At 41.3% G+C, this 461,373-nt stretch carries 440 protein-coding genes, 3 pseudogenes, 3 riboswitches and 3 other annotated features (2 of these 449 cut by a window edge); of the genes and pseudogenes, 128 read left to right on the forward strand and 315 right to left on the reverse strand.

What is annotated here, in order from left to right; all coding sequences use genetic code 11:
• The 11 genes from ACIQXU_RS02360 to ACIQXU_RS02410 all read right to left on the reverse strand — a co-directional run.
• Positions 1-250: the start of a metallophosphoesterase family protein gene (locus tag ACIQXU_RS02360; protein ID WP_402986509.1), read on the reverse strand. 263 nt of this gene lie to the left of the window's left edge; 250 of the gene's 513 nt are visible here — the first part of the coding sequence; the start codon lies at positions 248-250; its stop codon lies off the left edge, out of view.
• 2 nt (positions 251-252) lie between these two features.
• A complete protein-coding gene (locus ACIQXU_RS02365; RefSeq protein WP_402986512.1) occupies positions 253-864 on the reverse strand; it encodes an XTP/dITP diphosphatase in 612 nt (203 codons plus the stop codon).
• Positions 864-1,094 (reverse strand): hypothetical protein, encoded by a 231-nt coding sequence (locus tag ACIQXU_RS02370; RefSeq protein WP_402874579.1) that lies wholly within the window; start codon positions 1,092-1,094, stop codon positions 864-866. Before ACIQXU_RS02370 ends, ACIQXU_RS02365 begins: the two co-directional genes overlap by 1 nt.
• A 133-nt stretch (positions 1,095-1,227) precedes the next feature.
• Entirely contained in the window at positions 1,228-2,298 is a 1,071-nt protein-coding gene (locus tag ACIQXU_RS02375; protein ID WP_402986515.1) for a GerMN domain-containing protein, read from the reverse strand.
• A gap of 138 nt (positions 2,299-2,436) precedes the next feature.
• Positions 2,437-3,240 (reverse strand): glutamate racemase, encoded by an 804-nt coding sequence (racE, locus tag ACIQXU_RS02380; RefSeq protein WP_402874574.1) that lies wholly within the window; start codon positions 3,238-3,240, stop codon positions 2,437-2,439.
• 282 nt (positions 3,241-3,522) lie between these two features.
• A complete protein-coding gene (locus tag ACIQXU_RS02385; RefSeq protein ID WP_402874572.1) occupies positions 3,523-3,747 on the reverse strand; it encodes a helix-turn-helix domain-containing protein in 225 nt (74 codons plus the stop codon).
• A gap of 124 nt (positions 3,748-3,871) precedes the next feature.
• Positions 3,872-4,336 (reverse strand): acyl-CoA thioesterase, encoded by a 465-nt coding sequence (locus tag ACIQXU_RS02390; protein ID WP_402874569.1) that lies wholly within the window; start codon positions 4,334-4,336, stop codon positions 3,872-3,874.
• A gap of 184 nt (positions 4,337-4,520) precedes the next feature.
• Positions 4,521-5,606: a metallophosphoesterase gene (locus ACIQXU_RS02395; protein ID WP_402986518.1), complete on the reverse strand. Its 1,086-nt coding sequence runs from the start codon at positions 5,604-5,606 to the stop codon at positions 4,521-4,523.
• Positions 5,607-5,870: 264 nt separating this feature from the next.
• Positions 5,871-6,644 carry a succinate dehydrogenase iron-sulfur subunit gene (sdhB, locus tag ACIQXU_RS02400; RefSeq protein WP_402874562.1) on the reverse strand — a complete coding sequence of 258 codons (774 nt, stop codon included), beginning with the start codon at positions 6,642-6,644 and terminating at the stop codon, positions 5,871-5,873.
• Positions 6,645-6,661: 17 nt separating this feature from the next.
• Entirely contained in the window at positions 6,662-8,413 is a 1,752-nt protein-coding gene (sdhA, locus tag ACIQXU_RS02405; protein ID WP_402874559.1) for a succinate dehydrogenase flavoprotein subunit, read from the reverse strand.
• A gap of 71 nt (positions 8,414-8,484) precedes the next feature.
• A complete protein-coding gene (locus ACIQXU_RS02410) occupies positions 8,485-9,093 on the reverse strand; it encodes a succinate dehydrogenase cytochrome b558 subunit (RefSeq protein ID WP_402986521.1) in 609 nt (202 codons plus the stop codon).
• Between the two features lie 373 nt (positions 9,094-9,466).
• On the opposite strand from ACIQXU_RS02410, the gene ACIQXU_RS02415 reads away from it, so the two are divergent.
• Complete coding sequence (locus ACIQXU_RS02415) at positions 9,467-9,922, forward strand: YslB family protein (protein ID WP_402958103.1); 456 nt, start codon at positions 9,467-9,469, stop codon at positions 9,920-9,922.
• Positions 9,923-10,232: 310 nt separating this feature from the next.
• Here ACIQXU_RS02415 and ACIQXU_RS02420 read toward each other — a convergent pair whose 3' ends face one another.
• The 5 genes from ACIQXU_RS02420 to ACIQXU_RS02440 form a co-directional block, all read right to left on the reverse strand.
• Positions 10,233-11,174 (reverse strand): ABC transporter ATP-binding protein, encoded by a 942-nt coding sequence (locus ACIQXU_RS02420; protein WP_402986524.1) that lies wholly within the window; start codon positions 11,172-11,174, stop codon positions 10,233-10,235.
• Positions 11,174-12,217, reverse strand: a complete 1,044-nt coding sequence (locus ACIQXU_RS02425) for an ABC transporter ATP-binding protein (RefSeq protein ID WP_402986527.1) — start codon at positions 12,215-12,217, stop codon at positions 11,174-11,176. Before ACIQXU_RS02425 ends, ACIQXU_RS02420 begins: the two co-directional genes overlap by 1 nt.
• 17 nt (positions 12,218-12,234) lie before the next feature.
• A complete protein-coding gene (gene opp3C / locus ACIQXU_RS02430) occupies positions 12,235-13,263 on the reverse strand; it encodes an oligopeptide ABC transporter permease (protein ID WP_402874544.1) in 1,029 nt (342 codons plus the stop codon).
• Positions 13,263-14,192 carry an oligopeptide ABC transporter permease gene (gene opp3b / locus ACIQXU_RS02435; protein ID WP_402874541.1) on the reverse strand — a complete coding sequence of 310 codons (930 nt, stop codon included), beginning with the start codon at positions 14,190-14,192 and terminating at the stop codon, positions 13,263-13,265. Before opp3b ends, opp3C begins: the two co-directional genes overlap by 1 nt.
• A 109-nt stretch (positions 14,193-14,301) precedes the next feature.
• Positions 14,302-15,978, reverse strand: coding sequence for a peptide ABC transporter substrate-binding protein (locus ACIQXU_RS02440; RefSeq protein WP_402958099.1), 1,677 nt, complete (start codon positions 15,976-15,978; stop codon positions 14,302-14,304).
• Positions 15,979-16,275: 297 nt separating this feature from the next.
• Here ACIQXU_RS02440 and ACIQXU_RS02445 point away from each other — a divergent pair, with 297 nt between their 5' ends.
• Complete coding sequence (locus ACIQXU_RS02445; protein WP_402958097.1) at positions 16,276-16,626, forward strand: DUF3899 domain-containing protein; 351 nt, start codon at positions 16,276-16,278, stop codon at positions 16,624-16,626.
• Between the two features lie 107 nt (positions 16,627-16,733).
• On the opposite strand, the gene ACIQXU_RS02450 is transcribed toward ACIQXU_RS02445, so the two are convergent.
• The 22 genes from ACIQXU_RS02450 to zapA all read right to left on the reverse strand — a co-directional run bounded on the left by ACIQXU_RS02450 (position 16,734) and on the right by zapA (position 40,908).
• A complete protein-coding gene (locus ACIQXU_RS02450; RefSeq protein WP_402986529.1) occupies positions 16,734-17,966 on the reverse strand; it encodes an aspartate kinase in 1,233 nt (410 codons plus the stop codon).
• Positions 17,967-18,053: 87 nt separating this feature from the next.
• Positions 18,054-18,231: riboswitch (Lysine riboswitch) on the reverse strand.
• A 61-nt stretch (positions 18,232-18,292) separates the two neighbouring features.
• A complete protein-coding gene (uvrC, locus tag ACIQXU_RS02455; protein WP_402874530.1) occupies positions 18,293-20,065 on the reverse strand; it encodes an excinuclease ABC subunit UvrC in 1,773 nt (590 codons plus the stop codon).
• Positions 20,066-20,164: 99 nt separating this feature from the next.
• Positions 20,165-20,479 (reverse strand): thioredoxin, encoded by a 315-nt coding sequence (gene trxA, locus ACIQXU_RS02460; RefSeq protein WP_402874527.1) that lies wholly within the window; start codon positions 20,477-20,479, stop codon positions 20,165-20,167.
• Between the two features lie 207 nt (positions 20,480-20,686).
• Positions 20,687-21,664, reverse strand: coding sequence for an electron transfer flavoprotein subunit alpha/FixB family protein (locus ACIQXU_RS02465; protein WP_402874524.1), 978 nt, complete (start codon positions 21,662-21,664; stop codon positions 20,687-20,689).
• A gap of 67 nt (positions 21,665-21,731) precedes the next feature.
• Positions 21,732-22,505 carry an electron transfer flavoprotein subunit beta/FixA family protein gene (locus tag ACIQXU_RS02470; RefSeq protein ID WP_402874521.1) on the reverse strand — a complete coding sequence of 258 codons (774 nt, stop codon included), beginning with the start codon at positions 22,503-22,505 and terminating at the stop codon, positions 21,732-21,734.
• Positions 22,506-22,647: 142 nt separating this feature from the next.
• Positions 22,648-23,421: an enoyl-CoA hydratase gene (locus ACIQXU_RS02475; RefSeq protein WP_402958095.1), complete on the reverse strand. Its 774-nt coding sequence runs from the start codon at positions 23,419-23,421 to the stop codon at positions 22,648-22,650.
• A gap of 111 nt (positions 23,422-23,532) precedes the next feature.
• The gene (locus ACIQXU_RS02480; RefSeq protein ID WP_402874515.1) at positions 23,533-24,120 is read right to left on the reverse strand and encodes a fatty acid metabolism transcriptional regulator FadR; all 588 of its coding nucleotides are present in this window, start codon (positions 24,118-24,120) and stop codon (positions 23,533-23,535) included.
• A 185-nt stretch (positions 24,121-24,305) separates the two neighbouring features.
• A complete protein-coding gene (locus ACIQXU_RS02485) occupies positions 24,306-26,003 on the reverse strand; it encodes an AMP-binding protein (RefSeq protein ID WP_402874512.1) in 1,698 nt (565 codons plus the stop codon).
• Positions 26,004-26,306: 303 nt separating this feature from the next.
• Positions 26,307-27,065, reverse strand: coding sequence for a response regulator transcription factor (locus ACIQXU_RS02490; RefSeq protein WP_402987357.1), 759 nt, complete (start codon positions 27,063-27,065; stop codon positions 26,307-26,309).
• A 5-nt stretch (positions 27,066-27,070) separates the two neighbouring features.
• The gene (locus tag ACIQXU_RS02495; RefSeq protein WP_402987360.1) at positions 27,071-28,306 is read right to left on the reverse strand and encodes a sensor histidine kinase; all 1,236 of its coding nucleotides are present in this window, start codon (positions 28,304-28,306) and stop codon (positions 27,071-27,073) included.
• Positions 28,307-28,671: 365 nt separating this feature from the next.
• The gene (locus ACIQXU_RS02500; RefSeq protein ID WP_402986532.1) at positions 28,672-29,115 is read right to left on the reverse strand and encodes a GlcG/HbpS family heme-binding protein; all 444 of its coding nucleotides are present in this window, start codon (positions 29,113-29,115) and stop codon (positions 28,672-28,674) included.
• 9 nt (positions 29,116-29,124) lie between these two features.
• Positions 29,125-29,457 (reverse strand): glycerol dehydratase reactivase beta/small subunit family protein, encoded by a 333-nt coding sequence (locus ACIQXU_RS02505; protein ID WP_402986534.1) that lies wholly within the window; start codon positions 29,455-29,457, stop codon positions 29,125-29,127.
• On the reverse strand, positions 29,454-31,289 hold the full coding sequence (locus ACIQXU_RS02510; protein WP_402986538.1) for a diol dehydratase reactivase subunit alpha: 1,836 nt from the start codon (positions 31,287-31,289) through the stop codon (positions 29,454-29,456). The genes ACIQXU_RS02505 and ACIQXU_RS02510 overlap by 4 nt, the downstream gene beginning before the upstream one ends.
• 6 nt (positions 31,290-31,295) lie before the next feature.
• Positions 31,296-31,742, reverse strand: coding sequence for a diol dehydratase small subunit (locus tag ACIQXU_RS02515; RefSeq protein WP_402986541.1), 447 nt, complete (start codon positions 31,740-31,742; stop codon positions 31,296-31,298).
• 10 nt (positions 31,743-31,752) lie between these two features.
• A complete protein-coding gene (locus tag ACIQXU_RS02520; protein WP_402986544.1) occupies positions 31,753-32,328 on the reverse strand; it encodes a propanediol/glycerol family dehydratase medium subunit in 576 nt (191 codons plus the stop codon).
• A 13-nt stretch (positions 32,329-32,341) separates the two neighbouring features.
• A complete protein-coding gene (locus ACIQXU_RS02525) occupies positions 32,342-34,009 on the reverse strand; it encodes a propanediol/glycerol family dehydratase large subunit (RefSeq protein ID WP_402986547.1) in 1,668 nt (555 codons plus the stop codon).
• 362 nt (positions 34,010-34,371) lie between these two features.
• The gene (locus tag ACIQXU_RS02530) at positions 34,372-35,124 is read right to left on the reverse strand and encodes a GNAT family N-acetyltransferase (protein ID WP_402986550.1); all 753 of its coding nucleotides are present in this window, start codon (positions 35,122-35,124) and stop codon (positions 34,372-34,374) included.
• Between the two features lie 194 nt (positions 35,125-35,318).
• Positions 35,319-35,726, reverse strand: coding sequence for a DUF350 domain-containing protein (locus tag ACIQXU_RS02535; protein ID WP_402874507.1), 408 nt, complete (start codon positions 35,724-35,726; stop codon positions 35,319-35,321).
• Positions 35,727-35,791: 65 nt separating this feature from the next.
• On the reverse strand, positions 35,792-38,146 hold the full coding sequence (locus ACIQXU_RS02540; protein ID WP_402874504.1) for an endonuclease MutS2: 2,355 nt from the start codon (positions 38,144-38,146) through the stop codon (positions 35,792-35,794).
• A gap of 32 nt (positions 38,147-38,178) precedes the next feature.
• Positions 38,179-39,897 carry a DNA polymerase/3'-5' exonuclease PolX gene (gene polX, locus ACIQXU_RS02545; protein WP_402986553.1) on the reverse strand — a complete coding sequence of 573 codons (1,719 nt, stop codon included), beginning with the start codon at positions 39,895-39,897 and terminating at the stop codon, positions 38,179-38,181.
• Positions 39,898-40,109: 212 nt separating this feature from the next.
• Entirely contained in the window at positions 40,110-40,643 is a 534-nt protein-coding gene (locus tag ACIQXU_RS02550; protein WP_402874498.1) for a CvpA family protein, read from the reverse strand.
• Between the two features lie 4 nt (positions 40,644-40,647).
• The gene (gene zapA / locus ACIQXU_RS02555) at positions 40,648-40,908 is read right to left on the reverse strand and encodes a cell division protein ZapA (protein WP_402874495.1); all 261 of its coding nucleotides are present in this window, start codon (positions 40,906-40,908) and stop codon (positions 40,648-40,650) included.
• A gap of 173 nt (positions 40,909-41,081) precedes the next feature.
• Here zapA and rnhC point away from each other — a divergent pair, with 173 nt between their 5' ends.
• Positions 41,082-42,041, forward strand: a complete 960-nt coding sequence (rnhC, locus tag ACIQXU_RS02560; RefSeq protein WP_402986558.1) for a ribonuclease HIII — start codon at positions 41,082-41,084, stop codon at positions 42,039-42,041.
• Positions 42,042-42,159: 118 nt separating this feature from the next.
• A complete protein-coding gene (locus ACIQXU_RS02565) occupies positions 42,160-42,363 on the forward strand; it encodes a TOBE domain-containing protein (RefSeq protein WP_402874489.1) in 204 nt (67 codons plus the stop codon).
• A 154-nt stretch (positions 42,364-42,517) separates the two neighbouring features.
• Here ACIQXU_RS02565 and pheT read toward each other — a convergent pair whose 3' ends face one another.
• The 3 genes from pheT to ACIQXU_RS02580 all read right to left on the reverse strand — a co-directional run bounded on the left by pheT (position 42,518) and on the right by ACIQXU_RS02580 (position 47,107).
• Positions 42,518-44,932, reverse strand: coding sequence for a phenylalanine--tRNA ligase subunit beta (pheT, locus tag ACIQXU_RS02570; RefSeq protein WP_402986560.1), 2,415 nt, complete (start codon positions 44,930-44,932; stop codon positions 42,518-42,520).
• Between the two features lie 28 nt (positions 44,933-44,960).
• The gene (gene pheS, locus ACIQXU_RS02575) at positions 44,961-46,001 is read right to left on the reverse strand and encodes a phenylalanine--tRNA ligase subunit alpha (RefSeq protein ID WP_402874483.1); all 1,041 of its coding nucleotides are present in this window, start codon (positions 45,999-46,001) and stop codon (positions 44,961-44,963) included.
• Between the two features lie 60 nt (positions 46,002-46,061).
• Positions 46,062-46,304: a binding site (T-box leader), on the reverse strand.
• A 44-nt stretch (positions 46,305-46,348) separates the two neighbouring features.
• Complete coding sequence (locus tag ACIQXU_RS02580; RefSeq protein WP_402986562.1) at positions 46,349-47,107, reverse strand: TrmH family RNA methyltransferase; 759 nt, start codon at positions 47,105-47,107, stop codon at positions 46,349-46,351.
• Positions 47,108-47,230: 123 nt separating this feature from the next.
• On the opposite strand from ACIQXU_RS02580, the gene sspI reads away from it, so the two are divergent.
• Complete coding sequence (sspI, locus tag ACIQXU_RS02585; RefSeq protein ID WP_402874477.1) at positions 47,231-47,440, forward strand: small acid-soluble spore protein SspI; 210 nt, start codon at positions 47,231-47,233, stop codon at positions 47,438-47,440.
• 29 nt (positions 47,441-47,469) lie between these two features.
• Here sspI and ACIQXU_RS02590 read toward each other — a convergent pair whose 3' ends face one another.
• From ACIQXU_RS02590 to ACIQXU_RS02600, 3 genes are all read right to left on the reverse strand, one after another.
• Entirely contained in the window at positions 47,470-48,273 is an 804-nt protein-coding gene (locus ACIQXU_RS02590) for a general stress protein (RefSeq protein WP_402986565.1), read from the reverse strand.
• A gap of 171 nt (positions 48,274-48,444) precedes the next feature.
• Positions 48,445-49,533 carry a YsnF/AvaK domain-containing protein gene (locus ACIQXU_RS02595; protein WP_402986567.1) on the reverse strand — a complete coding sequence of 363 codons (1,089 nt, stop codon included), beginning with the start codon at positions 49,531-49,533 and terminating at the stop codon, positions 48,445-48,447.
• Positions 49,534-49,907: 374 nt separating this feature from the next.
• Positions 49,908-51,599 carry an L-lactate permease gene (locus ACIQXU_RS02600; RefSeq protein ID WP_402986569.1) on the reverse strand — a complete coding sequence of 564 codons (1,692 nt, stop codon included), beginning with the start codon at positions 51,597-51,599 and terminating at the stop codon, positions 49,908-49,910.
• A gap of 261 nt (positions 51,600-51,860) precedes the next feature.
• Here ACIQXU_RS02600 and ACIQXU_RS02605 point away from each other — a divergent pair, with 261 nt between their 5' ends.
• The 4 genes from ACIQXU_RS02605 (at position 51,861) to ACIQXU_RS02620 (ending at position 55,628) form a co-directional block, all read left to right on the forward strand.
• Positions 51,861-52,592, forward strand: coding sequence for a FadR/GntR family transcriptional regulator (locus tag ACIQXU_RS02605; RefSeq protein ID WP_402957697.1), 732 nt, complete (start codon positions 51,861-51,863; stop codon positions 52,590-52,592).
• Positions 52,593-52,761: 169 nt separating this feature from the next.
• On the forward strand, positions 52,762-53,478 hold the full coding sequence (locus ACIQXU_RS02610; protein WP_402874462.1) for a (Fe-S)-binding protein: 717 nt from the start codon (positions 52,762-52,764) through the stop codon (positions 53,476-53,478).
• Between the two features lie 21 nt (positions 53,479-53,499).
• The gene (locus tag ACIQXU_RS02615; protein ID WP_402874459.1) at positions 53,500-54,930 is read left to right on the forward strand and encodes a LutB/LldF family L-lactate oxidation iron-sulfur protein; all 1,431 of its coding nucleotides are present in this window, start codon (positions 53,500-53,502) and stop codon (positions 54,928-54,930) included.
• Positions 54,927-55,628: a LutC/YkgG family protein gene (locus tag ACIQXU_RS02620; RefSeq protein ID WP_402874456.1), complete on the forward strand. Its 702-nt coding sequence runs from the start codon at positions 54,927-54,929 to the stop codon at positions 55,626-55,628. Before ACIQXU_RS02615 ends, ACIQXU_RS02620 begins: the two co-directional genes overlap by 4 nt.
• A 54-nt stretch (positions 55,629-55,682) precedes the next feature.
• On the opposite strand, the gene ACIQXU_RS02625 is transcribed toward ACIQXU_RS02620, so the two are convergent.
• Both ACIQXU_RS02625 and ACIQXU_RS02630 read right to left on the reverse strand, forming a co-directional pair.
• Positions 55,683-56,768 carry a M42 family metallopeptidase gene (locus ACIQXU_RS02625; RefSeq protein WP_402986572.1) on the reverse strand — a complete coding sequence of 362 codons (1,086 nt, stop codon included), beginning with the start codon at positions 56,766-56,768 and terminating at the stop codon, positions 55,683-55,685.
• 63 nt (positions 56,769-56,831) lie between these two features.
• Positions 56,832-57,320 (reverse strand): dUTP diphosphatase, encoded by a 489-nt coding sequence (locus tag ACIQXU_RS02630; RefSeq protein ID WP_402986574.1) that lies wholly within the window; start codon positions 57,318-57,320, stop codon positions 56,832-56,834.
• Between the two features lie 106 nt (positions 57,321-57,426).
• Here ACIQXU_RS02630 and ACIQXU_RS02635 point away from each other — a divergent pair, with 106 nt between their 5' ends.
• The gene (locus ACIQXU_RS02635; RefSeq protein ID WP_402874451.1) at positions 57,427-57,807 is read left to right on the forward strand and encodes a sigma-w pathway protein ysdB; all 381 of its coding nucleotides are present in this window, start codon (positions 57,427-57,429) and stop codon (positions 57,805-57,807) included.
• Positions 57,808-57,844: 37 nt separating this feature from the next.
• Here the strand turns inward: ACIQXU_RS02635 and ACIQXU_RS02640 are convergent, their stop codons facing one another.
• From ACIQXU_RS02640 to ACIQXU_RS02760, 25 genes are all read right to left on the reverse strand, one after another.
• Positions 57,845-58,417 carry a TVP38/TMEM64 family protein gene (locus tag ACIQXU_RS02640; RefSeq protein WP_402874448.1) on the reverse strand — a complete coding sequence of 191 codons (573 nt, stop codon included), beginning with the start codon at positions 58,415-58,417 and terminating at the stop codon, positions 57,845-57,847.
• Between the two features lie 63 nt (positions 58,418-58,480).
• On the reverse strand, positions 58,481-58,753 hold the full coding sequence (locus ACIQXU_RS02645) for a DUF1294 domain-containing protein (RefSeq protein WP_402986577.1): 273 nt from the start codon (positions 58,751-58,753) through the stop codon (positions 58,481-58,483).
• A gap of 67 nt (positions 58,754-58,820) precedes the next feature.
• Complete coding sequence (gene rplT / locus ACIQXU_RS02650; protein ID WP_402874442.1) at positions 58,821-59,180, reverse strand: 50S ribosomal protein L20; 360 nt, start codon at positions 59,178-59,180, stop codon at positions 58,821-58,823.
• A gap of 35 nt (positions 59,181-59,215) precedes the next feature.
• Positions 59,216-59,416 carry a 50S ribosomal protein L35 gene (gene rpmI / locus ACIQXU_RS02655; protein WP_034309070.1) on the reverse strand — a complete coding sequence of 67 codons (201 nt, stop codon included), beginning with the start codon at positions 59,414-59,416 and terminating at the stop codon, positions 59,216-59,218.
• Between the two features lie 34 nt (positions 59,417-59,450).
• Positions 59,451-59,951 (reverse strand): translation initiation factor IF-3, encoded by a 501-nt coding sequence (infC, locus tag ACIQXU_RS02660; RefSeq protein ID WP_402874439.1) that lies wholly within the window; start codon positions 59,949-59,951, stop codon positions 59,451-59,453.
• Positions 59,952-60,049: 98 nt separating this feature from the next.
• Positions 60,050-60,186 (reverse strand) — a sequence feature (ribosomal protein L20 leader region).
• Positions 60,187-60,470: 284 nt separating this feature from the next.
• Positions 60,471-60,647: a hypothetical protein gene (locus ACIQXU_RS02665; protein ID WP_402874436.1), complete on the reverse strand. Its 177-nt coding sequence runs from the start codon at positions 60,645-60,647 to the stop codon at positions 60,471-60,473.
• An 81-nt stretch (positions 60,648-60,728) separates the two neighbouring features.
• Positions 60,729-62,660 carry a threonine--tRNA ligase gene (gene thrS / locus ACIQXU_RS02670; protein WP_402874433.1) on the reverse strand — a complete coding sequence of 644 codons (1,932 nt, stop codon included), beginning with the start codon at positions 62,658-62,660 and terminating at the stop codon, positions 60,729-60,731.
• Positions 62,661-63,098: 438 nt separating this feature from the next.
• Positions 63,099-63,926 (reverse strand): sporulation protein YtxC, encoded by an 828-nt coding sequence (gene ytxC / locus ACIQXU_RS02675; RefSeq protein WP_402987363.1) that lies wholly within the window; start codon positions 63,924-63,926, stop codon positions 63,099-63,101.
• Between the two features lie 132 nt (positions 63,927-64,058).
• Positions 64,059-64,997: a primosomal protein DnaI gene (gene dnaI / locus ACIQXU_RS02680; RefSeq protein ID WP_402874427.1), complete on the reverse strand. Its 939-nt coding sequence runs from the start codon at positions 64,995-64,997 to the stop codon at positions 64,059-64,061.
• The gene (locus ACIQXU_RS02685; RefSeq protein WP_402874424.1) at positions 64,984-66,402 is read right to left on the reverse strand and encodes a replication initiation and membrane attachment family protein; all 1,419 of its coding nucleotides are present in this window, start codon (positions 66,400-66,402) and stop codon (positions 64,984-64,986) included. Before ACIQXU_RS02685 ends, dnaI begins: the two co-directional genes overlap by 14 nt.
• 58 nt (positions 66,403-66,460) lie before the next feature.
• Positions 66,461-66,922: a transcriptional regulator NrdR gene (gene nrdR / locus ACIQXU_RS02690; protein ID WP_402874421.1), complete on the reverse strand. Its 462-nt coding sequence runs from the start codon at positions 66,920-66,922 to the stop codon at positions 66,461-66,463.
• Positions 66,923-67,161: 239 nt separating this feature from the next.
• Positions 67,162-67,542 (reverse strand): adenosylmethionine decarboxylase, encoded by a 381-nt coding sequence (speD, locus tag ACIQXU_RS02695; protein WP_402874640.1) that lies wholly within the window; start codon positions 67,540-67,542, stop codon positions 67,162-67,164.
• A gap of 316 nt (positions 67,543-67,858) precedes the next feature.
• On the reverse strand, positions 67,859-68,896 hold the full coding sequence (locus ACIQXU_RS02700; protein WP_402874420.1) for a glyceraldehyde-3-phosphate dehydrogenase: 1,038 nt from the start codon (positions 68,894-68,896) through the stop codon (positions 67,859-67,861).
• Positions 68,897-69,053: 157 nt separating this feature from the next.
• On the reverse strand, positions 69,054-69,653 hold the full coding sequence (gene coaE / locus ACIQXU_RS02705; protein ID WP_402986579.1) for a dephospho-CoA kinase: 600 nt from the start codon (positions 69,651-69,653) through the stop codon (positions 69,054-69,056).
• A 24-nt stretch (positions 69,654-69,677) separates the two neighbouring features.
• A complete protein-coding gene (gene ytaF, locus ACIQXU_RS02710; protein WP_402874414.1) occupies positions 69,678-70,310 on the reverse strand; it encodes a sporulation membrane protein YtaF in 633 nt (210 codons plus the stop codon).
• A 77-nt stretch (positions 70,311-70,387) separates the two neighbouring features.
• Positions 70,388-71,218, reverse strand: coding sequence for a DNA-formamidopyrimidine glycosylase (gene mutM, locus ACIQXU_RS02715; protein WP_402874411.1), 831 nt, complete (start codon positions 71,216-71,218; stop codon positions 70,388-70,390).
• Positions 71,219-71,237: 19 nt separating this feature from the next.
• Positions 71,238-73,865: a DNA polymerase I gene (polA, locus tag ACIQXU_RS02720; RefSeq protein WP_402986582.1), complete on the reverse strand. Its 2,628-nt coding sequence runs from the start codon at positions 73,863-73,865 to the stop codon at positions 71,238-71,240.
• Between the two features lie 128 nt (positions 73,866-73,993).
• The gene (hflC, locus tag ACIQXU_RS02725) at positions 73,994-74,923 is read right to left on the reverse strand and encodes a protease modulator HflC (protein ID WP_402986584.1); all 930 of its coding nucleotides are present in this window, start codon (positions 74,921-74,923) and stop codon (positions 73,994-73,996) included.
• Entirely contained in the window at positions 74,920-75,933 is a 1,014-nt protein-coding gene (hflK, locus tag ACIQXU_RS02730; RefSeq protein WP_402987366.1) for an FtsH protease activity modulator HflK, read from the reverse strand. The genes hflC and hflK overlap by 4 nt, the downstream gene beginning before the upstream one ends.
• Before the next feature lie 231 nt (positions 75,934-76,164).
• Positions 76,165-77,943 carry a two-component system histidine kinase PnpS gene (gene pnpS / locus ACIQXU_RS02735; protein WP_402986586.1) on the reverse strand — a complete coding sequence of 593 codons (1,779 nt, stop codon included), beginning with the start codon at positions 77,941-77,943 and terminating at the stop codon, positions 76,165-76,167.
• Positions 77,940-78,656 (reverse strand): response regulator transcription factor, encoded by a 717-nt coding sequence (locus ACIQXU_RS02740; protein ID WP_402874401.1) that lies wholly within the window; start codon positions 78,654-78,656, stop codon positions 77,940-77,942. The genes pnpS and ACIQXU_RS02740 overlap by 4 nt, the downstream gene beginning before the upstream one ends.
• Positions 78,657-78,909: 253 nt before the next feature.
• Positions 78,910-79,845: a malate dehydrogenase gene (gene mdh, locus ACIQXU_RS02745; RefSeq protein ID WP_402986588.1), complete on the reverse strand. Its 936-nt coding sequence runs from the start codon at positions 79,843-79,845 to the stop codon at positions 78,910-78,912.
• Positions 79,846-79,968: 123 nt separating this feature from the next.
• Positions 79,969-81,237, reverse strand: a complete 1,269-nt coding sequence (gene icd, locus ACIQXU_RS02750; protein WP_402874397.1) for an NADP-dependent isocitrate dehydrogenase — start codon at positions 81,235-81,237, stop codon at positions 79,969-79,971.
• A gap of 155 nt (positions 81,238-81,392) precedes the next feature.
• Positions 81,393-82,508 carry a citrate synthase gene (gene citZ, locus ACIQXU_RS02755; protein WP_402874394.1) on the reverse strand — a complete coding sequence of 372 codons (1,116 nt, stop codon included), beginning with the start codon at positions 82,506-82,508 and terminating at the stop codon, positions 81,393-81,395.
• 543 nt (positions 82,509-83,051) lie between these two features.
• Positions 83,052-83,513 (reverse strand): DUF441 domain-containing protein, encoded by a 462-nt coding sequence (locus ACIQXU_RS02760; protein WP_402986590.1) that lies wholly within the window; start codon positions 83,511-83,513, stop codon positions 83,052-83,054.
• Between the two features lie 188 nt (positions 83,514-83,701).
• Here ACIQXU_RS02760 and ytvI point away from each other — a divergent pair, with 188 nt between their 5' ends.
• A complete protein-coding gene (ytvI, locus tag ACIQXU_RS02765; RefSeq protein ID WP_402957716.1) occupies positions 83,702-84,844 on the forward strand; it encodes a sporulation integral membrane protein YtvI in 1,143 nt (380 codons plus the stop codon).
• Positions 84,845-84,896: 52 nt separating this feature from the next.
• On the opposite strand, the gene aceA is transcribed toward ytvI, so the two are convergent.
• The 11 genes from aceA to ACIQXU_RS02820 form a co-directional block, all read right to left on the reverse strand.
• Positions 84,897-86,180, reverse strand: a complete 1,284-nt coding sequence (gene aceA / locus ACIQXU_RS02770; protein ID WP_402986592.1) for an isocitrate lyase — start codon at positions 86,178-86,180, stop codon at positions 84,897-84,899.
• Positions 86,181-86,228: 48 nt separating this feature from the next.
• Positions 86,229-87,821, reverse strand: a complete 1,593-nt coding sequence (aceB, locus tag ACIQXU_RS02775) for a malate synthase A (RefSeq protein ID WP_402874382.1) — start codon at positions 87,819-87,821, stop codon at positions 86,229-86,231.
• A gap of 337 nt (positions 87,822-88,158) precedes the next feature.
• Positions 88,159-88,551 (reverse strand): FxsA family protein, encoded by a 393-nt coding sequence (locus ACIQXU_RS02780; protein ID WP_402874380.1) that lies wholly within the window; start codon positions 88,549-88,551, stop codon positions 88,159-88,161.
• A gap of 81 nt (positions 88,552-88,632) precedes the next feature.
• Positions 88,633-90,393, reverse strand: a complete 1,761-nt coding sequence (gene pyk / locus ACIQXU_RS02785; protein WP_402986594.1) for a pyruvate kinase — start codon at positions 90,391-90,393, stop codon at positions 88,633-88,635.
• A gap of 83 nt (positions 90,394-90,476) precedes the next feature.
• On the reverse strand, positions 90,477-91,436 hold the full coding sequence (gene pfkA, locus ACIQXU_RS02790; RefSeq protein WP_402874373.1) for a 6-phosphofructokinase: 960 nt from the start codon (positions 91,434-91,436) through the stop codon (positions 90,477-90,479).
• A 274-nt stretch (positions 91,437-91,710) separates the two neighbouring features.
• On the reverse strand, positions 91,711-92,709 hold the full coding sequence (accA, locus tag ACIQXU_RS02795) for an acetyl-CoA carboxylase carboxyl transferase subunit alpha (protein WP_402874370.1): 999 nt from the start codon (positions 92,707-92,709) through the stop codon (positions 91,711-91,713).
• On the reverse strand, positions 92,706-93,569 hold the full coding sequence (gene accD, locus ACIQXU_RS02800; protein WP_402874367.1) for an acetyl-CoA carboxylase, carboxyltransferase subunit beta: 864 nt from the start codon (positions 93,567-93,569) through the stop codon (positions 92,706-92,708). Before accD ends, accA begins: the two co-directional genes overlap by 4 nt.
• Before the next feature lie 91 nt (positions 93,570-93,660).
• Positions 93,661-94,290, reverse strand: a complete 630-nt coding sequence (locus tag ACIQXU_RS02805) for a FadR/GntR family transcriptional regulator (protein ID WP_402874365.1) — start codon at positions 94,288-94,290, stop codon at positions 93,661-93,663.
• Positions 94,291-94,295: 5 nt separating this feature from the next.
• Positions 94,296-95,537: an NADP-dependent malic enzyme gene (ystJ, locus tag ACIQXU_RS02810; RefSeq protein ID WP_402874363.1), complete on the reverse strand. Its 1,242-nt coding sequence runs from the start codon at positions 95,535-95,537 to the stop codon at positions 94,296-94,298.
• Positions 95,538-95,647: 110 nt separating this feature from the next.
• Complete coding sequence (gene dnaE / locus ACIQXU_RS02815) at positions 95,648-99,007, reverse strand: DNA polymerase III subunit alpha (RefSeq protein WP_402986596.1); 3,360 nt, start codon at positions 99,005-99,007, stop codon at positions 95,648-95,650.
• 85 nt (positions 99,008-99,092) lie between these two features.
• Positions 99,093-99,365 carry a hypothetical protein gene (locus ACIQXU_RS02820; protein ID WP_402874647.1) on the reverse strand — a complete coding sequence of 91 codons (273 nt, stop codon included), beginning with the start codon at positions 99,363-99,365 and terminating at the stop codon, positions 99,093-99,095.
• Between ACIQXU_RS02820 and ACIQXU_RS02825 the strand changes: the two genes are divergently transcribed.
• The 3 genes from ACIQXU_RS02825 to ACIQXU_RS02835 are packed head-to-tail and all read left to right on the forward strand — an operon-like array spanning position 99,250 to position 100,432.
• On the forward strand, positions 99,250-99,528 hold the full coding sequence (locus tag ACIQXU_RS02825) for a YtrH family sporulation protein (RefSeq protein ID WP_402874635.1): 279 nt from the start codon (positions 99,250-99,252) through the stop codon (positions 99,526-99,528). The two genes, ACIQXU_RS02820 and ACIQXU_RS02825, sit on opposite strands and share 116 nt — an antisense overlap.
• Positions 99,525-100,028: a sporulation membrane protein YtrI gene (gene ytrI / locus ACIQXU_RS02830; RefSeq protein ID WP_402874357.1), complete on the forward strand. Its 504-nt coding sequence runs from the start codon at positions 99,525-99,527 to the stop codon at positions 100,026-100,028. Before ACIQXU_RS02825 ends, ytrI begins: the two co-directional genes overlap by 4 nt.
• Before the next feature lie 20 nt (positions 100,029-100,048).
• A complete protein-coding gene (locus ACIQXU_RS02835; protein ID WP_402986598.1) occupies positions 100,049-100,432 on the forward strand; it encodes a VOC family protein in 384 nt (127 codons plus the stop codon).
• A gap of 19 nt (positions 100,433-100,451) precedes the next feature.
• Here ACIQXU_RS02835 and ACIQXU_RS02840 read toward each other — a convergent pair whose 3' ends face one another.
• Positions 100,452-101,390, reverse strand: coding sequence for a DHH family phosphoesterase (locus ACIQXU_RS02840; RefSeq protein ID WP_402874350.1), 939 nt, complete (start codon positions 101,388-101,390; stop codon positions 100,452-100,454).
• A gap of 165 nt (positions 101,391-101,555) precedes the next feature.
• Here ACIQXU_RS02840 and ACIQXU_RS02845 point away from each other — a divergent pair, with 165 nt between their 5' ends.
• On the forward strand, positions 101,556-101,858 hold the full coding sequence (locus ACIQXU_RS02845; protein WP_402874347.1) for a YtpI family protein: 303 nt from the start codon (positions 101,556-101,558) through the stop codon (positions 101,856-101,858).
• A gap of 27 nt (positions 101,859-101,885) precedes the next feature.
• On the opposite strand, the gene ACIQXU_RS02850 is transcribed toward ACIQXU_RS02845, so the two are convergent.
• The 3 genes from ACIQXU_RS02850 to ACIQXU_RS02860 form a co-directional block, all read right to left on the reverse strand.
• Positions 101,886-103,205, reverse strand: a complete 1,320-nt coding sequence (locus ACIQXU_RS02850; RefSeq protein ID WP_402874345.1) for a DRTGG domain-containing protein — start codon at positions 103,203-103,205, stop codon at positions 101,886-101,888.
• A gap of 68 nt (positions 103,206-103,273) precedes the next feature.
• Positions 103,274-103,501 (reverse strand): hypothetical protein, encoded by a 228-nt coding sequence (locus tag ACIQXU_RS02855; RefSeq protein ID WP_402874343.1) that lies wholly within the window; start codon positions 103,499-103,501, stop codon positions 103,274-103,276.
• A gap of 173 nt (positions 103,502-103,674) precedes the next feature.
• Positions 103,675-104,355 (reverse strand): metal-dependent hydrolase, encoded by a 681-nt coding sequence (locus ACIQXU_RS02860; RefSeq protein WP_402874340.1) that lies wholly within the window; start codon positions 104,353-104,355, stop codon positions 103,675-103,677.
• Between the two features lie 114 nt (positions 104,356-104,469).
• Here ACIQXU_RS02860 and ACIQXU_RS02865 point away from each other — a divergent pair, with 114 nt between their 5' ends.
• Both ACIQXU_RS02865 and ACIQXU_RS02870 read left to right on the forward strand, forming a co-directional pair.
• Positions 104,470-105,567 carry a M24 family metallopeptidase gene (locus ACIQXU_RS02865; RefSeq protein ID WP_402986600.1) on the forward strand — a complete coding sequence of 366 codons (1,098 nt, stop codon included), beginning with the start codon at positions 104,470-104,472 and terminating at the stop codon, positions 105,565-105,567.
• An 83-nt stretch (positions 105,568-105,650) separates the two neighbouring features.
• Positions 105,651-106,103: a universal stress protein gene (locus ACIQXU_RS02870; RefSeq protein ID WP_402986602.1), complete on the forward strand. Its 453-nt coding sequence runs from the start codon at positions 105,651-105,653 to the stop codon at positions 106,101-106,103.
• Positions 106,104-106,157: 54 nt separating this feature from the next.
• Here ACIQXU_RS02870 and argH read toward each other — a convergent pair whose 3' ends face one another.
• Both argH and ACIQXU_RS02880 read right to left on the reverse strand, forming a co-directional pair.
• On the reverse strand, positions 106,158-107,537 hold the full coding sequence (argH, locus tag ACIQXU_RS02875; RefSeq protein WP_402957731.1) for an argininosuccinate lyase: 1,380 nt from the start codon (positions 107,535-107,537) through the stop codon (positions 106,158-106,160).
• Entirely contained in the window at positions 107,534-108,739 is a 1,206-nt protein-coding gene (locus ACIQXU_RS02880; RefSeq protein ID WP_402874329.1) for an argininosuccinate synthase, read from the reverse strand. Before ACIQXU_RS02880 ends, argH begins: the two co-directional genes overlap by 4 nt.
• 214 nt (positions 108,740-108,953) lie before the next feature.
• Between ACIQXU_RS02880 and ACIQXU_RS02885 the strand changes: the two genes are divergently transcribed.
• Positions 108,954-109,268, forward strand: a complete 315-nt coding sequence (locus ACIQXU_RS02885; RefSeq protein WP_402874326.1) for a hypothetical protein — start codon at positions 108,954-108,956, stop codon at positions 109,266-109,268.
• Positions 109,269-109,329: 61 nt separating this feature from the next.
• Here the strand turns inward: ACIQXU_RS02885 and ACIQXU_RS02890 are convergent, their stop codons facing one another.
• The 9 genes from ACIQXU_RS02890 to sppA form a co-directional block, all read right to left on the reverse strand.
• On the reverse strand, positions 109,330-109,842 hold the full coding sequence (locus ACIQXU_RS02890) for a MogA/MoaB family molybdenum cofactor biosynthesis protein (RefSeq protein WP_402874324.1): 513 nt from the start codon (positions 109,840-109,842) through the stop codon (positions 109,330-109,332).
• A complete protein-coding gene (locus ACIQXU_RS02895; protein WP_402986605.1) occupies positions 109,839-110,681 on the reverse strand; it encodes an EcsC family protein in 843 nt (280 codons plus the stop codon). Before ACIQXU_RS02895 ends, ACIQXU_RS02890 begins: the two co-directional genes overlap by 4 nt.
• 183 nt (positions 110,682-110,864) lie before the next feature.
• Positions 110,865-112,079, reverse strand: a complete 1,215-nt coding sequence (locus tag ACIQXU_RS02900) for an acetate kinase (protein WP_402874320.1) — start codon at positions 112,077-112,079, stop codon at positions 110,865-110,867.
• A gap of 162 nt (positions 112,080-112,241) precedes the next feature.
• Entirely contained in the window at positions 112,242-113,228 is a 987-nt protein-coding gene (locus ACIQXU_RS02905) for a class I SAM-dependent methyltransferase (protein WP_402874318.1), read from the reverse strand.
• Positions 113,229-113,551: 323 nt separating this feature from the next.
• Positions 113,552-114,052, reverse strand: coding sequence for a thiol peroxidase (gene tpx / locus ACIQXU_RS02910; protein ID WP_402957736.1), 501 nt, complete (start codon positions 114,050-114,052; stop codon positions 113,552-113,554).
• A 125-nt stretch (positions 114,053-114,177) separates the two neighbouring features.
• Positions 114,178-114,651 carry a GerW family sporulation protein gene (ytfJ, locus tag ACIQXU_RS02915; RefSeq protein WP_402874312.1) on the reverse strand — a complete coding sequence of 158 codons (474 nt, stop codon included), beginning with the start codon at positions 114,649-114,651 and terminating at the stop codon, positions 114,178-114,180.
• A gap of 15 nt (positions 114,652-114,666) precedes the next feature.
• Positions 114,667-115,359, reverse strand: coding sequence for a DUF2953 domain-containing protein (locus ACIQXU_RS02920; protein ID WP_402986607.1), 693 nt, complete (start codon positions 115,357-115,359; stop codon positions 114,667-114,669).
• Between the two features lie 103 nt (positions 115,360-115,462).
• Positions 115,463-115,993 carry an RDD family protein gene (locus ACIQXU_RS02925; RefSeq protein ID WP_402874962.1) on the reverse strand — a complete coding sequence of 177 codons (531 nt, stop codon included), beginning with the start codon at positions 115,991-115,993 and terminating at the stop codon, positions 115,463-115,465.
• Positions 115,994-116,005: 12 nt separating this feature from the next.
• Entirely contained in the window at positions 116,006-117,007 is a 1,002-nt protein-coding gene (gene sppA, locus ACIQXU_RS02930; RefSeq protein WP_402874960.1) for a signal peptide peptidase SppA, read from the reverse strand.
• 203 nt (positions 117,008-117,210) lie between these two features.
• Between sppA and ACIQXU_RS02935 the strand changes: the two genes are divergently transcribed.
• Together ACIQXU_RS02935 and ACIQXU_RS02940 are read left to right on the forward strand one after the other, a co-directional pair.
• Entirely contained in the window at positions 117,211-118,014 is an 804-nt protein-coding gene (locus ACIQXU_RS02935; RefSeq protein WP_402874957.1) for an NAD kinase, read from the forward strand.
• Positions 118,015-118,196: 182 nt separating this feature from the next.
• Positions 118,197-119,012 carry a protein-glutamine gamma-glutamyltransferase gene (locus ACIQXU_RS02940; RefSeq protein WP_402986610.1) on the forward strand — a complete coding sequence of 272 codons (816 nt, stop codon included), beginning with the start codon at positions 118,197-118,199 and terminating at the stop codon, positions 119,010-119,012.
• Between the two features lie 37 nt (positions 119,013-119,049).
• On the opposite strand, the gene rarD is transcribed toward ACIQXU_RS02940, so the two are convergent.
• From rarD to ezrA, 6 genes are all read right to left on the reverse strand, one after another.
• Complete coding sequence (rarD, locus tag ACIQXU_RS02945; protein ID WP_402986612.1) at positions 119,050-119,979, reverse strand: EamA family transporter RarD; 930 nt, start codon at positions 119,977-119,979, stop codon at positions 119,050-119,052.
• A 373-nt stretch (positions 119,980-120,352) separates the two neighbouring features.
• Positions 120,353-121,936, reverse strand: a complete 1,584-nt coding sequence (gene mbcS, locus ACIQXU_RS02950) for an acyl-CoA synthetase MbcS (RefSeq protein ID WP_402986614.1) — start codon at positions 121,934-121,936, stop codon at positions 120,353-120,355.
• Positions 121,937-122,084: 148 nt separating this feature from the next.
• Positions 122,085-122,291: an alpha/beta-type small acid-soluble spore protein gene (locus ACIQXU_RS02955; protein WP_402874945.1), complete on the reverse strand. Its 207-nt coding sequence runs from the start codon at positions 122,289-122,291 to the stop codon at positions 122,085-122,087.
• Between the two features lie 82 nt (positions 122,292-122,373).
• Complete coding sequence (thiI, locus tag ACIQXU_RS02960; RefSeq protein ID WP_402874942.1) at positions 122,374-123,585, reverse strand: tRNA uracil 4-sulfurtransferase ThiI; 1,212 nt, start codon at positions 123,583-123,585, stop codon at positions 122,374-122,376.
• Positions 123,582-124,730: a cysteine desulfurase family protein gene (locus ACIQXU_RS02965; protein WP_402986616.1), complete on the reverse strand. Its 1,149-nt coding sequence runs from the start codon at positions 124,728-124,730 to the stop codon at positions 123,582-123,584. Before ACIQXU_RS02965 ends, thiI begins: the two co-directional genes overlap by 4 nt.
• A gap of 320 nt (positions 124,731-125,050) precedes the next feature.
• Entirely contained in the window at positions 125,051-126,754 is a 1,704-nt protein-coding gene (gene ezrA, locus ACIQXU_RS02970; RefSeq protein ID WP_402986617.1) for a septation ring formation regulator EzrA, read from the reverse strand.
• A gap of 168 nt (positions 126,755-126,922) precedes the next feature.
• Here ezrA and hisJ point away from each other — a divergent pair, with 168 nt between their 5' ends.
• On the forward strand, positions 126,923-127,735 hold the full coding sequence (gene hisJ / locus ACIQXU_RS02975; protein ID WP_402986620.1) for a histidinol-phosphatase HisJ: 813 nt from the start codon (positions 126,923-126,925) through the stop codon (positions 127,733-127,735).
• Here the strand turns inward: hisJ and refZ are convergent.
• Positions 127,728-128,384, reverse strand: coding sequence for a forespore capture DNA-binding protein RefZ (gene refZ / locus ACIQXU_RS02980; RefSeq protein WP_402874931.1), 657 nt, complete (start codon positions 128,382-128,384; stop codon positions 127,728-127,730). The two genes, hisJ and refZ, sit on opposite strands and share 8 nt — an antisense overlap.
• 151 nt (positions 128,385-128,535) lie before the next feature.
• Here refZ and ACIQXU_RS02985 point away from each other — a divergent pair, with 151 nt between their 5' ends.
• Positions 128,536-129,015, forward strand: coding sequence for a GAF domain-containing protein (locus ACIQXU_RS02985; protein ID WP_402957748.1), 480 nt, complete (start codon positions 128,536-128,538; stop codon positions 129,013-129,015).
• Between the two features lie 43 nt (positions 129,016-129,058).
• On the opposite strand, the gene ACIQXU_RS02990 is transcribed toward ACIQXU_RS02985, so the two are convergent.
• Positions 129,059-130,933: a sensor domain-containing diguanylate cyclase gene (locus ACIQXU_RS02990; protein ID WP_402986622.1), complete on the reverse strand. Its 1,875-nt coding sequence runs from the start codon at positions 130,931-130,933 to the stop codon at positions 129,059-129,061.
• Positions 130,934-131,414: 481 nt separating this feature from the next.
• Here ACIQXU_RS02990 and rpsD point away from each other — a divergent pair, with 481 nt between their 5' ends.
• Positions 131,415-132,017, forward strand: a complete 603-nt coding sequence (rpsD, locus tag ACIQXU_RS02995; protein ID WP_402874922.1) for a 30S ribosomal protein S4 — start codon at positions 131,415-131,417, stop codon at positions 132,015-132,017.
• 93 nt (positions 132,018-132,110) lie between these two features.
• Here rpsD and tyrS read toward each other — a convergent pair whose 3' ends face one another.
• On the reverse strand, positions 132,111-133,367 hold the full coding sequence (gene tyrS / locus ACIQXU_RS03000) for a tyrosine--tRNA ligase (RefSeq protein WP_402874919.1): 1,257 nt from the start codon (positions 133,365-133,367) through the stop codon (positions 132,111-132,113).
• A gap of 72 nt (positions 133,368-133,439) precedes the next feature.
• Positions 133,440-133,658: a binding site (T-box leader), on the reverse strand.
• Between the two features lie 140 nt (positions 133,659-133,798).
• On the opposite strand from tyrS, the gene ACIQXU_RS03005 reads away from it, so the two are divergent.
• Entirely contained in the window at positions 133,799-136,687 is a 2,889-nt protein-coding gene (locus tag ACIQXU_RS03005) for a transglycosylase domain-containing protein (RefSeq protein WP_402986625.1), read from the forward strand.
• Positions 136,688-136,775: 88 nt separating this feature from the next.
• Here the strand turns inward: ACIQXU_RS03005 and acsA are convergent, their stop codons facing one another.
• A complete protein-coding gene (gene acsA, locus ACIQXU_RS03010) occupies positions 136,776-138,494 on the reverse strand; it encodes an acetate--CoA ligase (protein WP_402986628.1) in 1,719 nt (572 codons plus the stop codon).
• Between the two features lie 326 nt (positions 138,495-138,820).
• On the opposite strand from acsA, the gene ACIQXU_RS03015 reads away from it, so the two are divergent.
• The 3 genes from ACIQXU_RS03015 to ACIQXU_RS03025 are packed head-to-tail and all read left to right on the forward strand — an operon-like array spanning position 138,821 to position 141,303.
• Positions 138,821-139,453: a GNAT family N-acetyltransferase gene (locus ACIQXU_RS03015; RefSeq protein WP_402874910.1), complete on the forward strand. Its 633-nt coding sequence runs from the start codon at positions 138,821-138,823 to the stop codon at positions 139,451-139,453.
• Positions 139,454-139,481: 28 nt separating this feature from the next.
• Positions 139,482-140,132, forward strand: coding sequence for an acetoin utilization AcuB family protein (locus ACIQXU_RS03020; RefSeq protein WP_402874907.1), 651 nt, complete (start codon positions 139,482-139,484; stop codon positions 140,130-140,132).
• On the forward strand, positions 140,125-141,303 hold the full coding sequence (locus ACIQXU_RS03025) for an acetoin utilization protein AcuC (RefSeq protein WP_402874974.1): 1,179 nt from the start codon (positions 140,125-140,127) through the stop codon (positions 141,301-141,303). The genes ACIQXU_RS03020 and ACIQXU_RS03025 overlap by 8 nt, the downstream gene beginning before the upstream one ends.
• A 92-nt stretch (positions 141,304-141,395) precedes the next feature.
• Here ACIQXU_RS03025 and ccpA read toward each other — a convergent pair whose 3' ends face one another.
• Complete coding sequence (gene ccpA, locus ACIQXU_RS03030; protein ID WP_402874904.1) at positions 141,396-142,397, reverse strand: catabolite control protein A; 1,002 nt, start codon at positions 142,395-142,397, stop codon at positions 141,396-141,398.
• A 342-nt stretch (positions 142,398-142,739) separates the two neighbouring features.
• On the reverse strand, positions 142,740-143,816 hold the full coding sequence (locus ACIQXU_RS03035) for a bifunctional 3-deoxy-7-phosphoheptulonate synthase/chorismate mutase (protein WP_402874901.1): 1,077 nt from the start codon (positions 143,814-143,816) through the stop codon (positions 142,740-142,742).
• A gap of 244 nt (positions 143,817-144,060) precedes the next feature.
• Here ACIQXU_RS03035 and ACIQXU_RS03040 point away from each other — a divergent pair, with 244 nt between their 5' ends.
• Entirely contained in the window at positions 144,061-146,202 is a 2,142-nt protein-coding gene (locus ACIQXU_RS03040) for a cell division protein FtsA (protein WP_402986631.1), read from the forward strand.
• Between the two features lie 69 nt (positions 146,203-146,271).
• Here the strand turns inward: ACIQXU_RS03040 and ytxJ are convergent, their stop codons facing one another.
• The 3 genes from ytxJ to ACIQXU_RS03055 form a co-directional block, all read right to left on the reverse strand.
• Positions 146,272-146,598 carry a bacillithiol system redox-active protein YtxJ gene (gene ytxJ, locus ACIQXU_RS03045; protein ID WP_402874895.1) on the reverse strand — a complete coding sequence of 109 codons (327 nt, stop codon included), beginning with the start codon at positions 146,596-146,598 and terminating at the stop codon, positions 146,272-146,274.
• Positions 146,599-146,715: 117 nt separating this feature from the next.
• Positions 146,716-147,297, reverse strand: coding sequence for a YtxH domain-containing protein (locus tag ACIQXU_RS03050; protein ID WP_402874890.1), 582 nt, complete (start codon positions 147,295-147,297; stop codon positions 146,716-146,718).
• Positions 147,298-147,344: 47 nt separating this feature from the next.
• Positions 147,345-147,854 carry a DUF948 domain-containing protein gene (locus tag ACIQXU_RS03055; protein ID WP_402874888.1) on the reverse strand — a complete coding sequence of 170 codons (510 nt, stop codon included), beginning with the start codon at positions 147,852-147,854 and terminating at the stop codon, positions 147,345-147,347.
• A gap of 224 nt (positions 147,855-148,078) precedes the next feature.
• On the opposite strand from ACIQXU_RS03055, the gene ACIQXU_RS03060 reads away from it, so the two are divergent.
• Entirely contained in the window at positions 148,079-149,191 is a 1,113-nt protein-coding gene (locus ACIQXU_RS03060; protein ID WP_402874883.1) for an aminopeptidase, read from the forward strand.
• A 69-nt stretch (positions 149,192-149,260) separates the two neighbouring features.
• Here ACIQXU_RS03060 and murC read toward each other — a convergent pair whose 3' ends face one another.
• From murC to ACIQXU_RS03085, 5 genes are all read right to left on the reverse strand, one after another.
• Positions 149,261-150,565 carry a UDP-N-acetylmuramate--L-alanine ligase gene (murC, locus tag ACIQXU_RS03065; RefSeq protein ID WP_402874880.1) on the reverse strand — a complete coding sequence of 435 codons (1,305 nt, stop codon included), beginning with the start codon at positions 150,563-150,565 and terminating at the stop codon, positions 149,261-149,263.
• Positions 150,566-150,845: 280 nt separating this feature from the next.
• On the reverse strand, positions 150,846-153,665 hold the full coding sequence (locus tag ACIQXU_RS03070) for a DNA translocase FtsK (protein ID WP_402986634.1): 2,820 nt from the start codon (positions 153,663-153,665) through the stop codon (positions 150,846-150,848).
• A gap of 380 nt (positions 153,666-154,045) precedes the next feature.
• Positions 154,046-154,846, reverse strand: coding sequence for a DUF1444 domain-containing protein (locus ACIQXU_RS03075; protein ID WP_402874971.1), 801 nt, complete (start codon positions 154,844-154,846; stop codon positions 154,046-154,048).
• Between the two features lie 56 nt (positions 154,847-154,902).
• Complete coding sequence (locus ACIQXU_RS03080) at positions 154,903-155,214, reverse strand: thioredoxin family protein (RefSeq protein ID WP_402874874.1); 312 nt, start codon at positions 155,212-155,214, stop codon at positions 154,903-154,905.
• A gap of 139 nt (positions 155,215-155,353) precedes the next feature.
• Positions 155,354-155,863, reverse strand: a complete 510-nt coding sequence (locus ACIQXU_RS03085) for a hypothetical protein (protein WP_402986637.1) — start codon at positions 155,861-155,863, stop codon at positions 155,354-155,356.
• A 129-nt stretch (positions 155,864-155,992) separates the two neighbouring features.
• Between ACIQXU_RS03085 and ACIQXU_RS03090 the strand changes: the two genes are divergently transcribed.
• Positions 155,993-156,442, forward strand: a complete 450-nt coding sequence (locus tag ACIQXU_RS03090; RefSeq protein WP_402874867.1) for a YtoQ family protein — start codon at positions 155,993-155,995, stop codon at positions 156,440-156,442.
• 85 nt (positions 156,443-156,527) lie between these two features.
• Here ACIQXU_RS03090 and ACIQXU_RS03095 read toward each other — a convergent pair whose 3' ends face one another.
• The 3 genes from ACIQXU_RS03095 to ACIQXU_RS03105 all read right to left on the reverse strand — a co-directional run bounded on the left by ACIQXU_RS03095 (position 156,528) and on the right by ACIQXU_RS03105 (position 159,128).
• Complete coding sequence (locus ACIQXU_RS03095; RefSeq protein WP_402874864.1) at positions 156,528-157,391, reverse strand: AraC family transcriptional regulator; 864 nt, start codon at positions 157,389-157,391, stop codon at positions 156,528-156,530.
• An 85-nt stretch (positions 157,392-157,476) separates the two neighbouring features.
• Positions 157,477-157,986, reverse strand: a complete 510-nt coding sequence (locus tag ACIQXU_RS03100; protein WP_402874861.1) for a DUF84 family protein — start codon at positions 157,984-157,986, stop codon at positions 157,477-157,479.
• A gap of 68 nt (positions 157,987-158,054) precedes the next feature.
• Positions 158,055-159,128, reverse strand: coding sequence for a M42 family metallopeptidase (locus tag ACIQXU_RS03105; protein WP_402874859.1), 1,074 nt, complete (start codon positions 159,126-159,128; stop codon positions 158,055-158,057).
• Positions 159,129-159,306: 178 nt separating this feature from the next.
• On the opposite strand from ACIQXU_RS03105, the gene ACIQXU_RS03110 reads away from it, so the two are divergent.
• Positions 159,307-159,624: a PepSY domain-containing protein gene (locus tag ACIQXU_RS03110; RefSeq protein WP_402874856.1), complete on the forward strand. Its 318-nt coding sequence runs from the start codon at positions 159,307-159,309 to the stop codon at positions 159,622-159,624.
• Between the two features lie 43 nt (positions 159,625-159,667).
• On the opposite strand, the gene ACIQXU_RS03115 is transcribed toward ACIQXU_RS03110, so the two are convergent.
• From ACIQXU_RS03115 to ACIQXU_RS03170, 12 genes are all read right to left on the reverse strand, one after another.
• Positions 159,668-160,513 (reverse strand): YtnP family quorum-quenching lactonase, encoded by an 846-nt coding sequence (locus ACIQXU_RS03115; protein WP_402957769.1) that lies wholly within the window; start codon positions 160,511-160,513, stop codon positions 159,668-159,670.
• Positions 160,514-160,616: 103 nt separating this feature from the next.
• Complete coding sequence (locus tag ACIQXU_RS03120; RefSeq protein WP_402957771.1) at positions 160,617-162,173, reverse strand: AMP-binding protein; 1,557 nt, start codon at positions 162,171-162,173, stop codon at positions 160,617-160,619.
• A gap of 67 nt (positions 162,174-162,240) precedes the next feature.
• On the reverse strand, positions 162,241-163,818 hold the full coding sequence (locus ACIQXU_RS03125; RefSeq protein WP_402874847.1) for an acyl-CoA carboxylase subunit beta: 1,578 nt from the start codon (positions 163,816-163,818) through the stop codon (positions 162,241-162,243).
• 59 nt (positions 163,819-163,877) lie between these two features.
• Entirely contained in the window at positions 163,878-164,669 is a 792-nt protein-coding gene (locus tag ACIQXU_RS03130; RefSeq protein WP_402874968.1) for an enoyl-CoA hydratase/isomerase family protein, read from the reverse strand.
• Complete coding sequence (locus ACIQXU_RS03135) at positions 164,663-165,112, reverse strand: MaoC/PaaZ C-terminal domain-containing protein (RefSeq protein ID WP_402874844.1); 450 nt, start codon at positions 165,110-165,112, stop codon at positions 164,663-164,665. The genes ACIQXU_RS03130 and ACIQXU_RS03135 overlap by 7 nt, the downstream gene beginning before the upstream one ends.
• A 2-nt stretch (positions 165,113-165,114) precedes the next feature.
• Positions 165,115-166,650, reverse strand: coding sequence for an o-succinylbenzoate--CoA ligase (gene menE / locus ACIQXU_RS03140; RefSeq protein ID WP_402986640.1), 1,536 nt, complete (start codon positions 166,648-166,650; stop codon positions 165,115-165,117).
• Positions 166,651-166,703: 53 nt separating this feature from the next.
• Complete coding sequence (locus tag ACIQXU_RS03145; protein ID WP_402986643.1) at positions 166,704-167,861, reverse strand: acyl-CoA dehydrogenase family protein; 1,158 nt, start codon at positions 167,859-167,861, stop codon at positions 166,704-166,706.
• Positions 167,858-169,033 (reverse strand): acyl-CoA dehydrogenase family protein, encoded by a 1,176-nt coding sequence (locus ACIQXU_RS03150; RefSeq protein ID WP_402986645.1) that lies wholly within the window; start codon positions 169,031-169,033, stop codon positions 167,858-167,860. The genes ACIQXU_RS03145 and ACIQXU_RS03150 overlap by 4 nt, the downstream gene beginning before the upstream one ends.
• Positions 169,034-169,037: 4 nt before the next feature.
• Complete coding sequence (locus ACIQXU_RS03155; protein WP_402986647.1) at positions 169,038-169,391, reverse strand: AtuA-related protein; 354 nt, start codon at positions 169,389-169,391, stop codon at positions 169,038-169,040.
• Positions 169,372-170,760 carry an acyclic terpene utilization AtuA family protein gene (locus tag ACIQXU_RS03160; protein WP_402986648.1) on the reverse strand — a complete coding sequence of 463 codons (1,389 nt, stop codon included), beginning with the start codon at positions 170,758-170,760 and terminating at the stop codon, positions 169,372-169,374. Before ACIQXU_RS03160 ends, ACIQXU_RS03155 begins: the two co-directional genes overlap by 20 nt.
• Before the next feature lie 23 nt (positions 170,761-170,783).
• Positions 170,784-170,993 (reverse strand): acetyl-CoA carboxylase biotin carboxyl carrier protein subunit, encoded by a 210-nt coding sequence (locus ACIQXU_RS03165; RefSeq protein ID WP_402874831.1) that lies wholly within the window; start codon positions 170,991-170,993, stop codon positions 170,784-170,786.
• A gap of 22 nt (positions 170,994-171,015) precedes the next feature.
• Positions 171,016-171,804: an enoyl-CoA hydratase/isomerase family protein gene (locus tag ACIQXU_RS03170; RefSeq protein WP_402986649.1), complete on the reverse strand. Its 789-nt coding sequence runs from the start codon at positions 171,802-171,804 to the stop codon at positions 171,016-171,018.
• Positions 171,805-172,100: 296 nt separating this feature from the next.
• On the opposite strand from ACIQXU_RS03170, the gene ACIQXU_RS03175 reads away from it, so the two are divergent.
• Positions 172,101-174,215 carry a sigma 54-interacting transcriptional regulator gene (locus ACIQXU_RS03175; RefSeq protein ID WP_402986651.1) on the forward strand — a complete coding sequence of 705 codons (2,115 nt, stop codon included), beginning with the start codon at positions 172,101-172,103 and terminating at the stop codon, positions 174,213-174,215.
• Positions 174,216-174,266: 51 nt separating this feature from the next.
• Here ACIQXU_RS03175 and trmB read toward each other — a convergent pair whose 3' ends face one another.
• Positions 174,267-174,905 carry a tRNA (guanosine(46)-N7)-methyltransferase TrmB gene (gene trmB / locus ACIQXU_RS03180; RefSeq protein ID WP_402874824.1) on the reverse strand — a complete coding sequence of 213 codons (639 nt, stop codon included), beginning with the start codon at positions 174,903-174,905 and terminating at the stop codon, positions 174,267-174,269.
• 246 nt (positions 174,906-175,151) lie between these two features.
• Here trmB and ACIQXU_RS03185 point away from each other — a divergent pair, with 246 nt between their 5' ends.
• Complete coding sequence (locus tag ACIQXU_RS03185; RefSeq protein ID WP_402986653.1) at positions 175,152-175,430, forward strand: YtzH-like family protein; 279 nt, start codon at positions 175,152-175,154, stop codon at positions 175,428-175,430.
• Here the strand turns inward: ACIQXU_RS03185 and ACIQXU_RS03190 are convergent.
• From ACIQXU_RS03190 to ACIQXU_RS03225, 8 genes are all read right to left on the reverse strand, one after another.
• A complete protein-coding gene (locus tag ACIQXU_RS03190; protein WP_402874818.1) occupies positions 175,427-176,209 on the reverse strand; it encodes a phosphotransferase in 783 nt (260 codons plus the stop codon). The two genes, ACIQXU_RS03185 and ACIQXU_RS03190, sit on opposite strands and share 4 nt — an antisense overlap.
• A gap of 657 nt (positions 176,210-176,866) precedes the next feature.
• Positions 176,867-177,097, reverse strand: coding sequence for a diacylglycerol kinase family protein (locus ACIQXU_RS03195; protein WP_402986655.1), 231 nt, complete (start codon positions 177,095-177,097; stop codon positions 176,867-176,869).
• Positions 177,067-178,053 carry an NERD domain-containing protein gene (locus ACIQXU_RS03200; protein ID WP_402986656.1) on the reverse strand — a complete coding sequence of 329 codons (987 nt, stop codon included), beginning with the start codon at positions 178,051-178,053 and terminating at the stop codon, positions 177,067-177,069. The genes ACIQXU_RS03195 and ACIQXU_RS03200 overlap by 31 nt, the downstream gene beginning before the upstream one ends.
• A gap of 24 nt (positions 178,054-178,077) precedes the next feature.
• Positions 178,078-178,632, reverse strand: a complete 555-nt coding sequence (gene thpR / locus ACIQXU_RS03205) for an RNA 2',3'-cyclic phosphodiesterase (RefSeq protein ID WP_402986658.1) — start codon at positions 178,630-178,632, stop codon at positions 178,078-178,080.
• 263 nt (positions 178,633-178,895) lie between these two features.
• Positions 178,896-180,128 (reverse strand): Nramp family divalent metal transporter, encoded by a 1,233-nt coding sequence (locus ACIQXU_RS03210; protein WP_402986660.1) that lies wholly within the window; start codon positions 180,126-180,128, stop codon positions 178,896-178,898.
• 209 nt (positions 180,129-180,337) lie between these two features.
• Positions 180,338-181,192, reverse strand: a complete 855-nt coding sequence (gene dat, locus ACIQXU_RS03215; protein ID WP_402986662.1) for a D-amino-acid transaminase — start codon at positions 181,190-181,192, stop codon at positions 180,338-180,340.
• A gap of 21 nt (positions 181,193-181,213) precedes the next feature.
• The gene (gene pepV, locus ACIQXU_RS03220; protein ID WP_402874805.1) at positions 181,214-182,626 is read right to left on the reverse strand and encodes a dipeptidase PepV; all 1,413 of its coding nucleotides are present in this window, start codon (positions 182,624-182,626) and stop codon (positions 181,214-181,216) included.
• A gap of 229 nt (positions 182,627-182,855) precedes the next feature.
• Positions 182,856-183,341 (reverse strand): DedA family protein, encoded by a 486-nt coding sequence (locus ACIQXU_RS03225; protein ID WP_402874802.1) that lies wholly within the window; start codon positions 183,339-183,341, stop codon positions 182,856-182,858.
• Positions 183,342-183,560: 219 nt separating this feature from the next.
• Between ACIQXU_RS03225 and ACIQXU_RS03230 the strand changes: the two genes are divergently transcribed.
• On the forward strand, positions 183,561-184,235 hold the full coding sequence (locus tag ACIQXU_RS03230; RefSeq protein ID WP_402986664.1) for a VOC family protein: 675 nt from the start codon (positions 183,561-183,563) through the stop codon (positions 184,233-184,235).
• Between the two features lie 35 nt (positions 184,236-184,270).
• Here ACIQXU_RS03230 and lepB read toward each other — a convergent pair whose 3' ends face one another.
• The 6 genes from lepB to ACIQXU_RS03260 form a co-directional block, all read right to left on the reverse strand.
• The gene (gene lepB / locus ACIQXU_RS03235) at positions 184,271-184,819 is read right to left on the reverse strand and encodes a signal peptidase I (RefSeq protein ID WP_402986666.1); all 549 of its coding nucleotides are present in this window, start codon (positions 184,817-184,819) and stop codon (positions 184,271-184,273) included.
• A 305-nt stretch (positions 184,820-185,124) separates the two neighbouring features.
• Positions 185,125-185,547 carry a DUF4064 domain-containing protein gene (locus ACIQXU_RS03240; RefSeq protein ID WP_402986668.1) on the reverse strand — a complete coding sequence of 141 codons (423 nt, stop codon included), beginning with the start codon at positions 185,545-185,547 and terminating at the stop codon, positions 185,125-185,127.
• 89 nt (positions 185,548-185,636) lie between these two features.
• Complete coding sequence (locus tag ACIQXU_RS03245) at positions 185,637-185,813, reverse strand: DUF4083 domain-containing protein (RefSeq protein ID WP_402986670.1); 177 nt, start codon at positions 185,811-185,813, stop codon at positions 185,637-185,639.
• A gap of 79 nt (positions 185,814-185,892) precedes the next feature.
• Positions 185,893-186,696: a uroporphyrinogen-III synthase gene (locus ACIQXU_RS03250; protein ID WP_402986672.1), complete on the reverse strand. Its 804-nt coding sequence runs from the start codon at positions 186,694-186,696 to the stop codon at positions 185,893-185,895.
• Positions 186,697-186,853: 157 nt separating this feature from the next.
• Positions 186,854-187,558: a DsbA family oxidoreductase gene (locus tag ACIQXU_RS03255; RefSeq protein WP_402874783.1), complete on the reverse strand. Its 705-nt coding sequence runs from the start codon at positions 187,556-187,558 to the stop codon at positions 186,854-186,856.
• Positions 187,559-187,633: 75 nt separating this feature from the next.
• Positions 187,634-188,083 carry an RrF2 family transcriptional regulator gene (locus ACIQXU_RS03260; RefSeq protein ID WP_402957801.1) on the reverse strand — a complete coding sequence of 150 codons (450 nt, stop codon included), beginning with the start codon at positions 188,081-188,083 and terminating at the stop codon, positions 187,634-187,636.
• Positions 188,084-188,234: 151 nt separating this feature from the next.
• Here ACIQXU_RS03260 and ACIQXU_RS03265 point away from each other — a divergent pair, with 151 nt between their 5' ends.
• Positions 188,235-189,125, forward strand: a complete 891-nt coding sequence (locus ACIQXU_RS03265) for a DMT family transporter (protein WP_402957803.1) — start codon at positions 188,235-188,237, stop codon at positions 189,123-189,125.
• Positions 189,126-189,155: 30 nt separating this feature from the next.
• Here the strand turns inward: ACIQXU_RS03265 and ACIQXU_RS03270 are convergent, their stop codons facing one another.
• On the reverse strand, positions 189,156-189,593 hold the full coding sequence (locus ACIQXU_RS03270) for a ferritin-like domain-containing protein (RefSeq protein WP_402957805.1): 438 nt from the start codon (positions 189,591-189,593) through the stop codon (positions 189,156-189,158).
• Between the two features lie 274 nt (positions 189,594-189,867).
• Between ACIQXU_RS03270 and ACIQXU_RS03275 the strand changes: the two genes are divergently transcribed.
• Genes ACIQXU_RS03275 through ACIQXU_RS03290 form a run of 4 tightly spaced genes read left to right on the forward strand, consistent with a single transcriptional unit; the run spans position 189,868 to position 193,886 of the window.
• The gene (locus ACIQXU_RS03275; RefSeq protein ID WP_402986674.1) at positions 189,868-190,623 is read left to right on the forward strand and encodes a carotenoid biosynthesis protein; all 756 of its coding nucleotides are present in this window, start codon (positions 189,868-189,870) and stop codon (positions 190,621-190,623) included.
• Complete coding sequence (locus ACIQXU_RS03280; RefSeq protein WP_402986676.1) at positions 190,620-191,282, forward strand: lysophospholipid acyltransferase family protein; 663 nt, start codon at positions 190,620-190,622, stop codon at positions 191,280-191,282. Before ACIQXU_RS03275 ends, ACIQXU_RS03280 begins: the two co-directional genes overlap by 4 nt.
• 13 nt (positions 191,283-191,295) lie before the next feature.
• Positions 191,296-192,399: a glycosyltransferase family 2 protein gene (locus tag ACIQXU_RS03285; protein ID WP_402986678.1), complete on the forward strand. Its 1,104-nt coding sequence runs from the start codon at positions 191,296-191,298 to the stop codon at positions 192,397-192,399.
• On the forward strand, positions 192,396-193,886 hold the full coding sequence (locus ACIQXU_RS03290) for a phytoene desaturase family protein (protein WP_402986680.1): 1,491 nt from the start codon (positions 192,396-192,398) through the stop codon (positions 193,884-193,886). The genes ACIQXU_RS03285 and ACIQXU_RS03290 overlap by 4 nt, the downstream gene beginning before the upstream one ends.
• 202 nt (positions 193,887-194,088) lie before the next feature.
• On the opposite strand, the gene ACIQXU_RS03295 is transcribed toward ACIQXU_RS03290, so the two are convergent.
• The 4 genes from ACIQXU_RS03295 to ACIQXU_RS03310 form a co-directional block, all read right to left on the reverse strand.
• The gene (locus tag ACIQXU_RS03295; RefSeq protein WP_402986682.1) at positions 194,089-194,922 is read right to left on the reverse strand and encodes a phytoene/squalene synthase family protein; all 834 of its coding nucleotides are present in this window, start codon (positions 194,920-194,922) and stop codon (positions 194,089-194,091) included.
• On the reverse strand, positions 194,915-196,375 hold the full coding sequence (locus tag ACIQXU_RS03300; RefSeq protein WP_402986684.1) for a phytoene desaturase family protein: 1,461 nt from the start codon (positions 196,373-196,375) through the stop codon (positions 194,915-194,917). Before ACIQXU_RS03300 ends, ACIQXU_RS03295 begins: the two co-directional genes overlap by 8 nt.
• On the reverse strand, positions 196,375-197,898 hold the full coding sequence (locus ACIQXU_RS03305) for a phytoene desaturase family protein (RefSeq protein WP_402986685.1): 1,524 nt from the start codon (positions 197,896-197,898) through the stop codon (positions 196,375-196,377). Before ACIQXU_RS03305 ends, ACIQXU_RS03300 begins: the two co-directional genes overlap by 1 nt.
• 294 nt (positions 197,899-198,192) lie before the next feature.
• A complete protein-coding gene (locus tag ACIQXU_RS03310; protein WP_402986687.1) occupies positions 198,193-199,257 on the reverse strand; it encodes an ABC transporter ATP-binding protein in 1,065 nt (354 codons plus the stop codon).
• A gap of 303 nt (positions 199,258-199,560) precedes the next feature.
• Between ACIQXU_RS03310 and ACIQXU_RS03315 the strand changes: the two genes are divergently transcribed.
• Complete coding sequence (locus tag ACIQXU_RS03315) at positions 199,561-201,027, forward strand: NAD(P)-binding domain-containing protein (RefSeq protein WP_402986689.1); 1,467 nt, start codon at positions 199,561-199,563, stop codon at positions 201,025-201,027.
• Positions 201,028-201,236: 209 nt separating this feature from the next.
• A complete protein-coding gene (locus ACIQXU_RS03320) occupies positions 201,237-201,740 on the forward strand; it encodes a DinB family protein (RefSeq protein ID WP_402986690.1) in 504 nt (167 codons plus the stop codon).
• A gap of 76 nt (positions 201,741-201,816) precedes the next feature.
• On the opposite strand, the gene ACIQXU_RS03325 is transcribed toward ACIQXU_RS03320, so the two are convergent.
• The 6 genes from ACIQXU_RS03325 to ACIQXU_RS03350 form a co-directional block, all read right to left on the reverse strand.
• The gene (locus ACIQXU_RS03325) at positions 201,817-201,990 is read right to left on the reverse strand and encodes a hypothetical protein (RefSeq protein WP_402986692.1); all 174 of its coding nucleotides are present in this window, start codon (positions 201,988-201,990) and stop codon (positions 201,817-201,819) included.
• A gap of 15 nt (positions 201,991-202,005) precedes the next feature.
• Positions 202,006-202,338, reverse strand: a complete 333-nt coding sequence (locus tag ACIQXU_RS03330) for a zinc ribbon domain-containing protein YjdM (RefSeq protein ID WP_402874746.1) — start codon at positions 202,336-202,338, stop codon at positions 202,006-202,008.
• Between the two features lie 114 nt (positions 202,339-202,452).
• Entirely contained in the window at positions 202,453-203,058 is a 606-nt protein-coding gene (locus ACIQXU_RS03335; protein ID WP_402986693.1) for a hypothetical protein, read from the reverse strand.
• A gap of 196 nt (positions 203,059-203,254) precedes the next feature.
• Positions 203,255-203,581: a hypothetical protein gene (locus ACIQXU_RS03340; protein WP_402986695.1), complete on the reverse strand. Its 327-nt coding sequence runs from the start codon at positions 203,579-203,581 to the stop codon at positions 203,255-203,257.
• Positions 203,582-203,799: 218 nt separating this feature from the next.
• Positions 203,800-204,876 (reverse strand): acyltransferase family protein, encoded by a 1,077-nt coding sequence (locus ACIQXU_RS03345; RefSeq protein ID WP_402986697.1) that lies wholly within the window; start codon positions 204,874-204,876, stop codon positions 203,800-203,802.
• A gap of 537 nt (positions 204,877-205,413) precedes the next feature.
• Complete coding sequence (locus ACIQXU_RS03350) at positions 205,414-205,605, reverse strand: hypothetical protein (protein ID WP_402874739.1); 192 nt, start codon at positions 205,603-205,605, stop codon at positions 205,414-205,416.
• Positions 205,606-205,933: 328 nt separating this feature from the next.
• Between ACIQXU_RS03350 and ACIQXU_RS03355 the strand changes: the two genes are divergently transcribed.
• Together ACIQXU_RS03355 and bcaP are read left to right on the forward strand one after the other, a co-directional pair.
• Positions 205,934-207,337, forward strand: a complete 1,404-nt coding sequence (locus ACIQXU_RS03355) for a tetratricopeptide repeat protein (protein WP_402986698.1) — start codon at positions 205,934-205,936, stop codon at positions 207,335-207,337.
• A gap of 270 nt (positions 207,338-207,607) precedes the next feature.
• Entirely contained in the window at positions 207,608-208,996 is a 1,389-nt protein-coding gene (bcaP, locus tag ACIQXU_RS03360) for a branched-chain amino acid transporter BcaP (RefSeq protein WP_402874732.1), read from the forward strand.
• A 178-nt stretch (positions 208,997-209,174) separates the two neighbouring features.
• Here bcaP and ACIQXU_RS03365 read toward each other — a convergent pair whose 3' ends face one another.
• Positions 209,175-210,455: a cytosine deaminase gene (locus ACIQXU_RS03365; RefSeq protein ID WP_402986700.1), complete on the reverse strand. Its 1,281-nt coding sequence runs from the start codon at positions 210,453-210,455 to the stop codon at positions 209,175-209,177.
• Positions 210,445-211,704: a cytosine permease gene (codB, locus tag ACIQXU_RS03370; RefSeq protein ID WP_402957824.1), complete on the reverse strand. Its 1,260-nt coding sequence runs from the start codon at positions 211,702-211,704 to the stop codon at positions 210,445-210,447. Before codB ends, ACIQXU_RS03365 begins: the two co-directional genes overlap by 11 nt.
• A gap of 435 nt (positions 211,705-212,139) precedes the next feature.
• On the opposite strand from codB, the gene ACIQXU_RS03375 reads away from it, so the two are divergent.
• The 4 genes from ACIQXU_RS03375 (at position 212,140) to ACIQXU_RS03390 (ending at position 216,629) form a co-directional block, all read left to right on the forward strand.
• Positions 212,140-212,829 carry a response regulator transcription factor gene (locus tag ACIQXU_RS03375; protein WP_402874724.1) on the forward strand — a complete coding sequence of 230 codons (690 nt, stop codon included), beginning with the start codon at positions 212,140-212,142 and terminating at the stop codon, positions 212,827-212,829.
• A complete protein-coding gene (locus ACIQXU_RS03380) occupies positions 212,826-213,830 on the forward strand; it encodes a sensor histidine kinase (RefSeq protein ID WP_402986702.1) in 1,005 nt (334 codons plus the stop codon). The genes ACIQXU_RS03375 and ACIQXU_RS03380 overlap by 4 nt, the downstream gene beginning before the upstream one ends.
• A 101-nt stretch (positions 213,831-213,931) precedes the next feature.
• On the forward strand, positions 213,932-214,693 hold the full coding sequence (locus ACIQXU_RS03385; RefSeq protein ID WP_402986704.1) for an ABC transporter ATP-binding protein: 762 nt from the start codon (positions 213,932-213,934) through the stop codon (positions 214,691-214,693).
• Complete coding sequence (locus ACIQXU_RS03390) at positions 214,683-216,629, forward strand: FtsX-like permease family protein (protein WP_402986705.1); 1,947 nt, start codon at positions 214,683-214,685, stop codon at positions 216,627-216,629. Before ACIQXU_RS03385 ends, ACIQXU_RS03390 begins: the two co-directional genes overlap by 11 nt.
• 51 nt (positions 216,630-216,680) lie before the next feature.
• On the opposite strand, the gene ACIQXU_RS03395 is transcribed toward ACIQXU_RS03390, so the two are convergent.
• Entirely contained in the window at positions 216,681-217,733 is a 1,053-nt protein-coding gene (locus tag ACIQXU_RS03395; protein ID WP_402986707.1) for an NAD(P)/FAD-dependent oxidoreductase, read from the reverse strand.
• A 323-nt stretch (positions 217,734-218,056) separates the two neighbouring features.
• Between ACIQXU_RS03395 and guaC the strand changes: the two genes are divergently transcribed.
• Positions 218,057-219,040, forward strand: a complete 984-nt coding sequence (gene guaC, locus ACIQXU_RS03400; RefSeq protein ID WP_402957833.1) for a GMP reductase — start codon at positions 218,057-218,059, stop codon at positions 219,038-219,040.
• A 59-nt stretch (positions 219,041-219,099) separates the two neighbouring features.
• Here the strand turns inward: guaC and ACIQXU_RS03405 are convergent, their stop codons facing one another.
• Complete coding sequence (locus ACIQXU_RS03405) at positions 219,100-219,450, reverse strand: hypothetical protein (RefSeq protein ID WP_402986708.1); 351 nt, start codon at positions 219,448-219,450, stop codon at positions 219,100-219,102.
• Between the two features lie 522 nt (positions 219,451-219,972).
• Between ACIQXU_RS03405 and ACIQXU_RS03410 the strand changes: the two genes are divergently transcribed.
• The gene (locus tag ACIQXU_RS03410) at positions 219,973-220,194 is read left to right on the forward strand and encodes a DeoR family transcriptional regulator (RefSeq protein WP_402874705.1); all 222 of its coding nucleotides are present in this window, start codon (positions 219,973-219,975) and stop codon (positions 220,192-220,194) included.
• Between the two features lie 81 nt (positions 220,195-220,275).
• Here ACIQXU_RS03410 and ACIQXU_RS03415 read toward each other — a convergent pair whose 3' ends face one another.
• Complete coding sequence (locus tag ACIQXU_RS03415; protein WP_402874702.1) at positions 220,276-220,998, reverse strand: pseudouridine synthase; 723 nt, start codon at positions 220,996-220,998, stop codon at positions 220,276-220,278.
• A 124-nt stretch (positions 220,999-221,122) separates the two neighbouring features.
• Positions 221,123-222,724, reverse strand: a complete 1,602-nt coding sequence (locus ACIQXU_RS03420; RefSeq protein ID WP_402957837.1) for a putative polysaccharide biosynthesis protein — start codon at positions 222,722-222,724, stop codon at positions 221,123-221,125.
• A 205-nt stretch (positions 222,725-222,929) separates the two neighbouring features.
• On the opposite strand from ACIQXU_RS03420, the gene ACIQXU_RS03425 reads away from it, so the two are divergent.
• Positions 222,930-224,195, forward strand: coding sequence for a BaiN/RdsA family NAD(P)/FAD-dependent oxidoreductase (locus tag ACIQXU_RS03425; protein WP_402874696.1), 1,266 nt, complete (start codon positions 222,930-222,932; stop codon positions 224,193-224,195).
• Positions 224,196-224,354: 159 nt separating this feature from the next.
• Here ACIQXU_RS03425 and ACIQXU_RS03430 read toward each other — a convergent pair whose 3' ends face one another.
• From ACIQXU_RS03430 to ACIQXU_RS03470, 9 genes are all read right to left on the reverse strand, one after another.
• The gene (locus ACIQXU_RS03430) at positions 224,355-224,693 is read right to left on the reverse strand and encodes an MGMT family protein (protein WP_402986710.1); all 339 of its coding nucleotides are present in this window, start codon (positions 224,691-224,693) and stop codon (positions 224,355-224,357) included.
• A gap of 20 nt (positions 224,694-224,713) precedes the next feature.
• The gene (locus ACIQXU_RS03435; protein WP_402957843.1) at positions 224,714-225,274 is read right to left on the reverse strand and encodes an MEDS domain-containing protein; all 561 of its coding nucleotides are present in this window, start codon (positions 225,272-225,274) and stop codon (positions 224,714-224,716) included.
• 143 nt (positions 225,275-225,417) lie between these two features.
• On the reverse strand, positions 225,418-225,603 hold the full coding sequence (locus ACIQXU_RS03440; RefSeq protein ID WP_402874688.1) for a sporulation protein Cse60: 186 nt from the start codon (positions 225,601-225,603) through the stop codon (positions 225,418-225,420).
• 77 nt (positions 225,604-225,680) lie between these two features.
• Positions 225,681-226,742 (reverse strand): tartrate dehydrogenase, encoded by a 1,062-nt coding sequence (locus ACIQXU_RS03445; RefSeq protein WP_402986712.1) that lies wholly within the window; start codon positions 226,740-226,742, stop codon positions 225,681-225,683.
• A gap of 240 nt (positions 226,743-226,982) precedes the next feature.
• Positions 226,983-227,294 carry a rhodanese-like domain-containing protein gene (locus tag ACIQXU_RS03450; RefSeq protein WP_402874682.1) on the reverse strand — a complete coding sequence of 104 codons (312 nt, stop codon included), beginning with the start codon at positions 227,292-227,294 and terminating at the stop codon, positions 226,983-226,985.
• A 356-nt stretch (positions 227,295-227,650) separates the two neighbouring features.
• A complete protein-coding gene (locus ACIQXU_RS03455; protein WP_402986714.1) occupies positions 227,651-228,973 on the reverse strand; it encodes an MFS transporter in 1,323 nt (440 codons plus the stop codon).
• 36 nt (positions 228,974-229,009) lie between these two features.
• The gene (locus ACIQXU_RS03460; RefSeq protein ID WP_402986716.1) at positions 229,010-231,520 is read right to left on the reverse strand and encodes a PEP/pyruvate-binding domain-containing protein; all 2,511 of its coding nucleotides are present in this window, start codon (positions 231,518-231,520) and stop codon (positions 229,010-229,012) included.
• A 251-nt stretch (positions 231,521-231,771) separates the two neighbouring features.
• Complete coding sequence (locus ACIQXU_RS03465) at positions 231,772-232,470, reverse strand: CPBP family intramembrane glutamic endopeptidase (RefSeq protein WP_402986718.1); 699 nt, start codon at positions 232,468-232,470, stop codon at positions 231,772-231,774.
• A gap of 136 nt (positions 232,471-232,606) precedes the next feature.
• Complete coding sequence (locus ACIQXU_RS03470) at positions 232,607-233,635, reverse strand: NADH:flavin oxidoreductase/NADH oxidase (protein ID WP_402986720.1); 1,029 nt, start codon at positions 233,633-233,635, stop codon at positions 232,607-232,609.
• Positions 233,636-233,823: 188 nt separating this feature from the next.
• Between ACIQXU_RS03470 and ACIQXU_RS03475 the strand changes: the two genes are divergently transcribed.
• Positions 233,824-234,264: a MarR family winged helix-turn-helix transcriptional regulator gene (locus ACIQXU_RS03475; RefSeq protein ID WP_402986721.1), complete on the forward strand. Its 441-nt coding sequence runs from the start codon at positions 233,824-233,826 to the stop codon at positions 234,262-234,264.
• 47 nt (positions 234,265-234,311) lie between these two features.
• On the opposite strand, the gene ACIQXU_RS03480 is transcribed toward ACIQXU_RS03475, so the two are convergent.
• Positions 234,312-235,154: an aldo/keto reductase gene (locus ACIQXU_RS03480; protein WP_402986723.1), complete on the reverse strand. Its 843-nt coding sequence runs from the start codon at positions 235,152-235,154 to the stop codon at positions 234,312-234,314.
• A gap of 260 nt (positions 235,155-235,414) precedes the next feature.
• On the opposite strand from ACIQXU_RS03480, the gene ACIQXU_RS03485 reads away from it, so the two are divergent.
• From ACIQXU_RS03485 to ACIQXU_RS03500, 4 genes are all read left to right on the forward strand, one after another.
• Positions 235,415-235,711 (forward strand): hypothetical protein, encoded by a 297-nt coding sequence (locus tag ACIQXU_RS03485; RefSeq protein WP_402874664.1) that lies wholly within the window; start codon positions 235,415-235,417, stop codon positions 235,709-235,711.
• A gap of 40 nt (positions 235,712-235,751) precedes the next feature.
• On the forward strand, positions 235,752-236,891 hold the full coding sequence (locus ACIQXU_RS03490) for a CAP domain-containing protein (protein ID WP_402986725.1): 1,140 nt from the start codon (positions 235,752-235,754) through the stop codon (positions 236,889-236,891).
• 377 nt (positions 236,892-237,268) lie between these two features.
• Complete coding sequence (locus ACIQXU_RS03495) at positions 237,269-237,421, forward strand: anti-repressor SinI family protein (RefSeq protein ID WP_402874659.1); 153 nt, start codon at positions 237,269-237,271, stop codon at positions 237,419-237,421.
• A 210-nt stretch (positions 237,422-237,631) separates the two neighbouring features.
• Positions 237,632-238,333 (forward strand): DUF421 domain-containing protein, encoded by a 702-nt coding sequence (locus tag ACIQXU_RS03500; protein WP_402986727.1) that lies wholly within the window; start codon positions 237,632-237,634, stop codon positions 238,331-238,333.
• 66 nt (positions 238,334-238,399) lie between these two features.
• On the opposite strand, the gene ACIQXU_RS03505 is transcribed toward ACIQXU_RS03500, so the two are convergent.
• The 5 genes from ACIQXU_RS03505 to queC form a co-directional block, all read right to left on the reverse strand.
• Positions 238,400-239,140 carry an alpha/beta hydrolase gene (locus ACIQXU_RS03505; protein ID WP_402986729.1) on the reverse strand — a complete coding sequence of 247 codons (741 nt, stop codon included), beginning with the start codon at positions 239,138-239,140 and terminating at the stop codon, positions 238,400-238,402.
• Between the two features lie 490 nt (positions 239,141-239,630).
• On the reverse strand, positions 239,631-240,191 hold the full coding sequence (locus ACIQXU_RS03510; protein ID WP_402986731.1) for a VUT family protein: 561 nt from the start codon (positions 240,189-240,191) through the stop codon (positions 239,631-239,633).
• Positions 240,192-240,243: 52 nt separating this feature from the next.
• A riboswitch (PreQ1 riboswitch) is annotated at positions 240,244-240,286 on the reverse strand.
• 153 nt (positions 240,287-240,439) lie between these two features.
• Entirely contained in the window at positions 240,440-241,168 is a 729-nt protein-coding gene (gene queE, locus ACIQXU_RS03515; protein WP_402986733.1) for a 7-carboxy-7-deazaguanine synthase QueE, read from the reverse strand.
• Positions 241,161-241,631 carry a 6-carboxytetrahydropterin synthase QueD gene (gene queD, locus ACIQXU_RS03520; RefSeq protein WP_402986735.1) on the reverse strand — a complete coding sequence of 157 codons (471 nt, stop codon included), beginning with the start codon at positions 241,629-241,631 and terminating at the stop codon, positions 241,161-241,163. The genes queE and queD overlap by 8 nt, the downstream gene beginning before the upstream one ends.
• The gene (gene queC / locus ACIQXU_RS03525; protein WP_402987369.1) at positions 241,631-242,293 is read right to left on the reverse strand and encodes a 7-cyano-7-deazaguanine synthase QueC; all 663 of its coding nucleotides are present in this window, start codon (positions 242,291-242,293) and stop codon (positions 241,631-241,633) included. The genes queD and queC overlap by 1 nt, the downstream gene beginning before the upstream one ends.
• Before the next feature lie 58 nt (positions 242,294-242,351).
• Positions 242,352-242,394, reverse strand: a riboswitch (PreQ1 riboswitch).
• Positions 242,395-242,579: 185 nt separating this feature from the next.
• Between queC and ACIQXU_RS03530 the strand changes: the two genes are divergently transcribed.
• The 8 genes from ACIQXU_RS03530 (at position 242,580) to ACIQXU_RS03565 (ending at position 251,307) form a co-directional block, all read left to right on the forward strand.
• A complete protein-coding gene (locus ACIQXU_RS03530) occupies positions 242,580-244,259 on the forward strand; it encodes a methyl-accepting chemotaxis protein (protein ID WP_402986736.1) in 1,680 nt (559 codons plus the stop codon).
• Between the two features lie 546 nt (positions 244,260-244,805).
• A complete protein-coding gene (locus tag ACIQXU_RS03535) occupies positions 244,806-245,006 on the forward strand; it encodes a hypothetical protein (RefSeq protein WP_402986738.1) in 201 nt (66 codons plus the stop codon).
• A gap of 760 nt (positions 245,007-245,766) precedes the next feature.
• Positions 245,767-246,948, forward strand: coding sequence for a poly-gamma-glutamate synthase PgsB (gene pgsB / locus ACIQXU_RS03540; protein WP_402873896.1), 1,182 nt, complete (start codon positions 245,767-245,769; stop codon positions 246,946-246,948).
• A 15-nt stretch (positions 246,949-246,963) separates the two neighbouring features.
• Positions 246,964-247,413, forward strand: a complete 450-nt coding sequence (pgsC, locus tag ACIQXU_RS03545) for a poly-gamma-glutamate biosynthesis protein PgsC (protein WP_402957872.1) — start codon at positions 246,964-246,966, stop codon at positions 247,411-247,413.
• Between the two features lie 10 nt (positions 247,414-247,423).
• The gene (locus tag ACIQXU_RS03550) at positions 247,424-248,680 is read left to right on the forward strand and encodes a CapA family protein (RefSeq protein ID WP_402986740.1); all 1,257 of its coding nucleotides are present in this window, start codon (positions 247,424-247,426) and stop codon (positions 248,678-248,680) included.
• A gap of 111 nt (positions 248,681-248,791) precedes the next feature.
• Positions 248,792-250,372, forward strand: a complete 1,581-nt coding sequence (locus ACIQXU_RS03555) for a gamma-glutamyltransferase family protein (protein WP_402986742.1) — start codon at positions 248,792-248,794, stop codon at positions 250,370-250,372.
• A 62-nt stretch (positions 250,373-250,434) separates the two neighbouring features.
• Complete coding sequence (locus ACIQXU_RS03560) at positions 250,435-250,584, forward strand: CapE family protein (protein ID WP_402957878.1); 150 nt, start codon at positions 250,435-250,437, stop codon at positions 250,582-250,584.
• A gap of 87 nt (positions 250,585-250,671) precedes the next feature.
• Entirely contained in the window at positions 250,672-251,307 is a 636-nt protein-coding gene (locus ACIQXU_RS03565) for a poly-gamma-glutamate hydrolase family protein (RefSeq protein WP_402986744.1), read from the forward strand.
• Positions 251,308-251,661: 354 nt separating this feature from the next.
• Here ACIQXU_RS03565 and ACIQXU_RS03570 read toward each other — a convergent pair whose 3' ends face one another.
• From ACIQXU_RS03570 to ACIQXU_RS03580, 3 genes are all read right to left on the reverse strand, one after another.
• Positions 251,662-252,864, reverse strand: coding sequence for a C40 family peptidase (locus tag ACIQXU_RS03570; protein WP_402986746.1), 1,203 nt, complete (start codon positions 252,862-252,864; stop codon positions 251,662-251,664).
• A gap of 359 nt (positions 252,865-253,223) precedes the next feature.
• Positions 253,224-253,523: a hypothetical protein gene (locus ACIQXU_RS03575; protein ID WP_402986748.1), complete on the reverse strand. Its 300-nt coding sequence runs from the start codon at positions 253,521-253,523 to the stop codon at positions 253,224-253,226.
• Positions 253,523-254,878 (reverse strand): arsenic transporter, encoded by a 1,356-nt coding sequence (locus ACIQXU_RS03580; protein WP_402957884.1) that lies wholly within the window; start codon positions 254,876-254,878, stop codon positions 253,523-253,525. Before ACIQXU_RS03580 ends, ACIQXU_RS03575 begins: the two co-directional genes overlap by 1 nt.
• Before the next feature lie 269 nt (positions 254,879-255,147).
• Between ACIQXU_RS03580 and ACIQXU_RS03585 the strand changes: the two genes are divergently transcribed.
• Both ACIQXU_RS03585 and ACIQXU_RS03590 read left to right on the forward strand, forming a co-directional pair.
• The gene (locus ACIQXU_RS03585; protein ID WP_402986749.1) at positions 255,148-255,642 is read left to right on the forward strand and encodes a GNAT family N-acetyltransferase; all 495 of its coding nucleotides are present in this window, start codon (positions 255,148-255,150) and stop codon (positions 255,640-255,642) included.
• A gap of 124 nt (positions 255,643-255,766) precedes the next feature.
• Positions 255,767-256,057 carry a HesB/IscA family protein gene (locus ACIQXU_RS03590; RefSeq protein ID WP_402986751.1) on the forward strand — a complete coding sequence of 97 codons (291 nt, stop codon included), beginning with the start codon at positions 255,767-255,769 and terminating at the stop codon, positions 256,055-256,057.
• A 42-nt stretch (positions 256,058-256,099) separates the two neighbouring features.
• On the opposite strand, the gene ACIQXU_RS03595 is transcribed toward ACIQXU_RS03590, so the two are convergent.
• A complete protein-coding gene (locus tag ACIQXU_RS03595; protein ID WP_402986752.1) occupies positions 256,100-258,181 on the reverse strand; it encodes a methyl-accepting chemotaxis protein in 2,082 nt (693 codons plus the stop codon).
• Positions 258,182-258,449: 268 nt separating this feature from the next.
• Here ACIQXU_RS03595 and ACIQXU_RS03600 point away from each other — a divergent pair, with 268 nt between their 5' ends.
• From ACIQXU_RS03600 to ACIQXU_RS03610, 3 genes are all read left to right on the forward strand, one after another.
• The gene (locus ACIQXU_RS03600) at positions 258,450-259,565 is read left to right on the forward strand and encodes a serine hydrolase (protein ID WP_402986753.1); all 1,116 of its coding nucleotides are present in this window, start codon (positions 258,450-258,452) and stop codon (positions 259,563-259,565) included.
• 106 nt (positions 259,566-259,671) lie between these two features.
• Positions 259,672-260,109, forward strand: a complete 438-nt coding sequence (locus ACIQXU_RS03605; RefSeq protein WP_402986755.1) for a GNAT family N-acetyltransferase — start codon at positions 259,672-259,674, stop codon at positions 260,107-260,109.
• A 110-nt stretch (positions 260,110-260,219) separates the two neighbouring features.
• Positions 260,220-260,654: a DUF2383 domain-containing protein gene (locus ACIQXU_RS03610; RefSeq protein ID WP_402957894.1), complete on the forward strand. Its 435-nt coding sequence runs from the start codon at positions 260,220-260,222 to the stop codon at positions 260,652-260,654.
• Between the two features lie 130 nt (positions 260,655-260,784).
• Here the strand turns inward: ACIQXU_RS03610 and ACIQXU_RS03615 are convergent, their stop codons facing one another.
• Positions 260,785-260,985 carry a DUF6440 family protein gene (locus ACIQXU_RS03615; RefSeq protein WP_402986757.1) on the reverse strand — a complete coding sequence of 67 codons (201 nt, stop codon included), beginning with the start codon at positions 260,983-260,985 and terminating at the stop codon, positions 260,785-260,787.
• A gap of 88 nt (positions 260,986-261,073) precedes the next feature.
• Positions 261,074-261,184: pseudogene (locus tag ACIQXU_RS03620) on the reverse strand (DinB family protein); the annotation flags it as partial.
• A 75-nt stretch (positions 261,185-261,259) separates the two neighbouring features.
• Here ACIQXU_RS03620 and ACIQXU_RS03625 point away from each other — a divergent pair.
• Complete coding sequence (locus tag ACIQXU_RS03625; RefSeq protein ID WP_402873854.1) at positions 261,260-261,796, forward strand: GNAT family N-acetyltransferase; 537 nt, start codon at positions 261,260-261,262, stop codon at positions 261,794-261,796.
• A 149-nt stretch (positions 261,797-261,945) separates the two neighbouring features.
• Here the strand turns inward: ACIQXU_RS03625 and ACIQXU_RS03630 are convergent, their stop codons facing one another.
• A complete protein-coding gene (locus ACIQXU_RS03630; protein WP_402873851.1) occupies positions 261,946-262,230 on the reverse strand; it encodes a transition state genes transcriptional regulator AbrB in 285 nt (94 codons plus the stop codon).
• Positions 262,231-262,707: 477 nt separating this feature from the next.
• Between ACIQXU_RS03630 and ACIQXU_RS03635 the strand changes: the two genes are divergently transcribed.
• Positions 262,708-263,679, forward strand: a complete 972-nt coding sequence (locus ACIQXU_RS03635) for a DMT family transporter (protein ID WP_402986759.1) — start codon at positions 262,708-262,710, stop codon at positions 263,677-263,679.
• A 58-nt stretch (positions 263,680-263,737) separates the two neighbouring features.
• Here ACIQXU_RS03635 and ACIQXU_RS03640 read toward each other — a convergent pair whose 3' ends face one another.
• A complete protein-coding gene (locus ACIQXU_RS03640) occupies positions 263,738-264,718 on the reverse strand; it encodes a tyrosinase family protein (RefSeq protein WP_402986761.1) in 981 nt (326 codons plus the stop codon).
• Positions 264,719-264,896: 178 nt separating this feature from the next.
• On the opposite strand from ACIQXU_RS03640, the gene ACIQXU_RS03645 reads away from it, so the two are divergent.
• The 3 genes from ACIQXU_RS03645 (at position 264,897) to ACIQXU_RS03655 (ending at position 265,891) form a co-directional block, all read left to right on the forward strand.
• Positions 264,897-265,295 carry a MarR family winged helix-turn-helix transcriptional regulator gene (locus ACIQXU_RS03645; RefSeq protein ID WP_402986763.1) on the forward strand — a complete coding sequence of 133 codons (399 nt, stop codon included), beginning with the start codon at positions 264,897-264,899 and terminating at the stop codon, positions 265,293-265,295.
• Positions 265,295-265,636 carry a DUF3147 family protein gene (locus ACIQXU_RS03650; RefSeq protein WP_402986764.1) on the forward strand — a complete coding sequence of 114 codons (342 nt, stop codon included), beginning with the start codon at positions 265,295-265,297 and terminating at the stop codon, positions 265,634-265,636. Before ACIQXU_RS03645 ends, ACIQXU_RS03650 begins: the two co-directional genes overlap by 1 nt.
• 69 nt (positions 265,637-265,705) lie before the next feature.
• Entirely contained in the window at positions 265,706-265,891 is a 186-nt protein-coding gene (locus ACIQXU_RS03655; protein WP_402873837.1) for a DUF8096 family protein, read from the forward strand.
• A gap of 234 nt (positions 265,892-266,125) precedes the next feature.
• Here the strand turns inward: ACIQXU_RS03655 and ACIQXU_RS03660 are convergent, their stop codons facing one another.
• Entirely contained in the window at positions 266,126-266,368 is a 243-nt protein-coding gene (locus ACIQXU_RS03660) for a hypothetical protein (protein WP_402957903.1), read from the reverse strand.
• A gap of 238 nt (positions 266,369-266,606) precedes the next feature.
• Between ACIQXU_RS03660 and ACIQXU_RS03665 the strand changes: the two genes are divergently transcribed.
• Positions 266,607-268,019: an Ig-like domain-containing protein gene (locus ACIQXU_RS03665; protein ID WP_402986765.1), complete on the forward strand. Its 1,413-nt coding sequence runs from the start codon at positions 266,607-266,609 to the stop codon at positions 268,017-268,019.
• Positions 268,020-268,288: 269 nt separating this feature from the next.
• Here the strand turns inward: ACIQXU_RS03665 and ACIQXU_RS03670 are convergent, their stop codons facing one another.
• From ACIQXU_RS03670 to psiE, 3 genes are all read right to left on the reverse strand, one after another.
• A complete protein-coding gene (locus ACIQXU_RS03670; protein WP_402957907.1) occupies positions 268,289-271,486 on the reverse strand; it encodes a DEAD/DEAH box helicase in 3,198 nt (1,065 codons plus the stop codon).
• 381 nt (positions 271,487-271,867) lie between these two features.
• Complete coding sequence (locus ACIQXU_RS03675; protein ID WP_402957909.1) at positions 271,868-272,716, reverse strand: VOC family protein; 849 nt, start codon at positions 272,714-272,716, stop codon at positions 271,868-271,870.
• Between the two features lie 296 nt (positions 272,717-273,012).
• A complete protein-coding gene (psiE, locus tag ACIQXU_RS03680) occupies positions 273,013-273,438 on the reverse strand; it encodes a phosphate-starvation-inducible protein PsiE (RefSeq protein ID WP_402957911.1) in 426 nt (141 codons plus the stop codon).
• 152 nt (positions 273,439-273,590) lie between these two features.
• Here psiE and ACIQXU_RS03685 point away from each other — a divergent pair, with 152 nt between their 5' ends.
• Positions 273,591-274,103, forward strand: a complete 513-nt coding sequence (locus tag ACIQXU_RS03685; protein ID WP_402986767.1) for a methylated-DNA--[protein]-cysteine S-methyltransferase — start codon at positions 273,591-273,593, stop codon at positions 274,101-274,103.
• A gap of 158 nt (positions 274,104-274,261) precedes the next feature.
• On the opposite strand, the gene ACIQXU_RS03690 is transcribed toward ACIQXU_RS03685, so the two are convergent.
• From ACIQXU_RS03690 to ACIQXU_RS03710, 5 genes are all read right to left on the reverse strand, one after another.
• Positions 274,262-274,963 carry an NUDIX hydrolase gene (locus tag ACIQXU_RS03690; protein WP_402986768.1) on the reverse strand — a complete coding sequence of 234 codons (702 nt, stop codon included), beginning with the start codon at positions 274,961-274,963 and terminating at the stop codon, positions 274,262-274,264.
• On the reverse strand, positions 274,875-275,168 hold the full coding sequence (locus tag ACIQXU_RS03695; protein ID WP_402986770.1) for a transporter suffix domain-containing protein: 294 nt from the start codon (positions 275,166-275,168) through the stop codon (positions 274,875-274,877). Before ACIQXU_RS03695 ends, ACIQXU_RS03690 begins: the two co-directional genes overlap by 89 nt.
• A gap of 27 nt (positions 275,169-275,195) precedes the next feature.
• Positions 275,196-275,363, reverse strand: a complete 168-nt coding sequence (locus ACIQXU_RS03700) for a sporulation protein Cse60 (RefSeq protein ID WP_402986772.1) — start codon at positions 275,361-275,363, stop codon at positions 275,196-275,198.
• 123 nt (positions 275,364-275,486) lie between these two features.
• The gene (locus ACIQXU_RS03705; protein ID WP_402987372.1) at positions 275,487-276,719 is read right to left on the reverse strand and encodes a cytochrome P450; all 1,233 of its coding nucleotides are present in this window, start codon (positions 276,717-276,719) and stop codon (positions 275,487-275,489) included.
• Positions 276,720-276,935: 216 nt separating this feature from the next.
• Positions 276,936-277,610 (reverse strand): DUF975 family protein, encoded by a 675-nt coding sequence (locus tag ACIQXU_RS03710; RefSeq protein WP_402986774.1) that lies wholly within the window; start codon positions 277,608-277,610, stop codon positions 276,936-276,938.
• A gap of 316 nt (positions 277,611-277,926) precedes the next feature.
• Between ACIQXU_RS03710 and ACIQXU_RS03715 the strand changes: the two genes are divergently transcribed.
• Positions 277,927-278,358 carry an NUDIX hydrolase gene (locus tag ACIQXU_RS03715; protein WP_402873808.1) on the forward strand — a complete coding sequence of 144 codons (432 nt, stop codon included), beginning with the start codon at positions 277,927-277,929 and terminating at the stop codon, positions 278,356-278,358.
• Between the two features lie 88 nt (positions 278,359-278,446).
• Here the strand turns inward: ACIQXU_RS03715 and ACIQXU_RS03720 are convergent, their stop codons facing one another.
• Together ACIQXU_RS03720 and ACIQXU_RS03725 are read right to left on the reverse strand one after the other, a co-directional pair.
• Complete coding sequence (locus ACIQXU_RS03720; RefSeq protein WP_402986776.1) at positions 278,447-280,048, reverse strand: amidohydrolase; 1,602 nt, start codon at positions 280,046-280,048, stop codon at positions 278,447-278,449.
• Positions 280,049-280,204: 156 nt separating this feature from the next.
• Positions 280,205-281,398: an ornithine--oxo-acid transaminase gene (locus tag ACIQXU_RS03725; RefSeq protein ID WP_402957927.1), complete on the reverse strand. Its 1,194-nt coding sequence runs from the start codon at positions 281,396-281,398 to the stop codon at positions 280,205-280,207.
• Positions 281,399-281,727: 329 nt separating this feature from the next.
• Here ACIQXU_RS03725 and ACIQXU_RS03730 point away from each other — a divergent pair, with 329 nt between their 5' ends.
• The gene (locus ACIQXU_RS03730) at positions 281,728-283,146 is read left to right on the forward strand and encodes a sigma-54 interaction domain-containing protein (protein ID WP_402986778.1); all 1,419 of its coding nucleotides are present in this window, start codon (positions 281,728-281,730) and stop codon (positions 283,144-283,146) included.
• On the opposite strand, the gene ACIQXU_RS03735 is transcribed toward ACIQXU_RS03730, so the two are convergent.
• Positions 283,139-284,149 (reverse strand): hypothetical protein, encoded by a 1,011-nt coding sequence (locus ACIQXU_RS03735; RefSeq protein WP_402957931.1) that lies wholly within the window; start codon positions 284,147-284,149, stop codon positions 283,139-283,141. The two genes, ACIQXU_RS03730 and ACIQXU_RS03735, sit on opposite strands and share 8 nt — an antisense overlap.
• A 441-nt stretch (positions 284,150-284,590) precedes the next feature.
• On the opposite strand from ACIQXU_RS03735, the gene ACIQXU_RS03740 reads away from it, so the two are divergent.
• The 5 genes from ACIQXU_RS03740 (at position 284,591) to yppF (ending at position 288,094) form a co-directional block, all read left to right on the forward strand.
• A complete protein-coding gene (locus ACIQXU_RS03740; protein ID WP_402957933.1) occupies positions 284,591-285,205 on the forward strand; it encodes a protein kinase domain-containing protein in 615 nt (204 codons plus the stop codon).
• A 22-nt stretch (positions 285,206-285,227) separates the two neighbouring features.
• The gene (locus ACIQXU_RS03745; RefSeq protein ID WP_402873793.1) at positions 285,228-285,668 is read left to right on the forward strand and encodes a DUF6376 family protein; all 441 of its coding nucleotides are present in this window, start codon (positions 285,228-285,230) and stop codon (positions 285,666-285,668) included.
• A 235-nt stretch (positions 285,669-285,903) separates the two neighbouring features.
• Positions 285,904-287,292: an L-cystine transporter gene (locus ACIQXU_RS03750; protein ID WP_402957935.1), complete on the forward strand. Its 1,389-nt coding sequence runs from the start codon at positions 285,904-285,906 to the stop codon at positions 287,290-287,292.
• A 144-nt stretch (positions 287,293-287,436) separates the two neighbouring features.
• Entirely contained in the window at positions 287,437-287,700 is a 264-nt protein-coding gene (locus ACIQXU_RS03755) for a hypothetical protein (protein WP_402873788.1), read from the forward strand.
• A 199-nt stretch (positions 287,701-287,899) separates the two neighbouring features.
• The gene (gene yppF, locus ACIQXU_RS03760) at positions 287,900-288,094 is read left to right on the forward strand and encodes a YppF family protein (RefSeq protein WP_402986779.1); all 195 of its coding nucleotides are present in this window, start codon (positions 287,900-287,902) and stop codon (positions 288,092-288,094) included.
• A 68-nt stretch (positions 288,095-288,162) separates the two neighbouring features.
• On the opposite strand, the gene ACIQXU_RS03765 is transcribed toward yppF, so the two are convergent.
• Positions 288,163-288,837: a phosphatase PAP2 family protein gene (locus ACIQXU_RS03765; RefSeq protein ID WP_402873783.1), complete on the reverse strand. Its 675-nt coding sequence runs from the start codon at positions 288,835-288,837 to the stop codon at positions 288,163-288,165.
• Positions 288,838-289,013: 176 nt separating this feature from the next.
• Positions 289,014-289,241 carry a hypothetical protein gene (locus ACIQXU_RS03770; RefSeq protein ID WP_402986781.1) on the reverse strand — a complete coding sequence of 76 codons (228 nt, stop codon included), beginning with the start codon at positions 289,239-289,241 and terminating at the stop codon, positions 289,014-289,016.
• Between the two features lie 204 nt (positions 289,242-289,445).
• Between ACIQXU_RS03770 and ACIQXU_RS03775 the strand changes: the two genes are divergently transcribed.
• Complete coding sequence (locus ACIQXU_RS03775) at positions 289,446-290,606, forward strand: MFS transporter (protein ID WP_402986782.1); 1,161 nt, start codon at positions 289,446-289,448, stop codon at positions 290,604-290,606.
• A 57-nt stretch (positions 290,607-290,663) separates the two neighbouring features.
• Here the strand turns inward: ACIQXU_RS03775 and ACIQXU_RS03780 are convergent, their stop codons facing one another.
• Positions 290,664-291,515 carry an MBL fold metallo-hydrolase gene (locus ACIQXU_RS03780; RefSeq protein WP_402986784.1) on the reverse strand — a complete coding sequence of 284 codons (852 nt, stop codon included), beginning with the start codon at positions 291,513-291,515 and terminating at the stop codon, positions 290,664-290,666.
• A 178-nt stretch (positions 291,516-291,693) separates the two neighbouring features.
• Here ACIQXU_RS03780 and ACIQXU_RS03785 point away from each other — a divergent pair.
• Both ACIQXU_RS03785 and ACIQXU_RS03790 read left to right on the forward strand, forming a co-directional pair.
• Positions 291,694-292,330 (forward strand): annotated as a pseudogene (locus ACIQXU_RS03785) (LysE family translocator).
• A gap of 150 nt (positions 292,331-292,480) precedes the next feature.
• The gene (locus ACIQXU_RS03790; protein ID WP_402986786.1) at positions 292,481-293,035 is read left to right on the forward strand and encodes a hypothetical protein; all 555 of its coding nucleotides are present in this window, start codon (positions 292,481-292,483) and stop codon (positions 293,033-293,035) included.
• A 145-nt stretch (positions 293,036-293,180) separates the two neighbouring features.
• Here ACIQXU_RS03790 and ACIQXU_RS03795 read toward each other — a convergent pair whose 3' ends face one another.
• Positions 293,181-294,389: a CynX/NimT family MFS transporter gene (locus tag ACIQXU_RS03795; protein WP_402986788.1), complete on the reverse strand. Its 1,209-nt coding sequence runs from the start codon at positions 294,387-294,389 to the stop codon at positions 293,181-293,183.
• A 132-nt stretch (positions 294,390-294,521) separates the two neighbouring features.
• Entirely contained in the window at positions 294,522-295,943 is a 1,422-nt protein-coding gene (locus ACIQXU_RS03800; RefSeq protein WP_402986790.1) for a phospholipase D-like domain-containing protein, read from the reverse strand.
• A gap of 144 nt (positions 295,944-296,087) precedes the next feature.
• On the opposite strand from ACIQXU_RS03800, the gene ACIQXU_RS03805 reads away from it, so the two are divergent.
• From ACIQXU_RS03805 to ACIQXU_RS03815, 3 genes are all read left to right on the forward strand, one after another.
• Positions 296,088-296,915: an endonuclease/exonuclease/phosphatase family protein gene (locus tag ACIQXU_RS03805; protein WP_402986792.1), complete on the forward strand. Its 828-nt coding sequence runs from the start codon at positions 296,088-296,090 to the stop codon at positions 296,913-296,915.
• A 204-nt stretch (positions 296,916-297,119) separates the two neighbouring features.
• Complete coding sequence (locus ACIQXU_RS03810) at positions 297,120-297,788, forward strand: endonuclease/exonuclease/phosphatase family protein (RefSeq protein ID WP_402986794.1); 669 nt, start codon at positions 297,120-297,122, stop codon at positions 297,786-297,788.
• 287 nt (positions 297,789-298,075) lie between these two features.
• Entirely contained in the window at positions 298,076-298,531 is a 456-nt protein-coding gene (locus ACIQXU_RS03815; RefSeq protein ID WP_402873753.1) for a hypothetical protein, read from the forward strand.
• A 216-nt stretch (positions 298,532-298,747) separates the two neighbouring features.
• Here ACIQXU_RS03815 and ACIQXU_RS03820 read toward each other — a convergent pair whose 3' ends face one another.
• Positions 298,748-300,196, reverse strand: coding sequence for a DHA2 family efflux MFS transporter permease subunit (locus tag ACIQXU_RS03820; protein ID WP_402987375.1), 1,449 nt, complete (start codon positions 300,194-300,196; stop codon positions 298,748-298,750).
• A 257-nt stretch (positions 300,197-300,453) separates the two neighbouring features.
• Here ACIQXU_RS03820 and ACIQXU_RS03825 point away from each other — a divergent pair, with 257 nt between their 5' ends.
• Both ACIQXU_RS03825 and ACIQXU_RS03830 read left to right on the forward strand, forming a co-directional pair.
• Entirely contained in the window at positions 300,454-301,365 is a 912-nt protein-coding gene (locus ACIQXU_RS03825) for a TetR/AcrR family transcriptional regulator (protein ID WP_402986796.1), read from the forward strand.
• A gap of 199 nt (positions 301,366-301,564) precedes the next feature.
• Positions 301,565-301,771, forward strand: a complete 207-nt coding sequence (locus ACIQXU_RS03830) for a DUF5316 family protein (protein ID WP_402986798.1) — start codon at positions 301,565-301,567, stop codon at positions 301,769-301,771.
• A 48-nt stretch (positions 301,772-301,819) separates the two neighbouring features.
• On the opposite strand, the gene ACIQXU_RS03835 is transcribed toward ACIQXU_RS03830, so the two are convergent.
• The gene (locus ACIQXU_RS03835; RefSeq protein ID WP_402986799.1) at positions 301,820-302,470 is read right to left on the reverse strand and encodes a hypothetical protein; all 651 of its coding nucleotides are present in this window, start codon (positions 302,468-302,470) and stop codon (positions 301,820-301,822) included.
• A gap of 315 nt (positions 302,471-302,785) precedes the next feature.
• On the opposite strand from ACIQXU_RS03835, the gene ACIQXU_RS03840 reads away from it, so the two are divergent.
• The 6 genes from ACIQXU_RS03840 (at position 302,786) to ACIQXU_RS03865 (ending at position 308,610) form a co-directional block, all read left to right on the forward strand.
• The gene (locus tag ACIQXU_RS03840; RefSeq protein ID WP_402957963.1) at positions 302,786-303,169 is read left to right on the forward strand and encodes a YwqH-like family protein; all 384 of its coding nucleotides are present in this window, start codon (positions 302,786-302,788) and stop codon (positions 303,167-303,169) included.
• A gap of 5 nt (positions 303,170-303,174) precedes the next feature.
• Positions 303,175-303,453 carry a DUF5344 family protein gene (locus tag ACIQXU_RS03845; RefSeq protein WP_402957965.1) on the forward strand — a complete coding sequence of 93 codons (279 nt, stop codon included), beginning with the start codon at positions 303,175-303,177 and terminating at the stop codon, positions 303,451-303,453.
• A gap of 15 nt (positions 303,454-303,468) precedes the next feature.
• Positions 303,469-305,022, forward strand: a complete 1,554-nt coding sequence (locus ACIQXU_RS03850) for a ribonuclease YeeF family protein (protein ID WP_402986801.1) — start codon at positions 303,469-303,471, stop codon at positions 305,020-305,022.
• Positions 305,023-305,133: 111 nt separating this feature from the next.
• Entirely contained in the window at positions 305,134-305,469 is a 336-nt protein-coding gene (locus ACIQXU_RS03855) for a hypothetical protein (protein WP_402957969.1), read from the forward strand.
• 1,920 nt (positions 305,470-307,389) lie between these two features.
• A complete protein-coding gene (locus tag ACIQXU_RS03860; protein ID WP_402957973.1) occupies positions 307,390-308,199 on the forward strand; it encodes a hypothetical protein in 810 nt (269 codons plus the stop codon).
• 78 nt (positions 308,200-308,277) lie between these two features.
• Positions 308,278-308,610 (forward strand): hypothetical protein, encoded by a 333-nt coding sequence (locus ACIQXU_RS03865; RefSeq protein ID WP_402986802.1) that lies wholly within the window; start codon positions 308,278-308,280, stop codon positions 308,608-308,610.
• 507 nt (positions 308,611-309,117) lie between these two features.
• Here ACIQXU_RS03865 and ACIQXU_RS03870 read toward each other — a convergent pair.
• The 22 genes and pseudogenes from ACIQXU_RS03870 to ACIQXU_RS03975 form a co-directional block, all read right to left on the reverse strand.
• Positions 309,118-309,306 (reverse strand): IDEAL domain-containing protein, encoded by a 189-nt coding sequence (locus ACIQXU_RS03870; protein WP_402873721.1) that lies wholly within the window; start codon positions 309,304-309,306, stop codon positions 309,118-309,120.
• A 236-nt stretch (positions 309,307-309,542) separates the two neighbouring features.
• Positions 309,543-309,830: a hypothetical protein gene (locus tag ACIQXU_RS03875; RefSeq protein WP_402986804.1), complete on the reverse strand. Its 288-nt coding sequence runs from the start codon at positions 309,828-309,830 to the stop codon at positions 309,543-309,545.
• Positions 309,831-309,842: 12 nt separating this feature from the next.
• Positions 309,843-310,208, reverse strand: coding sequence for a hypothetical protein (locus ACIQXU_RS03880; protein WP_402986806.1), 366 nt, complete (start codon positions 310,206-310,208; stop codon positions 309,843-309,845).
• 36 nt (positions 310,209-310,244) lie between these two features.
• Positions 310,245-310,454 (reverse strand): DUF4083 family protein, encoded by a 210-nt coding sequence (locus tag ACIQXU_RS03885; RefSeq protein ID WP_402873710.1) that lies wholly within the window; start codon positions 310,452-310,454, stop codon positions 310,245-310,247.
• Positions 310,455-310,690: 236 nt separating this feature from the next.
• Entirely contained in the window at positions 310,691-312,334 is a 1,644-nt protein-coding gene (locus tag ACIQXU_RS03890; RefSeq protein ID WP_402987378.1) for an AMP-binding protein, read from the reverse strand.
• 358 nt (positions 312,335-312,692) lie between these two features.
• Positions 312,693-314,000, reverse strand: a pseudogene (locus ACIQXU_RS03895) (IS4 family transposase); the annotation flags it as partial.
• Between the two features lie 166 nt (positions 314,001-314,166).
• Positions 314,167-315,351: a DUF418 domain-containing protein gene (locus ACIQXU_RS03900; RefSeq protein WP_402986808.1), complete on the reverse strand. Its 1,185-nt coding sequence runs from the start codon at positions 315,349-315,351 to the stop codon at positions 314,167-314,169.
• Positions 315,352-316,188: 837 nt separating this feature from the next.
• Positions 316,189-316,716: a GNAT family N-acetyltransferase gene (locus tag ACIQXU_RS03905; protein WP_402957985.1), complete on the reverse strand. Its 528-nt coding sequence runs from the start codon at positions 316,714-316,716 to the stop codon at positions 316,189-316,191.
• A 94-nt stretch (positions 316,717-316,810) separates the two neighbouring features.
• The gene (locus ACIQXU_RS03910) at positions 316,811-318,001 is read right to left on the reverse strand and encodes a thiolase family protein (protein ID WP_402986810.1); all 1,191 of its coding nucleotides are present in this window, start codon (positions 317,999-318,001) and stop codon (positions 316,811-316,813) included.
• Positions 317,998-318,861 (reverse strand): 3-hydroxyacyl-CoA dehydrogenase family protein, encoded by an 864-nt coding sequence (locus tag ACIQXU_RS03915; RefSeq protein ID WP_402986812.1) that lies wholly within the window; start codon positions 318,859-318,861, stop codon positions 317,998-318,000. Before ACIQXU_RS03915 ends, ACIQXU_RS03910 begins: the two co-directional genes overlap by 4 nt.
• 20 nt (positions 318,862-318,881) lie before the next feature.
• Positions 318,882-320,990, reverse strand: coding sequence for an acetate--CoA ligase family protein (locus ACIQXU_RS03920; protein WP_402986814.1), 2,109 nt, complete (start codon positions 320,988-320,990; stop codon positions 318,882-318,884).
• A complete protein-coding gene (locus ACIQXU_RS03925; RefSeq protein ID WP_402986816.1) occupies positions 320,987-322,162 on the reverse strand; it encodes an acyl-CoA dehydrogenase family protein in 1,176 nt (391 codons plus the stop codon). The genes ACIQXU_RS03920 and ACIQXU_RS03925 overlap by 4 nt, the downstream gene beginning before the upstream one ends.
• 183 nt (positions 322,163-322,345) lie before the next feature.
• Positions 322,346-323,125 (reverse strand): enoyl-CoA hydratase/isomerase family protein, encoded by a 780-nt coding sequence (locus ACIQXU_RS03930; RefSeq protein WP_402986818.1) that lies wholly within the window; start codon positions 323,123-323,125, stop codon positions 322,346-322,348.
• Positions 323,126-323,137: 12 nt separating this feature from the next.
• Positions 323,138-324,496 carry an MmgE/PrpD family protein gene (locus ACIQXU_RS03935; protein ID WP_402986820.1) on the reverse strand — a complete coding sequence of 453 codons (1,359 nt, stop codon included), beginning with the start codon at positions 324,494-324,496 and terminating at the stop codon, positions 323,138-323,140.
• Positions 324,497-324,521: 25 nt separating this feature from the next.
• Positions 324,522-325,655: an MFS transporter gene (locus tag ACIQXU_RS03940; protein WP_402986822.1), complete on the reverse strand. Its 1,134-nt coding sequence runs from the start codon at positions 325,653-325,655 to the stop codon at positions 324,522-324,524.
• An 82-nt stretch (positions 325,656-325,737) separates the two neighbouring features.
• Positions 325,738-327,633: a TRAP transporter permease gene (locus ACIQXU_RS03945; RefSeq protein ID WP_402986824.1), complete on the reverse strand. Its 1,896-nt coding sequence runs from the start codon at positions 327,631-327,633 to the stop codon at positions 325,738-325,740.
• Between the two features lie 19 nt (positions 327,634-327,652).
• Positions 327,653-328,648, reverse strand: a complete 996-nt coding sequence (locus tag ACIQXU_RS03950) for a TAXI family TRAP transporter solute-binding subunit (protein ID WP_402986827.1) — start codon at positions 328,646-328,648, stop codon at positions 327,653-327,655.
• A 30-nt stretch (positions 328,649-328,678) separates the two neighbouring features.
• Complete coding sequence (locus ACIQXU_RS03955; RefSeq protein WP_402986829.1) at positions 328,679-329,440, reverse strand: enoyl-CoA hydratase/isomerase family protein; 762 nt, start codon at positions 329,438-329,440, stop codon at positions 328,679-328,681.
• Between the two features lie 189 nt (positions 329,441-329,629).
• Positions 329,630-331,522, reverse strand: coding sequence for a sigma 54-interacting transcriptional regulator (locus ACIQXU_RS03960; protein ID WP_402986831.1), 1,893 nt, complete (start codon positions 331,520-331,522; stop codon positions 329,630-329,632).
• A 191-nt stretch (positions 331,523-331,713) separates the two neighbouring features.
• Positions 331,714-331,875 (reverse strand): YvrJ family protein, encoded by a 162-nt coding sequence (locus ACIQXU_RS03965; RefSeq protein ID WP_402873704.1) that lies wholly within the window; start codon positions 331,873-331,875, stop codon positions 331,714-331,716.
• 210 nt (positions 331,876-332,085) lie between these two features.
• Positions 332,086-332,304, reverse strand: a complete 219-nt coding sequence (locus ACIQXU_RS03970) for a DUF2922 domain-containing protein (RefSeq protein WP_402986833.1) — start codon at positions 332,302-332,304, stop codon at positions 332,086-332,088.
• A 36-nt stretch (positions 332,305-332,340) separates the two neighbouring features.
• Entirely contained in the window at positions 332,341-332,559 is a 219-nt protein-coding gene (locus ACIQXU_RS03975) for a DUF1659 domain-containing protein (protein WP_402986835.1), read from the reverse strand.
• Positions 332,560-332,768: 209 nt separating this feature from the next.
• Here ACIQXU_RS03975 and ACIQXU_RS03980 point away from each other — a divergent pair, with 209 nt between their 5' ends.
• Entirely contained in the window at positions 332,769-333,161 is a 393-nt protein-coding gene (locus ACIQXU_RS03980; RefSeq protein ID WP_402986837.1) for a thiol-disulfide oxidoreductase DCC family protein, read from the forward strand.
• 97 nt (positions 333,162-333,258) lie between these two features.
• Positions 333,259-333,678 (forward strand): hypothetical protein, encoded by a 420-nt coding sequence (locus tag ACIQXU_RS03985; RefSeq protein WP_402958015.1) that lies wholly within the window; start codon positions 333,259-333,261, stop codon positions 333,676-333,678.
• A 95-nt stretch (positions 333,679-333,773) separates the two neighbouring features.
• On the opposite strand, the gene ACIQXU_RS03990 is transcribed toward ACIQXU_RS03985, so the two are convergent.
• Entirely contained in the window at positions 333,774-334,280 is a 507-nt protein-coding gene (locus tag ACIQXU_RS03990) for a hypothetical protein (protein ID WP_402986839.1), read from the reverse strand.
• 205 nt (positions 334,281-334,485) lie between these two features.
• Here ACIQXU_RS03990 and ACIQXU_RS03995 point away from each other — a divergent pair, with 205 nt between their 5' ends.
• The 3 genes from ACIQXU_RS03995 to ACIQXU_RS04005 all read left to right on the forward strand — a co-directional run bounded on the left by ACIQXU_RS03995 (position 334,486) and on the right by ACIQXU_RS04005 (position 337,194).
• On the forward strand, positions 334,486-335,136 hold the full coding sequence (locus ACIQXU_RS03995) for a DUF4247 domain-containing protein (RefSeq protein WP_402873692.1): 651 nt from the start codon (positions 334,486-334,488) through the stop codon (positions 335,134-335,136).
• Between the two features lie 17 nt (positions 335,137-335,153).
• A complete protein-coding gene (locus tag ACIQXU_RS04000) occupies positions 335,154-335,567 on the forward strand; it encodes a DUF350 domain-containing protein (protein WP_402958021.1) in 414 nt (137 codons plus the stop codon).
• Between the two features lie 79 nt (positions 335,568-335,646).
• On the forward strand, positions 335,647-337,194 hold the full coding sequence (locus tag ACIQXU_RS04005) for a polyamine aminopropyltransferase (protein WP_402958023.1): 1,548 nt from the start codon (positions 335,647-335,649) through the stop codon (positions 337,192-337,194).
• 507 nt (positions 337,195-337,701) lie between these two features.
• Here the strand turns inward: ACIQXU_RS04005 and ACIQXU_RS04010 are convergent.
• The 4 genes from ACIQXU_RS04010 to ACIQXU_RS04025 all read right to left on the reverse strand — a co-directional run bounded on the left by ACIQXU_RS04010 (position 337,702) and on the right by ACIQXU_RS04025 (position 339,546).
• Positions 337,702-337,920, reverse strand: coding sequence for a DUF2922 domain-containing protein (locus ACIQXU_RS04010; protein ID WP_402873702.1), 219 nt, complete (start codon positions 337,918-337,920; stop codon positions 337,702-337,704).
• Between the two features lie 36 nt (positions 337,921-337,956).
• Positions 337,957-338,175, reverse strand: coding sequence for a DUF1659 domain-containing protein (locus ACIQXU_RS04015; RefSeq protein WP_402986841.1), 219 nt, complete (start codon positions 338,173-338,175; stop codon positions 337,957-337,959).
• A 227-nt stretch (positions 338,176-338,402) separates the two neighbouring features.
• Positions 338,403-338,939: a PadR family transcriptional regulator gene (locus tag ACIQXU_RS04020; protein WP_402873677.1), complete on the reverse strand. Its 537-nt coding sequence runs from the start codon at positions 338,937-338,939 to the stop codon at positions 338,403-338,405.
• Positions 338,940-339,042: 103 nt separating this feature from the next.
• Positions 339,043-339,546: a hypothetical protein gene (locus ACIQXU_RS04025; RefSeq protein WP_402986843.1), complete on the reverse strand. Its 504-nt coding sequence runs from the start codon at positions 339,544-339,546 to the stop codon at positions 339,043-339,045.
• Positions 339,547-339,681: 135 nt separating this feature from the next.
• Here ACIQXU_RS04025 and ACIQXU_RS04030 point away from each other — a divergent pair, with 135 nt between their 5' ends.
• A complete protein-coding gene (locus tag ACIQXU_RS04030; protein ID WP_402986844.1) occupies positions 339,682-340,356 on the forward strand; it encodes a hypothetical protein in 675 nt (224 codons plus the stop codon).
• Between the two features lie 49 nt (positions 340,357-340,405).
• Here ACIQXU_RS04030 and ACIQXU_RS04035 read toward each other — a convergent pair whose 3' ends face one another.
• From ACIQXU_RS04035 to ACIQXU_RS04045, 3 genes are all read right to left on the reverse strand, one after another.
• Positions 340,406-340,660: a sporulation protein gene (locus ACIQXU_RS04035; RefSeq protein ID WP_402986846.1), complete on the reverse strand. Its 255-nt coding sequence runs from the start codon at positions 340,658-340,660 to the stop codon at positions 340,406-340,408.
• Positions 340,661-340,867: 207 nt separating this feature from the next.
• Complete coding sequence (locus tag ACIQXU_RS04040) at positions 340,868-342,037, reverse strand: acyl-CoA dehydrogenase family protein (protein ID WP_402986848.1); 1,170 nt, start codon at positions 342,035-342,037, stop codon at positions 340,868-340,870.
• Between the two features lies 1 nt (position 342,038).
• Positions 342,039-342,950 carry an alpha/beta fold hydrolase gene (locus ACIQXU_RS04045; RefSeq protein WP_402986850.1) on the reverse strand — a complete coding sequence of 304 codons (912 nt, stop codon included), beginning with the start codon at positions 342,948-342,950 and terminating at the stop codon, positions 342,039-342,041.
• 343 nt (positions 342,951-343,293) lie between these two features.
• Between ACIQXU_RS04045 and ACIQXU_RS04050 the strand changes: the two genes are divergently transcribed.
• A complete protein-coding gene (locus ACIQXU_RS04050) occupies positions 343,294-345,090 on the forward strand; it encodes a V4R domain-containing protein (RefSeq protein ID WP_402986852.1) in 1,797 nt (598 codons plus the stop codon).
• 94 nt (positions 345,091-345,184) lie between these two features.
• On the opposite strand, the gene ACIQXU_RS04055 is transcribed toward ACIQXU_RS04050, so the two are convergent.
• From ACIQXU_RS04055 to ACIQXU_RS04105, 11 genes are all read right to left on the reverse strand, one after another.
• Complete coding sequence (locus tag ACIQXU_RS04055; protein WP_402986854.1) at positions 345,185-346,168, reverse strand: VOC family protein; 984 nt, start codon at positions 346,166-346,168, stop codon at positions 345,185-345,187.
• 456 nt (positions 346,169-346,624) lie between these two features.
• Positions 346,625-348,100, reverse strand: a complete 1,476-nt coding sequence (locus ACIQXU_RS04060; protein ID WP_402986855.1) for an MFS transporter — start codon at positions 348,098-348,100, stop codon at positions 346,625-346,627.
• 515 nt (positions 348,101-348,615) lie between these two features.
• On the reverse strand, positions 348,616-349,911 hold the full coding sequence (locus tag ACIQXU_RS04065) for an MFS transporter (protein WP_402986857.1): 1,296 nt from the start codon (positions 349,909-349,911) through the stop codon (positions 348,616-348,618).
• 326 nt (positions 349,912-350,237) lie between these two features.
• Positions 350,238-351,638 carry an MmgE/PrpD family protein gene (locus tag ACIQXU_RS04070; protein WP_402986859.1) on the reverse strand — a complete coding sequence of 467 codons (1,401 nt, stop codon included), beginning with the start codon at positions 351,636-351,638 and terminating at the stop codon, positions 350,238-350,240.
• An 867-nt stretch (positions 351,639-352,505) separates the two neighbouring features.
• Entirely contained in the window at positions 352,506-352,811 is a 306-nt protein-coding gene (locus ACIQXU_RS04075) for a contact-dependent growth inhibition system immunity protein (protein WP_402986861.1), read from the reverse strand.
• A 20-nt stretch (positions 352,812-352,831) separates the two neighbouring features.
• Complete coding sequence (locus tag ACIQXU_RS04080; RefSeq protein ID WP_402986862.1) at positions 352,832-354,694, reverse strand: ribonuclease YeeF family protein; 1,863 nt, start codon at positions 354,692-354,694, stop codon at positions 352,832-352,834.
• A 345-nt stretch (positions 354,695-355,039) separates the two neighbouring features.
• A complete protein-coding gene (locus ACIQXU_RS04085; protein WP_402986864.1) occupies positions 355,040-355,645 on the reverse strand; it encodes an alpha/beta hydrolase in 606 nt (201 codons plus the stop codon).
• A 21-nt stretch (positions 355,646-355,666) separates the two neighbouring features.
• Complete coding sequence (locus ACIQXU_RS04090) at positions 355,667-356,611, reverse strand: ring-cleaving dioxygenase (protein ID WP_402986866.1); 945 nt, start codon at positions 356,609-356,611, stop codon at positions 355,667-355,669.
• Between the two features lie 132 nt (positions 356,612-356,743).
• Complete coding sequence (locus ACIQXU_RS04095) at positions 356,744-357,727, reverse strand: ring-cleaving dioxygenase (RefSeq protein ID WP_402986868.1); 984 nt, start codon at positions 357,725-357,727, stop codon at positions 356,744-356,746.
• Positions 357,728-357,979: 252 nt separating this feature from the next.
• Entirely contained in the window at positions 357,980-358,633 is a 654-nt protein-coding gene (locus tag ACIQXU_RS04100; RefSeq protein ID WP_402873646.1) for a 3-oxoacid CoA-transferase subunit B, read from the reverse strand.
• 27 nt (positions 358,634-358,660) lie between these two features.
• Positions 358,661-359,362 (reverse strand): CoA transferase subunit A, encoded by a 702-nt coding sequence (locus tag ACIQXU_RS04105; RefSeq protein WP_402986869.1) that lies wholly within the window; start codon positions 359,360-359,362, stop codon positions 358,661-358,663.
• Between the two features lie 135 nt (positions 359,363-359,497).
• Between ACIQXU_RS04105 and ACIQXU_RS04110 the strand changes: the two genes are divergently transcribed.
• Positions 359,498-360,388 carry a LysR family transcriptional regulator gene (locus ACIQXU_RS04110; protein WP_402873640.1) on the forward strand — a complete coding sequence of 297 codons (891 nt, stop codon included), beginning with the start codon at positions 359,498-359,500 and terminating at the stop codon, positions 360,386-360,388.
• 104 nt (positions 360,389-360,492) lie between these two features.
• On the opposite strand, the gene ACIQXU_RS04115 is transcribed toward ACIQXU_RS04110, so the two are convergent.
• The 4 genes from ACIQXU_RS04115 to ACIQXU_RS04130 all read right to left on the reverse strand — a co-directional run bounded on the left by ACIQXU_RS04115 (position 360,493) and on the right by ACIQXU_RS04130 (position 363,499).
• Positions 360,493-361,137, reverse strand: coding sequence for a nitroreductase (locus ACIQXU_RS04115; protein WP_402986871.1), 645 nt, complete (start codon positions 361,135-361,137; stop codon positions 360,493-360,495).
• A 237-nt stretch (positions 361,138-361,374) separates the two neighbouring features.
• Positions 361,375-361,650 (reverse strand): hypothetical protein, encoded by a 276-nt coding sequence (locus ACIQXU_RS04120; RefSeq protein ID WP_402986873.1) that lies wholly within the window; start codon positions 361,648-361,650, stop codon positions 361,375-361,377.
• 427 nt (positions 361,651-362,077) lie between these two features.
• On the reverse strand, positions 362,078-362,863 hold the full coding sequence (locus tag ACIQXU_RS04125; RefSeq protein ID WP_402986874.1) for a GNAT family N-acetyltransferase: 786 nt from the start codon (positions 362,861-362,863) through the stop codon (positions 362,078-362,080).
• An 87-nt stretch (positions 362,864-362,950) separates the two neighbouring features.
• Positions 362,951-363,499 carry a GNAT family N-acetyltransferase gene (locus ACIQXU_RS04130; RefSeq protein WP_402987381.1) on the reverse strand — a complete coding sequence of 183 codons (549 nt, stop codon included), beginning with the start codon at positions 363,497-363,499 and terminating at the stop codon, positions 362,951-362,953.
• Between the two features lie 222 nt (positions 363,500-363,721).
• Here ACIQXU_RS04130 and ACIQXU_RS04135 point away from each other — a divergent pair, with 222 nt between their 5' ends.
• The gene (locus tag ACIQXU_RS04135) at positions 363,722-364,099 is read left to right on the forward strand and encodes an FAS1-like dehydratase domain-containing protein (protein ID WP_402986876.1); all 378 of its coding nucleotides are present in this window, start codon (positions 363,722-363,724) and stop codon (positions 364,097-364,099) included.
• A gap of 199 nt (positions 364,100-364,298) precedes the next feature.
• Here the strand turns inward: ACIQXU_RS04135 and sfnG are convergent, their stop codons facing one another.
• The 5 genes from sfnG to ACIQXU_RS04160 form a co-directional block, all read right to left on the reverse strand.
• Positions 364,299-365,363 (reverse strand): dimethylsulfone monooxygenase SfnG, encoded by a 1,065-nt coding sequence (gene sfnG / locus ACIQXU_RS04140; RefSeq protein ID WP_402958052.1) that lies wholly within the window; start codon positions 365,361-365,363, stop codon positions 364,299-364,301.
• Between the two features lie 169 nt (positions 365,364-365,532).
• Positions 365,533-366,660, reverse strand: a complete 1,128-nt coding sequence (gene ssuD / locus ACIQXU_RS04145) for an FMNH2-dependent alkanesulfonate monooxygenase (RefSeq protein WP_402958055.1) — start codon at positions 366,658-366,660, stop codon at positions 365,533-365,535.
• Positions 366,661-366,771: 111 nt separating this feature from the next.
• On the reverse strand, positions 366,772-367,959 hold the full coding sequence (locus tag ACIQXU_RS04150; protein WP_402986878.1) for an acyl-CoA dehydrogenase family protein: 1,188 nt from the start codon (positions 367,957-367,959) through the stop codon (positions 366,772-366,774).
• A 31-nt stretch (positions 367,960-367,990) separates the two neighbouring features.
• Complete coding sequence (locus ACIQXU_RS04155) at positions 367,991-368,341, reverse strand: hypothetical protein (protein ID WP_402958059.1); 351 nt, start codon at positions 368,339-368,341, stop codon at positions 367,991-367,993.
• An 87-nt stretch (positions 368,342-368,428) separates the two neighbouring features.
• Complete coding sequence (locus tag ACIQXU_RS04160) at positions 368,429-369,871, reverse strand: 4-hydroxyphenylacetate 3-hydroxylase family protein (protein ID WP_402958061.1); 1,443 nt, start codon at positions 369,869-369,871, stop codon at positions 368,429-368,431.
• Between the two features lie 487 nt (positions 369,872-370,358).
• Here ACIQXU_RS04160 and ACIQXU_RS04165 point away from each other — a divergent pair, with 487 nt between their 5' ends.
• Positions 370,359-370,970, forward strand: a complete 612-nt coding sequence (locus ACIQXU_RS04165; RefSeq protein WP_402958063.1) for a TetR/AcrR family transcriptional regulator — start codon at positions 370,359-370,361, stop codon at positions 370,968-370,970.
• A 164-nt stretch (positions 370,971-371,134) separates the two neighbouring features.
• On the opposite strand, the gene ACIQXU_RS04170 is transcribed toward ACIQXU_RS04165, so the two are convergent.
• On the reverse strand, positions 371,135-371,338 hold the full coding sequence (locus ACIQXU_RS04170; protein ID WP_402873610.1) for a zinc ribbon domain-containing protein: 204 nt from the start codon (positions 371,336-371,338) through the stop codon (positions 371,135-371,137).
• A gap of 27 nt (positions 371,339-371,365) precedes the next feature.
• On the reverse strand, positions 371,366-371,779 hold the full coding sequence (locus ACIQXU_RS04175; protein ID WP_402957657.1) for a DUF2500 domain-containing protein: 414 nt from the start codon (positions 371,777-371,779) through the stop codon (positions 371,366-371,368).
• A gap of 233 nt (positions 371,780-372,012) precedes the next feature.
• Here ACIQXU_RS04175 and ACIQXU_RS04180 point away from each other — a divergent pair, with 233 nt between their 5' ends.
• Both ACIQXU_RS04180 and ACIQXU_RS04185 read left to right on the forward strand, forming a co-directional pair.
• A complete protein-coding gene (locus ACIQXU_RS04180; protein WP_402957655.1) occupies positions 372,013-372,261 on the forward strand; it encodes a helix-turn-helix transcriptional regulator in 249 nt (82 codons plus the stop codon).
• Positions 372,251-372,595 (forward strand): DUF2178 domain-containing protein, encoded by a 345-nt coding sequence (locus ACIQXU_RS04185; RefSeq protein ID WP_402986879.1) that lies wholly within the window; start codon positions 372,251-372,253, stop codon positions 372,593-372,595. Before ACIQXU_RS04180 ends, ACIQXU_RS04185 begins: the two co-directional genes overlap by 11 nt.
• Positions 372,596-372,763: 168 nt before the next feature.
• Here the strand turns inward: ACIQXU_RS04185 and ACIQXU_RS04190 are convergent, their stop codons facing one another.
• Positions 372,764-373,489 (reverse strand): ZIP family metal transporter, encoded by a 726-nt coding sequence (locus ACIQXU_RS04190; RefSeq protein WP_402986881.1) that lies wholly within the window; start codon positions 373,487-373,489, stop codon positions 372,764-372,766.
• A 228-nt stretch (positions 373,490-373,717) separates the two neighbouring features.
• Here ACIQXU_RS04190 and ACIQXU_RS04195 point away from each other — a divergent pair, with 228 nt between their 5' ends.
• Together ACIQXU_RS04195 and ACIQXU_RS04200 are read left to right on the forward strand one after the other, a co-directional pair.
• Positions 373,718-374,191, forward strand: coding sequence for a BclA C-terminal domain-containing protein (locus ACIQXU_RS04195; RefSeq protein ID WP_402986882.1), 474 nt, complete (start codon positions 373,718-373,720; stop codon positions 374,189-374,191).
• 300 nt (positions 374,192-374,491) lie between these two features.
• Positions 374,492-378,817 (forward strand): S8 family serine peptidase, encoded by a 4,326-nt coding sequence (locus ACIQXU_RS04200; RefSeq protein WP_402986884.1) that lies wholly within the window; start codon positions 374,492-374,494, stop codon positions 378,815-378,817.
• Positions 378,818-378,907: 90 nt separating this feature from the next.
• On the opposite strand, the gene ACIQXU_RS04205 is transcribed toward ACIQXU_RS04200, so the two are convergent.
• The 11 genes from ACIQXU_RS04205 to ACIQXU_RS04255 form a co-directional block, all read right to left on the reverse strand.
• A complete protein-coding gene (locus ACIQXU_RS04205; protein WP_402957647.1) occupies positions 378,908-379,108 on the reverse strand; it encodes a YkvA family protein in 201 nt (66 codons plus the stop codon).
• 240 nt (positions 379,109-379,348) lie between these two features.
• Positions 379,349-379,702, reverse strand: coding sequence for a hypothetical protein (locus ACIQXU_RS04210; RefSeq protein ID WP_402957645.1), 354 nt, complete (start codon positions 379,700-379,702; stop codon positions 379,349-379,351).
• A gap of 138 nt (positions 379,703-379,840) precedes the next feature.
• Positions 379,841-380,317 carry a hypothetical protein gene (locus ACIQXU_RS04215; RefSeq protein ID WP_402986886.1) on the reverse strand — a complete coding sequence of 159 codons (477 nt, stop codon included), beginning with the start codon at positions 380,315-380,317 and terminating at the stop codon, positions 379,841-379,843.
• Between the two features lie 112 nt (positions 380,318-380,429).
• The gene (locus tag ACIQXU_RS04220; RefSeq protein ID WP_402957641.1) at positions 380,430-381,215 is read right to left on the reverse strand and encodes an SDR family oxidoreductase; all 786 of its coding nucleotides are present in this window, start codon (positions 381,213-381,215) and stop codon (positions 380,430-380,432) included.
• A 146-nt stretch (positions 381,216-381,361) separates the two neighbouring features.
• On the reverse strand, positions 381,362-381,796 hold the full coding sequence (locus ACIQXU_RS04225; protein WP_402986888.1) for a DUF3997 domain-containing protein: 435 nt from the start codon (positions 381,794-381,796) through the stop codon (positions 381,362-381,364).
• 423 nt (positions 381,797-382,219) lie between these two features.
• Positions 382,220-382,993, reverse strand: a complete 774-nt coding sequence (gene blaOXA / locus ACIQXU_RS04230; protein ID WP_402987384.1) for a class D beta-lactamase — start codon at positions 382,991-382,993, stop codon at positions 382,220-382,222.
• 141 nt (positions 382,994-383,134) lie between these two features.
• A complete protein-coding gene (locus ACIQXU_RS04235) occupies positions 383,135-384,529 on the reverse strand; it encodes a right-handed parallel beta-helix repeat-containing protein (protein ID WP_402986889.1) in 1,395 nt (464 codons plus the stop codon).
• A 140-nt stretch (positions 384,530-384,669) separates the two neighbouring features.
• Positions 384,670-385,407: a glucosamine-6-phosphate deaminase gene (gene nagB / locus ACIQXU_RS04240; protein ID WP_402986891.1), complete on the reverse strand. Its 738-nt coding sequence runs from the start codon at positions 385,405-385,407 to the stop codon at positions 384,670-384,672.
• Position 385,408: 1 nt separating this feature from the next.
• A complete protein-coding gene (nagA, locus tag ACIQXU_RS04245; protein ID WP_402987387.1) occupies positions 385,409-386,602 on the reverse strand; it encodes an N-acetylglucosamine-6-phosphate deacetylase in 1,194 nt (397 codons plus the stop codon).
• Between the two features lie 153 nt (positions 386,603-386,755).
• Complete coding sequence (locus ACIQXU_RS04250; protein WP_402986893.1) at positions 386,756-388,294, reverse strand: sodium:solute symporter family protein; 1,539 nt, start codon at positions 388,292-388,294, stop codon at positions 386,756-386,758.
• A 169-nt stretch (positions 388,295-388,463) separates the two neighbouring features.
• A complete protein-coding gene (locus ACIQXU_RS04255; protein WP_402873563.1) occupies positions 388,464-389,333 on the reverse strand; it encodes an N-acetylneuraminate lyase in 870 nt (289 codons plus the stop codon).
• A gap of 173 nt (positions 389,334-389,506) precedes the next feature.
• Between ACIQXU_RS04255 and ACIQXU_RS04260 the strand changes: the two genes are divergently transcribed.
• From ACIQXU_RS04260 to ACIQXU_RS04275, 4 genes are read left to right on the forward strand one after another with little or no spacing between them, the layout of a single operon-like run.
• Positions 389,507-390,208, forward strand: a complete 702-nt coding sequence (locus ACIQXU_RS04260) for a FadR/GntR family transcriptional regulator (RefSeq protein ID WP_402873560.1) — start codon at positions 389,507-389,509, stop codon at positions 390,206-390,208.
• Positions 390,195-390,866 (forward strand): FadR/GntR family transcriptional regulator, encoded by a 672-nt coding sequence (locus ACIQXU_RS04265; RefSeq protein WP_402873557.1) that lies wholly within the window; start codon positions 390,195-390,197, stop codon positions 390,864-390,866. The genes ACIQXU_RS04260 and ACIQXU_RS04265 overlap by 14 nt, the downstream gene beginning before the upstream one ends.
• A 10-nt stretch (positions 390,867-390,876) precedes the next feature.
• The gene (locus tag ACIQXU_RS04270) at positions 390,877-391,761 is read left to right on the forward strand and encodes an ROK family protein (protein ID WP_402986895.1); all 885 of its coding nucleotides are present in this window, start codon (positions 390,877-390,879) and stop codon (positions 391,759-391,761) included.
• Entirely contained in the window at positions 391,755-392,435 is a 681-nt protein-coding gene (locus ACIQXU_RS04275) for an N-acetylmannosamine-6-phosphate 2-epimerase (RefSeq protein WP_402986897.1), read from the forward strand. Before ACIQXU_RS04270 ends, ACIQXU_RS04275 begins: the two co-directional genes overlap by 7 nt.
• 106 nt (positions 392,436-392,541) lie before the next feature.
• On the opposite strand, the gene ACIQXU_RS04280 is transcribed toward ACIQXU_RS04275, so the two are convergent.
• The 9 genes from ACIQXU_RS04280 to ACIQXU_RS04320 all read right to left on the reverse strand — a co-directional run bounded on the left by ACIQXU_RS04280 (position 392,542) and on the right by ACIQXU_RS04320 (position 400,299).
• Complete coding sequence (locus ACIQXU_RS04280; protein WP_402986899.1) at positions 392,542-393,372, reverse strand: DUF1835 domain-containing protein; 831 nt, start codon at positions 393,370-393,372, stop codon at positions 392,542-392,544.
• Between the two features lie 57 nt (positions 393,373-393,429).
• On the reverse strand, positions 393,430-394,218 hold the full coding sequence (locus ACIQXU_RS04285) for a class I SAM-dependent DNA methyltransferase (RefSeq protein WP_402986901.1): 789 nt from the start codon (positions 394,216-394,218) through the stop codon (positions 393,430-393,432).
• A 63-nt stretch (positions 394,219-394,281) separates the two neighbouring features.
• Positions 394,282-394,719, reverse strand: coding sequence for a GNAT family N-acetyltransferase (locus ACIQXU_RS04290; protein WP_402986902.1), 438 nt, complete (start codon positions 394,717-394,719; stop codon positions 394,282-394,284).
• A 173-nt stretch (positions 394,720-394,892) separates the two neighbouring features.
• Positions 394,893-395,138 carry a hypothetical protein gene (locus tag ACIQXU_RS04295; RefSeq protein ID WP_402873921.1) on the reverse strand — a complete coding sequence of 82 codons (246 nt, stop codon included), beginning with the start codon at positions 395,136-395,138 and terminating at the stop codon, positions 394,893-394,895.
• Between the two features lie 199 nt (positions 395,139-395,337).
• Complete coding sequence (locus tag ACIQXU_RS04300) at positions 395,338-395,517, reverse strand: DUF4083 domain-containing protein (protein ID WP_402986903.1); 180 nt, start codon at positions 395,515-395,517, stop codon at positions 395,338-395,340.
• A gap of 194 nt (positions 395,518-395,711) precedes the next feature.
• Positions 395,712-396,572 carry an HAD family hydrolase gene (locus ACIQXU_RS04305; protein ID WP_402986905.1) on the reverse strand — a complete coding sequence of 287 codons (861 nt, stop codon included), beginning with the start codon at positions 396,570-396,572 and terminating at the stop codon, positions 395,712-395,714.
• Between the two features lie 100 nt (positions 396,573-396,672).
• Positions 396,673-397,941, reverse strand: coding sequence for a PTS ascorbate transporter subunit IIC (locus tag ACIQXU_RS04310; protein WP_402873536.1), 1,269 nt, complete (start codon positions 397,939-397,941; stop codon positions 396,673-396,675).
• A 28-nt stretch (positions 397,942-397,969) separates the two neighbouring features.
• The gene (locus tag ACIQXU_RS04315) at positions 397,970-398,236 is read right to left on the reverse strand and encodes a PTS sugar transporter subunit IIB (RefSeq protein ID WP_402957611.1); all 267 of its coding nucleotides are present in this window, start codon (positions 398,234-398,236) and stop codon (positions 397,970-397,972) included.
• Positions 398,233-400,299: a BglG family transcription antiterminator gene (locus ACIQXU_RS04320; RefSeq protein ID WP_402986906.1), complete on the reverse strand. Its 2,067-nt coding sequence runs from the start codon at positions 400,297-400,299 to the stop codon at positions 398,233-398,235. Before ACIQXU_RS04320 ends, ACIQXU_RS04315 begins: the two co-directional genes overlap by 4 nt.
• Positions 400,300-400,713: 414 nt before the next feature.
• Here ACIQXU_RS04320 and ACIQXU_RS04325 point away from each other — a divergent pair, with 414 nt between their 5' ends.
• The 3 genes from ACIQXU_RS04325 (at position 400,714) to ACIQXU_RS04335 (ending at position 402,029) form a co-directional block, all read left to right on the forward strand.
• The gene (locus ACIQXU_RS04325; protein ID WP_402873528.1) at positions 400,714-401,028 is read left to right on the forward strand and encodes an ArsR/SmtB family transcription factor; all 315 of its coding nucleotides are present in this window, start codon (positions 400,714-400,716) and stop codon (positions 401,026-401,028) included.
• 79 nt (positions 401,029-401,107) lie between these two features.
• Positions 401,108-401,536 (forward strand): DMT family transporter, encoded by a 429-nt coding sequence (locus tag ACIQXU_RS04330; RefSeq protein WP_402986908.1) that lies wholly within the window; start codon positions 401,108-401,110, stop codon positions 401,534-401,536.
• 13 nt (positions 401,537-401,549) lie between these two features.
• The gene (locus ACIQXU_RS04335) at positions 401,550-402,029 is read left to right on the forward strand and encodes a DMT family transporter (RefSeq protein WP_402986910.1); all 480 of its coding nucleotides are present in this window, start codon (positions 401,550-401,552) and stop codon (positions 402,027-402,029) included.
• Positions 402,030-402,087: 58 nt separating this feature from the next.
• On the opposite strand, the gene ACIQXU_RS04340 is transcribed toward ACIQXU_RS04335, so the two are convergent.
• The 14 genes from ACIQXU_RS04340 to ACIQXU_RS04405 all read right to left on the reverse strand — a co-directional run bounded on the left by ACIQXU_RS04340 (position 402,088) and on the right by ACIQXU_RS04405 (position 414,690).
• Positions 402,088-403,062, reverse strand: coding sequence for a C39 family peptidase (locus ACIQXU_RS04340; protein ID WP_402986912.1), 975 nt, complete (start codon positions 403,060-403,062; stop codon positions 402,088-402,090).
• Positions 403,063-403,223: 161 nt separating this feature from the next.
• The gene (locus ACIQXU_RS04345; protein ID WP_402986914.1) at positions 403,224-405,656 is read right to left on the reverse strand and encodes a heavy metal translocating P-type ATPase; all 2,433 of its coding nucleotides are present in this window, start codon (positions 405,654-405,656) and stop codon (positions 403,224-403,226) included.
• A gap of 97 nt (positions 405,657-405,753) precedes the next feature.
• The gene (gene copZ / locus ACIQXU_RS04350) at positions 405,754-405,960 is read right to left on the reverse strand and encodes a copper chaperone CopZ (RefSeq protein ID WP_402986916.1); all 207 of its coding nucleotides are present in this window, start codon (positions 405,958-405,960) and stop codon (positions 405,754-405,756) included.
• Between the two features lie 12 nt (positions 405,961-405,972).
• Complete coding sequence (locus tag ACIQXU_RS04355; RefSeq protein WP_402986918.1) at positions 405,973-406,314, reverse strand: metal-sensitive transcriptional regulator; 342 nt, start codon at positions 406,312-406,314, stop codon at positions 405,973-405,975.
• 143 nt (positions 406,315-406,457) lie between these two features.
• A complete protein-coding gene (locus tag ACIQXU_RS04360; RefSeq protein ID WP_402986920.1) occupies positions 406,458-407,687 on the reverse strand; it encodes an MFS transporter in 1,230 nt (409 codons plus the stop codon).
• Positions 407,688-407,975: 288 nt separating this feature from the next.
• Positions 407,976-408,425 carry a hypothetical protein gene (locus ACIQXU_RS04365; RefSeq protein WP_402986922.1) on the reverse strand — a complete coding sequence of 150 codons (450 nt, stop codon included), beginning with the start codon at positions 408,423-408,425 and terminating at the stop codon, positions 407,976-407,978.
• Positions 408,426-408,440: 15 nt separating this feature from the next.
• Complete coding sequence (locus ACIQXU_RS04370; RefSeq protein WP_402986924.1) at positions 408,441-408,683, reverse strand: hypothetical protein; 243 nt, start codon at positions 408,681-408,683, stop codon at positions 408,441-408,443.
• Between the two features lie 135 nt (positions 408,684-408,818).
• Positions 408,819-409,079 carry a CPCC family cysteine-rich protein gene (locus tag ACIQXU_RS04375; RefSeq protein ID WP_402986926.1) on the reverse strand — a complete coding sequence of 87 codons (261 nt, stop codon included), beginning with the start codon at positions 409,077-409,079 and terminating at the stop codon, positions 408,819-408,821.
• 558 nt (positions 409,080-409,637) lie between these two features.
• The gene (locus ACIQXU_RS04380; RefSeq protein WP_402986928.1) at positions 409,638-410,063 is read right to left on the reverse strand and encodes a GNAT family N-acetyltransferase; all 426 of its coding nucleotides are present in this window, start codon (positions 410,061-410,063) and stop codon (positions 409,638-409,640) included.
• Positions 410,064-410,179: 116 nt separating this feature from the next.
• Positions 410,180-410,683, reverse strand: coding sequence for a hypothetical protein (locus tag ACIQXU_RS04385; protein WP_402986930.1), 504 nt, complete (start codon positions 410,681-410,683; stop codon positions 410,180-410,182).
• A 72-nt stretch (positions 410,684-410,755) separates the two neighbouring features.
• On the reverse strand, positions 410,756-410,935 hold the full coding sequence (locus tag ACIQXU_RS04390; RefSeq protein WP_402986932.1) for a hypothetical protein: 180 nt from the start codon (positions 410,933-410,935) through the stop codon (positions 410,756-410,758).
• Positions 410,936-411,156: 221 nt separating this feature from the next.
• Positions 411,157-412,398, reverse strand: a complete 1,242-nt coding sequence (locus tag ACIQXU_RS04395) for an MFS transporter (protein ID WP_402986934.1) — start codon at positions 412,396-412,398, stop codon at positions 411,157-411,159.
• A 46-nt stretch (positions 412,399-412,444) separates the two neighbouring features.
• Positions 412,445-413,293 (reverse strand): LpxL/LpxP family acyltransferase, encoded by an 849-nt coding sequence (locus ACIQXU_RS04400; RefSeq protein WP_402986936.1) that lies wholly within the window; start codon positions 413,291-413,293, stop codon positions 412,445-412,447.
• Positions 413,272-414,690: a radical SAM protein gene (locus ACIQXU_RS04405; RefSeq protein WP_402986937.1), complete on the reverse strand. Its 1,419-nt coding sequence runs from the start codon at positions 414,688-414,690 to the stop codon at positions 413,272-413,274. The genes ACIQXU_RS04400 and ACIQXU_RS04405 overlap by 22 nt, the downstream gene beginning before the upstream one ends.
• A 770-nt stretch (positions 414,691-415,460) precedes the next feature.
• Here ACIQXU_RS04405 and ACIQXU_RS04410 point away from each other — a divergent pair.
• From ACIQXU_RS04410 to nagE, 3 genes are read left to right on the forward strand one after another with little or no spacing between them, the layout of a single operon-like run.
• A complete protein-coding gene (locus ACIQXU_RS04410; protein ID WP_402986939.1) occupies positions 415,461-415,958 on the forward strand; it encodes a PTS sugar transporter subunit IIA in 498 nt (165 codons plus the stop codon).
• A 38-nt stretch (positions 415,959-415,996) separates the two neighbouring features.
• Positions 415,997-416,836 (forward strand): PRD domain-containing protein, encoded by an 840-nt coding sequence (locus ACIQXU_RS04415; RefSeq protein ID WP_402986941.1) that lies wholly within the window; start codon positions 415,997-415,999, stop codon positions 416,834-416,836.
• Positions 416,837-416,891: 55 nt separating this feature from the next.
• Complete coding sequence (gene nagE, locus ACIQXU_RS04420; RefSeq protein WP_402986943.1) at positions 416,892-418,340, forward strand: N-acetylglucosamine-specific PTS transporter subunit IIBC; 1,449 nt, start codon at positions 416,892-416,894, stop codon at positions 418,338-418,340.
• A gap of 326 nt (positions 418,341-418,666) precedes the next feature.
• Here the strand turns inward: nagE and ACIQXU_RS04425 are convergent, their stop codons facing one another.
• The gene (locus ACIQXU_RS04425) at positions 418,667-421,993 is read right to left on the reverse strand and encodes a galactose-binding domain-containing protein (RefSeq protein ID WP_402987390.1); all 3,327 of its coding nucleotides are present in this window, start codon (positions 421,991-421,993) and stop codon (positions 418,667-418,669) included.
• Between the two features lie 675 nt (positions 421,994-422,668).
• Here ACIQXU_RS04425 and ACIQXU_RS04430 point away from each other — a divergent pair.
• Entirely contained in the window at positions 422,669-424,063 is a 1,395-nt protein-coding gene (locus ACIQXU_RS04430; RefSeq protein WP_402986945.1) for a M28 family peptidase, read from the forward strand.
• Between the two features lie 373 nt (positions 424,064-424,436).
• On the opposite strand, the gene ACIQXU_RS04435 is transcribed toward ACIQXU_RS04430, so the two are convergent.
• The 5 genes from ACIQXU_RS04435 to ACIQXU_RS04455 form a co-directional block, all read right to left on the reverse strand.
• Positions 424,437-425,513, reverse strand: a complete 1,077-nt coding sequence (locus ACIQXU_RS04435) for an alcohol dehydrogenase catalytic domain-containing protein (RefSeq protein WP_402986947.1) — start codon at positions 425,511-425,513, stop codon at positions 424,437-424,439.
• 81 nt (positions 425,514-425,594) lie between these two features.
• Positions 425,595-426,581: an ABC transporter permease gene (locus ACIQXU_RS04440; RefSeq protein ID WP_402986948.1), complete on the reverse strand. Its 987-nt coding sequence runs from the start codon at positions 426,579-426,581 to the stop codon at positions 425,595-425,597.
• A complete protein-coding gene (locus tag ACIQXU_RS04445) occupies positions 426,578-428,074 on the reverse strand; it encodes a sugar ABC transporter ATP-binding protein (RefSeq protein WP_402986950.1) in 1,497 nt (498 codons plus the stop codon). Before ACIQXU_RS04445 ends, ACIQXU_RS04440 begins: the two co-directional genes overlap by 4 nt.
• A gap of 74 nt (positions 428,075-428,148) precedes the next feature.
• Positions 428,149-429,093 (reverse strand): ABC transporter substrate-binding protein, encoded by a 945-nt coding sequence (locus tag ACIQXU_RS04450; RefSeq protein ID WP_402986952.1) that lies wholly within the window; start codon positions 429,091-429,093, stop codon positions 428,149-428,151.
• Positions 429,094-429,492: 399 nt separating this feature from the next.
• Positions 429,493-430,083: an ANTAR domain-containing response regulator gene (locus ACIQXU_RS04455; RefSeq protein ID WP_402986954.1), complete on the reverse strand. Its 591-nt coding sequence runs from the start codon at positions 430,081-430,083 to the stop codon at positions 429,493-429,495.
• A gap of 338 nt (positions 430,084-430,421) precedes the next feature.
• On the opposite strand from ACIQXU_RS04455, the gene ACIQXU_RS04460 reads away from it, so the two are divergent.
• Positions 430,422-432,272, forward strand: a complete 1,851-nt coding sequence (locus ACIQXU_RS04460) for a histidine kinase dimerization/phosphoacceptor domain -containing protein (protein ID WP_402986957.1) — start codon at positions 430,422-430,424, stop codon at positions 432,270-432,272.
• Between the two features lie 322 nt (positions 432,273-432,594).
• On the opposite strand, the gene ACIQXU_RS04465 is transcribed toward ACIQXU_RS04460, so the two are convergent.
• The 5 genes from ACIQXU_RS04465 to ACIQXU_RS04485 form a co-directional block, all read right to left on the reverse strand.
• Entirely contained in the window at positions 432,595-432,846 is a 252-nt protein-coding gene (locus ACIQXU_RS04465; protein ID WP_402986959.1) for a hypothetical protein, read from the reverse strand.
• A gap of 159 nt (positions 432,847-433,005) precedes the next feature.
• Complete coding sequence (locus ACIQXU_RS04470) at positions 433,006-433,512, reverse strand: SMI1/KNR4 family protein (RefSeq protein WP_402986961.1); 507 nt, start codon at positions 433,510-433,512, stop codon at positions 433,006-433,008.
• Positions 433,513-433,625: 113 nt separating this feature from the next.
• Positions 433,626-434,444: a tyrosine-type recombinase/integrase gene (locus ACIQXU_RS04475; RefSeq protein WP_402986963.1), complete on the reverse strand. Its 819-nt coding sequence runs from the start codon at positions 434,442-434,444 to the stop codon at positions 433,626-433,628.
• Positions 434,445-434,546: 102 nt separating this feature from the next.
• On the reverse strand, positions 434,547-435,152 hold the full coding sequence (locus tag ACIQXU_RS04480) for a hypothetical protein (protein WP_402986965.1): 606 nt from the start codon (positions 435,150-435,152) through the stop codon (positions 434,547-434,549).
• 561 nt (positions 435,153-435,713) lie between these two features.
• Positions 435,714-436,655, reverse strand: a complete 942-nt coding sequence (locus ACIQXU_RS04485) for an aldo/keto reductase (protein WP_402987393.1) — start codon at positions 436,653-436,655, stop codon at positions 435,714-435,716.
• Between the two features lie 191 nt (positions 436,656-436,846).
• Between ACIQXU_RS04485 and ACIQXU_RS04490 the strand changes: the two genes are divergently transcribed.
• The 3 genes from ACIQXU_RS04490 (at position 436,847) to ACIQXU_RS04500 (ending at position 439,297) form a co-directional block, all read left to right on the forward strand.
• On the forward strand, positions 436,847-437,353 hold the full coding sequence (locus ACIQXU_RS04490) for a TetR/AcrR family transcriptional regulator (protein ID WP_402986967.1): 507 nt from the start codon (positions 436,847-436,849) through the stop codon (positions 437,351-437,353).
• A gap of 87 nt (positions 437,354-437,440) precedes the next feature.
• A complete protein-coding gene (locus ACIQXU_RS04495; protein ID WP_402986969.1) occupies positions 437,441-438,451 on the forward strand; it encodes an AraC family transcriptional regulator in 1,011 nt (336 codons plus the stop codon).
• A gap of 51 nt (positions 438,452-438,502) precedes the next feature.
• Positions 438,503-439,297, forward strand: coding sequence for an SDR family NAD(P)-dependent oxidoreductase (locus ACIQXU_RS04500; protein ID WP_402986971.1), 795 nt, complete (start codon positions 438,503-438,505; stop codon positions 439,295-439,297).
• 205 nt (positions 439,298-439,502) lie between these two features.
• Here the strand turns inward: ACIQXU_RS04500 and ACIQXU_RS04505 are convergent, their stop codons facing one another.
• Both ACIQXU_RS04505 and ACIQXU_RS04510 read right to left on the reverse strand, forming a co-directional pair.
• Positions 439,503-439,724, reverse strand: coding sequence for a helix-turn-helix domain-containing protein (locus ACIQXU_RS04505; RefSeq protein WP_402986972.1), 222 nt, complete (start codon positions 439,722-439,724; stop codon positions 439,503-439,505).
• A gap of 10 nt (positions 439,725-439,734) precedes the next feature.
• Complete coding sequence (locus ACIQXU_RS04510; RefSeq protein ID WP_402986974.1) at positions 439,735-440,226, reverse strand: DUF2975 domain-containing protein; 492 nt, start codon at positions 440,224-440,226, stop codon at positions 439,735-439,737.
• Between the two features lie 532 nt (positions 440,227-440,758).
• On the opposite strand from ACIQXU_RS04510, the gene ACIQXU_RS04515 reads away from it, so the two are divergent.
• A complete protein-coding gene (locus tag ACIQXU_RS04515; protein WP_402986977.1) occupies positions 440,759-441,538 on the forward strand; it encodes a TerC family protein in 780 nt (259 codons plus the stop codon).
• Between the two features lie 193 nt (positions 441,539-441,731).
• Here ACIQXU_RS04515 and gucD read toward each other — a convergent pair whose 3' ends face one another.
• The 3 genes from gucD to ACIQXU_RS04530 form a co-directional block, all read right to left on the reverse strand.
• Entirely contained in the window at positions 441,732-443,198 is a 1,467-nt protein-coding gene (gucD, locus tag ACIQXU_RS04520; RefSeq protein WP_402986980.1) for an alpha-ketoglutaric semialdehyde dehydrogenase GucD, read from the reverse strand.
• A gap of 116 nt (positions 443,199-443,314) precedes the next feature.
• Complete coding sequence (locus ACIQXU_RS04525; protein WP_402986981.1) at positions 443,315-444,208, reverse strand: fumarylacetoacetate hydrolase family protein; 894 nt, start codon at positions 444,206-444,208, stop codon at positions 443,315-443,317.
• A gap of 73 nt (positions 444,209-444,281) precedes the next feature.
• On the reverse strand, positions 444,282-445,049 hold the full coding sequence (locus tag ACIQXU_RS04530) for an IclR family transcriptional regulator (RefSeq protein WP_402986983.1): 768 nt from the start codon (positions 445,047-445,049) through the stop codon (positions 444,282-444,284).
• A gap of 481 nt (positions 445,050-445,530) precedes the next feature.
• Between ACIQXU_RS04530 and ACIQXU_RS04535 the strand changes: the two genes are divergently transcribed.
• Both ACIQXU_RS04535 and ACIQXU_RS04540 read left to right on the forward strand, forming a co-directional pair.
• Positions 445,531-447,519, forward strand: a complete 1,989-nt coding sequence (locus ACIQXU_RS04535) for a YjhG/YagF family D-xylonate dehydratase (RefSeq protein WP_402986985.1) — start codon at positions 445,531-445,533, stop codon at positions 447,517-447,519.
• A gap of 196 nt (positions 447,520-447,715) precedes the next feature.
• Positions 447,716-449,158 (forward strand): GntP family permease, encoded by a 1,443-nt coding sequence (locus ACIQXU_RS04540; protein ID WP_402986987.1) that lies wholly within the window; start codon positions 447,716-447,718, stop codon positions 449,156-449,158.
• 97 nt (positions 449,159-449,255) lie between these two features.
• Here the strand turns inward: ACIQXU_RS04540 and ACIQXU_RS04545 are convergent, their stop codons facing one another.
• The 6 genes from ACIQXU_RS04545 to pglX (ACIQXU_RS04570) form a co-directional block, all read right to left on the reverse strand.
• Complete coding sequence (locus ACIQXU_RS04545; protein WP_402986989.1) at positions 449,256-449,771, reverse strand: cupin domain-containing protein; 516 nt, start codon at positions 449,769-449,771, stop codon at positions 449,256-449,258.
• Between the two features lie 88 nt (positions 449,772-449,859).
• On the reverse strand, positions 449,860-450,630 hold the full coding sequence (locus tag ACIQXU_RS04550; protein ID WP_402986990.1) for a DUF6843 domain-containing protein: 771 nt from the start codon (positions 450,628-450,630) through the stop codon (positions 449,860-449,862).
• Between the two features lie 343 nt (positions 450,631-450,973).
• Entirely contained in the window at positions 450,974-454,144 is a 3,171-nt protein-coding gene (locus ACIQXU_RS04555) for a DEAD/DEAH box helicase (protein WP_402986992.1), read from the reverse strand.
• Positions 454,145-454,159: 15 nt separating this feature from the next.
• A complete protein-coding gene (gene pglZ / locus ACIQXU_RS04560; RefSeq protein WP_402987396.1) occupies positions 454,160-456,718 on the reverse strand; it encodes a BREX-1 system phosphatase PglZ type A in 2,559 nt (852 codons plus the stop codon).
• Between the two features lie 171 nt (positions 456,719-456,889).
• Complete coding sequence (gene pglX / locus ACIQXU_RS04565; protein ID WP_402986994.1) at positions 456,890-460,330, reverse strand: BREX-1 system adenine-specific DNA-methyltransferase PglX; 3,441 nt, start codon at positions 460,328-460,330, stop codon at positions 456,890-456,892.
• A gap of 18 nt (positions 460,331-460,348) precedes the next feature.
• On the reverse strand, positions 460,349-461,373 hold the end of the coding sequence (gene pglX, locus ACIQXU_RS04570) for a BREX-1 system adenine-specific DNA-methyltransferase PglX (RefSeq protein ID WP_402986996.1). Its footprint extends 2,524 nt past the window's final position; the window shows 1,025 of its 3,549 coding nt (coding positions 2,525-3,549); the start codon falls outside the window, past its right edge; the stop codon is at positions 460,349-460,351.

A 461,373-nucleotide genomic window follows, 5' to 3' on the forward strand; every position in this document is an offset into this window, starting at 1 on the left:
TATTATACAGATGTCCATGGGTAATGAAGAAGCGTTTGCCAGCAATGTCTTGAATGAGCTCGTTAGGAAAGGCATGATCATGGTCACAGTTCCCACGTACCGCTAAATACCCTCTCAAAAGTGGATCCTTGCTTTTAAGTTCCGAATCTCCACAATGTATCATCGCTGTGACTTCTTGTTTATGACGAGCGGTGATCATGCTTATTTCATGAGTAAGCCCGTGGCTATCACTCATTATCAGGACCTTCATGATCACATTCCTTCTTCCCGTTTAAGGAATTCTTCCAATTTCTCATCCAACGCTTTCAATGCGTTTGCACGGTGACTGATATTATTTTTTTCTTCTTTTGTCAATTCAGCATTAGTTTTGCCCTGTTCTTTCACAAAAAAGATTGGGTCATAGCCAAATCCATTGGTTCCTATCGGTTGCTTCGTAATGAAACCTTCCATCGTACCTGAAACCGTTATCGTTTCTTGATTGGGAGAGGCCAATGCCAATGCGCAATAGAACCTAGCCGTTCTTTCCTCCTCTGGTACACCCTCTAGTTCCCTCAATACTTTTTCCGTGTTCGCTTCATCAACCTTATCTTCACCGGCATAACGGGCAGAATATACGCCAGGTCGGCCGTCTAACGCATCTACGATCAGCCCCGAGTCGTCTGCGAGGACAAAGTGGCCTACCTTATGGGCAATCGCTTCCGCTTTAAGAATTGCATTCTCTTCGAACGTCGTTCCAGTTTCCTCGACATCCGGTGCATCCGGCAGGTCGAGGAGAGTCTGGACTTCATAACCTTTTGCTGCAAACATGTTCTTGAATTCGTTGGCTTTTCCTTTATTCTTCGTCGCAATAATCACGGTTTTCATCAATTCATCTCATCCTTTTCGTTTATCTTCACTGAGTTCCCTCTTGCCCCTTTGACTTCCGAGTACGATATGGACTTATTCATCGTTCGAACAAGTAAATTGGGTGCTTGTCTTATGTAAATATTAAGTATGTTCCTCACTCGTAGTTCACTTCGTTCTCCGCTTCCTGTCGGGACAGCTTGATGACCACAAGGAAGATCGAACTTTATTTGATAAGTTAATTTTATCATAAATTCAGCTTCGTCAATAATCCGGAAACTTATGAGGTTGCTTTTTAGAAATAAATCCTTTTTATTTTGAAAAATAGAATAAGAGGCAGCTGAACGCCTGCCCCCATTTTTTATAAGTAATAAATCATTTCTTTTAAAAACTACCTGTGTTCACCTTTTCTGGACGGATTACTGGTTCCGATAATGGCTTACCTTCTTCATTTAGAAGATTTGCACTCCCCTTAACATGAACTTCCACGCTTTCAATTCCTTTTTGCTCCGTTAGTGATAAAACCAGGGCATCAAGCACATCCTGGGAAACCTTTTTCTCCTTGAAGCTTCCAAGTATATTTTCATTGAAATTCAGGACGACCTTACCATCCGCAACCTTAGGCTGATCAAGCAACGCTACGTCACTCATGAAGCTCGTTTGCAAGTTAGAACCCGCTGGCCCCTTCGTTAATTCCTGAATGGCCGCTGTCACGTTATCCGACTCCTTTTCACTGACCCTGCGCGTCACTGGTACATAATAAGAATACTCCTCGTTCCCACCGATGTAATAGACCGTCACAGCTTTCGAGTTAGAGATATCGACCACATCACTTGCATCAACATTGATTCCTGAAGCACGGGAGATATTATCATCGATTGGCGTACCATTTACCGGCATTTCCGATATATCTTCTCCATTGATCCTCAATTGGATTTTATCGACCGAATCAAATTGGGTCAATGTCCAGGTGATGGCTTGCAGGATCTTGAGTTCGTCCTCTTTTTGATAGTTTTTAAACTCTGGTGAAAAATCGGCAACAGCCACACCTTCCTTTATGTTTACACTTATCGACGTATCTGCCGGAATCACTGCGCGGAACCCATTTGGCAGCTTATCTGTGACAGGTCCATTATTCACTAAATAGTCCAATGCCTGTTTTGCGACCGCTTCGGATTTAGGAAGCTCCATTGTTTGCGGAACTACATATCCACTTTTATCAATTAAATAAAGCTCGGTCTTAACTGTACTTTCAGTTGACGCCTTTTCTCCTTCATCTACAGGCTGTTGCTCCCCTTTCGGCTCTTCCAATGAAGATTCATCCTCCACTAAAGAAACATCCTTAGGGGGATCGATTTCCGTTTTCTCGCCCGCTCCGAACAAGCCACAGCCAGAAAGAAAAAGAGAAGAAGCCAGGATTGTCACTGCTGCTGTTACTTTTGATTTATTGGACATAAAATCACTCCTAGGACAGTTTGTACTCCTATTTATACGAGCCCTAGGCAAAAATAGAACAGTTATTTTCCTTTCTCTTTAGGCAACTACCGCCACCCGCCCATTCACCCAAACCAAAAAGACCTCCATAGGGAAGTCTTAAAGATGGTCGATCTTGATGGTCTCTATCGTATCAATTTCTATGCCAAGCCAACTCGATGCGATTGCACCAAATATATCTTTAGAACCCGTTGTATAGAAACGGTGTACAGGAACCCTTTTGCTTCTATTGCTTAGTCGGTAGTAATCCAAAATGACACTCGCTTCACGGGCCGTCTCTTCCCCTGAGGAAATGACTTGTACCTTATCCCCCATGAATTTCGAAATCACGGGTCCTAAATGAGGATAGTGGGTACAACCGAGAATGAGCGTATCAATGTTTATTTTCTTTAACGGCTTCAACGTTTGCGCCACGACCCTCTCGACGATTTCCCCCTGAAATTCCCCGCTTTCCACAATCGGGACAAATTTTGGACAGGCTAAACTATCTACTTCCACACCCGAGTTTATGGAAACGAGTGCATCGTCATAGGCTTTGCTCTTCACCGTTCCCTCTGTGCCAATCACACCAATATGTAGGGAATTAGAAACCTTTAAAGCTGCCCTTGCCCCAGGAAGGATGACACCGAGTACAGGAATCGGAAGAATCGCCCTGATTTCATCCAGCACCGCTGCAGTTGCTGTATTACAGGCTATGATAAGCATTTTGATATCCTGTTTCATCAGGAACCGGGTCATCTGCCATGTGAAGTTTTTGACATCCTTTTTCGACCTTGGTCCATACGGGCATCTGGCCGTATCGCCTAAGTATATTATATTTTCATTCGGTAACTGGCGCATGACTTCTTTAGCCACAGTCAAGCCACCGACACCCGAATCAATAATTCCAATTGGTTGTTTCAAAAATCTCGCCTCATTTTTCTTTCATTTCATGATGATATTCTCTATGAAGGAACCCTATACCTAAGCTTCTCGCTTACTTCATGAAACTTATCATACTACCATTTTGGGAGAAAGTGAAATAAATTTCAAGACAGAAGTTTTCTGAGCCCGAGAAAATCTCTTCATAAAAATAAGCAGCATCCAAGGAAGTGGAAACATGGAAATGTTTCACCCTTCCTTATATGCTGCAAATGAACGGGAGAGTATAGATATATAAGGCTTACGTATTAATAAAGCAACACATTAGAGCTTAAGTTCTCCCATACGAAGGAGCTCTATAACTGCCTGTGAACGTCCTTTGACTCCAAGCTTCTGCATCGCATTCGAAATGTGGTTTCGAACTGTTTTTTCGCTAATAAACAATTCACCTGCGATATCTTTTGTTGTTTTGTCTTGTACTAGTAACTCAAATACTTCTTTTTCTCTTTTGGTGAGTAGTGGCTTATGAGTGAATTCGTTCTCCTTCAAGTAATGTTACCCTCCTTGCCTTCACCAGCATAAAACCCGGAGTGGGTGTCTATTTAGTCAAGATATAGTATGTCGGCTAGGGCAAGGGAGTGACTCATTTACTTGTCTAATTGAAATTTTACTTTTAAAGTTGTTTGACACTTGTTTTTGACATCCACTTTTTCATTTCTTCAGCCAGTGGCACCGGCTTCCCGGTCGTTTTCGATACTTGGACGACCGTTCCCCTGCCAGTGAGGCAAATCGTCCCATCCTCTTTCGTTCCCATATAATGAATATCCACCGATGAGTTGCCCACGTGGGCCGCTTTTACATGGATTGTCAGTTGTTCGTTAAAAAACACCTGCTGAATATAATCACATTGTAAATCGGCAACAACCGGAATTTCATCACTTTCTGCCGAAGACCAGTCCACCATGAAACCCATACTATTGAAATACTCGATCCGTGCCTCTTCAAAGTAAGTGAATGGAACCGTATTATTGAGGTGTCCGAACATGTCAGTTTCTGAAAAACGGACTTTAATCTCATGCTTAAAAGAAAATCCATTGCTCCACTCTTTTATATTATCGATATATGATATTCTACTCACTGTGAGAACTCCTCCTTAATGAATGACTATTCATTCATTTTATAAGAAAAAAGAAAAAATGGGAAGATATTTCTATCTATAATTAATTTACTTCAGAAAATTAATTAAAAAGGAAGAAATAACTCCTTCCTTTTTTGACTTACTTATATAGAGAGTAATAAACAATCCCACATTATCTAGTACCTTATTTTTCATGAACCCTTTTTTTCTTTTTTATTTCCTTGATTGGCACGCTAAGCTCTTCAAGAAAATACTTGGCCCACTTATCTTCTTTATAAATAAATTCTCCCTTTTCATTTTTATCCGTTATATCAAGGAGTTTTCCGTTCCACATTGTCAATTTCCCCTTATCATCAAACGTAACATCCAACTGGCCAAGAAATCTCCCATACCTACCCGCTTGTACTATTAGGGTCGGTTTCTTTTTTTGATTAATGACGTCAGGTTCTTTCAGTTTATGATGTGAATGACTACCAACAATAACATCTATTCCGTCAACTGTATTAGCTAACTTTTTATCGTTGCTGTAACCAAGATGTGAAAGGACAATGATTTTATTAACTCCCTTAGCTTCAAGTGCGTTAATTGTTTCTTTCGCTTTCTTGAAAGCATCTTCAAACACGATATCCTTATTAGGATTTGATAAAAGGGTCGTCCTCTGCGTCGTAAGACCAATAATCCCCACTCTCTGCCCTTTGATTTTCTTGACTACTGAAGGATGAATAGTACCCTTCCAGCCTGTTGTATCGATTTCTATTCGAGACAGATCTTTTAATTCTTCATCTTTAGAAAAATCAATATTAGCACCAACAATAGGAAATTCTGCAGCTTTTATAAAGTCCCTTAGTATGACCGATGACTTATCAAATTCATGATTACCGAGTACCATTGCATCATATCCGATTTTATTCATAAACTGTATATCTGCTTGACCAAGATATTGCTTAAAGTAAAGAGAGCCTGTAAAAACATCTCCCGCATCGAGTAAAAGGACATTTTCTTTTACATTCCTTATTTTATTGATTGCTGTAAACCTTCGTGGAATATCTTTTAGGTGAGCGTGAGTATCGTTCGTGTATAAAACTGTCAAGTCGAGTTCCTTATTTTCAGATTTAGAAGAAGCATCTACTTCACTACCTCCTTTTGGATCTTCCACCATTTCCAACAAGACCGTAGCTTTTGCATTGCCTAAAAGGAGAAAAGCACTTATAAACACCAAGCTAAATATAACTAAAAAGAAAGAAATTTTTTGAACAGAGCCGTTTTTCATACTTCTGACCCTCCTATAAAGGTAGAATCTCCTTGAAAACGGAAAAAATACTGCTTATTATTTGAAACTTATAAGACAGAGCTATTATATTGAAATGTATTCTTCAGGTAAGATACCCCAGAGGGAAATTTACTTAACCCCACTTCACCTATATTCATCTTCCGCTTCTAATAAATACAGGCTTATTCTTTAAAATTGATGAGTATTTTTTGTAGAGCTAATATAAAAAAACCCCCTATCCAAAGGATAGGGGGTTACTACTTATTAAACTTCGTCGCTTCCGAAGAAGTTACGGAATTGTTGAATCGCTGTATCACGGTTTAACGCTGCAATCGATGTTGTCAATGGAATACCTTTAGGGCAAGACTGCACACAGTTTTGTGAGTTACCGCAGTTTGCAAGGCCGCCATCTGACATGATTGTGTTTAAACGTTCTGCTTTGTTCATTGCACCAGTTGGATGTGCATTGAATAAACGAACTTGTGATAATGGTTGTGGTCCCATGAAGTTGGAGTTGTCATTTACGTTCGGACAAGCTTCCAAACATACGCCACAAGTCATACATTTAGATAATTCATATGCCCATTGACGTTTCTTTTCTGGCATACGTGGTCCTGGTCCAAGATTATACGTACCATCAATTGGAATCCAAGCTTTTACCTTTTTCAATGAATCGAACATACGGCTACGATCGACTTGAAGGTCACGCACAACCGGGAAAGTACGCATTGGAGCAAGACGTACAGGCTGTTCTAACTGGTCAATAAGGGCTGTACAAGATTGTCTTGGCTTACCATTGATGACCATTGAACAGGCACCACAAACTTCTTCAAGACAGTTCATGTCCCATGCGATTGCAGTTGTATGTTTACCTTCTACCGTTACCGGATTACGACGAATTTCCATCAAAGCGGAAATGACGTTCATATTCGGACGGTATGCTAATTCAAATTCCTCATCATAAGGAGCTGAATCCGGTGTATCTTGGCGAGTAATAATAAAACGAACTGTTTTAGTCTCAGATTTAGTTTCAACCATTTTTATGCTCCCCCTCTTTAATGTGTAGTCGTGTAATCACGTTTACGTGGTGCAATCAGTGATACATCAACATCTTCATAATGGAATGCAGGAGCTTTGTCTGCTCCTTGGAATGTAGCCATTGTTGTTTTCATGAACTTTTCATCATTACGTTCTGGGAAGTCAGGTTTGTAATGCGCTCCACGGCTTTCATCACGGTTAAGAGCACCGATTGTGATTACACGGGCCAATTGCATCATGTTTTGAAGCTGTCTAGTAAAGGCAGCACCTTGATTGCTCCATTTAGCCGTGTCATTGATGTTGATTTTTTTGTAACGTTCCATCAACTCAAGAATTTTATTGTCTGTTTCTTTAAGTTTGTCATTGTAACGAACTACAGTAACATTGTTTGTCATCCATTCACCAAGTTCTTTGTGAAGGATATATGCGTTTTCATTACCATTAAGAGACATGATAGAATTCCATTTCTCTTGTTCTTGTTTTTGGTAGCCTTCATATAATGAAGAAGGAAGAGAATCTGATGTTTTATCAAGTCCTTGAATGTATTTAACAGCATTCGGACCAGCCACAGAACCACCATAAATGGCTGAAAGAAGTGAGTTCGCACCTAAACGGTTACCACCATGTTGTGAATAATCACACTCACCAGCAGCGAATAGACCTTTGATGTTTGTCATTTGGTCATAATCTACCCAAAGTCCACCCATAGAATAGTGAACCGCAGGGAAAATTTTCATTGGCACTTTATGAGGATCTTCACCGACGAATTTCTCATAAATTTCAATGATTCCGCCTAATTTAACATCTAGTTCATGTGAATCTTTATGTGAAAGGTCAAGGTAGACCATGTTTTCTCCGTTAATACCCAATTTCATATTAATACATACGTCGAAAATTTCACGTGTTGCAATATCACGAGGTACCAGATTACCATAAGCCGGGTATTTCTCTTCTAGGAAGTACCATGGTTTTCCGTCTTTATATGTCCAGATACGTCCACCTTCACCACGAGCGGATTCACTCATTAAGCGAAGTTTATCATCACCAGGGATTGCTGTCGGGTGAATTTGGATGAACTCACCGTTCGCATAATGTGCACCTTGTTGATAGACGATAGATGCTGCTGAACCTGTATTGATCATAGAGTTAGTAGATTTACCGAAAATGATTCCAGGGCCACCGCTCGCCATGATGACTGCGTCGCCAGGGAATGATTGAATTTCCATTGAAGTCAAGTTCTGAGCTACGATACCACGTGCTGTTTGATCATCATCGATAACAGCTCCAAGGAATTCCCAGCCTTCATATTTCGTTACAAGGCCTTGTACTTCGTAACGACGAACTTGCTCGTCCAATGCATAAAGTAATTGCTGACCAGTTGTTGCACCAGCAAATGCAGTACGGTGAAATTGTGTTCCACCAAAACGGCGGAAATCAAGTAGACCTTCCGGCGTACGGCTAAACATAACACCCATACGGTCAAACATATGGATAATAGATGGTGCTGCATCACACATTGCTTTAACTGGAGGTTGATTTGCTAAGAAATCCCCACCATATACTGTATCATCAAAGTGAAGCCATGGAGAATCGCCTTCACCTTTCGTATTTACTGCCCCGTTGATTCCGCCTTGCGCACAAACAGAGTGAGATCGTTTTACTGGAACTAATGAGAATAAATCAACATGTTGTCCTAACTCTGCTGCTTTGATCGTAGCCATTAAACCAGCTAGACCTCCACCGACGATAATAATTTTACCTTTACCCAATTGTGTCACTCCCTTATTCCATTAGAAAAGCTATGTTTTTCCTAGTACGTATAATTAATTTCTTCTGCTACTTATACGAAAGCGAAAACTGCACTAATTCCTATATAAGAAAGAAGAACGAAAATGATCAAAGTAACATATGTCATAACTCTTTGCGATTTAGGTGAAACTGTTAGTCCCCAACTTACTGCGAATGACCATAATCCATTGGCAAAATGGAAAATAGCAGAAACAATACCAACAATGTAGAACGCGATCATGAATGGATTAGAGAAAATCTCAGCCATCATATCAAAATCTACTGTTGCCCCAAATGCTGCTTGAACCCTTGTTTCCCAGATGTGCCAAACAAGGAAAATCAAAGTTATGATTCCTGATAAACGTTGTAGCATGAACATCCAGTTACGGAAGAAACTGAATCTTCCTAAGTTGTTCTTTGCCGTAAAAGCGATATAAATCCCATAAATAGCATGGAAAATTAATGGTAGATAGATAATTACACATTCCACCACGATTTTCAATGGAGTAAATTCGATTAAATGAACTGCCCCATTAAATGTCTCTGCTCCCTTTGTTGCCATAAAGTTAACCGATAAATGGAAAATTAGGAATAGACCGATTGGTAATACCCCTAGAAGTGAATGAAGCCTACGATTCCCAAACTCACGATTCTTTGCCACTAAGTGCCCCCCCTTAATTTGTCAAAACTCATACGAAGATGGTTATCTTTTATCTCCGCGTGAAAATAAAGTATAGAGTTAAACCGCTCTCTATACTTTCTTACAATTATGTGACAAGTCCATTTTACTCCTGACTTCAATGTGCGTCAAGAAAACGGATACAAGATTTCTCTTTTTTAGAATAAATATTATCAATAAATTAATAAGGTTTTGGGTGTTCATTTACAAGTAATATGAAAAAACTAACTATTTTTTTAATATATTGAGATAATTTAACATATTTTTACATTTTTCTGTTGAAATATTAAAAAAAACTGTATAAATCGCAAAAGGAAAACGTTTATAATAGATTTACAGAAAGAGGCGATAATACATGAAAAAAAATATTGCTGCAGCTATAGAAGAAGAAATCCAAACAGATGAATTCCAAGTTCCAGCTTTCGGGTATGAACTGATCAGGGAAACTTTATTGAACGATATCCTGGGGAAAGATTCTTATCAGATCTTATATTGGGCGGGTAAACAACTCGCAAGGAAATTCCCTTTGAATGGCGATCAGGAATTGGTTGCATTTTTCCATAATGCAGGCTGGGGCCATCTTGAAATCATAAAGCTTTCCAAATCCGAGATGGAGTTATCCTTGTCAGGAGAAATGGTCGCCCGTCGTCTGGATCTATATCCCGACAGTCATTTTCAACTTGAAGCAGGGTTTCTTGCCGAACAATTTACCTTACAAAAAAGGTTCATCAGTGAAGCTACGGAAGAAGTCAAACGTCGTGCAAAAAAAGTCGACTTCACCATCTGCTGGGATCCGAAAGATCCCATTTAACGACTTCATCAAAATGGTTGAAATGTAAGGAACCTAGGTCAAGTTTGACTATTTCCAAGTGGTCTTCTTCCATGAGTGATTCTTTAACTAGTACTCACATCCATAACACAAAACAGCATATACGATACATAAAATAGAAATTATTGGTGTGTAATTCCAAATCTTCTTTTCCTAATGGCTATATAATAAGAAGAAAGTAATCTTTTTTTGGATAGATTGTACCCTAATTTAAACAAAAGGAGTCAAATAACCTGAGTCCCCCTCACTCTCGGACTCAGGTTATCGGACTCCTTTTTTTCATGACCGATAATCATTTAACACCATTACTTTGAAATTGAAGGAATTCTCGTTCTGAACATAACACGAAGTGTCCTGGTTTCACTTCTCGCATTTTGACTTCCTCATCCGCCGTATAAGCATGTGTAGCGGGATTATAGCCCTTCCGTTGCCTAGTCCGTTCCAATTCTGGATCCGGAAGCGGAATCGCAGATAACAGGGATTGTGTGTACGGATGTATCGGGTTGTTATAAAGCTCTTCACTTGGTGCAAGCTCCACTAACTTCCCAAAGTACATGACGCCGATTCTGTCACTGATATACTTGACCATCGATAAATCATGGGCAATGAATAAATATGTTAAGTTTTTTTCTTTTTGAAGCTTTTTCAACAGATTGACTACCTGTGCCTGAATGGACACGTCCAGTGCTGAAATTGGTTCATCCGCGATGATGAATTCCGGTTCCACGGCAAGTGCCCGCGCAATTCCAATTCGCTGGCGCTGTCCCCCTGAGAATTCGTGCGGATACCGATTTGCATGTTCGCGATTTAGCCCGACTGTTTCGAGTAAATGGTAAACCCGTTCCATGCGCTCTTCTTTTGTCTTAGCCAGCCCATGGTTATCGATGCCTTCTGCGATAATATCGGCAATCTTCATTTTAGGATTCAAGGATGCATATGGATCTTGAAAAATCATTTGCATCTTTCTGTTCATATCTTTCAATTTTTTCCTCGATTTCTTTCCATGGACATTTTCCCCTTTGAAAAGCACCTCGCCATCGGTTGCATCATACAGGCGAATGATTGTACGTCCTGTTGTCGATTTACCGCAACCTGACTCCCCAACAAACCCAAGCGTTTCCCCTTGATAAATATCAAAAGAAATATCATCGATTGCTTTCACCATATTAGGCTTTCCGTTATTGAAGTATTGTTTTAAATGTTTGACTTCCACGAGTTTTTCACGTTGTTCCATTATTTAGCGACCCCCTGAACGAACTGCTTCATGCGTTTTTGTACAGCTAGAGGCGGTGTCACCTCAGGTGCATCCGGATGTAAAAGCCATGTGGCTGCATAATGCGTTTCGGATACTTTGAATACGGGTGGCTGTTGTTCTAAATCAATCTGCATTGCATATTCATTTCTCGGAGCAAACGCGTCACCTTTTGGCGGATTCAGCAAATTGGGCGGAGTGCCCGGGATCGTGTACAATTCATGTTCCCCCGTATCTTCGAGGCTAGGCATGGAACTGATAAGTCCCCATGTATAAGGGTGCTGCGGATTATAAAAGATTTCATCCGCCGTACCTATTTCAACGATTTTCCCTGCATACATCACAGCTACACGATCCGCTATGTTCGCAACCACTCCCAGATCATGGGTGATGAAGATAATCGATGTTTCTATTTTCTTTTGTAAATCCTTCATCAATTCAAGAATTTGAGCTTGAATGGTCACATCCAATGCAGTCGTAGGCTCATCCGCAATCAATACTTTGGGGTTACACGCCAAAGCTATCGCGATGACCACACGTTGTCTCATTCCTCCCGAAAATTGGTGGGGATATTGTTCGAAACGTTGCTTAGCATTAGGAATTCCCACAAGTTCCAATAGTTCGATTGAACGTAACTTCGCCGCCGCCTTACTGACGTTTTGATGCTTTAAAATGGGCTCCATTATCTGTTTGCCCACCTTGATTGTTGGGTTCAATGAAGTCATTGGATCTTGGAAAATCATCGAAATATCTTTACCTCTGACCTTTTGCATATCCTTATTAGAAAGTTTGGCCAGATCCTTTCCTTCAAAAAGGATTTCACCACTTTTAATTTCTGAATTATTTGCTGGCAATAATCTCATGATTGATTTGGATGTCACGGACTTACCCGATCCGGATTCTCCTACAATCGCCAAGGTTTCCCCTTTTTTCAGTTCAAAATTCACACCCCGAATTGCCTGGACTTCACCAGAAAAGGTATGAAACGATACATGTAAATCTTTCACTTCCAATAAGTTTTCCATTTCATTTCCTCCTTCTCTTAATCTCGCATTTTTGGATCCAATGCATCACGAAGCCCATCGGCGATCATATTGAAGCAAACCATGATCAGACTGATGAAAAATGCTGGGAATAACATCAGATGTGGGTATAGTCTAAGCGTTTTGAATCCATCGTTGATCAACGTCCCAAGGGATGCGAGTGGTGATTGTAGACCCAGTCCAATGAAACTCAAGAAAGCTTCGAAGAATATCGCACTCGGAATGGTGAACATTGTATTGATGATGATGACGCTCGCTAAGTTTGGTAGCAAATGTTTTAAAATGATCTTGAAATTTGAGCTTCCCAATGTCCGCGAAGCCAAGACGAATTCTTGTTCTTTTAATTTCATCACCTGAGCACGAACGACACGGGACATGCTTGTCCAGCTCGTAATGGCTAGGGCAATCGTGATGGACATGATCCCAGGCTCGAAAACAAGGATCATCAAAATGACCACAACTAGGTTAGGGACACCTGAAACGACTTCGACAATACGTTGCATGACATTATCAAGTTTCCCGCCGTAATATCCGGAAATGGCTCCATACGCTACACCGATAAGCATATCAAGCAAAGCCGCTAAAAAGGCGATATACAAAGATATTTGAATCCCCTTGGCCACTCGGGTAAGTACATCCCGGCCAAGTCCGTCCGTTCCGAACCAGTAATGTTCTTCAATGTTTTTTTGTTCGTAAACATCCACCACATTACCATTGGCCATTGTCCTTGTACCATCAAAAGGAAGCCAACTTACATTTTCCAATCCTGGAATTTTCGCTGGTAAATTGGTTCTCTTTAAATCTTGTTCATCTAATCCATGTCCACTAATAAGGGGACCCACCCAAGCAAAAATAAAGACCAAAGCAATTAAAACCATACTGACTAGGGCTGCTTTATTTTTACGGATACGCATCCAAGAATCCTGCCAGAAACTTATACTTGGTTTATTGATCGCTTCGCTTATGGTGGCGTCCATAATGGCAGGCGCAAATTGACTTTTTGACATTCTCACTATTTTGTTTGCCATTATTTTTTCCCCCCTGCTAACCTAATACGTGGATCGATAATACCGTAGAGAATGTCAACCAATAGAACGATGACGATAAAGAGGAATGAAAACAGCAATGTCGTTCCCATGATTACCGAGTAATCATTCACCGTTATCGATTTAACGAATTGTTCCCCGATTCCAGGTATACCGAATATTTGTTCAATGACGAGTGAACCCGTCATAAGTGACACTGTTAATGGTCCGAGTACAGTTATGACAGGAATCAGAGCATTTCGCAGTCCATGTTTAAACGCCACTTCAAAATTACTTGCCCCCTTCGCTTTAGCGAGGGTGATATAATCCGAACCGAGTACATCGATCATTTCCGTCCTCATGAAACGTGCCGATGTGGCTATAGGGAACATTGCTAAGGCAAGCGTTGGCATAATGCTATACTCCCAACCCTTCCAGAACATGACGGGCAGCCATCCCATCTTCACTCCAACATAATATTGCAGCAAACCGGCAAACACGAAACTTGGTATCGATTTACCCAAGACCGCTATGAATGTTGTTCCATAATCGACCCATGTATTTTGTTTGAGGGCTCCTATCACACCTAGAATAATCCCAAAAATCGTTCCGAAAAACATTGCTTGAAATCCTAATACCAAGGAAGGCTGAATCCTTTCGCCCAGCAATTGCGTAACTGGTGTATTATTGAATTGAAACGAAACCCCCAAATCTCCCTGTACTAGGTTCAGCATGTATTTCCCATACTGGACAGGCACCGGCTCATTCAATCCATACTTGTTCTCCATGATTTGGAATTGAGCCTCCGATAACTTGCTTGCATTTGCAAATGGAGAGCCCGGGATCAACTTCATGAGGAAGAACGTCAAGCTCGCGATGATAAACAAAGTAATTAACATATATATAATCCGTTGCGTTAGATATCTGGCCATTTGTACACCTCACAAAATAAAATTCTCACTTTTTCGACAATAGTTTTATAGTGAAAAGAGAGTATATACTAGTGATATACTCTCTTTTCTAGTTTGTTTTAGAAGATGCTTATTCTACTACTGTTACGCCTTTGTAGTAATAATGTGGTCCTAAGTCACTCTTAACAATTCCTTTGACTTTAGGATTTACTAGGATGTTCTCTACTCGTTGGTAAATTGGTGCGATTCCGAAGTCTTCAGTCAAGAAAAGCTTTTCAGCATCTTGCATGGCTTTCGCATATGCTGCCGGATCGTCCGTCAATTCGTTTGTGGCTTTATTGATCAGTGCATCGTATTCTGGATTAGAATAGTCCATTTCATTATTTGTTCCACCTGTTAACCAAAGATCGGTAAATGAGATGGCATCTTTATAATCCGGTCCCCAACCTGATACGACCAAGTCATAATCGCCTTTTTTCGTACGGTCCAATCGAATCGAGAATGGAACGCTTTCGACTTTGATTGTTAAACCAGGAAGGTTTTTCTCTAATTGGTTCTTCATATACTCACCGATTTTTTTCGCAGAATCGGTTTCATCCCCCATATATCGAAGGGTAAGTTCCTTCACGCCCAACTCTTTTAATCCTTTTTCCCAAGCAGCTTTTGCTTCTTTTGCGTTAAACGTAATCAAATCTTCATTTGCCGAACGGAAATCTTTTCCATCATAACTAACGAAATCTTTTGGCACGAAGTAGTTGGCTGCTACTGAACCATCGCCCAACACGCTTGATGCAAGATCTTCTTTATTGAAAGCTTTTGCAAGCGCTTCGCGGATATTGACATTCTTAAGTGCTTCATTTTTCTGGTTCATCTTCATCCAGAATACCGTTGGTGCCAAGTTGGTTTGTAACCGCTCGTCCCCTTCATATTGTGGGACCAGTTCAGATGTCAGTAAATCCGTAATGTCTGCTTCACCAGCTTCAAATGCATTAACTTGCGCATTGTTATCTTTTGAAACATTGACCGTGATTTTCTCTAATTTAACTGAATCTGCATCGCGGTAATTCTTGTTCTTTTGAAGTTCCCATTCTGTCGCAGTTGGGCCATTCCAAGAAGTCATGACAAAGGGACCATTGTATAAGAGCGTTTCTGCACTTGTAGCGTACTTGTCACCTTGTTCTGTAACGAACTTTTCGTTTTGCGGGAAGAATGTCGCAAACGATAAATACTCTTTCCAGTATGCAAGTGGTTTTTCAAACGTAATTTCCAATGTTTTGTCGTCAACCGCTTGCACACCAAGGCTGTCTAAATCGTATTTTTTCTTTTCAGCAGCTGCCTTGGTAATTTCTGTTGCACCTGCGATTTTGCCATTCATCATATATGGACCATATTCAGAAGCTACTTCAGGATCCATCGCCCGTTTAAAAGCAAAAACGAAATCATTTGCCGTAACTGGGTCACCGTTCGACCACTTTGAATCTATTAATTTAAACGTATATGTTTTTCCGTCTTCACTGACTTCAGGTTCTCCGTCAACAAGAGCCGGCACTGTCTCTCCGTCCTTATCAATGGTATATAAGCCTTCGTTCACGTTGTTCAAATAGTTGAATCCTACTGTATCTGTTGTTTTAACGGAATCCATGACTGGGATTTCCGATTTACTCATAATACTAATCTCTTGTTTTTCAGCTAATTTCGTTCCATCTGACTTCTTCTCAGAATTATCTGAATTGCCGCCACATGCTGCTAGAATGACGCTAAGAACTAGCATAAGACCAGCAAAGATTGTGATTTTAGACTTTTTCATCTACTTTGACCTTCTTTCTATATTTTAAAATCATATTTTCATTATACTGATTTTTTTGATTTTGTATATAAGTTAGAATAATAAATTATTTCTAAAAAATTAAAAATACTCAAAAACCAAGGAAAACCTAGGTTTTTACTACTTTAAGGCTTTAAAGTGCTGCTTACGCCGTTTTATCGGATTTTTTAGAATACTATTATGTTTTTTACTATCGCTTTTTCATACTATTTCAAAAAATCATTTTTGTTTATTTAGTGTTTTTGATATACTTATAAAAAGAAAATCGAGGTAAAAAGAATGAAAAAAATACTTATAGGTACGGGATTTGGTATCGTGCTATCCATTTTGTTATCCCTTATATTCCATCAAGATCTCTCTCTATTGAATTTTATTAATATGACCTTTTACATCAGTGGAGGACTGATTCTTCTAGCATTGGTTACTTTCGTCGTCCAACGAGGATTTTTCGACGTAGTCTTTTATAGTTTCCGGAGAGTATTCCAAATACAAAATCAGCATGTAGGGGAGGAAAAAGAAGACATCCCTAAACTTTCCGATATCATCTCCCTTTCCTCTTCCTTTTCCCTGGTCTTAGGCCTTATCATGTTGTGTATCATGCTACTCTCTCTAGCCGTCTATTATCTTTAATCTTAATCTTTCCATAGAGTCCGGGCACCGAAAAAGGGCAACCTTTTTTTAGGTGCCCTTTTTCTTTATAAAAGCATTAGGTACATCTTTTCATCAGTTTTAATCAATCAGGCAAGGACTTTGGCGTGCTGTCCAAGTTTGAATGCCTCGTGTAGCGCTTCGACCGCTTTGACCATTTCCTTTTCGTTTACGACGGTAGAAACTTTGATTTCCGAAGTGCTGACCATTTTCACTTGGATCCCTGTATTCGCCATGACTTCAAACATCTCTGCGGCCACTCCGGGATTGGAAACCATTCCTGAACCTACGATAGAGACTTTAGCCAACTCGCCTTCCGTTTCTATACCATCAAATTCCAACTGGCTTTTATTGTTTTCAAGAACCATTAAAGCTGCTTTTGTATCTTCGCTTTTAATAGAGAAAGAGAGATTGGTCGTATCTTCTGATGTCATGCTCTGGATGATGATATCTACATTTATGTGATTTTTCGCCAGTGTCGTGAAAATCGTGGATAATACACCAAGTGATCGAGGCAAGCCGTTCACTGTAACTCTTGTGATGCTATCCTCAAAAGCAATACCCCGTACAATTAAATTCTCTTCCATATTCGCTTCCTCCTCAATGATGGTCCCAGATTCTTTTTCTAAGCTTGAACGGACTTCAAGCGAGATTTGATAGTTTTTTGCATATTCAACGGCCCGTGGGTGCAGGACCCCAGCCCCTAAATGGGCCAGCTCCAACATTTCGTCATAAGATACGGATGTTAATTTCCTGGCGTTTTTTATGTAGCGTGGATCTGTTGTGAAAACACCGGTTACATCGGTATAAATGTCGCATCGGTTTGCGTGTAGTGCTGCGGCTATGGCAACCGCCGTTGTATCGGAACCGCCCCGACCCAATGTCGTGATTTCCCCATGTTCATCCATTCCTTGAAAACCGGCAACGATGACGATCTTTTTTGCTTGCAACTGCGCTTGAATTCTGGAAGCATCGAAATTTAAAATTCGCGCATTTCCGTGAACGGACTCTGTCTGCATCCCAGCCTGCCAGCCCGTAAAGGATACGGCTTCATGCCCCTTTTCCACCAATGCCATCGTTAACAAGGCAATCGTAACTTGTTCCCCGGTCGTCAATAACATATCCATTTCCCTCTTACTTGGGGATGCGGAAATATCTCTCGCCATGGAAACCAATTCATCCGTTGTCTTCCCCATTGCCGAAACAACGACAACGACGTCATTACCTTTTTCAGCTTCCTCGATTACACGATTAGCGACATGTTTGATTTTCTCGACACTCCCTACAGAAGTACCGCCAAATTTTTGTACAATCAGTGCCATTCTCATGCACCCTCTCTATCTTTTTTGGCAATAAAAAAAGCAATGAGAATATCTCATTGCTGTGGTTACGTATCCGTTCAGTAATCACAGTGAAATAGCTCTCCAAGGTATCAACCCTGACAATCTGCCATCTTTTAAATGGTCAGACCAGAAAAACAAGGTATGAGTCTTGTTTTCCTTCGGCGTCATTCCCTTTCAAAACCCTTCATTGAAGCTCATACTTCTCTAGGTTTTTACTATTGAATTCCGCACCTCTATCAGCACTTTAAATTGTCTTGTTTAAAAATCCCTTTTAAGCATAGCATAGGAAAAAGACACTCGCAAGGTCATTCTTGTAATTTTCTAAAGATTCCATCCGCTACATTTTTAGGCATTCCCGCTTCGATTATCTGTTCAACTGAGGCCTCTTTCATTTTTTTCAATGACCCGAAATGCCGTAACAGCTGCTTTCTTCTTTTCTCACCTACACCTGGAATATCATCCAGAAGTGAATGAATGGCATTTTTCCCACGAAGCTGGCGATGGAAGGTAATCGCGAACCGATGCACTTCATCTTGGATTCTTTGTAGCAAGTAAAATTCCTGACTTCGCGAATCAAGTGGAATCAGTTCGAGCGGATTTCCAATCATCAATTGGGATGTCCTGTGTTTTTCATCCTTAATAAGGCCAGAAAGCGGAATATCCAGACCGAGTTCATTTTCCAAAATGTCCCGAACGGCCTCCACATGTCCTTTCCCTCCATCGATTATGATCAAGTCAGGAAGTGGAAGGCCATCTTTTAAAACGCGTGAATATCTTCTTCGGACAACTTCACGCATCGATTCGTAATCATCAGGCCCTTTCACCGTTTTAATTTTATACTTTCGATACTCCCGCTTTTCCGGTTTGCCATCAATGAAAACGACCAAAGCGGATACAGGATCACTTCCTTGAATATTCGAGTTATCAAAAGCCTCGATACGATGTGGAGTGTAGATGCCTAACTTATCCCCTAAATTCTCCACTGCCTTGATCGTTCTTTCTTCATCCCGTTCAATTAATGAGAACTTCTCTTGAAGGGCGATGGAGGCGTTTTTATTTGCCAATTGCAGCATATCCTTTTTCGCGCCCCTTTTCGGATGAAGCGTTTTTACACCAAGCAAGCTCTCCGCCAGCTCGGCATCAACAGACTCCGGCAACAATATCTCTTTTGGCTTAAAGTGATTGGCCTTTTCATAAAACTGTCCGAGATACGTAAGAAGCTCCTGTTCCGGTTCATCGTAGACCGGAAAGAGCGAAACATCTCTTTCAATCAGTTTCCCTTGTCGCACAAAAAATACTTGTACGCACATCCACCCTTTATCATAGGCAAAACCGAATACGTCCCTGTCAATGAAATCAGTCGTCATCATTTTCTGTTTTTCCATTGTAATCTCGATGTGGGCAATTTTATCCCGATATTCCTTCGCCCGTTCAAAATCGAGCATTTCAGAGGCTTCAAGCATTTTTTCCGTGAGTTCTTTCTTTATCTCGGTATGACCGCCATTTAAAAATCGGTTAATATCATCGACGATTTGCTTATATTCCCGTTCCTCTACATCATAAACGCAAGGGGCCAAGCACTGGCCAAGGTGGTAATATAGGCAGACACGGTCTGGAAGCGTATTACATTTCCTTAATGGATAGATCCGATCCAGAAGTTTTTTCGTTTCATTGGCCGCAAAAGCATTGGGATAAGGACCAAAGTATTTCCCTTTATCTTTTTTGACTTTTCTCGTGATGATCAAACGCGGGTGTTTTTCAGCCGTCAACTTGATGAATGGGTAGGTCTTGTCATCCTTCAACATGACGTTATATTTTGGATCGTGTTTTTTGATTAAATTCAGTTCTAAAATAAGCGCCTCGATATTGGAGGAGGTAACGATATACTCGAAATCCTCGATTTCATTTACGAGCCTGAATGTTTTCCCATCATGTGAGCCCGTGAAATATGAGCGGACGCGGTTTTTCAATACTTTCGCCTTGCCAACATAAATGATCGTTCCCTGACGATCCTTCATTAAATAACAACCAGGCTGATCAGGGAGAAGGGCAAGTTTATTCTTTATCCGTTGATTCATGCATTCAGCCTCCTGTTCTCCCATTCTACAATCAATTATATATCAAGATACAAAAAAAAGCTTCAAGTCCGTAGACCTGAAGCTCTTCCTTCATTCAAATTAAGCGTGTTTAGCAAGAAGTTCAGCAAGAGCTTCCTTCGGTTGGAATCCAACCACTTTATCCACAACTTCACCGTCTTTAAGAACGATTAAAGTAGGGATGCTCATAACGCCGAATTTTCCAGCTGTTTCTTGGTTTTCATCAACGTCCACTTTTACGATTTTTGCTTTGTCGCCAATTTCTTCATCTAACTCGTGAAGAACAGGAGCGATCATTTTGCATGGTCCACACCATGGAGCCCAAAAGTCTACAAGAACGACACCTTCATTAGTATCTGCTGTGAATGTTTGATCAGTTGAATTTACGATAGCCATATATTTTATCCTCCTAAAATGTACTCAAATAACTAAAGACAGTATAACATTGTAACAGGAACAGATGCTATTATTTTGCTTCAATGGTAGCATGTCCATAAACAGAGAAAAAATACTGCCTAGAACCTAATAGATTGTCATAAAAAGAAAAGGCGCTTGCCAGTTCATTCCCTGACAGACGCCTTTTCTTTTATATCAACTTACAAATCAAGCATTCACCTTTAACTTTTTGAATTCTTCCGTTAACAATGGGATAACTTCGAATAAGTCCCCGACGATTCCGTAATCGGCCACATTGAAAATATTGGCTTCAGGATCTTTATTGATGGCTACGATGATTTTGGAGTTGGACATCCCTGCTAAATGCTGGATGGCTCCGGAAATTCCGCAGGCAATATAAAGGTCAGGCGTAACAACTTTACCCGTTTGTCCGATTTGTAAAGAGTAATCGCAATAATCAGCATCACACGCACCACGAGAGGCTCCGACTGCTCCCCCAAGAACTTCAGCAAGCTCTTTCAAAGGTTCGAAACCATCTTCACTTTTCACACCTCGCCCACCGGCGATGACCACTTTCGCTTCTGAAAGGTCGACCCCTTCACTTGCCTTTCTTACTACATCCTTGATAATTGTACGTAAATCTTTAATATCCACATTTAATGTAGATACATCCCCAGAACGGGACTCATCTTTCGATAGAGGTTCAATGTTATTCGGACGGATGGTCGCGAATACAATACCGTCTGTGACGATTTTCTTTTCAAAGGCTTTACCTGAATATATCGGGCGAGTGAAGACAATATTTCCGCCTTCTTCTTCAATGGACGTCACATCTGAAATCAAACCTGATTCCAGCTTACCAGCTAATTTAGGAGCCAAGTCTTTCCCTAATGCCGTATGACCGAAGAAAATGCCTTCTGGTTTTTCTTGCTCGATAATAGCTAGTAAACTTTGAGCATATCCATCTGATGTATATTGTTTTAATTGATCGTTTTCAACCACTACTACTCGGTCGGCACCATACTGAATCAATTCACTCCCAAAAGACTGAACACTGTCACCGACTAAAACACCTACGATTTCTCCGCCGTCTGCAGCAAGTTTAGCCGCTCCAATAGCTTCGAACGATACATTTCTAAGAGAACCATCGCGTACTTCGCCCAATACAAGAAACTTTCTAGCCATTTTTAAAAACCTCCTGTGCTCTATTTTATCTTTTTGTTGTGTTTTATTTTCAATAGAAATCCTTCTATTAGATTACTTTTGCTTCACTGCGTAATAATTGAACAAGTTCGCTAACTTGGTTCGGAATTTCACCATTCAATACTTTACCAGCTTCTTTTTTGGCTGGAAGGAAGATCTCAATCGTTTTTGTTTTTGCCTCGACATCGTCTTCTTCCAAATCCAAATCATCCAATTCCAACTCTTCAAGCGGTTTCTTCTTCGCTTTCATGATCCCCGGTAAAGATGGATAACGAGGCTCGTTCAAACCTTGCTGCGCCGTTACCAGCAGTGGAAGTGAGGCTTCGATTGTTTCTGAATCCCCTTCTACATCACGGATAACGCTTACATTTCCACCTGAAATGCTTAATTTCGTAATGGTTGTGATATAAGGGATATCCAATATTTCTGCTACACGCGGTCCTACTTGTCCAGATCCACCATCAATGGCCACGTTACCTGCAATGATCAGATCAGCTTCTTTATCTTTTAAGTACTCTCCAATAATTTTGGCAGTCGTGAATTGATCGCCATTTTCTATGTCGTCTTCGATATTTATTAGAACAGCTTTGTCAGCACCCATAGCAAGCGCTGTACGCAATTGTTTTTCAGCCTCTTCAGAACCGACGGAAATAACCGTTACTTCTCCACCTTGAGCATCACGCACTTGGATGGCTTCTTCTACGGCATACTCATCGTATGGATTGATGATGAATTCTGCTCCATCCTCATTAATTTTCCCGTTAGAAAGCGTAATTTTTTCTTCTGTATCAAATGTTCTTTTCAGTAGCACATAAATGTTCACGATAATACCTCCCGAATAATTTGAGTTTTGAAGATGTGTTTTTTAGGCATACTTATAATGGTATTCTTCAGAATCCCTTAAAATCCTGCATTTTTTTTAAATATAAGTAATAAATTTACTAATCAAAAGGATGGCTTAAGGATCATTCTCCTTTAAATACCGGTTCCCTTTTATTTATAAAAGCATCGATTCCCTCTTTTGCATCAGCGCTGTCAAAGGCTTCTCCGAATAGGACGGTTTCCTTTTCTACACCTTTATAGTAGGAATCACCCTTCGAATAATTCAATAGTTCGATAGCGGACTTCAAGGCTAGCGGGCTTTTCTTGACAATCTTAGCGGCCAATTCCTTAGCTTTAGGCAATAATTCTTCATCAGTGTAAGCGTGGTTTGCCAATCCCCACTGTACAGCTTGTTGACCCGTTATTGGCTCACTCGTAAATAGCATTTCAGCAGCTTTTGCCGTTCCAACATACCGTGGTAGGCGCTGTGAACCAGCATATCCAGGAATCAATCCAAGTTGCAACTCAGGCAAACCTAATTTTGCACGTTCAGTTACTAACCGAATGTGACAGGCCATGGCCAGTTCCAGTCCTCCGCCAAGAGCAGCTCCGTGAATGGCTGCAATTACCGGCTTTGAAAACGATTCGATTCTCTCAAACACAGATTGACCATTTTGGGCTAGTTTCACAAAGGCTTTACCGTTTTCCACACTAGTGAATTCTTTAATATCCGCTCCAGCAGAGAAGAACCTTCCCTCACCATGGAGTAACACCACACGCACTTCTTCATTGCTTTCGATTTGATCGAAAGCCTGTGATAATTCTTCCACAATAGCGGAAGAAAGAGCGTTAGCAGGTGCATGGTTTATCGATATAATAGCAACGCGATCTTCGATTGCGAGTGTAAGGTATTCCATATTGATCTCCCCCATCATAGTCAAACTTTTTTGAAAATTCTTTATGTACTTCGGTAAAAGGCAGGTAGCCAAATGGCTAGAGGATGGTTCTGGCCATCCTCTATTTTGTCTTTACCGTTTCGTGCCACAACCACCGAGTAGAAGGCGATGAACATCTGACGCAAGGTCAGCAAGTGAATATTTTTGTTCATTCATCACCCAAGTTGTTGCTGTTTCATCAATCGTTCCAAAAATCATTTGCCTTGCGAGTAAGTTATTTAAATCAGGCAGGAATTCACCATTTTCTTTCCCATCGGTAATGATTTGATCAATTACATTTAAATATCCTTTTAATACTTCATTAATCCTAAGTCGTAATTCTTTGTTTGACTGTCTTAATTCCAATTGAGTGACAATTGCTAAATTCACGTCTTCTGAAAGGATTTGAAAATGTTTTTGAATTAATAGGAACAGTTTTTCTGAAACTGATGTCTTACCCTTTAATTCTTCTTCAATTTGTTCTACAAAGTAGCCCATTTTTTCATGAAATAATGATATTAAAATATCTTCTTTATTCTTAAAATAAAGATATATAGTACCATCTGCCACGCCTGCTTGCTTGGCAATTTTTGATACTTGCGCTTGGTAATAACCATTTTGTGCGATGACGATAACAGCTGCATCAATAATTTGGTTATACTTTGGTTTGTTGCGTTTCACTGGATGTCCCCTTTCAGAAAATGAATGAATCATCATTCATATTTCTATCATAAAATGATGACTCTCTACTGTCAAGCAAAAACTTCCATAGAGTCATAACATCCTTTTTCCATTCTACCCCTCATTACTTAAGGTTGTCCAGTTGTTCCGCAAACGGAGCTCACTATTACAGCTCCGTAAGATGTTTACGCCTCCTTTTTTTCTGGTGGGATTTTTTTCTTTTCCTCATCAATTAGGACTCTCCTCAAGATCTTACCAATGGTCGTTTTAGGAAGTTCCTCTCTAAATTCATAAAGACGTGGTACCTTATAGGAAGCTAAGCTCTTTCTCACAAACTGATTCAATTCCTCTTCCGTTACACTTGCCCCGTTCTTCAATACAACATAGGCTTTGACGGTTTCCCCACGATATGGATCAGGAATTCCTGCCACTACTACTTCCTGTACGGCCTCATGTTCATACAGAACCTCTTCCACCTCACGTGGATAAATATTAAATCCACCTGCAATTATTGTATCCTTCTTGCGTTCCACTACATAAAAGAACCCTTTTTCATCCATATAACCTAAATCACCCGTAAGAAGCCAGCCGTTTTTAAATGTGTTTTCCGTGTCTTCAGGACGATTCCAATAGCCCTTCATAACCTGGGGCCCCTTAATCGCTATTTCACCGATTTCATTTGGCGGAAGTTCTTCACCCGTTTCCAACGAAAGGATCACTGAGTCTGTATCCGGCCAAGGCAAACCGATGCTTCCTTTGACCCGAGGTTGATCCCAAATGAAATTGGCATGGGTAACTGGAGATGTCTCCGAAAGACCAAAACCTTCAACTAGCTTTCCACCCGTCACTTTCTCAAATTGCTCCTGAACTTCTAATGGTAGGGGTGCCGATCCACTCATGCACGCTTCAATGGAGGACAGGTCATACTTGGAGACGTCAGGATGATTCAATAGACCGATATACATCGTAGGTGCCCCTGGAAACAATGTCGGTCTCTGCTTTTGAATAGTTTTCAATGTAGACTCGACATCAAACTTCGGCATGATGATCATCGTATTTCCTTCCATAACGGAAAGAATCAAAACTGTCGTCAATCCGTACACATGAAAGAATGGTAGGATAGCCAGAATCCGCTCTTCGCCTCGTTTACATCTATAAAGCCAAGCATTGCACATTTTCGTATTCGCAAGTACATTCTTGTGGGTAAGCATGACACCTTTAGGGAAACCGGTTGTCCCCCCGGTATATTGCAAGAGCGCCAAGTCATTCTCCACATCGATTGGCTCTGCTATTTCTTCTGACATTTTCCGCTTCATGATTTCCGTGAATAAATGATGATTTCCTTCATGCTCCACTTTGACCACTATGCCATATTCCTTCTTTTGAATGAACGGATAGATAAGATTCTTCGGGAAAGGCAAGTACTCCTTGATAGCGGTTACAATAATATGTTCGATTTCCGTACTCCGGGCGACTGCGGTGACACGAGGAAATAATATGTCCATCGCTATGATGATCTTCGCTCCAGAATCCTTCATTTGATGTTCTAATTCACGTTCCGTATAGGTAGGATTCGTTTGGACGACCACTCCACCAGCCATCAAAATTCCAAAAAAGCTGATGACTCCCTGTGGGCAGTTAGGAAGCATGACCGCAACACGCTCTCCCTTTTGGAGACCGATGCTCTTTAAGTAGGATGCAAACTTCGTAGCAGATTCATAAACTTCTTTGAAAGTTAATTCCTTTCCCTGGAAATGTATGGACACCTTATCTGGAAATTCATCTGCAGCCTCCTTCAATAATGAATAAAGAGGTTTATCATCGTAGGTTAAAACGGTTGGTATTTGTTCCGGATACATGGCTTGCCATGGCTTATTGCTCATTTGCCCCCTCCTTCTGAATATTCTTAATACTCATACTCATTATAATACAACCGGTATTTTCTTACAATTACTGTATTCAGAAAAAATAAGCATAAAGGAGGATAATCGGTTTTAAAGGAGTAAAAGTCCTTTCATCTTTGGTTGTTTCGTGGGAGTCACTTACTCTTTATATTTTTAAGGTAGATTGTTAGATGACTTTAAAGCGACTGTGCATTGAGCCTTGAATTCTTTTTTAGAAAGCACTACGAAACTTTTAAAACTCTGTATCGTTCGTCCATGTCGACTTCCTATTATTAATCTAAACTACATAACAAAATTGTTGAATGTGTTGATTCTTTTTTTTCTTCCTAAAAGAGATTGCTGCTGATATTGGGATGGTGTAACCCCTTCGTATTTCTTGAATACCCTGGCAAAGTAATTTGGGTCGGAGAACCCACATTTCTCGCTTACTTCCATTACATTTTCCCTACTGTAAAACAAGTATTGTTTTGCTTTTTCAATGCGACGGACTGTGATATATTGTGTGATTGTGTAACCCGTCTCTTGTTTAAAAAGTCTGCTAAGATATTGTCCACTAAGAAAGACCAACTTAGATAAAGCATCTAAATTAATTTCTAAGTGAAAATTATTCTCGATATATTCGAGAATAGTTAAAATGTCGTCATGATCACAGACTGCCCCTAAAGAGTTTGAAACCGGCCGTTTTGCCACAGGTATATATTTTATTAAGGCTTTCTTGATATCATTCGGATGAGCAGGCTTTAATAAATAATCACTTGTACCTGTATCAATAACTTTTCGAGTGAAGTTACAATCATCATACGCCGTCAGAAAGATGATTTGGCAATCTGGCACCTCATCTTTTATCATCTCCGCTGCAACCAAGCCATCCATAATGGGCATTTTAACATCCATAAGAATAACATCCATTTGATTTTGCTTTGCAAGTTCCAAGGCTTCCGCTCCATTTGTGGCCTCGAATAATTGGCTTATGCCCAGATACTCTTTTTTAATTATCATTATAAGGACTTCCCGTTCCAATGGTTCATCATCTACAATCATTACCTTCACGATAGAACACCTCCTGATACTGGAATGATTATTCGAACCATTGTGCCAAATCCAGGTTTACTTTCGATGGTTGTTATACCGTACTCTTCCCCAAAATGAAATTGAAGTCGTTTCTTTACATTATCTATCCCAATTCCTGTTGTATGACCATTCTTTTTTTTACTGGATGGTAAAAATATCGATGATAACTTTTCTTTCGTCATTCCAACTCCCGTATCAGAGACTTCAATTACTATATTCCCTTTATCTAAAAACACGTGGGTTTTTACCGTAACTGTACTATTATCTGGTTCAAATCCATGAATGATAGCGTTTTCAATAATAGGTTGAATTGAAAATATAGGTAACTTTACTAACTCAGCTTCTACGTCCACTATTTCTTCATATTGAATTAAGCTACGAAAACGAGATTGTTGAATATTTATGTAATTTTTCACATAATCTAATTCTTCCTTCAACGTTACAGGCTGATCTATATTACGTAGACTGTACCTCATGATTTTAGCCAATGAATATGTGACTTTTTGTGTTTGTTCTGCATTTTCTAAATAAGCAAGTCGGGAAATGGTATTTAAAGTGTTAAATAAAAAATGAGGATTTATCTGTGATTGAAGGATTTTTAACTGTGCTTCCTCTAATAGTTTTTCTAGTGATGCACGGGCATTCATTTCCTCTACCAACTTTTGATTCATAGTATTTAACTCTTCCTGTGCAAGAAAATTAACTGCCGTTTTTATAATATAATTCGCTACAAGTTCGAGCATTTCCATTACTGCCTTAATCCGCTTTCGACTGGTAAATTCGATCTCACCTAAATAAAGCTCTAGGAGCCCCTGATTAATTGGTAGACTTCTCAATTTTTCTCTACTCTGTTCAATACGCTTCTCATCTCTATTTTCTAGCAACAGTTGACCACATAGAACAGAACCGAGATATTCGCCATTAAGAATAATAGGTGCAGCTACATCAACTAGACCCGAATGACAATAATGCATAATGGGCTTTGCTTGTTCAGCTGCAATTAGCCCCACTTTCTGATCAGATAATAGACAGCATTTAAATCCTTCTTCGTTGGAACGTATGTGGTTACAAAAACTTGTAAAATTAGTTGGTATGGTGACAGGTATTCCTTGCTGATCCGCAATTATTACTCCAAAACCGGTAGCGTCTGAAAAGCGTTTCTGGATATCCTGAAGCATCTCTACATCCACAATATTACGTAAAGTCAACATAGTCACCTTATACCTCCACATTAATTTTCTTTCTATTCTAAAAATAATAAATTTTATATCCTTTATTATAACTAATTAGTGTCCATTAAAAAGTATAAAGTTCCAGAATCTACAAATAGTTTGTTATAGATTGAAAAATATACTTGATTTTAGTCTCAATAAACCTTTTAAAACCAATGATGCTCTACCGGCTTTCATATAATTGATACCCCTGAAACCAGGAACTCCGTAATATTACTAGGAGTTTTTTTAATAAAGTCTATATTCAAAGGATAATAAGGTGTTCGAGTACCAAAGGACCATTTAGTTCTATTCAATTAATAAAATCAGTGAAGATAAAAATCTTCACTGATTGTTAAATTGCTTTATTCAGAGAGAATCCCGATTAATTTTATATCCTTCAGTGCATTAACTGCACTCTGGGCTACCAATATATCTTCTTCAACCGAACCACCACTTACACCAACTGCTCCAATGATTCTGCTATTATTGTACAATGGAATACCACCGCCGAATACAACAACCCGTCCGTTATTAGTTGTATTAATTCCATAAAGTTCTTTTCCATTTGCAGCTACTTGCGTTAAACTCTCCGTGGTCATTTTCATGGCCACGGAGGTCCATGCTTTATTTTGTGCAAGTTCAACACTTACCAATAAAGCATCGTCCATTCGGTGAGATGCAATAAAATTCCCACCTTCATCCACAACGCTTATAACCATTGGAACATTGATTTCATTTGCTTTCTTTTCAGCACTTTCAATGAGCTCCTTAGCTACCTTTAAATTGAGCTGAGTCATTTCCCCCATCCTTTCCTCTTAAAAAAATAATGGTAACCCTTTAACTAATCGAGCTGCATTCTTTCCTGATTTCCGACCATTTTGAACGATGTCTCGTATATAAGGTTCTTCCGAATTTAATTTCTCGTGATGAACACATAAATTCCCAAACTGGTCGATGCCAATACCTACATTTAAAGGAGACATATCTGCTGCGATAGTTCCTAGTTCAGTAAAGCTATTCGTTTTATCGCATTCTTCCAATAAGAACGAAACTCCTTCTTCTTCTAGTCCCGCACAGACTTCTTTAATTAGATTAGAATCAAGAACACTGTGATATAAAATAGCAATATATACTTCGTGATTATTCATTTCAATACCTCGTGCCTGACAGAAGCTAGTACCAATCCAGTTGCAACTGCATTTCTAGGACCTTCTGTGCCGCGAATATTGGCAAAGCCTGCTACAATTCCGTACTTTCCTAATTCCTCTGTTAACATTTGTGGAATTTCAAAGTCCAAAGCCGAGCCACCTACCATAACAACAAAAGATAGGTGTTTTAAATTGCCTGTTGGAACGACTCGCTTCAGGGCTCGGAGTGCATTAGTCACAAATACTCTTCGTTTTGCACTTCTGCGGATTTCTCTAATTTTGTCCATAGTTGCCTTGGTTGCTAAAGGGGTAAGTTCATCTTCTTCTCGGACCACCACTTTTCCGAAGGTATGGGGAGGATAAGGTTTTTCTGAAAATAACATCGTTCCGTCTTCTAGTTGCATATGGAATAAGCTGAGTACTTTTCCTAAAGGATTTCTTTTTATTTTTTCAGCCAATTCCTTGTCGTCTAAAGCCAATTCAGAATTGATGAGCATCGTGACCATGGATCCTGCCCCTGCTAAGTGACACGAGTTAATTTTGCCACTTTCATACATCAGCGCAGCATCAGTAGACCCGCCTCCCATATCCAGAATCACAATTGGTTTTCTCGTTCCGGGTGTCGTTAAGGCGCCACAAATTGCCATCTCTGCTTCAACCCCACCAATTTCCACCTCGATACCAAGTTCTTTTTCCAATAAAGAAGCAACTTTTTGCACAGGAACCTTATCCGTTTTCACCATTGAGGCTAAAGCGACACCGCTTTCCATAGAAAGCTCACCCGCCATAGCTCCGGTAATTGAATTGGGGATTACAGCATCCACAGCGAGAAAGTCAGAGATTGTAATATCATCTGGTGATTGTCCAGTCAGTTGGGCTAAATCTTGCCGTAGACCATTAAACATTCCACCAACATTGGTGCCTGTTTCCCCATATACGTCTATCAATGTTTCTACCTTTCCATAGGTATTCATTATCTCCTCAGCACCATCATTAATGGATACTTCTAGCTTTTGGGTATTCGCTCCTTTTAAAAAGATTTTACCTGCCTCTATTTTGCGTTCGACGACTTCTCCTTTTGGTGTTCGAATAACCACAGCTGAGCGGTTGCCAACTAACGCTTTGGCAATTAACGCAATTTGTATCGTTTCGTCAGGATCCAACTGAAAAATAGTAGAAAGACCGTATGGATTGCTTAAAGTTCGGATTACATGGCCCGGTAAAGCAACCTCAACTGCCGCTAATTTCCAAAGTGGAATTTTTTCAATTAATGCGACTTCATCCACAATCGGTATCTTTTTCTTTAGACGGTTGTGTATTAAAACCCCATCGTCTTTTTGTACCACCGCACCAGTAATAGAAATCCCTTCACTTTCAGCTTGGTTCAAACAGTGAGCAACCCATGCATAATCGAAATATTTCGGGATTACCGCAATATAATCTTGTTCTTTTTGTTCCACTTTCCTTATTTGATCGATTAACACTGTTATTCCAACGCCTAGACCTGCTCCACCCGGTGTATCGGGGTTATGTCCAACCATAGAGGATTCTGTGATAATGGTTTCACTAATCAGATCCATGGCCAAATCGCCTATAACCGGTACCGCATCATTCAATCGGATAAGATCAATATCTTCAAACTCAATATCTGCTTTCTTGACCGCTTCCTGCAAAGCGCGTCGAATACCTTCAACATTCTCAGACGTTCCTTTTATACCCGTAGTTCTCACCAAACACTGTGAAAGAAATTTTATATCGTTTCCATCCAACCTTGCAATTGCTACTTCCGTTGATGAATTACCGATATCTACACCAGCTAAAATCCTTTTCATACCCCTTTAATCCTCATCCTTCTTCAGCCTTCCTCTTCTTTCATATACGTCTGCAGCTTCACGAATCAAATTTGCATTCTCTAATGCTCCATACTCTTCTTCTAATTCATCGGCAATTTCTAAAAGCTGTTCTCTAGTCGAACGATTAGGACGCATGGCATTATATATTTGTAAGATACGTGCATCCGATATATTAATCATTTCAGCTGCTCGACGGAAGTTTTTGGCGAGTTGTGGTCTTCCTAGCGTTTCACTAATATCAGCGTGCATTTCAAGCGTGTTTGGGCTGATACGTAAGTCTGCTTCTGCTATGTCTCCCTTTAAAGCGGCATCTAGATTCAAATCATTGTAAGACTTTTCTGTACGTGTGTATAATAAATCTGGCCTTTTAATACCTAGCGGATAGTCATTTTTTGTTAGATTTGCCCCATCTTTCTTTATTACTCTCTCCATATTCACCCTCCTAGTCTTTTATTAAGAATTCAACTTTAACTTCAACTGGTTTCTTATCCGGTATAAGGGATTGGCATTCCTTTAAATAGAGCAGAGCTGCTGCTGCTTGATATTTAGGTCGTGTCATTTCATCATTTAATACCGGTACAGGATTTGGGCTTTCCCCTATCGCATACATTGCTGCATTTCGTCCAATCGCCCGATACATCTCTAAAGTTATTAATGGGGATTGAGGAAATAATTCAAGATTAGTTAGGGGGTCTAAATCACGCTGATGAATCACTGCAGTTCCTCTGGATTGTAAGCCGATGCTGATACCTGAACCACTTAATTGGGCTCCTCCATGGGCCATGAAAGCCAAATCAGCAGTACGCAAGCTTCGAATTACACGAGGTACAGCCCCTTGTTCTTCAATCCCGGAAAGGATTTCACGTAAGACAGAAGCATGAGCGACTTTCACGATGGTCTTATTCATTTCTTTCCCAAAGGCCGGAGCGATAGCAACTATTACTTCTTTTGGATTTGTTCCTTTTTGGGCAGACCCAATTTCCGTTAATTTCATCTCAATTGATAAAGCTGTGGTCATATTCCATTCCTCCTTAATCAAAATCTTGCGGACTAATGGCCTGACGAATATCTTTTATTTCATCCCATCTTTCCGGACTAAGTCGATAACCAGTCCCGGGTCCCATGTAATCGTTTTCATCATTCACCGCACTTATAACCACATTGTCTTTATTAATAATGGCAGATGTATGCAAATAATCACCAGCTACCCTATGTTTCAACATATTGAAAATTCGTTCAGCTGTTTGTCGATAACCACGCTTGGCCAGGATGAGAGCCACATCGAAACCAGAAATCCCATCTCTTAAAATCCGTTCCGCAGCCTTTAAATCTTCGACTACATTTCGTTGTGGCATATCTTCACTGCTGTTAGCATATGTGGCTGCCTCTACCTCTTCATCTGTAATCACTGGGAAGCCGAGTTCTTCAAAAATAACCTGTAATGCTTTAGCAGCTTCATAACGTACTTTGATAAGGCTTTCTTCATCCACTGGTTTTAATCCACCGTCCACCATCATATCTCGTTGGATAATTAAGTAATCGTCCAAATCACTTGAATCCATATTAGATCCTGCAAACATATCTTCGTTATTTGGTACAGCCGAGAATCCAGCAAAAATGAAATCCGTACCAGGAAGCATTTGACATAGCATTTTAGCACTACGTCGAATTTCCGAATGAGAAAAGGTTTGGTCATTTCCCGAAGCTACTTCCATATCAAATAATGTAGTAGCTAAGTTTTCTGCTAAGACGGCCCGGATTCCGCTTGGTACGGAGGCTGGTATGCCAATACAGCTGATTGATCCATTTTGCAACCCTTGAACGCCTGCCCCTTTTGCCATCATCACACATCGAATCTCTAAATAAAGCATGGATTTCCCTTCTGCTCCCGCCATTTGCACCTCAGAGCCAGTACCTGATGTAAAACGCATTTTAGCCCCACGTGAAGCATAGGCTGAAGCTAAAAATGATTTCGACCATGGCGTGTCATCTCCATCCATAAAAACAGATTCCGTACCATAAATTGAAACAGTTTCCGCATAGGAAGTCATTCCCAGCATCGCTAAGCGAAGTTCAGTTGCTTCTTCTAAGGAATCTTGCGTTAAAATTCCATTCCTTGCCGTTTGGGACCCCACTAGTAAGGCTAATGCATTAAAGGGTGCGTAACGGGCAACACCAACGGTTGTCTCTTGTTCATCAAATCCGTAGAGACCCGCTTCTGCAGCATCCGCTGCCATTAATACAGGATTATCGCGTACATTGGTCACATGGCATTGGTTAGACGGTGTTTTCCTTGCTCTCATTTTTTGTAAAGCCATCATCATTTCAACCACATTCATATGATTGAGTACTTCTAGTACTTTTGCGGGAGTGAGCCCTTTTGACAATTTGACAATCTCTGACCTTGAAACGTTTATATCTACAAGTTTCTTAGCAATCTCCAAAGAATCAAGAGCCATGACTTGTTCAGTTAAGCTTGAATCAATTGTGTAATCTGCAATAAATTGATCTAACATATCAAAATCTTCTCGTTTTTTTCCATCCAGCTCTATTATTTGGCCATTTTTTATCTTAATAGACGGCTTGGGATCATTAGGGCTTGACATGGCAACAAACCCCATTTCAGGCCATTCTTTTACGAATCCATCTTTATTGACCGGTCTTTCTTCTAAAATCTCAAATCGTTTTGAGCGTTGCATAAGCGATACCCTCTTTCTATGATTATTTATATTATGCTTTCATAAACGAAAGACTTCTAAAGGCCAATCTTTTTGGATAATCATAAAGCCTCCAATATGCAACTTTAAGTAATCTACTATTCAACAACTTATTTTTGACACCATCCCCCTAAATTTTATTTCATATAATTTATTATAATTTTCAGAATAACAAATGTATCTAGACGCATTTTACATTCATTAGCATTTTTTATGCTTTTGGCTATTTATCAATTACCAACTAAGACTTATACTCTGGGGAAAGAACAAACGTATCTTAGAAACGTTGACATTCATTTTTATATCTGAGTAAACAAAAAAGGAGTATCTCTACTCCTACACATTTAATTTCTAACCCTAAACCAATATCGATAGAGTTCTTTAAAACCTAATGTTGCATAAAGATTCCGTGCAGGTTCATTCGTTAACACCACTTGGAGATAGGCGTTATTCGCTCCATTCTCCTTTCCCCAATACAGGAGATTTGTAACGAGTTTCGTTCCATAGCCCCGGTTTCGGTAGGCCTCCTCGGTGGCGATATTAAATAGACCTAGGTATTCATCCTCCAGAACACCGAGTCCACATGCTAGCGTTTTCTCCTTTTCATCCGTCAAAAAGATAAAACAGGTAGTTGGAATGATTTGTTCCAGCACCTTCCTGAAAATGGGCTGATTTCTTTTATGTATGTTATTTAATCTACAAAAATCTGCAAACCGCGCTTCTGGCATCTCGTTATATATGAGCACATTGGTTCCACTCGGTACTTCCATATGTGCTAATGACAAAGCTTGCACACTGGTCCTACTTTCGATACTATAATTCAAGGCTTCAAGGGTATCGTCTAAATCGTCCGGACTAGCCAGTGGAGTGATTTTATAAGACACCTGGATGTTCCGTTCCAAGAAAGCTTTTTCACTAGATTCTATTTTTCTATTCACATCTTCATAAGAAGGATAAAGGGGATTTACCGAATTTGCCCTTTTGGTATACCCATCGGCAAAGCGTAAAATCCACCCATCACACAACTGCGTTTGCAATGCCGGCAAAGCGTTCATTGATAGCTCTTCAATTTTCCTTATCAGTTTAGGCTGAACCATTATTTCTTCCTCCATGTACTAGGCTTCGTAAATAATTATATAAAAAAGAACCCAAATAAAGAAGCGACGCAACGGCCGCTTCTTTTCAGGTCAAGAATACCATATAGATGATTCCGAGCAGAAAAAAAATTCCGCAACAAATAATTAAAACTTTTGCAAGCTTCTCCACAGTTTTCTCCCTCTCATGCAGGACATTAAGATATTCCAGCGCCGATGACAAAGGATAGGGCGATTGAAATGATCATCGCAAGAAATCCCACTGCCCGATTATCTTTTTGTATCTCTTCATCTATTTTAAATCCCGGGGTCATAAATTCAAAAATAAAATAACCGATGAGTAGCAGGATAAAACCGTATACACCCCAGCCTATCATTGTAAGTAGCGAGTTCTGATGGAGAATGGACTGTTGAAACACATAGGCGATTCCAAAAATCTTGCCCCCGGTGGCCATCGCGACAGATAAATTCCCCTGTTTGATTTCCTCCCAGTTTTTGTACTTGGTGACAAGTTCAAAAACGGCTAAAAAAACAATTATGCATAATATAACGACACTATATCTGGCTGCTATATACACATACTCATTTTCCCATATGTTCTCCATGAGACAACTCCCTAACGGTATTCGGCCATTCCTGCTAAGCAGCGTGCCTGAATGGCCACTTTCCTTTATTTAAATTCTACGACCGTCACACCAGTTCCGCCTTCTCCAGCTTCCCCGAAACGGATTTTCTTGACTGATCTGTGATTCTTCAAATATTCTTGGACCCCGGACCGGAGCGCACCCGTCCCCTTACCATGAATGATGGACACACGCGAATATCCTGCCAGCAATGCATCATCGACATACTTTTCGACTCTCGACAATGCACTTTCATATCGTTCCCCACGAAGGTCTAGCTCCAGGCTAACATGGTAATCTCTTCCTTTGATCGTGGTTAACGGCTTCGTTTCTTTCGCCTTTGTCGTTTTAATGAATTCAAGGTCGGACTCTTTCACCTTCATTTTCATGATGCCGATTTGTACCTGCCATTCATTATTTGAGACTTTTTCAATCAGACTACCTTTTTGTCCAAAGCTTACAACCTTCACTTCATCTCCAGGTTTCAGAGTTTTATCCAAAGGCTTAGCTGCTTTTTTTGTTGACTTCTTCACTTTTGGCGCTGCTTCTTCCAGCCGTTTTTTCGCATCGATCAGTTCGTGCTCTTTTACATCGGCATGCTTTTCAAAACGGAGTTGGCGCAAGTCAGCAATGATCGCTTCCGCTTCTTTTTTCGCTTGTTCAACGATTGCCTCTGCTTCTTTGGCCGCTTTTTCACCCATCGCATCTCGTTCTTCATTATACTGTTCCATTTGCTTTTGAAGATCCTTGTGCAGAATGTCGGCCTGTTTTAGAAGCTCGGCTGCTTCTAGTTCCTCTTCTTCTGCCTTCTTACGGCTATCTTCAAGAGAAGCTATCATATTCTCGACTTTATTCGTATCCTCGCCAATATGGCTACGGGCATTGCTAATGACGCTCTCTTCCAAACCAAGACGCTTGGAAATTTCAAATGCATTACTCCGACCAGGAACACCGATAAGGAGCTTATAGGTCGGGCTCAAAGTCTCGACGTTGAATTCGACGCTTGCATTAATGACGCCTTCACGGTCATACCCATAGGCTTTCAACTCAGGATAGTGAGTGGTAGCAATCACGCGTGCACCACGCTTGTAGACTTCATCCAATATGGAAATCGCCAGTGCGGCACCTTCTTGAGGATCGGTTCCCGCTCCAAGTTCGTCGAACAATACAAGGCTTTCATGGTCGACATTCTTTAATATATCGACAATATTGACCATATGAGAAGAGAACGTACTCAAGCTTTGTTCGATTGACTGTTCATCCCCGATATCTGCATAGATGGAGGAGAATACGGCCGTTTCAGAACCATCAAGAGCAGGGATTTGCAGACCTGCCTGGGCCATTAACGTACAAATGCCTATTGTTTTGAGTGTTACCGTCTTACCTCCTGTATTCGGTCCGGTGATGACAATCGTCGTAAAATCTTCTCCAAGGAAGATATCATTGGCAACGACGACATCCGCTGGAATAAGCGGGTGTTTCGCCTTGAATAGTTTCACGCGGCCTTCATTGTTCAAACGTGGTTTCGATCCTTTTATCGCTTTGGCGTATTTTGCCTTTGCAACAAGGAAATCCACGTGGGCAAGCACCTTGACGTTATGGAATAGTTCTGGAGTGAACTCGCCTACTTTTTCGGAAATCTCGACCAAAATGCGTTCGATTTCCTGTGTTTCCTTTACACGTGTTTCCTGAAGGACATTATTCAATTGGACAATCACCTGTGGTTCAATGAACAGCGTTTGTCCTGATGAAGATTGGTCATGGATGATTCCACCATACACACTACGGTATTCCTGTTTTACAGGAATGACAAAGCGGTCATTTCGAATCGTAATGATGGCATCTGACAACATTTTCGTTGCATTCGAAGAACGAATCATGCTTTCGAGTTTTTCACGAACCCTGCTTTCATTCGTGCGAATCTGGTTACGAAGCGTGCGCAACTTATCACTTGCCGAATCCATCACTTCCCCATGTTCGCTAATAGCATAGGTAATTTCCTGTTGCAAATCAATCAGGGGATGAAGCGAATCGATAAACTCAGCCAATAGCGGAACTTCAATCTCCTGTTCCGCGATTTCTTCGAAAAATCGAGTCAAGATCCGACCAGCACGAATGGTGCTAGCCGTTTCCATCAATTCCATCGGGGATAACATGCCACCGATTTGCGCCCTTTTAGCCTGCAGGCGGATATCGAATATTCCTCCCAATGGAAGATTACCTTTTAACCGGACAATTTTAGCCGCCTCATCCGTTTCATCCTGCCATCTCGATACTTCCTCGAAGTCGGTGGAAGGCATTAATTGCTGTGCCTTCTCCTTCCCGATTGCAGACGAAGCATGGGAAACCAATTGTTCTCTAATTTTATCAAATTCCAATGTCTTTAAAGCTTTATTATGCATGGAGTTAAGACTCCTCCTCAGTGAGTAAATAATTAGTCATTTCTCTTTAAAAACGTCAATAAACCATCCGTATCCATCGCGTTAAGAACCGTTGTTTTTTTAATCCATCCTTTTTTAGCAGAAGATACGCCAACCGGCATATGTTCAAGCATATCAATACTATGGGCATCAGTATTGATCACAACCGTCACGCCCGCTTCTTGCGCTTTACGTAGATGAGGCGGAGCCAAGTCCAAACGGTTCGGGTTAGCATTCAACTCAAGTGCCGTATTCGTCTCGCGTGCCAGTTCAATTAGCATATCCATATCGACATCATATCCTGTTCGTCTGCCGATGATTCTTCCTGTCGGATGGGCAATAATATCGACATGCGGGTTATTCAATGCCGTTTTTAATCGTTCCATGATCGTTTCCCGTGGCTGAGAAAAGCTCGAGTGGATGGAGGCGATGACCAAGTCCATCTCTGCCAGCAATTCATCATCGTAATCAAGGGTTCCATCTGGAAGGATATCCATTTCGATTCCTGATAGGACCGTAAAATCATCATACTTTTCATTAATGTCATGAATGATCTGTTTTTGTTCGCGCAACCGCTCTGCAGTCAAGCCATTCGCCACTTTCAAGTATTGTGAATGGTCAGTGATAGCCATATATTTATAGCCTTTGGCCCGACATGCTTCAACCATTTCTTCAATCGAATAAGCACCATCGCTCCAAGTGGTATGCATATGCAGGTCACCCTGAATATCTTCTACCGTTATAAGCGGTTCACTTTCATTGTACTGTTCCACTTCCGTCCCATCTTCACGTAATTCGGGTGGAATGAGCGGGATGCCGAAATGATTGTAAAATTGCTCTTCTGTTTCGAAGGTCAGAATTTCTCCCGTTTCAGCTACCTCCACGCCATATTCACTTATCTTTTCTCCCCGTTCTTTAGCCAACTGGCGCATACGTACATTATGATCCTTCGAACCGGTGAAATGGTGAAGAGTCGTGGTGAACTCTTTATCCTGCACGATCCGGAAATCGACAGAAATATCATATTCATAATCAAGGACGACCGAAACCTTTGTATCACCTGCGGCAATGACTTGCTTAATGCCAGGCAATGAAAGAAGCTGTTCCTTCACCTCTTCGGGGTGGTCCGTGGATATGATGAAATCAAGATCTTTAACCGTTTCCCTCATTCTTCGCATACTGCCGGCTCTTGATGAGCGCGTGATATGCTCCATATTGCCAATCGCCATCTCGATATCGTCAGCAATCGGTCTCATGAAAGCAAGTGGAAGACGGTCAGGCCTTGATCCAGCCTCGGCAATGGCTGATAAGATCTTTTCTTCTGTTTTTTTACCGAAACCGGTCAGAGCCGCGACACGCCCCTCCACACATGCCAGTTTAAGGTCATTCACATCATTAATATGTAATTCTTTGTGTAGCTTGGCGATTTTTTTACCGCCTAATCCCTGAAGTTGTAAAAGCGGTATCAAGCCCTTCGGCACCTGCTCCTGAAGCTCTTCAAGAACGGTCGACTTCCCTTCATTGATAAATTCTTCAATAACGGATGCCGTCCCTTTCCCGATGCCATTCAACGCCGTAAAGTCATCGATGGCCGTTAGACTCCGGTCATCGGTTTCCAATGCACCAGCCGCCTTGCGGAAAGCCGATACTTTAAACGGATTTTCTCCTTTAAGTTCCATGTATATGGCTATCTTTTCTAATAATTTTATAATATCTTTTTTATTGATTGTCATTTTTTCACCACCAAAATTAGTAGGGAAACTCCCTTGGATACTTTCTTAAAGATACCTTTCTTAACGCCAAAGTACAAGCCGTTCGATTATTACTTATACGAATCAACGATTAGGTAATTCCAGGCTGATCCACAGAAAAGGGCCCGCCCTTCCAAAGATGACGGTTTACAACTTTGAAAGGTAATGGACCCCAATTTAATGCGCTTATGAATTTACTTATTAAACCAAAGGTCTTCCACCTGTTCGGATAGGAACGGAGTATGTTTCACGATTGATTCTGCCAGGAAGGAGCCGGTAAGCGGTTCCTGGATGGAATCCATTGGCAGCAAGGCACCTATGTATAATATAATAAACATGATAAGATAGACTTCGGCAAATCCCAATATCGCGCCTCCCCAACGATTCAACTGTTTTAGGATCGGCAGGTAGGTGATGAAATTGAGCATTGATCCAAGCATTTGCCAAAGAATCTTAGTGGCAAAGAACACGATGGCAAAGGCGATGGCATTGTAATAAGCCGTCTCAAGCCCAACCGATTCGAAAAACATATTAAGCGTCGAAGAATCACCTATGGAAGGGAATGGAATCCACATTTTCAAGTTGGGGGCAAGATCCCCATAGAAGACATAGGCAATAATGAAGGCTACGATAAAACCTGTCATATGAACCAGTTGTAAAATAAAGCCACGCTTCAAACCGATTAATACACCGATTAAAAGAATGGCCAGAATTGCTAAATCAAGCATGTACTCAGTCCTTCTCTCTCTTTAATTCCAGTTGAAGCTGGTCCAGTTCATCTTTTAATTTAATATATTCGTGGATCGTGTTCACTGCGGTCAGTACCGCAAGCTTACTCGTATCCAAATGTGGGTTTTTCATACTGATTTCTCTCATTTTCTCGTCGACCATCGAAGCAACTAGGCGCATATGACTCGCGCTTTCCGTACCGACGATTGTATATGGTTGTCCGTATATGTCAACTGTCGTTTTATTTCGTTTATCGTCTGACAAAATGATGCCTCCAATCTAAACAATCCTATTTCTATCATATCATGAACTTTTTCGTCATGAAAGAGAGTACATCGTCATTTCTCGCATAAAAATTGCAATAATTTGTCAGTTATAAATTCCTTTAGTATGAATGATCCCTTAATAAATCAAATTGAGCGAGGAGTCCATTAATTATGTCCCATGTTGTATTACTTACAAGTCCTGTCCAAATCCAAGCAATGAAAGCCCATTATATGAATAGCTCAGTTGCAAAGCTTCCACCTGGGAGTATATTTTCAGCCAAGCCCCCGCTCTGTACCGTAACCGGTTATAAATCCGGAAAGGTCCTGTTTCAGGGAAAAAATGCAGAATTGGAAGCTGCAAAATGGCAAAAGGATGCAGTAGCACCGAAGAAGAAGCCGGACTCTTCTTCCACTACCACAGTCAAAGTTCATCGTTATTTGCCACCGGCCAACATTGCCACGATGTCGGTTATTGGTTCTGATGAAGTCGGGACCGGCGATTATTTTGGCCCCATCACCGTCGTTGCTGCTTATGCAAAAAAAGAACAGCTACTTTTATTGAAAGAACTCGGTGTTCAAGATTCAAAAAACCTGAAAGATCCACAAATCATCGAAATTGCTAAACAAATCAAGGATGTTGTCCCATTTAGCCTGTTGACGTGTGATAATCCGAAATACAATATGCTTCAGGCAAAAGGGATGTCTCAAGGAAAGATTAAAGCACTCCTCCATAATCAAGCCATCAAGCACCTTATTCAAAAAATACAGCCAGAGCAAGCGGAGGCGGTCCTGATAGATCAATTCGCCCAGCCAAATGTATTTTTCAATTATTTGAAAGGCCAGGAGCCCTTTCAGGCTAACGCTACCTATTTATGCACGAAAGCGGAAGGCATTCATCTTTCCGTTGCGGCCGCTTCGATTCTGGCTCGTTACGCATTTGTGAAACGCTTTGACCTATTGAGCGAAAAGGCCGGTTTTAGAATCCCCAAAGGAGCAGGCTTTGCCGTCGACGAGGCAGCGGCACGCTTAATCCATGAAAAAGGGATCGACGCCTTGAATGACTTTACGAAAACACATTTTGCAAATACGGAAAAAGCAAAAAAAATATATCACAAGAAATACGGGAAATGAGAACGGGAATCGGAAACGTAAATGCCTTTTTGGGCTAGCTTCTTATGATAGTAAGATGAATGTATTCAGAAGATCTTGTCGACTATAAGAAAGTACATATTATTAGGAGGCGGTCTTCATGCAATTATCAGCAAGAAACCAATTAAGTGGAAGAATCACTGAAGTTAAAACAGGACCTATTTCAACGGAAATAACCATGAGTATCAATGGTGTAGACATCGTATCCAGCATTACAACGGCTTCTGCAGAATCGATGGATCTAAAAGTGGATGATCAGGCGACAGCAATCATCAAAGCAAGTTCCATCATGATTGCAAAGTAACTGATACATATCCTAATAGAAGACTCTCACCCACCTTTCATTCTAGAGAAGTGAGTGAGAGTCTTCTTTTAAATTTGCATGCTATCAAACGGAGGCGTTACACCCAGAAAAATAGCCTCCTGAAATGTCAGGAGGCTGCCTTTTTTGATGCGATTTATCCTCGTAATTCTGCTCCGGCTTTTTCTTTAACCGCTGCAAGCACTTTTTCATGCGCTTTGGTGATATCCTCGTCCGTCAATGTACGTTCCGGATCGAAGTATTTCAATGAGAAAGCGATGGATTTCTTGCCTTCTTCCATTTTTTCGCCTTCGTATAAGTCAAAGATGCTGACTTCTTTCAATAACTTGCCACCCGCTTCCAAAATAATATTTTGGATGTCGCCGGCTTTCGCTGCTTGCTCGACTACTAACGCGATATCGCGTGTGGTCGATGGATAGCGTGGGATCGTTTGATATGCAATCGGCGCCACTTCCGCTTCAGCCATAGCTTTGAATGAAAGTTCGAAGATGTACGTTTCCTTTATATCCAAATCCTTCTGAACGGTTGGATGCACTTGGCCGATGAAGCCGATTACCTCACCATGCAACAGTACTTCCGCTGTCCGTCCTGGATGCATATCTTTGATTTCCGCTTGGCGATAGCTGATTTGATCAGTTAACCCCAGCGTATCGAAAATTGCTTCGATCACGCCTTTTGCTACATAGAAATCAACCGATTTCTTTTCGCCTTGCCAAGGTTGAGATTCCCATAGTCCTGTAATAACTCCAGCTACATGCTCTTTCTCTTCAGGAAGCTCTTGATTGTCTTTTTTGAAGAAGACAGAACCAATTTCATATAGAGCAAGTGAGTCAAGCTGGCGAGCATTATTATATTTCACGACTTCTAATAATTGTGGAACGATGCTTAAACGCAACTGGCTCCGTTCTTCACTCATCGGCATGGCCAAACGGATGGAATCACGGGCGTTCAATGCAAATTGAGCCGCTTTGTCCTCGCTTGTCAACGAATACGTAACCGCTTGATACAGTCCTGCTCCTTCAAGGGTACGGCGGACTTTACGACGTTTCATTTGATAATCCGTCAATTGGCCAGGAGTCGCGGCACCAACCGGCAATGTTGCTGGAATGTTGTCATATCCATAAAGACGGGCAGCTTCTTCCACTAAATCCGCTTCAATCGTAATATCTCCACGGCGTGTAGGAACGGTGATCGTGAACGTTTCATTGTCCAGAGCCACTCCAAATTGAAGACGTTTGAAGATGGATTCCACTTCAGCGACAGACATATCCGTGCCAAGAAGCGTATTGATTTTTTCAAGGGTAATGCTAATGACAGCTGGCTCCATTATCAGTTCATCAACCTCTGCCGTTCCTTGTAGAATCGTTCCGCCTGCATATTGTGCAATCAATTGAGCTGCACGTTCTCCAGCTTCACGCACGCGAGCTGGATCGACGCCTTTTTCAAAACGGGCACTTGCTTCACTACGTAATCCATGATCTTTCGAAGCTTTACGTACAACCGTCCCGGCAAAATAAGCACTTTCGATAATGACGGTCGTTGTATCATTCTTCACTTCTGAGTTTGCCCCGCCCATTACTCCTGCAATCGCAACTGGCTCGGTGCCGTTCGTGATGACCAGATGATCTGGCGATAATGTACGTTCCGTTTCATCCAAAGTAACGATCTTTTCGGCTTCGTTCGCTTTACGGATGACAATTTCCTTTGAACCCAAACGATCATAATCAAAGGCATGTAGTGGCTGACCATATTCAAGTAAAATGTAATTCGTAATATCGACCACGTTGTTATGCGGACGAATGCCTGCTGACATAAGGCGGGTCTGCATCCAGAGTGGAGATGGACCTACTTTTACGTCCTTGATGATTTTAGCGATGTATAATGGATTATCTTCTTTTACTTCCACTTTGATGTTAATATAATCAGTGGCTTTTTCCGTTGCTTCTTCTTTTTCGATGACTGGCCATTTCACATCACGACCAAGAATGGCTCCGACTTCATAAGCAACACCCAGCATGCTTAAAGCATCTGATCGGTTTGGCGTTAAACCAAGTTCCAGCACTTCATCGCTTAAACCAAGTTCTTCTAGTGCATCTTTGCCAACTTCCACATCATTAGGGAATACAAAAATGCCTGTTGCATAATCTTTAGATACAATCTTGGATTCGAAACCTAATTCTTGAAGCGAGCAAATCATTCCGTGAGATTCTTCTCCACGAAGCTTGGCTTTCTTGATTTTAAAGTTACCTGGAAGTACAGCGCCAACAGTCGCTACGGCTACTTTTTGGCCTTTATCCACGTTTGGGGCTCCACAGACGATTTGTACAGGGGCCTCCGCTCCAATATCAACCAGGCATTTATTCAGTTTATCGGCATTCGGATGCTGTTCGCGTTCTAGTACGTGTCCGATGACAATCCCTTTAAGCCCTTCACTTTTCTTTTCTACCCCTTCAACCTCAATGCCGCTCTTCGTGATTTTATCCGCAAGCTCAGTTGCATTGATGCCGGAAAGGTCTACATATTCCTGCAACCATTTATATGATACAAACATGGTAGGTCCTCCTCTTTAAAATTAAAATTTATGCTTCATGATGATGGAATTGTTTTAAGAAACGAACATCGTTTGTATAGAAGTGACGGATATCATCCACGCCGTATTTTAGCATCGCGATCCGTTCTACACCGATTCCAAAAGCGAATCCGGAGTATTTCTTCGAATCGAATCCAGCCATTTCAAGGACATTCGGATGAACGATTCCTCCACCCAGCACTTCGATCCATCCTGTTTGTTTACATACATTACAACCTTTACCGCCACAGATTTTACATGAGATATCCACCTCTACTGATGGCTCCGTGAAAGGGAAGAAACTTGGACGAAGACGGATTTCCCGGTCTTGGCCGAATACTTTCTTAGCAAATACATCAAGTGTTCCTTTCAGGTCGCTCATGCTGATGTTTTCATCGATGACCAAGCCTTCAATTTGCTGGAATTGATGCGAGTGCGTTGCGTCATCATTATCACGACGATACACTTTACCTGGACAAATGATTTTAACCGGACCTTGGCCTTTATGTTTTTCCATCGTTCTTGCTTGTACTGGAGACGTGTGGGTACGCATCAAAATCTCATCCGTTATGTAGAATGAATCTTGCATATCACGTGCTGGATGGCTCTTCGGCAAGTTCAATGCCTCAAAGTTGTAATAGTCCGTTTCGACTTCAGGACCTTCAGCCACTGTGTATCCCATACCGATGAATAGGTCTTCAATTTCCTCGACGACCCGTGTTAACGGATGAAGATTTCCTTTCTTAACCGGACGGCCTGGTAATGTCACGTCAATCGTTTCTGTTGCAAGCTTCTTATTAACGGCAGCTGTTTCTAATGCCGCTTGTTTTTCCTCGATTTTCGACGCGATGGCTCCACGGACCTCATTAGCTAGCGCTCCGATTTTCGGACGTTCCTCAGCTGATAATTTCCCCATTCCGCGTAATACCTCTGTAATCGGCCCTTTTTTCCCTAAATAAGCAACACGGACTTCATTCAGTTCTTTTAGTTCGGAAGCTGCGGCAACTTTTTGCAACGCTTCTTCCTGCAGTTCTAGTAAACGTTCCTGCATCATGTCTTCCTCCTTTAGTTTTCCTTTTATAAAAATGAACACAAAAAAACCCCACTCCCAGAAAGGGACGAGGTTTATGTATCGCGGTACCACCCTTATTAGTGCTATCTGCTAAAAAGCATGAAGCACTCACTCATAAAAAATAACGGCTCTTCACCGGAACATTTTTCAGACACTCTGTCTTCCCAATGCCAACTCGAAAGGTGAATTCCCTTAAGCAGTGCCATAAAAATGCTTTCAGTCACGGCATTTTTTCCCTGGTTATGGATGTCTTAAGTTACTACTCTTTGTCATTGTTGTTTTCATTATAAAATTCTGTTTCATTATATTATAAATGAACGGCCGTTTCAAATTGATTTTCTTAAATAGTACATTAAAATACCGGCCGCGATCCCGACATTCAGTGATTCACTTTTCCCGTAAATCGGAATATAAAGATTTTTCGTCGTTTTCGCCAATAATTCCTTGGAAACTCCTTGGCCTTCATTACCGACGAGCAGTGCAAATCGCGAAGACCTTTCCACCTCTTCAAAGGGCGAGCCACCTTCTAAGGCCGTGCCATAAACCGGCATGCCTTGTTGCTTCAGTTCATCAATGATCTCGGAAAGATTCCCTTTAACCACCGGCATATGAAACAGGCTTCCCTGCGTGGAACGGACCACTTTCGGATTATACAAATCGGCACACCCTTCTCCTAGAATGACAGCATCGATTCCGGCTGCATCAGCTGTCCGGATCATCGTGCCGATATTGCCTGGATCTTGCACCGCATCGATCAACAGTAGTTTGTCCGGATTGATGGAAGACATGCTCATGGTTTTCTGTTCACAGACAGCGGCTATTCCTTGTGGGCTCTCCGTATCGCAAATCGCCTTCATGATATCAGTTTTCACATAGATGACATCCGTGCCTTCAAGCGAAAAATGGGCCGGCATTTCTGTTTCTTCATTTACGATTACTTCCATGACGATTTCTGCCTTCAATGCTTCTTCAACAAGATGAAAACCTTCTACTAAATACGTACCGGTTTTATCCCGTTCTTTTTTGGTCAATAATTTTTTCCACTGCTTCACCTGAGGGTTTTTTACAGACTCAATATATTTCAAGGTAAACGCTCCTTTAATATTTCACGCTAATTATCCTATTATAACGTAATTCGTATACATATTGAATGCCTGTTTGTGAAATGCTAGTTATGTGAGTCATTATGTGTTAGAGGAGGAAAAATCATGAATTTAAATTTACGCAATGCCATTATTCAGAATGTATCCGGAAATACGCAAGAACAGCTAGAGGATACGATAGTCGATGCGATTCAAAATGGTGAGGAAAAAATGCTACCAGGTCTTGGCGTATTATTCGAGGTCATCTGGGAAAATTCATCCGAACAGGAAAAGCAGGAAATGATTACGGCTCTTGAATCTGGATTAAAAAAATAACAGCCATCATCGGCTGTTATTTTTTCGGCTTATAAGCGATCGGTGTTAATACGATTTTTAATGTATTTATCCGTTAAGTCAGGGTTCTCATCACTATCTTGAGGCACCTTTCCGTCACGGGGAGCGGTGTTTTGATTTAGTGTGTCACCTACATTCAGAGAATTTTTGGTATCAGCGGAAAAGGGATCCACATGGGGATCCCTCGCTATCGTTCCCTCATAATCCTCTGGTCTTGGTTTCTTATACTGCTCCGTGGAATTCGACTTCATCTCTTTCTCCTGTGCCCGTTTCGATCCCATCTCTTGATTATCATAGATGTTGGTTGAATTCCCATGAAGTTCTTCGCCTTTACCTGGCTGTGCCTCTACTTCACTTGCTTGATAGGCATTCGCCGTCGTTTCAGGGAAAAGATTCGGATCCGGATTATTCACGATACCGGTTTTAAGTGGGTTATTCTCTTGGGAGGTAATATGATCTTCGGTCTCTATTGGGGTCTCGTCGTCAAGAAGAATCAAGAACTTCCCGGCTTCAACTTCATTTATATAAGCCGTGGCTTCACTATCGGCTAAACCCAGATTCCCTAAACGATTTCTGATATCACCGGATCCTTCATTCAAGAAGAAGTGTTTCACTTTTTCTACGAATGAATCATCATCCTGGTTCGTGATAATATCGACGTCCTCATTCTGGCTATTGTTCACAAAAGCCACATCTTCTTTTTTATTCGCGATTACGGTGATTTTCTCACTATCCCATCCTTTTAAATGAAGCGCCTGGATTTCCTTGTTTGCTTCGGAACTAGAATCATAAACACCATGCAATGTTTTTCCCATGAATTATTCCTCCTTTTGTAGCATTACTATTTAATCTTGTTATACCCTTACCATCCAAAATTAAACAAAAATCAGGCTCTGGCCAGTCGATAAGGATTTAATTCCACTCGTCATGCACCTAAAAAAAAGACCTGCCGTCTCGTAAACGGCAGGTCATTCTCTATTATTCCCTTAACGAAGTTTTTGTTGTTCTTCAAGGGTTTTCACATTTCTCTTTTCTTCCAATGGGTCATGCCCTACTCCGGTATTGACCCCAGTATTGACTCTTCCGGTATTGAGAGAATCGCGATTCTTCACTGAATCTGTTTTATTTAAAGCATCTCTCTTGGTCGTTTCACCTAGATTTTTTTCACGTACGATGGATGAATCACTACTATCAAGCTGGATATCTTCTTTTTTAAGAGTATCCTGAACTTGTTCAGTGTCTTGTACCACTTGTTTCTTGATGACAATTTCATCAGTGACCACCGGTTTTTTGGTCACTTCCAATTTTTCCTCAACAACTGGAATTCTTACAGTTTCCCCATCTTTAATGCTTCCTGCTTCCAGTCCGCTTTCTCTACCTGTAACAGGCCGACGTTCAATCGTTACTTCTTCGTGCTCAACCGGAACATTAATGGTTTTTTGCTGTTCCTTCACTTCTTTATCGATGACGACTTCGCCTGCCTGAACTCTTTCTTTATCAATATTCAACTGTTCTTCACGTAGTCGAATCGTTTTTTCATCTTCTGTCGTTCCACGACCACGGCCATTCATGACAGAAGTATCCTTATCGTTCACTAAACCATTCTGTACAGTTCCGTTGGTTCCGTTGAAACGCGGGTTTTCCGAGTTGCTATCCAACGTCTTTCCAACCGGACGGGTGCTTCCTTCTGTTCCAGCCTTGAATGAATCTCTTGGTGCAGTTAGATGACCTTTGCCTTCTTCAACTAAAACCAACACTTTTCCTCGTTCTACATCATACACATATTCAGCTGCTTCACTATTAGAAAGCCCTGCATCCGCTAGTTTCGTTGAAAGGTTCGCATGCTCATCTGGCATGAAGAAGCGTGCCACCTTGTCCATAAAGCTATCATCATGTGATGCATTCGTAATGGTATGGACATCCGTTTCCCTTTGTTGATTCGTAAAGTCCAGTGTTTCTTCTTTGTCTGCTACAACCGTTATATCTTCCCCTTCATAGCCTTTCGCTTTAAGTGCATTGATTGCTTGGATCACTTCTGCATTAGATTCATATACTCCATAAACTGTCTTATTCATATTAAATTCCTCCTCGTATTTTATCGATGTATTTGGTAGTTGGTATATTTAGAATGTACCCGTTAGTATGCGAACTAAACGAATAAGCCATATTACATTTGTGTTATAACATTACATTACGTTCTCAAAAACGAATGCCTTTTCCCTCCAGACCCCATCTGGACTAGGGATGCAAGCATTATATAAATGTAATGTTTAGAATCAATACCCCATTTTACTAGTTTTCATAAACTCAATAGATTCGCTTTCTTCTATATATAGGCGTCCTACCTACTAAAGAAGTGTCTCCAAATCTCCCCAACTAGAATTTTAGAAACAAAAAAACCCCCTCCTGTTTAAGATTATCCTTAAAGCAGGAGGGGGTTTTACTCTCATTATGGAATCATCCAAGAAAGGATGCCATTTTGCAAGAACGTGATAATACATACAAGAAGCAATAAGAACAAACTATGCTTGAGGGTGAATCTCAATAATTCGGACTCCCTACCAGCCAGTCCGACAGCCGCACAAGCGATGGCAATCGACTGAGGGGAAATCATCTTTCCGGTTACACCCCCGGAGGAATTCGCCGCGAGCGCCAATACCGGCTCCATTCCAATCTTTAAAGCGGTAACTTTTTGCAGGCCGCCAAATAATAGATTGGCAGATGTATCCGAACCTGTAATGAACACACCTAACCAGCCAAGGACCGGTGCGAAAAACGGGAAGAAGTCTCCGGTCTTTGCAAGTGTCATTCCCAAGGTCGTCGACATCCCCGAAGAATTCGTCACATAAGCGAAAGCAACGACAGAGGAGATCATCAAGATTGGCTTGGCTAATTCTTTCATGGCTTCCACAAATGTATCCAAGAATACTTTTGAAGACATATGTACGATGAACTTTGTCACAATGGCCGCCAGTAAAATGGCCGTTCCTGCTGTACCGAGCAGTTCGATTTTATAAAAAGCTGCAATGGGCAGGCCATTGCTACCAATAATTTCATTATGCAAACCAGGCACTTCAATTTGGAAAGTTAATAGTTTACCAATTTCATTAATTCCTTTTAAAATGGCATTCGTTCCCTCATAATGACCGGATAATGCCGGCTTTATTGGATTCAATCCCCAAATGGAAATGAAACCCGTCAACAGAAGGAATGGGGACCACGCATGGAATATCTGCCATTTCGTATACTTTTTCTCTGGTTCTTGTTCGGAAGCAAATTCTTCAACAGCTGCTGCCGTTTCTTCCGACTTGAATCGAAAAATCGTTTTTGGCTTCCAGAATTTCAGGAAGATGGCTAAGGCAAACAATGATACTAATGCAGAAAGAATATCCGGTAATTCAGGTCCAAGGAAATTCGAACTTACATATTGGGTAATAGCAAAAGATAGACCGGAAACGATGACAGCCGGCAACACTTCAATCGTCCGTTTCCATCCAGACATGATCATGATGAGATATAGTGGGATGAAAGCCGACAAGAAAGGTAACTGGCGACCGACCATTTTGGATATTTCCATAGCCGCAATACCAGTAGGTCCTTCCATCGCAATAATCGGAATCCCTACCGCACCGAATGCAACAGGTGCCGTATTGGCGATTAAACAGATTCCCGCTGCATATAGCGGATTAAATCCAAGTCCCACCAGAAGAGCTGCAGAAATGGCCACTGGTGCACCAAATCCAGCCGCCCCTTCTAAAAAGGCCCCGAATGAGAATGCCACCAATAAAGCTTGAAGGCGGCGATCTTCCGTCAAGGACAGGACAGAAGATCGGATAATGTCAAATTGCCCACTTTTCACAGTCATCTTGTACAAGAATACGGATGTGATGATGATCCATCCGATAGGCAACAGTCCGTAAACGGCCCCTTGAGAAGCTGACATCACGACTTTTCCTGCCGGCATCCCATACGCGAAAACGGCAGTTACAAAAGCAACAAGCAAGGTCGTCAAACCCGCTAGGTATCCTTTCATCCGTTTGATGGTAAGAGCCCAGAAAAAGTACAAAATGGGTATAAGCGCTACTAGAGATGATAGTACCAGATTATCAAGAATCGGTGTAAAGTTCTGTGTCCATGTCATTCGTTTCGACTCCATTCACTATATTTTTCAAACTTTCAGATATTTATATTCAATGAAAACCCTTTCATATATATATTTCTTCATATTGCTGGAAGTCATCAGATGACTTGATGATTATTTATTTAAGGTAAATGATTAGAAATGGAAAATCAAGGTTTTTTTCTTTTTTGATCATATTTCCTTATCGACAGATGAGAAACCAACAATGTGTTATATAATAAAGATAACTAGAAAAAGCAAAGAAAATCGGGGTGTTCCTACTTGACCTACAAAAAAATCAAACCAAAGAAAATTTATGAAGAAGTCAGTGATGAACTGTATGAAATGATTCGTTCCGGTACTTTGAAACCGGGCGATAAATTAGATTCCATTCAACAGCTTGCGGAAAATTTCCAGGTCGGCCGCCCGGCCATTCGTGAAGCATTAAGTGCCCTTAGCTCGATGGGGCTCATTGAAATTAAGCAGGGCGAAGGAACATTCGTGAAAACTTTCGACCCTAGCATCATGAACTACCCATTGACTACAGCTCTGTTGATGGATAAAGAAAATATTAAAGATTTACTGGAAGTCCGAAAAATACTTGAATCTGGAACTGCCGAGTTAGCCGCGAAAAAGCGGACCGCTGAGGACATTGCCGAAATGGAGACGAAGCTTGCGGAAATGCTAAAGGTAGCCGACGATGAAGCATTGAGTGATAGAGCTGATATAGGCTTTCACGTGACCATTGCGAACGCTTCTAAAAATGAGTTGCTCATTACATTGATGAGCCAGGTGTCAGTGATGATGACCGAAAAGATGCGTGACATTCGACGTCTTGCTCTCTATTCTGAAGAAATGTCCCTTAAACGGCTTTATCAGCAACATACCCAAATTTACCAAGCAATCGTCGACAAGGACGAAGCCGGCGCCCGCCATGCCATGCTTTTCCATTTGCAAAATGTCGAGGAATCTTTTGATAAATTCATCCTCCAAACCAGTGAGAAAAATCAATAATACGCACGATTTCTAAAAATGAACTATACAAATTATACAGAATTTGATATATTATTCTGAAAAAGATTCCATGTTTCTAGGGAAAATGGCAAGTTATTCAACCATTTCCTTTTTTTATATTTTAGTCATCAGATGACCTGTTAACTCATTTGAAAAAGGGGGAAAATTTATGAAAGTGACTTTATTCGCCACATGTTTAGTGGATTTATTTCAATCCAATGTCGGAAAAGCGACGGTGGAACTGCTCGAAAGACTTGGTTGTGAAATTGACTTTCCGGAATCACAGATTTGCTGTGGACAACCGGCTTATAATAGTGGCTATACAAAGGATTCAAAAGAAGCAATGAAAAAGATGATCCATACATTTGAGGATGCACAATATATTGTCACCCCTTCTGGTTCCTGTGCAGCTATGTTCAAAGAGTACCCGGTTCTTTTTAAAGGAGATCCGGTTTGGGAAAAGAAAGCTGTTGCATTGGCAGAAAAAACATATGAACTGACTCAATTCATCGTGGATGTACTAAAGGTGACGGATGTCGGTGCTAAGCTTGAAGGTAAAGCGACCTATCATACATCATGCCATATGACTCGATTGCTCAAAGTGAAAGAAGCTCCTGCCATTTTATTGAGCCATGTTAAGGGACTGGAAATGACACCGCTTCCGGACGCCCAAAACTGTTGTGGCTTTGGGGGGACCTTTTCAGTCAAGATGGGAGACATTTCCGGACAAATGGTAGAGGAAAAGGCTTGTAATGTGGAAGATACCGGAGCCGACTTTCTTATCGGCGGAGACGCTGGTTGCTTAATGAATATCGGAGGCCGTATCCAACGTAAAGGGCAACCCATCAAGGTTTTACATATTGCGGAAGTATTAAATAGCATTTAAAGAAACCGAGGAGGCAAAACGATGTCTATGAAAACGAGTTCTGCCAAGTTTAAAGACCGGGTGGACGAAGGAATACAGAATGACTTTATGCGATTGGCCGTTTCGAGTGCCCAAGAACGTTTACATGGACGCCGCCTAACGGCCGTTGACGAATTGGGAAACTGGGAGGAATGGCGCTCCCTTGGGGAAGAAATCCGCCAACATGTACTAAGCAACCTTGATTTTTATTTACATCAGCTTGCCGAAAATGTATCCAAAAGGGGCGGTCATGTCTTTTTTGCGGAAACGGCGGAAGAAGCTAGTGGGTATGTTAAGGACGTCATCGAAAAAAAGAACGCAAAAAAAGTCGTGAAGTCGAAATCCATGGTCACGGAAGAAATTAACCTGAACGCAACACTAGAATCAGCGGGAGTCGATGTCATTGAAACGGACCTAGGAGAATATATCCTGCAGCTTGATAACAATGACCCTCCGTCACATATCGTGGCACCAGCGCTTCATAAGAACAAAGAACAAATTAGAGACGTTTTCAAAGAAAAGCTCGCCTATACGAAAACTGAAAAGCCTGAAGAGCTGACGGACCATGTCCGGGGAATCCTGAGGAAAGAGTTCCTGAGTGCCGATATTGGAATTACTGGCTGTAACTTTGCGGTTGCTGAAACGGGCTCCATCGGTTTGGTAACGAACGAAGGCAACGCAGATTTAGTGACGGCCCTTCCAAAAACCCAGATTACGGTGATGGGGATGGAACGTCTCGTGCCGACGTTCGATGAATTTGAAATCCTTGTCAGTTTATTGACGAGGAGTGCGGTCGGCCAAAGATTGACCAGTTACATTACCGCCCTTACCGGACCAAGAGATGAAGGCGATATTGATGGCCCCGAGGAATTTCACCTTGTCATCGTGGATAATGGACGTTCCAAGATTTTAGGAACTGAATTTCAATCGGTACTCCAATGCATTCGCTGTGCCGCATGTATTAATGTTTGTCCGGTCTATCGTCAGGTTGGCGGTCATTCCTACGGTTCGATTTATCCAGGTCCAATCGGGGCGGTACTTTCCCCTCTTCTTGGTGGATATGAAGATTATAAGGAATTGCCTTATGCATCGACGCTTTGTGCAGCCTGTACAGATGCCTGTCCAGTAAAGATCCCGCTTCATGATCTATTGAGGAAGCATCGTGAAGTCATTGTCGAAAAAGAAAAAATGGCTCCTTTTTCTGAAAAAATGGCGATGAAGGCATTCGGAATTGGCGCTGCCTCCCCGATGCTTTATAAATTCGGATCCAAAATGGCTCCTTCCGCCATGTCTCCTTTCAAGACTGGGGATATTATTTCAAAAGGACCAGGACCACTTAAGTCTTGGACGGAAAGCCGTGAATTTCCTGCCCCTAATAAGGAAAGCTTCCGAGATTGGTTCAAGAACCGTGACAAAGGAGGGCAATCATCATGACCGGAACCATTCAAAACGAGGATACATTTTTAGCGAAGATAGCCAAGAACTTGGGGAGGTCCCCCATTACGGAAGGCATATCCCGCCCCGTATGGAAACATGCCCCACAGATGGAAGTCTTGAAACATGCAACACAAGAAGAACTCGTCGAGGAATTACGAGAACAGTGCACCCGGATTCATACTCAGGTCCATCTTACGGATTCAAGTCAGACTGCACATGTTTTGCAACAGGTCATGGAAGAACTTGGACATGGGCCTGTCATCATCCCGAAAGACCAAAGATTCACAGACTATCAATTAATGGATGTATTGAATGATACAGGCGTCCATGTTTGGGATCATCAAATCGGGAGAAAGAATATTGAAATGGCGGAACGTGCCAACATCGGCATAACGTTCAGTGAAATCACGCTGGCCGAATCTGCTACAGTCGTTCTGTATAGTGATAAGGACCATGGCCGCTCGATTAGCTTCTTGCCCGCTTGCCATGTTTCCATCATTCCAAAGAGCAGCATCGTTCCGAGGATGACCCAGGCCGCTATGGCACTCCGGTCCAAGGTTCAGCAAGGTGAGCTTGTTCCATCCTGTATTAACTTCATTACAGGGCCAAGCAATTCCGCTGACATCGAAATGGATTTGGTCGTAGGCGTTCATGGCCCAATCAAAGCAGTCTATATCATCGTTGAGGATAAATAAAGAAAAAATGGAGAGCTCCTTTTAGTAGGAAGCTCTCCATTTTCATCTCATTGATTATTCATAGATAATCCGGTCCACCGTTTCCCGGTCGAGGCGTTTGATCACTTCAACTATGAGTTTGACGGCATTCTCATAATCGTCACGGTGTAACATCGCAGCATGGGAATGAATATAGCGCGTCGCAATCGTAATGGCTAATGCGGGTACACCATTTGCGGTTAGGTGAATGGAACCGGCATCCGTTCCACCGCCTGGAATCGATTCATATTGATAAGGAATGTTCATTTCATCAGCTGTATTCGTAACGAAATCCCGTAATCCTTTATGGGCCACCATCGATGCATCATAAATGACGATTTGCGGGCCATTCCCCATTTTACTCATCGCTTCTTTATCACTTACACCAGGTGTATCCCCTGCAATCCCTACATCAACGGCAAAACCGATATCCGGCTGGATCTTGAATGCCGATGTTTTAGATCCACGCAGGCCCACTTCTTCTTGGACTGCTCCAATTCCATACACTACATTCGGATGTTCACTATCTTTCAATTGTTTCAGAACATCGATCGCGATGGCGCAACCAATTCGGTTGTCCCAAGCTTTGGCAAGAAGCATCTTATCATTATTCATGACCGTGAATTCGAAATAAGGCACCACCATGTCTCCTGGCTTGATTCCCCACCCCTGTGCTTCTTCCTTACTGGTCGCTCCGATATCAATGAACATATCCTTTATCTCAACCGGCTTCTTCCTCGCTTCTGCCGTTAAGATATGCGGCGGTTTTGACCCGATGATGCCTGTCACATCGCCTTTGCTCGTCACGATCGTCACACGCTGTGCAAGCATGACCTGTGACCACCATCCCCCTACCGGCTGGAAACGTAAAAATCCTTTATCGTCGATTCGTGTAATCATGAAACCGACCTCATCCAAATGGCCCGTCACGACAATCTTCGGCCCATTTTCCTCACCTGTTTTCTTAGCAATCAAACTACCCAATCCATCCGTGGAAATTTCATCCGCATATGGAGTTATGTATTCAGTCATGACCTTTCTTACTTCACTTTCATTCCCGGCAATCCCTTTTGCATCCGTTAAGTCTTTCAACATCTTAAGCGTTCCATCTAATTGAACCATTCCCGTTCCTCCTCATTCATACACTTCAACTTTCATTATACAAAATATGGGTATAACCCACAATTAATAGCCATTCTTCTGCCGTTCATAATTCACTTCATTCTTACTGACATACGCGGCCTCTACATCCACCGCAGAAAAGCCAAGCATCTCCCCTAAGCGTAAGTACTCGGTAAATACCGCTTGAAAGGCAGGCTCCTCCTGCTGTACACGAAACTCATTGATGGATCCATAAATCTTTATAAATTGCGCAGTTACATCCTCCCCTTTCAGATGGGAAGCTGATTCCACTTTGGGCATAAACCCTTTTTCAATGCCAAGTGACAGAATAAAATGTATGCCATCCACATATTCAGCTAAAACCGTATCCTTATCCGAAGGGCCTTTAAGACTCCAAAACTTAAAACATCTTGTTTCGTTCGCCAGCTCGCCAAGCTCTACTAATAGAGCCAGAATTTTTCTCTCAACAAGATCCTCATTATGTAATGCATGTTTCTTCTCAATATGTTCATCCAAGGCAGCCTGCATGTCCATCAATTTTTCGATATTCATTTCATCACTACTTTCATCAGTCATGCTTAAATTATATCAAATAAATGAAACTTATTAAAAACCTATACGTAAAAGAAAGGAATCACTCTGTTTAGGAGGAAACTTGATGGTATTAATACTACGGATCTTGCTTTTGGCTCTTATCATCTTTTTCATATACACGACAATCAAATATTTATTTAATCCGAAACGAAAATTGGAACTTGCACACGAACAGAAAAAGTTCTTTTTGCTCGATGATACATCGAATATCCGCAAGAATTTTTTATTGACCTACAACGGGGTGATGTTTGAAGGGGAAAAATATTTAGGTACGACCGAACGTTCCTTTGAGGTGATCTCCATTTTCATCTGGCCGAAGAAAACTTCCGCTTTGAAAGGCTTAAAGCGTGATGATTTCTTAAAGATTGAAAGAGCCATAAAAAAACAATATCCAGATGCCATGATTGACTGGAAAAGTCCGGTTAAGGAGTTTTTGACCGACTAAAATGGCAATGGCCTTGAGTGACTTCCACTCAAGGCTTTTATTTTTCATGCGATTGAAAAAATTCTTTCCATGGCACGACCGTCTGCTTTTCCCTCAATAAGTACAGCAATAAGGTAAGCGATAATAAAATGATGATGATGAGTGTCGGGCTGAAATCCGCAATATAATGACCGAAAACCGTATAGACGAAGGCAACGGGGATATTTGTCATGAAGGATAAATAAAAGTAGTTCTTTAATCCTTTATTGGATTCCAAAAGACAGAGGGATAATAAATAGTAATGGATGAACGGAATGAGCCGCAATACCGCAATTTGACGGCTGTTAAGTTTCCGATTTCCGAATAGCTTATTTTTAAGACGAAACAGTTTTTCCTGCATTTTAGGAAACTTTTCAATGACGAAATAAAAAATCATATTAGCAAGGGTCAGACCGATGATGGAGTAGATGGTTCCAAAAGCTGCCCCGAATAAAATGCCCCCTGAAATGCAAACGACTATCACAGGTATGAATAAAAACTGTCGTAACAAATGGAAAGTGATGAAAATTAATGGTGCAAACACACTGCCGGATTGAACGTAACCCATTAAAAGTGTCAGTTTTTCATCCATGTTCTCCCTCCAGCTAATTCTTGCTGCTTCTACAAGCATATACGCAATTTCAGTAACATATGACTAACGAATGATGTTGGTGAGTAATAGCACAATCTGGATAACCATTAAAGCAGGTAGCCCCCATTTAAAAGTGAAGTGCTTCGTTTTATGGCGGAAATGACGCATCCCCATGAATGCTCCCGTTCCCCCGCCAATGATGGCCCAGGTCCAGAGTGTCTTTTCACTGATCCGGTATTCCCTCTTCCATGCCTTCTTTTTATCGATGCCCATCAGCACAAACCCGATGATGTTGACCATGATGAAATAGGCAAGAACGAACCATATCGCTTCCATCTTCTTTCCCTCCTTGCATATAAAAAGCCGCCCTCTTAAAAAAGAGAGCGGCTTATATCAGTCAGACTTATTTGTCTAATTGTTGTTTAGCAGCAGTTGCTAATTGAGCAAAAGCTTGTTCGTCAGCTACAGCAAGATCAGCAAGCATCTTACGGTTCACTTCGATACCAGCAAGCTTTAAGCCATGCATTAAACGGCTATAAGATAGTCCGTTGATGCGAGCAGCTGCGTTGATACGAGTGATCCAAAGTTTGCGGAAATCACGTTTTTTCTGACGACGGTCACGGAAAGCATAGTTTCCTGACTTCATTACTTGTTGGTTAGCTACTTTGAAAAGAATATGTTTCGAGCCATAGTAACCTTTAGCTAATTTTATAACCTTTTTACGACGTTTGCGAGTAACAGTACCGCCTTTTACACGTGGCATGTTATTTCCCTCCTATTTAACTCGATAAATCGAACTTATTTAATGTTATCTAACATATGACGAATACGTTTGAAGTCACCTTTGCTTACAAGGCTAGCTTTGCGAAGCTTACGCTTTTGCTTAGTAGATTTGTTAGCAAATAAATGGCTTGTGTAAGCGTTAGAACGCTTAAGTTTACCGGATCCAGTTTTTTTGAAACGTTTAGCTGAACCGCGGTGAGTTTTCATTTTAGGCATAAGGTATTCCTCCTCATTACAAAATACTTAATAATTACTTTTCGGCTTTTGGTGCTAAAATAATGAACATGCTGCGTCCATCCATTTTTGGATGTTGCTCGATTGTAGCCACTTCTTTACATGCATCTGCAAAACGAACCAATACGCGTTGACCGATTTCCTTATGCGTGATAGCACGACCTTTGAATCGGATAGAAGCTTTTACTTTATCGCCTTTTTCAAGGAATTTGATTCCGTTGCGAAGTTTCGTATTGAAATCATGTTCTTCAATCGTCGGGCTCAAGCGAACCTCTTTCAGACTGATGACCTTTTGATTCTTACGAGCTTCCTTGTCTTTCTTTTGCTGCTCGAAGCGGTGTTTTCCGTAGTCCATAATCCGGGCTACCGGAGGCTTTGCATTTGCAGCAACTAAAACTAGATCAAGATTTACACGAGCGGCTATTTCCATTGCCTCGAATTTCGTTTTAATTCCAAGTTGTTCTCCGTTTTGGTCAATAAGACGAACTTCACGGGCTCGGATGCCCTCGTTTACCATCGCGTCTTTACTAATAGTTAGCCACCTCCAAAGATATTGGCGAATACGAACGTTTGAATCAATTAGGTCACGCTCACAACTCGCTTACAGGATATAATAAAATAAAAAAAGTGTGGATGCATGCAGCACCCACACTGATAGACTAATTTAGAAAGATCCAAATAATCAAATCATGACCTGTTAACTGCATTGCTTGCGTCAACCAGGTGAGAAGCGGGTGCCTCTTCTTTCCTCAAACCGTATTCAATTCACTTTAGAAATATATCATAAACACTGATGACTTGTCAAATACTTAATTCGTTTTAATTCGTTCGTTTTTCACAACAGAATTAATCTTATCAAACATTAGGAGATTTGACAATACATTTTCCTAAAGTATTTTGAATAAATAACATTCACCATCATACGACCACGTCAAAATGGGAGTGCTTCACTACATCCTCGAATTCATAAACCCATCTTTTGATTCACCGATGCTCAGGCCTACCATAGCCTGTCACTCCATTTCCTGCATGATCATCACCTGTTAGGATTTTCTTTTGCCTTTTTCTTTTTCTCAATCGAATCCCACGAAAATAGAGCGATCCAAAACAGCAGGACTGGGAAAATGGCATATTGTCGGTAATCATCCAACATCAATAAAACGATGACTAACAAAAAAGCCGGTGCAAATAAATAGGAAAATTTCTTTTTCATGATGTCACTCCTTATTCTTCGTTGTCTTTATCATGCCTTAATTAAAAGGGAGACACAACAATATGTGCCTCCCTTTTTTTGTTAACGACTCACTTCTGCTTTAATGGCTGAAACGAAGTCTTCGAAAGATACCGTTTCGGATTTTTGTTCGCCGTATTTACGGACGTTCACACTGCCTTCGTTTACTTCATTATCACCAACGACAAGCATGTAAGGGATTTTTTGCATTTGTGCTTCACGGATTTTGTACCCGATTTTCTCATCACGAGTGTCCAAATTAACACGGATGCCTGCTGCCTTCAGTTTATCTTGGATTTCTTTTGCATATTCAAGATGCACTTCAGGTGAGACTGGAATCACTTGTGCTTGGATTGGGGATAACCAAGTTGGGAAAGCCCCTTTGTATTCTTCGATCAAGTAAGCGACAAAGCGTTCCATGGTAGAAACTACGCCACGGTGGATAACGACCGGACGGTGATGTTTACCATCTTCACCGACATAGTTTAAGTCAAAACGTTCAGGAAGCAAGAAATCAAGCTGAACAGTCGATAATGTTTCGTCTTTTCCTAAAGCCGTCCGCACTTGGACGTCCAGTTTCGGACCGTAAAATGCCGCTTCGTCTTCCGCTTCGAAGTAATCAAGGCCAAGCTCGTCCATCGCGCCTTTTAACATGCTTTGCGCTTTTTCCCACATTGCATCATCGTCGAAGTATTTCTCAGTATTGTTTGGATCGCGGTAAGATAAACGGAATGAATAATCCTTGATATCGAAATCCTTATAGACTTCTAAAATCAGGTTCACGACACGTTTTAATTCGTCTTTGATTTGATCCGGACGGACGAAAATATGAGCATCATTCAATGTCATTCCACGTACGCGCTGCAATCCTGACAATGCGCCTGACATTTCATAGCGGTGCATCATGCCAAGTTCAGCAATCCTGATTGGAAGTTCCCGGTAGCTATGGATGCTGTTTTTATACACCATCATATGATGTGGGCAGTTCATCGGACGAAGAACAAGCTGTTCATTATCCATGTCCATCGCTGGGAACATTCCGTCTTGATAGTGGTCCCAATGTCCAGATGTTTTGTAAAGGTCGACACTACCCATAACAGGTGTGTATACGTGGTCATATCCCAGGCGCTCTTCCTTGTCCACAATATAACGCTCAATCGTACGGCGGATTGTTGCACCCTTTGGCAGCCACATAGGCAGCCCTTGGCCGACTTTTTGTGAAGTCATGAACAGATCCAATTCTTTACCGATTTTACGGTGATCACGCTCTTTTGCTTCCTCTAAGAAACGTAGGTGGTCAGCCAGGTCTTCTTTTTTGAAGAAAGCCGTACCATAAATACGTTGCAACATTTTGTTCTTGCTATCGCCTCTCCAATAGGCCCCTGCAATGCTTAACAGCTTGAATTCTTTGATCTTTCCAGTGGAAGGTACATGAATTCCCCGGCAAAGGTCAAAAAACTCACCTTGTTCATAAATCGTTACTTGCTGTTCAGCTGGAATCGCATCGATCAATTCCAATTTATATTCGTCGCCAATCTCTTTAAAACGGGAAATGGCTTCATCACGGGTTACTTCAATACGTGAGATTTCCAGGTTTTCATTGACGATTTTCTTCATTTCTTTTTCAATCGCTGAAAGGTCATCAGGAGTCAATGATTCCTCAAGATCGATATCGTAATAAAAACCGCCTTCGATGACTGGACCGACACCGAATTTAGCGTTTTTATAGAGACGTTTGATGGCTTGTGCCATTAAATGGGCGGTACTGTGGCGAAGAACTTCAAGTGCTTCCGCAGCATCTTGTGTAACGATTTCAATGGTACCGTCTTCTTCAATTGGACGTTTCAAATCATATAGTTCACCATTGAATTTACCTGCAATGGATTTTTTTCTTAGTCCTGGGCTGATGGATGCTGCGATGTCTTCAGTTGTTGTGCCTTTAGCAAACTCCTTCACCGCTCCATCAGGAAAAGATATTTTCAGTTGTTCTGACATTGTAGCTTCACTCCTTCTTTTAGTTACCATCCGTTTCAAGTTTCAGGGGGATACCAAGCAATTGCGCGGATTAAAACACAAAAAAGCCCGCCCCTGTATAAAACAGGGACGAGCTTAGTAATTAAATTAACCCGCGGTTCCACCCTCGTTCCACTCTGCTTTTCACGGCAAAGTGACACTTGTAACTAGATAACGGCAGCTTCCCGTCAGCTCATAGTCGCAAAAAAATTGCTTTCCGAACCGAAGTTTAAAGGTGGTAAGTGTTCTATGCTAATAGGAAGCTTACAGCCTGCTGGCTTCCCTCTCTGTAAATTGGCGACTAGAATACCCGTGTCCTCATCATAACTTTTTGTTTTTAATAGTATGTAGGAAATTATAATTCGTTATGCATTGAAAATCAAGGTTAAAATTAGGTTTTACCCAAAATCCCCAAGATAATCATTCAGTGGCCTGCTTAAAGGCTGAAAGCGGCAGGACGGTCGCCCTTTCCTCGAAGATTCGTGTCATCGTTTGAATCAGGCCTTCCTCCTTATTATCCGTATAAATATATAAGCTAGCCGGTGCGATGGATAAGAGTGGTGCCCAAAGGACCGTATCAAGAAAGAATGAAATATCGGCCAGCAACTTCCTGTCAATCATGCTTGTCAGTTTTCGGCGATCCATCCTGCCAAGCTCATGATCATAGAATTGAAACCCGTCATGATTGACAAGGTGAAGCCTTGGTACCTTCGATTCCTGTTCATGCAGGCAATCCCTGAGCATCGCAATGAAATTTTGGTAATCCTGCTCGAGCTTATATTCATCGATGGCCCGAACTGCATACTTTTCCAACGCATGCTGAAAAGACCTTAACCGAAAGGTAGTGAACGAATCGAATGAAAAAGACACCTTTCCCGCCAATATACTCTGAAGGCCTTCTTCGATCAATTGCTTTTCCCTACTGAATAAACTGCCTCCACATTCGGTGTTTTCCGCTTCAATGATGGAAGAAGCTATCTCGATGATGGCATCGATTTCTTCTTGTTCTCGATAGAAAAATTTGCCGATGATGATTTGTTTAAGAACAGGAAGCGTTTTTTCTTCAAGTAAAAAGGAATGAAATGTTTCACTGAGCAGTGTCAGCCATTTATCGGTTTTTAGTTTGGACATATCGATAACGAGACCTTGTTGTGGGGAAAATTCAATATATGGTTGAACTTCTGTCCCCAAAGGATGGACAGAAACGAAATTCATCAGTTTTAAAGCTTCCGAATCATTTTGGAACATAATTTGCACTACGACATCCCCCCTTCCCCCTTGCTTTACTTTTTTCATGTATATGGGAATAGGGGCTTATTTAGAAGTAAGATGGTGTGAAAGGGCAAAAAAAAGCAGCCTCTTTGTAGAGACCACCTTCCTTTACCTTCTGCGATTGATACCATCAAGCTTTACAGGTTCCGCTAAATATTGAATCCTCTCCAATACCCTTGCCGCTTTCACTTCTTCTTTCTCACCGCGTTGGGAATAAGTCAAGTGATTCTCCAGACCCTTCATATCAAAATTGGAAGTGAAAAACGTCGGTAAATTTTCAAGCATTCTAAATTGGAGGATGGGCCCTATGACTTCATCCCGTCCCCAGCTTGTCATCGATTCTGCCCCAATATCATCAAGCATCAGGACAGGCGCCGTTTTGACCATCTCTATTTTCTCGTTGACGGTATTATCACCGATTGAACCTTTCAGTTCCCGTAAATAATCAGGAACATAGACGATCATCGAAGAGATTTGCCTTTGCGCAAGTTCATTGGCGATCGCACCCAATAAATACGTCTTACCAACGCCAAACTTTCCGTATATATACAATCCCTTTTGACGTTTGCCAGGCTCATATTCCATGATGAACGATATCGCTTTTCCTAGGACGCCTAACCGTTTATTTTCATCGTCCGTTTGTGAAAAGTCTTCAATCGTTGCCTTCAATATATCCTTGGGAACATATAGACTGCGAATGAGCCTCTCCCGTTTCCGCTTCTCATCCTCTGCCAATTTCCTCGGACAGATTTCATAATTCAAATTAAGGGCCTTCCCTTGAACAACGAGCTTTGGATAATACCCATGCATCATATTGATGCACCCATCCAGGCTTGGACATCTATCACACTTGTTGCTCTGAGAAATGAATTCGTAAAGCTTACCTAAATTCTTATCAATCATTTCCTCTGTGACCGTTGAGCTATTGGCATTCAGAAAAAGACGCACCTGTTCATTTTCAAAGATTTCCTGCTTCAACTGTTCATAGCGTTTCTGGAAATCACCCGTATTGGCCAGTTTATTAAGCGATCTATTAATCTTTTCCATCGTTTATTTCACCTCCAGCTTTCCACTGCTTCCACTTCTCTTGAAGCTCACGTTTTTGTTCACTCAGTTCAGGCTGTTCCGCTTTCTGTTCAGGCTGTTTCTCCTCGTCCTGTTCAAGCCAGTCCGGAACCACTTCTTCTCTGATCGATTTTTTCCGGCCGCCTTTGGCAACGTTCTTGCTTCCTTGTGCCCACTCTTGGTATTTCCGGTGTTCATTTTTAGCCAGTTCCATCGCTTCTATGACTGTGGAAACCTTCAATCGTGCCCAATGACCTGCCAGTTTTTCCACATATCCCTTTGTGAATTTCATGTCTGTCTTAAGCATAACGTATTCGATTAAAACATTCACGACTCCAGGATTCAGCTTCTGATTGATCATTACACCTTCCACCACTTTTAAATCACCACTGGTCGGTTCCGCTCCTCCGGATAATTGCATGAGCCGATCACGCGGGGAAGTAGTCTCCAAATGGCGAATAAGCTCTTGCTCCTGTGTTTTCGGTTCATCCTTTTGCGTCCGTTCCCGTATAGGCTGTACACGATTGATCAAGGAAGGCATGTCGGCCTGGCGTTCAATCTGGTACCAGTCCCTTGCCGCTTTCCGAAGCAGCTCTTCATCGATCTCATCGTCCAGCGTTACGGCATCCATTACTAGTTTTTGCATTTCAAGCGGATTGATGCCATATAAAAAAGCTAGTTTGGCGATGGTATTTCTAATCTTAGGCGTAAAGGCCTTCTTGGGTACAATCGAGCTCTTCATCCCAGCGAACAAAAGATCAAAATCAAACAAGCCATCGAACCCCGAAGGCTCGACACCGTCAGATTGATCGATAAATTGCTGTTTAGGCAATGGGTTCCATTCGTTTTTGGCTTCATCCGTAACATAGAGGGAATCTAGATGATCTGATGAAAAAACCTCTGCAAAGGATTTCGTCACATATTCAAACTGGTCCGTTGCAATCGTGTCCACACAAAAGAATCTCTTCAGCCGGTTGAATTGGACTTTTCCTATTTTTTTATATAAATAGATATTCAGCATGCCATCCGTGAAAAACTGCTGCGGGGATAGGGGCGGATTCAATTCATAGATGAATTCCTTCGTATCCCCTTTCGATTTCTTGTACACATTCAGCAATCCGATTCCTTCAAGTAAAAGACGTGCTTCATATATATCGCCTAATTTCAGGCCCATGGTATTCATCAATTGATAATGGGAGGAAGCCTCCGACCAAAGCCGGTTCTCCTCCAATTCGCTCCATAACGTCATGTATAGGCTAATACAGATCGGTCCAATAAGAGGTTGGTACAGCCGTGTCAGTATTTTCCGATCATAATCATGAAGCAGCCCCGCAGAGGACACCATGTACGAATCCGCGGGGAGCAGTTCCTGCCAATGCATTGACATCTTCATTCAAACCTTTCAAAAGATATAGTGAAAAAAGAGCCAAAGTAAATCTTCAGCTCTACTTTCTTTCTTTATTTATTAAATCTTTCAGTTCATCGATAAATACATTAATATCTTTAAATTGTCGGTATACGGAGGCAAATCTCACATAGGCCACTTCATCAACTTCAGCCAGTTGGTCCATCACCATTTCACCGACACTGTCACTTTTCACTTCCGAAATACCCTGATTGCGCAATTCCTTTTCTACATAACTCGTGATTTGTTCTAGTTCCTTCAATGGAACCGGACGCTTTTCACAAGCCCTGATTAGTCCACGCAGGATTTTATCACGGCTAAACTCTTCCCGAGTCCCGCCCTTTTTCACGACGATCAACGGCGTCTCCTCGACCTTTTCAAAAGTAGTGAATCGAAACCCGCATGCCTCGCATTCCCGGCGTCGTCGAATCGATTTACTTTCATCGACAGGCCTGGAATCGAGCACTCTCGTTCCGTTATATTGACATGATGGACATTTCATCATTACCAGCTCCGTATTTTAAGTGATACTCCTAATCAAACTTCCCTAAGGAATACTATTTTATCTTAATCTTATATAAAAGGGACAACCAGTACAAGTAAAAAGTGAAACTTCAAGTAAAGGATGTGTGTACTTACTATGTAAATGCCTGTTAATGGAGCTTTTCCATGAGTGAAGAATGGCCATTTCATGGCATCAAAAAAGAGATGCATATATAGCATCTCTTGTTAACCCGTTTATTATAAAGCACCCATTTTAGTTTTTTTCATTTGCACGGGACCAAGTCCACGTGGAAGTTCAATATTCTCGCGCGTTTGTGCATTCAAAGCCTCCGCGATATAATCGGCTGCAATATTAGGATCTAAGTTGCCGCATGTATAAACATCAATGCTGGCATATCCATGTTCCGGAAAGCTATGAATGGTCAGATGTGATTCAGAGATAATGACGACCCCGCTCACTCCTTGTGGAGCAAATTTATGGAATGCCACCTCGCGAACCTCAGCACCCGATTTCAGTGCAGCATCGACGAAGATTCTCTCAATTAAATCAATATTGTTCAGTTTTTCAAAGTCACAACCCCAAAGTTCAGAAATGACATGTCTTCCCATCGTTTCCATCGTGTAAGCTGTTTCCATATTCTGTTCCCCCTTACATAATTAAAAATTCTGAATCCTTAACAACTACCACGGGGGAAAGTTAGTCCAAAGAGGTCCTAACCCTTTAAGTAGCCATTACGCAAACTCCCTTTTTAGGAAGTTCACGATTCATAGTATATAATGTATGGATTTCTTTTGCAACTGCATTTTGCATTTTTGGAAATTTAATCATTAATTGTTAATCTGACAGGACCAAGGAATTAATACCCAAGGTTCCGTAACTTTCCTAAACGTATCCATAAAAATAGCCCGTTAAACATATAACGGGCCCTTACTCTTATTTAACTGACATTTGAACTTCAGAAGCCTTTGTCAACTCCGAAGCCACCAATTTTACAAGATCAACTACTCGATTGGAGTAACCCCACTCGTTATCGTACCAAGCCAGAATTTTCACTTTTCTATCACCAATCATCATCGTCGACAGACCATCGATGATGGCAGAATGCGGATTGGTCTTGAAATCACTTGAAACAAGCGGTTCTGTTGTATATTCCATAATTCCTTTAAGCTCATTTTCTGAGGCATCTATGAAAGCCTGATTCACTTCATCGATCGTAACATCACGGTTTAAATCCACAACAAGGTCGACTAAAGAGACGTTCGGAGTCGGTACACGTATGGCCATACCATGAAGTTTGCCCTTCAATTGAGGCAACACCAATGAAAGAGCTTTAGCCGCCCCTGTAGTCGTAGGGATGATGCTTTCTGCAGCCGCACGAGCACGCCTTAAATCCTTGTGCGGGTTATCGATGTTATTTTGGTCATTCGTATAAGAATGGATGGTTGTCATCAAACCATTGTCTATGCCGAACTTTTGATCAAGTACTTTGGCAACCGGTCCAAGGCAATTAGTCGTACACGACGCGTTCGAAATGACGAAATGCTTGTCAATTTCTAACGCTTCCTGATTTACGCCCATCACAATGGTAACGTCTTCATTTTTACCCGGCGCGGAAAGGATGACCCTTTTTGCCCCTGCTTCTAAGTGCATGGCGGCTTTAGAACGCTCATTGAATTTACCCGTAGCTTCGATTACAATATCTATATCCATCTCTTTCCAAGGCAATAACTTTGGATCGCGATTATTTATCAGTTGTACACGTCGTCCATTCACTACAAGAGAATCATTTTCGGCAATGATTATGCCGTCAAACTTCCCATGAATTGTATCATACTTCAATAAATGGGCTAACGTTTCAGCGGGATAGCTTGCATTAATGGCAACGATGTCCAGACTCTCATCTACTATTGCCTTACGGAAAACCATTCTTCCAATTCTTCCAAATCCGTTAATCGCTATTCTTGAATTCATTTATCGGACCCTCCTGAATATATTAATGTTATACTTAATACCCTTCATATGTAATTAGTATAACACATTACTCTTGGAATGTGTTAATAAAAAAGCGGATTTCTTCCTTTTTCAAAACAAAAAGGAAGAAACCGTTAAAGTCCCTTCCTTTTCCACTCTATAGGATCTCCCATTTCTTAAGTATTTCAACAACCTGCTTTTTGGTTTCTTCTATATCGCCATTATTATCGACGATGGCATCCGCTAGTTCCTTTTTATCTTTCAAGGGCATTTGCGAATGGATTCTCGCTAAAGCGTCGGTTTCCGTCAACGCATTCCGGTTCATTAATCGCTCTAGTTGAACCGATTCATCCACGTATACCAAAAGTGTCCTTTCCACCATGAACGTCAGCTTGCTTTCGAATAGGAGTGGAATGTCCATGAATACCGTTTCCGCTCCAGCAGCAAGGGCCTTTTCCGTTTCTTGGCGCATCCAATTTCTCACGGCAGGATGTACGATACGATTTAAAAGCAATCTTTTTTCTTGATCGTGAAATATGATCGAGCCTAACTTTGCCCGGTCGATCCTTCCATCAGATAATAAAAGATCTTCCCCAAAAGCCTTCACCACTTGTAGGTAGGCCTCTTCCCCAGGTTCCACGACTGCACGGGAAGCCACATCCGCATCCACTATCACGAAACCCAATTCTCTTAAATACTGACTGACACTACTTTTCCCACTGGCAATTCCACCAGTGATTCCGATGATTTGTCCCATAAGCTCCCCCCTTTTCTCCATTCTTTATAACTTGAATAATCCGATTAAAATCAGTAATACCCCCGGAAGAAAGGTCAGATGCTGCACGATTTTATTATTGGAAAGCAATTTACCGGATTGAAGTCCGCTCCCGATAAAGATGAAGCTCATCACGGCAATGCAAAGTGCAAGAATGATTGGGGAAATCCCCATCATGGCAGCTCCCACTCCGGCACCGAAGGCATCTAGCGATAACGCAAAGCCCAGTACAAGCGCCTCGATACCGGTAATCGTCCCTGATCTATCGAAATCGGCATTCATTGGTTTTTGTAAGATATTGATAGCCACTCCAAGTGATTTAATTTCAAAATTGAAGATGATTTTTTCGTGATATCGCTCATCATTCGTTTCCTTCTCGGGCCTAAAATATTGGTACACCATCCACGACCCCAAAAGTACGAGGATAATGCCCCCTGTTTTTTCTGCGGCCCCGACAGAGATAAGCTGACTGATGAATTCACCGATGACCATCGCAATACCCAAGCTCATTGCCGAACAGACCGATACGACAGCAATGGATTTCAAGGGTATTTTCACCTTGCGCATACCGAACGTCATGCCCACACCGAAACCGTCAATACTTACTGCAAAAGCAAGAAAAATAATTTGTAGCCACATCGGAATGAATGCTCCTTCCCATCTAGTTGCTACCCCAGTATATGGAAAGAGCCCATCCGATGTGTTTTCTCGAATTATTACTTATTCGGCTGGCAAGTCGGGCATATATGTGTGCCCCGTCCTGCGACGACTAGCTTTTCTAGCGGGGTACCGCAAATTTTGCAGTTTTCCCCTTTGCGTCCGTATACATTCAGTTCCAACTGAAACATGCCGATTTGACCTTGTGAGTTGACGTATGAACGTATCGTGCTCCCGCCTTTTTCCACCGCTTCGCTCAAAGTGGCGATGATTTCGGCATGCAGTTTTTGAATTTCTTCCAGTGTGAGGGTGGAAGCCACTCGTTCCGGATGAATGCCTGAACGGAATAAGGATTCGTCCACATATATATTACCGATCCCGACCACGACGGTTTGGTCGAGTAGAACAGGTTTGATCTTCCTGCTCGTTTTCGCAAGTTTTGCACGAAGTCCCTCGACGGTGAACTCTTCCGATAGTGGTTCAGGACCTAAATGCAACAGAGGCATTTGCACCATTTCTTCTCCTTTACGAAATAAATGCATCGTTCCGAATTTGCGGACATCCCGATACCTAAGCTCACTGCCATCCGTGAAGGTGAAGATGACATGGGTATGCTTATCGTAAGGTTCCTCTTTCGAATGGACCCCGTATTTCCCTTCCATCCTTAAATGGGAGACCATCGCATAGTCGTCCATGTTGAAAATGAGGAACTTGCCCCGACGGCCAATGCTGTGGATCGTCTGACCCCTTAATGCATCTTGAAACTGTTCAACTGGCTCAGGTGCCTTTATGATTTTGGGCCAGAAGACGGAAACCTCCAGGATTTCCTTTCCTAAAACAAGCTGTTCCAATGTTCTTCTGACGGTTTCCACTTCAGGAAGTTCTGGCATTATAATCACCTATCTTCATTTATTTAGCATCGAACCATGTTGGTCCATATGCATAATCCACTTTGAGTGGAACGTTCAATTCAATCGCATTTTCCATTTCTTCCGGTACGATTTTCATCAGGATCTCGAGCTCCTCCGGTGGTGTTTCGAAAATCAATTCATCATGAACCTGCAGAAGCATCCTCGTTTTAAGCCCTTCTTTTTTCAGGCGTTCGTTCATATTGATCATCGCTAGTTTAATGACATCTGCGGCACTTCCCTGAATTGGGGTATTCATCGCTGTCCTTTCAGCAAAACTTCTGATATTGAAATTACGGCTCGTGATTTCGGGAATGTAGCGCCTTCTTTGCAGTAATGTTGTACTGTATCCATTCTTACGTGCTTCATGAATGCTTTCTTCCATATAATCCTGCACACCAGGGAAGCTTTTGAAGTACCTCTCGATGAACTCCCCAGCTTCCTTACGTGTTATCCCAAGACTTTGAGAAAGTCCATAGTCACTTATTCCATAAACGATTCCGAAGTTTACGGCTTTAGCGTGTCTACGCATATTTGATGTGACTTCCTCGGAAGGCACATGGAATACATCCATTGCCGTCCTTGTATGAATATCCATCCCGGCCCTGAACGCTTCAACCAATCCACTGTCATTGGCGATATGCGCCAATACGCGGAGCTCGATTTGCGAATAGTCGGCTGCGAAGATAATCCAATCCTTTTCGGAAGGAATGAACGCCTGTCTGATTTTCCGACCTTCCTCTAGACGAATCGGGATATTTTGCAAGTTAGGGTCCGTTGAACTAAGGCGGCCCGTTTGGGTCAACGCCTGATTGAATCGGGTATGCACCTTATCCGTTTCCTGGTTCACCACTTTGAGCAAGCCCTCGATATAAGTCGATTGCAACTTGCCCAATTGCCGGTACAACAGGATTTCCTTTACGATATCATGCTGGCTTTCCAGTTTTTCCAGTACATCCGCTGACGTGGAGTAGCCCGTTTTTGTCTTTTTGTACACGGGGAGCTCCAATTTTTCAAATAAGATCACCCCGAGCTGTTTCGGGGAATTGATATTGAATGCCTCCCCGGCTAAATCGAAAATTCGTTCCTCAATGCTTCTTAAGCGGACAGCCAATTCCTGTCCCATCTTTTTCAGCCTTCCGATGTCCACCTTTACGCCCTGCCACTCCATATTTGCTAGGATGATGGACAATGGCAGCTCAAGGTCCGTTAACAAATCGTATTGTTCGAACTCACGCAACTTTTCGATCATCGGGTCTTTCAATGCAAAAATGCCCTTCGCTTTTCTGGCAATATGCTCACTAAGTTCTGTATCTCCAGGTATCTTCCGCTTTGCTCCTTTTCCATAAAAGACATCATCGCTCTCTAGCCGCACAAGCCCTTGCGTTTTCGTGATTTCCGCCACTTCATCTACAGACTCTCCGGGATCCAAGATATAGGAAGCTAGAAATACATCAAAATCAATGCCTTTTATATCGATTCCACGGTGGCGCAGAAGTACAACCGTACGCTTCGCATCAAAGACCGTTTTCTTTTTGGTATCATCCTCCGCCCATGTTTTGAATACTTCAGATGTCAGTACGGTTTCACCCGGGAAATAAAAATGTCCATGTTCATTACTGATGGAGATACCCAGGATTTCTGCACGATGGTAGTTATCCTCAAGAATTTCAATGTATAGGGCATTCTCATCGGCAAGCATATCCATTGTCAATTCTGAACCCGTCTGAACATGGATGTCTTCCTGTTCTAGCGGTTCCCCTCCTGATACGTCCAGTTTTTCCAGAAGAGTCGAGAAACCTAACTCTTTATAAAAGTCAATGACCTTTTCCTGATCCATTCCGTTATATTCCGTTTCGTCCACACCCACTTCAATGGGAGCTTCTCGTGTGATTGTCGCAAGCTCCTTACTTAGTAGCGCAAGGTCTTTATGCTCCTCAATCTTTTCTTTTAACTTCTGGCCGCTAACCTCATCAATCGATTGCAGCAGGTTTTCGACCGTTTCGAATTGATGCAGCAATTTAAGCGCCGTTTTCTCGCCCACACCGGGGATGCCTGGGATATTATCGGATGCATCGCCCATCAATCCTTTAAGATCAATGATTTGCACGGGGGAAAGGCCATATTTTTCATGGATATGCTTCGGTGTATACTCCTCGATTTCAGTGATGCCCTTCTTCGTAATCGAGACGGTCGTGTTTGGCGAAGCTAATTGGGTTAAATCCTTATCCCCGGAAATGACCTTCACCTCGAACCCATTTTTCTCGGCCTGAAGGGAAAGCGTTCCGATAATATCGTCCGCTTCATAATTTTCCAGTTCATACCGTTTTATTTGAAAGCAATCAAGCAGCTCCCTTATGAAGGGGAACTGTTCAGATAGTTCCGGTGGCGTTTTCTGACGGCCACCCTTGTATTCCTTAAAGGACGCATGTCTAAACGTCGTTTTGCCGGCATCAAAGGCCACGAGTATATGGGTCGGCTTTTCTTCCTCCAGAATGCGATTGAGCATCATGGTGAAGCCATATACAGAATTCGTATGGACCCCTTTGTCGTTATTCAAAAGCGGAAGCGCAAAAAATGCGCGGTAAGCTATGCTATTTCCATCTATAAGTACTAACTTTTTATTCAAAATTGTCTTCCTCCAGTCACACCCGTTTTATGTAGGTCGGCTTCTATTAATCACACAAAAAAACCGTTCATCGTCTCTTTCCATTCTACCATGAGTGGAAGTGGAAAGAAAAATGAACGGCTATGCTGTTATTTAGTATTTCCCATTAACAAGCTTGCGTACGGCGAGTCGGATGGTAAAATGATAACCGTTTGATTACCGACCGTTTTTTTGTAAGACTCCAGCGTCCGGTATAGTTTATAGAACTCAGGATCCTTGGAGAATGATTTATTATATATCTTGGCTGACTCTCCCTCTCCTTCAGCACGGATGACTTCTGCATCGGCTTCCGCCGATGAAAGCATTTCCTTCACTTTTCGGTCAGTGTTTGCGATGGTCCGGTTTTTCTTCGCATCCCCTTTTGAAAGATATTCCTGCGCTTTACTTTCCCGCTCGGATATCATCCGCTTATAGACCGACTCCTCATTTTCAGCAGGTAAATCCGTCCGTTTGATACGAACATCAGTAAGACTGATTCCATAGTTGTCCTTCACTAACAGTTCATTGACCTTATCTGTGATGCGGTCGTTCAAGCTTCCCCTCGATGACTTCTCATTTATGATTTCATCATAGTTCAGCTGCCCCAACTCTGAACGGACCGCAGAATAGATGAACTCTTCCATCCTAGTTTCGGCGTTTTCCAGTGTCCTCGCATTGGTGATCAGTTTTTTCGGGTCTTCAATCCGCCAGACCGCATAATTATCGATCAACATCCGTTTTTTATCTCTTGTATTGATTTCGGCCTCGGATACATCGGAGCTCATTTGATACTTGGGCAAGGTCACAACGCTTTGAACGAATGGCACCTTGGCTTTCAGTCCTGGTGTTTTATCAATCCTAACCACTTCTCCAAATTGGCGGACGACTTTGTATTCCCCTTCTTTGACAATATACACATTAGTGAAGATGATCAGCATGAGGATGATAAAGATGATGAAGAATATCCCTATTTTCACATAACCTCTCCAATGAAAATCGCCCTTTTTTAGCTCATTGAAATCAATCACTTTTCCACTCATGGCTGGGTGCCCCCTTTCACTGCCGACTCTTCGTTATCCGGTGCTTTCGCTTCTTCTTCCTCAGGGACAGGCACCGTTTTCGTCTCTTCTTTTTCTAATGGGCGGAGCGGTAGATACTTCATTGTATTTCCGTCATCGTTCATGATATAAATATCGGCATTCGGCAATACCTGTTCAAGCGTCTCAATAACCAGACGGTCCCGGGTGATATCCTTATTGCCTTTATATTCACTATATAGCTTTTCAAATACTGCCACATCACCGCGGGCCGCTTCCGTACGGGCTGCTTTATCGCCGTTCGCTTTTGAAATAAGGGCATCTTTCTCCCCTTCCGCTTCATTAATCCTTTTGTTCTCGTATTTATTGGCTTCATTGATTTTCGTATTCGCCGTCTCCCTGGCATCCGTTACGTTCGTGAAAGCTTTACGCACTTCTTCGTTGGGCAGCTCGACATCCTGCAATTTAACCGCGGAGATGGAAATGCCCACGTCATATTTCTTCATCAATTCCGACAGCAATTCACGAACATCCGCTTCAATTTTCGCCTTACCGGAAGTGAGGGCATCGTCGATTTTCGTACTTCCGATGATGCTCCTTAAAGACGCGGAAGTCGTATCATATAAAATCTTCTGTGGATCATCCGAATTGAAGAGATATTTAGGAGGGTCGGTAATTTTCCATTGCACCACCAAGTCAGCCAGTACAATATTCTCATCACCAGTTATCATCTTGGTCTCTCTCGGATACTCCTTCACTTTTCCTCCTTCTTCCTTATACCCGAATTGGAGGCTGAATGTTTCCTTGGATAGTTTATGGACCGATTGAATCGGCCAAGGTAATTTAAAATGAAGACCTGGCTCTGTTATCGTCTCCTCCACCTTACCAAACGTCATAATGACGGATTGATCTGATTCATCCACCGTATACCAGGTGGAAATGGCCACCACTCCAAGTATTAAAATAAGTAAAACAAGTCCCGTTACCGTATAAATCCTTTTTAAGCTTACGATATGTATCACCCCTTCTATTTGGTGTTATATCTTATTTACGCAAAGAATGGACCAAAGTTTCGTAAAATTGGAAATTTTTAATAATTAAGTGGTGACTCCCATTTCCATACAGAAAAAGGCAGGGACTAAAATGTCCCTGCCTTACTTAACTCCTTGGATGAGGGGTTGTACAATCATTGTACCCCTCCATTATGAAGCTTGTTTAAAGGAAGTGTAAAGTCTGTGTAAACTCTACCTATTCCCTTTCAACTTTTTATTCAACGTGACGGTGAATGTCGTACCGGTTCCCGGTTTACTCTCTACGTTAATTTTGCCTTTATGAACTTCCACGATATGTTTGACGATGGCAAGTCCAATCCCGGTTCCACCTGAATCTCGGCTCCTTGCCTTGTCGATTCGATAAAATCGTTCGAAGATCCTCGGAAGCTCTTTCTCCTCAATCCCGATTCCATTGTCCTGCACTATCACATCCACGGTTTGTTCCTTCTCCGCAACCGTTACAGTCACAATCCCACCATTTGGTGTATAAGCTAAGGCATTGGTAATCAAATTGATGAACACTTGTTTGATCCGATCTGATTCCCCTTCAATAACCACTGAATGCGAAGGCACTTTGACTTCGAGTGAGATTTCTTTTTTTCGTAGTTTACCCATGAGCATTTCCTGAATTTCTTTAAGGATGGTAGTCATATCTACCTTGTCCGTTTTCAGGACAAATTCCTGCTGTTCCATTTTGGATAAATTAAGAAGTTCCTGAATGAGCTCTTGAAGCCGATCGCTTTCGTTTAAAATGATCGATAAAAAGTGCTTTAAGGTTTTCTCATCCTTCCAGGCCCCATCCAGCAATGTTTCCGAAAAGCCTTTAATAGAAGTAATCGGTGTCCTCAATTCATGAGAGACATTGGCCACAAAATCCTTCCGCATTTGTTCCAGTCTTTTCAGTTCAGTGATGTCATGGAAAATAAGCAGGATTCCCTTCCATTCATCATAATCACCGATAATGGGAGCTCCATAGATTTCGAAATGCTTTCGTTTAAGGGCAAGCGGAATTTTCACCTGACGTTTTATCGTTTTTTCCGTCCTGAAAATCTCTTCTATTAGAGCTATGACTTCTTCATCCTTTATCACAGAATAATAGTCTTGATATAGGAATGTATGCGAATCTACATCAAAGGTTTTCTTGAATTCCCGGTTGATTAGCGTTGTATATCCTTTGCTGTCAATTAACAGCACACCACTCCCCATATTTTCGACGAGCGTTTCCAAACGATCCTGGTTCATTTCCCTCGCCATTTCGGTTTCTTGGAGGTTCCTTGCCAGGATATTCAACGAGTTCGTCAACATCCCCGTTTCATCTGAATGTTGCTCGAATTTTCGGGTACGGTAATTTCCTTTTGCCAGGTCAATCGCTGCCATTGTGGCCTCTTCAATCGGCCGGGTGTAATAGGAAGTGATTTTACTTGCCAGCATCAGGATGATGATCAAGGCTGCACCCAAGCAAATGACCAATATGCTCCACATTTGCCGGTTGACTTGTTGAATTGCCTCGATTTCATTACTATGGATGACAAATCCTTCAATCTCGCCATCCTTTTCAACGGCGCTCCAGTAATAATGAAGGTCCGAATCCCCCTCCACCACTTCATAGCCTTCACGCTGCTCCCCCGTTTTTTCAAGGGTGATTTTCTGAAGGACTTCTGCATGGCTATCAAGCAACTCATTTGAAGAGGACGAATCATATAAAACCTCTCCATCTGTCGAAAGAATGGTTAAGTTGGATTCAAGCAACGGCGTTAGTTTCGACGTTTTACCTTTTTCCAAAAAGGAGGTGATACCGCCATGCTCTTTAATATATGTAGAAATGAAAAACGTTTCATTTTGAATTCGTTCGTTGAATGTTTTAATATAATAGCTTTTGAAAAGATGGCCCAACAAAAAACCAACGGCCATCAGTACGACCATCACCAGCGTGATGAGGGTAAATAGCAGTTTCTTACGGTAGGTCGTCATTCTCTTTTAGGCTCCTCGAACTTGTAACCCAAGCCCCTTATCGTTTTGATATACAGAGGTTTTTTTGTGTCTGATTCAATTTTCTCCCTCAGATGGCTGATATGGACATCCACGATACGAGAATCTCCGGCAAAATCATAATTCCACACCGTGCTCAATAATTGATCCCTCGTTAACACTCTTCCTTTATTCTTCACGAGGTATAAAAGTAATTCAAATTCCTTTGGAGTCAATTCTAGTTGATTCTCCTCGAAATAGGCTTCATAGCGTTCAGGAAAGATCTTCAAGTCGCCTATTTTCAGTGAATCATTCTCTGGATCATCATTATTTTCAGTACTATTAGAATGCTGTGATCTTCTTAGTATCGCTTTAATCCGGGCAACTACCTCACGTGGGCTAAAGGGCTTCGTTAAGTAATCATCTGCTCCTAATTCCAGGCCAAGCACCTTATCAAATTCATCATCTTTAGCTGTTAACATCAAAATCGGGATATTTATTTTCTGTTGGCGAAGCTGTTTACACACTTCAAGCCCATCCAATTTGGGTAGCATTAAATCCAATACGACCAAATCAGGACAAAGCTCAACAGCTGCCTGTAAACCTTCTTCCCCGTCCAATGCTGTAATTACAGAGTAACCAGCCTGCTCTAAATTGTATTGAAGTAAGGTAACAATTGATTGTTCATCATCCACTACGAGAATTTTCTTTGACATTAGATCCTCCTGAATTATGTATTACCCTTAAGACATGCTTTTGTCTACTCATCCAATTCTATTATAAAGAATATTATCTGTAATTCACACTTAAAATTCTCTCGTCCTCCCAAAATCACCAATTCCTTTTACTGCCTCAAATAAGGTAAGGACGAAAAATCCGGGCCGATACATAAAAAGACCACCTGATAGGTGAAAGGAACACAAGGGATTCCTGTCACGTTTCGGGCAGTCTTGTTATGAAACGGATGAGTTATTGTAAGATTTTCATGACTGCTTTAACGGAATCGACTGATTTCGAAAGGGCAGCTTTTTCAGATTCCGTCAATTCAAGTTCGATGATTCGTTCAATTCCATTGGCACCTAAGACCGTAGGCACACCAAGGTAGATGCCTTCGAATCCATATTCACCTTCAAGGTAGGCGATTGATGGAAGAACGCGATGTTGGTCTTTCAGGATTGCTTCCGCCATTTCCACAAGGGATGCCGCAGGTGCGTAATAAGCGCTACCATTGCCAAGTAGGTTGACGATTTCTCCGCCGCCAGTACGAGTACGGGCAACGATTGTGTCTAGACGGTCTTTTGGTATTAATGTTTCCAAAGGAATGCCTCCGGCGTATGAGTAACGTACTAAAGGCACCATGTCGTCACCATGCCCACCCAGGACGAAACCGGTTACGTCCTTAACCGACATATTCAATTCTTGAGCGACAAACGTACGGAAACGGGCAGTATCAAGCACGCCCGATTGTCCGATTACTCGTTCTTTTGGAAAACCCGATTCTTTGTAAACCGTATAAGTCATTGCATCTACTGGATTGGTTAAAACGATGATGGTTGTATGTGGAGAGTATTTGACCACTTCTTTCGTTACAGCTTTCATGACTTTTTGGTTCGTCTGAACTAAATCATCACGGCTCATGCCTGGTTTGCGGGCGATCCCGGCAGTGATGATGACGACGTCTGAGTCTGCTGTATCTGAGTAGTCAGAAGTGCCGATGATAGAGGCGTCAAATCCTAGGACAGGACCTGCTTCAGCCATATCAAGTGCCTTACCTTTTGTAGGGTTTTCTGATTGTGGAATATCAACTAAAACGATGTCACCGAGTTCTTTTTGAGCGGCAAGGAATGCTGCGGTAGCTCCAGTGAATCCTGCACCAACTACTGTAATCTTTTTACGTGTAGACATGTTAATTCCTCCTTAAAATATGCAAATATTTCGGAATACTTTTAACATCTGTATACATAATTATACGCCTCCCGGAAAAGGAGCTGAAGTCAGCTCTTTTCCTGAAGGCGTCATTAGTAAAAATTAAAGGTTTTTGATTAGCTCGTCAGCGAACTCAGAACATTTAACTTCTTTTGCACCTTCCATTAGGCGGGCAAAGTCGTATGTAACAACTTTAGAAGCAATTGTTTGTTCTACTGATTTAGTGATGCTGTCCGCAGCTTCATTCCATCCAAGGTGTTCAAGTAAAAGAACGCCTGAAAGAAGAACTGAAGATGGGTTAACTTTGTCAAGACCAGCATATTTAGGAGCAGTACCGTGAGTTGCTTCGAAAATAGCATGTCCAGTTTCGTAGTTGATGTTAGCTCCTGGAGCAATACCAATTCCGCCAACTTGAGCAGCTAGTGCATCAGAGATGTAATCTCCGTTTAAGTTCATTGTTGCAACAACGTCAAACTCTCTTGGACGAGTTAGGATTTGTTGTAAGAAGATATCGGCAATAGAATCTTTAACGATGATTTTGCCTTCAGCTTCTGCAGCAGATTGTGCTTTGTTAGCAGCTTCTGTTCCTTCAGCTTCTTTGATTTGATCATATTGGTTCCAAGTGAACACTTTGTCAGCGAATTCAGTTTCTGCAACTTCATAACCCCAAGTTTTGAATGCGCCTTCCGTGAACTTCATGATATTACCTTTATGAACAAGTGTTAATGATTTACGGCCTTCTTTGATTGCATAGTTAAGTGCAGCGCGAACAAGACGTTTTGTACCTTCTTCAGAAATTGGCTTGATACCAATACCAGAAGTTTCAGGGAAACGGATGTTTTTAACACCGAACTCAGTTTGCAAGAAGTCGATAAGTTTTTTCGCTTGGTCAGAACCTTTAGCATATTCGATACCAGCATAGATGTCTTCAGTGTTTTCACGGAAGATAACCATGTCAGTGTCTTCAGGACGTTTTACTGGAGAAGGTACACCTTCGAAGTAACGTACTGGGCGTAGACATACGAATAAGTCTAATACTTGGCGTAATGCTACGTTCAATGAACGGATACCGCCACCGATTGGAGTTGTAAGTGGTCCTTTAATAGCGATTAGATATTCGTTGATGACATCAAGAGTTTCTTGTGGAAGCCATTCGCCTGTTTGGTCAAATGCTTTTTGTCCAGCTAAAACTTCTTTCCATTCGATTTTCTTTTCGCCATTGTATGCTTTTTCTACAGCTGCGTCTAAAACGCGTACTGCTGCTGCCCAGATATCAGGACCGATTCCGTCACCTTCAATGAAAGGAACGATTGGATTGTTTGGTACGTTAAGAACACCGTTAGTAACTGTGATTTTTTGGCTTTGTGTCATGTCTCTTTACCTCCGATTCAAATTCAAAGGCTAGTTGGTCTGCCTTATAATTCTTGGCAGAACCACTAACCTCGTTTACTCACATCTTTTAATTTACTACAAATCCGATGAAATTAAATATAAATTTTGAAAAAACTTTTATTTATTCAAAAATTTTATCGATTTTCAATCGGAATGTACTTTTGCATACCTGGTCCAACATACTCTGCACGTGGACGGATAAGGCGGTTGTTTGAATATTGCTCAAGGATATGAGCGATCCAACCTGATGCACGGCTAACAGCAAAGACTGGTGTGAATAGGTCATGCTCGATACCTAGGCTGTGGTATACAGAAGCTGAATAGAAATCTACGTTTGGCGGAAGATTTTTTTGACCAGTCACGATTTCGTGAATTTTAGTCGACATTTCATAATATTGAGGCTGACCAGTAAGCTCAGTCAATTTTTTAGACATTTCTTTAAGGTGTTTAGCACGTGGGTCACCTTTACGGTATACACGGTGGCCAAAGCCCATGATTTTTTCTTTGTTAGCTAGTTTTTCGTTGATATAAGGCTCAACGTTTTCTACTGAACCGATTTCTGTAAGCATTTTCATAACTTGTTCGTTAGCTCCGCCATGAAGTGGGCCTTTTAATGCGCCAATGGCAGATGTAACGCCAGAATAGATATCAGAAAGAGTAGCAACGCAAACGCGTGCAGTGAAAGTAGAAGCGTTTAATTCATGGTCAGCATGTAGAACCAATGCTTTGTTGAATGCTTCTTCTTCGATTGCAGTTGGCTCGTTACCACTTAACATATATAAGAAGTTAGCAGCGAAGCTTAGATCTTTACGTGGTGCAACCGCTTCCTTACCTTGACGGGTACGGGCGAAAGTTGTTACCAACGTTGGGATTTTAGCTTGGATGCGAATGGCTTTACGATAGTTAGCTTCTTCACTCATTACGTCAGCTTCTTCATCATATAGACCAAGAAGTGATACCGCTGTGCGAAGAGCACCCATTGGATGTACTTTATCAATTGGGTATGTTTTGAAATGATTAACAACTTCTGCAGGAAGTTCTGCGTTTTCAGCTAGTTGTTTAGTTAATTCAGCTAATTGGCTTTTGTTTGGAAGAGCTCCATGCCATAAAAGATAGATTACTTCCTCAAAAGTGGCATTTGTAGCTAAATCATCGATATCGTACCCAACGTAAGTTAGTGTATCGTCGATAATCGAGCTTACGGATGAAGTGGTTGCTACCACACCTTCTAGACCTTTTGTTGCTGTCATATAAAATCTCTCCTTTTTCTAAAATTCCCCTATATCCTTGCTCATTACGTATAAATATAGCGCTTCCAAGAGTAAGCTATCCTACCCAACCATCTATTTTTTAGCTGAAGACATGCGTCACCCATCGATAAGTATTCACTGATGTGAATGCCAATCAAAGGAGCATGCACGACCTTTTACAATCGCTTATACGAATTCTAAAAATTAATGCTTGTAGCTTCGCTTCCTAGTGAGCGCTTGCTCAAATAACTACACTCTTTTTTTAGATCATCAGAAACTACTATTTCTAAATCCTAATATAATGACTCGGAGTAGTTACAACATTATTATAAACAATAATCACTTTTTTGGGAATGAAAAGCGCTTAAAATATGAAAAAATTATTATTTCATTAGAAAAATCTCTATTCCTAATCCACCTTTTTTTTCAGCTTTTTCCACCACATTCTTACAAAAAAATGAAATGAAGCAGAATAAATCTAACATAGAAAAGAAAAAAAGATTCCAGAAAAATTAAACAATTACTATTCATTCCCTGTGTCAATTATTTAAAAAAATCAAAAATCTGCATGCATAAATAAGCAATTCCAGCACCAATCAACGGACCTACAGCCACACCTTTAAATAATGCGACGGCTAGAATCGTCCCAAAAACCAATGCGGTTGTAATATGTGGATCGTGAGAAAGCAAGGTAATTCCATTTTTCGCAATCAAGGCAACAGCTATACCAGAAGCCAGCGCAATCCATGCATAGGGCGATTTAATCGCATCCCCCAGTTCCTTGAAGCCAATCGCTCCATTAGCAATAGGGATGAGCACTGCAATCGTAATGATCGTAACGCCTAGGTTGATTCCCTTTGCTTCTAAATAAGGGAACACTTTGGCATCAAGACCAATGATTTTCATGAGTAAAAGAAAACCTGCTGCGGCAATAAGGGATGTGTTTTTCCCAAACCAACCGATTACCGCAAGTAAAATTAAAAACACGACCGGGCCGTTTATCACTTCTCCTCCTCCTCTTTCCTTTTTGTTATTTTAACATAACAAACCGCCTGTTTACCTTTGTCAAAATCCATGGTATTTATTTGGCTACCAATAGAAATAGTTCATATTGGATCCAAAAGGAACTTTCCTTTCTTTACCATTGTCGTTACAATTATAATACAATGCAGCCGTTAGAAGGAGGGAATGTCTTGAATCCTGTTTACATCTACCGTTTCATTCGTTTCATATCAGTCATCGGAATCATCATTTTGGGCGGGATCGCCTTATTTTATTTATCTAAGTATACGTATCCATTCATTATTGCCATGATCATTGCTTTCTTGATGAACCCCCTTGTGACTTTCTTCGAAAAGAAAGCTCACTTGCCACGAGGACTTGCTGTATTTGTCTCCCTATTACTCATTTTCCTTATTTTTGCCGGACTCATCACCCTATTAGTTACCGAAATCATATCAGGTACTAATTACCTTGCGGGTGTGATACCGGAACATATCGAAACCATCGTAGATTACATAGAAACGCTCATTGCCACCAAGATCATTCCCCTATATAACCAAACCACAGCCATGTTCAATACATTAGATCAAGATCAGCAGGACACCATCCTAAAGAACATCCAAAATATTGGTGAATCCATCACTACCGGGGTCAGCGGTTTCATTCAGGCATTCCTGAAAAATATCCCCGCCATCATCGGCTGGTTTCCAACGACGGTGACAGCACTACTCTTTACCCTACTGGGCACTTTCTTCATCAGCAAAGACTATGACCGTTTCGGACGAATGACGGGAAATGTATTGCCAAATAAACTATTTTCCGGGGCCAAACGTTTATTCCGTGATTTAAAACGAGCATTATTCGGATTCATTCGCGCTCAATTCACTCTAGTTTCATTAACGACCGTTACCATTTTAATCGGATTTCTTATATTAGGGGTCAAGTATTCGATTACCATCGCTTTAATTTGCGGCTTAGTCGATATCATTCCTTATTTGGGTACAGGGACCATCTTCATTCCATGGATCATCTTCGAATTCATCTCTGGGAATACCAGTCTTGCCATCGGGCTGTCTGTGCTTTACATCATCGTTGTTGTCCAGCGCCAACTAATTGAACCAAAAGTTCTTTCTTCTAGTATTGGCTTGGATCCACTTGCTACTCTCATCGCCTTATTCATTGGTTTTAAATTAATCGGGTTTCTTGGATTGATCGCCGGGCCAGTAGCCCTAGTCATATTCAATACCCTTCAACGTGCTCATGTCTTTCAAGCCATTTGGTCGTACATCATGGGACCGGATACGAAAAAACCCACTCCAAACAAATTTCTTTAAAATCAAAGAAAAATCCGCCCGATATTCGGGGCGGATTTTTTCTATCTATCTCTTATTTTGAAGTTTCGAATTGTTCAGCTTCAGTAGAACCAGCAAGTGCTGTTGTAGAAGAAGTTCCACCAGATACAACCTGTGCCACTTCATCGAAGTATCCAGTTCCAACCTCGCGTTGGTGACGAGTTGCCGTATAGCCGTCCCCTTCACTAGCGAATTCTGCTTGTTGAAGTTCTGAGTATGCTGCCATTCCACGGTCTTTGTATCCAAGAGCAAGGTTAAACATGCTATGGTTCAATGAATGGAATCCAGCAAGTGTAACGAATTGGAATTTGTAACCCAGTTTCCCTAATTCGACTTGGTAGCTCGCAATTTCCTCATCACTCAATTTCGCTTTCCAGTTAAACGATGGCGAGCAATTGTATGCTAGTAGTTTTCCTGGGAACTCAGCATGAATCGCTTCGGCAAAACGACGGGCATCTGCAAGGTTTGGCTCGGACGTTTCACACCAGATAAGGTCAGCGTATGGTGCATAAGCCAGGCCACGAGCAATCGCTTGGTCAAGTCCCGCTTTCGTGCGGTAGAATCCTTCTGGAGTACGTTCGCCTGTGATGAATGGGGCATCGACTGGATCGATATCATCCGTGATCAAGTCAGCGGCGTCAGCATCCGTGCGAGCAATCAATATAGTCGGTGTTCCCATTACGTCTGCAGCCAAGCGGGCAGAAATCAGGTTACGTATGGCAATTTGTGTTGGAAGAAGCACTTTCCCACCTAAATGGCCACATTTTTTCTCGGAGGAAAGCTGATCTTCAAAGTGAACACCGGCAGCTCCAGCTTCGATCATCCCTTTCATTAGTTCGAAAACATTAAGGGCTCCACCAAAACCTGCTTCCGCATCAGCTACGATAGGGGCAAACCAATCGATATCGTCTTTTCCTTCAGCAAAGCTGATTTGATCGGCCCGTTGCAGTGTTTGATTGATGCGTTTAACGACTTGTGGTACAGAGTTTGCTGGGTATAAGCTTTGATCCGGGTACATCTGGCCAGCGATATTCGCATCTGCAGCCACTTGCCAACCACTTAGATAGATGGCCTTTAAACCCGCTTTTACTTGTTGCATCGCTTGGTTACCAGTCAATGCTCCTAGTGCATTGATGAAATCTTCTTGTTTCAGGAGATTCCATAGTTTTTCAGCTCCCCGACGCGCTAAGGTTTGCTCGATGTCAATGGACCCTCTTAATTTGATAACTTCCTCAGCTGTATACGTGCGTTTAATTCCATTCCATCTTGAATCAGTTTCCCAGCTTTGTTGTAATTGCTCTACTCTTTCGTTCGTCATTATATTTTCCCCCTAATAGTTTATAGTACGTTCATAATTGATAGAATATTAAGATAATTTTTCGTATGCTGGATTCGTTAAGAAATCAGCGAAGTCTTCAGCCACAATCAATTCTTCGAATAGTTTAGTAGATTCTTCAAATTTCCCTGTTTTGAAAGCTTCTTCACCAATCTCGGATTTAATGACTTCCAATTCTTCCTCTTTGATTTGATGGAATAATTCTTCCGTCACTTTCCTGCCATCTTCTAGTATGCCTTTAGGATGACGAATCCACTGCCACACTTGAGCGCGGGAAATTTCTGCTGTAGCGGCATCTTCCATCAAGTTATTGATAGGAGCCGCTCCTCTACCACATAACCAGGAAGCGATATACTGAATGCCGACGTTTATATTTGTCCGTAAGCCAGCCTCCGTAATGGATCCTTCTGGGACTTCCAGCAAATCTTTAGCCGTCACTTCTACATCTTCACGTTTGCGGTAAATTTGATTCGGTTTCGGAACAAGAAGGTCAAACACTTCTTTCGCAGTACTGACCATGCCTGGATGAGCGACCCATGTACCGTCATGCCCATCTCTCGCTTCACGTTCTTTATCCGCACGAACCTTCGCGAACGCCTCATCATTCTTGACCGGGTCATTCTTGACCGGAATTTGGGCAGCCATTCCACCGATTGCCGGAGCATTACGGGTGTGGCAAGTCTTGATTGCGAGAAGGGAGTAAGCTCTCATGTTCGGAACCGTCATTGTAACCTGTAATCGATCTGGGAAGATTACGTCCTCTGAGTGACGGAATTTCTTCAGGAAGCTGAAGATGTAATCCCAGCGACCGCAGTTTAGGCCTGCTGAGTGTTCTTTCAACTCATACAAGATTTCGTCCATTTCGAATGCTGCAAGAATCGTTTCGATTAGTACCGTCGCTCTAATTGTCCCCTGCGGAATTCTTAAATCATTCTGGGCATATACAAAGATGTCATTCCATAATCTGGCTTCGAGATGACTTTCCATCTTCGGAAGATAGAAGTATGGACCGCTTCCATTTTCGATCAATGCTTTCACATTATGATAAAAGTAAAGACCGAAGTCGAATATGCTGGCGGATATAGGCTGTCCATTTAATAGAACGTGTTTTTCTTCCAAGTGCCAGCCACGGGGTCTGATTTTCAAGACTGCCGTTTTTTCATTCAATCTATATACTTTACCGTTTGGATTTTCAAATGAGATGGTACCGCGGATGGCATCCCTCAAGTTCAGTTGCCCATCTATGCAATTTTCCCAAGTAGGCGAGTTGGCATCTTCAAAGTCTGCCATAAACACGCAAGCCCCTGAGTTTAATGCATTGATGATCATCTTACGATCAACCGGCCCTGTAATTTCAACCCTGCGGTCTTGCAAGTCCTTCGGGAGGGGAGCGATTGTCCAATCACCTTCACGGATATGTTTCGTTTCCTCCAGGAAATCAAGCTGCTTTCCTTGGTTTATTTCCTCTTGGACCGTTTTACGTCGCTCTAACAGTTCCCTTCTCCTTGCACCGAACTGCCGTTCAATCCGTTCAATGAATTGAAGCGCTTCCGTAGTAAGTATTTGTTCATATCCAGGCTTGATATCCCCTGTTATTTGTAAACCTTTTGCTTCAGTAATCATGTTGCTTTCCACATCCTTTCAAACTCTTATATGTTATAATACAGTTATTTTATTTCCTGTTTGTATTATATAACACGCTGTATAAATTTGTCACCTACTTTTCCAACTTTTTTAAAAAAAGATATTAATTGACTATAGAAAGCCAGGTATATAGGCATTTCTATTAGAAAAATAATTGAAAATATTCTGTTTTTTTATTTCTTTCTTTCTTCCTTGTCCATTTTTGCATGAAACAGTTAAGATTTTGAGTGGCAAGATTTCCTTCAAATGTGGAAGCATTTATGGGGTGAACGCAAAAAAGGCTATCCACATTCTTATCTTTGTGGATAGCCTTTTTCTATTTATGTTGAATGATCGTTACTTTTCCTTTATTCATCCTGTTCATCATAATCCGAATAACAATTGGTTTTAGAAGATTACGGGTGGGTGGAAATACCAGGATCAATCCCAAGACATCCGAAATCAGTCCGGGTGATAGCAACAGAGCGGATCCGATGAAGATACAGATTCCATCGACGATTTCATTTCCAGGCATCATCCCTTGACGAACCTGACCCTGTGCCTTTTTCCATATTTCCATTCCTTGGCGTTTAGCCAAATAAGCTCCGATTAAACCAGTGGCTACAATTAGGAACAGCGTTGGCCAAAACCCAATCAGATTGCCAGATAATAAGAGGACAATAATCTCAATGATCGGCATCGCAATGATAAACAATAAAAAGTACTTCATTTACATTCCTCCTGCACAGCCCACTTCTGGTGCGGTACACCTATCTTACATCAACGATTGGATTTCATCCAAAATTTTGTTTTACAAAACTTTGGCATGACCATCATAAATGATTCCACGGCTGGCATCGACCGTTATTCTCTGTCCATCCTTAAAGGCCTTTGTCGCATTATCAGCCCCGACAATGACAGGAATGCCTAAGGTAACGCCGACAACTGCCGCATGGCTAGTCAAACCGCCTTCTTCAGTAATCAATGCGGCACACTTTTCTATTGCCGGCATCATTTCACGATCCGAACCGATTGTAACCAAAACAGATCCTTCTTGTACTTTTTCTAAGGCTTCCTTGGCATTCTTGGCAACGACCACTTCACCCTTCGCTGTTTTCCTACCGATTCCTTGAGCCTTCAATAGAACCTCTCCTAACACATGAATTTTCATCAAGTTAGTCGTCCCTATTTCACCTACAGGCACACCAGCGGTAATCACCACTAAATCCCCATGGGAAACGATTCCGGATTCCAGGCTTTGGTCAATCGCTGTTTGGAGCATATCATCTGTCGTCTCTGCTTTAGGCCCCATCTGCGGATAAACGCCCCAGACCAATGCAAGCCGTCTGGATACATCTTCATTAGAGGTAACGGCAATAATAGGCGCTTTTGGACGATACTTAGAAATCATCCGTGCTGTATGACCGCTTTCAGTCGGTGTGATGATTGCACCTGCATTAAGGTTAAGCGCAGTATGTGCAACGGATTCCCCAATGGCATCTGTCACATTATGTCGATCCGACTTACTATTCCTTGTAAGGATATCCCGATAATTAAGCGCTGTTTCTGCACGTGAAGCAATATTATGCATAGTCTGAACGGCTTCGACTGGGTAAGTTCCCGCAGCTGTTTCACCAGAAAGCATGATGGCATCCGTTCCATCGAAAATCGCATTCGCCACATCACTTGCCTCAGCTCGTGTCGGACGTGGATTACGCTGCATCGAATCAAGCATTTGTGTAGCGGTAATGACCGGTTTGCCTGCATTGTTACATTTCTTGATCATATCTTTTTGAACAAGTGGCACTTCTTCCGCAGGGATTTCAACACCTAAATCACCACGCGCAACCATCAAACCATCAGCTACTTCTAAAATTTCATTGAGACGGTCCACGCCTTCCTGGTTTTCAATTTTAGGGATGATTTGAATATGCTCTGCTTTATTTTGTTGCAACAATTCCCGGACTTCCAGTACATCCGACGCCCTGCGGACGAAAGAAGCGGCCACGAAATCGATTCCTTGTTCGATACCGAAAAGGATGTCCTTTTCATCTTTTTCCGTAATCCCTGGCAAGTTTACGGAAACGCCAGGAACGTTGACGCCTTTTTTATTTTTCAATGTACCGCTGTTTAGGATTTTCGTATGAATTTCTTTTTTTGTTTCATCAATTGCTAACACTTCAAGACCAATCAAGCCATCGTCCAGCAAAATTCTAGATCCAGCTTGTACATCATATAGAAGCCCTTCATAGGTAATGGAGAATTTCTCTGGTGTCCCCAAAACTTCTTGCATCGAAATCGTTACTTCTTTACCTGCCGTCAACTCAATCGAGTCATTCTCCATGTTATTCGTCCGTATTTCAGGACCTTTTGTATCAAGCAAGATAGCGACCTGTTTCCCCGTTTTCTCTGATGCTTCTCTTATGTTGCGAATTCTTGCAGCATGTTCCTCATGATTACCGTGGGAAAAATTAAGACGTGCTACATTCATCCCTGCCTCGATTAATTGAGCCAATTTTTCTACACTTTCACTAGCTGGCCCAATGGTACATACAATTTTAGTTTTGCGCATGGTGTCAACCTCCTAAAGAAACTCGTCTTCTACCGCCATATGACGGAGAGTGACGTAGTATTAAACATATTTTTTTCAATCATTTAAATAGACAATTCTTCTGATAGGTCATACATTTTCTTATCAATCGTGTGCTTCTTCGATAAGGCATCGATGATATCGTAATCAACCAGTTTATTTTCCTCAATGCCCACAGCCCTGCCACCTAAACCTTCAAGAAGCAATTCGACTGCGCGGGCGCCAAGCCTGCTTGCCAACACACGGTCAGACGCAGTAGGAGAGCCGCCACGTTGTACATGACCCAGAACCGTAACACGCGTTTCGAACCCTGCTTTCGCTTCTATCTGTTTGGAAATCTCCATGGCACTGCCTACACCTTCTGCCACAACGATGATACTATGCTTTTTCCCGCGTTCATGTCCCCGGTTCAGCTTTCCTATCATCTCTTCCATATCGAAATCGTATTCCGGGCATAAAATGGTCTCAGCCCCTCCTGCAAGACCGGCCCAAAGAGCAATGTCACCGGCGTTTCGGCCCATCACTTCAACCACATACGTCCGTTCGTGGGAAGTCGCTGTATCCCTGATTTTATCAATCGCATCGATGACCGTATTAAGGGCTGTATCAAAACCAATCGTAAAGTCCGTTCCCGGAATATCGTTATCGATCGTTCCCGGAACGCCAATGCAAGGAAAACCTCGTTCCGTCAATGCCTTCGCTCCAAGGTAAGACCCGTCACCGCCAATGATGACGATGCCCTCAATACCCACTTTTTTCAGTTGTTCAATTGCCTTTAACTGTCCCTCTTCCGTTTTGAATTCAGGACAGCGGGCAGTATGTAACATCGTGCCTCCGCGGTGTATGATATCCCCGACAGAACCAAGCTCAAGACGTCTTATGTCGCCATTGATCAACCCTTCATAGCCATGGTAGATGCCATAGACCTCCATCTCATGAAAAATCGCTTTCCGGACGACTGCCCGGACTGCAGCATTCATGCCTGGAGAATCCCCTCCACTTGTTAATACCCCTATTTTTTTCATTATGTTCACCTCTCCTACTGCGCTAATGACATAAAACTTTTCAATAACCTCATTGTACCCTTTTTTCACCTAAGATAAGCAAGGAACTCTTCTTACTGCTTAATCCAATGTATTAAGACTAACGTATTCTGAACAGAAATTGAAGTAAATTGCGTTAAAGATTGTTTTATTTCCCAAAATAGGAATCAATTTAGTCACCTGGGTATTTAAGTATCATATTAAGGTTGAAAAAACGTGTTGCCTGCCGGCAGCACGTTTTTTCTTGGCCATGTATTTATGAATGTTGTTTTACTTCCAGTATCGGTCCTTCTGGCTGTCCTTCAAATTCATATTCACCGATATTTTTAAATTTCATATAACGCTGATTGATCAGTTCCTCACTATTCAGGGAAAGAAGCTCATTGATTGATTGCTTCAACATATCCTTAATCGCTTTGGCTTGCTCCTCGGCATCGCGATGGGCCCCGCCTTTCACTTCAGGAATGATTTCATCAATGACTCCCAATCGGTTGAGGTCAGGAGCCGTGATTTTCATCGTTTCGGCTGCACGCTTGGCTTGGGAAGCATCCTTCCACAAGATAGCTGCTGCTCCTTCAGGAGAAATGACAGAATAGGTGGAGTTCTCCAGCATATAAATCCGATCCGCTACTCCTAGAGCCAAAGCACCACCACTTCCACCTTCACCAATGACAATACTGATAACAGGTACATTAAGTCCTGCCATTTCAAAAAGGTTTTTTGCGATGGCTTCACTCTGGCCACGCTCTTCCGCTGCTTTACCAGGGAAGGCACCCTTCGTATCTATGAAACAAATGATGGGGCGATTGAACTTTTCGGCCTGTTTCATCAGACGTAAAGCCTTTCGATAACCTTCAGGATGAGGCATACCAAAATTACGACGGATATTTTCCTTTGTATCCTTACCACGCTGATGGCCGATGATGGTCACAGCACGTCCATCAAATTCCCCGATGCCGGCTACGATGGCTTCATCATCACCATAGTATCGGTCACCATGGAATTCCATGAACTCATTAAATATAAGAGGGATATAATCAAGTGTTGTCGGACGGGCTGGGTGACGAGCGATTTGCACGCGATCCCATGGCTTTAAGTTATTATAAATGTCCGTTTCCAACTTCTCGAGACGCTGTTCCAAGCTTTCAATTTCAGCTGTCAAATCAACATCTGCTCCCTTTGTTATTTCCCTTAGTTCTTTAATCTTGCTTCGAAGCTCTGTGACAGGGCGTTCAAATTCCAATTCGTAAATCATAACCATTCACCACCCGGGGCATGAATTTTCAGGATCGTTGTCAAGGTATCTTTCATTTCCGTCCGTTTAACCACAGCATCCAATTGGCCATGCTTCATCAAAAATTCAGCTGTTTGGAAATCTTCAGGAAGATCTTCATGGATCGTTTGTTCAATGATCCGTCTTCCAGCGAATCCTATCAGGGCACCAGGTTCTGCAAGGTTAATATCCCCAAGAGATGCAAAGCTGGCTGAAACGCCACCAGTTGTAGGATGGGTCATCATCGAAATGATCAATCCACCTTCATTGCTGAACATTTTAAGGGCAGCACTTGTTTTGGCCATTTGCATGAGGCTCAGAACACCTTCTTGCATTCGCGCCCCACCAGATGCGGTAAAAATGATGAACGGTATCTTCAATTCGCCGGCCCGTTCAATCGCCCGTGTGATTTTTTCCCCAACGACGGACCCCATACTTCCCATCCGGAAATTGGAATCCATGATGGCCGTTGATATTTGGAAACCATTTATGCTTCCTACCCCTGTAACCACTGCCTCATTAATTTTGGCCTTCACTTTATCCTTTTCCAGCTTTTCCAGATAATCCGGGAACTGAAGGGGGTTAACGGAAATCATTTCTTTATCAAATTCAGTGAAACTATTGGCGTCGAAAAGAAATTCTATGCGCTCATGAGAGGACATGGAATGATGGAACCCACAATGCAAACAGACTTTTACGTTTTTCACTAATTCTTTTGTATACATGATTTTTTTGCAACCTGGGCACTTCGTCATAATTCCTTCAGGTACATCCTGTTTTTCACGATCTAAAGGAACCGTTGCATATTTCTTCTTAGATTTTGCAAATAGCTCTTTAAGCAAGTCTAATCCTCCCTTTGCCACCAAACCTCTTTTTAAAGAAACTTTGGTCCAAACTATATCAGAAATATATTCAAAATCGTGTAAAATGCTGTCACTCTTCCTTCGACAAATTTCTGATTTTAGTAAGGTATGCTTCGATGGCTTTTTCTTCATCACGTTCAAGCAAATATGTAAGCAACAAAAGATAATCTTCTTTTTTCGTTTTTGTTTTGATTTGCTCTGATGCTCTAGCATAGCTGTTGACAATACGCCAAATTCTTTCAAGCAAACGATTGCGATTTAATATGGCGATCCTCAAGAAGAAATCATCATCATGGAATTCTTCTACCTTGACCCAGTCCATTAACGATTTAACCTCTTGGGCCGTGGCGAAGAAGGCCACGATCTTCAAACAATCGATTTCAATTAACCGTTTGGTCTCGGCTAAATCTTCTTGAACTTTTTTATCTTGCAAAAAAAAGGTTCCCAGAAGCTCGACTAACTTATGCTCCTGGAAATCCCTAATAAACGTTCCTTCACCACGTCTAGTTTCTATCAATCCTAAAAGCTCTAGTGCTCGCAATGCTTCACGGACAGATGAACGTCCAACATTCAGACGGTCGGATAACTCCCGTTCAGAAGGAATTTTATCGCCCGGTAAGAGGTTATCCGCTTCAATCATGCTCCGTAGGCTTTCCACAACATCGAGATAAATTTTGGTTGAAGAAGTACGTTCTGCCAAATTAGTTATTCCTCACTTTGTCCAATGTTTGCTAGTTTTCTTGTTTTTTCTTTAATTTGTTCTGGATCCGCGTGAATTCTTGCAACCCCGGTTTCCATAGCTGCCTTTGCCACAGCTGCAGCGACTGCAGGTGCAACTCTAGCATCAAAAGGGGCGGGAATAACATAGTCTTCATGAAGTTCATGCTCTTCTATTAAACCGGCAATCGCCTGTACAGCCGCCACCTTCATTTTTTCATTGATATGTGTGGCACGTACATCTAAAGCGCCTCGAAAGATTCCAGGGAAAGCCAGTACATTATTGACCTGGTTTGGGAAGTCAGAGCGACCTGTCCCCACCACTTTGGCACCCGCAGCTTTCGCTTCCTCCGGCATGATTTCAGGATTGGGATTAGCCATGGCGAAAATGATTGGATCTTCGTTCATGGAAGAAATCATATCCTTATTCAAAGCTCCCGCCGCAGACACACCGATGAATACGTCCGCTCCCTTGATAACAGTCGCAAGGTTTCCTTGAACCTTATCCCGGTTGGTTACTTTCGCTACTTGTTCTTTTATATCATTCATACCTAACGTACGCCCTTCATAGATGGCACCTTTCGTGTCACACATGATAATGTCACGCACTCCATAGCTATAAAGCAACTTTATGATGGCAATGCCTGCCGCTCCGGCACCACTGGCCACGACTTTAATTTCCGTTATCGATTTTCCTACAAGACGCAAAGCATTTACAAGACCGGCCACGGTTACAATTGCTGTACCGTGCTGATCATCATGAAATACAGGGATATTCATTTCTTTTTTTAATCGTTCTTCGATTTCAAAACAATTCGGTGCTGCAATATCTTCTAGGTTCACTCCGCCGAATGTCGGTTCGAGCAATTTGACGGTCTCTACAATCTTATCCACATCCGTCGTTTTTAAACAGATTGGAAATGAATCCACTCCCGCAAAACTCTTGAACAAGACAGCTTTGCCTTCCATGACAGGCAAGGCGGCTTCAGGACCGATATTGCCTAGGCCCAACACTGCCGTTCCATCAGAAATAACGGCTACCGTATTCCCTTTCATTGTATAGTCATAAACGGTTTCAGGTTTTTCGTAAATTTCCTTACATGGTTCGGCGACACCAGGAGAATAAGCCAAGCTTAAATCCACTGCATTCCTAACTGGTACTTTCGAAACGGTTTCTAATTTCCCTTGATTCAAGCGATGCATATGTAATGCTTCTTCTCTTAATGTCATATTCTCACTCCTAGAACGAATTGGGCAACCCGGAAATTATGCTGAAATCTAGTGGTCAGACCACATGGGCCTGCATTCAATATAACATACCTGATAAAGTTGTAAAATAGTTATTCTCTCTTATAAACGACATTTCCTTTTCCTAACAATCCATTTAAAAGATCGATTAACTTATCGCTCGGGTTGACCCAATCCCAATAGGATAGCTGTACATAGCGGTTTTCCCGCTCATAAAATAGCATGACCTTCGTTTCGCCAGTATGCTGGATTAATATTTTTTTTATTTTTTGAAGAGTGTCTTTTGTTTGCTTTTCCGCTTCAATCTTCAAGAAAAGCGTTCCGTTTTTTTGCTGGGCCATATCTTTCACTTGGTCCAACGGATAGACATATTGGATGATGAGCTGCGTTTTTCCGCTCCGCTCCTCCAATGTACCTTGAAGCATGGCCAACTGTCCGTGATTCAAGATGGCAGAGTAGTTTTTATACACATTGGGGAATACGACGGCTTCAAGATCGCCTTCTTCATCACTGACAGTCAAGAATGCCATGACATCCCCCTTTTTCGTACGAATGGTCTTAACCGCCGTGATGTACACGCCAAGCAGGATTTTTGCCTCTTTCTTACTTAATGCTTCATCGATGGTCAAGCAACCGAAGTGGCCGAAAATTCCTTTATAGCTCGTCACGGGATGATTGGAAAGGTATAGGCCAAGTACACTCTTTTCAAAGGATAACTTGTCCTCCACCGGAATGGGATCGACATGATTGTATTTAGGCTTTAGCGAGAATTCGCCATCCGAAAACATATCGAATAAATCATCATCCGGATTGACCAATTCGGTATGGCTGATTGCGACATCCAGGCTAGCAAGCAAGGTGGCACGGTCTTCGCCAAATTCATCAAAGGCACCTGAATGCACCAATGCTTCCAATACCTTTCGATTGACGATTTTTCCCGACACCCGCAAACAGAAATCGAATAGGTCCCCGAATTTCTTTTGGCGTCTAGCCGCAAAGATTTCCTTCAGGACCGTCCCACCGATTCCTTTTATGGCACCAAGACTGAATCGAATCCCTTCTTTCTCCGGTAAAAAAGGATAGCCGCTTTCATTAATGGAAGGAGGCAGCACGGAAATGCCTTTCTTCTTGGCTTCACGGACATACTGGGCAATCTTATCATCATTTCCGACGGCAGAGGTCATGAGGGCAGCCATGAAATACTCAGGAAAATGAGTTTTTAAATAGGCAAGCTGATAGGCAATGACACTGTATGCTACAGCATGGCTCCTGTTGAATCCATAATTGGCAAACCGGACAATCAGGGTATAGATATCGTCCGCTGTTTTCTCGGAATACCCTTGCTTCAAGGCACCATTCACGAAATGCTCCCTCTCCTGGTCCAATACTTCCTTTTTCTTCTTCGAGACGGCACGCCTTAATAAATCGGCCTCTCCCAGGGAGAAACCGGCAAGTCGTGATGCAATCTGCATGATCTGTTCCTGATATACGATGACGCCGTATGTAGGATCGAGAATCTCCTTCAAATCCGGATGGTGATATTCTATTGGGACCAGCCCGTGTTTGCGCTCGATGAAAAGTGGAATGTTTTCCATGGGACCTGGACGATATAAGGCATTGACCGCGACGATATCTTCAAACCGGTTTGGCTTCAGGTTCATTAACACCTTCCGTATCCCATCCGATTCGAACTGGAACACGCCCGTCGTTTCACCCCGTCCCAGCATGGACAGGGTCTGCGGATCATCCATGGGTATATGGGACAAATTCAGTTTTTTCCCCATCCCCTTTTGGATGTTTTTCAAAATATTATCCAGGAGCGTTAAATTGCGCAGACCTAGAAAATCCATTTTCAGAAGGCCGAGTTCCTCGAGGAGGTCCATTGGATATTGAGTCAGGTGGATGCCATCATGCCCTTCCTGAATCGGGATATGCTCAGTGAGCGCCTGATCGCTTATGACGACACCAGCCGCATGTGTGGAGGTATGGCGTGGAAGCCCCTCAAGCAGAAGTGCCGTTTCAAAAAGCTTCTGGTTCCGCTCACTTTCCTTTATGAAGTCCTGTAATCGTTTGGATTCTTTTAACGCTTCAGGCAAGGTAATCCCAAGGCGTCCCGGGATCATTTTCGATACCATTTCCTGCTCTTTTGTATTCAAACCGAAGACGCGTCCGGTATCACGCAACGCCGCCTTTGCGGCTAAAGTACCAAATGTGATGATTTGGGCAACATGCAATTCCCCGTATTTCTTCGCGACATAAGCAATCACTTCCTCGCGGCGGTTATCCGGGAAGTCAATATCGATATCGGGCATCGTTACCCGCTCAGGATTTAGAAATCGCTCGAACAGCAGAGAATGTTCGATTGGATCGACATCCGTAATCGACAGAACGTAGGCGACCATCGATCCTGCTGCAGACCCCCGTCCCGGCCCCGTCAAAATCTGGTGGTCCCTTGCAAATTTCATGAAATCCCAAACGATTAAGAAATAATCGCTGAATTTCATTTGCTTAATGACAGCCAATTCAAAGCGCAGACGCTCTTCATATTGGATAGATGGTTCAGGTATTCGTTTCTTCAAGCCCTGGAAGCAGAGGGTTTCGAGCATTTCTTCAGCCGTAACTCCAGTTGCTGTAGGGTATTTGGGTAGCAGGGAACGATGAAAAGGAATAGTAAGATTGCATTGCGCGGCTATATGTAGCGTATTTTGAAGGGCATCCGGCAAGTCACTGAACCGTTCAGCCATTTCAGCACGGCTTTTCATATAAAACTGTGTGGATGGAAGCACCACCCTCGTTTCGTCCGCCAGCTTGTCGCCATTACCGATGGCCAGTAGCGCTTCATGTGCCAGTGCATCACTTTGGTTCAAGTAATAGACCGGGTTCGTCGCTACAAGCTCGATTTTCAGCTCTTTGGCCAATTGACAGATTGCTTGTATTTGCTGCTCCTCCTTGGCAATATCCAGCCGTTGAAGGGATAAATAAAAGTTATCATGTCCGAACACTTTCAAAAATTGCTCGGCAGCTTTCCTCGCCTCCTCGGGCCTTTCTTCTTCCAATAACCTTTCGATTTGCCCTTCCGCACCCGGGGAAAGCGCAATCAATCCCGTAGAATAGGCTTTAAGCCAATTAAATGGAATGCCCGACGGAGATTTCGTTTTGATAGCACTGCTTATTTTCAGCAGGTTTTGGTAGCCTTGAAGATTTCTTGCTAGTAAAAGAAGAGGATGTGCGGCATCTTGTTCATCTAGAACATCCGCGAGAATCCCGATAATCGGTTTTATCCCCTGTTTTTTGCATTCCTTATAAAAATAAACCGATCCATACATAACATTTCGGTCGGTTAATGCTAGACTCGTACAGCCATCCGCTTTCGCTTTAGCCACAAGTTCACGAATTTTCACCGTACTGCTCAGCAGGCTGTATCCGCTCTGAATATGGAGATGTGTATACACGTTTTTTTCTCCCACCTTTGAAAGGGCATGTTTCTTTTTATTATAGTGTTTATTTCAAAAAAAGAAAATATGTTCTCATTGCCAATCAGGTTCGTCCACTTTGATTTTCACAGGCTATCATATTACCTCCGCGCTTCCCATATAAATAGAGTAGAAGAATATCAAGCCAAAAAGGATGATGATACATGAACGAAGCCTTTGTTCCGGCATTTATCAACAGTTTTTTCATCGCGCTCGGCGTTTTGCTTGGCGGGTCGATCATTGGCGGACTGGCGGCTTTTTTCACGGGACAAGCCCCGATGACGACCGTTTTCCGCTTATCGGACAGCCTAAGGATTTGGGCGATCGTCGCTGCCATCGGAGGGACCTTCGATATGGTCTATAATTTTGAACGTGGCATTTTCCACGGACAAACAAAGGATATCGTGAAGCAGGTGCTATTGATCCTCTCCGCCCTCGGGGGTGCACAGACAGGAGCGTTAATCATCAATTGGTTCACACAGGAGCATATTTCACCATGAGGATCCCCCCTTATCATCGGCTTCCCACCTGGCAGCGTTTTTTTGCCGGTGCAGCATTAGGCGGACTGCTCAGCTGGGTGATTTTCTTTTACATGTACGGAGTGCAGCAGGAAACGCAGATCCGGATCATTCATGAGCAAAGAGAAGAGATGAAGGATTTGACCGAAAAAATCGCGATTTGGGAGCAGGATTACAAAAAATTAAATCAGCAAAACGAAGAGATTTTAACGATTCAAGAAGTCGAGGTGAAAATCACCAACGGGCAATTTTACAGCCTCGATAAGCTGAGTATCGCCGATGCCGAGGATGTCATAGAAGATGACCTCTCTTCCCTTCTCGCTAAAGATGTCGTTAGTGTATATAACGGAAAAGTGTTGCTTAAGAAGTCGATTGAAAACAAAATCATCGAGATTAATAAGAAACGATACGAACTGGAAGTCAATGAAATTATGTTTTATACAAAAATGAATATTGAACTCACAATCAAGAGGGCGAAATGATGCTATTGGAGAGGTGAACGATGAACCCAATCTTAAACCAAATCGGTACGGTCTTTATCCCGGTTCGTAATATTGAAGTGGCCCGCGATTGGTATTCTGACCTGTTGGGCATCCCGGTGACCGGAGATATTTTATTCGGGCACCTGTATGCCTTGCCTATGATCGGAACGGGCACTGTTTTGGACAGTAAGATATTTTCCGAAGATCGCATTTTCAAAGTCCCTCCCTTTCACTTCAACACGACGAACGTCATCGAAGCGTATGAATATATGAAAGGGAAAGTAGAATGTACAACAGGAATCGAACATGACCGATGGTTCAATTTCAAAGATCCCGATGGCAACCAGCTAAAAATTTCCCAACATCGTGAATATCTACATGGCAAAAGACCAAATTCAAGATGATTTGGTCTTTCTGCTTTTCTTATTCGGCTTTGTTTACCTCTTCTAGATCAGCCAAAATATCATCCACTGCATCCCAAGAATAAATAGAGGCCCCTGCTGCAAATGGGTGTCCGCCACCATTGTATTTCCTGGCGATCATGTTGATGATTGGACCTTTAGAACGGAAACGAACCCGGATCTCCTTTTCTTCTTCAATGAAAAAGACCCAAGATTTCACGTTTTTAATCGAACCCAGCGAGGAGACAAGCTGGGAGGCTTCTGAAGGTGTCGCATGAAATTTTTCCAGGATATCCTTCGTGATAATCATCTTCCCTGTTCCGTTTGGTAGAATCTCGAAGTTTTGCAGCACATACCCATTCAGGCGGGTAATGCTTTCATCGACATCATACATCTCTTGATATAACTGTGGACGGGAGAATGAATAATGAATCAACTCACTTGCATAGGCGAATGTTTTCTCGGTCGTGCTTTGAAAAAGAAAACGTCCCGTATCACCAACGATACCTGCATAAAGTAGACGGGCTGCCTCATCGCTCATCTTCAATCCTTGATCTTTACCAAATAGATAAAATTCATAAATCATTTCACTCGTCGAGCTAGCGGACGTATCGACCCAACGCATGTCTCCATAGGGATCTTCGTTTGGATGGTGATCAATCTTGATCAGCTTATCCCCTGTCGGATAACGGCTGTCGCAGATTCGGTCGGTATTGGCGGTGTCACAAACGATGACCAAAGCCCCTTGGTACATTTCATCCGAAATCACATCAAGCCTCCTTAAATAATGTAACGAAGGCTCTTCTTTCCCGACCGTGAAAATGCGCTTCTCAGGAAATGACGCCTTCAGAATTTCAGCCAATCCCCCTTGCGAACCATAAGCATCCGGGTCAGGCCGGACATGGCGATGAATGATAATCGTATCATAACGCTTTATATCTGCTAAAATTTCAGCCTTCATATAAATCTCCTTTTTATATATGTTATTGTACAAATTAAGACGATATATTTTATTTAATCAAAAAATTGGCGAAATAGGAAGGCTCATCTTGTTTTAGGTGGCAATCACTAGAGATTACCGCTACAATAATAAGGTACATATGTTAAATTGGGGGAATTATAAACGATGCCTATCCTTGTCACCTTGATCGTTCTGTCACTAGGGATTTATGTATTTTACAAAATTAAAATGGTACGCACGAAAATGCCGATGGAGAAAAAGTGGATTTCAGGAAAATCGTCCATTGCCCTCGGTGCCTTTGTAGCCTTATTTGGAGTCAATCAGCTTTTCCTTTTCCAAACGACCGTTACATACATCATTGCTGCCGTATTCATTGTTGTCGGACTATTCAGCGTTTGGGGCGGTTATAAAATGTATAAGTTCTACCTCCCACATGCCATTGAAGAAGCCACAAATCAAAGAGGATAATCGAATTCGATTATCCTCTTTCGCTAGTTAAGAACGATCAAGCAACTGACATGTCAGCATGGCTTTCCCTACAAGCTTGCCTTGGTTAAATACCTCGACATCCACTTTCCCAAACTTACGCCCCACATCCAGGACACGAGGATGAATTTCAAGCGTACTGTCGATCTGAACAGGCTTGATGAAGTAAATCGTCATATTTTCAACGACTAAATCGCCGCGTTTATAGCCTCTGAGTGCACGATTGGCTGAATCCGTAACCAGTGTCGTGAACACCCCACTTGAAATCGTACCAAGATAATTGGTCATTTGCGGTGTAACACCATAGCTATACACTTCTTGTCCCTTGCCTTGGTTTGACGTCATCACCAGCTGGCTCGTGATCGTATCGTCAATCGTTTCACCGACCTGTGGCTGTCTTTGGCTCATCTGTAACGCCTTCAGTACATCCTGCCTGCTCACGATCCCTTTCAGGATGTGACTGTCACTAACGACTGGAATCAACTCGATCCCTTCCCACACCATCATATGGGCAGATGAGGCAACACTCATTTTATCGCCTACGGTCATCGGATTCTTCGTCATCACCTTATCAATGAGCGTCGTTTCTTCTTGGCCCATGACATCTTTTGAGGTGACCATACCCTGAACCTTCATGTTTTCATCAACGACAGGGAAACGGCTATGACCCGACTCCTGATTCAATTCATGCCAATTTTGAACCCGATCACCCACGGTTAAGAAGGTCGTTTCCTGAACGGGCGTCAAAATATCCTCTACCAATAGGATTTCCTTTTTGATCAATTGGTCATAAATGGCCCGATTGATCATGGTCGCAACAGTAAAGGTATCGTAACTCGTTGAAATGACCGGCATCTCCAATTCATCGGCCAATATCTTAACGGATTCTTCGGCATCGAACCCACCGGTAATCAGCACCGCTGCACCCGCTTTTAATGCGTGCTCATGCGCCTGGGTACGATTCCCTACAATCAACAGGTTTCCTGCACCCGTATATCGCATCATCGCTTCAAGCTTCATCGCACCGATAACGAATTTATTTAACGTTTTATGAAGACCCGTTTTTCCACCTAAGACTTGTCCATCAACTATATTGACTACCTCGGCAAACGTTAGCTTCTCAATATTCTCTTTTTTCTTTTTCTCAATACGGATCGTGCCGACCCGCTCAATGGAACTTACATAGCCTTGATTCTCCGCCTCTTTAATCGCACGGTATGCCGTGCCCTCACTTACATTCAGGACTTTGGCAATCTGGCGGACGGAAATCTTTTCACCAACCGGAAGTCCATCGATATGTTTTAATATTTGTTCATGCTTTGTAGCCAAGCGCTTCACCCTTTTCACGGTATTCCTATATCCCATTATAAGGTCAAAGAGCCTAGATTATCAAACAACTACTGATATTCACGCAACCTTTTCTTTTGATGCTGCCGTTTCACTTTCCGTTTTGCAGGTGAATACAGAATGCCTGTCAAATTCCCCGCCACGGCTAACAGCGCGAACAAAAGCCAAGTTCCCCCAAACAAACTCTCTGGGCCCCCGCTTTCCAACGATAGGCGCGGCACTGCATAATACAGCATCACACCGCATAAAAGCAAACAGAGCAATAACCTTTGCTTCATCCAACCCCCTCCTTCATTCCATCCCTTAATTTTATGCAAGAGGATGAATAAAAAGAATGGAGCCTACAGGGGATTTTTAAGCTTGTCGTCGAGACATACTACATCCATGCTTCTTGATCATTCATTTCCTATATAAAAAGGAGCCTCCGAATCAGGCCCCTGTTGTTGTGTCATTATAAATCGATTGCATCTCCGGGTTCCATAACCAGTCCATTTTTTGCTTCTAGTATATCGATGAATTTGTTAGGATCCTGTTTGATGACCGGGAACGTGTTGTAGTGGATCGGCACGACCTGCTTCGCCTGGAGGAATTTTGCGGCAAGCGCTGCATCTTCCGGCCCCATTGTGAAGTTATCGCCGATAGGCAGAAATGCCAGATCAATCGGATGTCTTTCCCCAATCAGTTTCATGTCGGAATAAACGGCCGTGTCACCAGCATGATAGATCGTTTTTCCTTCTACAGTCAACAATACGCCGGCAGGCATCCCTAGATAGATGATCTGACCATCTGCCGTATTGAATCCGGTTCCATGAAATGCAGGGGTCAATTTCACAGTGCCAAAATCAAATTCATAAGCACCACCAATGCTCATGCCATGTGTCCTGACGCCTTGATTTCCTAAATAAACGGCTATTTCAGCAATTCCGATGACAAGGGCATCGTGCTTTTTCGCTAATTCCACCGTGTCACCAATGTGATCATTATGACCATGTGTTAAGATGATTACATCCGGCTTTACGTCCGCCACCTTTAGATCCGTTAGTTCATTTCCAGTGATGAATGGGTCAAAAAGAATCGTCTTGCCATTGGTCTCCACTTTCACGATGGCATGTCCATGAAAAGATACTTTCATTAAATGATGCTCCTTTCCGATACACACTTTTTTGAATTTTTTCAAAAGCTTTACCATTTACTATTTAAATAGTTATTGCTAAGGTAATTATATCCTATCTATGGAGGAATCGTCATGAATAAACATTTGAATGAAATACAAAACTGGTTGCAAACCAATGAGTTGGACGCAGCCATTCTAACTTCTACCGAAAACGTCTTTTATTGCAGTGGATTCTTTAGTGACCCGAATGAAAGACTGCTGGCACTAGCCATTTTCACGAATGCAGAGCCATTTTTGGTTTGTCCGCAAATGGAAGTGCCTGATGCCAAGAATGCTGGATGGCAAGGCGAGATCATTGGCTACACCGATATCGAAGATCCATGGTTGAAAATCCAGAAAGCGGTTAGTCAACGTGGATTATCCTTGAAGAAAATCGCGATTGAAAAACAACATATGAATGTGGAACGCTATGAAAACATACAGCATCATTTTGATGCGCCGGTACTCGTTTCAGCCGAGGAGAAGCTACAAAAGATGCGAATGATCAAATCCGAAGATGAAATGGTCAAGATTCGTGAAGCCTGCCGACTTGCCGACGTGGCTATCGAAGTCGGAGTCAGCGAAATCCGTGAAGGGAAAACCGAAATGGAAATCCTGGCTGCAATTGAATTCGAAATGAAGAAGGTCGGCGTTAGCCACATGTCATTCTCTACAATGGTCCTGACTGGAAAGAATGGAGCTTCGCCTCATGGAACGCCAGGGGCATCGAAAGTTCAGCGTGGTGACCTCGTTCTTTTTGATCTAGGTGTCGTATATGAAGGGTATTGCTCAGACATCACCAGGACCGTCGCGTTCGGGGACATCAATGACAAGCAAGCCGAGATCTATGAAACGGTTCGAAACGCGCAGGAAGCTGCCATTGCAGCAAGCAAACCCGGTGTTGCTTGTTCCGAGATCGACCGGACTGCCAGAAGCATCATCCAGAACAAAGGCTACGGCGACTATTTCCCACACCGTCTTGGGCACGGACTTGGCATTAGCGTCCATGAATATCCATCGTTAAAGGAAACGAATTCACTTAAGTTGCAAAAGGGCATGGTTTATACAATCGAACCAGGTATCTATGTTCCGGAGGTGGCAGGCGTGAGGATAGAGGATGATCTGTATATAACCGAAACAGGTTGTGAAGTCTTGACCAAATATCCGAAAAGCCTCCAAATATTAAGATAGACTTCACCAAAAATTCGTAAATTTGTTACAATTGAATAAGGAAAATTATAGTATAATGGGAGTGAAGTAGAAGGAGGAGATTCATGATGGGTACGATAGATTATAAAAATATCCTTGTAGCGGTGGACGGTTCTGAAGAAGCAGAATGGGCCTTAAAAAAAGCGATATACCTTGCAAAACTAAGTAACGCGACACTAGTTCTGGCTCATATCGTCGACACCAGGAATTTCCCGACTATCGAAGCTTACGATATGACTATCCGCGATCGTTCTGAAACCTTTGCCAATGACTTATTGGAAAAGTATAAAACAGAAGCGGTTGCCTCTGGCATCACTAACGTAATTACGGAAGTGGAGTATGGTTCTCCTAAAGTCAAAATACCAAGAGACTTAGCGAAAAAACATACGATTGATTTAATCGTTTGTGGTGCGACTGGACTTAATGCCGTTGAACGTTTCTTGATTGGAAGCGTATCAGAAGGTATTGTTCGCCACTCAAATTGTGATGTCATCATTGTCCGTACTGATAAAAACTAAAAATTTTTCTTAAAAAAGATCGTACACCAAATCGGTGTACGATCTTTTCATTTGTTATTCACTTATGAGTTTCTCCGCTTTTTCAATCGCAAGCTGCACTTGGGCAAACCCAGTACCACCTGCACTATTACGGCGTTTAACTGCTTCGTATGGATTTAATGCGTCGTAAATATCCTCTTCAAACAACTCGGATGCCTCCTTGAATTGTTCCATGCTAAGATCAACTAAATAGCAGCCGTTTTGTACACAGAATAAAACAAGTTTGCCGACGACTTCATGGGCTTTACGGAAAGGCATGCCTTTCGAAGCCAGATAATCGGCCAATTCGGTTGCATTGGAAAAGTCATTTTTCGTTGCTTTTTCCATCACGTCTTTTTTCACTTTCATCGTTGAAATCATGCCTGCGAAGATTTTAAGTGAACCAACAATCGTTTTAACCGTATCAAAAACGCCTTCTTTATCTTCTTGCATATCTTTGTTATAAGCAAGTGGCAGTCCTTTTAATACAGTCAGTAACCCTGTTAGATTCCCGTAAACCCGTCCTGTTTTACCGCGGATCAGCTCCGCCATATCAGGGTTTTTCTTTTGTGGCATGATGCTGCTTCCCGTTGAGAAAGCATCATCCAGTTCAACGAATTGGAATTCCTGGCTTGACCAAAGAATGATTTCTTCGCTGAAACGAGATAAATGCATCATCATCGTTGCGCTGTTACTCATGAATTCCAGGGCGAAATCACGATCACTCACTGCATCCAGACTATTTTCATATATGCCATCAAAGCCAAGTAGCTCTGCACTTAACGCACGGTCAATCGGAAAAGTCGTCCCAGCAAGCGCTCCTGCACCCAATGGAGAAATGTTGATTCTCTTGAAGCTTTCAGTGAAACGTTGTTTATCGCGCTCCAGCATCCAGAAATAAGCCATTAAATGGTGAGCGAATGAAATTGGCTGGGCACGCTGTAAATGCGTATACCCTGGAATGAGTGTTTCCACATTCTTTTTAGCCTGTTCCAAAATTGCTCCTTGGAGTCCATTAATGAGTTCCAGAATCACTTTCGTTTGGTTGCGCATGTAAAGATGAAGGTCTGTTGCTACTTGGTCGTTACGGCTTCTGCCCGTATGCAATTTGCCTCCAACCGGGCCAATCGCTTCAATGAGCATGCTTTCAAGGTTAAGATGGATATCTTCCATCTCCACCTTGAAAGTCAATTCACCTTTTTCCGCTTTTTCCTGTAAACCCTTCAGTCCCACAATAATCTGATCAGCGTCCTCTTCAGGCAGGATCTGGCATGTCTTCAGCATGGTGACATGTGCCAAGCTGCCTTGAATATCTTCAAGGACAAGTTCCTGATCAAAGGATATGGAAGCCCCGAACTCATCTACCCATTCTTCGGCAGATTTCGTGAATCTTCCTCCCCAAAGCTTGCTGCTCACACTGTCACCTTCTTGTTGTTGACCATGCTGTTCACTTTCGTTGGAAGTCCCCATAATTTAATGAAACCAACTGCTGCCTCATGATCGAATTCGTCCGCTTTTGTATATGTTGCTAGTTTTTCATTGTATAGAGAGTACTCTGATTTTCTTCCTTCGACAATGGCATGGCCTTTGAACAGTTTCACACGGACAGTACCCGTAACGTTCACTTGTGTCTCTTTCAAGAATGCAGCCAACGCTTTTTGAAGTGGTGAGAACCAAAGTCCTTCATAGATCAATTCCGTCATTTTCTTCTCAATCACTGGTTTGAAATGGGCAAGTTCTTTTACCAAAGTAATATCTTCAAGTTCTTTATGTGCAGCGATCAATGTCATGGCACCTGGAGCTTCATATACTTCACGAGATTTGATACCTACTAATCTATTTTCCACGTGGTCGATACGTCCGACACCGTGTTTACCGGCAATTTGATTCAATTCAACAATCAAATCAGCCAATTTGTAGTTCTTGTCGTTCAGTGTAACCGGTACACCTTGTTCAAATCCGATTTCAATGATATCGGCAGTATCCGGTGTGTTTTCAAGGCTTGTTGTCAGATCATATGCCTCTTCCGGAGGAGCAGCCCATGGATCTTCAAGGATTCCACATTCGTTACTTCTTCCCCATAGGTTTTGGTCGATTGAGTAAGGGCTGGCTAAACCAATCGGAACAGGAATTCCATTCTTGGCAGCATATTCGATTTCCTCTTCACGAGACCATCTCCAGTCACGTACAGGTGCAAGAACTTGTAAATTAGGGTTTAAAGCCGAAATGGATACTTCGAAACGCACTTGGTCATTTCCTTTTCCCGTACAACCGTGCGCAACGGCTACTGCATTTTCTTCTTCAGCCACTTCCACTAGCTTCTTCGCGATAAGTGGACGCGATAGAGCTGATACTAAAGGATATTTTCCTTCATATAGTGTATGGGCTTGAAGAGCCGTCAATGCGAATTCATCGGCGAATTCGTCTTTTGCATCAATTACATAAGAACTAACCGCTCCGACAGTGATTGCTTTTTCTTTAATAAAGTCTAAATCTTTTCCTTCACCGACATCCAAACAGCATGCCACTACGTCGTATCCTTGATCTTGTAACCATTTAATTGCAACAGAGGTATCTAATCCTCCAGAATAAGCTAAAACTACTTTTTGATTTCCCATGTTTTATCGTCCCTTTCGTGTGAATAAAAATTCATTCGTTGTTATTTTTATTCAATCTATGTTTAGTACTTTATCATTTTTATACAAGGAATACAAGGGGTATTTTACTGATTTCAGTAAAATTTTTTCGATATTCCAAATAATTTACACAATGGATACATCGGTTAAAATATAGTAATCTAAGAGTATGAAAACTGTGATTACAGGAGGCATTATGAAAGAACTTTTTACGTATGATGAACGGCTTGGAATCTCCATCCCCGACCTCCCCATGGAATGGGATGAATACTCTAAAGGAAAGCAGCACCGCATACTCGCACACTGGGAAACTATCCGGGGTCATATCCCGGACCGTATACAGGAGCTGGAAGCCATTATCAATCGGAAACAGACACAGCTCTCTGATGAAAGTAATTTTGTCTTGTCATGCCAACTCAACACGGAAATCTCCGAACTGGCTTCCGTGATAAATGATCTTTGGCTTTGGTACCGGACCGATCAGGGGATAAGTGAAAAGATGCATAATTAAGCCCATTTCCATGCAAAAAAAGCCCCGGTTTTTAAAACCGGGGCTTTTTTTGTCCGTTTCCTTATGTATCCTTCCGAATTTCCCCGACAACATGGCCCAATTCCGGAAGTATTAGTTTATTCATCGCAAGGCGAACCGCCCCAGATGAACCAGGAGTCGAAAAGATCGCTTTATTAAATGCCACTCCAGCAATCGCCCTTGATAGGATGGCTGCCGATCCGATATCTTCTTGATAGCTCAACATACGGAAAAGCTCACCAAAACCGGGTATCTCTTTAGTCATCAATTCTTTTACCGCTTCAATCGTGACATCCCTGTTGGCGATGCCTGTACCGCCATTGGTTAGGATGGCATCGACTTGATTGCTTTTTCCGCCGGCCGTAATCGCCTCTTGGATTGCACCACGTTCGTCCTTCACGATTTCATATTCTGTCACTACATGGCCCTGTGATTTTAGGAGGTCCATCATCAAGGATCCGCTTTTATCCGTTTCTTCGTTTCGCGTATCACTGACCGTGATCACCTTGCATCGAATCGGCTCCGTAGTGGCCTTTTTATGTTCCTTGACACTCATTCTTCATCGGCCTTCTTTCCCTGTAAATAACGATACTGATAGAATTTCTGGGCGAATTCACTGACATCTTTCGTCATTTGGTAATTAGCCCCGGCGCCAATGGCCATACTGATAAGCGGAACGCCGCCCAATAGTTTTTTCCTGAAAACCGTGATGGATACAGCTTTTAATAATTGCTTTAATGGCTGTTCCATCCACTTTGGATTCGTCAGCTCCTCTATTCCCATATACCAATATTCATCTTCCGCAGTCTGAATTTCCCGGACCAATTCTACCCAAGCCACTCCTTGGAGCCGCTTAGGCATCGCCCCTGCATTGAATACCTTTAAGGCCATCATCATTTCAAAGGGTGTATTCCCTTCAAAACCATAAGACATCGCTATCAGCTGTACGGTTCGAACATTAATGACGGTCATGGCCGGGATATCACTTCCCAGTAGGAGCAACCCTCCACGTCCGCTTATTCCTCCCTGCACAAAAGAATATAAACGATGCTTCGCAATATGCTGGTTGGCTATGTAGTTCAACTGGTCGATTGTTAAAAGGTGTATATCCTTAATCTCCTCAATCTCATCATTGAATACGCGTGCCGAGGCCAAAATGCGGTCTCTTGCGTCTATTTGAATGGATGAGCTCTGTACCATCGCATGCAAGTGAAATAACCAAGTATCAAGCTTTTCAAAAAATTGTTGTTGAACATCTTCAGGCAACCGTGAAAAACTTTGCTCTAGCCATTTATCATATAATGATGCCAGGTCTGTCGGATTATATTGGTTCAGTTTATCTTGCCATTCACTAATTTCATTCCAAGTTTTCATGTCCCGCTTTGTGAATTCCATGCAACAAGCCTCCTTTATAAAGAATTGGTGGATTCTCCCTTTAAGTATACCATACGGCACAGCTTTTCAAGAATATGAAGCAGCATACAACCTAACCGAAAATCAACATCTAAACAGAACTCCGGGCAAATCCGCACGTAAAAAAGCCTCCATTCCCTTGATGGGCATGGAGGCTTTTTTCTTCTAGGAAAGCATATCTTCTAAACTTTCATTCATTGTGATATTCATCGTATCTCTGACAATCATGACTTCTTCATTCGTAGGAATGACCATGATTTTCACCGGGGAAAATGGGGAATTGATGAAGGCTTCCTCACCAGAGGTACGATTCAGGTCTTCATCCCAATAAACTCCCATGAATTCAAGTCCATCCAAGATCCTCCCCCGGATGTCCTGGCTATTTTCACCAATGCCGGCCGTAAAGATGATTCCATCCACGCCGCCCATTTTTGCTGTATAAGAACCTATGTATTTATGAATGCGGCCAGCAAATACTTCTAGCGCAAGCTCAGCCCGCTCATTTCCTTTATCGGCTTCCAATTGGATATCGCGTAAGTCGCTGGAGAAGCCAGACAGTGCAAGGATCCCACTTTTCTTATTCAAGACATCCAGTACTTCATCTGCCGTTGTCCCCGTTTTCTCCATGATGTAAGGAATCAAAGCTGGATCGATATTCCCTGAACGTGTACCCATCGTCACGCCGGCCAATGGAGTGAATCCCATCGACGTGTCAATCGACTTTCCTCCCTCGATGGCCGTGATGCTAGCGCCATTTCCCAAATGACAGGATATCAACCGTAACTGTTCTATCGGTCTTCCTATCATTTCCGCTGCACGTTGGGAAACATATTTATGTGATGTACCATGGAATCCATATTTCCTGATACCGTATTTCTCATAGTACTCAAATGGCAAGCTATACATATACGAACTGGGTTCCATGGTTTGATGGAAGGCCGTATCAAAGACAGCAACCGCCGGCACTTCACCCAATATTTGCTTAAACGCCTTGATGCCCGTTATATTGGCAGGATTATGAAGGGGAGCTAAATCCGAAAGCTTCTCGATTTCTTCTATAACTTCCTCTGTGATTAAGACGGAGTCGCTAAACACTTCACCACCATGCACAACTCGATGGCCCATGCCATCTATTTCTTCGAAAGAGTGTATGATTTGGTGGTGAATCAGTTTTTCTAGTAAAAGCCCGACAGCCACTTCATGATTTGGGATGTGTAACGTTTCAGAAATCTTCTCGCCTTCAACACTCAAGGTGAATGTGGAGTTTTTCAAACCGATCCTTTCCACAAGACCTTTCGTAATAACATGTTCACTAGGCATCTCAAAAAGCTGAAACTTCAAAGAAGAGCTGCCTGCGTTTATAGCCATAATTTTAGACATCCATCCTGCTCCTTTACTCTAAGCTAGTCTACAAACGTGCAGTATATAATGTATATATCTTATCATGGCAAATGGATTCCACCAATAAAAAATTTAATAATTTAAAAAACTCTTTATCTTCTAAAAACAAAAGCCGATGCCTTTTGGCATCAGCTTTTGTTTTTATTTTTCTTCCTTAAACCAATCGTCCATCTGGTTCATGACCGACCTAGTCGCATCAAAGTCAGATAGCTTCGGAAGTTGTACCAACAAGGCTTTCTTAGGAGCCTCGACGCCATCCTTTTTCTTTTGAAGGATTAAAATGCTCTTGGCAGCCGCTTCGTTTTTAAACATGGTAAGCGGAAGCTGCACCATTCCTTGAATGTGAGTATTTTTTTTCAAATAGTCATTGAGTTTAGGTGCTTCTTCCGAGACAAATAAATTATTCGGGACAATGAAGAATAGATATCCTCCATCTTTCACATGTTTGACACTTTGCTCTATGAATAGATGATGTGCATAGGAATGGCCGTTTTCTGCCTTCAGTTCGTATTCCGCTGCACGGACATCATTCGGGTAATACCCAATCGGCAAGTCACTGACTACCACATCCGCTGGGTCAATGAAAAGCGGCTCTAGGCTGTCCTGATTGAAAAATGATAAGGGATGCTCTTGAAGATTAGCCCCGGCATATGCAAGCCTGATCAAGGTTTCGTCGATTTCCACACCAAATGACGCCATGTTTTTATCGGTCAACTGGTTCATGATCGCAAAGAGTAGGTTTCCTGTCCCAACAGCTGGATCGAGCATGACGATCTCTTTTTGATCCTTCGTGAATTTGCCGACTAAGTAACTGACAAAAATCCCGACGGCATCCGGTGTCATGTGATGGTTAGGTTGTACGCTTTGTTGCATGCCTTTAAGGATGGCCAGCTGGTATGCTTTACGGATGGCTTCCTTTTCATACTTTTCCAATGAAAATTCAGCATAATGCTTCATCAAACTTTTCTTTGATTCTTCACTGATTTCTTCCTGCATCACTTTCCCTTGGAAAAAATTCTCTCCGGTCTCGCCTAAGGCATCGAGATACGTGCACGACAGTTCATCTTGCAATATTTTGGTTGTTTCATCAAATTCATAAAATAGTTCTTCAACTGGGGTAGACTTCACTTATTTATTCCTCCTGTTTGCTTCTGTCCTTATTTTAAAGGTAAGGAGTAAGACTTACAAGTCGTAAGCCCCGTTTATCATTCATCAGTTATTTGACAGAATGTTTCCTTATTGGAGCCATTCGGTACATGCTATCCTATCATTGGGTTGAAGCAATGTCCGTCAGTGAACTCACAGGTAGGCGTTTCTTTGGGGAATGAGGAAAAGGTCTGGTTTTGAGGGGTTCTATCTTTATTCATCATAAGGAAATCTTCCTGTTTTTAGGATGTTCGACCCAATAGAAAAACCAGGCACATCAGCGCCTGGTTCAGTGAGCTCAGTCCTTACTTTGCTGCTTTAGCTGCCTCAATGGCACCTTCATAGTTTGGATGAGTCGTACCTTCACTTACATATTCAACATAAGTGATTTCATCGTTACTGTTCACGACGAATACGGAACGTGCCAGTAAACGAAGTTCCTTCATCACAACACCGTAAGCTTCCCCAAAAGAAAGGTCGCGGTGATCGGAAAGGACTTGGACATTGTCGAGTCCGCTTGCAGCACACCAGCGTTTTTGTGCGAATGGAAGGTCATTGCTGATCGTCAATACTTTCACATTATCCAATTTGGCAGCCTCTTCATTGAATTTGCGTGTCTGTGCATCGCAAACGCCTGTATCAACGGACGGAACGACACTGATAATGCGGACTGTGCCTTTTGAGTCGTTTAATGTAACCGGTGTTAAATCATTAGCCAATACTGTAAAATCAGGTGCTTTATCCCCAACTTTAAGTTCTGGTCCCACTAAAGTGACCGGGTTGTTTTTAAAAGTAACTGAAGCCATTAAAAATTCCTCCTTTATATGCTTTATGTACAAGCTTTATGATATTTGTTTTATCGTAATTTTGCAATTAATTGGATTTTAGAATTTTACATCAAAAAGAAAAACTCGGCGGACGCCGAGTCGCATTAGAAATCCAAATCCTGTTTAGGTTGTTGATTGTTCATGTTCATTGAATTCCTTTGACCGCTATCTTGCCTTGATTGATTATTATCTTTTTTAGCTAGCATCGATTGGATCTTATCAACGACCTGCGGTGCTAAATCCATCATTTTTTCTAAAAGATGCGTACCTTCATCTAAATGAATCATCTTCACGCCATGTGTACCAACAATAAGGAAAGCTATAGGCGTAATGGATACTCCACCACCACTACCCCCACCAAATGGTTGCTTTGAATCGCCCTGTTGACCTTGATGGTTACCATCGATCACAAATTCACTGCCTCCAGCGGCAAATCCGAAGCCCACTTTGGAAACCGTTAAAATGACACTTCCATCGGGGGTTTCCACTGGGTCTCCGATGATCGTGTTAACATCGACCATCTCTTTCAAGTTCTCCATGGCTTCTTTCATTAAACCTTGTATTGGGTGATCAGACATCTAAATTCCTCCACTCTACATCGATTGATTATTGGAATCTCCAGTTAGCTTCGCTAATTTCTTAGACTTGAATTTCACTTTACCGCCTTTCCAGTAGCGAAGCAGTTTTATCCCAGTCAGTATAGCTTGCCCGACTCTGAATTCTAATATGCAAGCAATGGACGTATTGGCCTGTTTTCGATAAAAATCCGGTGTAATCGTATAGGAAGGCATGACCCGAAAATTCAGATAGGTGGTCAATAAACCAATGATCGATCCTTTAAGGGCCCAACAGTTACCTGTTAATATCCCTGTTTGGGCAGCATGTTTCGTCCCTATCATACTATGCCATGCAAACTCTTTCACTTGGACTTTCCCGAGGAAGTGCCGAATGATCCGATGCAAATCAACTATATGGTGGATCAAGGCCCGCATATCGCTTAAACCATTCATGAACTCTTCCGGTGTAAGCTTGGCCGTCGACTTCTTTTCCGTATCATTCATCGTGTCCGTTTCTTTCTCCACGATGAGAGCCGTCGATTCATCGTCTTTCTTTATGACTGGCACCTTCAATGTGTAATGCAATAAGCCATGCCAAGCCGTCATTTTCATATGGATAAGATCATCTTTTTGAATACGCTTATAGGTAAAATGCACCCTGACTTTAGTGAAAATGAGAAGAAGCAACACCGCTATGAGGATAGCCAATATCATTACAATCCATTTCACACATCCACACCCTTTCAGCCATTCATTATCGGCCTCGTCAAAAAAAAATAAACCTATTGGACCTAAAATGGCAGTCCGACAGGTTTATTTATTAAAAAGGGCATCATCTTCTAATTAAAACGACGCTCGTGTCCGCAAAGATATCATGCAAAGCCTGTTTCTTGGGTAATAGGCCTGCCAAAAGGTAGCCGACCCAGGTAACTTTGGAAATATAACGTCCAAACAATTCCCTGAATAATACCGTACCCCAGGTAATCGTCTCTTCCTTCAAGGCCACTACCTTCAAACCAAAAATCATCTTGCCTAATGTCTGATTGAAGAATTTGGTCATCAGGATGAAATAAAGGAAAAAGACAATGGCCGTCAATAAGGCCTCAGCAGAAAACCAAAGGTTATCTGACTCATTATAAAACTTAAAGATGGGGTGAATCAAGATGCGATTCAAACTGCCAATCACAAACAAGTCCGCTAAATAGGCCCAAAATCTCATCCAAAAACCGGCAAAACACACGACTTTCACATCGCCATCATCCTCTAGAGGTTGGACTGGCAAAAGCTCTGGCTGTATGGGTCCCTGCTCCGATGCTAGATTGGATGGTACGATTCTTTCATTGCTATCATTTTGTTCCGTCATTCTTCAGCCCCCCTATTCCGCATACAAATACATCAAGCGTGGGGAATTTGAAGAGGAAAGGATTTTTGTCAACACGGCCGTTTCCACATCATTTCCCAATATTTTTTGCGCTCCCATACTGAACAATGAACCGAATCCGGCTTCACCTGTATAACGAATGACTTGCGCATTTTTTTGACCGATATCGTTTTTCATGGCAGCAATCACATCATCCAAATGGCCGAAGTCATCAATTAAATGAACTTCTTTCGCCTGACGTCCATCATAGATCCGCCCATCCGCAATCTTCCTTACTTCTTTTTCGGACATGCCACGTCCATTGGCAATGATCTTGACGAATTGATCATAAGAATTATCGATCATATTTTGGAGGATTTTCCGTTCATCATTGGTCATTTCCCTCGTCGGACTCATAATGTCTTTGTATGTACCGCTTTTGATCGTTTCAAATTCGACACCATATTTCTCGGCTAATTTCTCGTAATTGTACCCCTGCATGATGACACCAAGTGAACCTGTCATGGTTTCGGGGCTGGCAAAGATTTTATCGGCTGGTGCAGAAATATAATACCCACCGGATGCCGCCATGGAACCCATGGACACATATACGGGCTTTTTCACCTTTTTAATATCAAGGATTTTGTCGTAGATTTCAGCGCTTTCCACAACCCCGCCGCCTGGTGAATTCACTCGAAGGATAATTCCTTTGATATTGTCATTCTCTTCCGCCATTTGCAGCTTGTCCATGAAATCCCGGTGATTGTAGGTTTCCGAACTTAACAGGGAAGCTTCCCCTGTATCCTGAATCGTTCCTTCTACATCCAATACCGCGATGACATTGGTTGGATCTTCGCCTTCTATGACTTCTTCGTAAAATCCGCTATCGGACGCAAAAAAATCTTCGAAAACACTTTCTGTATCGGTTGCAAATAAAGTGGTGGCTAGACCTACGCCAATAGAAACAAAAAATAAAACGGCTGCGATACCCAGAGCAGCCCAACGCTTCCCATTCATATGTGTTCCCCCTTAAATTTCTATCACTCTTATCTTACGAACTGTAAACAAAAAAGTTTCAATCCATGATAAAATGAGACCATCTTAAAATTGTAGCAAATAATCCTCAAATTGGAAATGGCAAGGCATCTTGTTCTATCAACTTTTTCCTTGATTTTATTGAGTAGGCCCTAACAAGACTATACATATTTAATGGGGGAATCATGATGACCAATCGCCGGAATATTTATTTTTTTCATGTACAGAACGAGCAGATGATAAAGAACGTCAAGAGATTGACGGAGTTGGCGCAACAATATTCATTTGAAGTCGTCAAGGATTATAGAAAGGCCAACATCATCGTTAGCATCGGTGATGACGGCACCTTTCTACAAGCCGTCCGGAAAACCGGGTTTCGGGATGACTGTTTATATGCAGGCGTTTCTACCACAGGCAACTTGAACATGTATTGTGATTTTTACATGGAAGACGTAAACAGAATGATCGTTGCCATGACGAACGAACAAATCGAGGTCCGTAAATATCCTGTTATCGATATCCAGCTCGATGACCAACCCTTTTTCTATGCCTTGAACGAGCTCAGCATCCGCACATCCGTCATCAAAACCTTTATCATGGACATTTTCATTGATCACATCCATTTTGAAACACTGCGCGGAGATGGAATCATCATCGCGACCCCGACGGGCAGCACCGCCTATAATAAGTCCGTGAATGGAGCAGTAGTCGATCCGCTTCTACCATGCTTCCAGGTCAGTGAACTCGCTTCGATCAACAATAATACCTACCGGACCTTAGGCTCGTCCTTCATCCTGAGCGGCGACCGAACGCTGACCGTCCACCTTGGGCAAAACGGGCCAAGCTACCCGATCATTGGCTTGGACAACGAGGCCCTGAGTATTCGCAATATAGAGAAAATCAAGATCCGCTTAAGCAAGAAAGTCATGAAAACGGTCAAATTAAAGGATAATTCCTATTGGGAAAAAGTAAAACGCACCTTTTTATAAAACGCCTAGATTTGCAGGTTTGGAGGATGTTTCTTCCAAGCCTTTTTTATGATTGCACTCCTGTTAAGGATAAAGTCCGGAAAAGAGTCTAGTCGTCTAACACTTTCATGCAAGTACTCATATAATTATCATGTATATGCAAACACCCCTTACATTAACTTCACCAAAAGGCGGATATCATCATGATAAAAATCAATCACAAACCGATCGACGCTAGCCAGCTGCTAGCCGGTATAACAAACAAGAACCTATCAACCATTATTCAGCTGATGGCCATATATCCTACCGTTTTTGAGTTTGACACATTGGAAGATTTTCGTTTCGACTTAAAAATACGTATGAAGGCCATTCAGGCTTCCGTATTGTTAGAGGAAAGTGGGGCCGAATTTACGATCCTCGAAGATTCCCTATGCAATCCACAAGTTTGGCAACTCACGAAAGACCGGGCTTTTGAACTCTGGCCGAATATCCCTCCACACATGGCATTGAATGACATATTCATAAACGGCAGACTATACTCTTTCGAATGCGGAACAGCCATATTGGTCGTATTTTATAAAGCGATACTGGATTCAATCGGACCTAAGAATTTCGATCGTATTTTTCCTGATCTGTTTCTTTACAACTGGCACTATCATCATCATCTTTCCATCCTTGTCCATGAGGGGATGGATTATTTACCTGGTGACTGCTTATACTTCAAAAATCCGGACTTTGCTCCGAACACCCCGGAATGGCAAGGGGAAAATGCAATCATGTTAGGCCAGAACCTCTTCTTTGCGCATGGTATCGGAGTCACCGATCAACAAGAAATCATTACCGAATTGAATAGTAACAGAATTTGGGGATCCATGATCTCCGCCTACCTGACAACACATATTATCCAAATCGACAGTTCCGCTTATCGGCCCTACTCCATAAAAAGTGAACGTGACGATACGGATTCACTCGATAATATGATCGTTGGCGAGATAGGTTCCAACACCTATTTAACCTAAAAAGCGCCTGGAGGGAATCATCCCTCCAAGCGCTTTTTTAGGCACCTATATTTCTTTTTCCTTTAAATCTACCAGCACCCACTTTTCCCCATTTCGTAATGGAAAGTGTATAAACGACCAATGCGGACCAGATGAAGATAAAGGCCAAGAAGTGTGCTTTTGTAAAGCTTTCATGATATACGAACACCCCTAGGAGCAAAGTCAAGGTTGGGGCAATGTACTGCAGGATGCCAAGCATGGACAAAGGCACCTTCTCTGCACCTTTCGCAAAGTACAGTAAGGGTAGTGCCGTTACGATTCCCCCACCCATCAACATCAGGCTCGTTCCGCTGGATGCGAAAAATTGCGAATCCGAATGGAGCATCAAATATATCCAGTAACCCAACGCAAGTGGCGTCACCATCATCGTTTCAAGCGTCAGTCCCACGGCTGATTCGGCCTTGATCATCTTTTTCGCCAAGCCATAGAGTCCAAACGTGATGGCCAGGATGAGCGATACCCATGGAATCGTTCCAAAGTGGATACCAAGGATCAAGACACCAATTCCAGCGAGGATGAATGAAACGACCTGCGATCGGCTTAGTTTTTCTTTCAAGACGATGACTCCCAACAAAACGCTGACAAGCGGATTGATATAATAACCAAGGCTCGTGTCGAGGATTCGTTCTGAGTTAACAGCCCATATGAACACTCCCCAGTTAGCTGAGACCAATAGCGAGGCCGTCAATAATGCGGCAAATAATTTGGGGTTGCCTAGGATTTCTTTAACATAATCGACAAAAGCCCGCCATTTTTTCATGAATGCCAATAAAACCACCATGAAGACGAAGGACCATAATACCCGCTGAGCTAAAATTTCCGCTGCCCCAACGCCCTGAAGAAATTTCCAATATATCGGGACAATGCCCCACATCATATAAGAAACGGCTGCATAAATCGCCCCTTCTTTTTGTTCGCTTACTTTCATAACCTTTCCTTCTTTCCCTTTGCATCATTCCATAGTCACGCTCAAATTTGCTCTAATGGAACGATTTTTTCTGTACCTTCATTTCTTTGATGACTTACCCCTTACCCTTTTCCCCTTCCGATTCGATTGTCTTCCTTAAACGACAAGGACCACCTACTTAGAAAGCAAACATTGTCCTTTCAGGTCGATTTCCCCGGAAATATTGCAGACATCATTTTTCCATAAGAAGCCTGCCTCTCCCTAACTTGCCGATCTTCTTTAGCACGTAAGTTTCCCATAATATGCAGTAAGTGTATCACCTCATTTGATTTAATCCCACATTTTTGCTTCACTAAAAAAACGCCAGCACAATGGCTGACGTTCGAGTTTCCTCCTACTTTTCCAGGAGTCTTTCTTCCATTTTACGTAAGTCGACCCGCTTGATCTTACCGGACGTCGTTTTAGGAAGTTCCTTTAAAAATTCTATTTTTCTAGGGTATTTATAAGGAGCCGTCATGTCTTTCACATGTTGCTGAAGCGTCTTTATTAAATCTGGACGATGAGGGTCTACACTATCAATCAAGACAATGTATGCTTTAACAACACTCCCCCGCACTTCATCCGGACTTGCTACGACTGCACATTCTTTCACGAAGGGATGCTTAATGAGCGCATCTTCGACTTCAAAGGGCCCGATTGTATACCCCGAACTGATGATGATATCATCGGAACGGCCTTCAAACCAGAAATAACCTTCTTCATCTTTCTTAGCCTGATCCCCTGTTACATAATAGTCACCGCGAAATTGTCTCGCCGTGCGTTCCGGATCCTTAAAATACTCTTTGAAGAGGGCAGGCGTATCCACATGCACCGCGATATCCCCTACCACGCCAGGAAGACATGGCTTTCCGGCATCATCGATGATCTCGACATGATTTCCTGGAGTCGGTTTGCCCATTGAGCCCATTTTAATTTCCATGCCTTTTATCACACCGACCAAAAGCGTATTTTCCGTTTGGCCATATCCGTCACGCACTTCGATGTTAAAATGATTCTTAAACACTTCAAACACCTTTTGATTTAACGGTTCCCCGGCCGATACAGCGCTATGGAGAGCAGATAAGTCATAATCATCGAGATTATCCACTTTCGCCATCAGACGGTATTCTGTAGGCGTACAACAAAGGGCATTCACTTTGTAATCCTGCAGCAACTGCAAATACTTCTTCGGTTCAAATCTCCCATGATATGCAAGCCCAGTTGCACCGGTCCCCAGGACTGCCAGGAACGGACTCCAAATCCACTTCTGCCACCCGGGTCCAGCGGTTGCCCAGACGACATCTCCCTCGCTAATTCCCAACCAGTTTGCCGCCGATGTCTTTAAATGGGCATAAGCCCAACCATGTGTATGTACAACTCCCTTAGGATTTCCTGTCGTACCTGAAGTATAGGATAAGAAGGCCATATCCTCACTTTTCGTATCAGCCAAAGCAAGCTGTTCGGACTCATCTTCAGCTAATCCATTCAAATCATGCCACCCATCCACTTGTTGTCCTATCGAGAATTTCAAGAGATTTTCTGTTTCTTTAATTTCATTGAATTCATGGGTGTATTCATGATAACTGACAATGCCCTTTACATCACCGTGATTGATCCGATATTTTAAATCTTTTGCACGGAGCATCTCGGAGCAAGGAATGACAACCACCCCGATTTTAAGGGCGGCTAAATATACTTGATACGCTTCAACTAAACGAGGGATGATGATCAGAACCGTATCCCCTTTTTCCAGTCCCATTTTTATAAAGACATTACCGAATTTATTTGCGTTTTTTAATAAGTTCTCATATGTAAGTTGTTTTCTGTGCCCGGTTTCGTTTTCCCAAAGTACTGCCACTTTTTCCGGATTTGATGCAAAACGTTCCATTTCACTCACTAAGTTGTAATGTTCCGGAGCCAATAATTCTTCACGCTTCATTCTCTTCTCCTCCATTCATGAACTCTTAGTACCTACTCATTATACAAGATACTTCCCCATTTTAATATCTTAACGATGTTTTTTTCTGAAATAAAATAAAGAGAGCGGGGGAACCCCCGCTCTCTGCAGCCATATTTATTCAATTATCTTATCGTCTGAATCCGCCGCCTAATTGTTGTTCAGCCATTTGAACTAGACGCTTTGTAATTTCTCCACCCACTGATCCGTTAGCGCGAGAAGTTGTATCTGCACCAAGTTGCACACCGAATTCTGAAGCGATTTCGTATTTCATTTGTTCTAGAGCTTGTTCTACTCCAGGTACCAATAAGTCGTTTGAGCTGTTGTTGTTTGCCATGTGTTTTTCACCTCCTTGTGATTATAGAGTGTGTTAAAACACATGGCTTCATTCCTACTTATTTATTGGTAATTGTAGGGTTTTAAAAGAGGTCTTCCAGCGCTTCATTATCGTCGAAAACCTGTCCAGGTTGGACCGTCACAATCTCTGTGTCGGACACCGCTTTTTCAATCAATGTTTCGAAGTCCACGAAGCTTTCATAATAATTGACTTTTTCGCGTTTCGGCTTTGTCTTCGGACTTGCCGGTGTGAAGACCGTACAGCAATCCTCGAATGGAAGATTCGAAATTTCAAATGTATCCAGCTCTCTAGCCATTTTGATGATTTCCGTTTTATCCATTGTGATTAACGGACGAAGAATGGGCGTATTCGTCACTTCATTGATGGCATACATACTGCTCATCGTCTGACTTGCTACCTGTCCAAGGCTTTCACCCGTGATCAGTGCCATTGCATCTTCTTTCTCACGAATTTTGTCCGCAACACGCATCATTAAGCGGCGTGTTGTCGTCATGGAGTAGTTCTCCGGGATCTGTTTCTGGATCAGTAACTGGATTTCCGTGAATGGTACGATATGGACCTTCATGCTGCCACTAATTTCAGCAAGCTTCCCTGCGAGGTCTATCACCTTTTGGCGGGAACGTTCACTTGTGAAAGGAGGACTGTAAAAGTGGATCGCTTCCACATCCAATCCACGTTTCATTGATAGGAATCCGGCAACAGGACTGTCGATTCCACCTGAGAGCATCAACATTGCTTTACCACTTGAACCAAATGGCAGACCGCCGGCTCCTGGAATGATTTCACCTGTTAAATACACTGCTTCCCGTCGCACTTCCACAAGTAAATTCAGATCTGGGTTTTTTACATCCACTTTTAAATCTTCGGTATTACGAAGCAAATGACCGCCTAGCGCCCGATTTATTTCATCCGTATTGTATGGAAAATCCTTATCGGACCGTTTTGTCGTAATTTTAAATGTAGCGACTTCCCCAAGTGTGTTGTTCAAATAATACAAAGCCGCATTTTTCATCACTTCCAGGTCCCGTTCGATTTTAACCGCGGGGCTCAAGGACTGAATGCCAAAAATCCCTTTCAATCGTTCTATGACCGGCTTGTGATCGACCCCATTTAACAGGACATACATCCGTTCCCGATTCGAAGTCAACTGCACGCCCTCGATATCCTTTAAACTCCAGCGGACATGTGCCTTCATCTTGTCCACGAAGCCTTTGCGGTTTCTTTTCTTCGTCGAGATTTCGCCGTAGCGGATAATTATATGATCAAATTTCATTTCGCAACCCTCATTATTTTTTCTAAATTAGCGACTATTTTCTGGATCGCTGCCAGGACTTTCTCTGCTTCTTCCAATTGATTACTATAAGTGGTGCTGATCCGAATCACGCTCTCGGAACGGACGGAGTCATGAAACATCGCTTCCACCGTTTTGCTTGACGTCCTTTTTTTAGAAGAACAGGCACTTGTAGTCGAGACAACTATTCCCTCAGCTTCAAGAGCATGAAGCAATACTTCCGACTTAAGACCGGGCACGGAAAAATTCAGGATATGAAGAACCCCATTTAATGGGCTGTTTACCAAGACTCCATCCATTTTCATAAGGCCCTCGTATAAATAATCCCGGATTTGTTGCATCTTATCATGATACAGCTGTTGATTGTTCATACTAATGCGAAAAGCTTTGGAAAGGGCGACAATGCCGGCCACATTTTCTGTGCCACTTCTTATTTTCGTCTCTTGATTGCCTCCATGGAACAAGGATTGAATACGGACACCATCGCGGATATAAAGGATGCCAGTTCCCTTCAACCCATGAACTTTATGGCCAGAAATGGAACAGAGGTCTATATTACTTTCCCTTATTGGCAAATCAACCTTACCGGCTCCCTGTACATGGTCAACATGGAAAAGCACTTTTGGGTAACGTTTCAGCAAGCTACCGATCTCCGCAATGGGCTGAATGGAACCCACTTCGTTATTCACATGCATGATCGATACTAAAATCGTATCTTCCCGTAATGCTAGTTCAAGGTCGGAGAGTGAAATTCGACCTTGCTCATCGACAGGCAAGTAGGTCAATTCAAATCCCTGTTCCTCCAAAGAGTGGCATGCATCACCGACGGATGGATGTTCAATGGCCGTCGTGATGATATGTTTTCCCCGGTTAGCGTACGCCTGTGCCACCCCTTTGATCGCCAGGTTATTCGATTCCGTCCCACCGGACGTGAAATAAATTTCCGAGCTTTTCACCTTTAGCAATTCAGCCATCTGCTTTCTAGCTGCAGACAATAATTTTTCGGCCTGCACTCCAAGCCCATGAAGGGAAGATGGGTTACCGAAATAATCAGTAGACACCTTTATGAATGACTCAATCACTTCTGGATATGGTTTTGTTGTTGCACTATTATCAAAATAAATCATGGTTTCACCTTCCATGTTCTTGTATCTATGATGTAAATCGTCTTTAGTCCGTTTCATATGTTGCACTTGCAACTTCTAATTTTAACATAATTGAAATTGAAAGAGAATGGAAACACCTAGGTAAACAAGTTACCCCCATCTTTTCTTTGCTTCATCCTTTCCCTCCGCTTTTTAGCCATCCTGAGGCTTATATGGAGCATGACATTACATCCTGGATTAAATAAGCCTCTCGGGATTTAAAAACGTTCTGAAGGGCCTTCAACCAAGCCTCGCTATCATCTACTTTGTGATCACACGAAAAAACCCGCAATAGCGGGTTTTCAGGAAAGAACTTCTTCTAGATTCGCTCCGATTTTTCGTAAGCTGCCTGGGTCGACCTTTTCAATCGCGGTGGCAGCCGTTTCCAATGCAGCTTGATACTCATAGCTCCTGAATTTGGCTTCAGCTTGTCTCAAGCTTTCAGCAACCGTCTCATGACTGCTACGGTACCGATTACCGAATTGAATCACTTTTTCTGCGAGATACATATGTTCAATGAGTTCATGTGCCTTATCATAAACCTTGTTGACCTGTTCAACGGCTTTTTCTAGGTAGATATAGACAGCGGACATATCAAGAGGTTTTTCCTCCAGTTTGCTTTGAACGTCACTCACGCTTTCCTTAGCATCCTGAAGCACCAATTTATACTCTTCAGGCAGACCGGGAATGTTGCTCTTGGTAATCAATCGGCTGGTTTCGATCATTTTCCGTTTCAAATCGGCCAGTGAGTCCCTTGCATCCATTTCATCTTTTCTTAAATCCTGTAATTTAATACTGAAGTCCTTTTGGCTTTCTTGCAATTCGTTCAGCTGTTTGGCAAGGCTTTGCATTTCTTCACTGATCAGCGAGCTCGCCATTACATTATCTTCAATTTTCAAGACAAGCAATTGATAGCGTTTGGAAATCTGGGCAATTTGCTTTTCCATCTTCCGTTGTGCTTCCAATTCATTTTCAGTGAGATGATACGTTTCTTGAACATGCACGGTTTCTGTTTTTTGCTCATCGATTTCTTCTCCAAGGTCATTTATCATATTCCGGAGCACTTCATCATTCTTCAGGATGTACTGTTTGGAAAGCACTTCTTTCTCCAGTAGGTCGTATAGCACCTCAATGCTTTCCCTGACATCCTTGATTCCCGTTTCAACCGCTTCCGTTTCTGCATTTTCCAATTGTGTCTTATATAGGTCCAGTTCATTCTCCAAACGGGAGATTTCCTGTTCGAATTGGATATGGCTCAATAGATAACCCTGACCGGCCATCTCCTGATATCCGTCTTTCAATTCACTAAGATGCGAATGTAACTCGGATTGGCTATCAACCAATAACTTAGGGAGCATTTCCATTTTCGTACCCAGGACAGTGAGCTTTTCCTTTATGGAAAGGACAAGTTCCCTCGCATTTAAATAGTTCCCATTGACCGTTTCTTCCTCATACTGCTGGAGGATCTGCAATACCTCATCAAGGGAGGATTCAAGCTTATCCGCCGCTTTCCCATAATTATGACGATGGGCAAGCAATGTCTTTTTCAATTGGCGATACGTTTCTTTTATGTCCTCAATTTCCACTCGGTTCTTTTCTTCACTGCCAACAAGTTCATTCAATTCGTACAAGATTTTTTTGATCATTTCTTCAATTTCATCGAGTTTTAACGTAATTTGTCGCTGTGTCTCTTTCGAACGGCTGAAACGGAATTTATCGACAAATTCCTCCGCATCGAACAAGAGCTCTTCAACTTTCGGCATATGATCCGTAATGATGGCATCCCATTCCACGCGCCAGTTTTCGAACATTTCTTCTGTTTCACCTGTCATGTTCAATTGTTTGACTTTGGATAGTTCTTCTAAAACGGGGCGATGCAAGATACTGATCTTCCAGGATTCAAGACGATCGATTTCCTTGAAGTATTTCTTTTTGTAAAAATAGCCCCAAACTATGAAAATTAAAAATAACACGATTATTATTCCAAGTATGTATATGAATACCATGGTAAGCCCCCTGTTCTAATCCTTACAGCCACGCTCTTTTATATATAAATGTAAAAAATGTTCAATTTAATGCTTTTATGATACCATGTTAGCAATAATTTTTGACGAGAAAAATATAATTTTTGTAGAAAATTGCTACAAATACCGTTTATATGGGAGGGAAAGAACATGAAATCTGATAGACATGTGCATACTTCGTTTTGCCCACACGGTTCAGCGGATACATTTGATGATTATATTACAAGGGGAATTGAACTCGGATTAAAGGAAATTACGTTCACGGAACATGCACCTTTACCACCGGGTTTTCAAGATCCGACCCCTGAAAAAGACAGTGGAATGGATCCCACCCTGCTTCTTGATTACTTTCAAGAGCTTCATGTATTAAAAGAGCATTACAAAGACAAAATCCTCATTAAAAGAGGCCTGGAGGTTGACTTTATAGAGGGATTCGAAAAGGAAACAAAAGAATTCCTCAATGAAGTCGGCGAATTCCTAGATGACAGCATTCTTTCCGTCCATTTCATCAAGCAGGAACAGAACTGGCGCTGCATCGATTTCAGTGATGCTACATTCCGTTCGATTGCGACCGAATTAGGATCCATCGATGCTGTATATGCCAAATATTACGATACCTTAGAAAAATCAATTCGTGCTGATCTAGGAATCTATAAACCAAAACGAATCGGGCACATTACCCTTGTTCATAAATTCCAGCATCGATATCCGCCTGAAAACAATTTTGACGACCGCGTATACCGAGTTTTGGGTTTGATCAAGGAACAGGGGTATTCACTTGATTATAACGGAGCTGGTTTCGTAAAACCACTTTGTGGTGAGCCTTATCCTCCGGAGCGCTTTGCCAGACGGGCCATGGATCTCGGCATCCCGCTCGTTTATGGTTCCGATGCTCATCAAGCCAAGGATTTAGGACAGGGTTTCGAGTCGCTCATTCCGGAATTCAAGGGCTCATTCAAGTAAACATTTCGGGTCTTCCCGCTAGCAGGGGTTGCAGCTCTTCCGAAATGAATAATGTATCTTCCAGGAACCGACCGACTTCCTCTGCATATAGATTCGTATAATAGGCTTCCTGAGGGAACACATGCAGGACTTCCATTGCATAATGGGTATGAAGGACCGGCGCTGTTAATAGGCCTTTTAACTGCAACATGAACATGGGGATGGAAACCGAATGGAAGTTCCTGCTTTTAATCCCTTGTTCCAGAATATATTGAAAGTAAGATTTTTCTTTTGTAAAATAGGTCGAATGAATTTCACGGTTCAAGTTGGAATCAAGTGACGATTCCCCATAGATGAATCGGGCCGCCAAAAAATTCTTTCTCTGAAACGTGAGGATATCCTTCACTAGATTCATTAGGCACTCTTGTGGACCTTTAATCTCCAGTTGTTCCATATTCCTTTCAAGGACTAGAAGGTATTCTTCTAAATAGGAAATGAAGCAGAACTCCAACAGTCCCTGCTTATTCTTGAAATAGTAGGCAATATTGGCAGCATTCACTTTTGCTTTATTGGCGATATCCCGTATGGATGTTGCATGGTAGCCCTTTAAATGAAATAAATGCAGGGCAGCTTCCACAATAGCTTGTTTCGTTGGCGTCTGGCGATTCATCGGCAATCCCTCGCTTTCTTTGAGACAAGTCTTGTGGATTAATTCTGTATGAAACCGGCCAACTCCTTTAGTAAGTTCTCGACAATTTCTCTACATCCAGTGGCTTGTCAAGAAAGTCCTGTAATATAATGCGGAAGACAGGTGAATCCTTTTGTTTAATGTCGAAATGTATCAAGGAAATAAAGAAGAAAACTATGCGCTCGTACAAAAACAGCTCATAGCCCTTATCGAAGATGAACCGAACATGATTGCCAACTTAAGTAATGCATCCGCCTTGCTCAACCAATTCTTGGGCGAAATCAATTGGGTTGGATTTTATTTACTCGAAAAAGACGAATTGGTCTTAGGTCCTTTCCAAGGCCTTCCAGCGTGCGTCCGCATTCCAATCGGCAAAGGTGTATGTGGGACCTCAGCAGCTGAGCGGAAAACCATGAGGGTTGAGGACGTCCATCAATTCCCGGGACATATTGCCTGCGATGCTGCCACGAGATCGGAAATAGTCGTCCCGCTCATGAAGGATGGCAAGCTAATTGGCGTGCTTGATATCGACAGCCCGATCACAAACCGATTTGATGAAAGCGATCAACAAGGGTTGGAGAAATTAACGGACATCCTTTGCAACTATTTATAGAAACAAGACGAAGGGGAGTGACAATGTCACTCCCCTTCGTCTTTTAAAGTCGCCATTCCTTTACATTCACCCTATTTTTCCCGGAGTTCTTCGCCATATACAACGCTTCATCCGCCCGTTTGAATACTTCCTTAACGTTATCGAACTGCTCTTTTGCCCAGTAAGAGACGCCACAGGAAATGGTCACTTTCGGACTGGATTCCTCCCCAACCTTATCTTTTAAACGTTCCGCAATCTTGACGCCAGTTTCCAAGGGTATGCGTGGGAGGTAAATGGCCATTTCTTCGCCACCCCACCTAGCCCCTATATCTGTATCACGGATGTTATGCTGAATGAGATTGGCAACCTGGATGAGGATATCATCCCCAACTTGGTGCCCATACGTGTCATTCACTTTCTTAAAGTTATCAATGTCAATAAGGATGAATGTTCCTTCTTCATCCACTTCCATCGACTGGGACATCTTATCATCGAGATAACTCCTTGAATATAGCCGAGTCAGATGATCTGTTATGACCATCTTTTCCAATTCTTCACGGAGCATGGAATTCGCCATGGCCAAACTTGAATGATGTATGAGTGATTGCAAAAGTTTGAACATTTCAAAGGAAAAGAAATAGGGTTCTTCGTGTAATACTAAGGCAAACCCCTTAACATCGTTGCTTTCCATCATCGGAACAGCCATCAGGGAGTGATACCTCACATCAACACCCGGGCATTTCACGCTTAAGTCCCCTATAAATAATGATTCCTTGTCTTTATCAATCTTGTCTTTCATGAATGATACATACAGTTCCGATTCCTCTGAATCAAAAAAATCAGAGCTTCCTGTCAATAAATTCACGTTTTCCCCTGGCAGAAGCAAGATAAAACCTGTCTGGTCTGCGTCAAAGGACTTCATGATTTGCTGTTTCATATACTCCATCGTCTCACTTAAGCGTAGATTGGAATTCAAATGGTGAGATGTTTCGTTAATCAACTGCAAATCCGATACGAGACGTTTCGATTGCTGATACAATTGGGCATTTTCCAGGGCACTTCCGGCAGTATTCGCCAATAACGCAATGAACTCGATTTCGCTTTCAGGAAACATGAGCGTGTTAGGCGCAATGACTTGCAAAACCCCATATACCCCCTGTTTACCTTTTAGAGGTGCATATAAGATAGAATGATCGTCAGAGGGGTGATCATCGAATTGTATGGTGCCTGTTACATAAGCTTGCAGGGCCGCCACATTCTCGCTATCATATTCTAGATCCTTAATCGGCAGATTTTCATGACTATCATTATCATGGGAGAGAAGCAGGAAATAATCAAAGGTTGGATACACGGTATGCAAGGTCGAAATGATTTCTCCCAGGACCGCATCCATATTCATCGAAGAATAGAACTTTTCCGTGACCTTGAACAACCGTTTATTCCGTTTCTCCTCGACTGACATCTTGGAAATTGATAAAGCCGATTTCAAGATGGTTGCGAATTCTCCTGCAAAATCAGTCCCTTGCTCCTCTGTCAGACTCCTGAAAGAAATCCCCTGTTCTTTCAGGGCTATCAATCCGTTGACCTTCCCCTGATCCCAAAGAGGAATGATCGTTTGGAAATCTCGGAAATCCTTCGGCATAAATACAAACGATGCTTCGTCATTCTTATTTTCGTTCATTGCCTTCTCAATATGTTCCTGTGCGGGCGCCTTCATAATATAGTCCTCAACACTGCCTGTCGAAGCCTCTTTATAATATTGTAGCTTCCACTCATCAAATTTAAAGAAAGATACCTCTTCCATATAAAGCTGCTCTTTTGTCTCTATTAAAAAACCTTCTAAAAACTTCTGGAAATGGAGGTCCCCTTCCGAACTTTTCATATGCTGAAAGAAAAGTATCCTTAATTCATTCAATAACTGCACTGTTTTAATCTTCATCTCCATCATCCCTATATCACAGCCTATTTTTAAGCAAACTTATAAATACGAAATATTTAAAAAATATTAGTCCAAAAGAACTACATGTAATCAAGATCATACCATATCTCCCTGAAATAATGGAAACGATTGACAATATTCATTTTAGGTTATTACTTTATTATAACGCTTCTACCCTGAAATTTCTCCCTTATTCTAGTATTTTTTATAAGATTTTGAATTTCATTCTCTACCTAAATCATAATTATCATCCGATTCCGCTTGACTCACTTGGCAGAGTATTATACAATATTCCTTGTGTAAAATATTGCAGCCTATGTGACAGCCTTTATGTTCTCATTTTGTTCCTCCATACAGAGGTGTATCTCGTAACTCTCTGCTGCTAGGGCGAAGGTACATGAAAACAAAATGGTCATGATTGTTCATTCACACACGGTTTTTATTTTACCAAAATAAAAACATTCGAAGGAGGAGTCATCCTATGGCTCGTTATACTGGCCCAAGCTGGAAACTATCCCGTCGTTTAGGGATTTCCCTAACAGGTACTGGTAAAGAATTAGAAAAACGTCCTTACGCACCAGGACAACACGGTCCTAACCAACGTAGAAAAATTTCTGAATACGGAATGCAACTACAAGAGAAACAAAAACTTCGTCACATGTACGGAATCACTGAACGTCAATTCCGTTCAATGTTCGACCGCGCTGGCAAAATCAAAGGTGTTCATGGTGAAAACTTCATGGTTCTTCTTGAATCACGTCTTGATAACCTTGTTTACCGTCTTGGTTTAGCTCGTACACGTCGTCAAGCACGTCAACTTGTTAACCACGGTCACATCACTGTAGATGGAAAACGCGTAGACATTCCTTCTTACAAAGTGTCTCTTGGACAAGTAATCAGCGTTCGTGAAAAATCACGTAACTTCTCAATCATCAAAGAATCAGTTGAAGCGACTAACTTCGTTCCTGACTTCCTTACTTTCGATGCTGAGAAATTAGAAGGTACATTCACTCGTTTACCAGAACGTTCTGAATTGCCAGCTGAAATTAACGAAGCTCTTATCGTTGAGTTCTACTCTCGTTAATACCTTCGGAACCTCATCCTTGGATGGGGTTTTTTTATGCTTGGAATTCAATACAAATAAAAGCCGGCTGGGATTCAGCCGGCTTTCTCTATCTTATTTCACTAATGTGTATTTCTTTTTCCCACGACGTATTAGGATGAATTCCCCTTCAATCTTAGCCTCTTCGTTTACTATATATTGTAAATCAGTGACTTTTTCTCCGTTGATGGAGATGGCTCCATTCTGGATATCTTCACGTGCTTGACGTTTAGATGGAGAAATCTTCGCTTCTACAATTAAGTCCACTAACGAAATATCTTCGTCACTTTCACGTTCAAAACTTGGAAAATCTTTAAACCCGACTTTAATTTCGGCCGCACTTAGATTCTTCACGTCACCACTGAATAAAGCAGCAGAGATTTTGATTGCTTGATCTAGAGCTTCTTGACCATGGATCATCCGTGTCATTTCTTCTCCTAAAGCTTTTTGTGCTTTACGTAAGTGCGGTTCGGTTTCCATGGATTTCTCTAAGTCCTCAATGACTTCACGTGACAAGAATGTGAAGAACTTCAAGTATTTCACGACATCAGCATCCGCTGTGTTAATCCAGAATTGATAAAATTCATAAGGCGTCGTTTTTTCTGGATCCAACCAGATTGCTCCGCCTTCCGTTTTCCCAAACTTCGTGCCATCCGCTTTAGTTACAAGTGGAATTGTCATGCCGTATGCTTTTGTCTCTTCATCATGCGACTTGCGGATCATTTCAAGTCCTGTGGTGATATTCCCCCACTGATCGCTTCCACCAATTTGCAGCTTACAGTTATGATTGTCGTACAAGTGGTTGAAATCAATGCCTTGTAAAATTGTGTACGCAAATTCAGTAAAGGAAATTCCTGTTTCCAAACGAGAAGCAACCGTATCTTTGGCAAGCATGTAATTCACACCGATATATTTTCCATAATCACGCAGGAACGTCACCATATCAATTTTGCCGATCCAGTCATAGTTATTAACCATCACTGCACCATTTTCACCTTCAAATTCGAAGATTTGGGAAAGCTGTCCCTTAATGCAGTCTGCATTATAAAGAACCTTTTCCAACGTTTGCAGCTGTCTTTCTTCTTTCTTACCACTTGGATCTCCGATGAGACCAGTCGCTCCGCCCACAAGCACAACAGGACGGTGTCCATGCTTTTGGAACCGGCGCAATGTTAAGAATGGAAGCAAATGCCCAATATGCATGCTATCTGCAGTTGGATCCACCCCGCAATATAGGGAAATCTTCTCTTTATCCAAAATATCCTTGAGTCCTTCTTCATCCGTTTGTTGGTACATGATTCCCCGCCACTCGAGATCCTTAAGTAATTCCATTCCATTTTTCCTCCTTCATATATATCCTGAAAATTTCCGCAAAAACCATACAAAAACGCCCCTTCATATAAATGAAGGGACGAATAAATTCGCGGTACCACCCAACTTGAGGACAAAATATGCCCTCCGCTCGAGACGAATAACGGTCGTCGCCCGTTTGTCGCTACTAATTTAGGTTCACAACAAATGCTCAAGGAAGTAATTCATCTCACTATTTGTACCGGTTTTCACCAACCACCGGCTCTCTAAAACAGGGATAGCTTAACTACTGGGTCCTATCATCGCTAATTCAATAAAGATAATACTAAATTTTTATCATACCTGCCGTACATTGTCAACAGCACCCTAGCTGAAGCCAGAAAAATGTAGAAGTTTCCTTTTTACCTAGGTGTTATATGCTATAATATATGTGATTTCAGGGGGTTGATACGATGAATAATAATCAAAAAGATAGAATTCAATCGGCATGGAAACAAGTGAACCGATTTTTCAAAAGTGAAAAAACAATAAGGAATGCCAGAGTTTCCTACCAAGTGATTTGGAATTTGACATTGATCGTAATTATTGTTGGAATTCTAGGCTTTTCATTCGCCGGTGGTGTTGGAGCCGGCTATTTCGCTGCCCTCGTCAAGGATGAGCCAGTGCGCTCAAAAGAAGATTTAAAAAAGGATATTTATAATTATGAAGAGACCTCTGAGATATATTTTGCAGATAAAGTATATCTAGGCAAGCTCACAAGCGATCTTGAGCGTGAAGAAGTGTCCATCGATAAAGTTTCCGATCACCTGAAGAATGCCGTCATCGCTACGGAAGATGAGTACTTTTATGAACACGATGGCGTTGTACCAAAAGCGATTCTCCGGGCGGTTTATCAAGAATTTTCGAACGCAGCCGTCCAATCCGGGGGAAGCACGTTAACACAGCAACTCATCAAGAACCAAGTGTTGACAAACGAAGTCTCCTTCGAACGAAAAGCAAAAGAAATTTTACTAGCACTCCGGGTGGAAAAGTTCTTTGAAAAAGAAGAGATATTAGAGACTTACCTAAATGTCTCCACTTTGGGAAGAAATTCATCAGGCAGAAACATTGCTGGTGTCCAAGCAGCAGCGGAAGGGATTTTTGGTAAAGACGCCAAAGACTTGAATCTCGCACAATCTGCTTTCATTGCCGGGTTGCCACAAAGTCCTTTTGGCTATACTCCCTATACGCAACAGGGAGAGATCAAGGATGATCTCGAACCAGGCATCAACCGGATGAAAACCGTATTGAAAAGGATGCACAGCAACGGATACATAACAAAGAAACAATACGAAAAAGCCAAAACATACGATATCACAAAAGACTTTATTGGCAAGAAAACATTACCTACCGAGAAATATCCATGGCTTACCTATGAAATTGAAAAACGATCTATCGATATCCTATCAGTCTACCTTGCAAAAGAAGATGGATATGAAGAAAAAGATTTAAAAAATGATGATTTGCACGAGCAATACCTAGCGCTAGCAGATCGAAACTTGCGTCAAAACGGCTATAAAATCTATTCGACCATCAATAAGAAAATCTATAATAAAATGCAGAAAGTGACGAAAAACTACCCGAACTTCGGATATGATAAAAACCAAACCATCATCGATCCCGATACGAAAGAATCGAAAATCGTTCAGGAACCGGTTGAGACTGGTGCCGTCCTCATCGAAAACAAGACAGGTAAAATCATCAGTTTTGTCGGCGGACGGGACTTTAAACGGGAACAGACCAACCATGCAACCGCAGCACTCCGCCCAAATGGATCGACGATGAAGCCGCTTCTCGTATTTGGCCCAGGCATCGATCTCGGGAAGATCTCACCAGGAAGCGTGACGTCCAATGTCCCTGTCTCCATACCGGATGGAAGCGGAAGGTTATGGAAGCCTAGGAACTACGGCGGTGGAAGCCTTACTGGTATAGCGACAGCCCGGGAGACTCTAAAGAACTCGTATAATATCCCGACCGCGCTATTTTATATGAAAATTCTTAACCAGAATCCTGTTTCCTATTTAGAAAAAATGGGCTTCACAAGCCTATCCAAATCCGATTACAGCAATCCATCCCTGTCTTTGGGCGCAATGACAAATGGCGTAACCGTAGAAGAAAATGTCAATGCCTATACCACTTTTGCCAACTCGGGTGAATTCATCGATGCCTACATGATCGATAAAATCGAATCCAAAGACGGCGAAGTCATCTACCAACATAAAGTGAAGCCAGTTGAAGTTTTCTCACCACAGGCTGCCTACTTGACACTTGATATGATGAGGGATGTCGTAAACAGCGGTACGGCCGCTTCCGTCAAAAACCGCCTTGCCTTCTCCAGTGACTGGGCTGGCAAGACCGGGACCGGACAGGATTATAAGGATGCATGGTTCGTAGCCACTAACCCGAATGTGACGTTCGGCACTTGGATTGGTTATGATACACCTAAATCTTTGCAAGGAACATACAATGGCCTCCAGTACAATAACCGTAATATCTATTATTGGGCCGACTTAATGAATGCTGCCTATGAAGTGGATTCGAAGCTGGTGGATCCTGACAAACGCTTTGAAATGCCTGGGGGAATCGTCAGTCGTTCCTTCTGTGCAGCCACAGGACTTCTGCCATCAGACTCCTGTCAAAAAGCAGGGCTTGTTAAGACAGACTTATTCATTTCAAACCAAGTCCCCGCTAAAGGCGACGCTAGTTTGATAGATGGTCAATATGTTTCAGTCGGAAGCAGACGTTATGCTGCCCTTTCAGAAACACCAAGTGAATTCACAAGTGGAGGGTTTATGTTGGATCCCAAGTCCATTGATGAAATCGGATTAAAATACGTGGATGATCCCGGCGCCTTGATACCAGGTGGCGAGAAATGGGGAGATATCGCGGGTACAAGTGCGACGCTCAACGATAATGGAAAAGTGCCCGATCCCCTTTCCGTCACGGTGACTGATACGACCATTACCTGGGGTCTCCATCCTGAAGGAGATGTGGTTGGCTATCGCGTTTACCGTAATGGACAGAAAGTCGCCAGCATCAGTGCCGGTTCAGATTTGGTCTATACGGCAGGTGCTGATGGAGGTTCTTATTACGTAACCGCTGTAGACATTGTCGGGAAAGAATCCGCTCCATCACAAAGCGTTCAGACTGTCGCTAAAAAGTCGAGCACCTTCGTGAATAAGAAGGATACGGAAACTGATTCCAGCGATCAAGAAAAAGACGAAAAAAAAGAAGATACAAAAGATAAAGATCACGACATTACTGATAAAGACGAAAAGGATATAGCGGAAGAAGAGGAATGAAACACCCCTGCTTCCCACCTGAAAAAGAGGCAACCGGGAAGTTTCCGGTTGCCTCTTTTTTTGTAGATTGATTGATAATGTAGCACTTTTAGTCTTCCATGGATGATAAATCACCAGTCGGCAAATCCAGTTCCCAAGCTTTCAGGACACGACGCATGATTTTACCGCTTCTGGTCTTAGGAAGCTTATCACGGAACTCGATTTCACGAGGTGCTGCATGGGCCGCCAACCCATGCTTCACAAATTGCCGGATTTCATCTATTAATCCATCATTCGCAACATACCCATCACGGAGAGCAATGAATGCTTTAATAATCTCGCCACGGACTGGATCCGGCTTTCCAATGACCCCTGCTTCCGCAACGGCCGGATGCTCAAGCAGCTTACTTTCCACCTCAAACGGACCGACCCTTTCACCAGCTGTCATGATGACGTCATCGACACGACCTTGAAACCAGAAGAATCCCTCTTCATCCATGAAGGCAGAGTCCCCTGATACATACCAGTCACCTGGCATGAAGTACGATTCAAACTTCGACTCATTATTCCAGACCGTCTTCATCATGGATGGCCACCCTTTTTTAATAGCAAGGTTCCCCATTCGATGTGGAGGCAGTACGTTTCCTTGATCATCCACGATAGCCGCCTCCACGCCTGGAATCGGTTTACCCATCGAACCGGGTTTGATTTCCAGGCAGGGGTAATTACAGATAAGCTGGGCGCCAGTCTCCGTCATCCACCACGTATCATGTATGCGTCGATTAAATACTTTCATTCCCCAACGCACCACTTCAGGATTCAACGGCTCCCCTACACTAAGGACATGACGAAGTGAACCCAAATCGAAACGTTTGACGATCTCATCCCCTGCCCCCATCAACATCCTGAAGGCAGTCGGTGCGCTATACCAGACCGAAACCCCGAATTCCTCAAGCGTCTTGTACCATGACTCAGGCTTGAAACGACCACCTACGACCACATTTGAAGTACCGGTTAGCCATGGTCCGAAAATACCATAGGACGTCCCTGTCACCCATCCGGGATCCGCTGTGCACCAATACACGTCATCCTCCTGTAAATCGAGGACCCATTTAGCCGTTTGATAATGCTGGATCATCGCATTATGTACATGAAGCACCCCTTTTGGCTTACCCGTTGACCCGGATGTGTAGTGAAGAATCAATCCATCTTCACGATCCACCCATTCAATGTCAAAGTGCTTGTCGGCTTCTTTTACTTTTTTATTGAAGTTATGGTATTTCCCTTCCTCCTGGATGTTCTCCCCCACTAAGAAAATATGTTTTAAATGGGGCAGGTCGTCTACCGGTACACGAGGCAACAATTCAGGTGTCGTCACCAATACGCTCGCTTCACTGTCTTCAAGGCGATCCCGCACCGCCCCCTCCATGAAGGCTTCGAATAGTGGCCCGACGACAGCTCCCGTTTTGATTGCACCGAGCAACGCAAAATAAAGTTCCGGGGACCGTGGCATGAAAATGAAAACGCGGTCTCCCTTCTTCACTTCAGCAAGGTTCTGAAATACATTGGCCGCTTGGTTTGTGTATTCTTTCATTTCCTTAAAGGTATACTTCTCGTTTCTTTTTTCATCTTTAAAATAAAGGGCGATTTTATTCTTTCTGTATGTCTCAGCATGTCGGTCAATGGCTTCATAAGCAAGGTTCACTTTTCCGGTTTCGGACCAGGAGAATTCCTTCTCCGTTTCAGACCAGTCAAAATGCTTGTACTTCTCATCGTAATTCAATAAATTATAATTGCCCTGCACTGCTGGTAGCGCTTTCATATTCATACAAATAATCCCCCTTCTTTTTGCTTTATAGCTCTTATTATAGTATAAAAAACTATTTTTCTCAATTTTTAAAATATTTACCTTTTTTATAAATTCAAGGAAAATATTTCTTTATATTTTTGAACATTCAGGGTAAATCTTGGTATAGTTAGTTAGGAATGGCTTTATCCTTTCATTCTTCAGGCTCAACTGTAACAAAAGGTTCAAAAATGAGAGAGCTTTCATCATCTTGTCACTTGTTTTTTTTATGTATAATTTATGTAAGGTTTCCATCTTTTTGGATAAATTAGTATACAAGATTGGTATTTTACTAGGGTGGTGAAGAAATGGAATATAGCAAGACCTATTACAAAAAAGAACTCCAGACATCAAGCGGAACACTTCTGATTGAAGGGCCGCTAACCGGAGAAATGATGGCCGGATACGATTTTCATGAAGACTTGGTCGCCTTTCGCCCTCCTGCACAACAGCATAAGGCATTGATTGAAATCGCCGATTTACCTGAGGGCCGAATCTTTATAGCCCGCGAGGAACGGACCATCGTTGGTTATGTGACCTATCTATATCCCGACCCATTGGAGCGCTGGTCAGAAATCAAGATGGATGACCTGATCGAGCTTGGTGCAATTGAAGTCATTCCCAAATACCGTGGTGCCGCTGTAGGAAAGAATTTAGTTCAGCTGTCTACGGAGGATGATTCGGTAGAGGACTTCATTATCATCACGACTGAATATTATTGGCATTGGGACTTGAGGGGGACGGGATTGAACGTTTGGGACTATCGAAAGGTCATGGAAAAAATGATGAGTGCTGGCGGGCTGGTTTATTATGCAACGGATGACCCGGAAATCAGTTCACATCCAGCAAACTGCCTGATGGCGCGTATAGGAAAGAGAGTGCCTCCGGAGTCCATCGAAAAGTTTGACCAATTACGATTCATGAATCGTTTCATGTATTAAAGAGGCGAGTAAAGAGGAGGAACTACGTATGATTGTTGAAAAAATAATGAATGAAGATGTCATTGCCTTAACACCAACAGATACCATTCATAGTGCTGTCTTAATCTTAAAAGAGAAACGGATTCGCCATATCCCAATTGTCGATGAAAGCTTTCACCTCGTCGGATTAGTTAGTGACCGTGACATACGAGACGCTTCTCCTTCTATTTTCCGCACCGAAGAATACAAAAAGGATTTAGAAAAATCACTGGGAAGTATCATGAAAACCGATATCATCACAGGACATCCCCTGGACTTTGTAGAAGAGATTGGTGCCGTATTTTGTGAAAATAACATCAGCTGTCTTCCCATCCTAAAGGAAAAAAGGTTAGTGGGCATCATAACCGGAACTGATTTGCTTCATTCTTTCGTTGAACTGACGGGAGTCAATCAGCCCGGTTCCCAAATTGAAATCAGGATTCCCAATACGGCGGGAACGCTACACGACATTACCTCCATCTTCAAATTGCGCAAAGCGAACATTCTGAGCACGCTTGTCTATCCCGAAAAAGATGAATCCGATTACAAGATTCTCGTTGTCCGGGTACAAACCATGAATCCATTCATGGTCGTGGAAGACTTAAAGAAAGAAGGCTATACCGTTTTATGGCCTTGCCTGCCAGGTGCGTCTCATGACTGATCAATCCTTGTTTGTCTATTCCGATGAATTGCTGACCTACAAATTCAATGACGAGCACCCATTCAATCAAAAACGGCTTCAGCTCACGCTGGACCTCCTAAAAAAACACCATGCCATCCGTGAAGATCAGATCATCAAGCCGCGAATGGCGACCGATGAGGAATTACAACTGGTTCATGACCAGCATTATGTAAACGCTGTCAGACTGGCTGGACAGGGAAAGCTTCTTCCCGAAAAAGCGGGAAACTATGGTTTAGGTACAGAAGATACCCCCATCTTTCCTAATATGCACGAAGCAAGTGCCCTGCTTGTTGGCGGAACCCTTACGGCGGTGGATGCCGTCATGACTGGTCAGTCCCTACATGCCCTTAACCTTGGCGGGGGGCTCCATCATGGTTTTCGAGGCAAAGCTTCAGGCTTTTGCATTTATAATGATAGCTCGGTCGCGATTAAATATTTACAAAAAAAATATGGTGCACGCGTCCTCTATGTCGATACGGATGCCCATCATGGTGATGGTGTACAGTGGTCCTTTTATGATGACCCTGAAGTCTGCACCCTTTCCATCCATGAAACGGGACGCTATTTGTTTCCCGGTACAGGCAATATCAATGAACGGGGGCAGGGCAAAGGCTATGGCTATTCGTTCAACATCCCGGTGGATGCATTCACGGAAGATGAATCATGGCTCGAATGCTATACAGCCGCATTCAAGGAAGTGATTGAATTCTTTAAGCCAGACGTCATCTTGACGCAAAACGGTGCTGATTCTCATTATTATGACCCACTCACCCACTTGTCGGCTACCATGAAGATTTATAGGGAAATCCCGAAATTAGCGCATGAAATGGCCCATAAGTATTGTGAGGGGCGCTGGATTGCCGTCGGTGGCGGTGGCTACGATATCTGGCGCGTCGTACCACGCGCCTGGTCCAGGGTCTGGCTCGAAATGACCAATAATGATATATCTGGACCCTTATCAAGGGAATGGATCGACACGTGGCAGCCTGAGGCTCCTGTGACCCTTCCGGATGAGTGGGATGACCTACAGGATATTTATGAACCCATTCCCCGGAAGCCGGCCATTACCGAGAAAAATGCCCAAACGCTCGAAAAAGCGCTCTACCCCATCCGTTCTAACAGACAAACGACCACCAGCACGGAGGATTAAATGGCCAAAAAAAGAGTGTTTCCAGTCTCCATTTCAAGACAAGTTTCACCTTATGAAAAAGAGAGTGCCCATAAGGACACTCTCATACTGGATTATTTCGTTGATTGACGTTTTTCGATGCGGTGCGGCAGAATCACTTTTTCTTGCCCCTCCACCAATTCCTGATTCATCAATTTAGTTAGCAACCTCATGGATACGGCCCCGATATCGTATAAAGGCTGAACGATGGTCGTGATCTGCGGGCGGACCATCAAGGTTAACCGTGTATTGTCGAAGCTGATTACCTCAAAGTCCCCTGGTACATTAAACCCTTTATCCTGAGCGGCATGAACGATGCCAAGTGCCATTTCATCGGCTCCGACTATGATTGCTGTCGGCCGATCTTCGGCTTCAAGAAACTTATCAAATGATTCAATTCCTGAATCATATGTATAATCGCCTTCCACCAGTAAACTTTCATCGAAAGAAAGCCCCGCTTCTTTCAATCCCTGTTTGTAACCAGTTAATTTCTTCTCATTAATAGGCGCGGACAGATTCCCGCTCACATAACCTATTCGCTTGTGGCCATTTTTGGCAAAGGACATCACGGCATCAAATGCTGCCGCTTCATAATCAATATTGACCGATGGCACTTGCCCGCTTTCTTCGACGGAACCGGCCAATACGATGGGAACCGGTGAGTTCTTAAACTCCTTGACATGCTCGTCCGTGATGTTTCCACTCATGAATACGATACCATCTACTTGTTTACCTAGCATCGTATTCAATAAATGAAATTCCTTATCTATGTTTTCATCAGAACTGCTGAGAATGATATTGTATTTATACATGGACGCTATATCTTCAATACCACGTGCCAACTCCGCAAAAAAGATGCTGGAGATATCCGGAATCACGACACCTACCGTCGTTGTCTTCTTGCTGGCTAGCCCACGTGCCACTGCATTAGGGCGATACCCTAACCGGTTAATCACATCTGCGACTTTTTTCCTTGTCGCAGGTTTAACATTCGGATTCCCGTTTACTACGCGAGAAACGGTGGCCATCGAAACATTTGCTTCGCGGGCCACATCATAAATGGTTATATTATTCATTATTACATTCCTCCATTTGTTTCATTTTTTCCAATAAAGCATCAAATATTTCAAAGAAGATTCTATTATACGTATTTTTCTTATACGGAAAATTAATCGGTTAACGGAAGTCTTTCTATTAATTTTTATATAAGCATAGCTTATATAGATATCTTCATTATGTATGATTCTAACTCAGAACAGTCCTCATCTTTTAACTTATCATACGATAGTAGAATGCTTCCTGCAATCCAATAGTGTCTTTTTCAGGACTTTTTCTGCAAAAACAAGTATTTTACCATTAAAAAAAGCCCTTGCCAAGATGGTAAGGGCCGAATGTACATATATTTCAAATATTCTTTCTTAAACCGTTACCCAGTTCAATCGTTTAATTTCGTTATAGAAATCATCAAATTGCTTGAAGTCCATCTGCTGTGCAGAATCAGATAAAGCAACAGAAGGATCTGGATGAACTTCCGCCATCACTCCATCTGCACCAATGGCAAGAGCTGCTTTAGCCGTTGGAAGAAGAAGGTCACGACGTCCGGTAGAATGGGTTACATCCACCATGACAGGTAAATGCGTTTCTTGTTTCAAGATCGGAACAGCAGAAATATCAAGCGTATTTCTTGTTGCTTTTTCGTACGTACGGATACCACGTTCACAAAGGATGATGTTTCCATTACCCTGCGACATGATGTATTCCGCTGCATGGATGAATTCTTCGATCGTAGCTGCAAGTCCACGTTTTAGAAGGACTGGTTTGTTTACGGCACCTGCCGCTTTCAATAAATCGAAGTTTTGCATGTTACGTGCACCGATTTGGATGACATCGATATGTTCAACCGCTGCTTCCATATCATTTGCACTTACGATTTCACTGATGACTGCCAAACCATATTCATCTGCAACCCGCTTAAGGATCTGTAATCCCTCTAAACCAAGTCCTTGGAAGTCGTATGGCGATGTACGCGGTTTGAATGCACCACCACGCATAAGCTTCAGGCCTTTTGCTTTGATGACTTCAGCAACTGCAGCCGTTTGTTCATAAGATTCCACGGCACATGGACCGAATACGAAACTAGGAATCCCGTTCCCGATAAGTTCACCTTTGATGTCGATGATTGTATCTTCCGGTTTTTGTTTTCTGGAAACAAGAAGCGTCTTCTTCTGATCATCTTTTTGAAGTTCTAAGCCTAATTTAAAGATTTCCTTGAAGATATGTTTAATCGAACCTAGGTCAAGAGGACCTTGATGATTCGCTTCAATAAGATCCAACATGATTCTTTCACGGACTGGATCGTAGCGGTTTACGCCCTGTTTTTCTTTAACGCGGCCGATTTCCTGTACTAGTCCCGCCCGTTGATTAATCAGTTGCAATAACTGAAGGTTTACATCATCCAATTGATTACGCAATCCATCAAGCTCTCTATTGCTCATTCCAAATCCATCCCTTCGATTTTAAAAATATCAACGATTTCACGATGGAAAACCCGTACTTTTTACCTGTTCGAATTTTCACTCATTTCAATCGATAATTTAAGCTATGAAAATTTTATAATAATTCATGTATAATTAAAAACAATTATAAATGAAATTCTTGTAAATGTCACTACTTTTTTCTTTATTAATTAAACGCTTTTAAGTACTAAAGTAATATATTACATAAAAGAAGGTGTCACTGATGCACGAAAAACTGTTTGCCTTGGACATTGGAACGCGTTCCGTTGTAGGAATTATATTAGAAAAAGAACAGGAAAGCTATAATATTATCGATATTCTATCAGAAGAGCATTCGGAGCGGGCCATGCTGGACGGTCAAATACATGATGTTCTAGCTGTGGCTAAAGTCATCTCTCACATTAAGGGCAAACTGGAGGAAACTCACGGTCCCCTAAGAAAGGTTTCTGTCGCTGCAGCCGGTAGGGCATTAAAAACCGAACGGGCGAAGACGTCTGTCGATATAGTTGGGAAACCGATGCTGACACATGAGGATATCCTTCACCTCGAATTCAGTGCTGTCCAGGAAGCCCAGGCGACCGTGGCAGAACAATCAGACTCGCGTTCCACTTATTATTGTGTTGGTTATTCGGTTTTATACTATCGCCTCGATGGACAGGAAATCGGAAGCCTGATCGATCAGAGCGGGGAAGAAGCGTCAGTTGAGATCATCGCCACCTTCCTGCCCAAGGTCGTTGTGGAATCCCTTTTAGCTGCCTTGAAAAGATCGGGATTGGAAATGCAGGCTCTTACGCTTGAGCCGATTGCGGCCATCAATGTCCTCATCCCGGCCTCCATGCGCCGCCTTAACGTCGCCTTGATCGATATAGGGGCGGGGACTTCCGATATAGCCTTGACCGATTCAGGGACCGTCATCGCTTATGGAATGGTACCAATCGCTGGGGATGAAATTACCGAGGCCATAAGTGACTACCTGCTCCTGGACTTCCCTCTTGCAGAAAAGGCGAAAAGGGAATTGCTCGATCAAGATTCGATAACGGTCACTGATATTCTTGGATTTTCCACCGAGATTGCCAAGAGTGATATCATCGAACATATTCATCCTGCACTCGATAGGTTGGCTGAAGCCATCCGTTTAGAAATTCTCTCCTTGAATAATGAGTGTTCACCAAAAGCGGTGATGCTTGTCGGAGGTGGAAGCCAAACACCGGAATTATGCCGGCTTTTAGCTGAAAAACTAAACTTGCCAAGTAACCGTGTGGCAATCCGGGGCGTCGATGCGATCCAGAACCTTGGCATTTCGTCTGAAATCCAAAAAGGGCCTGAATTGGTAACACCGATTGGGATTGCCATTGCTGCCGATAAAAACCCGATTCAATACATGAGCATCACCGTTGACGGGCACCCCATCCGCTTGTTTGATATGAAACGAACAACAGTGGGGGATTGCCTGCTCACAGCAGGTATTAAGATGAGTTCTTTATATGGAAAACCCGGCATGGCCAAAATCGTCACGATCAACGGAAATCAATTTACCCTTCCCGGAAACCATGGAAAGAAATCGGTGATTACCTTAAACGGAACGGAAGCTTCTTTAGATGATGAAGTGAAGGATGAAGACGTCATCGTAACCTCAAAAGGGGAAGACGGTGAACCGGCCATTTTGCGCATACTCGATGTATTGGATGATATCCCTAGAAAAACCGTGATCCTTAACGGTACAGAGTATACCATCGAAGCCTCCATTACCAGAAATGGCAAAGCTGCCTCCATCCATGAATTAATCGAGGATCATGATCAAATAACTTGCAGGATACCAGTAACGATTAATGAGTTGATCAAAGAACTTCACTTATCCGAACTTCTTGCTTGCCTTGAACCGTTATCTATTAAATTGAACGGAAAGTCCATTCAGCTTCCCTCGTGGACGGGTAAAATCAGCAAAAATGGACTGGCAACAAAACGGACGTACTCCTTTGAAGATGGCGATGAATTAGAAGTGATAAATCCAGCCCCTCCTACTTTATTAGAGGTGATGGAAGCTTTACAAATCCAGCATACCCACAACGTCCCTGTTTTTTTTGAAGGCAAACAAGTCATTCTGTCTAAAAATCTGGCAGAATTCAGACGCGGTGACGAGCGATTGAAAGATACGGACATCATCCAGCCAAATGATGACCTCAGTATGATCGAACATAAGCTGGAACCTTTTATCTTTCAAGACCTTTTCCGTCATGTTGAAATCTTTATGCCTACCACAGGGAATAGCCGATTCATTCTCATTAAAAATGAGCAGGAAACTACTTTTCACGATGAACTTGCCCCCGGTGACCAATTAAGAATCCTTTGGCCCACCACTAGTTGACATAGAAACAGTCTCATGAAATGAAAAAGGCAGGCATGTTGATTCAACAACACGCCTGCCTTTCATCATTTATTGAGAGATTGCTTTGCCTAGAGAATCTTCTGTAATTCTCCAATGGGATTCATTCCATGTAGGCGTGCCATTTTTAAATAGGATGGCTTGGGGGGATTGATGTTTGATTTCAAAAGTTTCCGCCACATGGTTGGAAAGCGGACGCGCTTCTTGCACGGCCAAGTAGGCCGTCTTTAACTCCGGGTGTTCAGCGATGAACTTTTGATAGTGCTCAAAAGCTTCCGCACTGACTGGGCAAGTAACACTATGCTTAAAAAGTAAAAAAAGATCTTCCGTTACGAGCTCATTGAATTGTTGTTCCGTTTCGATTTTAGTAAGTGTCATGTGTATTAACCCCTTTCGATTTCAGAAAAAAGACGATGAAGTCATCGTACCACTTCATCGTCTTTTTTGACAATTATTGTGCATACCTTCGCAAATATTGAGCGATTGAAGCATACATTATTTTTTTAATTTATTTTCGGTTTCATCAAAAGCTTTTTTTGCTTCATCTAATTTTAGCTTTGCCGTATTTTTGTTTCCGCTAGTCGGGTCGGCTTGTGTATTTTTTGACTTATTGTCTTTACTTTCAGGCATATTGGTTTCAACGGATACGATTTTCGAATCGGAAGTTCCCGTTACATCAATATCCTTATTGCTTGAGTTCGTAGTATCATTAGCTGCATCGCCATTTTCTTCTTTGCCCGTTTTTAGGTTCTTCACTTTATTGACGATATCTGAAGATTTACTAGAAACCAATTCAGTAACCGTTCCTGTTTTTTCTTTAGCGGTATCAGCCAAAACCGTACCTTTTTCCATCGCGGTTTGTCTTAGCTTCTCTGTTTTCTCGGAAAGGCTCTTAGCTTGTTCGTTGAAATCATTTCTTAATTCCTTGCCTGTTTTCGGAGCCATGAATAAAGCTGTAGCCGCTCCGATCATTCCGCCGATCAAGGCGCCGATCATGAAGTCCTTCGAATTGATGGAATCGCGTGCTTCCTCGTATGATTTTTGATATTCGCTTGTAGGATATTCTTTTTGCGTCATGTAACATTCTCCTTTCAAAATTGGGAATTTTTTTTATTTACCTGGTGTTAAGATCTAGATCGTAAAAACCTTTTTTTAGGTAGGTTATCTGTTTCAAGTGCTTCTCTTTCTATCTCTGCCTGTTCATATGCAGTTGGAGCGGTTTGCTTGTTCCTGGCCTTCCATTTATCACGGATTTCCATGGCCACGTTACTCCATTGAACGATTTGGGAAATTCGTTCTTGGTTGTTATCGATTTCTGCCTGCACTTTATTAGAAACCTTTTGGACGGATGTATTGAAGCTAGAGATGGAAGTCCCTACATCTTTCACTGCATCCACCACTGTGTTCAGATTTTCAGATTTCTGTTGCAAGTCTTCTGCTAACGAGTTTGTTTTATGTAGTAGCTGGGTAGTTTCAACCGTTATGCCTTGCATTTGGCTTTCAAGTCCCGTCAGCGTCCGGGCCACGCTGTCCAAGGTAGTTTGTAGTGATGTGAGTACCTTTGTTAAGAAGATAACAAGGACCAGGAAAGCGATTGCTGCCACTGCAGCACTTACGTATAATATGATCTCCATTGGAACACCTCCGAAAAAAAATCGACATATTTAGTAACTGTTTAGTTATTAATTACCCCTTCCCCGTTATTATAAACGTATTTAATTTGTGAATATACCCTATCTATACCTGTTTTGGAAATATTGATAGCGAAAAATTTCGACTAATTGGGACCAATGGATGAAATTTCTACAGCTAATCAGGTATGATAGAATAATAAAACTAAATATTGGAGGTATTCTACATGAAAGATCCTAGAATCGAGATACTTGCACATAATCTGATAAATTATTCAGTGAAACTCCAAAAGGGTGAAAAACTCTTGATAGAAAACTTTGGATTGCAACGCGAACTGGTCAACGCCCTTGTAAAAGAAGCGTATGCAGCTGATGGGTACCCATTCGTCCTCTTAAAGGACCATCAAGTGGATCGCGCCTTATTAATGGGTGCACAGGAAGAACAATACAAGATGATGGGTGAATTCGAAGCGAACGTGATGAGCCAGATGGATGCATATATCGGGCTTCGTGCCGGAGATAATATCAATGAGCAATCCGATGTGCCCGCAGACAAAATGGCGATTCATGGGCAAACGATCGGAAAAGTACATAGAAATATCCGCGTTCCGAAAACGAAATGGGTCGTGCTCCGTTACCCGACGAATTCTATGGCTCAATTAGCCAAAATGAGTATAGAAGCTTTCGAAGATTTCTATTTCGAAGTCTGCAATCTCGATTATGGAAAAATGAGCGTAGCCATGGATAGCCTTGTTGATTTGATGGATAAGACCGATAAAGTCCGCTTAACTGGTCCCGGAACAGACTTATCTTTCTCCATCAAGGACATTAAAGCCATCAAATGTGCAGGTGAACTGAACATTCCTGATGGTGAGGTGTACACAGCACCTGTTAAGGACTCGATTAATGGGGTCATTTCTTACAATACTCCATCTCCTTATCAGGGCTTTACTTTCGAAAACGTGAAGTTAACATTCAAGGATGGAAAAATTGTTGAAGCGGTGGCCAATGATACTGAACGCATCAACAAAATCTTTGATACAGATGAAGGCGCCCGTTATGTCGGTGAATTTGCTATCGGTGTAAATCCTTATATTCTACATCCGATGCAAGATATCCTCTTTGATGAGAAAATTGATGGAAGTTTTCACTTCACCCCTGGACAATGTTATGATGACGCCTTTAATGGCAACCATTCGAGTATTCACTGGGACTTAGTCAATATCCAGCGCCCTGAATACGGCGGTGGGGAAATTTACTTTGACGATGTGCTGATCCGAAAAGATGGACGCTTTGTTCTACCTGAACTTGAATCATTAAATCCAGAAAATTTAAAATGACCTACTTCAAGCAGATCATGCTTGTGATTCCATAAAAAATGACCAACCCATTTATGGGTTGGTCATTTTTCATTTAACTTGCAGCGACTCCTCATAAGCAGCCTGGAATTTTTGAATATCCCCTGCACCCATGAATAGGACTACACTGTTTTTATGTTTTTGTAATTGCGTTGTTGTTTCCTCTGTAATAAGCTCGGCACCAGGAATTTTCTCCTGAAGATCTTCAATCGATAGTTTTCCATGATGTTCACGGGCAGATCCAAAGATTTCACATAAGTATACTTTATCGGCTAGATTCAGGCTGTCGGCAAACTCATCCAGGAATGCTTGCGTTCTTGAGAAAGTATGCGGTTGGAAGACCGCTACTATTTCACGCTCTGGATATTTTTGACGCGCTGAGTCAATGGTTGCTGAAATCTCTGTAGGATGATGGGCATAATCATCAATGATGATTTGACTCTCCATTTCCTTTTCGGAGAACCGGCGTTTTACGCCTTCAAAAGTGAGTAACTGAGCCTTCACGGCTTCCGTATCCAGGTTTTCATATTTACACAGTGCAATGACACCTAAAGCATTCAACACACTATGCTTGCCAAAAGTCGGAATGGAGAAAGTATCGTAATACGTGTTTCTCACATTCACATCAAATGTCGTTCCCTCCGGAGTGACGGAAACATTTTTCGCTTGAAAATCGTTTCCTTCCGCAAATCCGTAAAAAATGACCGGTACTTTTGCTTGAATATGCGGTAAATGCTCGTCGTCCCCGCATGCAATGATCCCTTTATTGACTTGTAGGGCCATCGTTTGGAATGCCTCGAACACGTCTTCCACATTGGCATAGTAATCTGGATGATCGAAGTCAATATTCGTCATGATTGCATAATCAGGATAATAAGAAAGGAAGTGACGGCGGTATTCACATGCTTCAAATACGAAGTAAGTAGAATCCACGATTCCTTTTCCAGTTCCATCCCCAATCAGATAGGATGTTGGTTTGGCACCACCCATGACATGGGCCAGCAAGCCTGTAGTCGACGTTTTACCATGTGCCCCGGTAACGGCAACACTTGTAAAGGTCTTCATGAAATCACCAAGAAAACGGTGATAACGTATCACTGGTAAACCAAGTTCCATTGCTTTCACGATTTCCGGATGGGTATCCGGGAACGCATTACCTGCAATGATGGTCATTCCAGGCTGAATGTTTTCCTCGTTGAAAGGAAGGATTTTTATCCCAGCTTTTTCTAACGCTATTTGTGTAAAGAATTCTTTTTCATAGTCGGAACCTTGCACTTGAATATTCATATCATGCAATATTTGAGCAAGCGCACTCATTCCCGAACCTTTGATACCCACAAAATGGTAAGCAGTCATATAACGAACCTCCACCAATCGTCTATCTGTATGACAGTATATGACGTCATGTTTATTTGTTTTTTCATTACGAAAACTTGCTCGAATTGTACTTTTCGCCTAGGTTTTTATACGTACTTTTTATTTATTCATCGACAAAAATATATTATATCACCTTTTTATTCATACATCCATGTCAGGGAGATGCCATTTTATCAAATCATTGGCTTTTCTATTCCATTCGCTTTAGAATTTATATCTCGCCCTTCACATTATATACAGAACCCTAGTATAGGTTCTCTTAATTTACGTGTAAAAATTCAAGTTCTTCCTCGGTAATCAGTACATCCCGTGGCCTGCTTCCCCTCGATTCAGAAACGACGCCCTGCTGTTCCATCATTTCTATCAGACGAGCTGCACGGTTGTATCCTACTCGGAAACGCCTTTGGACACTAGAAGCCGAAGCGGCCTGCTGATGAACGACGAATTCACATGCCTCAAAGAATAACTCGTCCGCTTCTTCCGTCACTTGGGCACGATTCAACAAATCTTCTTGTTCAAATAAATATTTTGGCTTCTGTTCCAGTTTCACATGATTGACCACTTGATCGATTTCTTCATCGCTTACAAAAGTCCCTTGCAGACGGACCGTTTTTGATGAACCGTTTTCCGCAAACAACATATCCCCTTTTCCTAACAGTTTCTCTGCCCCACCGCTATCAATGATGGTTCGCGAGTCGACTTGGGATGAAACGGAAAAAGCGATTCGAGTCGGGATATTCGCCTTGATTAAACCAGTGATAACATCCACGGACGGACGCTGTGTCGCCACAATTAAGTGAATGCCACAAGCACGGGCCTTTTGAGCGATGCGGCAAATCGCTTCCTCGACATCTGCCGGGGACATCATCATTAAATCGGCCAATTCGTCAATGATTACCAAGATATATGGCAGCTTATTGGAATATTGGCCGGCTTTTTCAGCCTGGTCATTAAAACGGCTGATATCCCTAACTCCTGCATGGACAAATAGTTCATAGCGGCGTTCCATTTCCTCCACTGCCCATTTCAAGGCCGCAGTGGCAGCTTTCACATCAGTGATGACCGGACTGACCAAATGGGGAATTTGGTTATATGGAGCAAGCTCAACCATTTTTGGATCAATCAACATCAATTTCAGTTCCTGAGGCGTTGCTTTATACAGTAAACTAACCAACATCGTATTGATGCACACGCTTTTTCCCGATCCCGTTTGCCCGGCAATCAGGCCATGCGGCATTTTTCTTAAATCGGTGATGATCGGCTGGCCGGAAATATCTAGTCCCAGCGCAACAGCGAGCGGTGATTCATGCTCTTGAAACTCAGTACTCTCCAAAACCTCACGCAAAAATACAGGCTTGCTCTTCCGATTCGGAATTTCAATGCCGATGGTATGCTTACCTGGAATTGGAGCTTCCATTCGCATATCCTGAGCCGCCAGACTTAACTTGATATCATCCATGAGGTTCGTCACTTTATTCACTTTCACACCCGGTTCAGGATGGACCTCGAAACGAGTGACCGCCGGACCTTGCGTCACGTTCACGACTTTTGCCCGGACATTGAAGTTTTTCAGTGTCTCGTCCAGCAATACGGTCTGTTCTTCAAGCCACTCATCATCATGTTCGGCATATGTGGGAGGAGTCAATAACTCGATCTTTGGAAATACATAATACGGATTTTCCTCATCTTCTACAGAATCGACTAGTCCCGTACTGACGGGATGGGCTGCTTTCATAGGCTCTGGAACAGCTACCTCCTGTTTTTCTTCATGTTCAACAACTTCCGCTTCTGGAATAACCGGAGAAATGGGAACCTCGTTCGTCTCGAAATGCAATTGTTTCTCGTGCTCAGGTAGCGAAGGAGTTACGGGTTCATACCGAACTTCCTCAGCCCTTTGTGGTTCAGGTGTATCCGTCCGTTCTTGAATGGCTTCTTCCTCAACCTGCACTCCTGTAGCAACGGGAATGGGTTCGCTTTCCAACGTAGTCCATGATGTTACAGGCTTTTCAGTGGGTCTCGTTTCAACAGCCACTACTCCCCTTTCGATTTCAGGGCTTTTTTTTTCCGCTTTAAAAGGATTTAGGAATGTAGCCTTTTCTTTATCCTGCTTTAACATCATGACATTAAAGGGGATATGCTTTTTCGGGCGTTTAGGGGATTCCTCGGTTTTCGGTTCCGTCCCCTGATCAAGGACTTCGGGATCAACAGGATCCTCGGCGATATATGCCGGGGCCTCAGGCTTACCTTCTTCGGCTGGAACGACAGTAGGTTCAACGGCTTCCATTATCCCGACCGCCACTTCCTGCCCAAATTCCACTTGCTCCGTTTCTTGCTCTTCAACTTCTTGGTCTACCGGAAATTCTGAAGCAACTGGTTCCGGCTCACTTGTCGCCGCCTTGGGGTCCGTATCCTCATTCCGGCGCATAAAGGCAGGAACCTCGGAAATGGCTTCTTCTTTTTTTTCATCTATCTGTTCTGGTACAAGAACGGAAGGTTCACGGGTCAATTCCTCATAAACCTCTTCCTTTACCTCGTTCGGAATAATCGTTGGAACCTCAGGCTCTTCTTTTTTAAGAACAGGAAATTTGCTCTCTAATTCAAATTCGACCGATTTGACCACTTTTTTTTCCGGTCGCCGAAACCCATAAACAGGTGAGGGGATTTCCGTCGGTCGGAATGGGGTATTGGATGGCAGGATCTTTTGAGTAGCGATCCGTTCAGCGTTCTTCCGTTTCTGCTCGGGACTCTGCTTAGGCCTTTTGGATTCATAAGATTCCGTATCCTGTTTATGCTCCCGCTCCTCTCTTCTCTTTTCCCTAGGCTTTCTCACACGTTGTTCCTTATCAGGTATCAGAGGGAATTTAAATTCCCCTTTTGGATATTGAAACAAGATCTTCGTATCCGGATCTTTCGTTTGGGACATTTTTGCCACCGTTTGATTGTATGCTTCGATTTCTTCCTTCTTTGTCTTGGGAAGTTTAGAAAAGTCCATCTTCTTTAAAGTCTCTTTATCGATCGGTTCATCTATTATTATTTCTTCAATCTCAATAATTTCCTCTGCTTGGAACCACTTTTTCATTTTATTTAGCCACTTCAAACCTATCACTCTTTCTACTATCTGTAATTATGTAACTAATTCTACCAGTATTTTTTGAAATATCGAGAGAAATTAAGGTTAATAGGGATATATATGTAGTTTTTTGCAAATTTCCGCAGGAATCATCCCAATTTCACATAACTCTTAACCTATTTAAACCCCTTTTCATATGAGTTTAAACACGTTCTAATTATATAGTCTACTATTTAATTAAAACACCTCTGTTAAACAGAGTTTACAATGAGATTAAGTTTTAATACAAAATATTATATTCCCTAGGGTATAACAAAATAAGCCCCTGCCGAGTTTGGAAATCCATCCAAAGAGACAGGAGCCCTATCATTATTCATCCATCCGCTTACTTATTGTTCACGCTTTTTATTTTTACCCATAATGAAGACCGGCTCTAGCTCATCTTCCTCATAAAGGAAAGATAACGCCGTAATCGGTACGTGGCCACTGGCGAAAAAGCTCATCGCCATTTGTGCGAGTACATCATAGCCAGTATCATTTTGCACATCGGCAATGATGATGACATCTTGATGAGGAATGGCCACTGCCATGGTCCCCGATATCTTTTCCTTCATTTCACGAAGCCATGATTCATTAAGAATCCGGCTCGCATCATAGCCATCATTTGTATTCAAGAAATAAAAGGTGTTCCCCGCTACGATATCCGACTTCAATTTAGTCGAGAGGGAGCGGACGTTGAAACGGGCAATCTCCCGGATCCTATCTCCCTGCCAGTCTTCACGCTTGAGCATTTTCTCATCGATCAAACGGTAGGTCTTGCCCAAATCCAACGCATAAAAGACACGTGTTTCCGCCGTATGGTCGTCGAACAAGAAGGGATTGCCCTCTTCTGCCTCCATTGGAAAAGAAGTCGAACGGATCACAGGAAAAATGAATTTCTCCTTGCCTTCCATGCTATGTTCTTCCCCCATTACATTCAGTGCCTCATCTACGTAATAGATGACTTCATCAATGGCTTTTTCTTGAATATTTTCGTAATTTGCAAGCACCGGTGGAAGTTCAACCGTGATGCCTTTACCGGTCTTTATATTTTCAATCCGTAACGTGTCCTTCTGGCTATCGAATTTGAACGTACGATTTTCATCCGCTAAGCGTTCTTTTAATATGTTCTTCAGCTTTATGCTATCCATTTTCATGGCTGACCCTCCTATCCATTGAAAAATCCCCTAAAGAAGGGGACCTTTCATTATAATGATGAAATGAATTCTTCAATCTGTTCTTGTGTTTTACGGTCCCTGCTCACATATCTGCCTAGCTCTTTACCGTTTTCATATCCGATGAAGCTAGGAATTCCAAAAACATCATTAGCAGCGCATACATCGATGAATTTATCGCGATCTACATGAATGAACGTGAATTCAGGGAACTTCGCTTCTATTTCCGGTAGGATTGGTTCAATCACTCGGCAATCGCCACACCATGTTGCCGAGAAAAGGAAAATATGTTTTCCTTCATTTTTTAATGCATCGTATTGTTCAACAGTTTGTAAGTTTTCCATCTTATTATTCCTCCAGCTCTTATGAAATCCATCTAGTTATTTTATAATTCCATCATACCAGACTCCGCTTCAATCAACCATCAATACGGATTGTAATAGAGAGCACAAAAGGTCCGGTATGGGTACGCCGGACCTTCTTTCACCTCTGTGGAACGGAAGAAACGATTTCCATCATTTTCTCCGCCTCATCCTTTAAATCCTCTTTCCCCGTCTTGGTTGTGAGCTTGACCCCGCCGCTTCCTACGGAAAGCTCATATTTCTCTTCCGATAATTCCATGATGGAAATAAAACCGAACTTATCATCATTCTGAAAGGATTCCAGTGTCAAATAATGAGTTTTCTGCTCCTTTGCCGTCAAAAATAGTTGCGAGCTTTCGCTGTTTTCATTTGGATTGACAAATAATATATAAGCCTGTTGACCACTTTTCAGGATCAAGTTATTCTCATGTTCCTCTTCTATCTTGAAATTTTTAGGCAGATACACCTTTATAAGCCCCACTTTTGTATTCGGTTGCGGCGCTTCATCCCGAAAAGCGGAAACCGTTGCTGTCACGGCCTTATCCACCTGCCTTTCAATGCCTGAACAACCGACTGCCAGGATGCTCATCAAAAAGACGATCAGAATTTTTTTTTGGGATGGGACCTTCAAGAATTCCCCCTCCTTTTCAAAAATCTACCGTTACCCTCTTGTCTTTACTTATATCCTAATTTATGAAATCCATCCATTTTCTTAAAACATGATACAATGTAAGCAAATTAGAAAATAAGGAGGATCATCATGAAAGTAACGGTTTACCTGGCTGGAGAAATCCATTCAAATTGGAGAAGTGAATTAAAAGAGAAGGCAGCCGCTTTAAAGCTTCCTTTAGAATTTGTCGGCCCAATGGAAAATCATGAACGCTCCGATAATATCGGGGAAGATATTCTGGGGAAACAGCCGACCCCCGTTTTAAAGGATATGGCAGCTTCTCAAATCAATAATTTGCGTACGGGTCTTTTGATGAAGCAAGCTGACCTTGTCGTTGCCCTATTTGGAGAGAAATATAAGCAGTGGAATACTGCCATGGATGCAAGCACCGCGGTCTCACTTGGCAAACCACTTATCTTGATCCGCCCAGAATCCCATCACCACGCGCTAAAAGAATTATCTGAAAAAGCAAGCGTCACAGTCGAATCGGTGAACCAAGCCTTAAAAGTCCTTTCTTATATATTCGAAGATGGAAAATGAATGAAGTTAAAGGCACTCTTATGGAGTGCTTTTTACATGGATAAAAAAGCTTGTAGGACACAGTCTTTGCCTACAAGCCCATCCTTTATCTCTTAATAGGGATCCATATCTCGGAGTAATAATCTGTGGCTGAAGCATCATCTTCAACGTATACCTCCATTTCCGGTGTTCCTGCATGTTCATGTCCGCTTGCCGGAAACCATTCGGAAAAGATGTGTTTCCAAACCTTTTGCATCGCCTCGGGCATCGGTCCATTGACCTCGAACACAACCCACTTGGATGCAGGTATCGTCAAGCCAGAATAATCATTTGGGACGCTTCCGTCATACTCCGTGGCCACCCAATAATCGATTGAATTCCGCTCATCTTCAGGGGAATCGACACATATCCCTAGCAACCCTTTAATTCGGCCGTTATTCAATTTTCCTAACCGATTGCTGGTACCATCCGAGTTCACTTCGTCCCAAAGCTTCGGGATTCCTATCAGATTTTCTTCGTTCTCTAGTGAAAACTCCCGCTTGATACCGACCACTCGAAAAGAATCTCTTTCCACGATATTATACTTCATCGGTTCCGCCCCTTTTAGAAGCACCTGGATAACCAGGCGTTCATAGAATGTCAGCTTTCCCATATACTTTCGGGCTTCGCTAGGAGGTACTCCATGCTGCCGCCGAAAAGCTTTTGAAAAAGCCTCGGGAGTGTCATAGCCATATTTATAGGCTACATCAATGACCTTGCCATTGGTGCTTACAAGTTCCTGGGCAGCCAATGTCAATCTACGGCGCCTGATGTATTCTCCAACGGAAATGTCCGTCAAGATGGTGAACGTCCGCTGAAAATGAAAGGCTGATGCATTCGCCTGACTAGAAATGTTCTCGATGGTCAAGTCGTCGATTAAATGCTCCTCTATATAGTCAAGGGCCTTCTGAATGGATTCTACCCACCCCATATGGCTTTCCCCTCCCTTGTTTTCTATATTATCAGCACCGATATCCTAAATCCTGTCTGTTTCTGCTTTGTTCTGACAGTCTCTTTTATTGATGGTTTTTCTTATATTCATACTGCCCCGCAAGCATTTCCATGATATTTCCGAACATATCGGCACGGGTAATCCGTTCATTCGTAAATACCCCGATAGCCCCTTCTTTCTTGCGGATATTCGCTTTCTTGGTGAAATCGTCCATAATCGGACCGAGCTCTTCCCCGTTTTCCAAGCGATCCGCAATCATTCCGGGGAGGGGAATTCTCGCGCCTCCGGCAATGAAGATATCGCCATCCTTCGTGGCCATTGCCCCCCAGTTGCATACGAATAAGCCGCGTTCCATTTTAACCACGCCACCTTCGAGACCGATTCCGATATCGGCCCCCTTTTCAAGCAAGCAATTTCTGGCCCGGTTCACAGCCCCGTTCATGGTCTCTTCATCTGAAAATGGTTGTTCCGAAACCCCACTTTCCACCTGTAGCGAGATGACTTCTGCTTCTTTATAGATGTTAATCACGGCCTGCACTTTCGCCGGGTTTGTACTGCCTACTACAATTTTCATATGTATGCCCTTCCCTCTATGCAAAAAAAGCTGATGGAAGGGTGTCCCCTCCATTTCAGCTTTCATTATCATCCGTTATTCTTCAATGTCTCAAATGTCGTTTTATCGCAAGCGCGGACCAACTTCCCAATCAATTCACGGGCAGCCGCATAATCATCAATATGGATCATCGATGCATGGGTATGAATGTAACGTGAGCAAATCCCAATCACGCCGCTCGGAATCCCATCATTGGCAATGTGGACCTTTCCTGCATCCGTTCCGCCTTGAGAAACAAAATATTGATAAGGAATATCATTGGATTCGGCCGTATCGAGGATGAATTCCCTCATTCCGCGATGTGTGACCATCGTCCGGTCTAAAATACGCAATAATGCACCTTTACCCAGCTGTCCAAATTCACTTTTATTGCCGGACATATCATTTGCCGGGCTTGCATCCAAGGCGAAGAAGATATCCGGTTTGATCATATGTGCAGCCGTTTGGGCACCCCGTAATCCCACTTCTTCCTGAACCGTCGCACCCGAATATAAAATATTCTGTAATTTTTCATCCTTCAAATCCTTCAATAGTTCAATCGCAAGACCGCAACCATAGCGATTATCCCATGCTTTAGCAAGGATTTTCTTTTCGTTGGCCATCGGCGTGAAAGGGCAAATCGGAACAATCTGCTGACCAGGCTTAACCCCGATCCGCTTCACATCCTCCTGGTCATCCGCACCGATATCTATCAACATATTCTTGATATCCATAGGTTTCGAACGCTGCGATTCATCAAGCAAATGCGGAGGTATGGAACCAATGACCCCGATTACCGGCCCGTTGTCCGTAATAATTTCCACTCGTTGTGCCAAAAGAACCTGACTCCACCAACCTCCAAGTGTTTGGAAGCGGATCATGCCATTTTCCGTAACAGAAGTGACCATGAAGCCCACTTCGTCCATATGTCCAGCCACCATTACAGTTGGGCCTTCTTCATTTCCTCTTTTTACGCCAAAGATACTTCCAAGGCGGTCCTGAACGATTTCATCTGAATATTTTTCAAGCTCACTTCTCATAAAATTACGCACGGCATGCTCATTTCCTGAAGCCCCTGGTAATTCCGTCAATGTTTTAAATAGTGTTAAAGTCTCTTGATCCATATCTCTACCCCTTAACTACTTTTATTTCCTATCTATTTTACCTAACTTAGACGATAGTTACCACCTAGCATGTTTTAATTTATCAGTAAATGGGTAAAATTTCAAATCGTTAGTCAAAGAAAGACTTCTTATGTATACTAGATAGAGTGAGTAATAAAAAGCAATGGAGGAGAAATTCATGAATTGGAAAACGTTTCTATTGGGGGCAGCAGCCGGCTTCGCTACAGGCTATGCTACAAAACAAATTTTGAATCAAACAAATACGCCTTCTCCTGACAAAGTATTGGCGCAGGTGAAGGAAACAGTCAGAAAAGATGGAAGTATATATGGATCTTGGATTTTAATGAAACCCGAAACCTATCAAAAAAATGATTTGGACTACCAAGTATATAAAGGCGGCATCACTAGAAATACCGATGGTAACCGCGAACAATTTGAATTCATTGCAGATGCTACTACCGGGACGATATTGGAATTGAATGCACAACATGATTGAACAAAAAAAGGAGGCGACCCAAATCGCCTCCTTTTTCTATGACTTACCGTTTCCGTTTCACTTCATCCTTTACCTCTTTACCCGTTTCATCCCACTTGATGGCACAATACTGGGCATCATGATAAAAGCTGTACCAGGCCCCGTTCTCCAGACCATATTTCATCCACTTTTCCTTTGCCGAGATCGAAGTCATTGGGTAGTCGTCATAAGCCAGTACCCACAGGACATTCGCATGGGCGTGCGTTGGCATGATATCGGCTAAATGGATCAGCTTGTCCTTACCGTCTTCAACCAGGATGATGGCATGTCCATCACTATGTCCGCCGGTATGAATCATTTTAATGCCTTCCGTGATTTCACGTTCTCCTTCAAAAGGACGGACAAGGTGGGCAATCGCCTCCCAGTTTTCCTTCCAGTATGTACTTTTTGAGCGGATATTGGGTTGCTGCATTTCATCCCATTCGATTTGGGTCGTGATGATTTCGGCACGTTCGAAAACCGGGACCAGTGAATCTCCTTCAGGCTTAGTCAACCCACAGGCATGGTCGAAATGTAGGTGGGTCATTAGAATGTAATCGATTTCATTTGGTTTGATCCCGAGCCGACCTAAATCCTCTATGAGCCCGGACTCATCCGTCACGCCAAAATTCCGTTTCTGTTTGTCGTTCAGCTTTCCATTCCCGATCCCGGAGTCTATCAACATATTTAATCCGTTCACTTGAACGAGTATCGGATCTGTCCGCAATTCAATCTGGTTATTTTCATTGACCGGATATTTCTTGGACCACAGTGGTTTCGGTACGACACCGAACATCGCTCCACCATCCAGGTGGGTCACGCCACCATTCAGCCATGTTAATTTGATTTCCCCTATTTGTAAAGTTTCCATTTTATCCCCTCCTCACCCTTCAGTTTAACATCTGCTCCCATTTATTGAAATTGATAACATGTAACTCTTTCCCAGAAAAAAACAAGACACCTAAAAGGTGCCCCTACTTTCCAGCCGGTATATAAAGATGTTGATAGTGATTCCGAAGTTTATGCTTTTGAATCTTACCGGTTGACGTCATCGGTAATTGATCGACCACGATGACTTCCTTAGGAACTTGGAAGGTTCCTAGATTCTCTTTACAATGTGTGATGATTTCTTCTTTCGTAATGGTAACGTTCGGTTTGGGAACGACGAATGCGGTCACAGCTTCTATCCACCTTTCATGCGGCAGACCGATAACCACAGCATTGAGCACCTTTTCGTGCAAGGCTAGAATCTGCTCTACCTGGATCGAAGCCACATTTTCGCCACCGGATTTAATGATATCTTTTTTCCTGTCGACAAAGACGAGCAATCCGTCTTCATCAAAATAGCCCAAGTCGCCAGTATGATGCCATCCGAACCGCTTGCTTTTTTCCGTCTCCTCCGGATTATTCAAATAGCCGATCATGACATTCGGACCCCTATGAACAATTTCTCCGATTTCTCCTTTTTCCAACGTCCGCCCTTCTTCGTCCATTATGGCGGTGTCATTGATGATTCCCGTCCCACCCCAGTAAGGGCCATGCTTCCTTAGTTGATCTTCCGGCTCGAACATGCAAGTTCCCGGGTACACTTCCGTTTGTCCAGAAGCCAGTGCGAATTCCGCCCCTATCTCCTTCATCCCTTTTTCAAGGGTGACCCGGTCCATGGGAGCCATCGCATATAAGCAGAAGCGTAAGGAGGTTAAATCATAATGTTTAAAATTCGGATGATAGAGAATCGCTTTATAGATCATGGGAAGACCGAACATCCAAGTTACCTTTTCCTTCTCTACCGTTCTCATGAAGGATTCCGGTTCAAATCCCGGCAAAATGACCAGCGTGGCACCTACATTGAAAAAGGAAACGGCCAAGGTATGCTGGGCACAATGGAAGAGAGGCATGATGACACTGGCTATATCGTCCCGCTTCATACTGGAACCAATAATATTGGACAAGCTGGCGATATAAATCGATAGATGGGAAATCATCACCCCTTTAGGCATGCCCGTCGTCCCGCTCGTGAACATAATTTGGGCCAAGTCCCGATCCTCAATATGGACCTCTGGTTCTTGCTTACTGGAGAGCCGATACGCTTCCTCCAGGCGTTCAACTGGAGAGACATTTTTCCCAATGATCAACAGTTCCGGACAAAGACTTTTCAATTCTTCCTTTTTTCCTTGTAGAAAAATTTCATCGACAATGACTAACTTCGAATCTACCTCTGAAAGAATATAACTCTTTTCATGAAAGGATACGCCTGGATTAAGCGGCACCCACACTAGACCCGCCTTAGCGATGCCGAAAAAGACGATAATGAATGAGACGGAATTCCCGCAGATTGTCGCGACCGCATCTCCCTTTTCCAGGCCGGAATCAAGCAAATAGTTGGCAAAGCGGTTCACCTCATCGTTCAGCTCCCGATAACTCCATTGTTTATCCCCTTCTATGACCGCCACCTTGTTTGGAAACCTTCCTGTTGTCCTGCGTAATATATCCCCAACAGCCAGCCGGTTCATCGCGGTAATCTCACTCATGCTTTTCCCTCCTTAGTTTTAAAGTGATACAGACGAGACATTCTACTTCTGCCTCGTCTGTATAGGGTTAGCTCAACATCGTACCATGCTTCTTATTTGGAAGCGGGAACTCTTTATTCTCGAACACCTCATAACGGGAAATGAGTTCTTTTCGCAAGTCCCCCGGGATAATCAAGTCATCGACAAGCATGTCGCCTGCTAGTTTATAAATATCATAGCTTTCACGATATTGATCACGCAGTGCCTTGACAAATTCAGCCTTTTGCTTTGGATCAGGAATTTGACTCAACTGATTATAATAAACGGCGTTAATGGCTGCTTCAGGTCCCATGATTGCTACCTCAGCCGAAGGAAGCGCAATGGTCGTATCCGGTTCGTATGCAGGACCTGCCATTGCATAAATCCCCGCCCCATAGGCTTTACGTACGATTACGCACAGCTTTGGAACATTGGCCACGGATGTGGCGTATATGAAATTCCTCCCTTTTCGTAAAATGCCCTGTTCCTCGACCTGTGTACCGACCATGAAACCAGGAGTATCACACAAGTAAAGCAAGGGAATCCCATAGGCATCGCAGAGCCACACGAAGTTTGCCCCTTTATCGGAGGAATCAGGAAAGATGGCGCCTCCTTTGACCGTCGGTTGATTGGCAATGATGCCGACAACGCGTCCATCGATTCGTGCAAAACCTGTTACAAGCTCTTTCGCATAACTTTTTTTCACTTCAAGGAAGCTCTCACCATCAACAATGCTCTCGATTAGTTCGTGGACATCATAGGGCTGGTTCGGCTCTTTCGGAATGATATTATCAATATTCAGTGGATCACGAGTCGGCGGGACGGGAGGTGCACTAGGTGGCTTGCCTTCGAAACTATCCGGGAGGTAGCTTAATAGTTTTTTGACGACTTCGGCAGCCTCTTCTTCCGTTTGGACAACAAAATCGACGCTTCCACTTTTTTCTGCATGCATTTTTGCCCCGCCTAGTTGTTCGATGTCGACTTTTTGACCTGTCGCCATCTGTACCATCCGTGGTGAAGCAATCGCCATGCCGGCTTTTCCTTCAAGCATGACGACGAAATCACAGAAGACCGGCATATATGCTGTACCAGCGAAGCAAGGCCCATACATCACTCCAATTTGCGGAATCCTTCCTGACATGATGCTGTGATTATAGAAAATCTTCCCGCCTGAATATTTATCGGAATGATAGCCACCGCCTTCATCAATCCGGCCTCCTGAGGAATCGATCATATAGACGATCGGGCGTTTACTTTTGATGGCGGCCTCTTGCATACGCAGGATTTTTTCCCCATGATAGCGGCCAATAGAACCCGCTTTGACGGTATAGTCACTTGCTGTGAAATATACGAGTCTATCATTGATTTTACCGGCTCCCGTGACGACTCCATCAGCTGGCAGGTCCTTTTTCGTCGCGTTGGCAAATGTCCCCGTTTCATACGTGGGTTCTCCGTTGTCAAAATATAACTTCAAGCGGTCACGGACGAACATTTTCCCAAGCGTCTTGATTTTCTCATGATTCTTCGGGGATCCCCCTTTATGAATTCGCTCGAGCTCACTCGTAATCTTCTGCAATCTTTCTGAATTCTCACTGCCCTTTTCAATAACCTTTTGATCTTGATCCATCTCGGTCCTCACCCTTTTCAATAGATTTATCGTTCTGACTAAACTAATTTCCCTCTATTTTATTTATGGATAAACACCGGCTGTTTTTTCTCGATAAAGGCCTGTACACCTGTCTTAACATCTTCTGTCTGGAACACTTCGCCAAAGTATTTTGCCTCAATCAGCAAACCTTCTTCCAACGTCGTTTTCATTCCTTCATCGATCGTTTTCTTGATTCTTGAAACCGCTTGGAAGGAATAGCCCGCTATTTCCTCAGCTAACTCTATCGCCGCTGCCAAGCCCTTTCCGGTCGGGACCACTTTATTCACCAATCCGATTCGTTCTGCTTCCTCCGCCGTAACGGCTCTTCCCGTTAAAATTAGCTCTTTTGCCCTTCCTTCTCCGATCAGCCTTGGTAGACGCTGTGTCCCGCCAGCCCCCGGAAATAGACCCAACTTCACTTCAGGGAGACCAATTATGGAATGTTCTTCTGCAATTCGGATATCACAGCAGAGGGCCAACTCGCATCCCCCTCCTAGGGCCAATCCATCAATGGCCGCTATGACCGGTTTTGCAATGTTATCGATTTTATTAAATGGCTCTTGCATATCACGGGCACGGGCTTCATTGAATGCCACACCCTGGCCGACCAATTTAGGGAATTCCTTTATGTTCCCTCCGGCAACAAAGGCCTTGTCTCCTTTGCCTGACAATACAATGGCCCGAACTTCGTCATCTTCAGCTAAACGATCGAATACCTGGTTTAAGCCAATGACAACATTTTCGCCAATCACATTGACCGGCGGGTTATCAATATAAACTACCGCTATGCCCCTGTCTTTTTCATATGAAACGATCTCTTTCATCACGATAGAACCTCCTGTTTCTTCGCCATCAGGATTTTCATCGTCGAAACGCCCACCACATCTCCATTTTGTTTTTTCACCTTTTGTTTCGCCGTAATGACGCCCATTCCATCGTCCCGATCTTTTAATTCCAAAATGGAAATCTCTACAGAGATCGTGTCCCCGATAAAGGTCGGATTCGTAAAACGTAATTTATCGATCCCGTAAAAGGCGACGACCCTTCCAGGTTCGAATGCAGAAAGGCCAGATGCAATCGAGCATACCAGCATCCCATGGGCAATTCTCTGTCCAAATGGCGAATACTTTTCGGCATACTCCTTATCTGTGTGAAGCGAGTAAAAATCCCCGCTTAACCCGGCAAAATTCACGATATCCGTTTCTGTGATTGTACGGCCTTTCGAAGTCCAGACCTCTCCGACTTCATACTCATCAAAATATTTATTAAACATCCTTACACCCTCTTTTCCGTTTCGTATGGTTTAGATAGAGCACGTTTCAATACTTTCCCTGTCGCATTTCTCGGCAGTTCATCCAATAGCTCTATTTCCTTTGGCATCTTGAATCGTGCTAATCTGCCATCACAATACTCTCGGATATCGTCTAACTTAATTGTCTGACGTGGGCTGTTTAAGACGATATAGGCCTTGATCACTTCGCCCCATTTTTCATTAGGGATGCCAATGACGGCAACTTCCTTCACATTTGGCATCCTGACAAGCACTTGTTCAACTTCGATCGGATAAATGTTTTCCCCGCCGCTAATTATCATGTCTTTTTTCCGATCGACAATATAGATGTAGCCTTCATCATCGATTTTTGCGAGGTCGCCAGTATAAAACCAGCCGGATCGAAGTGCTTCCTTGGTTGCTTCCGGTTTATTCCAATAACCGACCGTTATGTTTGGACCCTTGATGGCTAGTTCACCCACTTGGCCAATAGGCACTTCCCTGTCTGTCGGATCAACAATCTTGACACCGACATGGATGGGTGGTTTTCCGACCGACCCGATTTTACGTATCGTATCTTCCTCTTTCAATATACTGACGATAGGCGCCGTCTCGGTCATCCCGAACCCTTCCATGAATGGAATGCCTTTACCCTTGAAATATTCGATGACCGGAAGTGGGCATGGCGCCCCTCCAGAACATGCCAAACGGAGAGAGCTTAAATCATAATCCTCGATTCTTGAATCATGCATGACCAACTGCCACATCGATGGGACCATGAACACGGTCGAAACCTTCTCCTTTTCAATCCATTCTAGCGTCGATTGAGGGGTGAACAAGTCAAGCAGCACGACAGTACCGCCCAAATACATCATTTGTGTTGTGGAAATTCCGAGCCCACCAATATGGAACAACGGGGCAACCGTCAATGTAATGTCCTCGGCTGTCACCGGCAAGAGGTAAAGCCCATTCATGATGTTCGCTAGTGTATTGCCATGTGTCAAAATCGCTCCTTTGGGCTTGCCTGTCGTTCCGGATGTATACATAAGCATCAAGTAATCATCCGCATTCAGCTCAAAACCAGTCTCCGAGGATGGATACTCACCAATCAATTTTTCATAGGGAGAGGATTCACGATCACCTCCTGGATTCACTTCAATGAATTGGAGGTGTGTTTCGTTCTTTTCCTTTAGCTCTTCTATGATGAACTGGAGACGCACATCGTAAATGAAGACTGAACTGCTCGAATCCTTAACGATATAATCTACTTCCGGTGCACTGAGGCGGATATTGATTGGTACGAATATCGCTCCGATTTTTGCACAGGCGAAAAGTGTTTCCAAAAATTCATTTGTGTTTAACAGCAGGACATTGACCCTGTCGCCTTTCCTCACACCCTGATCCAAAAGGGCATGTGACAAACGGTTGACCCGATTGTTCAACTGCATATAGGTCAATCGCAGGTTTCCATAAACGATTGCTGTTTTATTCGGTATATTTTCACTATGATGGGTTAACCAATAACCTACATTAGCACTCATATCCAGCCACCTCACTTTTAAAAATACCAAGGGCATATTAATAGAGACTTATGTTAAAACCCATCTGTAATTTTCAAGCGTTTCGATAAAATCTCGCGCATGATTTGTGTTGTCCCCCCACCAATTGGCTGAAGCCGGGCATCCCGCCAGTACCTCTGTATCGGGTATTCCATCATATATCCGTTTCCACCGTGAATTTGAAGGGCCTCATCACAGACCCGATTCACCATTTCAGCAGCATACGCCTTCGCCATCGTAGCTTCGGTCGTTACGTTGACCCCCTTGCTGTACTGTTCAACGGCCCGGTACGTAATGTTCTTTGCCTTTTCAATATCGACAGCCATATCGACGAGCTTATGGCGCAGTACTTGAAACTGCAGGATTGAATCTCCGAATTGCTTGCGATCCCTTGCATATTGAACCGTTTCTTCCAACACCTTCTCCGCAAGCGCCACGCTCGTGAACGCCATCGTCAACCGCTCCCACTGGAAATTGACCATGATTTTCTTAAACCCTTCATTTTCCTCACCAATCATGTTTTCGACCGGTATTTTCATATTTTCAAAATACAGCTCACCCGTATCGGAACTGCGCCAGCCTAGTTTATCGAGCTTCTTGCCAACGGAAAAACCTTCCCAGGCCGTCTCGACAATGAATAAAGACAGACTCATATGTGGCAGGCTGTCAGCCGTTTTCGCAGCGACAATGATGAAATCCGCATTCACTCCATTTGTGATGAAGGTTTTGGATCCATTCAAGATGTAATGGTCCCCTTCTCTCACAGCTTTAGTGGCAATGGATGATACATCACTTCCCGCACCGGGCTCCGTAATGCCGAGTGCGGCAATCTTCTCTCCCTTGATTGCCGGGACCAAATATTTTTCTTTTTGTTCATGGGACCCAAAACGCCATATCGGTGTAGTCGCAATCCCGATATGCGCACCAATGGCCGCACCGGTCCCTCCCGCACCACATTTAGAAAGTTCCTCCAAAAACACCATCTCTGTCACTAAATCCAAACCGAGTCCACCATATTCTTCAGGATATTTAATCCCTAAAAACCCGAGTTCAGCCATTCGTTCAAATAAGACGCGAGGCGTTTCCCCTGCTTCTTCATATTGTTCAACGTAAGGGGTGACCTCCTTTTCAATGAACTTGCGTACCGATTTCCGAAAGATTTTATGCTCTTCTGTAAAAATCCAATGGCTCATCGTCTGACCACCTCCTTGTATTCTTCCAAGCCCATTGTTTTTGCGATGATTTCTTTCATGATTTCATCGGTTCCGCCGCCAATCCTATATAATCTGGTGTCTCTCCAGATCCGTTGAATGGGATATTCCATCATATAGCCATTGCCCCCAAAAATCTGAAGGGCACGATCGGCGACCCAATGAGCCATTTTCGCCGCTGCCAATTTAGCCATGGAGATTTCCTTTGCCGGAATCTCGCCACGACCGAAGCGGTATGCCGTTGCATAGGTCATCTCCTTCACGACCTCAATCTCCGTCTTCATTTCTGTCAATAAATGGCTGATCACTTGGAAATTGGCGATTTCCTGATAAAATTGCTTTCTTGTTCTTGCATAATCACGTGCCAGCTCATATGCATAATCGGCCATCCCTACTGATCCCGCAGCTCCAATCAGCCGTTCGCCCTGTAGTTCCCACATAATCTGCATGAAACCTTTCCCCTCGACGCCCAGAAGGTTCGTATATGGTACACGTACGTCTTCAAATACAAGCTCTGCTGTATCCGAAGAACGCATCCCTAGTTTATCCAGCTTCTTTGCTACGGTTACACCGGGAAGGTCCAAATCCACTAGAATCATCGAAATCCCTTTATGTCCAGGTGCATCTGACGTCCTTACGACAAGCGTGATGAAATCAGCGCGCGTACCATTCGTAATGAAGGTTTTTGCACCGTTGATGATCCATGTGTCCCCATCACGGCGCGCCCGCGTTTCAATCGAGGCGACATCCGAACCATGATTTGGCTCGGAAATCCCGATAGCCGCAATTTTTTCACCTCGGATGGCGGGTTTTAAATAGGTTTCCTTCTGTTCATCGGTGCCGAATTCCAATACCGGCGGTGTCGCCATATCAGTTTGGACCGCAATCGCCATCGGAAAGCCACCCACGCCGCTGCGGGCCATTTCTTCGGCAAAAACCACGCCAGCAAAGTAATCCCAACCTTGACCACCGACCTCTTCCGGATAACGAAGACCGAGGTACCCTAAATCCCCCATTCTTTTAAATAGGTCACGAGGAAAAATTCCGTCCTTTTCCCACTCTGCTACGTATGGTGTAATTTCTTTTTCAACAAACTTTCGAACCGTCTTCCTTAGTTCGTGATGTTCGTCAGTAAAATATGGTTCATAGCTCATTTCTTCACACCCCAACCTTTAATAGTTTGCTAGCCAATTCTTCCGGGACTTCAATCGGGAAACGCAAGATATTGGAACCGAAACATTTCCCCAAGTTGTCGATTCTAAGCGATGACGATCCGCCGCCGCCCAATGCTTCATGGCAAACGAAATTCAAGGCGGAGATATTTGGCATCTCATAACGGATGACTTCCCCTTTCACAAGCTCTGTAAAGAACTCCTTCACCGCCTGGGACGTCATTTGTACTTTAAGATACGGATACAGTTCCTCACTATTGGCAAAGACACCGATATTGACTGTATTGCCTTTATCTCCTGAGCGGGCATGTGCGATGAGATTAAGAGTCACTTTTGGCATACGCTTCAACCTCCTTGATCGATACCGAAATATTTGCTTCCACCCATTCCCGATCAATCAGCGTCGACCACATGCCAAGCAACTGTCTGGTTGGAATATTGCCTACTGCCGACAATGTCGGCGGACCATTCAAGGCAAGCGGGGGAATCAACCTGCGGAAACCGTCTGCCACCCGTTTATCCTGGGCTTTGACAACAATCCGCACATACAATTCATTAATATCCTCCTGCGGTAACTTAGCAAGTGGGCCATGAAGCGAATTGTAACCGACGAAATCAGTGCGAATTTCGTCGAAAGGAAGTCCTCTCTGCTCTAGCTGGTTACGGATGATTCGGTCTGCACTTTTCGCTTTTTCGAATGCATCGGGCCACGAATAGCCAATGAGTGCCTGACCCATGTAACCGTTTTCAAATCCCATTACAGCTTTTAACGTTTTCGGGCTTTCCTTCCCCTTCACTCCCTTCACCTTCACTTCATCCTTGCCGACCTGTTCTAGCGTGACGCCTGTGATATCCACCACGACGTCTGGCGTGATGTAAGCGGATGGATCGTGGATTTCATACAGCATTTGCTCTTTGACCGTATCCACGGAAACGAGACCACCGCTATCCTTTGGCTTGGTGACGATGAATTCACCGTTTTCATACATCTCGGCTATCGGGTAACCGATATTTTCAAAGTTTTCGATGTCCTGCCACCTGCCACTAAAATTACCGCCAGTCGATTGTGCTGAACACTCTAACAAATGACCCATGAAAATGCCGCTTGCAAGCCTGTTCCAATCATCCTTTTCCCAACCGAATTCATAAATCAAAGGGGCGAGGAACTGCGCGGTATCCGTTGACCTTCCGGAAATGACCACATCCGCCCCTTGCCTTAAGGCCTCCACAAGTGGCTGTGAGCCGATATATGCATTCGCAAACAGTAATTTTTGCTGAACTTCTTTCGTGAATGGCAGGCCTGTTTCCAAATCCTCCAAGTCCATTCCAAGCTCAATTAGTTCATCGATATGTGGCAAAATATTATCACCCGTAATGACTGCGACCTTTAAATCGTTCAGGCCAAGCTCCCTAGCGATACTCAGCACTTCTTCTTGTGCACCAAACGGATTAATACCACCCGCATTCGTCAAGATCTTGATCCCTTTCTCCTTTGCAAGAGGCAACAGCATATTCATAGCGATGCCAATATCTTTCGTATAGCCCGTGTCTTCCCGCTTTTGTTTATCCTTTGCCAAAATGGCCATCGTCAGTTCAGCTAAACAATCAAATGATAGGTAATCTATATCCCCATATTGAACATTCATGAGCGCCCCATTAAACGTATCTCCGTAAAAGCCTTGTGCCGCTCCGACTCGAACCGATTTCATTTTAGCTCCACCCCTTTCAACCTTCATTCGATAATAGCCACAACATCATGTTCCTGGATGAAATCCCCTTCTTGAACGGAAATGGTCTTTACGGTTCCCCCCGTTTCCGCAGTGATCGGGATTTCCATTTTCATGGATTCCAAAATGACGATCGTTTCACCCGCTTCCACCTGTTTCCCTGACTCACTTGTGATCTTCCAAACAGACCCACTCATCGGCGCCGTTACTTTCATCTTCATCCATCTCCTTTTCGTTTTATCTTCCTGTCCAAACCGGTGACCGTTTTTCTATAAAGGCCATGGCTCCTTCTTTCAAATCCTCACTCTGAAAAGACACGATCCGCATCATCGACAATAAATCCATTGATTTTGGCAAATCCACCTGTTCCGTCAAATAGAAGGCCTCCAGACTAAGCCGTACGGCAAGCGGACTATAGGATGCCACCTGTTTTGCCAGCTTCCACGCCTCTTCCTCCAATTGATCATGCGGGACGACTTTGTGGACCAGCTGTAAATCCTTTGCCTCCAATGCCGTATAGGTATTTGCCGTAAGCATCATTTCAAGCAGCTTACGATTGCCAACGGCGCGCCTTACAAGCGGCATGATCACAAAGGGAACAATGCCCAGCTTCAGTTCGGTCAATCCGATTTTCGCTTTATCAGAGGCTACTGCGAGATGGCTCATCGCAACCAACCCGGCTCCCCCTCCAAAGGCCGCTCCATTCACTGCGGCGATAATGGGCGTTTTGACGGTGGAACCTAGTTTAAAAAGCCCTGTACTTTCAATTCCCTCTTCATATAGTTGGGGTGCAGACTTAGTCAAATTCCCCTGAAATCCTCTAATATCCGCTCCAGCTGAAAAAGCTTTACCGGTACCCGTCAATAAAATGGAACGGATATCCTCTTTGTCATCCGCAAAGCGAATGGCCTGGACCAGTTCCTTACACATTTCCATCGACAAGGGATTTCTCATTTCCGGCATGTTTAAACGGATTAACGCTACCTGCTCGGTTTCTTCATAGGTTATCGTCTGATAATTGCTCAATAATTTTCACCTCACCATTTTGATACTTAGTATTAATGCAAGCCTCATGCCAACTTTACGTTTTTTTCTTTTTTAAAATGGAACTTTTGACTGAATCTGCTTACACCACCATTTTTTTATCAATGGGGCAAACCTCCTCCTCCCGATTACTCGTCATGAATGTCGTTCCTTCAGTGAACATTTGTGTTTTTTTCAAACCATCTGTCTTTAAAAGTGGACATTTAATTACATTGTATTTATTGGAATATTTTGTATAATCATAGGTATGAGAAACTTTTAAAAGGAAGAGGGATGTTATGCAGGTCACCAATATCATGACCCACCACTTCATAAGATTGACTCCCGAGACCACCATCCAGAAAGTTTTGGAACTATTTCTAGAACAACGGCAAGATATTGCGTGCGTGTTCAAGGATGGGGAATTCACCGGAATCGTAACCAGGAATTCGATAACACGCTTAATCTTGCAGCATGCCCAATTAGAGGATTCAATTGAGCGGGCAATCATCAATCCCGTTGTCAGCTTCCTGGAAGATGATAGCGTTTTCAAAGCGAAGGAAGTACTGTTGCATTCAAATATTGCCCATTCCGTCATCATGAATAGCAAGAAAGAGGTCACTGGCATCTTATCCAGGGCCAGTATCGTCACGGGCCTGATTACCGAGTCGGAGCACCTTGCCAAACGGCTCAGGGTATTAATGAATCATTTAAGTTCGGGTGTCATTTCGGTTAATATGGACGAAAGAATCGACTCATTAAATGAAGCTGCCCAAAACCTCCTAGGAAACCAAAAGAATGATCAGATTCTTGATAAGCCTATTTCTTCTGTCATACCTTCCATATTGCCCACTGTTAAGGAAGCCTTAAAAACCGGAACCGCCTTTGAGACGATGAAAATCGATATCAATCATACGACTCTCATGTATTCTGTTTTGCCACTTAAGGAATGGAATCAAATTATTGGCGCCATGATTGTACTAGAGGATGTGACCAAATATGAAAAGATTGCCAGTGAATTGGAGTCCACGAAGAAAATCGAGCAAACTCTCGACAATGCATTGGAACTTGCCTATGATGCTGTCCTGCTCACAGATTCTGCAGGAATGATTACTAAAGCGAATCAAGGATTTTTGAATATGATCGAGGTGGACTCATTGGCTGAAGTGATTGGCCAACCATTGAGAAAAGTTGCCCCGGAAATTTACAGGTCCATGGCAAGCCTGGGTGAGGAAACACAAGGAATGTATGTAAATGTTAAGAGGAATAAAGCGATATTGACAAAGAAAACAATGAAGAAAGAAGGGCGCAGCATCGGGACCATCATTAAAATCATCTATAAACAACTTGATGCGTGGAAGGAATTATTCGCGCATATGGACAAGCTAGAACATGAACTCAACCATTACCGCCAGGAGTTGAGCAGAGTATCCCAACTTAACACGACATTTTCCCAACTAGTAACCATCAGTCCCCTCCTCCAGCGCTTGAAGCAGGAGGCTTTTACTGCGGCCCAGGGATTTTCCAGCATCCTGATAGTCGGTGAAAGCGGAACCGGAAAGGAATTGCTCGCCAATGGCATCAACCTAGCATCAGGACGGAAAGGCAGTTTCATTAAAATTAATTGTGCGGCAATCCCGGAAGCTCTGCTTGAGTCTGAGTTTTTCGGATATGATGAAGGAGCTTTTTCAGGAGCGTTAAAAGGCGGGAAACCCGGGAAATTCGAGCTTGCGGAAGGTGGCACTCTCTTGCTTGACGAGATTGGTGAAATGCCGCTATCCCTTCAGGTAAAACTTCTACGCGTATTACAGGAAAAAGAGTATGAGCGCGTCGGCGGCACTAAAACACGCAAATCCGATGTTCGGATTCTCGCATCGACCAACCGGAACCTCCTCCAGCTCATTAAAGAAGGGAAATTTCGGGAAGACCTCTATTACCGGCTCAATGTCATTCAACTCGAAATTCCTCCACTCCGAAAAAGACTGGAAGACATACCGATTTTATGTGAGCATTTCATGCAAAAATTTCAGCGCTATAATCCTAAAGGCGTCATCGGTGTAACGACGGATGCCTTTCAGAAGCTACAAAAATATAATTGGCCAGGCAATGTGCGCCAGCTTGAAAATGTGTTAGAACGTGCCTATCACTTTTGTTCAGAAAACTGGATAACCGACTACCATATCCAATTAGAAACCACTACCCCGCAGCCAAACCAAAACACACTAAACCCATCTTATCCAACCAAGACCCTTTTCCCAAAGAAACAAATGGAAGATACCGAAAAAGAAATTTTACTTGAAGCTCTCGCGCAAACAAAAGGAAATAAGACAGAAGCTGCACAATTACTTGGCATCAGCCGGTCGAACATCTATCAAAAGTTGAAAAGATACGGAGTGATCACTACTTTCCAATAAAGCTACTCCAAACAAAAAAACCAGACGCCCATCGCCTGGTTTTTTTGCATGTTACCGGTATTTTGCTTCTAAACGGTAGATCACATTGCCTTTACTTGAGAACTTCTCTTCGTATTCCGTCATGATATTGCCTTCGAAATCACTGTTATGCAAATCAAGACTCACATATTTCAACAGCATGCCATACTCGGAAATGCTCTTCAAGGATGACTCGAACAGACCTTGGTTATCCGTTTTAAAGTGGATTTCCCCTTGATCCGGAAGAATGCTTTCATACGTTTCAAGGAAGGTCTTATACGTTAACCGGCGCTTCGCGTGACGCGATTTCGGCCATGGATCGGAAAAATTCAAATAAACTCGGTCCACGTCACCTTTTGCAAAGTAATCTGCTAAATTGGCTGCATCCACGTTCAACAGCTTTAAGTTTGGCACATCCGCTTCAATCAGCAAATCCAGTGCCGCAACGATTACACTTCTATATACTTCAATTCCAATGAAATTCACATCAGGATGGGCTTTTGCCATTTCTGTAATAAAACGGCCTTTTCCCGTACCTACTTCAATATATAACGGATTATCGTTACCGAATACTTCATGCCATTTACCTTTATGGCTCACTGGCTGCTGAATCACATATTGCGGATATTCATTCAAACGGTCTTCAGCCCAAGGTTTATTTCTTAAACGCATGATGACACCCCTATTTATAATATAATCGTTCAAACCATAACACGAGATTATGGATTCCTGCAAGTTCATTTTCTCGTAATCGGACTGCTTCATTCCCTCATTAAACAAAAAAACTGCCGGCCATCCAGGCGGCAGTCTCTGCGATTATCATGTATAAAACTTTTTGCAACACACACCATAATCAAGAGAACAGCAAAAAAATCTTTAGGGATCCAGTTGATTTCATAATTAGAAAGGAGCGATAATATGCCGCTTTCCCATGAAAACCAATTACATCTGTTAAAAGACATTTTATACAACCAAAACACGGACTGCTGCGGTTCCGTCGCCGAATATGAACAAGTTGAAAGGCTTGTCAAATCATTGATGGTCAATGCCGATATCGATCAAAATGTAAAAACGATACTAAAAGAAATTTACGAATATAGCCAGACAGGCATCGGAGCCTCGGATTCAGAGGCACATATCAATTCCCATCAGGACGATTTGTCCCAATGGATCGATGACATCGATCAATTTAATTAACCGTCCATTAATAAAGATTCTAGTTTCATCAGTAAATCATTTCTTTCCTCGTACCGCTCTCTACTATGATGCCACTGGATGGAAAGCACGAGTTGGGAAACTGTGTGCCATTTCATCCTCATTTCCAATCCCGCATCCAGCTTTTTACCGTAACGGGCTAACCATTGTTCCCATTCGCCGCGTGGCACATAAGAATACAATAGCATGCCGAGATCGATGGCAGGATCACCAATGACCGGAGCATCCCAATCAATTAAAAACAATCCGTCGGTTTCGGTCATAAGCCAATTATTATGGTTCACGTCGCAATGGCACACGACATTCTCATCGCATTCAATCAACAGTAGGTTATTCTCTAGAAATTGAATGGCCTGCTTGATGATCATTAGGTTATTTACCTCTAAAGATAAACCGTTTTCTATGTCTGTAAGTATACTTTCAGGCCGTAAAGGACTTTTACCAAGCCTTTTAAGCATGCTTAATAAAGGGTCGGATTGATGTATTTTCTGAAGCAGTTTGGCAACCCTCTCTTTGGCCATTTCTGCTTGAGTTAGCTCCCTACCTTCCATCCAATGCTGGGCCGTAATCACATCCCCATTTGCGAGGCGTTTTGTCCACACTAATTTTGGAACAATGCCCTCGGCCGAAAGAACAGCTAAAAATGGCGATGAATTTCGTTTCAGGAACAGCTTTTGCCCATCTTTCTCGGCAATGAACGCTTCTCCCGTAGCTCCTCCAGCAGGGGATATATCCCACTCCTGACCTATTAAATGTTCCAACTGGCTCACCTTCGATTTCCTCGCTTAATCATACAAATGTAAGTACGTTCACCTAGTGTATGTAATACCACTACCTAATGTTTATTAAAGAACCCGCCTGTTGGCGTAGCTGCATGTATACGTGCATCGGAACTAATCCCGCAATAAAACATCATTATGATAAGAAAATAAAAAATAGCTATTGAGCAATCTAACAATAGCCATAAATTAAATTTTAGTTGAAATATGGTTTCTTCGTCAAGTACTATAAAACGATTATACCCATAAAACAAGTACAAAGGAATCATTTCGAAACGGATAAGCATTGACTACCCTTGAACATGACCCGAAATTTCTCCTTCAGGACCCCTACTTCTACCTCATTCATCCCGACATTTTCTCCATCTGCCTGACCTTTGGCGGATCGAAAATTCTAAACGGCTCTCACTTTACCGGAAATAGAGTCCACGTTCTTCATTTACACCTTTCCATCATGCAGTCAGGAAGTACGGTCGATGCTTTATAAAGATGGAGATATCATCGACTGTACGTAGCTCGTAGCTCAAGGGAGCTCTTTCCCCATCAGTCCTTAGGCCCTTGAAGGTATGTAAAAATAATTTTTCGATAAAATGAATAGATAAATTAATTTACCCGTTTTTATAAAATTCAACCATTTATTTAAGGGGGGAACGGTTCACTCCATAGGTGATTGCAGACATCATACAAAAAAATAAGAAAGCGATTCATTCGATTAGCCGTTTCTGAACACCTCTTACATAGTCCTTTCCGAACCACCTGGAATGGGGGGCCAGTGGTTGCATAAGGGAATGAATCCGCTCCGTTTATGACTTCGTGTAGCAGACCATCCCCTCCAACGATTATGATTCCTGTTGTTGATCGGCATCCCATTCCGGACGTAGGCTTGAAGTCGTTTGGCAATAATCCAAGAGAGCCTGTGCCCCTTTTAGCTGTTGCGCCTTAAGCGGGGAAGATATCGACCGCATCCTGTCAAACCATTCTGGAAAAGTCCGCTTATCCAATAAATCGATGTCGTATGGAGTCTCCGGGTAATCCATATAGCCATTCCGCGAAAGGACCACTTTTTTTATCGGTAGATTCACTTCATACAGTTCAAATAACTGGGAAACAATACTTCCCATCCGGTTAACGGCCAAGAAAGGATTGAGAACTTTTTTGTCCGGATATTTATGATGGTGCCGTAGCCAAAACCGATCGCTCGATCCAATAAAGGCTGCATCCTCTTCCGCTTCCAGAAAGGTGATGCACCACACATCCACCGGCGTAAGCAAAATGACATCGACTTCGATCGGAGCATTTTTCAATAGAAAGATAGGTTTATATAAAACAAGAAATGTATCAGGAAAACGCTGCAGGAAAAAGCGGAGTTTTTCTTCTAGAAAGAATGATTGGTCCACATAAGACCTTTCACGAAGCGTCGAGCTGCCCCATTTCATCTGGAAACGAAGTAACTGGTTTAAGAAATTCTGCTTAAGTTCATCCAAGTTTGCTGGATTTGCAGGTACCCTTAACGAAAAGACATTATGATTGATCACGGGATTCGGTATATGAATTTCTTCGGCCTCTTTCTCTTGACCGTCCGACCTTTGGAACAATCCTTTTACTTTACGGAAGAGCCCCTTTGGCTCTTCCTCCGTCGTCGTGCCTTTGAACAGGGTTTGTTCTTCATCCGGTTGACTGTACAGCTGTTCTAGCTCCCCTGCGTGATAGGCGGCCTGCAGTTTATCCCACTGTTGTTTTTTTAACTTTGCAAATTGTGACGGATATCGATAAATATCCTGCTCATACCGGGAAATGTAATCCTGTATTTTTATGAGCTGTGCCATTCGACCACCACCCATCTTCCTCTATTATTGAAGGTTTATTGTATATACTGGTTCGTATGAGGGGGATGCCCCAAGATGTGTCTGATAAAGGGCTATTTGGGAAGCTTGAAATGCTTTCGCTTCCGGATTTGCCAGCTGACGGGCCTCATTGATGGAAAAAGGGGTCTCACCCTCGAATTTCCTGGCCAGAGTAATATGCGGTTTGAACGGTTTTTTATCCAATTCAAAACCTGCCTCTACGCATGATGCATAGATTTTCTTTTGGATGAAAGTCAGCCTTTCTTCCTGTTTGACGCCTGCCCACAAAATACGCGGGCTCTCTTTTTTACCAAAAACATCGATCCCCTCTACCTTGAGCTCAAACGACTGTTCATTGGCGAGTGCACGTTTTATTTTTTCCAAAGCTTCTTCTTTCATTGTATCTTCGGCATTTCCCAGAAATGCCATCGTAATATGATAATCGGCTGGATGTAACCATTTCTTAAATGGAAACTCCGATTTCACTTCATTTGTCTGGTTATGTAAATGATGCTTAATATCATCTGGCAGTACTAAAGCAAAGAAAAAATGAGTATTCATCGGACACTAACATCCCTTCCCGTTTTCTATATAATTTTACCATAATTCCCACGCAAAAACTTCCCTAGTAGCATCAAACGCGGAGCCCTTCTCAGTCTCCCCTTTCCCCCGTTATTCATGCCACCTTATGACTACAACAATTCGTATATCCATCGCTCTTACATTAGGCTACCCCCGCTTCTTACACCTTCCTTAGGAAAGGAAAGCAAAAGAGAAGGACCATCAGCTGGTCCTCCCCTTTGCTTTATCCGATTTTAATGGTATTACCCAAGTAGCGTCTCATATAGCAAAAACAGGTTCAGTCCGATAATGAGGACAGCGATGATCCAGGCACAGCCCGACGTCACTTTGTGATTGACTAGATTGCCCATGATTTTCTTATCACTTGTAAACCGTATGAGCGGAATGAGCGCAAATGCAATCCCAAACGATAATACGACTTGACTCATTACGAGCGCTTTGGACGGATTCACTCCCATCAAAATGATCACTAATGGAGGAATCGTCGTGATCAGCCTTCTCAAATAGATGGGGATATGTTTTTTTATGAACCCCTGCATGACGACATCCCCTGTGAGCATACCGACGGACGAGCTTGATAGACCGGCAAACAATAAGCCAATTCCAAAAAACATGGCAACAGATGGCCCTAGCATCAAGGCAAATTGGTCATAGGCCACATCCAAATCTTCTACAAGCACCCCACTTTTATGAAACAATGCAGCCGAAACCACTAGCATGGCAGCATTGATGGCACCCGCTATGAGCATGGCAATGACGATATCGATAAACTCGAAACGAAAAATCCGTTTCCTTTCCATTTCGTCCTTCCCAACGATTCGCTTTTGCGTCAGAGAAGAATGTAGATATATCGCATGTGGCATGACAGTCGCCCCAAGCATCCCAGCTGATAGTAAAATGCTATCGACTCCTTCGAACTTGGGTGTAAGAAGCCCCATAAGGAGTGCTGAGGTATCCGGTTTTGCATAAAAAACTTGGGCGCCAAAAGCAAGCACCACCACGAATATCATCCCTGTGATCAACGCTTCAAATGTACGGTATCCCCTGCGCTGAAACTCTAAAATGGCAAATGACCCGATTGCCGCAATAAGCGCAGAAGTGATAAGCGGAAGATCGAACAGTAAATAAATCCCGAGTGCGGCTCCGATAAACTCGGCTAAATCCGTCGCCATTATGACGATTTCGGCTTGAATCCATAAAAAGAACGATGACTTTTTGGAAAATGTCTCACGGCATAGTTCAGGAAGGTTTTTCCCTGTTGCTATTCCTAATTTTGCAGACAAGGACTGTATCAAGACCGCCATTAAATTGGACGCAAGAATAACCCATAATAACGTATAGCCATATTTTGAACCCGCGGCAATGTTCGTTGCATAATTCCCTGGATCAATGTAAGCAACGGCGGCTATAAAAGCTGGCCCTAAAAAGGGGAGCAGCTTTTTAAAGCCTCTCGTATCTCCATGTAAAGAAGACATGCACTCCAACTCCTTTTTATACGCGGCTTAAAAAGTTGCGCAAGGTAAACTTTTGATATGAAAAAGTATATGCCTGTAGTTTGAAAATGTCAAAATGGATGCTTACTAAAAAAGGACCGTATAGGGAACGGGTTCATGAGCATGTTACGTTTCGAAAAATGTTCACATAGAAATCCCCCTGCCTCCATTCAGACAGGGGGATTGGGAATCTATTCAGTTAAACTACCACATTGTCGCTCGATTTCCTGTGTAAATAACTTTTGTAGTTGGAGTGTGATGCTTCCGGCCTTTCCATCCCCAATCAATTGCCCATCGATTGCGGTGATTGGCGTGATTTCAACGCCTGTGCTTGTATACAGGACTTCATCCGCATCCATCATGTCCGAGAGGGTGAAAGGTTCTTCAACATAAGAAATGCCCTTATCGTTGCACAGCTTAAGTAGGATCTGGCGGGTAATCCCATTCAGGATCAGATTCGTTGCCGGGTGCGTCTTCAGCGTACCCTTCACGATGATCGCCACATTGGATGAACTTCCCTCCGTAACCGTTCCATCCCGATGTTGGATCGCTTCGTCACAGCCTGCTTCAACAGCTTCCTGCTTAGCCATTATATTACCTAGCAAATTCAAGCTCTTGATGTTGCAACGTAACCAACGGATATCCTCAACCGTGACAGCTTTGACCCCAGACTTACTTCCTGTATATGGCATATCCTTGGTATAAGCGACAAAAACAGGGTCTACTTCACCTATTGGAAATGCGTGATTACGGGGCGAAGTGCCTCTCGTCAATTGCATGTAGACAATACCATATTCCAGATTCTCTGCAGTAATCAGTTCTTTTGTCCTTTCCTTGATCTCTGCCACTGTAAAAGGAACCTTCAGTTGAATCAGTTTCGCGCTGTCCATGAGTCGGTTTAGGTGCATGTCGGCTGCAAATAGTTTTCCGTTATAAACACGGATGACTTCATAAACACCATCGCCGAACTGGTATCCTCGATCCTCGACATCTATCTGGATGGCAGACCGGTCTTTCAATTCACCGTTATAAATGATCTTCCCCATGTCTTACTCCTTCTTAACCTCTTATTTGGCTAGTTCATGAATGGCACGGGCATAAATGGCCGTTGCCTTCAGCATATCTTCTATATCGATATACTCATCCTTTTGGTGCGCGATATCCTCACTACCTGGGAATAGAGGGCCGAATGCGACGCCTTCCTTCAATGAGCGGGCATATGTTCCGCCACCGATGGAAAGGAGCTCCGCTTGTTCACCCGTTTCCGCTTCATACACTTCTTGCAACGTCTTGATCAAGAAGCTATCACTGTTCACATAGTGAGGTGTCGAAAGCGAATTGGATTCCACACGTAGATTATATGTGGAAAGCTTTTGTTCTAACGCTTCTTTTTGCTTTTCCCATTCATATGTGACCGGGTAACGCATACTGAATCCGATGGAGCTATCGCCTTGTTTCGAATAATTGAATGTGCCGGCATTGATCGTCAATTCACCTGTTTGTTCATCCGTATAGGCGACACCCAACTTAGTGCCACGGGAATCTTCAAATAGATAATCCTTGATGAAAGTGAAATAGGATTTTGCATGGGGATCTAGTGATAAGTCCGCCAAGAACACAGCTAAATGCAGACCCGCATTGACTCCATTTTTCGGTTCCATCGCATGGGCTGAAACCCCATTCAGTTCTAGTAGGACTTGATTTTTTTGTGGCACAGCCTGTCCTTTCAGCGAATATCTTTGTAAATAGTTCTGGTAGCCTGCAACGATTTCAGCAGGGTTGGCCGCTTCCACAATGGCCGTTGCGAAATCGGGTACCATATTCGTTCTTCGGCCTGAAGAAAATTCCAAAACATTCACTTCTGAATTCGTTCCGGGTCCTGCATCCGCTGGCTGAATGATGGAATAATCCCAGATTCCTTTTTCCGCACTGATGATAGGGAAATCTGCATCCGGGGCAAAGCCCATCGTCGGCATTTCCTCCACTTCGAAATAGCGATCGACACAACGCCAATCTGATTCCTCATCCGTACCAATGATCATTCGAACACGCTTGTTCAATGGCTTGCCAAGCTCCCGGACAAGTTTCATGGCATGATAAGCTGCCATCGTCGGCCCTTTATCGTCGATTGCCCCACGCGCGTAAATCCGCCCGTTGCGTATCTCGGCTCCAAATGGATCAGAGCTCCAGCCATCTCCTTCAGGAACTACATCGACATGACATAAAATCCCGATTAACTCCTCACCCTCGCCCATTTCAATATGCCCGGCAACATTATCGACATTTTTCACGGTAAATCCGTCTTTTTCCGCTAACTGGAGCATATAATCCAATGCTTCCTTGACTCCTTTGCCGAATGGAGCCTCCTCTGTTGCTTGGCTTTCATCCAATACACTCTTTATCTTCAATAGGTTCTGTGTATCGACCAAAAGGTCCATTTTTCTTTTTTCTACTTCTTCGCGCCAATTCAATTCACTCAAATCATGACAACTCCCTTTTTCATATATTTCTCATTTTATCACTATTTCTATATGTATCGCCAAGTGTTGAGATCATTCTTTCTTATTCCCGTAATTTGACGCTCATAAAACAGGTACATGATTCAATCACAATCCACTCATAAAAAATAGACCCGCTTCCACGAACAGAACGGATCTCCATCATATATAAAGGAACCAGTCTTTGTTGCCAGGCAAGGCCCATTATCCTTTAAGTCAAAACACCAATGAAATAGCCAACAGCAGTAAACACCAAGCACCAACTGAATGCCCCTACACCAGCAAAGATACAATATTTGCGTTTACCCATTCCATTCATTCCAGAAAAATAACTGGCAAAATGGCGGATTCCCGGAATGAAATAGGCGATGATAAGGGTCCACGGTCCGTATTTATTAAACCATCTCTCAAGACTCTCCAACCGTGTCGGAGTCATCCGAATCCACCTTCCATGTTTCCTTAGGAAAGGCTTGCCAATTTTTTTCCCGATGAAATAACTGACCAACATCCCCGAAACCGAACCTAGAAAGCTGACAAAGAATGCACCTTGTACATTCAAAACAGAAATAGAAGCCAAATAGCCGACAAACGTCATCATGAACTCATCGGGAACAGGCAACCCGATGATCCCTAATGCTAAAAGTCCATATATCGCAAAATAACCATAGTTTGAAATTAACTCTTTTACCATGTCCATTCTTCGTACTCCATCTCAGACACCCTATGTAAGAAGTAATCCAATTTCGGTACGGGTCTGGTTAACGTGATTACTTCTATCTTATAGAATAACCCAATTTAACCCAAATGAGTGGTTTTTCTAAAAAAAACTTCGAAATTTGCAGATAAATTTCCTTTTGGCGCTTATCTAGCCGAATTATTTTATAATGGAAGAAATAAGGAAAAGGGGTGTGAAGTTATGCTGATCAACAAAGTAAACCTCGCTTCAAATTCTCTAGCAAAAACAAAAGCTTTTTATCTGAACCGGCTTGGCGCCAAATTACTCGGGGAGACACCTAATAGCTTTTCGATAAAGATAGGGGCAAGTGAATTGATTTTCACTGAAGCCAAAAGCGGTAGCAAGCCATTCTATCATTTGGCCTTCAACATCCCTTCCAATCAATTCAAGGAGGCGAAAAAATGGATCACCGCCCGCGCTCCTTTAAATAGGGAAGAGGGGGTTGATGAAGTGTACTTCAAGAATATCCATGCCCATTCTCTTTATTTCACCGACCCTAGCCATAATGTTGTCGAGTTCATCGCAAGGCATTCCATCGCACCTGAGAACAATGAGCCTTTCTCAATGAACTCTTTGCTAAGCATCGGGGAAATCAATCTGACGACTTGGGATATCGAGGGGATTGGCCAACAGCTGATCAACAGGAATATCCCAATCCGGGATGATGAATCCTTGAATCCCGATGGTCTTACTTTCATGGGTAGCGAAGGGGCATTTCTATTGTTGGGCAAACCAGGACGACGGTGGATTTTTTCAGAGCAATATGCAGAAATCCATCCTCTCATGATAGAAGTCGATTTCAAAACACGCATCATCCAAGATGGTGCAGGCAAAACGCGGATTTCTAAAACATAACGAAAGAACGGACTCCATTGTCGAGTCCGTTCCTTTTATTTCACGATTTTAAATTCCTTGATCGGCCAATACACCAAATTCGCCTTACCGACTATTTCCTCTATGGAAACGGGTCCGATTTCACGGCTGTCCAGACTATTCTGGCGGTTGTCCCCCATCACGAACAGGTGGTCATCCGGTACGGTCATGCTGCCTGACACTTCCTCAAGCTTGAAAGAACCAGTCAATGGCTCCCCGCCCATTTCTTCTTTATATTCATCTAAATAGGGTTCATCATATTTCTTGCCATTAATATAAAGCGTGTCATCCTTATATTCGATATGATCACCCGGTAGGCCAATCACCCGTTTTATGTAATCTTTATCTTCCGTTGCATGGAAGACGACAATATCAAATCGGTCAATGCTACCAATACTCGTGCCAAACTTAGTGAGCACAATTCTTTCATGATCTTGTAAAGTCGGCATCATAGATTCCCCATCCACGACTATAGGGGCAAATATATATGTTCGAATCAGAAAAGCCAATACGACCGCAATCCCAATCGCTTTAACCCACGAAAAAACCTCTTTGCTTTTTTCCAATCGAAGTCCCTCTCTCTTGTGTTTTAGTCTAGTCATTATATCACAGTAAGAATATAATCACTTCATACAAATGCCCACATTTTCCCCTAACTTTGGCATATTATTGAATTATTCGTTATAGCGGTTGAATTATCCTTTCAGATGGTAGAATGAGGCAACAGATAATAAACAGACAAAGGAACAATTGGTTCGATTCCTCCGTTCAGCTTGGGACTTTTATGTAACCTAGCAAGAAGCGCATTCGATAGGGTAAATCGAATGCGCTCCTTCATTTGATGTAAACAACTAGACATGGAGAATGATATTTAATACTGCTTATATTCAATCTCTTCATTTTGGATTCCATCTTTCCTTACTAGGCACATAATTCCCGGCACGATGAAGAAGATCAGTGGCCATATATGGAATAGGGTAAGAATGCCGATAATGATGAATACAATTCCGGCCGCTTTCACTCTGCCTTTTTTCAAGAGAATGATGGCAATCAGTCCACCTAGCAGAGCAAACGCCAACGATACAATTCCTCCCCACAATAGTACTTGGAACAGTTGGAGTGTCATCTCCATTTCGGAAGCCGCCATCTCCACGTCGGAACCTAATGAGTATTCAACCAGTTCCGTTAGGTCGACCGTGCTGGTGTAGACAGCCGTAATGATTCCCACAAGTAAGGAAATGGTTGCGATCGTTACGCCAATAATGCTTAACACAAATTCACCGTTACGTTTCATTTATACTTCCCCCCAAGAATAAGTTACTTAGGTACTCTACCCCATTTAGAAAGGAAGTAAAGATTGTATGTAATATAACCGGGTCCTCTTCACTTTTTGTCTTTATTGATGCGTCCCTCAAGTTCTTTCATCTTCTTTTCCACGCTGGAAACGCCTTTCGTATGTTTTTGAAAAAAACGAATGATTTTCACGATCATCACAACCAGTAATACAAGAAGTCCCAGGAAAAATAATTGCCACAATACATCACCAATAGTCCATTCCATATAAGGCTTCCCCCCTGTCATCGATCGGCGGCTTACTGAATGAAAGATTAGAAGACTAACGCTTTACGATAGATTTCATTTAACTCGTATAAAACTTCACCAGCTCGACCATCGCACTGCCCATCCGTTGATCTTCTGGATAGATGACCCGGTCAATCCCTGCCTCGATGATGACTTGCGCCGTCACTTTACCGACAGCCAGGGCCACGACATCCGTTGCAAAGCGGTCAATTAAGCGTTTTTCCACACCTAGTTCACGGGCAAATCTCATCAAATTTCGAGGCTGGGGCGCACTCGTGAACACAACGGCATCTATTTTCCCATCGAGGATTTCCCCAATTAATAGATGCATCGTTTCTGTTTCCGGGGCAATATGTTCATAGGGCAATATCTCTTTATGTTCGACTTTTTGTTCATCCAACCAGTTCATCAAAAGCGGTGCCGGATCTCCATGCAGTTGCAAGGCGACTTTCACACCGCCGAGCAAATGTCCATCAAGATTGCGAACCAATCCTGCCGTACTGCCATCATCATCACGGACATCAGGCTCCAGGCCAAGCTTCTTAAGCAGGTTTTTCGTTTTATACCCACGAACGGCGATCTTCATTTTTTGCAAAGCTTCTATAAAACGGTCCCCCGCTTCCATTTTTACAGCGGTATTATATAAGAGTTCCGTGCCCACTCCCGTCGTAAGAATGATCCAATCGAACTCTCCTTCTATTAAACGGGTAACATCCTCCTCCAGATGGGAATCATCCAGATATACCGTGCCTTGTGCTGACCGGACAAGCGGGACGCCCCCTAGATTATCAACGATTTTACTGAGTTCTTCCATTTTCCTTGCTCCCAAAAGAGCAACTGTCCTGCCGTTAAGCTTACTCATTCATGACCCTCCATATGTATGCTTCATCTATAGTCTTATCCCTATTATACAAATTTTCAGTCTATGAAACTATAAAAAAGAAGCTTCTTTCCGTATCCCGGGATCCTTTACATAAAAAAAGAGACTCAGAACATGTCCAAGTCTCCATTCGTAGCGTTTACTTTTCCGGTACGCTACAAGAACCATCCGTGCAAGCATCCCCTGTTTCATTCACCATTTGCAACGGGTTTTCCTCTGCCCATACCTTCCTCAATGTATCTAAAAACGCTTCGGCAGGCTGAGCTCCTGAGACGCCGTACTTTCGGTTGATCACATAGAATGGAACTCCCGTAATCCCAAGCAAACTTCCTTCTTGTTCGTTGCCCCTTACTTCCGCCGTGAAGGCTGTGCCCGCTAACATCTTTTCCACTTCAGACTGATCAAGACCGACTTCTTCTGCCAAATCCGCCAATGTGGCATGGTCGCCGATATGCTTGCCTTCCGTGAAGTATGCTTTGAACAGACGTTCATTCATTTCTTTCCCTTTTCCTTTTGATTCGGCAAAATGCATCAAGCGGTGAGCATCAAAGGAATTCGTCAAGACGACTTTGTCTAAATGATAGTCAAGCCCCAACTCTGCAGCTTGTTGGGTCATATTTTGGCTGTTGGCTTCCACCTGAGCCTGCGACATGCCGTATTTCTTCGCCAACATCTCACTTTGGCTCATATTGATATCCCGTTCCGCTTCCGGATTCAACTCAAAACTACGGAATTCAACCTCGACCTGATCCTTATTTTCAAATTGATTCAACGCATCCTCGAAACGACGCTTTCCAATATAACAAAACGGACATTGATAATCCGACCAAATTTCCACCTTCATGTTAAGACCCTCCTTGAATTAAATGCAATTACTTTAAGCACATTATATAGGGCAGAATATCCTTCTGCAAGGATATTAGCCTAGGTACGCACTTTCGGAAAAATCAATTTTGTCCATGAACTGTTCTAGCGTGTACCCTTTCAAGAGCTTCAGGGTTTCCTGTTCTGCCTCATTCATGATTTCTTCCAAAGCACGATCAAGCTGTTTCCCGACTTCCCCGCATTCACTCGTATCCAGGAAATCAAGACATTCCGGTCGCACTGCCAGATATACATCTGCCAAGGTCAGGATATCGGCGGGTACATGAAGACTATATCCACCTTCACGCCCTTCCTTGGTCTCGACGATTCCAGCTACCGCAAGCTGGGCCATCACCCTCCGTAAAAACGTAGCATGTGAATGGACCTTTGATGCAATCACGGAACTCGTCAGCAGCTTCCCACTTTGCGCCAGCCAAACCAGAGAGTGAATAGCAACGGCAAACCGAGCGGGACCGATTTGGTTATTTTTAGTACTTGATGACATCACTATTTCCTCCTATATCTTCTATGAACTACTGTGAGACTAGTATACTATGTTCCTATCTCCCGAACAAATGGCCTTTCTCTTCGATTTTCGCTCAAATAGTATGGTAAAATTATCAGAATAATGAATCTATACCAATAGGAGAGAGTAAATGAGGGATAAGTCTGGGTATCTGTTCGTCATCATGGGTGCCATGCTGTGGGGAACGACGGGTACCGCCCAATCATTCGCCCCGGATGGCGCCCATCCCTTTGCAATTGGTGCGGTCCGCCTCGCTTTCGGAGGAATTGTTCTCGTACTTATCGCTTTCTTGCAAAGGAAAGTAACGGTCCATAATTGGCCAGTAAAGGAAACACTCTTGGCCACGCTAGGCATGGCTTGTTATCAACCGCTTTTTTTCATGGGTGTCAGCCTCACCGGAATCGCCATTGGTACCATCATTACACTGAGCAGCGCTCCGATCATTGCCGGTTTCCTTGAATGGGTGATTGAAAAAAAACAACCTTCCATGATTTGGTGGTTGGCGACAGGTTTATCGATTGCGGGATGCTTACTTCTGTTTGCCAATGAAGGGCAAGGACCAATTGACCCAATCGGCATCCTACTTGCACTTGGTGCCGGGGCGTCCTTTAGCGTGTATACACTCGTAAGCAAGAAAATTCTGGGCAAACAGCCTCCAGAAGCAACGGCTGCGGTCATCTTTACTTTAAGCGCCTTGCTATTGTCGCCTATGCTATTCATCTTTGATAGTAGCTGGATCATAACCACTAATGGGTTGGCCATCAGCCTTCACCTTGGCCTTTTTGCGACAGCTTTGGCTTACTTGCTTTTTAACAAAGGTCTTCTATCCGTCCCATCATCAACTGCCGTATCGCTGTCATTGGCGGAACCATTGGTAGCGGCACTTCTTGGTGTCTTTCTTGTCGGCGAGAGCCTGAGCTTGTTGAACTGGTTTGGTGTTGGACTGCTTTTATGTGGAATTGTTTCACTGACCTTTTCACCGAAGGCACCTGCTCCAATCGAGAAGACTTCCCTATCATAAATAGAAAGAGCACCGCTTTCGGCGCTCTTTCTATTTATTTTTCACCATATAATACAAAAACCACACGGCGTGGTTTTGCTCATCTGCGGCAGCACGACGAAATGCCTTTCTTACCGACCGGTCTGCTGCACCATCTGCTGTTTCCAAATAAAAATCCACGGTTTTCTGTTCATCCACAAGGGCAAACTCCAAGCCTGCTTTATATGAATCCGGGCATGTTTCCGTCACTTTCGGTGTTGGCTGGTATCCTGTCAGATTGATGTAGATTTGTGAAAACACCTGAAAATGTTTCATCTCATCTTCCCTGATCTCAAGGATTTGCTTCCGCTCTGTTTCGTTAGGAGCCATCCTAGCTAGTTTCTCGTAACACAAGATGGCGCTATACTCCCCATTAATCGCCTGTTCTAACTTGTGTATCAAGTCCTGCTGGCGATTCTCTTCCTGATCATTCGCTATATAATCATACATCTAAAAAGACCTCCCCATTCCATATACCCTTATCTTATGACAAGTGACGGAACATGTGCCTAGTATATTGACGACCAATCTCGCATTGAATCCTACAGATCCTACCGACAGCAGGCCGGTTTATTTTATGTTGCGTAAAAAATGAGTAGATACTTCGCTAAATATGTGTACGATTCGTGAGCCTTCCCTTTAAACAAAAACCATTTTCAATATTTGTACATATATTGTACAATGTTTGTATAGATATATTCATTTAGGGAGGTATCATATATACATGACATTGGATGAAGTCTTATATAAAGTATTCCTTTTTTGGTATGCATGCGGAATCATCCTTCTTAGCTTTGATTGGATAGCGCCGTGGCTAGAATGGGCCAATGCCATGTTTTTGGTGTTGGCCGGATTGTTAGGGGTGATCTTTTTCATCAAGAAGTTTAATTGGCAGTACGGGCTCTTGATTAGTAGTGTCATATTTTCGTCTTCCTTTCTTATTGAATACCTCGGCTCTGCCTACAGTATTTTGTTCGGACAATATGGCTACACAGAAAAATTCGCCCCCAATTTATTCGGAGTCCCCATTGCGATTGGGTTCGCATGGCTGATGGTGATGGGAACATCTCATGTATTGGCAAAAAAAATCGTTCCACATGGCGGGCTCTTATATGCCATTGTCGGAGGATGCATCGCGGTGGTCATCGATTTAATCATCGATCCGGTTTCCTATAAAGTGAAACAATATTGGCTATGGGAAGAAACAGGCGTGTACTATGGGATCCCTTTTAGTAATTTTGTCGGCTGGTTTCTGGTCGCCTTTGTCCTTCATTTGTTTCTTTTGTTCATTCTCAAATGGAAGAAAGACACAAATCAAAATATAAGATGGGAAAAACGCATGGTTCTTTTATTTGCGCTAATGATTGGGATGTTCATCTTATTAGGTCTACTCGGAAAACTTTGGCTAGCAAGCTCGCTCACTGCTCTATTAGCCAGCTTCATCCTATTACTCGCCTTAAGAAGGAGGGAAGCAACATGATCCGTGCCAATAAAAACCGACTATTCCACTCCATGTTTTCCCTTTATCATCAACGTTTATTACGACGGTCCTTTGATCAAATCCATTTATATTCCAAAGGAACCCTTCCAACAACGCCGGCAATTTATATCGCGAATCATAGTTCTTGGTGGGACGGACTCATCTTTTTTCATCTAAGCCGAACCGTCCTTCCTGGAGACCTCTATATCATGATGCATGAATCAGGGTTAAAGCAGTATCCGTATTTTAAAAGATTAGGAGCCTTTTCCATTAACCGCAATCATCCAAAAGATATCCTGCAATCCCTCCAATATGCGCAACAGTTATTAGAAGGTGGAAAGAGTGTCTGGATGTTTCCACAAGGAGATGAATTTCATTTAGAAATGCGTCCGCTAGGCTTTCAACCAGGCGTTACATATGTATTGGAACACTGTCCGCATACACCGGTCGTCCCGATTAGCTTTTATTATTCATTTGGCCAAAGGAAAAAGCCAGAAGTGTACATAGAAGCAGGAAATCCGCTATATCATCACGATTTACCCGGTAGGTCACGGAACGAAAAAACGGCTGGACTGGAACAAGTTTGCACCGAGCAGTTGGATGAATTAAAGCAGCTTGTCGTAACAAAACAATTCAACAAGTTTTCGATTTTACTTTAGGGGAGTGTGCTACATGTTATTTTCTTTCATCATCTGCTTAACGATTTTCATCATCTGGACGATGCTGAATGCGCTATCCCTGCCTAGGCTGCCTAAAGAAGCAAACCTAGACAAGACACCGCTCGTTTCCATCATGGTTCCCATGAGAAATGAAGAACGGAATGCCGAATCCATGGTCCGGTGCTTACAGGCTTTGACCTATCCGAACATTGAATTCATTTTGTTGGACGATCAGTCCACAGATCAAACCTGTTCCATCCTGGAAAAGGCAACCGAAGGCGACAGCCGGTTTCGCATCCTTTCCGGGGAAAAGCTGCCTGAACAATGGGTAGGCAAGGTCCATGCATGTCATCAACTGCAACAAGAGGCGAACGGGGCATACTTCCTTTTTATCGATGCGGATGTGCGTTTGAAACCCCATTGTCTCGAAAAATCACTCTCACTAATGAAAACAAGCCGGGCGCACCTGTTAACTGGGTTCTCCGCATTTGAAGTCCCATCTTTTCTAAGTAAGCTCCTTGTCCCCATGCAACACTTTGTCGTCCTGTTCCATTTGCCGATCATGTTTGCCAACCGGACGAATATCCTAGCTACGACCGCTGCACATGGAGGGTTTATGCTATTTGAACGAATGGCTTATATGAAGATGGGCGGCCACGAGACGGTACGATCCTCATTGGTCGAGGATGTCCATATTGCACGTAAGATGAAAGAGCAAGGATTTAAGGTAATGCTTGCGAACATCACCGATGAAGTGTCCTGCCGGATGTATGAGACGAACCAGGAAGTATGGGATGGGTTTTTAAAAAACATATACAATGGCCTAGGCCGTTCTTTTCCTCTGGTCGTATTATTGACGGTTTTTTATAGTTTCTTTTACATAGGCCCCCTTCTCTTGCTTGCATACGGGCTTATCGAGTTCCAGCCGGTTTGTTTCATTCCATATCTCCTCATTACATGCCAGCGTTACATTGTGGACCGTGTGACGAACCAAGGAGGGTATCTATCATTTTTGATGCCGTTATCCGCGGCTTCATTCATCGGCATCATGCATGCATCCATGTGGAAATCATGGTCCAGACAATCTTATGAATGGAAAGGACGGCACTATTCATGAAAAAAGTGATCATCATCGGGGGCGGTCTCGGCGGTCTATCGTCGGCCATCACCCTAGCACATGCAGGATTCCACGTCGAACTCTACGAAAAGAATCGTCATTTCGGCGGGAAAATGATGCCAATTCAACTTGGTGATTACTCGTTTGATTTCGGTCCCAATACCATCACGATGCCTTCGGTGTTTAAACAGGTGATCGAACAAACGGGAGAACGGGCCGATGATTATTTCGAGATGATCAAACTGGAGAATCATACACGCAACATCTTTCCGGATGGAACCCATTTCGACTTTTCCAGCAATCAGCAAACCGTCCTTTCTCAACTTCAGAAAGTTGATCCTGCCGGGGCTCGCCATTACGATTCTTTCATTAAGGAAATCACCAGGTTATTCAAGCTCTCGGAACGATATTTCCTCCCCAGAACGTTTCGTTCATGGCGTGATTATACTTCGCCTTCATTGGGGGCGGCGATGATGCGCGTACGCCCCTTGCAGACATTGGATTCTTTTTTCCGTTCTTACTTTTCCAATCCTCGCATCATCGAAGCCTATAATCGATATGCCACATACATCGGCTCTTCCCCATTCCAAGCACCCGCCACGTTTGCGATGATTGCCTATTTGGAAATGGTCGAAGGGGTGTACTATGTAAAAGGGGGCAATGTGAAAATCGCGGAAGCCTTTGCTTCGCTTGCCAAGAAGATGGGTGTCAGCCTTCATAGTGAATCGCAAGTAAAGAAGGTGCTCGTGGCCGACAATAAAGCAACCGGAGTCGAGTTACAAAACGGGGAAAAGGTGATGGCTGACCATGTGATCATGAACGCCGATTTATTGAAAGCCTATCCTGAACTAGTTGCTGAAAAGGACCGTCCTTCTTTTAAAAACGATAAGGTGGATAAAATCGACCCCTCCATTTCGGCATTCGTTATACTGGCCGGGATCAACAAACGTTTTACCCAATTGAAGCATCATACCGTTTATTTTTCCGATGATTATCAACAGGAGTTCAATGACCTCTTCGTCAACAAAAAATACAGTGCCAAGCCGACCATCTACATTTGCAATTCGTCCCATACGGATCCTGGCCGCTCGCCAAAAGGGGATAACTTATTCATCCTGGTTAATGCCCCCGCCCTGCCTCCGAATGGAAAATTGCAAATAGAACCGGTTGCCTATAAGAAATTGATCTTTGAAACGTTATCTTCCCATGGCCTCGATCTCACTCAACATATCGTGGAAGAAAAAATCATAACCCCTTCCGATATCGCCGCACAATTCGGGGCCCATCGCGGGGCCTTATACGGAGTCTCTGCCAACCGAAAAAAAGACGCATTCCTGCGCCCACAAAATACCAGTAAAGATATCAAAAACCTGTACTTTGTCGGTGGTAGCACTCACCCTGGCGGCGGTTCACCGATGGTAACGATTAGCGGTCTAAACGTAGCCCGCTCTATCATAAAAATGGAACAATATAACAAAATCAGTTGAAACGGAAGGTGCGAGACTCCTGCGGGAAACGCGTGTCTTCGGGAGACCCCACAGGCGTAAGCCGAGGAGGCTCACGGACCGCCCGCGGAAAGCGAGTGCCTGGAGTGAAAATCACCCTCCATAATATAGACAGTCTCTATTTTTATCCGAGTGTGTCTACATACTGAAACAGGTCACTTCGCACAGGAAGTGACCTGTTTTTCTACATATTGACGAGTATCCGTTGCTTCATCTGATTGGTCACAAAATGCTTTTTATGAAAAACATGATACTTCTTCGAACGGACGGCCGTTAAAATCTCACGGTATAAATAGGCGGCACTTTTGACTGGTATCCTTGAATAGATTGGATATTCATTCAAGGTTTGAAAAGCTTCTTGGTAAAACCCTTCAGCCTCTTTCGCTAGATGCTCCCACACTTCCACAAAAGGGACATCCACCTTTCCAGACCATAGCGACTTTTCCGTCAAACCATGGGCCTTCATCACATCATGAGGCAAATAAATTCGATCACGACCCAAATCCTCTCCTATGTCACGCAGTATATTGGTCACCTGCATGGCCAAACCCAATGCAATGGCGCCGTCCTTTAAAGCAGCCACTTTCTTCGGTGCAAGGATTGGCAGGAGCATCAGACCCACTGTACTCGCTACATGATAACAATAGTTCAAGAGTTGATTCACCGTCTCATAGCAATTGATCGTGATATCCATTTCCTGGCCTTTGATCATTTCACGGAAATGCTGTTCATCCATCTCATAGCGTCGAAACACATCATGAAGAGCCACCCACATGGGGTTGGATGCATCGTATACCCCACTTAGGAAATGCTCGAACTCACTCGTGAAAACGGCAAGTTCAGTTGCAGGGTTCTCCCCCTCATCGACAATGTCATCGACCGTCCGGCAGAAGGCATAAACGGCGTATACCGCTTGTCGCTCATCCCTCGGCAGAATGGAAAAGGCTTTATAAAAGGTTTTGGAATGGTGGGCAATCACCTTTTCGCAATTCCGGTACGCCTCTTTCACATCATACATGGACACTCACTCCTTTCAGGGCTTGATCACGCTGGATTTGATCCGCAAGTAATTTTGCTCCTTGCATAACAAGCGGAATGCCGCCGCCTGGATGAACCGATGCTCCCACTGCGTACAGATTATCAATAGGATACGGTTTCACCTGCGGCCGGAAAACGCCAGATTGCAATAAGGTTGGTGCGACACCGAAGCTTCCGCCTCGATACAAGCCAGATTTCTCGGCATCCGTCGGTGTCCGTATTTCCATCCATTCAATGGCTTCGCGCAATCCTGGGAAAGATGATTTCTCCATACGGTTGATTATTCCATTTATCCATTCCGTTTCGTTGGACCAATCAATATCCGACTCGGACGGTACTGGAACCAGCGTGTACATCACACCTTTACCGGCCGGGGCCAGGCTATCATCGATGATGGATGGATGAAAGGCATATATGGAAGGGTTCACCGGAAGCTTTTTCCTGTCAAATACATCTTTCATATGCTCAGAAAAATTATCCCCCATGAAATACTGATGCACATTTGCTTCTTTGTATATGCGATTTAAACCGAAATACAGGAGAAGGCAGCCTGAAGATGGGGTGAATGTCCTTTTCTCTTTTCGTCCCAATACATGCTTGATATTTGGGAAATCCCCGTTAAACACGACAGAATCATAAGGGATGAATCCACCCTTCGTCTCAACCCCGGTTACTTTCTGGTGATCCATAGGGATATTCTCCACCCTGCTATTCAGGTGTATTGTCACATTGCGTCGTTTCAGTTCGTTTTCAAGGACGGGGATGAGGCTTGCGTACCCACCTTTTAGATAGTGGACTCCCTGCTCATGCTCAGCGAATGAAACTAACGAGTACATCGCGGGAACTTGAAAGGGATTACCGCCAACATATAAAGATTGAAGTGCATAGACCGATTGTAGCCTTTCATCTTTAAAGTATTGAGACATCAATTTCTGTACCGATTGATAGGGTTTTAGCTTCATCAATGTTTTGAGCTTGCTTGATGTCCAAAAATCTTTGGGATTCACAAAGGATTCTTCCAAGAATGATTTTTTCCCCAACTCAAGTCGATAGCTTCCCTCTTTCATAAAACGCTTGAAACCCTCTACTTCTGAAGGAAAGACCCTTCTGAATTCCTCCACTTGCCGCTCAAAGTCCGGATATTTCGTGAATGACACTCCATCGGGAAATTGGATTGAATAGAGGGGATCACATAGGAGGAGTTCATAGATTTTCCGGTCGATGCCCGCTTCATCTAAAAGTTGTTGAAACATCTCAGGTAACAGGACGATGGTCGGACCTTGGTCAATCCGAAAACCATCTCTTTCAACAAAATTCAGCCTCCCTCCAAGCTGCGCCTCTTTTTCATAAATCGTTACATCGACCCCCTGCTTCGATAAAAACAAGGCACCCATCAACCCTCCGACACCGCCACCAATAATCGCTGTCTTCATCAAAATCCCTCCACGACGGGAAGCGGTGATACAGGAATGATGTCCCGCTTATCCTGTTCCAATATGCCATTCGCCGTAATGCGTGCAGATTCCAGGATGGTCGGGAGCCCGCTTCCAGGATGCGTTCCACCACCAACGAGCCAGCAATGCTTGAGCTCTTCGAATTGGTTATGCGGTCTAAATACCATCATTTGTGAAAGCTGATGCCCAAGGTTGAAGGTCGCCCCTTTATAGACCAATTTGTCTTCTTCCCAATTACGGGGCGTGATCATTTTTTCAACTTCAATATACTGCTCCAGGTTTTTGAATCCCGTCTTCTCTTCGACCGTCTTTAAAATGAGTGCCCGGAATGCTTCTTGCTCTTCTTCCCAGTCAATCCCGCTAAAATTATTCGGCACAGGTGCCAAGATATACAGGGTGGACTTTCCTTCGGGAGCTAACGTTGGATCGGTGACACTCGCATTTTGAATATAGATCGAAGAATCTTCAGAAAGGATCTTCAAGTTCGTTATTTCCTCCACATTCTTTTGATAATCTTTCGAGAAAACGATGGTATGATGCGGCAAGTCGAACTTCTTATTCAACCCTAGATATAACATGAATGTGGAACAAGAATATTTCTTCTTCGCCAACTTTTCAGGTGTATATTTCTTTAACTGGCCTTTACCGACCAAATGGGTCATCACGTGGGCAAAATCACCATTAATGATGACTTCATCCGCCTCCACCCTTTCTCCGTTTTCAAGGTCAACGCCTTTCACCGTTTTCCCTTCAATCCAAAGGCTTTTCACCCCGCTATTCGTATGGATCTTCCCACCATGCTCACGAACCACCTTCGCCATCGATTTGGATAGCTCGTTCACTCCGCCAATTGGATGGAAAACACCATAAGCATGTTCCATATAAGAAAGAATCGAAAAGGCACCTGGACATTCCCACGGTGACATGCCTAAATATTTAGACTGAAACGTGAACGCGAGCTTCAATTCATCCACGGTAAAATATCGGGACAAGACATCATATAACGTCTTATTCAATTCAAGTTCAGGAAGCGCACGAAGAACTTTCGGCTGAAAATAGTGCATGAACCGATCCATCTTGGATTGCAAAATGGGTGAGAGGGCCTCCATTTTCTTTGCCGTTTCCTTCAAGAACCTTTCATATCCCTCGCCATTGCCTGGATACACCGACTCGATTTGCTGTTTCATCTGCTCTGTATCACGGGTCATGAGCAGTTTCCGATTCTCAAAAATCAGTTCATACATTGAATCGAGTTCCACCGCGTTCAAATAGTCATGCAAATTTCTCCCAGCGGCCGTAAATAATTCTTCGACGATATGAACCATCGATAAAAATGTCGGTCCCATATCAAACTTATAATCTCCCAACCTCACTTCGGCATTTCGACCACCGATATAGGATTGCTTTTCATATACGTTAACCTGATAACCTTTACTTGCTAGAATCATGGCTGCAGCAAGCCCTCCTGGACCTGCCCCCACAATCGCCATACGCTTTTTCATTCGGATACCTCCACTCTGCACAAATGTTATACAAACATTATACAACGGTTATATATCAAATACTACAATTTTTATTTAACCGAGAAGGTCATCTGGATAAAAAACGCTTTGGGAGGCTGGTATAAAGGCACTTTTCAAGATTATTTTTCTATGAAATTAGCTTTTTCATCCCTTTTCCCATCGAATACCCGGACTATCATTAGCTGTACAAATGTTAAACACTTTTATATAAGAAAATGAAAAAGACAGAAACGTTGACTCACCAACGTCTCTGCCTCACGACACCCTCCCACTCTAATCAACCAGCACCATCTGGTTTTTCGGAAAGACCAGAACGATTTCTTGACCTACATGATATGGTTCTGTCATCTCCCCATTCACGATAAAATCCCCGAATGGTGTCCCCACACTATATTGATAACTTCTTCCTAGATATGTACAAACCTTAATTCTTCCCGGTAAACAATTATGTTGCAGATTTCCCGAAGGACTTTTTGCTTGCATCATTAAAGCATCCGGCCTGATTGTACTTGTTTTCCCAGTCAAGTTAGACATATTCGCATCCTTTTGGAGAACAAATACGTACCCTGATTTAATCAGTACGATATGGTCTCCGTCATCATGCCGCTCATCGAAGGAAATGAAATTCTTATACCCGATAAAGTCTGCGACAAATTTGGTTCGAGGATAATTGTAAATCGCCGCCGGACTATTAAACTGCTCGATGGCACCTTGATTCATGATCGCCACCTGATCGGATATCGCTAAACATTCTTCCTGATCATGAGATACGTACACCGTGGTAATCCCTAACTTTTGTTGAATCCGCCGTATTTCCGTCCTCATGTTCACCCGTAAGTTTGCATCGAGGTTACTCAATGGTTCGTCAAATAAAAGGATATCCGGTTCGATGACGATGGCCCTTGCAATCGCAATGCGTTGCTTTTGTCCACCGGAAAGCTCATGCGGATACCTCATTTCAAACCCTGACATATTTACGATTTCCAGCACATCCATGACACGTTTTTCTATCTCCATCTTGGAACATTTCCTAAGCCTCAGTCCGAATGCAATATTATGAAAGATCGTCATATGCGGAAATAAGACATAGTTCTGAAACACAAAGCCAACATTCCGCTTCGTAACAGGGACTTTCGTATAATCTTTCTCGTTATATAGAATCTTCCCTTCACTAGCTTGTACAAGCCCCGCAATTAAACGCAATGTCGTTGTCTTCCCACATCCACTTGGACCCAGTAGGGAAACCAGCTGTCCTTCTTCAACTTCAAGTGTGAGATCTTTTAAAACCCTTTGTTTGTTATATGCTACCGCTATCTCTTGCAAAGCAAGTAAAGCCAATTAGCTCTTCTCCTTTTTTATCGTTACCCGAAATTAAACTATCATTCCTAACGTAACAGCCATCCGACTATGTAGTAGTATGGACTTTTTTAATGAAACACATGTAAAAAAACCCCATTTTACACTAACCACTTATTCGATTAGTGATTGTGACCAATAATAAAAAGAAATTTCAGACAATTCACCTAAAGAATTTCCGATGAATCCATGATAATCTAATAGTATGTTATATAAACTTACATGAAAAGTTACTTAACAAAACATATATTGATAAAAATCGTCCATGAAAGGAATGAATAGATCATGAGCATAGAAACATTAACCAAACAAGTTAGAACTGATTTGTCCTACCTTTCGATCGGTAGCAACGATCGGGTGGATCCATCCAAGCAACCTACAGGACATATCTATGATGCAATCATTATCGGGGGCGGACAAAGTGGGTTAGGTACGGCTTTTGGACTTTTCCGTGAGAAAATATCCAACATCCTTGTCATCGATGAAAATGGCGAAGGGTTGGAAGGGCCCTGGAGAACCTATGCTCGCATGGTGACATTGCGGACACCCAAGCATTTGACGACCATCGATCTTGGCATCCCTTCCTTGACGTTCCGCGCATGGTGGGAAGCGCAATTCGGTCAAGAAAGCTGGGAAGCGATGGATAAGATACCCCGGCAGGAATGGATGAATTATCTTCAGTGGTATCGGGAAGTCCTCAACCTGCCTGTCATCAATAAGGTGAAATTAAAGCTGGTCGAGCCTACCGAAGAAGGAATCCACAAATTGCATATCGAAGGCCAAGGAGCCCACACGTCCCTACTGCTTGCTCGCAAGGTCATTTTAGCCACCGGGATTCAAGGTGGGGGCGAATGGCATATTCCACCCATGATAACAGAGAACTTGCCTCGCCACCTCTATGCACATACCTCGGAACCGATTGACTTTTCCACCCTCAAAGGGAAAAGGGTCGCTATTTTGGGCGGCGGAGCCTCTGCTTTTGATAATGCCCATTTCGCCCTCTCTGAAGGCGTCGCAAAAGCCCATGTCTTCATCAGGCGCAAAGAGATTCCCCGCATCAATCCGATCCGGCATATGGAGGCTTCCGGCATAATCGAGCGTTTCCATACCCTACCGGATGCTGATAAGTATGCCGTGATGAGCCATTTCTTTAAGCATAATCAACCACCGACCACAGATATGTTTCAACGTGCCTCCTCATGGCCCGGATTCGACATGCACCTGGGCTCCCCATGGCTTCAAGTAAAGAACGTAAATGATCAAGCTGTCGTGACAACGCCTAAGGGAACATTCACTTTTGATTTCTTGATCATCAGTACCGGCCTTGTCACGGATCCTTCTTTACGGCCTGAATTACGGCTTGTGGAAAAGCACATTGTCCGCTGGAGCGACCGCTATCACGCCCCGGAAAATCTGGCTAATCCTACGATTGATGCACATCCTTACTTAAGCCCCGGCTTTGCTTTCCAAAGCCGTGATGATAAAGGAAAAGGGCGACTGCACGGAATGTTCGCCTTTAACTATTCCGCCTTGATCAGTTGCGGCATTTCAGCTTCAGCACTTTCGGGATTGAAGTTCAGCATACCAAAACTCGTAGCGGCGGTAGCTGAACAGCTCTTCACCGACAATCGAACAGACATCCTCACAACATTCTTTGACTATGACCAAGTAGAATTCACCGAAGAATGGCCAAGAAAAGAACAAAGGACGGACTCCACACCCCAATCGTTCATACACTCGATACCCAGTTGACGATTTGGATAGCCCACCTAATATTCTCAAATAAATGGCTTGCTGGCACATCTAAGGCAGCAAGCCTTTTATCATCCTGGAGAAAAAGCCAAAGGCATTTCATCCATTATTCATTTCTTTCAACACTAGATTCCCACCCTGTTGTACAATGAAGGTAACGCTTACATTCCATTTACTTTCCTTACATCATCTGAACACAGGAGGTTCTCATGGGTTTTCTAGAGATTAGTCTATTATTTGAAACAAGGAATCAATTAATCGAGGAAATTTCAGGATTGAACAGTCCCATGATGGATTACAAGGCTTCACCTGAAAGCTGGAGCATCGCCCAAATTTGTCATCATCTATTCCTTTCTGAAACTGTTTTTACCGAGGCCATTGTCCGTGGTTTAAAAGACAGGGACTATAAACAGATCATCCAAAAAGACATCTACTTAACTTCGGATCTGACAAAAAAATTCAAAGCCCCTAAGATGGTGGTACCTTCTCAAGAGCGTTTGGAATTACCAAAGTTACTGGATCGGCTGTTTGAATCAAGGAACCATTTATTGAATGTAATTTTTGAACAGGAAGATCGGAGCATTTTTCGTAGAAAAAAAGCAAAGCATCCACTATTCGGCCATCTTTCTTTAGATCAATGGATCGAATTATTATCCTTACATGAGCAACGGCATATTGAACAAATAAAAAGCATGAAACTCCAATTCGGGTAACCCCGATAGTATCCTAAAAACATCCAGGCCATCAAATAAAAAAACCGCCCCTCATCATCCGGTGCGGTTTTCCTTATTAGTTCACTCTTATTCTTTCTCCAACAAACTCTATGGCATTCATGAATTCGGAGACAAAACCTTCCCGGTCGACACCGTGCAGCACATGGACATTTGGCGTTTTGCCACTGCGCCTTGCATAATCCACGACGGTTGTCCCTGCCGTTAAACGACCTTCCAATTCAACTTGCACATAATAGTCCTGTCCCTATACCTTTTTAACAAATTGGGATTTTAACTTCATCGCACCAAAACCATCTATTTTGCAATCGATGTCATGATCGCCTTCCACCAATCGGATACTTTTCACTTTTGTCCCCATTTTCAAGACGGATGAACTTCCCTTGACTTTAAGGTCCTTGATGACCGTTACGGAGTCACCATCATTCAAGACATTGCCGTTGGCATCTTTAATGGTCTTGATCTCTTCCGTTTCTGATTCTATGGACCACTCATGTGCACACACCGGGCAAACATAGAGGCTTCCATCTTCGTATGTATATTCTGAATGACAGGTTGGACAATTAGGTAAATCGGACATTATTTTCATTCCTCCATTCAACATTGCTCATTCTAATATAACAGCATCTTCCAGGCAATAGGCATTGGAGAAGGGAACCATGCACATATGGTTCCCTTCTTTGGCATTTTGGCCTTATTTAAATTCACCTTTAAGTAAATACACCACATCGAAATCCTTTAACTCATCCATATTGCTTTTTGGATCTTCATAAAAATCACTGGATAGGGAAGTTGCACCTTCCTCATCAAGTGTATAACAAATACTCGCTAGCACCATTTCATCCTTTATGGGAAGGGTTTCTGATATTTTTCCCGTTGTAATCGAAGCCTTTTCAAGATCCCTCTGCTCTGTCACTAAACTGCTAAAACTCGAATGATCACTTTCATCATCACCCTCCGTTTTTATTCCAGTCATGAAGGTAAACTGGTTCTCATTGTCCGGATTTTGGGTTCTGGCGAACATCAATGAACCATTTCCGTAAACCGGAGCAGTAGCATCATTGATCTTTTTACCAACCAATTTACCAGATTCATATTTTTCAATCCAAAAAGAAACTTCTTGATATGTATCATCGATATTGAAATCGAATAAGAATGCGTCACTCGTGGTCAGGGAAAGAATATCCTCTTCCCTATCCGTCAAATCCGCCACCGAGATGGTATTTGTTTGATTACCGGTACATGCCCCCAAAACGATGGCCAGCATGGTCAATAGTGCCGTGTATAAAATCTTCTTCATGCGTTTTCCTACTCCTTTATCAACTAAAATTCACAAAATCTTACACATTATATCATTGACTGAATAATTATGCATTATCTTTCAGAATAGGTACTTTTCCATATGGAACAGGGAGCTGGTTCGTCATCCCTTCCGTAAAAAAAAGCAGCACAGTGTCAACTGTACTGCTTTATACCATAGGCTCGATGATGATTGATCAGATGAATAGTTTAATGGTAAGAATCACTCCGATCGTTATAAAGATCGGTCCCCAAAATTGCATTGGAATGAAGAATAGACTATGGCGGGTCCCCATTCTATAGGCAGTACCTGTTTCTTGATCGACAAGAACCTTTTCAGAACCACCATTTAGTTTTCTACCCAAAAACCAGACGATGATCCCGGCCACGAACAAACCGATGATTAATGAAGTATCTTCGGGCAGTGAACGGTCAACCGTCATATCCAAGATCCAACCGAATAAAAACACCAATGGCACCATAATGACAAAAACTAAAAAACCCAGCCCTCTCCATATAATCATGCCTGAACCTCCCTTTCACCTCCGAGTCGTTTATTATATTCACCCACCAATCATTTTATGGATGGGGTCAATCCTTTATGTTAGATGGCGAGTTCCCCTGTAGAACAAATATGTTCCCATTTTCAGGCATAGAACCCCCCCTACGTAGCAAAAATGATTACATAAGCCTTTTGTTATGCAGGAGAGATACACTAATATTATTCAAAGACTATGTTAAGTCAGGCGCTTTTTTCAATTTCTTCATTTCTTTGAAAGACGGGTTTATATTTATTGATAATCCATTTGAAAGGCAATATACAATAGTCTACTATTTTCCCTTCAATTAACGGCTTCATAATCCAAGTCACAGGCTTCGAGCTGAGTATTAGTACTAGTAGAACGGCATAAACAGGAAGCTGTATATAATCCCAAATTGAATTGAAATCTTCCGGTCTAATGTAATGCACATAAAGTGTTTTAACAATAGCACCGTGAAGTATATAAATATAAGCCGTTCTTTGCCCTAATTTAGTAAAGAATGTCTTTTTCTTCGGAACAAAACATAAAAAGGCAAAGCCCACTAAAAGTGAAAATGAATAGAACATCGCCCGCTTCAAGCCGATATACCATTCTTCGTGTCCATTCGCAACATATGAACGGTTTGCTGCCAACCAAGATTGGACTTCTGCTGGTGGGATTTGAGATACAAGAAACCACACTATTAAAACGATGAACATTCCTATTAATTTAGACGATTTCTTTTTAACGATTTCGAATTGTTCCTTCTTCAAATAAAAACCTAGCAGGAAGTACGGGAAATAGGTGAATGTTCTCTGGATATTCATATAATGACCAGCTGATTCAACATATCCTATTCCAACCCCAAAAACAAATGCCCAAATGAGTGGATGCGTGAGCCTAGTAAATATGAATAGAAGCATTTTCCACATAAATAAACTAAATATAAACCATAAAGAAAATTGCGGTTGGAAAAAGTCATATGTAAAGATACTTTTGTCATATAAAATATAATAATAATATGCAAATATTATTTGAAATAATAAGTAGGGCACAAGAATTGCCTTGACATTTTTCTCAATATACCCTGGCCGATTAAAACCCTTGGATAAAAAACCTGTAATGACTACTAGCGAAGGCATTCTAATTAAAGAGAGGAAATTATTGAATTCGAAGATTAACCAATGATGATGTTTCACTTGTACAATAAAGTGACCTAATACAACTAGAAATACGAGAATAAATCTAGCGTTATCATAAAATGGATCACGTTCTTTAACCGTTTTAATATTTAGCACCCCTTAAATACTTTTTTACAAGTTTAGCCCACAATAAAAAAAAGACGTCAATCTTGAGTCTTAAAAAGAGCTATTATATTGTATAAAATTATCATTTCAATATAATTATAACTTTAATAGAATTCATTTCAATGGAAAAAAATAGTAATAAGTATCATACCCAAAGCCTATTTTCATTATTCCTATTTCTTCTCATAATTGAATTAAGTCGGTATAAAATGGACTTTTCTTTTCAGTATTTCCTTACCAGATATACCGCGTCACCATTTTTTGTGGATCTTTGCTTCGGTCCTGCGATAAAAATGAATACGTCTTACAAATCTATTTGGGAGAGTTGTACACTTCCGATATCCCTCTTTTATCAAGTTGATCTCGTTGAATAGAATTATATTTCGACTGCATCTCCTCACCCCAAGTTATAATACTTCTACTTTAAAACAAAAAGACCGTAGCAAAGTCGATTTTCAACGAATTTGTCTACAGTCTGATTTATTCTTCATAACATTAATTGATCTTTGTAATATTTGGAAACACCCTCTAGTCCCTAGGAGAATCAAGGGCTTGATAGGCCTTCTGGTACTTTCCGCCATCAGCAACCTCTGCATGATATAAAGCCTTAAGGGCAAAATTCTTCTCTAGATTGTGTTCTTTCATCAACACTTTCAATTGCGTTTGTAGTTCCGAGTGTTCTTTCATTAGCTGTTTCATTTGCGTCTTGAAGTACTTCATTATTATCGTTACTTCCTTTCAGGTGCTAAAAACTCACCCATCAAGTATACCATTTACGCATTTTTTCACCAGCACACCACTATCTCTCGTCATTTACATTCCACCAAAATCCCCCTGGTACCATCCAACTGTTTTTCGGTTGGGTCGCTTGCAAAAGGCACATTCCAGAAAATTTTTCTCAAAAGGGAAAAGTAGTTTCATACTATTGATAACATCACAAAGTTCAATCGTAGTGGCTTTTCTAAAAGAAAATCCAGTAAATGCTATGTTATAATGGATAATAAAAATCACATGAATTCGCATACGATCAAAAGGGGCTGTGTTACATATGAATAATAAACTTATTATGCCAGTTGAAATTTCCATCAAAGAAAAAAAGAAACTCTCACAAGGGAAAGTGATGCAAGTCGTCGTATTCTCACGATGTACGATGATTGAAGTAGAATCATCATTAAATGAAAATTATTATCTCATTTACTATAAGAATAATCTTGTATATGGTGAAAAGGTAGAAAAGATAGAGAAAGATTCATTTATCGATAAAATACGGAAAATGGGTATCGTCTTACACTCAGACCATCCGTTCCTCTCCGCAATAATCCCCAGCCAAACCGCCACTATTCCAAATAAGAATAAGCTTTTCTCCCAACTTCAAAATCAATATTCCCTCCAGGAAGTAGCCTACATCGCTACGACGCTCGACTCATTTTTCACAAAGAAACAACTGAGCAATGTCATATACAAAATCTTTTACCACTATAGAAGAAACGGCAACTTCATGCAGGCCTTTCAAATCATTAAGATCTTGGCAAACTTCGCTCCCGACCTGAATTCTGCGAGAGAGATTAAAAACTCATTGGAGTTCCATTCCTATATGGAATTTTACACATCCTCATCACTATCTACCATCCAGGAGAAAGATTCGCTTTTTGTTGAATGGCATTGCTTCAGATATCGCTTACAACCTGATGAAGGAAAAATGTTAGAAGGTTTATTGAGGAAACAGGACTCTTTCTTGACCCTTCTCTTACTCTGGATGGAGAAAGTGGAAAAGTATGCGAAGGTGCCTTCCATTGAAGCCTATACCACGATGGCCTTGCAATTCGTATCCATGGAAAAGTGGATCGTAACCTTAGACTATTTACACATCAACCCATTTCAGGTGCTACCACAAACCAAATCGATGATTGAAGAGATGCTTCAGGAGGAACACTATGAAACAGCCGCTCTCTATTTAATGAATTTCCTTAATGCCCTCCCGGATACCTATGAGGAGATCTTGCATACATTATGGGAACATTTAGATCCGACGTTTATTGCCACCCATATAGATACCTTCATGGTTATGATTCAACAGCTCGTCCTAGAAGATGGCGAGAAGCAATCCGAACAAAGGTTACTACAACTTATTGGTAAATTGCTTGAAACCTACGATCTTAAAGAGGTACATGAAAAGCTGCTACCCATCCAAAAATCAGCTCCCCATTCTCCGGTGTTCCGGAAAATAAACAAGATGATGACCTTGCTGGATGATCCCGATCAAATGATGGAACTCGGACAATATTATGCAGAGTTTAAGCAATACGATGAAGCCATCGAATGTTTCTCATGGGAGATGGAATTGTACCCGGATGACCCCGCTCCCGTATCGCAGCTGTCCAAAATGTATCAAAACAAAGGGATGGTTAAAGAGGCCTTTGCTTACCATCAAATATTAGATCAAATGAAATAACGTGCAATGAAATATAAAAAGGATTAGAACTCACCCTTCTAATCCTTTTTTATACGGTTTAAGAGTTTATTTAAGAAATAAAGCTCATTTCATATGGCTCGCTTAATTGATCCGAAATATGGAATACTATCCATGTGAGGCTTTGAAGATTTATATAAAACGTACACATAATTCGACAAAAAACGCACTATATCGACAAATCTATTTGACATTTAATCCGTTAATGTTTAGAATCTTTATGATATTCAAAAAAAGAATTGAGTGTTTAAAATGAAAACGAACTTATTTCGAAAAAAATCCGTGAATCAACTTTTACAAAATCATGGAAAAGTACAATTACAAAAGACACTAGGAGCGTTTGATTTAATCCTACTCGGTGTCGGTGCCATTGTGGGTACAGGAATTTTCATCCTTCCAGGTACCGTTGCAGCCCAGCATGCAGGACCTGGGATTGTGTTCTCTTTTATCATTGCCGCCTTTGTTTGTGCATTTGCCGCAATGTGCTACTCTGAATTTTCTTCATCCGTTCCAGTTACAGGGAGTGCATACACATACTCCTACATTGTCTTTGGGGAGATCATTGCTTGGCTAGTCGGCTGGTCCCTATTACTTGAATACGGCTTAGCTGTTGCTGCCGTTGCTACAGGCTGGTCATCCTATTTTAGCTCGCTACTTGCCGGGTTTAATATTTTGCTTCCTCACGAAATATCCGGTTCATTTGATCCGGCCAACGGCACATACATTAACCTGCCAGCTATATTGATCATTTTCCTTATTGCCGCCTTGTTGACATTAGGCATTAAAGAATCGACAAAATTCAATACGATTATGGTATGTGTGAAAGTGGCCGTTATTTTACTATTTATTATAGTCGGCGCATTCTACGTTGAACCGACAAACTGGAAGCCATTCACCCCATTTGGTACAAGCGGGGTCCTAAGTGCCGCGGCCTTAGTATTTTTCGCCTATCTTGGCTTCGATGCAGTATCATCTGCAGCCGAAGAAGTTAAAAATCCACAGCGTAACATGCCAATCGGTATTATTGGTTCGCTCTTTATCTGTACCTTATTGTATGTTGCTGTATCCCTTGTATTGACGGGTATGGTTTCTTACACACAGTTAAATGTAAGTGACCCTGTAAGCTTTGCCATGAAAGTGGTTAACCAAGATTGGGTGGCCGGTATTATCTCCATAGGTGCCGTCGTTGGGATGATGACCGTAATCCTTGTTATGCTTTACGGTGGTACTCGCCTAGTATTCGCATTCGGTCGTGACGGCTTACTACCAAAATTATTATGCGAAGTTCATCCGAAACGTAAAACACCAGTAAAAAACACATGGATTTTTGCGACTCTCATTGCCTTATGTGCAGGCTTCGTCCCATTGGATAAGTTAACAGAGCTTGTAAACATGGGTACTCTTTTAGCCTTCACTGTTGTATCAATCGGAGTCATTTACTTACGCAAAAACAAAGACATTCCGAATGATGGATTTAAGGTACCTTTCTTCCCAGCCATTCCAGTCATTTCATTTATTTTATGCATATTCCTGATGACCCAACTATCCGCACACACCTGGATTGCGTGCCTTATTTGGATGATCATCGGTATAATCATTTACTTTACTTACGGTAAAAAGCACAGTATTTTGAACAAATAACAAATATGGCTGTTGCGGTGTGGATGTTCACATCTGCAGCAGCCATTTATTTTTGGAATCATACATGACCAATCAACTACGCACTTCCACACACGGAAATTGATGGTATTTCTACCAATTAGTGAAGAGCGCCTACAAGCGCAAAAAAACTAGACACCCTGTGTGCCTAGCTTTTCCATCATTTATTAAAAGTAATGTTCTCTGTACATTGTCCCAGATTAATGGTCGTTTCCCTTGGCTTTGTTTCGGCTATCACGTTCCCGTTTCTGAAGGAATAGCGTACCATGGCCTGTTTACGGACTGCTTCGTATTCATTTTCTGCCGCTAAAACAATGAAGTTAGCAGGTTTTCCCGCCTCGATTCCATAGTGGTCCTCGATTTGCAAGGTTTTTGCACTATTGGCGGTAATTAAATCGATGGAATTGACGATTTGCTCGTAACCCATTAGTTGAGAAGCATGAATGCCCATATGCAGCACTTGCAGCATGTTTCCCGTTCCTAGTGGATACCATGGGTCGAATATGTCATCGTGACCAAAGCATACGTTTAGTCCTGATTCCTGTAATTCTTTGACACGTGTTAAGCCTCTTCGTTTCGGATATGTATCGAATCTTCCTTGAAGATGAATATTCACCAATGGATTGGATACGAAGTTAATGGACGAAAGCTTCAATAAGCGAAACAACTTATAGGTATAGGCATCATTATACGAACCCATTGCCGTCGTATGGCTGGCTGTCGTTCTTGTACCTAGTCCCCGCTCGTAAGCTTCTTTTGCGACGACTTCGACAAAACGTGATTGCTCGTCATCGATTTCATCACAATGTATATCCACGAGGCGATCGTATTTTTCCGCTAAATCAAACGCAATCTTCATCGATTCCACGCCATATTCGCGAGTGAACTCAAAGTGGGGGATGCCCCCTACAACATCGGCCCCCATTTTTAGCGCTTCTTCCAGTAATCCCGTTCCATTCGGATAAGAGAGAATTCCTTCCTGTGGAAAAGCCACTAACTGCAAATCAACGAAATCCGACATTTCTTCTTTTACTTCGAGCATGGCTTTTAGTGCCGTAAGTTCCGGATCGGTCACATCGATATGTGTACGGACATGCTGGATTCCTTGAGCGATTTGCCATTTTAAAGCCGTTTTTGCCCTGGTTTTCACATCTTCATTCGTCAAAGACTCTTTTCGTTGGGACCACCGCTGGATTCCTTCAAATAACGTCCCACTTTGGTTCCACTCTGGCTCTCCTGCCGTCAACGTCGTGTCAAGGTGGATATGCGGTTCAATAAAGGGAGGGAGAACAAGTGACCCCTCCACATCATAAATCGGCTGGTTCAACTCGTTCTCAACGTTCTCATTAAGGCTCTGCGTAACCGATTCTATCATTCCTTCTCTGACGACAATATTCCAAAGACCTTCTTTTCCTCTTAATTTAGCATGTTTAATAAGCATCTGACTGTACACCTCTTCTTAGTATTTTGTTGATAGGTACATATTTCATCAAGGCAACATACAGGATGATGGTCCCGATTAGAGCATTAATTGGCACGATGCCAGGTGCGAACTGGGCCAAAGCGACGCCTCCCGCCCAAGCAATCATCGATAACCAATTGACCTTTTTGAAAGACATTTCTTCGAATTTCCCATATTTTCTACGTTTCACGATAAAGTAGTCTGCTAAAATGATGGCCCCAATGGACGGGACTGCTGCTCCTAGTACATTCAAAAAACCGACGAAATTAGTATACAGCCACATTGCTAGCAATGTGCCGATGATTCCATTAACCACGACAAGTTTCTTCTTGGAAATTTTCGTAACATTGGCAAATCCCAATCCCGAAGCGTATAGCGCATTATCATTCGTTGTCCAAATATTCAGTCCCAATACAATGATTGCCGGCAAAATCAGCTCTTGCAAGAACATGACTTCAGAAATATCCGAAACACCGTACGTCATTGCCCCAATCGCCCCGAATATGAACATAAGTGAATTGCCTAGAAAAAAGGCAATCACCGTTGCGACAACGGCTGACCGGGTCGTCTTGGCAAAGCGGGCAAAGTCTGGCGTCAAGGTACCCCCGCTGATGAATGAACCAATGCAGATGGTTAAGGCAGCACCCACTCCCATCATTTCAGTAGGCTGATAATCTAATAACCCCTGAAACCCACCGATTGTTTCGGTTGCCTCAAATACCGAGTAGCTACCCAGAATGGCAATGGCCGGCACAGCAACGAACCCTAACAGCACGAGTGCCTTAATTCCATAGATGGCAGATATCGTCATCATTATTCCGAAACCCAAAATCAATAGATAGATATTAATCCCTGTTGCCTTTTCGACCGGAACCGCGAACATCGCTACCCCCACTCCAAACCAACCTACTTGCGTTAACCCCAGCAATAAGGAGGGCACATAAGAGCCTTTATCACCAAAGGCATACTTTGCAAGCAGATGTGTAGAAAGGCCGGTCTTCGCGGCAATATGGGCCAACGCCCCCGTATACAGGCCCAGTACACAATTGCCCGCCAATACGATGAGAAGGAATTGAACCAATGTTAATCCCGTTCCCAATTCCCCTCCCGACCACATGCTTGCCGAGAAGAAAGTGAACCCCAGCATAATGGATAGAATCTTCCAAAAATTATTACGATTTCCTTGCGGTACAGCTTGCCATGAAAACTCTGCATCTACTTTTCCCATAACGTTTCCTCCATTTTTAAACTGATACCCACAAAGAAAAAAGAGGTCTATTGTCATCAACCGACAATAAACCTCTTCTGCATTATGACGAGTAGTAGTAGCCAGGCAAAAAATGCATGGACGTCTCCCACATCATAAAAATCCGTTGTCCTTGTCAGCCTCACGGGACTGAATTAAAGATACCAATATTTGATTATTAACATTATTCCAAAAAATAGACGATAAGTCAATACTAATTTTCTATGCGATTCCTTTACAAACCAAAAAGGACTACATACAGAGACTCAAATGAAATTCAAACATGGGTGTTTTTTTCAGGAAATGGATGTCACCTTTTGTAACTAGATCCCACCCTAAATCTCTTTCTCCTCTAGAACCTTAAATGAATTTACTATATACTTTCATTAAATTGATGAAAAGCGTGGTGACCCTTACTTGTTTAAACTATTGTTAATTGAAGATGATACAACATTATTCAATGAGATTAAAGATAGATTGGCACAATGGTCCTATGATGTATATGGAATCAACGATTTCAGTAAGGTGATGCAGGAATTCACTGCCATTAAACCCGACTTGGTCCTCATCGATATCCAATTGCCAAAATTCGACGGGTTCCATTGGTGCAGGATGATTCGCACCCACTCGAACGTACCCATTCTCTTTTTATCATCACGCGATCACCCGACCGACATCGTGATGTCCATGCAGTTTGGGGCAGATGATTTCATCCAGAAACCCTTTCATTTTGATGTACTGATTGCCAAGATACAAGCGACGCTTCGTCGTGTCTATAATTACAATACAGAAAAGATCGAACTAAAAACCTGGTGCGGCGCCACCTTGGATTATGAGAAGAATACAGTTGTAACCGAGACAGGAACAATCGAGCTGACAAAGAATGAAGTGTTCATCCTAAAAAGGCTGATTGAGCAGAAGAATAAAATAGTGAGCCGCGATGATTTAATCAATAGTTTATGGAATGATAAGCGCTTTATCAGCGATAATACCTTGACGGTCAATGTAAATCGATTGAGGAAAAGGCTCGATGAGGTGGGGTTGGGACAGTATATCGAAACAAAAGTGGGACAAGGTTACATCGCGGTCGAAGAGGATCATGTATGATTAAGAAATTTATATGGGAAAGGTTTAGCTGGATTACTTTCTACATCCTCTTTCACTTATTCATCGTATTCGTCGCCTATCTTGATTCGGCGATTCCTTTATCCCCCATTCTCTACATGGTCTTTTTATCATTCATCATGTTCATCATCTTTTTGGTGGTCCGCTACCACAAGGAAACGAAATTCTATCGAAGTTTAGTGGAACGGGAAGATAATTTGGATGTAAGCCAATTAGCGGAACCGGGAAGCCCTTTTGAAGTGATCATCGAGCGTAGCATCAGCAATCAAATCGAATACCTGAAACGGACGGCTTCATACGGACAAATGACATTGGAGCAGGAAAAGGACGAACTATTATCTTGGATTCATGAAGTGAAGACGCCTTTGACGGCCCTACGTTTAATGATTGATCGCATACAAGATGAAGAACTCAAATCCCATATGACGTATGAATGGCTCCGCATCCACCTTTTGCTTGATCAACAGTTGCATCAACGGCGGCTACCCTTCATGGAAAATGATCTATATATCGGTAACACCGATTTGGAAGGGATTATTTTCGACGAGATTAAGACATTACAATCTTGGTGCATGCAAAAAGGGATTGGATTCGATATCCAATTGGAAAAAGCCGAGTGCTTAAGCGATAGTAAATGGGTCGCATTCATTATTCGGCAACTATTGACCAATAGCATCAAATATAGTGAAGGATCCGATATTTTGATACAGAGCCACGAATCCAATGGACAAACGATCCTTGAAGTGAAGGATGCTGGCCGCGGCATCGACCCAAGGGACCTTCCCCGCATTTTTGATAAAGGATTCACATCAACGACCAATCATCAAGACCACGGGGCGACGGGAATGGGGTTATACTTAACCAAGAAAGTGGCGGATTCCTTATTCATCGATATAACCGTCCGGTCCACTCCCGGAATCGGGACCACTTTCATCCTGACTTTCCCGCAAAAAAATCAATTCGTTAAATTCCTTAGCATGTGACAAAGATGTCACATGCTTTTGTTCTTTGTTCGGCCAATCGAAGGAAAAGAAAGGGAAAGGCTTTTATAATGAAGATATCGAAATAAAGGGAGTGTATTGGAATGAATATACTAGAAGCGAAAAAGATCCATAAAAGCTACGGCAATAAATTCAATAAACAAGAAGTCTTGAAAGGCTTGGATATCAACATACACGAAGGGGAATTCGTCAGTATCATGGGAGCGTCCGGTTCAGGAAAAACCACGCTTCTGAATGTCCTTTCCTCGATTGATAAGATCAGTAATGGAACCATCGTCATCGAAGGAAAAGAAATTTCCGGCATGAAAGAAAAGAAGCTGGCTGAATTTCGTAAGAATCACCTAGGATTCATCTTCCAGGATTATAACTTATTGGACACTCTGACGGTCAAGGAAAATATTCTTTTACCATTATCGATCACCAAAACGCCGAAAAAAGAAGCTGAGCAAAAGTTCGAAACACTCGCAAATGAACTTGGCATATATGAAATCAAGGACAAATATCCGAATGAAATTTCCGGCGGCCAAAAACAGCGTACCTCTGCGGCACGGGCCTTCATCCATGAACCAAGCATCATTTTTGCCGATGAGCCGACAGGCGCCCTTGATTCAAAAGCCGCTTCCGATTTATTGAACAAGATGAGCGAATTGAACAAAAAGCGTAATGCCACCATCATCATGGTTACGCATGACTCAGTGGCAGCCAGTTACTGTAGCCGCGTCATCTTCATCAAAGATGGACAGATCTATTCTCAATTGAATAAAGGGGAAGAAACGAGACAATCCTTCTTCAGAGATATCATGAAAACACAAGGTGTACTAGGAGGGGTGCATAATGAGCATTAATCAACTCATCTTTCGCAGTCTGAAAAAGAACCTGAAGAATTATTATCTATACGTTTTCGCTTTGGTCTTCAGTGCCTCCCTTTATTATGCCTTTGTTACCTTGCAATACGATCCGTCAATGGATCAAGTAAGTGGGGGGATTAAAGGGGGAGCTGCCATTCAAGCAGCCTCCGTTCTGTTGATTGCCATCGTTTCCATCTTTCTTTTATATGCGAATAGCATTTTCATTAAACGTCGCAGCAAGGAAATTGGCTTATTTCAATTAATAGGAATGACCAAAAACAGGATTTTCCGCATCCTGAGCGTCGAAAATTTAATCCTGTATTTCTGTTCCGTATTCCTGGGGATATTCGTAGGGTTTGCGGCTTCAAAATTGATCATCATGATATTATTCAAGCTTACGGGAGTCCAGGCGATCGCCGCCCTTCACTTTACCATGCAACCATTCATTCAGACACTTATCGTATTCAGTATCATCTATCTATTCATCATGTTGATGAACTTTGGTTTCATCAAAAGACAGACCATCTTATCACTTTTTAGGGTGACTTCGAACACGGAAGGAAAAGTGAAGAGGGTTTCGATTTTTGAAATGATCCTTGGGATAGCTGGAATCATTCTGATCATTGCTGGCTATTATGTTTCAACGAAGTTATTTGATGGTTCTTTCTCTCAGGCGAATTCCCTTTTAATAGCCATGCTATTCATTCTGGGGTCCGTCATCATCGGAACCTACCTATTTTATAAGGGATCGGTGTCTTTCCTCTTTAATATTGTCCGCAAGAGGAAGAATGGATACCTGAACATCAATGAAGTGCTTTCGCTTTCATCCATCATGTTCCGGATGAAATCCAATTCCGTTTTACTGACCATCATCACGACCGTTTCCGCTCTTGCAATCGGATTATTATCCTTGACCTATATCTCCTATTACTCATCGGAGAAAATGGCCACATCCTATGTACCTACTGACTTTTCCCTGTCCAATGGCGAGGATTCAAACAAGTTAAAAGAGGCATTGGCAGCAAAATCAATCGGATATAACGAAAATAAGATAGAGGTCATTCGGGCAAAGGTCAATATAAAGGATATACTGGATAGCTCCATAGAAGAAGCGGGCTTTGACCCGAATATCATGAATCTTGCCATTGTCAGTGATCGGTCGGTGAAGAGGATCGATGTCACACCGAAAGAGACCATCTTCAGCGGGTATAGTCCAACGCTACAGAGTTTAACATCTCTTAAAGATTCCGGGAAAATCGAATTGAAGGGAAAAAACATGAGCATTCCCCAAAACTATTTAGGGCCAGAAGATGACTCCATCCTTCCCTATTATTTAACGAATGGCGGAATGCCAGTAGCCATTGTGGATCAAGCAGTTTTTGACCGTCTGAAAAAGGATTTGGACCCTGAACTCCAACTGGATTCTCCCGTTTATTATGGGATTGACTTAAAGAATAAGGGTGATATCGAAAAGGCAAATAAGATTTTCGATACGATTTCCTTCCAGGATAAAGAATATAGTGGTTCACAATACCAAGAACTGCAAAGTATAAAAATAAACATGGGTCTTACGATGTTCATCGTCGGCTTTTTAGGATTAACGTTCTTGATCACATCAGGATGCATTCTTTATTTCAAACAGATGGATGAGAGCGAAAATGAAAAAGCGAACTATACCATTTTACGAAAACTTGGTTTCACACAAGGTGATTTGTTAAAAGGGATTCAGGCCAAACAGGTCTTCAACTTTGGGATTCCTCTAGTCGTTGGGTTATTCCATAGCTATTTTGCCGTTAAATCCGGCTGGTTCTTCTTTGGTACGGAAGTCTGGACACCCATGATCATTGTCATGGTCCTCTATACGATACTGTACTCGATCTTCGGTATCCTTTCCGTTTTCCATTACAAAAAGGTGATTAAGGAATCCCTTTAAATACACGCAAAAAGCTCCAGCCCATAAGGGGACTGGAGCTTTCTGCATGTCTTATCGCGTCATCATCTGTTGAACGATTTCCCTATTACGTCTTTTGAATATTTCATTATGTGAAGAAACCATTCCCACCTTGTGCGCATCAGGCTGGATGAACTGTTTCGCTTGATTGACTGCATTTGCGGCATCCTGGAAGGTACCCGCTATTAAGTTCACTTTCCCATCATACTGAAGAATATCCCCTGCGGCATACATCCCTTCTACAGAGGATTCGCTGGTTGCATTGCCTGCAATATAATAATGATCGGCCATATCCACCTTCACTTCACTGTTTTCAAGTAGCGAGGCATCACGCTCATACCCATGGTTGATGATCACTTCATCGATTGATAAATGGGAAACCTCCCCTGTTTCATGACTCGTTAGTTCTACACGTTCAATGACTTCATGATTGGTACAAGCGACCAGTTTTGTAATGGACGTATTGAACAGGCATTCCGCAGAACTTTTCATCAATTGGCTTATCTGTGATTCATGACCTGCCAACGCATTTTTTCTATAGGCCACATAGACCTTTTTGGCGATAGGCTCCAATTCATTCGCCCAATCGATAGCAGAATTCCCGCCGCCTGAAATGATTACCGTCTTATCCTTGAATCGTTCTAAGGACTTCACTGTGTAATTCAGATTGGACACTTCATAACGCTCTGCCCCATCGATTTCCAGCTTTTGCGGATTCAAGATCCCCCCACCGACGGCCACGATGATCGTTTTCGAATAATGCAGGCCGCCAGAAGACGTAAGCAAGACAAACATCCCATCTTCATCCCGCTTGATCGACTCCACCTTTTCATTCAATACTACCGTGGGATTAAAGGTTAATCCCTGTTCCACAAGTTGATCAATTAACTCAGCTCCCGTAATAGGTGTCTGTCCCCCGACATCCCAAATCATTTTCTCAGGATATACATGGATCTTCCCACCTAATTGTGGCTGATATTCAATGATCTTTGTCTTCATTTCTCTTAACCCACTATAAAAAGCGGAATAAAGGCCAGCAGGCCCTCCCCCAATTACGGTTACATCATAGACATCGTACTGTTTCACTCATGACCACTCCTCGGAAACCAAATGTAATTGATTCTCATTCTCATAAATTAAATGTACACTCTTTTCTTCTTTTTTACAATTTTATCTACTAAAGTTCTTTTCTCTTTTTTTACTTAGGTCGTCGCTTACACCTGTTGCACCTTGGGCTCAGATTGTACGTGATAAGGAGATTCATAGGATGCAGAACTGCTTCTTTTTGTAATTTTTCGATTTATTTAAAAATAAAAGCTTTGACTTAATGATGAAAATGATGTAAATTACCAATGGGCGAACAATTTCATAAAAAAATATTACAACATTCGTATATAGAGGTGTAAACAATGGAAAATGTGTTTGATTACGAAGATATTCAATTAATTCCCGCTAAATGTATAGTTAATAGTCGGTCGGAATGTGATACTACTGTAAAGTTAGGTAAACATACCTTCAAGTTACCTGTGGTACCTGCGAATATGCAGACCATTATAGATGAGAAAGTCGCTACATCCTTGGCTAAGAATGGGTACTTCTATATCATGCATCGTTTTGAACCAGAAAAGCGCAAAGCTTTTATTCAAGATATGCATGCGTGTGAGTGTATCGCTTCCATCAGTGTCGGAGTCAAAGAAGAAGAATATGGGTTCATACAAGAATTGGCTGAAGAGCGTATTGTACCGGACTACATTACGATAGATATCGCGCATGGCCATTCCAATGCTGTAATCAATATGATCCAACATATCAAACATCACTTACCTGATAGTTTCGTAATTGCAGGTAACGTCGGTACTCCAGAAGCCGTAAGAGAATTGGAAAATGCCGGGGCGGATGCAACAAAAGTTGGAATTGGACCAGGTAAGGTTTGCATCACGAAGATCAAGACAGGATTTGGTACGGGTGGCTGGCAGTTAGCAGCCGTACGTCTATGTGCAAGGGCCGCAAGTAAACCGATTATTGCGGACGGTGGCATTCGTACACATGGGGATATTGCGAAATCTATTAGATTTGGTGCCACTATGGTGATGATTGGTTCATTATTTGCAGGCCATGATGAATCTCCAGGCGAATTGGTTGAGAAAGATGGAAAGATCTATAAAGAGTACTTTGGTTCAGCTTCAGAGTTTCAAAAAGGTGAAAAGAAGAATGTAGAAGGCAAGAAAATGTTCGTCGAGCACAAAGGTGCGTTAAAAGACACATTAAAAGAAATGGAACAAGATCTTCAATCCTCCATTTCTTATGCTGGTGGAACGAAATTAGAAGCGATTCGAACTGTAGATTATGTCATCGTGAAAAATTCAATTTTTAATGGTGATAAAGTTTATTGATCATTCAACCCCATACAAAAAACGGTGCAGCGACTAGGCGTTGCACCGTTTTTTCTTATTCAATTCACAAATAGATACAACTTCTTATCATGATCATCAAACGTTCGCTGGCTCTTTTCCGTAAAATCCATCCATTTCACTTTTTTACATCGTTCTTCTAGCCGTGCGTTCAGCTCTTCTTCGATCTCACACATGAACCGAATGATTTCTTCATAAGGCATATTAAAATGTCGGGCCGCGAGTCGCGGCGGAGAATGCTTCACTAATAATCTCATAAATTGATCGACCGTTTCCGCTTTTGAAGCCAGGTAATCTTCTTCATACACGATAAATTCATATACTTGCCGCTTCATGCCCGTAAGTCTGGACACTTCGTCCCGCAATAGAAACTCCATTAATCTTTCGTTCATATGCTCTACCTCGTATATGGTTATATTTCAATTCTAAAAGAATCATCTTGAAGTGTACTTCCTTACAAACCATCAAGTTCATCTCATACTCTATGACAATGGTACTGTAAATATCATAGTATATGTTGGTTGCCGATGAAAGGTTATCTTCACAAAAGGACATGATCGTTTAGAAGTGGAGTGAATTTTTCCCTTACCCATGAATATTCCTTGGAATTTTTGACAAAATAAAGGCATGCTTTCATTCTACCCTGAAATTCATTTATTTTTGAATTTAAATGAATATTTTGGTTAAAAAAACTATATAATAGATGTAATATTTAGTTAATTCTAAAATTTGGTATGGAATTTAGATATGTATAGGGGTAAAATAAAGCATATGGCATCTTGTTTTTTCTTAATGTTTCCGAGGAGTTAAAGGGTGGGTATAGTACGTACATAGTGGCAGCTGAAATGCTGTCCGACATATCGGTTGTTTTCATTTGTTCAGAATAACAATGAAAAGAATAGGAGTGATTTTGTTTGAAACCTTCAACAAATCGCATGTTAACCCGTATTAAATCCGTTTATATGTTCATTAGTAACAACGGTACGGTTTCTACTCAAGAGCTTGTAGAAGAATTTGGCATCACTCCTCGAACAGTGCAACGCGATTTAAATGTCCTAGAGTACAATGACCTTGTTCAAAGCCCAAGCCGTGGTGTTTGGACAACAACAAGCAAAAAAGTGAAGATGTCATCTTAAAAAAAGAATGACCACCCGAACAAAATCGATATGTAAAAAGTAATTTGAGGCGGACTACTAGTCCGCCTCATTTTTTGTTGTTTATTCAGCAGGCTGACCTGCCTTCAGCTGTTCAAGTTCTTCTGCCGTTAACTCCCGGTATTCCCCAAGTTCAAGATCCTCGTCTAGTTGCAGGCTTCCCATCGAAAGACGCTTCAGATATACGACTTTCTTTCCGACAGATTCAAACATCCGCTTCACTTGATGGAACTTCCCTTCCATTATCGTCAACTCGATATCAGAAGTCAGGCCCGATTTTAAAATGTTCAATTCGCCTGGTTTCGTTTCATACCCATCGTCCAGGGTGACACCGTTACGGAATGCTTCAATATCCCGTTCCGTGACTTCACCATCAATGACCGCAAAATATGTTTTCGGCACATGTTTCTTCGGGGATAGCAGCTGGTGTGCAAGCTTGCCGTCATTCGTGATCAACAATAGCCCCTCTGTATCTTTATCCAATCTGCCGACCGGGAATGGTTCAAAGACCGCGTCCTCCGGCTCAAGGATGTCGATGACCGTCTCTTGGTGTTTGTCTTCCGTTGCCGACAATACGCCCGGAGGCTTATTCATCATTAGGTAAATGAATTCTCTATATTCAACCCGTTCGTCATGAACTGTTACGATTTCAACATCAGGGTCCACCTGTTCCTTCGCGTCCTTCAATATCCGGTCGTTGACCTTCACGGCTCCGGACTTCAGGAGCTTCTTCACTTCTTTCCTGCTTCCGTACCCAATATTGGATAAAATCTTATCAATTCTCATTGTTTCCTCCTAAAGCCTTTTCAGTAAAAAGCCTTGCCCATTTTCATGACAGGCAAGGCCAATATATTTAAATCAGGGGATAATATAACATTACCCTTTTTCTTACATTTAAAACACAATCTTTTTATAATCCCAACTTCTTCTTCAACCTATCAATTCTCGTACCGAATAGGCGATGGGCAAGTTTGCTCTTCAAGGAGAGCGCCGCGTAGATCAGTGCCCCAAAAATCGCACATACGGCGGAAATCAAGATTGCCTGGAATCGGCCTTCAGAAGTTAACCAAAGGGATAACAAGCTGTGCAGACCCCAAACGGCAAGTCCCATTATCGCGGAAAAAGTCGCCATCAAGACGGTCCTTCTTATCGTAAGGCTGTAACGATAGCCCGTAAAGTAGGAGATGACGTACAAATTCAATAGGACTGCGGCCAGATAGCCCAGTGCCGTCGCATATACGGAACCTTCCGTTTCAAATAATTTGATCATCGGAATGTTCAAGCTCAACTTCACCAAAAATCCGACTAGCAAACTGAGCACCGTGTATTTTTGCTGATTGATACCTTGTAATACAGCAGCAGAAATCGAAAAGAGCGCAAATAGAACCGACACGGGCGCATAAGCCTTAAGCACACTAATCCCAAGCAAATCGTGACTGTAAAAGGCACTATAAATCGGATCAGCAAGCACCGACATCCCAACGACCGCCGGAATGGTTATGAATAATAAGATTTGAAAAGCCTGATCAAGCTGGCGGGTGAACTCGGTTTGATCCTCGCTTACAAAAGCTTTCGTCACCGTTGGCAATAACGCCATCGAAAATCCGGTAGCAAGTGTCATCGGAATCACGACAAGCTTTTGGGCATATACGTTGAGAACCCCTAGTGCCTCCTCGGCCACATGCAGTAAGCCAATCGAAGACATTGCCCTGTTGAAGGTCATCAAGTCCGCGAATTGGAACAGAGGCATCGCGATCCCGACAAAGATGAATGGAATCGATGATAAGAAAATCTCTTTATAAATCTGGATCAAAGAGATGGACATCGTCCCCCGGTCTCTCTCCTTCAAGCTGTCCAAATACGGTTTTTGTTTCTTCCAATACCAAAACAAAACGACTAAACCGCCGAGTGCTCCGACAGTCGCCGCAAATGTTGCGATCTGGATGGCTCTCACCAATTCACCGTCAAGGACATGCAGGACAATATACACACCGGCCAGTAGAAATACGATTCGGACGATTTGTTCGACGACCTGGGAAATCGCCGTTGGCTCCATGGCTTCATGCCCTTGGAAGTACCCGCGGATGATGCTCATGAATGGCACAAGGATCAAAGCGAAGCTGATCGCCCGTATGACAGAGGTGATATCGCTCACGCTGTTCTTATTGACGCCAAGCATGGTAGTGAAAACCGGTGCCATTGTAAAAAGCACCACAAAGGCGAGGAACCCGGTGATCATCATTAACTTCAAGCTCGATTTGAATAGCTTCTCCCCCACTGCATATTCCTCGAGCGCATTATACTTCGATATAAATTTAGAAACGGCAAGCGGCATGCCAGCCGTGGCGAAACTAATGAATATCGTATAGGGAACATATCCATATTGATAGAGTGTGGCCCCTTTATTTCCAACCATATGTTCAAATGGGATGACGTAAAATAAACCAAGAACCTTGGAAATAATCGCTCCCAGGGTTAATATAAAAGCCCCTTTTAAAAACTTAGACGACATTTTATCCCTTCCTGCCTCTTTCAGTTACGTTTCACACGCTCTTTATCTTAACATAATAAAGGATTTTTTCTATAGAAAACTACACTCAAGTTTATCGTTTTCACGGATTTTATACAAACAAATCATTCCTTTTTATTGTAGTTCGCATTCTGACAGGGTCTTGCTATATAATGAAGAGACTGAAAAAAATAAAGGCGTGATCATTTTGAAATATGATGTAATAGTAATTGGCGGTGGCCCTTCCGGATTGATGGCAGCCATTGCGGCTGGCGAAAAAGGTGCCCACGTATTATTAGTGGATAAAGGCGAGAAATTAGGCAGGAAACTAGCGATATCAGGTGGCGGGCGCTGCAACGTGACGAACAGGCTCTCCATCGATGAAATCATTCAGCATATCCCTGGAAACGGGCGATTTTTATATAGTGCGTTTTCTGAATTCAACAATGAAGACATCATACAGTTCTTCGAAAAGTTAGGCGTGGCCCTAAAGGAAGAAGATCATGGCAGGATGTTCCCGGTCAACGATAAAGCACAAAGCGTTGTCGATGCCCTATTGACGCGCCTGGCCGATTTGAAGGTGAAGATCTATAAGAATTCCCCTGTCGCTGAGGTTCTCTATGATAATGGGAAAACGAGCGGCGTTCGCTTGAAAGATGGTCAAATCTTCGAAACGGATGCGGTCGTGATTGCCGTCGGGGGGAAATCAGTCCCGCAAACAGGCTCAACCGGTGACGGCTATGCTTGGGCACGTAAGGCCGGACATACAATCACCGAGCTGTTCCCGACGGAAGTCCCGGTCCTAAGTAATGAAACATTCATTAAAGAAAAGACGCTACAAGGGCTCGCACTTCGAGATGTTTCATTAAGCGTACTGAACCCAAAAGGCAAAACGTTGATTACGCATAAAATGGACATGCTCTTTACGCACTTCGGAGTATCCGGACCAGCCGTTCTTCGGTGCAGCCAATTCGTCGTCAAGGCGATGAAAAAGTGGAACCTCGCTGAAGTGACGATGAAAATCGATGCCCTTCCGGATCGAAACAAAGAAGAAGTCTTCCAAGATATCGCAAAGGAAATCAAGTCCGAACCGAAAAAGGCAATTAAAAACACGTTAAAAGGACTTGTACCGGAACGGTATCTCCACTTCTTGCTGGAACGGAGCGGAATCGACCTTCAAGAACAAGGTGCGACGATCTCCAATGAAAAAATCCGCCGCTTCGCCGAACTATGCAAGGATTTCCAATTCGGTGTCCATGGAACCCAGTCGATTGAAAAGGCCTTCGTAACGGGTGGCGGCGTATCCGTCAAAGAAATCCAACCTAAGGAAATGGCCTCCAAACTAATGGACGGGCTGTATTTCTGTGGCGAGATTTTGGACATCCACGGATACACGGGTGGCTATAACATCACTTCAGCATTAGTGACCGGTCGACTTGCCGGCATGAATGCTGCATTATATGCTCGTTCATAGAATGTAAAGAGGCTGATCCCGTTCGTTACGGGATCAGCCTCTTTTGTGTAGCTATGATTTGTCCTTGGTAGGAATTCAACCACAAATGGCCATTATTCAACCACAACGCCGATTTATTCGACCACGCCTACCCTTAATTCAACCACGATTCGCGTTTTTTCAACCACGATCCATATTCCATCCCTCGGCTTCCCCAGGGTGATAGCGGTACACCTCAAGGTCGACCTTGCCATGTTCCGTGATGTGGATTCCTTCACTCTCTAGTAAGAAGGTTTGTTGGGAAGCCAGCCCTTCCTGTTTTAAGCCAATTTCACCCTTCGCATTGATCACCCGATGCCAAGGAAGGTTATATTTCTTGCTGCTTGAATGAAGAATGCGGACGACTTGCCTTGCACCGCGCGGGTGTCCAGCCAGTTGGCCGATTTGCCCATACGTCATGACTTTCCCAGGGGGAATATGTTGTATGATACCGATTACCTCTTCAGTAAAGCGCTCCAACTATCTCACCTCTGCCTGGTTTAGTTAGCTATGATTGTGCACGTTTCATCCGTCATGAACACGCCATGGTGCTTCATTAACATGGATTTCAGTGTCGGGGTCAGCCTACATTCATCATAGGCACAAACAGAAACCATGCCCTTTTTTGCAATGATTTGATTGACGCCCTTTTCATATTCGCTAATGCTCTCGAACACGACTTCCTCACTTCCCCCCCATTCAACGTGGCCCCAGGTTTGCAGGGAAACATCATTCGCCATGTATCCCTCCACATTCCTTAAAAAATAATCGACCATCGTGTTAGGATGAAAATCTCCTTCAAAGCAGTAAAAATCAAAATTATTAATATGGTGCACTTTCTTCAGCTGTTCGTCATTTAATTGTCCTTGTAATTTCTTATATACGAAAGGAAAGATCCGATCATTTTCGACGACCATTATATCGTTTCCCTGTTCAACACCGGAAATAATGAATAGGGTTTCGTTATGAATATAAGTCTCCAGTTCATCGAAACAGTAGAACACATGGCCTCCGTTTGATTTCTTTAGTTCTTTCATGAGTTGCTTCATATTGTTATCCAAAATGGATCTCCCCTTTTAATACACCATCACACTGTATTACGTCTAACTTTACCTATTCTCTTCGCAGAAGACAAATCCCTTGAACAGTATGGCCTGTTTTTTACATGTAAAAAAAACCGACACCAAGTCATATGGGTCGGATTTCACCTTTTTTTATAAATGATCATCGCACTAAAACAATAAATCTGTTCATGTTCCTCTTCACCGGTCGTGGCGACATTGTATTTAATATCGACGATTTGACTATCACGGATATCGACGAGAAAGTCATTCATTTCCTCTTCCAAGTCCTTTTCATGCTCATAATCAAACAACTTCACTTGAATCATTGGCTTTCCCCTGCCTTTTTAACGTTTGATGGTTATTGAGCAGGGTGCCCATTTTATTCATGGATTATACGTGTTACTTATAATAGTAAAGCCACCGCTTCATTGCCGACTTCTTCAGTAGAACTATTTCCTCCCATATCAGGAGTGAGCACCTTTTTATCGACCATCACTTGTTCAATGACACCCAGCACCTTCTTGCCCCAATCTTCATGACCGAAGAAATCAAGCATCTGGCTCGCAGACCAAATGGCGGCAAGCGGATTGGCGATGCCTTGCTGCGCTATATCCGGTGCAGAACCATGGATGGGTTCGAACATGGACGGATACGCTCGTTCAGGATTTAAATTGGCCCCGGCGGCCAGCCCCATCCCTCCAGCAATGGCGGCGCCTAAATCGGTGATGATGTCACCGAACAAATTGGAGGTGACGACGACTTGAAACCTTTCAGGCTGTTTGACAAAGAACATGCTCGCCGCATCAACGAGGTAAGAATGCGTTTCCACTTCCGGATATTCCTGTCCAATTTCCTCGAACACCTCATCCCAAAAAACCATCGAATAATTCAAGGCATTCGCTTTACTGATGCTCGTTAGCGTTCTTCCCGACTTCCGTGCCAATTCATAGGCGTAACGGATAATCCGTTCCGTACCTTTACGGGAAAAGACACCTGTCTGTAACACCACTTCCTCTGGCTTTCCTTTAAATAGCCAATCCCCTGCACCGGCATATTCTCCCTCGCTGTTTTCGCGGATGACCACCATATCGATTTGGTCGTGAGTCACATCCTTCAGTGGACAAGGCGCACCCTTCAGCAACTTAATGGGACGGACATTCACGTATTGATCGAATTGCTTCCTTATTTTCAATAACAGTTCCCGTAAGGAAATATGATCTGGAACACCAGGATAACCGACTGCCCCAAGATAGATGGCCTCGAATTCCTTCAACCGTTCCAGCCCATCATCAGGAAGCATCTTCCCATGCTCCAGATAATATTCGCACCCCCATGGAAAATAGGTGAATTCAAACGAAAAGTCGCCCGCTAATTCAGCTACTTTATTCAATACTTTTATACCTTCATCAATTACTTCAGGACCAATTCCATCTCCCGAGATGACCGCTACTTTATGTACATGCACTTGACAGATTCCCCTTTGTCTATATATTCTGACTTAAACACCCTTATTTTAACATATCCCCAGAAAAAAGAGCCCTCCGAAAGAAGGGCCCCACTCATTTAGCTCGGAAATATGCACGTCTTTCCGCATACCCCTTACACTGTGCACAAACATGTATCTTTTTTCGATCTTCGTTCAGATACGTCGTGACGTCTTTCGTCTTCCGTTTGCAAAAGTAACAAGGCTTCTTGAAAAACCCCATCACTTAACGATGACTTCCCCTGTCCAATGCATCATTCCGCCATCCATGTTTGCCACTTTATAGCCTTGCTCCTGAAGGTAATGGCATACATTCTCACTGCGGCGTCCTGAACGACAGATGAAGATATATTCTTTATCCTTATCGAAGTAGTCAAGGTTGGCAGGGATATCATTCATGCGAATGTGCTTCGCTCCTTCGATCATGCCTTCTTGCACTTCTTCGTCTTCACGGACATCGACAAGTTCAATCGCTTCTCCTGCCTCAACCTTTGCTTCAATTTCTTCTGGTGTAAAAATTTTAATTTGTTCCATTATAAGCACCCCAAGTTATCGTTTAATTTGTCTTGTATATTATAACAAAACTTTCAGGAAAACATGACTATTATGGATGGCATATAACAGACCAATCATTCGAAAAAGTATTTCTCTCCACCTCTGGCCTGCCATCGTTATCGTAACATTGATTGGCAGCCTCCATGAATTCTCGATGTGTAAAATATGTACGGGCAAAAAGCATCGACATAATCAAGAAAAATATTAAAACACCAGCTAATACCATATACTTTTTTTTATTCAAAACGATACGGACTCCCCCTTCATTGATATAAAGGTTTCAACCTTAATCATACAGGTAATTGGAAAATGTGGAAGTCCGTAACACATGATCTTTATACCGTACTTACTGCTTTATTCCTGTACACCATCCTGGCCAAAAGTGCACCTAACAAGGCTGCTATCATTAGAATGCCAAATAGGATGGAATAACTCGCAACAATCCCTATGAGCGTGGAAGAGGCGATGCTTCCGAAATATCGGAACGTCGAGACGATGCCTGAAGCCGAACCGGAGACTGACTCATCCACCGCTTCAAGCGAGGCAACCTGCATACTGGTCAGTCCCAACCCTATAGCCAACCCATTTAACACGAGTGTAATGGCCAAGTAGATAAAAGACTGGGAGGAAATCACGAAAAATAATAAGAAATTCGTTACCACCGTTACGGCGAAAGAAAAGAAGATGACTTTTGCCGATACGAATTTTCGGTTTAGTTGCCCCCCCATCATATTGCTGAGTGCCATGGAAATCGAGAACAGGGATAGCATGATTCCGCTCATGGATGTTGACATGTTCATTTTTGTCGTCATGATCAACGGCATGACAAGCAAGATTGCATACATGATGAAATTGTTTAGCAAGACCGATATGTTGGCATTCGCAAAGATAGGACTCTTAAACAATTGGAAATCGATGATCGGCGACGGAACGGAACGCTCGCGCTTCACGAATAGCACAATGAATAAAAGGCTCACGATTGCAAGCATGATAGACACCCTTGTCGAGTTTGTATGCGTCAACGATATTAATAAGGTTATTGATATCGCCAAATAGATGGAACCGAGTACGTCCAACGGTTTATTGGATGACTTTTTCTCAAGCTTAGGTATGAGGAACATACCGCCAGCAAGGGCACCGACTAAAAAGGGGACATTGACCCAAAAGATTGCTTTCCAACTAAGTACCGCGATTAACAACGATCCTACGAGAGGACCGACAGCTGCGCCCAGACCCATCCCCATCCCGAATAGTCCCATGACGCTAGATAAACGTTCACGTGACACCGTATGTCGAATCAAGGCGACCACATTCGGTATCAGCAATCCTCCACCGATCGCTTGAAGAGATCGAAAGACAACAAGCATGATCATATTTGGAGCCAGTGCGCATCCTATGGAAGCCACAAGAAATAGGGCTGCACCGACTATATAGATCTTGCGGTTTCCATAAATATCACCCAATTTGCCGGCAATCGGCTGAGTGACGGCCATGACAATCAGATAAATCGTAACCACCCAGGTTGTACTATGTATATCCAATCCATAAAATCCCGATATGGAACCGAGCGCAATGGATATCATCGTTGAATTGATGGGCACGAGGAACGCCCCCATCAATGTTAGTGCTATCATCAGGAATTCTTTTTGTTTACTCATACTTTCACCTCTTACATTCTCTATCCAAAAGGGTAATTAGCCAATCATCGTAACGGTTCCTGTATTGCCGTCGACAATGACCCAATCCCCATCATGTAATCGTTCCGTTCCCACTTTTGTTCCTAAAACGGCGGGAATCTGATACTCCCTTGCAATAATTGCGGAATGAGATAGCATACCCCCTGTATCCGTAACGATCGCTTCTGCATCCTGGAAGAAAGTCGTCCAGACAGGAGTCGTGTTTTTACAGACCAATATATCCCCCTTTTGAAACTTGGATGCTTCCTGCATACTGGAGATCACTCGGACCGGGCCTTCGCTAATACCTCCGGAAGCCGCGATGCCTTTCATCACATTCCCCGTATTCTCCTTATCTTCTTCGAGTGAGCCGAATACCATTTCCACGAAGTTCCGCTCTTTTTCCGACGGTTTCCCAAAATAAGATGGAGCTTTTATTTTACCTTGAATCTCATATTGTTTCTTTCGTTCCTTCACTACTTCCATCAAGGAGTGAGGTTCATCCAGTGCAGCGAGGATCTCATCTTTATATACAAACCAGATATCTTCCTTATCGTCCAGCACTTGTTGCTGCACTAGAAGCTCACTCACTTTCAATAAATATAACCGGGCCTTCGCGTCAAACATGGCATCGATATAAAAGTGATGATCATCCGTGATAACGGCCGCATCCAAAGCCAATTTATACTGTTCTTCAAATGCTTCCAGATCGTTGGGATCCTTGATTTCGTTGATGATCTTTTGATACATCTGTTTTCTGGCCGTGACAGCCGACTCGAATTCTTTGTCAAAATCATGATCATTCAGTATTAAGTTCTTGATGATTTGTAACACATGCTCATGGTTCTCAATCCATGTATCTTCTATAAAATCATGTGACTTGGTGGAACGGTATCCGTACACGCTGACGAAGCTCTCTACACGGTTCAGAAAGTCCTTGCCCCTGCCGACGGTGTTGAGGTTCTGCAACAGGCTTCCTTCTTCCGATTCCATGAACACCTTCATCAAAGAAGGTTCCGCTTTTACTTTCAATGATAACTCCCAAAGCAAATGGTCGGATTCCAGTGACTTATTCATGACGCCAGCCAAAGATTGATAGAGTTCATGTAAAGGTGCATCTCCCGTTGCCTTTAGATAAATGCTCTCCAATCTCCTGTTGATATGATTGCTCGGGAAGACAATCATGAAGTGCCAGAAATACACATCCTTATAAAAGCCCTCTAACTCTACTAATCCCTTTTTCACTTTGTCGACCGTAAATGCTTGAGCCCTTTCCCCATCTAAATACCGATAGATGGGAATCAATTGATCATAGATGATTTCATACATCCGATCCCTCATTCGCGGATACATTTCCTCCATTAGTTTCTCTTGTTCTGCTAACAATTGGTTTGGGTCGGTTTCAAAGAAAGTCTGTTTCCCATAATAGTATCCGTTATGAGCTTTCATATTGGTATACCCCGTAGGTTCCTTCAATGCATCAACGGCCATGGCCATGCCTTCATAAAAAGGCTGGGTAACGATGGAAGTGAACAATGGCGAGATTGGATTCGGGAAAAACGTATCAAGCAAAAACCAGAATTCATCCTCGTCTTTCCGTTCCAACAGGTAACCTTTCCTGGCTTCTGGCACGGATTCCTTTTTCTTCACTTCAGTCGTAATCGGCCTTGCTTGTAAAAGGTAGACTTGTTGGTCATGAATGCCGAACTCCAAATCTACAGGATGGTTATAATAGTTTTCCACTTTCAAGGTCATTTCTATTAATGTATGAATCAACTTATCTGATAAGCAATAGGCATTCCGTTCAGTCCGGTTCGTCGCCACTTCCATTGTTCCAGAGGAGTCGGAAATGATTTTCATTTCTTTACTGCCCTTGGCTCTTTCTATTTTCGTACCATCTCGACTGACCAAATAGGTATCCGGTGTGACCAAGCCCGATACGACGGCCTCACCCAATCCATAACTGGCATTGATCAAGATACACTCCGGGTTATATGTAACAGGATCTTGACTGAAAATCACCCCTGAAATATCTGAATAGATTTGACCTTGAACGACAATCCCCATTGAAATGCTATCTGACCCTTCAAAAATATTCTCGGTATATTGCTGTACCCTGTTCTCAAAGCAAGATGCCCAGCATGATTTTACTTTACCTAAGAAATCCTCTTCCGTTTTTACATTCAAATAGGTTTCATATTGACCCGCATAGGAGGCCCCTTCCAAATCTTCCGCACCAGAAGAAGAACGAACGGCCACGGCAGGATAACGTTTCCTCAATTCCTGGAAAGCGGTCAATACATCCCTTACTAAATCATCCGGGATGACCGCCTCCATAACCTCCGTTTGGATGGATTCACTCTTTATATCTAATTGATTCTTTTCGAGGAAGTGTGAAAAGGCCTCACTTGTGATGACGAATCCATCAGGTACAGGCATGCCCAATTTCGACATTTTGATTAGATTTAGCGCTTTTCCTCCTACCATTTCATTACACTCGGTTGCATGATTGAATCTAGCTGTAAACATCTACGCTTATCCCCTTTCATCCATAACCCATAAATAACGACACGAACAAAACCAATGAACAGGCAGGAAAACCCATACATTGGCTTCGAATCCATTTTTAACAATAAAGTAAAATGCTTTACATTTCACATGAAAACTTGCCAAATCACAACAATTGGTAAAATGTAATCAAAATAAAAAAAAGGGACTTCCATTGAAAGTCTCTTTATTTTTCCAACCACTTGTGAGCACAGCACTTCTTTTACCACTTCTCAACCAAAGGCGGTAAGGATCAGGGCAATGGCATTGAATGTACCGTGGATGATCATGCCGGGAACGACTGATTTGGTTTTTTCATAAGTCCAAGCAAAGAGGAGGCCGGATATAAAAGTGACCGGCAAGACATTATAGTTTGGGATATGAACGATCATGAAGATGAAGGAACTGAGAAATAATCCAGCCTTCAAGCCGTATTTACTCCTTAGCCACCTATAAAGAAAACCCCGATATAAGATTTCTTCGTAAATAGGTGAAATGATTGCCGCCGACACGAAACCGAGAACGAAATGGATGGGGGTCAAATGAGCCTGAACACTTTCCGTTTTGCTATTTTCATAGCCGATCCCCACTATATCCATCACGATGAGAATCAGGATGCTGACCACAATCAATACAAATGACCAGCCGATGATATTCTTCCAATAGCTTCTCTGAAACTTACGTAACCCCACTTCATTCCATCTTAGGCTTTTCGGTTGTAAAGCAAGTGAATAGACGGCCAGCATAAAGATGATTGACATGATGAAACCGACCAATGTTCCGGAATACAAATCGTCATGAAATAATTCCAATAAGAAATTCGCCAATAAAAACTCGATAAAAAACGGTACCAGGACTAAAACAAGTACAAGGATGGAAACAAGTTCCCTCCAGGACCATGCTTTACTTTCGAAATATGTATGCAAGACCATTCCCCCTCTAAACGTTATCTTCAGTTTATAAGGTTACGTAACGTTACCTGCAAGCACTTATTTTACAAAAATGTCCCAATCTTGGTGCATACAAAAAAAGACCGCAAGCAAATGCTGCGGCCACCGGTCCATACTATTAATGTTTGAATGCTAGTTGATATTGCTTTGGAAGCTCAATCTGTTTATTCAGCGTTTTAGAAGCCTCTAATGTCCAGTAAGGATGACGGAGCATCCCTCTTCCCACTGCCACCAAGTCGGCTTCTTCGTTACCAATGATCGAGTTGGCAAGGATCGGGTCTTCCAATCGGCCTACAGCAATTACTGGGACGTCCAGCGCTTTTTTGATTTCTCTCGCTAATGGCGTTTGATAATTGGCATGCGTGCCCGGTCTTCCATCAGCGCCAATCGGTCCTTCTCCACCGGAGCTGACATGGAACATATCCACTCCCGCTTCTTTAAAGACTTTCGAAAACTCGATGCTCTCTTCAATTCCATATCCTCCATCCACATACTCTTTAGCAGAGATGCGCATGATCAAAGGCATATCGGCAGGCATTTCACTTTTCGCCGCTTTAATGACTTCCACTCCGAACTTGGTCAGGTCTTTCCCGTATTCGTCTTCCCGCTTATTCGTAAGTGGAGAGGTGAATTGGTGGATTAAATAGCCATGTGCACCATGCAACTCAATGACGTCGAATCCAGCTTGTACCGCTCTTCTGACAGATAGACGGAACTTCTCGACCATTCCCTTCACTTCTTCCGTTTCCAAGGCTCTCGGCGTTTTATACGTTTCATCAAAGGCAATCGCCGATGGGGCAACAGGTGTCTCTGCATCTTCGGCTTTGCGTCCTGCATGGGCGATTTGGATGCCGATTTTTGCTCCATATTGATGCACTTCATCGACAATCTTAGTGAAAGCCCCAACTTGATCGTCAGACCATAGACCAAGGTCGCGATTGGAAATCCGGCCATCCGGTTCCACATCGGTCATTTCCACGATGATCAAACCTGTGCCGCCAATCGCTCTGCTTACATAATGATGTTGGTGCCAGCTTGTCGGTACGCCATCTTCAGCCATGACTGAATACTGACACATAGGTGGCATGACGACTCTATTTTTAAGATCGAGATTTTTTATAGAATAAGGGGAAAATAAATCTTTCATAGTATCTAACTCCTTCTCAAAGTATTATAATGCATGCACATGCATTTATATCATGCACAAAAAGTAGTGTCAACTAATTCAAATCGACCGATGCTCAAATCGGCTATTGTCATTGATCCATCCTATTGGTACATTTAATTTAACGAATGGTACATGTAAAATAGGTAAACAGAGGGAGGCAAAAAGATATGTCCCATGAACAATCCCTTATAAATACTTGGTTATCCTTTACACATATACATGCCGAGCTCTCCAATGACCTTGATAGAGCCTTGCAGGAAAAGCACCAAATGCCCTTGAATGAGTTTTACGTTTTATTGTACTTATCTCAGGCACCTGAAAAAAAATTGAGGCTTTTGGAATTACAGCGGCTTGTCGGGTTAAGCCAAAGTGCCATGTCCAGGCTTTCCGTCAGGATGGAAAACAAAAGTTGCGGGGTAATAAAACGGCTCGGATATGAAGATGACCGACGTGGCGTATGTGCCCTCATCACGGATAAGGGTGAGCAGCGCCTTCGCGAAATGTTGGAAACGGTTAACGAAACGCTTAACACATCATTATCCAACAGTGACATGGGTACAGCCCTTGCTTTTTTCATGAATGGTCAATCATCGATTAAGGACGATTGAATGGAAAGGCAGAGATAGACTGCAAGCTCGTCTATCTCTGCCTTTCCTTAAAAATCGAAGTTGTCAGGATCTGGTCCGACTCGATGATTCTCATTCATTTCATTCATTCGCGCCATATCTTCTTCCGTTAGTTCAAAATCAAATACCGAGGAGTTCTCCACGATTCGATGCTCTTTTGTCGACTTTGGAATCGTCACGATTCCATTTTGTAAATCCCAACGTAAGATGACCTGGGCCACGGATTTTCCATACTTGGATGCAATCTCTTGAAGGTCCTTATTATCTAATAATTCACCTTGCATTAATGGAGACCAAGCTTCCAATTGAATGCCTTCTTGTCGGCAAAATGCCAGCAATTCCCTTTGAGTTAAGCGCGGATGACATTCAACTTGATTGACCATTGGCTTCACTTCTGCCTCATTCAATAAATCCTTCAGATGGTGGATTTGGAAATTACTTACCCCGATCGCTTTTACCTTTCCTTCTTTATAAAGAGTCTCCATTGCTCTCCAAGCTTCTTTATATTTCCCTTCGACTGGCCAATGAATCAAGTAAAGATCAAGATAATCCAAACCTAGCTTCTTTAAGCTAGTCTCGTAAGCAGCGAGTGTCGATTCAAAGCCTAGTTCGGAATTCCAAACTTTTGACGTTACAAACAAATCCTCCCTTGCAATGCCCGCTACCTCTAGACCTTCGCGGATTCCTTGCCCTACTCCCTCTTCATTCGCATAAATGGCTGCAGTATCAATGCTACGATACCCGTGTTTAATGGCTACTTTGACTGCATTCACCAACTCTGGACCTTCCTCCACTTTAAATACACCTAAACCGAACCAAGGCATTTCGATGCCATTATGTAATGTTGTTGTTGCTTGTAAACTATTGACCATAATCAGAAACCTCCAATTTTTATTATCCACTATAAGAAATGTCTACTGCTTTTAGGCATCATCCACCCCACCATCCATTATGATATATTTTAGTAGTAAAATACAGTAATGTACTTTAAAGGATAAGGCGTATGGTGATTTTCAGCACCGGGTATGTTGAGCGAGAAACTGAAAATTGACAAAGGAAGGAACCCTTATGTCCCGTGTAGAAAACTATATACAGCGGGGGAACATTAGGAAATGATTAATAGGAGGAAAACATGAGAGTACTATTTGAGTTAATCCGGATTCTTTTATTATTCGGTATTATCGGCGCATTGTGTTCCGTTCTGTTAGAGAATGTGTATCAGAGTTTCGGAATAGATTATAATCAGTATAGCTACTTCGGTTCTGTGGCCATACTTATATTATTGTTTGTTTTATATAGAAACAAGTTACAATTCAGTGGGTGGTACAAAGGGAAAAAAGAAAAGCTGCCAAAAAGGGTTACCCAGGTCCTTTTCTTATTCTCCATCATATTGTTATCTTTACCTCCCCTATTACAGTTTATGAGCTAATCATTGGGAACGTAATTATATGTGAGTTGGGGTGAACGATGTGCGGAGTGTGATTAATCTATTGATTCTCTTTCTTCTTCTCGGCGGATTTTGGTATGGGTATGGAAAAGACATTCAGGAGTCGGGATTAAAGGCGGGAATCGGATCTTTTGCTACAGATGTTCGCTCCCTCTTAACCAAACCTGAAGTATCAAATGCCATTGAAAAACTGAATACCGGAGTCAACCAGTTGATCGGCAAATTGACGGATACAGTCGATCAAGCAAGAGATGAGGAACAAACCGAAACGAAAAAGGTGGATAAACCTGACTTGAAGGCCCCTGCTGAATCCTCCTTTTCGGTCCGTAATATCGAGCTTGGCGACACAAAGGAATCCGTCGAAAAGCAGGCAGGTGAGGCCAAACGCCATTCCCTGAACGAATATGGAGTAGAGTGGTTTGCCTATCATGAAAATTATCAAAATTTCTTCATGGTGGCCTACGACAGCAAGAATAGAGTCGTCGGTCTCTATACAAACCAGGATTTGATTTCATCCAAGCAAGGAATCAAACGAAATACACCCAAGGAAACCGTGACGGAAAAATTGGGTAAACCAATAACAAAACTGCTTAAAGGAAATGTATATTACCAGATTCAAAGCAATGGTGAATATGATACGTTCAAAATGGATAACAGCTTCGTCACGATTTTTTATGATAAACATGAGGATAATACAGTCACATCGATCCAAATCATCAGCGCAGGTCTTGAACAGCAAAAAAGCACCTATTTTGCCCCCTCCAGCCCAGAGCTTAAAAAGGGCTTTGAATATCAATTATTCGACTTGACCAATGCCTCAAGGGTCAATCATGATCTTTCCGTCCTGTCATGGGATAAGCAGGTGAAAGTGACGGCCCAAGATCACAGTAAAGACATGGCCGTCAACCAATACTTTAACCATACTAATCTTGATGGGGAATCCCCCTTCGATCGGATGGAAAGTGACAAAATCTCTTTCCGCATGGCCGGAGAGAACCTTGCCGCTGGTCAGAACAGCAGTATCTTCGCCCACGAAGGCTTAATGAATTCCATCGGTCACAGGGAAAATAAATTACAAAAAGACTTTTCTTCACTGGGAGTGGGCGTCGCCTTTGAAGAAGATGAAAAGCCGTATTACACAGAAAACTATTTAAAAAGATAAGCCACTTTACATGCCGTAATCAGGAAAAGCCTGATCGGCTTTTTTATTTTCTTTAATATTCTGTTAATTTAACATTTTAACTTGACTCCTACTTTATCACTGTAAGATAATACATAAGAGTAATAACATGGAAAAAAGACAGGATAACAGCCGCATCACTACATAGGAAAATGAGTAATGACACTCACGAATAAAGGCCCCATTTACGAAAAGCCTAATGAATATAAGGGAGCCCTGACAAAAAACATCCGGAAAGTCACATAGAAGAAATTGAAAAGTACGGAACAGCACTAAAACCCAAGAAGTCATTTTACTCTCTAACTTGCGCTGCTCTGGGTGAAAATAAAAAATACAAGAGGTAGATTGGGAGGGTGATCATGGAATCCGGGAACAGATTGAAACAGGAGCAACTCGATAAAATATGGCTGGCACTTATATTGGAAGCCAAAAGAATTGGCCTAACGATAGAACAGGTCAAGAAATTCATCGAGAAGAACTCAAGTGACGAGCCTGCCCAAAAAATTCGTTAAAAAGGGGCTGTCTAATAAGTCCTTACTCCAGTGAACTTCGCAAAAATAAAGAGGCAGAAATGTTGTTAAATCAACGTTTCTGCTTTTTACATATTCAATTTCGGTGTAATTACCCCTTTTGGGACAGCCCTTTTTTTTCATTTTTACATCTAAATCAGTCAAACGCTCATACTAATTCTTAGATAACAAAAAACAAGGACGTGAGCTTAGATGGATTTTTTCTACAGCCAAGACACACTTACTACAATTCAGTGGATTTTGAGAGCCATCATATCATTCCTTTTTTTACTCTTTGCAGTTAAATTGATGGGGCGCCGGGCCATTTCTCAGTTAAGGTTGATTGACTTTTTAATGGCACTGATCATTGGAAATATTCTTGCCCACCCATTATCTGATGAACAGTTAGGCTTAAAGGGACCGATGATCACGTCAGTCGTACTAGTTATTTTATATATAATCAGTGTATTTGTGAGTCTTCATTGGGGCAGACTCCGAAATTTTTTTGAAAGCCCTCCTTTGCCTCTTATAGAAAACGGACAAGTCATCCATAAAAACTTAGTCAAAGCACGAATTTCTATCGATATTATTTTATCCGAATTAAGAAAGGCAAAAATTGAAGAAATTCAAAAAGTTGCTTTGGCATTTTGGGAACCTGATGGGACTATTTCGTTCTTCTTACTTCCCCAATACCAATCAGTGACCCCTGGTGATATAAAGTTGACCACAAAGCCATTTTCTTTTCCTATAACCATTATTAAGGAGGGAAAGATTGATTTTCACGAATTAAACCGAGTGGGTAAAGATGAAGGATGGCTGAAAAGGAAAGTAACCATGTACAATGCGGACATAACCGATATCTTATTGGCAACTATCGATACTAACGGGAACGTGAAAGTGTTCTTATACAGCTGAATTTCATCAGACAGAAGATTTACATTTAGAAAAAGGCCGCCCAATTTAACTGGCAGCCTTCCCACTTTACCAAATCAAGTTATTTAAAAACCGATGAACATCTTCATAAACTTGCTCCCGCTCTTTCCCCAATGTGATGATATGCCCTGATTGCTCATACCATATCAATTGCCTATGTTGCGTATCGACATCATTGAAGATCATGGGTGCACTTTCCGTATAGTCGGAATCGTCCAACCGGCCCTGTTGAACAAGAGTCGGTGCCGTAATCAAATCTAAATTTTCACTAGTATCTTCTATGATATGCAAAACATCTTTCAACGAGTGCATAGGCTCTTTTTCTAACCGTTTTATTTCTGCATCGATTTGGTCTGGGTCTTTGCCTTCGAATTTTTTGTAGGCCCTGGCATAACTGATCATACGATTATGTAATCGACTCACGTCTCTCCCTTTCATCGGGGCACACATGGAAACGACACCTTTCACAGGGAATTCCGTTCCCACTTTTAAAGAGAAGACCCCACCGAGGGAAATCCCGACAACGGCGATATCCTCGTACCCTTCTTCTTTAAGGAAACGGTACCCATCCACTACGTTTTTCCACCATTCCTTTGGACCTGTATGGATGAGTTCCTCAGCTGGCAATCCATGACCTTTATATAGAGGTGCGTGGCAGGTATAGTCACGGTCATTGAGATAACGACCCAACTTCTTCATATCTGCTGTGCTTCCAGTAAATCCGTGAAGTAAGAGAACTGCTCTCTCTCCACCTTTGTATGTGAATGACTCAGGTGCAATGACTTTCATACTATCTGCTCCTTTTCCTCAAGTTGTATATATTGAAATTTCTGATAAAATCATTAACTATTTAAAAGAATCACCATTACCCCGATTATAGTACCTATGCCTTAATTAGGACAAGTGATGCGGTCCGAAGGACATTTTACTATGACTGGTTTTATTTAGCAATCTAAATTTTCCTTTTTCTAGTTCAGGAATGATGTACCTTATATTTCGAGGTACATCGTGTTAATAAAAAGGTACGTAATCTTATTATCGATAACCTTGTTTGACTCTTCGCAGTGATTCGAATAGGACAGGCATCTAATTTTCTATAAAAAAAGAAAACCCGTTTAACAACGGGTTTTTTGTTTACTCGCATTCTCTCGATTCTAGCTTATCAAGGTTATGCTTTCTGTAGTTGGCACAAGAAAGCTTCAAGCATTCTCCCTGGACTTGCGGACCATATTTCTCGCGAAAAGCCTCCAAGCAATAGCACTTATCTTCTTCTTTAGTATCATCCACCAAGCGCATTCCCTCCATTATTGATCCGCTTTTCAAGCCTTACATGGATTTTCCCCAATAGAATGGCCCCCATTGACTGAATGACCGTTTTGACAATAATCTGACCAACAATCGCGGCAGGTACAGAGGACCACGGCAAGATGTTCGCCCCCAGTGGACTAAGCCCAATCACCACAAATATTGCCGAATCGAAAAATCCTCCAACTACCCCTGAGTAAAATACCCTCCAACTTAATGGTAGCTTCAATCGAGTATATATTTCCGTATCTGCCGTTTCAGCCACCACGAATGAAAGGGCGGAAGCAAATACGATTAATAATGTATCGCCTAACAAGAATGATACACTGGCTGATAAAAGTAATGCCAGGATAATGCACAGATAAGTCCTTGCCCTGCCAAATTTATTTTGAACTAAATCACGGAAGATGAAGGTCCCTCCGATCAACAATGTCCCCATCGGGATGATGAACATACCAAATTGCAATGGCATAAATGCGGCTGTGACCACATTCGCGGTCACAATGGACAATAAATACAATAGAACTCTTAACATTTCTTACAATCTCCTTTTATAGGAAAAAACAGCACCCTAAGAAAGAGTGCTGTTCTCCTTAGTTTTTTTGAGAGGGTAGCTAGAACCTCTTCCGCCTCAAGCGGATTATCTTTTTTCCTTTTTTATCTTATCTTGGATACGGGGGTAAATCAAGGTTAAAAGTACCCCCTCACGTATCTAAATGTAAAGAACATATAATAGAAGAGAAACGGCATTCAATAGAAAGTATGACTTCCCCACCCTTTTCCTTACACGCCCCGTTTATTTCCCCAGATATACGTATGCAGCTGGGGGAGCACCTTCACATCATTCAGTTCGTCATCGGCAATCACCCGATTAATTAACTGTTCATATTTTCCCAACAGTTCACTGACCAGCTGCCGATCGTCCGTCGTCACGCTGTCATCATTGCCTACCTGCAGGTAATAAGGAATGCCTGGATAGCGGGCATGTACATTCTTCGCATATTGATAATCAGCTTCATCAAATACGACAATCTTCAAAGAGATTTGATTTTCATCCCTTCTATTGGAAAGCTTGGATAGGATATCATCAAGCACTTCAAAATCGGTCTTCATCCTTGAACTTGGCGGTTTTGGTGATATCGTCAGTTCATCAATATCGAGAAACCAATCCTGCCACCGGCTACCTTGTGTCTCCACGCCAATTCTGATGTTCTTCTCTTTTAAAAGGGTGATTAACTCAGCCATATTCTTCAAGAGGCCGGGATTGCCCCCGGATATCGTCACGAAGGAGAAACCCTTGCCTCCCTTGAGTTTTAGCTCCTCCCATATTTCTTCAGCTGTCATCTGGACGATATCTTCCTTTCCTGTCCCATCCCAAGTGAAGGCGGAATCACACCAAGCACATGAATAGTCGCACCCAGCTGTCCGGACGAACATCGTCTTTTGCCCGATGACCATGCCTTCCCCTTGAATGGTCGGCCCGAAGATTTCCATGACGGGCAGCTTACTCACAGTTCATCCACTCCCGTCTTGCTTCAGCATAACTCGTCGGCGTTTCATAAAGACGGACAAATTCAACCCTAGCCCCTTTATAGTCCTTGTTTTGCAGGGCATCAGCCATCTTTTCATAAATCCAGACGACGATATTTTCAGCTGTTGTATTCATAAGTGGCAGCGTTTCATTCAAATAGCGGTGGTCAAGATGAATGTCGATTTCTTTTTTCCAGATTTCTTTGATGTCGCCAAAGTCGATCATCAACCCACGGGAATCATTATAGCCGCTTATGCCAAAAATGACTTTATACGTATGGCCATGCAGATTCTTGCATTTCCCTTCATAATCATGAAGATGATGAGCTGCATCAAACGTGAATTCCTTGCTCACGAGCACCCGTCTTTGATGATAGTTCAATTGATTACGATGAATGTCCTGTTCTATTTTTTGAAGCTTATCGACAATCTTGAACCCATACATTATAGGTTCACCTGCCGTCTAATCACATAGTCATCCAGACCCTTTTTTCGAAGCTTGCATGCCGGACACTCCCCACAGCCATCTGCTATGATTCCGTTATAACAAGTCAGCGTCTTTTCACGAACGAAATCAAAGGCACCCAGTTGATCTGCCATTTCCCATGTTTCTTCTTTATTCAGCCACATAAGCGGCGTATCTATAACAAAAGACTGATCCATTGAGAGATTCAAAGTGACATTCAACGATTTAATGAACACATCCCGGCAGTCTGGATATCCGCTAAAGTCCGTCTCACAAACACCGGTTACAATATGCTTCGCCCCAATTTGGCTTGCAAGCACTCCTGCGAATGACAAGAACAGTAAATTCCTTCCCGATACGAATGTAGACGGTAACTCCCCTTCTTCCCCGTCCGCCACAGCAATGTCACTTCTCGTCAACGCGTTCGGCGCCAACTGGTTCAACAACGACATATCCAAAACATGATGGGGGATGTCCAGTTCCTTTGCAATATTCCGCGCACAATCAATTTCCAAGCTATGACGCTGATTATAATCAAACGTCACTGCCTCCACTTCCGAAAAATGCTTCATGGCCCAGAATAAACACGTCGTACTGTCTTGTCCCCCACTAAACACCACTACTGCCTTTTCTTTCTTCAACATTATGAAAAACTCCTTTTTTACGGAAAAAAGCAGCACCCTAAGAATAGAGTGCTGCTTTTCCTTAGTTTTTTTGAGAGGGTAGCTAGAACCTCTTCCGCCTAAAGCGGCTTATAATCTTTTCTCTATAATCATAACGCAATATATGGAATCATATCAATATATTCCATAAAAACAAAGAGATTCCCTGTCTTTTCAGCCCAATTTCCCCTTTTCTCTTTAAATATCGGTCCCCATTTCCGATAAACAGAAGGTAAACTAATCTACCGAAAAAGGGGCCGTACACTTGAAAAAGATTAAAACAAAGGTATTGTTAGCATTTATGCTAGTCATATCTTTATGCATCATATTAGGAGCCTATAGTATTTACAGCAGCAATAAGTCTCTTAAACATTCTAGAGATATCATCGACCATGAATTGCCTCTTCTTATTAAAGATGAACAATTACTCTATAACCTTTCGCAAAGAATGGCATTTGTTAGAGGGTATATCCTATTTGGAGATGAACAATATAAAGAGGATTTCCTAGCTTATACCGAAGAAAGCAAACACATACAAGAAGAGCTATTAGCCTTATCCGACTCTGAGAGAACGAAAGAAATCATTGAAACAAGCATTGATTGGAGAACCATGATTGAAGAACGCGTCTTTACCCAGTATGAGCAAGGAGATGAAAAACAGGCGAAAGAAATATTGCTGAATGAAGTAGCGCCCATAAGCACGGAAATAATGGATGGCTTCAAAGAGCTCGCTTCCGAGCGCGAAAAACTGATCGTCACTTCCGGAGAGACCGTCATCAGCAGTGGAAAATCCGTTAAAACGACGAGTATCATTTTATCCATCATTACAGTCATAGCAGGAATTGGCCTTGCCCTTGTGACAGCCAACCTCATTACCAAACCGATCCTAAGGATCCGAGACAGGATGAAGCTAATGGAAAAAGGTGAACTGAACCATGCACCACTTAAGCAGACATCAAACGATGAACTCGGGGAATTGACGTTTTCCACAAACGAGATGCAGAGAAACCTTCGCAATATCATTGAAAACATGCTGAATGTATCCGAATCCGTTACAAGCAAAAGCGAAGAGCTGACCCAATCGGCAAATGAAGTGCAACAAGGAAGCAGTCAAATTGCAACCACTATGTACGAGCTGTCAGAAGGCTCTGAGTCACAAGCCAACCAAGCAACGGAAATCGTCCGTATGGTGGAAGAATTCTCAGGAAAGATCCAAAAGGCACACAGTGAAGGAGAAGAAATTTCCCAAACCTCCACCGAGATCCTGTCCTTAACAAAAGAAGGAACAACCATGATGCACAAATCCGTACAACAAATGCAAACGATTGATAGGATTGTGAAACAGGCAGTCGATGAGGTAAAAGGCCTTGATTCACAATCCCAGGAAATTTCAAAGCTCGTTCAGGTCATACAGGACATTTCCAATCAAACCAACTTACTCGCTTTAAACGCAGCCATTGAGGCGGCACGCGCCGGCGAACATGGAAAAGGATTTGCCGTCGTCGCCGAAGAAGTTCGGAAACTCGCGGAACAAGTTACAGATTCTGTGGGTGACATTACTGGAATTGTTACAGCCATTCAAACAGGTTCTAAAACCGTCGTTCACTCCTTGGAAGATGGATATACACAAGTAGATGAAGGCACCCAACAAATTACCATTACCGGCCAAACCTTTGAAACCATCAATCATTCAGTGGGAGCCATGAGCACAAAATTACAACACATAACCAATGACTTACACTATATCTCTACCAATAGCATAAAAATCAACCAGGCCGTCGAAGACATTGCAGCCGTTTCCGAAGAGTCAGCAGCAGGCATTGAACAAGTATCTGCTTCAGCACAGCAATCCAGCTCTTCAATGGATGAAATCACCAATCACGCCAGTGAACTTGCATCATCGGCAGAACAGTTAACAGACCAGGTTAAAAGATTTCAATTATGATGAAAGCCGCTTCCCACACCTACCTTGTGGGAAGCTTTTCCTTGCATGCATTTAGCTATTCCTATGAAGTTAATAACAAATATATCCTCTTCATTAAAATTGTTTCAATATAGTGAATACGGGGAATAAACTAATAACAACACAAAACAAACTATAATAAAAAATTCACCATGAATCTTATACAGAGAGAAATAATTCAACTCACACTATTATTTTCTGAATATTCAATGTATAATTAATATTACTCCAGTAATATTTACATCAGTAAATAGTAGAATAACTACTTCCTCTCTAGAAGTGTCAGCACACTTTTAAAAAGCATTTGAACCAACTCTTAATTACTCTCATTCGAAACCCGATCAACAGGAGACTCTCTAAACAGACGAGATGACCTTACATCAATATCGTATTCCAAATCCAGAGAACTAAGTCTATATAATCACCTTTACTATTTTTTATTTCCTATTTTATAATAAGTGGTTAATTTCCACCTAAAGTATGTTACTATTAACCTAATACTTTTTAACCAAACAAGGAGGAATTCATATGAAACGATTTTTCAAATTCATAGCAAAGTTAAACGAAGGGAAAGCCCAAGACGAATTCTTTCGCAACGAATACGAAAATTACTTGAAGATGAATTCTGCCGATAAAGGAAACAGAAGATTAGCCCCTATGCTTTATGTTATAGATGGCGGTAAAAAGGACTCACATACTGAGCTTTTAAATAGAATAAAATCTAGCTAAAGATAGCATCATCTTAAAATTGATTCGAGACTATGAATTTACAAAAATTACTCTCATCTATAAATAATATTTCATTTGATCCCTTATTATAAATGAATGTAAAAATACTCTAAAAACTCAGAATTTATTCTGGGTTTTTTTTAGTTCTACTATTAACACTATATTAATAGAAGAAACTAGTCTTTTTTTTAAAAACCCTCATTTCCAAAAACTTTTAAGAGAAGGATTTTGACAATTTATTGATGTCACCTCATAGCCCCTCGGGTATTTCATATTAAAAAAACCCAAAAAATATGGGGGGTGATTTTACTCATCTTTATCCAATCCCAAAAAAGTAGCACTAAATGAGTCATTAGAATCAAAATACAGGAATAAAGAAAAAACAAACTAGTAGATTAGAAAATAAACGCACAAATAGGTATAAACAATTATAAAACAGGAAGGATCGTCTACATTAAACTCCTACAGTAGATACTAGGAATTGGGTTTTTATCCTTATAAAAAGAATTCATTATCCTATAAAAATTATTTTTTATTCTCCATCTCATAATAGAATCATCATGAAATGGGGAATCCATAGAGTATTTGTCCTTACATGAATATTATAGCCATTAGTTACTATTACACTCATTTATAGTTTAATTTGGAAATTATCAAAATAAGCTATCTTGCTATAGAAAAACGACCCTTGCTTAATAAGTTTAAAATCATGTAGTGTGTATTCAGTAAATCAAATATATAAAAAAAGAGAGGTTAAAAAATGGCACCGATATTTATTTGTGCATTATTTTTGCTTGGCTATGGCATAGTCGAACAAAAACGCCATCAAAAGCGTCTCGACTCCATTCCCGTACGTGTCAACGTAAATGGGATCCGAGGGAAATCCACTGTAACACGTCTGATTACAGGTGTGATCAAGGAAGCGGAGTACAAGACAATAGGAAAAACAACCGGAACTTCCGCAAGAATGATTTATTGGTTTACGGACAAAGAAAAACCGATCATACGTCGTCCAGAAGGACCGAATATCGGGGAACAACGTCGCGTAGTTAAAGAAGTAGCTGACTTAGGAACTGAAGCATTAGTTTGTGAGTGCATGGCCGTGCAGCCTGACTATCAACTAATCTTCCAAAATAAAATGATCCAGGCCAACATTGGGGTTATCGTAAACGTTCTTGAAGATCACATGGATGTCATGGGACCAACATTGGATCAAGTTGCAGAAGCATTCACTGCAACCATACCCTACAATGGGCATTTAATAACCATCGAGGGCGAACATTTAGAATATTACAAAGAAATTGCCAAACAACGTAATACGAAGGTAATCGTAGCCGATAACTCAAGGATCTCAGAAGAATTTCTACGTGAATTCGACTATATGGTATTCCCTGATAACGCCTCCCTTGCCTTGGCTGTTGCAGAAGCATTGGGTATCGATGAGAAAACGGCATTCCGTGGCATGTTAAATGCACATCCAGACCCAGGGGCCATGCGTATCACTAAATTTGGAGATGCTAGGCAACCGACTTTCTTCGTTAATGGATTTGCCGCCAATGATGCGTCATCTACATTGAATATTTGGGACAGGGTAAGTACCTTCGGATACAGCACGGAAGCTCCTATCGTAATCATGAACTGCCGTCCTGACCGTGTGGACCGTACAGAGCAATTTGCAAGAGATGTATTGCCTTACATAAAGTCCGAAATCGTCATTGCCATCGGTGAAACTACTTCACCAATAACGAAAGCATTTGAGCAAGGAAAATTGGATACAGTAGAGTATTGGGATTTAGAAGAATGGTCAACGGAAGAAATCGTTGCCAAACTGCGCCCAGTCATGAAAAACCGAATCGTTTATGGGGTCGGTAACATTCACGGAGCAGCAGAACCCTTAATTGACGCAATCATGAAAACTAAAACGAAGCAAAAAGCGAGTTAAGTAGGAGGAACCTTAATGTTTGGATCGGATTTATACGTAGCCCTAGTACTAGGGGTAACACTGAGCCTTATTTTTTCAGAAAAAACGGGTGTTGTGCCCGCCGGACTTATCGTGCCAGGTTATTTGGCATTAGTTTTTGATCAATGGCAAGTCATGCTGGTTATTATTATAGTAAGTATCTTAACTTATTTCATTGTCGCTCACGGTCTTTCAAGATGGGTAATCTTATATGGAAGAAGAAAGTTTGCCGCAATGATGATAACGGGGATTTGTCTAAAACTCGTATTGGATTTCGTCTACCCCGTCATGCCTTTTGAAATCTATGAATTCCGTGGTATTGGTATAATCGTCCCTGGCTTGATCGCTAATGCCATTCAAAGACAAGGAATGCCATTAACACTCGGCAGCACGCTTTTATTATCCGGAGTAACTTTCGGTCTAATGAACGTGTATTACCTATTCTGAGGTGGATAAAATGAAACGTACTTTAAACGCAAAAGAAAAAACACTTATCTTTACAAAGCGGACGAAGAAAAAGAATCTCAAATACACTGCAATCGTTCTACCGATATTGATCATCGTCTTAGTCGTAACATCTTGGTTGGGACGCACGAAAGACGTGGAGGTTGTTGCATCAAAACCAAACGATACCCTTACAATGTCAATGGTCGGAGATATCATGATGGGCCGTTATGTCGAGGAAGTGACAGACAGCCATGGTTTTGATTACCTCTTCCGTTACATGAAGCCCTATTTCAATGCTTCGGATTATGTAAGTGGAAACTATGAACATCCTGCTCTAGCAAAAGATGTATCGAAATATGAAGAAGCTGATACAGCCATTCGTTTAAATTCGTATGCAGATGGTGTGGAAGCTGTTAAAAATGCCGGATTTTCTGTCATGACCCTTGCGAATAACCATATGATGGATTTTGAAGAACAAGGATTACTCGACACAATCGATGAATTCGAGAATGCCAAAATGGATTATGTTGGTGTAGGTCGGAATATTACAGAAGCGAAAGAAAACATCAATTACCAGGATGTTAAAGGCGTACGTATCGCTACTCTTGGATTTACCGATGTATATGGTAAAAATGCGGTAGCCAAAAGTAATCAAGCCGGATTATTGAATTCCAATCCTGACTTATTATTTGAAATGATTGGTGATGCCAAGGATGCGAAAAAAGGAAACGCAGACTTAGTTGTCGTCAACATGCACTGGGGCCAAGAATATGCTACTTCTGCGACAGGTCGTCAAACAGAATTAGCGAAAGCGGTGATCGATGCTGGTGCAGATATCATCATTGGCCATCACCCCCATGTCGTCCAATCATTCGATGTGTATAAAGATGGACTTATCTTTTACAGCTTAGGAAACTTTGTATTCGACCAAGGCTGGACACGTACAAAAGATTCTGCGATGGTACAATACCATTTAACTGATGACGGACAAGCAACCGTTGATGTGGTTCCCTTGCAAATCAAGGAAGCTACACCAAGACCCGCTACATCTTCTAGCGATGTATCGCGAGTTTTCCGTTGGTTGACGAAAGAAACAAGTGACAACGTGCAATGGTCTAAAAAAGATAATAAGATAGAGATTAAATTGGATCATACACGTGTAATAGACCATAAAGAACAGCGTGAACAAGAGGAAAAAGCAGCCCAAGAAAAGAAAGCTGCTAAAGAAAAGAAAGTAACCCAAGAAGAGACAACTACTGAAGAATAGAAACATGAAGCACCATCATACAACTAGATAATACGTGAATAAGAGTCTACTAGCAGGTATGCTAGAAGACATACATCTTAGAAGATCACACCGAAAAGAGGCGATCAATCAGTGTTTTATCCTTTCACACGGAAAGTACTCCTTTCCCTTTGTTTGCTCATTTTTATAGCAGGATGTTCAAAAACTGACCCTCTTTCTGACACGCATGATACCAATGAATCGTTAAACGATAAATCATATGGAGTTAGCTCTTCCAACCCTATCGCCGTAGAAGTGGGGATGAATATATTAGATAACGGTGGAACAGCGGCCGACGCGTCGATTGCCATTTCTTATGCATTAGGTGTAACAGAGCCCTTTGGGTCTGGAATCGGCGGCGGCGGCGGAATGCTGATTGTACCCGAGTCTGAGGAGCCTAATTTTATTGATTATCGTGAAACGGCTCCTGAACGTTCAAAGTTAAAACATAATACCGGTGTCCCTGGCTTTGTAGCCGGGATGCAAGCTGTCCATGATAAATACGGAACCATTCCGATGGAAGACCTTCTTCAGCCGGCCATCGACCTGGCTGAAGAAGGATTTGAAGTCGATAAAATGTTGGCCTCCCGCCTAAAGGCAGCCAAAGCAAGAATTTATTCAGAGAAAACTCTCTTGTTTTATCCTGATGATGATTCAATTGAACCAGGAAAGGTTTTGAAACAAGAAGATCTTGCCGACACATTGAAACTGATTCAGCGAAAAGGGCCCGATGGGTTTTATAAAGGGAACATCGCACGGAATATCAAAAAAAGAACAGATGTAGACTTAATGGACTTAAAGCATTATGAAGTAAAAGAACGGGAGCCCATCCAAGGCAAATTCGCCGGATATGATGTTTGGACCGCTCCCCCTCCCTTTTCAGGGATAACCGTCCTTGAAATGTTAAATCTCGCTGAAGAAGTCGACTTAAGCAATGCTTCAAATAAGGCAGATTATATGGAGTTACTGGGAGCCATTACCAACGCCTCCTATAAAGACCGAATTCACTATACCGGGGACGGAATCAGCGCTGACAAAGCTGAACAATTAGTATCTCCCCTTCATTTGGACAACCTGAAAAAAGAGATAAATAAAGGTGATTGGTCAAATGTAGAGTTCCAGTCTGAAGAACATGAAAGCACGACGCATTTCGTCGTCATGGATAAGTATGGCACAGTCGTTTCTACGACCAATACACTCAGTAACTTTTTTGGTTCCGGTGCCTATACGAACGGCTTTTTCTTGAATGACCAATTGAAAAACTTCCGCTCTGGCCTGAATAAAATCGATGAGCATAAACGCTCAAGGACCTTTACCGCTCCTACCATTCTTAAAAAACAAGGGGAAAAGACAATCGGAATCGGTTCGCCCGGTGGTGATAGGATACCGCAAGTGCTCATGCAGGTCCTGTATTCCTATACAGAAGGTGAGGATACGTTCCAGAATATCATAGATCGCAATCGATTCGTATTTGATGGTAATACCATCTATACAGAATACCGCCCTTCGCCTGAAACAGCCTCTGCATTAGAAAGAGCCGGTTACAATGTCGTACAAAAAGTCGCCCCTGTGTTCTATGGTGGCGTACAGGTACTCGTTAGAAATGAAAAGAACGGTCGGTTATCAGGTGCAGCCGATCCTCGGAGAAATGGCAGTTGGCAAGCACAGCAGTAAAGAAAACGCCTATACATCTTGAAAACATCTAAATTTTTATAGATCTATAAGGGGACGAGAAAATGAAGATATTAAAAAAAGTAGTAAGCTGGGTTATCCCTGTTGTTCTGATAGCAGTCCTGCTTGTAACAATGAATACGTTCAAACGGTCTGAAACACTGACTCCCGATGAACAAAAGAAAATAGAACAGTATACAAATATCCAAGAGTAAAAAAACAGGTTGAACCTCATGAGGGTTCAACCTGTTTTTCAATGGTTATACAATACAAGGAGATTGCAGGACGAGGAGGCAAATAGGATGGAGAATGGATACTCAAGTTTTGCGGAACTGCAACAGAATGAAAAAGAAAACACCGATTATAGCATTACGGCTTTTCATCGTAATCCAGAAATAGCGATTTTTGCGATCCATGGCGGCAATATCGAACCGGGAACTAGTGAAGTAGCCTTTGCCCTTGGAGAAAGACTCCATTCAAGTACGTATCTATTTGAAGGACATAAACGAAGGGATAACAGCAAACTGCACATCACCTCCACCTCCTTCGATGAGCCAACCGCCATACTGATGGCAAATAACGCAAAAACAATCCTCTCCATACATGGTTATCGCGATTCCAATGAAGCGTTAATCTATATGGGTGGCAGGAACGAGACCTATAAACATGTGATACAAGTAGCCTTAAAGGAAGCTGGATTTCAAACAGCTGAAGCACCGAAGCATCTGTTGGGGATGAATGAAAACAATATTACCAACCGTTGCAAAACCGGCGCTGGCGTACAATTGGAAATATCCAGGACTTTACGAAAACATTTTTTCCTAGACAGTGACCTTAAGAGGACAAACAGGCATAACCAGACCGAAGTGTTGAATCAATTTATTAGCGCTTTAGAGAAAGCCACCATTCACTACATGCTTAATCTGAATAAAAAATAATTCTAGTGCATTCATTGGAATTGCTTGATTACTATAGCTCATTCTGGCATCAGGAGCTTATCTTGCATCTTCCACACTTATGATTAAAACAATCTTTCAACCCTCAGAGAAGCCTTCTTGGGGGTCTAAAAGATTGTTTCAAGTCCCCTTCCTCCACTACTTCTTTTTCGATAAACTATGATACCCACATCCTTTGAGTCATAATATTATTCTGTGACTTCTACACAAAAGAAACTTATCGCACAAGCCTCATTTAAAGGTCATTCAACTCTGAAAAACTTCATTGAAAAAGAGGATATAAAAAAGAAGATAGATAGGGCCAGTTTCAAGCCCCCTCTATCCTGTCTCTTGCATTTAATTCATGATAAGTTGTACTTGGCCATAGCTTTCGAACTTCTGGGCAAAATACCCGGAAGAAAGGTCAGATATATGGACACCGGCTTTCTCGGTTGTATGGATAAAACGCCCATTCCCAAGAAAGATCCCTACATGGGTTACACCTTGTCTTGTACCTGTATCCCTAAAGAAGACTAAATCGCCCGCTTTTGGTTCTGATATAGCCGGCAACCACTCATAGTAGTCGGCAGCAGAGCTACGTTTTATGGAAATCCCCTGCTCCTTCATGGCCCAGTAAATCAATCCACTGCAATCCATTCCAGTTAGCGGATCAGCCCCACTGAAAACATACGTGAACCCTCGCAAAGTATAAGCATATCTGATTACATCGTATGCATTGTCATATGCTGTTTCTTGTCCTTCATAAAACGGGAATAGAAGATCACTGTATATTTGAAGGTATTGACCTTCCATCACTTCATTAGTCGGTAAAGCATTACGTTTTTTAATGGAGTTCATGTGAATGCTGTAATTGTTTGAAATGCTACTTAGCGTTTCACCCGGTTGTACGATATGTTCCCCTTTAGGTGTATACGTTTTATAGATAACTTGATATTTAGCAAAGTACTTTTCCGTGCTATTTCTTATTTGAACTGTTTCTGCACCATATCCAGAATTGACGAATTTGTCTTTTCCTAGATAAATCCCTGCCGTCACCACTTTTGATGTGTCTTTTTCAAGGAAAAAGATGATGTCTCCCGCCTTAGGAACAGCCGTTTCCATCCCAAGTTTATAAAATCCGTCCACGGTTAAACGATCAACAGCCACATTCTGCTGAGAAAGGGCCCAATGAACCAATCCACTCGAATCAAAGCCTTTAGAAGGGGTCTCTTCTCCTGCCGTTTTTTTGAATCCAACAAATGTTTTTGCATAGTTGGCAATTCGTTTCCCTCTCTCCGCCCACTGATAGATGGAAGGAGTATATGCGGTCTGTATGATTTTAAGCTTTTGTCCTACATATAACTGGGTATCCGGTAAACCATTGATATTCATCAATTGTTCTGGCGTTATATTATAAATCGATGCAATGGATTCTACCGTTTCTTGCGAGGAAACTGTATGAATCCGATCTGCTGCATCAACTTTTGTACCCGGTGTAAAGGTCACTCCAACCATGACTAGTAATAAAAGCAGCATGCTGACTAATAATTTTCTTCTCATTTTGAACCCTTCCTTTATGACTGGAAATACATACATAGAGCAGTTCCAGATTATTGGTAATCTTATATATCAGTTTATTAGAATAAGACTTTTTACTTACTTTCTCCAATAATATCGGTGATACTTATATATCCTTTAGACTATATATGACAAAAAATTTATATATATTAATCCTTTTTTAACAAAAATGACACATTTTAATAGTATATTATACTCATATATTTATTCTTAAAAACACCAAAGGACTTAGTGCTTAGATAATACGTTTTACCAATGTGGAAAGTTTTCCTAATATAACGGCTAAAAAACAAAAAAGGAAGAAGCCGGTTTTCTGGCTTCTCCTTTCAAAGCAATCCTTTTTATGGAACATGCACCGTTTGAAGTTGTGTCAGGTTTAAATATATACGTTCTCCTTTGGCCCTTGCCAATTCAACCAGGCCATTTTCCGACTTTTTGAGTAACCCCATTCTCTTAGGGTCCTCTCCTCCATCAAAAACAACGAGCTTTCCTTCGATCGTTTTCAGCTGTTCTCCCAAGGATTGATAGAACGGTAATGAGGCTAGGTTTATGGGGAAGTGTTCATGAGTGAGCGAGAATGTTCTTTCCCCTTGAATATAGGGGGTTAGCCATTTAAGATGATGGAGGAAAAGGGGTTTCATTAGTAAAAGACCAAATGGACCCAATAAAATAGTAAAAGCAATGTCACCACTGTAGCCAACGGGATGACTCGTACGGTAACATTCACATACTCTTTCCATGTGATTTTCACTTTATTTTGTTTCAGGATATGCATCCAGATCAAGGAGGCAAGTGTACCGATGGGCAATAACAAGGACCCCATATCACTTCCTATTATATTGGCAAGATAAATGGTTTTTAATGTGATGGGATCTAACCCCATTTCCGTCAACGTAATGGTCCCGATCATCAGGGCTGGATGATTATTAAAAATGTTCGATAGGACCGAAACCAGCCCTCCCATCACCAAACTCGCACTTAATAATCCTTTGTTGACAATCGGTTCACAGATTTGAACAAGGATGGCTGTAAGCCCTGCATTCTGAAGACCAAAAATGATGATATACATAGAGAACGCAAAGATAAGAATATGCCATGGAGTCTTCTTCAAAATATCTACGGGACTCGTACGTAGATGATACCATCTCCAAATAAGCAATGATAATGAACCCATTACCGCAACCCACTCTATAGGTATCGATAGATAAGAAGCCACGAATAATAAACAGCGGACAATGAAGACATAGGTCAGGATCTTGAACATGAACTTTGTACGTTGCCTCTTTGTTTCCACCGTCGTATTCTCTTTTAACGGATGAAAATTTTTAGTGAAAAATCGTTCCTCAATGTCATAGGAATGGGAGGGCAATTTTTTAGGCAAATCTTTCTTGATGACCATGAACATCAACCATGACATGAATAACAGCCCCAATGTTGCAGGTACGAACATCATGGCTGTATGCATATAAAGCGTCATATCGACGATTTTCAAGGCAATCAAATTGACGATGTTACTAACTCCAATGGGTGCGCTGGATGCAGTGGCTATCAAGGCCCCACTCAAGAGATATGAAATAGTTTCGTGTTTCTTCATTCGAAGATTTTTTAAAAGTAATATGAGGATGGGTGTCGTGATCATGATGCTCCCATCGTTATTAAATAAAAGCGTCATTAAAAAACATAATAATTGAATGTACCAATACAAACGATATCCGGAGCCTTTTGCAAGGGTTACAAGTCTCGCAGCAGCCCAATGAAAGAATCCGAAACTCTCCAGTATGACTGCCATGACAAGCGTTGCCATGATGGTGATGGAGGCACCCCCGATTTTACCGATGATATCCATTACATCCCCACGTGATACTATGCCAGTAAGCAATATGATTGCCGCTCCAAATGAAGCTGGCCAAGCTTCGTTTAGCCCTCGTGGTCTCCATAGTATGACAACCATTGTCATGACGAAGACAAAAATGGTCACCCCGATTTCAAAATGCATGATGTTCTCCCCTTTTTGGGCCTTGTGCCATTGGACCCTACTTGTCCGATTCTTATATATATATTCGTCATTAGGTATAAGGAGCGGGACAAGTAACCACGTCCACTAAATTGTGCCTTTGCCACTTTAGTGAACATGTCTCCTATGGAAAAGGGCCTAACGAAATACTTCCAAGACTCATGCCCACCATGTTTTTGAATTTCCTTGTTTAAAAAGAGAAATCTGCTATAATTTTCAGAAAAAACCGAAAAATAGAAAGGCTGATTGACATGGAATTCACCATCCGTAGCATGCAAGTCGGCGACATCCCACAAGTCCAGCATGTTGCGAAGACAAGTTGGCATAGTACGTACGAAGGGATTATCCCCCTTGCCATCCAGGAACGATTTTTAGATGTGGCCTATAGTGACGAGATGATGAAAAAAAGGGTTGAACACTCTTTTGTTTTCGTGGTCGAAGTGGCTGAAAGAATTGTGGGATTTGCCGACTTTTCTCCTGTAAAGAAAGGTGGAGAAGTCGAACTCGTGGCGATTTACTTGTATCCGGAATTCCAAGGAAAAGGCATGGGTACAGCTTTATTGCAAACAGGAATCGACCACTCCAAAGGTTGGAAAGAGCTTTTTATAAACGTTGAAGAAGAAAATGAATCGGGGACAGCCTTTTACCGGGCAAAAGGGTTTGAAGTTGTTTCTCAGTTTGATGATGGCTTCGATGGACATGTCCTCAAATCAGTAAGAATGGTCCTGAAAAAGGAAGGATTCTAGAAAAAAGCTGTGAAATATTGTCATCCAAGAGAAAATGTTATTACTCTTGCCACGAACATGATAGAGTGAATATATGACTGCGCTTAACTCATGAGGCAGTGTCTAAACATTGGGAGTGAACAACTTGATAACCATCACTAAAAAGGCCCAGGAAGTCATTAAAGAGATGCAACGGAATATGGAAGAGGAAACATATTTACGGTTTGGGGTAACCAGTTCTTGCTGCAACCAGATGAACTATTATTTGAACCTTGTGCGTCATAAGACCGAATTAGAGGAAGTACTAGTTATAGATGGGATAAAGCTTTTAATGAATCCTTCGGATGCCCGTTTCACGGATCAAACCGAAATTGATTTTCAGGACGATGGCTTTTTAATCAATCATCCAAATCCGTTAGTATCACCTCTACAGTAAAAAAACAAAAAGGGAAACCAGATGGATGGTTTCCCTTTTTGTTTATTCCTTTATATGAAACCCTTCCAATGTATGCTCTAGGTCATCAATCAATTGCGTGACATGTTCCGTATATTTTGCAAGCTCATTGGATGAAGCGGATTGTTCCTCCATGGATGATGCAATTTCTTCGGAAGAGGCAGATGTTTGCTGAGAGACCGCTGTTATTTCCTCCATCATTTTCACAACCGTTTCTTTTTGTTGATTAATCGATGAAATGGACTGGGTTTCTTCAACAACTGAATGGGATATTTTACGAACCGAGTCCTCAAGTTCCTTCATGGCCCTGCTTACCGTCATGACTGCACTTTTTTGGTTCTCACTAATTTGATTCGTTTCATCGGTCGTCTTCAGTAGCATTTCCGTGTCTGAAAGAATGCTATGTATGATGTCCTGAATGTTTTTTGTTGCTTCTTTCGATTCCTCGGCTAAGCTGCGAACCTCATTCGCCACGACCGCAAATCCTTTTCCGGACTCACCCGCTCTTGCAGCTTCTATGGATGCATTCAAGGATAATAAGTTGGTTTGTTCTGAAATCTGGGAAATCGTATTCGTCACATTTGAAATGGTTTTTGATTTTTCGACAAGACTCAAACTCATGCTTGTCACGGCTGAAAAGGCTGTCTCCAATTTTTGATAAGACGTTTCCAAATCGTTGACTTGTTCCTTCCCTGACTCGATTTTTTCCGAAGCCGTCTCCAAAACGTTTTGTGTCCTATCCGATAACTTGGATAGTCCATCGATTTCATCACTGAGCAACTGAATCGTATGGGCTCCTTCTTCTACCGATTCGGATTGACTGGCTGCCCCTGCAGCAATTTCTTCCACGGCACGTGAAACCTCAGTAATGGATGTACTATTTTCCAACGCAATCTGGCTCAATCCTGCAGTGGCCTCTGTTACAGCATTGGTATTTCCTTTCACATCGTTAATCAATTCTCTTAATTTACTTAACATGATGTTATAACTTTTGGATAAGTCGCCCATCTCATCATTTGCGGCATGGTGAAACTCGGTGACTAAATCCCCGCTCGCTGTCTTCTTCATGACATGTCGAAGATCCTCTATCAGCTTTTTCAGTTTCCCTGATAAATAAATGGCACATACGATACCCATCAATACACCAAAAACCAAAGAGACGAATACAGTCCGATTAATATCAAGCAACTTACCTTGCAAAACTTCATCCGATGTCAAAGCCACCACTTTCCAGTTCACGTCAGGAACCGAATTCACTTCACCCGTATACTGTTGGTCTTTCCAATCTAACGTATGGGCAGTTTGCTTCGAACCATCGTACATGTCCGAAACCCACTTGAACTCGGAATTGAATTGAGCAGCATCCGTTACTAAATCCCCCACTCCTTCGACCTTCCCACTTTGATTTGGATTCATATTCTTCCCGTCCATTTCCTTCATGAACGAACTTACGATAATGCCTTGCGAATCGAGGATCACAAGGTTACCATCAGAATGCCTCTCGATATCCGTACGCATCTTCCCGATGGTCGATAAATCAATATCATACCCTAACGCCCCTACCATTTTCCCGTTTTCCAAAACAGGCGTGACCACTGAAGTCATGATACTGCCATTCACGATATCTTGATACACATCCATCCATTTTGTTTTCGGGTTTTCCGATAGCTGCGTATACGTTACGGTGTCTCGAGCATCTCCAGTGAATTCCATTTTAGGGGATGCGTATAATGATCCATCCGTACCGTCCATATAATAAGCTGATAGCAAGTGATCATTGTTCTTTTGAAAAGATTCAATGGTCCTCTGAATATCTTTCAATGAGTCCCCATCCTTTAAATGGATCGTTACCAATTGCGATAATTGGTCAATTGAATCTTCATACACCTTCAAATCTGCGCTAATCTGTGATACAGCATTTTGGGCGGCGCTTTGATTTGTGGCAACACTATCTTCCTTGAATACTTTTGTAACCTGGAAGTCCATTATTGAAACAGAAACACCAATCGCCAGAAAAATGGATAAACAAATAAAAAACATCCACTTTACCCGGATCGAGATTCTTCTGTGCTTTTTTTCCCTTTTAACAGTTGGTGAATTCCCCATTATGATTTCCCCTTTAGTAGACACCTAATTTTTCCACATAACAATACTATATACCCAAAATAATATTGTCAATGACTAATACAACTCTTTTTTATAGTTATATAGTCCATATCTTAAAGGAAAACGGAATTAAAATGAAAATCGTGTAATCTATCATCTTTTAATTCGAAAAAGGATATATATGGTAAATTTATTCAGAAAACGTGAAACCTTCCCTTTTAACAATCGTATATACAGAAAAAGGAAATCGAGGTAGGGGCGTGATTCTTTGAAGAGGAATATTCTATTTAATAGGGGAAAATTACTACTTCCCAGCCTGGTTGCAGGAATTGGATTCTGGAAGTTTATGAAGGCCAGATATGAGGCAAACCCTGACTATATCGTTCATTTCATTAAAAAGTATGCTGAGAGCAAAGATATTTCTTTATTCATCCATCATAATGATGAGAAGATTGCCGAGGTTAACTCAACCGTGCAGCTTCCATTAGCAAGCACCGTTAAAATCATCATGGCCATTGAATACGCTCAACAGGCTGCGGAAGGATTAATGGATCCTGATCAAAAAGTGCAAATAGCGGACATCGAGAAATTTTACATACCCAAAACAGATGGCGGTGCACATGAAGCCTGGCTTTCCCAGGTAGGAACGAGCGGGAACGTTCCTTTATGCGAGGTCGTGAATGGAATGATTGCCTACAGTTCTAATGCGAATACAGATTATTTAATGAACCTTCTAGGGATGGATAGCATCAATTCCGTCCCAAAAAGCTTAGGAATCCCGAACCACGAACCCCTGTATCCGATTAGCGCTTCCCTTTTCATACCTAGCACTCTCATGAAAGAAAAGAATTTCACAAGAAAAGAGACGCTGCATGCGATGGAAAAGATGGAAATGGCAGAGTATCGAAGTTGGGCACTTGCCATTAATGAGCGATGGAAAAGCAAACCACCTACAGAACAAGAGAAGAAAGAAGCAACGAAACTGCTGTCTCTTGATTTTCAAAAAATTTGGTCTGATCGTTCGTCACGAGCCACTACAAAAGACTATGTATCGATCATGAAGATATTAAACAATAAGATGGATCTTGATCAACATGTTCATGAACACCTTGATCCCATCATGGAGCAATTGATGAAGAATCCCAGTAATCGCAAATGGCTTTTACATGCTGGTCAAAAGGGAGGATCTACCGCTTTCGTTCTAACGGTGGCCATGTACGCAACAGATAGAGACGGAAATAGGACAGAGCTCGCCCTTTTTTCAAATAATCTATCCTCCATGAACCAAGAAAAACTTACCCGAAGTCTAAATGATTTCCAACTTCAAATCCTAACCAATCCAAAATTCCGAGACTTCATAAAAGAAAACTTCGCGATCTCATAGAGCACTTTTTGGGAAACTGAATTCATTTGACTAGTAATAAAATGAACAATAGGCGTTCCTGAATGGTATTATTGGATTATTCGGAATATAATTGGAGGTTTCATGCATGGTCATCAAAAAAGCCACAATGGCAGAGCTTGATTCACTTAGCGAGTTATTTGATTCATACAGGGTTTTCTATGAGCAACCCTCTAATCTTGAAGGGGCTCAGCATTTTTTAAGAGAAAGACTAGAGAACGAGGAATCGGTCGTCTTCATTGCAAGGGATGGTAACGATTCATTGGGTTTTGTTCAATTATATCCTTCCTTTTCATCGATAAGCATGAAACGGTCATGGATCTTGAACGATTTATTCGTAAAGGAAAGTGCCCGCAAGAGAGGAATTGGTGAGAATTTATTACAAGCCGCCGTCGTTTTTGCAAAAGAATCGGGAGCAAATGGGGTATCCCTTGAGACCGGTAAGGAGAATGTTACTGCGCAAAGGCTTTATGAGAGATTTGGATTCGTAAAGGAATCGAACTTTTTTTATCATTATTCCATCTAACATTTCGAATGATCTACTAAAAGGGGCCAATTTCAGGCCCCTTTTAGTATGCAGATAATTTTCATTTGTACAGCGCATACTAAGATCATTATCTATAGGGAGTGATACGATTGGATCAAGAACAAACGATTAAGATACTGAATAAATTCTTACAGGGAACATACATGGGCATTCACGCCTATGAACGCTTTATAGAAAAACTGCAACATTCCTCTTTAAAAGACTCGTTCATTTCGATTCAGAAAGACCAAAAAAATCATGCGACCCTCATTTCAGAGAGAATTCAGCATCTAGGTGGTACCCCTGTAACGAGTGAGGGGATCATTGGAAAGATCGAGGCAGGCATTGTAAATGTAGTGGAAAATTACAATTCAGAGGAAGAGATTATTAAACATGCCATTAAAGGGGAAAACCTATATGGAATAAGAATGAGTGAGGACCTAGTAAGGGATAAATTAGATGAAGAAAGTCTAAATCTTGTCCATAGAATTCTTGATAAAGACCGGGAACATGTGGATTACCTAAAGTCTCTTCTACATTCTTAGAAAGTGAGTTTCCAATGCCCGTACATTTTATTTTCTTAGTGTTCGTTATAAAAGGATCTAGCCACCTGTTAAATATTTCTTTGTGACATAGTGTGAAAAAAGCCACCTCCATATGGAAGTGGCCGACCCATTACTCAACTGAAGTCCCAGACTCAGCTATAAAGTCTTTATCAACTAAAGGTTTTCCATCTTTATCAACCATAACCGTTAACCCAGAAGTAGGACCGCCATAATGAAACATATATAGGACTCCTGTTTCATTATCACGAATTATTTTAGTAACAGCCATTTTTCCTTCTGTATAAATGTCCTCAAAACGTTTCTTTGCCACTATAACACGCTCCTTTTTTCGGATTGTTGAAGCAGCTATCTCCATCTTACTTCCAGGAAGTACTTTTCTTCCTTCATCCCTAATTATATTAGTTCCGCAAGTTCCTGATTCTAAAAAAGGAGTAGTCGTTCATGGTGGATAAGTGGCCCAACTGGCGTAGCATGGTCGAAATATTGCCTCTGTGATACGTGCCGTGGTTATCTTTGTCTTTGCTATGGTATACCGAGCGATAGTGTATAATGAAATATATTCCATTAACTGAAGGGGGTCAATCGTGTTATCCAGTAAAAATATATATGTAAGACAACTTATACTATCAGATGCTGAAAATTTACTACAATTGCTAGTGGAAAATAGGCCGTTCTTTGAACCATTTTCGACAGACCAACCAGCTAACTACTATTCTTTAGAAAAACAAAAGGAAATCATAACTTCGGGACATAAGTCAAAAGGAAATAGTAGTTACGAGTTTGGAATCTTCCTGAATACTAATCATAGGTTAATAGGAACGATCAGCCTGTTTCATATTATTCGCGGGCCCCTTCAAAGTGCCACCATGGGTTATTACTTAGACCAAAAAAACAATGGGAATGGTTACACTACAGAAGCTGCCAAAATGGTGGTGGATTATGCTTTTGAAACGATTGGTTTACATAGGATTGAGGCTGGGGTTATGCCACATAACATAGGTTCCATACGCGTTTTGGAAAAGGTCGGTTTTCACAAAGAAGGAATCGCAAAACAAAGTGTAAAAATACAGGGGCGCTGGGAAGATCACCAGATATTAGCCATAATCAATCCAAATGATTAATCCGAAAGTCGGGCAAACTATCAATGTGAATTCTTCTTATGGGTAACGTCATTTTTTATGTTCGTGTAAGAATGATAGGAGATTAATAGAAGAATAAAAAAGCGCAACGGGTAATTTCTTCCCGTTGCACTTTTTTTACTTGAAAACTATTATTTTGCTGTTTCAAGGCTAGCTTGAATTTCTTTAATTAGAAGTTCAGCGCCTTCTTGGCTAAGGATTAACTTACCACCAGCAAGTTTCATATTGTCATCAGATGTTTCACCCGTTACTTGACAAGTCATGTTCGGTTTATATTTTTGAAGAATGATACGCTCTTGTTCTACATAGATTTCCAAAGCGTCCTTCTCTTTAATTCCTAATGTACGGCGTAATTCGATTGGAATTACCACCCGGCCTAATTCGTCAACTTTACGTACAATACCTGTAGATTTCATTTGTCATTACCTCACTATTTATTATGCATTATTATATTCGTCAAAATTCGACATTCTTTTCTCTTATTAAAGATACCACCCCTTCCCAATTTCGTCAATTACCGTATCTTAATATATTATCTACCTTCTATTAGAAGATTCGAAAAATACGGAATAAACACTGATATAATGGCATTTTTATAGGTTTCAAGAGGGTATTTTTTATCTTTTCTTATATATTAATATATTTTTATTCAAATTATCTTCAAAAATACCAACAATTACACATTGTCGTATTTTGTCGAAAATAGGTAGATTCATGATTTTAGTGAAAACGTTGTTGATTTTATTTGGTAACTGGTAGACAATTTAACAAAGAATCAGGTTTCAATATTCTGATAATTATTCCGAACTGGGTATACATCTTTATGGTACCCATTGAATCATGCGTCCGATTTGATGTGGTTGGTGGCAAAAAAACAGATAGAGGTGAGTCGATTGCGACCGATTTTAATAGGGGTTTGTTCCGCTCTCTTCTTTGCGTTTACCTTCGTTCTCAATCAGTCGATGGAATTGTCTGGTGGCAGTTGGATTTGGAGCGCTTCCTTAAGATATATCTTTATGGTTCCTTTTCTGCTATGTATCGTTTTGAGCAGGAAAAACCTTCGCCCTCTTCTCCTTGTGATGAAAGAACAACCCGGAACTTGGCTACTTTGGAGTTTTGTTGGGTTCGGGTTATTTTATGCACCATTATGCTATGCTTCGGCATACTCACCTGGCTGGTTAATCGCCGGGACCTGGCAAGTCACGATCATATCCGGTGCTTTACTCGCCCCGCTATTTTTTGAAATGGTTGAAACAAAGGATGGGCTTCTAAGGCAAAAAGGCAAAATCTCCTTGAAAGGGCTTAGCATGTCCTTGATCATCCTGTTTGGAATTATATTGATGCAGGTGGAGCACACCAAGCATATTACATTCAGCAATCTCTTGTTGGGTGTCGTTCCGGTCCTTCTTGCTTCCTTTGCTTACCCACTTGGAAATCGTAAAATGATGGACGTTTCTCGAGGACGTTTGGATGCCTACCAACGGGTGTTGGGCATGACATTGGCAAGCCTCCCGTTTTGGTTTTTACTTTCGTTGTATGGTTTTTTCACCGTTGGGGCGCCAACGATGATGCAGAGTTTCCAATCACTTTTGGTTGCCCTCTTTTCAGGTGTGATTGCAACGGTCCTGTTTTTCAAGGCCACCGATATGGTGCGGGGGAACATGCAGAAACTAGCTTCCGTTGAAGCGACACAATCAATGGAGGTCCTATTCGCCTTAGCTGGTGAACTGGTATTTTTATCGCTCCCAATTCCTTCCGCCCTTTCCTGGTTAGGAATCTTCATCGTGATTCTTGGAATGATCCTGCATAGCTACGTTTCACACACGAGAGAAAAGAGAGCGGATCCTTCTTCCGAGAGCGCTTGATCACTATAAAAACGCAGTGATTGTATTCACCGCGTTTTTTTTGTTACCGCTTTTCGTATCAATGCTCTCCTTTGACAGCCTTTCTCTCCATATCATAAATATACCCAAGCTTCCGATGGTTGATCATATCTTTAGGCGTCGTGTCCCATGGAAACATGGGATCATGTAAATTGTGGCCGAATGGTCCCCCTTTTCTTGGCAAATATCTTTCCTGCCGGTTAAGGATTTTCCACATTACCCATATCCGGTCTACATTTGCATGATGCAAAAAGAAAACAGGATCATTCGGTGAGGTAGGGACAGAGCCCATATGGCCCCCAACCCAGCCATGGACACGATTATGAAGTTGAGGTCCATCTATGAACCCTTCAAGTTGATTGCGAAAACTCGGGGTGCTCGTCGTATTCCAAGGAGGCGAGTCATATGGAGTGACCTTCAGCACTTCCTTCACATCCGCTTTCGTTGGTAAGGTCGCTACCGGTTCATTTGCAGCAAAGTTTCGCCTTAATCCCCCTGCAGGATTCCCCTGTTCGTCGATGACTTCCCACTGTCCCGCTGCAAAAGGTCCCTCTGTGACAAGAAAGTCATTTCTCCTGTTTCCGTTACCCCCCATAAAATCATCGTCCCAAACTGGGGATGAAGACGGATCTTCCAGTTCCGAATCCGCCGCCCAATCCCAATATGGAATGGTCACACTTGGGTCAATCTTTTGGAGATCACGTTCAAAGCGCCAAAGGAAATCGCGATGCCATGGCAAGAATGCTGGCCCCATATGTGCGGCACTTCTATGGTCTCTATGAGTTCCATGTAAATTCTCCGCGACACTCCTTGCGCTTGGATTAGCATGATTGTGTGCAGGGCTTTCAGTGGTTGGATTTCCTCCCGGCGGAGTTTGAAAGGCCCCTCCTGCCAAATGCCAGGCGACATATCGATCATAGATCCCTTTTTCCTTTAAGGCTAAAACGGCAGTGATGTATTTCTTTTTTTCCTTATCCGTAAGGTGTAGAACATTTTTCCTCACTTTATACTCAAGTGTCATGGGTATACCCCTTTTCTAGATGGTCATCTATCCTAGTTCCTTTGATATTCTAAGTAATGGATGCTAGAAAGGTTCAGGGCGAATGCGGATAGTTGGTAAAAATGGGCATTTTCCTGTTGACGTTATATCGTATAATACGATATATTCGTTTTAGGCGATTTAAAAAGGAGAGGTAATCATGATACAGAAAATCAATGACTACTTCACGGATATCTATTTTCATTTACATCCGCAACAACAAGAAGCCATTTCCCATCAAAGCGTACGAGTCTTGCAAACGATTCAAAAAAAGAAAGATGTTATGATCCGGGATATTGCCGAACAATTATCGATTTCCCACAATACCGCTTCTGAGCATGTCAAAAAATTGGTACAAAACGGATGGGTGCTTAAGGAGCGGCCGGAAGATGACCAGCGTAAGGTGTATTTACATTTAACGGATGGCGGTGCAACCATTTTAAAAAAGAACACGGAATTGGATGAAGAAAAACTACAACAGGCGCTTAGCAAGTTATCCGTTTCTGAAAGGGATCAAATAAGAGAAGCATTCCGGTTATTAAGTGAGGTATCTACTTAATGTATTTGTTCATTAAAATAGCCAGTTCCGCGGTCATCATTGGACTTGTAACGGAAATGGCCCGACGATTCCCTTTATATGGCGGGATTGTGGCTGCTCTGCCATTAATCAGTATCCTCAGTATAATTTGGCTAACGGTTCAGGGAGAGCCCACTCAGAATATCCATACATTCACACTGGGCGTTCTGGCAGGTTTTCCCGCTACAGTGGCCATGCTAGTTGTGATTTATATGGCATTAAAGCAATCCATTCATGTAGGGCTGGCCATCCCCCTCGGACTCGTGGCCTGGGGGATATTTTTAACAGGGCAAAAATATATAATGGCTAGGTTTATTTCCTGATTGATTTCCTACTGGCCTCATTTTTTGGTATGATAAATGTGTTAAATAACATAATGAAGGTGATTTACTTTGTCTGAAGAAACTCCAAAAGAAAAAAAGGTATATGACACCACAATCATTTATGATTATGCAGAGTTTCCTGACATAGTCAGTGGTCGTTGTGATAATTGCGGCAATGCTCAGTTCAAAAGTTCCGTTAAGGATTATGTATATATTCGTACATGCAGAGAATGCGGCATGAAGAAATCGATTTGACCCTATTTAACGATAGGGTTTTTGTTTGTTCACTTTTTCTTTTTCCTCTTGAACGTATCGCTTATATATTTCCCTTCTTATCATCATAATCGGAAAATGCGACGGCATATGGATAGGAACAAGAAGAATTATCCAAGTACTTCTCAGCCGTGCGTCTAATGAACGACTCGACTACCTTGTGCCATGCTTATCAAATAACTCCACACTCACCGTCCCTTGACAATAGAAGTCCACTCATAGAAAAGAATTCTCCTTCACCGAATTATGGTAGATGACAGATCGCTTCTTCATCTTTACATCGTATTGCGTAAACTCCACTCTTTTCACACCGTGTGATAAGAAAAGCTGCCATGAAAATTTCTTGTTATAGAAATCTGAATGGGATGGCGGATAAAATTGTCCGGACTGGCCGCTAGCAACAGCAGGGGCAGGCAAAAGGGATAAAGCTGTTAAAAGGAACAGGAGCTTTTTTATCATGGGATCCTCCAAAATGGTTTTCTCTTTTTCTCCCTTCTTGTAGAGAAAAAAAGAACTCGTCCAATCGAAAATCCCCATTAGCCGCAAGAGATTCTTCACCCATCGTTAACATTTAAAAGTTCTTCTATAGAAAAATAAAAAAATTAAATAAAATAAGCCATATATACTAACCGTTCCTTTTTATGTTAAAATTTATGTGACTTTAGGTTGATAAATAGAGAAAGAGGAGATATTTATTATGGTTAAAAACTCGTTTTTATTCACGGCATTTTTATTTATTGCTACAATTTTCTTACATGTACCTATTGCAGAGGCTGCAACGGAATATGAGTCGAATGACTCACTTTCTACAGCTACGCCAATTAGTTTTAAGGGTAGTAAAGCAGATGTTGACGGCATACTGAGCGACAGGTATGACGATGATTATTTTAGTTTCACTTTAACTGAACCAGGAAAAGTTGTATTGAAAATTAATCATAATCTGAATACAAGGTACGAAGTAAGGCTTATAAATGCGCAACAAGAAACGTTAGAGGATTATACTACTACGTATAATGTAAATAAGGGAGTAAAAGAGCTCTTTTCACAAGGTTTAGATGCGGGGACTTACTATGTAAAAGTTGAACATTATGACGGTAACGGTGAAAGCGTTCCATATAAACTGCAGGTCGATTATACGCAAAGTAGTGTTTACGAAAAGGAATTTAATAATGATCGTTCAACCGCTAACCTAATTAATCTAAATAAGCAGTATAACGGATGGGCAGATTACGATAGTGATTACTATGTGATTGAGGTACCATCAAGTGGTGAAGTGAAAGTCGAAATGAATAGAACCTTGAAAACGAGCTACGAAATTTCTTTGTACAATAGTGCAGGAAGTGAAATGGAAAGTTGGTATACATACTACGGTAAGGATTCTATGATTCCTGTTATACATACAGGATTGCCTCAAGGTACCTATTACATAAAAATCAGAACAACTGATGGGGATAGAGATAATATTCCTTACCGCTTTAAAGTGAACTTTAAGGCGAACTCTTTATTTGAAACGGAAGACAATGATTCAATGTCTCTAGCAGATACTCTGAAAGTTAGCAAAGCTATGAATGGTGTAATCAGTTCAAGAAGTGATTCAGATTATTATAGCTTGAACTTGACCAAAAATATGAATATCGCTGTACAATTAACAGCCTCAAAGGATACAAGTTATGATGTACAAATATTTAATCAAGATAATTCCGTTTACGAAAGTTTATATACCAATTACGGAAATGGAAAGCTTAAAACGATAAAAAACCTCAATCTAAAAAAAGGGATTTATTATATTAAACTTCGAAGATACGATGGTGAATCCAATAAAATTCCTTATACTTTAAAAGTTATACAAAGAGATACTACGCCACCCGCCACTCCAACAGTCAATAAAGTAACAACGAAATCTACAAAAGTGACAGGTAAAGCGGAAAAAGGTGCTACTGTTTATGTATATAGAGGCCAGACAAAACTTGGTCAAGCAACCGCATCAAGTTCTGGCACATATTCTGTGAAAATCCCAAAACAAAAGAAAGATACCACCCTAAAAATTTATGCCAAGGATGTAGCCGGAAATAAAGGGAAGATAAAAACTATAAAAGTGAAGAAACCCTAATATTAAGGGTTAGGCACAATGTTTCGGCAGGCAACTAGTTGGTCGTACTAATACATTTGAAGCAAAACTTTAACTTTAGTTTTAGTTTAAAATAACTGTACCCAAAAGTAGTTGTGTCTAACAATTGGATGCATTTCAAGTTCGATTTATCTAATTTTCCAAGGTTTTAGTTTTAAAAATAGAAACACTTCAAATAAAAAACGGTCGTAGAAGTTCTTTACTTCTGACGGCCGTTTTTTTATGAGGGCAAAAGCTACTACCTCTTTTATCTATATCTTCAATATTTCCCTGATGTCTTCCTCAGTTAGGGCAGATGACGATGAATTTTCAGGGTCGATGATTTCCTCGATCAGATGCCTTTTTTTCTCCTGCAGTTCATTCATTTTTTCTTCAATCGTGCCGCGGGCCACAAGCTTGATGACCTGGACTACATTCTTCTGGCCCATGCGGTGTGCTCGGTCCGCCGCTTGTTCCTCGACGGCTGGGTTCCACCACAGATCATATAAAATCACGGTATCGGCACCCGTCAGATTGAGTCCCGTGCCGCCTGCTTTCAAGGAAATGAGGAAGACGTCACGGTCACCCGCGTTGAACCGATTGCAAATTTCAACCCGTTCTTTTGATGGGGTCTGTCCATCCAAGTAGAAAAAGGATTGCCCTTGTATGGCTAAATCCTTGCCGATGATTTGAAGCATTTTCGTGAATTGAGAGAAAATCAGGACCCTTCTACCGGAAAGTCTCGATTCCTCCATAATCTTCATCAGCTGTTCGAATTTTGACGAACTCCCTTTATAGCCATCCACAAATAGAGCAGGGTGACAGCAAATTTGCCGCAATCGGGTCAAACCGGCCAGTATCCTAATCCGGTTTTTTCGAAGCGTGTTTTTGTCCAAATGTTTCAACGTATCCTCACGCAGTTTCGCCAAGTAGGCCGCATACAGCCTCTTTTGGTCTGGAAGCAATTCCACCGATTCCAACGTCTCGATTTTTTCCGGAAGCTCCTCCAGCACATCTTCTTTCAAGCGGCGAAGCAAAAACGGCCGGATTCTGCGAGCAATCTGTTTTCGGGAGAGATGACTATATTCCTTCAAGCCCATGAAGAGCTCTGGAAAGACGACGTGAAAAATCGACCATAGTTCCTCCAACGAGTTTTCCACTGGTGTACCGGTGAGAGCGAAACGGTGATCCGCCTTGATTTTCTTCACGGAACGTGCCGTTTGTGTCACAGGGTTCTTGAAAGCCTGGGCTTCATCGAAAAACACCGTGTGGAACTCCTGCTTTTCATACCAGAGAATATCCTTGCGCAATAACGGATAAGACGTGATGACCGCATCCACCTCGCCCAGTTCCTTCTGGATCTTGGATCGCTCCTTTTGATTGCCATCCATGACAACGGCTTGTATCTCCGGAGCGAATTTCATGAATTCACTCAGCCAGTTATACGTCAAAGAAGAAGGGCAAACGATGAGGACTGGAAGCTTCCTTTGTCGAATGGCGGATAATTCGGAAAGGATGAATGCGATGCTTTGCAACGTTTTACCCAGTCCCATATCATCTGCCAGAATCCCTCCAAACCCGTATCCTGCAAGACTCTTCATCCACTTATAGCCGTTTCTTTGATAATCCCGCAGGATCGGTTGCAAACGCTCCGGCAGCTCGAACTCCAGATTGCTTGGGTTGCGGATATTCTCCAAGAACTGACGGAACGACTCCTCCATCGTGAATGTGCCATCAGCTGCGGAGTCAAGAAGCTGAAGTCCCCTCACGATTGGTACATTCAAGCCGCTTTCCAGATCTTCATGTTGAACCGGAAGGGCATTCAAGAACCGGTTAATTTCTTCGAATTCCCTTGTTTCCAATGAAAGTAACGAACCATTCCGAAGACGGTAATACTTCCGTTTTTCTTCGAGTGCTTCTAGGATCTCCCGTATTTGCTTGTCAGGGATCCCGTCCATTTCAAACTTGAATTCGAGCCAGTTGGTCCGTTCTTTTTTGATTTTTATCCGCACTTGCGGAGGTGGATTCCCCCTGGCAATCCGGCTTCTTACGGCAGTCGTCGCATAAAGTTGGACGAGCTTTTGCAGTTTTGGCACACTATGGTACAAAAACTCGTATTCCAGTTCTTCATTATGTAAGAAGTAGCCGCCCTCATTCTTGGCAAACTGACTTTCTTCCATCAACGTTAGAATCACCTTTTCCTTCTCCACATCCCTCATGAGCATGGAGACCGCTTTGTTTTCCCGGCTTTCCAAGGGATTCATCACAATATTGCCATAGTGGAACTCGAGCCCGGCAAGCAATTTGTTATTTACACGATCCAAGTATAATTTGGCAATCAAGGGAGTTTTCACAAACTGCTCGGTAATCGAATCCGAAATATGGACAATCCCTATTTTTTTCAAGCCCGGAACCACTTTTTCAAGGAATACATCCAATTGATCCCAGGCAATCGGAATTCGATTCGCCCCGGAAGTCTCCAGCATCGATTTCAATTCGATAAGGCGTTGGCAGTCTTCTTTTTTCAAAGAAAACAGCTTGCCATCAGCCAAAACGAAATCATAGGCATTCATCACGATTACCGAATCCAACCCCTTGATATTCAGTTGGTAGCCCTTGCTTTCAGTTTTGGTAAAATCAAACTGGAGCGGCAGCAAGTCTTCCGATATTTGGAGTCCGTCCTCGATTGTCCCGTCATGCCGAAGTTTCACCATGGGAGCTTGGATGAGGAGCGGAAATAGCCTTTTCCAAGAAGAGGGCGGAAGAAGCAATAAGGAATGAATTTGTGTGTAGCCCGTTTGACCGGAAGCATCCAGATAGACCTTTTCATCAGAAATGACCGTGATCAGCTGCTGAATGACGGCATCATTTTCTTTTTGAAAACAGTGTAGGCTTGGGTCATATTGAAAGGATAGGGAGACGGTGGAACGCCTCCTTTCTTTTATCCTCATCAGGAAATCCCTGATATTTGGCACATCGATCGATCCAATCTTCATTTCAATCCCGAACATATACTGCCCTTTAGATACCAACACAGGTTTACATATAAATTCCGTATCAAGCACTTCCCTGTTTTCAAAGTGACGTTGATGTCCGCTTGAACGTACCGGCTGATGATTGAAAAGGCTCAGCAATCCATCCGTCAGCTCCTGGCTCGACTCGGACTGAATAGTCGGGACGGTCCCTTGGCGTTGATGATGGTATACCGCAAGTAAAACGGCCGCGACGTGCTGACAATCCTTGGAGAAAGAGGCGAGTGTAGGGCAGCTGCACTTCGTATGGAAGCCCCCGGTCTTATCCACATCAATGGTGACGTGAAAATCCTCCACTCCTGAAACCGTCGCTTCGCAGCCACTAGGGCCATATGAGTCGAATAATACTTTATTAGCACGATAAAAAGCGTCCCCTCTTTTGAAGGAGACCGTACCGCACATATCTTTTATGAGGTTCACGTTCAATTTGGTATTCAATGCCTTGCTCCTTCCTGAGGTCCTCTACACTTTTGTGCGTGGTGAATGTATCCATATTCTTCAATCGTACCATAGTTCTCTTTTTTTGAGCGAACGATCTTACCTGTCACTGCCAAAACCGAGTCGTATGAAGAATTATCCCATTGTCTATCCCGATGATGCAAATAAATTCAATTTCTCAAAAACTCCTTAATCGGACTTACTAGGTTTGTATTCTCAGGAAGAAATCCGCTCAAAGCAAATGGTTATCCAAAAAGGAGATAAATAAGTCCAAATGAAAAGAAAAATCACCTTATCTTGAGATTTCAAGGTAAGGTGATTTTTTTCTTTTCATTGGTAGAATTCCTTTTCTAAAGAATGGAGCGTATCCTTCTAGAGGGCCTAATTGATCACTAAATGGATTTCATTTCCCGATGGATCAGTAATGACATACCCTTCATCATTTTGTATGGCCTCTACTCCTATTTGTTTCAGCTGTCCGATCACTTTATTTCGCGCCTCTCCGTCTGCATAAACAAGAGTAAACCAGTTCAGCCCTACACTGTTTTTCTTAGGAGTAGGTACACCCACACCATTCCATACATTTAACCCGATATGATGGTGATAATCCCCGGTTGATGTAAAGAGTGCCCCTTCGTAACGGGTCACGACCTTGAATCCAAGTCCCGATGTATAAAATTTCTCCGTGTCTTTTAGATTGGCTACATGCAGATGAATATGCCCCATCAATGTTCCGGCGGGCAAACCACTCCATGCGGCATCACTTTCTGCCAGAATACTATTACCGTCTAACGGGTCTGTCACCATTTTAACTTCCCCATTCGCCCATTCCCATTCGGACGATGGACGGTCATAATACACTTCAATCCCATTTCCATCCGGATCCGTAATGTATAGTGCTTCGCTCACAGCATGGTCCGCCGCTCCGAAACGATATTGGGTGGTAAGCAAATGCCGTAAAAAGACCGATAAGTCCGCACGTGTCGGCAGCAAAAGGGCAAAATGATACAACCCTGATGTCCGTCCTTCCTTTGGAATAACATCTTCCGGCTGCTCCAGTGTTAATAGAGGCGTTTTTCCGTCCGTCGTTAACACGGCTTTACGATTCGTCTTTTCCAATACTCGAAAACCGATTATTTCTTCATAAAATGCAATGGCATCCGCCAAATTCAGGACATTGATACTCACTTCCCCAACAAACGTTACTGGTTTTCTATGAAATTTACTCATACCCTTACACCCCTTCTTTATCTTTCCATATATATTGACCCCATGTGAAAGGGCTGCGCTCGTATGCTAGATTGATTTTGTATCTGGTTACCGGACCTCAAGCCTAGTATCACCTCTTGCCCCGCAACCCATTCTAAAGGAGCAGCCACATGAACAGTCTTTTTATTCACTTACTTTATGTAAGTAATTATATTTTAGTAACTTATAATTGTCAAGCAGGTTTCTAGATTGATTGGGAATTATAGAAAAAAGCACCCTGGTATGACCCACAGTGCTTTCTTCTATAAGATTTGTCGTTAAAGTTTTCCCTTCCGTGCCGTCGCGGAGCTCATGATATAGTAGCCGATAATCAACACTAAAATCGATAACGTATAAAGAAGGGTATGTACCGGATTTTCATGGTAGACAATGATGAGCCGGATCATGGCCGTTATGCCAATATAGAGAAAATATCGTATAGGAAAATGATAATCCTCTTTGAAATATTTCACGATCATCGCGATGAATTCGAAATACAAAAAGAACATCAAAATGCGTTCTAATAGTTCGAATTCTATCCGTATCTCCGGATCATAAAGCGCCATCTTTATGAAATAGAAGATTTCCTTAGCAAGTAACACGCATAAAGATAAAGCCAATAAGATCAAGGCCGTATTCAAGGCTAGTTGAAGAACTTCGGCTATTTTAATGTCCTTCCATTTGTTTTGTTTACTGTGACCCAATGTGTCTTCCCCCTGAATATCAAAGTTTCTTCGTGTCTCTATACTACCATTTGTTTTTTAAGTGTATGTAAATTTTCTTTGAACTGTTGGTTACAGTACACTTTCTTGTATACTAAAAAGAGAAGAAATCTCTAAAAAAAAGGAGGAGGAATATGAAAGAAACCATTAATTGGGCGGTTTTAGAATACGACAAATGGCATCTATACATAGCGAAAACGAAGAAAGGCCTCTGTTATGTCGGTTCACCTGGTCAGTCTTATGAAGATTTGGAAAAGTGGATACAAAAACGGTTTCCTCAGTCGATTCTTTTGGAGAGTGAAGAAGCGTTACATCCTTATCTTACTGAACTATATGAGTATTTCGAGGGAACACGACGGGCTTTTTCATTACCTGTGGATGTGAGGGGAACCGCTTTTCAAGTAGCCATTTGGGAAGCATTGAACCAGATTCCATACGGGAAAACCACTTCTTACTCCGAAATTGCGACGATGATTCAAAGACCCACCGCTGTTCGTGCGGTCGGAACGGCCATCGGGGCCAACCCCGTGCTGATCACCGTTCCATGTCATCGGGTCATCGGAAAAAATGGGGCAATCACCGGATACCGGGGCGGATTGGAAATGAAGGAATTCTTACTGCAATTAGAGACGCAAAACGGGGACTGACTACCCCGGAGGACTTATATAAGCTCGTTTTTTTCTATCAAAGGAGCGAGTTTATCTTCTTAAAATGGAAAGATATCTTCCCAAAGGGGATTTGTTTCGTCGAAAAACCTCCATATATCGATTTTTCGACAAAAACCATCAAATCCCTGACTTTTTTCTTATTTTAATTCACGTTTAATCGACTGGATCAAGCCTTCGTAATAGGAAGTTTCGTGCGGAACGAATCGATCCCTGCCTACATATTGATCGACGGTAACGCGCTGACCCAGATCATTCATTTCGAATCCTTGAATATGTATCTCTTCTATAGGACCGAACCATAGCTTTTCGAAATCCTCCAGTTTAACCTTCACGATTCCCGACACTTCTTCCTTTTGCAAGGTGAAATCACTCAGCGGATTCGTGCTCTTATATATAAATAGATGGACCAGTTCTTTATCGATGAAATTCTCCATCGTCGCACAGTCTTCCATCACCCCTACTGACACCAACTCATCAAAAGATAACGCGATGCCTAACTCTTCTTTAATTTCTCTTACACCATCTTCCACCGTTTCGTGAGCCAGTAAATGACCCGCAGCCGTGATGTCCAACAAATCCGGATAATCCTTTTTCATAGAACAGCGATGTTGGAGATAGAGATAATCCACTTCATCTTCCCGACTGACGAACCAGCAATGGAACACCTCATGCCAATGTCCGAGCCTATGCACTTCTTCCCTCGTTGCTTCACCGATATGGGTTCGGTCTTCATTGAATATTTTCAACATTTCAGTTTCGATGATTCTCACCTTCCCGTTTCTTTCTCCAATTCTTTGGATGGAGGTAACTTTTATATCTCGCTGCCACTTCTTTTCCAACCAAAATGGCTCCTACCCAGAACATGATTTCGGCGATGATGATCGCTCCACCAATGATCATCGCCTTTGTGTTTGTCGAAAAAGGCGTAAATGGTGCCACAACCGGAATGAGCCAAGTGAGCAGAGATAGCATCAGAAGGACCATCCCTATTTTATAATACTTCTTTTTTCTTTCTTTTTTTAGGATGACAACTTCTTTCTCCATAAAAGTGGACCCCCTATCTTCCATTTATTAAGGTGATGGAAACTCTTCCTTGTATATGACCATCGCACTAAAAAAAAACAACGGACTACCAAACTTAATATCCACAACATCAATGGATGGGATCGCCGCTAAGAATTCATTCACTTTTTTATCCATTCCTTTTTCCGTCCAGCCATAAAACGTCTTGATTTTCATCCTATCCGCCTCCTAAAGAAGTGATTTTATTACGTATACGATTGAAACGTCATTCCGTTCCATAAAACATGGAAAAAGCCGGAATACGAAAAAGGACTGTCTATTCGACAGTCCCGGTTTATCTTAGGCTTTATACCCCTTCATCGGTAACGACATCAAGGCTTGTCCCGTCGCGGCATCGGTCAGCCTGTCTTCTAAATTGAAAGATTCGACTGGTTCGATGCGGGCGTATTTCTTCACGAATGTGGTGAGGGCAATTTTGGCTTCAAGTCGGGCGAGTGGTGCCCCTAAACAGAAATGTACGCCATTCCCAAACGTTAAATGTTTCTTATTATTAGGTCGGTGGATGTTTACCTTGAAAGGATCTTCAAACATGGCTTCATCCAAGTTCGCCGCACTCATCCAAACGATTACGACGTCACCTTTCTTAAGTTCCACGCCCAATAGATTATTATCTTCTTTGACCGTGCGATCCAATTTGACTAAATTGAAACGGTACCGCAGCATTTCTTCGACCGCTTGTGGTACCAATTCCGGGTTTTGGTGCAGTTCTTCATAAACGGTAGGGTCATCATACAAAAGCGAATAAAACGAGTTGGCCAGCAAGTGGCTGGTCGTTTCCACTCCTGCTCCCAATATCAGCATCGTCGTCCGTACCACTTCATCATCTGTGAACGTTTCTCCATCCACTTCCGCCTTCAATAAATCGGAAATGATATCATCTGCTGGATTCAAGCGCTTTTCCAAAACGATAGGATAGATATATTCATAGTATTCCTTTGCGGCTATTTGCTTCTTTTTATTAACTTCTTCCTCTTTTTCCTTTTCAAAAGGAAGGAATAAGATATCGACCCATTTTTTGAAGAGCAATCGATCTTTAGAAGGCACCCCCAGCAAGTCAGACATAATTATGATAGGAAGGGGGCTTGTCAATGAATGGACAATATCCATTTCGAAGTCCCCTATGTCCTCGATCAGTTCATTCACGATCTCTTGAATGCGAGGCTCCCAGTTTTGTAGACTCCTGGGCGTGAAGGCAGCCGCTAAAAGCGAACGATGTTTTCTGTGTGAGGGTGGATCCACCCCAATCAAGTTAATCTTGTCAGGGATGGCCCCTTCTTTACTATCTGCACCAACTGAAATCGTGGTCCGTTTACGTACGCTCGAAAAGTGCTTGTAATCGCTGAGTACAAGTTTAACATGGTCATATTTAAAAGCATTCCACGTATCCGTTCCCTCGTGATAGATCACAGAATCATTTTCTAGCATCTTTTTGCACCAATCGTACGGGCTGAATTCCTCTGTACGTGTCTTAAACTGCGGGATTTCTTTTACGGCAATAACTTCAGTCATGATATTGACCCCTATCTTTTCAAAATTCCTACTAGAATCGTCATGTTCCACTATGTAATTTCTAAATTTACCTTTAATAGTAAACTACACCATTATAAGATAAATACCCAAGAGTAACCATGAACCTTCCATCCTACCACTTTTTACCCACCCATTCTATAATTTTATGAAGTTCCTTACATAAAAAAACCGGCAGCAATTATGCTACCGGCTAAAAGATTATTCCACTATTTCATTTTCATTTTCATCCTGAGAGGCTATCCATTCGTTATAAAAGGCGGCCATCGTTGTCCCAACGTAAGGAACCAACCATAGGAATCCGATTCCTATCGTGAATAAACAAAGAATTCCCCATCCTATAAAGCTTAAGCACATGAGAAAGTACTTCCATTTAAGGCCGTTCATTCTTCTCCGGCTCTCCGTAATCGCTTCAAGCGTCGTTAAGTGCGGATGATCTTTTAATAAGAAAAACAGTTGGGAATAAGCCAAAGCTTTGATAATCCCTGGTATGAGAAGTAACAAAGACCAAAGAAACACGAATATTCCCTGCACAATGGATGCAATGATCACTTTTGAAAACATTTTTCCATCCTTATAGATCGAAAATGCTTTCTCGAATGATGTACTTTCCATTCTTACCAAGTCAAGATAAAACCAATAAACGCCTATTGAGAACGGTATTAATAAAATGGATAAAAGCGTATTGAATGCAGACACCCCTATTGGTGCCACATCCTGCTCATACCATGCTGACCATCCACCACTAAAAATCACTTCAATGACGGTTTGCAATACCATGGTAAGCAAGAACATGATTAACGAGAGTGCTACTGCAGTTCCCCAGTTCCCTTTCAATGAAAGCCTTGCTTCTCTTTTTAATTCTGATATTTTCATAGTTGAATGACACTCCTTCTTAATACTTAGTACTGTTACATGAATATGTAAGATGTCCCAATAAAATTCATAAAACATACTGAGGTTACTTTATTTGGGTTATTATTTTATTCTACCATAATTGTTCTTAGATGAGATTTAATCCCCAAGAGTATATATAGGTATATCGTTTCATTTATTCGAAGCCTTCTTTTTGAGTCCTACGCTCCAAAAGGAATTTTTTTACACGTGGTGGTATTATGGAGGAAGCACCAGGCAGGAAGTCCGAGGAACGGGCAACAGCTAGACTACTAAACAATAGAAATGGGGAAGTCGATTGGAACATGGCACGCAGAAAATCTTCTCACCACCAAAACACATCGTCTCAGCAGCAACGATTGTAATCAATGAGCAAGGGGAAATTCTATTAATCAAGGGGCCCATGCGAGGTTGGGAAATGCCTGGGGGACAAGTTGAAGAAGGCGAGTCCTTGAAAGAAGCCGCCATAAGAGAAACGAAAGAGGAAACAGGTATGGATATAGAGGTTTTGAAATTTTGTGGGATCTTTCAAAACGTTGAAGAGTCCATCTGTAATACACTGTTTTTAGCTAAACCAGTTGGAGGAACAGTAACAACGTCACCAGAGAGTTTGGAAGTGGGGTATTATCCCATTGAGCAAGCTTTGGAAATGGTGACTTTCAGGAATTTCAGTCAGAGAATTGAATGCTGTTTGGATGAAAGCACCCATCCATTCTATATAGAATTTTAGGATACCTCTCGCCTAATAACAAGGGGCTTCCAGAGAGGAAGCCCCAGATATAGAGCACTGTACAAGCGCCTTCTCTTGCTTTTGAACATCACCCTGCTATTTCTTTTTGAAAGACCCTCTTACCGGCCATATACGTTTCTTCAACCTGCACTTCCCCTATTTCTTCCGGTTTGATGGTCAAAATGTCCCGGTCTAGGACAATAAAGTCGGCATGAAAGCCCGGTGCAAGCTGGCCAACATCCGGGATGCGCGTGACTTCCTGTGCCGCTTTTGTATAAAGCATGATGGCCGTTTCAATGTCTATGCGTTGTTCCTGCCCTGTATCCGTTCCATCATAGGCCTTACGTGTGACGGCTGCCATCATCCCGACAAATGGGTTGACCGGATCTGCCCACGCCGTTGCAGGTGCATCAGATGAGAAGGCCACCATGATACCCGCATCTAACATGGAACGAATTGGATACGTTTGCTTCGTACGCTCCGCCCCAAGGTTAGTAAGGTACGATTCAATTTCAGCGTAGAGAAAGATCGGTTGTGGGACGAATGCGATTCCCATTTCACTTGCCTGTTGAAGGGCCTTCTTAGACGGCATGGCCGCATGCTCAATCCTGATCGAGGGACCATCTTCCATCCAGCCCTTCTTGCCATGAAAGGTATCGATGATTAAATCGATCGCCTGCTCACCCATGGCATGTATGACCAATTGGATACGATTCTCCTCGGCTGCTTGACCGGCAAGTAGCAACTCCTCCTTAGTGGTCATCGGGATGCCATAGTTCTCGCCTTCCCCTAAAAATGGCGGATTGACCCAGGCCGTTTGGCCAGAAACGCTTCCATCGGCGAATAACTTGATTCCTCCAATATGATTGTCCTGGTCTCTATTCGTTTTGTTCTTGGCTAAAATCGGATCGTCCTTAATGGTTTCCCATATGTAATACAGGACTGCACGCTGCTTCATGCCCTTTTCCGTAGCAGCACGATACATGTCTAAATAATCCGCAGGTTTAGGCTTTGCCATCAAATCCGTAATGGCCGTAATTCCGTGCGATAGCAATTTTGGGCTTAATTCCACAAGTCCTTCTATTTCTTCCTCAACAGTTTGTACGGGCATTACTTGTTGGACTAAACCTTTTGCGTTTTCACGTAAAACGCCCGTCGGTTCACCGTACGGATCTCTATCAATCTTTCCACCCACTGGGTCTGGTGTATCTTTGGTGATGCCGGCGAGTTCCAGTGCCTTACTGTTGACCACAACCATGTGAGTGCATGTGCGCGTAATGATAACGGGAACCTTCGTCGTGGCTTGATCTAAATCCCAGCGTGAAGGCGAACGACGCTCTTTTAATTTCCCCTCATCATATCCCCATCCTTCTATCCAACCCCCGGAATCTTGTGATTCGCTTGCCTTACGAACTTCGTCAATTAAATCTTCCAGTGATTCGACAACAGGCGGCATACAGGAAATTTGCTTGGAAGACCCGGCTAGATACAATGGATGCAAGTGTGCATCGATGAGCCCCGGCAACACCCGGCGTCCTTGAAGGTTCATGCGCTCTCCAGTCATCCCTTTGGTTTCTTCTTCCCCAATCCAGTGTATGCGCCCATCACGAATGACCATAGCACTTGCATAAGGTTGTGTTGGATTGGCTGTGAATATTTTTCCGTTCACATAAATGATGTCATGATTCATTCTTTCTCCTCCCCCTATATGAACACATTTCATTTGTACCGCCTTGATTTTGGATTTCCTTTATCCTTGCAGACGAAAAAGAGCATTCCAAAATGGATAAGCCTACGCTTTTTTTTGGAATACCCTTTTTTCATGACTCAGAATCAGTAAGCGACATTAAGCTAAAACTTTTTTAATACGGGCAATAGCCCAATCTAGTTCTTCCTTCGTAATCACAAGTGGCGGAGCAAAGCGGATCACGGTATCATGCGTTTCCTTGCACAGTAAGTTTTCCTCTTTTAATTTTTCACAATAAGGCCTTGCCTCCACTGTTAATTCCACTCCGATAAATAAGCCTTTTCCACGTATATCTTTAATCTTCGGATTATTGATTTCCTTCAAGCTTTCTTTAAAGTATTCGCCTAATTCCAACGAGCGTTCCGCAAGTTTCTCTTCTTCAAGAATCTCTAAGGAAGCGATGGAAACCGCGCAAGCCAATGGATTGCCCCCAAATGTAGAACCATGTGAACCAGGATTGAAGACGCCTAGGATGTCACGGTTGGCCGCCACGCAAGAGATTGGGAAAACCCCACCACCAAGTGCCTTGCCTAAAATGTACATATCAGGAACAACATGATCCCAATCGGAGGCGAATGTTTTACCTGACCGGCCAAGGCCCGACTGAATTTCATCCGAAACGAACAATACACTATTTTCTTTACACAGTTCAAATGCCGCTTTCAGGAAACCGGCTGGTGGAATGATGATGCCCGCTTCCCCTTGGATCGGTTCAATCAGGAATCCAGCCGTTTGCGGTGTGATGGCTGCTTTCAATGCCTCAAGGTCACCATAGGGAACCAACTTGATTCCTGGCAACATCGGCCCGAACCCCCTTCTATATTCATCATCGGAAGATAAAGAAACGGCTGTCATCGTCCGGCCATGGAAGTTGCCGATACAAGCGATGATTTCCGCTTGGTCTTCAGCGATTCCTTTTACATCATAGCCCCAGCGTCTAACAGCCTTGATGGCCGTTTCAACTGCTTCAGCCCCCGTGTTCATCGGAAGGGCCATGTCTTTTTGGGTAAGACGGGCCACCTTTTCGTACCACGGACCCAATTGATCACTATGAAACGCTCGGGACGTTAACGTTACACGATCCGCTTGGTCTTTTAGCGCTTGAATGATTTTTGGGTGCCGATGACCTTGGTTCACGGCTGAATAGGCACTAAGCATATCCATATACTTGTTTCCTTCTGGATCTTCTACCCATACTCCTTCTGCCTTTGATATGACGATGGGAAGTGGATGATAATTGTTTGCCCCATATTGTTCAGTTTGTTCAATAACCTTTTCCGTCACAGTTTTCATATAAATTCCCCCTATGATTTAAACGTTTCCGCTATGATTTACGTTGTAGATGAAGATGTAGCATATTTCATTGTTGAAAAATCAGTTCAGGTCCCCCTATCTATCAACTAGCAAGTTCCATGCCAAAAATAAAGGCCTCTATCAAAAACACCCTAACTCAAAGAAAAAATATATTTCAGGAAAGGGGTTTCACCCATTTTTTTCATAAAATCCGCAAAAATATTTGGCACCTTTCCGCCATGCATTCTTGCAGTGCAAATAATAATTGCACCAATATTGGATTTACTTTACAATTAGCTTCAACAAAAGGAAAAACCTGGAGGTGCCTCATGGATTTAAACCAGATTATGAGAATAGAAGGTTTTCAAACGATTCTCCATTCACTTGTGGATGTGATTGATATAGGCATACATATTATAGATAGGAACGGCTTGACGGTCATCTATAACAAAAAGATGGCGGAGATTGAGGGAATGGATTCAAAAGATGTATTAGGAGAGAAGATTCACGACATCTTTAAGTTCAAAGAAGAAACGGAAAGCACACTGGTCAGGGCCCTTCACTCCGGCCATGCAACCGAAAACTCGAAACAGACTTACTTCAATAGCCTGGGGCAGGAAATCTCGACCATCAATAATACCTATCCGATATTCGACACCAGGCAAAATATCATCGGGGCCATCGAAGTAGCCAAGGATATTACCAACCTGGAACGAATCATCAAGGATAATATATTAAATAAGGGCGACACCAAATATACCTTTGACAGCATCCTAGGTGTCAGTGCGAATTTCTTGGAGGTCATCGAAAAGAGCAAGCGTTCGACAAGAACCTCTTCCACCATCCTCATCGTTGGGGAAACTGGAACGGGAAAGGAACTTTTTGCACAAAGCATCCATAATGGAAGCAGTCGCTCCAAACACCCATTCATCAGCCAGAACTGTGCAGCACTTCCCGATAGTTTAATAGAAGGAATCCTTTTCGGAACGAAGAAAGGTGCCTTCACCGGCTCCGTCGAAAGACCGGGATTGTTCGAACAAGCAGAAGGCGGCACGATCCTTCTTGATGAGATCAATTCCCTGAACCCCAATTTGCAGGCAAAATTATTGCGGGCCCTTCAAGAAAGGAAGATTCGTCGCGTAGGTGATACGAAAGATAAGAATATCGACGTCCGCGTCATCGCAACCATCAATGAAGATCCGATTGATGCCATATCAAACGGCCATTTACGTAAAGATCTTTATTACCGTTTAAGCGTTGTGTCTTTATTCATACCCCCGCTACGGGAACGGAAAGAGGATATTCCATTGCTCGCCCAATCGTTTATTGACAAATTCAATGCGCTTTTCGAATTGGACATCGAAGGAATCAGCGAAGAAGCCTACGAACTTTTCTATGATTATGAATGGCATGGCAACGTAAGAGAACTTGAACATATCATCGAAGGGGCCATGAATTTGCTAGAACCTGGCGATAAGCACATAAAAATCTCGCACCTTCCCACTCTCTTCAAAAAGAAAGCGAATAGGGAAGAAGAAGAGATGGAAACCAAAGCGCCTTCCCCTCCCTCTCATCAAGGGACCCTCCCTCTTGATGATTATATGGCGCATACAGAAAAGTTCTATTTAGAAAAGGTGTTAAAAGAACATAACCAGAATATCTCCCAAGCAGCCAAAGCCTTGAATATAAGCCGGCAAAGCCTCCAATACCGCTTGAAAAAGTACCAGGCCAAAAATCCCCTCACTTAGAAAGTGGGGGATCTCCCTTCTTGACACGATAGTAGGAACCTGTCCTTTTATAGCGTCTCCAGCATATGAATGCATAGACCAATAACACCGTTACAAAACATACTAAATAGTACAATAACATCATATTGGAAATGAAAACTTGATAGTAATCTTCCAAGCTCATTTCCTGCAGATAGACTTTGTAGGGATTCTCTTCATTATATGAAATCGGAACCGGTTGATCTTGGTACGTATAATAGGTATCCCTTGTAACTTTTTTCGTCAGGTATACCGTCTGGTTTACATGATTCTCAAAGCGTAGTGCCAAATAATACCCGTCATCTCCATAACGGGATGAATTCCGTTCGAGAGAATGATCAGTCACCATAGCCATAGTCTCGATTCGATTTGCGTCCGAATATTTCTCATATGCGTTCATGACCATTAGTCCCATATTATAGTAACAAAACGATAATCCCAAAATGAGGCCACCGTATAACAAGCCATATAAGAAAATGCCAAGAAAACGATCAGAGTGTTTCCCCCGCTCCATTCGATCAAAAAAGGCCGTGACCCACTTGATTTTACTTAACCAATATAAGATGTATCCAATGATATAGATACTGGCGAAAGCCAAGCCGATATAAAAAGACCAATCCTTGTCTTTAAGATCATCCTTATTATGAAAGGTTTCATCAATCCTGTATCCGCTAACCGAATCCCCTATTTCCAGCTTTTCAAATTCCTCTTTCTCCACAAACGCTCTCTGGCCGACATCCAATTCCCTTACAACCTGTCCCGTGAGACCCGGAGCAATGAGAACATAATAATAGGTCTCTCCATACAAGAGATCCTGTTGAGCCGTTTTTTCATAAACCATCGCATCCATCGGGTCGCTTTCATCCTTATTCTTCAGCTCTATATGTTCTTCGACGTTCTCAACGGTTTTGAATAGCACGAAAACAAATACCCCAAAGGCAAAGATCATCCATCCTATCCGCTTCATATCATAGTTATATCTCATAATGGAACCCCTTTTTCATTCGTTTGCCTATCCTTACGGGTGGAGGGAATGTTTTTTCTTTAGATTTGGAATCAAAATAGGTTTCCCTTCATATTTATCTACAAACAACATGATTACCAACATCTATTCTATTCGACAAGAATCTGTTATCTCCTATTTGGGACTGACTCTTTTCAGATTCTTTAATTTGACCCATGAGCATGATATCCTCTATACTTACTGTAATGTAACTAAATAAATGAATTCTTCTGTTAAGGGGAGTAGCTATACAGTAAAGTCGTCAGTACAGGATGTCCATCCTCGGCTTTATTGGCAACTAATTTACAGTTGTTTGCAAGACCTTGCCGATTTTTTGGTGAGGTCTTTTTCGTATCTAAGACGGTATAACCAAGATAATCGGTTATACCGTCTTTTTTTGTATCATCAATCTTTTGGAGAGGTGTGAAGGAGTTGTCACAATATTATAGGTTGGCTCAAAGTGTGAAAATCGCGAACGATAAAAACCATACATTGATCGAGGCCGATGATTCATTGTCGCTTATCGGTAAAGGGCGAAGCGCATATGTATTTAGAATCCAAGATACCGGCCTAGCCTTGAAAGTATTTTTCCCGGCTCATGCCCACACGGCTAAAATAGAAGCGGATATTTACCGGGCCGTTCAGCATATCGAGTACTACCCGACCCTATTCGATGCAGGGGAGCGTTACCTCGTGATTGATTACATCGAGGGTCACACGCTTTTTGAACATTTGACGATGGGCATCCCGGTAACGGAAGAAAAGGTGAAGGAAATCGATCATGCCCTGAACTTGGCCAGAAAGGTAGGCTTGAATCCATCCGATATCCATTTACGGAACATCTTGATAACGTCCGATAAGAAAGTGAAGATTATCGATCTTGCGCGGTTCCGACAGACAAAATCCTGCAAGCAATGGCATGATTTAAAACGCGTATTCCACCTTTTCTATAGGAGGCCCTACTTTCCCAAGAAAATCCCTACCTTTATTCTCAATTCCATTGCGGCCATCTATAAGAAAAGGTTCTTGCCCATTTAATAAACCATACAGGAGGAAAACCATGAAAAAAATACTTATGCTATGTACATCACTTATTTTATTAACCGGCTGCTCGCTTCTAGGGGAAGTCAATTCATCATTAGACTACGCCGATACCGCAACAAGCTATGTCGGTACCGTAAAAGAGTTTGCCAATGAAGTGCCCGCCCTCTCTAAGGATGCTGTCACCGACAAGGAGGCAATGAAGACACTTGAGAATGAATTGCAAACGATGAAAACGGAAATCGAAGAATTCAATGAAACCGAACCGCCCCAAATCGCTGATGGCATTCACGATAAAATCGTCAGTTCCAACCAACAGCTTCAAGACGGAATCGATTTATATCTAAAAAATATGGAAGATGGGACATTGAATCCTGCGGTCCTTGAAGATTCGGAAATCATGAAGACGATTGATAATATCACAAGCCTGACCAACCAAATTGAAAAATTAGGGAACTAGATACCTGAATACTCCTTTTAACCGAGGAGTATTTTTTTACATTCGGGATGATTGCCCCTTTGAAGTGCTGACCTCCTAAAAAAGAATTTCACCTCCAGCCCCCTCCATTTCTACCCTTCAAAAAAAATATCTTTAAATCATACTATTTATCGCTGGTAAAATAGTAATAAATGATGTATCATACTCTAGTATTTATTATTCAGAGTAGATTAATAGGAATTGGGGAGGATTTAAAATGATTGGTTATGTTTTTCTGAATATCGCCATAATGATTGTCCTGTTGGGCCTTCTATTTTATATGAACAAAAAACATATTTCCTTTACAAAAAGAGTGTTTACGGCACTAGGGTTAGGGATCATATTCGGTCTGCTTTTGCAGTACTTCTATGAACCTGGTTCGGTTGCAATCGTGAAATCGACCGATTGGTTTAGCATCGTAGGTTCGGGTTACGTGAAATTCCTACAGATGATTGTTATGCCGCTTGTATTCATTTCGATTTTGTCGGCATTCACGAGATTGAAGCTTACAAGCAATATCGGTAAAATCAGTGTCTTAATCATCGGGATCTTGCTTGGAACGACTGCTATTGCAGCAGCCATCGGTATTACATCGGCCACAGTATTCGATTTGGAAGCCGTTCAAATTGAACAAGGTGATGCTGAAACGAGCCGTGGTGCTGAAATAACGGAAAAAACAGGTACCATCGAAGATAAAATGTCGATGCCACAACAAATCATCGAGTTAATTCCAGCGAATCCGTTTCTTGATTTAACGGGTGCTCGCTCGACTTCTACGATTTCAGTGGTCATCTTTGCTGCATTTCTTGGAATCGCCTATCTAGGGGTTAAAAGAAAACAGCCTGAACACGCAGAGTTTTTCTCTAAAATCGTCGATGCCCTGCATAGCATCATTATGCGAGTGGTGACGTTAATTTTACGCTTGACTCCTTATGGAATCTTGGCGATCATGACAACTACGGTCGCAACGAGTGACCTCGATGCCATCCTTAAATTAGGAAAATTCGTGGGAGCTTCTTATGTAGCCCTTATCGTGATGTTCTTGATTCATCTGCTATTGCTGATGATTGCAGGATTGAATCCAATCACTTATTTAAGAAAAGCATTCCCTGTCTTGTCATTCGCTTTCACAGCTAGATCGAGTGCAGGTGCACTACCTATGAACATTCAAACGCAAAAGCAACTAGGTGTCTCTGAAGGGATTGCCAACTTTGCCGGATCATTCGGGTTATCCATCGGACAAAATGGGTGTGCTGGTATTTATCCAGCCATGCTTGCCGTCATGATTGCACCGACAGTGGGAATCGATCCGCTTTCTCCATCCTTTATCGCCACTTTGATCCTTATTGTGGCCATCAGTTCCTTTGGAGTGGCAGGTGTCGGTGGCGGTGCAACATTCGCAGCCATCCTCGTCCTTTCCGCAATGGACTTACCGGTAGCCTTGGCAGGACTATTAATTTCGGTTGAACCATTAATCGACATGGGTAGAACCGCCTTGAACGTTAGCGGAAGCATGACGTCAGGTGTGCTGACTAGTAAAATCACGCATGACCTGGATAAAGAACAATACAACGAAACATCTGTTAAACTAGACACTGAAATGTAATTACTTCTCCCCCATCTCGTTACTGAGATGGGGGTTTTGTTTTTCATGAAGTTTTTCATGAAGTTATTCAAAAGAAAATCCACTCTAAAGGGTGGAAAGACTATATAATAAATGTTAGATAATGGATACATATGGAGGGTGAGTATGAAAAATAGTTCCTCATTAATCATCGGGGTGGCCATCATCATGGGTTTTACAATCCTAGGTTTATTTCTGATGGCCTCATCTAAAGAAGATTCAAAGGGTGCAAGTCATGAAGATCGATATGAATTAGTCCCTGTAAATGAAAATAATATGATCATCTTTGATAAGACGTCAGGGGCATATTGGAATAAATTCGTCCCGAGCGATGAAGGCCCTACGACATGGGAAAAAGGCGATTCTCCCATTAAGAAGAGCAATAACTAAAAAACACTACAATATACACGAAGGAAGTACTAAAAAGGCTTGGTTGAATAACCAGGCCTTTTTCATCCATTTAAATCCCCGCCACTCTTTCTGTCTTTAATTGTATGAAAATGTCGGTAGTTTAAATTTTCTAAAAACTAATCTTACTATATTTTCCATGTTATATTGTTAAAGATAAAAAATCCAATAGAAATGTTAGGTGAGCGAACTGACAATAGAAGTTTTAATTTTGCACTATATTCAAGAAACACGCCAAAAGCCTTTTCATGCTGATGAATTGTTAGAGTACATTCAAAAAGAATACGCGAGCGGGAATTTATCTATTTTCCAATATAAAGACCTCTGCAAGGAACTATATAGACGCGGCGCAAAGAAACAACTTCATTTAGGATGATTATCACCGAAGACTTGCAACAATCGCAAAAAGGACTGCCCACTATGAAGACAGTCCTTACTATTTTTTTATAGGTCACTATTTTTCATTCTCTTTTTCATTCGAGCTGTTCTAATGTGGTTAACCTGAACGCTCATTCCACCATTGAACATAAACTGGGCAGCAGCATATACCGCACAGGCGACAAGAATCCCTGCCAATGCATCCAGGATGGCATGCTGTTTCGTGAATAATGTGGAGAGGATAATAAGGGTACCCATGACCGTCACACATGCGTATTCCCGCTTGAAGTCTTCTTTTCTGTTATATACGATGATCATCATGATAAACGTCGTCATTACATGGATACTAGGTAGACAGTTGACAGGCTGGTCATGCATATAAATGAAACGGACCAGGTTTGCAAAGATATCGTCCCCGACAACGTCCGGCCGCGGTACAGTCGTTTGCCAGAAAACATAGACGACAAAACAAATCAATTTACCGGATATCAAACTGCTTATCGCCACGAAATATTGCTTTCGGTCAACAAAGCAATAATAAATCAATAATCCATACATAAACGGATACCAAAGTAAGTAAGGAATGATGAATTCCTTGATAAAGGGAATCCCCTCATCTATTTTCGTCGTGACATCGACCGCATCACTCGGCAATTGGTTGATGATGGAGTATATAAAACTAGTAAGGATAAACAATAATAAATAACTTAATGGGTAAAGGATTTTCATGTTTTTTTTCATAGCTTACTCCGTTTTTTTATTGAATTTATATTATAGGATTTACCCCATATCTTTTCATATGAATCATGTATTCATCTATCGTATTTAAAAGCTATGATTATGTCAAAATCTTTATTCTTGGAGGACAAAACCCTATACAAGAAAAATTTATAACGTGACAAGCTAAAAAAAGGTACTTAAAACCCTTTCCCTAACCATGACATGACTATCATTAAAACCCCGATAACTACTACGACAACCGGTCCTACAACAAATAATCCGAATAATAACGATAAAACAGCATCCATAAAAGTACGGCCGGGGCCTGCTTTCTCTTTTCTTTCCGTAATTAATAAGTCTTCAAGAGATGCAACCTTTTGTTTAAGTTCCTGTAACTCTTGAACAACTTTTGTATCTTGGTCCAAACCCCCAACTCCCTGCCTCATTTTCTGTCGTTAATTATATCATGAGTCCCCATACAAAGTATAAAATGGTAAAAAATACTTACAACATTCAACTATTCATATAGGAATAAATAAATCTATGATTTCAATTAATTATAGGAATGTTACAATAAAAAAGTTGAGTGGACATCAATCTATAGAATATGTGGGGTACTATTACATTTTATGAAAACATTACGACTACTAAGAAGCTTTAACTTTTTATACTTTGGTTTACTTGCCATTTTCATTCCCTTTCTTCCGGTCTATCTGGATGATCAAGGTCTATCGCCAGGTCAAATCGGTTTCATCATCGGTACGGGCGGGTTTGTGACTTTGATCACTCAACCTTTATGGGGAATGATCAGCGACAAAACAAAGACCATTCGCAAAGTCCTGTTGTTGCTGATTCTCTGCTCAAGCATACTCGGGTATTTCTTGTACGATTCGGGAAGCTATCTCCACCTGATTCTATTTGCCATGTTGCTATACTTTTTCCTGATGCCGATTGACCCGCTTACGGAAAGCCTCAATTTCACGATTGCAGAATCGAATGGAATCAGTTATGGATCCATCCGTACATACGGTGCTTTAGGCTATGCCGTAATCTCATTGATTACCGGCTACGTCATGTCCCATTTTGGTGCTACTAGTCTAGCTTGGCTCTTTTCTGGCATTGCCATTATCGGTTTTGTCATCATCTGGATGATGCCCGATGCACCCGTTTCCGGGAAGCCCGTCACGATGAAAACGCTCAAGCACTTTTTCAGTAATAAAGAAACGCTGCTATTCCTTTTACTGGTCTTTATATGTGCCGTTCCTGCCAGGATGAACGATACGTTCCTTGGTGTGTACATTCGGGAACTTGGCGGAAGTACCACTCTCGTTGGACTCACTTGGTTCTTGGCGGCCGGAAGTGAAATTGTCGTGTTTGCCTTAAGCTTCTGGTGGCTTCGCAAAGGGAAGGAAATCATCATCATCTCATTCGCGGCCGCATTTTTCTTCATTCGGTATTTCGTCTCAGCCTGGTTAACCGACCCGCACCTGTTAGCTTACTTGCAGATCCTGCAACTGTTAACCTTCCCGATTTTCTACTCGGCGGCCATACAGTATTTGTACCGGATCGTCCCAGCCGAATGGCGTGCCACTGGTCAGACGATATTGGCCTTGCTGTTCTTTGGGGTATCGGGAATTCTCGCCTCATATATAGGGGGCGCCATCTACGGTGCTTTTGGAGGAAAAGTCCTTTATCTTTCGATTTCTTCCATCTCATTCGTCGGAATGGTGTTCGCCTTGATTCTTTACCGGATTTATGGGAAGAAAGAAATTCTGGTGAAAGCAGAATAAGACACAAAAAAAGTCGACTCCTGTTACAGGAACTCGACTTTTTTTGTGTCTTTCATATCAATCAGCATAGCCATTTACAAAGAAGGTCACTGTTTCCCTTTCACTTTCGGTTAGATCACGCTTAAGCTTCGTCGCCAGTTCCCGCTCCATTGCTGCTTGATCCCCCTGATGTTTGCCGACAAGGCTGGCACAATCTTTGAATAACTTGAACTCCTGCTCCATTTCCTGTTTCGTGCAAGGCTGATCATGATGGGAAAGGATATACGTTTCGGCATCATAGGATTCAATCTTCTCAACGAGCCTCAAGGCTTCTTCAGCGGTATAATTCCATTTATCCGCATAAAGATTGGCATACAGGCAATCTCCCAGCATTAAGGTCTTTTCCTCTGGGACATACACGATGCAAGAATCAGCGGCGTGGTCTCCACCTACGTGTTCAACGATGCATGTGATATCGCCAAGATCAATCGTTAGTGACTTTTCAAAAACTATATCAGGAAGCTTCATCGAGATATCCCGCTTCGAACCGAACTCCAATTTAATGGCATCGGCACAAAATGGAATCTCGATTCCTTCCTCGACCCGTTGATCTAATGCGTGATCGTCCCAAGAAAGAGACTGCATCTCTTTCACGTTTCGGTACGTTCGTTCCTGGCAAATCACGGGAATGTCCACATGTCCCAATCCGAATACATGATCCCAATGAGAATGAGTAAGAACAAGCATGTCCCCACTCCAATCGATCTTCGCCAATTCAGCTTGAAAAAGTTGCGCATGTGAAACAGAATTCCCCGCATCAATGATGAGCGTTTTCTTCGCTCCTGAAACAGCGACCAAAATTGGCCGGTCGTTTACCTCCACTCGCGTCAGGTAAACGATATGGTTGGATACATGTTCTAAAGTTTGCATGGATTAAGTTCTCCTTTGGAACGTCGGATTATCTTCTTCAATCAGTTTGCTTACAGTATAGCAAACAAATACAGGGTACGATGTAATATTTCATTTACCTATCCTCTTCCAGAATGATCTATGGTACATTAAATGATGAATTATCAGAATAATCAAATGAAGATGGGCGGTTTCTCACATGGAAAACTATTATTTATTTATCATGATGTGCATTCTTCTCATCCTATTGCCCGGTCCTGATACGGCGATTGCGACTAAGAACACCTTTTCGATTGGAAAAACGGGTGGCCTCCAAACGATGCTTGGTACGTGTTGTGCCTTGCTCATTCATACATCCGCCGCTGTCTTAGGACTTTCAGCAATCATCGTCAAATCAGCTTTATTATTTTCCATCTTTAAATATGTCGGGGCCGTGTACTTGATTTATCTAGGCATCAAGACATTATGGGGATTGAGGAATAAGGAAGTGGCAGTAACCGATGAAAGGAAGGAAGGATGAAGATAAATACGGAAGCAAGTCTTGTTTTAAACAAGGGTTCCTGACCAATTTGCTCAATCCGAAAGTGGCCGTGTTCTTTCTAACATTTCTCCCACAATTCGTGAATCCCGGACAGGATACATTCCTGCCATTTCTATTGATGGGTGCCACTTACACCGGACTGACAGCGCTCTGGTTCATCTTCTATATCTACTTACTTAACCAGATCAGTGCTTTCATGAAAAGACCACGGACTCAAAAGGTTTTTGAAGGCATCACAGGCATTGTGCTAATCGGCTTTGGAATGAAACTGGCGTTGGAAAAGGCCCAGCATTAACCTTAGGTCTTGGTCATTATATATAATTTTTTTTACTTCAAAGAGAAGGAGACCATTACTGATGACGAATAACTATACTATTATCGATTTATTCTTAAATGATATCGAAAAAAAATTCATTGAAGTTCCTTCACACAAAAGAAAAAAATAATGTATGAAATGAAAGATCATATGTATTCCGAGGTGGAAAATAAAATCGCAAATGGAAAAGACGAAACCACAGCCATTAAAGAAACAATCGCAAATTTCAAAGAAGACCCACATCCATTTACCGAGCTTGCAGAACAAGAAGAATACCTCAACCAAAATAAGTACGAAAGCAAAAGAGATTTCGGGTTCGATTTAATTATGGTCTTATGTATAGGGCCACTTGGCGCTTTAACCGCACCTATTTTGAAAGGATACATAGAATTAGCCCAAATCATACCCTGGTTATTCTTTTTTATAGTAGCCCAAATTATTTTTCATCGTTTTTATTCTAAGAATATGAAGGAATCTAGGGTCAAAACCTTACAATTCACATCAAAAGCTTACTTGATTTTGTTTGCCTTAGCTTTTGGAATGTATGCAGCTAATTTAACCATCAACCAACAAATTAACATCGTACCAACTATGTACTTGCTAGTTTATATTGCCATATTGATACCTTTGTATCTTTTACTCAAAAGTGTATACAACAAAAATAAAGATTTACTAAATAAATAAAAGGGGCTGTCTAATAAGTCCTTATTCCAGTGAACTTCGAAAAAATAAAGAGGCAGAAATGTTGTTAAAGCAACGTTTCTGCCTTTTACCATTTATTCAATTTCGGTGTAATGACCCCTTTTGGGACAGTCCCTTTTACTTTGGTTTATTCCACATGACGATCTCGTCCGGAACTCATCCCGAATATCATGACTAATGCAGAGATAAGGATAAGTGCAAAAAGCGGAATGGTCCAATCTTGAGCCATATCGAACAAGTATCCAATGAATATCGGTCCTACGGCTGCAAGTAGATAGCCTGTTGATTGGGCCATTCCCGATAACTCGGCAGCTCGCCTCGCATTCCGTGCGCGAATGCCTATATAACTTAGCGCCAACGGGAAATTCCCTCCCAATGCGATACCGATTAACGTGATACTGACGATCAGGATAGGAAAAGAAGATCCAAACCATAACCCTGCATATCCGACAACCGAGCATAAGCCGAGCCCGAAAGCTACCCACACCTGGGAGTTAAGTCGTGCAGCAAGAACAGGGATGAAGAAGCTTGAAGGCAACCCGATGATTTGGGTAAATGATAGCAACCATCCAGCCGTCCCCCTGCTTATCCCATTACTAATCAAGATTTCAGGTAACCATGTAATCGTGACATAAAATAAAAACGATTGAAATCCCATGAATAACGCGATTTGCCAAGCAAGTGGTGAGCGCCAGATCTTCGTAGCGCTTAAGCTCACACTTTTAATGGGATTACCTTTTCCTTGATCTAATCTGATGAGGTACACCCAGATCAATATGGCCAAGACGGCCGGGATTCCCCAGACAATCAGAGCCCCTTGCCAACCAAGGTTCAAACCACTGGCTAATGGTACGCTGAGTCCTGATGCCAGAGAAGCAACCAACCCCATGGACGTAGAATAGATACTGGTCATCAAACCGAATTTCTGCGGGAATTTATCTTTTATCACGACAGGCAAAAGAACATTTCCGATGGAGATTCCCATACCAATGAAAACGGTACCAAAAAAGAGAAAGAATGACATTGAAACCGACCGAATGCAAACCCCGATCAGCAGAACGCACAACCCCACCAACAATGTCTTCTCGTTTGTTAAGCGATTGGCGATTTTGGGAACGATAGGCGACATGATGGCAAACGTAATTAATGGAACGCTCATCAAAAGTCCTGCACTCCAATGGGCAAGTCCAAGATCAGACTGAATCACCCCGACTAACGGTCCCACTGAAGTGATGGCTGGGCGTAAATTGAAGGAAACAAGAACGATCCCCATGGTGAAAAAAAATAAGAATAATGACTTTTTTTGTTTTTGAACAACGGTTTTTTGTATCTCCATTCAAGAATCCTCCTACCAATCCACAAACTTTCTAGATGATATCACAATAGAATATCACAATATTCGCAGAATAAGTTGGAGTAATTTCCCTTTTGTAAAAAAATGCTCATGGTTATTCGATTCCGAAACCAGTTACGCCAATCCTCTCCATAATATGGACACCTTCGAGAGTGCATTTAATAGAATGGTCCGATAAGACTTGTCCTTTTTCTCATCTTTAGGCGTGTCTATCTTCTTTTTCTTATCCGCCACTAACGTGCTTTTATCGATTTTGTCATGAATAGCCTCTGTCAACTGTACCGCGAATTCCTCGCTATCTATGATCACCATCGAGTCCGTGCTTAAAACCGATGATCGTGAATCAAGGTTGAAAGAACCAACTGCACTTAGCCGTTGATCAAAGACCACCGATTTAGCATGTAAGGAATGCTTATCGGCATATTCATAAAGTCTTACCCCAGTCTTTATAATGTCGTCTCTCAAATCCAAGTATCCTGAGAAGGCCATAACATTGGGAGTGGATTTCACGGAATTGGTGAGTAGGGTCCAGTTGGCAGTCGAATTCATATTTTCTGGTACATATCCCTTCATTTCTTTTGTAGGGACAACATATGGACTCTGAATCAGGACGGACTTCTTCGCTTCCGTCGAGATATCAATAAGCGTTTGCCAGACAACGGGTTGTTTTTTGAAGCGCTCGATCGGATTGTGCAGAAAGCTCACCCGTTTTGTTGGGGTGGTGATGGCCATCCAGTTCATCGATGGTGAAACAAAATGTTCATTTTCTTGAATGGCGATTTTGTATTGACGGGTTAGCTTATCTTTTTCCTTTTTCCCTTTAGTACTCTGCCTTTTTGAAAGGTCCGAGAAGGGGTCGCTCGTGTATGGATGGTTCCATAATTCATTCATATACTTGTTCATCTGAACGATCACGTTTTCTCCAGTTGGCGTGGCATGAAAGATGATGACATCACGGTCATGGACGAAATTCTTAGGTGGTTTTTTCGCTAAATACTTATCGGCGATATTTCGCCCTCCAATGATGCCCAACCGCCCGTCCACCATCATGATTTTGTCGTGAAGCCGGTTGTTCCATGTCCAAGGCTTGAATATCTTGAACGATTCATAATACCTTAATTCAATATTTTCATGCGATGCCAAGGCGAAACGGGCATCACTCATTTTAAATCGCAGACCATGGCTAATCCCATCCAAAAGGACCCGGACCCTAACGCCCCGGTCCGCCGCATCAATAAGAGCACCGAGAATCAGCTCGGTCGACTTACCTTTTGCTATGGAATAATAGGCGATATCAATTGAATCAGTGGCTTCCTGAATCATTTGCATCCGTGCACGTCCCGATTCATACCCATTTTCCAGGAGCAACACTCGATCTGAAGAATCTCCCTTCCCCATAAAACCACTTATAACGTTAGGGGGTGCCTCCCCTTTTTTATCCAAAGGAAAATAGAACAGAACAACCGACGTAGCCACTGCATAAAGGACGTATAATAGACATACAAACAGTGCTCCTTTCACGATCTTTTTTGTCATGAAATCCCTCCCCCTAACTTTCCTAATACTATTTGTATTAAGGACTAACTCTATACTTGGATCGAAAAGAGGAATGACTAATAAAGTTCATGAAATAGTCAAATGATATCTTCATTAATATTCGTTTCATAAAGGAGTGATAGTTTGAGGAAGATAATTGGCTTCATTACGATATTGCTCTTTCTTGTAACCATGGATCCCGCACGTCATACCTTGGCTGGTGAACAGCCGCATGGTAAGAGAAAGACAGTGGACATACAAGTTCTAACCTTCAACATCCATCATGCTGTTGGAATCGATGGGGTTCTGGATATAGACCGGGTCGCGAAGACAATCGAAGGAGAACATGCCGAAATCATTGGGTTACAGGAAGTGGACAATCATTGGTCAGAGCGGAGCCTTTTCGAAGATCAAGCAAAATGGTTGGCCAAACGCTTGAATATGCATTATGCATACATGGCCAACTTGGAACGTGATCCTTTGAATCCAGGGGAACACCGACGTCAATATGGAACGGCCATATTAAGTAAGTATCCAATCCTTCATGCACAAAACCATTTCTTTAAGAAGATTAGAAATACAGAGCAGCGTGGGTTATTAGAAGCTACAATCAAAGTGAAGGGCAACCATCTTACTGTTTATAATGCACACTTGGCCTTAGCTCCGGAACAAAGACAAAAACAAGTGGATGAGGTCATCGCTATCTCCCTTGAAGCCAAAGGGCCCAAGCTCATAGTGGGCGACTTAAATGCAACTCCAGAAAGCAAGGAAATACAGAAGCTTTCCTCTTCTTTTCATGATGCGTTTGCCAATCTGAATGATGCGTATACATACTATTCCGCGGATGGCACTCCGAAAAGAATTGATTATATTTCCGCATCAAAAAACGTTAAAATATCAAATCCAAAAATCATATCCACCCTAGCTTCTGACCATCTCCCATTGACGGCTAAGATTACATTAAAAAGATAAAGTACCTTCCGCACGAAGATTGAATAAATGAATGAAAGCCAGAAATGTTGGTCTTACAACTTTTGTGCTTTTTCACTTGGGGAAAAATGATACACCATTTCCCTTGTCACCAACTTGTCAGGATTTGAATAACCCGAATCACTTTATATTATGATTTCAAAAGGTATACTAATAGGTAATAATGAACGGAAAGGAGTGTTCGTTTTGCGGGAAGGTCTTCCTTTTGGACGGTTGTTCACCAAGCAGAAAGTGAAAAACGTGAAGGTCATGTCCTACAATATCCATCATGCTGTAGGTTTGGATAGGATTTTGGATATGGAACGGATTTCCAGTATAATAGAAGACGAGGGCGCCGATATCATCGGACTCCAAGAAGTGGACAATCATTGGTCAGAACGAAGTGGCTTTGAAGATCAAGCCGATTGGTTGGCTAAGCGTCTCGACATGCATTATATCTATATGGCCAATATCGATCGTCCCCCATTTAAATCAAGAAAAAATCGCCGACAATATGGGGCAGCCATATTAAGCACATATCCAATCATTCAAGCGCAAAATTACCTTCTTACGAAAATTGGCGAATCGGAGCAACGAGGACTATTGGAAATTGCCCTCGATATAAAAGGCCATAAACTCAACATCTATAATACACACTTAGCTTTAACTGCTAACGAGCGTCACATTCAATTGAACGAAATCATCCAAATTCCAAATAGAAAAAAAGGTCACAAGGTCATCATGGGTGACTTGAATACAACACCACAAAGCACGGAATTGAAAACTCTTGCCTCTCATTTTCATGATGCATTCGCCGAACAAAACGATGCTTATACTTATGATGCTGAGGTCATCCCCAAAAGGAAAAGGAGATAAAAACATCTCAAGCGAAAGTGATTTATACTCCAGGATCTGACCATTACCCCATTATCGCCACCCTGGCTTTGGATAAGAACACCCACACTCGCCGTTCCAACTAAGGATGGCGAGTTTCATGTATTACTTACACCCCGCCACTTTTTTGTTCATCACTTATATTCCCCAGGAAACTTTGTATTCACAATAACCCCTGCCAAATGGATTATTTTTCAAAAAATAAATGTGTCTAACTTGTGAACAAGATGGATATCGTTTAATATATATATAAAGAGGGAGGAATTTCCATGATTAAGCAACCTTCAAAAGTAAGCGTTTTCAATTATGGTTTTGCATTAGGTATATCGGAAGTGTTTTTTTTAACCAGCTTCTATCTCAGCATTCTTGATGTTTCCTACTTTGCCCTAGCCTTACCGTTCTCGGCTGTATTTCTTTTAGTGTCCTTATACTTCTTTATCCGCACTGATAAAGTCGCAAAGACCTTATACAAACAGCGCGTAGAAAGAGAAGCTGTCTATTCATTTTATCATAAGTCTTTCGGAATCTTCTTAATCATATTCGCTGCATTGCTTTGCATAGCACTTGCTTATTTACCTTTTATACAACAAGGAGGACACTTCTACATTCTTTATTGCGTCCCAATGGCCGTCTTATGTTTGGTTCCTTGCATCACATCGTATAAAGGAATGAAATTGTCCAAAATCAACATTGAAAAAACACCACCCCATGTAGATATGAATTAATGTCGAATCGAATAAAGAAAGAGGATGGGTCATGTTCTTCTACAATCTAGAAGCATGTCCATCCTCTTTGCATTGAAGCCCCATCTTCGAAATGCCACATACATAAACGTCACTCTTATCCCCTAACTTCTTACAATTTCTTTAAGCAAAATAAAAAAACATGATCATGAGCCTCTCCTCCAAAAAGGAGATGACCACGATCATGCTTATATTATCTTATGATGTTTGTTTTTCCCTTTTGGCTAGATTATCTTCTGCAGGCCAAGCGCGCTTAATGAAGAATGTTAAGATTAGCGCCAATCCAGCGATGAAGGTTGCAACAAGGAAGGCGAAGTTAATGCCATCTAACATGGCTTGCATCCCAATTTGAGCTTGCATTTGACCCATCATCTCAGCTGTAGGCTTACTTGTTAACTTGCTCATGGCCGCAGTCATTAGGTCTTCACCAGACGAAGTGGCTCGGTTAGACATGACTGTCACAAGCAATGCTGTTCCGATCGCACCTGAAACTTGGCTCAGTGTGTTATTCATCGCAGTACCGTGTGGATTCATCCGGGCTGGCAACGAGTTTAACCCATTTGTCATGATTGGCATCATGGCCATGGACAATCCGAACATCCGTACAGAATACAGAACCATAATACTTCCATACGTTGTTTCCATAGTTAACTCACTAAAGTAATAAGTTGTAACAACGGTGATAAGCAAACCAACAGCAGCAAGAACGCGTGCTCCGAACTTATCAAAGAGCTTACCGGTAATTGGGGACATGAGTGCCATGATGATGGCTCCTGGAAGCATCAACAGTCCCGAATCGAACGGTGAAATGCCACGAAGCGTTTGGATATACATCGGCATCAAGATCATGGCCGAGAACATTGCCATGTTAAGGACAATGGAAATGGTCGCTGATAAAGCAAACATTGGATGTGTAAAAATCCTGAATTCAAGCATGGGTGTTTCCATTTTAAGCTGACGTACAATGAAGAGAATCAGCGAAATGGTACCGACGGCTAACGTTCCGTAAACCCAAGGACTATCCCAGCCTTTACTACCCGCTGAACTGAAGCCATACAGCAATCCACCGAAACCTAAACTAGATAGGACGACAGACAGAATATCTATTCGAATATCTACTTTTTCCTTCTTGTCTTTCAGTTTAAAGAAACCAAGAATTAGTACTAGTAAAGCAAGTGGAGTAATAAAGTGGAAAAGCATTCTCCAGTTATAATGTTCAACGATCCATCCGGATAGCGTTGGTCCGATCGCAGGGGCAGCCATCATGACTAAACCGAATAACCCCATTGCCGATCCACGCTTTTCAACAGGAAATGACGTTAAAAGAACGTTCATTAATAATGGCATCATGATGGCCGAACCAGCCGCCTGAACCATCCGTGCACCTAATAACAATGGGAATACATGTGCTACACCTGCAACAATGGTACCGATTGAGAATAGTAACATCGCTGTTAAGAACAGCTTCCGTACAGAATATTTTCTAATTAAGAAGGCTGTTGTAGGAATCATGATTCCATTCACCAGCATATATCCCGTTGCCAACCATTGGACGGTTGCCGTCTCGATTTCAAGGTCTTTTGATATGGATGGTAATGCAATATTCAAAAGAGTTGAGTTAAGTATGGATATGAATGCCCCAATCATCAAGATGGCTAAAATGCCATAAGGGGCCTTTTTTTCTATTGTTTGAGTAGTACTCACTTTTTATCTATTCCTCCATTCAAACTGTTGGTTCATTTTCTTATACGACGTGTCTAACTTTCTGCATAAAATATATAATATACTCCTCGCCCATATTTTGCAATATATATTTCATAAGGGAATATCGGGTTTGTGATGTTATTGAAAATAGTATACGATTACATTTATACAGGCATTATAATGGAAATAAGGGTGATCATATGAATGAACGAAAGCAGAATGTCATCGATACAGCTCATAAATTGTTTATTGAAAAAGGCTACCAAGCGACATCCATCCAAGATATTTTAGATGGCAGTGGCATTTCCAAAGGTACATTTTATAATTATTTCCCCTCAAAGGGAGAATTATTTATGGCCATTTTCAGTTCCTTCTATAAAAAGATCCGCTATGACCGGGAAGAACTATTGATTGGTCAGGATTTAGCGGATATTGAAATATTCATTAAACAGCTAGAAATACAAATGACGGTGAATATACAAAGTAAATTACTCGTCTTAATTGAAGAAGTACGTGTATCAAACGACGAAGAATTGAAAGAATTCATCAAGCGCATCCAATTATTAAGCATACGTTGGATGTATGGTCGTTTTATCGATATCTTTGGGGAAAGTAAAAAACCTTATTTATTGGATACCGCCATTCTCTTTAACGGAATGATGGCCCATATGAGTTATTTCAGCTTCCATGCCAAAGATACCGCTACACCAGAAATTAAAGTCATCCGCTATTGCATGAACCGGATCGTCGATTTAGTTGACGGAGTAGCCAAAAGCAAAGAACAAATACTTAATCCGGAATTAATCAATACATGGCTTCCAACCTCTAAAAATAATTTACATCAATGTCATAATGAGTTAATGAAATCCACCTTGGCCCTAAAAAAGGCAACACACAGATCGCTTCCTTGTCGAGAAGATCAATCAAAAGCAAATGAACTAATCGACTTCATTCAAGAAGAGCTGATGCAAACCAGTAAGCCACGGGTATTTTTAATAGAAAGCTTACTCCATGTTATAAAGACCCAATATGCCTCCAAGTCCAAACAAGATATGGAACTATTCGAAGAAAACGTCAACACCTGCCTGCGCTTATTGGAAAAAGAAATCTAAGGAGACAGCAAAAAACACTTTGTCATGAAGGAATTGCGCACAACTTTCATTTCTTAGGTGTTTCCTTATGGAAGAATGAAGAACCTCTTCCTCCCTTCTAGTACCCCATTTGTTGGGCACTTCTACCTTCATTTGAATAATTGGAACCATTTACCTTTTGAAACGTAGAGTTACCTAAGGTGAATAAGGGGTGAGGCGGTTGCTAAAGGTATTCATGATTATTGGTGTGGTAGGAATAAGCCTTTCAGGAATATTTATAGGGGCCTGGACAACCGGGCCTGAACAACGGGCTAATTTCCATTCGGAAACGAGTGAACATCGGCAGTTCAGATTAAACATGTCATTGTATACCGGGATTATTGGCATACTGTCATTAGGCATTGCCGGGTTGATATGGTACTTCTAGCTGAAAACGAAAAAAAGAAGGTCGCCATTGGTGACCTTCTTTGTCGTATCATTCAGCCCATTTCTCATCATCGGAAATCTGTTCTCTTTTCTTCAAATCAAAGGACTCATAATCATCGTGGAAACAAAAGTAGGAAGGCAACTCAATCATTTGTCCATTCGCTTTTTCCCAACAATCTGCAAACCATTTTGTGATGGCTTGTTTCTCTAATGTATCCAGTTCCTCATCGTTCTCCTCGTAAAAATTCCAAAAGTCATCTATTTCGTTACCCAAGACGATGGAAAATGGTACATCTTCTACAATTCCCACACTACCTGAAAAAATGCTAGAATCCTTTCCCTCATAAAAGACCTCATTAGCTACTCGATCCATGGAAAACATCGTGATGGATAAATTAAAATCATTCCGATCAGCCACGAAATCCAAGAGCTCCACTTCAGAGTAAAAGTTGTATGTTTGTACCTTTTTAAGCCTTTCGATCAAAGCATCCGAATTCGCCTCAAGGTTACCTTCTACGGACTTTATATAGTCGGCAACCGTATAACTTGAATGGACTTCTTCCTTCCCCGTTTCTTCTATAGTATTGTCAGTACTATCGGCATGGTCTGCACCATCTACTACCTCTGACTTGGCATCGTTGTCCAGGTTACAACCACCCAACAAAACAGCCCCCACTAATACGATCATGAACTTTTTCAAAACTTCCCCTCGCCTCTTTGTTTTTGCCGCCCATTTATTAAGCAGGAATTTCCATTATAACAAAAGTTTACTATTTCACCACAAGAATGTTAAAAAAGAAACGGAATCTTGAAAACCCTAGCATGCTTCATTAGGGATACGAACTAATGCAACTTGTTCCATCACCATTCAAAAACAATTTAATGCAGGAATAATTGACTATACTCACACTTTTTTAGGTAATATATACCCATTTATTAAGTTATTTTCCACGTGTTACCATATAGATACCGTGACTATTATCACCATACCTATAAGCATAAGGGGCTGAAAACATTGTCCTACCTAACCGATTTGCAATCCGAATTAACCCTGAAGAAACAACAAGTCGAAAAGTTAAAAACCTGCAAGCATGAATTAGACAGTCTACAAGGAGAATTCCTTCAGAACGAAAGAGTAGTAACGAAACCAGCGCTCTCTTCCCAAACATGGCATGGAACCTTAGCCACTGATTTTACGGAAGTTCGTGAAGACCTAGAATTAGCCTATAAAGATTTATCTCAATCTCAGTTGAATGCAGCGATAACGGCCATCGAAAACAAAATAATGAGCCTTCAATCAGAAATTACTTCATTAGAAACCAGGATTACGGCTGAAATCGAACGACTTGCTAGAGAAGAAGAAGAAAAACGAAGACAAGAAAAGCTAAGAAAGGATTGAATGGTTTGAGTCAAGAAATAAAAGTGAATGGTGAAGATGTAAAATCAGCCATCTCGAAAATGGACCGTACAATGGAATCCTTCAAAACGAAATTAACCGAAGATTTCGCAGCCGGAAATGAATTAGACGTTGTAAAAAAAATCAATGAACTAAACCATCAATTAGAAAAGATTGGCCAAACCTATAAAGAAATTTTAAAAGCTAATAACCAATCCGTACGAACGGCCATACAAGAGGTAGAACAGGTTGACCAACAGCTTTCAACTTCTATAAACGCACATTAGAATATGGAGGATACAATGAGGACACTTCATTCTCAATCTTTACATAGTGGAATAGATGGATTACTAAGCAAAGTAAAAGCCCAAAGGAAACAGGCGAATGAACTGGAGAAGGTTATTCTTGAATTTTTCAATCTCGATGATTCCTTAAAAGGAAAAGGTGGTTCAGCGATACGCTCCTTTTATCAAGATTGGCATATCCCTTTCCTTTCATTCTATGACACTTCTCTTAAAAACTATGAAGCAGTCCTGACGGCTCTTAAAGAGGCTTCTACTGAATTGGAGTCTGATTCAAACGGTTTTATCCGCCAAAGTTTTCTTGAAGGCGAACTCACGACAGGCTTAAAAAATGCACATAATGTCACGATTGATTTAGTGGATGAAGCCAACACCACCCTGGATGAGGTACGTGATATCGTTGCCATCGAAAAGCTCAATGACCAGACATTTCTCACCCATTATCAAAGGGCTACTTCTAGAATAAAGGAAACGATTGATAACTTGGGTACGTTCGATACAAGCCAAACAAAAGAACTAGCATCCGTAGAGGATGACATACAATTGATGAACAAATACCTCAATGAAATTCAAGGGATGTTCAGTGGCGGAAACTTCAACATTCAGAACTATGATGTGAATCAATTAAAGGATAAGCCGACATTTTCAGAGGTAAAAAAGCAAGTAGCTTCAGAAGATAAGATGACATTTGGACAAATGCTTACCTCTCCTTTTGCCTATATTAACGGGAAAATGAGTTTTGGCGATAATGTCTTAGTAGGGTATCAAGCGGTCTCCTCTATGTCTACTATGTTTTTGTCAAAAAAATTAAGTATTCATTACTTTGGTAGTAAACCGACACTATGGCAAAAACTAAAAGGAAACTATGAGTTTTCTGTAAAGGCAGATCCGTCTTGGACATCGAAAGGAAAACATAGTTCGAAAGTTTCTAAATGGCTCTTGGACTTTTCCAGATCCACACCTACTAACCCAGTGATGCAGAAACTACAGAAATTCGCTGCTTCTTACACAAGTCCTTCCCATATGTTAAAACATCTGGCCGGTTTCCCGAAAAACTTCGAACGATCAACCGGTAAAGATTTAGTTAAGGGAACAACTGAAAGAATAAAAACAAATGGTACAACAGGCCTATTAAGTAAAGCAGCAGGAGCTAGAGGATTAACATCTGCCGCTAAAAGGATTCCATTGGTCGGAATTCCAATATCAGCTGCTTCTAATCTCGGTGAGTTTGCTAATCCAGAAAACTCAAATAAATCCTTCTCTGAAAATGCTGGAAGATTCGCATTTGGTTTCACGACAGATATGGTTGCTATTGGTAGTGGCGCTAAAATAGGAGCTACAATAGGCAGTATTGGCGGTCCGGTGGGAATCGTTATAGGCGGTGCAGTAGGAGGCTTAGCTGGCGGTGTAGTAAGCTCTACTTTTGGTGATCAAATCAAAGATGTTGGAGGAAAAGTTGGAAAAGTTACTGGAAAGGTTATCAAAAAATCAGGTGCATTAGTTGATGACATTGGTAGTAATATTAAAAATTCGGTTTCTAGTTGGTTTAATTAAAATTAAAAAACCATATCCAAAGAATTTAATACACTTTTCTAATTCTCATCTAAATAAGAGGAATTTTAGTATTCTCAAATTTATATTCTGATTAATAGAAAGAGGAAAATAATGGTATACAACATAATTGAAGGCATAAGAGTATTATTAACAGGTTTTCTATTAACTCAACTTTCGTATGGTTTCACCATCTTTTTACTAGAAAGTACAATGACAAGTTTTTATGCTCTAGCCATTTATGAGAATCCCAGTAACCGCTATCAAAAATTTGTAAACTTTTTCATGTTCTTTCTCGTTGGTTCAGGTTATCATATTTATCTTAAACTTAGGAAATACAATTGGTTTTTAAGGAAACTTCTATTCTTAATAGCTCTTCTTTTACAAGGAATTGCTTCCGTGATTATTTATAAAATCATTTATGGGACGTTGAAGGCTATTTTTCTATAACGGCGGTTATCCACTGTATGTCTTTGCAGAAGAATAAAATTACTTAAAAGGTTTAGGAGAGTTTAAAATGAGAAAACACATTAAAAATTTTATAGCGAACGTAGCCACAGTCATATTTTTTCTCATAGCGTGTTATTTTCTGTACACTGGCTTTTTAAAATTGTGAAATTTGTATAGTAAAACCCTGCACTAATAGGTATGAGAATTTTAATAGGAAATTTCTATTCCTCATAGCCCTTCTTTTACAAGGAATTGCTTCCGTGATTATTTATAAAATCATTTATAGGACGTTGAAAGCTATTTTTCTATAACTTAAAAAGAGGAATGTCATGGTAGGCGATATAATTCAAGGCATCAGGATCTTTATAACATGTATACTCTCAACACAATTTGCATTTGGCTGTTCTATTTTCTTATTCGAAAGTGTGATGATCAACTATTATGCTATGGGAACTTATAAAAAACCCAGTACTCCGTATCAAAAATTCGTGATTTTTTTCATGTTCACTTTAATTGGTACTGGATTTCACATTTATCTAAAACTCAGGAAATACAATTGGTTTGTTAGGAAACTTCTATTCCTAATAGCGCTTCTTTTACAAGGAATTGCTTCCGTGATTATTTATAAAATCAGTTATGGGATGTTGAAAGCTATTTTTCTATAGTTTTAGAAAGAGGATAAAATGTCACCAGGAACATCTGAAATAATTAGCAATTTAATTGGATACATACTCTCCATTCAACTTATGTTTGGTTTTTTAATCTTTTTATTAGAAAGTACTATGACGAATTATTATGCTCTAGCAACCTATGAAAAACCTAATAATTTCTTCCATAAGTTCGCAAACCTTTTCATGCTTGTTACCGTGGGTACCGGTTATCACATTTATCTTAAACTTAGAAATCATAAATGGTTGGTAAGAAAGGTTTTATTTCTTATTGCTCTTGTTTTACAAGCACTGGTGTCCGTTATTATTTATATAGCCTTGCTTCGTATTCTAGAAGCAATAATTCTTATATAAATATATTTCATAACACAATTTATAGGATAGCATGTGATTTTCTATACAATTACTTTTATAGTTTGTATAGTAAACCTCCTAAATTCAGGAGGTAACAACTGGTTTATTTTTTATACCTAGAAAGAGGAGAACCATGATATATAGCATAATAGAAGGTATAAGACTTTTATTATTATGTATTCTTATAACGCAATTTGCTTACAGTCTCTCCATTTTTTTATTAGAAAGAGCAATGATTAATTTTTACACGATAGGGACTTACGAAGAACCTTCTACCCTTTTTCAAAAGTCCATTAATTTTATTATGTTCACTTTAACCGGGATTGGATACAACCTTTACCTTAAAATCAGCAAATACAATTGGGTTATTCGGAAAATCTTATTTTTAATCGCCCTTATTTCACAAGGAATTGCTTCTATTATTATTTATCACATCATTTATTATAGGACGTTGAAAGCTATTTTTCTATAAGGGTTACATTCCATTTTTTTGAAAGAGGACAATAATGACATACAGTACAATTGAATGGATAGGAATTTTATTACTATATCTCCTCTCAATCCAATGGGGATCTAGCTTTGTAATCTTCTTATTCGAAAGCGCCATGATCAGGTACTATTATATTTTAGGAACTTATGAGAAACCCAGTAACCTTTATCAAAAAACCGTGAACTTTTGCATGTATGCCATGATGGGTGCCGGCTTTTATATTTATCTCAGACTTCGTAAATACAATTGGTTTGTTCGAAAATTTTTCTTCCTTATCGCTCTTATTATACAAGGAATTGCTTCCATTATTATTTACAAGATCATTTATGGGACAGTGAAAGCTATCTTTCTATAACTTATCAAAAAGCGGATACATAACCATAGTTCTTAAAAGGACGTGACATCATAATGAATCATTTGTTAACCTGTACGACTGAAGAATTAGCCTTGATGGTGAGTGTTGCCGGACATCATGAAATCGCAAAAGGTATTGCCGAAACGGCTATTGGGGATAAGTCCGAAAAAGAGTGGTTGACCATTCTTGAAGTGACGAAAAATCAATTGATCATGAAAAACATGTGGAGTGAGGAGCAAGAATCTCGGGAAGAAGTACCATTAACGCAGGAAACTCAGCGTTTCATCGAAAAGTATATTGGCTCAAAACGAATGATTCGCTGCTCCAATTTCCCTCAAAAGTCCGTATTAATGCTTCATCACTTTGAAGAGGATGAATGGCTTTTCCATTTGATCGATCGAGATATCATTCATGAATTCGCGATTATCCCCTCTTCTGAAATCCAGATGATTATTAGAGAATATTATGGAATCTCCTTTGACAAATATCAAGGTGAGGAAGCTTTCTCTCTGACCGAGCAAGCATTTGATTGGTTAAGTAATCCTAAAAAAGTTGATAAAGTACGGAAGAAGTCCAAGTTTACCCAGCAAGAAGAAGACAGTTTCTACTTATTCTCTGATGACCTGCGCACTTATGACTGGACTCTGTTCAACATTTCCAACTTTAGTTTAACGAGTTATGAAGAAGAAGCATACTTAGAGAACATTCTATTCTTTTTACCCTCTGATCGTGGAATATGGCTTGCAGAATATACGGATGATCCAAAAACCCCTGTACATATCCATTTAGCCAACCATGATGAATGGGAAGCCACATTATCTGGCATAGGTGACTTGGCCGCCTATCAGGGACAATCAATATAAAAAAGTTAATAGATTGAGTAAAGCGGAGGGGCCATTTCAATAGAGATTGGCCTTTCGTTTTGAAAAGAGGCAGATTATGTGCACGACATCATTCAAGGTATAAGAATTTTATTATTATGTATTCTTTCAGGACAACTGATGTATGGATTCTTAATTGTCTTGTTCGAAGAAACCATGACCAACTTCTATGCTTTAGGTATTTATGAGCCGCCCAATAATCTTTTTCAAAAAATAACGAATCTCTTCATGTTGATAACGATTGGCTCAGGCTATCATATTTATCTTAGACTTAGAAATTACAGCTGGCTTGTTCGAAAATTATTATTCCTGGTTGCCCTGTTTTTACAGGCAATCGCTTCTGTTCTGATTTATAAAACCATTTATGGGGTTTTGAAAGTTATATTTTTATAAGTACCGTTCATGTTAGGGAGAAGATGAGAATGGCATACAGCATTATAGAAGAGATAAGAAATTTATTAGCAGGTTATCTAACCATACAACTTACCTATGGCTTCTGTATTTTTTATTAGAAGGAACGATGACCAGCTTTTACGCTTTAGCCATCTATGAAAAACCTAGTAGCCCTTATCAAAAATTCATAAACTTATTCATGTTCCTTCTCGTTGGTTCCGGTTACTACATTTATCTAAGGCTTAGCAAATATAGTTGGTTTGTTCGAAAGTTTTTGTTTCTAATCGCCCTTATTTTACAGTTACTTGCTTCCCTTATGATTTATTATGCTATTTATGGGATGTTGAAGGTTATTTTTTTATAGCTTATCAGAATGTGATTTTAGCTATGCATAACAGATTTCCTATCAGGGACAATTAAAATAAAGAAAAACAAAGGACCAATTTCAATAGAAGATTGGTCCTTCATTATATACAGATATTAAAAAGCCTGATTCATAAGGCCAATCTAACAGAGACTCTTCAATTCATTGGTTAATCTTATAAATTCCTGCTTATCACGGGTTTCCAACGAATGATCGATTTCTTTTTCGATTTGAGTTTTCCGGTAATCACTGAGGGCCTTGATAAGTACCATTTCTGCCAACGTTTCCATCATCTCAGGTTCTAGTGGTGTTATAGGCAATTGCTTCTCCATTCGAAACCAACTCCTTCACCTTTTTTCTATTATATTGGACAACTTGAAAATTAGTATCATTCTTTATGTTTTCTTAAAAATATACATTAGTAGTAAGACATCGTTTTTTGTGAACCGTTCCCCTCTCCCTTCTCTTACTCTCATGATTAACTGGATTTGACTTTTCTATACATGAAAATAAAAAAAATCCTACCCTTCTATTATTAAATAAGAAGAGTAAGATTTTATGATATGAGCTATTTCCTCCTGAGTTTTAGTAACCCCCAAGATAACAAGCCTGTAATTCCTACAAAGATTAAGTCAATAAGTATCCATTCAGAATCAATCCTATTATAATGGTAATCCTCGTCGTGAAAATAAGTGAAATTCCACCAATAGAAAAGCACGGATATGCTTATATGAATGATGGGTCCTACTATAATTTTCTTTGTAACCAATGCTGATCCTGTTCCTATTACAACAGCAATCGGGAGGATAAACACTTCTAAGACGTAAGGATTAAACCAAGTTGATGCACTTATCATTCTAATCCTCCTCTAATGAGTAGCTTGTTTCTGTTTCAATTTCTTCCACCGGGAATAGATATCCAAACACGAAATCAATAGAATCAGCCATAGGAAAGGACTATCAAAAGCAATTCCCGAACTGGATTGGCCTCCGAGAATGGTCAACAAAGCTAGTAATGAGAGTAAATAAAAGAGGGAAAGCACTTGCCACTGAAGCCATTCCCTAGGACTCCCATCACTGAATCTCTTAAATAAAAAACTGATCACATATATGAGGAACATCAGCCATAGGAAAATACCATCTGGAATCACCCATACAAACGATAGATTCGGGAAATAATCCAGCACAATGACTGGGGTAAAAATAATAAGCATGATTATTTGTAATATCTTCATTTTGCCCCCCGCTATTTCGGTTGCACCCTCTTTCAATCAACTATCCCGGTGATCCATTTTCTTATTAATGGACCGGAGTTCATCTTCAATCCGTGTGAGCCTACTATCTATATCCGATTGATTATGATTCTTGCCTGAATTCTTAAGCAGCCTACTGATAAACGCAGAAAATGAGACGAAGAATAAAACGATAAGTGCAAATACGATGATCATCAAAATAATTCCTGGTACCCCAATATTACTCATTAAAACAGCTCCCTTCACTATCCATTTTATACCAAGATGATAGTGGAATCATACCTCATTATGCTAATAACAATATGCCCTTTTACTAGAATAGTTTAATTCGACGTTCGTTTGCATTAATTCAACATTCAGCCTCATTAATTCAACATTCGTGGCAATAATTCAACATTCACACCATTAATTCAACATTCACTACAAAACAAAGCCGATAGCCACTTGCCGCTATCGGCTTTCTATCATTCTTTTAATAATCTCCGTAATACCTTGCCTGAACTGGTTGTTGGCAAGCTATCTCGGAATTCAACGTAGCGGGGATATTTATAGGACGCCATCCTGTTTCTTGACCAATCGACGATCTCCTCCTCGCTGATTTTCCCTTTGTACTCCGGTTTCAAAACGATGAAGGCTTTCACGCTTTCGCCCCTGATCCCATCTGGCACACCAACTGCGGCAACTTGTAAAATCGCTTCATGGTCTTTCATCAAGACTTCCACATCTTCTGGAAAAATGCTGTATCCGGAGGATTTAATCATCTCTTTCGTACGGCCAAGAAAATGCAGATAACCTTCCTCATCCAGCATTCCAATGTCACCTGTATGGACCCAGCCATTTTTTAATGTTTCGGCTGTCGCGTCTGGCCTATTCAAATATCCTTTGAATACGCCAGGGTTCTTCAACACGATTTCCCCTCGTTTACCCGGCCGTAAATCTTCTCCTGTTTCGATGTCAACGATGCAAATTTCGGTATCGAATGTCGGAATGCCACAAGTACCAAACTTGATTTTATCAATCGGCATGAATGTATCACATGTATGCGTTTCACTTAACCCATACGAGGCTTCATACAAAAGACAACCATCGGTCAATTCCCCCCATGCCTTTGCAAGCTTTTCATCGACCGGAATGCCAAAACTAGTCGCGAAATTCAATTCAAGTGAAGTTAAGTCTCTTCCTTCGATACCGTGAGTATTCAAGATGGCTACATTCATAGGGGCGACCGTATATAATTTATTCACTTTATACGTCTCTATGGCACTGATTGCCGCCTCTGGCTCAAACCTTGTCAATGCCACACACATGCAGGCACTATATATAGGAATATTGACGCCCATCACCATCCCGGCAATATGGCAAAATGGAGCGCCTGCCAGCGTTTTGTCGCTGTGCGTGATGAAAGAACTCTGAGCAGTCGCTGCCGTTTTGAACAACGCGTTCCCATATGTAAGCATCGCCGCTTTCGGCCTCCCCGTCGTACCCGAAGTGAAGACCATCAAGGCCACATCTTCCCATATATTCACTTCTTCCACTTCTTTTAGAACCTCATTCGTATAGAGAATTTCAAGAAGATCAAACGTTCCTTCCATTGTCACTTTCTCCGCCAAAAACTCGACTGGCAACGGCAAAGTGGGAGATTCCGAAAGAAAGTCAGCGTAATGGGTGGTGATGATAAATTGTAAAGATTTTGCCTTGCCTTTCACCGCTTCCATAGTTGGATATAACTCCTGGCCGGCAATCACGGCCTTTATATCCGCCTCATTGATCAAATATTCCAGTTCCGCTTCTTTATACATCGGATTCAAGGGAACCACTATAGCACCAAGCATTTGGATGGCGTAATGTCCAATGAGGTATTGCGGACAATTCTGCATGAACAAAGCGATCCGGTCACCCTTACCCACACCTTGGTCTTTGAGAAACTGGGCAAGCCTCCCCGTGTCATCCTGAAGCTGGCTCCAAGTCAGATTGTTCCCATAGTACACATACGCCGTTTCCTCCGGACGTTCCTTCGCATTATCCATCAAGTACTCATGAAGCGGCTTTTCCCCTAAGCGGTAATGCAAGGTTTCCAAAACACCTTTTGGCCAGCTTTTCTTAGTCATTGATTTCACGATCCATTCCTCCTATTAAAAGAATCACAAATGGTTGGAAGCGTTATCATATTTTTGCAATGGACCTAGTTGAGGAACAAACGGATGAGATGTAGAGAAGCGTCATGATGTGGAATCGAAGGGAATAATTTTTAGAATATTCTAATATCAATTATATTTCATCTTATCTTTAAAATCTAGGATAGTCCCCCTGTAAAAAAAATTCCTCAGTAACTTGAACAGAGTATAAAAATAGCATTTGGCGGGCGCTTCCACATGCACATCAAGTTAACAACGACGGATACTACTAGTAGAGCCGTTTCTACAATAAAACTGTCTATGCTAATGAAAAAAAACATGCCAAATAAACCTTTCGCCCGTTTTTCTGTAGGAGGGCAAACAGGCGAAGCAGTATCTTTGATAATTCTTGGGTGCTTTAAACAGTAGTGAAAAATAATCTTTGATGATATAAATGGCTTTATATTCGCTGAGTTCTCGTTTTTTCTTGGTGAGGAGTAGCTGCCACATTTGAAACATGGTGGAGGAACAGAGGAGAATGCCAATCAGTTGACCATAGAGATGACATTCTAATCGCTCTTTTTTTATCTCTTTACAATGATCTATTTCAAAGAAGGATTTCCATGTTTTAAAAAGTAATTCAATTTGCCAACGTAAAGAATAAAGATCGTGAACGTGTCCCATTGGGACATCTTCTTGTGGCGTATTGGTTATGTATACATTCATAGCACTCAACCGTTTACTCCGTTCTTTCATGACAATACCTTTCTTTTTCTCCTTTAACGCTTGATTTTTCCAGCGTTTTCGGGTTTGTTCTTCCGTAAGTCGATGGATAATGACCCTAGTCGGTAACTTTTGATACTGGCCAATGTAAACGTCAGAGATCTCATAGGTTTGTCCTGGTTTTAATTTATGCATGATTTCTTCTATATCCAATTGAATATACTCGGTTTGTTTTTTGAGCGTTCCATTTTTGAAGGGTCCGGGATCAGGATTCCTCAGATAAATCCGAGTGTTTAATTATAAGCGAGAAATATAATAGGCTCCTTTCTCATCCATTTGATGGAGATCTTTCAAATCAAAATCACCTAAATCGCGTATACATAAATCACTTGTTTTAGGTTCGATCATTTTGTTTTCCTGGTCCTGAGTGAACGTGTAGGAATTGACCGCTAAGAAGATCATATTCTAATTGAATCTTTACGCCAGCTGTATGGCTACTGCCTCCGGATCCTTGATAGGTTGAGGCAAACACATCTGGAAGTTGAAAGGTCGTAGAATCCAAGATTCGTATACGCTGAAACTGGGAAGCATAACAATGAGTAAGAACCTGAGAGGTATATAGCTTTTGAGTAAGGAAGTGAATACGTGTTGTAGAAGCTTGACAGCCGAAGTATTAAATCGCTGGTTGAGCCCTTCAGAACTTATTAAGACCCCCGTTGAAGATTCTAGTGAACTACATAACTGTGTCAGGGAAGTACTCGCTACTTTTTGACTTAATTAACCACACGCACAATGCTATTAAATCTTTGGCTTGGTACTTACTCGTCCTTTGAACAAAGCCTACCTTTTTGGCCAGCTGTTGGAGAGCTTGTGGAGACAAAGATCGTTGTAATTCCTGTGAAAAGAGAGTAAGTTCACCTGAAACCTCGTGACACATAAAAAAACACCATCCTTTCTACATATTACAGAAAGAATAGCGTTTTTTTCGTATTATGGATACAATTTGGCTTTCGCTTGATGGTGAAGGGGCGCTACCCCTGTCCCCCCTTGCTTTTTTAGTAACATCCTCCATTTAATTCAGTATAGGAAGCCTTATCTTCATTTTAGATAGCAATATCTCCTTTATTTTTCGACAGCTTTTGCCGCTTTCTGTAGGTCAATGTTCGCCAAAGCCATTCGAAAGGTCCAAGCCGAAAATTCTTAAGCCATAAATTGCTGAAAATGATTTGCACTATAAAAACACCAATGAAAATTAATGCGGACTCGTACAATGCTATTGTTCCATATAAGCGCATGATAAAAAAGATCACGAACCCAATTAATGTTTGAGTTAAATAATTGGTTAAAGCCATCTGTCCATATAAGCGAAGCGGAGATAGAACCTTTTGAGCAAAGCTCACACGCAGTAAAAGCATTAAAGTTGTCATGTAGAATGCCGATAAAGTAATTCCGCCTGCTTGTAAATAAAGCGTTTCGAAAGCTTTTATTAAAGCAATTGGATCTTTAGCAACTTGGCAGTAATACAACAAGCCGATTAATGGTATACTTGCAAGCCCTGAAGCTGCCTGAATCTTCTTTAACGGTTTAATAAACTGTTCAATATGTTGAAAAACCCCTATTTTTCCTGTATATAATCCGAGTAAGAATATACCTAAAAGCAAAGGTATAATAAGCAGATGTTCAGGTGTTTCAGTTAAAACTTCGGCGTTAAAATGCCAGATAAGCCAGTCAGCATACTCTAGTGTATGATAGGCTTCAATCTGCGCTTCTTTATGAAAAGAACCATACAATAAAGAAGGATTATTCAAAAACATAAAACCGGCAAGACCATGGACAAGAATGATAAATGCTGATATAAGCGAGACTCCCCATACGAGTATTGTTTTCGGTTTGCGGTTATAAAAGAATAAAAGGAAATAGCCGGTAACCGCATATAACAACAAAACATCTCCTGTCCAAAAAAACAGCCGGTGAATGATTCCGAAAAGCAGTAAGAAAAACAATCTGCGAGCGAAAAGTTTTTTTCCATATCCCTTTGCTTCAGCCCTCGACATAAAAATGAAAAAGCTTAACCCGAACAAAAAGGAAAACAGAACAAAGAATTTATTGGATATAAAAAGATTTAAGAATATTTCTATCCACTGATTTATCGTAACCTCTTCTTTTTCAAACGGGGTAAAAATACCCAGCATAATCGGCAGATTCACCATAAAGATTCCTAACAGGGCAAAGCCGCGTATACAATCAATCGTACCAATTCTTTCTTTAATCAATAGATTTGTATTCATAATAGCTCCTTTCTATAATTATGAAGTGTAAAGCGGTCCGTTTTCCACACTATTACATTCTAGTACTGTTCAATGCAAGGTACCTTGCTAAAAAAATAAACTAACACACTTTTTCCTGCTTGTTAGTTTGAAATAAAGTTTTTTTGCTCAGCAAGTTATTTTTTTAAGGTAATTTCACCCTTGTCTGTTTCAATCGTCAAGCTCCGTTTTTTATATTTTTACCATATTGATCACCCGATTCTTTATTATGTAGTAAATAATGAAAGGTAGTTTACAAAAATCAGTATTGTTTAATAACAGGTACCATTTAATAACATTATATTCCATAACTATTAAATAATGCAAGGTAGTTTATTCCTCATAAACAAAATGTGAGCACCAGATAAATAGAAGTAAAAAATTGTTAGCGATCCGACATCTGCAGATTCCTCCAAGATTATTTCATCATTGACACCAAAATTAGGGGTACTACCCATGCCCATCAAGCTAATATTTTGAAATATCCCCAAAATAAATATTTTATCCCTTCATAGTTGTCCATGGGAATTCAGCTCATTTTTTTCGTTTTGGGGTAACTCGTTCTTGTTAGCTTGATGGCGATGGGACGCTTCCACCAAATGCTTATTTTTGTTCCAACTTGTTAGAAGTAATCCTGACCTTTAAAAGGTTACTAACCCAACCAATATAATTAAGAAACCTCCTATAATATAGAAGGATGCCCTCATAAATTGATCCTGTTTGTTTATAGTCTGAAGAATACTTTTCAAAAACTTATTCATTGTAAATTTCCCTCAAAATTATTCATTTGGAAAATTGATACAATAATTATAGAATACATCAGTTTGTACCGGATAACATGGTAGTCAACGTATAATAAACAAAATGGAGATTCTGTCCATTCATTTCGAAGCCTTCTTCACTGGTAGCCACTTTCTTGAAGCCGTTTTTCTCCAAAACTCTTTGGGAGGGAATATTAGTAGTGGTCGTCTTTGCATGGATTTGTTTGATATCTTTATTGACGATTTTCTTTAGTAATAATTGCAGAGCCCTATTGGCAATCCCTCTTCCAGTGTATATTTGACCTACTCGATAACCAAGATGCCCTATTCTTTGGTTTTCTTCGATATCTACCACATTTATTCTTCCTAAAATGGAATGGTGGTTATCCTTGATTAAATAGAAAATGGAAGCTCCTCGTGTTTGTTCATCGAGTAATGCTTTATGGCTTTCATTGAAATGAGCAGGGGTATAATAGTCATCTCCACGAGACGGGACCATTTCTTCAAAAAAAGCTCTGTTTTCCAGTTCGAATGCTAACAACTCTTCCATATCTGAATCTTGTAACTCCTCTATGAATATATCCATTTATGCCGCCACCCTTCTATCAATTAAGTAGATTATACTATGAGATCAATCCCTACATTAATAGGAGCGGGGCAACCGTCCATTATTTTTTGGTCTATTTCATTGTTTCAATAACGGCTGAAATACCCATACCTCCACCTATACATAGGGTGACTAACCCATATCGACCATTACGACGTTCTAGTTCATAGAGAATCTTAGTTAGTAAAATCGCACCTGTTGCCCCAAGTGGGTGCCCCAATGCAATGGCTCCTCCGTTCACATTGATTTTGTCCAGTCCCACGTTCCACTCCTTAATCACCGCAAGGGCCTGGGCAGCGAATGCTTCATTTAATTCGATTAAATCCAGGTCTTCCATTGAAATATTCGCAACTTGTAATGCTTTTTTCGTGGCAGGTACTGGTCCAATCCCCATGACTTCTGGGGATACGCCTACTGCTGCATGTCCAATAATGCGTGCGCGTGGTTTAAGGCCCAGCTTCAAAGCTTTTTCCTCAGACATCAGCAACACGGCTGATGCACCATCATTGCGACCACTACTATTACCTGCTGTGACGCTTCCTCCTTTTTTAAATACAGGCTTTAATTCGGCTAACTTTTCGGGAGTCGTTTGTCTCGGATATTCATCTTTGTCGAATATCACCGTTCCTTTTCTAGTCTTCACTTTATACGGGATAATTTCATCTGCAAAGCGGTTTTCTTCAATCGCCTTTAAAGCAAGTGACTGACTGCGAAAAGCAAATGAATCTTGCTTTTCTCTTGAAATCCCATACTGCTCCACCAAGTTTTCGGCTGTGAGTCCCATTGTAAATTTGCCATATTGATCCTCTGGTTGTGAACGGGGTTGGCTTTCTGTATTCGGATCAAGCAATTGCCCGTTATTTGCACCAAGTCCATAACGAATACCTCTCATGTAATAGGGTGCTGTACTCATGCTTTCTGCCCCACCTGCAATGATGATGTCGCTTTGCCCACATTGAATTTGTTGAACGGCATTTACGATCGATTGTAATCCTGAACCACATTGTCTATGTACTGTGTATCCGGCCACTTCTACTGGAAGGCCCGCGCGTAATGCAGCAAGACGCGCAAGGTTAGGGGAGTCGGCACTTTGTTTTGCCTGACCTAATATGACTTCATCAACAAGACTCGTATCTAGATTGGATCGCTTAACAATGGCATCGATCACGGAAGCCGCTAGGAAATCGACTTCCACCTCTTTTAGTGTTCCCCCCATTGTGGCAATGGGGGTCCGGACTGCATCTACAATTACAACATTCCTCACTTCTTACACCCCTTTTCATCATATTCATAAAAACCGCTACCTGATTTTCTACCAAAACGACCGGCCTTTACATATTTACTTAATAAGGGACAAGGCCGATATTTTTCACCCAATGTTTGATATAAATACTCCATATTCTTTAAGCGCGTATCCAAACCTACCAAGTCTGCTAATTCCAATGGTCCCATCGGATGATTGAGTCCTAGTTTTAACGCTTGATCAATGTCATGTGCAGAAGCGACACCTTCCATGAGCATGGTCATCGCTTCGTTTCCAATTAAACAGTTCATACGGCTTGTTACAAAGCCTGGGAACTCATTGACTTCAACCGTTTGTTTATTCATCTTTTCCCCAACGGCTTTTGCAAAGGCCATCGTATCATCACTTGTCTGTAATCCCCGGACAATTTCAATAAGCTTCATCTTATGAGGTGGATTAAAGAAATGCATCGCAATGCATTGATCAGGCCGATTCGTTTGGGCCGCTATTTCTGTAGGACTCATTGTTGAGGTATTCGTAGCTAAAATCGTGTGTGGTAAACAATATTCATCTAACTTTTTAAAAATCTCAATTTTCAACTTCATGATTTCCGGTACGGCTTCAATCACTAATTGAACGTTCGAAGCCGCTTTTTCAAGTGACGTTTCATAGAAAATCCGTGCGATTGCCTGCTGCTTTTGATCCAAACTGATGATCTGCCTTTCAACAGCCTTCTCCAGTTCTTCTTCAATAAACGCTTGCGCTCTTTGTAAGGTATCTTCATCCACATCATTAAGTTGTACAGTGAATCCGTTTTGAGCAGCGGTTAATGCAATTCCCCTACCCATCAATCCACTTCCGACGACGGCTATTTGTTCCATTTCCCTCTCACCCTTCTCTCTCATAGACTCCCATTCATCCGTAGAATCCGTTCATAGTCCACCAAATACTTCATGGCTTTAACAATCTTTTCTGGGTTTGGATAGACGAAGAATTGTTTTTCCTGATAGAAAGATACTGCTTTTGGTGCGATCGCAGTTGCCCCTAAGCGCCCAACGATTATCGGTTTTTGGTGCGATTGGAAGACTTCATAAATGGCCTCGGCAATGATAAGTGCTCCCGGGTCGGCATTCGATGTTAGCATAACGAGCACACCATCGATTTGTGAATCTTCCACAACGGCTGTTAATACTTTCTTAAACATATCAGGGTTTCCGATTATCTCCGCCGTTACGTCAACGGGATTATTCGCTGCGCCAAATACAGGAATGTATTGCTTGATCTTCTCGGCAGTTTCTGTAAGTTCAGGTACCTCAAGTCCATTCGCTGTGCATAAATCGGCAATTACACTACAAGCACCACCAGAAGCTGTAACAATCCCAATGCGATTGCCTTTAGGCAGTGGTTGTTTTTCAAATATCGCAGCCACTTCAATTAAGTCCTCGATTTGTTCCACGGGTAATACATTATATTTTCTAAAGGCCGCCGAATATACCGCCTCATCACCGGCGATGGAACCCGTATGTGATTGGACGGCCCGCTTTCCTACTTCAGAACGTCCTGTTTTATAGACAAGAACTGGTTTTTTCGCCTCTAACGCTTTTTGGGTCGCACGTTCAAATGCCTTTGCATCTTTTAAACCTTCCATGAAGGCCGAGATAACTTTCGTTTGTGAATCTTCAGCAAAGGTTTCAATAAAATCGGAAGTTGTGAGATCCACTTCATTTGCCACTGTTACCCATCGGCTAAAGCCCACTTTATTCTCCCAAGCACGACTGAGTAAAGCACTACCCATCGCTCCACTTTGGGAAATGAATCCGATCCCGCCGGCCACTTTTTCTTTCGTTGTTAAAGCCGAACCGAATGCCATATACACATTGTCATTTGGGCTGGCCACACCGATTACATTTGGGCCGACGATCCGAATCCCCGCTTCTTTAGCGATACTTAATATTTCTTGTTGTAAAAGGGCCCCTTTTGCACCGGTTTCAGCAAAACCCGATGAATAGATAATGACATTTTTAATCCCTTTTTGTTGGCATTCACGCATGACGCCAGGGACACTCTGTGCTGCCACAATAATACAAGCCACATCAATTGGCTCAGTTACATGGGTTAAAGAAGGATATACGCGATGACCGAAAATTTCATCTGCCTTAGGATTGATCGGAAACACTTTCCCTTTAAAATGATTTTCCACCAAATACTTAACTAAGCGGCCACCATTCTTCTTTTCATTAGACGATGCGCCTACAATGGCTATGGATGAGGGATGTAATAGTTTATCTAGGTTTTCTAAACTCCGGCGCTCCCCTTCAAGTTCAATAACCGGCTCATTTAAAATGCGCACATCACAGATGAGTGGACCTTCTGCAGAGAAGATAATAGGATTCAAGTCTAACTCTATAATTTCAGGATGGAGGGTTACAAGTTCATTAAGCTTCTGACAAATGTCCACAAGTAGATTCAAATCGATTCCGGGTTGATCCCGGTACCCCTTTACTAGTTCAGCGCTTTTCAAATCATCTACCATGCTAAGAACATCCTGCTTGCTTACGGGCATAATTCGCATGGAAAAGTCCTTCAAAATTTCTACGAATGTACCACCCATCCCCAGAACCAAAAGATGTCCGAACACGGGGTCCCTTTTGATTCCTAAGATAAGTTCCAGCCCCTTTTGGGACATTTTTTGAAGTAGTACACCCTCTAATTTCGCTGAAGCATCATAGGCGATGGCATTGTTAATAATGACTTCATAGGCTTCTAAAAGTTGCTGCTCATCTTGAATATTCACTTTGACAATACCGGCTTCCGTTTTATGCGTAATTTGCGGGGACATACCCTTTAACACAAGTGGATAGCCAATCTTATCAGCAAATACCACTGCCTCTTCGCGTGTTTTCGCCAATTCAGCAGGGGCAACAGGTAATTTAAACTTTTTTAATAATTTCGCCCCTTCATATTCCGTTAGAAATGTCATCTCCTCCACCATTTGTTCTGTCAAAGTCATTTAACCACCTTCTCAATCTCAGGCTTTTTTTTACGTTGGCTAAAGCGCAGTTCAAATACTTCCTCAGCAATTTTATTTTTCAGCATTTCTGGTGTACCACCTGCAATCATCCAACCACGAACGCGACGGAAAATATATTCCAATGGATAATCCGTTGAGTAGCCATATCCACCAAAGATTTGTACAGCTTCATTTGCCACCTCAAATGCGGTTGTATTGATATAACACTTTGCCATTGAAGCCTCTAATGGGCTTGGAGCTCCTTTATCTGCATTCGTTGCCGCTTTATATAACAAGAGGCGACCAGCTTCCAATTTCATTTTCATTTCGGCCACCTTCCATTGAATCCCTTGGAACTCTGCCAGTGGACGCCCGAACTGTTCACGTTCCTTTGCATGTTCAACTGCCATATCAAAAGCAGCTTGCGCTAAGGCCAATGAGCGGGATGTATTCCCCATACGTTCGATGTTAAACATGGTAAATAACTTTTTGAACCCATTATCCGGAACCAGGATATTTTCAATCGGTACTTCACAATCTTCGAAGAATAATGCACAATGTTCCTCACCTGACATATGTGTTTCCGTTTTTCCTAGTGTGAATCCTGGTAAGTCACGTTCAATCAAGATGGCTCCCGAGCTACGAACATCATCACCGAAACGGACCCAGACTACGTAATATTGATTATGAGGACCATGTGTATTGAATACTTTCGAACCATTTACGATGACTTTATCTCCCACAATACGTGCTCGTGTTTCCAAGTCGGTTGTAGCTGAACCTGCATTGGGCTCACTCATGGCAACAGAGATCAACTGTTCACCCGCTAAGATCCCCGGGAGGGTACGGGCCTTCAATTCTGGTGAACCATAGGCAGACAATTGGCGAATCGCCCCAAAATTCCCCACCTGGAACATATCAGCTGTATTCGGGCAAACTTTTGCGATTTCTTCCATGACGATAATGGCTTCCATTAACGTCATTCCTTGACCGCCGTCTTCTTCCGGTAGTGTCATGCCCATCAAACCGTGTTCTGCAAGAATCCGTGCATTCTCCCATGGCACCTCACCGTTTTTTATCCATGTGTATGCTTTTTCCGAGAATTTTTCTTTTGCTAAATTCTTCGCCCACTTTTTTAAATCTTCCTGTTCTTTTGATAATGTAAAATCCATATCTAGCACCCCTTTAGTAGTTTTATAGTTGGAATTAAATAGTTTAATCCACTCCCTTTATATATAAGCAATTTTGATGCCAACTTAAAAAACATAGAGAATCCTTTACTTCATTGCCTTTTTATACACCCATAAATAAAAAACGTTTAGTTTATGAACAATTTCGTTCATAAACTAAACGTTTCACTTTCCTGCGAAAATAGGTTTTCTTTTTTCAATAAATGCTTGTGTACCTTCTTGTTTATCTTTTGTCCCAAACAAAAGAGATTGGGCTAACTTTTCTAATACTAGTGCTGAGGATAAATTTATCTCAGCTCCCTCCTTCACGACTAACTTAGCTAGCCGGCAAGCGATGGGCCCTTTGGTAATGATTTTTTGTGCTTTAGTAATGACTGCTTCCCATAGTTCTTCTTGGGGTACGACCGCCGAAACGACTCCTAGCCTTTCAGCTCGTTCCGCTGTCATCACATCCCCCGTTAAAATGAGGTCCAGCGCGACCCCTTTGTTAATCAAACGGGATAATCTTTGAGTTCCCCCGCCACCTGGAATGATGGATAAGTTTAATTCTGGAAAGCAAAACTTTGCATTCGCAGAAGCAATTCGGATATCACAGGCTAACGCTACTTCAAATCCCCCACCAAATGCATACCCATTGATGGCGGCAATCGTTACCTTTTCACAATTCTCGATTTTTTCACATAGCACGGACAAGTCAGCCTCTAAACCTTGAATAGGTGTTTTCACGGTCAGCTGGTTAATATCCGCACCGGAAATAAATGATTTACTTCCGGCTCCCGTCATTACAATGACTTGGACTCCATCGTGATTTACCCATTTATCTATGGAAGCGGAAAGTTCTTGGATGGTTTCTTTATTAAGCGCATTATGGACCTCTAACCGGTTTACTTTAATAATTCCTAGTGCGCCATCTTTATACACGTCTAAATATTTGAATTCACTCATCCTTGTAGCCCCCTAAATTTGATAAAAAACATCCGTGTTTTTTTCACTACTAAGTCCCTTTAAGAAAACTTGGCTCGGTTTCACACCTATAATCGGGTTACAATTGGACGTGAATTTCGTTTGGAGTTGTTCTGTAGTTAATGGTTTGGAAGGTTCACCTAACGGATTATCGATAAAGTGACTCCATTCCTCTCCATTATTCATCACCATATCTACTTTTGCTGCGCGATACTCTGGATACAGCTCATTTGCCTTTTCATCCACGTACACATCAATTTTTTTCGCTAATTCCCAAACCTCTTCAGGTGCATGGGATGGTTGGAATAAATCCACATGCAATTCATCATGTAGACAAGCCAAAGCAACTGCATAGGGCATGCTCATTTGTGCATCCAATAGATTCGTGCATTCTTTATGATGATGCATCGCGGCAATTTCATTTACCCCGATTTTAATGGCTCGAATTTCTTGAACATCGATTGAAAATATTTTCTTCATTTCATTTATCACATCAATCGCCACATGTAAGTGCCGACAACATGGATATGGCTTGAAATAAATATTGAAAATTTCATATTGGGTTCCTAGATTTGCAAATAACCGTTCATTATTTATGTCCCCGGCGAATGCTTCAAAGAATCCGTTGGTCCCTTCCAAAACATTGGTTGGACCTGTTAGACCATGAAGACTTAATAAGGCTGCGTGTATACCATCTCTTGCTGCTTGTCCGGGGTGGATCCGTTTCACTTCAGAACCCGTTCCTAAAAAAGCAAAGAGGCCACCCGCAAAGCTACCAGCGATTCCGAAAGCATTTTGGATCTCCTCCACGTCCATTTTATGCAAATAGCATACAGCAGCCGTTGCGCCAAAAATTCCGGTAATCGGCGTATTATGAAAACCCCGTTTACGAGAATTGGGGTGTATCGCGGCGGAAATTCTCAAACAAACTTCATAACCAATGACAATGGCTTTTATTAGTTCATCCTTTTCTGACTGTAGGCTTTCCGCAATCGCCAGTACGGCCGGGATGATGGGTGCAGCGGGATGAACCGACCCTTGTGTATGGCCATCATCAAAGTCCAAGCAATGTGCACTCGTTCCATTGATGAAAGCGGCATTTGCTGGGGAAAGCCTATGCTTTGAACCAATGACGTTACTTGTCCCCGTCCCTTCGCTTTCTATTAAATAATGTAATACCCTCTTACTTGTTTCTGTTTGAGATCCCGTAATGGCTGCGCAAAAATAATCCGTTAAAATATGATTCACTTGTTTTTTTACTGTTTGGTCTAGTTGGACTGGATGAAAACCATGAATGAACTTTGCAAATTCATGTGTAACTTGTACAGGTGTTCCGACTATACTATTTGACATCTTGTACCTCCTTTTCGATTGTAGCTTATTTTTCCTGAATACCCTTGGCCGATAGGCAACCGATTCCTAATAAGAGTGCCTTAAAAATAAAAATCGACCCAAGACCGATTAATGTGCTTAAGTTAGCGAAAAGAAAGGGGAGTATTGTTTGTGATAAACGATTAGCCGCCAAACGAATACCCAACACTTCTCCCGTTTGGTTTACTGGCGCTAAATTATACGTGAGTATAATCGTCAGTGGCTGTGTCACACCTAAACCAGCTCCTATAATAAAGACGATAAGAAATAAGGAGGCAAAACTACTCGTAAACGTCACACACGCATACCCAACTGCCCCAATGAGCATAAAAAGCCATAACGTTTTAACGCGCCCAAATAAAGTGATGAGCTTTCCTATAAAAATCCTTGCAAGCATATTAGCACCAGCCATTACTGATAGTAAAATGCCAATCCGGGAAGCTGTGAACCCTATACTTTCTGCATATAAAGGAAAGTACACATAAAACAAATCCAAGGCCGAGAGCACCAGCATTCCAGCGATAATCGTTTTTCTCAAGTGGACTTGACCAATAAGTTGTGTCACGCCCAGATTGTTGTCTTTAGCTTTCTTTGTTTCTTTCTTTTTCGTCGTTTGAATGCCTAATGTCGCTATAAAACTAACAATCGGTGCACAGGCAAGCACGATAAAGGCCATTAGATAGCCAAAATAATCTGTAGTGAATCCACCGACAAATGGACCAATGAACATGCCTGTCGAAGTAAATAAACTAAAGGTCCCGACTGCCCTATCACGATTCCTGCTTGGAACGGCACTGGCCACCCCATTTTGCAAGGCAACAATCGTTAAGATCTGACTGGTCCCTAATAAGAACTGAGATACAAAGAGCATACCGATGCTTTGAAATAAAACGGGTAACAATGCTGAAACGCCAATTCCTAAAGCCCCTATCAAAATGGGTATTTTTTCTCCATATTGATCAATGAATCTTCCGATCTTAATGGCTATCAATAAAGGGCCAACCGAATAACACATCGTGATTAAACTGATCTGGAACATCGTCGCATCTAAAGAGCTCGCATATAAAGAGGTTAATGGACGTATTCCAAAAACTGCGATGAATACAAAAATAGCCGCGATATATAAAGAATAAAGCTTCATACACATCATCCAAACCTAACGTCATTTAAAAAAAGAGGAGTAAATACTTTCATATTCACTCACACCCTTTAATAAAATCTATTTATTTTGTTAATTCCAAGTTTGTATCAACAGCCTCGACCGGATTATTCCTTGTCGTGTAAATAAGGGCTAACAAACCAACAAGGAGACCCAGGCCAATAATATCCGTAAGCATTCCTGCCGATATCAGTAATACGGCTGTGATAAAAGCCAATACCCGTTCATACCAGAATAGTTTTCGCTTCAACCAGCCAACCATGGCCATTGCTAATACGAAAACGCCTATACAGGCCATTAATATGGTCCACATTATGGCCGATACTTTCCCTTGTGCTAACAATTCCGGACCGTATATGAACATGTAGGGAATCAAGAATGCAACAAGTCCAATCTTTGCAGAAGTTATACTGGTTTTCAGTGGATGACTTTTGGCGATTCCCGCCGCTGTGAAGGATGCAAGGGCTACTGGTGGTGTGATTGGTGCTAGACAAGAGAAGTAGAATACAAACATATGGGCGAATATCGGTTCAATTCCTAAATTAATTAGTGCTGGTGCCGTTAACACACCAAGTAGAATGTATGCTGCTGTCGGGGGAAGCCCCATTCCCATGATGATACACGCTACCATCGTTACAACTAGCGTTAAGATAATCGAGGTACTACCAACGTTCACCATTAGTGTAGTCAATGTTACACCCACACCTGTTAAGTTAACGACCCCAACAACAATACCCGCTGTGGCACAGGCAACGGTTGTTAGAACCATCCCTTTTGCCCCATCAAGTAATGCATCTATGAAGAAACCCCACTTCACTTGTTTGAAGTAGAATGCGATATAGGACACGACTAATGCGACAATTGACCAGAATGCCGAAAACATCGGTGAGGCTTGAACAAATACAAGCATGTATATAAGGAAACCTAAACCAATATACAAATGGAATCCTGCTAAAAACGTTTCTTTCAAGTTAGGTAAATCCGCTTTCGAAAGGCCTCGTAAGTTTTCCTTTGCAGCTTCCAAATCGACATAGAAGTAAATGGATAAATAATATAAAAGGGCCGGTATGATGGCAGCAATGATGATCTCTGAATATGGAATCCCAGTCATTTCTGCCATAACAAAGGCGCCAGCGCCCATGATTGGTGGCATCATTGAACCACCTGTTGAAGCTACTGCCTCTATTGAAGCAGCTACTTTTGGTTTATAACCAATTTTTTTCATTAACGGGATGGTGAACTGTCCTGTCGATGACACGTTGGCTACCGGACTACCTGAAACCGTCCCCATTAATGCACTCGATACAACCGCTACTTTTGCTGGGCCCCCACGATAACGACCCCCGAAAAAGTAAGCCAAATCGATAAATACCTTACCAGCACCCGTTGCATTCAAGAACGCACCGAAAATGATGAAGAGGGCAATAAATGTTGCCGCAATCCCTAACGTGCTTCCCCATAATCCTTCACTTGAAAGGAATATTAATGACATGAAACGATTGGTCGACATGTTCGAAGACTCAAAAACACTCGGGAAAAACGAACCAAAATATGAATAGAAAATGAAGGCTGTGCCGATTAACGCTAAAATTAACCCAGCCACACGTCGAGTTGCTTCAAGTACTAAAATGATGGTCACCGCACCAAAGAAAACATCTAATGCATTTGGCGCGCCTACACGAAACAAAAGTGTTTCATATGTAGAGAATATATAAATCCCTGAACTAACCGATAATGCAACGGCAATAAAATCGAGTATCCGCCAAGATTTTGGTAGTTTAATGGGGTACATTAAAAATACTAATATTAGAATTAAGTATAGGTGGAGACTTCGTTGTAACATGGGCGTTAGTAAACCGAACCCTCCCGTATACAACTGGAAAATCGATAAGACAATGGCCGTGATGAAAATAATTTTCTTCACTAAATGGTGTTGTGGTTTTTGAGGTTCATGCTCCATATTTTTTCCCCCTTTTTAATTACTTTATAGCTCCACTTTCTTCAAAATATTGTTTCGCACCTGGATGCATCTCAATGACGTTTTGCACGGCACTTTCCATACTTACTTCTTTCATAGAGCTATGTGCAAGCTGGATTTCTTCTATATTTTCAAAGAATCCTTTTACAAAGTTATACACTGCTTCATCTGGTATATCGTTACGTGTAACAATTTGGGTATTGATGGCCAAAGTCCTTACATCATTTTCTACCTCTTTATACGTACCACCTGGCAATACATAAGGAAAAATGGATGGGTTTTCTTTAAATATTTTTTCACTTTCTTCTTCTGTGAAGCCAACAATATCTATGTCCCGTGTACTCCCTAGCTCTTGCACGGCTGATGCTGGCGCTCCTGCCCAAACAAATGTCGCATCTACTTGGTTATCCCTCATTCCTTCAATGGCATCTGCAAAGGACAGATACTTTTGCTTGACCCCCTCGTCATAAGACAACCCCAAAACTTCCAGAACCTCTTTACTTTTCAGTTCCGAACCACTACCAGGCGCACCCACAGCCACACGTTTTCCTTTCAGATCATTAAATGATTTAATATTAGAATCCTTTAAAACAACCAATGTAAGGGGCTGCTCGTATAGGCTTATTACACCGCGTAATACATCCGAACGGGCATTTCCTTCGAATTCATGTGTTCCATTATAAGCAGCTAAAGCACTATCCCCACCTACAAGTGCGAAATTCACCTCATTGCGGTCCAATAATCGAACATTTTCAACAGAACCACCTGAAGCCTGATTCGTAATGAAAATCCCCTTTGCATTATTGTTTAGATTTTGTGAGATGGCCGCGCCAATTGCATAGAATGAACCACTTGTACCGGCTGTTGTCATCGTTACTTTGTAATCCCCATTTTCATTTTTTTTGACTACCCCATTACTTGCAGAAACGTTACAAGCTGATAAAATGATGACAACCAGGAACATCCAAACGAAACGCGAATACCTTCGAATCCTCATATATGAATCCCTCCCTTATAGTTCTCTTCCTTAATTCCGTTGAGCAAAGAAAGTTTGTAGACGCTTCAAGTGATCTTCATTCCCACGCAAAAGTGTTTGATGCATATTTTCGAGTGTCATGATTTTTTCGATTTGGTCATTACTTTGTTGGTTGATTAATGATTTTGATATGATAAAAGAATCAACGGGACCTTCAATTAATTGTTGCGCCATCTCTATTGCGTACTCCATTCCCGCTCCTTCTTCTACAACTTCATTGATGAGTCCTTCTCCTAATGCCTCCATAGCCGTTAGGCTCGCACCATCACAGAACCACTTTTTTGCTTTCTTCTCTCCAATAATGTTTGGTAGATAATAATGTAATCCTAAATCCGGAATAAGTCCTAAATTCTTAAAGGCCAATATGAATTTCGCATTCTTCTCCGCTATTGATAAGTCCGTTGCTAACGCTAGGCTGATTCCCGCTCCGGCGGCTACCCCATTCACCATGCTAATGACGAGCTTCTCGCAATTACGGATGAGCATAATGATATGTTTAGAGAGTTCCATATTTCTTCGAATACTTTCAGCATCATAAGGCTCCTGCATGGCTTTCACATCACCACCTGCACAAAACGCCTTGCCTGAACCGGTCAGGATAATGACTTTTATATCTTGATTGAATTGCAAGGATTGTAACTCTGAAAGTAATTCCTGCTTCAGCTCATATGATAGCGCATTCATTTTAGTCGGCTCATTTAATGTAATGACACGGATTTGTCCATATGATTCGGTTCTAATACTACTCTGCAACTTGTAATCTCCCCCTTCCTAATAACTTAACAAGCAAAATCCGTGCCAATTTTAAAATGGCTTAAATTCTAACGAATCCCCGACGAATCTGTTCATTATTTAAACATCCATATAAAAACGTTCATTTCGTAAACATACGCGTAAGATTACTCCAAAAAAATACAAAGCGGAAGAATCCACTTTGACTTTTTATATTTCTGATATTCTCTTCCACAATGTTGTTCGGCTAATCCCTAGTAATTCGGCCACAACCTTTTTATTATCGTTATGTTCTTCTAACATTTTCATAATCACTTGCTTATTAATTTCATCTAACGTTCCTGTTCGTACGATTAGTTCATCTCCCTGGGATTCCAATTTTTGTCCCTCACCCATCTCTTTCAAAATATCTTCTATGAAATATTTTTCTTTTTTTACATTTTTCGAATAGAGGATATACCGCTCTACGACATTTTCAAGTTGCCGTACATTCCCAGGCCAACTATAATTCTTGAAGAAATTTTGGATAGGTAAGGTTAAATCAGAAAAGCGAATCGAATGATTTAACTTTTGAAAATGTTGATCCACAAGTAATGGGATATCTAATCCCCGTTCTCTAAGGGCTGGAACATCTAAATGCAATATGCTAAGCCTAAAATAGAGATCTAATCGAAACTCACCTTTATCCACCATTTCCCATAAATTTTTGTTTGTGGCTGCAATCACCCGAATATCAATCGGAATGACCCCTTCTCCACCAAGTCTCATAACTTCTTTCTCCTGAAGGACACGTAATAACCTGGTTTGGATATGCGTCGGGATTTCCCCAATCTCATCTAGAAAGATCGTGCCCTCATGTGCTAATTCAAATACACCTTGACGGCCACCCTTACTTGCACCAGTGAATGCCCCTTCCGTGTAGCCAAATAATTCACTCTCTAATAAATTTTCAGGCAAGGCTGCACAATTTATGGCAACAAAAGGACCTTTGTTGCGGCTACTTTCATTATGTATACTTTGTGCAAAAAGTTCCTTTCCGGTTCCACTCTCTCCTATTATAAGAACAGTGGACTCCGTCTTTGCATACTCCTTTGCCAAGTCAATGACTTCCTCCATTATTGGATCTTCATGAATGATTTCATCAAATGTGAATTTGGCTGTATGTCCCTTTACATGTAAATCCCGTCGGATTTTCTGTTCTAACTTTTGAATTTTACTAACCTCTCTGCAATTCACAAAGGTTCCAATCTTCGTATACCCGACAATCACAGGACTGTATGATACATTAAGGGTTCCTAACGTAAAGTTCCCACCCTCAATGTGTTTACTGCTTTTCAATAAAATATTCTTTAACTCCACCAATGAAATTTGTTCCTTACTTTTCCCTATATAGTCTGTCCTGCTCACATTGAAAATCTTTTCAGCCGCAGCGTTCATCGACTCAATGATGCCTTCCTCATTCAAAAAAATGATGCCTTCTTCCGAAACATTGATTACAGCATTTAACCGTTCTGCCTCTTCCTTGATCATGACGCGATCCCTTGCTACTTGATCGGCTAGAACCAAGGCCCGCTTAATTGTACGGGGGTTGGGTGGTAAGTACATGCTTTTCATCCCATAGCTTGATGCAATATTGGCTGACCGCACGCCACCTCCTACAATCACATCCATGCCATCCTCTTTCGCTTGTTTTATTTGTTCGATCAATTGACGATCTGATTGATATGGATAAAAGGAGACCTCGAAACCTAGAATCTTAGTCACTTCTTCAAAGTTAAATAAAAATCCTTCCTCTGGAAAAGTAATGAAACAAATTCGATCCCCCAGCTTCTTTGCTTCGATAAATCCTTGTAGTAAATCGAGATGCTCCGAATCTGAATACACAATGGGAAGATCGATTACTTCTCTTACTTTCGCCGCTGTACCCGCCCGACTAATGACTACTTCATATGTATCTGTTTGCACTAATCGTTTTACTTCCTGTGCCGCTTCATCTAAAATTCCTTCTACAACGGTTATATCCAGCCTTAATTCATCTGCAAGTTCTCGAATCAGTATAGCCATTTCAGGGTAGCCAGCAGTCATAATCATTTTATGTCCCAAACCGTTCACCTCACAAAATTCAAAATTTTCTTTTTTTAATTGTAAATGGATTTCTAGCATAATAAAACCTAAACGGAAAAAATAAACAAAAAAGTTATCAATAAACAGTTATAAAGTAACATATATCTATTCGATTAACCTGAACTGCATAATAAAAACACCGTGAATGTAATCATCCACGGTGTTTCCCTTTATCCTTTGAATTGACTTTGGAATCCTTCTCGCAAGCGTTCTGGCAGCTCGACAATGGTTTCGTTCAATGTATCCAGCTTTGTTTCGATCCGGTGAAGCAAGTACAAGGTTACAATGATAGGAAACCCGATATCGCTGACAAACGGTAGGATTTGGTCCACTTTTATTCACCTGCCTTGAGTAGTTTTAGTCAAAAAGGACAGGCTCACCGCTTCCGGACTTGTCCTTCCAAGATGAGCCTGCCTATGAATGTAGTTGAATCACCATGAATTCAACCACATTAGCAAATAATTCGACCATTGTGGGCATTAATTCAACCGTTACGACGGATAATTCGACCGTCAGAAGAGATAATTCAACCGTTACTAATTTTAAAGTACTTCGACGTCCTCGACATTACGCTCGACCACGCGTGCTCCCTTGATGCTAACGATATCTCCTGAAGAGGTGATGAAAACATTTTGCGCGATGATTTGTTGCATCGCTTGCTTCACTTGATTCACGTCCACCGGTTCCTTTGGATTATCCACAGAAATCGTCGACGACTTTCCTTCTTCTGTTACAAAGATCATTTCCAATGCTTTAGCCATATCTGTCACCTCCCTCTTTTTTTGACATCACACTACTTACCCGATGATGGCGTTCGTATCCACGCGGTTCACTTCACCCATCGGATAATTCTGCACACTCGCAATGGCCTTGGCTGTCGCCGATAATTGATCGACCAGTGCATTCGTTTTAATGTTAGAAAAGGATTTACGTTTAAAAACGATCTCGCCTTTTTCATTGAGGCCCGTTTCAAAATCCAATCGTAACGTTGTCGATAATTTGATTTGGTTTGCCATGTCGCTCACCCCCTTTCATACTCTATATAAACTTTTTCGCGGGAAAAGTAGCATGGCGGGTAAAACTTTTTCATAAAATGCGTAAATATGGAATAAATCATGTAAAATAAAAGAAAGAACATCGAAAACCTAAGACGTTTCCATCACAGTAATGTGGGTAGAGAAAGGATGAGGCTTTCTCTACACGTCTCTTTTGAGGAGGAAAGTTCATGAATCCTGTCATCTTATTTGATGGTGAATGTAACTTTTGCGATTCGAGTGTCCAATTCATCATAAAGCGCGATCCGAAGGGGCTGTTTCGTTTTGCTTCCCTTCAAAGTCCAACTGGACAAGAGTTGCAGAAGAAGTATCAGGTTCCCGGGAATATCGATAGCATCGTCTTGCTTGAGAATGGCAAGGCCTACTATAAATCGACTGCAGCACTAAGGATATGTAGCCATTTGAAAGGCGCTTGGAAGCTGTTTTATAGCTTGGTCATTGTCCCACGTTTCATTCGGAACACCGCTTATGATTTCATTGCCAAAAACCGTTATAAATGGTTCGGGAAAAAGGAAGAAAGCTGCATGTTGCCTTCACCAAGTATCAGGAAGCGTTTCTTATAAATGAAAAAAAAGACGAAAAGCAAAGGTGCTTTTTCGTCTTTTTTATATATTCAATGATTTCCCACAAAATAATAGTTCCTTGAAGGAGTGATTTCCCTTGTATCCACAAACAGTATTAGAAATTATAGGGTCTACTATTTTTGTAGTTATGCTGTATGCCACTGCCTTATTATTGCCACAAAAGATCAGGAAATTGAGTTTACTAATGGCCTCTTCCATTACCGTATTCGTGCTTGCATTCTTTGTTATTCGCCCCTATTGGGTTGATTATCAAGTATCCAAGAAGACTGAACAACTCAACCACTATCTTGAGGACAAATATCCGAATCAAAGATGGCAATTCAGTAGGGACATTGGGAGAAACTATAATCCGTATCACGTAAATGTAGAATTTGAAAACGAAAAAGGGTGGACGTATTCGTATTCCTTGAGCAATGAGTTGTGCCAAGGCTCTTGGTCGCCACCAGAAGGAAAAAGCCCCAGTGAAGGGAAACATTTCGAGAAGAGTTGTGATTAGGCCGCCTCTTGTCAGTAAATGATTTCAGACTTTATCTTGCACTTTTTGCACTAAAGTCAAGCCAGCCGCATTCTATTAAACGTTAAAACACTTACTTACTCAAACTTAATGTCTTCCCAAATAAAACGAGGGTTAAATTCATTCGGTTCCAGGTCCGTTTCTTTGTACGTAATCGGCTTTTCATTTGGCATCGTAATGGTTAGTTTCCTTTTATCTTCGCTTAATTTCAAAGTGAAAAGGGTAGTGCGATTTCGATTTTCTTCATTATATAGGATACCCGTGATTGTGGAACCAGTCGGATTCACGATTTCAAAATGCCTAAGTGGATCAATCTCGTTTTTTGTGATTCTCTGAAGGGTATACGTACTGATTTCATCCCTCATGATAATAAGGTACGTGTCATTCGATATCCAATAATTGTACAATTGGCTACCAAAATACTTAGGGGTCTTATAAGAAGGAACATCGCTCGTTTCCACTAAGTCTTTCCCCTCTTTTGTTTCTTGCACTTGGAACTTTCCTTCTTGGATGGCTGGTTCTTCACATGCAACAAGGCTACCTATCATCAGCCATCCAATCATTACTCTTTTACACCTATGCACATCTTATCCCCCTATTCCATTTCTCAACGGGTATCTTTATTATCTATTGATTATAATTCCTCTCTTTTATTTACCATAAAAAGGAACTAATTTACAACCAATACGCTAAAAAAAAACGATCCCTACATCTTCCCATTTATTATTTTTTACAATTTTTCACTAAAATATACTATTATATTAAAGACAACAATCAAGGAGGAAAGTCATGAAGAAAATGGCCGTCATACTTACTTCGTTATCCGTATTTTTAGCTGCTTGTGGAAATTCCTTTATTTCTTCTCAATATCAAGAAATTGATACGATTGAAAATGACTTAGGGGATCATGGAACGGTTTATCAGGCTTATAGTAAAAGTGTTTCAGAGGTTGCTAGTGAGATCCGGACGGACACAGAACCCGATCATGCTTCAGTAAGCAGTGAGGAAGAGATGTTTCTCCTCTATCCAGAAGACTCAACAGATGAAGTCATACATATTATGAAAGATGAACTAAACCCAGCTAATACGATCATTGAAGTCGTCGAAGAGGATTTTGCCGAAAATAGCTATGACTTTCCTCTTATGGAAACACTCGGCGTTTTAAGTGTGGCTACCACTTTGTATGGCTGGAATCAAGTAGACTCGAAAACATTAAAGAAACGGCTGGGCTATAAGGGTTATGTTAACGCGTTTAGAAATCATAACTCCACTAGTATCCCCACTAATTCTTTGATGGAGGATGAAGAGGGAGACGAATCCGGATCTTCATACACGGGTAGCGGTTATAGAGGGACAGGCAATGTGAAAAAATCATCAGATCCGGACAGCATTCGAAATGGTGATGTTGTACGTGGTGGCGGTCCGGGGACCGGGAAATGACAAGGAGGATATAAGAAATGTTTGAAAACATTATAGACGTACAGGAAGTGTTACTAACAATCTATTACTTTTTGGTATTGGGTGTAGTATCCATTGTTTGTATGTGGATTTTCGAAAAAATCACACCGTACAATGATTTTGAACTGATCAGAAACGGGAACAGTGCGGTCGCTATTCAGTTTGCGGGGAAAATCTTGGGTATCACCTATATCATGAGTACTGCCGTTGACACAAATAATTCCTTACTGGGTGCCGCAATATGGGGCATCATCGGCTTTATCTTGATGATGATCGGTTATTTTATATTTGAGATCGCTACACCGAAATTAGATGTGAGAAAAGAGATTGAAAAAGGGAAAGTATCGGTTGGAATCATTGCAGCCGCTATATCCCTCGCTATCGCCTTTATCATTTCAGGTGCCATTTCATAAGACGGACTAACATGAAGAATCTGAGTTCTTTCAGGTTCTTTTTTGATGGATCATTATAGATTGTGAAGGAGAGAACAGTATGTCAGAAAGAGCAAGCCACATTCAAAAAAGAAGAATCTTCACGTCTTCCGGGATTGTTTCTATATGTGGGATTGTGTACCAGGTACTATATGGAGCCGCTGGTGGCTATCTTTTCGGGGATTCCACATTATTCTATTGTTTAACCATTGGCTTGTTTTTGAGCGGGATGGGCATTGGGGCCATGCATAGCGGTAAATTCCATCGCCACTTGATGTCCAAATTCGTGATAACGGAATATTTGATTGCCTTAATCGGTGGTTTCTCCATCTTCTCTGTTTTTTACATACAAGCAAATTTCGGGGATGGGACATCCAAGGTCTTTTTATTTGCCATCATCATTATCACCGGTTATCTTACAGGATTGGAAGTGCCCCTACTTATTCGGAAATCCGAAGAAATTGATGCCGACTTAAAGGAATCGACTGCTAATGTACTGGGATGGGACTATGTTGGTAGTCTATTGGGGACCGTGGCTTTTGCTTTTTGGCTAAAACCGATGCTGGGACTGATCAAGACCGGATTTTTTATCGCTTTTATCAATATCATCGTGGCCCTCTGGATAAGCTTTGCATTTAAAAAAGAGATTCAACAAACGTATATCAGACTGACGGGGATCTTATTAACCATCGTGATTGGCTTAGGTTTTTTATATGGGGAACAGTATGCCCATACATTGGAGCAGAAACTTTATAGAGACCCCATCGTTTTTTCCAAAGATACGAAATACCAGAAGATTATCATGACGAAAGATACAGGAGATTTACGTTTATACCAAAATGGACAGCTTCAGTTCGCTGAATCAGATGAACATCGATACCACGAAGCGCTGGTTCATATTCCAATGTCGCTTTCCGACAAGAATACGAATGTACTGGTCCTTGGTGGTGGTGATGGGTTGGCGACAAGGGAATTATTGAAGTATAAAGAGATTCAAAACATTACCCTGGTAGACTTGGATCCTGAAATGACGACCCTTTCCAAAGAGAACCCACTTTTGACGAAGTTGAATCAAAACTCCTTTCACTCTAAAAAAGTTCATATTATTAATGAAGATGCCTTTAGTTATTTGAAGAATGCCGATGACGTATATGATGTCATCCTTGTAGATTTACCTGATCCGAATAACGAGTCCTTGAATAAACTCTATACGTGGGAATTCTATAGCTTAGTTAGGAACCACCTGACACCAACTGGCTTTACTTCTATTCAATCGACTTCCCCTGTATTTGCTACAGCGGCTTTCTGGACGATCAGTAACACCGTGAAATCGACAGGGTTATATGTGGATAATTATCATTTAGATATTCCTTCGTTTGGTAATTGGGGTTTCACATTAGCCTCCAGGGAAAAGTTTGATATTGAAACTGCTGAACTAAAAGTGGAAACTACCTATCTTGCGGATGAAATGATTCCATCTCTCTTTTACTTCGGCAAAGATGAAGATCAAGATATAACCATCAAGGGTAAGCATTTTGAGATCCCCGTTAATTCATTAAATAGACCCGACCTTCTCGACTTATATGAAAGAGCTTGGGATTATTATTAACAACAAGAAAGTTGAAACTTTTCCTCACTCTTTCCGTACTATCTATTATAAATTATTTACAGAGGAGGTATTTTATTGGATAGGCCTAAGTCGGTAAATAAATCCAGTCTTGTTCTTCCTGTTTTCTTTGGAATGGGAATAGGTGGGGTATTTGGGTTAGTTGCTTATGTTAAAGACTGGCTCTGATTAAAAATGAGCGAGACGGAAAGCAGATTATACCTTCCGTCTTTTTACTGCTAGGACGTGGACTATCGCCATAAATGGTTGGCAGTCGAGCTCAATTGCAGTGATATATCTCACTTTTAACCTTAATCAAGCTGTTACACTTTGGATTGTGTTAGGAAATAGAGCATGTACGAACAAAAAGCTCATCTTTGAAGGACCATCCCTTCAAAAATGAGCTTAATTCGACCATTGTGGCGATTAATTCAACCGTTATAGGCATTAATTCGACCGTTACGACCAATAATTCGACCGTCAGAAGAGATAATTCAACCGTTACTGATTTTAAAGCACTTCGACATCCTCGACATTACGCTCGACCACGCGTGCTCCCTTGATGCTAACGAAATCTCCTGATGAGGTGATGAAAACATTTTGCGCGATGATTTGCTGCATTGCTTGTTTCACTTGATTCACATCCACCGGTTCCTTTGGATTATCCACAGAAATCGTCGACGACTTTCCTTCTTCTGTTACGAAGATCATTTCCAATGCTTTAGCCATACCTGTCACCTCCCTCGTTTTCCGACCTCACATCACTTACCCGATGATGGCGTTCGTATCCACGCGGTTCACTTCACCCATCGGATAATTCTGCACACTCGCAATGGCCTTGGCAGTCGCCGATAACTGATCGACCGATGCATCCGTTTTAATGTTAGAGAAGGATTTACGCTTGAAAACGATCTCCCCTTTTTCATTGAGGCCCGTTTCGAAATCCAATCGTAACGTTGTCGATAATTTGATTTGGTTTGCCATGTCGCTCACCCCCTTTCACCCTCTATATAAACTTTTTCGGGGGAAAAGTAGCATGGCAGTGAAAATAAACTCAATTAAAAAAGGAGACAGCCATTACGCTGTCTCCACTAGAAATCACCTATGATTATCCTGATAGAACTTACTAACGATACACCCTTGATTGCATGGGTAGATTATTTTTTCAAAACTAAAGCATCATGCTTTCAAAAAGTGAGCTGCTCAGGAAGTCATGCCCGTTCTTTTATGCGTGCTCTAAGTTCTTCCAGCCATTCGGCGTTGTGCTGCGCCCGACTGTGTGCATGCTCCTGAATAAACTTAACTCCCCAATAGTTCTCAGCATTTTCATCAATTTCGTGGCTGAAGCTTGTGTAGGTTTCCCAAGTCTTACGCTGTTTTTCAATTTTCTCCTCTAATATCGTGAGTACTTTCTCTACCTTCACGTGCTTGATATAGGAAAGGGCAATATACATTTCATTTATTTCAGTGGCCTTTTCAAACGTTTGGTAAATCCGCTTGTTTAATTCTTCTCGTCCCGGATCTGTAATTTGATAGACATGCTTGTCTGGCCTGTTCTCTTCCTTAATGGTTTCCACAGCACGGATAAACCCCATATCCGCTAACTTATCAAAATGATAATATAATTTACTTTCGCTTATCCCCGTAAATTTATCAATAGGAATTGGTTCGGATAATTGCTTTTTCAACTTATATGGATAACTATTCTCTTCAGCCAATTTACCTAAGATATAAATTTGAATCGACAAATCAAAACTCCCCTTCAGTCGTCACTTGTCTATAGTTTAACAAATTTCCGCTGTATATTCTGTAGGGATTTCGACTTTCCCTTTTAAGATCGTCAGAAACGGCTTATTCCTCAAATCCCCATTCGTAAGTAGGATTAAATTCGTTAGGCTCCATCACGGTTTGTTTGTATGTAACAGGAGGCTCATCCGGCATGGTAATCGTCAGTTTCGTATGGTCATCGCTAAGTTTTAGTGTGAATGTGGTCGTCCGATTTCGATGTTCTTCATTATAAAGTACACCTGTCATGGTATTGTCAATGGGTTTGACTATTTCAAAATGTCGTACCTCTTCATAATCATCTCTCGTTATCCTTTGCATGGTATAGGTACTGATGGGGTCCCTTAAAATGAGAAGATAGGTTCCTTCTGATATCCACCCTCCATATAAGTGTCTTCCATTATATTTATAGGCTTCATACGAAGGTTCATCGTTCCCCGTTTTGGCATCCCCGACTTCTTTTTCTGCATGTACCGCTTCCTTATCGTCATTGAATGGTTGTTTGTCCTCACATGCAGCAAGGAGACTTATACCAAGGAATCCCATCATGATTTTTTTGAACGCTGACAATAGCACACCCTCCTATCGGGTCATTTCAAATAGTATTCGTCATGGTAGAGTTATCCCCCTTTTAAAATACATATTTTGGACGAGAGTGTATTTCGTATTTTGGTAAACAATAAGGAACGAAAGGATGTGGATGAAATGTCATTAGAATGGTTTGACAGAGTATGTGGGGAATTGCAGGACCATCTTCAATCAATTTGTGACAAATACGATCGGATTGGCAGCATGACCGTGGAGCGAGGAGCAAAACATCCACGCATCGAATTTTATACAGAATTAGATGAAGATGAGCAGGAGAATTTTTGCGCCCTGTTTTTCGATCCGAAAAGTGAAGAATTTTATATGGAATCCTTCGACATCGATTTTGGGCAAATAAGCAAGGTGCTATTACCTGATATTGAAGATATCGTGGAGGCCGTCCATGAAACCTTCCATGCTTACATAGAAGGGGACGACGACGAATACGACTATGAACTCGATGACGACAATAATGGGTTGGAAATCGTGTCAGGCTCCATGTCCTATCCTTCAACAGGAAACGATGATTCTGAAGTATTCGAAATTGATGTTGAATGGGAAACGCCAGAAGTAACGGCTTATATAAAAGAAAACGAAGTAGAGGTCACCTATCAATTCGGAATCGTCCAGGAAACAGGTGATGGACTGCTGAGACGGGTCAATCGGATATGGACAGAGGATGACGAAATTATTTTACGAGATGAAACGAACTTCATGTTCAGTAAAGAAGAAGCTGGTACCATCATCTCGATGATTGCGAGTCATATGGATTCTCTGACTAGCATGGATGAATAAGCTAATAAGAAAACCTTGTCCGGTGAGCAACATGGACAAGGTTTTTTTCTCACATAATCAGTTGTTCATACACTTCATTTAATTGCGTATAACGTTCGGAATCCATCGCTTCTTTTGCATGCTCCATTTCCTTAGGAAGAATTCGGTTAAGAAGTTCTGATTCCTTTCCAGTAAGCTCACGAACGAGTTCTTTCTCCGAATGGAACTGACCATGTTTTATTTTATCGTAAATGTGCTGTGCCTCCGGGTATTGATCCGTATAATTAGACAAGATCTCACGTAAGTAACCAATCGTGCGGTCCATCCAAACCACTCCTCTCCTGGATATGTAATCTAAACTAGATTGTCCCGGAGCCGGGATATCTATACAGGGATTTGGAGGGTGAAGGAAGCAATAAAAATTTCGATAAAAAACGAATTCCTATAACTTCACGGAATTCGCTTTTTAGTATTATTAATCAAGGCTATTAACTTAACTGAGTGATTCATTTGCTAATAAATACTGAACTAGTCAACCTCGAGTAACTACTGGGAATCCAAATAGTTTCTTACCGTAGATATTTACTGCATCTTCATACAAAGAACTTAAGTGTGTACCGACTGTTAATAAATCACGCGTGAATAATTCAAGCGGATGACCTTTCAGAATAGCATGTCCCCCTAATGTTAATAAACTACGAACTGCAATATCTACGCATTTTCTAATCAACGATGCACGCATTGCTTTGTATTCAGCTTCATTATATGGCTGATCTTTATCTCTGTACATTTGAGCAATATATTCATTTAAAAGGGCTTGTGCAGCTTTTAATTCCATACTAATTTCGGCAAGTACACGTTGACTGGTCGGGGACTCATGTTCATTAGTACCGTTCATACGAACACGTCCAGCTGTATGTTTCTTAAATTCTTCTACTACACGCTCTGCCCCACCAACAGCCATTGATGCGAAGCCTATATAGAATCCTGGGAACCACGGCATATCATAGTATAGATAATCTTTATCATAGTCAGCTTCTGGTGGTCGGCTTTGTTCCTGCATATTGCTCATACGCAGAATAGCTTCCCTTTTAACGAAAACTTTATCTGCAATAACAGTATGGCTTCCACTACCTCGCATCCCCAAAGAATCCCAATTTTCTTTAATTGTTAAGTCAGCAACTCGAACACAAACACCAGCACCTTCTTTTACAGCTGAATCATCAAAATGCATTAAAGCACCTAAGGCTACCCATTCTGAGTGTAAAATACCACTCACGAAGTTCCATTGACCTGAAATTAAATATCCACCTTCGCACTCTTCAATTTGACCAACAGGTGCAAACACATCTGCTACAAAACCATCTGATGCAACGACTTCGTCTCGGAAGCTTTTCGGTAAATACGATACCCATGCATTATGCAATGAGTAAAAGCATGTCAACCAACCCGCTGACAAGTTATAATAGCTAACCTTTTTAATTAAGTCTGCATAAGTCCAAAAGTCAATTTGTGGAAAGTTGTAATCTTTAGGTAGTAATAAACGATGGATTTTTTCTTCACGAATCGCATTAATTACATTTTTTGATACTGTTGCATTCTTATCTGCCTCTAATGCTTCAGCCTCTGCAATTTCCCCTATTCTTGTTGCACTTGCCATAAGTTCATCATATAAGTTTGTTTCAACTAACGTACTAGCCATTTTACATCATCCTTTCCATTTCAACTTCGGAATGTACTTCTTCATTAAAAAATTGAATGACACTCTCGTTCACAATTTCTGGCTGGTCAGTTTGACATTGATGTCCACATTCATCCAAATACTCAAAAGAAATGTTTGGCAATTTCGATTCCAATTCATATGCCATTTCAACTTTTGCAATTTTATCTTGCTTGCCCCAAATGAATTTGGCAGGGATTTTTAAATTAGGCAAAGAATCTTTCAAAGAGAAACGATCCCATAGTTTCGGTTCACGGTTCATTCTGTCTTGATAGTCTCTAGAAGCTTGTAATGCCTCTTTTGCACCTGACAAGTTAGCTGTTTCATGACGGAATTGAATTAATTCTTCTGTGACTTTTGACTCGTTATAGGTATTTGATGTAACGAATTTACGCATTGCCTCCAGCGTATAATCATACTTTATGACGTCTAAAAGCTTCTTGTTGTTTTCTGGTTCCGGCATTGTATCTCGCATTGATCTAGCAACTAATGCACTAGCAATGAGTACAACTCTTTTCACCCGCTCGGGATGATCAATTGCATACTTCGCTGCTACATATGCCCCTTGTGAATTACCTACGATAAACACTTCATCTAAACAAAGTGCTTCAACAAAGTCTGCTACATGATCTACGAGGCTTTGATGACCTCTAGTAGGCCATGCATGCGGGCGTTTATCCGTATAACCCATTGATATTTGATCAATTGCATACGCACGGAACCCTGCTTTTGCTAAGGCAGGTAACATATATCGCCAACCTGCCTCACCAGAAACACCTGGTCCAGCCCCATGTAATAAAATGACAGCCGGACCTTCTGTTCCAGCCCAACAATAATGCGTTTTCACACCATTTGCTAACACCCATCCATCATAATAATCGTTACCTAGACGCATACCACTGTCAGCCCCTCATTATTTATTATTTATAATTTATAAGTTTTTTTAGCAATCCAGAAATCGTTTATAGTTATATAAAAGTTTTAGGTAACATGTAAATTATAATTAAACCCCATTCACTGATACCGCTTTCATAATTATTGATGTCCTCCCCTCTAAAATAATCTTCCTTACTTCTAACAACAGCTTATAATTTCTCAGACGAGAATATAATATGGTTTTTCATTAAAAATCCGTTTCTAAAAATGTTTATTTATTGTTTTGAATATTGAAAATTATCGAGCTATCAATTAGAATTAATTTACTATGGCACTATAGATACAACAACGGAGGCGTATATATGGGATTAAACACCACTTCAAATTTATTACTAGATTCAAATAATCTGTTAGTATCTACAAGTTCTTTTGTCACTTTAAAAAAAACATTATTAGAAAATATCGGTTCATATAAAACCAAGGGGTTCTTATTCCGTTTTAGTTATGAAATCGGGGTCTCTGCTGCGAATGCCAAAGAATTACAAAAAGATCAATCTTCCCACCGCGGCTCTAAAAGTATGCATGCCATGTATGGTCATGTTAGAGATGTAATCATCGATCCTAACTTTAATAAACTATTAAATGGAAGTGCTAAGCACATTAAAGGACAATGGATTGATTCATTTGAGGCTAACTTACATAAAAAATACTTTGAACCTTCTACCCAATGTGAATGTTTCACATTATGTGGATACGTTAGTGGATTTTTATCGACAAAATACAATCATCCGCTCGTTGCTGTTGAGACAAAGTGTGTGGCTAAGGGGGATTCATGTTGTGAATTTGAGGTTCGCCTAGAAGAAAATTGGAGTCCAGACAATATCAGAGTTTATAAATCTGCGAATATTATCAATGAATTAGAGACAACATATGATGCATTACTACATCACAAACAGTTACTAGATAAAATTTCAACGTTTCATAATAACCTCACACAAAGTGTAACCGAAAAACTATCTTTACAAGAAATTATCCAATCAGCTTATGATGTTTTACACATTCCTATCCTCATTGAAAACCTACATGGTGATGAAATTTTACAAATAGGTCTTTCTGAAAAGCAGCTCCAACTAATTAAGGATAAGCAACATAGTTTAAGATATACTCAAAAATATTCGAATAACTCTTTTTACCAGTCCCCTATCCATTCAAAACTAATTTCACCCGTACTAATCAATAAAAAGCACTATGCTAATTGTTCATTTATATACTTATCTTCTCAATCCATGGAGGAAAATGACCATCTATACCTTGACCGTTTATCTAATGTCGTATCACTCTGCTTGTTATATGAAAATGCAAAAATCGAAGAACAAGAGCATCTTACACATACTCTTTTCGATCGATTAATTCATAAAAAATTCGATAGTATGAATGACCTTGAATCATATTTGAAATTCTTCCCTTTTAAAATTAAATCACCATTTTCCACCACTGTAATTCAGATTTCTCAAAAGCAAAAATCCGATTTGTTAATCGATTTGCATGAGCAACTATTACTCTTTTCAAAACATTTTAATACATATTCTGTACCGTCTCTTTTTTCAATTCTTGGAGAAAATATTGTCATCTTAAATACGCAATATACTGACAAAAAACGCTTTGCAAAGTCTCTAAAATCTATTATTCAATATATAGAAAAACGAAATTCGAATTACCTTTATTCCATTGGCATTAGTAACTCTTATAAGGACCTAATGGAATTTGAAGAATCACTTAAAGAAGCAACCATCTCTGCAAGGATATCCAATCAAGATCAAATTAAATATTACGAAGATTTGGGCTTCCTCGGCAACTTTATAGCCAACATGAATGCCACCCAATTGCATGCCACCGCTAAAGAATTGCTAAAGGAATTATATGATTTCAATGATATCAAAAAGAAAGATTTGCTCTACACACTATACAAATATTTATCAAATGGACAAAAATTAAAAGAAACTATGGAAGCACTGTCCATTTCAATGGGTGGGTTGCAATATCGTATTAAACGCATTGAAAGCTTACTCCAAAAAAGCTTAAAAGATTCTTCTTTCTCAGCGTATTTGCTCCTTATTTTAGAATCACTAATTCTATTAGATGAGCTACAATTCTCGTGATAAGTAATCAAATATGTCCATACATACATTCGTAACTTGGCTCAAGAAAAAAGACCACTCTGACGTTCAGAGTGGTCTTACTATACTATCTAAATTATCGAGATTGAATAAGTTCACGCAACTGTTTTTCACGATCCACATCATCACGGCGGTGGTCACCCCAGTAAGTAGAACCATGTTTAATGAATTCTTCGTAATTCCACGCGATTGGCTCCCAATCTGGCTCGAAAATCAAGTAACCGTTTGTGAAGATTTCTAATCGTAAGCCACTACCTGGATCGATTACGTAAATAAACATTGCTTGTGAAACACCATGCTTTCCAGGACCTGTGAATTTCATTTCTGTTTCGCATAAAATATCAGCTGCACGTAATATGTCTTGAGAGTTGTCTAACCAATAAGCAATGTGGTGCATTTGGTTTGGGGCCGTTGAACGCTCAGTTGAAACAACTGCAATATCATGCACTAAGTTTGTTACCGATAACCAGCTAGCTGTTTGCACGTCATTTGGATTCATAAAGTATTCACGTAGTTTAAACCCTAGTTTTTCTTTTAAGTATTGAACAATCTCAGAGTTCTCCATACTTGTTTGTAAGTTTACATGGTCGATACGACGTGGTGAAATGCCTTTGCGCCATGCTTTATATGTTTGGTTTTTAAGAACCGATTTACGTGCATCATCTGCTGGCGTTTTTTCCATATCATAATAAATTTCGAATCGGTGGCCAGACGGTAATTCAAAGCGAATTGCTTCACCCTGTGCAGTTTCTTCACCTGCTGCAACCCAACGTACTTCTGTATCAGCTTCTTGTAAAAGTGTAGCAAACGTATTAACATCTTCACGGCGCTTTGCTTTCCAACCAATGTGATCGATATACGATGTTTCACCCGCAGTAATCGATAGCGTGTGGTGCTCAAAATCACCCCATGCACGTAAATAATGGGTACCGTTTACTTCTTCAGTTTCTTCAAGACCAATAACATCTCTAAAGAACCACAGTGATTTTTCAAGGTTTTCAGAAACTAAAGCCACGTGCCCTAGTTTTGCAATTTCTGGAGCATATAAAAATTTTTCCATTTAAAACCCACCTCATTTTTTTGTAATAACAAGATCCTTTACTAACCCTTCACAAAGAAGCCCCATTCCATAGTTTTCAATAAATAATAAATCAATTAATTGATACCGCTTACAAATCATCAGTGCTATTCAACTACTATTACGCCTCAACTTACAATTTCCTATATATCTAGCGCTAAATAAGAAATACCTTTGACCTTTATTGATTGTAGTTAGATCTTCAGGTGAAGCATAATTACATTTCTTGTTTAGAGTATAAAGGCTAAAAAGTTCAAATATCATATCACTTTTCATTAAAAAAATATTTATAATTATTTAGAATTATTAAAAAGGAAAAAAGATTAAAAAAATTAAGGTATTTATGGGCTAGCAAACTATAAATGTAGTCTGGTTAAATTCCTAAACAAAAAGAGATGTCCCTAATCAATTTCCAGACATCTCTTTTGCTATTTTATATTATCTTTGTAATATCGGTTTTGAATCCTTTTCTACAAATAGTTCATCTTCACTTAAAGAACTATAGGTAACTTGCTCTTTATATTTTTTACAAATCAGCCAAACAACAGGAAGCATTAATAGTAAGAACCCTCCAAGGAATAAATAAACGTCTTGGATAGCTGCCATGCCAGCTTGGCCTTCTGCATAATTCCCTGCTAAATAATGTACTTTACGGCCATCGTAAATAAAGGCAACAACTACGACAATAATTACTTTACCGATGTGTTTCACAATATTAACCATCGACGCACCTTCACGTAACTGGTTTTGATTCACTTTACTTAAGGCAGTTGCTACTGTAGTCGTACTTAGCATACCATTACCAACACCGATCATACCTATACATACGATAATTGCCCAAATTGGTAATGTATCCAATGTGAAGAAAATGAAGAATGCTGCACCTAATAAAACCAACAAGCCTGGGTAGATAGCTGTTTTCGGGCCATATTTGTCCAATAATGTACCACCCACAATACCAAACACACCAACCATCAGGGCATGTGGAAGTGTTGCCATTCCAGAAAGCGTTGGACCTACACCTAATACTTGTTGCATTAAAATGGGGACGATAAATGTAAGACTTGTCATGGTAAACGAACAGCACGCTACGATAATAAGACTTGACGTAAATAGGGTATTTTTTAAAATACGTACATTTAATAACGGTTGCTTACCTTTTAACGAATGGAATACAAATGATGTTAGGCATACAATAGCTACCGTAAACAGTACATATGGCATGTACGGCTGTACTGGTTTTTGTACTTGCTCAATAGCGAAAACTAACGAAACTAACCCTATTGAGATTAAAATGAAGCCTAACCAGTCGAAAATATTTACTTCTGTTGACTTTTTATTATAACCTCTAAGAAAAATTAATACTGAAATAAAACAAAGTACGATAGCTGGAATATTCGCAAAGAATAAGTAATTCCAAGAACTATTTTCTAAAATTAAACCACCTACTATCGGAGCAATGGCTGGGGCAAGCATATTTGAAAATGACCATAATCCCATTGCAAAACCTTGCTTTTCAATTCCAAAATTTTCACGGATGAGTACCAAACAAATCGGCGTAATTAAACCACCACCCAACCCTTGGAATATACGAGCTAATAACATAATTTCAAACGTTGGAGCAAAACCGCCAACAAACGCGCCTCCTGTTAAAAATACAATACCACCTAAGAAAATGTTCCGATAACCATATTTTTTAGCAAAATACGGTGCTACCGTCATTGCAATTAAAAAACATAATGAGAAAAGCGATATAATCCATTGTGCTTTTACAGTGGTAATGTCAAACGTCTTAATATATTGTGGTACTGCAACATTTTGTAATGACGCATTCATAATAACCGTGACAGAAGCAACTAACGTTGTAAGAAGTACACCCCATTTTTGAAAATCTTTACTTTTTTGAGTAGACATTCAATTCCTCCTTATCCTTTAAAGAAAGATAGATTTGATGGAAACTTACTTATTTAGATAACCTCCGTAAAGAATAGATACGACAAGAAATGTTACCGCTTTCATTTCTTGTTCAAAGTATTCCCTTCAATCTACTATTGTCAATAAAATCGGTCCCTTCTTATATTTTTAAACAAGCAAGAATAAATCTCTTTTCTAAATCAACTCGCAAATACCTTAAATCAAATATATTTTTTAGGGATCTCTCTATTTTGATTAAAGTATTGTGTGTTAATATACAAATTTTAAATATATTCTTTGAAAAATATAATGTATATTTTCATTAAAAATATTCATTAAAAAATTAGTTTCATTGTTTTCTATATTTAAGATTAAAAGAATTCAAGTCGCCAAAAACCAGATATTCCAAAGAAGGGGCTGTCTAAATTTTTTTCCTTTTCTTAAAATTATTCATTGAAAGCAGCTGAAGCAAACCAGCTATCTTCGGTAGATTATGAGCCATGGGCCAACAAGGACTATTTATTTAGTGCAACATTTATTTGTAAATTCTCTTCCTCGTTTACACGACGGGCATCTTCTTTTTCACTTGTTGTAATCTTAAACTTACGCGTGCTTAATAAAATAAGCGCAGCCAAAATATATAAAACAACGACTATTAATACACCCGAATTAAATCCTGCACGAATATCTTCACCTGAGATTTTAAGCAAGTAACCCGTCATCCATGGGCTAATAACGCCTGCCATACTTGAAATTGGCAATGCGATACCTAATACACTACCTACTAAGTTTTTTGGAATTACCATGGATTTAATGGCCGTATTTAATGGTAATAAACTTGCATTCATTACTAATCCCACTCCTAAGAAAATACATGCTAAAACTGGTGAGGATACAATTGTTGTCATTAAATACGATACCGATCCGATAAGCAATATCGTTATTAATACTCGATCATAAGATTTAATGAGACTCCTATTCTTCTTAAATAAAGAGTCCGTAAACTTACCTATACAAATGGCAAAGATTGCACCTGTAATCCCCATTGTTGCAAAGATTAGACTCATTTGTTGAGGTTCAAGCCCAACAATTTGTATTAAATATGTTGGTGCCCATGTCAAAACCCAAGTAGCTATCCACATTGATACAAAACTAATCACTAAAGTTGATAACACATATGGATTAAGGAATACCTTTAAAACATCTTTAAAGGGCACTTCTTTGTTTGACGCTAAAGATTTTACATCTTCAATTAATGGTCTTTGGGGTTCATCCTTCATAAAGAAGAACATCGTTGCCCATACTAAGCTTGCGAGCCCTAATAAAGCAAAAGTATGTTGCCAGCCTAAATTGATAATCCCCAGTACAATCAATGGGGCAGCTACATACGTACCCACTACTGTACCAGAAGTCATAATGGCTGAAGTAAAGCCCCGTTCTGAACTAGTAAACCATCGTGCAAGATGCACTACGCACAAACTGTAAGTTCCACCTTCAAAGAATCCCAAAATAGCACGAAGGAATATCAAATGCGCTAATGTCTCTACAAAATAAGCAGTTACCAATGAAGCTGTCCAACCTAATGCAATTATTATTAATAAATACTTAGTATTAAAACGATATGTTAATATACCTATAATCACGCCTCCACAAGCGTATGTAACAAAGAAGCTACTCCCTATTAAACCAAATTGATCATATGATAAATTAAGTTCATCCATAATTGGTTGTGCCGCTATTCCTAATACAGACTTATCTGTGTAGTTTAAAACTGACAGCAAGAAAAGGAATCCCAATACAATCCATCTCATAATAACGTCCCCTTTGTATTAAAGCATTTACTTATTCCCACTTATCTCATTTTATTAATGGTTTGTTAACGCTTACAAAACGTTGTTTAATTTACTTTATTTCTTTCATTTTTAAAGCTAATGCCCTATTATTCTTAGCTGCTATATTAATGAAATCCACCATTTAAAAGTAAACGAAAAATAGACCCAAAGTTTTTTACACATTGATTTTAGGTCTATTTCCATTTATCCTGTATCTCCTGTAAGTTATAGAAAGATAACATATTATACTATTGTCTATTAATGCCTAAAAGCACTTTTACGCATTAAAGTTCACTAATCTAATCTTAGGGAACTAATAATTTAGCAAGTCTTTGCATGCTATCAAGCTGCTCAAAATTCATGCAAATATCCCAAATCTCCTCAGCGCGAGACAATGGTATCCTCGCACCAAACTTCATGTTTCGTAAATACTTGCCATAGATGTAATCTAAAGATAAAGAATCACGATCTAACATATTCCCAGGACGTACTTCATCACATTTACCAGAAAGAATTGTACCATCTAATAATTCTATCTCAACATGAGCAACAAAGTCGTCTGTTTCTTGTAAATCCGGTATCTGTTTATATTTTTTTAGCATCGTTTGGAACGGCTCATCTGAAAGCGCCTCTGGTGTTTGATGCTCTGGATACACTCCTCCATGTAAAACTGCATTACAAACAGTTGCCTGGACACTAAATGATGCAAATGGTTGCGAAGCTTCTCCAGGCTCCCACAAACCACCTACGATAGGAACCTTGGATTCAAGCATATGCACACGAATTTCTTTAACTTCATCTGGAGCATACCCACGCTCACCTGTAGCAATTAGAGCAGCTTTGATAGAGTGATGAGTCGCACAACAACTAGAATAAGGCTTAATTAAAACTTCTCCATAGCGAATCCTCCCAATATCTTCAAATAAGGAATCTATATCAGGCGTAACTGAAAACATATCAACAAAGCATTTTTTTCCGAGAATTGGATCCTCAATTCCAGTAAAGCCATGGCGTGCCATATCAGCAGCGAAAATAGCGTTACGCGCTGAATTCGCATTTGGGAATTTAAACAACCAAGAGTGTTCCATAGTTGAAGCCATGGGACCACCTAATGTATTAAATGCGATACCTAAAGTATTATGTATTTTTTCATTGTCTAGCCCCGATACTTTCGCTACGGAAGCTGCCGAAGCCATCCCATTAACGGTACCATTACTATCAAAAAGGGCATTTGTATTAAAGCCAATAGCAGCACTAAGGCGTGAACCAAGGTCCTCACCGACAGCGATTGCAGCCATTATATCCTTACCTGATGCTTTTTCACGTTCACCTACAGCAAAAACCGCTGGGAAGAGGCTACTTGTAATATGCGCAGGACGTCCTTTTCCACTTTTATCATCTGCATGACAAGGTTCAAAATCATTTGACCGTAATTGTAAACTATTTAAAAATGCAGCATTAGCTGCAGGCATTTTACCACCTAGATTATAAACAGAAGCTTCTTCTCTCCCTCCATATTCCGAAAGCATAGCGTAAGTCATATCTACACCTACACCATGCACTCCCGCAGCGGTTACGCCAATACTATCCGCCATACGAATCTTCATACGCTCGATTAAAGATTTATCTAAATCCTCATATTTAGTATCAAACATAACTTGACTAAATAATCTGCTAGCGTTAGTGTATTGCTTTGTAGAACTCATAACCATTTCCTCCTCTCGGTAATTAACAAAAGTCATCAGTACTTTTTTATAAACCCTATCGATATCTTTTTGGAACTTTTAGACTTCAGAAATCGTAAGCCCTTTCATGAAAATTGTGAAAACCACAAAGTCATAGGGACACAAATTTATAAAGCCTATAATTCTCTCTCGAATTAAAAAATTTTTTTTACTATGCAAATCTTAATATGTTTTCATCAGAAATATAATAGGTTTTTTCATTAAAATATCTATCCAAAACATTTTTTTTCATTGTTCCATATAGCATTTCCTCCTGCAAAAAATTTTAAATTTGATTCTCATCGCTCAATTAAATTCCTATATTTTCAGATTAAGTAGAAAACTAGCCATGGTCTGGAACCACAATATCTATACAACTCAATTCACCATTACTTCCATTTCCTTTTCGAGTTTCCGCGCTTCCTCTTCTTGCTTCTTGAAGTCCCGGTATCCTTGCATGTTCTCGTAAAGAAGTTGATACCCTTCCAGACTTGTCACTTTAAATCATAATAAAAAACCTTGAAGAGCATTATCAAGGTTTGAATTATACTTATAATATAGAATTTCTTCCTACATCGAATATATCTATTTCTTCCTTTTCAACAAATTTCAAGAGCTTCTAATCCTTCAATAAGAACTCTTTAGTTTTTTATCTGGGAAACCCGAACAACGAGGTACTTTTTTATGAGTATCTGTTACATGGAAACACCTCTTCTGTATATGTAGGCCACTTTTGTATGGTTTTTTCTTCCCAATCTGCAATCACTCTATTTTTCAAGCTAGATAGTTACACTCCATCCCACAAAAAAACTTGAAAGGCTTTTAACCAATCAAGTTTTTTTAATAAAGTTATTTTTCTTTAACAGCTTCTTCTATTTGTTCAATTACTTGATAGAGCCACTGAAGTGGTTGTAAACCAAGAGCAGGAAAGTATACACCATCTGCACAAGTTTGAATATATTCATTCTTTTGAATATCTGAATACTTACTACTTCTAATAAAATCTGTTAAAAAGACAATAGCAGATTTTAGATATTCTATACTTTCTTCTGTTAATAATTCTTGTAATGCCACTTCTGGAGAATCAATATCTTGATGAAAAGTTCCGGCCAAGAACTGAAAAACCGGTTCTTCTAGTTTGTTAGAAGACAACATAAAATCTCACCTCTTGAGTATTAATTTGGATAGCCAGTTAAAATGTAATTTCCTTCTCCATCCTTTTTCAAAATAATTCTAGCATTTGTCATATTTTCAACATTAGTAGAACCTCTTTTTACTCCACGCCCAATAACTTCGGTTCCTTCATAAGTCAAAACTAAGTTTGACTTACTTTGAGAATTACTCATCCAAGATTCAATCGCATTTTTGTTATTAATTTCGCTTAAGGCTGTACTAACAACTTTCTCAGCAATAGCCCTATCTTTAAAAGTAGAAGACCCATTAATTCTAGGATTATTTCTTATTCTTTCTAATAACTCTTCATCAGTTTTTCCAACATGTCTTTCAATCAAATGCCCACCTTTTACCTCATGTGCAGCCAATCCTCCACCAGGTGTAAGAGAACTCTTTTCTCCTGATTTACCATTACTACCTTCACCCTTCGCCGTAATCTTCTGCGCAAGATCCTTTATCGTTGTCTTATCCACTTCAATAATTTTGTGAGTACTTCCAGTCGTATCGGCTACTTCCCTGACCTTGAATCCAGTTGGCACTTCCGTTTTACCGATGGCCTTACCCATATCCTTGATCGAGCCTTGAGCTTTCTGGACTTGTTTTTGCACATATTCTTTGCTGTAGGGGATGAACTTTGTTCCGCTGGCCATTTTGTCTGCGACCTTAGCTGCCCCGGCAACTCCGGCGATACCAAGGGCGTTCATCAGGCTGTTTTGGCGCTGTTCTTTAGTGAGTTCATTTCCGAACATGTCCTTGCCGGTGACGGCTTCGCCGAGTCCGTTGGCGGCGGTTAATCCGTATAGACCGTATTCGGTTTGCTTGAGGACATCCAGCCCTTTACTAGATTTATAGGCATCCAATGCATGGTCTGCAGCGTTAAGTCCCTTCACGGTTTTGTAGACGGCACTTCCACCCTTGACCGCACGCCCAGCCCAGCCGACGATGGGGATGAATCCGGCCGCGGCCATCGCGCCCGCGGCGATTCGTTCAGCTTCGGAAAGTTTACGGCCTGTTACGGGATCGACTCCCGTTGTCGCTCTTACTGAATCATAATACCCCGTGATTTCCCCTGTAAAGGTTTTTGTCGTGTCCCAGGCTTTTTCATACCATGGGCGGTTCTCGAGTTCTTCCATTTCCTGTTCGAGTTTCCGCGCTTCCTCTTCTTGCTTCTTGAAGTCCCGGTATCCTTGCATGTTCTCGGCCACTTCATCCTTCACTTGATAAGCTTGACTCGCTTGAAAGGCACTTTGGTTGAAGTTCATCGGGGAAACGGTGCCATCCTGACTGGTGGCTTCAAGTAAGGCCTGGAAAAGGCTAATGGCTACACTTTCCTGGGCTTCGGTCACTTGGTATTCTTCTACTAATTTATTATCTACTTCGTGCACTTTCTTGATGGTATCGTTCTTTTCTTTTTCGGCCTTTTCCATTTTCTCATGGAAATCGCCTTGGTCGAACACCTGTAGTGAGAGGATATCATCAATGTTCTGGAATATCTTTTGGAGATCGGTGGACTGCTGGTTCACCATCGATTTGGCGTTGGAGAGACCGTGGGTCACTTCCCCCTCTAAAAACGGCACCTCGACCACGGTTTCACCGGATAGGTCGGCGTCTTCCAATATGGCCGGAATCCCTTTCAGAAAGCTGATTTGGGTCGTGAATAATTCGATCCAGGCATTGGCCACCTCTACTTGTGCTCGATAAAAGTTCTTGATGGCCGTCGCCCCGGCTCCGGCCAGCTCTTCATCCAAATCGACGATTCCCTGAAATTCCTTTTTCAGTGTCTCTACTTGCCCCAATAGGTCTTCATATTGCTTGGCCCGTGACTTGACTGCCGACTTCAGAGGTTTGGCTTCGAAGATTGTCATAATGGCTCATCCCTCTGTAGGGAAAGGGGGACGGTGCTTTGCAAAAAATAAATCTGAGCTTTCTCCTGTCCTATATCCAAAAGAAACACCTCGTTATTATTGGTATATTTTTCATATTATATAATTATAAGGAAGATAGTCAGGGAGATAAATAGGGATAAATATGCTAATTACCCGATTGACCAGGATATAATCCTCATCTATCCACGAATACCACTAAGACTTTATACCCTCTCCGCATATAATTTCAGATAGTAATAGAGGGTAATGAATGGGCCAAAATGATTTGATAACACAAAAAATCCACCATACAAATTGTAGGTGGATTTCTTGATTGATCATTGATTAGTATTTTTCTTGATACCACTGTTTCGCGGCGTTCACTTCATTCATCGATAATTGATGTCCGTTATTTTCCCATTGTACATCTACCGAGGCATGTGCCGCTTCTAATAATTCTTTAAGGTCGATGGATTCTTGCTGTGGACAAATCGGGTCATTGACTCCGGCTGCGATGAAGACGTTTGTACCTGTTAAATCAGGTAAATCAATTCCACGTCTTGGCACCATCGGATGATGTAAAATCGCACCCTTTAAGGCATCTTTAAAGTGGAATAATAGGCTCGCCGCGATGTTCGCTCCATTTGAATACCCGATTGCAATGATATTTTGACGATCAAATGCATAGGTAGTGGACGCTTCATCCAGGAAGCTATTCAGTTCATTCGTACGGAAAATCAAATCTTCTTCGTCAAATATCCCCTCCGCCAAACGTCTAAAGAATCGGGGCATCCCGTTTTCCGATACATTCCCTCTTACACTTAGTATAGAAGCTTCTGGATCCACGATGTCAGCTAGCGGAAGCAAATCATTTTCATTCCCGCCCGTTCCATGTAAAAGCAATAAGACTGGTTTATTCGGATTCGTTCCTGGCTTAAAGATATGGTTCATTCTATATTCTCCCTTTCCTTATCATCTCACTTTATTGGGTGGTACTTGAATGGGAATCAGTGATTGAACGAGATGCTCACGTTGCTGCTCGAATTGTGGCGGCAACATAAGTTTCGTCCCCATCGTTTCAGGACTTTCGTCAATCGCGAATCCTGGCAGGTCTGTCGCGATTTCGAATAAGATCTTTCCTGATTCACGGAAATAAATCGCATCGAAGTAGTTACGATCCTTCACTTCGGTCACGTGCTGTCCATGATTCATTGCATACTCTTGCCACTCCAAGTGGTCGGCTTTGTCGTTCGCACGCCATGCGATATGGTGCACCGTACCGGCACCTATTGTGCCCCGAACGCCTGTGACCATTTTTAAATCGATGATATTGCCGATATCAGCTAGAGCTCTGAACCGTGTGTAATCGCCTTCTACACCCATCATTTCCAGACCTAACACATCCGTTAATGTAGCGGCCGTTTCATCTGGTGCGCTTGAATAAAGGGTGGCGCCTCCAAATCCTATTATCGCCACTTCCCTTGTCACATCGTCCACTGCCCAAGCATTCTCTTCACCCGCCCCACGAGCGACAAGTTCAAGGTGAAGGCCATGCGGATCGTCAAATTGTAGAGAGGTTTCGCCAAAGCGCTTCACTTTTTCAAACTCCACATCATATTTCTGTAACCGGTTCTCCCAAAAACCAAGCGCTCCTGTTGGCACGACATACGACGTCACACCCACTTGTCCATCGCCAATCCGCCCCTGACGAGCATTTGCCCAAGGGAAAAAGGTAATGATGGTCCCCGGATTTCCCCCTCCGTCACCGAAGTATAAATGATACGTGCCAGGGTCATCGAAGTTTACCGTTTGCTTCACCAAGCGTAAGCCCAGTACACCTGAATAAAAATCGATGTTTTCCTGCGGATGGCCGACAATGGCGCTTATATGGTGAATCCCTGCCGTCTGTTTTTTCATCTTCGTTTCCTCCTTATTTAGATGAATGCTGAGCACATAGGTCAAAAGAATTTAACCTATTTGCTCAACATTCTTCTTTTTATAAACACACCATGTACACGTACTCCGTGCACATGGTGTGAACGGAACTGCTTACAAGTATTCTTTCTCAATCTTCATCGTACTGCGAACCGTATCGATTGGGCGGACCATCTTCTCGATTTGTTCCCGTTTTGGTTCTAAAAATGGCGGCAATGAAAGAATTTCACCCACCGTTTCATATGGCTCATCGCCCATGAATCCTGGACCGTCTGTTGCCCATTCAAACAATATGCCAGGTGCGACACGTGCATAGAGCGATTCAAAGAAGAAACGGTCCACATAGCCAGAAGTACTGAATCCGAAACTTTCCATACGGTCGATCCATTCCTTCAATACACTTGTATCTTCCACGCGGAAGGCTGCATGGTGCACCGTACCGAAGCCTTGGCGTCCACGTGGCAAGACCGTATTATGTTCGACGATGACTTGTGCCCCATTCCCGCCATCACCAACTTCAAATAAAAGAAGCGACCCTTCTTTGGCAATCTCACGGAATGCCATGACTTTCTCCAGCACTTCTTTAAAATAGTCAATTTGGTCAACCCGTACATGAATCGGTCCCAATCCTGTAATCGCAAATTCAAGCGGAATCGGTCCTTTTTGCCATGGTGTGCCTGAAGCCACTCCCTCATTCAACTCGTCTGATACAAATTGATACTGTTGATCGTCGAAATCAACGAATGATAAAGACTTTTTCCCGAAAAGATCTTGAATGCCTGTATGTTTCACTTGTAGCTTGTCAAAACGTTTGACCCAATATTCGAGAGCGGCATCTGTCGGTACTCGGAATCCCGTTTTGAAAATCTCATTCGTACCATGCGTTCCTTTTGGAATACCTGGAAAATCGAAGAATGTCATATCCGTCCCAGCACTTCCTTTGTCATCCGCAAAGAATAAGTGATAGGTTTGAATATCATCTTGGTTTACCGTCTTCTTGACCAAACGCATGCCCAATACGAATGTGAAAAACTCATAGTTTTTTTCTGCACTGCTTGTTATGGCTGTTACATGGTGAATTCCTTTAATGTGATTCATCAACTTTCTCCCCTTTTCATTGTGCTTCCTGTTTCAAATTATCTCGAATTCGAGATATTATATAAAAAATAAATGAGATCTATTGACCCATTGTTCTTAATTAAAATATATTTAATTCGAGATAATAATATCACATATCTATATCTTGTGCAAATGCTTCTTGAAAGATTCTTACCTTACACACTAAATCCTAATTTCCCCTCCCCTTCAACATGCAAAGAGAAAATTAGGATTAGACACAAGTCCACACTTTTAGTTTTTAGCTAAACATTCAGGCGCCACAGAAAAATGGGCTTCCGTCTTTTCTTTCACTTCTTCTATGGAAACATCTCCTTGCGTCTCAATTAGCACCATTCCTTCAGGGGTAAAATCAAACACGGCTAGATCGGTGATTAAACGATGCACAACTTTTTGACCAGTCAATGGCAGCGAACATGTTTTTTTGATTTTCGACTCTCCATGTTTGTTCACATGTTCCATAATTACGACCACCCGCTTAGCCCCGTTAACGAGGTCCATCGCACCACCCATTCCTTTCACCATTTTCCCTGGTATCATCCAGTTGGCCAAGTCCCCCGTCTCGGACACTTCCATTCCCCCAAGAATGGCAAGATCGATATGGCCGCCGCGAATCATGGCGAACGATTCTGCGCTATCAAAAAAGGCCGATCCCGGAACGGCCGTGACCGTTTCTTTCCCCGCATTGATCAAATCCGGATCTATCTCCTCTTCCCGTGGATACGGACCAATGCCAAGCAAGCCATTCTCCGATTGAAGCAAAACATTGAAATCATCCGGGATCTCATTGGCAATAAGTGTCGGCATACCAATGCCCAGATTGACATTCATGCCGTCTTCAATTTCCCTAACCGCCCTTTTTACGATGACCATACGTGTATCCTTCATCATCAGACACCCCATTCCCTTTAAATTTTATCCTTGTGCAACCGTCCGTCGTTCGATTCGTTTTTGATAATTGGATCCAAGCAAGATCCGCTGTACATAAATGCCTGGTGTATGAATTTCATCGGGATCCAATTCACCTGGTTCGACGATTTCTTCTACCTCCGCAATCGTGATTTTCCCGGCCATCGCCGCAAGTGGATTAAAATTCCTTGCTGTCTTACGGTATACAAGATTCCCAAGCGTATCGGCTTTCCACGCTTTTACAAGGGCAAAGTCCCCAACAATTCCTCTTTCCAATAGATACTTCTTGCCGTCGAACACCTTCGTTTCCTTTCCTTCTTCTATAGGTGTACCGACGCCCGTCGCTGTATAAAAACCAGGGATTCCTGCCCCACCAGCCCGGATTCGCTCCGCCAGTGTACCTTGAGGCGTTAATTCGACTTCGAGTTCCTTACTCAAGTATTGCTGTTCAAATATTTTATTTTCCCCCACGTAAGATGACACCATCTTTTTTATCTGCTTATTCTGAAGCAACAGGCCCAGACCCCAGTCATCGACGCCACAATTGTTACTGACAACCGTCAAATCTTTGGTACCTTGTTCCTTTAGCGCCTGTATGGCATACTCCGGGATGCCTGACAACCCAAAACCGCCAACGATTATAGTGGAACCGTCCTTAATATCTGAAACCGCTTCCAAAAATGAATGCATCACTTTTCCTTTTTTCATATGTTCGCCCCCTTTAGTATCATAAATATTCTGAATAGTATTATTGTTTAAAGTTTACATTTATATCTCCTATAAGTAAAATACATAAATAGAATATATTGTATGAAAATAAAGAATAAATAGGAGATAAAACGCATGGAACTACGAGACTTACAATCTTTTATCGAGGTTGCGAACCATAACAGTTTTACAAAAGCTGCCGCCCATTCCTACTTGTCACAACCCTCACTTAGCAAAGCCATCAAAAAGCTTGAACAGGAGCTTCATGTTGAACTGTTCGATCGATCTACAAGGCACCTCCGCTTGACCGATGCTGGACGGATCGTCTATCAGCAAGGTCAAAAAGCGCTACAGGCCTTGTCAGAATTGGACGTCCTATTAGATGACCTCAAAGACATTGCGACAGGGGAAATTAAAATCGGGATGCCCCCTCTGATCGGTACCCTTTTCTTTCCGGGAATCGCCCGTCGTTTTCACCAACAACATCCGAATGTCTCAATTGAATTAGTTGAACTTGGCGCCAAGTTGATTGGTCAGCTTGTCGAAGATGGACGAATTGACCTTGGCCTCATTGTCATGCCAGCGAATGAGGCAAAATTCGACATCTACCCGTTCATTCAGGATGAATTCGTTTTATTTGTCCACGACGACCATCCGCTCGCACATCAATCATCCGTCTCCTTGACTGAACTAAAAGAAGAAAAGTTCATCTTATTTACGAAGGACTTCACTTTGCACGACTATGTGATACAAGCATGCGAAGAAAAGGGATTCAGCCCCATCATCTCGTACCAAAGTTCACAATGGGACTTAATCGTCGAATTGGTCTCATCCAGGCTGGGCATTGCATTATTACCCAAATTGATATATGAAAAGCAAACCAACAGTGATGTTAAAATCATCCCGATTGAAAACGCCACACTCCTTTGGAAACTCGGGATTATTACAAAGAAAGGGTCCTATCACTCGTTTGCAGTGAAAGAGTTATTGAAGGTATTGGAGATGAAAACGGATGGGGTTATGTAGGGAAAGGGAGCTAAGTTCTCCTTCTTCAAGAAACGATTAATTTCCTACTCACTATAAAAAGGGCGTAATCCACTTAATCGTTGATTACGCCCTTTCTCGTTAGTCTAGTTATGCAAGGTTACATTGGATTCGATGGGGTCACGTCCCACACGAAAACTATTTACTTTTGCTTCTTGATCAGGATAACCAAAGGAAATGCCAAGTACTTGGCGAACCGTGTCAGCGTGAAAGCCCAAGATTGTCTGAGGAACACTTCCTATCCCGCGTGCAGTCAGTGATAAAAGGAACGACTGAGCATACATGCCAATATCAGAAGCGACACGCACATTATCTCCAAATGAAGGCATGAATAGGAACGCAACATGCGGTGCATCGAAGAATGATAGATTTCGCATGACTTCCTTTTGACGGGCTTCGTGATCCTCCCTAGCTATCTGCAATTCCCCATAGAATGTTTGGGCCTGTTCTATTTGTCGTTCAGCATAACGTCCATAATAGTGATGTAAATCAAATGTAAAATCGGGCGTGGCTTGCCCTTGTTCGCTCGTATTTAAGAGGGCTTTCTTCAATTCCTCTTTCTTTGCACCAGAAACGATATGAACGTCCCAGGGCTGAGTATTGCAATTCGATGGGGTAGCTTGGGCATCCTCTAGAATTTCACGAAGAACTTCTTCTTCCACTGGTGTAGAAAGAAATTGACGTATAGATCTTCGACTGCGTATAACTTCTTGAAAAGAATGATTATCCAACAAACACCTCTCCTTTAGTATGAACTTCCAAAGCCGTTAATTATTACAAAATAACCCTGTATAGTCATACTAAATGAGAATTCATTTATTCTCAAACATCCTGTTTGATGGATTATAATTTAAGCCAATTCTGTCTATTAGATAGCTACTTATTACCCTTATTAATATATCTTGGACATATTTTATCAACAAAAAAAGCACCCTATAAGGATGCCTTCCATTCAATTTGAAATTAAATTAAAATTCACCCTCAAGATACTCCCTAACTTCCATCGTCATTAAATCCAATTTAGACTTTGTCTGCTTCTTCGGGATATCATAATGTTTCTCAAACTTGCACATCTTACAGGAACAATTTAATTTCCCTTTAGATAACTTACCTGGATGTAAAATATAAGGATGTTTTATGTCTGCATGCTCATCGTAATCCCAAACATTCTTAATAATATTTAGTTTACGTTGGATCGATTTGTTCCTTTGATACCGGTAATAAGCTTTTGTACGTTTGTTCACTTTGAAAACCCCCTTAAGAAATGTACCGAGCTTGCAAGAGATCTTAAGAGGTCGTCATTTCCCCTACAAGCAGGTACTAGAGGTTTTCAAATAGAGGTGAACATTTTGTTTCATTTAGTTCCCTCCCCTTGATTGTGATGGGACTAGTTTCCCCACCTTAGATTATATGTGTACCATCCTGTCCATTAAACTTTGTAAGGTATCTAGACAACGACATAGCCACAGTAGATGAGTTTTCTTCAGATCCTAGTAACCCATGAAATTTACCTCATACCGAGGTTTTTTTATGCAATTCTAAACCTCTGAACAATCCTATAATTTGGTTTTGACACGCCGAAATGAATCACTATATCACAGATTTAACCATTTTGCTTTCCTCACACATATTTAAAATGGAAGCGACTCCGGCTAAAATAAAAAAATAACCTTATCCACGAATCTCACTAATACTTTTGCCACTTAGAAATGCGTGTCCCATTGTTAATTTAGCCACTGTTTGAAATCCATACTTCTCATACACTTTTTCTATTGATTCATTTATTGGGAAAACCCAAAGCTCTTTTAGTCCTCTCTTTTTCACTTCTTTTTGTAAAAATTGTATCAACTCACCTATCAGGCCCTTCCCTCTAAATCCCTCCATTGTAGCTACACTTTCCATTCGAGCTTGTGCTCCATCTTCAAAAATGCAAGCAGTTGAACAGGCGTTCCCATCGTACCGAAGAAGATAATGTGTAAAAGAAGGATGATTGAATTGTTCTTTAAAAACCTTCTCAATTGATTCTTTTCCTCCGAACTCTTTAATACTACTTTCTACATCTAAAGCTTCTTGATAATTTTCATCTGTAACGATTTCAACAATAATTCTAGTACTCTTCCGAATGTTAACCACTTGGTTATTCCACAATTGAATAGGACTAGCCAATTCTTCATATCTAAACCTTCTTATTTTTAACTCATTGATGAGATTTTGTTGGCTTTCTATATTATAGATATAAAACCTTGGTATGATTTTTTTAGATTGATAATAATTGATAACTTCTTCGACAACTGACTGTGGATTTAAACACTTTTCAATTATGTGTGCGTGATTTGAGTCATAATAATTTGGTTGGTTTTCATTATAAAATAACGTTCCCCACGAAGTATCCATTCGTTTTGAAAAAGTTTCAAAGTATGTACGATCAAGCATTAAAAGTTCTTTTAACTTCGTCATAAGGTCCCCTCAAAATTCCCGAATTTTTTTAAATAAATTGAATTACATCATATATGTTCCATATTTTTATTCTGCTACCCTGACCCATTAGTAACACAAGGATTTCGCTTCCCATTCTTCTCTTAAAATCCCCATTCGGATAGAGTCGTAAAATTCCCCATTATACAACCGACATTTTCTTAGTCTTGCTTCCATTGTCATTCCTAGTTTTTCTCCGAGTTTAATCATACGTTCATTCCCTGACCAAGTCGTAAAACCTACGCGTACCAATGGTAAGGTATGAAACAAGTGTTCTATCCATAGACGAAGAGCTTTAGATCCGTATCCACCACTCCATAAATTTGGAGTGTAAATGGCTATTCCCATTTCAAGCCAATAAGAGGATTCGTGCTCCCAATAATAACTCACCGTTCCAACCACCTTTCCATTTACCTCAATCGCCCAGCGATTATCTTGATCCACATACCTTTCTTTTTTGGATACAAATTCATCAAATGGTATGTGCTTATGTTCAAAGTAAGGGGCATCCCACTTTTTCCACTCAGGAAATTCATCTTTATACATTAACTCCCATAGTGTATGTAAATCTTCCTCAATAATTGGCCTAATCATTAATCCGCTTTCCTTGTACACCATTGCATTTCCCCCTAGTACCTTTAATTTTCTATATTCATATATATTCTGTACCATGCCTGATATCTCCTTCCTTACTTACCTTCATCGTACTGGTCATGAACGGCAAGGCAGTGGAAGAAGGGATTTGTATTTTTCACCCCGAATATATTCCTTAACGATATAACAAGAAAGGAAATTCAAAAAGAGATATTCTATCAAAAAAACTTTCCGGAGGAGATTTATATGTCTTTACAAGTAGGAGATATCATTACGTTTGAACGGACGTTTACAGTGAGGGATGTTGAATTATTCACGGAGATTTCGGGGGATGAAGGGAATCATCACATAACCCCAGATGAACAGGGGAGGCTTGTCATTCAAGGGTTATTAACGGCTACCTTACCAACAAAAGTAGGTGGGGACCATAACGTACTGGCTCGCACCATGAATTTTGAGTTTATACGACCTGTATTTACGGGGGATACAATAATGTGTGAAGTTCAAATCGATCAATATGAAAGGCAAGAAAATAATCGAACAGCCCTTATGGCCTTGTTCTCATGTAAGAATCAACATGAAAAAGAAGTGTTAAAAGGAGCTTTTTCAGGTATCATCCTTTGAATCTTTCTTAAACTAGGGGCTTAGTAAAATGATAAATAAAATGAATCCATTTCGATTGATCAAAATGGATTCATTATGTACCAATTAATTCGACCACGAATCGGTTTAATTCAACCATGCAAGCTGATTATTCAACCACGCCCAGCCACTAATTCGACCACTCGACTTAATTTTGAAGAGCAGAATAGTCTAGCTATTCTCAAGCAAATACCAATTCTTTTTCTCTGACCATTGGAATGACCTTTTCACCGAACGCTCTCAAGTCTTCTTCATAGTGAAGAAATCCTGTCAGCACGATATCCACACCGATTTTTTTCAGTTCCATAATCCGGTCCGCTACTTGTTCAGCTGTTCCGATTAGTCCTGTCTTAAATCCGTCATTATATTGGACAATGTCTTCAAAGGTGGATTCAGCCCACATTCCTTTTCCATCGGGAGAAGCTGCCCCTGCGGTTTTGACTGATTTTCTAAACCCTTCCACCGCTTCTCGATCCGCATTTTCGACAATATCCCGCAACACTTGTTTTGCCTCTTCTTCTGTATCGCGGACAATGACAAAACCATTCACGCCAAACTGGATGTCGCCTTCACCATTCGCCTTTCTTAGCGCCTTTACTTCCTCAATTTGTTCTTTTATTTTTTCAAGGGTTCCGCCATTCATGAAATAGACATCCGATACGCGTCCGGCCATTTCTTTGGCAGCTCGAGAATTTCCTCCTTGAAAGATTTTCGGAGGGTTAATAGGTTTTGGTTTTAAGGGCGTGTCGTTCAATCGGTAAAAGTCGCCTCGATAATTAGCCTTTTCTTGTGTCCACATTTCCTTGAGAACCTCGATAAATTCTTCAGAACGACGATACCGTTCGTCATGATCCAACCATGGTTCTCCATAGCCATGGAATTCCCCTTTAAACCAGCCGCTGACGATATTGACAGACACACGCCCGTTACTAATATGGTCAATCGTCGAGATGATTTTTGCCATTACACCTGGGTGCCATAAACCAGGCAACACAGCCGTTATGATGTTCAGTTTGTTCGTCACAGCGGCAAGAGCTGAAGCAAGAGTAGCTGCTTCTAATTGGTTCTCAGCCCCGTAACTTGCGAAAAACCTTGTTTGCAATAGCACATAATCAAAACCAATTTCTTCAGCCATTTGAGCGTAGCGTTTATTATCTTCAAAAGACCAACCTGTTTTTTGTGGGATCTGAGAAACGACTAAGCCCCCGCTAACATTTGGAGCCCAATAAGCAAATTGTAAACTCATCCTTTTTCCTCCTTTATATTCAGAAATCAAAAGGCCCTATCAACATCCCAAAGGAAAGGAATCGATACGAGCCTCTGGTCGTCCAGTGGGCACTATTAAAAAGTGATGTAGTGTAAATGTTATGAACCTAGTAAGAACATCAATGGAGATTCTTTCTTCCAAAGAATAGTTATTTAACAGCAGCCGGCTTGATGTCACCGCCGAATGGACTAAGGAATGTTTTTTGATTAGAAGTATCCTTCCTTTCAATTGGCAACCTAGGGAATAATAATTCCGATACGGTATAGGCTTCTTCTAAATGCGGGTAGCCTGATAAAATAAAGGTTTCGATGCCTAAATCAGCATATTCCTTCATACGCGCCGCTACCGTATCCGGATCTCCTACAAGAGCCGTGCCGGCACCTGTTCGCACTAATCCCACTCCTGCCCATAGATTAGGGCTTACTTCTAATCGGTCTCGGTCTCCTTCATGTAGGCTCGTCATCAAACGTTGACCTTCCGAATCCATCCGCTTAAATACTTTTTGTGCTTGTGCAATGGTTTCGTCATCCACGTGTTCAATAAGCTTATTCGCAGCTTCCCATGCTTCCTCTTCTGTTGGACGAACAATCACATGAAGTCTTATTCCGAATTTCAATGTTCTTCCTTGCTTAGCTGCAAGTTCACGCATTTTATTGATTTTTTTCTCCACTTGAGCTGGTGGCTCTCCCCATGTTAAATAGACATCAACATGTTCTGCTGCCACATCCATGGCAACGGGCGAAGATCCTCCAAAATAAAGGGGCGGATATGGTTTTTGCACCGTAGGGTATGGTAATTGTCCCCCTTCAATTCGTAAATGGTCACCTTTGAAGCCTACCTCTTCTTCTTCTGCAAGTAATTGTCGCCAAATGGTTAAAAACTCATCAGTTAGCTCATACCGTTCATCATGATCTAAAAAGACACCTTCTCCTGCCATTTCTACAGGATCGCCCCCCGCTACCACATTAATTAACAACCGACCATCAGAAAACCGATCTAATGTGGCAGACATACGTGCGGCAAAGCTTGGTGACATTAAACCTGGGCGTACAGCTACAAGGTATTTTAGATTTTTTGTTACAGGTACAAGTGTAGACGCCACAATGAATCCTTCTTCGCATGTTTTTCCTGTTGGAATTAACACCCCTGTATAGCCTAGATCATCAACCGCTTCTGCAATTTGCTTACAATAGTTATATGTGGCAGGACGAGCGCCTTCACTATTATTTAATTGACGAAAGTCACCGTTTGTAGGGATAAACCAAAAGATTTCCATTTATTAATCAACCTCTTTCTCTAAAATCAAGTTTTATTTAACTGGTTTTACTGTTTCTTCTTTTGGTAGACGCTTCAGTAAATTCTTTAAAAAGCAGTTGTTACATACTATTTAAGAATAGGGGGTAATCTCAGGTACCTGACCATTTAAAGCCCAGTTTCCGAGATCCCGAACTTTGTATTCAATCGGATCATGCAAGGTGTGCGTCCTTACATTACGCCAAAATCGGTCAAATCCATACTGTGCTGAAGTGGCCCTTGCTCCCATGACCTCAAACATGCGACTTGTCACCTCTAATGCCGTTTTTGCAACGGAAGCCTTAGCCGTTGCAATCATGATCCCACATTCACCTCGCTCCTGTTCTGTTAGTGACCACTCATTGTCCCACGCTTCTTGTAATGCCACTACCGCATTTTGAGCCAATGCTTCAGAAGCTTTTATCTGTATGAAGAAGTCCCCATAGTGACGAATGGTATAGGGGTCAAGAGTTGCTTGCTCAACACCGGAAGTCAACCAAGGGCGAGAAACGCTTCTGGTGTACTTTTTGGCTTCTTCAAACGCTCCTTCCGTCACACCAAGGAGAACCTGAACTAAAATCGTCTGAGCAATATGTGTTCGTAAAGTGGGAAAGAAGCCATCCTGATGGTGTTCGTAAAAACTCAGTACTTCCTCTTTTTCTAACCGCACATCATTGAACATAACGGTTCCGCTATCTGTTTGACGTTGACCGAAGCTATCCCAATCGCCCCCGACAACTATGCCTGTTCGTTTAGTCGGAATAACGGCAATAACAGGCCGTTCATGTTCCGGGCTTTTGGCTGAGATAAGCAGTCGGTCCGAGTCTGTGGCACCGGAACAAAAGAATTTCTTTCCATTCAATCGCAATGAATTCCCTTCTTGTCTTACTACTAACCCCTCGTCACGTGGATTAAAGGCATTGCCCCAGAACCAATCATGTTCGGCTGTTTCTCTATAAAGCTTTTCCTTCTGCTGTTCAGTTCCGTATAAATGAACCGACGTCAGGCACAAAAAGTGGTAACCGAATAAATGAGCCATCGAGCCATCGACTTTAGCCAGTTCACGGGTTATTCGAAAAATGGTTTCCCAGTTCTCACCATGTCCCCCCAAATGCTTGGGAACGTTAAGAGAGAGTAATCCACTTTTGCGAAGTAAATCACGTTCCACTTTTGCCGTTCCACCTTGTTTATCTCGTTGAACGGCAGTTTTTGCGAATTCATTTGCTAATGATTGGGCGATTTTAAGATAATCCAGTTCTGTTCCTTTTTCAGCTATATTCATGAATGAGGATCCTCCTTCAAATGGACCAGATTTAAATCATATATTTATTGGTTTCCGTTTCCTTCATAAATTCGTTGAGCTTTTTAGTTAATCCGCCATTCCCGAATCGTATATATTTATGGCGGTCATCTTTCGCATTCTCTTCTGATACAAAGTCCAAAAAGGCTAGAAGATAGATTCGACGGTGAATAATATTAACGATTCCATCATGATGAAACCATTTATCTATCGTGTTATACACCCCTTTATTCACCCTATATTGCTGCTGACACAATAGAAAAAACTCGATATCCGGTAGGTTAAGATACTCGCTTTTTTCCAGATTTCTCTTTTGTAGGGGATGTTCAGAAAGTTCGAATATGCTTAATTTCTCATCATTCATACTGAATGCTCCTTAATCATTGTTGGTTTAGAACGTTTACTAGCAAGACTATGATGGACGGGTTCAATCTCTTTAGCTTACTTCCCCCTACTTACTTGTTTCCCATAATAACCGCCAAATCGGCTCCGTGAAGGAAGCGTGGTCTGCTTCACTATACTGACTGGCAAAAGCACGAACGGGATCTCCCGCATAGAATCGTTCATACAGTTCATGCCGGGACCCTAAAGGACTCCCAATTAAATCCCAGGCCAGTTTAAATAACTGTACTTTTTTCTCCGCACTGACCGTCTTTCCTTCAAAGTAGTGTTGCATGTGGTTTGAAATCACTCCAAAGAAATCTTCGAACCTGGAGGGAACCTGAACAAATCCCCCACCGCCTATTTGTTGTAAAATCTCGATGGCCCTCGGGTAAAAACGGGTTCCGATGTTTCGAGCTGTATGGATATAGGATAGGTTTGGTACTAGCACTCCCGCCTCATCCGGCTTAGCTTGAACTTCTGAGGCAATCACGAGTGCTTTCATGGTATCAATCTGGGTAAGCAGCTCACCAAGTTTTTCCTGCACATGCAAATATTCATTCACACCTATTGCCTCCGCTACCGCAAAGGCCACCCCCGTCACGAATTCCAGCTTTGCCACGTACCGAACAATATTCTGATGAAAAGCAAGGGAATTAGCCGTTTCGTTGGCTCGAAGTGCTAATACATTCTCTGAATTGCCATGAAGCAAGACCCTTTCCCAAGGAATGAAGACATCATCGAAAAATAGCACGGAGTCCATTTCGTCATATCTAGCACTTAAAATATGGTCGCTTTTCCTCAGATCAGCAAAGGATTCGCGACAAACAATATGAAGACCCTTGGAGTTTGCTGGAACAATCAGAACATGTGCGTGTTTGGTCTGTTCCGGTTTGAATTTCAGAAAGGACGAGATGATAAAATCATGGGCATAGGGAGCACCCGTCGCAATCATTTTTGCACCGCGCACAATCATTCCATCACTTGTTTCTCTAACAATATGGAGAAACCTGTCTGCCACTCTGACATCCTCCAGACCACTCGAGCGATCAATTTGCGGATCGACAATGGCAGTTGTTAAGAACAAATCATGATCCCTTGCCTCTGTATAGTAAGCTGTGATCTTCGATTCAAAATGGGGATCAAGAACACCCAATTGCTTCCTGGCCGCATACCATCCCGTAATCATGGATCGTGCATAATCAGACAACCTGCTCATCATGCCATGAGTCTCTTTAGACCAATAATGAAAGGCCCGGCTACGCTTTTGTAAATCTTCTTGTGTATAGGGGACTAAAAATGAACTATGTGCATATGACTCTCTATCAGGCAATTTAAACCCAACGTTGTCTCTTTCTTTGGGATCATCGAGCATATTAAAGAGATGTGTAATGGTTTCGAGCGTTCCTTTAAACGCGGGATGCCCGGCCAAATCGGTTAACTTTTCCCCTTCAAGTAATACGCTACGTTCATCATTCAAGCTTTGAATAAAGCGATCTCCTCTGCTCAGCACTTACGAACCTCTTTTCATCCAAATTCAATCAAACCGTAAGCATACAAAAAACCAGACACCTTTATTGTTTGCTTAAAATCAGGGGATTCAAGCTTACATAAAAGTCTCTGGTAGTCCAGTCGACATATAAAATTAGACAAGTTCTAACATACACCCATAAATCACATGAATAAAATCGGAATTTGATATTTATTATAGCAAGACTCCACTCCGTTGCAACAAACAATTAAGGCGTTTTTGACGTTTAGAGGACAGTGAACAACGAAATGTTCGATTGAGTAAAGTAAAACCACATTATGATTTATATTGTATTTTTCATGTTCCATCCGTTCTGGTCCCTGCTCCAATCACAAATATAACAATTCCTATTGATTATATATGAATTGATGGTCTATTATATTAATACAACATTGATACAATAAAAGCATAGAGGCGTCAACAAACGATAATCACTTTACGTTCTACTTTCAATCTTTAGGAGGAAAAAATGGAAAGCCATCAACCGATTACAGATCGTCGAATCATCCGGACTCGTGAAGTCATCTATGAAACCGTTATTTCTCTACTATCCGAAAAGGAATTTTCACGAATATCTGTCAAGGACATCACCAATCAAGCCAATATCAGCCGTTCTACGTTTTATGCACATTATCAAGACAAATATGATTGGCTAGATAAAACGGTCCAAGAAAAATTATCAGAATTAAAAGAATCCTTGGTGAATTCAATGGATAATCATGGAAATGACCAATCTAACCTTGAAATGGCTGATCCCTACTATGAGTCTTTCTTTGAAAATATAGCTATAAATCAAAAGTTCTACCACACCATGTTCACTAAAATAAAATCCGAAGAATTTCTTCAAAACCTATATAAAGTGATTAGGGAGAACCTTTACCTTCGCATTTCAAACATGAGTAAGGAACAAAGATTATTGGTCCCCTTAGATATATTGCTTGATTATAGTAGTTCATCCATCATAGGAATCACAAAGGTATGGGTGGAAAAAAACATGATTTACAGCCCTCATTACATGGCCTTACAATTAACTCGTTTAGCGATTGTCAGCCTTTATAGAGCAATGGGCAAAGTGAATTAAATGCTTTCTTAAAATAATGAATATCGGATAGAACTCTTAAAACATACCAAACAAGTAGCCTTTTCAAAAGTCCCTTTTTCAAGTGAAAAAACGCAAAAGAAAAAAGGCAGAAATGTTGTGATCGACATTCCCGCCTTTTGGGACAGTCCCTTCTCTTCCAAAGATCAACCAAAGAATAAATCGAGCAGGTTACTTCCTGTTGACGATTGCCTATTATAAAACTCCGAATACCCGCACTTCTTGCAATACACAACCGTAAATTGATTATTTTGGACATCGAACATCTTTGACAATCCTGTTCCCGTCATTGCCACGTCCTTCTTAGCCGCATCATCACTACCGCATTTTATACATCCTTTTTCACTCATGATTCCTCATCTCCCGATCCATTGAATTCAATGTAAGTTTTCTTCCGTCTGCTTTTTCCTGGAAAAGTCTATAAATCTTGTTCCCTGGAAGGTTAACGTGCCGATATCTCCTTCAGCAAGCAAACCAAACTCCTTGCCTGAAATACGAAATTCCGTTCGATCACCACTGTCAAATTCACATGTAATAAAGTAGGTCGTAGAGGAAGAATGCGAATGGACATGGGTATCATGGAGATGATCATGCCTTGTGACATTCGTCCGTTTGCTTATGACATGTGCCGGAACAGATAAACGAGGCAATTCTTCGTTTTCCTTCCACTGGCTAAGGCCATTGAATACATTCACTATGAATAGTATGAGAATGATAACAAAAATAATCCCTATAAATACTGGTGCCGCTGAGAAAAGCCAATCCCCTCCACCAACATCAACATCGTACATATGCTATCCCCCTTGTTTTGATAATAAGCTATACGGATAATCTGAAAGATAGTTTCAACCTGTCCAATAAATGTATTTTTTGATACACAGATAAACACTCGAAAAACCCTTGGGATCTCCGAGCGTTTTTACTTTTTATATCTTAAATTGCATAATAATATTTATCTTTTGTATAAGTTTACTTTACTTTTCTATAAGAATAATGTACTGTAAGATTATGGTAAAAGAGGAAGGTGACGACTTTGAAGAAAGCAGTTGAGGATTATGTTGAAAATAAAGTATATGAACATCGGGTTTTAAAAAGATTGTCTCAAAAAGAATTGGCTGCCGCTGTGGGAGTATCCAAACAAACCATTTATGTGATGGAAAAGAATAATTACTCACCTTCTCTTGTTTTAGCTTTTCGAATAGCTGATTTCTTTAACGTAGAGGTAAACGATATCTTTATTTATGTGAAAGGGAGTGAACAAAATGAAAATTGAAGAACTATCAAATTCAGTCTTTTATCCTTTAAAAACCTGGACAGATGAATCAACTGGCAATTGGAATATGCTTATTGGTATCAGCTTTGTATTGCTTATAGTCGGAGTGATCCTCATCTATGTATTCTATAAAAAAATGGGTGCGGTTGACGAAAGGACCATTCAAATATCTTTAAAAGGCGCCCTCATTATGCTATATGGAATAATTTTATGCGACATCATCTTCCCGAAAGAATATATGTGGCAAATTTTCTTCTTATTTAAATATTCTTTGGCTTTCATCGCTTCCGGAATATATCTAGCTTTTCGATATAAAAAGGATTTTTTAAACTAATCTTGTGCTAGATGGACTTGAACATAAATAAGAGAACGTAGAACAGGGACGTTTCTTCCATAACAAAACAGCCACTTCCTTTCTGGAGGTGGCTGTTTTAAATGAGCTGATGACAACTAAAATAGTACGGATACGCTTATCCATTTTATTAAACGCATTCTATTACACTCACATCGAATCCAGAACCAGTGAAACGAGTAGCCCCGCTGAAGCGAAGATTCCAGTGATTGGACCTGAGTCTTCATACGCTTCAGGCATCATGGTGGACGCAACCATGGCAATGATTCCTCCACCTGCAAAGGCTGCCATTCCTGCCATCATCGCTTCCGATGCTTGATCGAGGAAGAGATAGCCCCCCAGTGACGACATGGCCGAAATGATCAATACGGAAAACCAGAGAGCCATGATTTTCTTCTTCGAATAGTGGCTATTCACTAACCCCGTCGTACTGGAAAGTCCTTCTGGAATGTTGCTGATAAAAATGGCGATGACGAGCAACCAACTGACCGCCCCGCCGCTGATCAAGCTGGCGCCGATCATGATCGACTCCGGTATCGCATCCATCACGGTCCCAATAAAGATGGCCAACCCAGCTTCCTTTGTAGAAGCATGATTGGAGCGTTTCCTTTTAGATGCACCCTTTTTGGAAACAAGAAAATCCAAACCGGTAAACACTGCTGCACCTGCTATGAAACCTATGGACGTCGCCATGATCCCCCCATCCCGAACGGAATCGCCTAAAAGCTCATAGGCGGCTGCCCCGATTAAAACGCCCGTCCCAAATGCCATGATGTAACCGATCGCTTTCTTTTTAATTGGAACAAATAAAGCCATAAGCGCCCCAAGCAAAACGGCCGAACCTGAAACTCCACCCCATAAGACTGCGTTCCACATGGACCTTCCTCTTTTCTTCTTTTTATAAGTTAGTACCCAAGATGGCCCTGTGCCAAACGAACAAAAAATCTAGAAGTTTAAGGGTCATTTATAAAAAAATGCATATTTCATGTCATGTACCCATCCCAATAACTTTGTAGGACCAATGGGTGCTACTGAACCTACTGGAATCACTGTGGTACTGGTTTAGCAGAGTTCGGATTTATTTACAACACAACAGCTCAAACAGTGGCTGCCGGAACGGATGTTACTTTTGATACAAATGGAACAATTACACCGGGTATTACGCATACAGCAGGTTCACCCGATATAACCGTTACCACACCAGGAACCTACGAAGTTACTTTCTCAGTAACGCCTCAACAAACTAGCCAATTCGGTTTAACTTTAAATGGCGCATTGGTTCCAGGTTCCGTTTATGGATCCGGTTCAGGTAGCCAGGAAATTACCGGCCAGGCTCTGGTCACCTTAGCTGATGGGGATGTTCTCACCCTACGAAACGTCACAAATTCGTCTATCACTCTTCCGACTGGAACAGGGGGCGCAGCAGGAACGCTTCTATTATTCTTAAAAAGTTGGATGCAACTGCTTAATACTCTATATGAACTCCCCATTTTTTATGATGGGGAGTTTTTCATTGAAACCCACCTCTCCACTTGCGATAAACAGTATTTATTTACCATTTTTCAATATCCCATATAAGGAAAGTTCTTTAGACACTCGTAAATTAGCATGTTTTTTCTATAATTTACCACCATTACGTGAAAAGGAGAAGGTATTAATCCTTATTTTCCCATAATTGGTGTTCCTACAAACTATTCATTTTGGCTGATTCGAGTTTATCGCCCTATAATACGACATTTTTCTCATTCATCCGTTTGCTATCATTATGGGAACATCTGTGTTCTACATACTGGCCAACTAAAAAGAATGGAGGTGCAATGTACCTGTTAGATTGGCCAAAGGTGCTGTTCTTTGAAAATAGAATAAGGGGGAATTGACTTGCGAAAGAAACGAAGGACGAAGTGGTTAGCAATAGCATTTGTCATCATGCTTATTGGATCACTGATCATTCCAACAAACTCCATCGCTGCATCTACAAACAAACTCCACACCTCTGCTAAAGATGAATTAGCGGGAAAGAATCAAAAGAAAGTGGCCTCTAAGGTCTTAAAACAGTTTGAAAAAGATGAAAAGGTAACCTTTCTCGTTAAACTCAAAAAACAAGTAGACACCAAGGACGTATCCTCAAAAGCTGCCAAAACAGCAAAATCACAAAAACTATCTGCAAATAATGCAAAGTTACTTAAACGTTCGAGTGTGGTCTCGGAGCTTCGCGCTACTGCTCTTGAAACACAAGTCGATATCAAGAACTACTTAGAAAAGCAAGAAAAAGCCGGCAATGCAAAAGATATTCAATCTTTTTATATCGTTAACGCGATTGCCGTGACAGCCACGAAGGAAGTAATGGAGCAAATCGCCATTCTTCCGGAAGTAGATAAAATCATGCCGAATGAAACAAGACAGCTTATTAAACCGGCAAGCAAGACCGTCGCTTCTAAAGCTGTTACAATCCCAAAATCAAGTAAAACCAAAGCAGACACATCTTCCATTGAGTGGAATATCGAAAAAATCGGGGCTCCGGCTGTATGGGATATGGGCATTGATGGAGCAGGAACCGTTATTGCTTCTATCGATACAGGCGTCCAATGGAACCATCCGTCATTAAAAACCAAGTACCGCGGATATAACCCTGCCAACCCAGATGTCGCAAACAATGAATACAACTGGTTTGATGCGGTGAGCGGACAAGCTTCACCATATGATGATTTAGATCATGGAACTCACACAATCGGTACAATGGTAGGCTCTGAGCCAAATGGTGCCAATCAAATCGGAGTGGCTCCAGGCGCTAAATTCATCGCAGTTAAGGCGTTTTCTGCAAATGGAGGTTCAGATATTGATTTATTGGAAGCCGGTGAATGGATAATCGCCCCAAAAGATGCGGCAGGTAATCCTCATCCTGAGAAAGCACCGGATGTTGTCAATAACTCTTGGGGAGGCGGAGCTGGCCTTGACGAGTGGTACCGTCCAATGGTACAAGCTTGGAAAGCAGCTGAAATCTTCCCTGAATTTTCTGCTGGAAATACGACATTAACGAATCCCGGCGGAGCTGGTTCAGTAGCTAACCCAGCGAACTATCCAGAGTCTTTTGCCACTGGCGCAACAGACATTAACAACGTAGTCGGAAATTTCTCTTTACGGGGTCCATCTCCATACGGAGAAATCAAACCGGATATTTCCGCGCCTGGTGTTAACATCCGGTCTGCTGTTCCTGGTGGTGGCTATGAAGGTGGCTGGAATGGAACATCGATGGCTGGCCCTCATGTCACAGCAGTCGCTGCTCTATTAAGACAGGTAAATGCCAGCTTAACCGTTGACCAACTTGAGGAAATTCTACTGACAACGGCGACACCTTTGACAGACAGCAATTACCCGACAACGCCTAATCATGCATATGGTTATGGCCTAGTAAACGCATTTGACGCGGTCTCTTCCGTTGTAAGCGGACTGGGTAAAATCGAAGGTCAAGTAACCAAGTCTGGTGATGACACAGAAGCAGCCGTCATTTCCCATGAAGCACCAGAAAATTCGTATAAAAAAATGAACCTAAAGCTTCAAGCTGAAGTATCAGATAATGTAAGTGTCACTGCCGTTAAACTCAGCTACAAAAAAGCGGACGGAAGCTGGGCTGAAGTCAAGGCAGAGAGAAAGAATGGCGATTATAAGTCTGGAACGTACGAAGCCACGATTCCAGGTTCTGATCTGACTGGAAATACAGTCACTTATAAATGGATTGCAACCGATTTTGGTGGATCCGTCACTACTTCCGATGCTTATTCCACTGAGCTATTGCCTGGAATCAGCGTGGGCTATACAGAGGATTTTGAAGAAAATCCAACTGGATGGACTTCTTACGGGACAAACAATAACTGGGAATGGGGCATTCCGACAAGCGGTCCTGGATCAGCAGCATCCGGTCAGAAGGTCTATGCTACAAACCTGGCTGGAAACTATGCAAATAGCGCCAACATGAGCCTGGCCATGCCTCCGGTCGATGTACCAGAAGGCACAAGCTATTTACAATTCAAGCACTGGTACGAACTGGAAAGGAACTATGATTTCGGTCATGTCTTCATTTCCACAGACGAAACGAACTGGGTACAAGCTGCCCGTTTCAATGATAAGTCCAATAATTGGGTCGACGGAGAAGTCAACCTAAGCGAATATGCTGGAGAACGAATCTATATCGCCTTTAATGTCACAACAGATAGTTCCGTCCAAAAACCGGGCTGGTATATCGATGATGTTAAATTGGCCAATACTTCGATTCTACCAACGACAAAAGCAAAAGCAGGATTAGGCGTCAATAAGTCTGACTCTTCGGTATCAGCTAAACCGCAAGTTAATCCTGACAAAATCAAGCCAGTTTTGGAAAAAGAACAAAAAGAACCTGAAAAAGAACAACCTGCACCAGTGCTTCTTCCATTACAGGCACAGGTAAGTGTTTTAGAAACAGGACGTTCTGTATATACAAACCCACAAGATGGTTCATACCAACTTACACATGCAACAGGTACGTATACGATGCAAGCAGAAACATATGGGTATCGTTCACAAACAGCGCAAGTGAACGTCGAGCAGGATGCAACATCAACAGCTAACTTTACCCTTCAAGAAATCCCTAAAGGAACAATCAATGGTACCATCACCAACAAGGTTACTGGTGAACCCGTCTCTGGTGCTACCGTTTACCTTCTAGAGGATGCGGCTATCCAACCAGTAACGACAAATGCAGACGGTGAGTACTCACTAACTGCTTATGAAGGAAATTACACATTAAAAGTCATGGCTCCTTCTTATTACGGCAATGAAGCATCCGTGACGATTTCTGAAGAAACTAGCACGAAAAACATCGAACTAAAACCGTTCATCGGATACCCGGATGAAATCAAGTATGATGATGGAACAGCTGAAAACGCCCGTGCCTATAATGCGGCAGGCAACAGCTGGGCAGTGAAAATGTCCTTGGCTTCAGGGAATAAAACGGCCAATGTAACCGGCGCTCTTTTACGCTTCTGGGATACAACATGGCCTACCCCAGGTGGGACTGAGTTCCAAGTTTCCGTATATGATGCTTCAGGAACAGACGGATCACCTGGCAAGAAAATCGCTGGACCTTTCACCGAAACGGCCTTACGTAACGGTCAATGGACACATGTTGATCTTAGCGAACATGGCATCATGGTTGAAGGCGACTTCTTTATGGTCTATACCCAAACAAAAGCCAATCCGAATGCACCAGGTCTAGCTACAGATGAAGATGGACCGAATGCAGGACGAAGCTGGCAGGGTGTAAGCGGTGCTTGGTCACCAGCCCCAGCTGAAGAAGGAAATTACATGATTCGGGCAACGGTCGATTACGAAGTAAAAGAACCTGTCATCACCTCTCCTAAAGATGGTTCTTATTCGAATCAAAAAGAAGTGACCGTTGAAGGTACATCCGCACCGACAACGAAAGTGGATATTTTCAACAAAGGGGAAAAAGTAGCAACAACAGATTCTACGAATGAAGGAACCTTCTCCGTTCCTGTCACATTAAACAACGGGGAAAACACATTGACTGCAAAAGCGCGGACTAACCAAGGCTCCACTGAGGCATCCGCTCCTGTAACGGTGATATTGGATACGAAAAAGCCAACACTCGCCATTACTTCACCAACTGATGGCAGCAAAGTAAACCGCGAAACGGTAACCGTGAAGGGTACCATCTCGGATGAAAACCTGGATTCAGTTAAAGTGAACGGGAAGAAGGCCGAAGTGAAAGATAACACCTTCTCTTATCGCCTTCTACTTGACGAAGGAATCAATAAAATCAAAGTAGTCGCTCTAGATAAGGCAGGCAATTCAGTCACTAAAACCATCTCCATCGATGTGAAATTCACAGCTCCAGAAATCTCTGGTTTAGTGCCAAATCAGGATAAGGTCTTAAAAAATGGGGAATCCGTCAAAATCGAATTTGACAGTGAACCAGGCCTAACCGCAGATTTCTCCATCTTGATGCCTTTGACAAATGCAGGAGGCGTTACCAATGCAACGGAATTACCAATGAAAGAAACATCATCAGGACATTATGTCGGCTACTACACCGCCACAACGAATGTAAAAGCACCGGGTGCCGTCGTTGAGGTAAAAGCCGAAGATAGCTATGGGAATGTTACAACACAAAGAGCAACAGGTAAGCTTTGGATTAACGCTCAAAAGTAAAAGGAAAAAGCCATGCCTTCCAGCCTAACCGGCTGGGAGCATGGCTTTTTTTTATGAAAACGATTAAGTAACTGTTTGCCTATTAATCTACTAACCTTTTATGACGTCAGGACGAGATTTCTTGGTAAACAAATCTGTGTATAAACACTTGCCTAGGTAGAGCAGTACAGCTGCGTCATCAACCTGTCCGAAACCTACTATAAAATCCGGAATGAGATCCGTCGGTACAATCACATATAAGATGGAAGCTACTAGAGCTACCTTTGTTTTCTTCGTTAATCTATTAAACACGGGCTGGTCAATCTCCTTTAAGACGAGTTTCATTCAGTATAGCGCACAATTCACGTAAAATCGATTCTTAAACAGAGCTGAAATCGGTATAATTCAACCACGGATACGATTAATTCGACCATTCAAGCAGATAATTCGACCATCTACGGCGATAATTCGACCGATACACGCATTAATTCGACCGTCATTCTAAAAAAGCCATAAAGAAAAGACCCTCACCATGTAAGGGCCTTCCGATGACTAAAAACCTAACCAGTTTTCGATCAGTACGACGATATACAAAACAAACCAGATCCCCTGTAGCAGAAGCGCAGCACTGAACAACCGGCTTTTCATGTATTCATCCCGGATGAAAAGCCTCCAGGTCAGCATCAGAACCACCGATACACCTGGAATCAAAATCGCGGTCATCATGAAATAGTTGGATGCGACATTCCATACAAGCTGAAAAGCAATAATGATAAATGCAAGTAGAAAATGAACCTTTTCCTTCCGTGCCCGGATGACCCAAAGTAAGGTAAGCACCACTGTCGCAAGCAAGATGATTTCTGTCGCCACGATGAAGAAGATATCATATAACGTTACTCCGTCCAAAGCAATCCTCCTTCTCATTACAAGATCGCTTATATGTATATGCCACTCGGACGGAAGAATTGAAAAAGTTTATTACGTTTCCTCCAACAAAGGAAATCCTCCCTACAAAAAATGGTCTTTCGGTAAGTCTATAGCCCTTTACTGGAGGAAGAATTCATTTTCTAATTGTTTCTCTGCTTCAAGCTTGATCATGGAAAGAAACTGCTCCCACGTTAGGTTCTCTCTTAGTCTATTTTCCCCACACTGAAATTCGTCTATCATTTCACTTATGTCATACCATACATTCAGCTCATTAAAGTGTTCGCGAACCACTTCATACACTTCGTAAGCTATATGGGCGACATGTTTATCTTCCCCTAAGATTTGTCTTAATAAGTGATATAAGTAGGCTTTGGCACACTCTTCATGCGTAGGCACTGGCATTTCCCATTCTTTTATAACCCTTTGAAAATAATCTTCTACCTCGAATTGGTTAAGAGGTTCTCTAAAGGATGCTAGGATTTTTAATGAGTTCACCGAAGAATCATCCGTTAATTTTTGATAAGCCCAATTAACATAATCAATAGGCTTTGCTTTTCCTTCATATCTTTTATAATACAGGATTGTCGTATCCATGCCCGTCCCCCATTTGAAATCGCCCTTTAATAATTCATACCTTATTAATAGAAGGAAAGCAATTCTATAAAAAAGACCCTTTCGCTTAAGCGAAAAGATCAGTTTTTACTACTTAATATTTATACGACTGTCCACCGTCGATTGGGATGACGGCGGCATTGATGAAGGTTGCTTGTTCGGAAAGCAGGAAAGCGACCAAGTACCCGACCTCTTCCGGTTTTCCAAAGCGTTTCATCGGGTTGACGCTGACGAATTCCTTACCGGCTGCCTCCCAATTCTCGCCACCCATCTGTTTCAAGGAAGCTTCGACCATCGGCGTCATGATCGCACCCGGGGCAATCGCCTTGATGCTGATGCCGTATTGGCCATACTCGATTCCGGAGTTTCGCGTCAGTCCGACGACACCATGCTTACTTGCCGCATAGCCTGATTGGTTCCCCACGCCGCGGATTCCACCGACAGATGCCGTATTGACAATTGTGCCGAATTTCTGCTTTTTCATGATTTCCAGTACATACTTCATCCCGAAGAAAACCCCGTTCAGGTTCACACCCACCACTCTGCGGAACTCATCGATTCCATAATCCTCCGTCAGGTTCTGTTTTCCTTCGATCCCGGCGTTATTGAAGAAACTGTCGATGCGGCCGAATCGATCCACCGTTTCATCCACATACTTCTTCACATCACCTTCCTTTGAAACGTCCGCCGTAATCAAGTGAACTTCCGCCTTGGGCACCGCTTCGCGAATCAATTTTTCCGTGGTTTCCAAAGAATCACTTTTCACATCCACCAAGGAAAGTTTCGCCCCTTCTTTGGCCACTTGCAGGGCAGAAGCCTGTCCCAGTCCGGACCCGGCTCCTGTAATCAACACGACTTTATCATCAAAACGATTGTTCATGTTCATACCTCCATTTAAAAAAAGTAATCAGACTCGCTGATATTCTTCCCTACCTGGTTTCAGTCATTCGTTTTCAGATCATATTCACTGAAAAAATTGTCAGAACAAATGAAGGAACACGGAAAAGCTTCTTTAAGAGGGAACGCCTATCCATCTCCCCTAATGTCATCTATTTCTTGTAGCACAATATCATTAGATATTCCAAATTCAGCTTTTTTCTCTGTGAAACTTTTACCATCTAAAGGTCCAGTCACTTCGTCTGTAATCATTTCCAGTATCCAAAAGCTCACGTTCTTTTCATCAGGAATTTGATAGCCGTTGTCGTCATTTTTCAAACCAAGCTGCTTTGCGATAATATATTTATCATCCCAAGCAACTTCGGTAACTTTCGCAGGAATGACGCCGGTTCCCCAACTACCTTCACTAACTTTTGGTGCAATCTTGACTTCGTCGGCTGATGTTTTTATAACAGAATATCCTCCAGGTAGGTCCATATCATAGTCAGATGGGCCTGGACAACCTGTTAAGAATAAGAGTGAAAGTAAGCTCAATAATAAATAACGAAATAATTTAATTTGCATTACATTCTCCAATCCACGATGATTCAAAAATTCATCAAACAACTCCGTTATATCTATATCTGCTAGAACAGGTGTAGTTGTTGAATGATCAGGAAATTTAATCAAGAGTCGCGACTGAATTTTGGGTTTCTTCTTTTGATATTTATTACAGAATAGTAGTTATGCCTATACAGTGGACGCACAATACTGGGCATAAATTGAAAACGAAGTGATCAGATTTTAAATGTAAGAGATTATTAGAAGCACAAATCATGTATTTGTAAGTATAGTTGGAAGTCTTTAATCAACAATCCATTAAAAAAGAGTGTCAATCCTTCTTGGATCAGTGCCCTAATGCGAAGCTTATTTTAACATCAGACATGTTTTTCGTATGAAAAAGAGGATAAATGCCTCTTTCAACATCCTATCCTCTAATTCTTGGTTTCATTCCATTGTCATTACGTGGTACTTCTTTAAAATGTCCATTGTGATGGCTTTAGCATCTGTGCTTGTTCCGGCAATATTCGTAGCAAAACTATACGCATGATTGTCTGTTTTGATAAAACCGACATACCAGCCTATACCTGACCCTTGCCCTGTTTTCCCGTAAAGGGTAAAGTCATCCCCTTCCTTCTGGATCATCATGCGTTTCACGGTTTTCATGACATCCTTATCAAAGGAAAGGTTCTCTTTATATAGTTTCTCCATAAAGTCTACTTGTTCTATTGGTGAAATTTCGAGTGAACTGCTTAACCAGAACTGGTCGATGCCTCCACTAATATCTTGGTTGCCATAAGATATGGTACGAACCCATTCCTCCATTTGCTTCTCTCCAATGTCACGAGCCATCGCTTGATAATACCAAACGACAGAGTTTCTCATCGCAGACCCAAGCGTATGATCTTGGTTCCAGGCCTCAATCTCCCGCTCAACACCATCCCAATACTTAATGTCATATTCATCTTCTACAGCTCCAACTTGCAACCCAATCAATGAATTTGGCACTTTAAAAGTCGATTGCGGTGCAAATCGTTGATTCGCACGTTCCTGGTTATAGACAAATGTCTTTTCTTTTTTCAGATCACGTAATATGAATGTTCCGTCATGGTTCGTAAAGAATTCATCGACTTCCAGCTTCTTAAGATTCAGGTTGTCCTTGGCAGCGTTCGCTTCACTTGGCTGTTGAACACTTGTAATGAATAGAACCACTGCACTCATGCACGCTAAGAAAAACAGCAAATTCCTTCTATTATTCATATTCCCTTCCTCCCTCTGACTATATTTCCTGCCAATCTATCACATTAAATATATCAAAAAAATGGAAAAGCCAAAATGATGCTATTATACCGTTAACCGAATTTATTTGGACTTGAGCCGGAAATCACGTTTACTTTCATTCATGAACTTCGGCTTCTGAAACATACTATTCGTGTCTTGAAGACTTCTCTTTTTAAAGGCAGAGAACCCCATGATATCTTCCGTTTTCCATATCCAACGCGTTTCTTTCTCTCCCCCATGCAGGTAGTAGACATTGTTATCTAGTATGTTCCCTTTGTTTTGCTTGAAAGGGTTACTGATAAGGAGATTGGAATCACCCGCGACCATGATGTTGTTTTCGATTCTATTATGGTTTGTATGATATTGAAGCAATATTTGTCCGCCCTCTTGAAATTCCGTATCATTTTTATACAGGACGTTGTCGGTAATTGTACTGTTTATGGTGCTTCCTCTTTTCCTGTCATACCCACCTATTGCAATGCCCGCACTTCTATTTTCATAAATCGAATTGTTTTGGATGGTGATGGAACGTGTAACTTTGCCCTCATGCTCGCTAGCCGCTTCGATTCCTATATCGTTTTTATAAACCCTATTCTTCTCGATAACGATATCTTTACCACCGTCGACATAGATTCCGCCAGCCGCATATTGGTTTCCGTAGGCTGGATTTCCGTAACTGGATATTTCATAGACTGTGTTGTTACGGATGATACCGTTCCTTGCCTGATCAAATTTTTCAACAGGAGACACACCTTCATACCCAATAACATCGATTCCGATATTGTCATTTCTCCTGACGATGTTATTTGTAACCTGGAAGTTTGATATATTACCATTCAGCACCAACGTTTCACTGGCACCGAGTTTCATCTCTTCTAGTGTATTGCCTGAAAGGATGATATCTTCAATCGCTTGCGGTGCTTCGGTGCCATAAACAGCAATCCCATGGGCATTCCCGTTTTCATGAAGTGTTTCAATATGATGAATATGAGTACGCAAAATACGGATACCGTTTCCGCTTCCGCTAACGGATATTCCGATTGGCACTAAATCCTCTTGTTCGGTTTTGTAATTTTGGATGTCCAATCCATCGATGGTAACGTAGCTTTGATTATGTATCGATACTAAACCCTGGTCATCCCATGAAACCTTTAGGCCCCTCCCATCGATGATCGCCTTTTCTTTTGGGTAGGCCTTAATGGTGATAGGGGCATTTTCTTTGCCTGATTTCCGTATGACGACTTGTTCATTGTAGACTCCTTTTCGAACATGGACAGTTGTACCCGGTTTTGCTAAATCGACGGCTTTCTGTATGGTTCTTAAAGGTTCTTTCTTACTTCCGACGTTTTTGTCATCCCCAGCGGAAGACACATACAATTTGTTTTTCTGCAGAATTTGCCCGGATAGTCCATACAGGACAAGCCCAATAGAAAACACCAACAAAAGAAACAGTACGGCTCTTCTTTTCTTATTCAAGTTCGTGCCCCCTCAACTTCTTGTTTGTCTTCTAATATTCTGAACCCCATGCTGATAAAAAGAATCTTCAACAAAAAAAGGTTAACCAATAAAAACAGGTTAACCTTATCATACGACTCGCCAAGATCATTACAACCCCATTAACAGTTCTGCTTGAGTTCCGCCAAGGCTTCCTGATCGGCAATAATCATCACATTTTTATGCTGTTTTAGGATGGAAGCTGGGACTTGCTCATTGGTTGGTTCAGATAGTAGTTTGTATAAAATATGTGCCTTTTGCTTTCCGGACACGAGGAGTACGATTTGTTTACTCTTCATGATCGTCGAGATTCCCATCGTCACCGCGTGTTTGGGTACGTCGAAGGGATTATCAAAATAGCAGGCATTTTTTTCTCTTGTGGAGGCTGTAAGCTCCACTACATTCGTGGTGGAGGCAAAAGGTGTACCTGGCTCATTGAATCCAATATGGCCATTCACCCCAATCCCCAATAGCTGAAGGTCTATTCCACCAAGGTTTTCAATGAGCTCTTCATACCTTTGACATTCTGCTTGTAAGTCTGGTGCCATGGTATCCGGCAAATGAGTTTGTTGGATTGGGATATCGATATGGTTAAAGAGATGGTCCTTCATATATGTATGGTAACTAGTGGGATGAGTTTTTTCCACTCCTACATATTCGTCCAGGTTCACGGTATGAACATGGCGATAGGAGGTCTGATTTTCCTGATAATCCTTCACTAAGTGTTGATACGTCCCGACCGGCGTTCCTCCAGTCGCAAGGCCCAATACAAGAGAAGGTGTCCGTTTTACTTTGTCCAGAATAAGGTGTGCTGCTTTCTGGCTCATTTCATCGTAGTTTTGAGCTTCAACGATTTCCATATTATTCAACCTCCATTATGCTATATGCCATTTCTCCTCTACAGATGGTCATGACCACTTCATTTTCCTCGTTCAAAATGACTAAGTCCGCATCTTTCCCTACTTTGATGCTTCCTTTTCTATCATCCAGTCGAAGCTGTTTGGCTGGGTTCAGGGCAGCCATTTCAATGGCATCTTCAAGCGGACAATTTGTATAGGATAAGAGGTTCTTAACCGCTTGCCCCATTTTCAGGATACTTCCTGCCAGTGTCCCGTCCGCAAGAACCGCCTTCCCATCTTTCACCGTCACGTCTTGGCCCCCTAAATCGTAGGTTCCGTTTTTCAGGCACTTCGCCCGCATGGAATCAGTAATTAATAGGAGCCCTTCTTTTGACTTTTGTTTATAGGCAAGCTTGATGATTTCTGGACGGACATGAATGCCATCCATAATCATTTCCGCTTTCAATTCATCACGCAAAAGGGCAGCTCCGGCAACTCCCGGTTCACGGTGATGTAGGCCTTTCATTTGATTAAACAGATGCGTGACTTGCGTTGCACCATCCGAAATCGCTTGATCCACTTCGTCATATGTTGCATCTGAATGGCCAATGGAAGCCACAATTCCATGTTCCTTTAAATAACGGATTAATTCGCTTCCACCTGGCTGTTCCGGTGCAAGCGTAACGACTTTGACATGATCATTCGATAACTCATTCCACTTTTTAAAGATGTGTAAATCTGGATCGATCATATATTGCGCTGGCTGCGCCCCTGCCATCTTTGGATTGACGAAGGGCCCTTCTAAATGAATGCCAACGATTTCGGCCATTCCCGGTGGCTGATGGTCATCGATGTACTGACCGGCATTCATTAACGCGTTCTCGATGGCTTCGGGTTCCTGTGTCATGGTGGTCGCTAAAAAACTCGTCGTCCCTTCCCAAGGAAGAGCTGCAGCCATACGCTTTAACGCTTCCTGCGTTGCGTCCATGGTATCGGCGCCATTTACGCCATGAATATGAATGTCGATCATTCCCGGTATCACCTTATAATCCGGCAGGGCATGAAAATCAATGACCTCACCCTTAAACTCTAAGTCATTAATATCATCCATAGAACCAAAGGAAACGATTTTCCCATCCTTCGCGATTAAAAACCCACATTCAATCGTTTTTCTCTCACTGTAAATCGTTATATTCTTAAGGATGATGCATTTCATTTTATTCACAAAATCCCCTTCTCTTATCCATGTATTTATGTTCACTATCCAAGGTTAAAAACCCTTTATTTATTTTCGTCATGCTTTGGATAAATGTAAATGTAGTAAATAGCCAATCATCAACATGACTGGCTATCCTTATATGAGACTTTCTTACACTGCTTTAGACTTTGATTGCGGTTCTGGATGTAGGTGAGGCTTCACATATTCTTCGTTTTTCGTATAAATGGTCAATCCTGTGGTGTTTTTGTTGAATGTCGGGAACAGCAAACTTACAACATAACCAAATCCAAAGGAAGTAATGAACGAGACGATACTAACGACGAATGGTGTCAGGTCTGTTTGTTGCACGAAATAGGAGGTAATCGCGCTTAAGAATAGACCGATCAATACTCCAGGTGTATTGGCACGTTTCGTGAATATCCCAAGAGCAAAGATACCGGCAATTGGAACACCGAATAATCCTGTGATGGCCAAGAACAAGTTCCATGTTTCAGCTTGATTGCTTGAAATGAGATATAAAGCGGCTGCCATACCCAGTACACCGGACGCGATAATGACAATTCTCGCCAATAATACATCACTTTTTTCATTTGCACCTAAAAATCTTTGTTTAAAATCGACTGTTACACAAGCGGAAATACTATTTAAACTAGAGGAGATTGTAGATTGGCAAGCGGCAAATATGGCGGCGATCAGTAAACCCGCTACCCCCGCTGGTAAACTTGAAACGATGAAATACGGCACGATGGCTGAAGTATTAAATCCTTCTGGAAGGGCTTCAACATTCGTATAGTAACTATAAAGGACGGTACCAAATCCAAAAAAGACAGGGATCGTGATAAGAGCCAAGATTCCATTGGTCCACAAAGACTTATTTGTCTCTTTGATTGAACTAGTCGTTTGATAACGTTGTACGACGTCTTGACTGGCTGTATATTGATGTAGATTATTAAAGATGGAGCCTAAGAAGATAATCGGGATCGCTGCCGTGACGGCACTGAACTTGAAACTGTCTGCCGTTACCACTTTCTTGTTGTTGACCGCATCATCGATAACTGTCGAGAGTCCGCCATCGATAGAGAAGATTCCAAGGACCACAAGTAAAATGGCACCGCCTAGAAGGATGATCCCTTGAATTACATCGCTCCAAATGACCCCTTCAATCCCCCCGAGGAACGTATAAACAATACATAAACCTCCAACCGCAAGCGCTATGATAAAGGGATTGATATCGGAAACGAGTGTAATGGCAAGCGTTGGCAAGTAGACGACAATCGCTATACGGCCAATGTGGAAAAGTGTAAAGAGTAAACTTCCTATCACGCGAAGAGATACACCGAAGCGCTCCTCTAAATATTCATAGGCCGTCGTGACATTCAGCTTCCTAAAGAAAGGAATATAAAAATAGATCAACACAGGTATGATGGCCAGTATTGATAGATTACCTGCTGCATAAGTCCAATCAGATAAAAATGCCTGTTCTGGTGTCGACATATACGTAATCGCACTTAACGTTGTAGCATAGATACTGAAACCCGCGGCCCAAGCAGGAATCTTACCGCCTGCGGTAAAGAACGCATCAGTATTCTTACCAGATTTCTTTGTAAAATAAAGCCCCACTGCTAGCATCGCTAGTAGATAGACCACCATGACAGCCCAGTTAGCCACGCCAAAACTAATCTTCTCCATATAATACACCCCTCATCATAAAATCATTTTATAGAGCTTCCTTAAAAGGTAACAAAAGCGCCTGCCCCCCTCTTCTTTTAAAAAAAGAGTGGCACGGCCCTTGCGGTACATCGTGATTACAGAAAAATCAGATAGTTAAGTGTCCAACACATTCTATCTATGAGCTATCTTATAAGTTAAAATCTTTTACGAGTTGTTCCACTTCTTCCCTTTTGCTTGAATCAAATGGAGCCATCGGTTTTTTGACCGTACCTGCTTGGATGCCTTTTACATTCAGTACTTCTTTCAACGTTTGATATAATCCCAAATCTAGCACTCTTTCAATAAGGTCATTGGTGACGTGCTGAATCTCATACGCCTCCGCTACCTTGCCACTTTGCGCCAACTCCAAAATCTGTCTAGATCGCTTTCCATTGATATTATATGTACTCCCGATTGCCCCATCCACTCCTGAAATGGCTCCATAGATAAGCATTTCATCGAATCCAGAATAAATCAGTTTATCTGGGAATCTTTTACGAAGTCGCTCCAATAAGTAGAAGTCTCCATCCGTATATTTCACGCCGATGACTTTGTCATTTTGAAAGAGTTCCTCAAATTGATCCATGTTCATCGATACACCCGTTAAGAATGGAATGGCGTAAATGATCATATTATTGCCTGTATTATCAATGATGGTTTCATAGTAATGCTTGATCTCTTCAAAATTGAACTTATAGTAAAACGGCGTGACGGCTGATAGACTGTCGTAGCCAAGCTCTGTTGCAAATTGACCCAGTTCAACGGCTTCGTCCAGATTGATCGATCCTACCTGGGCGATTAGCTTGACCTCCCCTTTACTCTCTTCACTGACAATTTCGAAAATTCGCTTTTTTTGATCGGTAGATAGCATGAAGTTTTCACCTGAGCTGCCATTCACATATAGTCCGTCCACTTTCTGAACATCAATATTTTGTCTAACGATCTCACGCAAGCCTTGTTCGATAATCTTCCCATTTTCATCAAATGGTATCAGTAGTGCTGAAAATAACCCCTTCATATCTTAACCCCCTAATTAGTTTGAAAAATTCAGATAACAAAGATATAATATTGTCAGACCAATTTTTATTTACAAATTTATCATAAAAGCCTTTCATAAAAATGTCAACAAATTTCAGTAATCCCTTTCCTCCATTTCTATAATATGGTAGACATACATAAAGGGGTGGCGTCATGGCAATTCATAAGACCTCATTGGTCACAATCGCGATTGAAAGAATTAAGAGCCATATCTTAGAAAATAATCTGAAACCGAATGATAAGTTTTTAACAGAAAAAGAACTGGTCGAACAGTTGCAAGTAAGCAGGACGGTTATACGCGAAGCGTTAATCTCGCTCCAAACCGTAGGGATCTTGAACGTGAAGCCCGGTGGTGGTGTCTATATAGCTGAGCCTACACTCGATTCAATCAATACGATACTTAAACATTATTACGACACGCACGGTGTAAAAATGAAAGAATTGATGGAAATCCGGGAAGTCATCGAATTAGGGGCATTGCGATTGATCATCGAGAAACAAGTGGATGTCGATATTGATCATCTCATCAGCATAAATGAATCGTATTATCAGACGATCATCCAAAAACAAGACACGAAACAATTCGACCGTTTATTTCATCAAGCCTTAATTAAATCAACGGAAAATGAAGCCTATTTCAAGTTCAGTGAAGTGATCAGTGAGTACTTTTCCCTGGTTAGAATGGATTTTATCGAGAAAGAGGACACACTGATTGATTCATTCAAACAGCATGCAGACATCATCGATGCTATAAAAATTAAAGATTTGCCAGTGGCTCAAAAAGTCCTAAAGGAACATTTCCAACCCATTTTTCGTTTTATTACTACTTTGGAGGAAGCAAATGGAACCCATTAAAATGGAAGAAAAAAAGCCACTTAAGAAAACGGTCATTCAAGAAATTAAAAACTATATCATTTCGCAAAACTTAAAAGCGGGCGATCAACTCCCAACAGAGCGCAAGTTCACGGAAATGTTTGGCGTAAGCAGGTCCGTAGTGAGGGAAGCGTTGAGCTACCTTGAAAATACGGATGTCATACGCATCAGACAGGGCCAGGGCGCTTTTCTCAATGAATCCAATATAGAAAACCTTTTGGATAACTTCTTCTTTTTATGGCAAATAAACAGCGGGAATATCCGGGATATATTGGGTTTGAGAATTCTATTTGAATCAAGTGCCATTGATGAAATTGTAAAAAATCAGAGTATGGATGATTTGGACATGTTGAAGGAAGTGGTCGAAGAAAGCGAAAAGGCAACGACCCAAGAGGAATTCAAAGAAGCGGATACCCTATTTCATAAGCAGCTTCTGCAAGCCACGAATAATGATTTATTTATACAAATGACGAATATGATCACCAGTTATTTTTTCCAAGTGCAACATATCCATCTCTCCCTAGAAGAATTCAAAGGCCTCATCCAGGAACACAGGAATATTGTCGAAGCGCTACTGATGGGGAATGCCGATGAGGCAAAAACACTTCTCATTCAACATATTAAACAAACGAAAGTGTAGGAGGATATCCATGGCTGATTATTTATCGATTGATATCGGCGGTACGTTTATTAAATATGCCCTCTTGGACGATCAGAAACATCTGCATGGGCATCAACAAGTGAAAACAAAAGAAAACATCGACCAGGCTATACTGAAACAGGTGGAGTCCATCATTTCCGCTGTTTCCAATGAGACGGCCATTAACGGCGTGGGCATCAGCACTGCCGGGATCGTCGACCGGGAAAAAGGGGAAATCATCTTTGCGGGGCCCACTATCCGGGACTATAAAGGTACCGCATTCAAAGCCCATTTATCCCGTACATTCCCTTTCCCCATTTCTGTAGAAAATGATGTGAATGCCGCTTTGATCGGCGAGCTTTGGCAAGGCGCTGCCCAAGGGGAAAACGATGTGTTTTGCATTACCTTAGGGACAGGCATCGGCGGGGCCTATTATCATGACGGAATCATGGATGGAACCCATCATCAGGCAAACTCCGTCGGCTATCTATTATACGATCCAGAAACAAAAACGAATTATGAAATGAGAGCATCCACAACCGCTTTAAATAGAACGATTGAAAAAGAGTTTGGTAAAGGTGTCTCCACGAAGGAAGTCTTTGAGAAAGCAAGACTCGGTGAAGAGCCATACATAGCCTTGATTGAGGCATGGAGTAAGGAAGTGGCTAGGGGATTGGCGCAAATCATCCTGTTAGTCGATCCGAAGTGTATCCTGATAGGAGGCGGCATTTCCCGCCAAGGCGACTTTTTACTGAACCATATCCAAAAGCAGCTCACCACTTATCTTCCTACTGATTTTTTGAAGACAGAAATAAAAATTGCTCAATTATATAATGATGCCTCCCTATTCGGGGCGGTCCATCCATTTTTCAAAGGGGGAAATATAGAATGTTAAACGAAGTTAAAGGTGGATTAATCGTATCTTGTCAAGCCCTACCAAATGAGCCTCTACATAGCTCATTCATCATGTCGAAAATGGCGTTGGCCGCTAAACAAGGCGGTGCAAAAGGAATCCGTGCAAACTCCAAGGTGGATATCATCGCGATAAAAAAAGAAGTGGACCTGCCCGTTATCGGCATCGTTAAACGCGACTATGACGATAGCTCCGTGTTCATTACCGCCACTTGCAAGGAAATCGATGAGTTACTGGCTAGTGGCTGCGAGATGATTGCCATGGATGCCACCCATCGGACAAGACCGGAGAATCTTCTTTTAAGCGATCTGGTCAACTATGTAAGAGAAAAGAATCCTAGCATTCAACTCATGGCGGATATCGCTACTTTAGAGGATGCCATACAATCGGAAAAACTCGGATTCGATTGTATTTCCACTACATTACATGGCTACACCGAAGAAACACATGGAAAGAAACTCTATCATGATGATTTTGAATTCTTGAAACAGGTTCTCCAGCATGTGAACATCCCCGTTATTGCGGAAGGAAATGTCATGACACCCGACATGTATAAAAGGTGCATGGAATTGGGCGCCCATTCAAGTGTCGTCGGAGGGGCCATCACACGTCCAAAAGACATCACACAGCTTTTTGTTAATCAAGTTCAAGGATGATAGGCTTTACCTGTTTGAAGTGGACATCGCACATTCAACCCATTGGTGCATAAAGGGTTGGGTGTGCGATGATAACTATTTAGCATCTTCTATTACGAAGGACATATCATTTATCTTGGCTAGTGTTCAATCGAACTTGATAGGAACGCATCTCACGTAAATGACCGATAGATGCAAAGACGCCTTTCTTTATCAACATACGTAAACGGTAATCAATCCATGTATCGTTGATGTCATGCTCACTCCATCCTAAAACATGTCCAATCAAGCGAACAGCGTTGTAAAAATTATCGATACCGTATTCGGATTGCATGTCACTAGCATACCGGATAATCTCTTGATCATCCCTGGACTCGTCATCCTCGATAATCCTTCCCCTAAACCATGTACGAACTATTGAATGCCCCTCCATTAATTGAAGCGCTTCTGCCTGTAAAAGAACGAGCTCATCTTCAGTAAGTGGATCTAGTAAATTCAGCTTTAGCATTCGCTTCATCTGCGAAGGGCTAACATCACCAGAATGGCGAATATCATATTGTGTATGTTCATCTTCATGGAAATAAAGCATGGGAAAGTATGTATTGCACACGGAAATCGAACACTTTTTGCCTGACAATAGATGGCTTACTAAGCGTAACCCAAATTGTTCCGCCGCATTTTCACATGTCCAAACAATCACTTGCTCGCCTTCTTTAATCTGTTGAACACATGCAAGTGCATCATGAAACAAGACCACATATTGTTCACTCATCTTCTTATCAAACCGATAGGCTTCCTGTAGCCATTTCATCCTATCTAGAAAACCTTTCTCCGTTAATAAACGATGGATGGGGCCTTCACCAAAGAAATCCGGAAACGTGATGATCTCAACATTTTCTCTTTTTAATGCATGGCTCAATGCACCGAATGCTGCTTGATTAAATAAGATATGCTTCACTGGAATCCCCCTTCGTTATCCCACACTCCTGTATACGCCCACCCAATATACATCCCTCTATCTACGTAAGTCCCTTGTTTTCCTACAAACATAGACCATCCCATAACTATCATTCGTCACAGGTGTTTCATTCCAATCCTCGAAGATTTGGACGATCTCCAGTCCGTTAACCGCTAGTATTCGTTCCATTTCTTTAGGGAAGACGTATCGTAACCGTATGTTCGTTCTTTGTTCATCTACTATTTCCCCACTTTGATCTACATACTTTCTGATCGTCGTGTAATGTTGGACCTGACTGAGTGAGTCATAGGTGCTTTTCGTATAAACATCGATCCTTTTTTGCGTATCCTTATCTTCAATGGTTCTCCAGTATTCTTCCGTGTCAGGTTGGAGTAATTCTTCCGTGCTTGGAAACCTCGTGTCAAAGATGAATAGCCCATCAAGTTCTAAATGTTTATTTACAGATGATAAGAAACCGTCCTGATCTTCATTAGTAAGAAAATGCTGAAAGGAATTCCCGACTGAAAAGATCAAATGACTTCTTACATTCAAGGTAAGCCTTCTAGCATCCTGTTCGATCCATTCAATATGTACATTCAGGTCCGACGACTTCCTTTTCGCTTCGTCCAGCATTCCTTTATGGACATCCACACCGATAAGTTCATATCCTTTAATCGCTAAAGGAATGGTCGCCCGCCCTGTCCCACAAGCTAAATCAATGATGGGGCCTTCGGTTTTCGAAGCCCATTTCAATAGATAAGGAAGGTCTTGCCTATATGATTCATTTTCCTTATCATATAAAATCGGATCATCGTACTCTTCTGAATTGCCATTTATATTCTCCATACATGCCTCCTTCAAGAAATAGCAGATTACTAATATTTAGTTTACGTACATTCTTCCTCTAGTTTAAATGTTCTTATGCAAGAAAATAATTCTTTCTATTTCTTCAAAACCATTTTTCTTATAAAATTCTTCGGCAGGTATACCTCTATCTGTGAGAAGTGTAATGTTACTTATATTCCTGCCATGAAGCTCCTTTATTAAATGATTTAACATCGCTCTTCCAATACCTTTATTTTGATATGGTGTTTTTACACACATTTCATTAATGAAAAACTCATCTCCGCTCCACCATACTCTATTTACACCCAAAATAAAGCCGAGAATTTCTTCGTTTTCTACCGCTAAAACGCCTAAAAATCCGGGTGTCTCATAAAAACTCAGTAAATATTTTTCAGCCTTTGTAAATATCCACTCATCATTCCAAGGCGCATCATTGAATACTTCCATAAATGTTTCCGTACACTTAATTAAGTCCTTTTTTTCTAATCGTTTAAATTCCAAGGTACATTCTCCTTATCGCTGAATGGATGATTAAAACCACCTTAGTCGTTTATATATGGATTATTCTACCACATAATATTCCTTATCCGGCTAACAGACCCCGAATCGGTGTTGGAGATGATCGTATAAACCAAAAAGAGATAGTTTCGGGAACTATCTCTTTTTTTATAGGATCATGGCCCAAATTCAATCTGACCTGTGAACAGCATGATTATAATAATAACCCAATAAATAAAAAAAGATGATGACAGAATTAACCCAATAATCGGGAGCGTATTCTTTTCTGTTTTCTTTACGATACCTACAATAGAAATGATCATACCTAAACCAGTAAGGAAAAATGTTAGATAATCACCAATCAAACTACCAATATTCGCTATTCTTGTGGGCGTGATAAAAACTATAAAAAAACAAATCATTCCTAGAACAATTGAAGTTATACTAATGACCCCATGCTTCTTTTGATAAGTCACTTCTTTTAGTTCCAAGTAAACCAGCTCCTTTCTTAGATACTTCTTTATGAAGAGCGCAACAATTCAATTCACCCGATCGATATTTAGTGACTTTACTCCATCAAAATATAAACCTCCTACCATAACGAACGCCTGGTATTCACTCTTACTCTCTTTTTTCCTTTTCAAGCAGCTCGATGACTTTATCAAGTTTTTGTTCTACGGCTTTAGAATTGCGAGATTTTCTAACGAGGGTCCGGACAAAAAAGTAAACGGCAAAAATCATGCCAAACAGTACAATAAACATCATGAGTTGAAATAGTATATCACCGACATTAACATTCAAAATAAATCCACCTTTTCCTTTTTTATCAATCATACCATATACCAGATTGTAGTTGTCTTAGGATTGATGGGGGCATTTCATCGATGTATGTATAATATTTTCGCCATGACCTCCATTGCTTCCGAGGACGTTCCTTTTCGTTCCTTCTATATAATATAGGGCGCACGGAAAATCCGTACGCCCTTTATTATTATTCACTTTGGTTGAGCTATCGGAAATGTTTTTTTCAAAAAGTGATACAGGCCATCTTCTCGATAGGAATACTCCGTCACTTCATCCGCCTGTTCCTTTACCGATTCGAGCGCATTTTTCATGGCGACACAGTGGCCGGAGAGTTTGAATAGAGGAAGGTCATTTTCTCCGTCTCCTACGGCCAGAATATCGTCCGGAGAGAGACTAAAGTGATCAAGCAAGACTTGAACCGCTGTTGCTTTGGATACACCGTCCACGGTCACTTCCACATTGTGATGTGTGGAGGAAGCCGTTGTAAAGGCCGTTATCTTCTTGAACTGTTCGAGTTCTGTGATCCAGTCTTTGATTGCCTTCATCTCTTTACTGAAAAAATAAATCTTGGCTACACTTAATTCCTCGAGCTGATCGACCCAGTTGATTTTGCTCTCGACGGCGACTTTTCTGGACAACCATTCGTTTTCATCAACCGTCTCCGGTTTTGCCCCCGTCATTTGTTCGATCTTATAGTCTTTATCTTTTTGTAAGGCCATTCTGACGCCATCATTTGGATGGACTTCGTAAAATATCTTTCTCGCTGCCGCTTTATTAATCATGTCATCCACAAGTTCGGAAGGCAGTGCATGTTCAAAAATCTTCTCCTCTCCAATAAAGGCGGACATACCATTGGCCGTTACCATCCCGTCGACGATCAAATCCTCTGGCAGGACATCTCTTAATTCTTTTACCGTTCTTCCTGTTGCAATGAATACTTTCATTCCACTATTTCTAAGTTCGATTAAGTAGTTTTTCAGCGTATCGTTCACCGTATTCACTTCATTCAATGTCGTGCCATCCATATCGAGTACGATTGCTTTGTATCCCATGTTTCCACCCCATCCATACGAATTTCGTAACAAAAATGCCAACAGCCCATGATCTGTGAGATTGTAGGCTGTTGGCGATTCTATCTATTTTTCTAGCGGATTAGGAAAATCCTAACAGCTTTAAAATACTTAGTATTAATAGACCTACCACACCGAAATCTGAGTCACCGAATGTCGTGCCTTCAAATCCTATGTCACCTAATAATACCAGTAAAATGGCTGGTAAGAAACTAATGATGAGTCCATTTGCAAAAGATCCCAGCATAGCCCCGCGACGACCACCCGTCGCATTTCCAAAGACACCGGCGGCAGCTCCGGTGAAGAAATGTGGCACAAGTCCCGGAACAATAACCTTCAAGCCTAATACCGGCAGCAGGAACATCGATAAGATCCCCGCGATAAAACTAAATAAAAAGCCGATAATCACTGCGTTTGGAGCAAAAGGAAAAATCGTAGGGCAATCTAGTGCAGGCTTCGTATTGGGCGCAATTTTATCTGCAATCCCTTTGAAGGCTGGCACGATCTCAGCAATCAACATCCGCACCCCAGCTAGAATGATATATACCCCAGCTGCAAATGTAATGGCTTGTATAAACGAAAATACAAGGAAGTTGGAACCAGAGGAAAGCGTTGATTCAATATAATCTTGTCCTGCAAACAGGGCGACAATCAAAAAGAAGATCGTCATTGTCAGCGATACAGCAACCGATGTGTCTCGTAAAAACCCTAAAGATTTAGGGACCTTAATTTGTTCTGTTGTCTTTTCCTTGTTTCCGAACCATTTCCCAATCGTAGCGGAAACGAAATACCCGATCGTCCCAAAGTGACCGATCGCAAAATCATCACTTCCGGTAATCTTTCTTACATAAGGCTGCAGAATGGCAGGAAACACGACCATACATAGCCCTAATAAAATGGAGCCGGTAAGGATAAGCGGGAATCCGTTCATTCCGCCAACCGACAAAGCGACAGCTAGTAGACAGGCCATGAACAGCGTATGGTGACCCGTTAAAAAGATATATTTTAATGGAGTAAAGCGAGCTAATAAAATATTCACAATCATACCGAACACCATAATCAGGGCCGTCGATGTTCCAAAATCACTTTGTGCAGCCGCTACAATGGCTTCGTTATTCGGGATGACACCTTCTACATGAAACGCCTGGTCGAACATTTGACTAAATATGTTAAGGGCACCTGTAAGGACGGCTGCCCCTGCTCCGATGATAATGAACCCCATAACCGTTTTCAGCGTACCTGACACGACATCGGCACTGGACTTTCTCTGTAACAGTAAGCCAATCAGAGCGAATAACCCCACGAGTATGGAAGGTGTGCCTAAAATATCGTTCATAATGATATCCAACATAGTCTATTCCCCTTTTACCGAGCTTTAGTTAGACAAGTGATTCCAATTTGGATGTAATTTCAGGAATGCTCATCATATTTTCTAATGTAACAATCGTACGGGTTCCATCATCCAGTTGGCCGACAATATCTGCTGCCCCTAGGAATATATCCGCTTGGACCGATTTAGCGGATGTGAGATCCGTATGATCTACCTCAGCCGTTTTCCCCATTTGTGTTAAAGCCTTTTTCACATTCATCTCCATAATGAAACTACTGCCCAATCCATTCCCGCAAACTACCATGATTTTCTTCATTCTGTTTCCTCCTTAGAATATTTATGTACGTAATCCATAAGTATGGATGGATCCGTTGTCTCTAAAATCGCTTCAATATTAGCTCGTTCATTCAGTAATTGAGTCAGCTGAATTAATGCCCGTAAATGTGAATCGTTATCTACCGCAGCCAAAACAATGATCAACCTAACGGGTTTATCGGGTGCAAATTCCACCGGTTCATCCAATTTCAATAGACTCATAGATAATGAGCGAACACCTTGCTCAGGACGTGCATGAGGGATGGCCACGTCAGGCGTGATCACCACATAGGGACCATTCGTTTCGATTCCTTCAATCATTGCATCCACATATCTCTCTTCGACAGTTCCTAAATGAACAAGAGGCTGGGCTGCAACTCGAATCGCTTCTCTCCACTCTGTAACACGCGGCAGGATTTGAATCGTTTGTAGGTTGAGTAGTTCATCTAACACTGGTTTCTCCGCCTCCTTTAAGGAATATTTATTTACCTTGGGGGTATCTATGTACATCAGGGATTCAAGGGCCTTTTCAAGTTGATCAGGTTCATGGATGGTTGCATATTTTGAAATGACTTTTAACAGAGCGGAACCATCAACATTTTGTGTCGTATACCCATACAATTCCTGCATGACTTGCAGGCGCAGCTTATGTTTGTCCTGCCTTTCCAAAATGGGCGGGACCACAAATAACGGAACTTTGGTTCTCATATGTACCGTTGAAAAAACGAGATCGTACGCTAATGGATACTCGGACGCATTCCGGACAGATAATACATCCAAAAACAATATATCCGGAAATAATTCCTTCAATGTGTAGATGAGAATATTGCTGATACCAATCCCATTCGGACAAACAACGATGGCTCTTTTGCGGTCATCCAAAGTAGTCCCTTGTCTTCGCAACCAGCCTCCAAAATAAATCGTAAAGTATGCCACTTCCTCTTCAGGTACTGGGCGCCCAATCTCTTTCTCTAGTACCCATAAAGATTTAGTGGTAAGGTGATGCAGTTCAGGATAGACCTTTTGTACCTTTTCCGTCATCGGATTCATGGATGAAAGCCCGTATCTTAGACGATGATAGGCCGGTTTAAAATGAACGTACAATTGCTGGCATAGCTGGTCTTTATCATGTAAATGAACAAAGGCCAATTTTTCGAACTCTTTTACAATCTCCTGCAAAAGCGTTTCGATCACTTCATCCTCCTTGAGCGGGGATATATCCTTTGTCCGATTCATGCTTAGCAGATGGAGGGTTACATATAAATTTTCCGTTTCACTCCAAACCGATTGGAACGCATCGGTTTTCGTCATTTGCTCAACCGCTTTAAATTCATCTGTTGTCACAAAAGGTAACCAACTCTGATTGACTTGCAATTCTTCCCCTTTTCCAATGAGCTGATCTGTACATAGAAATAAATAGGTCAATTCATGCAGCCGCTCATCCGTAAAGGTGATTCCCAATTCACGTTCAATCTGCTCCAGCTGATGCCGGATGGATTGAATGTTTGGTTGTTGATCTCCCCAAATACACTCAATAATCAGATTATTATCCGGGCGATTAAGGACATCATGTACCAGTTGTTCAATCATGTAGCGCTTGACTCTGCTTTCTCCCTTAATCACGTAACCCTCTTGCTTGGAGTACTGAATCTTAAGGTTAACTTCATGCGCTTTCTCCTTGAGCTGCTTCAGGTCCTTTAATACGGTATTGCGTGATAGCCCCGTGATTGATTGAAAATGATAGACAGATAACGCTTCAGGACTAAGTAAAATCATGAGATAGAACAATTTCTCCCTATCTGTCTCAGAAAATACATAATTACGTTTGGTTAGTTTTACGTTCAATTCTTCCTCTTGAACTTTGTCAGGAAGGGAATACCCTAATTCTTTTTGATAGAGAATGGCTGGATACCCGTGATAGTGAAGCCAATCATTCACCTTACCAAAAGCATATTGAATTTGTCTTCTCGTCAGACCGGTTTGCTCTTCAATATCTTTCATTTTTGAAATGGGTGAATGCTGTAATATTTTTATTAGGTTTGCGCTTCTTTCATCTAAAAACATCGGCTCTCCCTCTCCCTAATTCCACGATACCTTACTTTTCATTTGATATATATGGTTTCTCAGTCCGATTGTTGTCCACACACCTGCACAAAAATATATTGTACAAATGATGTGCACCTTGGTTTTTGAATCAGTGTACCACACCTCGCCCCTATTTCATGAACAAAAATAAAACCTCGATCCTTAAAGGAATGAGGCTTTAGCAATTTTCTTCATTGTTCAACTATGTAAACTCCCCCTTCATCCACGGACGACTACGATACGATTTGATTGGGATTTGAATGAGGCTTGTTTTTCCCTGTGAATTATTTTTGCTAACGCACCTGTTAGAGAATGAAGGTACGCTTCATTAACTGTAATCTGTTTACTTCCTCAAGTTGACATATCTAGAAATCTAGATATATAATTACGTCCATGGATCCTATTGATGTATTCAAGGCGTTATCTAACGAAACAAGACTCCACATCCTTAAGTGGTTAAAGGAACCAGAGAAGCACTTCCCAAAACAAGGCGCTCACCTACCAAAGGAGGTAAGTTATAAAGGTGGAGTATGTGTTGGGGATATTCAAGAAAAAGCCAAAGTTTCTCAATCTACGGTTTCTAGCTACTTAAACATGATGCAAAAAGCTGGGCTACTTGAATCGATTCGTCATGGACAATGGACTTACTATAGGCGCAATGAAGAATTCATTCAACAATTAGCTAAGTATTTTAGAACGGAGATCTAATTTATTTTGATTTCTGTTTTCCACCTATTTATATCTATTTTTCTAGATATATAAATATATGAAAAAGGAGAAACTCTTTATGCGCTTTATATCTTATATACTAGCTCTGTTGGCTGGAGCAGCACTTAGCTTTGAAGGAGCTATCTATGCTGAATTGGGAAAAACAATTGGACAAATAGAAACAAGTTTTTATAACTTCTTCATGGGCTCCATTATCATGGGGCTATTGTGGCTGTTTTTTGGAAAAGGACGGATTTCCTATACACTTGAAGCACCTAAATGGTCATTACTTGGTGGTGTCTTGGGTGTTGTTTATTTAACCTCCATTGTTATAAGTGTCCCATACGTCGGTGTTGGCATTACAATGGTAGCTGTCATCATCGGACAATTAGTCATGAGTATGGTGATTGAACATTTTGGGTGGCTAGGCAGTAAAAAAACTAGAATTAATAAAGAAAAGATATTTGCAGTCATTTCAATGATTATTGCACTTATATTAATCAACTAGGAGGTACATAATTATGGGGTTATTCATGATTTTATTTACATTTTTAGGCGGCATCACATTAAGCGCTCAATCATCTATAAATGGCACATTTAGTCGAAAAGCTGGAACCATTGAAACAACATTTTTGACCTTTCTCACTGGAACCATGTTTCTTACGATTTTCATCATGTTTTTTGGGAGGGGAAATGTGCTTGGCCTTCTAGAAGCACCGAAATGGCAGTTGAGTGCAGCATTTTTAGGCACCATGTATTTACTTCTGACTGTCATGGCCGTTCCTAGAATTGGGGTTATCGCAACCAATATTGCCGGAATAACCGGTCAACTTGTAATTGGCGTAATCATTGATCATTTTGGATGGTTCAATAGCTTAGTCATAGAATTAGATATGAAACGTGCCTTCGCATTACTATTTATGATCATTTCCCTTTATTTTATCTATAAAGGGAATAAACGCTCGAGAAAAGAATCAAGATTGATAGAAGCTCACAAATAGAAATTAAAAAAGCGGCAATATCCATTGAACTGGATCTTGCCGCTTGGGTCGTATCTGCTTATTTCTTGTCTACAACAAGATAAGGTTGCAATTGGAATGGTTTTGGTGCGATGTTGCGGTCATTCCATTGGCCAAACCAACGCTCTAATGGATAGAAGTAATAGCCATCTTGCGAGTGATCAGATGTATCATACGGGTCAGCGAAGATCAGTGTATCATCGCCAATGCCTGGTGTGCCGTTATTGTCATATCCGATAATCGATTGCCAATGGCCATCCCAGTCGCCCCATTCCACCATGATTGGACGATCATTCTTCAAATGATTCGTCAGCCATTTCACGAAATAGCTGTCTTTCGCATCTTCTACAAACGCTTCTGTCGTTTCACTGTTTTCGGAAGCATACAGGCTGTTCCACGTGAAGGTTGCTGGCAGGTTGCCCACGTTATTCTCCGTGACCTCTTTACTTGATTGAATCAAGTCTGCGTCCTTGTATTCTTCGCGATAGCTTGACTCGACGACTTCAAATCCTTTTAAGTTCTTGAAAAAGTCATAGAGTTGGGAAACATTCGAACCATATTCCGGGAAATTATTCGCGGTTCCTGGCAACGCGCCTTTAACATCCAAGTCCGTCATCGACTTCATTTGCTTCGCGATATCCATCTCTGTTAGATCCGTGTACCCAAAATGATTCGCCACCATTAAAGCCGTGGCAGGTCCACAAGACCATTCCGTCGTTTGTTGCATCGTTTGATAGTTTTCAATCAGAATTAACCGATCATCTGACTTCATATTATAGAAGTCAGGTGCTTTATAGTAACGAGAATCCGCATGGTCTCCCGCAGATGCATAGGCATCCGCTCCACCCGTTTCATCGTAGTCTTTCCCTTTGATGGTCGCTGCAGCATCCGTTTCAGCTGACACTTTTGTATCTACTTCCTTCGTAACTTCTGCTTTCTTTGAATCCGTGTCATCTGAGCACGCCGATAATAATAGCATGGAGGATGCTATAGCTGCCGTAAGAATTCTTTTCATGTATCCCCATCCTTTTCCTGTTTTTTTCACAAGATTTGATTATAATGGATGGAATTGTTACCGTCAAGAAGTTTACTAGTTAACTAAATTCTCGCACAATCAAGAGCCTCGCTACATGTCATGGTAGCAAGGCTCTTTTGTACTTTCGTCATTTAATTAGCTTACTTATCCAGTTTGACCCTTTGGAGACGCAATGCGTTCAAGACAACCGATACGGAACTGAATGCCATGGCAGCGCCTGCTACCCATGGTGCCAGAAGCCCCATGGCTGCAATGGGAATCCCAATCACGTTATAGGCGAATGCCCAGAACAGGTTCTGTTTAATATTACGCATCGTTTTGCGACTCATGAGTATGGCATCCGCTATACTGTTCAAGTCCCCCCGAATTAATGTGATGTCGGCGGCTTCCATGGCAACATCCGTACCGGTTCCTATTGCCATGCCAATATCCGCTATGGCAAGGGCGGGTGCGTCATTGATACCATCCCCGACCATGGCAACCTTCTTCCCTTGTTGTTGCAACTTCTTCACTTCTTCCGCTTTCCCTTCAGGAAGCACTTCGGCAATGACGGCGTCAACGCCTACCTCTTTACCAATCGCCTGTGCGGTGCGCTCGTTATCGCCTGTCATCATCATGACTGTGATTCCCATGCCTTGTAAGCGTGATATAGCTTCTTTGGAAGTTTCTTTAATGGTATCGGCCACGGCTACCAGGCCTGCATACTGTCCATTGATGGCCGCTAACATGGCTGTTTTCCCATCAGCTTCCAGTTTCTCCATCGTTGGAAGGATTGGTTGAATATCGATACCGTATTGTTTCATTAGTTTCCGCGTACCAACGAGGACACCTTGGCCTGAAACCGTTGCCTGTACCCCATGACCCGGTATCGCTTCAAAGAACTGGACATCACCGAGTTCGATGCCTTTATCCTGAATGCCTTGCACGATTGCTTCTGCCAAGGGATGTTCGGATTGCTTTTCGGCAGCCCCAATCAATGATAGGAACTTCTTCTCATCCTGACCCGGTGCCGCATGAACATCCGTTAATACAGGTTTACCATGTGTGACGGTCCCTGTTTTATCCACAACAACTGTATCGATGCCTTGTGTTTGTTCTAAATGCTCGCCACCTTTGAATAAAATGCCGAATTCAGCTGCACGTCCTGAACCTGCCATGATGGAAGTTGGCGTGGCTAATCCTAGAGCACATGGACAGGCAATCACAAGGACGGCAATCAACACTTCAAGTGCAGCCGTGAAATTCCCTGGATCCACCAGAATAAACCATGCTAAGAACGTAAGAATGGCAATACCGATGACAATCGGTACAAACACACCTGAAATCTTATCTGCTAATCGTTGGATCGGCGCTTTTGTACCTTGCGCATCTTCTACTACCTTAATGATTTGGGCTAATGCCGTATCCCGGCCAACTTTTGTTGTTTTCATTTTAATGAAGCCATTTTTGTTGAGGGTGGAGCCATAAAGCAGGTCACCACTAGCCTTATCCACCGGCAGGCTTTCACCCGTCAGCATGGATTCGTCGACAGCCGTCGTTCCTGCCATTACCTCTCCATCAACCGGGATTTTCTCACCCGGTTTCACCAGGATGGTATCGCCCATCATCACTTCTTCTAGCGGGATTTCTTCTTCCACACCTTCTCGAATGACCATGGCTGTTTTCGCTTGAAGCCCCATTAATTTCTTAATGGCTTCGGATGACCGGCCTTTTGCTTTTGCCTCGAATAATTTACCTAAAAGGATAAGGGTAATTAACACGGCACTTGTTTCAAAGTATAGATGCGGACCATGATGCGCACCCATTGTAACGATTGCTTGGTATACACTGTAAAAATAAGCGGCTGACGTACCCATCACCACGAGTACATCCATATTGGCACTACCGTTACGAAGTGATTTATAAGCACCTACATAAAACTGTTTACCGATGATAAATTGGACAGGCGTTGCAAAGACCATTTGAACCCAGGGATTCATTAAAAAATCTGGTACATATAGAAAGGATGTAAAAGAAAAATGCCCAAACATTGTCCATAATAAAGGCAAAGATAGGATGGCAGAAATGATGAATTTCAGTTTCTGCTCTTTAATGGCCTTTTCACGATAATCCACTTGTTCTTTTCCTTCTTGCTTTTGATGGGCACCATACCCAAGCTTTTCTACCTTTGCAATGATGTCCGCAATCGTAACTTCAGATGGATTGAATTCTACCGTCGTTTTTTCAAGCGCTAAGTTGACGTTGGCAAATGAAACACCATCCATTTTATTTAGGCCCTTTTCAATCCGTGTCGCACACGCTGCACACGTCATGCCCGTGATAGCGAATTCCTTTTTTTGCTTCACGACACCATACCCAAGCGCTTCAATTTTCTTTTCAAAGTCTTCTTCACTCAGTTTGGACGGATCATATGTAATCGTTGACTTTTCAAGGGCTAAATTGACGGAAGCCTGTTCGACACCATCCATTTTATTCAACCCTTTTTCAATCCGGTTCGCACACGCTGCACACGTCATCCCTGTGATTTGAAGACTGGATTCTTTCGCTGCTTTATCATTAGATGCGGTTGCCATCTTATTCACCTCCACTATACCCAATAGGGGTATATTCTTTCGAAAGAATTAGAGTACCAGTGTGGCACTCTTCATCTTTTCATTATGGTACCCAAAATCATTCTACTTCGTAGCCTTGATCATCAATGGTTTCCTTGATGGTATCCAGGGTTACTTTTTCCTTATCATACGATACAGTAACTTGACCAGCTTCTAGCTGAACTTTTACTTGATCGACACCTTCCAATTTGCCTACACTACCTTCAACTGCTTTTACACAATGTCCGCAAGACATCCCGTTTACTTGTAAGGTTACATTTTCCATAGTATCTACTCCTTATTTTTTCATTAGTCTTTGGATCGTCACGAGGACTTCATCGAGTACTTCCAAGTCCCCTTCTTGAATACGATCTACCACACATTCTTTCATATGTGTTTCAAGAAGCATCTTGGCCACACCATTTAAGGCGGATTGCGCAGCAGCTATCTGAGTAATCACGTCGTCACAGTATGTGTCTTTTTCGATTAGCCCTTTTATGCCACGGATTTGGCCTTCCACACGATTCAGTCTTGTAACAAGATTTTTCTTTGTTGCTTCGGAATGATGGCTTTTCCGCTCATTTGTACCGGAACAACAAGTATCTTGATCTGCTGTTTCTTTATTTAGGTCGAATTCCATTTGTCGCCCCCTCACTCATATACCCCTATACCCTATATCAAAACCATATCATACCCCTCCGCCCTATGTAAAGTTGGATGACATTTTACGAAAAAAAGCCAACGGAATTAAGTTGGCTTCATCAATCAATCAATCATTCATCATTATTCTTCAAAGCTAGGACCATCTATAGGGAGCGTTACTTGCTTTCTACAGGTCAAAAGATAAACGAATGAAAGACATAAGGAAACCGAAGCGACCATAAATACAACGACGATGCTGTATCGCTGGCCCAGTATGCCCATCACGAGAGTGGATATCGCGAAAGTTAGCATGATGAGAGAACTTTGGACGGCATATACCTTAGCCAAAAGCCTTTCCCTGACTACACGTTGAATGATCGTATGAATGGAAATCATCCGCAGTTCTTCGAATAGACCATAAGTGCCAATGAACAAAAGGGCAAGGAAGGGATTCACATTCACTCCAAATAAAAGGGTCAGCAGAAAGACCATGAACCCTCCACCCAACAGCACCTTCTGGATATTCTTATGAATGAAGGCGGACCGTCTATATGCAAGTATGCCCGCCAGAAATAATCCTAGTAATAAAGAGGCGTTGATATAGCCCCACCACTCCGTTCCTACTCCCAGGCGTTTATCTATAAACGGATAAAGGATCGAGGATACCCAGACCGGGCTAGCGATCGAACCAAAAAACAGAGTGAAGTGTAGGGCACGCAGCCTCTTATCTCCTGCGATCAACCTCCACCCTTCAAACAGGGAATCCCTTTTGCTTTCCTTCCCTTCACGTTCAGATCGTTGTTGTTCGTTGACGGTAACGAGTGCCAGCAAGAAAGTGGATAGCCCATACAAACAGCACGTTAACAGGAACAGCCCGTGAGCCTGCAAAAGTGCCGCCAAAATGCCACCTGCAGCCCATCCTCCCATCTGAATGAATGTCTGGATAGAAGACATGAGGCTATTTGCTTTTAATAAGGACTCTTCCGGAACAAGCTGAGGAATCAAGGCACTGCTTGCTGGATTAGCGAACCCATCCAAAAACATGATGAAGAAAATAAGGATATACACCGCTTCCATTGCGTCTTTCGAGAAAAGTGATGATACGTACAGGGTTAGCACAAGTAAGAGACACGTTTTAACGAACTGGGAATGAAATAAAATCTTTTTCAACGGGTATCGATCGATGAGCAGTGGTGCGAATAAACCTCCTACAAACCCACCAAGCATATTTATGACAGGAACCAACGAAACATAAAATAACGAATGGGTGACAGCGTAAACACTTGTTATCAGCGCAACAATATAAAAAACATCCCCAGCATTCGCTAACGATTGCCCTGCCACCAATACAGTAAATGATTTATTCTTCAATGCAAACAACCCCTCTTTATTCATTTTTCTAAGAGAATAAAGAGGTATTTACATGCGTTTCACTCCTTTGCAACCGGTTAGATCTACTTCATTTCACTATGGATTGGAATCGATATTGAATACTAAGAAATCTAATAAGAAAGAGAGGGGTGTTTGTATTTTTATGATGGAAATATATGTATGAATATAACATGAAAATGTCTTGCTTAGAAGATGAAAATCCTAGGTTCTACAAGAAAAAAGAGCTGCGAAAGCAACTCCCTTAGTGAACGAAAGCATCCAATCGTTTTATTGAAGTGAACGTTTTTTGCGATTTTTCATTATTAAAAGGATAGAACAAAGCAGACTACCAACGATACTGACTATTACGTTGATTTGTGCCTCTAACCTAACAATTCCGTATGTTTCAGCATCAGGATTTAGAAGGATATAGCCACCAAGATCATTTTGAAGAGTATAACCCCCAGCATCGAGTCCCCAGTTTAAGAAACCCAACCCTATTCCAAGCAAACTACTAATAAGAATAAGAAAAAAATTAGGTGTGAAATAGGTTTTATCTTTTTTCACAGCCAATTTATAATTCATTGTCAGTAGGAGAAGGGGAGTAAATAGTTCAAATAACAATTGAAGAAATGATATATTACCAGAATCATTTAGTCTTGTATTTTGTGTGAAGAGAAAAAAGAAAAAATGGATCATTAAAATAGGTAGTAAATTAATCGATACTAGTGTCAGCATGTTCTTTCCATCGCCTCAATGAAGTAAATTGTTCAAGACACCTACAAGGATAAGGGCTGTAATGATAATCGGCCAGCCTACTTTTTTGGATACAGATTTCTGAAGGGTTTTGATTTTAGACAAAATAAGATCCGTGCTAATAATTAGCACGGCCATGAACAACATAGTAATCCACATAGGGATTCTATTTAGATACGGACTAAGAGACAGGATTACAGTGAACATCGTAATGCTATAGACAACCTTTTCCCACTTCAATTTTTGAACCACCTTATGATATCCAGTTATATGACCCTATCTATTATATACGAGTACCTTACTCGCTCTATAGAATTTTTTCCATTTTATCCCCCAGTTATGTTCAACTAACTCTTAATTATTATCTATGTAAACTCATAACGGTTTCCAATTTGGATCTTTTATATCAGACTTATTTGGTTTTCTTACGTTCTTCAAAAAGTCCAGGTCGCTAACACCATATTTTATGAAATTTTGTTGTGACTCTCTAAATGAAATTTTATTGGCTCCATCCTCATCTGGATATTTATATTGGTAATTATCATCTTCCCAAAAACAGATTCTACAAATGTCATACGTTCCCGGAGGTTCTTCATCTAAAGTTTTATATCCACAGCAAGGACAAGTATATTTCATACATTCACTCCTCTTAGATATTATTGAAGCAACCTACCCCATGAGTTCCATAAGATAAGGATTTGCTCTGATTAGCTCCTGATAATGAAGTAAAGCACCTGGTAGTTGATTAATTATTCAACTCACTTACGATGATAAAAACTATAATCATAAACGGCAAGCCTACTTTTTTTGATACGGATTTCTGAAGAAATTGGATTTTAGACAAAATAAGATTCGTGCTAATAACTAGCACGACCATAAACAACATAGTGATCCACATAGGGATTCTATCAAGATACGGCCTAAGAAATAGGATTACAGCGAACATCGCAATAAAGTTTACGATATTTTCCAACTTCACTTTTTAAACCACCTTATGTTATACAATTTCATTGTCGTATCTATTATAAACAAGTATCTTAACCTGCCATATAGGATTTTTCCCTCTTATCCCCTTTTATCCTTTGTACAACTACCTTTCCCTGTGAGTTTCATAAGAAAAAAGAGCTGCGAAAGCAACTCCCTTTTTGGAGTAAAGCACCCTTAGTTGAAGAAGTTTGAAGCCCAAAGAAAGAATTACTTGATCATCTTAATAAAGTATTTTGGTGATTCAGAATAGCCTTGGCGGGAATAAAATCTATGTGCATCGATTCTTCTTGAATGACAATGAACCTCCAGTCTGTCACAGTTTCGCTTCTTAGCCAACTCAGTACAAAACTCTTCAATCTCTTGTCCAATTCCCTTACCCCTATTTGTTGAATCTACTGCAAAATAACTAATTCTAGCAAAATCCCCTATTAACGCTATTTGGGGTATGTAATGCATGGAAATAAAAGCAATGACTCTTTCATTATCCTCATAAACCAATAATTCCTCATCAGGATGTATGGTAAGCCTTTCTATTTTATCTTTAATGAAGGTCTCGGTATCTAAATAATCCAACTGGCCTAGTAAATCCGATATTGCCTTCCAATCTTGTATATCTGCTATTCTGATCCCCACTTACTTCACTCCCTAGGAAAATTTATATAGTATATTCATCATCTTTATTGAACTATCCTGCCCATTAGCTCCATAAAGAAAAAGAGCTGCGAAAGCAACTCTCTATCTTTATGGTTTCAATCTTCCCACTCATACTCTGAATTAAATTCTTCCGGCTCTATATCTGCTTTTTTATATGTATCGGGTTTTTCATTCGGCAACGTGACCGTTATTTCGGTATGATCTTTATTCAATTCTAGTGTCAGAAAAGATGTCTTGTTTGATTTCTTGTAAAATAGTATGCCGGTCAGTTTTGATCCAGTAGATTTTGCTAACTGGAAATGCTTTATCGTCTTATCTTTCCCCGTTTTAGTGAATTTCTCTACTATGTATTTGGATCTATTCTTCCCATCATAACCATCACTTTTGATCAGTATATAAGATTCCTCGTTCATCCAGCCACCATATATCTGATACTTGGGTGCTTCGTACGAGGGTACATCCTCTTTTTGTGTAGAATCTTGTACCTCTATTTTCTGCTCTACATCCACCTTTTCATTTTTCATGTCTTGTTCGATATCGCATGCAGCAAGACTCCCTATAAACAGAAGGCCTACGGAGATTTTTTTGAAAGTAAGCAAAAGCCTGACCTCCTAAAAGATGAACGTAAAATTTAGATTCTTCATAATAAATCCACCCGTTAGAGTTCTACATCAACTTATTTCCTTATGGTTTCTTTCATCATTTTGAAGATGAATCTTTTTAAGTGTTGTGTTTATATTATTCAAAGCAATAAGAATAATCCCCAACATCACAAAGGTTACTATTTCCCCTGTAAACCAAGATACTATGCCTAAAATTCCAGCATACAGAATGTATAACCAATTACTCATTTTCCATATCCTCCTACCTCTATATAAATGAACCTAACTAATTTTACCATATATATTCGGACTAATTTCTTTATTAGTTAATAAAAGGAATTCTGTTTGTCAGTATGATTAGTAAATATTTTAGTAGCCTTCTTGGCCAATCTTCTTAGCCATCTACTGAACTACCACGAATCGACACATAGTAAAAAGCAATGAGGGAGTTCCCTCATTGCTCCGTTTCACTACCCTAATGTTTGTTTTGTCATCAGGACTTCTTGGCTTATTACTTTCTTTTGCTTGTTGATTCGATACCAGCCCATCACAACGGCTATGATCGATACAGAGCAAGAAATAGCAAGAACATAACTTCCATTGAGTTTTAAGAGAAATACACCAGCAATGAAGACCCCTATGGGTTGGGCCAATGTCGCTCCAGCTGTCAGAAAACCCATGGCACTGCCCATGATGTTTTGGGGGATGGCCTGCTGCAATTCAGTTTGGAAGATGATGGTGACGGGAGCCGCTAAAAGTCCGAATACTCCAAACAACACAATACTCATGATAGTGGAATCCACTACAAAACCGGCAATCGTGCCCACGACTCCAGATAAAACATACAATACGATCGACATTTCAAAATTCATTCGTTTGATTTTATACGTAATGGTTGCTCCCAGGAGAGTCCCGATCCCAATGGCTGTAAAGCAGATTCCCAAAGCCGCTGAACCATTCACCTTAATTTCCGCGTATAAAGTGGGGAGTAAGACATCCATGATCATAACGAATGCCATATTCGTAAACACAGCTGCCGTGATAGCCGAAAAGATCCACTTCTGTCTTTTTAAAATCGAGAATGTTACCTTAATTGGTGTTTGTATACGATTGGTATCTTGATTATTGGCATCTTTCAGTACCGCCCTGTACCTAAGAATCACATAGCAAACAACAGATAGAAGAATCAGGATGATCGACGTTAGCATTGCAACCGTAAATCCCCCTATTACCAAAAGACCACCAGCAATTGCCGTACCTAATAAGTTTGCGATTTGGGTGATGGCCGTTATGACACTATTGACCGATTTCAATTCTTCTGGCGGAGTTAACAATGGGATTAACGTTCTTTCAAGCGGTGTTAATATGGCGGAGGCCACACCCATGAAAAGAAGAACCAGGCAATAAATCCAGTAACCGAAGCCACTTGGTACTACTTCCATTAGTCCAATCGCGAATAATGCACATAACGTGAATAAATGCCAAACGCTAGCCCATAACCCTAAGGAGATTTTATTGAACCTATCAATGAGTATGCCGCTTAACACTGCCAATAATATCCCGGGTATATAACGAAATGCCATTAATGAACTAAACACCAAGGGCGAATGGGTGATGTTAATAAAGAACCAAGCTAACGTGAGGAAGACAATACTGGATTGTAAAGATTGTATGCCAAGAGCCACAATAATGAGGTGTATGTTTCGCTTCACTCTTTTTCTCCTTATGATTTGTCATTGGATCATCTGGATTTTCAAGTTAATGATTGGTAACAGTATGTTCTTCTTTGACTAACATATCTTCTATAAGTTTCCAACCGAACCATTGTGTAGGGTCATTATAAACTAACTCTTCTATCCATTTAAATAAAGGTTCAATTATACTGCCCTTATTGGAATAGGTTAATAAAGGTCCCATTACTAATTCATATTTGTTTGAATTGCATTGAATGGCAACTGGCAGAACATTCGCATTGCATAGTCTACTCAAATGTTCAACTCCCAGGGGTACATGAACCTTTTCCCCTAATAACTCCAATTTATATAATTCCTTATCATTCGAAGAACTGATTTCCGGATAAATTAAAGGGTAATTGCCGATTTTAAATCCTCTTACTAATTTACGAAGGATCCATATATCAGGAACAGGCAAGAAATTCACCTTATCATTCGGTAAAATTTTTTTTATGCTTTTTCCAACCTCATGCCCTTCAGATCCTCCAGTGGCTAAAATATATGAGCTATCACAAATTAATTGACTTAATATTGTAGGAACCAACATATGTACTCCGAAATGCGGAATGGCTAAAATACACGGAGCTTTTAGAGCATCTTCTAATTCATCTGGTATTGTTAAAAAGGAGGCGTCTAAACCATTTGATCTCAACAGGCTTAATAAATTTGCCCAATGCATGGGCCTTTCCGCAAGGAATTTCTTAAAGTTATAAATTCTTCTTTCATCTTGTGAAACAAAAGAGGATAACAAGTTAGGAGTACTCCACTCCTCCGGCCGGGAGCAAAATTCTAAAAGATCCTCTTTATTCAGTGTTAATAATTCATCTATATTTTCCGCTAAGTCTTGAAAACCTAAATTTTTGATTTTTCCCATATTTCTTCACCTACCTTATAGCATTCTGGCATAGCACCGTAAGCATCGAATAAAGTTCTCTTTGCATAACATCTGCAAGTTTGCATCCTACAATTACCATTAAAAATACAGCCCTGGCATGCTTTTAATTCCTCTATCTCCCATCCACCTCTATAAAAATCCCACTTTGTACTATTCCATATGGAAATTAAATCTGTCTCCTTTACATTCCCTATAATTTGAGATCGATCACCAATAGATTCCGTACATGGATAAACGCTTCCGTCTGCACCAATTGCTAGTAAAAACATACCTTGAGGGCCTACGTTAGCAGGTAAACTGAAAAGATTATCTGTGTTCTTTTTACCTGGATAATAATACGCTTGAAATTCAATTTTTATATTTGGAAATTCTTTTGCCACTTCTAACACTTCTTCTTCAAAATACGCTAGTTGTGAAAGGGTAAATAGAAAGTTTTCTGGATTTCCACCAGCTCGACCCGAAACAGAAGCGGGGTGAAAACTAATTCCATTAGCACCATTGGCCGCACATGTTTCAATCACTTTTCTTACGACTCCATTTTCAACACTTTCAGGAACTAAAACCGACTCTACAATCACATAGAAACTATCGTTTGAGAATCTTTTTAAAGTATTAATGACTTTGTGAAATTGGCCGTTTCCACGTATTTTATCGTGATAGATTTCATCCCCATCTAAAGATAGGTGGATTTGTAACCCTCTTCCCTTTCTATCTTTTAATCTAAGTAATGAATCATAAACTTTTTGAGTGACTCGGTGACCATTTGTAAAAAACTCAAAAAAACATCGTAACGTGCCAGCGTGATCAATTAACTCACATATATCCTTTCTGGTAGTGGTTTCCCCTCCAGAAAAAGCCAATTCAATGATTCCCAAATTATCTAGGTCTGTAAATAGTTTTTTCATTTCTTCTGTATTTAAATTATCACTGGTATCAAAAAAAGGGGAAGATTCTCGTAAACAATGAGTACACATCAAATTGCATCTCATTGTACTCGTAACGTTAACTTTTGTTGGAAATGTCATTGGTGTATATTTGGAAGTTTTCGGAGGTGAAATACTGAGATGTTTAAGAGGCCGTTCAGAGGAAATATATTGATCTGTTAAAAAAAGGGTTCCCCCATCTATCAATTCCTTTATAAATTCGTCAAATTCCACACGATCAGGCAACTCATTCAATGCTACTGCTTTCTCATGGTAATAATTCCAGGCATCATCTATCGTTCGAGAGGTTGTGAGATAGGTGAGTAGTTCAAAGGTAGCTGCTGAAATAAATTCTGTATGCCTAGTTCGAGCGGTGTAAAAAAAACGTGCATTAGATTCCAAATAACCATGTTCATTTCTTAAAATGACATCATCATGTAAAACTATATACATTTTCACCAACCCCTTCAAATAAATTGGGATGACGGGCCTTCGACAGGCCCATCATCCTTTGTTAGTTACAAAGTTATTTACCCGTTGGTGCAGTTGGCTTTTGACAACCGCAGTTGTTAAATGATGGTAGAGTTCCGTCGATAAGTGAGTCGTGCTTCTTCATAATCGATTACCTCCTTTTCAATTTATTGGAATTATCATACTATTCAAAATATATACTTGTAAACCACTATTTTCTTATCTAATTAATATTGGTAGAAAAGTAGTGAATCAATCTCCTTATATTTACAGATCCAAATAAACCTCTCTCTTGAACTATTCAATTTGGAGCTAGTATAGTTAAATCAGTTATGATATTTTAGTCTCCAGCAATATGGACTTAGGCAACCTCCGACCTGGAAATTTGATGGTACTGGCTTATATTTTTAAGTTTGTGGGTCGAATAAAATGGCACACTCTTCCTAACATGAAAGGTCCTAATTCCCTAGAAAGCGCTATTTGGATATTCATAATGTTCTATAATGACCGCAGCCGTAAACTATTTTGAATCTTCAAAAATAGCATTCCTAACATATTGTGTTTTTTCACAACTAATGGTATTTTATAAGTAATATTCCATATTGGTCACATGTTACTGATTCGTTCAGGCAGGGTGGTACGGTTGAGAGAATTTCGATTCTTTTAATTGGTTACTTCCGTGCCTTTTTTTGTGTTCATTTAAAGTAAAATGTTAGAAAATCATCTAAAATTAGGTACAAGGAGAATCTAAAATGTTTTCAAAATTATTTAAGAAAACCCCAAAAACACCGCAGCTTATTTATGCACCCATAAATGGAGAGATTCTTTCCATAGAAGAAGTACCCGATCCAGTTTTCAGTCAAAAAATGATGGGGGAAGGAATGGCTATTGTTCCGATTGATGGAAATGTGTCATCACCAGTGTCTGGAAAAGTTATACAAATAGCTCCTACAAAGCATGCCATTGGTCTAGTAGCTGATGATGGAACGGAAATATTGATTCATGTTGGTCTTGAAACAGTTGCTCTAAAAGGCGAGGGATTTGATGTAAAGGTAAACGTTGGAGATTCCATAACTGTCGGGCAGTTATTACTGACCTATCATTTACAGCATATTAAGGAACATGCAAAAAGCGACATGTTGATTATGGTTATTACAAACAGTCAAACGAATACACATAAATATGAAATGTCTTTGGATAAAGTTGCAAGAATGGGTGAAACGGTCGTTATTAAGGTGACGAATACGTAAACGTTTCCTATGCCACATGTTTGGGGAGGAATGTTCCAGTGAAAATTAAAAAAATCTTGAATAATAACGCGGTAGTGGTTGAAGACGGGCAAATCGAGAAAATAGCCATCGGTACAGGCATTGCCTTTAACAAGCGAAGAAATGATCTTGTCAAAACACAAGAAGTTGAAAAGCTTTTTGTTATAGAGGAAACGGATAAGTTCCAGCAGCTTATAATGAGAATCCCTGAAAAACATTTCGAAATATCGGAAGAAATCATTTCCTATGCAGAAGAAAAGTTAGGTGTGAAATTAAGTGACCATATCCATATTGTTTTAACAGACCATTTGTCCTTTGCGATTGAAAGAGAACAGGAAGGAATCCATTTACAGAACAAGCTCCTTCAAGAAATTAAAGTACTCTACAAAACTGAATTTGAACTTGGTATGTGGGCAATTCAGCACATTGCAAAGAGGTTTCACATTAAAATGCCAATAGATGAAGCTGGCTATATTGCCCTTCATATCCATACAGCTAAACCACAAAATGGAGATATGAAGGAAACCGTAAGACAGACAGCCATTATCAGTGATCTTATCCAAACAATCACGGAATACTTGGATATTACGATACATCACGATGATATTTCTTACCAACGATTAATAACACATCTTCGTCATTCCATCTCTAGAGTAAAGCATTTTGAACTTCATACCATGGATGAGGAAATGCTAGAGATGATAAAAAAGAAGTTTCCGATTGCCTATCAATGCGCTAAGGAAGTCGTTCAAGTATTAATGAACACTTATGAAATGGAACTTCCGGAATATGAACTTGGCTACATCACTCTCCATATAGAGAGATTAAAGCAGCGTTGGAGTATACCAGAGAAAATATAAAGAATCATAGAGTGTTATTTTATTCATTTGAAAAAATTGATAGGGGGTTTTTTACATGATGAAATATCTACAGAAAATTGGTCGCTCATTGATGTTACCAGTAGCAGTATTACCAGCTGCAGCCATTTTGATGGGAATCGGTTATTGGATCGATCCTTCCGGTTGGGGAGCTGATAATCCGATAGCTGCGTTCTTCATTAAAGCTGGATCTTCCATTATTGATAACATGTCAATCTTATTTGCAGTCGGAGTAGCTCTAGGTATGTCTAAACACAAAGACGGATCAGCCGCATTGAGCGGGTTAGTCGCCTACCTTGTCGTTACCACTTTGCTTTCGATAGATTCAGTGGCTATGCTACAAGGCATTGATGCAGATAATGTAAACCCAGCCTTTGAGAAAATAGAAAATCAATTTGTTGGGATTCTCTCCGGAATCGTAGCTTCGATCATGTACAATCGGTTTAGTCACGTACAATTGCCAGCTGCCTTATCCTTCTTTAGTGGGAAACGTTTGGTGCCAATCATGACAGCGGTATCAATGTTGCTCGTTTCCGTGATATTATTCTTTGCATGGCCAGTCATCTTTACAGGATTGGTATCTTTCGGTACAGCGATTAGTAAGTTAGATTTTGTGGGTGCAGGATTATATGGATTCTTCAATAGACTTTTAATTCCAACAGGACTGCACCATGCATTAAACTCCGTGTTTTGGTTTGATGTAGCAGGAATTAATGATATCGGAAATTTCTGGGCAGGAACGGGAACTAAGGGAACTACAGGGATGTATCAAGCAGGGTTCTTCCCAATCATGATGTTCGGTTTACCGGCTGCAGCTCTAGCCATGTATCATACTGCAAAAACGAAAAGAAAAAAACAAGCGGCATCGTTAATGTTAGCAGCAGGATTTGCTTCATTCTTTACAGGGGTTACAGAACCACTTGAATTTTCATTTATGTTTTTAGCTCCGGCTCTTTATGTAGTTCATGCAGCCTTAACAGGTATTTCATTAGCCATTGCAGCATTTTTCCATTGGACAGCAGGATTTGGTTTTAGTGCAGGACTAGTCGATTTCGTTTTAAGTTCAAGACTACCATTGGCTAATCAGCCATATATGTTACTACTTCAAGGTCTTTTCTTTGCCGTTATTTATTATGTATTATTCCGTTTCTTGATTACGAAGTTCAACTTAGCGACTCCTGGCAGGGAAGCAGATACAGATGAGGATATTGAAGTAGATGGTAGCCATTCACCAGAAGGAAATAAATTCGCTGTCATGGCGGCCAAAATTTATGATGGTCTAGGCGGGGACGCTAATGTGACGTCTATTGATAATTGTGTAACACGCTTAAGAATTGAAGTCAAAAACATGGATGCCGTTGACCAAGATAAGATTAAATCAACAGGAGTACCAGGAATCAATATTGTCGGGCCACAAAGCATTCAAGTGATTGTTGGAACGCAAGTACAATTTGTAGCGGATGAAATGGAAAAAATCCGGAAATGAAGGAATGAAAGATAAAGAGCTGTGGATCTGTTATAGGTCCACAGCTTTTTGATTGTTTCGTTTATGGCCTGGCCATTTCATTATATTTAAATGCGTTCAATGTACCTCACCAAGATCCTTTTCCATTTCCTTCATCATCCTAATTGGTGATAACCGAGTCTACTTCCTACATGTTTCTTACCTCCTCTCCCGGCCCTTTGCCGTGCTCAGCAATCAAAAAAAGAACGCCTTGAGTGCCATTTAAATGGACAACTCATTGGCATTCTCCTTTTTCCTTCTACAAACTTTCAAAAGTGACACTTCTGGATTTATCTGATGACTCTCCCTTACTGTTTCAAAACTTTACTAAGTTCAACATCACTAACGTACCCTTGAAATGAATTTTTCTTACTGCCAATTCTTTCAAACGGAAGAATGAAAGTAGCTGTATATGGACGACCCGTCGCTTCAACCTTTTCATTATCACCTAAAACATCCACCAATTTACCATTCACATATAATGATGTTTCTTTTAACTTCGTTGCTATTTCCAACTCTACCCATTCTCCAACTGGTAGTGTGTAATCAAAGGAGTAATCATAGCCTTCTCTTGAGAAACCGACTTTGCCAGTTTCTCTTTGAACTGCTTTTAAAGAACCAGTGTCCGATTCAAATAAAATTTGCTCATCATGGCTAGTAGCCGTTCTTTTAACCTTAAAACGCAATGAAGAATCTACCCCAATTTTAGTTAGTGGTGTTTTAATGTAACTTTCGTTGCCTTTTAATTGTAAGGCGGTTCTTCCATCAACTTTTTTTAATGATGATTTAACGGTTTTACCTAGATCATAACCATTTCCCGATGTGTCTCTTTTATTTTTTAAGTTATATTGTGCAAGAGTATCTGTCTTACTATCTACTTTGTAGCGTAAATCTGTATTTGGTGCTTCATCAATTTCTTTCACTTTACTTGTGAATTGATTTTGATTTAACGAACCTTTACCCCATACTTTAGAAGCAAAGTATGGAAGAGCAGATTGGATACGATCATAAACATCGTATTCACTTGTACCATTTGAATATTGATCTATGGCATCATTCCACACCGCAAATGCAGCACCAATCATTTGTTTATCACCGGCAGGAATCGTGTTACTAGCAATATTATTTGGTTCCCAATCATTATAGAGAAATGAGTTATTTAAATAATCGTAGTAATATCCTGCATTAGGTACCATATATAGATGTCCATCATTCGTATTGATTAAATCAAAACCCGATTCATACATTTCATCCATTTTTGCCCATCCTGCATTCCACAAGTTAATCTGAACACCTTCACCTTTAACTGGTGTATTTCCGTTCATTGATGAAAAGCTTCCCCAGATACGAGCTTGACGCCCCGTTTTAGACACGGAATCCATCATATCATTAGAAAATCTTCTAAAAGCTTCTTTGTCTGCTGAGAATTCATCTGCACCAACATGTACAATGGTTTGTTCATCAAACACTGGATCTTTCCCTTCCATATATTCCGCAAATATACTTTGAACAAACTCTAAACTTGCATCATATTGTTTTGCTATATCCAAGTGATCATTCTGACGGCCATTTGTACCTAAACGTAAATCTGGTCTGACATTTGTAAGGGAGAGTGAGTGTGCAGGTGTATCAATCTCGGGGACAATGTTAACCCCATATACACGAGAATCTTTAATGAATTTTTTGAATTCCGCTTTTGTATAGAATAAATCCTTACTTGTTAAATCAGCTTTATTTAATCCATTATTCCCGCCTTTTTTTATGTCAGACTCGAGTCGGAATCCAGTATAAGCAGTTAATGGATCTAATCCCTGTTTCGTATATTCTTCCAAGAAAATAAAGTTGTCATTCAAGTGTATCTGAAAGTCGTTCAACTTGTACCATGACATTTCCTTCATTATCTGTTGTAGATAATCCATAGTGAATGTCTTTCTACCGACATCCAACACAAAACCTCTTACCTTATATTTTGGATAGTCCCTTAAAGTCCCTTTGGGAATGGTAATGTTATCATTTTGCTTTAAAATTTGAAGTATTGTTCTAGTTGCCCAGAAAGCCGCAGCAGGATTTTCTGCTTGAACACTTACTTTATCAGCAATATCGATTTTGTATCCTTCATCTTTTAATCCTGTACCCGCATCTATCGTTTCAAAATAAAAATCTCCGGCCTTTGCCTTACCACCTACCACTACATTAATTTTCTTTCCTGTCTGGTCCTTGTAATCAGCAGCAAACGTTTTTGCCATTGTCATTAAACTTTTATTCTTAACAACGATTTTACTAGAATTAGAAAATTTAAAGTTCCCAGTGGATCCCTTCCATTCCCGTAATTCTGGAATAACAACCGGACGCGCATTATCAGTATCCGTTTCTTTAAATCTTCCTGGAACCGTTACAGGCATCTCGGCAAATGTATATTCACCAGTCTTTGGTTCTGTAACCTTATAGGATACTAAAACATCTGTATCTACAAGAGGTTTGTAAATTGTGCCGTCCTCCCCAATTACTTGTTCGTAATCGGTTCCATTGTATTGAACGTTAAATCCTTCGGGCACCTCAATATCCAGTTCTGGTAATTTGGTTGTATCACCCGTAATTTCCGGCACTGGTATCAAACCAACTACGTCATATACTGTATTTTTGATTTCCCCACCATATACTTCAAATTCATATAATGAAACACTTGACCAGGAAACTCCACCAGAAACCTGATCTACATCTTCAAATTCATCAACATATAAACGAATGTATCTAGACTTATACGTTTTGTCTAATACGATTTTCTGTTTATTTAATTTGGGATGAGAAGCAAAAGTTGCGATGTTCTGCCAATCTTCAGCCTCCGCACCACCTGTGGAAGAGATCTGAATCTTATAATCGGTTGCATTTCTTCTTTCCCAGTTCAATACAACCGTTTTGATATCCCTTTCCTTACCTAAGTCGATTTCAAACCATTTCTTTCCTTGCACTGGATCACTTGCCCAACGGGTTTTATCATTATTATCTACTGCATTTGGGGCAACAACACTTGCTGCATTTTCCGTACCACTTGCAGTTACCTTTTGGTTGAAGGCAACGTTACGAGTAGGTTCCTGAATTCCTTTTTGTAGGTAGATACCGAATTCGGCCATGGAAACTGTAGGATATCCATGTGTTCTCTTTATTTCTATTTTTACGTATCTTGCTCGAACAGTATCTTCAATGTTCACTGTTTGAATGTGACCAGATCCATTTTCATTTGCAAAACTGTACACATTTTGCCATGATGTTTTGTCATCAGAAACCAAGATGTTATATTCTTTTGCGTTGATTTGTGCACTTTCCCAAACTAATCTGAATTCATTAAAGCTCAATGTTTTTCCTAAATCCACAATGGCCCATTGTGTAGGATTTGCTTCCGTTCCCCATCGACTATTTTCAACACCATCAACTAAGTTAGCCGGCTTCAAATGGTTATACGTACCACTTACGTCTTTACTAACTTCCACTGATTTATTTAATGCTAGGTTCGTATCACCTACTTGTTGATCCTCAACATCCATTCCATTTGCATAAATCGTTTTAATATTTCCAGCACCAATACCACCAGCAACTATTACAATCGCAAGTAAACTTATGAACCACTTGTGTATCACGTTCAAAATGGAACTCCCCCTTTTTTTCTACCAAATTTTTAAAATAGACCCAAACAATTGCTAGTTTCTTTCGTCTGAATTTAATCGCCCACTACTAAATCACAGGCATTCGTAACAACATCTAATGGATTAAGGTTGGACCTCGTATACATCATTGTGATTCAGGCTAGTTGTTCTTCACTGCCAATACCTCTTTTACTAACATTTTATAATCTCCTCCATATCTTATTTTTCATCTAAATTACTCCCCTCCCCCTTTAAATGAACGCAAAAAAGGCACGGAGGTATTCAATCAAAAGAATAGAAATTCTTTCAACTGTACCACCCTGCCTGAGCGAATCAGTAACATGTGATCAATATGGAATATTATTTATAAAGTAACACTAGTTATAAAAAAACACAATATGTAAACGCCGTTATTTTTGAACATTCAAAATAATCAAAACCTTTAATCGTTGTATAAAATTATGGATTATCGTTATTCACTATGAACAGAGTGAAATAAAACTTCAGTAAAGTTTCTAACAAGTGATATGGTACTACATTCACCAAGCAATCAGGATAAAAGTTGGGGTCAGATACCGACTGATCGTTGGATTTTACAGACTAACGACTCATTTACAAACTATTCAGTAAATTACATAATTAGGGATAATATTACTAAGGTGGGATTTTATGTATAGAAAATCATTAACAGTTCTATTAGCTACGGGGATGGTTCTATCATCTGGTACAGCATTGGCACAACCAAACGGAAACGGGGCACCAAATGCCCAGTCCAGCACAGCTTTTGATAACAAAGTTATTAAAAAAATCAGTGCGGACAATATGTATAACACGATTGCCTATCTATCAGAGGAACCGAGGGCTGCTGGTACAGAAGGCGAAATCCGTGCAGTCAAATACATAGAAAGCCAGTTTAAGAGTCTAGGTTTTGAAACAAAGATTCAGCCTTTTCCCATCTATGATACGGTGCAAACTGTAAAAGTGAAAATTGGTGACAGTGATTTAGGAGGAACACCGCGTGCCTTTAGCGGCAGTATCAGCGGAAAGGTCACCGCAGAACTTGTTTATGTTGGAAAAGCAAAACCAGAGGAAATTGGCGATAATGTATCCGGGAAAATTGCCCTAATCGAACGTGGGGACATTAACTTTGTTGATAAGGTTCAGAATGTCCTAAATAAGGGAGCGGTTGGCGTCTTGATGTACAACAACTCACCTTCAGGAAATAACTTTGGACAAGTATCAGCGGGGCAAAATATACCTGCTGTGGCCATTACTCAAGCCCAAGGGTTAGAGTTGGTGGAACAACTTAAAACTAAACCGATCACGACCACTCTGGAAGTGGGAAAAGTTGAAAGAATCGAAAAGACATCCTACAATGTCATCGCTTCCTTAAAGCCAAAACCAAATAAGGATAATGGTCAAATCATTACGGTTGGAGCCCACCATGATTCTGTCCCAGGCGGCCCTGGTGCAAACGATGATGCTTCGGGTGTATCGGCTGTGCTGGAACTGGCAAGGATCCTGGCCAAAACGCCAATTGACACGGAAATTCGCTTCATGACGTTTGGAGCGGAGGAAAGAGGGCTCGTTGGATCTTCCTTCTATGCGAATTCCCTTCCCAAATCGGATGTAGACCGCATGGTGGCTCACTTCCAAATGGATATGATAGGTGGACGTGATGCAGGCGCGGATAATCCAGCAGGCGGTTTGATCATGTATACCATCGATGGAAAGAAAAACCTGGTAACGGACCTGGGTTCCTCAGCAGGAGCAAGGACAATGGATGTAGCGATTCCGTTTGGACAGCTTGGCAGAAGTGACCACCAACCATTCCATGAGCTTGGCATTCCATCCGCCCTGTTCATCCATTCCCCTGTAGAGCCTTGGTATCACCAGCCTACAGATACACTGGATAAGATATCGAAAGAAAAATTACAGCAAGCCACTGAAATTATCGGCGCCAGCGTGTATCAAATTGCCCGTCCGGAAACGCCGGCATTAAAAAATGCACGGGTGGCTCCTGTCACGGTGGACTATGACTTTGAAAACCGTCCTGTAGACTGAGTATTGCATTGTACAGAAATGCTAGATTAATAAATTCATTAATTGATGGGGTACTGCTTACACACTCTTTTTCTTTTTTACATCAACTAAGGGATTTAGAAATGGTGAAAGAATGAATCATGAGGTGCTGGGCCCATAAAAAAAGAGAGCAGCTGTAAATTTCACAGCTGCTCTCTTGATTATCAAGCCCCATATTTAATAGAAATAAATTGAATGCTACATGCAAAAATTGTTTTGGTTTATGTTGTGTCGCTTTATCATTTGCTACCTCTTCCCAGTTGGATCAATTAATTCTGTCATTGTCCCCTAGGTTCCAATATCCAGTAATCCACCTTATCACCTTTCATCGATATTCGGACGATTATTCTATTAATTAAGGCTTCAACAATACTTTAATCGCTTCTGGATGATGAGCCATTTCCATGGCTTCTGCAAAGTCCTCAACTTTAAAACTATGGGTGACGATTCCTTCAGAAGTAAGTAGGTTTCTTTCAAATAAATCAATGGCAACGGGGTACGTGTATGGACCTAAGTGGGAGCCTCTAATATCGAGTTCCTTTTTGTCACCAATCACACTCCAATCCGTTGTTACCTCACTTCCAAATACACTAAATTCTATAAATCGGCCAAGTTTTCTAATCATTTCTAAGCCTTGTGTGGCACCAGTTGGATGTCCTGTTGCTTCGATATAAACATCACAACCATAACCCTCTGTTAAATCCTTGACGATTTTGATCGCATTTTCCTTTAATGGGTTAATCACCATATCTGCCCCAAGCTGTTTCGCTACGGATAATCTTTTCTCATTTGTATCTAAAACGATTAATTTCTTAGGGGTCTTTAAAGCAATGAGCTGGACCATACATAATCCTAACGTTCCTGCACCAGCTAGAACGACCACATCTTCAAATTCAATTGTTGCTCGTTGAACGGTATGGACCGCACATGCCATTGGTTCGACTAAGGCAGCTTCTTCCGCTGTGACACCATCACTAATTTTATAGATTCTGGCCGTATTGCTAAACTTCATATATTCTGCCCAAGCGCCTTCAGCCACGCCTTTTTGGAATCCATAAATATTATGAATCTCACACATCCAGTACTTTCCGGTTTGACAGAACCTACATTTTCCACATGGGTTAATCTGATCAGTTGTGACCCGGTCCCCAACCTGCAAGTCATATTTCTCAGCAGCACCTTCTCCTAATTCAGCCACAATTCCATAGAATTCATGGCCTGGAATAACTGGTGTTTTCATCCAAGGGTTTTCTCCGCCCCAATACATTTGTGAACCATGGTATGCCTTTAAATCACTGCCACATATTCCACAGGCTTCCACTTTAATCACTACTTCATCTTTACCTGCTTTGGGTACAGCTACTTCCTCCACACGGTAATCTTCTGGACCATATGCTACAACAGCTTTCATCGTTTCTGATAATATTGACATTAACAACATCTCCCTATAAATTTAGTTTTTTAATCAATTAATTCCTATAAATTAACGTTGATCTCCCTTTTCAATAGACTGTTAATCTTTCTGACGAAAACTACTATAATAGATGGCTCCAACGATAATGGCTCCTTTTAGAACTCTTTGAACGTATGGTGATACGCCCATTAAGTTAAGTCCATTACTTAACACACCCAACAGCAAGGCCCCAAGTATGGTTCCAAATATATGCCCACGACCACCAGCAATACTTGTCCCACCTAATACGACTGCAGCGATGGCGTCTAATTCATACCCTTCTCCGGCCATTGGCTGTCCTGAAGCAAGCCTTGAGGTCATAATTAAACCACTGATGGAAGCCGTGATCCCACTGATTAAATAAACAAAGGTTTTAATTCTTTTTACTTTCACACCAGATAATCTAACTGCTTCTTCATTACCGCCAATGGCATAAATATATCTGCCAATTGGTAAATGATTCAATATGATATAAGCAACAATAAATACTAGAATCATAATCACTGCAGGCATTGGAATCACGCCAAACAGATAACCTCTTCCGATAAAAGTAAATGATTTAGATACTCCAGATAATGGGTACCCTCCTGTATATAAAAGAGCTAATCCCCTTGCTACCTCCATCATAGCTAACGTTACGATAATAGCTGGAATTCTAGCACGGGAAATAAATAAACCATTAATATAACCAAGCAGGGCACCTAGAATAATCCCAATTAATACGGCTGCGATGGCTGGCATTCCATTGTTAATCATCAAACCAACCATGATCGTACCAGTAAAGGCCATTACCGAACCTACCGACAAATCGATACCACCTGTTAAGATGACAAAGGTCATTCCAACAGCTAAAATTCCATTAATTGAGACTTGTCTAATAATATTCGAGACGTTTTCAGACGATAAAAACTCTCCACTCGCAAAACTAAAAAATGTACATAATACAAAAAATCCTATTAAGGTTAACATCTCTGGGTTCTTAAACATTTCTTTTATGCTAAATGCTTTTCGTTGGTACTCTACTTTTTTGAGATTTAATTCACTCATTGATCAACACCACCCGTTGCATAGTACATTACTTTTTCAGACGTAGCTTCTGATCCATCAATTTCTGCCTTTATTCTTCCTTTGTGCATCACGAGAACTCGATCACTCATTCCTAAAATCTCAGGTAATTCAGAAGAAATCATGATAATCGAGAGTCCTTGGTCTGCTAAGTTTCTCATCAATTTGTAAATCTCTTCCTTAGCCCCAATATCAATTCCACGCGTAGGCTCATCAAATATTAATATTTTACAATCTGTATTTAACCATTTTGCTAAGACGACCTTTTGTTGATTACCACCACTTAAATTTTTCACCATTTGCCTGCTGCTTGGTGTTTTGATTAATAATTCTTTAATCGATTGATCAATAATGGCATCTTCTTTTTTCATACTAATAAATCCGAAAGAATTCCTAAGTTCTTTTAAAATAGGTAAACTAATATTATTTTTTATCGTCATATTAAGTACGAGACCTTGAGTCTTCCTACTTTCCGGAATGAGGGCGATACCTCGTGCTAATGCATCTGTTGGATTTTTAATATCCACCTTTTGCTGATTGATATAGACTTCTCTCTCTTTTACAGGGTCAGCACCAATTAGGGCTCTTACTATTTCAGTTCTACCAGATCCAACTAGACCAGCAATCCCAATAATTTCACCCTTCTTCAAGGAAAACTGAATATCGGTAATATGTTTATTACTTAATCGTTTCACCTCTAAGAGCATTTCCTTGCGATTACTGGATGGTTTTTCAGGAAAGGCATTGACGATTTCGCGACCAACCATCATTTTCACAATATCTTGCTTTGTAATGTCCTTTACTGTCCTTGTATTGACCCATTCCCCATCCCGTAAGCAGGTCATTCGATCACACATGTGTAAGATTTCATCCAAATGATGTGAAATATATATAATGGTTACACCATCAGCTTTCAATTTCTCAATTAACTCAAATAACTTATCAATTTCTTTTCCAGTTAGGCTCGCTGTTGGTTCGTCAAAAATTAACACCTTCGTATCAATGGCTATTGCTTTAGCAATTTCAATAAATTGTTGGTTGGCAACACTTAAATAAGCTACGGGTTTGTTCAAATCAATATCTGCATTTAACCTTTGCAATATTTCTTTTGCTTCTTTTCTCATTTTTTTTCTGTCTAATAGTCCATTTACCTGCTTGATCTCACGACCTAAGAATATGTTATCAACACCACTCAAATATGGGATTAAACTGAACTCTTGATGAATAATGCTTACTCCTAATAGTTGTGCTTGCTTAGGATCCTTGAATGTTACTTCTCTGCCGTCTAAACGAATTTTACCGGTAGTAGGGGTATAAACTCCTGAAAGGATTTTCATTAATGTGGACTTTCCCGCCCCATTTTCCCCAACCAAGGCATGAACCTCACCACGTTCAATATCAATACTGACGCCCTTAAGTGCCTTAACCCCTGGAAACTCTTTCGTTATATTCTCAATTTCTAATACCTTATCCACTGCAATCACCTTCCTCTATTGATTGACTTAGCAGGGCGCTTTTCACATAAGTTTTAAGCGCCCGCTTGGATGAATTACCAGCTAAAGTCTTTTGCGTTTTCTTTTGTTTGTAATTCCACATCAATCGGAACTTCTGTAGGTACTACTTCAGCTCCCCATAGTTTTGCTAACGCCATACCAAGTGCGATTCTTACTTGATCCCTTGGAAATTGTGCGGTAGTGGCTTTAAACACGCCGCCTTTTACAATGGCTTCAATTGCTTCTGGGTGACCATCAACACTATAAATCCATACATCTTTTCCAGATGCTTCGATTGCACCTAAAGAACCTAACGCACCTTCATCATTAACACTGAATAGTGCATTTAAATCTGGATTCGCTTGTAACATATTTTCTGTCACTTTCATCGCTTCAGCTCTGTCTTGTTTCCCGTTTTGAGTGTTAACAATTTCAATTCCCGGATTCTTAGCAATGGCTGCTTTAAATCCTTTTACACGCTCAAGGATTGGTACAACTGGAATACCATCTAAGATGGCCACTTTTCCTTTACCACCTAAATCTTTCGCCATCTTTTCACCTGCTAGATAACCTGCATCATAGTTTTTAGAACCAACAAATGAGTCAAGCGGACCTTCAGCTTGTGCATCAACTGCCACTACGATCACACCCGCTTTTTTTGCGGCCTCAACAGCTGCTTCTGCACCTTTACTATCAGTAGGATTAATTAAGAGAATGTCAATTTTCTTTTGGATCATATCGTCAATATCATTAATTTGTTTGGATACATCGTGTTGAGCATCCGCAATCACTACTTTTGCACCAATAGCTTTTGCAGCATCTTCAAACGCTTCTTTCATGGAAATAAAGTAAGGGTTGTTCATTTCTTGGAAAGACATTCCTATTTTTATCGTTTTTGCTTTTTTGTCTCCGTCCGCATTGCTTTTGTCGGAGCATCCAGTAGCAAATATCATGATGGTTGCTAGTAAAAATACCAATAATTTCTTGGACAACTTTTTCATTTTTCTTATTCCCCCTTGAATTTTTAAATTAAAAGAATTCGTCATTTTAAGAAATATAATCCAATAAAAGCGATTTATAAAAAACGTACCACCCCCCTTTCATAATAGTAAACGAGTCCTTGTACACGCTTTCATTTATCCAAGAAAACAAAAAGGTGCCTTATATACGCAAGTCATTATGTTAAAAAAACATAATAAATTACGTAAATAAGGCACCCGTAGCCATCAAAAATTTTATACCAGCCGTAAGTATAAAACTTAAAATATTAATTTTAAATACTAGTAGTTGTATGTTCTATACCTATCGTAAGTATAGAATCTTTTTTTGAATTTTCTTTCTATTCTAATTATATTACATACTATAACATATATTACAAGAGTTTAGTATAAAATTTTAAATTATTCAAAATGAAGTAGATTATCTGCTTCAATAAGTTCTTTCGCTACGACGATTAATTTTTTATTTTTATCTCTACTCAACTTTTGCAATCGTTTCATTGCTTCTGCTTCTTTTAAGTTCATTCTGTCCATTAATATTCCTTTGGCTTTTTCAATATGTTTACGCGCTTCTAACGCATTCTTTGTACTGTTTAGCTCGTCCTGTAATTTCTTAAATTCTTCCAGCTTAGATAAACTAATATTAATCGCTATTTTTAAATCCCCAATATCGATTGGCTTTAGCAAATAATAGAGTACACCTACCTCTGTGGCTCTTTTGATTAGTTTTTCATCATGATAACCACTAATAATAATACATGGGATAAATAAGGTTTCATTTATCTTTTTAATCGCATCTATACCATCAAGATTAGGCATATTAATATCCATTAAAATGAGATCTGGCTTATTCTCTAGCGCTAATTCCACTGCTTTTACCCCGTCTGTAGCCACTCCTACCACTTGATGGCCCAGCTTTTCAACGTATGACTTAATCCCCATTAGAACTAAAAATTCATCTTCGGCAAGCAAAATTCGCAATGATTTTGTCACTATTCCTCACCCCATTTGATATTTGTACACACACGCCGAAATGAAAACGCTATCTATTATTGCCACATGTCCTGTACTTTCTAAGCTTATACTACTTTATAGTAACTTCTCCCTATATACTGTTTTATAGTAACATCATTTCTAAAAAAATCCATAAGCATTCGTCGAATTTATACAGAAATTACTCCCTGAAGAAAAGATAAGACGATCTTCCTGAGTATGTTGCTGTTCAGTAGATGATTTATTATCATTAAAGAATACCAAATAATTAGAATATTAAAATGCAGAAAATTTGAATATATTTTCTTTGAGAAAGTCAAAAAGGTGGGGGTGGAATTTTGTCTAAGTTAATTTTTGAGTGTAAGAACGTAACAAATCGCAGTTCTGACGGATATATAAATAATATTAATATAACTTTGGGTTATTCAGAGATCCATGCATTAATTGTCAAAAATAGCTCCGAGCAAAAAGTATTCATCGAAGCCCTAATGAATCTACTAGACTCTTCAAATGCTCAAGGAGAATTATGGTTTAATGATCAATTTCTTAAAAATAGAAAACTTTCTAGAAAGAAGATTGCCATTGTACATCAAAAACCATTATTGGTTAGCAACTTTTCGGTGGCCGAAAATCTAAATTTAACCAATATACCGACACGAAGATTTCTTCCGTTTATCAATTGGGGCAAAATTAAGAGTAAGGCAAAAAGGAATTTGGAGAAACTAGATTTCCAAATAGACTACCGAACCAAGGTACGAAATTTATCTGAGGAAGACAAAAGACTTACCTATATGACGAGTGTATTTTTACAAAACCCAGAAGTCATGATTATGCACGAACCTATGGAAGGGCTCTCAGTTGAAAATGCAACGAAATTATATAATATTATTAAACAGTTTAAAGAAGAAGGCAAAAGCATTATCTATATTACAAAACAATGGGAAGATGCATTAAAGCTAGCGGACCGAATATCTATTCTTTCAAAGGGAACCATTACGGATGAAATGTCAGCTGACATAGCGAAAAGCGACCCACAAAGGTTGTTAAGGAAAATTGAGGATTACAACTTTAAAGAAAACGATAGCTATGATAATGATGTAAAAAGTGTGCTTGATGCCGTTTTCCAAGCTGCAGAATTCCTTACATCTGAATATGAGCTCAAAGATGTATTATTATTACTGGCAAAGGAAGTCACTCGTGTAATGAAAGCTGATGTTTGTTCTATTAAGCTAATTGACGAGTTTACATGGAGTATTATTGATGATTTTGAAATCAAAAATAATAAGGATGTAAAAGCTCAATTAACAAAAGAAGCAATTTTAAAAATTGCTAAAGGGAATGACATCTACTATGCCAATCAAAATGATAGAGAATTCTGCTCACTGTTTGAAAAGAATCATCATGTTAAAACAATTATTTGTGTTCCAGTTTCGATTCGATCTCAAGTAACAGGTATCATTCAATTATCTTATGAAAACCTTTATGTGTATTCGAAAGAGGAATCAAAATATTTATCAGCATTAGCCCTTCATGCAGCTATCGCTATTGAAGACACAAGATTATTGGGAAGATCTGCCTTATTACAAGAAAGTCATCATCGCATAAAAAATAATCTTCAATCGATTGTTGGACTTATATCATTACAAAAAATGTTTATAAATAATACCCCTGATATATCCATCGATGATTTACTAGATAGTATGATTAATCGAATAAAGAGTATTGCTTCTGTCCATAACCTTCTTTCTAAAGACAAATTAGGGAGAAGTATTATTAATGTGAAGCAAATCATGGAAGCGATTATCAACTTAATTAATGACAATCCGAAAATTGCAATACATTTAGATTTAGATGATATATTCATCCCGTATAACAAGGCAACATCAATTGCTCTGATTATTAATGAGTTAGTCATGAACTGCTTTAAACATGCTTTTATAGGAATGGAATCAGGTATGATTACAATTCAATGTAAACGGATAGATGATTATATTTTCTTATCAGTTCAGGATAACGGGCGCGGATTGCCCGAGGATTTTGATATAGCAAAAGCAGATAGCCTTGGACTAACTATTTTACAAGGAATTGTGGCCAGTGATTTTCAAGGGGAAATGAATTTTAGGGGTGATAAAGAAAATACCATCGTCGAAATCAAATTACCGACCGAGCGTATTTTTCTGCATTGGTAAACATAACAGGTAAAACCGAATGGGGCTGTTTCTTAAGTCCCTTTTAGAACGCTAACGCACCCGTTAACAAAAAAGAACCTTTCTTCAATATGAAGAAACGGTTTTATTCTTTCCTTTTCAATTTTCCGAATAAACCTATTGCAATAGCTGTTAGCGAAACTCAATTCAATCCCTCCTTTTAGACTTAAATGGTTCCATATCGTATTTTTACGAACTAGATACTAAAGTTTCACTAACCTGCCCCTTTTCTACAATAAGAAGTTCAACAGAAAAGGGCATTAATCCTTCTAAGATCAATGCCCTATTAGCACAATAAGAAAAATCATTTTGCTTCATTTAGGATTTTTTCAATTCGGTCAAGTTGTTTTTTAATCTCCTGTATATCTGTTTCTTCCTTTTTGAATTTTTGTTCAGCTATTTTGCCATTAGCTAGATAACGATTAGCAATCTTTACGACATATACAATGAAGACAATGAGTACAACTAGTACCGCTAAAAGAACAAATGGTAGAACAGCTGTAAAAACCTCTACAAACGCTGATGTCTCCACCTCTGGCTCGATGGTTTTCTCCACTTAGTTATCACTCCTTTAAATAGTATAGTTCTGCATTGTTTTGAGCTAACCTGCCCCTTTAGTTCCATAAGAAAAAGCTACCTTAAAGACAGCTCCGATCTTCAGCTAACACCCCTGTATGTTTAAGTACATTTGTTCACAAAGAGATTACCACTCTTGTTACAACTCTTTACTTGCCCATTCCCAATACTTTTCTCCATTTACTCTTATCATCCGATCCAGCCAAGTTGGAAAATCGCATTGCAAATCGTATACAGGTATTCCCATTAAAATCAAATAATTCTTATCTGACGAAAGATCGATGTAAAGTCCACCTACATCTTGAACGTGCCCAATTGGGAACCAATCGTCTTTATTTTCCATTGGCACATATTCACCTGTTTTTACTTTTTCTAATATTGATAACGATTCTTCTAAAGAATGTATGCCAAACAAAGTTCCGTAATCAAAAGAGAAAAATACTGCTCCATTGTGTAGGCGAAGAAAGCTTTTATAGTCTTCAGGTAAATTCTCATATGAGTTTATGATGTCTTCATCAATTGGGGCATTAAATTTAAAACTCATATCGAAAATATGCCCGTCACTTGATTGAATAGTTAGCAAGTTTGTATCGCTCAACCTAGTTTTTAAACCACTCAGTACATTTGCAATACTCGGCTTTGACAAATATTTCTCCTCCATTTTTATGTTGTTATTTGAGTTAACCTGCCCCATTTCTACAATAAGGAGTTCAACACAAAAGGGCATTAATCCTTCTTGGATTAATGCCTCTGTTCATATCAGAAAAACTTTTTATATAGCTCTCGTCGGAGTGTCCCACTTAAATAAGCATAAATTTTAGTCGTTTCACTCTTTTCGTGGCCCATCAAATTTTGAATGACTTCTAAAGGTGCCCCATTATTCAACAAAGTAGTGGCATAACTATGTCTCAACTGATGGGGGTGAATACTTTTATTGATTCCAGATCCATTAGATATCCGTTTAATGACATATCTCATTTGTGAAACACTCATCCTATGAGGAGCACGAACTGTCACAAATAAAGCCGCCTGATCATCTTCTCTTTCGTTTAAATACCTCTTTAGCCAAATATCACACCTAGTATTGAAATAGACTTCTCTCTCTTTATTGCCCTTACCTAATACTATGACGGATTGATTAATTAAATTAACTGCCTCACCAATTCTGCAGCCAGTTGAATACATAAATTCGAATAAGGCATTTTCTAACGGAGTGTAACAGGCTTCTCTTAAATGCTCAATTTCTTCTTCAGATAAAAACTTTGGTATTCTGATATCTAACTTTGGCTCCTTAATTTTAGACGCTGGATTACCATTCAAAACATTTTCATCTTGTGCCCACCGAAACAATGATTTGATAAAACGTATCCTATGACCTAAGCTGGCAGCCTTTAATTGATCAGCAACTTTCCCTAGATATAGCTTTAAAGAATCAGTAGTTATTTCATCAAGTGAAATATCACCGAAATGCCTGATCAACAAGTTTAATTGAACATTATATGCTTTTAAGGTCTGGGGTGAATACCCTTGAATCTGTTTGTCAGCTTTATATAAGTTCCAGGCTTCAGATAGTATCATCCTATTACTCTCCTCATCTATTTTTATCAGTATAGACAAATAGAAGGGAAGTAATACGCCAATTTATTAAACGAATGCACCCATTAATTGAAGAAGAATTTTCTATTCTTCGTATTCATAGATAATAAAATCAGTATTAGGTGGGAGTTTTTCTGAGATTTTTGTAATTGTTGAAAATTGCCTATCATTCGATATTGCAAAAAGATTATCACCATCAAAACCAACCCAAAACACACAGTCATTCTCAAGGAGAGTAACTACTGGAATATCAATCTTTTCTATGCCAAAAATGGTTTTTATACTCATTTTCTCTAATCTAAAAACATCCCTTTTTATCGACCATAAAGCTACATCATTCATACCTCCACAAGCATATACATATGGGAATATAACACTAAACTGTCTGTAATTTTCGATAATCGCCTTATAGAATCCAAATTTAGCTCTTATAAACTCGATATTATATGTTTGGCAATCTTGTTCAAATTCCTCTTGATTGAAGTCATGTACTTCAACAAATATGTATATGGGAAAATGATTGATTTCATTCATCCAGTTTGAAACAAATTCACCTACATTATCATTACTATTAAATGTAAAATCAACTATATTTTCTGATTCCCCTTCAATCGCAAAAGGGAAATAACCACAAGCATCAGGAATATCAGAAATCCATTTATGAGGAATAAATCCAATTTCTAATCTCAATAATAATCCTCCTTTACAAAATACTTCTTATCGTATGATATTCTTTCAGAACTGATTATTCCACTAACCTGCCCCGTTAGTTGAAGTGTAACATTTCACAAGCAAAACAATCTTACGAAAAATCAACCCTTACCTTTAACATAGCTTTTTTATTAAAGGATATTGCGATGTTGCAACGGATCCTTCATCATTCCCACCCATCTGTGACCCTGCGTTATATCGCATTACCGAAGAAGAAACGAATAACGTATTGAGATCATTTTAGTGTCTTTCGCAAAGATTTAATATGTTCAACAAACGCACTTATTTGTCGAGAGTTAAAAAAACTGTGAAGTATCACGTAAAGCAAATAACCTGTAAATAAAATAATGTTATTACGATAGTTGGAATAATGACGATAATTAAAGGAGTTCTTTTTCACGATGATCCTATTATCAATACTTCGGAGCTGCCTCTACAGTAATTGGGACTCATCTTGAACTTGATTGTAAAAATCAAAAAAACTCCTATATAGGAGTTTTTTGGATACTCAATGTTAGCGTGAGAATGGCTACTGTAAATTTAGAAACGCCCACCGGCAGCGAGGCCTTTTGGAGAGATACGTTCAATTTCTTCGAAATCCCCTGGAGTAAGTTGAACCTGTAGAGCGCCAAGATTCTCCTTCACCCGGTCTATTCGCGTTGTACCAGGGATTGGCGCAATGAAGTCTCCTTGGGCGAGCAGCCACGCCAATGCAAGTTGAGCAGATGTACACATTTTTTTTGAAGCCATCTCTTCAATCAGCCCTGCGACTTCCACATTTTTAATGAAATTATCGCCTTGGAACCGCTCATAATTTCGCCTATAATCATCCTCAGCCAAATCCTCAAACTTTTTAATTTGTCCTGTCAGGAACCCCCGTCCCAGTGGGCTATAAGGTACAAAACCAATTCCTAATTCTTTGAGAACCGGAAGTACTTCATCTTCCACTTCTCTACTCCATAAAGAATACTCCGTTTCCACTGCCGTAATGGGATGAACGGTGTGCGCACGACGGATGATATCAGCAGGTGCTTCAGAAAGACCGATAAAGCGAATTTTCCCCTCCTTAACCAAGTCGGCCATCGTTCCAATCGTTTCCTCAATAGGGGTATTCGGATCGTAGCGATGTTGATAATAAAGGTCAATGTAATCCAATCCGAGATGGTATAAGCTAGCATCCACGGATTTTTTAATATACGCCCGATCACCTTTGGGTCCCTGGGTATGTGTTATACCAAATTTCGTGGCGATCACCGCTTTATCCCTTCTATCCTTAAGCGCCCGACCTACCAACTTCTCGTTTTCTCCGAATCGCTGCTGTGCAAATTCACCATAAATATCAGCTGTGTCAAACATGGTGACACCGCTATCCAGCGCTTCCTGAATCACGCGAACCGATTCCTCATTATTCGGCATCATCATGGTTCCAAGACCTAAAGCTGAAACCTCTAACCCCTCACGTCCAAGCGTCCTTTTTTGTATAGCTTCCGACCTCATCCATTCTACCTCCTAGAAATAATATTGATGGCACTCATTTTTTGGGATTCCACTTGCCCAACCTCTTATTTAGACTTATCCGAAGCTGGTATTGAAGCCGCAGTCTTAGATGAAGCAGGTCGCGTCAATCAAATTGTATGATTGAATAGAATATTTATTCCTTAGCGAGGTGCATAATGAGTAAACGTGAAGACATTTTGTCTGCAACCCTTGATTTAATTACAGAAGAGGGCTTGCAGTCCGTTACCTTTTCGAAAATTTTCAAGAGGGCAAATGTGGGTTCTAGCACCTTTTATAATTATTATAAAAACAAAGAGGAACTGGTTAGTGAGCTCTTTGAGAATGCTCGTACTCATATGGGAGAATCAGTTATGATTGGGTATGATCCCAGTCAGACTGTTTATGAAAGATTAAAAGGTATTTTAAAAAGCACGGCGGATTATGCGCTCAACTATCCCAAAGAACTTTCATTTATTGAGAACTATTGCCAGTCACCCTATATCTCCGAAGAAGTGAGGAACAGGCTAGATCCCTCAGCCATCGAAATTTTCTCAATCATTGAACAGGGTCAAAAACAGCCTGTTTCGATAGTTGACTTGCATGGAACCACGCATCGCCATTTGGCGCAATCGGCAAGTAACTTGTCTCTCTTTACTAGTTACAGAGAGACATGGGACAGGTAATATATAACTGTCCCACCAATAAGATAGATTATAAGCACAATTAATCTAGTGAATGTTTACATAGATAAAAGAAAGAAGGCTCATAGTATGACATCTCATACTCGAATTAAGATCCCGGCAGGATTTTGGGAAGGATTACGCCAACTAGGAATAACCGCCAACGACGTAGTTCAACAAGCACAACTGCCCCTCACCATTCTTACTGCACCAGTTGTCCCCACCGCCCAATACTTAGCAATCTGGCAGGCTTATTCCGATATCATGGATGACACTGCCAAGGGGATCATCAAGCTTGCGACCGTCTTCGAACCTGCTCAATATCCACCGTCCGTCTTAGCGACGTATCACGCCCGTGACTACCGCGACGCTCTCAAACGAATGGCCCGATACAAACAACTTTGTCCCCCCGAAATTTTGCGCATAAACGAGGAAGGTGAGCACTGCACAATTGAACTGGATTGGTTGAATACCGAGCAATCCGGCCCGCCCTTGCTAGTTGGGATCACGCTGGCATTTCTTCTGGAGCTAGGGCGTCGGGGAACAGGCCAACCCTTGATGGCAAGTTCTGTAGAATTCTCGCAACCGATGGGCGATGTACAGGCACTTGAAGTTTACTTCGGTTGCCCGATACAGATCGGTGCAAATGGTAATCGGTTGACGCTACATCGAAGAGACCTGGACCGTCCCTTTGTCTCGTACAACGCAGATTTGTTGGAAATCCTGACACCCGTTCTGGACCGATCGTTGGGTGAGCATCAACGTATCACCCCCATTACAGAGATAGTGAAGTGGATCATTAAGCGGAGTCTAACAGGAGGGCGCCCCGACATACAGACGATCGCGAAGGAGATGGGGATGAGCGATCGTACTCTACAGCGCCGGCTTACTGATGAGGGCAGGAGCTTCAAGCACCTCTTGGCAGAAGTCCGTCAAGAGCAGGCACGAATGTATTTAACAGACATCTCGCTCGATATTAAAGAAGTGGCCTTCCTGATGGGATATGAGGACCAAAACTCGTTCTACCGCGCCTTCCGCCAATGGGAAGGTGTTACTCCCTCTCATTGGCGCGCTGAACATTTAGGTACACAGACTCGATAAATGGATGGGCCTTAATAGTGAGTTTTTTCATATAAAAAGGGGAAATGTATGATGGATATGGGATTAAACAACAAAACAGCTCTAGTTACAGGATCAACAAAGGGCATAGGTAAAGCAATTGCCATAGAACTGGCCAGAGAAGGCGTGAATGTACTAATCAATGGGAGAAATTTTGAAGATGTAGAACGTACGGTTAATGAAATCAAGTCGGATTTCCCAAATACCTTTCCTCGGAATGCTACAGCAGATATTGTGGATATTCAACAAAGAGAAGCTTTATTCAAGGAATATCCCCTTATTGATATTTTGGTTAACAGTATGGGTATTTATGAAGTGATGGACTATGAGGACGTGGACGATGAAGTATGGGAAAAATACTTTCGCACCAACGTTCTTGCTGCAAATGGGTTATCTAAATTCTATTTACCAAAAATGCTGAAAAATAACGATGGTCGCATTATCTTTATTGCGAGTGAAGAAGCCATTATGCCTTCTGGACAAATGCCACAGTATTGCATGACAAAATCAATGCTATTGTCCTTGTCAAAAAGCTTATCGAAATTAACAATTGAAACAGAAGTTACAGTAAATACAATTTTACCGGGGCCAACACTCTCTGAAAATGTGCAGCAAATCATTGACGGTATCTACCCTAATGAAGATATGACGTTTTCAGAAAAGGAGAAAGAATTCATGACTACAAACCTACCACAATCTGAAATACAGCGATTTATCAGGCCAAGTGAAATAGGCCGACTAACTGCATTTGTATGTAGTCCTTATGCATCCTCCTTTAAAGGTTCTCCAATCCGTATGGATGGGGGGATGGTACCGACTATTTTTTAACGCTTCCTTTCAATTTAGATTGGGGGTATGCGGGGCAGAAGCATTCCCCTAACAAGCGTCATCATCAAGTCGATCTTCTTAAACCACTATCCATTTTAAACATGCCCGCCCCGAAAGCAGATCCTGCTTCCTCTACCCTGCCCCGGTCCCTTAACAAAAAGAGTCACAAAAGCAAATCTCTGATTGAAACAAAAAAAATTTTCAGTTATTCTTGAGCAACCTCGTCCCTTTTGTATTCCAAAAGGTCTCCCGGTTGGCAGTCTAAAGCCTTGCAAATCGAGTCCAATGTGGATAGTCGAATTGCTTTGGCCTTACCATTTTTCAAGATAGACAGGTTAGCCATCGTTATGCCAACCCGCTCCGACAGTTCTGTTACGCTCATTTTCCTTTTAGCCAGCATCACATCAATATTGATTATTATTGCCATGTCATTCACCTCAGACTATGAAGTCGTTCTCTGATTTTATCTCGATGGCCTCTTGTAGAAGTCTTTGAAGTACAGCCGCAAACACCGCAATCGCCATCGGCGCAAAAATCATCACCATTCCGACTAGGATAAGACCCGGTGCATCATCATTCTCCGCTAAGATATAGACGAATGGTAAGCCGATTACATAAAGACCACTGATTATGAGGGCACAGTTTTTGATTTTCTTTAGAGCTCTTACAGATAACTCCGAGAAAGCTTGGTTCTTGTCAATATAACTTAAAAGGGTAAACGATTGATACAAAGCAAAGTAAAAAGGGATTGCCGTCACATACATCACCGCTAAAATTCCATATACCACATAGGCCAAGTCCCAACCTCTATCAGTTGCTTCATTGGCTTCATTCGCAATCTGAGGCAACACAAATAGGCACAAAGCAAGAACCGGAATGCCAATGAAAATCACAGCCACCTTCAAAAAGAGTGTCGAACTTCGTTTCATAGAAAAGCACCTCATTTTTTTAATGTCCATTGAATCTAACATGTTTCTTATCGTAAAACAATAAATAATTATTGTTTTTATTGTATGAAGACAAAATAAAAAGCATTCCTCCTTACAGAGAAATGCTCTATACCTTTGGATTATTTAGTGTAAACAAGAATCATTACTCTTCCTCATCCATTACCAACTCAACCTGATCTGGCATGATTTTTTGAAGAGAATCTATTGTGGAAAAAGTGTTCATCCTTTGAGAAGACGGTAATATAGAATGATAGACTCATAATACTAACATACTAGTGTCACACAAATACAATTTGTGGATTATTATACTTATTAAACAATGGGTGCTTTAGTTCAATAACGGAGACAGCAAAAAAAGAGCAGTCTCTTTTTCAGACGAATTTCAACCAAACCGATGTTTTAAAGTTTAATGATTAGCCCTATTCTCGAGGATTAACTGTAGTCCAATGGGAAATTCTAATGTTAATAAAACTTTCACATGACATGTTAGTTTAAGAAAGGAGTGAAGTGGATGGATTCAATATGGCTAGAGTATGCATGGACATTGTTGATTCTAATCGGATTAGAAGGATTATTATCTGCTGACAATGCCCTTGTAATAGCTGTAATGGCCAAACATTTACCCGAAGAACAGAAAAAAAGTGCTATTAATTACGGAATTATTATAGCTTTCGCTTTCCGATTTGGTGCACTTTTTGCCATTTCTTTTATTGCAAATGTCTGGCAGGTACAAGCAATAGGAGCCCTTTATCTTCTGTACTTAGGTTTAAAGCATGTCATCAAAACACGGTTTGGAAAAGAAAATGAGAAAATTCATAAGGACGATGAAAAGGCTACTGCTGGTAAAGGGTTCTGGCCAACAGTAGGAAAGATTGCATTAGCCGACCTTGCTTTTGCAATTGACTCAATTTTAGCTGCAGTTGCTCTTGCCCTTGGTCTTCCAGATTCACCACTTAACAATTTTGGTGGTATGGATGGAGGACAATTTATAGTTGTTGTTCTCGGTGGTATTGCTGGCCTTGTTTTAATTAAGTATGCAGCAACTTGGTTTGTGAAACTTCTTGAAAAACGTCCGGCATTAGAAACAACAGCCTATGCCATTGTTGCTTGGGTCGGTGTCAAACTTGCTATGATTACCCTTGCCCATGAGGATATTGGTATCTTAGATCATGATTTCCCCCACAGCACCGCTTGGACTCTAATCTTCTATGGAGTATTGGTCAGTATCGCTCTCATCGGTCGGTTTGCATCGGGTAATAAGAAAGAGAAAAGTGGAAATAATCAACTCTGATAAAACCAATTTGCGAAAAGTAACAGGTGCTTATCTTGCAAGTAGCACGATAGGATCTTCAAACGAAGATAACTACGCAAAATTGAAGAGGCAGAAATGTTGTTAAATCAACCTTTCTGCCTCTCTCTATTTACACAAATTCGGCTACATGACCCCTTTTGTACAGCTCCTCTAAATTTATATCTTTTTCAATTCATGACTTTACAAATACGGTCTTAATAGACGTGTAAAACTCCTTTGCCGCTTCTCCCTGCTCACGGGAATGGGAGCTGGATTGTTTCATTCCCCCGAATGGAGCTTGCAGTTCAACTCCAGCCGATTCAGCGTTAATCCGTACGAGACCAGCATCCATTTCATTAATAAAGGAAAGCATGTGACCGATATTTTTGGTGAAAATAGAAGCACTTAGCCCAAACTTCACGTCGTTTGCAATGTGTACGGCTTCTTCTAAAGTCTCCACCTTGATAAGGGCAAGCACGGGTCCGAAGATTTCCTCTTGGGCGATCGTCATGCTGTTACTAACGTTTTCGAAGACAGCGGGTTCCATAAAGAATCCATCGGCTAATTCCCCTTCCTCTATACGTTTACCGCCATAAATCAATGTTGCGCCTTCTTCGATTCCTTTCTTAACGTATGATAGTGCTGTATTAAGCTGATTCTCACTTGCACATGGACCCATCCATACATCTTCATTCAAGCCATTGCCAATTTTTATTTCCTTTATCTTCTCAATCAGTTTATTTTTAAACTCCTCATACACTTCACTTTGTACGATTACCCGGCTTGTGGCCGTACATTTCTGACCTGTGGAACGGAGACCTCCGCTAATCGTTGCTTCTACGGCCTGTGTTAAATCGGCGTCATTGGCCACAATGACCGGGTTCTTCCCGCCCATTTCCAACTGATATTTAGCACCACGCTTGAAAGCCCCCAGTCCAATCGTTTTACCGACAGAATCAGACCCCGTGAATGAAACCGCATTGATATCCGGGTGATCGGTAATCGCCTGACCAATGACAGACCCCGGTCCTGTTACCATATTAATCGTCCCCACCGGAAGCCCCGCCTCATCAAAACATTCCATTACTTTGGCGGCGGTTACTGCCGCTTCTTGAGCCGGTTTCAGAATAACAGCATTTCCATAGATGAGTGCCGGCGCCATTTTCCAGATAGGTATGGCTACGGGGAAATTCCAAGGCGTGATCACACCAACAACTCCTAGGGGAACACGAGTCGTGAACATCAGGGCTTCGGAATCCGATGGAGGAATCACATCACCTATCTTCCTCATTCCCTCTCCTGCATAATAACGTAGGATTGCGACACCTCTAGCTGTTTCCCCTTTCGCTTCGGGGAACGTTTTTCCCATTTCACGCGTCATCGTTTCCGCAATTTCATCGATACGTCGCTCGATTGCATTCGCGGCCTTATACAAAAACTCTCCACGGGCAGCACCGGATAGTTTCCTCCAATACACTTGTGCTTTCTTCGCGGCAAGCACCGCATGATCCAAGTCTTCTTTCTCGGACTGTTGTACATACCCGACGACTTCATGACGATTGGCTGGATTGATACTCGTATCGACCTTTTGAATAGAAGCCGATACCCATTTACCATTGATATAGTTTAAATACGTTTTTTCATCAGTTTTTATGTTCATCTTATATACCCCCATATTCCTTGTAATGGTTTAATTGTGAAATAAATTGAATGAATAGTTAGATTATTATTGTTGCACAAGTGTCTTCTACAAAATCAGTACACCATCTGCTTTACTCAAACTAAAATGTTCTTCGGTAACTTTACATTATTTTTCAAGACACCGATTCCAGAGACTTCAATTTCAATCCGATCTCCATCCAATAAAGTAAAGTCATTTGCTGGAATGATACACGTACCCGTCAACAATACAGTTCCGTCAAAAATTTCATTGTCGCGAATGAGGAACGATACTAACTCATGGTATTTTCTTTTTAACTGGCTGGTATTCGCCTGTCCCTCTACTTTAAGCTCGTCGTTCCGGTAGATTCTACAGGTGATGTCGAAATCATAAGGATCTTTCACAGACTCGGCAAGGAGGATGGCTGGCCCGATGGAGCAAGAGTTTTTCCACATTTTCGCTTGCGGGAGATAAAGAGGGTTCTCTCCTTCAATGTCACGACAGCTCATGTCATTCCCAATCGTATATCCAAGAATGCCACCTTCCCGGTCGATGACAAGGCCCAATTCAGGCTCGGGGATCTGCCAATTGGAGTCACTGCGTAAATATACGTCCTTCCCTGGGCCGACTGTACGGGCAGCCGTGGACTTAAAGAAAATTTCCGGACGTTCCGCCTCATAGATCTTGTCATAGAAAGTAGTGGCATCAAGCCTTCCAGCTGTCGCTTCATAGTTACGGGCATCGCGGCTACGCTCATATGTAACGCCAGACGCCCATACTTCTTCCGCTACAATGGGAACGAGTAATGATAAATCCTCTAATGGTTGTTGAATAGGCATTGATGTAGAAAGGAAATTTTCTATGAAAGAGAGTGGGGATACTTGTTGCTCGTTTGCCTGTTGGATTAGTTCAATCAAGCCTTCTTGAGGAAGGGGATATACTTCTCCCCCATTGGTAACAGCTGCTAGCGTTGCATTTGAGTGCTCATTGATATATCGGATAATCCGCATTAAATAGCCTCCTTTTGTTTTATAATATAAAACACAGTTTTTATATATAGACAAAAGAGAAGGGAACCACCTTCTATGAAATTGGTATCCCATTCCCCATTTGCTCTGATAATTCTAAGGCCGCCTGTTTCAGTTGTTCGATGAAAATGTCTAACTGAGAATCATTTATGCGACCAACGAGTGTAGAAAGACTAATCGCTGCAATAACCTTATTCTCATGATTTCGAATAGGCGCTGCAATACAGCGAACGCCAGGCTCATTTTCCTGGTTATCGATGGCGTACCCTTGAGATCGAACTTGTTCAAGCTCACGCATGAATTTAGATTCATCCGTAATGGTAAGCTCCGTTTGTTTTAAATAGACATATTCATGTAGAATTTTTTTAATTTCTTCCGGATCTTTAAAGGCGATTAACGCTTTACCGACAGCGGAGCAGTGAAGTGGAATTCGTTTTCCTATTTTTGAATAAAGAATAACGGCCATTGGGCCTTCCACTTTATCAATATATACCCCTTCTTTTCCGTCCAATATAACCAAGTGGGTTGTCTGTCCGGTTTTCGCCGATAAATCCATTAAGTATTTTTTTGATAAATCCCTAACGTCCAAAGACTGTATGACATAGTTCCCTCTTTCAAAAAGCTTCATTCCCAATCCATACTTCCCATTCTCAGGATTCTGGCTGATATAGCCATGATTTAAAAGCGTTTTCAATAAAGAATGGATGGTACTCTTGTGAAGTCCCATTTGATTACTGATATCTGTTATCTTCAATTCTGTTGTATGTTCGTCAAACAAATCGAGAATGCGAAGAGCGCGATCTACTGATTGAATAACAGGCATGATTGTCACCTACTTGTTTTAAATTATGAAACTCGGTTTTATAATGACAAAATTTTCTAATAATTCAATATAATACTAGATTTTTTGAAAAGTCAAGAAGCAATATTACTTACATGAAATTTTTTTCGTCCCATAAATAATTGGATTGAATCCATTTATGTACCTACGTAAAATTATGATGATCCGGATTATTCTTCAGATGACCCCTCCTGGATTACGTCATTATTATCTAGGTAAAACTTCTTATAAATATACGGTTTTTACCTACGAAAAAATTAAATTGACTTTTCAGAAAATATATGATTACTTTAGATTACATCATAAGTTTTTTATAGATGAACGTTGTTTTATATTATAAAACAAAAGGAGGTTTCTCAGAGAACTTCGAAGATAAATATAGATTTGTAGGGAATGAATTACCGGAATATTGCGTGATTTACTTGCGATGAAAGCGAAAATCTAATTGCGGAGGTTTATATATATGTCATTTCAATCAATATTTGGCGATGAGGATGTCTCTCTTTACAAAATTCAAACGCATGCAAAAGGGGCAGATGGTTCCCTCCCCCTTACTTCCGAAATGTTGTTAGAATCACCAAGTGGTGACCTTTTTGGATTATCCCAAAATGTTGGAATGGGATGGTCAGCTTCAAACCTCCTTGGAAAACAAGTGCTCATCCTTGGTACTCAAGGCGGAATTAGGGATCATGATGGTACGCCTATTGCATTAGGCTATCATACCGGCCATTGGGAAATCGGTCTATTAATGAAGGCGGCAGCCGAAGAGATCAGTAAACAAGGCGGCGTTCCCTTTGCAGGATTCGTAAGTGACCCATGTGATGGCCGTACTCAAGGAACGACCGGGATGTTTGATTCCCTTCCGTATCGAAACGATGCAGCCATCGTTTATCGAAGATTAATCCGATCATTGCCTACGGGTCGGGCAGTTATTGGAGTGGCAACATGTGATAAAGGTCTTCCAGCCATGATGGTCGCTTTAGCATCCATGCACGACTTGCCAACTGTCATCGTCCCTGGAGGTGTGACACTTCCACCTACCAATGGAGAAGATGCAGGAAAGATCCAAACCATCGGGGCACGATACGCAAACAACGAAATCACGTTGCAAGAAGCTGCCGACCTTGGTTGCCGTGCGTGTGCAACACCAGGCGGAGGCTGTCAATTCCTTGGAACAGCCGGAACCTCCCAAGTCGTGGCAGAAGCCCTTGGCATGGCACTACCTCACTCGGCACTAGCCCCATCAGGTCAACCAGTATGGGTGGAGATGGCAAAGCAATCAGCACGTGCAGCTTTAGTAATGGAGAAGAAAAAGATATCCACCAAGGATATTATTACGGATAAAGCGATAGAAAATGCAATGGTGATTCACGCAGCTTTCGGAGGTTCCACAAACTTATTACTTCATATCCCAGCCATTGCCCATGCAGCTAAATGCAAGTTACCAACTGTTGAAGATTGGACCAGGATCAATAAGAAAGTACCCCGCCTAGTCGATGTACTGCCAAATGGTCCGACTGGCCATACAACCGTAAAGGTATTCCTGGCAGGTGGGGTCCCGGAAGTAATGCTTCATTTAAGAAAACTAGGTGTCTTGCATGAAGATGTACTAACCGTTACCGGAGAAACCCTTGGTGCTAACCTCGATTGGTGGGAACAATCAGAACGACGGGCCATGATGAAGAAACAACTGTTAGAAAATGATGGGATCAATCCTGATGACGTGATCATGGACCCAGCCATAGCAAAAGAAAAAGGGCTAACGTCTACCGTAACATTCCCGAAAGGAAATATTGCTCCTGAAGGATCCGTCATTAAATCCACGTCCATCGATCCATCCGTGGTGGGAGAAGATGGAGTATATCGCCATACAGGAAAAGCCAAAGTGTTCACTTCAGAAAAGTCCGCTATAAAAGCGATTAAAACAGGAGGCATACAAGCAGGAGATGTAATGGTCGTTATGGGAGGCGGTCCTTCAGGAACGGGGATGGAGGAAACCTATCAACTAACATCGGCCTTAAAACATCTGTCTTACGGAAAACATGTCTCCTTGATTACGGATGCGCGTTTTTCTGGTGTCTCGACTGGCGCATGCATTGGACACATTGGACCGGAGGCCTTGGCTGGCGGGGCAATCGGCAAATTACGTGACGGGGATATCATTGAAATCATCGTCGATCGCAATCAATTAGCGGGTTCCGTTAATTTCGTCGGTACCGAGAATGAAAGACTTTCTATAGAGGAGGCCACTACAGTCTTGGAAGCACGTGACCTTCACCCGGACCTTAGACCGGATCCCAAACTTCCAGATGATACTCGTTTATGGGCTGCACTTCAATCAGTGAGTGGAGGAACTTGGCGTGGGAATATCTATGATACCGATCGAATCATCGAAGTTCTAAAAGCCGGAGTAAAAGCATTGGGTGAAGAAAAGACGCTCGTTCAGAATTAATGTATTTCTGTTCAACTTTGGTGCTTTTTAACACTCTCCCTATCTCCTAAGAAACTGGATGATGAAGTACGCTGACTTTTACAAAATGAAAGCGGTTACTATTTGACTGGTAAACAAAAGAGCATAGCCATCCTAGAGTCATTATTTTCGTAGTTTAAGCAAACTGAAAAATTTAATTATTTTATGGGGGTATAGTATGCCATTACTTATAGTAGCGTTTGGGATTATCCTGTTGCTCATTTTGATTACTGGATTCAAGTTAAATACATTCGTTTCATTGATTGTTGTCTCTTTTGTTGTCTCTTTAGCACTAGGGACGCCTTTAAAGGATATTGTTACAACCATTGAAGGTGGATTAGGCGGTACACTTGGTCATATCGCTTTAATCTTTGGGCTTGGAGCCATGCTCGGTAGGCTTATTGCTGATGCAGGGGGAGCCCAGCGTATTGCCATGACCTTGATTAACAAATTTGGCGAAGATAAAATTCAATGGGCTGTTGTGGTTGCTTCTTTTATCGTCGGGATCGCCCTATTCTTTGAAGTAGGATTGGTGTTATTGATTCCGATTGTATTCACCATGGCCAAAGAACTGAAAGTTTCAATTCTACACCTAGGTATTCCCATGGCTGCAGCCTTATTGGCAACACATAGTTTCTTACCCCCGCATCCAGGCCCAACAGTCATAGCTGGTGAATATGGTGCAGATATTGGATTGGTTTTACTTTATGGGATCATCGTCGCCATACCGACCGTCATCCTTGCTGGCCCCCTCTATACGAAGTTTGCTAAAAAAATTGTTCCGGATGCATTCAAGAAAACAGGTAATATCGCTTCTTTGGGCGAACAAAAAACATTCAAGCTGGAAGAAACGCCTGGTTTCGGAATAAGTGTTTTGACTGCCATGTTCCCTGTTTTATTAATGGCCATAGCCACCATCCTTGATATGGTTCAAAAATCAGTAGGATTTGAGGATAATACATTAATAGAAATCGTTCGTCTGGTAGGAAACGCTTCGACTGCCATGTTGTTATCTTTATTTCTTGCCTTCTATACAATGGGAATCGCAAGAAAGACTCCAATCAGAGATGTGATGGCTTCCTGTACCTCATCCATTGCCGCAATCGGGATGATGCTCTTGATCATTGGAGGCGGCGGTGCCTTCAAGCAAGTACTCATCACTGGTGGTGTAGGAGATTACGTAGCCGAATTATTCACAGGCAGTGCCATGTCACCAATCATCCTTGCCTGGTTAGTCGCTGCCATATTAAGGGTTTCCTTAGGATCAGCCACAGTTGCCGCCATTTCCACTGCAGGATTAGTCATCCCCATCCTGGCTCAATACGATGTTAATCTAGCCTTGGTAACGCTTGCGACTGGAGCCGGCAGTTCCATTTGTTCGCATGTGAATGACGCAGGATTTTGGATGATTAAAGAATACTTTGGACTAAGCATGAAAGAAACATTCTCAACATGGACCGTACTATCCACTATCACTTCTTTATCAGGATTAGGATTCATTTTATTATTAAACTCATCCCTGATTATCGCAGGAATCATCATCGTTCTCATTATCATCGGGGCCGTGTATTTCAGTATGACGGACCGGCCTAAAGACAAACGGAACACGGTCGGAGTATAAAGACGTAAAGAGTCTATATAGTGAAAAAGAGAAGTGGCTCTCCTACTAGTGTGTAGAGGATCTGCTTCTCTTTTTTATCGTGTGTAAGACCGCTCCATCATGTAGGGATCTCTTCATAAGCCAGCTTCATGATTACTTCCCTATGTTGCGGATATTTCGACAATAGCTCTTCTTGAGTGAACAGCTCGAAGTCCTGGAACTCAAAACCGGGCGAGACCATGCACCCAACTAATGAGAACGTATCTTCATCTCTGACGGAAGATCCGAAGATGGAGTTTTTCGGAACCAACACTTGCGGGACTTCCCCTTCGTCCAGGTTAATCCCCAGCTTATGTTCTTTGTAATCTCCCTTTTCATCAATCACATGAATCGTTAAAGGGCTTCCCGCATGGTAATACCATAACTCATCGGATTTCAAACGATGTAGATGGGAAATGTCATTCGAGCCCAATAGAAAGAAGATGCTTGTATATAGCTTTCTCTTTCCTTCAAACTCTACCGATAACTCTTGGTCTGAAGTCCGCTCCTCGGATTCAAATGTCCGTTTATAAAACCCACCCTCTGGATGTGGTTCCATCCCGAGCTTTGTCACATAATAGTTCGCATCGTTCATAGAAAATAACCTCCAAGGCAAAAAGTCCGCTCAATAGTAAGGACGGCGCGTGATTTGATCATATATCAAACCGTACCTACATTTCAATCTAGTATGCAAGCTTATTCAATCCTTCTTCATCGATAATTTGATCTAATGAAATGCCACGGGGCATATCGGGTGGAACTCCATTTTCACCAAACGTATCACCACATTGTGTCTGTGTAACAAAAAAGTAGGAAGTGAAGTACTCGTAGTCTTCGTTCCCGACTCTATCCGTGCCTCCACTATGGATGCATGCCTCGTCAATCTTTTCTTTATTCCCTTCTGAATCTATATAATAATATTGATCATTAATTATTCCTTCGCTTACAGGAAGGGAGCTGAGTGTGTAGCCTTTATCATTGATTCGGTACACATCAAAACCTTCACTTTTCTCAGGTGGCGGTGCATCCTCGATATTGTACACCACCCTCACTTCCCCCTCATACCCTATTGGAATGAGATACGATCGATTGGTATACTCTTCGAACATCGTATCCGGAAGTGCCATTAACCCGAATACAGCCAAAGAGAAGAAGAGAACAGTGAATAGCCCGTTCATGAAGAGCATCTTGTTCGCAGGCTTTTGCCCCTTACCGTTTCCTCTCGCTCTCTGCCACTCTTCTGAAAGAAAGAAAAGCAAAGAGCAGACAACCGCAAAGACTCCTAGATCTCGTAAAACGATGAAGGATAAAAACCCAAATACCGAATAGATCAAAGAAGCCAAAACAAAACGATATCTTCCAAACTTTCTCGTGACAAAATCCGATAAAAACGAAACCGGTAGCCCGTACACGGCACATCCGATGAAAGCATAGATCAACACGATTACAAACATCCAGGGCTCCAGAAGAAGAAAGAACCCGCTGAGGATAACGCTGACAACGATGACCGATTTAATTTTTCTACTGATGATGTGTTGAATTTCATTTCTCCTTTGGTTTACATTTGTTTCTCGAGACTTAATTACCCATAACTTTCTATTTCACTATAAATCCACCATACACTATATTCCAAATAAAAAAAATCCACTTTACATAGTAAAATGGATTTGCATCTTAATTAAAGCAAACTTAGCACTTCTCTAAATACTTTAGATGGCTTATAAAGTTTAGAATAGAAAAAAGCATAAAATCCCCAAATAGTAGACAGATCTACAACGGAAATTTATGATACCATTTTCATATTAACGAACTAACATCCAATACCATACCTTCTTTCACAGTGTACAACCAAACATCATTTTTTATATTTTCCAAGTCTCGATAATGTTCTTGAGTCAATTGAATAGAAGAACTTGAAGTCAGTATTATAAATCTCATTTTTCCTTCTTCGTCTTCGCTTATAAAATCAACTATTCCCAAAGATGAAATGTTTTCAATAACTTTACGTCCATTTTGTTGTTCGAAGGTCTTTATCGTTTCCCGGTAGTCATCGTTAATCACCCGATAGGTACCTTGTAAGGCTGGTTGTAATACAAAGTGGGATAATAATTTTGGTGGTAAGATATTTATATTTCGCTCTCTTTCCACTTCCTCTATACGAAGTTTACGGCGGTCTTCGATATCAAGTAATTGCGATTGCATTTGATTAATCAGAGCTGAGTTTCTATTATCCTCATTATCTCTTTTGTATTTATCAAGCCTCTCTAGAGTAGTTTCATATTGAGAGTTGAATGCTCTTCTTAGAAATTGAAGTTTCTTATTCAATTGATTTTCTAGTTTCAATGCTAATTCTTCTCGTTTTTTCATCAATTGTTCTAGTGCAGACATAATGAAGGAATTTTCACCTAAAGATCGAGTCGGCGATACGTCACCAAACTGCTGTCCAAACAGCCAATAAGAATCTAGTTCAATTATCTCTCCATTAACACGCTTCGCCATATAAACTATATCCTGATAAAGTTCTCTTCCTGTTCCATCAGTAAGGCAAATCTCGTAACATTCAACTTCCAATTGCTCAGGGATTGGAATCATAATTACATAATAAGTATGAGCTGCACTCATTAATCCTTCTTTGTTTCTCATCAAAGCTAATTCATAAAGTGGGTGGTTATTTTCCATTAAAGGTTGCTGCTCTTCAATAAATTCTTCTTTTCCAGTAAAGCGGTACCCTTCATCTTTACTTTTCAATAAAATTTTATTGCTCCTAGCAAAGTCTCTTAAACTTCTAGGTATACGTTCCACTCGATAAACGTCATTTTTTTGAAGTTTGTAAATTCGAACTCGATGTTCACTTAAAACAGAATAGGCAAAACGGCTAAAAATTCTTATCGGAACTCGATGAATGGCTATTTGGACTTGTTCACGGTGCATTTTTTGTATATCAACTGATTCCATGCCAATTCGTTCATCTTCTGTAATTTTTAATAATTCTTCGTATTCCTCACTTATGGCTTTATTTATTTTTCCTTTTATATCCTCTAGCGTTTCACGGTGTAGAATAGAGTTCTGCATTAAAGAAGGTAGGTCCGTATATTGATCCTCTAGTCGGTCACCGATAAAGTCATATACCAAATCACTACCTAAATCCTTACGCATCCCTTCCATTTTCGTTAGTAAAGTGATCAAAACATCGCCTTCACGGGTATTCTTAGCGACTAAGTTAAAAATAAACACTTCATTTTTCTGTCCAATACGATGGATACGTCCCATTCGTTGCTCAAGTTTATTAGGATTCCAAGGAATGTCGTAATTAATCATTTGATTACAAAACTGTAGATTAATCGACTCTCCACCTGCATCCGTCGCTATCATAATTTGATGATCACTTCGAAAAGATTCGACTTGCCGCCGACGTTCATCCATTGTATAACGTCCCATAATTTTTGCGATCTTCATCCCATAAAGAGATAATCGTTTCTCTAAGTACATTAATGTATCGGTGGACTCTGTAAAAATCAAGATTTTTTCGCCTTTAGCTAACAATCCTTTTTCTCCAAATAACGTTTGCTCTAACTCTTCAAACTTTCTTTCTGTATGATAACTTCTCAGTTCAGAAGTTAACTTTATTAACTTTTCTAACTCTACCAACTCTACTTGTAACTCTTTTACATCAATTGTATCAACTAATCCTACACTTAACTGTTCTAGTTCTTCTTGTTCTTCATATGAAACTTCATTGTACTCATCACTATTAATTTCAGCCTGCTTCAATTCCTTTTCCAATACCTCTGTTAGTCGATCGAACCTTCGTTGCAAGGAGCAATGGATTGCTTCTATAGATGAACTTAATCTTCTTTGTAATAACATCATGGCAAATGCTGTACCATGCTTTTGCCGAGATAACGCTCGGTTGAAATGGTTCTTCACATATTCCGTAACTTGCTCGTACAAATGCACTTCTTGTTGAGATAAATTGTATTGAATCGTTTGGGTTGTACGCTTAGGAAACAATGGTGATCCATCAAAATTCTTCAGACCTTCTTTCAAACGGCGAATAATGAATGGGTTTGCTTTATCACGCATGGTTTCTCTAATACCTATAGATGAAAAAATATCCTCATCGACTAATCGCATTAAATGACGAAAATTCTCCATATCCCCTTTATGAGGAGTAGCAGTTAATAATAAACAATGTTGAGCTTGCTTTAATAAGCTTTCTCCCAACTTATATATTTTTGTCCGTCGAGTTGTTTTCTTTTTTCCCTTCGTTGTATATGCCGCCATTTTATGGGCTTCATCAACAATAACTAAATCAAAATCAACTTCCAGAAGAAGATTCTTTACGTCTTCCCGAGCAGCCCAATACAACGATGCCAAAATACATGAATGTTCGGCAAAGGGATTTTTTCCACTCTGCTCATCAATGGAAGCCCGAGTAAGTATGATAAACTCTTCTTGAAACTTCTCTCGCAACTCTTCTTGCCATTGTTTTAATACTAGTGGTGGAACCAAAATTAATATTCTTTCCGCACTTTGTCTAGCTTTTAATTCTCGAATTAGCATGCCAGCCATAATAGTTTTACCTGCACCAGGGTCATCCGCTAATAGATAACGAACGGTCGGAGTTTGTAACATTCGTCCATATACAGCTTCGATTTGGTGTGGTAATGGGATAACCTGTTTATTTCCCAATGCTCGTGCCTTTGAGAATTTTTTATCAATTTCCAATTCTCTTTGCAATAAATAGGATTGTAATTGCACTGGTGTAAGGGTACTTCTATCGTCGTTTTCATTTAACTTTTCTATCGAAGATAACTGATGTTCTAATATAATAACAGGGAAATAAGTGTTCGAATCAAGCCCTCGAGCATCAACTTGATACACACCAGATTGAAGCATATTCACCATCTTTATTTCTACCACTTCTGGCCACAAAGGGCCCTTGACGATGTCTCCGCTTTGAAGCATCTTATTCCCCCCTCATCACACACTATACAGTTTTAATAGAAACTCTTCTTCATCATACAGATCTGTTGTGCTTCCTGATACGTCTTCCATTCTTAATACGCAACGGTCACCTGTTTTATAACGACCTTCAAATAAGTGGAATGTTGCAGACAACTCACGTTCTTTTGCTTCACCTATAGAATCGAAAGTTACATGGACTTCATTCGAAATTCTTCCTCCATTAAAATAAAAAGCCATCCTTAGTGAACGTGGTAAGTAGTCATTCTCCGCTTTTTCTTCTTGGAAAAATGGAATAGTGATATGATACGAAGTAATATTATTCGTTGCAGAAGCTACACGAACATTCACACGTTTTTCTCCTGATTTTTTGGCCTTTCCACGAATTTGTCGATATTCAATTAAAGGCACAATACATTCTTGTGGCATGGCTCCACCATGCACAAATCGTTGCCCACCTTGAGCAGTAAACCGATTTAAACCCTTGGCGATAACAGCATCTGCTTCAAGTCCTATATACCCTAATGATATACGGGTTGTTCCATCGGGCAATGATAGATTCTTTCCAATTGCAAAACGACGGTTACGATCATATATTTCTCCATCAATTCGCTCTGTTTTTTGATAGGCTTCCACTTTGCCCGACTGATAAAGGAATCCATGATCACTGGTCATATAAATCCGTACAGCCTCATATGTGCCTACTAGTTTCTTTACACTTTTTTTCATCTGTTCAATGGTACGTTCTACTGACTCATAGGTATGCTTTTCGGTTTTAATATCATCTCCAAGAGCATCAATGTAATTATGATATAAATAAACAACTCGCTTCCCGCGTATATGCTGCTTGCCTTCTTCTTTATTTAATGCAATGAAATCTTCTAAGTTAAATGCAACCGATTCTGGAACTTTATTTTGCAAAACTCTAGTACGGTGAATTGTCCCCGAAGTCGATAACCCTTCCACTTCAACGATCCCATTCTCTGAGATCCCTGTAATACTTCCTGGCAATAGTGATGCCATCCCTAATTGTGTATAAGATGGCAGTACACCTTGCATGGGGATTAATGCAACTTCTGCATTTAGCCTGCCAGTAAAACTTTCTTTCAATTCGTATCCGACTTCATAACGTAATGCATCCGAAATAATAACAAAAATACGTTCACGAGATCCTTCCACAACTGATGAAATCATCTTTTTGAAAAAATCTTGTTGATGCAAAACTCCTGGAATATTCCATGATTGAGATAACTCACGATGGACAACAGTATCTGTATAACGCCCCCATGAACGTAAAAATTCTTGTTCATACCAATACGTTAATTTTTGATAAAGTTCAGTAACAGACTCTTGATCATGTAAAATTCTGAATGATTTATTCAATTGACGATAACGATAATCGACCATATATTGATGTTCAGTATAAAGAGAAAACCACTCTTCTCCCGTTTGTGGTTCTTTACTTTTCGAAAAAGCTTCTTTGCATTCATAAACATATAAGGCTTGCTCTAAAAACATATACTTATTTTCAAACCGTGCATAATGCCAATACCCACGACTTCGTTCATGTAAAATACTGCGCCATTCTTTAACAGGCAATGCATCTTCAAGCAATAAATTATACATCGTGTTTACTATTTTTTCCTCAATGACCAAAAACGTCTCACACTGAATAAATGGCTCGTATGAATATTTTTGGAGTAAACCCTTTATGTCCCATTTATCTTCCAAGAGAATTAATATGTTAGCTATACTCTCATTGTCTTTACTTAATAGCCATTCATCAACGAATACTTTACAAATATTTGGTACCGTACTATGGAATGAGAATGATTCCAAATATTTATCTTCCACATACATCTTAAAATGTTGAAAAATAATACATTGAATGATATGAAATAAACGATACTCTTTCACTGGTTGAATTCCAAAGTATTCTTCAACAATTTCATAAAATATTTCACTGCTTATGTACTTTTCTATATCCTTTAGTATTTCATTATCCTGTTGGATATCCCCATTTTTGAGGACACTTTTTAATAATTTAGGAGGATATATACTATCTGCACCTATTAGAACAGCAATCATCGTACTCTTTACATCATCTTCTGTCGCAGCATTGGGTAATAACCGCTTAAAACGATCCACCCGTTTCTGACTGCCAAAAAATGACCAATGCTTTTTCATGAACGAACGAATGGCAAGATGATCTAACCGTAATTCTTGCATTTTAATGGCCAACTCATCGGCCACAAATTCACCGTACTTTCCGCCATAAAGTAACATATCTAATAAAAAATTATCCTTGTTCTCCGGTTTCTCAAATGGTGCATACAATAAATACGATGAATCAGTATCTTCTAATTCAAACTTTATCTTTGTTCGAAATACATTGTCAGGAGTTACCATCCAAACTCCAATACCCTCAACAGCCAAAGCTGAATGTATTTCCTCTAAATCACGCTCATTACCTTCTGGATCATACCAAAACACAAGAGCGCGGTTACTTCCTTTATTATGTTCACGTTGTTGATGAAATAGTGTCAACAACTCTTGAATAATATTCAAATCTAACACCACTTTCTCAGTACACTTCTATTAAAACTAATCATATAATGGTTTATTGATGTCTTCAAGTTCATTACCATTATATCTAGATCTAATTTTTTACATACTGGTTTCTGCCAAATATAAAAAGTGCTTCAGACCAATAAGGTAACTGAAGCACTTATCATAAATAAAGAACTTCTATTTTATCTTGCCAAGTACATCCTGTAATTTAGCATAGTTCACAACCACACCATCGTCTAAGTCTAATGCAATACGCTGATTCGCCAGTTCCGCTAGCTTCATATCGAAGATGACGAGTTCTTCTTGCTTTAGTTTATTTGTTATCAATTGTTTTTCGTATCGTTTCTTCATCGCCGTTGTTAAATCTGGGTTGATTAAATCTTGTTCTAAACGACGCTGTTCCGCCCGCAGCTTTTCTTGTAGGTCTTGGACGTATTGGAACCTGACTTTTGCTAGTGTTTCTGTATTATATCGATGCAAGTACACTAAAGCACGGAAGCCTTTTTTCTTACCTGAATCAATCATCCAATAAATCGGACGTTTGCTATAAACTTGACAATGGTCTTTGTAAAATTCATCGAAGAAATAACGACGTAACCGTTCTACCGGTGTTTCACTGCTTTTCATAGTCAAGGACTCCGCCAGCCAACGAAGATTATCTGCAAGATGTTCTTTACCAAATACCGTTACTAAAATGTCTTCTAAACGACTTACCACATCATCTTCGAAATAGACATGTTCTGTTAAAGGTAAAATACCGTCCTCATCTGGCATAAAAGTCACATATTTGCTACGATCCCAATCCCCACCAGCATACGCCAAACCTTCTACATCTAATGAATAACGCCCCATCATCAAACCGACACAATAAGACAAGAAGCCTTTCGCATCACGCACACGATCCGCGCGTCGAATCGTAATCTCCTTATCAGGCACTTCCGGAGTTAATTCATCTTGTAAACCGTATAGGTCAATGAAAATACTGTTTAGTTCTTCTTCATTTTGTTTAAGTTGATTGAATTGAGAGTAAGCATAAGTTTCCCAGTTAGTATAGCAAGTTTCAAGTGATTGCTCGTTTTGACCATACATTAAGAAAGGGTGAGCTTCGAAATCCCATGATGTTTCAAAAGAATTCCAATCAAGTTCCGACAAAACTAATGTAGCTTTTGTAAGATTTTCTACCCTAATTAAATCCCTATTTGATACTATCACTGGAATATTTCGAACATCTCTTACTTGAATGTTTAAAGTAGGAGATAAATGCTTTAGATAATAGAGGCCGACTTTAGAATTTAAAAGTGACAAAATATAATTAAAATACTTCTCTTCTCTCAAAAAAATAGATGAACCACCTTTATCAAAAGTTGCATTTTCAGGTAAGACTCTAAAACTTGGGATTGCACTAGTAATCAACCCCCAAGTAATAGCCTTCTTATACCAAAATTTTTCAGGGATAATTTGAGATCCATGACCATTTTTATATACTTCCCTAGCGGCCTCAGACCAGTCGACCAATTCCAAAAGATTTCCTGACCATTTTCGAAACCCTCCTCCTTTTGCATAAAATCTCCACTTTCCTCCATAATCAATATAATTTTTATTTTGAATTTCCCAAAAGAACCTTAAAAATCGCTTATTGTTACCAGTAACATTCTGGCTAGAGGAAACAGTAAAATCACTCAATAATTTATTTGAAAGATAATTATTCATCAAATTCTCGGAAGCCCAATAAACAATGGGCGACTCAGGTACTTTTTTGAATATCTTTGAATTCACGCTATATCTATAGGAAACGTTAGGATTTTTCACAGCTTCTTTTGTCTTAATTGATTGTAGTTCTGCACCACGTTCTTCAATTCTTATAAAACTTCCTAATGTGTTATTATTTTGATTTTGGATAACAAAAGTACAAATTGGAACATTTGCTATTTCGTAACACGCATGATACTCAGGTTGAACTAAACTCGATATGTTCTGATTACTAATAAGGTATTCTCTTAATTTGGCATGAGAACTTATAAACATCCAAGTAAATGGAGTCATCATTCCCTCAAAACCATTATCATTAGTCATAAGTGAACAACGATAAATGAAAGCAGAGTATAAATCTGATTTATAATCTTTGTAACTTGTATTCATAAACTTCTTTAACAAAGGATTAAATTTATTATGATATGGAGGATTTGTAACAACCACTTCATACTTCAACGCTAACATATGAGCTTGTCTTAATAATGGTAACAACTTTTCTTGTAGCTCATAAATATATGATTCATTTATTAGGTCAACAATTGTTATATCAATATTTTCTATATCATCTATATATTGTTGATAAACTGAAGCAGGTTGTTCTGGTACGAGTAATGAACCAAACTGCTTGGCATTTTCAAATAACATGATTACTTCTTTCACTGCGCTTAGATCGCTAACAAAGTCTTGTAAGAATAAAAGAGCTTCTGGTGAAATATCTTCACTATCAATAAATTCTAGGATATTTAATTTCAATTCATCTGCTTTTCGTAAAAAACGTCGATTCTTTTCTTGTCCTTTCATCATCAAAGCAAAGCTTGCTAATTGCATGGCCCGTTTATCTATATCAATGCCATATAGATTATTTTCTAAAATAATTTGCGGGATATCTCGTTCTCGATATCCTGCTTCTAAATACATTGAGTATAGTAGGTCAAAAGCGTATATTAAAATATGTCCAGATCCACAAGCAGGATCAATGAATTTGATATCTTCTAACTTAGTTACACTTGGAATGGGGAGGGGTTCTGAAGATTTTAAGTAGTACTCCCACTTTGAAGCTAATTCATTCTCCGGCTTCCACTCGTCATACAATTTTCCTAATGAATTTTGTACCATGTATTCCACAATCCATTTAGGCGTGAAAAGTTGGGTTACAACGGGTAAGTCTTCTTTCTTCACCGCCATATTTTTTAATCCACCAACTTTTTCTTTTCGCTCGGACATATAATATTGATATAACCAACCTAACACTTCAACTTCTTGAAAATTACTTTCCTCTAAATCACTAACAAGTTTATTAATGAAAGAATCCGCATGCAATAATGATTCTGGTAATAGTAACTCGGTATAATCGGTTACCTTTTCAAACAAGAATGGCATAATGTTATGTAATTCATTACATTGAGCAACCAGTAGTTTCCGATACGCTTGCTCACGGTATCCATTATGTAATAAATCACTGACTTCATTCACAAGCTTCTCAGGTAGATCCGCATGGCGGTATTCCGTTAATAGATCCGGATCAATCTTCCCTTTTGTTTCACTTGATAAGACACGGATACGGGAAGGTAGGTAATCATGAACTTCCATGAACCTTAGAGCAACCAACCGATTAAACCATGTGTATGCTACTTCTTCGATCACATAGTCAAAGCCTTTCGTTTCAACTTCATGAAATAGCCTTTCAAAACTTTTTTTATAGGTTAAGTCATATTTCTCGTTATTTACTTCGACATAATCGGAACCTGCGTGCAACATGGCACAACCTTTGGATGTTACTCCAAAGGTTGCGGCACGAAGAGCGATTTGGCGACGAAGTTCATTACGAGCGTAAATAGCAAATTCTTTCAATAATTTTTTATTCAATATTTACACACCTTTAAATTATTTAATCGGAGACAGTACATCCTGTAATTTTGCATAGTTCACAACCACTCCATCGTCTAGATCTAATGCAATACGCTGATTTGCCAGTTCTGCTAGCTTCTTATCGAAGCTGACAAGTTCTTCTTGCTTTAATTTATTTGTTATCAGTTGTTTTTCGTATCGTTTCTTCATCGCGGTTGTTAGTTCTGGGTTAACTAAATCTTGTTCTAATCGACGCTGTTCAGCCTGTAGCTTTTCTTGTAGGTCTTGGATGTATTCGAACCTGACCTTTGCTAACGTTTCTGAATTGTATCGATGTAAATAAACTAAAGCACGGAAGCCTTTTTTCTTACCCGAATCAATCATCCAATAAATCGGACGTTTACTGTATACTTTACAATGATCTTTGTAAAATTCATCAAAGAAATACCGACGCAAACGCTCGACTGGAGTTTCACTCCCTTTCATCGTCAATGACTCAGCCAGCCAACGAAGATTTTCCGCAAGTTGCTCTTTACCAAAAACCGTGACTAGAATATCTTCTAAACGACTCACTACATCATCTTCGAAATAGACACTTTCTGTTAAAGGCAAAATAGCGTCTTCATCTGGCATAAAGGACACATACTTGCTACGATCCCAATCTCCACCAGCATGCGCCAAGCCTTCTACATCTAAAGAATACCGTCCCATCATTAAACCAATACAATAAGATAAGAAACTCTTCGTATCACGAACACGATCAGCATGGCGAACCGTAATTTCCTTATCAGGTACTTCCGGTGTTAACTCATCTTGTAATCCGTATAGGTCAATGAAAATACGATTTAGTTCTTCTTCATTAGATTTGATAAATAAAAACTGTTTATTAGAATAATTAGTCCAGATATTAAATATATCATTTAAAAACGCGTCATCATTAATAATAACATCAGGTGATATAAATGGATGCATGCTGAAATCCCAAGATGTTTCATAAAAATTCCAATCTTTTTTTGATATTATTATATTAAGGTCCACCAGTTTTTCAATTTGTTTAAAGA

Source organism: Peribacillus sp. NPDC097284, from assembly GCF_044761765.1.
Classification (GTDB): Bacteria; Bacillota; Bacilli; order Bacillales; family DSM-1321; genus Peribacillus.

Excerpts from the sequence above, each read along its gene's own strand:
- ACIQXU_RS03935 (WP_402986820.1), bottom strand. The coding sequence starts at position 324,496 with ATGTCAAATAGTATAGTCGGAACACCTGTACAAGTTACACATGAATTT.
- ACIQXU_RS02535 (WP_402874507.1), bottom strand. The coding sequence starts at position 35,726 with ATGGAGAACATATGGGAAAATGAGTATGTGTATATAGCAGCCAGATAT.
- ACIQXU_RS02925 (WP_402874962.1), bottom strand. The coding sequence starts at position 115,993 with ATGACGGAACAAAATGATAGCAATGAAAGAATCGTACCATCCAATCTA.
- ACIQXU_RS02510 (WP_402986538.1), bottom strand. The coding sequence starts at position 31,289 with ATGAAAAGGATTTTAGCTGGTGTAGATATCGGTAATTCATCAACGGAA.
- ACIQXU_RS02610 (WP_402874462.1), top strand. The coding sequence starts at position 52,762 with ATGAAAGTGACTTTATTCGCCACATGTTTAGTGGATTTATTTCAATCC.
- ACIQXU_RS02990 (WP_402986622.1), bottom strand. The coding sequence starts at position 130,933 with ATGAAGATTAAAACAGTGCAGTTATTGAATGAATTAAGGATACTTTTC.
- ACIQXU_RS04365 (WP_402986922.1), bottom strand. The coding sequence starts at position 408,425 with ATGCTGACACTAGTATCGATTAATTTACTACCTATTTTAATGATCCAT.
- ACIQXU_RS02445 (WP_402958097.1), top strand. The coding sequence starts at position 16,276 with ATGAAAAAAATACTTATAGGTACGGGATTTGGTATCGTGCTATCCATT.
- sdhB (WP_402874562.1), bottom strand. The coding sequence starts at position 6,644 with ATGGTTGAAACTAAATCTGAGACTAAAACAGTTCGTTTTATTATTACT.
- ACIQXU_RS03450 (WP_402874682.1), bottom strand. The coding sequence starts at position 227,294 with ATGGAACAAATTAAAATTTTTACACCAGAAGAAATTGAAGCAAAGGTT.
- ACIQXU_RS03790 (WP_402986786.1), top strand. The coding sequence starts at position 292,481 with ATGTATGAAATGAAAGATCATATGTATTCCGAGGTGGAAAATAAAATC.
- ACIQXU_RS04105 (WP_402986869.1), bottom strand. The coding sequence starts at position 359,362 with ATGAAAAAAGGAAAAGTGATGCATTCATTTTTGGAAGCGGTTTCAGAT.
- ACIQXU_RS03930 (WP_402986818.1), bottom strand. The coding sequence starts at position 323,125 with ATGAGTGAATTCAAATATTTAGACGTGTATAAAGATGGCGCACTAGGA.
- ACIQXU_RS02485 (WP_402874512.1), bottom strand. The coding sequence starts at position 26,003 with ATGAGCAATAAGCCATGGCAAGCCATGTATCCGGAACAAATACCAACC.
- ACIQXU_RS03405 (WP_402986708.1), bottom strand. The coding sequence starts at position 219,450 with ATGAACGAAAGATTAATGGAGTTTCTATTGCGGGACGAAGTGTCCAGA.
- icd (WP_402874397.1), bottom strand. The coding sequence starts at position 81,237 with ATGACACAAAGCCAAAAAATCACAGTTACTAACGGTGTTCTTAACGTA.
- ACIQXU_RS02515 (WP_402986541.1), bottom strand. The coding sequence starts at position 31,742 with ATGGAGAGAGTAATAAAGAAAGATGGGGCAAATCTAACAAAAAATGAC.
- ACIQXU_RS03025 (WP_402874974.1), top strand. The coding sequence starts at position 140,125 with ATGACTGATCAATCCTTGTTTGTCTATTCCGATGAATTGCTGACCTAC.
- ACIQXU_RS03915 (WP_402986812.1), bottom strand. The coding sequence starts at position 318,861 with ATGGAACAAATAGCCGTCGTCGGAAGTGGATTGATGGGTAGGGGAATT.
- ACIQXU_RS04285 (WP_402986901.1), bottom strand. The coding sequence starts at position 394,218 with ATGGAGAATATAAATGGCAATTCAGAAGAGTACGATGATCCGATTTTA.
- ACIQXU_RS02425 (WP_402986527.1), bottom strand. The coding sequence starts at position 12,217 with ATGGAAAACTTATTGGAAGTGAAAGATTTACATGTATCGTTTCATACC.
- guaC (WP_402957833.1), top strand. The coding sequence starts at position 218,057 with ATGGAAAATGTGTTTGATTACGAAGATATTCAATTAATTCCCGCTAAA.
- ACIQXU_RS02640 (WP_402874448.1), bottom strand. The coding sequence starts at position 58,417 with ATGGATGAAAAACTGACACTTTTAATGGGTTACGTTCAATCCGGCAGT.
- ACIQXU_RS02415 (WP_402958103.1), top strand. The coding sequence starts at position 9,467 with ATGAAAAAAAATATTGCTGCAGCTATAGAAGAAGAAATCCAAACAGAT.
- ACIQXU_RS03745 (WP_402873793.1), top strand. The coding sequence starts at position 285,228 with ATGAAAAAAATACTTATGCTATGTACATCACTTATTTTATTAACCGGC.
- ACIQXU_RS02495 (WP_402987360.1), bottom strand. The coding sequence starts at position 28,306 with ATGTTGACTTTACGTAATATTGTGGATGTAGAGATGCTTCAGGATATC.
- ACIQXU_RS02365 (WP_402986512.1), bottom strand. The coding sequence starts at position 864 with ATGAAAACCGTGATTATTGCGACGAAGAATAAAGGAAAAGCCAACGAA.
- ACIQXU_RS02500 (WP_402986532.1), bottom strand. The coding sequence starts at position 29,115 with ATGGGGGAAATGACTCAGCTCAATTTAAAGGTAGCTAAGGAGCTCATT.
- ACIQXU_RS03855 (WP_402957969.1), top strand. The coding sequence starts at position 305,134 with ATGGTATACAACATAATTGAAGGCATAAGAGTATTATTAACAGGTTTT.
- ACIQXU_RS04335 (WP_402986910.1), top strand. The coding sequence starts at position 401,550 with ATGGGGTTATTCATGATTTTATTTACATTTTTAGGCGGCATCACATTA.
- nagB (WP_402986891.1), bottom strand. The coding sequence starts at position 385,407 with ATGGAAATCGTTGAAGCTCAAAACTACGATGAAATGAGCCAGAAAGCA.
- ACIQXU_RS03800 (WP_402986790.1), bottom strand. The coding sequence starts at position 295,943 with ATGACAAAAAAGATCGTGAAAGGAGCACTGTTTGTATGTCTATTATAC.
- ACIQXU_RS04270 (WP_402986895.1), top strand. The coding sequence starts at position 390,877 with ATGGCTGATTATTTATCGATTGATATCGGCGGTACGTTTATTAAATAT.
- ACIQXU_RS03505 (WP_402986729.1), bottom strand. The coding sequence starts at position 239,140 with ATGAAAGTCATTGCACCTGAGTCATTCACATACAAAGGTGGAGAGAGA.
- ACIQXU_RS04015 (WP_402986841.1), bottom strand. The coding sequence starts at position 338,175 with ATGGCAAACCAAATCAAATTATCGACAACGTTACGATTGGATTTCGAA.
- ACIQXU_RS02395 (WP_402986518.1), bottom strand. The coding sequence starts at position 5,606 with ATGAAAAACGGCTCTGTTCAAAAAATTTCTTTCTTTTTAGTTATATTT.
- ACIQXU_RS04260 (WP_402873560.1), top strand. The coding sequence starts at position 389,507 with ATGGCAATTCATAAGACCTCATTGGTCACAATCGCGATTGAAAGAATT.
- ACIQXU_RS03860 (WP_402957973.1), top strand. The coding sequence starts at position 307,390 with ATGAATCATTTGTTAACCTGTACGACTGAAGAATTAGCCTTGATGGTG.
- ACIQXU_RS03055 (WP_402874888.1), bottom strand. The coding sequence starts at position 147,854 with ATGGAGATCATATTATACGTAAGTGCTGCAGTGGCAGCAATCGCTTTC.
- ACIQXU_RS03850 (WP_402986801.1), top strand. The coding sequence starts at position 303,469 with ATGAGGACACTTCATTCTCAATCTTTACATAGTGGAATAGATGGATTA.
- ACIQXU_RS03300 (WP_402986684.1), bottom strand. The coding sequence starts at position 196,375 with ATGAAGACAGCGATTATTGGTGGCGGTGTCGGAGGGTTGATGGGTGCC.
- ACIQXU_RS04050 (WP_402986852.1), top strand. The coding sequence starts at position 343,294 with ATGGGATTAAACACCACTTCAAATTTATTACTAGATTCAAATAATCTG.
- ACIQXU_RS04220 (WP_402957641.1), bottom strand. The coding sequence starts at position 381,215 with ATGAACAATCGTTTTGATGATAAAGTCGTGTTGATTACAGGAGCCGGG.
- refZ (WP_402874931.1), bottom strand. The coding sequence starts at position 128,384 with ATGAATCGCCAGACGCCAACGAAACAAGCTATTGTGGAAGCTGCCCTG.
- ACIQXU_RS02490 (WP_402987357.1), bottom strand. The coding sequence starts at position 27,065 with ATGATTGTAGATGATGAACCATTGGAACGGGAAGTCCTTATAATGATA.
- ACIQXU_RS03175 (WP_402986651.1), top strand. The coding sequence starts at position 172,101 with ATGCAGGTCACCAATATCATGACCCACCACTTCATAAGATTGACTCCC.
- trxA (WP_402874527.1), bottom strand. The coding sequence starts at position 20,479 with ATGGCTATCGTAAATTCAACTGATCAAACATTCACAGCAGATACTAAT.
- ACIQXU_RS04080 (WP_402986862.1), bottom strand. The coding sequence starts at position 354,694 with ATGACAATCTTCGAAGCCAAACCTCTGAAGTCGGCAGTCAAGTCACGG.
- ACIQXU_RS02840 (WP_402874350.1), bottom strand. The coding sequence starts at position 101,390 with ATGAAGGCTGAAATTTTAGCAGATATAAAGCGTTATGATACGATTATC.
- ACIQXU_RS03335 (WP_402986693.1), bottom strand. The coding sequence starts at position 203,058 with ATGAAGAAGATTTTATACACGGCACTATTGACCATGCTGGCCATCGTT.
- ACIQXU_RS04275 (WP_402986897.1), top strand. The coding sequence starts at position 391,755 with ATGTTAAACGAAGTTAAAGGTGGATTAATCGTATCTTGTCAAGCCCTA.
- ACIQXU_RS03710 (WP_402986774.1), bottom strand. The coding sequence starts at position 277,610 with ATGAAAATATCAGAATTAAAAAGAGAAGCAAGGCTTTCATTGAAAGGG.
- ACIQXU_RS04505 (WP_402986972.1), bottom strand. The coding sequence starts at position 439,724 with ATGGCAATAATAATCAATATTGATGTGATGCTGGCTAAAAGGAAAATG.
- rpsD (WP_402874922.1), top strand. The coding sequence starts at position 131,415 with ATGGCTCGTTATACTGGCCCAAGCTGGAAACTATCCCGTCGTTTAGGG.
- ACIQXU_RS02375 (WP_402986515.1), bottom strand. The coding sequence starts at position 2,298 with ATGTCCAATAAATCAAAAGTAACAGCAGCAGTGACAATCCTGGCTTCT.
- ACIQXU_RS03280 (WP_402986676.1), top strand. The coding sequence starts at position 190,620 with ATGATCCGTGCCAATAAAAACCGACTATTCCACTCCATGTTTTCCCTT.
- ACIQXU_RS03285 (WP_402986678.1), top strand. The coding sequence starts at position 191,296 with ATGTTATTTTCTTTCATCATCTGCTTAACGATTTTCATCATCTGGACG.
- gucD (WP_402986980.1), bottom strand. The coding sequence starts at position 443,198 with ATGAACATAAAAACTGATGAAAAAACGTATTTAAACTATATCAATGGT.
- ACIQXU_RS02620 (WP_402874456.1), top strand. The coding sequence starts at position 54,927 with ATGACCGGAACCATTCAAAACGAGGATACATTTTTAGCGAAGATAGCC.
- ACIQXU_RS04315 (WP_402957611.1), bottom strand. The coding sequence starts at position 398,236 with ATGAAGAAAATCATGGTAGTTTGCGGGAATGGATTGGGCAGTAGTTTC.
- ACIQXU_RS04405 (WP_402986937.1), bottom strand. The coding sequence starts at position 414,690 with ATGTATATAGTTTTACATGATGATGTCATTTTAAGAAATGAACATGGT.
- ACIQXU_RS03795 (WP_402986788.1), bottom strand. The coding sequence starts at position 294,389 with ATGGAGATACAAAAAACCGTTGTTCAAAAACAAAAAAAGTCATTATTC.
- ACIQXU_RS04355 (WP_402986918.1), bottom strand. The coding sequence starts at position 406,314 with ATGGAATTCGACCTAAATAAAGAAACAGCAGATCAAGATACTTGTTGT.
- ACIQXU_RS04435 (WP_402986947.1), bottom strand. The coding sequence starts at position 425,513 with ATGTCAATATTATCAGAAACGATGAAAGCTGTTGTAGCATATGGTCCA.
- ACIQXU_RS03185 (WP_402986653.1), top strand. The coding sequence starts at position 175,152 with ATGCCGCTTTCCCATGAAAACCAATTACATCTGTTAAAAGACATTTTA.
- ACIQXU_RS04165 (WP_402958063.1), top strand. The coding sequence starts at position 370,359 with ATGGAAAGCCATCAACCGATTACAGATCGTCGAATCATCCGGACTCGT.
- ACIQXU_RS03075 (WP_402874971.1), bottom strand. The coding sequence starts at position 154,846 with ATGGATAGCATAAAGCTGAAGAACATATTAAAAGAACGCTTAGCGGAT.
- ACIQXU_RS03440 (WP_402874688.1), bottom strand. The coding sequence starts at position 225,603 with ATGATTCAAGTGAAGTTGTTTGATTATGAGCATGAAAAGGACTTGGAA.
- ACIQXU_RS03145 (WP_402986643.1), bottom strand. The coding sequence starts at position 167,861 with ATGAGCCATTGGATTTTTACAGAAGAGCATAAAATCTTTCGGAAATCG.
- ACIQXU_RS02565 (WP_402874489.1), top strand. The coding sequence starts at position 42,160 with ATGCAATTATCAGCAAGAAACCAATTAAGTGGAAGAATCACTGAAGTT.
- ACIQXU_RS04030 (WP_402986844.1), top strand. The coding sequence starts at position 339,682 with ATGTCATTAGAATGGTTTGACAGAGTATGTGGGGAATTGCAGGACCAT.
- thiI (WP_402874942.1), bottom strand. The coding sequence starts at position 123,585 with ATGAAATTTGATCATATAATTATCCGCTACGGCGAAATCTCGACGAAG.
- ACIQXU_RS03875 (WP_402986804.1), bottom strand. The coding sequence starts at position 309,830 with ATGATAAGTGCATCAACTTGGTTTAATCCTTACGTCTTAGAAGTGTTT.
- ACIQXU_RS04005 (WP_402958023.1), top strand. The coding sequence starts at position 335,647 with ATGTCAGAAAGAGCAAGCCACATTCAAAAAAGAAGAATCTTCACGTCT.
- ACIQXU_RS03725 (WP_402957927.1), bottom strand. The coding sequence starts at position 281,398 with ATGAAAACTGTGACGGAAAAGGTTATTGAACAAACTGAACAATATGGG.
- queD (WP_402986735.1), bottom strand. The coding sequence starts at position 241,631 with ATGTATGGGTTCAAGATTGTCGATAAGCTTCAAAAAATAGAACAGGAC.
- rarD (WP_402986612.1), bottom strand. The coding sequence starts at position 119,979 with ATGAAAGTAAGCGAACAAAAAGAAGGGGCGATTTATGCAGCCGTTTCT.
- ACIQXU_RS03160 (WP_402986648.1), bottom strand. The coding sequence starts at position 170,760 with ATGAAATCGGTTCGAGTCGGAGCGGCACAAGGCTTTTACGGAGATACG.
- ACIQXU_RS03925 (WP_402986816.1), bottom strand. The coding sequence starts at position 322,162 with ATGGATTTTACATTATCAAAAGAACAGGAAGATTTAAAAAAGTGGGCG.
- ACIQXU_RS02900 (WP_402874320.1), bottom strand. The coding sequence starts at position 112,079 with ATGTCTAAAATTATGGCTATAAACGCAGGCAGCTCTTCTTTGAAGTTT.
- ACIQXU_RS03330 (WP_402874746.1), bottom strand. The coding sequence starts at position 202,338 with ATGTCCGATTTACCTAATTGTCCAACCTGTCATTCAGAATATACATAC.
- ACIQXU_RS02370 (WP_402874579.1), bottom strand. The coding sequence starts at position 1,094 with ATGATAAAATTAACTTATCAAATAAAGTTCGATCTTCCTTGTGGTCAT.
- ACIQXU_RS04310 (WP_402873536.1), bottom strand. The coding sequence starts at position 397,941 with ATGTTGGATATCATTATGAACGATATTTTAGGCACACCTTCCATACTC.
- nagE (WP_402986943.1), top strand. The coding sequence starts at position 416,892 with ATGATGAAATATCTACAGAAAATTGGTCGCTCATTGATGTTACCAGTA.
- ACIQXU_RS03970 (WP_402986833.1), bottom strand. The coding sequence starts at position 332,304 with ATGGCTAAAGCATTGGAAATGATCTTTGTAACAGAAGAAGGAAAGTCG.
- ACIQXU_RS03150 (WP_402986645.1), bottom strand. The coding sequence starts at position 169,033 with ATGAGCTATGAACCATATTTTACTGACGAACATCACGAACTAAGGAAG.
- ACIQXU_RS03605 (WP_402986755.1), top strand. The coding sequence starts at position 259,672 with ATGGTCATCAAAAAAGCCACAATGGCAGAGCTTGATTCACTTAGCGAG.
- ACIQXU_RS04055 (WP_402986854.1), bottom strand. The coding sequence starts at position 346,168 with ATGGAAAAATTTTTATATGCTCCAGAAATTGCAAAACTAGGGCACGTG.
- ACIQXU_RS03020 (WP_402874907.1), top strand. The coding sequence starts at position 139,482 with ATGATTGTTGAAAAAATAATGAATGAAGATGTCATTGCCTTAACACCA.
- ACIQXU_RS03750 (WP_402957935.1), top strand. The coding sequence starts at position 285,904 with ATGATTGGTTATGTTTTTCTGAATATCGCCATAATGATTGTCCTGTTG.
- ACIQXU_RS04110 (WP_402873640.1), top strand. The coding sequence starts at position 359,498 with ATGGAACTACGAGACTTACAATCTTTTATCGAGGTTGCGAACCATAAC.
- ACIQXU_RS04070 (WP_402986859.1), bottom strand. The coding sequence starts at position 351,638 with ATGAGTTCTACAAAGCAATACACTAACGCTAGCAGATTATTTAGTCAA.
- ACIQXU_RS04295 (WP_402873921.1), bottom strand. The coding sequence starts at position 395,138 with ATGATTTGTTTTTTTATAGTTTTTATCACGCCCACAAGAATAGCGAAT.
- ACIQXU_RS04065 (WP_402986857.1), bottom strand. The coding sequence starts at position 349,911 with ATGAGATGGATTGTATTGGGATTCCTTTTCTTGCTGTCAGTTTTAAAC.
- nagA (WP_402987387.1), bottom strand. The coding sequence starts at position 386,602 with ATGAAATGCATCATCCTTAAGAATATAACGATTTACAGTGAGAGAAAA.
- ACIQXU_RS04040 (WP_402986848.1), bottom strand. The coding sequence starts at position 342,037 with ATGGCTAGTACGTTAGTTGAAACAAACTTATATGATGAACTTATGGCA.
- ACIQXU_RS02940 (WP_402986610.1), top strand. The coding sequence starts at position 118,197 with ATGATAAAAATCAATCACAAACCGATCGACGCTAGCCAGCTGCTAGCC.
- ACIQXU_RS03275 (WP_402986674.1), top strand. The coding sequence starts at position 189,868 with ATGACATTGGATGAAGTCTTATATAAAGTATTCCTTTTTTGGTATGCA.
- ACIQXU_RS04215 (WP_402986886.1), bottom strand. The coding sequence starts at position 380,317 with ATGGATACGACAATCCTGTATTATAAAAGATATGAAGGAAAAGCAAAG.
- ACIQXU_RS03005 (WP_402986625.1), top strand. The coding sequence starts at position 133,799 with ATGAATAATAATCAAAAAGATAGAATTCAATCGGCATGGAAACAAGTG.
- ACIQXU_RS02525 (WP_402986547.1), bottom strand. The coding sequence starts at position 34,009 with ATGCAACGCTCAAAACGATTTGAGATTTTAGAAGAAAGACCGGTCAAT.
- ystJ (WP_402874363.1), bottom strand. The coding sequence starts at position 95,537 with ATGACATTAAGAGAAGAAGCATTACATATGCATCGCTTGAATCAAGGG.
- citZ (WP_402874394.1), bottom strand. The coding sequence starts at position 82,508 with ATGACAGCAACAAAAGGTCTAGAAGGTGTGGTAGCAACCACTTCATCC.
- ACIQXU_RS02530 (WP_402986550.1), bottom strand. The coding sequence starts at position 35,124 with ATGGTTCAGCCTAAACTGATAAGGAAAATTGAAGAGCTATCAATGAAC.
- ACIQXU_RS02955 (WP_402874945.1), bottom strand. The coding sequence starts at position 122,291 with ATGGCAAACAACAACAGCTCAAACGACTTATTGGTACCTGGAGTAGAA.
- ACIQXU_RS03165 (WP_402874831.1), bottom strand. The coding sequence starts at position 170,993 with ATGAAAGTAACGGCGCCGATGAGTGGGTCTGTTTGGAAGATCACAAGT.
- ACIQXU_RS04525 (WP_402986981.1), bottom strand. The coding sequence starts at position 444,208 with ATGCGGATTATCCGATATATCAATGAGCACTCAAATGCAACGCTAGCA.
- ACIQXU_RS03390 (WP_402986705.1), top strand. The coding sequence starts at position 214,683 with ATGAGCATTAATCAACTCATCTTTCGCAGTCTGAAAAAGAACCTGAAG.
- ACIQXU_RS03885 (WP_402873710.1), bottom strand. The coding sequence starts at position 310,454 with ATGAGTAATATTGGGGTACCAGGAATTATTTTGATGATCATCGTATTT.
- dat (WP_402986662.1), bottom strand. The coding sequence starts at position 181,192 with ATGGGGAAGATCATTTATAACGGTGAATTGAAAGACCGGTCTGCCATC.
- ACIQXU_RS03700 (WP_402986772.1), bottom strand. The coding sequence starts at position 275,363 with ATGAAAATCAAGACGTTTTATGGCTGGACGGAAAAAGGAATGGATAAA.
- ACIQXU_RS02895 (WP_402986605.1), bottom strand. The coding sequence starts at position 110,681 with ATGGAATTCACAAAGCGGGACATGAAAACTTGGAATGAAATTAGTGAA.
- ACIQXU_RS03880 (WP_402986806.1), bottom strand. The coding sequence starts at position 310,208 with ATGAAGATATTACAAATAATCATGCTTATTATTTTTACCCCAGTCATT.
- ACIQXU_RS03470 (WP_402986720.1), bottom strand. The coding sequence starts at position 233,635 with ATGAAAGATTTATTTTCCCCTTATTCTATAAAAAATCTCGATCTTAAA.
- ACIQXU_RS03510 (WP_402986731.1), bottom strand. The coding sequence starts at position 240,191 with ATGTTAAGAGTTCTATTGTATTTATTGTCCATTGTGACCGCGAATGTG.
- ACIQXU_RS02550 (WP_402874498.1), bottom strand. The coding sequence starts at position 40,643 with ATGCTTGATTTAGCAATTCTGGCCATTCTTTTAATCGGTGTATTAATC.
- mbcS (WP_402986614.1), bottom strand. The coding sequence starts at position 121,936 with ATGAAGCGTGAAGAATTATTGGCTCCGGAACATTACAACTTAGTGAGT.
- ACIQXU_RS03365 (WP_402986700.1), bottom strand. The coding sequence starts at position 210,455 with ATGCTTATTAAACATGCTAAATTAAGAGGAAAAGAAGGTCTTTGGAAT.
- ACIQXU_RS03420 (WP_402957837.1), bottom strand. The coding sequence starts at position 222,724 with ATGTCGTCTAAGTTTTTAAAAGGGGCTTTTATATTAACCCTGGGAGCG.
- ACIQXU_RS03775 (WP_402986782.1), top strand. The coding sequence starts at position 289,446 with ATGAAAACATTACGACTACTAAGAAGCTTTAACTTTTTATACTTTGGT.
- coaE (WP_402986579.1), bottom strand. The coding sequence starts at position 69,653 with ATGGGACAAATCATCGGAATCACTGGTGGAATTGCCAGTGGGAAAAGT.
- ACIQXU_RS03780 (WP_402986784.1), bottom strand. The coding sequence starts at position 291,515 with ATGCAAACTTTAGAACATGTATCCAACCATATCGTTTACCTGACGCGA.
- ACIQXU_RS03500 (WP_402986727.1), top strand. The coding sequence starts at position 237,632 with ATGGATTTTTTCTACAGCCAAGACACACTTACTACAATTCAGTGGATT.
- ACIQXU_RS03115 (WP_402957769.1), bottom strand. The coding sequence starts at position 160,513 with ATGGAAACTTTACAAATAGGGGAAATCAAATTAACATGGCTGAATGGT.
- ACIQXU_RS02965 (WP_402986616.1), bottom strand. The coding sequence starts at position 124,730 with ATGATTTATTTTGATAATAGTGCAACAACAAAACCATATCCAGAAGTG.
- ACIQXU_RS04320 (WP_402986906.1), bottom strand. The coding sequence starts at position 400,299 with ATGTTTTTAGATGAAAGAAGCGCAAACCTAATAAAAATATTACAGCAT.
- ACIQXU_RS04090 (WP_402986866.1), bottom strand. The coding sequence starts at position 356,611 with ATGAAAAAACAGACGGCAGGGATTCACCATATAAGCGCCATTGTCGGC.
- ACIQXU_RS04255 (WP_402873563.1), bottom strand. The coding sequence starts at position 389,333 with ATGAAGGGGTTATTTTCAGCACTACTGATACCATTTGATGAAAATGGG.
- ACIQXU_RS03340 (WP_402986695.1), bottom strand. The coding sequence starts at position 203,581 with ATGATTATATGGAGAGGGCTGGGTTTTTTAGTTTTTGTCATTATGGTG.
- ACIQXU_RS03825 (WP_402986796.1), top strand. The coding sequence starts at position 300,454 with ATGAATGAACGAAAGCAGAATGTCATCGATACAGCTCATAAATTGTTT.
- ACIQXU_RS02420 (WP_402986524.1), bottom strand. The coding sequence starts at position 11,174 with ATGGAACAACGTGAAAAACTCGTGGAAGTCAAACATTTAAAACAATAC.
- uvrC (WP_402874530.1), bottom strand. The coding sequence starts at position 20,065 with ATGAATCAACGGATAAAGAATAAACTTGCCCTTCTCCCTGATCAGCCT.
- ACIQXU_RS03250 (WP_402986672.1), bottom strand. The coding sequence starts at position 186,696 with ATGAGTAAGCTTAACGGCAGGACAGTTGCTCTTTTGGGAGCAAGGAAA.
- trmB (WP_402874824.1), bottom strand. The coding sequence starts at position 174,905 with ATGCGTTTAAGAAATAAACCTTGGGCTGAAGACCGTTTGAATGAATAT.
- ACIQXU_RS03815 (WP_402873753.1), top strand. The coding sequence starts at position 298,076 with ATGATTAAGCAACCTTCAAAAGTAAGCGTTTTCAATTATGGTTTTGCA.
- ACIQXU_RS04265 (WP_402873557.1), top strand. The coding sequence starts at position 390,195 with ATGGAACCCATTAAAATGGAAGAAAAAAAGCCACTTAAGAAAACGGTC.
- ACIQXU_RS04150 (WP_402986878.1), bottom strand. The coding sequence starts at position 367,959 with ATGAATATAGCTGAAAAAGGAACAGAACTGGATTATCTTAAAATCGCC.
- ACIQXU_RS03060 (WP_402874883.1), top strand. The coding sequence starts at position 148,079 with ATGAAAGATCCTAGAATCGAGATACTTGCACATAATCTGATAAATTAT.
- ACIQXU_RS03050 (WP_402874890.1), bottom strand. The coding sequence starts at position 147,297 with ATGACGCAAAAAGAATATCCTACAAGCGAATATCAAAAATCATACGAG.
- ACIQXU_RS03110 (WP_402874856.1), top strand. The coding sequence starts at position 159,307 with ATGAATTGGAAAACGTTTCTATTGGGGGCAGCAGCCGGCTTCGCTACA.
- ACIQXU_RS04190 (WP_402986881.1), bottom strand. The coding sequence starts at position 373,489 with ATGTGGAACGCAGTCTTATGGGGTGGAGTTTCAGGTTCGGCCGTTTTG.
- ACIQXU_RS04100 (WP_402873646.1), bottom strand. The coding sequence starts at position 358,633 with ATGAAGGATACACGTATGGTCATCGTAAAAAGGGCGGTTAGGGAAATT.
- ACIQXU_RS03995 (WP_402873692.1), top strand. The coding sequence starts at position 334,486 with ATGAAGAAAATGGCCGTCATACTTACTTCGTTATCCGTATTTTTAGCT.
- ACIQXU_RS04400 (WP_402986936.1), bottom strand. The coding sequence starts at position 413,293 with ATGGGAAAAATCAAAAATTTAGGTTTTCAAGACTTAGCGGAAAATATA.
- ACIQXU_RS03475 (WP_402986721.1), top strand. The coding sequence starts at position 233,824 with ATGTCCCATGAACAATCCCTTATAAATACTTGGTTATCCTTTACACAT.
- ACIQXU_RS04450 (WP_402986952.1), bottom strand. The coding sequence starts at position 429,093 with ATGAAAAAGTTGTCCAAGAAATTATTGGTATTTTTACTAGCAACCATC.
- ACIQXU_RS04000 (WP_402958021.1), top strand. The coding sequence starts at position 335,154 with ATGTTTGAAAACATTATAGACGTACAGGAAGTGTTACTAACAATCTAT.
- ACIQXU_RS04430 (WP_402986945.1), top strand. The coding sequence starts at position 422,669 with ATGTATAGAAAATCATTAACAGTTCTATTAGCTACGGGGATGGTTCTA.
- ACIQXU_RS03315 (WP_402986689.1), top strand. The coding sequence starts at position 199,561 with ATGAGCATAGAAACATTAACCAAACAAGTTAGAACTGATTTGTCCTAC.
- ACIQXU_RS03685 (WP_402986767.1), top strand. The coding sequence starts at position 273,591 with ATGAAAGAAACCATTAATTGGGCGGTTTTAGAATACGACAAATGGCAT.
- ACIQXU_RS03090 (WP_402874867.1), top strand. The coding sequence starts at position 155,993 with ATGAAAGTAACGGTTTACCTGGCTGGAGAAATCCATTCAAATTGGAGA.
- ACIQXU_RS04475 (WP_402986963.1), bottom strand. The coding sequence starts at position 434,444 with ATGATACTATCTGAAGCCTGGAACTTATATAAAGCTGACAAACAGATT.
- ACIQXU_RS02740 (WP_402874401.1), bottom strand. The coding sequence starts at position 78,656 with ATGTCAAAGAAAATTCTCGTAGTGGATGATGAACAATCAATTGTTACC.
- ACIQXU_RS04510 (WP_402986974.1), bottom strand. The coding sequence starts at position 440,226 with ATGAAACGAAGTTCGACACTCTTTTTGAAGGTGGCTGTGATTTTCATT.
- ACIQXU_RS03755 (WP_402873788.1), top strand. The coding sequence starts at position 287,437 with ATGAAAAATAGTTCCTCATTAATCATCGGGGTGGCCATCATCATGGGT.
- ACIQXU_RS03905 (WP_402957985.1), bottom strand. The coding sequence starts at position 316,716 with ATGGATATATTCATAGAGGAGTTACAAGATTCAGATATGGAAGAGTTG.
- murC (WP_402874880.1), bottom strand. The coding sequence starts at position 150,565 with ATGACTGCTTACCATTTTGTGGGTATCAAAGGTTCGGGAATGAGTGCG.
- rplT (WP_402874442.1), bottom strand. The coding sequence starts at position 59,180 with ATGCCACGTGTAAAAGGCGGTACTGTTACTCGCAAACGTCGTAAAAAG.
- thrS (WP_402874433.1), bottom strand. The coding sequence starts at position 62,660 with ATGTCAGAACAACTGAAAATATCTTTTCCTGATGGAGCGGTGAAGGAG.
- ACIQXU_RS04075 (WP_402986861.1), bottom strand. The coding sequence starts at position 352,811 with ATGTTGTCTTCTAACAAACTAGAAGAACCGGTTTTTCAGTTCTTGGCC.
- pnpS (WP_402986586.1), bottom strand. The coding sequence starts at position 77,943 with ATGACGACCTACCGTAAGAAACTGCTATTTACCCTCATCACGCTGGTG.
- ACIQXU_RS04035 (WP_402986846.1), bottom strand. The coding sequence starts at position 340,660 with ATGGACCGCACGATTGGTTACTTACGTGAGATCTTGTCTAATTATACG.
- ACIQXU_RS04375 (WP_402986926.1), bottom strand. The coding sequence starts at position 409,079 with ATGAAATATACTTGTCCTTGCTGTGGATATAAAACTTTAGATGAAGAA.
- ACIQXU_RS04305 (WP_402986905.1), bottom strand. The coding sequence starts at position 396,572 with ATGGGATACAAAGCAATCGTACTCGATATGGATGGCACGACATTGAAT.
- ACIQXU_RS03645 (WP_402986763.1), top strand. The coding sequence starts at position 264,897 with ATGATACAGAAAATCAATGACTACTTCACGGATATCTATTTTCATTTA.
- ACIQXU_RS03230 (WP_402986664.1), top strand. The coding sequence starts at position 183,561 with ATGCTGATCAACAAAGTAAACCTCGCTTCAAATTCTCTAGCAAAAACA.
- ACIQXU_RS03040 (WP_402986631.1), top strand. The coding sequence starts at position 144,061 with ATGCACGAAAAACTGTTTGCCTTGGACATTGGAACGCGTTCCGTTGTA.
- ACIQXU_RS03265 (WP_402957803.1), top strand. The coding sequence starts at position 188,235 with ATGAGGGATAAGTCTGGGTATCTGTTCGTCATCATGGGTGCCATGCTG.
- ACIQXU_RS03630 (WP_402873851.1), bottom strand. The coding sequence starts at position 262,230 with ATGAAATCTACAGGTATTGTACGTAAAGTTGACGAATTAGGCCGGGTG.
- ACIQXU_RS03980 (WP_402986837.1), top strand. The coding sequence starts at position 332,769 with ATGAATCCTGTCATCTTATTTGATGGTGAATGTAACTTTTGCGATTCG.
- ACIQXU_RS04125 (WP_402986874.1), bottom strand. The coding sequence starts at position 362,863 with ATGACGAAGTTAAAAGAACTTTTAATGCTTGATCGTACATACTTTGAA.
- ccpA (WP_402874904.1), bottom strand. The coding sequence starts at position 142,397 with ATGAATAATATAACCATTTATGATGTGGCCCGCGAAGCAAATGTTTCG.
- ACIQXU_RS03080 (WP_402874874.1), bottom strand. The coding sequence starts at position 155,214 with ATGGAAAACTTACAAACTGTTGAACAATACGATGCATTAAAAAATGAA.
- sspI (WP_402874477.1), top strand. The coding sequence starts at position 47,231 with ATGAATTTAAATTTACGCAATGCCATTATTCAGAATGTATCCGGAAAT.
- ACIQXU_RS03210 (WP_402986660.1), bottom strand. The coding sequence starts at position 180,128 with ATGTCTTCTTTACATGGAGATACGAGAGGCTTTAAAAAGCTGCTCCCC.
- pheT (WP_402986560.1), bottom strand. The coding sequence starts at position 44,932 with ATGTTTGTATCATATAAATGGTTGCAGGAATATGTAGACCTTTCCGGC.
- ACIQXU_RS04410 (WP_402986939.1), top strand. The coding sequence starts at position 415,461 with ATGTTTTCAAAATTATTTAAGAAAACCCCAAAAACACCGCAGCTTATT.
- ACIQXU_RS04010 (WP_402873702.1), bottom strand. The coding sequence starts at position 337,920 with ATGGCTAAAGCATTGGAAATGATCTTCGTAACAGAAGAAGGAAAGTCG.
- ACIQXU_RS02600 (WP_402986569.1), bottom strand. The coding sequence starts at position 51,599 with ATGACATGGACACAGAACTTTACACCGATTCTTGATAATCTGGTACTA.
- ACIQXU_RS04330 (WP_402986908.1), top strand. The coding sequence starts at position 401,108 with ATGCGCTTTATATCTTATATACTAGCTCTGTTGGCTGGAGCAGCACTT.
- ACIQXU_RS02855 (WP_402874343.1), bottom strand. The coding sequence starts at position 103,501 with ATGAAGCAAAGGTTATTGCTCTGTTTGCTTTTATGCGGTGTGATGCTG.
- ACIQXU_RS03920 (WP_402986814.1), bottom strand. The coding sequence starts at position 320,990 with ATGACTTTGACAGAACAAATGGTGGAGGAGATGACATTTCTAACGGAA.
- ACIQXU_RS03535 (WP_402986738.1), top strand. The coding sequence starts at position 244,806 with ATGAAACGATTTTTCAAATTCATAGCAAAGTTAAACGAAGGGAAAGCC.
- ACIQXU_RS03495 (WP_402874659.1), top strand. The coding sequence starts at position 237,269 with ATGGAATCCGGGAACAGATTGAAACAGGAGCAACTCGATAAAATATGG.
- ACIQXU_RS02520 (WP_402986544.1), bottom strand. The coding sequence starts at position 32,328 with ATGACCACAGCTTTATCAATTGAGATGAAATTAACGGAAATTGGGTCT.
- ACIQXU_RS02835 (WP_402986598.1), top strand. The coding sequence starts at position 100,049 with ATGAACCCAATCTTAAACCAAATCGGTACGGTCTTTATCCCGGTTCGT.
- ACIQXU_RS03255 (WP_402874783.1), bottom strand. The coding sequence starts at position 187,558 with ATGAAGGTGGAAATTTGGTCGGATTATCAATGTCCGTTTTGTTATATT.
- aceB (WP_402874382.1), bottom strand. The coding sequence starts at position 87,821 with ATGATTACTGAAGCAAAAGGTTTACAAATAACAGGGGATATCAAGCCT.
- sppA (WP_402874960.1), bottom strand. The coding sequence starts at position 117,007 with ATGAATGGGAAGCGTTGGGCTGCTCTGGGTATCGCAGCCGTTTTATTT.
- ACIQXU_RS02860 (WP_402874340.1), bottom strand. The coding sequence starts at position 104,355 with ATGAAAGTATCTTTTCATGGACATGCCATCGTGAAAGTGGAGACCAAT.
- ACIQXU_RS02590 (WP_402986565.1), bottom strand. The coding sequence starts at position 48,273 with ATGGGAAAAACATTGCATGGTGTTTATGATTCTAGTTCCGAAGCAAAC.
- ACIQXU_RS03565 (WP_402986744.1), top strand. The coding sequence starts at position 250,672 with ATGGAGAATGGATACTCAAGTTTTGCGGAACTGCAACAGAATGAAAAA.
- pgsC (WP_402957872.1), top strand. The coding sequence starts at position 246,964 with ATGTTTGGATCGGATTTATACGTAGCCCTAGTACTAGGGGTAACACTG.
- acsA (WP_402986628.1), bottom strand. The coding sequence starts at position 138,494 with ATGAATATGAAAGCGCTACCAGCAGTGCAGGGCAATTATAATTTATTG.
- ACIQXU_RS04170 (WP_402873610.1), bottom strand. The coding sequence starts at position 371,338 with ATGAGTGAAAAAGGATGTATAAAATGCGGTAGTGATGATGCGGCTAAG.
- ACIQXU_RS04175 (WP_402957657.1), bottom strand. The coding sequence starts at position 371,779 with ATGTACGATGTTGATGTTGGTGGAGGGGATTGGCTTTTCTCAGCGGCA.
- ACIQXU_RS03460 (WP_402986716.1), bottom strand. The coding sequence starts at position 231,520 with ATGTTTACAGCTAGATTCAATCATGCAACCGAGTGTAATGAAATGGTA.
- ACIQXU_RS03155 (WP_402986647.1), bottom strand. The coding sequence starts at position 169,391 with ATGCCAAAAGTGACTCTTAATCTCATCGCACATGCCCGCTCAGGAGAT.
- rnhC (WP_402986558.1), top strand. The coding sequence starts at position 41,082 with ATGTCCCATGTTGTATTACTTACAAGTCCTGTCCAAATCCAAGCAATG.
- ytxJ (WP_402874895.1), bottom strand. The coding sequence starts at position 146,598 with ATGACACTTACTAAAATCGAAACGGAACAACAATTCAATGAGCTCGTA.
- ACIQXU_RS03305 (WP_402986685.1), bottom strand. The coding sequence starts at position 197,898 with ATGAAAAAGCGTATGGCGATTGTGGGGGCAGGTCCAGGAGGGCTTGCT.
- ACIQXU_RS03730 (WP_402986778.1), top strand. The coding sequence starts at position 281,728 with ATGGATTTAAACCAGATTATGAGAATAGAAGGTTTTCAAACGATTCTC.
- tyrS (WP_402874919.1), bottom strand. The coding sequence starts at position 133,367 with ATGGAATTACTTAAGGATCTCGAGTGGCGGGGAATCATGTACCAACAA.
- infC (WP_402874439.1), bottom strand. The coding sequence starts at position 59,951 with ATGGTAAACGAGGGCATCCGAGCCCGTGAAGTTCGTCTTATTGACCAA.
- ACIQXU_RS03355 (WP_402986698.1), top strand. The coding sequence starts at position 205,934 with ATGAATAATAAACTTATTATGCCAGTTGAAATTTCCATCAAAGAAAAA.
- ACIQXU_RS04550 (WP_402986990.1), bottom strand. The coding sequence starts at position 450,630 with ATGTTTGTAATCGTGTTGATCTATGCTTTCATCGGATGTGCCGTGTAC.
- ACIQXU_RS02845 (WP_402874347.1), top strand. The coding sequence starts at position 101,556 with ATGCCTATCCTTGTCACCTTGATCGTTCTGTCACTAGGGATTTATGTA.
- ACIQXU_RS04095 (WP_402986868.1), bottom strand. The coding sequence starts at position 357,727 with ATGAATCACATTAAAGGAATTCACCATGTAACAGCCATAACAAGCAGT.
- ACIQXU_RS02880 (WP_402874329.1), bottom strand. The coding sequence starts at position 108,739 with ATGGGAAATCAAAAAGTAGTTTTAGCTTATTCTGGAGGATTAGATACC.
- tpx (WP_402957736.1), bottom strand. The coding sequence starts at position 114,052 with ATGGCTTCAGTTACTTTTAAAAACAACCCGGTCACTTTAGTGGGACCA.
- ACIQXU_RS03675 (WP_402957909.1), bottom strand. The coding sequence starts at position 272,716 with ATGAGTAAATTTCATAGAAAACCAGTAACGTTTGTTGGGGAAGTGAGT.
- ACIQXU_RS02685 (WP_402874424.1), bottom strand. The coding sequence starts at position 66,402 with ATGTCAATGCATTGGCAGGAACTGCTCCCCGCGGATTCGTACATGGTG.
- ACIQXU_RS03575 (WP_402986748.1), bottom strand. The coding sequence starts at position 253,523 with ATGAAACCCCTTTTCCTCCATCATCTTAAATGGCTAACCCCCTATATT.
- ACIQXU_RS03900 (WP_402986808.1), bottom strand. The coding sequence starts at position 315,351 with ATGAATACAAATCTATTGATTAAAGAAAGAATTGGTACGATTGATTGT.
- menE (WP_402986640.1), bottom strand. The coding sequence starts at position 166,650 with ATGAGTGCTAATGTAGGTTATTGGTTAACCCATCATAGTGAAAATATA.
- ACIQXU_RS04130 (WP_402987381.1), bottom strand. The coding sequence starts at position 363,499 with ATGGTGTACAAGGAAAGCGGATTAATGATTAGGCCAATTATTGAGGAA.
- mutM (WP_402874411.1), bottom strand. The coding sequence starts at position 71,218 with ATGCCAGAACTTCCTGAAGTGGAAACCGTCAGAAGAACATTGGAACAG.
- ACIQXU_RS03385 (WP_402986704.1), top strand. The coding sequence starts at position 213,932 with ATGAATATACTAGAAGCGAAAAAGATCCATAAAAGCTACGGCAATAAA.
- ACIQXU_RS04490 (WP_402986967.1), top strand. The coding sequence starts at position 436,847 with ATGAGTAAACGTGAAGACATTTTGTCTGCAACCCTTGATTTAATTACA.
- ACIQXU_RS03950 (WP_402986827.1), bottom strand. The coding sequence starts at position 328,648 with ATGAGGATTCGAAGGTATTCGCGTTTCGTTTGGATGTTCCTGGTTGTC.
- ACIQXU_RS04060 (WP_402986855.1), bottom strand. The coding sequence starts at position 348,100 with ATGTCTACTCAAAAAAGTAAAGATTTTCAAAAATGGGGTGTACTTCTT.
- pfkA (WP_402874373.1), bottom strand. The coding sequence starts at position 91,436 with ATGAAAAAAATAGGGGTATTAACAAGTGGAGGGGATTCTCCAGGCATG.
- polX (WP_402986553.1), bottom strand. The coding sequence starts at position 39,897 with ATGACAATCAATAAAAAAGATATTATAAAATTATTAGAAAAGATAGCC.
- ACIQXU_RS03570 (WP_402986746.1), bottom strand. The coding sequence starts at position 252,864 with ATGAGAAGAAAATTATTAGTCAGCATGCTGCTTTTATTACTAGTCATG.
- ACIQXU_RS03100 (WP_402874861.1), bottom strand. The coding sequence starts at position 157,986 with ATGAAAATTGTAGTAGGCAGTACAAACCCGGCGAAAGTGCAGGCCGTG.
- ACIQXU_RS04530 (WP_402986983.1), bottom strand. The coding sequence starts at position 445,049 with ATGCCTGTTATTCAATCAGTAGATCGCGCTCTTCGCATTCTCGATTTG.
- ytrI (WP_402874357.1), top strand. The coding sequence starts at position 99,525 with ATGAGGATCCCCCCTTATCATCGGCTTCCCACCTGGCAGCGTTTTTTT.
- mdh (WP_402986588.1), bottom strand. The coding sequence starts at position 79,845 with ATGTCTACACGTAAAAAGATTACAGTAGTTGGTGCAGGATTCACTGGA.
- ACIQXU_RS02440 (WP_402958099.1), bottom strand. The coding sequence starts at position 15,978 with ATGAAAAAGTCTAAAATCACAATCTTTGCTGGTCTTATGCTAGTTCTT.
- ACIQXU_RS04545 (WP_402986989.1), bottom strand. The coding sequence starts at position 449,771 with ATGAACGATGCGAACTATTATGTGACAAAGCTCGGGATGGAACCACAT.
- ACIQXU_RS04555 (WP_402986992.1), bottom strand. The coding sequence starts at position 454,144 with ATGCTTCAAAGCGGAGACATCGTCAAGGGCCCTTTGTGGCCAGAAGTG.
- ezrA (WP_402986617.1), bottom strand. The coding sequence starts at position 126,754 with ATGGTATTCATATACATACTTGGAATAATAATCGTGTTATTTTTAATT.
- blaOXA (WP_402987384.1), bottom strand. The coding sequence starts at position 382,993 with ATGAGTGCAGTGGTTCTATTCATTACAAGTGTTCAACAGCCAAGTGAA.
- pyk (WP_402986594.1), bottom strand. The coding sequence starts at position 90,393 with ATGCGCAAAACTAAAATTGTATGTACCATTGGGCCAGCTAGTGAAAGT.
- opp3C (WP_402874544.1), bottom strand. The coding sequence starts at position 13,263 with ATGGCAAACAAAATAGTGAGAATGTCAAAAAGTCAATTTGCGCCTGCC.
- ACIQXU_RS02935 (WP_402874957.1), top strand. The coding sequence starts at position 117,211 with ATGATGACCAATCGCCGGAATATTTATTTTTTTCATGTACAGAACGAG.
- ACIQXU_RS03640 (WP_402986761.1), bottom strand. The coding sequence starts at position 264,718 with ATGACACTTGAGTATAAAGTGAGGAAAAATGTTCTACACCTTACGGAT.
- ACIQXU_RS03595 (WP_402986752.1), bottom strand. The coding sequence starts at position 258,181 with ATGGGGAATTCACCAACTGTTAAAAGGGAAAAAAAGCACAGAAGAATC.
- sfnG (WP_402958052.1), bottom strand. The coding sequence starts at position 365,363 with ATGAGTTTACAATTTGCTTATTGGGCTCCAAATGTTAGCGGGGGCTTA.
- ACIQXU_RS04345 (WP_402986914.1), bottom strand. The coding sequence starts at position 405,656 with ATGGCAACCGCATCTAATGATAAAGCAGCGAAAGAATCCAGTCTTCAA.
- ACIQXU_RS04155 (WP_402958059.1), bottom strand. The coding sequence starts at position 368,341 with ATGAATGATGAGAAATTAAGCATATTCGAACTTTCTGAACATCCCCTA.
- ACIQXU_RS03820 (WP_402987375.1), bottom strand. The coding sequence starts at position 300,196 with ATGATTGGGGCATTCATATCCATACTTAACTCAACTCTTTTGAATATT.
- ytxC (WP_402987363.1), bottom strand. The coding sequence starts at position 63,926 with ATGTTCCAAAATGATTCGGAAGCTTTAAAACTGATGAATTTCGTTTCT.
- ACIQXU_RS02450 (WP_402986529.1), bottom strand. The coding sequence starts at position 17,966 with ATGGCACTGATTGTACAAAAATTTGGCGGTACTTCTGTAGGGAGTGTC.
- ACIQXU_RS03120 (WP_402957771.1), bottom strand. The coding sequence starts at position 162,173 with ATGAGTGAGATTACCGCGATGAACCGGCTGGCTGTTGGGGATATATTA.
- ACIQXU_RS04325 (WP_402873528.1), top strand. The coding sequence starts at position 400,714 with ATGGATCCTATTGATGTATTCAAGGCGTTATCTAACGAAACAAGACTC.
- ACIQXU_RS04340 (WP_402986912.1), bottom strand. The coding sequence starts at position 403,062 with ATGAAAAGAATTCTTACGGCAGCTATAGCATCCTCCATGCTATTATTA.
- speD (WP_402874640.1), bottom strand. The coding sequence starts at position 67,542 with ATGGAAACGATGGGAAGACATGTCATTTCTGAACTTTGGGGTTGTGAC.
- ACIQXU_RS03765 (WP_402873783.1), bottom strand. The coding sequence starts at position 288,837 with ATGAAAAAAAACATGAAAATCCTTTACCCATTAAGTTATTTATTATTG.
- ACIQXU_RS03735 (WP_402957931.1), bottom strand. The coding sequence starts at position 284,149 with ATGAGATATAACTATGATATGAAGCGGATAGGATGGATGATCTTTGCC.
- ACIQXU_RS04185 (WP_402986879.1), top strand. The coding sequence starts at position 372,251 with ATGAAAATTGAAGAACTATCAAATTCAGTCTTTTATCCTTTAAAAACC.
- ACIQXU_RS02665 (WP_402874436.1), bottom strand. The coding sequence starts at position 60,647 with ATGAAAAAGAAATTTTCCTATTTATTTGCACCGGCTTTTTTGTTAGTC.
- ACIQXU_RS04495 (WP_402986969.1), top strand. The coding sequence starts at position 437,441 with ATGACATCTCATACTCGAATTAAGATCCCGGCAGGATTTTGGGAAGGA.
- ACIQXU_RS03560 (WP_402957878.1), top strand. The coding sequence starts at position 250,435 with ATGAAGATATTAAAAAAAGTAGTAAGCTGGGTTATCCCTGTTGTTCTG.
- ACIQXU_RS03240 (WP_402986668.1), bottom strand. The coding sequence starts at position 185,547 with ATGAAACGTAACGGTGAATTTGTGTTAAGCATTATTGGCGTAACGATC.
- ACIQXU_RS02615 (WP_402874459.1), top strand. The coding sequence starts at position 53,500 with ATGTCTATGAAAACGAGTTCTGCCAAGTTTAAAGACCGGGTGGACGAA.
- ACIQXU_RS04500 (WP_402986971.1), top strand. The coding sequence starts at position 438,503 with ATGGATATGGGATTAAACAACAAAACAGCTCTAGTTACAGGATCAACA.
- ACIQXU_RS03380 (WP_402986702.1), top strand. The coding sequence starts at position 212,826 with ATGATTAAGAAATTTATATGGGAAAGGTTTAGCTGGATTACTTTCTAC.
- ACIQXU_RS03135 (WP_402874844.1), bottom strand. The coding sequence starts at position 165,112 with ATGTTTAATAAATATTTTGATGAGTATGAAGTCGGAGAGGTCTGGACT.
- ACIQXU_RS02505 (WP_402986534.1), bottom strand. The coding sequence starts at position 29,457 with ATGAATAATCACGAAGTATATATTGCTATTTTATATCACAGTGTTCTT.
- ACIQXU_RS02820 (WP_402874647.1), bottom strand. The coding sequence starts at position 99,365 with ATGGCAGCGACGATCGCCCAAATCCTTAGGCTGTCCGATAAGCGGAAA.
- ACIQXU_RS03975 (WP_402986835.1), bottom strand. The coding sequence starts at position 332,559 with ATGGCAAACCAAATCAAATTATCGACAACGTTACGATTGGATTTTGAA.
- ACIQXU_RS03665 (WP_402986765.1), top strand. The coding sequence starts at position 266,607 with ATGGTTAAAAACTCGTTTTTATTCACGGCATTTTTATTTATTGCTACA.
- ACIQXU_RS02540 (WP_402874504.1), bottom strand. The coding sequence starts at position 38,146 with ATGCATAATAAAGCTTTAAAGACATTGGAATTTGATAAAATTAGAGAA.
- aceA (WP_402986592.1), bottom strand. The coding sequence starts at position 86,180 with ATGACGAACGAAAGAGTAGAGCAATTACAACAAAGCTGGGAAACTGAT.
- ACIQXU_RS03200 (WP_402986656.1), bottom strand. The coding sequence starts at position 178,053 with ATGGCACAGCTCATAAAAATACAGGATTACATTTCCCGGTATGAGCAG.
- accA (WP_402874370.1), bottom strand. The coding sequence starts at position 92,709 with ATGATTTACGAATTGGAATTTGAACGCCCTGTCACAGAGCTTCGAAGC.
- ACIQXU_RS04085 (WP_402986864.1), bottom strand. The coding sequence starts at position 355,645 with ATGAACCATATCTTTAAGCCAGGAACGAATCCGAATAAACCAGTCTTA.
- ACIQXU_RS03870 (WP_402873721.1), bottom strand. The coding sequence starts at position 309,306 with ATGGAGAAGCAATTGCCTATAACACCACTAGAACCTGAGATGATGGAA.
- ACIQXU_RS03580 (WP_402957884.1), bottom strand. The coding sequence starts at position 254,878 with ATGCATTTTGAAATCGGGGTGACCATTTTTGTCTTCGTCATGACAATG.
- ACIQXU_RS02780 (WP_402874380.1), bottom strand. The coding sequence starts at position 88,551 with ATGAAGTACTTTTTATTGTTTATCATTGCGATGCCGATCATTGAGATT.
- ACIQXU_RS02595 (WP_402986567.1), bottom strand. The coding sequence starts at position 49,533 with ATGAATAAGACAGTTTATGGAGTATATGAATCTAATGCAGAAGTGATC.
- thpR (WP_402986658.1), bottom strand. The coding sequence starts at position 178,632 with ATGAATACTCATTTTTTCTTTGCTTTAGTACTGCCAGATGATATTAAG.
- ACIQXU_RS03070 (WP_402986634.1), bottom strand. The coding sequence starts at position 153,665 with ATGAAAAAGTGGTTCCAAGCAGAGGAAATTATTGAGATTGAAGAAATA.
- ACIQXU_RS02700 (WP_402874420.1), bottom strand. The coding sequence starts at position 68,896 with ATGAATTCAAGAATAGCGATTAACGGATTTGGAAGAATTGGAAGAATG.
- ACIQXU_RS02475 (WP_402958095.1), bottom strand. The coding sequence starts at position 23,421 with ATGGAATACCTTACACTCGCAATCGAAGATCGCGTTGCTATTATATCG.
- ACIQXU_RS03455 (WP_402986714.1), bottom strand. The coding sequence starts at position 228,973 with ATGAGTAAACAAAAAGAATTCCTGATGATAGCACTAACATTGATGGGG.
- ACIQXU_RS02625 (WP_402986572.1), bottom strand. The coding sequence starts at position 56,768 with ATGGTTCAATTAGATGGAACGCTTAAGATGTTGAAAGACTTAACGGAT.
- ACIQXU_RS02645 (WP_402986577.1), bottom strand. The coding sequence starts at position 58,753 with ATGGAAGCGATATGGTTCGTTCTTGCCTATTTCATCATGGTCAACATC.
- ACIQXU_RS02885 (WP_402874326.1), top strand. The coding sequence starts at position 108,954 with ATGAAAGAACTTTTTACGTATGATGAACGGCTTGGAATCTCCATCCCC.
- ssuD (WP_402958055.1), bottom strand. The coding sequence starts at position 366,660 with ATGGAAATCTTTTGGTTTATCCCTACAAACGGTGACTTTCGTCAATTA.
- pheS (WP_402874483.1), bottom strand. The coding sequence starts at position 46,001 with ATGCAGGAACGTTTACTAGAACTGCAGGAAGAAGCGTTGCAAAAAGTT.
- nrdR (WP_402874421.1), bottom strand. The coding sequence starts at position 66,922 with ATGAAATGTCCATCATGTCAATATAACGGAACGAGAGTGCTCGATTCC.
- hflC (WP_402986584.1), bottom strand. The coding sequence starts at position 74,923 with ATGAGTGGAAAAGTGATTGATTTCAATGAGCTAAAAAAGGGCGATTTT.
- rpmI (WP_034309070.1), bottom strand. The coding sequence starts at position 59,416 with ATGCCTAAAATGAAAACTCACCGCGGTTCAGCTAAACGTTTCAAAAAA.
- bcaP (WP_402874732.1), top strand. The coding sequence starts at position 207,608 with ATGAAAACGAACTTATTTCGAAAAAAATCCGTGAATCAACTTTTACAA.
- codB (WP_402957824.1), bottom strand. The coding sequence starts at position 211,704 with ATGGGAAAAGTAGATGCAGAGTTTTCATGGCAAGCTGTACCGCAAGGA.
- ACIQXU_RS02890 (WP_402874324.1), bottom strand. The coding sequence starts at position 109,842 with ATGAGTGTCAAGGAACATAAAAAGGCCACTACGGAGCCGATTCGATGC.
- ACIQXU_RS02865 (WP_402986600.1), top strand. The coding sequence starts at position 104,470 with ATGAATAAACATTTGAATGAAATACAAAACTGGTTGCAAACCAATGAG.
- pgsB (WP_402873896.1), top strand. The coding sequence starts at position 245,767 with ATGGCACCGATATTTATTTGTGCATTATTTTTGCTTGGCTATGGCATA.
- hisJ (WP_402986620.1), top strand. The coding sequence starts at position 126,923 with ATGAAATCTGATAGACATGTGCATACTTCGTTTTGCCCACACGGTTCA.
- ACIQXU_RS03550 (WP_402986740.1), top strand. The coding sequence starts at position 247,424 with ATGAAACGTACTTTAAACGCAAAAGAAAAAACACTTATCTTTACAAAG.
- ACIQXU_RS03245 (WP_402986670.1), bottom strand. The coding sequence starts at position 185,813 with ATGGAATGGACTATTGGTGATGTATTGTGGCAATTATTTTTCCTGGGA.
- ACIQXU_RS02635 (WP_402874451.1), top strand. The coding sequence starts at position 57,427 with ATGGTATTAATACTACGGATCTTGCTTTTGGCTCTTATCATCTTTTTC.
- ACIQXU_RS02465 (WP_402874524.1), bottom strand. The coding sequence starts at position 21,664 with ATGGCTAGAAAGTTTCTTGTATTGGGCGAAGTACGCGATGGTTCTCTT.
- ACIQXU_RS03485 (WP_402874664.1), top strand. The coding sequence starts at position 235,415 with ATGAGAGTACTATTTGAGTTAATCCGGATTCTTTTATTATTCGGTATT.
- ACIQXU_RS03125 (WP_402874847.1), bottom strand. The coding sequence starts at position 163,818 with ATGGATCAAGATCAAAAGGTTATTGAAAAGGGCAGTGAGAATTCAGAA.
- ACIQXU_RS03890 (WP_402987378.1), bottom strand. The coding sequence starts at position 312,334 with ATGACTAAGAAAAGCTGGCCAAAAGGTGTTTTGGAAACCTTGCATTAC.
- ACIQXU_RS03270 (WP_402957805.1), bottom strand. The coding sequence starts at position 189,593 with ATGTATGATTATATAGCGAATGATCAGGAAGAGAATCGCCAGCAGGAC.
- ACIQXU_RS03095 (WP_402874864.1), bottom strand. The coding sequence starts at position 157,391 with ATGGGGTGGGTAGAATCCATTCAGAAGGCCCTTGACTATATAGAGGAG.
- ACIQXU_RS03035 (WP_402874901.1), bottom strand. The coding sequence starts at position 143,816 with ATGAGCAATAGAGAGCTTGATGGATTGCGTAATCAATTGGATGATGTA.
- ACIQXU_RS03290 (WP_402986680.1), top strand. The coding sequence starts at position 192,396 with ATGAAAAAAGTGATCATCATCGGGGGCGGTCTCGGCGGTCTATCGTCG.
- ACIQXU_RS04535 (WP_402986985.1), top strand. The coding sequence starts at position 445,531 with ATGTCATTTCAATCAATATTTGGCGATGAGGATGTCTCTCTTTACAAA.
- ACIQXU_RS04250 (WP_402986893.1), bottom strand. The coding sequence starts at position 388,294 with ATGGAGAAGATTAGTTTTGGCGTGGCTAACTGGGCTGTCATGGTGGTC.
- ACIQXU_RS04440 (WP_402986948.1), bottom strand. The coding sequence starts at position 426,581 with ATGAGTGAATTAAATCTCAAAAAAGTAGAGTACCAACGAAAAGCATTT.
- ACIQXU_RS03480 (WP_402986723.1), bottom strand. The coding sequence starts at position 235,154 with ATGGTCAATAGTTTACAAGCAACAACAACATTACATAATGGCATCGAA.
- ACIQXU_RS04135 (WP_402986876.1), top strand. The coding sequence starts at position 363,722 with ATGTCTTTACAAGTAGGAGATATCATTACGTTTGAACGGACGTTTACA.
- ACIQXU_RS03695 (WP_402986770.1), bottom strand. The coding sequence starts at position 275,168 with ATGGAGAAAGAAGTTGTCATCCTAAAAAAAGAAAGAAAAAAGAAGTAT.
- copZ (WP_402986916.1), bottom strand. The coding sequence starts at position 405,960 with ATGGAAAATGTAACCTTACAAGTAAACGGGATGTCTTGCGGACATTGT.
- ytfJ (WP_402874312.1), bottom strand. The coding sequence starts at position 114,651 with ATGTCTGATCACCCAATACAAGGTTTAATGAAAGAAGCCATGGAGAAC.
- ACIQXU_RS04045 (WP_402986850.1), bottom strand. The coding sequence starts at position 342,950 with ATGCGTCTAGGTAACGATTATTATGATGGATGGGTGTTAGCAAATGGT.
- ACIQXU_RS03585 (WP_402986749.1), top strand. The coding sequence starts at position 255,148 with ATGGAATTCACCATCCGTAGCATGCAAGTCGGCGACATCCCACAAGTC.
- ACIQXU_RS03350 (WP_402874739.1), bottom strand. The coding sequence starts at position 205,605 with ATGAAGTACTTCAAGACGCAAATGAAACAGCTAATGAAAGAACACTCG.
- ACIQXU_RS03660 (WP_402957903.1), bottom strand. The coding sequence starts at position 266,368 with ATGATAAAAAAGCTCCTGTTCCTTTTAACAGCTTTATCCCTTTTGCCT.
- ACIQXU_RS03945 (WP_402986824.1), bottom strand. The coding sequence starts at position 327,633 with ATGGAGCATGAACCTCAAAAACCACAACACCATTTAGTGAAGAAAATT.
- ACIQXU_RS04225 (WP_402986888.1), bottom strand. The coding sequence starts at position 381,796 with ATGCAAATTAAATTATTTCGTTATTTATTATTGAGCTTACTTTCACTC.
- dnaI (WP_402874427.1), bottom strand. The coding sequence starts at position 64,997 with ATGGAAAAGATTAATAGATCGCTTAATAAACTGGCCAATACGGGTGAT.
- ytaF (WP_402874414.1), bottom strand. The coding sequence starts at position 70,310 with ATGTGGCTACAAATTATTTTTCTTGCTTTTGCAGTAAGTATTGACGGT.
- ACIQXU_RS03940 (WP_402986822.1), bottom strand. The coding sequence starts at position 325,655 with ATGAAGCTTTATTCTTTATATATCGCGGCTATTTTTGTATTCATCGCA.
- ACIQXU_RS03195 (WP_402986655.1), bottom strand. The coding sequence starts at position 177,097 with ATGGGATGCCGATCAACAACAGGAATCATAATCGTTGGAGGGGATGGT.
- ACIQXU_RS03650 (WP_402986764.1), top strand. The coding sequence starts at position 265,295 with ATGTATTTGTTCATTAAAATAGCCAGTTCCGCGGTCATCATTGGACTT.
- ACIQXU_RS03720 (WP_402986776.1), bottom strand. The coding sequence starts at position 280,048 with ATGAATCATGACATCATTTATGTGAACGGAAAAATATTCACAGCCAAT.
- ACIQXU_RS04390 (WP_402986932.1), bottom strand. The coding sequence starts at position 410,935 with ATGAGTAATTGGTTATACATTCTGTATGCTGGAATTTTAGGCATAGTA.
- ACIQXU_RS03015 (WP_402874910.1), top strand. The coding sequence starts at position 138,821 with ATGGAATATAGCAAGACCTATTACAAAAAAGAACTCCAGACATCAAGC.
- ACIQXU_RS04515 (WP_402986977.1), top strand. The coding sequence starts at position 440,759 with ATGGATTCAATATGGCTAGAGTATGCATGGACATTGTTGATTCTAATC.
- ACIQXU_RS03260 (WP_402957801.1), bottom strand. The coding sequence starts at position 188,083 with ATGTCATCAAGTACTAAAAATAACCAAATCGGTCCCGCTCGGTTTGCC.
- ACIQXU_RS03105 (WP_402874859.1), bottom strand. The coding sequence starts at position 159,128 with ATGGATCAAGAGACTTTAACACTATTTAAAACATTGACGGAATTACCA.
- ACIQXU_RS03295 (WP_402986682.1), bottom strand. The coding sequence starts at position 194,922 with ATGTATGATGTGAAAGAGGCGTACCGGAATTGCGAAAAGGTGATTGCC.
- opp3b (WP_402874541.1), bottom strand. The coding sequence starts at position 14,192 with ATGGCCAGATATCTAACGCAACGGATTATATATATGTTAATTACTTTG.
- ACIQXU_RS03320 (WP_402986690.1), top strand. The coding sequence starts at position 201,237 with ATGGGTTTTCTAGAGATTAGTCTATTATTTGAAACAAGGAATCAATTA.
- ACIQXU_RS03415 (WP_402874702.1), bottom strand. The coding sequence starts at position 220,998 with ATGAGAATTGATAAGATTTTATCCAATATTGGGTACGGAAGCAGGAAA.
- ACIQXU_RS02630 (WP_402986574.1), bottom strand. The coding sequence starts at position 57,320 with ATGAATATCGAAAAATTGATGGACATGCAGGCTGCCTTGGATGAACAT.
- ACIQXU_RS02870 (WP_402986602.1), top strand. The coding sequence starts at position 105,651 with ATGATGGGTACGATAGATTATAAAAATATCCTTGTAGCGGTGGACGGT.
- ACIQXU_RS04540 (WP_402986987.1), top strand. The coding sequence starts at position 447,716 with ATGCCATTACTTATAGTAGCGTTTGGGATTATCCTGTTGCTCATTTTG.
- ACIQXU_RS03465 (WP_402986718.1), bottom strand. The coding sequence starts at position 232,470 with ATGGTCTTGCATACATATTTCGAAAGTAAAGCATGGTCCTGGAGGGAA.
- ACIQXU_RS03225 (WP_402874802.1), bottom strand. The coding sequence starts at position 183,341 with ATGGACATGGTAAAAGAGTTAATTTCAAACTATGGTTATTTTGCGATA.